At 45.7% G+C, this 461,373-nt stretch carries 405 protein-coding genes, 1 tRNA gene and 4 riboswitches (1 of these 410 running past the window's edge); of the genes, 73 read left to right on the forward strand and 333 right to left on the reverse strand.

All coding sequences use genetic code 11. The features are described 5' to 3' along the window. The 3 genes from NST47_RS30840 to NST47_RS30850 all read left to right on the forward strand — a co-directional run. On the forward strand, nt 1-1,154 hold the 3' portion of the coding sequence (locus NST47_RS30840) for a Ger(x)C family spore germination protein (RefSeq protein ID WP_341158555.1). Its footprint begins 85 nt before the window's first position; the window shows 1,154 of its 1,239 coding nt (coding positions 86-1,239); its start codon lies beyond the left edge, outside the window; the stop codon is at nt 1,152-1,154. Between the two features lie 26 nt (nt 1,155-1,180). After that, complete coding sequence (locus NST47_RS30845) at nt 1,181-1,384, forward strand: hypothetical protein (RefSeq protein ID WP_341158556.1); 204 nt, start codon at nt 1,181-1,183, stop codon at nt 1,382-1,384. Between the two features lie 64 nt (nt 1,385-1,448). Continuing rightward, the gene (locus NST47_RS30850) at nt 1,449-2,540 is read left to right on the forward strand and encodes a GerAB/ArcD/ProY family transporter (RefSeq protein WP_341158557.1); all 1,092 of its coding nucleotides are present in this window, start codon (nt 1,449-1,451) and stop codon (nt 2,538-2,540) included. Nucleotides 2,541-2,562: 22 nt separating this feature from the next. Here the strand turns inward: NST47_RS30850 and NST47_RS30855 are convergent, their stop codons facing one another. The 4 genes from NST47_RS30855 to NST47_RS30870 all read right to left on the reverse strand — a co-directional run bounded on the left by NST47_RS30855 (nt 2,563) and on the right by NST47_RS30870 (nt 7,288). After that, on the reverse strand, nt 2,563-3,843 hold the full coding sequence (locus NST47_RS30855) for an MFS transporter (RefSeq protein WP_341158558.1): 1,281 nt from the start codon (nt 3,841-3,843) through the stop codon (nt 2,563-2,565). A 303-nt stretch (nt 3,844-4,146) separates the two neighbouring features. Beyond that, complete coding sequence (locus tag NST47_RS30860) at nt 4,147-5,451, reverse strand: ABC transporter substrate-binding protein (protein WP_445667491.1); 1,305 nt, start codon at nt 5,449-5,451, stop codon at nt 4,147-4,149. A 116-nt stretch (nt 5,452-5,567) separates the two neighbouring features. After that, on the reverse strand, nt 5,568-6,404 hold the full coding sequence (locus NST47_RS30865; RefSeq protein ID WP_341158560.1) for a carbohydrate ABC transporter permease: 837 nt from the start codon (nt 6,402-6,404) through the stop codon (nt 5,568-5,570). After that, a complete protein-coding gene (locus NST47_RS30870) occupies nt 6,404-7,288 on the reverse strand; it encodes a carbohydrate ABC transporter permease (RefSeq protein ID WP_341158561.1) in 885 nt (294 codons plus the stop codon). The genes NST47_RS30865 and NST47_RS30870 overlap by 1 nt, the downstream gene beginning before the upstream one ends. 195 nt (nt 7,289-7,483) lie before the next feature. On the opposite strand from NST47_RS30870, the gene NST47_RS30875 reads away from it, so the two are divergent. The 4 genes from NST47_RS30875 to NST47_RS30890 all read left to right on the forward strand — a co-directional run bounded on the left by NST47_RS30875 (nt 7,484) and on the right by NST47_RS30890 (nt 12,615). Beyond that, on the forward strand, nt 7,484-9,274 hold the full coding sequence (locus NST47_RS30875; RefSeq protein WP_341158562.1) for a cache domain-containing sensor histidine kinase: 1,791 nt from the start codon (nt 7,484-7,486) through the stop codon (nt 9,272-9,274). Between the two features lie 14 nt (nt 9,275-9,288). Then, nucleotides 9,289-10,905: a response regulator gene (locus NST47_RS30880; protein ID WP_341158563.1), complete on the forward strand. Its 1,617-nt coding sequence runs from the start codon at nt 9,289-9,291 to the stop codon at nt 10,903-10,905. Beyond that, on the forward strand, nt 10,902-11,369 hold the full coding sequence (locus NST47_RS30885) for a hypothetical protein (protein WP_341158564.1): 468 nt from the start codon (nt 10,902-10,904) through the stop codon (nt 11,367-11,369). Before NST47_RS30880 ends, NST47_RS30885 begins: the two co-directional genes overlap by 4 nt. Nucleotides 11,370-11,544: 175 nt before the next feature. Further along, a complete protein-coding gene (locus tag NST47_RS30890; protein WP_341158565.1) occupies nt 11,545-12,615 on the forward strand; it encodes a phosphodiester glycosidase family protein in 1,071 nt (356 codons plus the stop codon). A gap of 336 nt (nt 12,616-12,951) precedes the next feature. On the opposite strand, the gene NST47_RS30895 is transcribed toward NST47_RS30890, so the two are convergent. Continuing rightward, nucleotides 12,952-13,206 (reverse strand): AbrB/MazE/SpoVT family DNA-binding domain-containing protein, encoded by a 255-nt coding sequence (locus NST47_RS30895; RefSeq protein WP_091167444.1) that lies wholly within the window; start codon nt 13,204-13,206, stop codon nt 12,952-12,954. A 133-nt stretch (nt 13,207-13,339) separates the two neighbouring features. Continuing rightward, the gene (trmL, locus tag NST47_RS30900) at nt 13,340-13,804 is read right to left on the reverse strand and encodes a tRNA (uridine(34)/cytosine(34)/5-carboxymethylaminomethyluridine(34)-2'-O)-methyltransferase TrmL (RefSeq protein WP_076234572.1); all 465 of its coding nucleotides are present in this window, start codon (nt 13,802-13,804) and stop codon (nt 13,340-13,342) included. 145 nt (nt 13,805-13,949) lie between these two features. On the opposite strand from trmL, the gene NST47_RS30905 reads away from it, so the two are divergent. Next, nucleotides 13,950-14,663: a response regulator transcription factor gene (locus NST47_RS30905; RefSeq protein WP_341158566.1), complete on the forward strand. Its 714-nt coding sequence runs from the start codon at nt 13,950-13,952 to the stop codon at nt 14,661-14,663. A 101-nt stretch (nt 14,664-14,764) separates the two neighbouring features. Here the strand turns inward: NST47_RS30905 and serC are convergent, their stop codons facing one another. The 11 genes from serC to NST47_RS30960 form a co-directional block, all read right to left on the reverse strand. Continuing rightward, nucleotides 14,765-15,853, reverse strand: a complete 1,089-nt coding sequence (serC, locus tag NST47_RS30910) for a 3-phosphoserine/phosphohydroxythreonine transaminase (protein ID WP_341158567.1) — start codon at nt 15,851-15,853, stop codon at nt 14,765-14,767. A gap of 211 nt (nt 15,854-16,064) precedes the next feature. Further along, nucleotides 16,065-17,306 carry a DUF1501 domain-containing protein gene (locus NST47_RS30915; protein ID WP_341158568.1) on the reverse strand — a complete coding sequence of 414 codons (1,242 nt, stop codon included), beginning with the start codon at nt 17,304-17,306 and terminating at the stop codon, nt 16,065-16,067. A 15-nt stretch (nt 17,307-17,321) separates the two neighbouring features. Then, nucleotides 17,322-18,638 (reverse strand): DUF1800 domain-containing protein, encoded by a 1,317-nt coding sequence (locus NST47_RS30920; RefSeq protein WP_341158569.1) that lies wholly within the window; start codon nt 18,636-18,638, stop codon nt 17,322-17,324. Between the two features lie 236 nt (nt 18,639-18,874). Beyond that, nucleotides 18,875-20,299 (reverse strand): type I glutamate--ammonia ligase, encoded by a 1,425-nt coding sequence (glnA, locus tag NST47_RS30925; protein ID WP_076234587.1) that lies wholly within the window; start codon nt 20,297-20,299, stop codon nt 18,875-18,877. 251 nt (nt 20,300-20,550) lie between these two features. Next, the gene (aroF, locus tag NST47_RS30930) at nt 20,551-21,594 is read right to left on the reverse strand and encodes a 3-deoxy-7-phosphoheptulonate synthase (protein ID WP_341158570.1); all 1,044 of its coding nucleotides are present in this window, start codon (nt 21,592-21,594) and stop codon (nt 20,551-20,553) included. A 179-nt stretch (nt 21,595-21,773) separates the two neighbouring features. After that, the gene (locus NST47_RS30935) at nt 21,774-22,301 is read right to left on the reverse strand and encodes a DUF2062 domain-containing protein (protein ID WP_341158571.1); all 528 of its coding nucleotides are present in this window, start codon (nt 22,299-22,301) and stop codon (nt 21,774-21,776) included. Between the two features lie 13 nt (nt 22,302-22,314). Next, nucleotides 22,315-23,277, reverse strand: coding sequence for a 4-hydroxy-3-methylbut-2-enyl diphosphate reductase (locus tag NST47_RS30940; RefSeq protein ID WP_262687182.1), 963 nt, complete (start codon nt 23,275-23,277; stop codon nt 22,315-22,317). A gap of 23 nt (nt 23,278-23,300) precedes the next feature. Then, nucleotides 23,301-24,827 (reverse strand): sensor histidine kinase, encoded by a 1,527-nt coding sequence (locus NST47_RS30945; RefSeq protein ID WP_341158572.1) that lies wholly within the window; start codon nt 24,825-24,827, stop codon nt 23,301-23,303. A gap of 1 nt (nt 24,828) precedes the next feature. Then, nucleotides 24,829-25,521: a response regulator transcription factor gene (locus NST47_RS30950; RefSeq protein ID WP_076234602.1), complete on the reverse strand. Its 693-nt coding sequence runs from the start codon at nt 25,519-25,521 to the stop codon at nt 24,829-24,831. 146 nt (nt 25,522-25,667) lie between these two features. Continuing rightward, nucleotides 25,668-27,239 (reverse strand): S1C family serine protease, encoded by a 1,572-nt coding sequence (locus tag NST47_RS30955; protein WP_341158573.1) that lies wholly within the window; start codon nt 27,237-27,239, stop codon nt 25,668-25,670. Between the two features lie 241 nt (nt 27,240-27,480). Then, nucleotides 27,481-27,897, reverse strand: a complete 417-nt coding sequence (locus NST47_RS30960) for a YugN family protein (RefSeq protein WP_341158574.1) — start codon at nt 27,895-27,897, stop codon at nt 27,481-27,483. Between the two features lie 227 nt (nt 27,898-28,124). Here NST47_RS30960 and NST47_RS30965 point away from each other — a divergent pair, with 227 nt between their 5' ends. Next, the gene (locus NST47_RS30965) at nt 28,125-29,423 is read left to right on the forward strand and encodes an ammonium transporter (protein WP_341158575.1); all 1,299 of its coding nucleotides are present in this window, start codon (nt 28,125-28,127) and stop codon (nt 29,421-29,423) included. A gap of 92 nt (nt 29,424-29,515) precedes the next feature. Here the strand turns inward: NST47_RS30965 and NST47_RS30970 are convergent, their stop codons facing one another. The 3 genes from NST47_RS30970 to NST47_RS30980 all read right to left on the reverse strand — a co-directional run bounded on the left by NST47_RS30970 (nt 29,516) and on the right by NST47_RS30980 (nt 30,879). After that, on the reverse strand, nt 29,516-29,857 hold the full coding sequence (locus tag NST47_RS30970) for a hypothetical protein (protein ID WP_341158576.1): 342 nt from the start codon (nt 29,855-29,857) through the stop codon (nt 29,516-29,518). Nucleotides 29,858-30,079: 222 nt separating this feature from the next. After that, nucleotides 30,080-30,220: a hypothetical protein gene (locus tag NST47_RS30975; protein ID WP_341158577.1), complete on the reverse strand. Its 141-nt coding sequence runs from the start codon at nt 30,218-30,220 to the stop codon at nt 30,080-30,082. A gap of 71 nt (nt 30,221-30,291) precedes the next feature. Continuing rightward, on the reverse strand, nt 30,292-30,879 hold the full coding sequence (locus NST47_RS30980; RefSeq protein WP_445667418.1) for a 3D domain-containing protein: 588 nt from the start codon (nt 30,877-30,879) through the stop codon (nt 30,292-30,294). Between the two features lie 316 nt (nt 30,880-31,195). On the opposite strand from NST47_RS30980, the gene NST47_RS30985 reads away from it, so the two are divergent. Next, the gene (locus NST47_RS30985; RefSeq protein WP_341158579.1) at nt 31,196-31,855 is read left to right on the forward strand and encodes a hypothetical protein; all 660 of its coding nucleotides are present in this window, start codon (nt 31,196-31,198) and stop codon (nt 31,853-31,855) included. A gap of 33 nt (nt 31,856-31,888) precedes the next feature. Next, nucleotides 31,889-32,641 (forward strand): MBL fold metallo-hydrolase, encoded by a 753-nt coding sequence (locus NST47_RS30990; protein WP_341158580.1) that lies wholly within the window; start codon nt 31,889-31,891, stop codon nt 32,639-32,641. A 69-nt stretch (nt 32,642-32,710) separates the two neighbouring features. Here the strand turns inward: NST47_RS30990 and thrS are convergent, their stop codons facing one another. Both thrS and ytxC read right to left on the reverse strand, forming a co-directional pair. Beyond that, nucleotides 32,711-34,651 (reverse strand): threonine--tRNA ligase, encoded by a 1,941-nt coding sequence (thrS, locus tag NST47_RS30995; RefSeq protein ID WP_341158581.1) that lies wholly within the window; start codon nt 34,649-34,651, stop codon nt 32,711-32,713. A gap of 389 nt (nt 34,652-35,040) precedes the next feature. Next, nucleotides 35,041-35,928 (reverse strand): putative sporulation protein YtxC, encoded by an 888-nt coding sequence (ytxC, locus tag NST47_RS31000; protein WP_341158582.1) that lies wholly within the window; start codon nt 35,926-35,928, stop codon nt 35,041-35,043. Between the two features lie 156 nt (nt 35,929-36,084). Between ytxC and NST47_RS31005 the strand changes: the two genes are divergently transcribed. Beyond that, a complete protein-coding gene (locus tag NST47_RS31005) occupies nt 36,085-37,191 on the forward strand; it encodes a GGDEF domain-containing protein (protein WP_341158583.1) in 1,107 nt (368 codons plus the stop codon). 387 nt (nt 37,192-37,578) lie between these two features. On the opposite strand, the gene NST47_RS31010 is transcribed toward NST47_RS31005, so the two are convergent. The 5 genes from NST47_RS31010 to metA all read right to left on the reverse strand — a co-directional run bounded on the left by NST47_RS31010 (nt 37,579) and on the right by metA (nt 43,271). Next, entirely contained in the window at nt 37,579-38,097 is a 519-nt protein-coding gene (locus NST47_RS31010) for a GrpB family protein (protein WP_341158584.1), read from the reverse strand. Between the two features lie 191 nt (nt 38,098-38,288). Then, nucleotides 38,289-39,425 carry a cyclic dehypoxanthinyl futalosine synthase gene (gene mqnC, locus NST47_RS31015; RefSeq protein ID WP_076236341.1) on the reverse strand — a complete coding sequence of 379 codons (1,137 nt, stop codon included), beginning with the start codon at nt 39,423-39,425 and terminating at the stop codon, nt 38,289-38,291. A gap of 127 nt (nt 39,426-39,552) precedes the next feature. After that, nucleotides 39,553-40,926 carry an EAL domain-containing protein gene (locus NST47_RS31020; protein WP_341158585.1) on the reverse strand — a complete coding sequence of 458 codons (1,374 nt, stop codon included), beginning with the start codon at nt 40,924-40,926 and terminating at the stop codon, nt 39,553-39,555. A gap of 231 nt (nt 40,927-41,157) precedes the next feature. Beyond that, nucleotides 41,158-42,348, reverse strand: coding sequence for an aminotransferase class I/II-fold pyridoxal phosphate-dependent enzyme (locus NST47_RS31025; RefSeq protein ID WP_341158586.1), 1,191 nt, complete (start codon nt 42,346-42,348; stop codon nt 41,158-41,160). Further along, on the reverse strand, nt 42,345-43,271 hold the full coding sequence (gene metA / locus NST47_RS31030; RefSeq protein ID WP_341158587.1) for a homoserine O-acetyltransferase MetA: 927 nt from the start codon (nt 43,269-43,271) through the stop codon (nt 42,345-42,347). The genes NST47_RS31025 and metA overlap by 4 nt, the downstream gene beginning before the upstream one ends. Before the next feature lie 106 nt (nt 43,272-43,377). Beyond that, nucleotides 43,378-43,518: riboswitch (SAM riboswitch) on the reverse strand. Nucleotides 43,519-44,014: 496 nt separating this feature from the next. On the opposite strand from metA, the gene corA reads away from it, so the two are divergent. Together corA and NST47_RS31040 are read left to right on the forward strand one after the other, a co-directional pair. Continuing rightward, nucleotides 44,015-44,950: a magnesium/cobalt transporter CorA gene (corA, locus tag NST47_RS31035; RefSeq protein WP_341158588.1), complete on the forward strand. Its 936-nt coding sequence runs from the start codon at nt 44,015-44,017 to the stop codon at nt 44,948-44,950. Between the two features lie 170 nt (nt 44,951-45,120). Then, nucleotides 45,121-45,552: a universal stress protein gene (locus tag NST47_RS31040; RefSeq protein ID WP_341158589.1), complete on the forward strand. Its 432-nt coding sequence runs from the start codon at nt 45,121-45,123 to the stop codon at nt 45,550-45,552. Nucleotides 45,553-45,661: 109 nt separating this feature from the next. Here NST47_RS31040 and NST47_RS31045 read toward each other — a convergent pair whose 3' ends face one another. The 6 genes from NST47_RS31045 to NST47_RS31070 form a co-directional block, all read right to left on the reverse strand. Further along, complete coding sequence (locus NST47_RS31045) at nt 45,662-46,675, reverse strand: HRDC domain-containing protein (protein ID WP_341158590.1); 1,014 nt, start codon at nt 46,673-46,675, stop codon at nt 45,662-45,664. 172 nt (nt 46,676-46,847) lie between these two features. After that, nucleotides 46,848-48,041 (reverse strand): oligogalacturonate lyase family protein, encoded by a 1,194-nt coding sequence (locus tag NST47_RS31050; protein WP_341158591.1) that lies wholly within the window; start codon nt 48,039-48,041, stop codon nt 46,848-46,850. Between the two features lie 14 nt (nt 48,042-48,055). Further along, the gene (locus NST47_RS31055) at nt 48,056-49,627 is read right to left on the reverse strand and encodes an extracellular solute-binding protein (RefSeq protein ID WP_341158592.1); all 1,572 of its coding nucleotides are present in this window, start codon (nt 49,625-49,627) and stop codon (nt 48,056-48,058) included. A gap of 70 nt (nt 49,628-49,697) precedes the next feature. Then, the gene (locus tag NST47_RS31060) at nt 49,698-50,573 is read right to left on the reverse strand and encodes a carbohydrate ABC transporter permease (RefSeq protein WP_341158593.1); all 876 of its coding nucleotides are present in this window, start codon (nt 50,571-50,573) and stop codon (nt 49,698-49,700) included. A gap of 244 nt (nt 50,574-50,817) precedes the next feature. Continuing rightward, nucleotides 50,818-51,789, reverse strand: a complete 972-nt coding sequence (locus tag NST47_RS31065; protein ID WP_240416438.1) for an ABC transporter permease — start codon at nt 51,787-51,789, stop codon at nt 50,818-50,820. A 244-nt stretch (nt 51,790-52,033) separates the two neighbouring features. Then, entirely contained in the window at nt 52,034-54,337 is a 2,304-nt protein-coding gene (locus tag NST47_RS31070; RefSeq protein ID WP_341158594.1) for a helix-turn-helix domain-containing protein, read from the reverse strand. A 127-nt stretch (nt 54,338-54,464) separates the two neighbouring features. On the opposite strand from NST47_RS31070, the gene NST47_RS31075 reads away from it, so the two are divergent. After that, complete coding sequence (locus tag NST47_RS31075; protein ID WP_076236352.1) at nt 54,465-54,761, forward strand: hypothetical protein; 297 nt, start codon at nt 54,465-54,467, stop codon at nt 54,759-54,761. 115 nt (nt 54,762-54,876) lie between these two features. Here the strand turns inward: NST47_RS31075 and ilvD are convergent, their stop codons facing one another. Further along, entirely contained in the window at nt 54,877-56,562 is a 1,686-nt protein-coding gene (gene ilvD / locus NST47_RS31080) for a dihydroxy-acid dehydratase (protein ID WP_341158595.1), read from the reverse strand. A gap of 186 nt (nt 56,563-56,748) precedes the next feature. Between ilvD and NST47_RS31085 the strand changes: the two genes are divergently transcribed. Beyond that, nucleotides 56,749-57,045: a DUF3055 domain-containing protein gene (locus tag NST47_RS31085; protein WP_262687158.1), complete on the forward strand. Its 297-nt coding sequence runs from the start codon at nt 56,749-56,751 to the stop codon at nt 57,043-57,045. Between the two features lie 246 nt (nt 57,046-57,291). On the opposite strand, the gene NST47_RS31090 is transcribed toward NST47_RS31085, so the two are convergent. The 8 genes from NST47_RS31090 to NST47_RS31125 form a co-directional block, all read right to left on the reverse strand. Then, the gene (locus tag NST47_RS31090; protein WP_240421415.1) at nt 57,292-57,609 is read right to left on the reverse strand and encodes a cupin domain-containing protein; all 318 of its coding nucleotides are present in this window, start codon (nt 57,607-57,609) and stop codon (nt 57,292-57,294) included. 210 nt (nt 57,610-57,819) lie between these two features. After that, nucleotides 57,820-58,626: a ferric iron reductase gene (locus tag NST47_RS31095; protein ID WP_341158596.1), complete on the reverse strand. Its 807-nt coding sequence runs from the start codon at nt 58,624-58,626 to the stop codon at nt 57,820-57,822. A 52-nt stretch (nt 58,627-58,678) separates the two neighbouring features. Further along, nucleotides 58,679-59,617: an AraC family transcriptional regulator gene (locus NST47_RS31100; RefSeq protein ID WP_445667492.1), complete on the reverse strand. Its 939-nt coding sequence runs from the start codon at nt 59,615-59,617 to the stop codon at nt 58,679-58,681. Nucleotides 59,618-59,805: 188 nt separating this feature from the next. Further along, complete coding sequence (locus tag NST47_RS31105) at nt 59,806-60,825, reverse strand: Gfo/Idh/MocA family protein (protein WP_341158597.1); 1,020 nt, start codon at nt 60,823-60,825, stop codon at nt 59,806-59,808. A gap of 27 nt (nt 60,826-60,852) precedes the next feature. Next, nucleotides 60,853-61,935 (reverse strand): Gfo/Idh/MocA family protein, encoded by a 1,083-nt coding sequence (locus NST47_RS31110; protein WP_341158598.1) that lies wholly within the window; start codon nt 61,933-61,935, stop codon nt 60,853-60,855. Nucleotides 61,936-62,050: 115 nt separating this feature from the next. Then, nucleotides 62,051-63,244: an aminotransferase class I/II-fold pyridoxal phosphate-dependent enzyme gene (locus NST47_RS31115; protein WP_341158599.1), complete on the reverse strand. Its 1,194-nt coding sequence runs from the start codon at nt 63,242-63,244 to the stop codon at nt 62,051-62,053. A gap of 36 nt (nt 63,245-63,280) precedes the next feature. Next, entirely contained in the window at nt 63,281-64,363 is a 1,083-nt protein-coding gene (locus NST47_RS31120; protein WP_341158600.1) for a site-2 protease family protein, read from the reverse strand. Nucleotides 64,364-64,400: 37 nt separating this feature from the next. Continuing rightward, nucleotides 64,401-64,781 carry an arsenate reductase family protein gene (locus NST47_RS31125; RefSeq protein ID WP_341158601.1) on the reverse strand — a complete coding sequence of 127 codons (381 nt, stop codon included), beginning with the start codon at nt 64,779-64,781 and terminating at the stop codon, nt 64,401-64,403. A 316-nt stretch (nt 64,782-65,097) separates the two neighbouring features. Here NST47_RS31125 and NST47_RS31130 point away from each other — a divergent pair, with 316 nt between their 5' ends. Further along, on the forward strand, nt 65,098-65,481 hold the full coding sequence (locus tag NST47_RS31130) for a PilZ domain-containing protein (protein WP_341158602.1): 384 nt from the start codon (nt 65,098-65,100) through the stop codon (nt 65,479-65,481). Here NST47_RS31130 and NST47_RS31135 read toward each other — a convergent pair. The 23 genes from NST47_RS31135 to NST47_RS31245 form a co-directional block, all read right to left on the reverse strand. Then, the gene (locus NST47_RS31135) at nt 65,478-66,491 is read right to left on the reverse strand and encodes an RluA family pseudouridine synthase (protein WP_341158603.1); all 1,014 of its coding nucleotides are present in this window, start codon (nt 66,489-66,491) and stop codon (nt 65,478-65,480) included. The two genes, NST47_RS31130 and NST47_RS31135, sit on opposite strands and share 4 nt — an antisense overlap. After that, entirely contained in the window at nt 66,488-67,054 is a 567-nt protein-coding gene (locus NST47_RS31140; RefSeq protein ID WP_341158604.1) for a cob(I)yrinic acid a,c-diamide adenosyltransferase, read from the reverse strand. The genes NST47_RS31135 and NST47_RS31140 overlap by 4 nt, the downstream gene beginning before the upstream one ends. A gap of 77 nt (nt 67,055-67,131) precedes the next feature. After that, on the reverse strand, nt 67,132-69,948 hold the full coding sequence (locus tag NST47_RS31145) for a cobyric acid synthase (RefSeq protein ID WP_341158605.1): 2,817 nt from the start codon (nt 69,946-69,948) through the stop codon (nt 67,132-67,134). An 84-nt stretch (nt 69,949-70,032) separates the two neighbouring features. Beyond that, nucleotides 70,033-70,890, reverse strand: a complete 858-nt coding sequence (gene cobS, locus NST47_RS31150; RefSeq protein WP_341158606.1) for an adenosylcobinamide-GDP ribazoletransferase — start codon at nt 70,888-70,890, stop codon at nt 70,033-70,035. Next, complete coding sequence (gene cbiB, locus NST47_RS31155; protein ID WP_341158607.1) at nt 70,863-71,849, reverse strand: adenosylcobinamide-phosphate synthase CbiB; 987 nt, start codon at nt 71,847-71,849, stop codon at nt 70,863-70,865. The genes cobS and cbiB overlap by 28 nt, the downstream gene beginning before the upstream one ends. A gap of 30 nt (nt 71,850-71,879) precedes the next feature. Then, entirely contained in the window at nt 71,880-72,461 is a 582-nt protein-coding gene (cobU, locus tag NST47_RS31160; RefSeq protein WP_341158608.1) for a bifunctional adenosylcobinamide kinase/adenosylcobinamide-phosphate guanylyltransferase, read from the reverse strand. 17 nt (nt 72,462-72,478) lie between these two features. Further along, nucleotides 72,479-73,549: a nicotinate-nucleotide--dimethylbenzimidazole phosphoribosyltransferase gene (gene cobT / locus NST47_RS31165; RefSeq protein ID WP_341158609.1), complete on the reverse strand. Its 1,071-nt coding sequence runs from the start codon at nt 73,547-73,549 to the stop codon at nt 72,479-72,481. Nucleotides 73,550-73,551: 2 nt separating this feature from the next. Continuing rightward, a complete protein-coding gene (locus NST47_RS31170; protein ID WP_445667419.1) occupies nt 73,552-74,382 on the reverse strand; it encodes an ABC transporter ATP-binding protein in 831 nt (276 codons plus the stop codon). Between the two features lie 87 nt (nt 74,383-74,469). Then, nucleotides 74,470-75,504 carry a FecCD family ABC transporter permease gene (locus tag NST47_RS31175; RefSeq protein ID WP_341158610.1) on the reverse strand — a complete coding sequence of 345 codons (1,035 nt, stop codon included), beginning with the start codon at nt 75,502-75,504 and terminating at the stop codon, nt 74,470-74,472. Next, on the reverse strand, nt 75,505-76,530 hold the full coding sequence (locus NST47_RS31180) for an ABC transporter substrate-binding protein (RefSeq protein ID WP_445667493.1): 1,026 nt from the start codon (nt 76,528-76,530) through the stop codon (nt 75,505-75,507). A gap of 179 nt (nt 76,531-76,709) precedes the next feature. Further along, nucleotides 76,710-76,865, reverse strand: a riboswitch (cobalamin riboswitch). Between the two features lie 3 nt (nt 76,866-76,868). Further along, nucleotides 76,869-77,399, reverse strand: a complete 531-nt coding sequence (locus tag NST47_RS31185) for a hypothetical protein (protein WP_341158611.1) — start codon at nt 77,397-77,399, stop codon at nt 76,869-76,871. 205 nt (nt 77,400-77,604) lie between these two features. Next, nucleotides 77,605-78,333: a DUF6081 family protein gene (locus NST47_RS31190; protein WP_341158612.1), complete on the reverse strand. Its 729-nt coding sequence runs from the start codon at nt 78,331-78,333 to the stop codon at nt 77,605-77,607. 27 nt (nt 78,334-78,360) lie between these two features. Beyond that, nucleotides 78,361-79,281 (reverse strand): prenyltransferase, encoded by a 921-nt coding sequence (locus NST47_RS31195; protein WP_341158613.1) that lies wholly within the window; start codon nt 79,279-79,281, stop codon nt 78,361-78,363. Nucleotides 79,282-79,323: 42 nt separating this feature from the next. Continuing rightward, complete coding sequence (locus NST47_RS31200) at nt 79,324-79,590, reverse strand: aspartyl-phosphate phosphatase Spo0E family protein (protein WP_240421433.1); 267 nt, start codon at nt 79,588-79,590, stop codon at nt 79,324-79,326. 104 nt (nt 79,591-79,694) lie between these two features. After that, nucleotides 79,695-80,894, reverse strand: a complete 1,200-nt coding sequence (locus NST47_RS31205) for an aminotransferase class I/II-fold pyridoxal phosphate-dependent enzyme (protein ID WP_076236375.1) — start codon at nt 80,892-80,894, stop codon at nt 79,695-79,697. 13 nt (nt 80,895-80,907) lie between these two features. Then, the gene (locus NST47_RS31210) at nt 80,908-81,399 is read right to left on the reverse strand and encodes an Lrp/AsnC family transcriptional regulator (RefSeq protein ID WP_076236376.1); all 492 of its coding nucleotides are present in this window, start codon (nt 81,397-81,399) and stop codon (nt 80,908-80,910) included. A 294-nt stretch (nt 81,400-81,693) separates the two neighbouring features. Beyond that, nucleotides 81,694-81,999: a hypothetical protein gene (locus NST47_RS31215; RefSeq protein ID WP_341158614.1), complete on the reverse strand. Its 306-nt coding sequence runs from the start codon at nt 81,997-81,999 to the stop codon at nt 81,694-81,696. A gap of 138 nt (nt 82,000-82,137) precedes the next feature. Next, nucleotides 82,138-83,061: a cysteine synthase A gene (gene cysK, locus NST47_RS31220; RefSeq protein WP_076236378.1), complete on the reverse strand. Its 924-nt coding sequence runs from the start codon at nt 83,059-83,061 to the stop codon at nt 82,138-82,140. A gap of 150 nt (nt 83,062-83,211) precedes the next feature. Continuing rightward, nucleotides 83,212-84,501 carry an MFS transporter gene (locus NST47_RS31225; protein ID WP_341158615.1) on the reverse strand — a complete coding sequence of 430 codons (1,290 nt, stop codon included), beginning with the start codon at nt 84,499-84,501 and terminating at the stop codon, nt 83,212-83,214. Nucleotides 84,502-84,629: 128 nt separating this feature from the next. After that, nucleotides 84,630-85,172 (reverse strand): hypothetical protein, encoded by a 543-nt coding sequence (locus NST47_RS31230; protein ID WP_341158616.1) that lies wholly within the window; start codon nt 85,170-85,172, stop codon nt 84,630-84,632. A 142-nt stretch (nt 85,173-85,314) separates the two neighbouring features. After that, nucleotides 85,315-85,734: a DUF350 domain-containing protein gene (locus NST47_RS31235; RefSeq protein WP_076236397.1), complete on the reverse strand. Its 420-nt coding sequence runs from the start codon at nt 85,732-85,734 to the stop codon at nt 85,315-85,317. Nucleotides 85,735-85,857: 123 nt separating this feature from the next. After that, on the reverse strand, nt 85,858-86,535 hold the full coding sequence (locus NST47_RS31240; protein WP_341158617.1) for a PspA/IM30 family protein: 678 nt from the start codon (nt 86,533-86,535) through the stop codon (nt 85,858-85,860). 126 nt (nt 86,536-86,661) lie between these two features. Continuing rightward, nucleotides 86,662-89,040 carry an endonuclease MutS2 gene (locus tag NST47_RS31245; protein ID WP_341158618.1) on the reverse strand — a complete coding sequence of 793 codons (2,379 nt, stop codon included), beginning with the start codon at nt 89,038-89,040 and terminating at the stop codon, nt 86,662-86,664. A 314-nt stretch (nt 89,041-89,354) separates the two neighbouring features. Here NST47_RS31245 and NST47_RS31250 point away from each other — a divergent pair, with 314 nt between their 5' ends. After that, nucleotides 89,355-89,723, forward strand: coding sequence for a phage holin family protein (locus NST47_RS31250; RefSeq protein ID WP_076236387.1), 369 nt, complete (start codon nt 89,355-89,357; stop codon nt 89,721-89,723). Nucleotides 89,724-89,933: 210 nt separating this feature from the next. Then, entirely contained in the window at nt 89,934-90,335 is a 402-nt protein-coding gene (locus tag NST47_RS31255; protein WP_341158619.1) for a cupredoxin domain-containing protein, read from the forward strand. A 109-nt stretch (nt 90,336-90,444) separates the two neighbouring features. Here the strand turns inward: NST47_RS31255 and NST47_RS31260 are convergent, their stop codons facing one another. The 19 genes from NST47_RS31260 to NST47_RS31350 form a co-directional block, all read right to left on the reverse strand. After that, nucleotides 90,445-90,996: a CvpA family protein gene (locus tag NST47_RS31260; protein WP_341158620.1), complete on the reverse strand. Its 552-nt coding sequence runs from the start codon at nt 90,994-90,996 to the stop codon at nt 90,445-90,447. Nucleotides 90,997-91,009: 13 nt separating this feature from the next. Further along, nucleotides 91,010-95,857 (reverse strand): hypothetical protein, encoded by a 4,848-nt coding sequence (locus NST47_RS31265; RefSeq protein ID WP_341158621.1) that lies wholly within the window; start codon nt 95,855-95,857, stop codon nt 91,010-91,012. Nucleotides 95,858-96,125: 268 nt separating this feature from the next. Beyond that, nucleotides 96,126-98,594 carry a phenylalanine--tRNA ligase subunit beta gene (gene pheT / locus NST47_RS31270; RefSeq protein ID WP_341158622.1) on the reverse strand — a complete coding sequence of 823 codons (2,469 nt, stop codon included), beginning with the start codon at nt 98,592-98,594 and terminating at the stop codon, nt 96,126-96,128. A gap of 22 nt (nt 98,595-98,616) precedes the next feature. Beyond that, the gene (gene pheS, locus NST47_RS31275; protein ID WP_240421445.1) at nt 98,617-99,651 is read right to left on the reverse strand and encodes a phenylalanine--tRNA ligase subunit alpha; all 1,035 of its coding nucleotides are present in this window, start codon (nt 99,649-99,651) and stop codon (nt 98,617-98,619) included. 663 nt (nt 99,652-100,314) lie between these two features. After that, nucleotides 100,315-100,539 (reverse strand): DNA-binding protein, encoded by a 225-nt coding sequence (locus NST47_RS31280; protein ID WP_341158623.1) that lies wholly within the window; start codon nt 100,537-100,539, stop codon nt 100,315-100,317. A gap of 237 nt (nt 100,540-100,776) precedes the next feature. Continuing rightward, nucleotides 100,777-102,405 (reverse strand): copper amine oxidase N-terminal domain-containing protein, encoded by a 1,629-nt coding sequence (locus NST47_RS31285; protein ID WP_341158624.1) that lies wholly within the window; start codon nt 102,403-102,405, stop codon nt 100,777-100,779. A gap of 89 nt (nt 102,406-102,494) precedes the next feature. Next, nucleotides 102,495-104,807, reverse strand: coding sequence for an AraC family transcriptional regulator (locus tag NST47_RS31290; protein WP_341158625.1), 2,313 nt, complete (start codon nt 104,805-104,807; stop codon nt 102,495-102,497). Nucleotides 104,808-104,848: 41 nt separating this feature from the next. Next, the gene (locus NST47_RS31295; RefSeq protein ID WP_445667420.1) at nt 104,849-105,742 is read right to left on the reverse strand and encodes a carbohydrate ABC transporter permease; all 894 of its coding nucleotides are present in this window, start codon (nt 105,740-105,742) and stop codon (nt 104,849-104,851) included. Nucleotides 105,743-105,755: 13 nt separating this feature from the next. Continuing rightward, nucleotides 105,756-106,664, reverse strand: coding sequence for an ABC transporter permease (locus NST47_RS31300; protein ID WP_076237810.1), 909 nt, complete (start codon nt 106,662-106,664; stop codon nt 105,756-105,758). Between the two features lie 11 nt (nt 106,665-106,675). Further along, entirely contained in the window at nt 106,676-108,286 is a 1,611-nt protein-coding gene (locus NST47_RS31305) for an extracellular solute-binding protein (RefSeq protein WP_341158626.1), read from the reverse strand. Between the two features lie 111 nt (nt 108,287-108,397). Next, nucleotides 108,398-110,272, reverse strand: coding sequence for an FAD-dependent oxidoreductase (locus NST47_RS31310; protein WP_341158627.1), 1,875 nt, complete (start codon nt 110,270-110,272; stop codon nt 108,398-108,400). 5 nt (nt 110,273-110,277) lie between these two features. Continuing rightward, nucleotides 110,278-111,108 (reverse strand): hypothetical protein, encoded by an 831-nt coding sequence (locus tag NST47_RS31315; RefSeq protein ID WP_341158628.1) that lies wholly within the window; start codon nt 111,106-111,108, stop codon nt 110,278-110,280. Nucleotides 111,109-111,324: 216 nt separating this feature from the next. Next, complete coding sequence (locus NST47_RS31320; protein ID WP_341158629.1) at nt 111,325-112,506, reverse strand: iron-containing alcohol dehydrogenase; 1,182 nt, start codon at nt 112,504-112,506, stop codon at nt 111,325-111,327. 14 nt (nt 112,507-112,520) lie between these two features. Continuing rightward, nucleotides 112,521-113,369: an AhlS family quorum-quenching N-acyl homoserine lactonase gene (ahlS, locus tag NST47_RS31325; RefSeq protein WP_076237815.1), complete on the reverse strand. Its 849-nt coding sequence runs from the start codon at nt 113,367-113,369 to the stop codon at nt 112,521-112,523. A gap of 12 nt (nt 113,370-113,381) precedes the next feature. Then, a complete protein-coding gene (locus NST47_RS31330) occupies nt 113,382-114,815 on the reverse strand; it encodes an aldehyde dehydrogenase family protein (RefSeq protein WP_341158630.1) in 1,434 nt (477 codons plus the stop codon). A gap of 88 nt (nt 114,816-114,903) precedes the next feature. Continuing rightward, nucleotides 114,904-115,038 (reverse strand): hypothetical protein, encoded by a 135-nt coding sequence (locus tag NST47_RS31335; RefSeq protein ID WP_341158631.1) that lies wholly within the window; start codon nt 115,036-115,038, stop codon nt 114,904-114,906. Nucleotides 115,039-115,136: 98 nt separating this feature from the next. Then, nucleotides 115,137-116,828: a sigma 54-interacting transcriptional regulator gene (locus NST47_RS31340; protein WP_341158632.1), complete on the reverse strand. Its 1,692-nt coding sequence runs from the start codon at nt 116,826-116,828 to the stop codon at nt 115,137-115,139. Nucleotides 116,829-116,886: 58 nt separating this feature from the next. After that, nucleotides 116,887-118,206: an RNA polymerase factor sigma-54 gene (rpoN, locus tag NST47_RS31345; RefSeq protein ID WP_341158633.1), complete on the reverse strand. Its 1,320-nt coding sequence runs from the start codon at nt 118,204-118,206 to the stop codon at nt 116,887-116,889. A 292-nt stretch (nt 118,207-118,498) separates the two neighbouring features. Further along, entirely contained in the window at nt 118,499-119,074 is a 576-nt protein-coding gene (locus tag NST47_RS31350; protein ID WP_341158634.1) for a DUF5710 domain-containing protein, read from the reverse strand. A 339-nt stretch (nt 119,075-119,413) separates the two neighbouring features. Here NST47_RS31350 and NST47_RS31355 point away from each other — a divergent pair, with 339 nt between their 5' ends. Both NST47_RS31355 and NST47_RS31360 read left to right on the forward strand, forming a co-directional pair. Beyond that, on the forward strand, nt 119,414-121,048 hold the full coding sequence (locus tag NST47_RS31355) for an Ig-like domain-containing protein (RefSeq protein ID WP_341158635.1): 1,635 nt from the start codon (nt 119,414-119,416) through the stop codon (nt 121,046-121,048). A gap of 66 nt (nt 121,049-121,114) precedes the next feature. Then, nucleotides 121,115-121,738, forward strand: a complete 624-nt coding sequence (locus NST47_RS31360) for a hypothetical protein (RefSeq protein ID WP_341158636.1) — start codon at nt 121,115-121,117, stop codon at nt 121,736-121,738. A 65-nt stretch (nt 121,739-121,803) separates the two neighbouring features. Here the strand turns inward: NST47_RS31360 and NST47_RS31365 are convergent, their stop codons facing one another. Further along, a complete protein-coding gene (locus tag NST47_RS31365) occupies nt 121,804-123,444 on the reverse strand; it encodes a stalk domain-containing protein (protein WP_341158637.1) in 1,641 nt (546 codons plus the stop codon). 487 nt (nt 123,445-123,931) lie between these two features. Between NST47_RS31365 and NST47_RS31370 the strand changes: the two genes are divergently transcribed. After that, nucleotides 123,932-124,099, forward strand: a complete 168-nt coding sequence (locus tag NST47_RS31370; protein ID WP_341158638.1) for a hypothetical protein — start codon at nt 123,932-123,934, stop codon at nt 124,097-124,099. A gap of 73 nt (nt 124,100-124,172) precedes the next feature. Here the strand turns inward: NST47_RS31370 and NST47_RS31375 are convergent, their stop codons facing one another. From NST47_RS31375 to NST47_RS31390, 4 genes are all read right to left on the reverse strand, one after another. Next, nucleotides 124,173-124,463: an alpha/beta-type small acid-soluble spore protein gene (locus NST47_RS31375; RefSeq protein WP_341158639.1), complete on the reverse strand. Its 291-nt coding sequence runs from the start codon at nt 124,461-124,463 to the stop codon at nt 124,173-124,175. A gap of 185 nt (nt 124,464-124,648) precedes the next feature. Further along, a tRNA-Gly gene (locus tag NST47_RS31380) sits at nt 124,649-124,719 on the reverse strand. Nucleotides 124,720-124,904: 185 nt separating this feature from the next. Next, nucleotides 124,905-125,360 (reverse strand): DUF6884 domain-containing protein, encoded by a 456-nt coding sequence (locus NST47_RS31385; protein WP_341158640.1) that lies wholly within the window; start codon nt 125,358-125,360, stop codon nt 124,905-124,907. Further along, entirely contained in the window at nt 125,357-125,800 is a 444-nt protein-coding gene (locus tag NST47_RS31390) for a hypothetical protein (protein ID WP_341158641.1), read from the reverse strand. The genes NST47_RS31385 and NST47_RS31390 overlap by 4 nt, the downstream gene beginning before the upstream one ends. 108 nt (nt 125,801-125,908) lie before the next feature. On the opposite strand from NST47_RS31390, the gene NST47_RS31395 reads away from it, so the two are divergent. Together NST47_RS31395 and NST47_RS31400 are read left to right on the forward strand one after the other, a co-directional pair. Then, nucleotides 125,909-126,829 carry an aldo/keto reductase gene (locus NST47_RS31395; RefSeq protein ID WP_341158642.1) on the forward strand — a complete coding sequence of 307 codons (921 nt, stop codon included), beginning with the start codon at nt 125,909-125,911 and terminating at the stop codon, nt 126,827-126,829. 152 nt (nt 126,830-126,981) lie between these two features. After that, nucleotides 126,982-128,169, forward strand: coding sequence for an MFS transporter (locus NST47_RS31400; protein ID WP_341158643.1), 1,188 nt, complete (start codon nt 126,982-126,984; stop codon nt 128,167-128,169). A 96-nt stretch (nt 128,170-128,265) separates the two neighbouring features. Here NST47_RS31400 and NST47_RS31405 read toward each other — a convergent pair whose 3' ends face one another. The 4 genes from NST47_RS31405 to nikR form a co-directional block, all read right to left on the reverse strand. Further along, a complete protein-coding gene (locus tag NST47_RS31405; RefSeq protein ID WP_341158644.1) occupies nt 128,266-130,026 on the reverse strand; it encodes a putative bifunctional diguanylate cyclase/phosphodiesterase in 1,761 nt (586 codons plus the stop codon). A 149-nt stretch (nt 130,027-130,175) separates the two neighbouring features. Beyond that, complete coding sequence (locus NST47_RS31410; protein WP_341158645.1) at nt 130,176-131,846, reverse strand: copper resistance CopC/CopD family protein; 1,671 nt, start codon at nt 131,844-131,846, stop codon at nt 130,176-130,178. A gap of 30 nt (nt 131,847-131,876) precedes the next feature. Then, nucleotides 131,877-132,281: a DUF2203 domain-containing protein gene (locus tag NST47_RS31415; protein ID WP_341158646.1), complete on the reverse strand. Its 405-nt coding sequence runs from the start codon at nt 132,279-132,281 to the stop codon at nt 131,877-131,879. Nucleotides 132,282-132,292: 11 nt separating this feature from the next. Then, entirely contained in the window at nt 132,293-132,775 is a 483-nt protein-coding gene (nikR, locus tag NST47_RS31420; protein WP_341158647.1) for a nickel-responsive transcriptional regulator NikR, read from the reverse strand. 254 nt (nt 132,776-133,029) lie between these two features. Between nikR and NST47_RS31425 the strand changes: the two genes are divergently transcribed. The 3 genes from NST47_RS31425 (at nt 133,030) to NST47_RS31435 (ending at nt 141,896) form a co-directional block, all read left to right on the forward strand. Continuing rightward, on the forward strand, nt 133,030-137,751 hold the full coding sequence (locus NST47_RS31425) for a helix-turn-helix transcriptional regulator (protein ID WP_341158648.1): 4,722 nt from the start codon (nt 133,030-133,032) through the stop codon (nt 137,749-137,751). A gap of 449 nt (nt 137,752-138,200) precedes the next feature. Next, nucleotides 138,201-140,426, forward strand: coding sequence for a ribonucleoside-diphosphate reductase subunit alpha (locus NST47_RS31430; protein WP_341158649.1), 2,226 nt, complete (start codon nt 138,201-138,203; stop codon nt 140,424-140,426). 432 nt (nt 140,427-140,858) lie between these two features. After that, nucleotides 140,859-141,896 carry a ribonucleotide-diphosphate reductase subunit beta gene (locus tag NST47_RS31435; RefSeq protein ID WP_076233401.1) on the forward strand — a complete coding sequence of 346 codons (1,038 nt, stop codon included), beginning with the start codon at nt 140,859-140,861 and terminating at the stop codon, nt 141,894-141,896. A gap of 163 nt (nt 141,897-142,059) precedes the next feature. Here NST47_RS31435 and NST47_RS31440 read toward each other — a convergent pair whose 3' ends face one another. Then, nucleotides 142,060-143,796: a diguanylate cyclase gene (locus NST47_RS31440; RefSeq protein WP_341158650.1), complete on the reverse strand. Its 1,737-nt coding sequence runs from the start codon at nt 143,794-143,796 to the stop codon at nt 142,060-142,062. Between the two features lie 36 nt (nt 143,797-143,832). Continuing rightward, nucleotides 143,833-144,207, reverse strand: coding sequence for a response regulator (locus NST47_RS31445; RefSeq protein ID WP_262684816.1), 375 nt, complete (start codon nt 144,205-144,207; stop codon nt 143,833-143,835). A 216-nt stretch (nt 144,208-144,423) separates the two neighbouring features. Between NST47_RS31445 and NST47_RS31450 the strand changes: the two genes are divergently transcribed. Then, nucleotides 144,424-144,807, forward strand: coding sequence for a hypothetical protein (locus NST47_RS31450; RefSeq protein ID WP_341158651.1), 384 nt, complete (start codon nt 144,424-144,426; stop codon nt 144,805-144,807). Nucleotides 144,808-144,850: 43 nt separating this feature from the next. Here NST47_RS31450 and NST47_RS31455 read toward each other — a convergent pair whose 3' ends face one another. From NST47_RS31455 to NST47_RS31485, 7 genes are all read right to left on the reverse strand, one after another. Beyond that, entirely contained in the window at nt 144,851-145,618 is a 768-nt protein-coding gene (locus NST47_RS31455) for a LamB/YcsF family protein (RefSeq protein ID WP_341158652.1), read from the reverse strand. Between the two features lie 147 nt (nt 145,619-145,765). Next, nucleotides 145,766-146,053 carry a CD3324 family protein gene (locus NST47_RS31460; RefSeq protein ID WP_076233392.1) on the reverse strand — a complete coding sequence of 96 codons (288 nt, stop codon included), beginning with the start codon at nt 146,051-146,053 and terminating at the stop codon, nt 145,766-145,768. Nucleotides 146,054-146,615: 562 nt separating this feature from the next. Then, entirely contained in the window at nt 146,616-147,404 is a 789-nt protein-coding gene (locus tag NST47_RS31465) for an alpha/beta hydrolase (RefSeq protein WP_341158653.1), read from the reverse strand. A gap of 121 nt (nt 147,405-147,525) precedes the next feature. Continuing rightward, entirely contained in the window at nt 147,526-148,644 is a 1,119-nt protein-coding gene (gene hisC, locus NST47_RS31470; protein ID WP_341158654.1) for a histidinol-phosphate transaminase, read from the reverse strand. Between the two features lie 68 nt (nt 148,645-148,712). Next, entirely contained in the window at nt 148,713-149,942 is a 1,230-nt protein-coding gene (locus NST47_RS31475; RefSeq protein WP_341158655.1) for an MFS transporter, read from the reverse strand. A gap of 179 nt (nt 149,943-150,121) precedes the next feature. Continuing rightward, nucleotides 150,122-150,946, reverse strand: coding sequence for an eCIS core domain-containing protein (locus tag NST47_RS31480; RefSeq protein ID WP_341158656.1), 825 nt, complete (start codon nt 150,944-150,946; stop codon nt 150,122-150,124). An 88-nt stretch (nt 150,947-151,034) separates the two neighbouring features. Then, nucleotides 151,035-152,624, reverse strand: coding sequence for a bifunctional metallophosphatase/5'-nucleotidase (locus NST47_RS31485; RefSeq protein WP_341158657.1), 1,590 nt, complete (start codon nt 152,622-152,624; stop codon nt 151,035-151,037). Nucleotides 152,625-152,903: 279 nt separating this feature from the next. On the opposite strand from NST47_RS31485, the gene NST47_RS31490 reads away from it, so the two are divergent. Further along, nucleotides 152,904-153,896 (forward strand): phosphate/phosphite/phosphonate ABC transporter substrate-binding protein, encoded by a 993-nt coding sequence (locus NST47_RS31490; protein ID WP_341158658.1) that lies wholly within the window; start codon nt 152,904-152,906, stop codon nt 153,894-153,896. A 92-nt stretch (nt 153,897-153,988) separates the two neighbouring features. On the opposite strand, the gene phnE (NST47_RS31495) is transcribed toward NST47_RS31490, so the two are convergent. The 3 genes from phnE (NST47_RS31495) to phnC are packed head-to-tail and all read right to left on the reverse strand — an operon-like array spanning nt 153,989 to nt 156,353. Further along, nucleotides 153,989-154,786, reverse strand: a complete 798-nt coding sequence (gene phnE / locus NST47_RS31495; RefSeq protein ID WP_341158659.1) for a phosphonate ABC transporter, permease protein PhnE — start codon at nt 154,784-154,786, stop codon at nt 153,989-153,991. After that, a complete protein-coding gene (gene phnE / locus NST47_RS31500; RefSeq protein ID WP_341158660.1) occupies nt 154,783-155,583 on the reverse strand; it encodes a phosphonate ABC transporter, permease protein PhnE in 801 nt (266 codons plus the stop codon). The genes phnE (NST47_RS31495) and phnE (NST47_RS31500) overlap by 4 nt, the downstream gene beginning before the upstream one ends. Beyond that, nucleotides 155,583-156,353, reverse strand: coding sequence for a phosphonate ABC transporter ATP-binding protein (phnC, locus tag NST47_RS31505; protein ID WP_341158661.1), 771 nt, complete (start codon nt 156,351-156,353; stop codon nt 155,583-155,585). The genes phnE (NST47_RS31500) and phnC overlap by 1 nt, the downstream gene beginning before the upstream one ends. Before the next feature lie 296 nt (nt 156,354-156,649). Here phnC and NST47_RS31510 point away from each other — a divergent pair, with 296 nt between their 5' ends. Next, nucleotides 156,650-157,600, forward strand: coding sequence for an aldo/keto reductase (locus tag NST47_RS31510; RefSeq protein ID WP_341158662.1), 951 nt, complete (start codon nt 156,650-156,652; stop codon nt 157,598-157,600). Nucleotides 157,601-157,649: 49 nt separating this feature from the next. Further along, nucleotides 157,650-158,579 (forward strand): aldo/keto reductase, encoded by a 930-nt coding sequence (locus NST47_RS31515; RefSeq protein WP_341158663.1) that lies wholly within the window; start codon nt 157,650-157,652, stop codon nt 158,577-158,579. 142 nt (nt 158,580-158,721) lie between these two features. Here NST47_RS31515 and NST47_RS31520 read toward each other — a convergent pair whose 3' ends face one another. The 7 genes from NST47_RS31520 to NST47_RS31550 all read right to left on the reverse strand — a co-directional run bounded on the left by NST47_RS31520 (nt 158,722) and on the right by NST47_RS31550 (nt 165,442). After that, nucleotides 158,722-159,696, reverse strand: a complete 975-nt coding sequence (locus NST47_RS31520; RefSeq protein WP_341158664.1) for an SDR family NAD(P)-dependent oxidoreductase — start codon at nt 159,694-159,696, stop codon at nt 158,722-158,724. Between the two features lie 111 nt (nt 159,697-159,807). Beyond that, nucleotides 159,808-160,329: a TetR/AcrR family transcriptional regulator gene (locus NST47_RS31525; protein ID WP_341158665.1), complete on the reverse strand. Its 522-nt coding sequence runs from the start codon at nt 160,327-160,329 to the stop codon at nt 159,808-159,810. Between the two features lie 213 nt (nt 160,330-160,542). Then, nucleotides 160,543-160,977 carry a chemotaxis protein CheW gene (locus tag NST47_RS31530; protein WP_445667421.1) on the reverse strand — a complete coding sequence of 145 codons (435 nt, stop codon included), beginning with the start codon at nt 160,975-160,977 and terminating at the stop codon, nt 160,543-160,545. Nucleotides 160,978-160,985: 8 nt separating this feature from the next. Beyond that, nucleotides 160,986-162,548, reverse strand: a complete 1,563-nt coding sequence (locus tag NST47_RS31535; RefSeq protein ID WP_341158667.1) for a methyl-accepting chemotaxis protein — start codon at nt 162,546-162,548, stop codon at nt 160,986-160,988. Nucleotides 162,549-163,110: 562 nt separating this feature from the next. Then, the gene (locus NST47_RS31540) at nt 163,111-164,061 is read right to left on the reverse strand and encodes a tyrosine-type recombinase/integrase (RefSeq protein ID WP_341158668.1); all 951 of its coding nucleotides are present in this window, start codon (nt 164,059-164,061) and stop codon (nt 163,111-163,113) included. A gap of 227 nt (nt 164,062-164,288) precedes the next feature. Next, on the reverse strand, nt 164,289-165,086 hold the full coding sequence (locus NST47_RS31545; protein WP_179097549.1) for a lipid II flippase Amj family protein: 798 nt from the start codon (nt 165,084-165,086) through the stop codon (nt 164,289-164,291). Next, nucleotides 165,083-165,442 carry an Hpt domain-containing protein gene (locus tag NST47_RS31550; protein ID WP_341158669.1) on the reverse strand — a complete coding sequence of 120 codons (360 nt, stop codon included), beginning with the start codon at nt 165,440-165,442 and terminating at the stop codon, nt 165,083-165,085. Before NST47_RS31550 ends, NST47_RS31545 begins: the two co-directional genes overlap by 4 nt. A gap of 40 nt (nt 165,443-165,482) precedes the next feature. Here NST47_RS31550 and NST47_RS31555 point away from each other — a divergent pair, with 40 nt between their 5' ends. Beyond that, the gene (locus NST47_RS31555; protein ID WP_076233376.1) at nt 165,483-165,857 is read left to right on the forward strand and encodes a response regulator; all 375 of its coding nucleotides are present in this window, start codon (nt 165,483-165,485) and stop codon (nt 165,855-165,857) included. A gap of 126 nt (nt 165,858-165,983) precedes the next feature. On the opposite strand, the gene NST47_RS31560 is transcribed toward NST47_RS31555, so the two are convergent. The 5 genes from NST47_RS31560 to NST47_RS31580 form a co-directional block, all read right to left on the reverse strand. After that, a complete protein-coding gene (locus tag NST47_RS31560) occupies nt 165,984-166,757 on the reverse strand; it encodes an ABC transporter permease (RefSeq protein ID WP_341158670.1) in 774 nt (257 codons plus the stop codon). Continuing rightward, on the reverse strand, nt 166,750-167,685 hold the full coding sequence (locus tag NST47_RS31565; protein WP_341158671.1) for an ABC transporter ATP-binding protein: 936 nt from the start codon (nt 167,683-167,685) through the stop codon (nt 166,750-166,752). Before NST47_RS31565 ends, NST47_RS31560 begins: the two co-directional genes overlap by 8 nt. Before the next feature lie 88 nt (nt 167,686-167,773). Beyond that, the gene (locus NST47_RS31570) at nt 167,774-168,580 is read right to left on the reverse strand and encodes a uroporphyrinogen-III synthase (protein ID WP_341158672.1); all 807 of its coding nucleotides are present in this window, start codon (nt 168,578-168,580) and stop codon (nt 167,774-167,776) included. A 24-nt stretch (nt 168,581-168,604) separates the two neighbouring features. Further along, nucleotides 168,605-169,510, reverse strand: coding sequence for a YitT family protein (locus NST47_RS31575; protein WP_445667422.1), 906 nt, complete (start codon nt 169,508-169,510; stop codon nt 168,605-168,607). After that, nucleotides 169,428-169,715, reverse strand: a complete 288-nt coding sequence (locus NST47_RS31580; RefSeq protein WP_341158674.1) for a hypothetical protein — start codon at nt 169,713-169,715, stop codon at nt 169,428-169,430. Before NST47_RS31580 ends, NST47_RS31575 begins: the two co-directional genes overlap by 83 nt. 166 nt (nt 169,716-169,881) lie before the next feature. On the opposite strand from NST47_RS31580, the gene NST47_RS31585 reads away from it, so the two are divergent. The 4 genes from NST47_RS31585 to NST47_RS31600 all read left to right on the forward strand — a co-directional run bounded on the left by NST47_RS31585 (nt 169,882) and on the right by NST47_RS31600 (nt 173,293). Next, nucleotides 169,882-170,268 (forward strand): hypothetical protein, encoded by a 387-nt coding sequence (locus tag NST47_RS31585; RefSeq protein ID WP_341158675.1) that lies wholly within the window; start codon nt 169,882-169,884, stop codon nt 170,266-170,268. Nucleotides 170,269-170,389: 121 nt separating this feature from the next. Continuing rightward, a complete protein-coding gene (locus NST47_RS31590) occupies nt 170,390-171,136 on the forward strand; it encodes an ABC transporter ATP-binding protein (RefSeq protein ID WP_341158676.1) in 747 nt (248 codons plus the stop codon). Then, a complete protein-coding gene (locus NST47_RS31595) occupies nt 171,133-172,317 on the forward strand; it encodes an ABC transporter permease (protein WP_341158677.1) in 1,185 nt (394 codons plus the stop codon). Before NST47_RS31590 ends, NST47_RS31595 begins: the two co-directional genes overlap by 4 nt. Before the next feature lie 40 nt (nt 172,318-172,357). Beyond that, nucleotides 172,358-173,293, forward strand: coding sequence for an alpha/beta hydrolase (locus NST47_RS31600; protein ID WP_341159797.1), 936 nt, complete (start codon nt 172,358-172,360; stop codon nt 173,291-173,293). A gap of 159 nt (nt 173,294-173,452) precedes the next feature. On the opposite strand, the gene NST47_RS31605 is transcribed toward NST47_RS31600, so the two are convergent. Beyond that, nucleotides 173,453-174,478, reverse strand: a complete 1,026-nt coding sequence (locus NST47_RS31605; RefSeq protein ID WP_341158678.1) for a Gfo/Idh/MocA family protein — start codon at nt 174,476-174,478, stop codon at nt 173,453-173,455. Between the two features lie 188 nt (nt 174,479-174,666). Here NST47_RS31605 and NST47_RS31610 point away from each other — a divergent pair, with 188 nt between their 5' ends. The 3 genes from NST47_RS31610 to lplT all read left to right on the forward strand — a co-directional run bounded on the left by NST47_RS31610 (nt 174,667) and on the right by lplT (nt 179,227). Then, the gene (locus tag NST47_RS31610) at nt 174,667-175,515 is read left to right on the forward strand and encodes an AraC family transcriptional regulator (protein ID WP_341158679.1); all 849 of its coding nucleotides are present in this window, start codon (nt 174,667-174,669) and stop codon (nt 175,513-175,515) included. A gap of 297 nt (nt 175,516-175,812) precedes the next feature. Next, nucleotides 175,813-177,930 carry an AMP-binding protein gene (locus tag NST47_RS31615; RefSeq protein ID WP_341158680.1) on the forward strand — a complete coding sequence of 706 codons (2,118 nt, stop codon included), beginning with the start codon at nt 175,813-175,815 and terminating at the stop codon, nt 177,928-177,930. Nucleotides 177,931-178,012: 82 nt separating this feature from the next. Next, nucleotides 178,013-179,227 (forward strand): lysophospholipid transporter LplT, encoded by a 1,215-nt coding sequence (gene lplT, locus NST47_RS31620; RefSeq protein WP_341158681.1) that lies wholly within the window; start codon nt 178,013-178,015, stop codon nt 179,225-179,227. A 97-nt stretch (nt 179,228-179,324) separates the two neighbouring features. Here lplT and NST47_RS31625 read toward each other — a convergent pair whose 3' ends face one another. From NST47_RS31625 to NST47_RS31715, 19 genes are all read right to left on the reverse strand, one after another. Further along, nucleotides 179,325-180,176, reverse strand: coding sequence for a DMT family transporter (locus NST47_RS31625; protein WP_341158682.1), 852 nt, complete (start codon nt 180,174-180,176; stop codon nt 179,325-179,327). 1 nt (nt 180,177) lies between these two features. Beyond that, complete coding sequence (locus tag NST47_RS31630) at nt 180,178-180,975, reverse strand: alpha/beta fold hydrolase (protein WP_341158683.1); 798 nt, start codon at nt 180,973-180,975, stop codon at nt 180,178-180,180. Nucleotides 180,976-181,216: 241 nt separating this feature from the next. Then, nucleotides 181,217-182,191, reverse strand: a complete 975-nt coding sequence (locus NST47_RS31635) for an S-layer homology domain-containing protein (protein ID WP_341158684.1) — start codon at nt 182,189-182,191, stop codon at nt 181,217-181,219. A 156-nt stretch (nt 182,192-182,347) separates the two neighbouring features. Further along, nucleotides 182,348-184,558, reverse strand: coding sequence for an AraC family transcriptional regulator (locus NST47_RS31640; protein ID WP_341158685.1), 2,211 nt, complete (start codon nt 184,556-184,558; stop codon nt 182,348-182,350). Nucleotides 184,559-184,664: 106 nt separating this feature from the next. Then, on the reverse strand, nt 184,665-186,314 hold the full coding sequence (locus NST47_RS31645) for an extracellular solute-binding protein (protein ID WP_341158686.1): 1,650 nt from the start codon (nt 186,312-186,314) through the stop codon (nt 184,665-184,667). 37 nt (nt 186,315-186,351) lie between these two features. Continuing rightward, nucleotides 186,352-187,227 carry a carbohydrate ABC transporter permease gene (locus tag NST47_RS31650; RefSeq protein ID WP_341158687.1) on the reverse strand — a complete coding sequence of 292 codons (876 nt, stop codon included), beginning with the start codon at nt 187,225-187,227 and terminating at the stop codon, nt 186,352-186,354. Nucleotides 187,228-187,239: 12 nt separating this feature from the next. After that, on the reverse strand, nt 187,240-188,214 hold the full coding sequence (locus NST47_RS31655) for an ABC transporter permease (protein ID WP_445667423.1): 975 nt from the start codon (nt 188,212-188,214) through the stop codon (nt 187,240-187,242). A gap of 149 nt (nt 188,215-188,363) precedes the next feature. Then, nucleotides 188,364-189,500, reverse strand: coding sequence for a glycoside hydrolase family 88 protein (locus NST47_RS31660; protein WP_341158688.1), 1,137 nt, complete (start codon nt 189,498-189,500; stop codon nt 188,364-188,366). 273 nt (nt 189,501-189,773) lie between these two features. Beyond that, entirely contained in the window at nt 189,774-190,493 is a 720-nt protein-coding gene (locus tag NST47_RS31665; RefSeq protein ID WP_341158689.1) for a ThuA domain-containing protein, read from the reverse strand. 23 nt (nt 190,494-190,516) lie between these two features. After that, nucleotides 190,517-191,584: a Gfo/Idh/MocA family protein gene (locus NST47_RS31670; protein WP_341158690.1), complete on the reverse strand. Its 1,068-nt coding sequence runs from the start codon at nt 191,582-191,584 to the stop codon at nt 190,517-190,519. Between the two features lie 18 nt (nt 191,585-191,602). Next, complete coding sequence (locus NST47_RS31675) at nt 191,603-192,628, reverse strand: LacI family DNA-binding transcriptional regulator (protein ID WP_341158691.1); 1,026 nt, start codon at nt 192,626-192,628, stop codon at nt 191,603-191,605. Between the two features lie 29 nt (nt 192,629-192,657). After that, a complete protein-coding gene (locus tag NST47_RS31680; protein ID WP_341158692.1) occupies nt 192,658-193,212 on the reverse strand; it encodes an HAD family hydrolase in 555 nt (184 codons plus the stop codon). Beyond that, nucleotides 193,193-194,221, reverse strand: coding sequence for an ABC transporter ATP-binding protein (locus NST47_RS31685; RefSeq protein WP_341158693.1), 1,029 nt, complete (start codon nt 194,219-194,221; stop codon nt 193,193-193,195). The genes NST47_RS31680 and NST47_RS31685 overlap by 20 nt, the downstream gene beginning before the upstream one ends. A 2-nt stretch (nt 194,222-194,223) precedes the next feature. Continuing rightward, nucleotides 194,224-195,285, reverse strand: coding sequence for an ABC transporter ATP-binding protein (locus tag NST47_RS31690; RefSeq protein WP_341158694.1), 1,062 nt, complete (start codon nt 195,283-195,285; stop codon nt 194,224-194,226). Nucleotides 195,286-195,335: 50 nt separating this feature from the next. Further along, nucleotides 195,336-196,481: an ABC transporter permease gene (locus tag NST47_RS31695; RefSeq protein WP_341158695.1), complete on the reverse strand. Its 1,146-nt coding sequence runs from the start codon at nt 196,479-196,481 to the stop codon at nt 195,336-195,338. 1 nt (nt 196,482) lies between these two features. Beyond that, complete coding sequence (locus tag NST47_RS31700; protein ID WP_076233351.1) at nt 196,483-197,481, reverse strand: ABC transporter permease; 999 nt, start codon at nt 197,479-197,481, stop codon at nt 196,483-196,485. Between the two features lie 92 nt (nt 197,482-197,573). After that, entirely contained in the window at nt 197,574-199,541 is a 1,968-nt protein-coding gene (locus tag NST47_RS31705; protein WP_341158696.1) for an ABC transporter substrate-binding protein, read from the reverse strand. Between the two features lie 432 nt (nt 199,542-199,973). Further along, nucleotides 199,974-200,129, reverse strand: coding sequence for a hypothetical protein (locus NST47_RS31710; protein WP_341158697.1), 156 nt, complete (start codon nt 200,127-200,129; stop codon nt 199,974-199,976). A gap of 166 nt (nt 200,130-200,295) precedes the next feature. Continuing rightward, on the reverse strand, nt 200,296-201,183 hold the full coding sequence (locus tag NST47_RS31715) for an AraC family transcriptional regulator (protein ID WP_341158698.1): 888 nt from the start codon (nt 201,181-201,183) through the stop codon (nt 200,296-200,298). A gap of 216 nt (nt 201,184-201,399) precedes the next feature. Here NST47_RS31715 and NST47_RS31720 point away from each other — a divergent pair, with 216 nt between their 5' ends. After that, complete coding sequence (locus tag NST47_RS31720) at nt 201,400-202,155, forward strand: SDR family NAD(P)-dependent oxidoreductase (RefSeq protein WP_341158699.1); 756 nt, start codon at nt 201,400-201,402, stop codon at nt 202,153-202,155. Nucleotides 202,156-202,327: 172 nt separating this feature from the next. On the opposite strand, the gene NST47_RS31725 is transcribed toward NST47_RS31720, so the two are convergent. The 6 genes from NST47_RS31725 to NST47_RS31750 all read right to left on the reverse strand — a co-directional run bounded on the left by NST47_RS31725 (nt 202,328) and on the right by NST47_RS31750 (nt 210,132). Beyond that, the gene (locus NST47_RS31725) at nt 202,328-203,209 is read right to left on the reverse strand and encodes a carbohydrate ABC transporter permease (protein ID WP_341158700.1); all 882 of its coding nucleotides are present in this window, start codon (nt 203,207-203,209) and stop codon (nt 202,328-202,330) included. A 19-nt stretch (nt 203,210-203,228) separates the two neighbouring features. Next, nucleotides 203,229-204,131 (reverse strand): ABC transporter permease, encoded by a 903-nt coding sequence (locus tag NST47_RS31730; protein ID WP_341159799.1) that lies wholly within the window; start codon nt 204,129-204,131, stop codon nt 203,229-203,231. A 146-nt stretch (nt 204,132-204,277) separates the two neighbouring features. Then, nucleotides 204,278-205,927, reverse strand: a complete 1,650-nt coding sequence (locus NST47_RS31735; RefSeq protein ID WP_341158701.1) for an extracellular solute-binding protein — start codon at nt 205,925-205,927, stop codon at nt 204,278-204,280. Nucleotides 205,928-206,153: 226 nt separating this feature from the next. Continuing rightward, a complete protein-coding gene (locus tag NST47_RS31740; protein WP_341158702.1) occupies nt 206,154-208,544 on the reverse strand; it encodes a helix-turn-helix domain-containing protein in 2,391 nt (796 codons plus the stop codon). A gap of 167 nt (nt 208,545-208,711) precedes the next feature. Next, complete coding sequence (locus NST47_RS31745) at nt 208,712-209,146, reverse strand: bactofilin family protein (protein ID WP_341158703.1); 435 nt, start codon at nt 209,144-209,146, stop codon at nt 208,712-208,714. Nucleotides 209,147-209,169: 23 nt separating this feature from the next. Further along, complete coding sequence (locus tag NST47_RS31750) at nt 209,170-210,132, reverse strand: peptidoglycan DD-metalloendopeptidase family protein (RefSeq protein WP_341158704.1); 963 nt, start codon at nt 210,130-210,132, stop codon at nt 209,170-209,172. Nucleotides 210,133-210,347: 215 nt separating this feature from the next. Between NST47_RS31750 and NST47_RS31755 the strand changes: the two genes are divergently transcribed. Next, a complete protein-coding gene (locus tag NST47_RS31755) occupies nt 210,348-211,439 on the forward strand; it encodes a ParM/StbA family protein (RefSeq protein ID WP_341158705.1) in 1,092 nt (363 codons plus the stop codon). Nucleotides 211,440-211,512: 73 nt separating this feature from the next. On the opposite strand, the gene NST47_RS31760 is transcribed toward NST47_RS31755, so the two are convergent. The 3 genes from NST47_RS31760 to NST47_RS31770 form a co-directional block, all read right to left on the reverse strand. Then, nucleotides 211,513-212,379, reverse strand: coding sequence for a metal-dependent hydrolase (locus tag NST47_RS31760; RefSeq protein ID WP_341158706.1), 867 nt, complete (start codon nt 212,377-212,379; stop codon nt 211,513-211,515). Nucleotides 212,380-212,442: 63 nt separating this feature from the next. Next, nucleotides 212,443-213,426 (reverse strand): Gfo/Idh/MocA family protein, encoded by a 984-nt coding sequence (locus tag NST47_RS31765; protein ID WP_341158707.1) that lies wholly within the window; start codon nt 213,424-213,426, stop codon nt 212,443-212,445. Between the two features lie 89 nt (nt 213,427-213,515). Next, a complete protein-coding gene (locus tag NST47_RS31770; protein ID WP_341158708.1) occupies nt 213,516-214,523 on the reverse strand; it encodes an aldose 1-epimerase in 1,008 nt (335 codons plus the stop codon). 206 nt (nt 214,524-214,729) lie between these two features. Between NST47_RS31770 and NST47_RS31775 the strand changes: the two genes are divergently transcribed. Both NST47_RS31775 and NST47_RS31780 read left to right on the forward strand, forming a co-directional pair. Next, nucleotides 214,730-215,278 carry a PadR family transcriptional regulator gene (locus tag NST47_RS31775; RefSeq protein WP_341158709.1) on the forward strand — a complete coding sequence of 183 codons (549 nt, stop codon included), beginning with the start codon at nt 214,730-214,732 and terminating at the stop codon, nt 215,276-215,278. After that, complete coding sequence (locus NST47_RS31780; RefSeq protein ID WP_341158710.1) at nt 215,271-216,788, forward strand: DHA2 family efflux MFS transporter permease subunit; 1,518 nt, start codon at nt 215,271-215,273, stop codon at nt 216,786-216,788. Before NST47_RS31775 ends, NST47_RS31780 begins: the two co-directional genes overlap by 8 nt. A 146-nt stretch (nt 216,789-216,934) precedes the next feature. On the opposite strand, the gene NST47_RS31785 is transcribed toward NST47_RS31780, so the two are convergent. Next, nucleotides 216,935-217,822, reverse strand: coding sequence for an NmrA/HSCARG family protein (locus NST47_RS31785; RefSeq protein ID WP_341158711.1), 888 nt, complete (start codon nt 217,820-217,822; stop codon nt 216,935-216,937). Nucleotides 217,823-217,997: 175 nt separating this feature from the next. Here NST47_RS31785 and NST47_RS31790 point away from each other — a divergent pair, with 175 nt between their 5' ends. Next, nucleotides 217,998-218,393: a winged helix-turn-helix transcriptional regulator gene (locus NST47_RS31790; protein ID WP_341158712.1), complete on the forward strand. Its 396-nt coding sequence runs from the start codon at nt 217,998-218,000 to the stop codon at nt 218,391-218,393. A gap of 69 nt (nt 218,394-218,462) precedes the next feature. Beyond that, nucleotides 218,463-218,930 (forward strand): hypothetical protein, encoded by a 468-nt coding sequence (locus NST47_RS31795; protein WP_341158713.1) that lies wholly within the window; start codon nt 218,463-218,465, stop codon nt 218,928-218,930. A gap of 356 nt (nt 218,931-219,286) precedes the next feature. Here the strand turns inward: NST47_RS31795 and NST47_RS31800 are convergent, their stop codons facing one another. From NST47_RS31800 to cobJ, 11 genes are all read right to left on the reverse strand, one after another. Further along, on the reverse strand, nt 219,287-219,847 hold the full coding sequence (locus NST47_RS31800) for a nitroreductase family protein (protein WP_341158714.1): 561 nt from the start codon (nt 219,845-219,847) through the stop codon (nt 219,287-219,289). Nucleotides 219,848-219,879: 32 nt separating this feature from the next. Then, nucleotides 219,880-221,367, reverse strand: coding sequence for a cobyrinate a,c-diamide synthase (locus tag NST47_RS31805; RefSeq protein ID WP_341158715.1), 1,488 nt, complete (start codon nt 221,365-221,367; stop codon nt 219,880-219,882). Beyond that, entirely contained in the window at nt 221,357-222,607 is a 1,251-nt protein-coding gene (locus NST47_RS31810; RefSeq protein WP_341158716.1) for a cobalt-precorrin 5A hydrolase, read from the reverse strand. Before NST47_RS31810 ends, NST47_RS31805 begins: the two co-directional genes overlap by 11 nt. Next, nucleotides 222,604-223,386, reverse strand: coding sequence for a precorrin-4 C(11)-methyltransferase (gene cobM, locus NST47_RS31815; RefSeq protein ID WP_341158717.1), 783 nt, complete (start codon nt 223,384-223,386; stop codon nt 222,604-222,606). The genes NST47_RS31810 and cobM overlap by 4 nt, the downstream gene beginning before the upstream one ends. Then, nucleotides 223,386-224,096: a precorrin-2 C(20)-methyltransferase gene (gene cobI, locus NST47_RS31820; RefSeq protein ID WP_076233331.1), complete on the reverse strand. Its 711-nt coding sequence runs from the start codon at nt 224,094-224,096 to the stop codon at nt 223,386-223,388. The genes cobM and cobI overlap by 1 nt, the downstream gene beginning before the upstream one ends. Further along, complete coding sequence (gene cbiE / locus NST47_RS31825; protein ID WP_341158718.1) at nt 224,089-225,387, reverse strand: precorrin-6y C5,15-methyltransferase (decarboxylating) subunit CbiE; 1,299 nt, start codon at nt 225,385-225,387, stop codon at nt 224,089-224,091. The genes cobI and cbiE overlap by 8 nt, the downstream gene beginning before the upstream one ends. 536 nt (nt 225,388-225,923) lie before the next feature. Beyond that, nucleotides 225,924-227,048, reverse strand: coding sequence for a cobalt-precorrin-5B (C(1))-methyltransferase (locus tag NST47_RS31830; RefSeq protein WP_341159800.1), 1,125 nt, complete (start codon nt 227,046-227,048; stop codon nt 225,924-225,926). 14 nt (nt 227,049-227,062) lie between these two features. Next, complete coding sequence (locus tag NST47_RS31835; protein ID WP_076233329.1) at nt 227,063-227,713, reverse strand: precorrin-8X methylmutase; 651 nt, start codon at nt 227,711-227,713, stop codon at nt 227,063-227,065. Between the two features lie 5 nt (nt 227,714-227,718). Next, the gene (gene cobK / locus NST47_RS31840) at nt 227,719-228,492 is read right to left on the reverse strand and encodes a precorrin-6A reductase (protein ID WP_341158719.1); all 774 of its coding nucleotides are present in this window, start codon (nt 228,490-228,492) and stop codon (nt 227,719-227,721) included. Nucleotides 228,493-228,509: 17 nt separating this feature from the next. After that, complete coding sequence (locus tag NST47_RS31845; protein WP_341158720.1) at nt 228,510-229,565, reverse strand: sirohydrochlorin chelatase; 1,056 nt, start codon at nt 229,563-229,565, stop codon at nt 228,510-228,512. 423 nt (nt 229,566-229,988) lie between these two features. Continuing rightward, entirely contained in the window at nt 229,989-231,995 is a 2,007-nt protein-coding gene (gene cobJ / locus NST47_RS31850) for a precorrin-3B C(17)-methyltransferase (protein ID WP_341158721.1), read from the reverse strand. Nucleotides 231,996-232,164: 169 nt separating this feature from the next. Then, nucleotides 232,165-232,379, reverse strand: a riboswitch (cobalamin riboswitch). 223 nt (nt 232,380-232,602) lie between these two features. On the opposite strand from cobJ, the gene NST47_RS31855 reads away from it, so the two are divergent. Beyond that, nucleotides 232,603-232,782, forward strand: coding sequence for an anti-repressor SinI family protein (locus tag NST47_RS31855; RefSeq protein ID WP_341158722.1), 180 nt, complete (start codon nt 232,603-232,605; stop codon nt 232,780-232,782). Nucleotides 232,783-232,853: 71 nt separating this feature from the next. On the opposite strand, the gene NST47_RS31860 is transcribed toward NST47_RS31855, so the two are convergent. The 13 genes from NST47_RS31860 to NST47_RS31920 form a co-directional block, all read right to left on the reverse strand. Then, nucleotides 232,854-233,192 (reverse strand): helix-turn-helix domain-containing protein, encoded by a 339-nt coding sequence (locus tag NST47_RS31860; RefSeq protein WP_341158723.1) that lies wholly within the window; start codon nt 233,190-233,192, stop codon nt 232,854-232,856. A 160-nt stretch (nt 233,193-233,352) separates the two neighbouring features. Then, on the reverse strand, nt 233,353-233,766 hold the full coding sequence (locus NST47_RS31865) for a VanZ family protein (RefSeq protein ID WP_341158724.1): 414 nt from the start codon (nt 233,764-233,766) through the stop codon (nt 233,353-233,355). Beyond that, nucleotides 233,750-234,145 carry a helix-turn-helix domain-containing protein gene (locus NST47_RS31870; protein ID WP_341158725.1) on the reverse strand — a complete coding sequence of 132 codons (396 nt, stop codon included), beginning with the start codon at nt 234,143-234,145 and terminating at the stop codon, nt 233,750-233,752. Before NST47_RS31870 ends, NST47_RS31865 begins: the two co-directional genes overlap by 17 nt. A 297-nt stretch (nt 234,146-234,442) precedes the next feature. Beyond that, a complete protein-coding gene (locus tag NST47_RS31875) occupies nt 234,443-235,609 on the reverse strand; it encodes an aminotransferase class I/II-fold pyridoxal phosphate-dependent enzyme (protein WP_341158726.1) in 1,167 nt (388 codons plus the stop codon). A gap of 51 nt (nt 235,610-235,660) precedes the next feature. Next, nucleotides 235,661-236,350: an HAD family hydrolase gene (locus tag NST47_RS31880; protein WP_341158727.1), complete on the reverse strand. Its 690-nt coding sequence runs from the start codon at nt 236,348-236,350 to the stop codon at nt 235,661-235,663. Next, on the reverse strand, nt 236,340-237,329 hold the full coding sequence (locus NST47_RS31885) for an ATP-grasp domain-containing protein (protein ID WP_341158728.1): 990 nt from the start codon (nt 237,327-237,329) through the stop codon (nt 236,340-236,342). The genes NST47_RS31880 and NST47_RS31885 overlap by 11 nt, the downstream gene beginning before the upstream one ends. After that, nucleotides 237,316-237,921 (reverse strand): sugar transferase, encoded by a 606-nt coding sequence (locus NST47_RS31890; RefSeq protein ID WP_341158729.1) that lies wholly within the window; start codon nt 237,919-237,921, stop codon nt 237,316-237,318. Before NST47_RS31890 ends, NST47_RS31885 begins: the two co-directional genes overlap by 14 nt. A gap of 80 nt (nt 237,922-238,001) precedes the next feature. Then, entirely contained in the window at nt 238,002-239,081 is a 1,080-nt protein-coding gene (locus NST47_RS31895; RefSeq protein ID WP_341159801.1) for an EpsG family protein, read from the reverse strand. A 24-nt stretch (nt 239,082-239,105) separates the two neighbouring features. After that, nucleotides 239,106-239,990: a glycosyltransferase family 2 protein gene (locus tag NST47_RS31900; protein ID WP_341158730.1), complete on the reverse strand. Its 885-nt coding sequence runs from the start codon at nt 239,988-239,990 to the stop codon at nt 239,106-239,108. A gap of 5 nt (nt 239,991-239,995) precedes the next feature. Then, a complete protein-coding gene (locus tag NST47_RS31905) occupies nt 239,996-241,111 on the reverse strand; it encodes a glycosyltransferase family 1 protein (RefSeq protein WP_341158731.1) in 1,116 nt (371 codons plus the stop codon). Beyond that, entirely contained in the window at nt 241,096-242,250 is a 1,155-nt protein-coding gene (locus NST47_RS31910) for a glycosyltransferase family 4 protein (RefSeq protein ID WP_341158732.1), read from the reverse strand. Before NST47_RS31910 ends, NST47_RS31905 begins: the two co-directional genes overlap by 16 nt. A gap of 12 nt (nt 242,251-242,262) precedes the next feature. Further along, nucleotides 242,263-243,186, reverse strand: a complete 924-nt coding sequence (gene galU, locus NST47_RS31915) for a UTP--glucose-1-phosphate uridylyltransferase GalU (RefSeq protein WP_341158733.1) — start codon at nt 243,184-243,186, stop codon at nt 242,263-242,265. Between the two features lie 15 nt (nt 243,187-243,201). Continuing rightward, on the reverse strand, nt 243,202-245,034 hold the full coding sequence (locus NST47_RS31920) for a polysaccharide biosynthesis protein (protein ID WP_341159802.1): 1,833 nt from the start codon (nt 245,032-245,034) through the stop codon (nt 243,202-243,204). 400 nt (nt 245,035-245,434) lie between these two features. Between NST47_RS31920 and NST47_RS31925 the strand changes: the two genes are divergently transcribed. Both NST47_RS31925 and NST47_RS31930 read left to right on the forward strand, forming a co-directional pair. Then, nucleotides 245,435-248,518, forward strand: a complete 3,084-nt coding sequence (locus tag NST47_RS31925) for a right-handed parallel beta-helix repeat-containing protein (protein ID WP_341158734.1) — start codon at nt 245,435-245,437, stop codon at nt 248,516-248,518. A 217-nt stretch (nt 248,519-248,735) separates the two neighbouring features. After that, nucleotides 248,736-249,809 (forward strand): acyltransferase family protein, encoded by a 1,074-nt coding sequence (locus NST47_RS31930; RefSeq protein ID WP_341158735.1) that lies wholly within the window; start codon nt 248,736-248,738, stop codon nt 249,807-249,809. 154 nt (nt 249,810-249,963) lie between these two features. Here the strand turns inward: NST47_RS31930 and NST47_RS31935 are convergent, their stop codons facing one another. From NST47_RS31935 to NST47_RS32020, 18 genes are all read right to left on the reverse strand, one after another. Further along, complete coding sequence (locus tag NST47_RS31935; protein ID WP_341158736.1) at nt 249,964-252,354, reverse strand: right-handed parallel beta-helix repeat-containing protein; 2,391 nt, start codon at nt 252,352-252,354, stop codon at nt 249,964-249,966. A gap of 68 nt (nt 252,355-252,422) precedes the next feature. Further along, a complete protein-coding gene (locus NST47_RS31940) occupies nt 252,423-253,967 on the reverse strand; it encodes a lipopolysaccharide biosynthesis protein (RefSeq protein WP_341158737.1) in 1,545 nt (514 codons plus the stop codon). Between the two features lie 15 nt (nt 253,968-253,982). Next, nucleotides 253,983-255,251, reverse strand: a complete 1,269-nt coding sequence (locus NST47_RS31945; RefSeq protein WP_341158738.1) for a peptidase — start codon at nt 255,249-255,251, stop codon at nt 253,983-253,985. A gap of 53 nt (nt 255,252-255,304) precedes the next feature. Further along, entirely contained in the window at nt 255,305-256,276 is a 972-nt protein-coding gene (locus NST47_RS31950; RefSeq protein WP_341158739.1) for a polysaccharide pyruvyl transferase family protein, read from the reverse strand. 38 nt (nt 256,277-256,314) lie between these two features. Beyond that, the gene (locus NST47_RS31955) at nt 256,315-257,514 is read right to left on the reverse strand and encodes a glycosyltransferase (RefSeq protein ID WP_341158740.1); all 1,200 of its coding nucleotides are present in this window, start codon (nt 257,512-257,514) and stop codon (nt 256,315-256,317) included. Between the two features lie 14 nt (nt 257,515-257,528). Next, the gene (locus NST47_RS31960; RefSeq protein WP_341158741.1) at nt 257,529-258,158 is read right to left on the reverse strand and encodes an acyltransferase; all 630 of its coding nucleotides are present in this window, start codon (nt 258,156-258,158) and stop codon (nt 257,529-257,531) included. Continuing rightward, nucleotides 258,158-258,919: a glycosyltransferase family 32 protein gene (locus NST47_RS31965; protein WP_341158742.1), complete on the reverse strand. Its 762-nt coding sequence runs from the start codon at nt 258,917-258,919 to the stop codon at nt 258,158-258,160. Before NST47_RS31965 ends, NST47_RS31960 begins: the two co-directional genes overlap by 1 nt. A gap of 169 nt (nt 258,920-259,088) precedes the next feature. Then, nucleotides 259,089-260,909: an ABC transporter ATP-binding protein gene (locus NST47_RS31970; RefSeq protein ID WP_341158743.1), complete on the reverse strand. Its 1,821-nt coding sequence runs from the start codon at nt 260,907-260,909 to the stop codon at nt 259,089-259,091. A gap of 11 nt (nt 260,910-260,920) precedes the next feature. Then, a complete protein-coding gene (locus NST47_RS31975) occupies nt 260,921-262,108 on the reverse strand; it encodes a nucleotidyltransferase domain-containing protein (protein ID WP_341158744.1) in 1,188 nt (395 codons plus the stop codon). Between the two features lie 12 nt (nt 262,109-262,120). Then, nucleotides 262,121-262,582: a lasso peptide biosynthesis B2 protein gene (locus tag NST47_RS31980; RefSeq protein WP_341158745.1), complete on the reverse strand. Its 462-nt coding sequence runs from the start codon at nt 262,580-262,582 to the stop codon at nt 262,121-262,123. A gap of 16 nt (nt 262,583-262,598) precedes the next feature. After that, nucleotides 262,599-262,916, reverse strand: coding sequence for a lasso peptide biosynthesis PqqD family chaperone (locus NST47_RS31985; protein ID WP_341158746.1), 318 nt, complete (start codon nt 262,914-262,916; stop codon nt 262,599-262,601). A gap of 2 nt (nt 262,917-262,918) precedes the next feature. Further along, entirely contained in the window at nt 262,919-263,845 is a 927-nt protein-coding gene (locus NST47_RS31990) for an aldolase (protein WP_341158747.1), read from the reverse strand. Nucleotides 263,846-263,945: 100 nt separating this feature from the next. Then, a complete protein-coding gene (locus NST47_RS31995) occupies nt 263,946-264,083 on the reverse strand; it encodes a paeninodin family lasso peptide (protein ID WP_341158748.1) in 138 nt (45 codons plus the stop codon). A 14-nt stretch (nt 264,084-264,097) separates the two neighbouring features. Next, on the reverse strand, nt 264,098-266,035 hold the full coding sequence (locus NST47_RS32000; RefSeq protein ID WP_341158749.1) for an asparagine synthase-related protein: 1,938 nt from the start codon (nt 266,033-266,035) through the stop codon (nt 264,098-264,100). A gap of 208 nt (nt 266,036-266,243) precedes the next feature. Continuing rightward, nucleotides 266,244-267,938, reverse strand: a complete 1,695-nt coding sequence (locus NST47_RS32005; RefSeq protein WP_341158750.1) for a hypothetical protein — start codon at nt 267,936-267,938, stop codon at nt 266,244-266,246. 17 nt (nt 267,939-267,955) lie between these two features. Continuing rightward, a complete protein-coding gene (locus NST47_RS32010; RefSeq protein WP_341158751.1) occupies nt 267,956-269,245 on the reverse strand; it encodes an efflux RND transporter periplasmic adaptor subunit in 1,290 nt (429 codons plus the stop codon). A 54-nt stretch (nt 269,246-269,299) separates the two neighbouring features. Further along, entirely contained in the window at nt 269,300-269,965 is a 666-nt protein-coding gene (locus NST47_RS32015; RefSeq protein WP_341158752.1) for a CpsD/CapB family tyrosine-protein kinase, read from the reverse strand. Beyond that, nucleotides 269,946-270,707: a YveK family protein gene (locus NST47_RS32020; RefSeq protein ID WP_341158753.1), complete on the reverse strand. Its 762-nt coding sequence runs from the start codon at nt 270,705-270,707 to the stop codon at nt 269,946-269,948. Before NST47_RS32020 ends, NST47_RS32015 begins: the two co-directional genes overlap by 20 nt. A 339-nt stretch (nt 270,708-271,046) precedes the next feature. On the opposite strand from NST47_RS32020, the gene NST47_RS32025 reads away from it, so the two are divergent. Then, the gene (locus tag NST47_RS32025) at nt 271,047-271,340 is read left to right on the forward strand and encodes a hypothetical protein (protein WP_341158754.1); all 294 of its coding nucleotides are present in this window, start codon (nt 271,047-271,049) and stop codon (nt 271,338-271,340) included. Nucleotides 271,341-271,451: 111 nt separating this feature from the next. On the opposite strand, the gene NST47_RS32030 is transcribed toward NST47_RS32025, so the two are convergent. Both NST47_RS32030 and NST47_RS32035 read right to left on the reverse strand, forming a co-directional pair. Beyond that, nucleotides 271,452-272,309 carry a polysaccharide deacetylase family protein gene (locus tag NST47_RS32030; RefSeq protein ID WP_341158755.1) on the reverse strand — a complete coding sequence of 286 codons (858 nt, stop codon included), beginning with the start codon at nt 272,307-272,309 and terminating at the stop codon, nt 271,452-271,454. After that, on the reverse strand, nt 272,278-272,889 hold the full coding sequence (locus NST47_RS32035; RefSeq protein ID WP_341158756.1) for a sugar transferase: 612 nt from the start codon (nt 272,887-272,889) through the stop codon (nt 272,278-272,280). The genes NST47_RS32030 and NST47_RS32035 overlap by 32 nt, the downstream gene beginning before the upstream one ends. Before the next feature lie 175 nt (nt 272,890-273,064). On the opposite strand from NST47_RS32035, the gene NST47_RS32040 reads away from it, so the two are divergent. Then, nucleotides 273,065-273,433: a helix-turn-helix domain-containing protein gene (locus tag NST47_RS32040; RefSeq protein ID WP_341158757.1), complete on the forward strand. Its 369-nt coding sequence runs from the start codon at nt 273,065-273,067 to the stop codon at nt 273,431-273,433. 76 nt (nt 273,434-273,509) lie between these two features. Here NST47_RS32040 and NST47_RS32045 read toward each other — a convergent pair whose 3' ends face one another. Beyond that, complete coding sequence (locus NST47_RS32045; protein ID WP_341158758.1) at nt 273,510-273,701, reverse strand: hypothetical protein; 192 nt, start codon at nt 273,699-273,701, stop codon at nt 273,510-273,512. A 154-nt stretch (nt 273,702-273,855) separates the two neighbouring features. After that, nucleotides 273,856-274,275 carry a hypothetical protein gene (locus NST47_RS32050; protein WP_341158759.1) on the reverse strand — a complete coding sequence of 140 codons (420 nt, stop codon included), beginning with the start codon at nt 274,273-274,275 and terminating at the stop codon, nt 273,856-273,858. Between the two features lie 561 nt (nt 274,276-274,836). Between NST47_RS32050 and NST47_RS32060 the strand changes: the two genes are divergently transcribed. Both NST47_RS32060 and NST47_RS32065 read left to right on the forward strand, forming a co-directional pair. Continuing rightward, nucleotides 274,837-276,408, forward strand: a complete 1,572-nt coding sequence (locus tag NST47_RS32060; protein WP_341158761.1) for a glycoside hydrolase family 26 protein — start codon at nt 274,837-274,839, stop codon at nt 276,406-276,408. A gap of 285 nt (nt 276,409-276,693) precedes the next feature. Beyond that, nucleotides 276,694-277,986, forward strand: coding sequence for a homocysteine synthase (locus NST47_RS32065; RefSeq protein WP_341158762.1), 1,293 nt, complete (start codon nt 276,694-276,696; stop codon nt 277,984-277,986). Nucleotides 277,987-278,391: 405 nt separating this feature from the next. Here the strand turns inward: NST47_RS32065 and NST47_RS32075 are convergent, their stop codons facing one another. Then, entirely contained in the window at nt 278,392-278,703 is a 312-nt protein-coding gene (locus NST47_RS32075; RefSeq protein WP_076233293.1) for a DUF2325 domain-containing protein, read from the reverse strand. 481 nt (nt 278,704-279,184) lie between these two features. On the opposite strand from NST47_RS32075, the gene NST47_RS32080 reads away from it, so the two are divergent. Together NST47_RS32080 and NST47_RS32085 are read left to right on the forward strand one after the other, a co-directional pair. Next, the gene (locus tag NST47_RS32080; protein ID WP_341158763.1) at nt 279,185-279,514 is read left to right on the forward strand and encodes a PadR family transcriptional regulator; all 330 of its coding nucleotides are present in this window, start codon (nt 279,185-279,187) and stop codon (nt 279,512-279,514) included. Then, the gene (locus NST47_RS32085; RefSeq protein WP_341158764.1) at nt 279,511-280,827 is read left to right on the forward strand and encodes an FtsW/RodA/SpoVE family cell cycle protein; all 1,317 of its coding nucleotides are present in this window, start codon (nt 279,511-279,513) and stop codon (nt 280,825-280,827) included. Before NST47_RS32080 ends, NST47_RS32085 begins: the two co-directional genes overlap by 4 nt. A gap of 147 nt (nt 280,828-280,974) precedes the next feature. Here NST47_RS32085 and NST47_RS32090 read toward each other — a convergent pair whose 3' ends face one another. From NST47_RS32090 to NST47_RS32110, 5 genes are all read right to left on the reverse strand, one after another. Then, nucleotides 280,975-282,933, reverse strand: a complete 1,959-nt coding sequence (locus tag NST47_RS32090; protein ID WP_341158765.1) for a hypothetical protein — start codon at nt 282,931-282,933, stop codon at nt 280,975-280,977. A 183-nt stretch (nt 282,934-283,116) separates the two neighbouring features. After that, nucleotides 283,117-283,899 carry a hypothetical protein gene (locus NST47_RS32095; protein WP_341158766.1) on the reverse strand — a complete coding sequence of 261 codons (783 nt, stop codon included), beginning with the start codon at nt 283,897-283,899 and terminating at the stop codon, nt 283,117-283,119. Between the two features lie 36 nt (nt 283,900-283,935). Continuing rightward, a complete protein-coding gene (locus NST47_RS32100) occupies nt 283,936-284,715 on the reverse strand; it encodes a hypothetical protein (RefSeq protein ID WP_341158767.1) in 780 nt (259 codons plus the stop codon). 266 nt (nt 284,716-284,981) lie between these two features. Beyond that, a complete protein-coding gene (locus tag NST47_RS32105) occupies nt 284,982-289,724 on the reverse strand; it encodes a DUF2252 family protein (protein WP_341158768.1) in 4,743 nt (1,580 codons plus the stop codon). 296 nt (nt 289,725-290,020) lie between these two features. Next, nucleotides 290,021-291,016 (reverse strand): RNA methyltransferase, encoded by a 996-nt coding sequence (locus NST47_RS32110; protein ID WP_341158769.1) that lies wholly within the window; start codon nt 291,014-291,016, stop codon nt 290,021-290,023. Nucleotides 291,017-291,373: 357 nt separating this feature from the next. On the opposite strand from NST47_RS32110, the gene NST47_RS32115 reads away from it, so the two are divergent. Next, nucleotides 291,374-292,573: an MFS transporter gene (locus NST47_RS32115; RefSeq protein WP_341158770.1), complete on the forward strand. Its 1,200-nt coding sequence runs from the start codon at nt 291,374-291,376 to the stop codon at nt 292,571-292,573. A 115-nt stretch (nt 292,574-292,688) separates the two neighbouring features. Here NST47_RS32115 and NST47_RS32120 read toward each other — a convergent pair whose 3' ends face one another. Beyond that, entirely contained in the window at nt 292,689-293,462 is a 774-nt protein-coding gene (locus NST47_RS32120; RefSeq protein ID WP_341158771.1) for an NUDIX domain-containing protein, read from the reverse strand. Between the two features lie 77 nt (nt 293,463-293,539). Continuing rightward, the gene (locus NST47_RS32125; RefSeq protein ID WP_076233272.1) at nt 293,540-293,722 is read right to left on the reverse strand and encodes a hypothetical protein; all 183 of its coding nucleotides are present in this window, start codon (nt 293,720-293,722) and stop codon (nt 293,540-293,542) included. A 186-nt stretch (nt 293,723-293,908) separates the two neighbouring features. On the opposite strand from NST47_RS32125, the gene yhfH reads away from it, so the two are divergent. After that, the gene (gene yhfH, locus NST47_RS32130) at nt 293,909-294,103 is read left to right on the forward strand and encodes a protein YhfH (RefSeq protein WP_341158772.1); all 195 of its coding nucleotides are present in this window, start codon (nt 293,909-293,911) and stop codon (nt 294,101-294,103) included. A 34-nt stretch (nt 294,104-294,137) separates the two neighbouring features. On the opposite strand, the gene NST47_RS32135 is transcribed toward yhfH, so the two are convergent. Then, complete coding sequence (locus NST47_RS32135) at nt 294,138-294,539, reverse strand: hypothetical protein (RefSeq protein ID WP_076233270.1); 402 nt, start codon at nt 294,537-294,539, stop codon at nt 294,138-294,140. A 189-nt stretch (nt 294,540-294,728) separates the two neighbouring features. After that, nucleotides 294,729-295,061 (reverse strand): FlxA-like family protein, encoded by a 333-nt coding sequence (locus NST47_RS32140; RefSeq protein WP_341158773.1) that lies wholly within the window; start codon nt 295,059-295,061, stop codon nt 294,729-294,731. 356 nt (nt 295,062-295,417) lie between these two features. Here NST47_RS32140 and NST47_RS32145 point away from each other — a divergent pair, with 356 nt between their 5' ends. The 4 genes from NST47_RS32145 (at nt 295,418) to NST47_RS32160 (ending at nt 298,832) form a co-directional block, all read left to right on the forward strand. Further along, nucleotides 295,418-297,193, forward strand: a complete 1,776-nt coding sequence (locus NST47_RS32145; protein ID WP_341158774.1) for a hypothetical protein — start codon at nt 295,418-295,420, stop codon at nt 297,191-297,193. A gap of 68 nt (nt 297,194-297,261) precedes the next feature. Further along, nucleotides 297,262-297,750 carry a hypothetical protein gene (locus tag NST47_RS32150; protein ID WP_341158775.1) on the forward strand — a complete coding sequence of 163 codons (489 nt, stop codon included), beginning with the start codon at nt 297,262-297,264 and terminating at the stop codon, nt 297,748-297,750. 35 nt (nt 297,751-297,785) lie between these two features. Beyond that, nucleotides 297,786-298,295, forward strand: a complete 510-nt coding sequence (locus NST47_RS32155; RefSeq protein ID WP_341158776.1) for a GAF domain-containing protein — start codon at nt 297,786-297,788, stop codon at nt 298,293-298,295. Nucleotides 298,296-298,328: 33 nt separating this feature from the next. Then, nucleotides 298,329-298,832: a GNAT family N-acetyltransferase gene (locus NST47_RS32160; RefSeq protein WP_341158777.1), complete on the forward strand. Its 504-nt coding sequence runs from the start codon at nt 298,329-298,331 to the stop codon at nt 298,830-298,832. Here the strand turns inward: NST47_RS32160 and NST47_RS32165 are convergent, their stop codons facing one another. From NST47_RS32165 to NST47_RS32310, 30 genes are all read right to left on the reverse strand, one after another. After that, nucleotides 298,833-299,879, reverse strand: a complete 1,047-nt coding sequence (locus tag NST47_RS32165) for a hypothetical protein (RefSeq protein ID WP_341158778.1) — start codon at nt 299,877-299,879, stop codon at nt 298,833-298,835. Beyond that, nucleotides 299,876-300,103, reverse strand: coding sequence for a hypothetical protein (locus tag NST47_RS32170; protein ID WP_341158779.1), 228 nt, complete (start codon nt 300,101-300,103; stop codon nt 299,876-299,878). The genes NST47_RS32165 and NST47_RS32170 overlap by 4 nt, the downstream gene beginning before the upstream one ends. 150 nt (nt 300,104-300,253) lie before the next feature. Continuing rightward, nucleotides 300,254-301,180 carry an SPFH domain-containing protein gene (locus tag NST47_RS32175; protein WP_445667424.1) on the reverse strand — a complete coding sequence of 309 codons (927 nt, stop codon included), beginning with the start codon at nt 301,178-301,180 and terminating at the stop codon, nt 300,254-300,256. Further along, nucleotides 301,180-301,614: an NfeD family protein gene (locus tag NST47_RS32180; RefSeq protein WP_240418222.1), complete on the reverse strand. Its 435-nt coding sequence runs from the start codon at nt 301,612-301,614 to the stop codon at nt 301,180-301,182. The genes NST47_RS32175 and NST47_RS32180 overlap by 1 nt, the downstream gene beginning before the upstream one ends. A 262-nt stretch (nt 301,615-301,876) precedes the next feature. Further along, on the reverse strand, nt 301,877-302,749 hold the full coding sequence (locus NST47_RS32185; protein WP_341158781.1) for a carbohydrate ABC transporter permease: 873 nt from the start codon (nt 302,747-302,749) through the stop codon (nt 301,877-301,879). A 44-nt stretch (nt 302,750-302,793) separates the two neighbouring features. Beyond that, nucleotides 302,794-303,750 (reverse strand): ABC transporter permease, encoded by a 957-nt coding sequence (locus NST47_RS32190; RefSeq protein WP_341158782.1) that lies wholly within the window; start codon nt 303,748-303,750, stop codon nt 302,794-302,796. 88 nt (nt 303,751-303,838) lie between these two features. Next, nucleotides 303,839-305,461: an extracellular solute-binding protein gene (locus tag NST47_RS32195; protein ID WP_341158783.1), complete on the reverse strand. Its 1,623-nt coding sequence runs from the start codon at nt 305,459-305,461 to the stop codon at nt 303,839-303,841. 212 nt (nt 305,462-305,673) lie between these two features. After that, a complete protein-coding gene (locus NST47_RS32200; protein ID WP_341158784.1) occupies nt 305,674-307,995 on the reverse strand; it encodes a helix-turn-helix domain-containing protein in 2,322 nt (773 codons plus the stop codon). Between the two features lie 178 nt (nt 307,996-308,173). Then, entirely contained in the window at nt 308,174-309,082 is a 909-nt protein-coding gene (locus NST47_RS32205) for a dihydrodipicolinate synthase family protein (protein WP_341158785.1), read from the reverse strand. Nucleotides 309,083-309,291: 209 nt separating this feature from the next. Continuing rightward, nucleotides 309,292-309,906, reverse strand: a complete 615-nt coding sequence (locus NST47_RS32210) for a glycoside hydrolase family 73 protein (protein ID WP_341158786.1) — start codon at nt 309,904-309,906, stop codon at nt 309,292-309,294. Beyond that, the gene (locus tag NST47_RS32215) at nt 309,903-310,226 is read right to left on the reverse strand and encodes a hypothetical protein (RefSeq protein WP_341158787.1); all 324 of its coding nucleotides are present in this window, start codon (nt 310,224-310,226) and stop codon (nt 309,903-309,905) included. The genes NST47_RS32210 and NST47_RS32215 overlap by 4 nt, the downstream gene beginning before the upstream one ends. Nucleotides 310,227-310,266: 40 nt before the next feature. Then, nucleotides 310,267-310,542: a hemolysin XhlA family protein gene (locus NST47_RS32220; RefSeq protein ID WP_076233256.1), complete on the reverse strand. Its 276-nt coding sequence runs from the start codon at nt 310,540-310,542 to the stop codon at nt 310,267-310,269. 75 nt (nt 310,543-310,617) lie between these two features. Continuing rightward, nucleotides 310,618-313,221 carry a GBS Bsp-like repeat-containing protein gene (locus tag NST47_RS32225; protein WP_341158788.1) on the reverse strand — a complete coding sequence of 868 codons (2,604 nt, stop codon included), beginning with the start codon at nt 313,219-313,221 and terminating at the stop codon, nt 310,618-310,620. 17 nt (nt 313,222-313,238) lie between these two features. Next, entirely contained in the window at nt 313,239-313,703 is a 465-nt protein-coding gene (locus NST47_RS32230) for a hypothetical protein (protein WP_341158789.1), read from the reverse strand. Nucleotides 313,704-313,721: 18 nt separating this feature from the next. Beyond that, the gene (locus NST47_RS32235; protein ID WP_341158790.1) at nt 313,722-314,363 is read right to left on the reverse strand and encodes a hypothetical protein; all 642 of its coding nucleotides are present in this window, start codon (nt 314,361-314,363) and stop codon (nt 313,722-313,724) included. After that, on the reverse strand, nt 314,356-315,531 hold the full coding sequence (locus NST47_RS32240) for a baseplate J/gp47 family protein (protein WP_341158791.1): 1,176 nt from the start codon (nt 315,529-315,531) through the stop codon (nt 314,356-314,358). Before NST47_RS32240 ends, NST47_RS32235 begins: the two co-directional genes overlap by 8 nt. After that, entirely contained in the window at nt 315,521-315,880 is a 360-nt protein-coding gene (locus NST47_RS32245; RefSeq protein WP_341158792.1) for a contractile injection system sheath initiator, read from the reverse strand. Before NST47_RS32245 ends, NST47_RS32240 begins: the two co-directional genes overlap by 11 nt. Next, the gene (locus tag NST47_RS32250) at nt 315,862-316,311 is read right to left on the reverse strand and encodes a Gp138 family membrane-puncturing spike protein (RefSeq protein ID WP_341158793.1); all 450 of its coding nucleotides are present in this window, start codon (nt 316,309-316,311) and stop codon (nt 315,862-315,864) included. The genes NST47_RS32245 and NST47_RS32250 overlap by 19 nt, the downstream gene beginning before the upstream one ends. Continuing rightward, nucleotides 316,308-317,102, reverse strand: a complete 795-nt coding sequence (locus NST47_RS32255; RefSeq protein WP_341158794.1) for a phage protein — start codon at nt 317,100-317,102, stop codon at nt 316,308-316,310. Before NST47_RS32255 ends, NST47_RS32250 begins: the two co-directional genes overlap by 4 nt. Further along, nucleotides 317,095-317,421: a phage baseplate plug family protein gene (locus NST47_RS32260; protein WP_341158795.1), complete on the reverse strand. Its 327-nt coding sequence runs from the start codon at nt 317,419-317,421 to the stop codon at nt 317,095-317,097. Before NST47_RS32260 ends, NST47_RS32255 begins: the two co-directional genes overlap by 8 nt. An 18-nt stretch (nt 317,422-317,439) precedes the next feature. Further along, on the reverse strand, nt 317,440-317,883 hold the full coding sequence (locus tag NST47_RS32265) for a phage baseplate protein (protein WP_341158796.1): 444 nt from the start codon (nt 317,881-317,883) through the stop codon (nt 317,440-317,442). Beyond that, entirely contained in the window at nt 317,871-320,183 is a 2,313-nt protein-coding gene (locus tag NST47_RS32270; protein WP_341158797.1) for a hypothetical protein, read from the reverse strand. Before NST47_RS32270 ends, NST47_RS32265 begins: the two co-directional genes overlap by 13 nt. A 45-nt stretch (nt 320,184-320,228) precedes the next feature. Continuing rightward, nucleotides 320,229-320,429, reverse strand: a complete 201-nt coding sequence (locus tag NST47_RS32275) for a hypothetical protein (RefSeq protein ID WP_076233247.1) — start codon at nt 320,427-320,429, stop codon at nt 320,229-320,231. Then, nucleotides 320,410-320,703 carry a hypothetical protein gene (locus NST47_RS32280; RefSeq protein WP_076233246.1) on the reverse strand — a complete coding sequence of 98 codons (294 nt, stop codon included), beginning with the start codon at nt 320,701-320,703 and terminating at the stop codon, nt 320,410-320,412. Before NST47_RS32280 ends, NST47_RS32275 begins: the two co-directional genes overlap by 20 nt. Nucleotides 320,704-320,752: 49 nt before the next feature. Next, nucleotides 320,753-321,148, reverse strand: a complete 396-nt coding sequence (locus NST47_RS32285; protein WP_341158798.1) for a phage structural protein — start codon at nt 321,146-321,148, stop codon at nt 320,753-320,755. A gap of 30 nt (nt 321,149-321,178) precedes the next feature. After that, nucleotides 321,179-322,198 (reverse strand): DUF3383 family protein, encoded by a 1,020-nt coding sequence (locus NST47_RS32290; protein WP_341158799.1) that lies wholly within the window; start codon nt 322,196-322,198, stop codon nt 321,179-321,181. Nucleotides 322,199-322,210: 12 nt separating this feature from the next. After that, nucleotides 322,211-322,696, reverse strand: coding sequence for a phage neck terminator protein (locus NST47_RS32295; RefSeq protein WP_341158800.1), 486 nt, complete (start codon nt 322,694-322,696; stop codon nt 322,211-322,213). 407 nt (nt 322,697-323,103) lie between these two features. Then, a complete protein-coding gene (locus NST47_RS32300) occupies nt 323,104-324,540 on the reverse strand; it encodes a right-handed parallel beta-helix repeat-containing protein (RefSeq protein WP_341158801.1) in 1,437 nt (478 codons plus the stop codon). Between the two features lie 118 nt (nt 324,541-324,658). Next, nucleotides 324,659-328,162, reverse strand: a complete 3,504-nt coding sequence (locus NST47_RS32305) for a hypothetical protein (RefSeq protein ID WP_341158802.1) — start codon at nt 328,160-328,162, stop codon at nt 324,659-324,661. A 94-nt stretch (nt 328,163-328,256) separates the two neighbouring features. Continuing rightward, entirely contained in the window at nt 328,257-329,444 is a 1,188-nt protein-coding gene (locus NST47_RS32310) for a hypothetical protein (RefSeq protein WP_341158803.1), read from the reverse strand. Nucleotides 329,445-329,537: 93 nt separating this feature from the next. Here NST47_RS32310 and NST47_RS32315 point away from each other — a divergent pair, with 93 nt between their 5' ends. Then, complete coding sequence (locus tag NST47_RS32315; RefSeq protein ID WP_341158804.1) at nt 329,538-330,164, forward strand: copper amine oxidase N-terminal domain-containing protein; 627 nt, start codon at nt 329,538-329,540, stop codon at nt 330,162-330,164. Here NST47_RS32315 and NST47_RS32320 read toward each other — a convergent pair whose 3' ends face one another. The 9 genes from NST47_RS32320 to NST47_RS32360 all read right to left on the reverse strand — a co-directional run bounded on the left by NST47_RS32320 (nt 330,165) and on the right by NST47_RS32360 (nt 342,817). Next, on the reverse strand, nt 330,165-333,158 hold the full coding sequence (locus NST47_RS32320) for a phage tail spike protein (RefSeq protein ID WP_341158805.1): 2,994 nt from the start codon (nt 333,156-333,158) through the stop codon (nt 330,165-330,167). A 10-nt stretch (nt 333,159-333,168) separates the two neighbouring features. Beyond that, on the reverse strand, nt 333,169-333,954 hold the full coding sequence (locus NST47_RS32325; RefSeq protein ID WP_341158806.1) for a phage tail domain-containing protein: 786 nt from the start codon (nt 333,952-333,954) through the stop codon (nt 333,169-333,171). Between the two features lie 31 nt (nt 333,955-333,985). Next, nucleotides 333,986-339,340, reverse strand: a complete 5,355-nt coding sequence (locus tag NST47_RS32330) for a phage tail tape measure protein (protein ID WP_341158807.1) — start codon at nt 339,338-339,340, stop codon at nt 333,986-333,988. Between the two features lie 5 nt (nt 339,341-339,345). Next, nucleotides 339,346-339,501: a hypothetical protein gene (locus NST47_RS32335; RefSeq protein ID WP_179097580.1), complete on the reverse strand. Its 156-nt coding sequence runs from the start codon at nt 339,499-339,501 to the stop codon at nt 339,346-339,348. A 27-nt stretch (nt 339,502-339,528) separates the two neighbouring features. Further along, entirely contained in the window at nt 339,529-339,963 is a 435-nt protein-coding gene (locus NST47_RS32340; RefSeq protein WP_341158808.1) for a hypothetical protein, read from the reverse strand. Between the two features lie 107 nt (nt 339,964-340,070). After that, nucleotides 340,071-340,865 carry a hypothetical protein gene (locus NST47_RS32345; RefSeq protein ID WP_341158809.1) on the reverse strand — a complete coding sequence of 265 codons (795 nt, stop codon included), beginning with the start codon at nt 340,863-340,865 and terminating at the stop codon, nt 340,071-340,073. A 19-nt stretch (nt 340,866-340,884) separates the two neighbouring features. Continuing rightward, nucleotides 340,885-341,586, reverse strand: coding sequence for a hypothetical protein (locus NST47_RS32350; RefSeq protein WP_341158810.1), 702 nt, complete (start codon nt 341,584-341,586; stop codon nt 340,885-340,887). 23 nt (nt 341,587-341,609) lie between these two features. After that, on the reverse strand, nt 341,610-342,083 hold the full coding sequence (locus NST47_RS32355; protein WP_341158811.1) for a hypothetical protein: 474 nt from the start codon (nt 342,081-342,083) through the stop codon (nt 341,610-341,612). 203 nt (nt 342,084-342,286) lie between these two features. Next, a complete protein-coding gene (locus NST47_RS32360; protein ID WP_341158812.1) occupies nt 342,287-342,817 on the reverse strand; it encodes a sigma-70 family RNA polymerase sigma factor in 531 nt (176 codons plus the stop codon). A 340-nt stretch (nt 342,818-343,157) separates the two neighbouring features. Here NST47_RS32360 and NST47_RS32365 point away from each other — a divergent pair, with 340 nt between their 5' ends. Together NST47_RS32365 and NST47_RS32370 are read left to right on the forward strand one after the other, a co-directional pair. Beyond that, on the forward strand, nt 343,158-343,598 hold the full coding sequence (locus NST47_RS32365; protein ID WP_341158813.1) for a helix-turn-helix domain-containing protein: 441 nt from the start codon (nt 343,158-343,160) through the stop codon (nt 343,596-343,598). 50 nt (nt 343,599-343,648) lie between these two features. Beyond that, a complete protein-coding gene (locus NST47_RS32370) occupies nt 343,649-344,056 on the forward strand; it encodes an ImmA/IrrE family metallo-endopeptidase (protein WP_341158814.1) in 408 nt (135 codons plus the stop codon). Nucleotides 344,057-344,235: 179 nt separating this feature from the next. On the opposite strand, the gene NST47_RS32375 is transcribed toward NST47_RS32370, so the two are convergent. The 28 genes from NST47_RS32375 to NST47_RS32510 form a co-directional block, all read right to left on the reverse strand. Continuing rightward, nucleotides 344,236-344,817, reverse strand: a complete 582-nt coding sequence (locus NST47_RS32375) for a hypothetical protein (protein WP_341158815.1) — start codon at nt 344,815-344,817, stop codon at nt 344,236-344,238. 453 nt (nt 344,818-345,270) lie between these two features. Then, nucleotides 345,271-346,380, reverse strand: coding sequence for a toxic anion resistance protein (locus tag NST47_RS32380; protein ID WP_341158816.1), 1,110 nt, complete (start codon nt 346,378-346,380; stop codon nt 345,271-345,273). 21 nt (nt 346,381-346,401) lie between these two features. Beyond that, a complete protein-coding gene (locus NST47_RS32385) occupies nt 346,402-347,040 on the reverse strand; it encodes a hypothetical protein (protein WP_341158817.1) in 639 nt (212 codons plus the stop codon). 286 nt (nt 347,041-347,326) lie between these two features. Beyond that, nucleotides 347,327-348,379: an ATP-grasp domain-containing protein gene (locus tag NST47_RS32390; RefSeq protein ID WP_341158818.1), complete on the reverse strand. Its 1,053-nt coding sequence runs from the start codon at nt 348,377-348,379 to the stop codon at nt 347,327-347,329. Continuing rightward, on the reverse strand, nt 348,376-349,212 hold the full coding sequence (locus tag NST47_RS32395; RefSeq protein WP_341158819.1) for an HAD family hydrolase: 837 nt from the start codon (nt 349,210-349,212) through the stop codon (nt 348,376-348,378). Before NST47_RS32395 ends, NST47_RS32390 begins: the two co-directional genes overlap by 4 nt. Continuing rightward, entirely contained in the window at nt 349,209-350,357 is a 1,149-nt protein-coding gene (locus NST47_RS32400; RefSeq protein WP_341158820.1) for a cysteine protease StiP family protein, read from the reverse strand. The genes NST47_RS32395 and NST47_RS32400 overlap by 4 nt, the downstream gene beginning before the upstream one ends. Next, a complete protein-coding gene (locus tag NST47_RS32405) occupies nt 350,354-351,781 on the reverse strand; it encodes a phosphoribosyltransferase family protein (protein WP_341158821.1) in 1,428 nt (475 codons plus the stop codon). The genes NST47_RS32400 and NST47_RS32405 overlap by 4 nt, the downstream gene beginning before the upstream one ends. Further along, on the reverse strand, nt 351,714-352,928 hold the full coding sequence (locus NST47_RS32410; RefSeq protein WP_341158822.1) for an HpcH/HpaI aldolase/citrate lyase family protein: 1,215 nt from the start codon (nt 352,926-352,928) through the stop codon (nt 351,714-351,716). The genes NST47_RS32405 and NST47_RS32410 overlap by 68 nt, the downstream gene beginning before the upstream one ends. A gap of 94 nt (nt 352,929-353,022) precedes the next feature. Continuing rightward, nucleotides 353,023-353,805, reverse strand: coding sequence for a TerC family protein (locus NST47_RS32415; RefSeq protein WP_341158823.1), 783 nt, complete (start codon nt 353,803-353,805; stop codon nt 353,023-353,025). 25 nt (nt 353,806-353,830) lie between these two features. Further along, nucleotides 353,831-355,198 carry a TerD family protein gene (locus tag NST47_RS32420; protein WP_341158824.1) on the reverse strand — a complete coding sequence of 456 codons (1,368 nt, stop codon included), beginning with the start codon at nt 355,196-355,198 and terminating at the stop codon, nt 353,831-353,833. Between the two features lie 36 nt (nt 355,199-355,234). Beyond that, complete coding sequence (locus NST47_RS32425) at nt 355,235-355,816, reverse strand: TerD family protein (protein ID WP_341158825.1); 582 nt, start codon at nt 355,814-355,816, stop codon at nt 355,235-355,237. A gap of 106 nt (nt 355,817-355,922) precedes the next feature. After that, nucleotides 355,923-356,498, reverse strand: a complete 576-nt coding sequence (locus NST47_RS32430; RefSeq protein ID WP_341158826.1) for a TerD family protein — start codon at nt 356,496-356,498, stop codon at nt 355,923-355,925. Nucleotides 356,499-356,553: 55 nt separating this feature from the next. Further along, nucleotides 356,554-357,144, reverse strand: coding sequence for a TerD family protein (locus NST47_RS32435; RefSeq protein WP_341158827.1), 591 nt, complete (start codon nt 357,142-357,144; stop codon nt 356,554-356,556). 75 nt (nt 357,145-357,219) lie between these two features. Beyond that, the gene (locus tag NST47_RS32440) at nt 357,220-357,666 is read right to left on the reverse strand and encodes a tellurite resistance TerB family protein (protein WP_341159803.1); all 447 of its coding nucleotides are present in this window, start codon (nt 357,664-357,666) and stop codon (nt 357,220-357,222) included. A 227-nt stretch (nt 357,667-357,893) separates the two neighbouring features. Beyond that, nucleotides 357,894-358,787, reverse strand: coding sequence for a nucleoside hydrolase (locus tag NST47_RS32445; RefSeq protein WP_341158828.1), 894 nt, complete (start codon nt 358,785-358,787; stop codon nt 357,894-357,896). Between the two features lie 57 nt (nt 358,788-358,844). After that, nucleotides 358,845-361,208, reverse strand: coding sequence for a helix-turn-helix domain-containing protein (locus NST47_RS32450; protein WP_341158829.1), 2,364 nt, complete (start codon nt 361,206-361,208; stop codon nt 358,845-358,847). 29 nt (nt 361,209-361,237) lie between these two features. Next, entirely contained in the window at nt 361,238-364,360 is a 3,123-nt protein-coding gene (locus NST47_RS32455) for a glycosyl hydrolase (protein ID WP_341158830.1), read from the reverse strand. A gap of 32 nt (nt 364,361-364,392) precedes the next feature. Continuing rightward, nucleotides 364,393-365,424 (reverse strand): sialidase family protein, encoded by a 1,032-nt coding sequence (locus NST47_RS32460; protein WP_341158831.1) that lies wholly within the window; start codon nt 365,422-365,424, stop codon nt 364,393-364,395. Between the two features lie 24 nt (nt 365,425-365,448). Next, complete coding sequence (locus tag NST47_RS32465) at nt 365,449-367,098, reverse strand: extracellular solute-binding protein (protein ID WP_341158832.1); 1,650 nt, start codon at nt 367,096-367,098, stop codon at nt 365,449-365,451. Nucleotides 367,099-367,233: 135 nt separating this feature from the next. Beyond that, nucleotides 367,234-368,118 carry a carbohydrate ABC transporter permease gene (locus NST47_RS32470; protein WP_076233970.1) on the reverse strand — a complete coding sequence of 295 codons (885 nt, stop codon included), beginning with the start codon at nt 368,116-368,118 and terminating at the stop codon, nt 367,234-367,236. 16 nt (nt 368,119-368,134) lie between these two features. Then, nucleotides 368,135-369,016, reverse strand: a complete 882-nt coding sequence (locus NST47_RS32475) for an ABC transporter permease (protein ID WP_341158833.1) — start codon at nt 369,014-369,016, stop codon at nt 368,135-368,137. Nucleotides 369,017-369,490: 474 nt separating this feature from the next. Next, a complete protein-coding gene (locus NST47_RS32480) occupies nt 369,491-370,771 on the reverse strand; it encodes an MFS transporter (RefSeq protein ID WP_341158834.1) in 1,281 nt (426 codons plus the stop codon). Beyond that, complete coding sequence (locus NST47_RS32485; protein ID WP_341158835.1) at nt 370,758-372,776, reverse strand: ABC transporter ATP-binding protein; 2,019 nt, start codon at nt 372,774-372,776, stop codon at nt 370,758-370,760. The genes NST47_RS32480 and NST47_RS32485 overlap by 14 nt, the downstream gene beginning before the upstream one ends. Nucleotides 372,777-372,799: 23 nt before the next feature. After that, nucleotides 372,800-373,696: an ABC transporter permease gene (locus NST47_RS32490; RefSeq protein ID WP_341158836.1), complete on the reverse strand. Its 897-nt coding sequence runs from the start codon at nt 373,694-373,696 to the stop codon at nt 372,800-372,802. 138 nt (nt 373,697-373,834) lie between these two features. Beyond that, nucleotides 373,835-374,782, reverse strand: coding sequence for an ABC transporter permease (locus NST47_RS32495; protein ID WP_341158837.1), 948 nt, complete (start codon nt 374,780-374,782; stop codon nt 373,835-373,837). A gap of 55 nt (nt 374,783-374,837) precedes the next feature. Next, nucleotides 374,838-376,415, reverse strand: coding sequence for an ABC transporter substrate-binding protein (locus NST47_RS32500; protein ID WP_341158838.1), 1,578 nt, complete (start codon nt 376,413-376,415; stop codon nt 374,838-374,840). Between the two features lie 105 nt (nt 376,416-376,520). Then, the gene (locus NST47_RS32505) at nt 376,521-377,228 is read right to left on the reverse strand and encodes an isochorismatase family protein (protein WP_341158839.1); all 708 of its coding nucleotides are present in this window, start codon (nt 377,226-377,228) and stop codon (nt 376,521-376,523) included. A gap of 5 nt (nt 377,229-377,233) precedes the next feature. Beyond that, on the reverse strand, nt 377,234-377,959 hold the full coding sequence (locus NST47_RS32510) for an isochorismatase family protein (RefSeq protein ID WP_341158840.1): 726 nt from the start codon (nt 377,957-377,959) through the stop codon (nt 377,234-377,236). Between the two features lie 251 nt (nt 377,960-378,210). Between NST47_RS32510 and NST47_RS32515 the strand changes: the two genes are divergently transcribed. Further along, on the forward strand, nt 378,211-379,140 hold the full coding sequence (locus NST47_RS32515; protein ID WP_341158841.1) for a LysR family transcriptional regulator: 930 nt from the start codon (nt 378,211-378,213) through the stop codon (nt 379,138-379,140). A gap of 289 nt (nt 379,141-379,429) precedes the next feature. Here NST47_RS32515 and NST47_RS32520 read toward each other — a convergent pair whose 3' ends face one another. From NST47_RS32520 to NST47_RS32575, 12 genes are all read right to left on the reverse strand, one after another. After that, complete coding sequence (locus NST47_RS32520; RefSeq protein WP_341158842.1) at nt 379,430-380,134, reverse strand: isochorismatase family protein; 705 nt, start codon at nt 380,132-380,134, stop codon at nt 379,430-379,432. Between the two features lie 32 nt (nt 380,135-380,166). Beyond that, nucleotides 380,167-380,889: an isochorismatase family protein gene (locus NST47_RS32525; RefSeq protein WP_341158843.1), complete on the reverse strand. Its 723-nt coding sequence runs from the start codon at nt 380,887-380,889 to the stop codon at nt 380,167-380,169. 277 nt (nt 380,890-381,166) lie between these two features. Next, the gene (locus NST47_RS32530) at nt 381,167-382,378 is read right to left on the reverse strand and encodes a glucuronate isomerase (RefSeq protein ID WP_341158844.1); all 1,212 of its coding nucleotides are present in this window, start codon (nt 382,376-382,378) and stop codon (nt 381,167-381,169) included. Between the two features lie 32 nt (nt 382,379-382,410). Beyond that, nucleotides 382,411-383,976 carry an ABC transporter substrate-binding protein gene (locus tag NST47_RS32535; protein WP_341158845.1) on the reverse strand — a complete coding sequence of 522 codons (1,566 nt, stop codon included), beginning with the start codon at nt 383,974-383,976 and terminating at the stop codon, nt 382,411-382,413. A 234-nt stretch (nt 383,977-384,210) separates the two neighbouring features. After that, nucleotides 384,211-385,047: a carbohydrate ABC transporter permease gene (locus tag NST47_RS32540; RefSeq protein ID WP_076234056.1), complete on the reverse strand. Its 837-nt coding sequence runs from the start codon at nt 385,045-385,047 to the stop codon at nt 384,211-384,213. Between the two features lie 77 nt (nt 385,048-385,124). After that, complete coding sequence (locus NST47_RS32545) at nt 385,125-386,081, reverse strand: ABC transporter permease (protein ID WP_341158846.1); 957 nt, start codon at nt 386,079-386,081, stop codon at nt 385,125-385,127. A 184-nt stretch (nt 386,082-386,265) separates the two neighbouring features. Then, complete coding sequence (locus NST47_RS32550) at nt 386,266-388,071, reverse strand: alpha-L-fucosidase (RefSeq protein ID WP_341158847.1); 1,806 nt, start codon at nt 388,069-388,071, stop codon at nt 386,266-386,268. 22 nt (nt 388,072-388,093) lie between these two features. After that, entirely contained in the window at nt 388,094-389,908 is a 1,815-nt protein-coding gene (locus NST47_RS32555) for a cache domain-containing sensor histidine kinase (RefSeq protein WP_341158848.1), read from the reverse strand. After that, the gene (locus tag NST47_RS32560) at nt 389,905-390,921 is read right to left on the reverse strand and encodes a response regulator (RefSeq protein ID WP_341158849.1); all 1,017 of its coding nucleotides are present in this window, start codon (nt 390,919-390,921) and stop codon (nt 389,905-389,907) included. Before NST47_RS32560 ends, NST47_RS32555 begins: the two co-directional genes overlap by 4 nt. Nucleotides 390,922-391,223: 302 nt before the next feature. Continuing rightward, the gene (locus tag NST47_RS32565; RefSeq protein ID WP_341158850.1) at nt 391,224-393,548 is read right to left on the reverse strand and encodes a glycoside hydrolase family 95 protein; all 2,325 of its coding nucleotides are present in this window, start codon (nt 393,546-393,548) and stop codon (nt 391,224-391,226) included. A gap of 62 nt (nt 393,549-393,610) precedes the next feature. Beyond that, nucleotides 393,611-395,173, reverse strand: coding sequence for an extracellular solute-binding protein (locus NST47_RS32570; RefSeq protein WP_341158851.1), 1,563 nt, complete (start codon nt 395,171-395,173; stop codon nt 393,611-393,613). A gap of 211 nt (nt 395,174-395,384) precedes the next feature. After that, nucleotides 395,385-397,052 carry a PAS domain S-box protein gene (locus NST47_RS32575; protein ID WP_341158852.1) on the reverse strand — a complete coding sequence of 556 codons (1,668 nt, stop codon included), beginning with the start codon at nt 397,050-397,052 and terminating at the stop codon, nt 395,385-395,387. Nucleotides 397,053-397,472: 420 nt separating this feature from the next. After that, nucleotides 397,473-397,564, forward strand: a riboswitch (cyclic di-GMP riboswitch). A gap of 76 nt (nt 397,565-397,640) precedes the next feature. Between NST47_RS32575 and NST47_RS32580 the strand changes: the two genes are divergently transcribed. Further along, nucleotides 397,641-397,835, forward strand: coding sequence for a hypothetical protein (locus tag NST47_RS32580; protein ID WP_076233986.1), 195 nt, complete (start codon nt 397,641-397,643; stop codon nt 397,833-397,835). A 71-nt stretch (nt 397,836-397,906) separates the two neighbouring features. Here the strand turns inward: NST47_RS32580 and NST47_RS37240 are convergent, their stop codons facing one another. Further along, nucleotides 397,907-398,041 (reverse strand): AraC family transcriptional regulator, encoded by a 135-nt coding sequence (locus NST47_RS37240; RefSeq protein ID WP_445667425.1) that lies wholly within the window; start codon nt 398,039-398,041, stop codon nt 397,907-397,909. 66 nt (nt 398,042-398,107) lie between these two features. Here NST47_RS37240 and NST47_RS32585 point away from each other — a divergent pair, with 66 nt between their 5' ends. Together NST47_RS32585 and NST47_RS32590 are read left to right on the forward strand one after the other, a co-directional pair. Beyond that, the gene (locus NST47_RS32585; RefSeq protein ID WP_341158853.1) at nt 398,108-398,722 is read left to right on the forward strand and encodes a nitroreductase family protein; all 615 of its coding nucleotides are present in this window, start codon (nt 398,108-398,110) and stop codon (nt 398,720-398,722) included. A 119-nt stretch (nt 398,723-398,841) separates the two neighbouring features. Continuing rightward, nucleotides 398,842-399,180 carry a 2Fe-2S iron-sulfur cluster-binding protein gene (locus tag NST47_RS32590; protein WP_341158854.1) on the forward strand — a complete coding sequence of 113 codons (339 nt, stop codon included), beginning with the start codon at nt 398,842-398,844 and terminating at the stop codon, nt 399,178-399,180. 67 nt (nt 399,181-399,247) lie between these two features. Here the strand turns inward: NST47_RS32590 and NST47_RS32595 are convergent, their stop codons facing one another. The 9 genes from NST47_RS32595 to NST47_RS32635 form a co-directional block, all read right to left on the reverse strand. Beyond that, a complete protein-coding gene (locus NST47_RS32595; protein WP_076233993.1) occupies nt 399,248-399,925 on the reverse strand; it encodes a GntR family transcriptional regulator in 678 nt (225 codons plus the stop codon). A gap of 147 nt (nt 399,926-400,072) precedes the next feature. Beyond that, complete coding sequence (locus NST47_RS32600; RefSeq protein ID WP_240418280.1) at nt 400,073-400,369, reverse strand: hypothetical protein; 297 nt, start codon at nt 400,367-400,369, stop codon at nt 400,073-400,075. Between the two features lie 21 nt (nt 400,370-400,390). Further along, nucleotides 400,391-400,864 (reverse strand): RidA family protein, encoded by a 474-nt coding sequence (locus NST47_RS32605; protein WP_341158855.1) that lies wholly within the window; start codon nt 400,862-400,864, stop codon nt 400,391-400,393. A gap of 58 nt (nt 400,865-400,922) precedes the next feature. Next, the gene (locus NST47_RS32610; RefSeq protein ID WP_076233995.1) at nt 400,923-401,207 is read right to left on the reverse strand and encodes a 2Fe-2S iron-sulfur cluster-binding protein; all 285 of its coding nucleotides are present in this window, start codon (nt 401,205-401,207) and stop codon (nt 400,923-400,925) included. Between the two features lie 86 nt (nt 401,208-401,293). Continuing rightward, nucleotides 401,294-401,767: a GlcG/HbpS family heme-binding protein gene (locus NST47_RS32615; RefSeq protein WP_076233996.1), complete on the reverse strand. Its 474-nt coding sequence runs from the start codon at nt 401,765-401,767 to the stop codon at nt 401,294-401,296. A gap of 43 nt (nt 401,768-401,810) precedes the next feature. Beyond that, nucleotides 401,811-403,289 carry an aldehyde dehydrogenase family protein gene (locus tag NST47_RS32620; RefSeq protein WP_341158856.1) on the reverse strand — a complete coding sequence of 493 codons (1,479 nt, stop codon included), beginning with the start codon at nt 403,287-403,289 and terminating at the stop codon, nt 401,811-401,813. A 30-nt stretch (nt 403,290-403,319) separates the two neighbouring features. Continuing rightward, on the reverse strand, nt 403,320-404,030 hold the full coding sequence (locus NST47_RS32625) for a TenA family transcriptional regulator (protein WP_076233998.1): 711 nt from the start codon (nt 404,028-404,030) through the stop codon (nt 403,320-403,322). Between the two features lie 102 nt (nt 404,031-404,132). Further along, the gene (locus NST47_RS32630; RefSeq protein ID WP_341158857.1) at nt 404,133-405,536 is read right to left on the reverse strand and encodes a hypothetical protein; all 1,404 of its coding nucleotides are present in this window, start codon (nt 405,534-405,536) and stop codon (nt 404,133-404,135) included. Nucleotides 405,537-405,538: 2 nt separating this feature from the next. Next, nucleotides 405,539-406,285: a creatininase family protein gene (locus tag NST47_RS32635; protein WP_341158858.1), complete on the reverse strand. Its 747-nt coding sequence runs from the start codon at nt 406,283-406,285 to the stop codon at nt 405,539-405,541. A 139-nt stretch (nt 406,286-406,424) separates the two neighbouring features. On the opposite strand from NST47_RS32635, the gene yyaC reads away from it, so the two are divergent. Continuing rightward, the gene (gene yyaC, locus NST47_RS32640) at nt 406,425-407,012 is read left to right on the forward strand and encodes a spore protease YyaC (protein ID WP_341158859.1); all 588 of its coding nucleotides are present in this window, start codon (nt 406,425-406,427) and stop codon (nt 407,010-407,012) included. A gap of 31 nt (nt 407,013-407,043) precedes the next feature. Here yyaC and NST47_RS32645 read toward each other — a convergent pair whose 3' ends face one another. The 25 genes from NST47_RS32645 to NST47_RS32765 form a co-directional block, all read right to left on the reverse strand. After that, nucleotides 407,044-408,438: a hypothetical protein gene (locus tag NST47_RS32645; protein WP_445667426.1), complete on the reverse strand. Its 1,395-nt coding sequence runs from the start codon at nt 408,436-408,438 to the stop codon at nt 407,044-407,046. 559 nt (nt 408,439-408,997) lie between these two features. Continuing rightward, on the reverse strand, nt 408,998-409,987 hold the full coding sequence (locus tag NST47_RS32650; protein WP_341158861.1) for an aldo/keto reductase: 990 nt from the start codon (nt 409,985-409,987) through the stop codon (nt 408,998-409,000). A gap of 77 nt (nt 409,988-410,064) precedes the next feature. After that, nucleotides 410,065-410,913: an AraC family transcriptional regulator gene (locus NST47_RS32655; protein WP_341158862.1), complete on the reverse strand. Its 849-nt coding sequence runs from the start codon at nt 410,911-410,913 to the stop codon at nt 410,065-410,067. A 397-nt stretch (nt 410,914-411,310) separates the two neighbouring features. After that, on the reverse strand, nt 411,311-412,198 hold the full coding sequence (locus NST47_RS32660) for an ABC transporter permease (protein WP_341158863.1): 888 nt from the start codon (nt 412,196-412,198) through the stop codon (nt 411,311-411,313). Further along, nucleotides 412,179-412,958: an ABC transporter ATP-binding protein gene (locus NST47_RS32665; RefSeq protein WP_076234003.1), complete on the reverse strand. Its 780-nt coding sequence runs from the start codon at nt 412,956-412,958 to the stop codon at nt 412,179-412,181. The genes NST47_RS32660 and NST47_RS32665 overlap by 20 nt, the downstream gene beginning before the upstream one ends. A gap of 4 nt (nt 412,959-412,962) precedes the next feature. Next, nucleotides 412,963-414,036: an ABC transporter substrate-binding protein gene (locus tag NST47_RS32670; protein WP_341158864.1), complete on the reverse strand. Its 1,074-nt coding sequence runs from the start codon at nt 414,034-414,036 to the stop codon at nt 412,963-412,965. A 28-nt stretch (nt 414,037-414,064) separates the two neighbouring features. Then, nucleotides 414,065-415,111, reverse strand: coding sequence for a Nif3-like dinuclear metal center hexameric protein (locus tag NST47_RS32675; RefSeq protein WP_341158865.1), 1,047 nt, complete (start codon nt 415,109-415,111; stop codon nt 414,065-414,067). A 483-nt stretch (nt 415,112-415,594) separates the two neighbouring features. Beyond that, nucleotides 415,595-415,948 (reverse strand): Na-translocating system protein MpsC family protein, encoded by a 354-nt coding sequence (locus tag NST47_RS32680; protein WP_341158866.1) that lies wholly within the window; start codon nt 415,946-415,948, stop codon nt 415,595-415,597. A gap of 24 nt (nt 415,949-415,972) precedes the next feature. Then, entirely contained in the window at nt 415,973-416,341 is a 369-nt protein-coding gene (locus NST47_RS32685) for a DUF4180 domain-containing protein (RefSeq protein ID WP_341158867.1), read from the reverse strand. Nucleotides 416,342-416,471: 130 nt separating this feature from the next. Next, nucleotides 416,472-416,993, reverse strand: a complete 522-nt coding sequence (locus NST47_RS32690; protein ID WP_341158868.1) for an ADP-ribosylglycohydrolase family protein — start codon at nt 416,991-416,993, stop codon at nt 416,472-416,474. Between the two features lie 11 nt (nt 416,994-417,004). After that, nucleotides 417,005-417,355 carry an ADP-ribosylglycohydrolase family protein gene (locus NST47_RS32695; RefSeq protein ID WP_341158869.1) on the reverse strand — a complete coding sequence of 117 codons (351 nt, stop codon included), beginning with the start codon at nt 417,353-417,355 and terminating at the stop codon, nt 417,005-417,007. 142 nt (nt 417,356-417,497) lie between these two features. Continuing rightward, entirely contained in the window at nt 417,498-420,236 is a 2,739-nt protein-coding gene (locus NST47_RS32700; RefSeq protein WP_341158870.1) for a glycoside hydrolase family 38 C-terminal domain-containing protein, read from the reverse strand. A gap of 54 nt (nt 420,237-420,290) precedes the next feature. Then, complete coding sequence (locus NST47_RS32705; protein ID WP_341158871.1) at nt 420,291-421,109, reverse strand: endonuclease/exonuclease/phosphatase family protein; 819 nt, start codon at nt 421,107-421,109, stop codon at nt 420,291-420,293. A 24-nt stretch (nt 421,110-421,133) separates the two neighbouring features. Further along, the gene (locus NST47_RS32710) at nt 421,134-422,420 is read right to left on the reverse strand and encodes a CehA/McbA family metallohydrolase (RefSeq protein WP_341158872.1); all 1,287 of its coding nucleotides are present in this window, start codon (nt 422,418-422,420) and stop codon (nt 421,134-421,136) included. A 55-nt stretch (nt 422,421-422,475) separates the two neighbouring features. Then, nucleotides 422,476-423,339, reverse strand: coding sequence for a carbohydrate ABC transporter permease (locus tag NST47_RS32715; RefSeq protein ID WP_341158873.1), 864 nt, complete (start codon nt 423,337-423,339; stop codon nt 422,476-422,478). A 1-nt stretch (nt 423,340) separates the two neighbouring features. Continuing rightward, nucleotides 423,341-424,225 (reverse strand): ABC transporter permease subunit, encoded by an 885-nt coding sequence (locus tag NST47_RS32720; protein WP_341158874.1) that lies wholly within the window; start codon nt 424,223-424,225, stop codon nt 423,341-423,343. Nucleotides 424,226-424,323: 98 nt separating this feature from the next. Then, a complete protein-coding gene (locus NST47_RS32725; protein ID WP_341158875.1) occupies nt 424,324-425,757 on the reverse strand; it encodes an extracellular solute-binding protein in 1,434 nt (477 codons plus the stop codon). An 81-nt stretch (nt 425,758-425,838) separates the two neighbouring features. Next, nucleotides 425,839-426,849 (reverse strand): LacI family DNA-binding transcriptional regulator, encoded by a 1,011-nt coding sequence (locus NST47_RS32730; protein ID WP_341158876.1) that lies wholly within the window; start codon nt 426,847-426,849, stop codon nt 425,839-425,841. A gap of 243 nt (nt 426,850-427,092) precedes the next feature. Next, nucleotides 427,093-428,307, reverse strand: coding sequence for a VWA domain-containing protein (locus tag NST47_RS32735; RefSeq protein WP_341158877.1), 1,215 nt, complete (start codon nt 428,305-428,307; stop codon nt 427,093-427,095). A gap of 3 nt (nt 428,308-428,310) precedes the next feature. Beyond that, complete coding sequence (locus tag NST47_RS32740) at nt 428,311-430,719, reverse strand: DUF5682 family protein (protein WP_341159804.1); 2,409 nt, start codon at nt 430,717-430,719, stop codon at nt 428,311-428,313. Between the two features lie 29 nt (nt 430,720-430,748). Further along, nucleotides 430,749-431,840 carry an ATP-binding protein gene (locus NST47_RS32745; protein WP_341158878.1) on the reverse strand — a complete coding sequence of 364 codons (1,092 nt, stop codon included), beginning with the start codon at nt 431,838-431,840 and terminating at the stop codon, nt 430,749-430,751. Then, entirely contained in the window at nt 431,816-433,711 is a 1,896-nt protein-coding gene (locus NST47_RS32750) for a HEAT repeat domain-containing protein (RefSeq protein WP_341158879.1), read from the reverse strand. The genes NST47_RS32745 and NST47_RS32750 overlap by 25 nt, the downstream gene beginning before the upstream one ends. 50 nt (nt 433,712-433,761) lie before the next feature. Next, nucleotides 433,762-435,231, reverse strand: a complete 1,470-nt coding sequence (locus NST47_RS32755; protein ID WP_341158880.1) for an SWIM zinc finger family protein — start codon at nt 435,229-435,231, stop codon at nt 433,762-433,764. A gap of 135 nt (nt 435,232-435,366) precedes the next feature. Further along, nucleotides 435,367-435,633, reverse strand: a complete 267-nt coding sequence (locus tag NST47_RS32760; protein ID WP_341158881.1) for a hypothetical protein — start codon at nt 435,631-435,633, stop codon at nt 435,367-435,369. 95 nt (nt 435,634-435,728) lie between these two features. Further along, on the reverse strand, nt 435,729-437,069 hold the full coding sequence (locus NST47_RS32765; protein ID WP_341158882.1) for a hypothetical protein: 1,341 nt from the start codon (nt 437,067-437,069) through the stop codon (nt 435,729-435,731). 83 nt (nt 437,070-437,152) lie between these two features. Between NST47_RS32765 and NST47_RS32770 the strand changes: the two genes are divergently transcribed. Further along, entirely contained in the window at nt 437,153-437,389 is a 237-nt protein-coding gene (locus NST47_RS32770; protein ID WP_262685281.1) for a DUF6953 family protein, read from the forward strand. Nucleotides 437,390-437,511: 122 nt separating this feature from the next. Continuing rightward, nucleotides 437,512-438,123 carry a TVP38/TMEM64 family protein gene (locus NST47_RS32775; protein ID WP_341158883.1) on the forward strand — a complete coding sequence of 204 codons (612 nt, stop codon included), beginning with the start codon at nt 437,512-437,514 and terminating at the stop codon, nt 438,121-438,123. Between the two features lie 10 nt (nt 438,124-438,133). Here the strand turns inward: NST47_RS32775 and NST47_RS32780 are convergent, their stop codons facing one another. The 4 genes from NST47_RS32780 to NST47_RS32795 all read right to left on the reverse strand — a co-directional run bounded on the left by NST47_RS32780 (nt 438,134) and on the right by NST47_RS32795 (nt 443,768). Next, on the reverse strand, nt 438,134-439,585 hold the full coding sequence (locus tag NST47_RS32780; RefSeq protein WP_341158884.1) for a tetratricopeptide repeat-containing glycosyltransferase family 2 protein: 1,452 nt from the start codon (nt 439,583-439,585) through the stop codon (nt 438,134-438,136). 26 nt (nt 439,586-439,611) lie between these two features. Next, on the reverse strand, nt 439,612-442,200 hold the full coding sequence (locus NST47_RS32785) for an Ig-like domain-containing protein (RefSeq protein WP_341158885.1): 2,589 nt from the start codon (nt 442,198-442,200) through the stop codon (nt 439,612-439,614). 152 nt (nt 442,201-442,352) lie between these two features. After that, nucleotides 442,353-442,562, reverse strand: coding sequence for a hypothetical protein (locus NST47_RS32790; RefSeq protein WP_341158886.1), 210 nt, complete (start codon nt 442,560-442,562; stop codon nt 442,353-442,355). A gap of 132 nt (nt 442,563-442,694) precedes the next feature. Then, nucleotides 442,695-443,768: an AI-2E family transporter gene (locus NST47_RS32795; protein WP_341158887.1), complete on the reverse strand. Its 1,074-nt coding sequence runs from the start codon at nt 443,766-443,768 to the stop codon at nt 442,695-442,697. A gap of 421 nt (nt 443,769-444,189) precedes the next feature. Here NST47_RS32795 and NST47_RS32800 point away from each other — a divergent pair, with 421 nt between their 5' ends. Next, complete coding sequence (locus NST47_RS32800) at nt 444,190-444,921, forward strand: hypothetical protein (RefSeq protein WP_341158888.1); 732 nt, start codon at nt 444,190-444,192, stop codon at nt 444,919-444,921. An 8-nt stretch (nt 444,922-444,929) separates the two neighbouring features. Here NST47_RS32800 and NST47_RS32805 read toward each other — a convergent pair whose 3' ends face one another. The 3 genes from NST47_RS32805 to NST47_RS32815 all read right to left on the reverse strand — a co-directional run bounded on the left by NST47_RS32805 (nt 444,930) and on the right by NST47_RS32815 (nt 448,751). Then, entirely contained in the window at nt 444,930-445,856 is a 927-nt protein-coding gene (locus NST47_RS32805) for a hypothetical protein (RefSeq protein ID WP_341158889.1), read from the reverse strand. Nucleotides 445,857-445,880: 24 nt separating this feature from the next. Next, entirely contained in the window at nt 445,881-447,698 is a 1,818-nt protein-coding gene (locus NST47_RS32810) for an ATP-binding protein (RefSeq protein ID WP_341158890.1), read from the reverse strand. Between the two features lie 135 nt (nt 447,699-447,833). Then, the gene (locus NST47_RS32815; protein WP_341158891.1) at nt 447,834-448,751 is read right to left on the reverse strand and encodes a nucleoside hydrolase; all 918 of its coding nucleotides are present in this window, start codon (nt 448,749-448,751) and stop codon (nt 447,834-447,836) included. A gap of 312 nt (nt 448,752-449,063) precedes the next feature. On the opposite strand from NST47_RS32815, the gene NST47_RS32820 reads away from it, so the two are divergent. Both NST47_RS32820 and NST47_RS32825 read left to right on the forward strand, forming a co-directional pair. Next, nucleotides 449,064-449,645 carry an AraC family transcriptional regulator gene (locus tag NST47_RS32820; RefSeq protein ID WP_341158892.1) on the forward strand — a complete coding sequence of 194 codons (582 nt, stop codon included), beginning with the start codon at nt 449,064-449,066 and terminating at the stop codon, nt 449,643-449,645. A 68-nt stretch (nt 449,646-449,713) separates the two neighbouring features. Further along, nucleotides 449,714-450,061 carry a hypothetical protein gene (locus tag NST47_RS32825; RefSeq protein WP_341158893.1) on the forward strand — a complete coding sequence of 116 codons (348 nt, stop codon included), beginning with the start codon at nt 449,714-449,716 and terminating at the stop codon, nt 450,059-450,061. 81 nt (nt 450,062-450,142) lie between these two features. Here NST47_RS32825 and NST47_RS32830 read toward each other — a convergent pair whose 3' ends face one another. The 9 genes from NST47_RS32830 to NST47_RS32870 all read right to left on the reverse strand — a co-directional run bounded on the left by NST47_RS32830 (nt 450,143) and on the right by NST47_RS32870 (nt 460,933). Further along, nucleotides 450,143-451,111 carry an aldo/keto reductase gene (locus NST47_RS32830; RefSeq protein ID WP_341158894.1) on the reverse strand — a complete coding sequence of 323 codons (969 nt, stop codon included), beginning with the start codon at nt 451,109-451,111 and terminating at the stop codon, nt 450,143-450,145. A 38-nt stretch (nt 451,112-451,149) separates the two neighbouring features. Next, entirely contained in the window at nt 451,150-451,818 is a 669-nt protein-coding gene (gene dhaL / locus NST47_RS32835) for a dihydroxyacetone kinase subunit DhaL (RefSeq protein ID WP_341158895.1), read from the reverse strand. A gap of 285 nt (nt 451,819-452,103) precedes the next feature. After that, nucleotides 452,104-453,099, reverse strand: coding sequence for a dihydroxyacetone kinase subunit DhaK (locus NST47_RS32840; protein ID WP_341158896.1), 996 nt, complete (start codon nt 453,097-453,099; stop codon nt 452,104-452,106). 427 nt (nt 453,100-453,526) lie between these two features. Then, nucleotides 453,527-455,851: a helix-turn-helix domain-containing protein gene (locus tag NST47_RS32845; RefSeq protein ID WP_341158897.1), complete on the reverse strand. Its 2,325-nt coding sequence runs from the start codon at nt 455,849-455,851 to the stop codon at nt 453,527-453,529. A gap of 147 nt (nt 455,852-455,998) precedes the next feature. Then, the gene (locus NST47_RS32850) at nt 455,999-457,558 is read right to left on the reverse strand and encodes an extracellular solute-binding protein (RefSeq protein WP_076234036.1); all 1,560 of its coding nucleotides are present in this window, start codon (nt 457,556-457,558) and stop codon (nt 455,999-456,001) included. A 26-nt stretch (nt 457,559-457,584) separates the two neighbouring features. Next, nucleotides 457,585-458,466, reverse strand: coding sequence for a carbohydrate ABC transporter permease (locus NST47_RS32855; protein WP_076234037.1), 882 nt, complete (start codon nt 458,464-458,466; stop codon nt 457,585-457,587). Nucleotides 458,467-458,480: 14 nt separating this feature from the next. Beyond that, on the reverse strand, nt 458,481-459,407 hold the full coding sequence (locus NST47_RS32860) for an ABC transporter permease (RefSeq protein WP_341158898.1): 927 nt from the start codon (nt 459,405-459,407) through the stop codon (nt 458,481-458,483). Between the two features lie 10 nt (nt 459,408-459,417). Beyond that, entirely contained in the window at nt 459,418-459,873 is a 456-nt protein-coding gene (locus NST47_RS32865) for a heme-degrading domain-containing protein (RefSeq protein ID WP_341158899.1), read from the reverse strand. Between the two features lie 208 nt (nt 459,874-460,081). Continuing rightward, nucleotides 460,082-460,933 carry a phytanoyl-CoA dioxygenase family protein gene (locus NST47_RS32870; protein ID WP_341158900.1) on the reverse strand — a complete coding sequence of 284 codons (852 nt, stop codon included), beginning with the start codon at nt 460,931-460,933 and terminating at the stop codon, nt 460,082-460,084. Between the last annotated feature and the right edge of the window lie 440 nt (nt 460,934-461,373).

Here is a 461,373-nt window from a genome sequence, read left to right on the forward strand (position 1 = left end):
TGACCACAGGCTGTTGGGACCGGAAAGAAATTAATGATCTGGCTTTTGTCATGGGAGCTGCAATCGATCAAAAAAGCGAAGGGCAGATGGAGCTGTCCGTTCAGGTGTTCATACCAAAAGCAGAAGGCGGAGGAAGTGCTTCCTTAGGTGGTACGGCATCCTCTAAAGGAGCTGCACAAGAGCAAACAATGGTCATATCCGCTGAAGGTGTGTCGATTGCCGATGCAATGTCACATCTTCAAGAAAGGCTGCCCCGGGAAGTGTTTTGGGGACATAACGAGGTGTACATTTTTGGACAAGCACGGGCACAACAGGGAATTCGTGAAGATGTCGATTTCATGCTGCGGTCATCGGAGCCGCGGGAACGTGCCAATGTATTTATTAGTAAGGGTTTGGGTAAGGAGACCTTGCAACTAACACCACCTCTGGAACGAAATTCGTCAGAAGTACTGCGGGAAATATCCAAATTTCATACCGGCCTGCAGGTAACCATCAAAGAATTAGCGGAAATGCTGACGGGAGACGCCAATGCCGCGGCGCTTCCTTATATCGTCATACGGCCTCCAGAACCGGATAAGCCGCCTAACCAGACCATTGCTTATATTCAAGGAAGTGCCATTCTCAAGGATGGAAAAATGGTCGGGAAATTAGACAGCCAGGCAGCACGCGGTATTTTATGGTTAAAAGACGAGCTCAAAACCTCCGTCATTACCGTAGCTCCAAGTCATTCCAAAGGCTCCGTGTCTTTACGCATGATCCGCAGCTACACCCAACTGCTACCAAGCATTGTGAATGGTGTTTGGCATATGGACGTACATATCGAGACCGAGGAAGATGTGCAGCAGAATACGACCGGGATCAGCCTTATGGAGCCGGATTGGGTCAAAACAATTGAGCTCAGTGTAGATAAATTGATTGAAAATCGGGCAAAAAGAGCTTTGCAGCCCGCACAGGAACGATTCCACAGCGATATTTTCGGATTTGCCGATGCCTTTCACAGAAAGTACCCTAAAGCCTGGAAAACAGCGAAGGCGAATTGGAGTGACATATTCTCCAGAATGGAGGTCAGGATCGTTTCCCGTTCTCATATTGTCAGACCCGGAATTTCTAATCCCGATGCAACCTCACCAGAAAAAGGAGTGGATTCCCAATAAAATGGGCAAATATTATTTATGCAACTGTGGCCATCGCGTTGATTGTAGGCGCTGAGTGGGGGAAGCTGCGGCAGCAAACCAAGGATAAATGGGCATTTCTGTGGATCATAGCTATAGGATGGATATTAGCTATAGTTTTGATAGTCAAGACAGGTTTACCTGGACCTACTCAGTTCATTGAGTCCGTCTACAAGCCTCTTGGAGAGCTGTTGAAGCCTCCTCCAAGTTGACCTTTGCCTGATCTGCAAGCATCAAGATGGAAACGATGGGCAGAAGGAGGAGAATTTTAAGCTTATGAACGCAAAGGAACAGATCTCATCCGCCCAGATGGCTATTTTGATGTATCAAACCGTTTTGGGAACGGCTATTCTTTTATTGCCCTCTGCTACAACCGCTTTAGCGGGTCGCGATATGTGGCTCACCCCGATAATCGGCAGTATTTGCGGATTTGTGATGGTATGGGTGGCCTATCGGCTGCATCAATATTATCCCGATCAGAGCCTTATTGGTTGTATGGATTCGATACTTGGTAAATACATAAGCAAAATCGTCGGATTCGTGTTTTTATTATTTAATCTGCATATCCTCGGAGCTACCGTTAGAGACTACTCCGAGTTCATCGTCGGTAACTTTTTTAAAAAAACACCCCTTATTGTCGTAGCTGCAAGCATGGTATTGGTATGTGCATTTGCAGTCCGCGCTGGGATCGAGGTCATTGCAAGATGTGTCCAGCTGTTTATACCCGTCGTGCTCCTGCTCCTGCTGCTTACGATTTTCTTTATTATCCCGGATATGAAGCTGACGAATTTACTGCCATTTCTGGAGAACGGTTTGGTCCCTCCGATCAAAGGCTCCCTTATCGTACAGGGCTGGTTCTGCCAATTTGTGTTGATTTCGTACTTGTACCCAACACTAAAAGACCCTCACAAAGCCTTAAAGTGTGCCTATATCTCCGTAGCCGCGGCAACCTTCACAATGGTTATGATGAATCTTGCAATTCTTCTGTTGATGGGAACGCTGGCAGGCCGAATTATATATCCGGTTTTATTTGCTTCCCGGTATATTATGCTGGCCGACTTCTTCGAGCATGTCGAGGCCATGATCATGATGATATGGGTGCTTGGGACCTTTTCCAAGCTGTCACTATTTTATTACACGTTTGCTGTAGGTGCTGCCGACTGGCTGAAGCTCACCAGCTATCGCTCGATTGTACTGCCACTCGGGGTTCTCATTACCGTGATGTCGATTTGGGTATCGAACAACCTGCAGGAGCTGGCTCATTTTATATCAACCAGCGGCACCTTTTATATTTTAACAGGTTTTGTCGTGTTTCCTATTTTGTTATGGGCAATTGCCAGCGTTCGTCGCCGTGTGAGTCAGCCATAATCGTTATATTCATGATCAAGCTTCAATCTGCTGCTGAGTCAGCCGAATTCACAGTGGTTTGCCGCAGCGGCTCTATCAACCAATAAATCCCTATTTGAACGATTGATGCACCCAGCAGTACCCAGGGCAAGGTCCAATCCCCGGCATAGCGGTTCAAAATAATCAGAACAAATATCGCAACGATTCGACCCATGTTCACAAAGGTTTCCCTCATTACCACAGACTCCACACGCAGCTGTCCCTTTAATGGAAGTGTGCCCATGATTCGAAAATAATAGGAGGTAATGGTATTCCCCTGCAGCGGCGCACAGATCGAATACAGGATCATGAACAAAATCACCGTATACAGGTTTAGCTTCCATACTAACAACAGGCTCCCTGCTACACAGCCAATCGTCGAAATAATAATAAACCGCCCTGCCCAACCGTCTCTGCCGTAACGTGAAATATACATGCCTGTTGCTATACCAAGACTTGCGTACAGCATCCCCAGATAACCGACCAGATCCTCTCGCTCCACAATTTTAAACAGTAAAATGCTTGGCAAAAACATCATCATCCCCTGGAGAATACCAAGAATGCTGAAGCAAAATAGCGATTTGAACCACAGCCTGTTTTTGTTCATCAGCAGACCGACATATTTCAAATAGTAGGCCTTGTGATGCGTTGCTTTTGTTTTAATCCGCAGACTCCCGATCGCGGCCATCAGGAACATCAGGAACGCGATCGAAAATACAATTGTATATCCTTGCAAACCGCTATTTTGACGAATGATATACCCAGCCAAGGCAGGACCAATCAGACCCGCCAACGTAAACACAATCATATTCATGGCCAAATATCGGATACGGTTCTGTTCCGTTGATACTTCATACATCAAGGTTAAATAGCCTGCCCAGTAAAAGGCTCCTGCCATCCCGCCAAAAATAGCAAATAGCACATAATAATCAACAACCCGCTCCTGGGCCAGAACGACAACCAGGTAAAATAAAGCGATCAGCGCGATTCCGAAGCGGTAGGTGACCATACGGTCCTTTTTTTTGATCAGCAGGCCACCCAGCATAAAAGCAAATGGGGCAACCGCATAGTTGATGATGTTATACATACCGTTAATCCACAGACTATGTGTAAGCCTCCACAAATACAAGGTGAGAAACACTCCGGACATCGAAGCTCCGAATTGAAAGCAAAAATGAATGAACAAGGACGTAACTGCATCCTTGGACAGCCGCTTTTCCGCGGGAATATGCAATCGCCTTGAATCCACCCAATTTTTAACACCTGATCCCAGCCTTGTTATCATGCATGTCCCCCGTCAGCAGGTTTACCTGATTTCTTTATGTATAGGTCATCTGCGCTTGTTCATTTGTTATTGTACCAGCGTGCACCTGTCTATGTTAAATGAACAAATCGCCAATAAACCGCCTATAGCCACGTATATAGGGATATACAGGCATTTGTTTTCAACATGCATAGAATACGGACACTTTCTCCCTCTTTCCTCCAAGATGCTAATCCCCTTGCAAAAAAATAAACCCCAGCGCAAGCGCTGAGGCCATTCAATACTAGTTTACTTACCCAATCTGCTGAATATTACGATATTGCGTTACTTGCCCAGGCTATCCCAAGTTTTTTGGAATTCGTCGAGCATTTGATCCTTTGTTTTTTGCTTGGCTACATAAGCCTGCATGGTGGCCGCGAATTTCTTACTCGATGCTTCTCCACCTGGGAATTTGAACCAGTTCCAGCTTAATGTTTTGTTATCTTTGCTGTACTTCATAATGTCTGCAGCTAGAGGCCCAAGAACCTTCTCATCGGCAGTAATGTTCGTGAAGGCAGGGATAAACTTGAATTCATCAGTAATATACTTTTTACCGATATCCGAGGAAACCATCCAGTTAAGGAACTTCTTGGCCTCTTCCTTGTTCGGTGAATTTTTATTGATAGCCCAGTTATTCGGCACGCCTACCGGCAGCTTGTCATTGGCTGCAGCATCTTCGCTGATCGGCATTGGCATCAGTCCGACATTGATGTTCGGATTCGTTTGTGTAATTTGCAGCTGTGTCCAGTTACCTTGCTGCGTCATAGCCGCTTTACCTGTTGCGAATTCAGTGACTTGCGTTTTGTAGTCGGTTTGCAGCGGGTTTTTGTTGCCGTATTTTAATTGCAGATCAAACAGCTTCACCCAGTTATCAAAGGCAGCATTGCCGGTAATTTTGGCTGTTTTTTTGTTCAAGCCATCGATAAATGCGTTAGGGTCGGGTTGATAAGCAAACGGAAGGTTTACAAAATGGTTGCCGAGTACCCACCATTCGCCATAGCCATTCACGAAAGGCGTGATGCCTTTATCCTGCAGCTTTTGAGCCGCAGCTTCAAGCTGAGACAACGTCTTCGGTGTTTCTGTAATACCAGCCTGTTTAAACAAATCTTTATTGTAAATAAATCCATAGCCCTCAAGGTTTAACGGCTGACCGTACAGCTTGCCGTCTTTCGTCATGGGCTCCTTAGCCACAGTAACCAAATCCTTTACCCAAGGCTGATCGGACAAATCCTCCAAATGCTCAATATACTTGTCCAGATCGGAGAAACCACCGTTGTTGAAAATATCTGGCTTGTCGCCTGAGTTGAACTTGGCCAGCAATGCCGCGCCATAATCCGTGCCGCCGCCTACAGTGTCGATTTGAATCTTCACGCCTGGATTAGCTTTCTCATATTCGGCAACAAGCTTACCGAGCGGTTCAGCAATTTCCACTTTGAATTGGAACATTTTGAGCGTAATATTTTTCGCCCCGCCTGCAGCCCCTGTGTTCGTACCACCTGTCGCGCCTGGTGCTGGTTCGCTTTTCGCACACCCAGCCAATACAGATCCGAATAACAAAGCTGTTAAGCTAATTGCTGTCATTTTTTTCATTCTTTTCATCTTGATTAGCCTCCCTAGAATGTAATTTATTGTACGGGTGACAGATGACGCAGCGCCACCCAGGTATGACCCCCAAAGCAAAGTTCGTTCATTCAACACCTAATAGCTTAGCCCTTCACAGAGCCTGCCGTGATTCCCTCGATAATGTGCCTTTGCATCGCCAGGAAAAAGATTACGATCGGCAGCACACCCAGCACCAATGCAGCCAAAGCCAAATCCCATTGCTTCGTATATTGGCCGAAGAAGGAGAACGTTGCGAGCGGAATCGTTCTAAGATCCGGACTGCTTAATACGAGCATCGGCAGCAGGAAATCATTCCATATCCATAAGCTGTTCAGCAGTACAACGGTTACAGTCATCGGCTTTAACAGCGGGAACACAATTTTCCAGAATACACCATATGGTGAGCAGCCATCCACTCTTGCCGATTCTTCGACTTCAATCGGGATTGATTTAATGAACCCATGGTACAGGAACACATTCAGTGAAACGCCAAATCCGAAATAGCAGATCACCAGACCCGGAATGCTGTCCATAATACCAATCTGGCTGCCTACACGAACCAGCGGGATCATGATCGATTGAAAGGGAATAACCATTGCCGCTACAAAAGCGAGGAAAATCAGGTTATTAAACTTGCTCGGAAAGCGTACCAATCGATATGCAGCCATGGAACTGATAATGACCAGCCCGATATTACTGAAAACCGTAACCAGCAAAGAATTCAAGAACACCTGCGGAAACTTCATAATAGTCCATACCTTGGTGTAATTCATAAAATTAAGCGACGTTGGCAAATTAGCCGAGTTGATCAGGATCTCACCAAAGGATTTCATTGAATTCACAATAACAAAGTAAAAAGGAACCAGAAACAGCACAGCCAGCAGAATACCGAGAATCTCAAGGCCGAATATCCGAAGATTGTAGGTGTTTTTCGCTTCCATTACACTTCAACCTCCCTTTTCTTCGTTACCCACACCTGAATGACCGTAATTACGGCAACCACTACAAAGAAAATCAGTGATTTGGCTGTCCCCAGACCATACCTGTTATTCGAAAACGCCTCATTGTATATATTGAGCGCGACCGATTCCGTCGAGTTGAATGGGCCACCCTTCGTGAGGGATACGTTGAGATCGTACATTTTGAATGCCCAGGAGATCGCCAGGAACAGACAGACGGTAACCGATGGCATAATCAATGGGACTGTAATGGAACGCAGTACTTGCCAGCGAGTCGCACCATCGAGATAAGCAGCTTCCAATATATCCTTGGGTACATTTGCCAATCCCGCGATATAGATGATCATCAAATACCCGGCAGTCTGCCATACACTTACGATAATGAGACCCCAGAACGCTGTCGGCGCATCGCCAAGCCACGGAAGCTGGAAGAACCCGATATTCGTAATTTCTCCGATCGTTGCAAAGCCTTTTACGAAGATGAACTGCCAGATAAAGCCTAACAGCAGACCCCCGATAACATTGGGCATAAAAAACACGGTACGCAATACGTTACGGGTCTTGAGCGCCTGTGTCAGCAGTAAAGCCAGTGCAAATCCAACGACATTGGTTAAAATAACCATAACGACACTAAAACGGGTCGTAAACCAGAATGACTTGTGAAAATCTTGATCCCCCACTATAATTTGCTTAAAATTATCGAATCCTACCCATTTTATTGTGGTTGAGACCCCATTCCATTCTGTAAATGAATAGTAAATACTCATCAGGAACGGTATAACAACGATAATTATGAAAAAAAGCACTGCCGGACCAACAAAGACGAATTGAGGAAGCCAACCCGTGCCTTTTTGTTTTGCTTTCATGGCATCCTTCTCCTTTCGATGCGAGTTATATTCTCAGTATAGAAAGATTTGACACACTAGAACACTGACAATGGTGACGCAACAGGTGGAATTTATTGATACCCCTTGATACAATGGTTGTGCACTTGTTGAGTTACACCTGAGCAAATGCTTACGAAGTCGGTTTCGCTTAGCGAAACCCTAAGGAGGAAGTGTATGATCCGCAGCAGTATCCGCAATAAGCTTATTGTTTTTCTGCTAGTCGCCACTATCGTGCCCATTTCGACCTCCATTATTATCACCTACTTTTTCACCAAACAAACAGTTTCCAATGAATCCGTCCAAAGCAATTTGAATCTGATCCATCAGGCCAACAAAAACATGATGAACTATTTGAATGTCATCGAGCAAAGCTCGCTTTCCATATACTATAACAGCACCTTGTACAACATCATCGAAAATGGCGACACCGATTACCAGAGCAGAAATGAAATTACCCGCGGTGTGCTAGCAATTGCCAACTCCGTCAGGGAAATCAGGCAAGTGTATCTATATATAGCCAAGAGCGAGCGTTCCCTGCTGATTTCTGAACGAAATGCGGTTCCAAGTGAAGGCCCGCCTCCCAAATACATTCCAACTGACAATGCCGAAGTGTATATGGAACCGACCCATGTCAGTCACGATTACGGAATCGGAAGGTCGTTTTATGCGCGGCCTTCCACTGTCATTACGTTACATCGTTCCATTCGCAACGCAGTTATCCAAAAAAAGCTTGGTACATTGTCCATTGACTTTGATCTGGAAGTCATTAGCTCCATTTGTGAAGAGCTGTATACACAGGGACAGGAGGAACTGTATATTCTCGACGAAAAGGGAACCATTATTTATTCCGCTGATACAGCCTCCCTCGGGCATGTCCTGAATGAGCAATGGGTTCAACATCTGATCTCGCAGAGCGCTAACAGCGGCAGCTTTGAATTTAAAAGCAAGCAGTTTTCCGGCGTCCACATTTATGAGCGTATGACCGCACCTTATATGAACTGGACTTTGGTTAAACGCATTCCATATGAAAGTCTTTACAAGAATGCCAGAGAGCTTACGATTATCAATGCAATGATATTCAGCCTGTTTCTGATTGTTGTCATTACGGCAACCCTCTATATCTCATTCCGGTTTACGGCCCCTATCCGCAATTTGCTCGGGTATATCAGTAAAATCCAGATCGGCAATATGAATGTCGACATTCAAGTAACCAGTAATGATGAGATTGGTATTCTAGCCCGGCGCTTCCGCTTGATGATGCAGACGATCAACAACCTGATTATGAGCGAATACAAGCTTGATATTGCCAATAAAACGAATCAGCTCAAAGCCTTGCAGGCACAAATCAATCCTCACTTTCTATATAATGCACTGCAATCGATCGGAACACTCGCACTTCAGCACGGTGCGCCCAAAATTTATCAGCTGCTGTCTGCGCTAGCCAAAATGATGCGCTACAGTATGAACACGAATGAGAGCATTGTGACGATGCAGCAGGAGCTGAACCATGTAAAAGCTTATTTGCAGCTGCAACTGCAGCGCTTTGAGAATGAGCTGACAGTAAGGTATGATATAGAGGAATCGACTGAGTCCCTGCAAATCCCCAAAATGCTGCTGCAGCCGCTTGTCGAAAACTATTTTAAGCACGGTTTTGATCATCGAAATCCGCACAGCCAGCTTATCGTTTCCAGCACGTGGACAGGGGATGGCAAACATGTCAAGCTTGTCATTGAAGACAACGGAAGAGGAATGCCACAAGAGCAGTTCGATGCTTTGCTTGTGCAGCTGAAGCAGAATTTGGATCCTTTTGATAATGAACAAGCCAGCCACATCGGGCTTTATAATGTCAAGAGCAGGCTGCAGCTCTATTTTAACGGTGAAGCGGATATGCGTTTGGAACAGCCTGAGCAGGGCGGTTTTCGAATTACTTTGTTATTCCCTGTACCGAAGCAAGTTTTACCATGAAAAGAGGATGGATTATGAAAGCCATCATCGTTGATGATGAAAAACACGTACGACAAGCCATTAAGCTGCTGGTCCCTTGGGAAGAGCTTGGCATTGATCTCATATATGAAGCACATGATGGACAAGAAGCAACGGAACTCATCACTTTGCATAAACCACAAATTATTTTTACCGATATGATGATGCCCTTGATGGACGGTCTTAAGCTGCTGGAATGGCTCCAAACCCATCATCCTTCAGGAAAAACGATTGTTATCAGCGGGTTCGATGATTTTCAGCTGGTACGTCATACGGTTCAATACGGGGGTCTCGATTATATATTAAAGCCAATCGATGCCGAGCAGCTGGAGGCAGCGGTTCGTAAAGCCGCTCAATGCTGGCAGCAGGAAGAAGCAGAACGACAGCGACAGCAGCAGCGCAATATCGAGATGAACCAGATTCGACCGGTATATTGGGATAAAGTATTGTCCAACTTCATTATGGAGCCGCACGGCTTTGAAGCTGCCGCTGAAGCACTTTCCCAGGAATTCGGTCTCGATCGCGATATGAAGGAATGCAGACTGGCTATTATTAGTCTTGAAACCATCAGCGGCAGTCTGAAGCGTAAATTTCAGTCCAATCTGGACCTATTATTTTTTTCGCTTACGAATATTTGTAATGAATTTCTGCAGCAAAAGCCGCCACAGGGCATTGCCTACCGTTACTGGAACAGTGAGGATGAAATCATTGTGCTGTTATATGGAGCCCACGCAGGTGAAGAGCTGCTTAACGATATCGCGAATGGGATATGGACAGCTTTTAAAGGAAATTTGGATATTGGCATGAGTCCGGTACATCCCTTCCCAGCGGGCCTGCCATTTGCTTACAAGCAAGCGAAGACCGCTCTGCGTCATCGTAATCTGCTGCGCAAGGATAATCAACTGCACGTATATCAGGAGCAGACCGCCGTTCAGCATCCTGCCCTTGTATTTACCGATTATGCAGAGCCTATTCATTTATCTGTACGCAGTGGAAGTGCCGTTGAGATCGGTAAAGCCGTTCAAGGCTGGATACAGGCTATTGGCAAGCTGAGTACTATCAGCATAGAGGAGCTTGAGCATTGGCGCCATGAATATACCGTTCTGCGCAGCCGCTGGCTGATCGAATGGTTCGGTGATCGGCAGCCGGAATTCATGATCGATGCTTCCCGTTCCGATTTTGTCCTTCCGCTTGATGATGAAGGCAAGCTTTCCCTGTCCTTGTGGCAGGAGCAACTAACCGATAGTCTGACCCAGCTGTCCAATCAGATGCTGGAGCACCAACAGCAGGATAACAATGCCATTTTTGAGATTGCAAAGTATATCCAAAACCATTATCATCAGGATATTACGCTTATCGAGATTGCCCAGCATTTTTACTTAAGCCGTGAATATATTTCCCGTAAATTCAAGCAGCAATTTCAAATCAATGTGTCGGATTATATTACCCAACTTCGGGTGGACAAGGCGAAGCTGCTGCTGCTGAATCCTCATTTGAAAATTGCCCAGATCGCAGGCATGGTTGGTTATGACGATGAGAAATATTTCAGTAAAGTGTTTAAGAAATGGATCGGTCTTTCGCCGAATGAATATAGGAAGGTGAGCCAACTATGAATACGCCCCTTGACCCTGCGGTAACCCAGCAGCCCTTGGTGCGGACAAGCAAACCAAGCACAACAGCACAGAAACAAATTAAGAGCAAAAGTAAAGTCAGAGGAAGAACCTATCTTTTTCTATTTATGGCATGGTCGCTGCTCATCACGGGTGGACTGTATGGTGCCAAGCTGTATACCGACTACATACGCCAGCAGATCACCACACAAATCGCCCAGCAGACCGAGCAGCAGCTGCTTGTAGTCCAACAGGATTATCAGAAGCAGCTTGGCCAGCTCAAAGAAAGCGTCAGCGGTGATCTGAATAAAATGCAGACCAAAATCGATTCGTTAAATGAATTGTTGGCCTTTACCAAGGACAGTGCCAATAGTAAAACCGACAATAGTAACCAATTGTACACACAGCTTGCGGAAGTGAAGAAAAAGCTGGATGAATTGAAGAAGAACCTCGATACTCTGCAATAAGATTCACCTTTTGATCACGAAGCTTCGCAAGAAGCATATTCGGCATCGAATCTTGCATTCAGGCTCGAAGTGCGGTGCTCATTTAGGCTTTTCCTAAACTCCGCTCCTCCTTCTTCACCTTCTTGCAACCTTCTCGGTGCTGAAAAGCCGAAAGCACATAAGGAAGTGTTCCCTTTTGAACCCGATTCAGCTGATTAACCGCACCTTTATTTTGGCCGCTGCGCCCTTTATAGGCATTTTTTGCTTTCTGATGGTCAGCCACCTATCTGTTGAGCTTCCTGATTTGCAAAGCTACGTAAAAACTGAATTTTCTATTCAAAATGAGCTGTTAAAGTCCGAGCAGAAGCTGGAGCTCGCCAAGACGGCAGCGGTTCAAACCCGGACCACTATTGAACGTTTTTATCAGCTTTATGCGCAAAGCGCTGCTGATGTAGCCGCGATGGCCCAATCTGCAGATACCGTATCCAACCGCCCGGCGGCCATATTCGACAGTCGAATCAGCACCAAGCTCGGTGCCCAGCCTGCCAAGCAGACCAACAGCGCCAATCTGGATATGAAGCTGTTTTATTTGAATGAACCGAATTATAAGGCCTACGCCCTTAAGGTCGATGTTAAATCAGATAAAGCTTTGAAAATGGTGCTCGGCAAGGACAAGGTGGGCAGCAGCGAAACGACGCTGGAAGCAGCACGGCGTTACGGAGCGGTAGCCGGTATTAATGCCGGCGGCTTCGCGGATGATCGTTCAGGCAAAAGATACCCGCTCAGCACGACCATGCTAAACGGCAAATACGTGTATGGCTTTGAACCGACCTTTGAGGACCTTGCCTTCATCGGTATGAACACCGACCGCAAGCTCATTGGCGGCAGATTCTCGCGTCAGGAGGAGTTGGACAAGCTTAAGCCGTCTTTCGGAGCTACCTTCGTACCGGTCCTGCTGCAAAATGGTAAAAAACAAGCGATTCCCGCGCAATGGCAAAATTCGCCGGCAAGAGCACCGCGCACCGTCATCGGCAATTTCAAAAATGATCAATTGCTTTTCCTTGTCACAGACGGATACGACGAACGCGGCGGCTCCGGCGCCACACTGGCGGAGCTTCAGGACAAGCTGTTACAGCTGGGAGTCAAGGATGCTTACAATTTGGACGGCGGCGGATCTTCCAGCCTGATCTATGAGGGACAAGTCATTAATCGGCCCTCAGATGGAAAGCTGCGTCCTTTGCCGACACATTTCTTGTTTTTTAAATAATTGTTCACTTTTATCCGTTTTCTTTTGCCCAGTACATGGTTATACTAGACAATAGGGGGTGCAGCCGATGTCAGCAACATTTTGGATCATTAATCTGGTATTCTTAATCTTTATCGTAGCTATGTGCACGTCAAGTTATAATGATGACAAGACTAAAGGCCTTTAAGCGCCGATAATCCCGCATCTATGATAATTAATAGTTAAATGAAAAAGCATCACGTTCCCTCAGGTGGGAATACGTGATGCTTTCTTTGTTTGTAGGATAACTGACTTGTTATAATTGAGTTATAAGTTCGCGTGAAAATGAGTATCTCTATGGGCGAAGTATGCCGAAGCCTACTCCTTATCTCTCATTTCAACGATCTCGCCCATACATTCCGCACAAACCTGGCGCCCTTTAAATTCGGTCACCTGCTCCATCGAACTGCAAAATACGCAGCGTGGTCGAAATCTTTCCAGAATAATATGATCGCCGCTTACTAATATTTCAACAGGATCGCCCTCGTTCATTTGATATCGCTTGCGCAGCGATTTCGGAAGCACGATTCTACCTAATTGATCTACTTTTCTCACAACACCTGCTGGCTTCACTATAAATTCACCTCACCTTCACCAAAAATGGAACCTATAGACAAGCCCTGAACCACTCCACAAAATGTCGAATCTTGTCTTTTATTATTATTCGCTATGCTTGATCAAAATCCTGCTAAAAACTTTGGATTTGTTAGTCCAGTCCCTCAAATCCCGTTTGTCTTAGCGCTTCAAATAAAACAATCGCAGCCGAATTCGACAAATTAAGCGAACGCACATCCTTGGTCATTGGCAGCTTGATCAAGTGCTCGGGGTGCTCAGCCAATATCTCGGGTGGCAGTCCTTTGGTTTCCTTGCCGAAGACAAAAAAATCGCCATCCTGAAATGTAAACTCAGTGTAAAGCTGCTGCGCTTTAGTAGTTGCAAAAAAGAAACGCCCGCTCTTGTATTTATCCTTAACTTCCTGAAATGAATCATGATATTCAATATGAACGGCATGCCAATAATCCAGACCAGCGCGTTTTAAGGTTTTGTCATCCGTATTAAAGCCTAATGGGCGCACCAAATGCAGCCAGGCTCCAGTAGCCGCGCAGGTTCTCGATATGTTGCCTGTATTTGCAGGAATTTCCGGTTCAACCAAAACAATATGAAATGCCATAGTAAGCAGCCACCTCGTTTATATAAGCCATCACCTTATCGGATTCGGGCAGATTTTACATACATTTTACTTATTCTTAATATGAGGATGATAGTCCCCTGCGATAATAGGGTTATCATGTGTTTATACAAAGGAGATTCGATGGATGAAGAAGAAAATTCTTGTCGTTGACGACGAACCTTCCATTTCAATGTTGATAGAGTTCAATCTTAAGCTTGTTGGATATGAAGTACACTGTGTATATGATGGCGAAGCCGTATTTACGGCAATCCAGCATTTTCGCCCCGATCTGATTGTACTTGATCTTATGCTTCCCAAAATGGATGGCATTCAGGTATGCCGTAAGCTGCGCAGTCAAAACAATCTCGTGCCAATTATCATGCTGACCGCCATGCAGGATTTGTCTGATAAAATCGCCGGTCTGGATAACGGTGCCGACGATTATATGACGAAGCCTTTTTCACCGCAGGAGCTGATTTCACGGATACAAGCGATTATTCGTCGCATACAAACCTTGCCATCTACCAATGACAACGCTCCGATTACGATTGGACAGATCTCGATTCAACCCGATCAACGCGAGGTGCATATCAAAGGCGAGCTCATTGAACTGACTCCCAAGGAATTTGATCTGCTGTTGTTCCTTTGCAAGCATCGCGGCAAGGTTCTCAGCCGGCAACAACTGCTGCACGGCGTTTGGGACTATCATTTCCTTGGTGATACCCGGATCGTCGATGTCCATATCAGTCATTTGCGTGATAAGATCGAAAGCAATGCCCGTAACCCTGAATATATTGTTACCATCCGTAACGTTGGCTATAAGCTGACAGAACCGGCTATGAAAGAATCCTTCGCCTGAGCTCCAACTATCAAGCCGAGTGCTGCAAATCTTTGCCGCATACGGCTTTTTTTCATATAAAAACAGCCCTGCCATAGACAACAGGGCTGCCCTTGTAAATGTTAACCGTTATTTTTTTGGAAATCGATCATAAAGTCAGCCAGCGCTTTACAAGCTTCGTAAGGAACGGCATTATAAGCAGAAGCACGGATGCCTCCAACGCTGCGGTGTCCTGCAAGACCAACAAAATTGTGCTGCTGGGATTCTTTGACGAATTTCTTTTCCAATTCTTCACTTGGCAGCCGGAACGTCACATTCATAATCGAACGGCTATCCGGATCGATATTGCCGGTGTAATAACCACCGCTGGCATCGATCACATCATAAATCAGATTGCTTTTGGCAACATTTTGCTTCTCCAGCTGCACAACTCCACCCTGTGCTTTCACCCATTTCAGAACCAGATTCACCATATAAATAGAATGAACCGGAGGGGTGTTATACAAGGAGCCATTGCTCGCGTGTGTTGTATAGCGCAAGATTGAAGGAATATGCTTAGGCTCTTCCTGCAGCAGCTCATCGCGAATGACGGCAACGGTAACTCCGGACGGCCCGAGATTCTTCTGTGCACCAGCATAAATCATTGCAAATTTCTTGCTATCAATAGGACGGCTCAATATCCCGCTTGTCATATCACCGATCAAAGGAATATCGCCAGTCTCAGGGATGTACGAGAATTGCGAGCCTTCTATCGTATTATTCGTCGTCATATGTAAATAGGCGGAATTCGGATCGAGCTGAATATCGGAGGCCTTCGGCAAGCTTCTCCATTTGCCTGCTTTGTTGGAAGCCGCTATTGCCGCTTCACCGACAACCTGAGCTTCTTGATATGCTTTTTCGGAAAAGCTGCCTGTGATGATGTAGCTGCCCACCTTGCCTGGCTTCAGGAAGTTCAGCGGAATCGTTGCGAATTGCGTACTCGCGCCGCCACCGAGGAATAAAGCCTGATAACCCGATTCCAAGCCCAGCAACTCCAACAAAAGCTGCTGCGTTTCGGCGTTAATCGCCTCATACTCCTTACTGCGATGGGAAATCTCCATCAATGACATGCCAATACCGTTGTACTCTACAAATTCCTCCTGCGCTTGCTGCAATACTTCTAACGGGAGCGCCGCTGGACCCGCATTAAAATTATAAGCTCGATTCGTCATAGTTTCACACCTTCAACTTGTATTTGGGATCAGTATCTTTTAATGATATCGCTATGATAGCAAAGTTTATCCCTATACAGCAAGTACCTGAGCATAATCTTCACAGCATCGATACATATGATTGCCACTTGAATTCAGACCTTTGTTCGTTTACATAAAAAGCCCGTCCATTGAGAAGACAGGCTTGTCGTATCCGACAGCAATTGCTATCTTATATGAAATTGATCTTCTCGTACGTTTTCCCTAATACCGACCTGGCATCGCCTTGCAGCCAGCTGTCTACAACCGTGTAATAGACGGAACGGAAATCAACCTCATACTTCAGGTCACCGCCTTTATCGAGATTGGTCAGACTCGGTTGTATCCCGTACAGCCCCCCCTTTACTTTACCCCCGATAATGAACATTGGAGCCGCCGTTCCATGATCCGTACCTCCGCTGCTGTTTTCCTTGACCCTGCGCCCGAATTCAGAGAAAGCCATCGTGATAACACGATCCTGCAAGCCTTGTGCCTCCAAATCCTTATAAAATGCACCCAATCCCTCATCCAGCTGCTTAAGCACCCGGGCTTGCTGTTCTTTCTCATTCGCGTGGTCGTCAAAACCGCCGATTTCCAAATAAAATACGCGGGTACCCGATTTTCCAGCCAACATTTTAGCAGCTAGCTGTAAATCCTTCGAAATATTTGTTTTGGGGTATTCGACTTTATTTTGATATGTGTTCGATAAATTGTGCAGCGCCTCCACACTTTGAAACGCATCCTTCCCCTGCTCACAGGTAACCTTCACCTGAGTCCCTTGACGAAACGGGTCATACATATCAAGAAAAGCCGCTGCCAAGCGATTTTGGTCCGGCTTTGGTGTTTTGGGATCAAATATATTAAAGCTCTCAATAGATTGAATAACAGGCACATTGACCGTATCCGAAATAAAGGCTTTGTTGGCGTTATTGCCGATTTTCAGCACCTTCAGAGGGTTGACTGATTGGGAAAGGGAGGACTCGACATATCGCGCCAGCCAGCCGGAACGGATCATTTTCTCCGGTTCAGCCGTTTGCCATATTTCCATGGAACGAAAATGGGAGTGATCCGGGTTCGGATAACCTACGCCCTGGACGACTGCCACCCTGCCGCTTTTATACAGCTCATTGAGCTGAATGAGACTCGGATGGAAGCCGACTTCATTGTTGATCGCCAGCACTTCATTCTGAGTAATTTTCAGAGTTGGACGAGCGTCAAAATATCCACCCATTCCATAAGGAATCAATGTATTAATCCCGTCATTACCTCCGGACAACTGGATGACGACAAGAACAGGAGACTCTACGTTCGCATCATCAATAGAAGTGCTTGGCAGAGCAGAGCCATCTTCAGCAAAAATCATCGGTCCCCGTAAACCCAACGAAGCCAGAAGCGCAGTCCCTTTGATCAAAAAATCTCTTCTCGTTAGCTTCAAGCGAATCCACTCCTCTTATTTCATTTGGGCTTCAGGACTGATCATAATAAGCTGCAGCAGTCCCTTCATTCCGTTGTTCTTTTGCTTGGCATATACAAAGGTATCGTTCGCATATTTGGCCAGCGTGTTCGCGGACAGCTCTCCCATATTCCACACACCCGCATTTTGCGCATACTGGCGCACATAATCCTCCGGCTTGGACAACGGGTCCAACGCATATTCCTTACTCGTCAGCAAATTGTTTTTCAAACGCTTGGCTATCGATTCAGCAAATTGGAAGCGAGAGAGCAAATTGGTCGTCATCAGCCAGGTCGTCCCCCCTCTCCACCCCGCTACATCAGGAGGAAGAAACAGCTCCATCCCCATCTTGCGCGCCGATTGTGTAAAGCCCTTCGATAATGGGATATTAAAAGCCTTCAAAATTCCGGCAACATATTCGATCGGCGTCTTGATCAGGGCACCCTGTATTTCCGGATTATAAAAGGCGTCTGACATAAACAGCTTCGTCAGTACCTCTCCGATGGTCTGGTCCTTGGACACATCACCCGCAACCAGATCCACCCATTCCTGTGATGGCTCGTCCACTGCAAACCATTTCAACAGCTTTTTGGCTATGAACTGCGGCAATGCCTCCTGCTTGAAAAAAACATCGACTACAGTGGTCTCGTTAAAAGCACCGGTTTCTCCAAGAACCGTTTTGTTGGCGGCATCATATTGACCCTTGTTAAATTTAACTTGACCTTCCTTACGATCATAGGACCAGCCAGTCAGCGAGCGTGCGGTTTCTTTAATATCCTGCTCCGTGTAATTGCCAATGCCAAGCGTAAACAGCTCCATCACTTCACGCGCATAGTTTTCATTCGGCTTCCCCTTGCGGTTGCTATTCACATCGAGATAGATCATCATCGCCGGATCTTTACCGATCTGAAGCACAAGCTCATGAAAATTACCCAATGCATAATTACGGAACAGCTCGTTTTGCCTTAGCATAAGCGGAATATCGTTAACCTTGGAAAAGGAGGTAGAAAAATGCCCGTGCCAGAAAAGCGTCATCTTTTCGATGAGTGGTGCCTCTGTATTTAAAATTCGGTACAGCCAATAGGTTTGCTGATCACCAATGGAGTCCGCCTTCATTTCCTTGCCGTCAGCCGTCAACTCGGTGATCGATTGCAGTGAAGCCGTCTTGCCTGTCAACGATTCCCCGGCTACAAGCCGTCTTACGGATTCTGCCTGCCCCAGAGACAAGCAAGCTTCAATATCTGTTTTACTCGTATAAAATCCAGTGCGGTTTAATAGATGGACCACTTCATGCTCTGTCCAGGCTGCTCCCATACTCTGTACCACCATCCCGCTGATGTTTGTTAGTCTTCATTATACTGGTGATTTATTACAAAAAAGTGACGAGTCCGGCTCTTGTTGTATAATATCGGTAAAGATTTCCTTCGGTTTTAGCAAAATCGCTGAAATAGGGCTAATAGCATATGTTTCAGGGTTATTTAGGAAGAAAAGCTAACACAAAAACCCCCGGAGAAGCTCCGAGGGTTTCAACATCATATAATTGCGAAATCTTACAGATCAAAGTATAAGGAATATTCATGCGGATGAATGCGAATAGATACTGCTTTTGCTTCTTCACGTTTCAAACCGATGTAGTTGTCGATAAAGTCTTTTGTGAATACGCCGCCTTCTACAAGGAACTCATAGTCAGCTTCAAGAGCATTCAAAGCTTCATCCAACGTACCTGGTACGCTGCGAATTTCGCCTTTTTCAGCGTCAGTCAGATCGTAGATGTTTTTGTCCAGTGGACCATAGCCCAGAGCACGAGGATCGATTTTCTTCTTGATTCCATCCAGACCAGCCATCAGCATTGCGGAGAATGCCAGGTACGGGTTAGCCGTGGAGTCAGGTGTACGGAATTCGATACGACAGCCCTTAGGTGTAACAGCAGCAATCGGAATACGAACTGCAGCCGAACGGTTACCTTTGGAGAATACCAGGTTAACCGGTGCTTCGTAGCCAGGAACCAGACGTTTGAACGAGTTGGTTGAAGGATTCGTCAAAGCGATCAAAGCTGGTGCATGGTACAGGATACCACCGATATAGTTCAAAGCCATTTCACTTAAGTTACCATAGCCGCCTTTTTCGTAGAAAAGGGGATTGCCACCATCAAAAATCGATTGGTGAACGTGCATACCGCTACCGTTATCACCAAACAATGGTTTTGGCATGAAAGTTGCTACTTTGCCATATTGTCTAGCTGTATTTTGCACGATATATTTATATTTCATCAAGTTATCAGCTGTTTTAGTTAAAGTGTCAAAACGGAAGTTGATTTCGCCTTGTCCGGCAGTTGCAACTTCATGATGATGACGCTCAATACGAAGTCCCGCTTCCATTAACAAACGGCACATTTCGCTACGAATATCTTGTTGGGAATCCGTAGGACCTACAGGAACATAGCCGCCTTTGTGACCCACTTTAAAGCCAAGATTGCCGCCTTCGTCTTTACGGTTGGAGTTCCAGTGTGCTTCTTCGGAATCTACAAAGTAAGAAGATTCATTTTGTCCGCTTTTGAAACGAACTTCATCAAAAATGAAAAATTCGGATTCAGGAGCGAAGTAAGCTGTTGTACCAACGCCTGCAGTTTTCAGGTATTCCTCTGCTCTTACAGCAATTCCACGAGGATCGCGATCATAAGATGTGCCATCAGGATTAACGATGTTACAGATTACAATCAAGGTAGGATGTGCGGTAAAAGGGTCCACGTACACGGAATCTGTTTCAGGAAGCATAACCATGTCGGACTCTTCAATACCTTTAAAGCCCGGGATGGAAGAACCGTCGAATGCTACCCCATTTACAAACGTTTCCTCTTCTACTTCAGAAGCTGGTAAGGAAATGTGATGCGCTCTACCGGAAAGATCCACAAAACGAAAATCCACCCACTCGATGCCTTTTTCTGCAATGATGTTCAATACATTTTGAGCTGACATAGACTATTGACCTCCTAAAATCCGAACATTTCACATCATTTGTTCGAACATTGTTCAAGTTTTTTATTAATTCATTTTCATATTATAAAACTTTCCCTCGCTAATCGTCAATACTTATGTCAGGTATTTTTGTTTAGGTGTAAGGTATGCTTACACCCGACCTATCTTCTGTTCACATTTTCGACAAAAACAAACTTGGTCTCCCAAGAATCGGGAGACCAAGTCGAATGTTGTCGCAGAGGACTATGAACTTAAGCTTGAAAAGGTTCTTTAACGGTATCGAAGCGTCTTCCGCATAAAGGTGCCAGCTTCTCCAAATCAACCATCAGCTTGGCAAACTGCTCAGGGAAGAGGGACTGTACCCCGTCACCCGTCATCGAGTTGTCCGGATCGGTATGCATTTCAACGATTAATCCATTAGCCCCGGCAGCTACAGATGCTTTGCACATGGGCTCCACCAGCTCACGGCGTCCTGTTCCATGGCTCGGGTCGGAAATAACCGGTAGATGACTAAGCGTTTGAAGAGCAGGAATCGCAGCCAGGTCAAGCGTATTCCGTGTGTAGGTTTCAAAGGTCCGAATGCCCCGCTCACACAGCATGACGTTCGGATTGCCGCCAGCCAGTATGTATTCAGCTGCATTCAGGAACTCATCATAGGTAGAGCTGAATCCGCGCTTGAGCAGTACAGGGGTCTTGATCGTTCCCAGCTTGCGCAGCAAATCAAAATTTTGCATATTCCGTGTACCTACCTGTAAAATATCGGCATGCTCAGCACACACATCTACATATTCGGGAGTCATAACTTCCGTAATCGTCAACAGTCCGTGTTTTCTGCCGGCTTCAGCCATCATCACCAGACCTTCAACACCTACGCCCTGGAAGCTGTACGGACCGGTTCTTGGTTTAAACGCTCCGCCACGCAGCACTTGTGCTCCTGCGGCTTTGACCAAACGGGCAATTTCATCAATTTGCTCTGCATTTTCTACCGCACAGGGGCCGCCCATAATAACGAGCTGCTCGCCGCCAATTTCCACGTCCTTGATCTTGATAACAGTATCTGCCGGATGAAAATCGCGGCTGGCCAGCTTGTAGGACTTCGAGATTTTTACTACCTGCTCAACACCTGACATTTGTTGAATTTGTTCGCTCAGCTTGGGATGAGCTTTGCCAATAATTCCAATTACTGTGCGATCCACACCTTTGGACACATGAGCCTGAACATCATTTTTCTCAATTAGTGCGACAATTTCATGAATACGCTCTTCCGAGGTTTTGTTGGATATAATTACGATCATGACTAATCACTCCTATTATATATTATGAACCTTAATAATTTAATTAATGAAGTCCAAGCACTAACACGCTTCAACGCTTATACGCTTCAAAGCTTTTAATCACTAAAGCAATTGTACAACGAGAGGGGCTTCTCGTCAATAGAAACATCTATCGAAATAAAGAAGCCCTTGGAATCTGCTTAGTGACTATTATTGAGAAGGCTTGCTCTCTTCTCTTCACGTCTTTGCTTGCGCTTGGCCGTATAGAGCATCAGCAGCCATTTGATCGGGAAATAGAACAGAATACCGAGTATAATTCCATCGACAACCCCGCCAACGAGCAGCTTCAAATTTGACTTCACAAAGAAATCCATCCAATCCGGTAAAAAAGCCCATAGCTGCTTTCGAGTCCCGTGTGGCAATAACCAGTTACCTACCTTTAAATGGAAGTAGGTCATAGGCAGATAGATGATTTTGCCAAAAACAAACCCGATTAGAGCAGCCGCCATACTCGCACGGAATATATAGATCAAAGGAAAAATCAGAAAGAAAGCCAGACCTGCAGTGGGAAGTGTAAACATTTCAACCGCCAACCCAATTGAATACCCCATGGCAACAAGGCCAGGGCCTCCTTCAGCACGTGTCAGCATCAAGTATTTGTACTTAAACCATCGCTTCACATTCCGCAATTGAAAAGGCTTCTTGGTAGTAGCTAATTTTCGCTGCATATGCCTTCATCCCTTACGTACTCGATTTGGCAACCACTCGTTCTTTGGTGTACGGAATCAATTTGCTCATATTCACAGTACGCTTGATCTCCCACGTAGCCGCATCCTGTGGATCGTAATTTTCCAGAAAGGTCAATACTTCCTTGGTGATCGGTGTCGGTGTGGAGGCTCCTGAGGTCAAACCAACACGACGAACCGATTTCAGCCATTCCGTCTGAATCTCGGAAACGTCAGAGATCCGATAAGCTTTGACACCTGCAATCTCTTCCGATACCTGTGCCAGTCGATTCGAATTGTTGCTGCGAGGATCTCCCACTACAATTACCAGATCGGCATCCATCGCTTGCTCAGATACCGCCTCTTGACGCACCTGGGTAGCCAGACAAATCTCATTATGAATTTCGGCGGTCGGGAATTTTTCCAGTAATCGATTCATAATGTGTTTGATATCCCATTGGCTCATCGTCGTTTGGTTTGTAATCGTGATCCGATCCGTAGGCAGCTCCAGATGTTCGATTTCCTCGATCCGTTCAATCAGATGCACATAATCAGGAGCAACGCCCAAAGCCCCTTCAGGCTCAGGATGATCCTTCTTGCCAATATAAATTATATGATAGCCTTCAGCAGTTTTTTCTTTAATTAAATCATGGGTCTTGGTTACGTCTGGGCAAGTCGCGTCGACTACTGTCAATCCTTTGTCACGGGCCCGTTTACGAACCTCTGGCGAAACACCATGAGCCGTAAAAATAACTGTACCCTTTTCAATGGTTTCCAGAATCTCCAGCCTGTTCGGCCCATCAAGTGTAATGACACCTTCATTATCAAAAAATTCGGTGACATGTGCATTATGCACAATCATCCCTAATATATACACCGGTCTTGGTAAATTCAAATTTTTGGCTGTCTGCATAGCAAGCCCCATTGCGTCTACAACTCCATAGCAATATCCGCGGGGCGTAATTTTAATAACGTCCATATTGGCACCCACCTTCCCCTATATTATACTTGATTATCCGTTGGGATGGAAATGCCCAAATCAGATGAATCCGAGGGGACAGTAATAGGAAGCCAAATGATAAAGATACTACCCTCACCCTGTGTTGTCTTGACCTCAATAGAGCCTTGGTGCTCATCAATAATCCATTTGGCAATTGATAAGCCCAGCCCGGTTCCAGCCGTTTTGCCGCGTGACAGATCAGCTCGGTAGAACCTCTCAAAAATCAAAGGCACTTCCTCTTTATCCATACCTAATCCGCTGTCTTCAATCCGAATCCCGATTTGATTGTCCGTACGTAAGGAATCGAGCTTAACAAAACCAACTTCCGTGTATTTGAAGGCATTTTCAATAAAAATAAACAGCAGCTGCTGCAAGTAATCGCGGCTTCCATAAACCTGAACACCATGCAACGCACTTAAATCTCCTGATGACCATTCCACCGTCCTCGGAAGCAGCTGAGCCTTGCGGACAACATCCTCGACAATCGGTAAAATATCCTGTTCGATTTTGGCGATTTGAAAGCCTGCATCTGCACGGGCGAGCGACAGCAAGTCGTTAACAAGCCGAGACATTCGCGCCGCTTCACTTGCAATATCATGCATAGCTTCCAAAGACATCTCGATCTGTTCCGAATCCTGCTGCATGCCGCTATCTGCCATTCGCTTCCACATTTTTTCCAGCAAATCAACATTGCCGCGAATCGTTGTTAATGGAGTTCGCAGCTCATGCGAAGCATCGGATACAAATCGGCGTTGGGTCTGGTTCACTTCCTCCAACTCCCAATACGTATGCTGCAACCGACCCAGCATGCCATTAATTGTAGCCGTTAAGCGTCCAATCTCATCGTTGGGACCATAATAATTGATTCGATTGTGCAGATCCGTACCTTTTTCAATCGAATTGGTTGCAGCTATAACCTGCTCAATCGGTCTCAGCGCTTTACGGGCCAGATACCATCCCAGTGAAGCAGCCAGCATCACCGTTACGAGTGCCGTTATGAGCAGTATATTCCGCAGCAAGGTAAATAGCTTCTCATCCGCCTGCAAAAACACCGCAGCTTGAAACACACCTGCCAGCTGAGGCTGACCATTCAACACTAGCGGAACCGCTCTGTTGTAGATGAACACATTCAGATTTTCGATTCGTGTATGCTCAATAAAATAGCCTTCATTCACTAACCGCTGTTTCTTGGCGCTAGTCAATTCAGGCAAGGACAAATTAAGCTGGCTCAAATTTTCAGACCGGCTTATATTCCCATTTTCAAAGTTGGCCACCTGGTAATATTTTCCTGTATTATTAATGATGTCTCGCCCCTGCAATACAAAATCAGGGGTAATTCCACCGCGCAGGGTCATTGTCATCCGGGGCTCTATGCGAGAGAATACCTTCTCGGCCTGCTCCTGAAGATCTTCTTCTACCGTTTGAAAATAGTAATGGTAAACCAAGCCGTACAAGCCTAAACCAAATATAAGTAACACAACAGACAAAATGCCTGAGTACCATAATGTCAGTCGCAGACGAATGGACACGTCAGCTCTCTCCTCTCAACACGTACCCGGCTCCACGAACGGTTTGAATCATCCGTTTGTGACCGTACTCCTCCGTTTTTTGACGTAAGAGTGCAATATACACTTCCAGCACGTTGGATTCACCACTATAATCGTAACCCCAGATTTTTTCCATAATGACATCACGAGATAAAACCCGCTTCGGGTTTTGTAAAAACAGGTGCAGCAGGTCAAACTCCTTGGTGGTCAGCTCGATTAGCTGGCTTCCCCGAAACACCTCGCGTGTGTCCATATCCATAAACACATCCTGGTATTGCAGCCTGTTCGTTGGCTGTTCGGATTTCTCCGCGCTTCTTCTTCGCAGTAAAACTCTTACCCGCGCCAACAGCTCCTCTAATGCAAACGGCTTGACCAAATAATCATCAGCACCCATATCCAAACCTTTTACACGATCGCCGATCTCGTCCTTCGCTGTTAACATCAGAACGGGCACAGAGGCTCCGCCCTCACGAATACGGCGGACGACTTCCCATCCATCCAATTGGGGCATCATCACATCCAAAATAACCGTATCCGGGTCGTTCTCCAATATTTGTTTGAGCCCGTCCATCCCATGATGAGCGGTAAACACTGTATAACCTTCAAATGCCAGTGAACGCTTCAGCATCGAAGTGATTTTTTCATCATCATCAATAATTAGTATTTTTTCTCTCATACGATAACAGTCCCCCCATGCTTAACATTGTAGCAGAAATGTACTCGTTACAAAAAGAAGCGGAGCAACCCGCAAGTATGCTCCGCTCTGCTTCTTGTACCACTAACTACCGCAAACCTTATTGCGATATTACCTAATTGCCAACCTTACTCCGCGTTACGGTCGCCAATGGTCACAGTGATCGTTTCTTTCTTGCCGTCACGCATTACCGTTAATGTAGCCTGATCCTTTACTTTAAGCTTCTTGATCGCGTCAACCAGCTCCTGTGATGTTTTAACTTTGGCTCCATTAACCTCGGTAATGACATCATAAGGTCTTAGACCTGCTACAAACCCAGGGCTCTTGCGTTCCACTTCGGATACGATGGCACCTTCATTGTTGGAAAGCTTCAGCTCTGTCAGCCAATCTTTATCGATATCCGACAGCTTCACACCGATATAAGGTGCTGGCTCTTTCGGAATTTTTACATTATTTTTCAGATTATCGAGTACAGAAGAGATTGTACTTGTCGGAATCGCAAAACCAATACCTTGGGCTTGCGCACTAACAGCCGTATTAATCCCGATCACTTCACCATTTAAATTCAACAAAGGTCCGCCCGAGTTACCCGGATTGATCGAAGCATCCGTTTGCAGCAAATGCTGGTAGTTGCGAGTTCCTTGTGAATCCGGAATCGAAATCGGACGTTCTTTGGCACTCAGCACACCCACCGTTACGGTATGATCGAAGCCATATGGATTACCAATGGCAACTACCCAGTCACCTACAGCGGTATTTTCTGCTTTGCCTAGTGTCAGCGATGAGAAATCTTTGGTGCCTTCGATTTTTAGAGCTGCCAAATCCAGATCGTAGCTGTTACCCAACAGCGTCGCCTTAAATGGCTTCTCGTAGCCTTCAACCGTTACCCAAATTTCATCGGCACCGTCGATAACGTGCTCATTGGTCAAAATGTAGCCTGATTTTTCAAAAATAAATCCGGTTCCCATCCCCGCAGGCTGCAGCTGGTCTGTACCACTTTTCGGTTGTGATTGTGAACCCCCGCCATTATTGCCAAAGAATTGACGGAAGAACGGATCATCCATCAGCGAACTGCCACCACGGGAGCTCTTGGCCTTTACCTTCGTCTCTATTTTAACTACGGCCGGTCCCGATTGCTCAGCAATTTGAGCGATGTTGGTAGGTCTGCCCAGATCGATGGCTGCTTCCTTAACACCCCCATTACCAGTTGTCGGAGCCGCGGCAGCTTTGCTTGCCACTGGAGCGGAAGCACTACTCGATGCGCTTGGACCACTGGTAAACCAATTCATTTTATCGGAAGCGAACATTAATCCGCCCACCAATACGGCACCTGCCATAAAAGCGGAAAAGACGGCTTTCACAGAAGAACCTTTCTTTCTGTTATCATGCTGCCAATTGTTACTCGGATGCTCCTGACTTGGTTCGAAGCCATTGTAGGAAAAAGGGCGAACCGGACGCGGTGGTGTCACTTCAACTGGCGTCGTTCCTTCGTTCGAATTGGCAGTGGTATCAGATGCAGCTATTTCGTCATGTCCCATAGTTGATTTATAAGGCCCGTAAGAATAGTAGTGGGACGGACGGTCTTGCTTTATTTGGTTAGAACCTGCTTGGTCCGCTTCAACTCCATCATTGGATGAAGCATTCGTGGACTCGCCACTGGGGCGACGCAAAAATTCATTGTTGTTGTTGTTATCTTCCATTGTAAAACCCTCCTTGGTAAGGTTCTAAGATTGTTATATGTTTGTTTCTCTTGCTCTTATATTGGACCCGAAACCTTAAAGAAACCTTAAGGAAAAATAAAAAGAGCCTAAATGAAATCGCAAAAAAACCTCCTGATCCGTGATTTCGGATAGGAGGCACAGCCAATCTTCTTTACACATGATTACATGCACTCTAAAAGTCTACTTTCAGGTTCTCAGGAGCTTCACCAGTCTAATTATTCTAATGTACTTTCCAGACCTGCTCCACCTTACCCAGCATATCCTTGGCTGCCGCTACCCACTTGTCCTCAACAGGAGCATCCTTATCGATTGGCTCCTGAAACTGATCAATTAATGCTCCGGATACATTCAGATGCGCTTCCTTATCCAAACCATCATTATAGATATGCTTCAATACGAAAGGCGTACCCATGCAAATGATCGCATCTGTAGCACCTGTGTCACCATCCAAAGTACCGTGGGTGACTTCAAAAGGGATACGAAGCCATACTTGATGTGCGTCATCCAAATAACGGTCAAAATAACCATGATCATAATCCCAGTTTCCACCAAGCGTGAACTCAAATTGGTGTAATTGTCGGCTCACTTCATCAAACGGTTCCTCATAATTCGTCAGAACGGATTGTATCGGTATCATCTGCTCACTCCTATTAATAGTCGTAATTATAGTCCAGACGCATTTTACGTTAGAGTACGCAATAATCCGACAAAATATGTACGCTCTATAGCCTTCTTACATAACATCGAATAATCACTTTTATATGTCATTTTATCTTACGTAATCCGTTGACATAACTATCATTAGAAACGTATAATTATGGGCGATGAACGGTTAGAATGTACGTACTAAGGAGATGAAACGATATGGATTTATCCACATTGGCCAGTGGATTGGACACCATTTGGGTTGTTCTTACGGCCGCGATGATTTTGCTGATGGAAGGCGGTTTTGCCTTGCTGGAAGCAGGTTTTGTCAGACAAAAAAATGCAGTCAGCATCATTATGAAGGTATTTGTCGACATCGCTTTTGGCGCTCTTGTATTTTTCTTTATTGGCTTCGCTTTCATGCACGGCAAGGATATATCCGGATTTATCGGAACCAGCGGTTTTATGCTCGGCGGCGATCTTTCTCACATTGATCTCACAATCTCACATGATACGTTTTGGTTATTCCAATGCGCGTTCGTTATTGCAGTTATCTCTATTGTATCTGGAGCTGTAGCGGAACGTATCAACTTCCACGCCTATATCCTATATACGATTGCAATGACGGGACTGATTTATCCAATTGCCGGACATTGGGTATGGAGTACAGGCGGGTGGCTTGGAAAGCTCGGAATGATCGATTTTGCCGGTTCAGCCGTCATACATGCGCTCGGAGGCTTCGCCGCTTTAGCTGCAGCGTTGTTCATAGGGCCACGCATTGGCAAATTTGCCGATAACGGAACCCCCAATATTGTTCCCCCCTCCAACTTACCGTTAGCCTCCGTTGGCGCATTCATTCTTTGGTTCGGTTGGTTCGGCTTCAACTCAGGGAGCACACTAAGCGCGACAAACGCAACGATAGGCCACATCGCCGTGACAACCATGTTATCAGCTGCTGCCGGTGGTGCAACCTGCATTCTGTTCACTATGTTTCGTTATCGCAAAGCTGATCCACCCATGGTCATTAACGGTTCGTTAGCAGGCCTAGTCGGAATCACGGCTGGCTGCGCGTTCGTCAGCGACATCATTGCGATTCTGATTGGCGCTGTATGCGGCATTGCCATGGTATTCGCAACTGAATTTCTGGAGTCCAAGCGAATCGATGATCCTGTCGGCGCTTTTGCCGTCCACGGAGTCAGTGGCAGCATTGGAACTCTGGCAATCGGCCTTTTTGCCAAACCTGAGCTTACAGCAGGATACGGACAAGGCTACAGCGGTTTATTCTACGGAGGCGGATGGAGTCTGCTCGGCGTCCAAACTCTCGGCCTTATTACAGTCTCCATATGGGGCTTCGGCCTCACCTGGATTGCTTTCAAACTGATCAAAAAGATTGTTCCGGTGCGCGTCAGCCGCGATGAAGAGCTAGTAGGTTTGGATGTCGGTATTCATGGCGTTCCCGCCTACAGTCAGGATGACGACTTCATCGAGCTAACCAAGCTGAAAAACAGCCGCGGATAACAGAGTCTATCATCATGAAAAGGGGATTTCCCAAGTGACTTTGGAAAATCCCCTTACCTATAACAAACGATATGAATGCAAGCATAATTAAGCTATTGCAATTCCTTGTCCAGATCATAACTGATCGCAATCAAATCACCCGGATTACTGCTTGTCATAATCGCTTTTGCATGTTCCAGCTCTACACGCAGCTGTCGGATCTGAGCCATCGGTCTTTTTACGTAATGGATATACTCTACCGCCGCATGATGATCAGGCTTTTTCCCCGTAAACATCCGGCGTAAAGATGACATAGACTGATAGCTCCTTTCTTCCATCAGCCTTTTTTTCTCATATCGATCAATGATTTGTTCGATCTCGGCAATTTGAGTTTCCTTGCGAGCGATATATGACTCTAAAAAGGGGTATACTTCGGCTGCTTTTCGTTGAATCACTGGAATCGAACTCCCTGTTAATATAGCATTAATCATGGAACATCACCTATCTTTCCATGTGAACTTTCATTACAATATTGTTATTTTACACTAAATTTTCAGCTTTGAAAACCTCTTTTTTTGAAATCCAACCTTGGAAAATAGCCTTATTATCTAGAAACATCAAAAAAGCCGGCAAGCTTTCCCTGCCGACTCCCTGCTATTCCTCTATTCCTGTAAGCTTTACTTACTACTGTTCATATTTGGCTTCGTATTAGTGGTTCCGTTCTGAGAACCCGCAGCTGTACTATTGCTGTTTTTGGTTAGAATTTCTTGGGAAAACTCGGTATCATTTTGTTGCTTCTTATTTTTGTTTTTTGCCATGGATGATCACCTCCCGTACAAACATAGTATGGGTAGCGAGGTAATTTTTTATGTTATTATTTTTTGGTAACTTATAGCAACAATTCGTCCTCTAATTGATTCCACATCACTGTTGTTATTTTGCCCTCACCCTTTTTCACGACAAATACATGCAGCGTTTTTTTACCCCATTCTTTATAGACCTGATCCTTTGTTTCAAAATAAAGATCGATCCGGTTTCCTTTGATCGCACTCCCGGTATCCGCAACAACTCCATATCCGTAACCAGGTATGTAGAGCACAGAACCTATTGGGAATACAGTCGGATCGGCCGCGATGGTTGAGAGTGAATTTTTGTTGCGCTGCACCTTTAGGCCTGAGAACGTCACCCCGTATTCGGGATGTCCCGGATTTTTCCCGGTTGATTCCTTCCCTGCAAAATAGCCTGTAGCAACAACCTCTGTCGCTGTGTATTTGGACAAATCCTGATTCAAGTTAGGCAATTTGCTATAGTTATTCGTACGTGAGTATTTAACCTCAGATGTTTGAAGCTCGGCCGATTCCGGCTTCGCCTTCACAGGCCCCGAATCTTTTACCTCCACAGCTGCGACACTGACAGGCTCCGAATACGATTGTTGCATGACAGCAGACTCCATAACACTCCAACTCGAAACTGTCATTTGTTCTTCCTTCTCAAAAATCATGATTAGTAGCATCATTATAGTCGCTACGCAGATCCATTTTGCATGATTTACCGCTTTAGGTAACATACTTGGATATACCACCCCTTACTACAGGAGGTTCTCCAAAATGGAAAAAAAATATACCACTCCGCCAAATCGACTCAAAACTTCCACAAAATAAGTATTTATACTTATTGACAAAAAATTATTTTTATGTTATAATTTAATATTTTATTATTGACTACTCTCTCTCAGTTCACTATTATGATACATAAAGTTCATTGTCTTCGCGACACAACTTGGAGGTGAACGAATGGGAAATGAATCGGTGTGGAACGTTAGCGTTCGATCCGTGGAACGGGAAGAAATCTGTTTGGCCACAAATACCGATTGGCAGGTACAGGCACAAGGCTTCCGACTGCATTTCAACACGGATCTGCCAAATTTGCGTACTCAAGATCAGATTATGATAACCGTAGGTGAATGGGATAAGCCCACCTGGGCAGCTTTTATCGGAACGGCAGTAGCGTGCGGTCCTGATTCCATCCTGCTGTATACGAGCCCCCATTATGAGTCCCATCTATGGAACGCACATCGGATCGAACGCATATTCTCACCGCTCATGTCTATCAAAGGAGCTCAGAATGTTGTCGACAGGTTTGGCTTATTCCCCCCGTTTCATTACGATGAAATTACGAAGGTATGTATGGCAGCCGAGGAGCGGAGTAACCTACCGAAGAATTTGTCCGTAACAATCAGGCATACATCCACAGGTGGGCTGGAACAGCATTTAGATCTTTATTTCGAAGACATCCAGCAGGAGAACATATCCCCGGCCGAGGAATGCAATATTTGTTTGCAGCTGAGCTTCGCATACGAGGGCGAACATATTCGCGTCCAACTGGATGCCGTATCCGGGTTTGCAGCATCGTTTCTGTGCCACAAAATTGTTGTCCAATTACAAGACACATAGTTCTTCATTATCCAATATGATTGGAGGGTTACTATGAAAATAGCAGCAGGAATCGCGATGCTCGAAATTTCAGCAGTAGTAATGGGGAAGCTCGACACCATATATCCGACACTTTTATGGGACCATCAATCAGCCATATTGGTAGATACAGGTTATCCGGGACAGCTGCCCAAATTTCGTGAAGCCTTGGAACAAGAGGATGTGTCCTGGGATCGGCTCAAACATATTATTATTACGCATCAGGACATAGATCATATCGGCAGCTTGGCCCATATATTAGCAGACAGCCCTCAGACCATTACAGTCTCAGCCAACAAGCTGGAACAGCCGTACATCCAAGGCGAAAAACAATTATTAAAGATTACACCGGAAGCTATCGAGCTTGCTGTCGCATCCTTGCCAGCGGAGATACCCTTGGAATGGCGCAAAGCATTCAGATCAGCTCTTGAAAATCCACCAAAAGCTCAGGTCGATAATATTATTCAAAATGAACAGGAGCTGCCATACTGTGGAGGTATTATCGTTATCGATACTCCCGGCCATACCCCAGGACATGTTAGCCTGTATCACAAAGCGAGCAAGACCTTAATTGCAGCCGATGCGCTGGTCGTTATTGACGGACAATTGCAGGGTCCGACTCCTGAGCATGCTCTGGATATCCGGCTAGCCATACAGTCGCTGCAGAAGCTGGAATCATTTGATATAGAAAATGTTATTTGCTACCACGGAGGGCTGTACCAAGGAAGAGATATCAATCAGCGAATAAAGCAATTGGCAAACGCTTAAAGCATATACAAGCACCAACAGAAATACAAAACGGACCAGCTCCCTGAAGGATTGGTCCGTTTAGCTTTATTAATCAATCACCTTGTTGCGAATAGCTTCCTCGATCATCGCTACTACACTATCCAAGTTCTGAACACCCAGATCACCTTCGCCGCGTTTACGGACAGACACACTGGAGTTGTTCATTTCATTTTCACCTACAACGAGCATATAAGGGATTTTCTCCAGCTGTGCCTCACGGATTTTATAACCCAGCTTTTCATTACGCAAATCGGATTCCACGCGAACACCAGCCAGTTGAAGCTTCTCTTCGACTTTCTTGGCATAATCCTCAAAAGCCGTTGAAACAGGAATAACCTTAGCCTGAACCGGAGAAAGCCAAGTCGGCAGTGCACCGGCAAAGTTCTCAAGCAGGAACGCTGTCATCCGCTCCATAGTGGAAATTACGCCACGGTGGATAACGACTGGCCGATGCTTTTGACCATCCTCACCCACATATTCGAGCTGGAAGCGCTCAGGCAGCAGGAAGTCGAGCTGAACGGTACCGAGAGTCTCCTCTTTTTTCAATGCAGTCTTGATCTGCACATCCACCTTCGGACCGTAGAAAGCTGCTTCGCCTTCTGCTTCAAAGTAAGGAATATTCAACTCCTCAACAACCTCTTTCAGCATACGCTGAGACATTTCCCACATGGCATCATCGTTAAAATATTTTTCGGTATCCTTAGGATCACGATAGGACAAGCGGAAACGGTATTCCTTAATACCAAAATCCTCATAAACCTGACGGATCAAAGTAATAACCCGGCTGAACTCTTCCTTGATCTGGTCAGGACGACAGAAAATGTGAGCATCATTCAAATTCATTGCACGCACACGGTGCAAGCCTGTCAGAGCTCCTGACATTTCATAACGATGCATCATCCCAAGCTCGGCCACACGAACCGGCAGATCACGGTAGCTGCGCATATCGCTCTTGTAGATCATCATATGATGCGGACAGTTCATCGGACGAAGCACCAGCTCTTCATTGTCCATAATCATTTTGGGGAACATGTCTTCCTGGTAATGCTCCCAGTGTCCAGAGGTTTTGTACAGCTCCACATTGGCTAGTACAGGCGTGTAGACGTGCTGGTAGCCAAGACGCTCTTCCAGATCGACGATATAGCGTTCCATCGTGCGACGCAGCTTGGCTCCATGCGGCAGCCACAATGGCAAGCCTTGTCCAACCTCACGGGAGAAGGTAAACATTTTCAGCTCTTTACCCAGCTTACGGTGGTCGCGTTTCTTGGCTTCCTCCAGCAGATGCAAATGCTCATCCAGATCGGATTTTTTCAGAAAGGCTGTTCCGTAAATACGTTGCAGCATTTTATTTTTTGCGTCACCACGCCAGTAAGCACCAGCAACGCTAAGCAGCTTGAACGCTTTAATACGTCCAGTTGAAGGCAAATGCGGGCCGCGGCACAAGTCAAAAAACTCGCCTTGATCATAAATAGTCAGCACAGAGTCCTCCGGCAAATCACGGATCAATTCCAGCTTTAAAGGGTCTTCCATTTCAGTAAATATACGAATGGCTTCCTCACGACTGACTTCGCGACGACGAATCGGGAAGTTCTCCTGAGCTACCTTTTCCATTTCCTTTTCGATCTTAGTCAGATCCTCTGGTGTAAGCGGCGTTTCCAAATCAATATCATAGTAAAAACCATCCTCAATGACAGGACCGATACCGAGTTTTACTGCCTTTTCTCCATAAATACGTTTGATCGCCTGCGCCATCAGATGCGCTGTACTATGCCGATATACCTCTAGACCGCTCTCGCTGTCCAATACGATAATTTCCAGTGCAGCATCCTGCCTGATAGGTGTGTTCAAGTCAACCGATTTGCCATCAATTTTACCAATCACTGCATTTTTCTTCAAACCCGAGCTGATCGAGCCGGCTACCTCTTCAATCGTAGTCCCTTGCTCATACTCCCTAACCGCTCCGTCAGGAAATGTAACCTTTACCGCCATTGATTTGACCTCCTTAGAGTTTTCGTAGAAAACTTACTTCGTAAGCATCTACCTGGTTTTCGTAGAAAACTTACTTCGTAAGCATCTGCCTTTTTAGACAACAAAAAAAGCGCATCATATCCCGTAAGGGACGAGAGCGCTTGGTCTCGTGGTTCCACCCTAGTTCAATTCGTTCATAGACATAAATCCAATTGAACGAATCCTCAAAAGCATTCAATAACGGGAATGAGCCGGCCATATTTACTTACGGATCGTCCATAATCGATTCAATCCGTGTTCCATATCGCAACTACAAAGGGGTAAATGAATGTCGTTAACCGAAGGAGCTTGCAGCCAATGTCTCCTATCTCTGTACAGCACGCCATACATCGTTGTCTTTGATTCTAGTCTTAGCTCTTATTATAATCCGATACCGCGAAACGGTCAAGATTATGACATAATCCGCAATATTCACACAGTTCAACACGATTTTCAAAAATCTGCGAAATCGTTTGAATAATTTGCAGATCCGGTTCTCTCGTATGGATGTAGATCAATTGCGGTGATACGGAAATGAGCGTGCTTACAATCAAATCTTCAAAATTAACATCCTTCTCCAGCAGCTCCATCGTCAAGGTAGCATTCGTTTCACTGGTATCTATGGCTTCCATATGGTCGTTAAGCAGTTCAAATTCATTGCCGCCTTTATGTATCAGGTGTGCAAATGGAATTTTTGCTTCCTGGATGTATACAAAATATTGCAGCAGTGAAATAAACTCCTTGTACTGTCGATCCATCAAATACTCATCTACGGCATATTCCACAATTTCACGTAATTCCTGCATATAGTCATTGAAGCGGAAACGCATAAATCCATCCAGATTCAAATCGCTGCAATCCTTCAGCAAGGAAAATAGCTGCTGGCTAACCTTAAGCTTACGGCGTGTCCGCATTTCCTGCTGCTCTGGATTATCCTCACTGAGCTCTGGCTTCAGATAGCTCAAAATATCCCTGATATCCTCTTCTTTTCCGTAATGGAATTCATCGATAATAAGCTGTCGAATCCGTTTCTCTTCCTCATCCTGAATGACCCAATCCGCCGCGGTCTCCGCAGCTAATTGGTACAACGCATCTATTTGCTGCTTTGTGGAAAAACGATTCCTGTTCCCAGCTGCTTCAATGACCGAATACTCACGATGGCTCGAAAGCTTAACCCAAGCATCCTCCTTGTATGTTTTTTTCAAAGCCGCCGCTAACCGATTTTGTATCTGATTTATGGATAAATCGGGGGTTTTCATAAGAGTAAAGGCGAATAGCTTCATCTCATCCACTCCTTTCTTTCACACTTCTCATGTTAAAGTATATGGTCCCTCGCAGGCATATATACAAACAACAATTTCCCATGGTATAGTTAAGAAATTAGAAAAGTGTAATTAATGGAGTGATTGGAAAACATGGGTTTTGATTTATTCCAATTAATTGATCTACCACGATGGAATCGAAAATTATTAACCGGATTTTGGCTAATTATCGCTTTAGCTATCTTCTCTACATGTGTATATGATATTATTGCCTGGTTTTCCACTTCCCTCGTTATCGTCCCCATTATTACTCTGAATACTTTATGGCTGTGCCTTGGCTTGCTAGTCATTGAAGCCGTTCACAAATGGGCAAAGAGAGGTAAAGACTACATCGTTATTATCGGGGCTGCCTTTATTTCCAGCGGACTGATCTACTCATTTCCCCACGTCAATACCTTATTGACTACCTTGTTTCTCCCCATTCTCGTATCCATCTTTTACTTCCAAACCAGCAAAGTGGTGTTTTCTTATTTGCTCAGTTTGTCATGCTTTTATGTGCTATATGGAGTATTGGATAAACAAACCACATGGATCATATCAGATATAATCGCGGTTACAGGAGTATTATTAGGGGGCCTAGTAGTAGCACTTGGGATTATGAGCCGCGGCAAGGAACTGCTGAAGCATCTTCAATCATCGTTGGAATCGGGCCAAGACCTGCTAGTTCGCAACGTGATTATGGACAAGCTGGCCAAAACCGATGCACTGACCGATCTGTATAATCATATGTCGTTTCATGAATATCTGGACAAACTGATCGAACAGGGAGAACGGTATAACTTTTCCTTTCAGCTCGCTTTGTTGGATATTGATCACTTTAAAAAAGTAAATGATACCTTTGGACACCGGGCAGGAGATGCCGTGTTAAAAAAGGTAGCACTGACCATAAAAACGATGGTTTCCCTGAACGATTTCCCTGCGCGCTATGGTGGAGAGGAATTCGCGATTATTTTTACCGATATGGATCTGCAGGAGGCTACTCTAAACTTAGAGAACATTCGCAAACAAATTGCCGCGCAGCCTCATGAGGAGCTGAATGGACAAGCAGTAACGATTAGTATCGGTGTTTATGATTTTCAAAAGGGAATTACGAAAGAAATGCTGTTCAAAGGCACGGACGAAGCACTGTATGAAGCCAAAAGAAGCGGTCGCAATCAAACGATTATTTGTACAGGTAACAAAAAGGCAACGGTCCAGTAATCGCTGGAGATCGTTGCCTTCTTTGTTGTTGACCACAGGCCTTCTTATATCATCTATAATACTGAACAACCTCATTAGTAACAGCAACCAGCCATGCGACACATGAATAAAAACCAAATAAAAATAACGCGACTTGCATAGTCTCGTAGCAACGATAACATATGTAGAATGAGATAAGTGCAAAAATGAAATACAGAACAATCATTTTTATCTCGTCTCCTTGACTTAACCCTGTAATAGCCACCATGAATCCGGTATATATGATATATGTATGCTATTTTTTACAAGATTCTACATAATAAGTGATATCCCTGCAATTTGACGTAAATTTAAATAACTTTAGTTAACAAAATCCAGTTTAACAAGTGTTACATAGGATTCACTTGTTCAGTTTTCAAATCCAAGTTTCAACATCATGCTATGAATGAAGTTTGATTTTGCATCTGCATATGCCAATTTGTCTGTCTCATAAATAATGGCCAGCTTCTCCTTGAGTTCTTGGTAAGCCTTGCGGTCGCTGGCATTTTGATTTAAATAATCTCTAAATGCAACTTGCCTTTTTAGATGTTCGCTGCCTGTTTGGAACATATGTATCTGGTGAGTTCTTGGCTCACCTTTGCTGAAATAATGCCTTTCAGGAAGGACATTTGTTCCCTTATATGAGTAGCCAACTTTCTCCAAGTCAGGAACGTATTTTACTCCATCTTCGAACCTCATAACCTCGATAGCAATATCTATGATCGGCTTTGCACTTAAACCCTTGACAGCCGTGCTTCCAATATGATGAACTGCTAAAGGACACTCACCCAATACGGATTGTATGCTCTGTTTCTCTAACAGAAATTCCTTTTCCCATTGTACTGTCCATGGGACTAGAAAAACCTTGCCTTTAGGTAAGCCCAGCATATTTTCAACTCCTAGACTCTTTGTTTTTCCTTATTATTCCTATTGTATCATCTGGATTGTCGCCACGTACACTTCTGGCCACACGACAAATAACGCTTATCCATACTAATCCTCCTTCGGATTTAATATTAGATAAGCGTTGTAGTTAGAAGTTTCTACCCTATTGCGTCCGTTCTTCCCTTATCAAGGGTCTAGTTCTGCATTACAAAATCAAAATCGATCTTTTCGTTGACATCATCGAACATACGCAGAATCTCATATTTCGTATTGCGCTGTGCAGGGATTTTGCCTGCCTGACGAATAAGGTCAAGTGTCGATCCGATATTAACCTTGTGTGTGGTGCCTGCCGCGGATACAACATTTTCTTCAATCATCGTGCTTCCGAAGTCGTTGCATCCATAATGGAGCGATTGCTTGCCGACCTCTGGCCCCATCGTCACCCAGGACGATTGGAAATTCGGGATATTATCGAGCATGATTCGGCTGATCGCGAGATTTTTCAGGTAAGCCTCGGGACCCAGCTTCTCACCCTTCATGTTGGTGTTGTCTGGCTGGAATGTCCAGGAGATAAAGGCCAGGAAGCCTGGTGTATTCCAACCATTGGAGATACAGAGATCTTGTCCGTCACGAACGCGCAGCAAGTGCGTAGCACGCTCCTCAGACGTTTCACCGAAGCCAATAACCATAGTAGCCGTGGAATGCATCCCAATGCGGTGTGCAGTTTCCATTACGTCCATCCAATCACGCCAGGAGCCCTTCAGCCGACTGATTTTTCTACGGGTACGATCATCGAGGATTTCAGCTCCGCCGCCTGGCAGGGAGTCCAGACCAGCCGCATGCAGCTCACGAATGACCTCTTCAAGCGTTAGACCGTCCGAGACATCCTTCATTTTCATAATTTCCGCTGGTGAGAAGGAGTGCATCGTAATATCAAAACGTTTCTTGATCTCACGAAGCAGATTTGTATAGTAAGTGAAAGGCAGATTCGGATTTGTTCCGCCCTGCATCAATATTTCCGTACCTCTGACATCCAGCGTTTCCTGGATCTTTTGGAAAATCGTTTCATCCGGCAGCACGTAGCCTTCCTTGGAGCCAGGCGCACGGTAGAAAGCACAGAAACGGCAGTATACATCACAGATGTTCGTATAATTAATATTTCGACCAATAACAAAAGTAGTGATTGGATCTGGATGGTGCTTTAACATGATCTGATTGGCGGCATGGCCCATCTTTTCGATCTGATCGGATTCATATAAGCTTACACAGTCTTCCAGACTGATTCTGTTTCCCGCGACAGCACGATCAAGGATGTGGTCTATGGAACTCATTCTCTGCTCACTCCTTTTGAGGTTTATCATATAACTATCGTATCACAATAAAAAAGCCCCGTCATTAAAAAAGAGCCTGTGAACGAGCAAGCAGTGCTTACCATTCACAAACTTTTCATAGTCATGGTTATGCGATTACGCTGCAAATTTGACGGTTTTGCTGGATTTTTTCCGTAATAGAACGACATTGCAGCATACGTTCCTGATAAGCAACGATCGGTTCAGGTCTTGCAAAATAAAACCCTTGTCCCATATGCACATGCATTTCATATAGAATATCCGCTTCTCCTTGACTTTCTATACCTTCGGCAATGACCTGACAATTAATATTCTCGGCAAATAACAACAGCGCACGCAGCAAATACTGCTTCACCACGAGTTGATCTATATTTTGTATAACGGATTTATCGATCTTGATGATATCGGGTATAAGCTCGGATATCGATTGCAAGCTGGAGTAACCAGCTCCTGCATCATCTACAGCGAATCGGAAGCCATGCGAACGGTAATTAGCCATCAAAGCGCCCATGTAAGCAAAATCGCGAATTGAATGCCGCTCCGTAATCTCCAATATAATCTGCGAAGCCGATATATTATCGTAAGCCGACAAAACCGTTAGAAGTTGATTTAAAAATAAAGGATGACACAATGTCACAGGGGTTACATTAATGAATACTTGTTCACGGATGCCACGTTTGCTTATTTCCTCGAATGCTTTTTTCATTACAATAAATTCCATTTTGGACAATAAGTCAGCTTGGTAGGCAAAATCAAAAAGCTCTGTAGGCGTATGAAAAACCGAATTCGATGGGCCGCGCGTCAATATTTCCCATCCAAAAATTTCACCGCTGTTCAAACTCATTATCGGCTGAGCCAGCACGGTAATTTTTTCCATATCAATAATATCAAGCAGCTCTTGTTTGGACTTGGAAAAGTGTGAAGGCAGCTTTTTTGTCGCAATCGCTAATGCATAATGGTAAGAGCTGCGAATCGCGGCTTCCGTATTTTCAATATCCATTCCTATGATATGGCATCCCGTTTGAAAGGAGTAGATCGTATCCTCATGGGGCCGCATCGGAATACGCAGGCTCTGCTCCAGCTCCTGCCGCATCAACAATGCTTTGCGCTGCAAATCGTCAAAGCTAAAGCCAGGATATTCCTTAATAAACATGCAAAAATCATCGCTTGCGAACTGTTTAATGCCTAAAAGGTTTGAGCTTTTGAAGTAACGGGGTAGTATTTCGAGCAGCTTTTCACGTACAAGCTTCTGCAGATTTTGAATATAGGGGTATGGATGAGTGGCAAATAAATGGTGAAACTCCTCCATATAAAATAAAATCATACCGATGGGCTGCCCTTTTCGACGGTACTGCTTAATCATCGATACAATGGGATCACGGATAGTAAAGTCTGGGGGGAAATATTTCAAAGACTCGTTGGATAAAGGAAGAAGGTACAGGTATTTCAATCTTTCTTTCCACTTCTGTAAGGCAGACTGCATTGTTCTCCCCCTTTGACTAAGGTTGAAATCATTTCAATTATCTAGTTTTGATCATATCATGAATAAACATAGAGTAAATACAAAAAAGCAAAAAAATGAAAGCACTTCTTTACAAATATTAAAAAAATAGCCAATGAATGTCAACTACCATTCCATCGGCTACATGAATTGTCATTATTCGACAAAGAATAACAACTTCTTATTATTGGCTGCTGCTTAACTTCTCTGTTATCAAGCCCCTTCGATTTCTGCTTGGGCCAAATCAATCGCTCTGGATAAATCCGCAATCAGATCCTCAACATGCTCTATACCTACAGAATAACGCAGTAAACGATCGTCCAACCCGATTCTTTCACGGATTTCTACCGGAATATCAGCATGCGTCTGTACAGCAGGGTAGGTCATCAACGACTCCACGCCACCGAGGCTTTCGGCAAAAGCAATCAGCTTAATATGGCGAAGAATCGGTTCGACGTATCTGGCATCCTTGAGCTTAAAGGAGAAAATTCCAGCGTTACCTGAGGACTGCTTCTTTTGTATTTCATATCCCGGATGGCTGGTGAGTGCCGGATAATATACAGAGTCCACACAAGGATGCGTTAATAGAAACTCAGCAATCCGTGTCGCATTATATTGATGGCGCTCCATACGAAGAGCCAATGTTTTCATACCTCTCATCAGTAGCCAGCTGTCCTGGGGACCTAATACAGCTCCAATTGAATTATGTAAGAACGCCATTTGCTCGGATAATTGTTGGCCTTTGGTTACGATCAGACCCGCCAGCACATCGTTATGTCCACCCAGGTACTTGGTCGCACTGTGAATAATAATATCCGCCCCAAGCTCGATCGGACGCTGAAAGAACGGGGTTAACAGCGTATTATCCACGATTGTCAGCACATTTTTCTTCTTCGCCCAGCTACACACGAGCTCCAGATCCGTAATCATCATTAAAGGATTGGTTGGTGTTTCAATTACGATTGCCTTCGTATTCGCGGTCAAGTGCGACTCCAATGCATCCAGATCATTGGTATCTACATAAGAGGCAGTTACGCCAAACCGTGACATAATTTTTTCCAGCAACCGATACGTGCCACCGTACAGATCCAGGGATACGATCAGATGATCACCTTGACTGAATAGAGCAAATATCGTTTGCAGGGCCGCCATACCGGAGCTGCAGGCAAAACCCGCGTCTCCGGATTCTAGCTCGGCAATCGCATCCTCAAGTACTTTGCGTGTCGGGTTTTTGGTCCGGGAGTAATCGAACCCCGTGCTTTGTCCAAGCTTCGGATGGCGAAACGCCGTAGCTTGATATACCGGGAAGCTGACAGCTCCCGTTACCGGCTCCTCCTGTGAACCGATTTGTGCCAATCTGCTTTCTATTTTCAATAGCTTATCCTGATCTTGCTCGTTGCTCATATGCTATACTCCCCTTTATACAAATCGTATGGTGTCTCTTGATATACATAATAGTTCAACCAGTTGGAAAATAATAAATTGGCATGTGCCCTCCATGAAACGAGCGGTTCCTTGGTCGGATCATCGTTGGGATAATAGTTTTTAGGAACAGCTACTTCCATGCCTTTATTAATATCACGGTCATATTCATACTTCAGCGTACACGCATCATATTCGGAATGTCCCGTGACGAAGATATGCTTGCCGTCCTGCGTAGCCGCGATGTACACGCCTGCCTCCGGTGATTCGGACAAAATCTCCAAGCCTGCAATCTTCTCGATATCCTCTCTGCGAACCTCTGTATGACGGGATTGCGGTACCCAGAACAGCTCATCGAAGCCGCGCAGCAGCTTCACATTTTGCTTGCTCGTTACGTGTGGGAATACCCCGAACATTTTGCTGTCCAATGGATATTTGGGAACTCCAAAATGATGGTACAAGCCTGCCTGAGCGGCCCAACAAATATGCAAGGTCGAAGTCACATTTTCCGTGCTCCAATCCATAATTTGCTTCAGCTCTTCCCAATAGTTCACATCTTCAAAATCCAACTGCTCGACAGGCGCTCCGGTAATGATCAAGCCGTCAAATCTTTCTTTGCGCACATCATTAAAGGTTTTGTAAAATTGCTCCAGATGCTCGGCTGACGTATTCTTCGAGGTGTGCGAACCCGGGTGCAGCAGTACAAATTCCAATTGAACCGGTGTGTTGCCGATTAGCCGTAAAATTTGGGTCTCGGTTGTTTCCTTCGTAGGCATCAAGTTCAAAATAGCGATACGCAGAGGACGAATATCCTGATGAAAGGCTTCGGTCTCGCTCATCACAAATATATTTTCGTTCAATAAAATTTCTTTGGCTGGCAAGTGATCAGGGATTTTGATAGGCATGGTAATTCACTCCTTCTTGAGTAAGTAATCGTTTTTTACGCAAAAGGACGCTAAAAAGACCTTTTCGCGCGAACGAGAAAGGCCTTGTTATCAATAACAATGTCCTCTCTCATCTCTCAGAAGCTATGTTCGCTTCCGCAAGAATTAGCACCGTGCATTCCACTGTCATACGCTTACGCGATATGCCAACGGTTTGTCGGTTGCCGGGTGTCATCGGGCTAGTCCCTCCACCTGCTCTTGATAAGAAAAGTAATTTTATATTTTTCTTTATATTATTTACTACAACCTCATTAAAGTCAAGAGCGCCGTATAAATTTCATATTCGGATTCCCCCTGCCGCACAAAAGGAGCACCTCCGCTGGCATTCTGCATACTTTATCAAGGGCTCAAAAAAACATATTAATTTCATCGTTTCCACCTTGCTGTGCAAGGCATGTAGGTTTATACTAGACAAGTATTCGACACCAATAGCAAAGGGGTGCAACCAACGAATGGACGGAGACCCGACGAGTAGTATCTACGTTCACAACCAACCGAATAGATCGTTAGGAATGCAGTTGGCTTACGCCGCTGATTCTCATGCGCCCAGCAATACTTTGCCAACACAAGCGTATTTGACGTGGACCTAAATCCACTCTATATAAAACCTTGTCTGCCCGGTATAAAGCTGTCCGCATGAAGTTAGCGTCGTTTCTTCCGCCTGTATTTCCTCTCAAGTAAATCATGTGAAGAGGTGAATCAGAATGAAAACACGCTTGGTGCAGGACGGCATTTTCACTTTGGTGGAGGATATTACGACAGCCATGGAAGCGCCGGAACATGGGTTCTACTGGATCGACGCAGATGTCGAGGATTTGGAAATTTTACAACCGCTGTATCACCTTCATGAGCTGGCCGTCGAGGACTGCTTGACGGAAGAGGAGCAGCGTCCCAAAATTGAGCTGTACGACTCCAATTATTTTATCGTGGTCAACAGCATTCGTTTTGATGATGAAGAAATTTTCCTGAGGGCTTTGAATATTTTTCTTGGCAAGCATTATATTATAACGGTAACCCGTCAAAAGATTAATGAGCTGCGTGCCCTGAAGCCGGTACTATGGGAAGAAGAAGTTGCCTCTGCGGACACTTTTTTGTATCACTTAATAGATCTTGTTGTCGATAATTATACCAGTGTAGGCGATCGTATCGAAGCGAAGATCGAGAAGCTTGAAGAAGATATATTGATGCATACGAAAAAATCCCATTTGAATGAGATTATTGGTCTGCGAAGCGAAATTCTATGGTTGAAAAAGATGCTGGGCCCACAGCGTGATGTGATTTCGACCTTGAATAAAAAAGAACTAAAGCTGATCAGCGATCCGCTCAAAAAATATTTTGGCGATATTTACGAAAATGCCGTCAAAATTTCTGAAACGTTCGACACCTTTCGCGATCTGATGGGCAACTTAAGAGAGGCTTATCAGTCAAGTCTATCCAATCGAGCCAATGAAATTATGCGTATATTTACAGCGCTGACTACCATATTTATGCCACTGACGTTTATTACCGGTATTTATGGAATGAATTTTGAGTACGTCCCAGGTCTTCACTGGGAATATGGCGGGATTGCAGCCGTTATTTTCATGTTTATCATAGGTATGTCCATGTTCGTTTTATTTCGCAAAAAAGAATGGCTGTGAGCCCACTTCTGCTTCTCAAATAGACTCCTGTGACTGGAACCTTCATTCCAGTGCACAGGAGTTTCTCATACATATAAGTAACCGCTTTGGACGATTTGGATTACCAACTCGCTTCATATCCTGTTTTTAAGGGTAATAGGTGGGTATACTACTAACTGAGGTGAGCTCCTATGTTCAATAAAATTATCGTGGCATATGACGGTTCGGAAACGTCAAAAATTGCATTAGACAAAGCAATCGAGATGAAACGATTATTTGTGGATTCAGAATTGGAGGTTGTTCACGTATTCCAAGTCTCCAATCTGGTGCTGAATGATGCCGTCATTACCGGTCCTCCCGTTGTCCAAACAGAATTGTATCAGGCAGCAAATGAACTCGTAGATGAAGCAAAGCTGCGGATCTCGAATCTGGACAAGACCTCCGCTACTTTATTGGATGGAGGGGCACCGGCAAGAGTCATTCTGGATTACGCGGAAGCTAATCATGCTGACCTGATTATTGTTGGCAGCCGAGGGTTTGGCACTTTTAAAGAAATCCTGCTCGGAAGTGTCAGCTCGGAAATTCTCCATCATGCGAAAATACCGGTGCTGGTTGTTAAGTAGGCGGGCTCCGATATCGAATAGGTACAAGCTTAAGAAACCAGAGGCCCTCTCCATGGAGAAGACCTCTTTTTGTATTTCAGTAAAGTTGTACTTAATCACACTGCCGGCCTTAACCAGCCTCAATCGATTCCTCTGCATGTACGCGGCGAAATTTCATCCGAAGCACTCTCAGCCACTCATACATCCGGTCTAATTCCTTGCCTTGCAGCGCCTCCGGTACATATACAGCTTGCAGAATAGGCTTCAAATAACGATCGCCATTTTGTTCAAAAGCGGACCATGCCAGCGACTGCTCTTCAGCAGGCACATCATGAAGAATAGCCTCGATATAAGGCTCCATATCATAACCCTCCTTGTCCAGCTCCTCAATCCATAGCAGCAAATCGCGTCGCTCCAGTTGGGTTTGCTCTTTTAATGCATCCAGGCCGTCGCCTCTGGTAATCGCTTCCAATAGCTTGCCGCGGATCTCCTGCTTATTCTCCTGCAGCTTGCGCTTACGTCCCTTCTCCTGCTCCAGCCAACCGTTAAATTCGGCAGAATTTACTTGCTCTTCAACCCAATCCAATGGGAATGGAGTTGACCGCTCTTGATCCTGGATGATACTGAGCAGTTCGGCTCCATAAGCATTTGATTTATTAACACCCATGCCCGGCAACTGCTTAAGCTCTTCCATTGTGCGCGGCAAATAGACACTGACCATTCGCAGCAGTCTGTTCGTTGCAACCAGAAATGGCGCCTTACTTTCTCTGCTGGCTTGCTTAAGACGCCACTGCCGCAGCTTTTCATACAGCTCCTCATTGGCATGAATTTCGCTATAATAGGCCAGCAATTGAATTCGTGCTGTCTTGCGGTCAAGCGCTGTAATTTCCGGCAGCATCGCTACTTCCAGCAACGGCTGAAAACCGTCACACTGCTTGGTGAAAATATTGTGACGAAAGGCTGCCAGCATATCTTCCCAGCTGTGCCCTTCAAACCATGATTCCTGTACCTGACGACCATCCGGTTTTGTTTCCTGCCAGCCTACGTACCAGCTCCCCTGACTCTCACCTATCGATACCTGCGCACTTACACTACGATCCTCCGAAACCCGCTTCTCCAAGCTGTTTAAAAATAATAAGTTCATTCGACAGCCCTCCTATACAAGTTATTTCAAACGCAAAAAAAGCACCCTCCTACATGAGATGTAAGAGAGGTGCTTCCCCTGACGAATTGAAATTATTACCATACTATCATAAATTGTCCTGCTGTACAACCGTGATGTCACCACAATTATTCATCAGACAGTCTTTTGACGTCTAGTCTAACTTATGCTCAGGCAGTGACTCAAATTCAGGAACATCAACCATGTACAGATTGCCATAGCCTGACATATCGCTCGTGAAGAGCACATGCCGGCCATCAGGGCTTAATCTCGGATGCACATGCAGACTCTGTGTATGAAAGCTGCCACGATGCTTGCAAAGAATACGAGGTCCCTGAAAGCCGGAGCCATCATGTTTCCATAGCTGGAGTGTATCCTGAAGCTGCTGCCCATGATAAGCATTTGTTTGTTGTCCATCGCCAACCACGAGGTTCAAGTCATTCGAATGGACGTGCATATTTTGAAATGGAAAGCTGTATTCCTCAACATGACTATTATCATAGTGGACCGAACCGATAATTTTGCCGTTATGATCCGTCAGCGATCCGGTATAGCCATGATATCCGATATGGATACCGTCTTTCATCCAATACTCATGACCCACATATTCATTAGCCTTTGTGTCCCTTACCTTCCAATGACGACCGGAATTCATATCGAACACCCAGATGCGATGATCAATCATATCCCATGGACCTTCATGGCAAAAGGTAAGCAGGTTCGGCTGCGTGGGGGAGGTATTGATATGACCCAACCACAGCTGATCCTCATACAGCACCTGAACCACGCCACTTACAGTCGAAACCTCCATAATCATACAATGCGGCTTCGCACTGAAGTACGCTTCGAACCCTGCATAACCGTTGGACATATCCATATGGATACGGCCTGACAAATCCTCGTTGAGACCAAAACACAGCTTATTGCCATCGGAGGTACAGCTCATACTGCCAAACGTATATCCATCCGGAACCGTGTACAGCGTACGCTCCTCCAGCGTTTGCAAATCAATGGCTACAATCGTCCCGTTATAATAATAATAAGCCTCAGAACGAGTCGGATTGAGAAACGTCCCCTGAATCCGTGAAGCCAAACCACGCTGCAGATCGGTCAATTGGGTCATTTCGCCAGTGTGCAGATCCAAACTGAACAGATTTGTGACATTCCCGCGGTCCGAACCAAAGAGCAGCTTGCCTTCCCCGTAAAAACCGTTATTCGTAAAATAAATATGAAAGCTGTGAGAGCGATAATCTGTTAATTGGGTCACGGTTACCCCCGTTAACTGATCCTGAAAGCTGCGCCTTTCCGAAGGCCATATTGTTCCTTTAGCTCCACTGGTAAGAATCAATCGGATCTCCCCCTTTATTTTTTAATTGCGGCATAGGCTTCATTCATTTCCTTCGTGTAATCGTCACCGCCGCTTTTTTTCCACAGCTCCATATCCGCTTTAAAGCCAGCTTCATCGACCTTGCCGACAATATACTTGATACGCGCGTCCTCTACAATCTGGTCCAGCTGAGCTCCCTTCTGGGTGAAGGTGGCCGAAGTCAGCGGTTCTCCAGGGTTGGACACAATAATGTTCTCATTTTCTTTCATCACGTTGTTTGCCTTAATGCGAAGCGGTGTAGCGGGTGGGAACAAATCAGGGATAATATAAGGAATTTGCAAGGATATTTGATTCAAGTTTTTGTTATTAATATCGGGAGCCATATTGTCATTAATCGTTAAGAGTGGAGCCAGCTTGCCGTTGTCCATTTTGTAATGCGTGCCTTCAATACCGTAACCGAGCAGAGCCTGCATTTCCTTATCGTTCGACTTGTCAAAGAACTGCAAAACTTTTTTCAGCTCTGCCTCTGTCTTGACAGCAGATTTGGATATGAGGAATACACCTGCATAACCGGTCGTCGGTTGATTGTGAAGCCCTGTTGGACCGCTCACAGCGCCAATGATATCTATCGCTCCCTTGGGATCAACCGTCTTCAGCTTCTCGTCGATTTGATAGGATCGGTCTGCTACATCAACAGCAACTCCGGCTTTTCCGTTCACTATCGGATCATTCCACTTGGCAGAATCATATACGGCAAAGTCCTGATTGATCAGCTTTTCGTCATACAATTTTTTGTAAAATTTAAGTGCATCCATATACTCGGTAGTCAGATGGGCAGGAACCAGCTTACCGTCCTTCACACCCCACTTATTAGGCGCCCCAAACCATGTCTGCATAATATCCCATGGACCGGAATATTTGGTCACTACCATGCCGTAGGTATCATCCTTGCCATTTTTGTCCGGGTCCTTGGTAGTAAAAGCCTTCAGCATATTGTAAAAGTCATCAATCGTCTTGGGTTCGGCCATTCCCAGATTATCCAGCCAGTCCTTGCGGTAGGATATACCCATGCGTCCAATGGGACGGGTCGTATACAGACCATAATACTTGCCATTTACCGAGGTGTTGTTCAAAATCGTCGGATTGGCCTTGCTCAAATTCGGATAGTCCTTCAGATACGGGCCCACCTCCCAGAAAGCGCCGCCTTTAATCGCATTGGCAACCGATGGAAGCTTCACATTCACCACAAAGATAGCGGCAGGCATGGAACCGGATGCCAACGTAATGTTCATCTTGTCCAGGTAGGAAGCATCAGGAACAAACTGCAGATCCAGCTTGGTGTTCGTATAATCCTCTACCTGCTTCCACACTTTGCTTTCCGCAGAAGCGTTATCATTGGAATAGCTTTTCAGCATGATGCTGAGCTTGAAAGGCGGCTCTGCCGTCTTGGGGGCGTCACCCGGCTTGGCAGTTGATGCCGTTGGGGTAGCCGGAGCACTGGCCGGAGGTGCGGCGGGAGAGCTGCTGCAGCCTGCGATAACACTTACGGTTACAGCCATACTGGTCAAAGCAAACAATGAACGTTGTGGTTGTTGAACCCATTTCATACGATATTTCCTCCCTTTTGGATCGAACTGGAATTGCATGCTGAGCTATGAGGATCATCTACCCGAAGCTCTACCCTTTGACAGCACCCAACAGGACACCCTTGGCAAAATGCTTCTGAATAAACGGATAAACCAGTAAAATAGGTAGCGTGCCAACAACGACGACGGCCATCTTGATCGATTGATCAGGAGGCTTCACATAAGTCAGATCCATAGTCGACATATCGAGTGAGCCTGAAGCCAGCAAAATCATCTGTCGGAGCAGAACCTGCATCGGCCACATCTTCGAATCACTTAAGTACAGCAGCGCATTGAAAAAATCGTTCCAGTGACCCACTGCATAAAACAGGCCAAACGTAGCAATAACCGGCTTCGATAAAGGCAGCACAACCCGCCATAACACACCCAAATCGTTGCAGCCGTCCATCCGTGCGGATTCGATCAGCTCATTCGGGATTTCCTGAAAAAAAGACTTGATGACGATCAGATTAAATGCGTTGATCGCTACAGGAAGCATCACGGCCCAGTAGGAGTTGAGCAGCCCCATGTTTTTGACGACCAAATAAGTCGGAATCATCCCGCCGCTGAATACCATCGAGAAAATTATCATATTCATCATCACATTTCGACCCAGCATGTTCCTGCGCGATAAGCCGTAGGCGAAGGTAAAGGTGAAGAACAAATTAACGAGAGTACCCGCTACCGTAATAAATACGGATACCAACAAACTGCGTGGCAAGGTATGATCCTTGAACACGTACTCATAAGCATTAAACGTGATGTTCTGCGGAATCAGAAAAAACGATCGACTGCCGATTTCGATTTCCGATGCAAATGAGCCTGCCACAATATACATAATGGGCAGCATCATGCAGAACGCCACCAATGCCAGAAACGAATAGTTGGCGATATCGAACCATTTGCCGCCCAAGCTGCTGTGCCGCATAGCTGCAACCTCCTTAGCGTTTTCTTAGAAAACTATCTTCGTTAGCGTTAACCTTCAAGTTTTTGCAACTTAAACATTTTAGTTATGATTAATGAGCGGAGCGAGCGGAGTGTGCTGGAGATAGCGAAGCGGTGCCTTTGTTCGCTTATTTCTACCTCTAAATTCCTTATTCAATGAAAGAAATTCGTGAACAACAGCAATCGTAGGAACACTCTGGTCGTGCAGCGAACCTAATCATTACTCCTCAAAATATCCCCGAATGCCCAGAACGCTTAGCCAAATAGTTGGACGTGAAAACCAAAATAATACCAATAATAGCTTTAAACAATCCAACCGCCGTACTGTAGCTGAACGCCCCCTGCGTTATCCCGAGCGTGTACACATAGGTATCGAATACCTCAGCCACAGGCCGATTCAGCGCGTTGCTCATCAACAGCACCTGCTCAAAGCCCCGATCAAGGAAATTGCCCATACGCAGAATCAGCAGCACAATGATCGTCCCGCGAATGGCCGGCAGCGTAATATGCCATACCTGACGAAAGCGATTAGCTCCATCCACAATAGCGGCTTCATACTGCTCCTGATCCACTCCCGCCAATGCCGCGAGAAAAATAATCGTTCCCCATCCGACTTCCTTCCACAGGTTCTGCGTAATAATGAGCGGTCGGAACCAGTTCTCACTGGTCAGAAAATCAAACCTGTACCCTGTAAGGCTGAACACCATTTCATTGACAGCACCACCCTCTGTCGTGAGCAGCAAATAGGAAATACTGGCCAAAATAACCATCGAAATAAAATGCGGCACATAAATAATCGTTTGAATGAACCTTTTATACAAAGAGATCCGAACCTCATTTAATAACAATGACAATAAAATGGGTGCCGGAAAAAAGAAAACAAGATCGTATAACCCCAGCAGCAGCGTATTCCTCACCAGCTTGAAAAAAATCGGGTCCTGAAAAAACTGCTGGAAATTAGCGAAGCCGACCCATTCACTATCAAAGAAACCAATGAAAGGCTGATAGTTTTTGAAGGCAAGCAGCACGCCCCACATCGGAACGTATTTGAAAATAAAAAAGTAAAGAAGTCCCGGCACACAAAGCAGGAGCAAATATTTATCTCTGCTGAGCTTTGCCAACAGCGGACTTTTTGAAGGAACCTTCACCGCAGCTTGTCCTTGGGCTGCAAGCGAATCGGACCGGGTTGCTTTGGCCATATGTTTACTCCTTTCAATCGCTATACCACTTAGCTTATTCGCAGCATACTTTTCCAACAATCAGACTTTTTTGAAATGACCTCAATGAGGGTCAGGACATTTTTTCCAATTTTAGATTTTTTAGTTCACTGCGAGCTGGACAGCTTCGGAGCCTTTGCACTTTTCTTATTTTTTAATACTTTTTTGCAGAGATACGCCAAAAAACCGTCGAACAGACTCGGCTGTGACGGTTTTCTAGCTTGGATTATACGTATGTATTCCGGCTCATCTCCCGATAATGGCTCGGTGTTATACCTTCCTGCTTTTTAAAAATTCGGTTAAAATAACTATGCTGATACCCGACCTGCACGGCAACATCGTTTATTTTCAGCTCAGTATCACGGAGCAGTTCTTTAGCCTTCCCTATTCGCAGCTCGGTCAAGTAATCAATAAAGTTTTTCCCATTTACCTGCTTGAATGATTTGCTGAGAGAGACGGCGTTCATCCCGGTATGCTCTGCACAGCTGTCCAATGAAATTTCATTCATATACTCATTTTGCAAATAGATCATTGCCGACTCCACAACCTTCTTGACCTGCACATCGGAACGAGCCTCCAGCTCTCTCACAAAAGGGTGTATGACCTTGGCATTAAACCAGTTCAACATCTTCTGCGGCTCACGGATCTGCGTCAGCTGTTCATACAGATTGGCTGATTTATACACCCGGCTCGGGTCCATACCGGAGTGACGAATGGCATGCAGGATGCTGCCCAGAAGCTGAAGCATTCCCTGCTGTATATCAATTTCCTTGGCCCTTCGCTCCAACAGCTCCTCCAGAAACTGCATAATCGTGTGCTCAGCCTCCTGCTGCTGACCTGTACGCAGCATTTGTATAATTTCACGCTCCAGTACAAACGGGTAACGCAGCTCATTCATTTCTTCACTCACTTCCAGCGTCTCCAGATCCAGCATCTGATTTTCATTTTCAAAATTGCGATAGCTCAAGGCTTGCTTGGCTTCCTCATAACGAAAAGGGATCTGGGCAATCAAGGGTGTCGTTTTCCCGATAGCTATGGAAACCTGCAGCTTTAAAATATGATTGATCGTATGCATCAATTCTTCGCTAAACGCCTGCAGCTTGTCTGTAAACGGCCGATCTGGAGAGACAATGATAAGCAAACCGATCGATAAATCGTGAAAGTTGACGGTACTGGCCTGTTCCAAGCGATTCGCCGCCAGCTCTTCAATAATGTTCGCCGCAGCAAACGTAACCAGACCCTCGTCACCCAATGAAAACCTGCCCTCTAAATTTTCAAAGCCGGTCAATTGAATATGCATCACCTGAAATTGCTGGTCGTCCACGATCCAGTCAAAGTTTCTCATCCGCTTCTTCAAATCTTCTTCCGAATAGGCATACAGAAAGCCTTGCACCAATTGTAGCAGGAAGCCTTCCTTCACATGAGGCAGCTGCTGCTCCAGCTTGTTTTGCAGGGTAATGCTTTCTCTGCTTAAATGCAGCCATTCCTTTTCGATCATTTTAAATTCATCCGTGTGCTCGTTCGTACTGTCCACAAACAGCTTGTTAGCCGTGAGCAAACGGATCAATCGATCAATCGGTGAATAAATTTTGCGGGATGCCAGCCAAGACAGGATGAATGCCAGCAGCAGTGCGGTGCAGCTGACGGAGAGAATCAGCTTGGAAATAAACACAACCGGTTTCGTAATCGCATTAATCGGTGAAGCCGAGACATAGATCCAGTCCGAACCAACCCGCGAAAACGTGCCATAGGAAACCGTATAGGTCGTGTTTTTCCAGTCGTACAGAAAGGAACCGGTTTGGGCTCCTCCCTTCATCACCTCGTTCCTCAGAACCTCGTCAAAGCCGATTGAATTTGCTGTTCCTGCGCTGGATAGAAGCACATTTCCATCATTTTGCATGATGAAGGTTTCACCTACGTTGTACGGTGTTAGCGTTTTCAATAGATTGGATGCTTTCTCTTTGTCCACACGAACCAGCAGGGCACCAAAAGGTTCAAAATTAACACCTGGCAGTTTATGAACTAAAGTCAAATCGGTTGCATCCACTATACCCGGATCGGCGGGGAGATCGGACCAAAAAACCAGTTTTCCTTGCGATAGCATTTCGATGTAACTATCCATGAATGTTCTGTTCTGTATCACATCATACTCGGGATAAAAACGGATTGGCTGCACGCCATTGAGGAACAGCTCCACCTGCTTGGCCAGTGGACTTGAACCCTGCATAACACCCAATGTCTTGGTCACATCACGGGCAATTTCAAACTCCGTATAAAAATTAACATCCTTCAGGCTGCTATTAAATTTGGGATCGAATGCCCAGTGGGCAAGCGAATTTTCCAGATAGGTGAACTGGTCATCGACATTAGCGGCTCTTTGTAAGATTTGACTCTTATGCAGCTGCAGCATTTCATTTTCCAGACGGTCCCCACCCATCCAATAAATAATAAAGCCCACAATAACACCTGGAATACTAGAAATTAATAAAATCAATATGAGGCTGTTGCGAAAAAATCTCCCTTTTAACAAATCACCCTCACCTCTTTATGTAAGTCGTTGTACTATCATGACATAAATTGTATTTGTAACTCAAGAATTTTTTTATACAGAGGTGGTCATCCTAAAATGATACTTTGGACAATTGGGGGGAACCATGATGGGTATAGAAACGAATCAAGAGGGTTTTATTGAGGAGGATCGGAATCGATATACGGATTTCAAAACTGTCGAATCCCAAAGAAATGATCTCACCGCCGAGGAATTCCCGGAAGGCCCCTATGGATCAACACATCTAACAGAATCTCTTGGCAAAAGCAGTCCATGGCGCAGAGATCAACGCCCGCCTAACCGTTTCACCTATGAAAATCGTGAGCTGCATGCAGGTCTGTCCCGCGATTATCCTGGCGACCATCCTACACATGACGTGGAAGATGACGGGCAAATCGAGTCTTGATTCCAATAGATTCAGATGATCCGAAAACAAAAACGACAGCGAGAGTGTCATGGACATTCTCTGCTGCCGTTTTCAGATGTTTTGCTATGATGCCATATATACGAGTGCTATCAAATTAAATCTTCATGACGCCGCCAGTACTTGCGGAAGTAACAAGCTTCGAGTAGCGGGCCAAGTAGCCTGTTTTCACTTTCAGCTCAAAGCCTTTCCAGTTGGACTTGCGACGGTGCATTTCCTCATCGGAAATTTTCAACTCAATACGGCGTTCGATCAAATCCAGCTCGATGATGTCTCCGTCTTCAACGAAAGCAATCGGACCACCTTCAGCCGCTTCCGGTGAAATATGACCGATGCTGATCCCGCGGGAAGCTCCTGAGAAACGACCATCCGTGATCAAACCAACCTTCGCTCCAAGACCCATCCCAACAATTTGTGAAGTAGGTGCCAGCATTTCCGGCATTCCCGGTCCACCCTTAGGGCCTTCATAACGAATGACAACTACGTGGCCTTCTTTGACTTTTCCGTTAGCGATACCAGACAAAGCTTCTTCTTGGGAATCGAAGCAAATAGCAGGACCCACATGCTTGCCGCCCACTTCTTTATCAACCGCACCCACTTTAATAATTCCGCCATCTGGAGCCAGATTACCGAACAATACTGCCAAGCCGCCGCGCTCGGAATGCGGATTATCCAATGGATGGATAACATCCTTATTAAGGATTTCACAGCCAGCTACATTCTCACGCAGTGTTTTACCGGAAACGGTAATGCAATCGCCATTCAGGGCGCCTGGCTTTTTGAGCAGCTCATTGATGATTGCACTCACACCACCTGCGTTATGCACATCTTCGATGTGATAGTCGGAAGCTGGAGCGATTTTAGCCAAATGCGGTACACGGTTAGCTACTTCGTTGATGCGCTCGATCGGATATTCAAAACCCGCTTCATGTGCCAAAGCCAATGTATGAAGTACAGTATTCGTAGATCCACCCATTGCCATATCCAGAGCAAATGCGTTATCGATAGCTTCGATGGTTACAATATCACGAGGTTTAATATCCAATTTAATAATTTCCATCAGCTGCGCAGCGGATTGTCTAACGAAGTCTTTGCGTTCTTCAGCAACTGCCAGAATCGTACCGTTGCCCGGCAGAGCCAGACCCAAGCCTTCAGCCAGACAGTTCATCGAGTTCGCAGTGAACATACCCGAACATGAACCGCAGGTCGGACATCCGTATTGCTCAAGCTCAAGCAGACTTTGATCGTCAATTTTACCAGCTTGATGCGCTCCTACGCCTTCAAATACATTGGAAAGCGAGATTGATTTACCGTTTTTATCTTTACCGGCTTTCATTGGGCCACCGCTGACAAAAATCGTCGGGATATTCACACGCAAAGCGCCCATCATCATACCCGGTGTAATTTTATCACAGTTCGGAATACAGACCATACCGTCAAACCAGTGGGCTGCAACTACAGTTTCAAGGGAATCCGCAATAATTTCACGGCTCGGCAAGGAATAACGCATACCGATATGACCCATGGCAATCCCGTCATCTACACCGATGGTGTTAAATTCAAAAGGTACACCGCCCGCCTCGCGAATAGCTTCCTTAACGATTTTACCAAATTCCTGAAGATGAACGTGACCTGGAACGATATCGATGTAGGAATTACATACCGCGATAAACGGCTTATCGAAATCTTCTTCTTTAACACCAGCTGCACGCAATAAGCTGCGGTGCGGTGCGCGGTCGAAGCCTTTTTTAATCATATCGCTTCTCATTTTTGGTTTGGACATTGGATGTGAAACCTCCTAGTATATAATCAGGTGCGAATTTTTTAGCATTCTATAAATTCTATCATGTTTGGCGGCAAATGAAAACGATATGTGCCAAAATCCCTTAATGATCTTTTGCCCGTATCTGCTTCTTCATGTATAATCGATTGTACAATGGCAGTTATAAGAACGGAGTGACCCGCAGTAATGGCAGAATTTGATCTATTATACGATTCTCAAGAGGATACACGTACACGCTTTGTTTGTTTTGTTGGTGATCTTTCCATGCACCGTTTTGACCTGGCGATCACATCAACGAACCGCTTTTATGGAAAAAAGCTGATTACCGATCTGCAATCAGGACGTACCGCTGTCATCGGGCCTGACGATCTGGATGAAGAAGGCTATCTGGAGCATGTATATAAACTGACTGAGGAAGAAGCGGCTGAGCTGGCTAACTTCCTGTCGATGGTCGTAGGCACGATCAACTTCACGGATCTTTAGCTAGAAGTCCGGTGAATAAGTCCCGCTGCACGACCAAATATCCTTCCGATCGCTGTTGAAATCGTGAAATTGGATGAAAATAAGCGGTTTATTCACGATTTCAAAGGCGAGCGCTTGCGCTTCTCCAGGATCATTTGGTCGCTCCGCTCTTATTCACCAGACTTCTAGAATTTGTTAATAAGATCTTCAGTATTACGTTGCAAAAAGAGCCCTCCGCGGGCTCTTTTATGATCTTGCTATGATGATTTAGCGTTTTACCAGATCTTCACGCACCGGCGTAAACGTATCGAGCAGAATACTTGGCTCAATTGCCTTGGCGCCATGCTTGGCGTTGCTCGGGATGTAGATCGTTTCACCCTGCCCAATGACATGCTTCTGCCCATCAATAGTGAACTCCAGCCTGCCCTTGATACAGTAAGAAAATTGCTCATGCGGATGGCTGTGCTCGTAGCCCTCGGCATTTTCCTCGAAATGAACTTCCATCATCATAATCGTTTGGCCCGGCTCAAAAATCTTTCTTTTGACTCCAGGCTCCGCATTTTCCCATACTCCAATATTGCTCATTGTGAACCTCCTAAAAGTTTTCGAAGAAAACTGACTTCGTAAGCATGAACTTTAGAGTTTTCGAAGAAAACTATCTTCGTAAGCGTGTCCATATTCTATGGTAACATATCTCAATTGCGATTGTGCTGGATTTTTTTATATTCACTTGTACAAATTCCATATCATTAATCCCATCAATTTAGCCTAAGGGCATGGCTGTTTATAATCCAACTATTTGCCAGACGCCAGCAAGGTTGCTTCAATCTTCATACGCTGCTCCATACGCTCTTCATCCCCCATACGCGGACAGGAATAACAATAGCCATGGCCTGTATCCGTCAAATAGGCAAGACAGCATGAGGCCTTGATCCGCATCGTTTCTCCCGGGATACGCGGATTATCGATATGACGAAACTGGATGTCAAACGGATTCTTTTTCCTGCCGAATACTTCTGCAGCAAGCCCGTATCGGAGAAAGTTAAAATCCTCCCCGATTGTATGTCGCAGCTGATCGGTCTCGGCCTCTTTCTGCCAGGTATCATAAGCGTAATGAAGACGCGTAGCGAGCTGTCCCCAGAGCTGACCAGCATTAATTCCAACAGCAGCCGCGATTGACGACATCAGCGGAGCTACTTCATTCGCGTAAAAGGAGCTCAGCACCTGCTTCCTCCAATCATGTCTATCCGTACAGGGTACAGACAAGCTGTCGGAATCATGGAGATGAAACGCCCAGCGCGGACGATTATTGACCAAATGCACCTGCCCGCTCAGATTATGCAGTGACAGGTTATAGGCAGCATCATGATGGGAGATCGTATACTGAAGCGCTGCACAGACCCAGGCGAACCATAACGAAAAATAAGTGGCCGCAACCTCTGGCTTCATCGCTTTTAGCACAGGTCCGTACTGCTCAATCAACTGCTCGGCATTGCGTTTGTCCACTAGGTCAGCAAGCTCAAGTCGAAACAGAGCTTCAGGCAGCTCTGTTTTCACAACATACATATGCTTTTCCAAATAATCAAAATCGATCTTCCCCATTATCAAGCACCCCATTCAAATAAAGCGTTGAATAAATGATAATAGTTCTCATTTATGTTGTCAATCTTCGATGTTGATCTCTATATTTCATCGGAGTCGATCCCAGCTTTCTTTTGAACACATAATGCAAATAATTGGCGCTGGAAAACCCGTTCTGGAATGCAATCTGATCAATGGTTTGATCGCTTAGGCTCAGCTCATTGCAGATATGCGTAAGACGCACATGCTCGATATATTCGCTGAACGTACCTCCCGTATGGTCACGAAAAATCCGCTGCAGCTGGCGCGGGCTAATCTGCACACGTTCCGCAACAACCTCCAGTGTCAGCGGCTCCATATAATTATCCTTGATAAACTGTACAGCCAGTTTATAACGATATTGCTTCATATTACGCGATGGAATATCCGTTTGTGGTCCAGATGCATAAGCGCGCGTTGTACGCAAAAGAATCTGAATAATCGACTGCTTGATTACGGTAAACAGCCCAGGCTGATTCTCGTACCACGCCCGATAGGCGTTCAGAAAACATTCCATGGCCCGATATTGATCGAGCACCGGTTTGGCAGGCAGGAGCTTGAGCTGTTGGATGCAGGCCTCGGCTTCGGCAATTTCCGAACGGCGTCCCCAATCGCAGGACGGTTCACTTTCAGAGCCTTCTTCTCTTGGAGCTTCATCATGGTCCAGCTTGACAATATCGATATGCAGGCACAGCTCATCCATCGCTTCAAGAGCATCCGCCTCCTGGTAATGCACCAGATTGGGACCGGTCAGATAGAGCATGCCTTCCTGCAGCGAATAAGGAACCTCTCCGAGAATGACCTTGCCCTTGCCCCGGGGAATGTAGTGGAATTCAAATTCGGAATGTTTATGGAAGGATACTATTTTGCCTGGACTAAAGGTCGTATGATGAAATCTCAGCATACGAATTCCATAATGGCCCCAGCGGAACTCTACATCCAGGCGATCCAGTGCATGTCCCTGCTCCAGCATAAGCTCGTAAGGGTATGGCTTGGGGGTCGATCTTCCATGTATCTCCAAACTACTTACCTCCTCATTTCCTTCCATCTGAGCAACCATAAATGGGAAAAGGCCGCGCGACTCTGGCTGATTCACCAGTTACGCACAAGCCTTTCTTTTTGTGATATACCAAGGTTTCTTTACTGCATCTATGAGTCTGATTACTCAGCCAAATCACTCAGCTTGAATGCAGCACCCGATTGGGAAGATCGATTCGAAGCCTCCATCAAACGGGTCAGGTCCAGAGCAAGCTGAATATTTTCATCAGCTGTTGTTCCATTTTGTATATGGCTGACCCATTGGGCGAATGCAATAGGACTGCTTTCTGGAAGCTCGGTTTGAACCTGCCACTCCTTCACATCCGGTCCTTGCTTCGTACTGCGAACCAGCAGCTTGTTATCGTGCGTAGAATACAGCAGACTTCCCTCAGTACCATGTACTTCGATGACAAAAGGCGAGAACGCATTAACGAAGCCCGCTTCAACGACGGCTAAGGCACCACTCGCGTAACGCAGTACGGAAACCGCATTATCCTCAACTTCCTTGCCGGTCACATAACCATAATTGGCGCTGATGCTCTCGGGAAGTCCAAGAAACAAACGAGCCAAATACATCGGATGGCAGCCCAAATCGATCATGGCTCCGCCGCCGCACTGCTCCCGATTAAAGAAGCGTTCAGGAAGCCAGCCGTTCGCTGCCCGCTCTGAAGGTATGGCTCCGTTATGAGAAAGTCGGGTACGAACCAACGTCACATCACCAAGCAGCCCCTGGCTTAAAATATCCTGTACAGCCCGTGTGTAGTACTCGTTCAAGCGTGGCAGCGACACTGTCAGCTTGACATCCGCTTCCTCGATAGCTGCGAGGATCTCATTGCACTCATGAAGCGTTGTAGCAACGACTTTTTCTGTGAAAATATGTTTGCCTGCTTTGGCTGCCGCAATGATAACATCGCGATGCACGTTCGTAGGCGTTACCACGACAACGCCCTGAATGTCCGGCTGTGCCAGCAGTTCATCCAAATTTTCATAAAATTTGAAGCCGCGTTCTGCCGCTTCCTTACGTCCACGTTCAGCATCTTCGTCCCACAATGCGACAACCTGCGTATCCGGATGCTCGGTAGCATCACGTGTATAGTCTTTGGCATGAACATGCCAGAAGCTTAATATAGCAACGTTGATCAAGACTGCTTCCTCCTCTAGCTTGCTTTATTATTCGAAGTAAACGGCTTTGCCAGTTTTTGCGGATTCATAAATAGCTTCCAAAATTTCCGAAACGACGCATGCTTGCTCGGGCGTTACAATCGGCTGCGTATCATGGATGACCGCATCAATCCACAGACGAAGCTCGGTATCCTGCATGCTTTCTTGCTTGCCGTCATAGAAATCCACGCCTTTTGTGCCCAGCTCGATTTGATTCTTATACAAGCGGCTATGCTTTTCGCCATTCAGGCGCAAGCCGTCTTCCATATCTGCTCCGCCTTCAGTACCGCTCAAGGTACATTTGGCTTCCTTCACATCCAACGTATTCAATGCCCAGCTGGATTCGAGAATGATCGTAGCGCCATTTTTCATCGTGATCATGCCAAAGGCCGAATCTTCAACTGTGAATTTTTTCGGATCCCATGAACCCCATGCATTGGCAGCGTTCTCTTTTTGCGACAATTTGTGAAAAGTAGTACCGAGAACAGCCTTCGGCTCATAGTTGTCCATCACCCAAAGCGTCAAATCCAGAGCATGTGTACCAATATCAATCAGCGGACCTCCGCCTTGCTTTTCTTCATCCAAAAACACACCCCATGTAGGTACAGCGCGACGACGAATCGCATGGGCCTTGGCAAAATAAATATCGCCCAAATCACCATTCGAAGCAACCTGCTTCAAATACAGACTGTCAGGACGGAAACGATTATTGTAGCCAACGGTCAGCTTCTTGCCTGTACGTTTGGCAACCTCCACCATACGACGAGCGTCAGCTGCCGTCTTAGCCATCGGTTTTTCACACATAACATGCTTGCCCGACTCCAAAGCCGCGATGGAAATTTCAGCATGCGAATCATTCGGTGTACACACATGGATGACATCAATAGAACCGTCTTTTAACAGCTCGGTATAGTCTTCATAAACCTTAGCTCCTGCGACACCATATTGTTTAGCTGCTTTATGGGCTTTCTCCACAACAATGTCACAAAAAGCGACAAGCTCAACTGTTCCCAGCTTGGACAAGCTTGGTAGATGCTTACCGTTGGCAATGCCTCCACAACCGATTATTCCTACTTTTACTACATTCGACACGTATGTATGCCTCCTATAAAATAATGACTTGGTTACATAGTAGCATGTTTAGATCGAAGTTTGAATTGCAATTTAATGACAACTAAAAGTATGATTTTATGACATCTTTAAGTATCTATTGAATAGAATTGTACACAGGTCGTTTACGTAAAAACTGACCTATACGCCTTACAGCCTCGTTCAGCTTGTCTTCATCCTGCACCAGCGCAATACGAACATAGCCTTCACCTTCTGAACCAAATGCATCTCCGGGAATGACCACCACACCAACCGCATACAGCATTTCCCGGGAAATTTGTCGAGAAGTCCAGCCCTCAGGAATACGCGCCCAAATAAACATCGTTGCTCGGGGCTTGGGTATGGTCCAGCCAACAGCAGCAAGCCCGTCAATCACGATATCGCGACGTTTCTCATACAGGGCAGCAACCGAATGCTCCTGCTCCATATCCTCCTCCAAAGCGGCAATGCCTGCTTCCTGCACAGCCTTAAACACCCCATAATCGATGTTGGATTTCAGCAGACGAAGCGCGTGGACGGCATCGGGCTGACCTACCATAAAGGCGATTCGGCAGCCAGCCATATTAAAGCTTTTGGACAAAGAATGAAACTCGACAGCTACCTCCTTTGCGCCTTCGATCTCCAAAATGCTGATAGGCTGAAAATCATCAAATGCCAGCTCCGAGTAAGCAAGATCATGCACAATCAACAGCTCGTATTGCTTCGCATAAGCGACCAGCCGTTCAAAAAAATGCCGCGGCGCAACCGCCGATAAAGGATTGCTCGGATAATTAAGCAATATAAATTTGGCTTGACGAGCTATTTCCTCTGGGATGTCCTCAAGCTTAGGCAAATAATCATGTTCCTCTCTAAGCGGAAGGAAAAAGGGAGTGACGCCCGCCAGCACAAGACTTCCTGCATAGATTGGATAACCAGGGTCCGGGAGCAGAACCACATCACCTGGATCAGTAACCGCCATCGCCAAATGGGCCAGACCATCCTGCGAGCCCATCAATGTGATAATTTCTTTCGCTGCATCCAGCTGTACGCCGAACCGGTATTGATACCATCGCGCTACTGTCTCGCGAAAAGCCAAGCTTCCCTCAGAGGTAGGATATCCATAATTCTCAGGCTTGCGGACAGCCTGCTCCATGGCTTGCATGATCCGCTCTGAAGGCGGCTGGTCCGGACTGCCGATACCCAGATCAATCACATCAAGACCACTGGCAATAACCTCTTCCTTCCACTGTGCCATTTCAGAAAAAATAGCGGAACCCAATAAGGATAACCGCTGTGATTGAAATCGTTTCATATATGCCTCCCATAAGCTTAAGTAACTCTTATAACCTTACAACCCTGATGAAGCGTGACTCAGCTTTTGCACGAATGTCATCATGCCATATAAAAATCCGGCAAGCCCCAAATAGGCGATTCCAAATTTCCAACGGGATGCTGTTGGCACTTCATAATATTTATCATTTTCAAAAGGCTCGTAGTCGACCTGAATATGAACCATCAAATAGAGTCCATCCTCTTTCTTCAACCGTTCCAATCGAACTACTTGTGTGCGGCGGATCAAAGCTTGTCTTCCGAGCGCAATAGTTCCATGGAAATTCAAGCCTTCCCAGTTGACCTCTACAAATTGCTGTCCTTCCAGATCCGAGTAGGTCAGGAATGGCAGCTCACGCTTATGCTCCTCACCTGGAATCAGGTAGCCCTGCTCGATTAGCGGCTCTGCCGGAATCAAAAAGCTCGCTGCAATGGCACGAGGTTCACTGCCTGTTTTCCGATGCTTGACATATTTGTTATACAAATCGTAAGCAAACATCGCCCAAATAATTAACAAAATAATATTAAAGTTGTAGATGATCAGTACCAGACCCCCGATCAAGCCAACCAGCCACAGCCATCTGGAGACTGCTGTTACTATTCTTCCTCCATCCAGTGGATGAATCGGGATCAAATTAAACAAATTGATCAGAAAACCCGCCTGCGCCAGGCTATACAGGAACGGACTATTTAAATAATAGCCCAGGCCAAACACGACCAATGCCCCCACTGTACCAAGTACGGGTCCGCCAATCCCCACATATGCTTCCGTTACCGCATCCCTCGGGTGGCGCTTCATAGTGATCATGGCCCCCAGAAACGGGATGAACATAGGTGCTGAAACGGGTAAGCCTTTTTGCTTGGCAGCAATCACATGCCCCATTTCATGTACAAAAATCAGGAGTACGAACCCGATGGCAAAGCTCCAGGGAAACAGCAAGGCGTAAGCACCAATGGAAATCAGCATGGATACAAACACGCCGCCGAACTTACCGACCTTTAATAATCCAATCAGCCACTTGCCTTGCGCCAATAAAAATACTAACCCGGATCCGAGCAGCCAGAAGGGATTTTTATTATTTTTTTTCTTACGCTGCAACAACGGTCACGCTCCTCTATAACTTACTCTGGTGGCACTGTTATTGGCCCCATTCCTGTTCATATTGCTCTTCTTTATAACCGACGGTTACATGGGTGCCATCGGTGGCGATAGGCCGCTTGATCAAACGTCCATTGGAGGCCAGCAGGTCAATTTTTTGCTCATCTGTCATTTGCGGCAGCTTATCCTTGAGACCTTGCTCTTTATAAACCTCGCCAGAGGTATTAAACCACTTTTTAATCTCAAGACCGCTTTGTTCAATCAGCTTTTTCAGCTGCTCTCGCTCAGGCGGGGTTTCGAACAAATCGATTTTCTCCACCTCCACACCTTTTTGCTGTAAGGATTTCAACGCATTCCGGCAGGTGCCACACTTCGGATAATGATATATAAGAACTTTTTTGGGAGCAGTCAAGCTGATCATCCTTCCATCTACTAGTGTTTATTATACAGGATACATCTATCATATAAAAATTAATGTAAATTTAATCACTTTCTCATATAAGATTCATCTATTTCCGTTATATTATAAACATCCCTTATCTTTATATATAGCGAATTGGACTTACAGCTTAAAACACTGTAGGTCTAATTTACTTTTAATATGCGACAAAACCCTTCAATAGCTCTCATTGGTTTCGACACGACCCTACATAACCTCTCATGGATATTGGACAGGCCTGATGATACAATTTGTATATACGAATATATAGAAATTGATACATATTGGAGGTCTATCCATGTTTACAAGTCGGAGAAAAGAACCCTTCCGTTATATTTTTACTAAACCTGTAGACTGTTCATTTGAAATTACGGAGATTAACGGTTCTGTCCTCACAAGCAAAATCGTCTATGCCAAGCTGATAGATTTAAGCAGAAATGGCTGTAGAATCGAAAGTAAGCTAAATCTGAATTGCAAAGCCAATCGCGTTAAAATACAGATCGGGTTTAACTTTACCGATAAGGATATCACCGTCGTCGGTTATTTGAGATGGCAGCAATCCTCTCTAAGCTATCACAGCTACGGTGTGCTTTTCGAAAAAAACAGCGGCCTCAGCGCGACTATTATCGAGGAGTTGAAAGTATATACTAAAGCTTCAAGTAACTCACCCAAGGTCAGTTAGCCTTGCAGCTGTGCCATATAGCTCTCGATATCAAAGGGCAATGGAGCATGAAACTCAATCCACTGCTTGGTAGCAGGGTGGTTAAATCCAAGCTTAATGGCATGCAAGGCATGCCGCTCCAGAACGAGCGTTGCATGTTTATCCGATATTGAAGGTTCATCGAGTGCCGCCCCTGTCAAAGGATCCTTTAGATCGGTTTCAACCAAGTCCGCAGCTGTCTGTTCGTCTAGCTCTGCCTGCTGCCTTTTATAGAGCTTATCGCCAACCAGCGGATGTCCAAGATGCTGCATATGCACACGGATTTGATGGGTACGTCCGGTTTCCAGCCATAGACGCACCAGCGTCACTTCCTCGAAGCGCTGCTCCACTTTATAATGCGTTACAGCCGGATAACCGGACTCCGTCACGATTCGAATATGAGGCTGCTCCGGGTCTCGGTCAATAGGTGCGTTCACGGTACCCTCATCCTGCTCCATAACGCCGTACAGCAGCGCTACGTATTCCTTTTTCACCAGATTGGCTTTCATTTGCTCCGACACCTGCTGCTGCACAAACGGGTTTTTGGCTATAGCCAGCGTACCGGACGTCTCCTGATCCAAGCGATGAATCGGGCGAAAGCGGTAGCTCTTACCCTGCTGCTGCCAATAATGGACGACCCCGTTGGCCAGTGTGTTGACATAATGACCATGAGTTGGATGCACGATCATCCCAGCCGCTTTGTTGACGATCAATAGATGCTCATCCTCAAAAAGTATATCAAGCGGCAGCTCCTGCGGCAGGATGTCCTCGGACTCCTCCTGCTCCATTCGGACCTCAATCACATCTCCGGTATGAACGCGGACGCTGATATATTCACGCTGCCCATTAAGTAAAATCCCCTGCTCGGTAAGCTTCAATCGGGACAGCAGCTTGCGGGACACATACATTCGATTTTGCAAAATCGTTTTCAGATAAAAGCCGTCTTCTTCCACTGAAACCGTGTACGTTAAGGGCTCGTAATAGCTGCTCATTTGCGTCGAAACACGTTAGCGCTGCGCGCATATTCAATATCTTTCACATCGATGCGGCTGTTGGCCAAACGGGCAACGGTAAAAAACAAATCGGATAAACGGTTCAAATAACGGCGCACCTCTTCATTGATCGGTTGTGTGCGAGCCAGTGTCACGACACGGCGCTCAGCCCGCCGGCACACGGTCCGGCATACATGCAGCGTCGAAGAAGCAAGACTTCCCCCAGGCAAAATAAACTTCGTAATGTCCGGTGTTTCCGCGTCATACTTATCAATCATTGCTTCCAGCCGGTCTACCATTTCAGCGGTTACCTTGTAAGGACGAAGCTCCTGCTTGAGCAGCGCCAGATCAGAGCCGCAATCAAACAGCTCATGCTGAATTTCCAGCAAATCATGGAGCAAATCCTCGAATTTGTCCTTGTCCAGAAAACCCATCGCCTGCCCGACAAAGCATTTTAATTCATCCACAGTTCCGTACGCTTCCACACGTACATCATCCTTATCCACTCTGCCCCCAATAACTCCGGTCTGTCCGGCATCACCAGTTCTTGTATAAATTTTCATCGTTCTGCCTCCTCTATGAATAAGATCAAGATCTACTTCTTTGGAACAAGTTCTATAACTTGTATAAGTGCTTGTAATTAGCCTTGCGTATCTACGCCTATCATCTCATATAAACGTGCCATATCCAAATGACTTCTGACATGATCGGCCAGCCGATCGAACGCCGTTTCCCTGCGTGCTTGAAAAGCAAGCTCAATTCCTTTGGGCTCCCAGCCCTTGCTTCTGCGCAGCTCATTCAGCCAGGCTCTGCGAAATGCATCATTATGCAGAATCCCGTGTAGATACGTACCCCATACTTTGCCGTTGTCCGTAATCGCCCCATCCGGGTGCGGTGCCAGCTCCCCCTGCTCTTCTTGAAGCTGAAAAGGATGTACGACCGGTCGCAAGAAACGTGTCTGTCCCATATGAATTTCATAGCCGCTTATCGTAAGCACCTCATCCTCAGCAGCAAACAGGCGAGTCGTGCCAGAGGTCCGAACTGTACGTTTATCTGCTGCAAAAGTCGTCTCGAGCGGCAGTAGACCCATGCCCTCGGTCTCGGGACGGTCAGACTCGGAATGCAGCGGATCGAGCAGCCGTTCACCCAGCATTTGGTACCCTGCGCATATGCCAACGATATGCCCGCTTTGCCGCGCGTGCTCAAGCAATGCTTTTTCCAATCCGGTCTCTCTTAAAAAAAGCAGGTCATCGACCGTGTTTTTGCTGCCCGGGATTATGATGGCATCCGCAGCTCCAAGCTCCTGTGGTGAACTAATATAACGTACCTGCACATCCTGCTCATAGAGAAGCGGGTCCACATCTGTAAAGTTGGACAAGCGTGGAAGCCTGATGACAGCAATATCAAGCTTCGGATGCTCAGTACCATTAACATAACCATCGGTTTCTTTAAACTGGCTTTGCAGCCCTCCAGAAGACAGCTTCCGATCCAGAGATGCGGAATCCTCATCCTCCAGCTCAAGATCCGGCAAAAAGGGAATGACGCCAAGCACCGGCTTGCCTGTGCGCGCCTCCAGCCAATCCAGTCCTGGCTTCAACAGCGTTACATCACCGCGGAACTTGTTGATAATAAAGCCTTTCACACGATCCCGTTCCTCAGGTGTAAATATCTCCATCGTACCGAGCAGTGATGCAAAGACTCCACCCCTGTCGATATCCGCAACCAGCACAACCGGAGCATCTGCCCAGCCAGCCAGCCGCATGTTGACGATATCACGGTCCTTGAGATTAACCTCAGCAGGACTTCCGGCTCCTTCAATCACAACAAGATCATAAGTCTCACGCAGCCGCTGCAAGGAATCCTTGACGATCAGCTCCGCTTCCGGCAAATACTTTTCCCGATACGTGCGTGCATCATAGTCACGATAAGGTTTGCCGTGAACTACGACCTGAGCGACCATATCTTTTTTCGGTTTGAGCAAAATCGGGTTCATATCGGTTGTTGCCGCAATCCGGCAGGCATCGGCCTGCATCCCCTGTGCGCGTCCAATTTCCTTGCCATCCAGTGTGACATAGGAATTGAGCGACATGTTTTGCGATTTAAATGGAGCAACCAGGTAACCGTCCTGCAGAAAAATACGGCAAAAGGCGGTCGTGATCAGACTTTTACCCGCATCTGAGGAAGTCCCTTGAACCATCAGCGTCGGTGCCTGCTGCAGCTTCAGCGGAATTCCGGCTGCGTTTCTTGCCCTTTTCAAAGGATGACCTTCTGCTTCATTGCTTGGCGGATTGTCGGCTTGCACGATATCTGGTTGCAGAATATCCCCTCGAACACCAGCATCCGACTTTATCCAGTTACGTTCCAATATCGACTGCTGTGCTGTCAACGCTTCAAGTGAATCCCGCAGCGCTGCGATCAACCGCTCATTATGCTCTCGCAATCGAATAGCTACACGGACATAGGTCTCATCCAGCCCATGAAATCGGGAAGCGTCTCTTATTAATATGCCGCGCTGTCCCATTTCCTGCTGCAGCTCCTTCGCCCTCAGCCCAAGCCCACTCAGCGAAAACAAAATATAATTCGTATCGCTCGGCGTTACTTGGAGACCCAGCTGCTGCAGCTGACCGATCAACCATAGACGTTCTTTGGCTAGCCAGCTATGCGTGCTTTGTTCATAATCGTGATCCTTCATCACGCCGATGCCAACAAGCTGAGCCAGCATGTTGACACTCCACTGCACCTGCAGCCGCTGCAGCCGGCGAATTTGCTCCGGATGTGCCACAATAAAGCCGAGCCGCAGCCCTGGGATGGAATAAAACTTCGTCATCGAGCGAATGACCATCAGATGACTGGATTGTGCTGCAATTCGTATCATCGTCAATCGCTCTTCCTCAGGGCAAAAATCGATAAATGCCTCATCGAGAATGACTGGCTTACCGGGCTTCGCTAAGCATGCTCTCACCTGATCAGATAATAGCCTTCCTGTCGGATTATTAGGAGACCCCAGAAATAACAAATCCGAAGCGGCGCGCGCATACTCTACATCGGACAGCTGCAGCTCAAAATCGTGATGTGCATGTAAAGGTACATTCAAAATGTGGCCGCCGATCTTTTCCGCAGCTTCCTCATACTCCGAGAATGAAGGTCTTGCTACTGCCATCACGGCAGGCTGCAGCACTCTTACAGCCAGATCAATCAGCTCGGCCGCCCCATTACCCACAAGGATCGATTCGACAGGTATCTTATATCTCTCGGCCAGCTTGCCGCGCAGCTCCCTTACAGCCGGATCAGGGTAGGCAGCTATATCGCGCCAATGATCCCGCAGTATTTGCTCCACGACAGCAGGTGGACCCAACGGGTTCATGTTCGAGCTGTAATCAAGAAATTGATCCCTGGTTTTGCCGAAAGTTTCTGCTGCCGTCCATAAATCGCCGCCATGACCATACTTTTCTAACATGATGCCAGCCTCCCAATCCTGATACACACAACCTAGATTTCCTATCGATGGACATTTTTTCCTTTTGGCCGAAGCATGCTTCTGTTAACGAACAACCAGATAGATGATCAGCAGCAGAGCTGTTTCCACAATTTCATTCATGGCACCATAGGTATCTCCTGTCAGCCCGCCAAGCTTACGGTTTAAGTACATGCTCATGCCTACACCGATCAGCAGTGTGCTCAGCAGTGCCACACCCGTGGCCATGAGCGCCTGACTAGAGATCCATTCACCTTCATGCCAGCCAGCGAGCAGGAGAGACAAAGCTATAGCCAAAGCCGTATGTATCGATAAGTGCCTCCAACCAATTCCACGAAAAAAAGAACCAAGTCCCCGTTTCGTTTCCTCATTCCTTGCGTATGGCCAGCAAGCAATCGCCACCACCATATACCAGCGGCTCCAAAGAGCAGAGAGGGGCAGCATATATGCAAAGGTTCCAACGGGAAGCGTCAGCCACTGCTGAAGCAGCGTCCACTTGCAGAGCAGCAGCAGCATACAGCCAACCACGCCCATGGCGCCGACTCGACTGTCCTTCATAATTTCCAGCATCTGCTCGCGCGAACGATGGCTGAAGATGCCATCTGCAGTATCCATCAGCCCATCCAAATGAAGGGCTCCTGTTATGGCTACCCATAATACGAGTAAGAGCGCGGCAATAACACCGCTGGACCCAATACCGCCCGATAGCCATCCGTCAGGCAGTCCATAGCCTTGCAGCAGCAATCCTGTCAAGCTTAGCAGCAGTCCAAGAACCGCACCTACAAGCGGATAAAAGATCACACTTCTACGAAATAAAGCATGGTCATATTGCAGCTGAATCGGAACCGGGAGTCGAGTCAAAAATTGAAAGGCTGCTGCACAGGCCGCCAGCACCTTTACCACCAAGCCCAGCATAGTGCGCATACCAACCCTCCCGCAATCAAATAACTAACCATATATAACAATTGGATTGTATGAATAATATCGGATCGACCTCGTTCACGCAGCGGCCAGCCCATCCGGGCCCGCTCACTTGTCCTCCCATGATAGACGTTCACGCCTCCAAGCTCGATACCCAGTGCACCCGCCACTGCCGATTCAGGAATCCCGCTGTTGGGACTTGGATGCAGCCTTGCAAAATGTACGATCGACCGGGCTGCCCTGACAGCGGAGCAGCCTCTTTGGACAACTGCGGCCATCACCAGCAAGCAGCCGGTGACACGAGCAGGCAGCCAGTTCATCACATCATCCCATCTCGCTGATGCCCAGCCAAAATACAGATATTTATCGTTTCGATAACCAACCATCGAATCCAGCGTGTTCGCGGCACGATACAGCATCGCCAGGGGCGCACCGCCCAGCAGGGCAAAAAACAACGGAGACACAACAGCATCGACGATATTTTCCGCTACAGTCTCCACCGTTGCTCTCGTAATTTCAGGTTCGTCCAGCTCAGCGGTATTTCTACCAACGATATAACCAACGTACTTTCTTGCTTCCTCCATCTGATCAAGCTGGAGAGGACGATATACCTGCATAGCCGCATCTTTGAGTCCTTTAACTGCAATCGTTGTCGAAATGAACCAGACATTCACCGCGTAACCCAGCCATGGATGAATCCAACGTGCCACAAGCAGCAGCATATACATCACGAGAAATGTAAGCATAAGCGTCGAGGCCAGCAGCACAATCCCCTTCAGCCGTTGTGACTGCCTGGATACAGCCGTGGCATTCTCACGATGCAGCTTCGATTCCAGCCAGCTGATCCACTGTCCTATGCGAATCACAGGATGAGTTGGCCAGCGAGGATCTCCAATCCACCAATCAATCATAATGGCAGCCAATAGCATGATCGCCGTTTCCTGCCAAGAATACAACAACACCTGTGTCCACCTGCCATTCCCTGTATGATGCTACATCTTGTATCGTAAGCTTGTCAGCTCCACCGGAATCCCTGACGTAACCAGAAACACCTGATCTGCCGCGTTGGCCAACAATCGGTTCATCGTACCGGACAGGTCCCGGAATTGCCTGCCCAGCTTGTACTCCGGAACGAGACCATAGCCTACTTCATTCGTAACCAGAATCAAATGTTTTCCTTGGCTGGCAACGGATTGACAAACCGCAACCAATGCATCCAGCTTTGCCCGCAATAGCTGCTCCATATCTGGCATATGCTCGACCTTCAACAGCCAATTACTTAGCCATAAGGTCAGGCAGTCAACCAAAATAACAGCTTTATCGGTTTCCTTAATATCTTTTTTGTTGTTGAATGACTGCAAGGCTTCTGACAGAAGCAGAGGTTCTTCTAAAGTCGTCCATTCAAAGCCTGTTTCTTCTCGCTGCAGACGGTGCAGCCCAATTCTCGCCTTCATTTCATCGTCATAAGCTTGTGCTGTAGCGATGTATAGTCCCCGATCACCTAACTTAGCGGTATAGGCCTCGGCAAAGGAGCTTTTGCCGCTGCGCGCGCCACCTGTCACCAATACAAGCATGGAAGCCCCTCCCGTTGTTAAGAGTCTGTTTGAGTATCCGTTTGTGAAACACCTGCACTTGCGAATGTAGCCATTTCCATCATAATCTTGAGTGCTGCTTCTATAATCGGAAATGCCAGCACAGCTCCTGTCCCTTCACCGAGCCTCATATCCATATGCAGCATTGGAGACAATCCGATCGCTTCCAACAAGCGTTCATGCCCTTTCTCCTGCGACTGATGGGAAGCAATCATATAAGAGACGCTCAGTGGCGCAATTCGACTTGCTACAAGTGCCGCAGCTGAGGAAATAAAACCATCTATCACAATCGGACAACGATGCAATGCCGCACCAAGAATGACCCCGGCCAGCCCTGCGATTTCCAGCCCTCCCAGCTTGGCAAGAACGTCCAGAGCATTATCCTTATCCGGCTGATTAAGCTCGATGGCGCGCGCAATAACAGCTTGCTTATGCTGCAATCGATCATCGTCGATACCCGTCCCGCGTCCTACCGTGTGCTTAAGCTCTTCGTCCGTTAATACGGCTAATATGGCAGAGCTTGCTGTCGTGTTGCCGATACCCATCTCGCCAGTTGCAAACAACGTATATCCTTGTGCTGCCAGCTCTTCAACCAGATTAATACCGACCTGGATGGCCTGGAGCGCTTCCTGCTCTGTCATTGCAGGCCCTTTGGCCATATTGGCGGTACCAAAGCGCACCTTGCGTGAATACAGCAAAGGATGCTCCAATTGGGCATTCACTCCGATATCCACACAGATCACATCCGCATTAGCATGACGAGCCAATACATTCACAGCAGCTCCACCGCTGCAGAAATTCAGTACCATTTGTTGAGTGACCTCAGATGGAAATGCGCTAATTCCCTCCTCACACACGCCATGGTCGGCTGCCATGACAATAACTGCCTTTTTACCGATCTTTGGAACCGTTATCCCTGTAATACCTGCCAGCTGCTTGGCTATCTCCTCAAGCTTGCCGAGACTTCCCGGCGGTTTCGTTAGCTGATCCAAATGATCTGACGCAGCTTGGACAGCATCCAAATTTATTGGTTGAATAGCTGAAATTATCGTTTCCAGCGATGTAGGCATCCTCAATCTTCCCCTTTTATACGGCTATTTTTTCTGTCAGCATAAAGCAAAATTTGTGGAACTTCATAAATTGGATGCTCCAGCACAATAGGACGGGTATGATACACCGGCTCCAACAGCTCGCTATGTAAGACTTCCGCAGGCCGACCAATGGTTACAATTTTGCCAGCCTCCATGAGCAGCAGCCTGTCACAATACTGTGCTGCCAGATTCAAATCATGGAGTACAGCAATAACGGTTAGCTGCTCTTTCTGCTGCCAGTCGCGAATCCACTCCATCATCTGCAGCTGATAACCAATATCCAGATATGTCGTTGGCTCATCCAACAACAGCAAACGCGGCTGCTGCGCCATCAGCTTGCCAAGCGCAACACGCTGCCGTTCCCCTCCACTTAATCGATCCACGGTACGATCTGCCAGCACTTCAAGCTGCAGCCGCTGCAGGATGTGTTCGATCAGTGGTTCAACATCTGCAGCCGATTCATCGCCCAACCAATTCTGAAAAGGATAGCGACCCATGGCAACCATTTCCCGCACGGTGAAACCAAGCGGAGGCAGTGAATCCTGCTCCAGCACAGCCATCCATTGCGCCAACTGCTTGCGAGGGTACGAATGAGCTGTTCGGCCTTCCAGCAGTACACGACCAGTATCTGGTTTATCGATTCCGGATAACAGCTTTAATAGCGATGATTTGCCACTGCCATTCGGGCCAATAATACCGAAGCATTCTCCAGGCTTCACGGTGAAGCTGACCTGCTCCAACACCGTTTGCGTTCTATATGCTTTACTGACATTATCCACTTGAATGATCGCCATTTCGCCAATTTCAGGCATTGTATTCACCCCATCTCACTGGCCTTCTTCTTTCAATTCGACATTCTACTATTCAAGCTGAATCTGACAAACTGCCAGCATGGAGTTCTAACCCGCTCGCCGCCTGCTCTTGCGCAGCAAATAAACAAAAAACGGCGCACCGAGAAATGCCGTTACCACGCCTAGCGGAATTTCCGTGGGACTTAGCAGCATCCTGCCTAGTGTATCGGCACACAGCACATAGAGGGCGCCTCCGATCAATGATAGCGGCAGCAGCAGCCGATAATCGGGTCCAACCAACAGACGCAGCAAATGGGGCACGATCAATCCAACAAACGCAACGACGCCCGATACAGATACAGCAGCTGCGGTTACCAAGGTAGCTGCGACCAACACCGTCAGCTTGGTGCGTTCGACGTTAACCCCCATATGCGCGGCTTGGGCTTCTCCCAGGGAAAGCAGATTCATCGCGCGTCCAAATAACAGCAGCAGCAAAGCTCCAAGCACCAAATACGGCAGTAAAATCAATGAATAGGACCACCCCCGCAGTGTCAAGCTGCCCATCAGCCAGAACACGATCTCGTTCACAACCTGCTTCGACATCGACACCATCAAGGCAACAAATGCACCCAAAAACGCTTGCATTACAACACCGGATAAAATAACAGTTTCGATCTGCAGCTTCCCGTCCATACGGGCCAGCAGCAGTACCGTAAAGAGCGACGCCATGCCTGTGCCGAATGCTACGGCTGGTATCGTCCAAATGCCCAATAAAGAAAACTGAAGTCCGAACAAGATCAGGAAGGAAGCACCCACAGCGGCCCCGGAGGAAACTCCTAACGTATATGGATCAGCCAGTGGGTTGCGCAGCACTCCCTGGAAAGCGGCACCGGCAACTCCAAGCGAAGCACCTACCAATACGCCAAGCACCACCCTCGGAAACCGTACCCGCCAAACGATCTGCTCGGAGGAAGCTTCCCAATTCACCGATATATGGTCGCCTATCCATGGAAGCTGGTGAGCCACGATCCCCCACACCTGCAGTAGAGGGAGCTGGACCGTCCCAATCGATAAGGATAGCGTAATGGCAAGAAGAAGGAGCAGCATGCCTGCCCCTCCCCAAATCAACAGCTTTTGCTTCATTTATTTCACCAATTCCGGATATATGCCCTTGGCAATATCAACGAGACCTTGTGTAATCCGTGGTCCCGGACGGCTGATCCAGTCTTTGTCGACTCCCACGATCCGATTGTTTTTCACGGCATCGATTTTTTCCCAGCCGCTGCGTTCTTTAATAATTTGATCTAAAGTTTTTTTCGATTTGTCGTCGATCAGATTGCTCGGGTACAAAATAATTTGTGGATTGGCGGCGATAACCTTTTCTTCATTCAGCTGCGAATAGCCGGGTATTTCTCCATAAATATTGATACCCCCGGATAACGTAATCAGCTCGTCCATGAATTCGCCTTTGCCAACTGTCCAGCCTGGTGAGAATTCAAGCAATACGCGTTTTTTCTGCTCCGGCTGCAGGTTCTTGACGGCATCCGTCACCTTTTGGCGATCTGCCTTCATCTCGGCAACCAGCTTCTCCGCCTGCTCCTGCTTATTGAAAATTTGACCGAACAGCAGCGTATTATTCAATACATCGTCGACAGTTTTCGGCTCTACCTTGAACACATTCAATTTAAGTGAACGCAGCTGCTCTACGGTCGGTGTTTTCATCGACACACCTGTAACAATCAGATCCGCATTCGATGCCAGCAGCGCCTCCTCATTAGGCTTGACGATGCTGCCCATCTTCGGCTTCTTCAAAGCCTCTGCCGGATAATCACAAAAATCCGATACTCCATACACCTGCTCACCCAAGCCGAGCGCGAACAGCGTCTCCGTCTCACTTGGAGAAATCGATACCAGTCTGGCAGGCGCTTTGTCAAAAACAAATTCCTTTCCTGTTGCGTCCTTCACTTTGAGCGGATAGACAGTCGCTTTAGCAGTTGGAGCTGCTGTCTCCCCATTAGGCAGCTGCGAACCCTGGCCAGTACCTGCCTTCGGTGGTTCAACAAGCTCTCCCTTGCCTGGTGATACGCTTGAGTTCCCGCAGCCTGCTATGATCAGCAGCAGTACAATCATACCAATCAGCACAGCCAGCTTCGAACTGTGGCGCTGCATTTTGCTTATATTCCCTAGCTTCATCTTAAAGCTCCTTCCTCGCTTCCCCCAACAAAAGAAAAACCTCTCGCTTCTTTTCACAAAGAAACAAGAGGGGCATGCGCTAAATAAACGATTACACCAAGCTCGAAGAGCCTCTGATCATTCAAACGCGACGCTCCTTTTTCCTCGAAAGGGACAGTCTTTGCAGTGAACAGGCAGGTTTCCTGACTTGAGAGTTTGTACCTGATTGGTGATTTCTCCTTTACAGTGGCGGGACCGCGCCGGATTTGCACCAGCTTCCCTTTTAACCCGATAAGCAACAGCTTACAGGCACCTGTTCAAGCTTTATTAAATTGTTATTTTTGGGCAATTACCTTTAAAACCTGCATAACCAGATCCTGCTTCTTCGCATTAGCCGGTACAAACGCAATCAGATCTTTACCATTAAGCTTTAAATCTGTCAACCACTTCGTTTGTTCCAGAGGTATGCCATAGAGATGCTTCTCGACGCCTCCGGATTTTCCATCCACGGGGATCTCCATTACACCATCAGGGAAATCCTCGGCTTTGGCTACCGCATCCAGACTGACATAACCGCCCTGCTGACCGAGTGCCTTGAACTGCTCCTTAGGTACGACAATGATTCCGTTATCGCCAGCCGCAATTTCTACGACCAGCTTTTCCATGGAAAAAATAGGCGTTGTTTGTATTTTAACCGTTGGTGCTTGTCCCAGCTTTTCCACCAAACTAGCCTCCAGCTTATCGCCCACTTCACTCGGGATGCCGCTGCTCGACATCATAAATATCGGCACATCAGCCTTCGGCCCCCCACAGCCTGTCAAAATCAGCAATAAAATCAACCCTAAACATGCAAATTTCGCCTTCATCTGTCTCTCCTCCCAGACCAACCAACCAGCCGTCCGTACTGAAATCTCACCTCACATCTTATCACAAAAGCTATCATTCCACAAAAACTAATACGTATGACAAATACCCTTCAAGCCGTTCAGGCTCAAAGGGTTATCTCGAATCCAACCTCATCCACAAACACAGCATTACAATACTTCGGCAACTTCAGGAAAGCAGCAGCCTTTAATCCTGATACGTCACTTTAATTGGCGTCCACTCGGCAATAACCGTTTGACCATGAACCGATACGCTGCCCTCGGGGGTCAAATCCTTTTCCGTCATAATTCCAAGGGCAACCGTGAATTGATTCAACTTGATTGGCACCTGCCGTTCTCGCCGAACCTCGACACCATTAACCGCAAAAATAACCTCGTCATTTCCACGATTGTACGTAATTCGATACGTATTGAACTCTCGCGGCTGAAAATCCGTCTCTTCCTTGAAAATACAAAAAAATCTGGTTTTGTCCGATTCCGGAACCTCGACGCCAGGAAAAGGAAGAATTCCATAGACGCTGGCAAACGTATCATTCCCCACAAAAAAATCAAGCGCTGCGCCTGTAGTAAAATCCAGCAAATTCAGTGAAACAAAACCATCATACAAATCATGGGCGGCTGTCCCCGTCGTTCTTGAACGGATTTGCAGCTCGAAGCTGACCTCGCCTGCTTCCGGCACCTGAACTGCATCCACTGAATAATACATATGCTTCGCATTATCCAGAAACTGCACATGATCGTGCTTGCGGCTGAGCGGTGCGCGTACATATAAAATTCCATTACGAACGATAACTACAGCATTTGGCTCCCGATAATTCCAGAAGGAACCGTCCTGCAGCGGAAATCCGCCAATTTTCCAGACATCCTTGTCGGACAAAATGTTATGAAAATCTCCTAATATGTGTTCTCTGCTCATCCAAGCCGCCTCTTTTTCTGGTTGAATTTACTGAAAAATCCCTTGTGCCAGCAGCGTCAGAATCATGATCGACCCACAGCGGACTGTAACACGTAGTGAAGCTCCCATCAAAGGCAGGTAAGCGACCGAAGGATTCTCTGACTTCAGCATACCATATACCTTGTATATAGGAATAACAGTAACCAAAGCAATCAATGAATAATAAGGAAGTACACGAAAAAGGACACACACCAACAATGAAAGGAACGCCAGAAATAGCAGGAAACGTGAAAACTGAATAGCTCGTTGTTCTCCCCACACCACGACTAAAGTATGTTTACCCGCTTGTTTATCCGACTGCCAATGCAAAAAATGATGATTAAACAAAATCAATGTAGTTAACAGACCAATCGGCAGCGATAACAGCAGTGCGCGATAATCAAGCTCCATCGTCTGGACAAAATAGCTGCCCATAATCGGTAAAATCCCAAAGGACAACAAAATAGCCAGTTCACTGTAGCCTTTGCCTCGATAGCCAAACTTGAGCGGTGGTGCCACATAGAAATAAGCAATCAAGCCTCCCAGACCGCCGAAGATCAATACCCACCAGCCTGCATACAACCCAAGCACCAAACCGCATATCAGGGCAACTGAGAATAAGGACCAGGTTAAGAAAGCAAAGGTTTTCTCCGATAACGTGCCATTAGCCAAAAATCCTGAATTTGTGGAGATCGTACCCGAGTTTATTGCTGCAGCAACATCGACACCGTTCCGATAGTCCCATAAATCGTTAATCATATTGGAAAATAGATGGGCAGCTCCGGCGCCAATTAAGGTGATGACAAAAAGCAGCGGATGAAATATACCCTTCCACGCATATGCCCCTAAAGCACCAAGAATAATCGGAATCATCATAACAGGAATGACTTGGAATCTGGATGCCTTCATAAATAATTTCAGTTTGTCCATTTCATCAATTCCTTTCTATTACAAGATAAAAAGAACCGAATGCTATCGGTCCTTTTTGCTCTGGTTCATATACTGATTAATTTTTTCGTCAAGAATCGTACTGAAAGCAACAACCTCAGGAGATGACATGCTTTTCCTTAGAATGACCAGGATCTCCAACTGTTGACGTAAGCTGCTAATTTCTTCTTCTAACGTCAATAAATCAGAGCCATGCTTCTTGGTCTTCAATAACCACTTTGGTTGCTGATCTTTTTCCCGTATCCAACCGATGTGGAAATATTGCCCAAGCTGATACTCTGGAAAAGCCACGTCAATTCCTCCCTCCTTAGCATCTCTCAAAAACTACTATACTATAAAGATAACAGCTTTTGAGATGGAAGGAAACGGGCTTATTTTGTCATTTTTTGACGAAACTATAATTTTCTAACAAAATTTCCTATGCGGTCAATAGCTTCGATCAGTTGGTTCACCGAATAGGCATAGGAACAACGTATGAAGCCTTCTCCACCCAGTCCAAATACGTCACCGGGAACTACAGCAACCTTGGCCTCATGCAGCAATCTTTGGGCAAATTCGTCCGAGCTTAGGCCTGTAGAACTGATGGAAGGAAAGGCATAAAATGCACCCTGAGGCTCATGACACTGCACCCCGATTTCCCGAAAGCTATGAACGACCAAACGCCGTCTTTGATTATACGATTCTACCATCCGATCCTTTTCTTCCATGCCATTGCGCAGTGCTTCAAGTGCTGCTACCTGGCCCATTGCTGGAGCACACATGACGGTATACTGATGGATCTTGAGCATAGCCTTGATAATATCGGAGTGGCCACAAGCGTAGCCCATACGCCAGCCCGTCATGGCAAAAGCTTTTGAAAATCCGCTAACCAGAATCGTCCGGTCCCGCATCCCTGGCAGGGAGGCAAAGCTCACGTGATTTTGCTCGAAGGTCAGCTCAGCATAAATTTCATCGGAGATGACGATCAAGTCATGCTCTTCAGCGATTTTGGCAATCGGCACCCAATCCTCATAGCTCATGATGCCGCCTGTCGGGTTGCTGGGATAGCTAACAATCAAAATTTTGGTTTTGGGCGTAATGCGAGCTTTTACCGCTTCCGGCTTTAATTTAAAATCATCTTTGGCAAAGGTTTCAATACCTATCGGGACGCCTCCGCTGATCCGTACGATCGGTGAATAGGAAATATAGCTCGGCTCGGCAATCAGGATTTCATCACCAGGAACAACCAAAGCCCGCAGCGCTAAATCGATAGCCTCACTGCCGCCAACCGTCACCAGCACCTCATCGCTTGGCTCATAGGGTACCTGAAAGGAATCGTACAAATATTCGGAGATAGCTTCTCTTAATTCATATAAGCCAGCGTTCGGCGTATACTTCGTATTTCCCCGCTCCAGAGAATACACAGCAGCTTCTCTAATATGCCACGGTGTACTAAAATCGGGTTCGCCAACACCCAGTGAAATAATATCTTTGCTGGCGCTAACCAAATCAAAAAACTTCCGGATACCAGAAGGCGGAATATCCCGCACCAATGGAGCCAAATACCCTGACATGGATTTTACGGAAGTTGAAGGTATTTCATTATTCTTAATCATAGCTCATCGTCCTTCACGGGGAGATTAGCAGGCGGGGGTCCTCTTCCTTATCTTCGAAGATGATGCCGTCCTGTTTGTATTTTTTTAATATAAAATGGGTTTTGGTTGATAATACACGATCAATCGGTGAGAGCTTATTGGAAACGAATGATGCCACTTCCTTCAGCGTCTTACCTTCAATTTCAACAAGCAAATCATAGGCGCCAGACATCAAATAAACGGACTTCACTTCTGGATATAAATAAATACGTTCCGCAATCGCATCAAAGCCGCGGCCACGTTCCGGAGTAATTTGCACTTCAATTAAAGCTGTTACTTTATCGTCATCTACCTTGGACCAGTTCACGACTGTCGCGTACTTCACAATGACATTCGCTTCCTCCAGCTCACGAATCGCTACGGAAACTTCCGCCTCCGAGGCTCCGAGCATAGTCGCTATTAAGGCAGATGACCTTCTCGCGTCTTCCTTCAACAGTTCGATAATGCGAATTTTAAATTGCTCCATTGTCGGTGACCCTCCTAATAGTTTTCAAAAGAAAACTTACTTCGTAAGCTTCCACTTAGTTTTGCGAAGCAAAACTGACTTCGCAAGCATAAACCTAGTTTTCAGAAAAAACTTACTGCGTAAGCTTAAAAAAACTTATTCCTTCATTTTACACCCAACAGTAACTTTTTTGCAAAACAAAATTAACCGGGCTTGGCTCATAGCAAAAAGCCCCATAGACTGCGATTCATGAGGCTTTGTGGAGATCGTCAACCAATGATGGCAAACGTTGTAGGAGGTATAGGAAATATACAATTAACGAACGGATAGCAGCTTGCGCATATAACTGTCGACTTCCCGGTTACGATACTTCTGCAGAACGGTAAGCTCACAGGCTGAACTCCCTGACTTACTGCCGTCCATTTGCTCAACAGCTCTGCCAAGCCCGATCAGTTTGCCTTGATCGTACGCTGCAATAATGTTAAAGCTTTGGCAAAAGGTTTCATATTGTAAGACATTGGCGTCATGGTCTTCTTCCAATATCGAAGCAAGCAAATCCTGATAATCACTTTGCAGCGGACACTCATTATCCAATTTGATTTGTATCCCTTGATTGGCCAATTTTCTAACGCCGCCTTTCTGTTATTCTTATATTATAATCATACATTTAAATGAATTTTTATGCAAATATAAAAAATAAAAACACCTCCTCCGAGGTGCTTCATCAACTCTGCGACTCTTACTCTGAAAGGAACTGTCTTAAAATATGTCCATACTCAAGTAACGTTCTCCCGTATCCGGTGCAATGCACAATATCCGTTTGCCCTTACCGAGCTTTTTGGCCACCTGGAGAGCGGTCCAAACCGAGGCACCTGCAGAAGGACCAACAAGAATTCCCTCCTGAATCGCTAACTGGCGGGTTGTGTTCAGTGCATCCTCATCGGATACCTGAACGATCTCATCATAAACGTCCGTATTTAAGATTGCCGGAATGAAGCCGGGACTTGTCCCAACCAGCTTATGGGGACCTGGCTCTCCACCTGACAATACAGGGGAGCCCTTCGGTTCAACTACGTATATTTGGATGGCTGGGAGCTTCTCGCGCAGCACCTCACCCGTTCCGGTAATGGTGCCTCCAGTCCCTGAGGTAGCAACGAAGGCGTCCAGCCTGCCTTCCATTTGCTCTAATATTTCCACAGCCGTTGTAGTCCGATGTATATCAGGATTTGCCTTATTTTCGAATTGCTGCGGAATGAAGCTGTCCTTAATTTGATCCCTTAACTCTAATGCCTTACGGATGGCGCCCGGCATTCTTTCTGCTGCTGGTGTTAAGACCACCTGCGCACCGTAGGCCTTTAATATATTAATTCGTTCCTTAGTCATATTATCAGGCATAATTAAAATGGCCTTATAGCCCTTGGCCGCTGCGTTCATCGCCAATCCTATACCGGTATTGCCGCTTGTCGGCTCGATAATCGTAGCTCCCGGCTTTAGCGAGCCGTCCAACTCTGCCTGCAGAATCAGATTATAAGCTGCCCGATCCTTTACACTCCCACTCGGATTCATGTATTCAAGCTTTACATAAACCTCTGCATCGTGTTCACCCACGAGTCTGCGAATTCGTACAGCCGGCGTATCCCCAATAAGCTCTGTAACGTTATTTACCATTCGGCTTGATGTCATTGTAGTACCCCTTCCTGCAAGATAGCTTACGCTCCCTGCTCCCCATAGCTATGTAACTCCACCGACCTTATTTTATAGCTGACAATTATTTTGTCAAGATGCAAATCAAGAAAGTGCCTTAACGATCCTATGCTATGTTTGACAATGACGTTATTTAGGGGCTAGACGCTCGCCTTGATGTTTGTAGAACCGTCTCATCCAAAACCAGGCAACTACTGGGGAACTGCCGATAGTGAGCAGCAAAATATTCATCGCGAGCGGAGAGACCGTCACACTGACGACACCAATAAAAACAGCCAATCCACCGATCCGACCCACATTCAATGACAGCTCACGAAAAATGATATATTCTTCCCGTTTTTTGACACAATCCGGATCTACACCGATCAGATCAAACACCGATGAGGTCATAGGGATCGAATACAATGGAAAAAACAAGCCAACGCCTACGCCAAATATGAGCAGTGTCGTATAGTTGACACCCCAGAACATAGGAATAATGACCAAGGCCATCATCAGAGCCCCCCATCCCATAGCAGCAGACCGATGTTTATGCTTAAGCAGCCTTCCTGCCACCATAAAGCTGATCAGGGAAATTCCCGAAGTAATCAATGAAAAGTTGCCGAGCATCATTTCGCTGCCTGTACTCGAGTAAACCAGCAATGCAATCAAAAAACCGAATACACCTTCACGTATGCCTTGGGCAATCAAAGCAAGTGTGACCGTGCGCCAAACCGTTCCTTTTTTAAACAGACAGCGGGCTGGCAGCAGCCACTCGTAATGTCCCTCCGCTTTTCTTTTAGTCAAGAAAAAACTGACCACAACACCCATCAAAAAAATAACGAGTGAAATGGTAAAAATCAACCGATAGCCGCTGCTTGGGTTCATATGTACGATTAAATACCCGGCAATCCACGGAGCGATCATCCCAGCTACTGAACCAAGTAATCCTGTCCAGCCATTAAAACGGTCACGGTTATAAGGATCCGTTACTTCAAAATAGACGATATTGAAGGCCAGCCAGAATAAGCCTGAGGCGGTTCCCAAAATAATACCCAGCACCCAATAATAATCAACTGCCCTATCCCCCAGCCAGAGCACGAGCATATAAAAGCTTGCCGAAACAGCCACGCCCAGCCGAAGGCAGTTCATTTTATTATGTTCCTTTACCCAAATACCGGCAGCCCAAAATACGATCGCCATGGCCATGTAGTTTATCAGCGCATACCATCCAATTATCGTATAATCATGACTGGCTTTCCATAAAAAAACGTTAACGAACGTTCCCGACAGCGCAGTCCCCGCTGCAAATAAGCCATGAACAGCAAGCAGCAATCGAACTTGTTTGCCTAATTTTCCTGATTGTTTATCAGTTGGCGCCAATTGGTTGGTTGATTCATTCGGTGTAAAGCCCCAAGAAGGTTTAATACCGGATCGCATGTTTCATCACCTGCAAGATAAGAATAGAAAGTCCTTTCTACTCTTCCCTATCCTGCCGTCTTTACTCAAAAAAAAGACCTCCTACGCGGCAAGCCCATGCGCAGGACGTCTCTCTTGTGCTAAACGATTTATTTATTTGTGTTCTTGAGTAGCTCAATCATCGCTAAACGGTCTTCATCATCCAGCACATGTTCGATTTTAAAGCATGACGGACATACGTACATTTTGGATGTGTGCACCGCCTTTAACAAAGGCTGATTGAGACCCACAGGTACTGCCGGGATAAAACCCGATTCCAATGTACGAGTTCCTGCAAATAACATAAAGCTATGGCAGTTTGAGCATTCAGGTACTTCGATTTGCGTATCCAGCACTCGCTGCACGCCTTCCTCGTATTCGTCCGGACCCTCAGGCTCTTCGTCATCGTAATCATCCAACAGATCGGTGTCCTCTACCGTATCCTCATCTTCAACATCATGCTCTTCATCGTGATCTTCTTCATCGTCTTCTTCGAGGTCTGATTCTTGTCCAGGCTGACTGGCAGACAACTTCAGGCTCCGGTAATCGCCCAAATCGTTGTAGCAGTGCGGACAAGCTTCCTCCGGACCAATCTCAGGGTCCCATACGATCTCCGTTTGACACCACGGACATATATGATCATGCGTTTGCAACGTGTATTCCTCCAATTTCCTTAGCGCTATTAGGCAAAATTAATAAAATAATAGACGCCTGCTCCTACGAAAACAAGCGCCAATATAAGCAATGTACCCCATAAATATTTCATGTCAAGCCTCCTGAATCCTTACCCTACCCTTAAGAAACACTTGCACCGATCACATATGAAATTCCAATCGAAATGATCATAGACAGCAGACCGACCGCCTTGTTGTCCTTCTTGATTTCTTCATCAATCTTAAAATAAGGCGTTAAAAATTGAAAAATGAAGTAAGCAGCCATCAACAGAACAAAGCCGTATCCCGCCCAAATCAATGATTGAAGCACAGAGTCATTATTGAGAATGGAAAATCGAAATAAATTGCAAATCCCGAATATTTTGCCCCCTGTTGCCATCGCCACAGAGACATTGCCTTTTTTGATTTCTTCCCAATCGTTGTATCTGGTAACTAATTCAAATATAGCGACAAATACGATTAAGGCAACAACCGCCACAGAAAAAAAAGCCAACGTTTCAATATACGGATTCGATAACATAACATCCACCTCTTCATTCATCATAACATAATACCTCACCCTCTTGAACAGCTTTTTGGATTAAGCAAGGTAGGGAGTTTCGTATCTAACCATCATTGAAGAGACTGGGGCCACACGCCCCAGTCTCCTTTTTAGTTTCTATGATCAGGATTGCTTCTTAGCCTGCATTCTCGCTCTTAATTCTGCAAGATCGTCATCTACACCGCTGCTTTTTTCCAATTTGTTCAGTTCATCATCCAGGCTGCGATTGCCGGAGCGAAGCTCATTGCTGGCCTCTGCTTCAGCCTCCATCTGCAATACTTTCTCAGACATCCGGTCAAAGCCTCTGGAAGCATTGTCGGTACCAAAACCTGACATCGCCTGATTGATTTGTTTTTGTGCTTTGGCTGCTTCTGCACGAGCAATGAGCAGGTCTTTCTTATTTTTCATTTTGTTAAATTCATCTTTCATTTCACTCAGCTGACTGCGCAGACGATCTGCATTTGCTTTGGAAACGTCAAACTGTTTTTTCATTTCGTCATAACGAATTTGCTGTTCTTTCTTGTCCTGCAGCGCACGGCGGGCTAAATCCTCATTGTCCTGCTCCAGAGCTCTCATCGCCTGTGCATCACGTTTGGCTACCATTTCTTCGGCTTCCTCAACCTGCTGCTTGAATTTCTTTTCTACCGCGATCTGCTTGGCTACAGCAACCTCAGCTTCATTAATATCCTGTTCCATATCGCGCAAAAATTGGGTAAGCATTTTAACCGGGTCTTCCGCTTTGTCCAACAAATCATTGATTGAAGCCATTGTCATGTCACGAAATCTTTTAAAAATCCCCATTAGTAAATTCCTCCCATAGTTTCAATTCTTTATCATTGTATAATTGTTACTCAGATTCATCGTTGCTCACTCTTATACATACGGATTAAATGGAAAGTCGTTTCATTTGCTATCAATAATATTATACTACTTTAACTCAGCTACCGTCACTCCTGTACCGCCCTCGTTGTAATTTCCGATCCGGTAGCTTTTGACATGCTTATGCTTACGCAAAAATTCAGAAATCCCGGTTCTTAAAACACCGGTGCCTTTGCCGTGAATGATATAGACATTACCGAAATTCGCCAAATACGATTCATCCAGAAAACGATCGACCTCAATAATGGCATCCTCCAGATTGGAGCCGCGCAGATCAAGCTCCATCCGTACATTTTCGTCGCGCGTGCGCTTCAGACTGGCTGCTAACTGATGCTGCTTGGGCGAACCGGAACCTCCGCTCGAGGCGGACTTCACCAGCTCCAGATCAGCAAGCTGCACCTTCATCTTCATAATGCCCAGTTGAACCGTCGCTTCCTGATCATTAACGACTTCGACGATTTGACCCTTCTGACGCAAATGAACGACCATAACCTCATCGCCAGCTCCCAGCTTATCCGGTTTCTTCGCAGCGCTTCGTGCTGCCGCTTTCTTGGACCTGAGCTCGGGAACGGCTTGATCAAGCTTGCGCTTGGCGTCGCTTAGATGATGATCCTTAACTCCAGACGCCGCTTCACGCTGCATGCGCCTAAGCTCGGTAATGATTTCATCCGCTTCGCGTCTGGCCTTGGCTACTGCATCCTGCGCTTCACGCTCAGCCTTCTCAAACATTTTATCACGCTGCTCTTCGAATCGCTGCTGCTGGGCCGCCAGCTTGTCGCGAATCTCGGCAACCTCGCGGCGCTGCTGCTCGGCGGTTTGCTTTTCAGCCTCAGTGATCAGCCGATTTTCCTCTAGCGTGGCTATCATCGATTCGACACGCTGATCTTCTTCACCCACCTGCCCACGGGCATGATCGATAATGGATTTGGCTAATCCCAATCGCTCAGCGATAGCAAATGCATTACTACGACCCGGCACACCGACCAATAGTCGATAGGTAGGACTAAGCGTCTGAATGTCGAACTCCATACTCGCGTTAATAATGCCCTGACGATCAAAGGCATAAGCTTTCAATTCACTATAATGCGTTGTGGCTACGATACGACAGCCCATCCGATGTATATATTCCAGCAGTGAAATCGCAAGCGCGGACCCTTCCGCAGGATCTGTCCCAGCTCCCAGCTCATCGAGCAGCACCAGACTTTTCGGAGTCATGTCGCGTAAAATACGGATGATATTGGTCATATGACTGGAGAATGTACTCAGGTTCTGTTCAATGCTTTGCTCATCACCGATATCTGCATAAATCGCATCAAACACACATAGCTGGCTGCCTTCCTCCGCAGGTACGAATAGACCCGACATGGCCATTAATGAGAGCAGTCCGATTGTTTTGAGGGATACGGTCTTCCCCCCTGTGTTTGGTCCTGTAACGATGATTGTCGTATATCGGTTACCCAGCTCGATATCCAAAGGTACTACTTTATCCGCCGTAATCAGTGGATGACGCCCACGCTTGATCTTGATAAAGCCGCGATCATTAAGAATCGGCAGTGTCGCTTTCATCTCATGGGCCACACCTGCTTTGGCAAAAATAAAATCAAGCTCTGCAAGCACATCCAGACTGCCCAGCAATTCGTCCGCTACCTCCGCAACTAGAGCCGTCAATATTTGCAAAATCTTTTCAATTTCAGCCGTTTCCTTCAGCTTAAGCTCACGCACGCGATTATTCAGCTGCACCACAGCCTCCGGCTCCATAAACAAAGTGGCTCCAGAAGCCGATTGATCGTGAATCATACCGCCAAAATGACTTCTATACTCCTGCTTGACAGGGATGACATAACGATCATTACGGATCGTGACCAAATTTTCCTGCAGCATTTTTTGGATGGACGGTGTACGAACCATTTGCTCCAGTCGATCACGGGCACGGGTTTCGCTGCTTCTCAGTTCCTGACGGATGCGAGCAAGCTCTGGACTCGCTGAATCCATCACTTGGGCATTATCATCAATACAGAGCTTGATCCGGTCCTCTATTGATTTGAGTTCGCCAATTCCTTCAGCTAATGCAACCAGCAGTGGAGTCAAATATTCCTCCTGCACCTGCTCCAAAAAGCGCTTCAGACGCCGCCCTCCAAAAATGGTATTGGCTATGTCGAACAGCTCTGCCGGGTTCAGCGTACCTCCAATTCTCGCCCGATGCACGGATTGATGAATGTCGCGAATACCTCCAAATGGCGCGCTGCCCTTGAGCCGATTCACATTGACGGCTTCGTCCGTTGCCTTCAAACGCTGCTTGACCACTTCGAAATCACCGCTTGGCAGCAGTTCCTCCAATCGCGCCTTGCCCAGACTTGTCGCTGCATGGTTAGCACACTTATGTATAATGGCTGAAAAATCCAATGTTTTTAAAATTTTGGTATTCAATCTGTGTTCCTGCCTTTCCTTCCCCTTACATACACTTCCTAATTATAGTATATCCAAAACCATGATGATTAGCGAATTTTTAGCTATATCCAATCTTGCCTGTTTTCCCCCTTCGGCTGCCCATATAATGCCGCTCATAAACAGAGTCTGTAAAGAAAATAATAAGTTTTGCACCGAAGAAGCTTAAGCAGGATGCAGCATCAAGTTTGCACTGAAAATCAGTATGGCTTGTGATACGTAGTCAGTTTTCTGCGAAAACTCAGTATGGCTTACGTAGTCAGTTTTCTGCGAAAACTCTTAGGAGGTGACGATCGATGCATTTGCTTGGACATTTAGTCAGATTCGTTGTTTCTGCTTTGGTGCTGATGGTGGTAAGCTTTATCGTTCCGGCTTTTGAAGTGGGCGGCTTCTGGAGTGCATTTTTCTTAGCACTGGTTATCGCAGTTGCTGCTTGGGTGATTGAAGGTGCATTTGGTAAAACCATCACTCCCTTTGGCCGCGGGATCGTAGGTTTTATCACAAGCGCATTGATTATCTGGGTAGCACAATTCGTCGTCAGCGGTGTTACAACAAGTATCATCGGTGCCATCTTGGCAGCCTTGGTTATCGGTATTATCGACTTGTTTATTCCTGTTAAAACTCCATTTGAGCAAGGTCTCAGTGGACGTGAAAAAGGTAGATAATACCTAAAAACCGGCCACATAGAAAGGTCAGTCTTGAAGGCGAGAGCCCCTGACTGATCTTTTCTATGATTTGAATCACATTTTGAAACATACATACAAAATCATCACGATTCTGACAAGGCTTTGTCAAGGTTTCGTCACTGCAATAATTTTCTATATGAGGTATGATAGCTCAGAAGACAACATTATACTATTTTTGGAGGGATTCTTATGAAAAAGATTACTGTACTGGCATTGTCCATTTGTTTAATTTTTGCTCTGGCTGCATGCGGTCAAAAAGAAGCTGCTAAAGCCCCGGATGCTACAACAGGCTCTACACCAAGCGCTTCGGCTCCCGCTGCTTCAGGCGCACAGCAAGTCAAATTAACAGCGAGCAATTTTAAATTCGATCAAGCTGAATACAAAGTAAAAGCTGGACAAGACGTTGCTGTCACTTTGGAAAACAAAGAAGGCATGCACGGCGTATCTATTGACGCTTTTAAAGTGAAGCTGGATGGAACTACAAAAACAGCAACTTTCAAACCAGACAAAGCTGGTACTTATGACATCGTATGCAGCATTCCTTGCGGTTCCGGTCATATGACAATGAAATCCAAGTTGATTGTAGAATAATACCTTGCAATAATAAAGAGTCTGTCTCATTAGTAGCACATGCTACCTTGGGACAGACTCATTATTTTATAAGGTCAACCAAAGATTACGGGCTGGCCTTTATATGTGACTATGTTGATTTGGGTTTACTGTTCCACAACTCCTGAAGCTTATCACTGACGGATGGCAGTGCACTTAAGAAATAAGGGGCAGTCGTTGAACCTTTGAGCAGACGCTGTGTTGTATCATTCGGTATCACCATCATCACCTGAATGGCAACCACTACAATGATTCCAGCCTCAGCCAGCCCGAGTATTGCCCCTGCTAATTGATTGATGGTTTTGATCCCTGGTGTCAATGTAATCCAATGCAAAATTTTGCCTGCAATGCTCAAAACAATTTTTACGCCAAATAGCAGCAATCCAAAAGCAATTGCATTGGACACGTACGTATCCAGATGCAGTCCTTTTATGAAAAAATCATATTTGGTGGTGGCCTCGGTATTCAGTGAAGCAAACCATCCTACAAGCCATAAAGCTACATCCTTATAAAATGTAAATGCAACCATATAAGCAATAAAAAGTCCTACGATAGACACCAATTGGCTAACAAAACCTCGATAATAACCTAATATCAACCCTGACAGAATCAGCACAACGGCTGCCCAATCCAATCCGTTCATAGCTAATCCCCGCTTATTCTTTCTCTACCAGCTCAATCCATTCATTATATTCGACCTGCAGTTTTTCATATTCAGACTTCAGTTCCTCCAACTCTCTGAACACAAGCTCTGCACGTTCTCTATGCTCGTCATATTGATTTTGCAGGGCTAGCTGTTCCCTGGACTGCTCGTCGTATTGATCCTGAAGCTCATTATATAACTCGACTTGCAGCCGGAGTTCTTCCTGCTGGCTAGCAAAATGGCGATTAGTCTGCTCAGTCTGAGCCGAAAATTCCTCTGAAAGGTGCTGCCAATGCTGGCTTTGCTGCTCCAATTCGGCAATACGGGATTGCTGCTCCAGAACCGATTCTTCAAGCTTCTGCTGCTGTTCGAGCTGCTGTTGATAATGTTTTTCAAGCTCAATCATCTGCTGCCTGCCTTTTTGGAGATCTGCTTCTAGCGCTGCTGCAGCCTCAGCTCTACCGCGAAGCTGTTCTTGAAGAGCAATTCCGCGTTCCTCCAATTGCACCATAGCTTCACGACTGCTAACATTTTCATCCTTGAGCCGCTCTTTCAGAGCTGCGACCTGTTCTTCAAGCTCAGCATAAAGCTCTTCATGCAGCTCCAGTTCTTCTTTCTGTTCAGCAGCTACCTTACGCTGTTCCTTCAACTGCTCAGTTAATTCTTCACAGCGCTGCTCCCATTGGCCTGCACGCTCTTCGAGCTGCTGCTGATTAGCTTGCTGCTCGTTGAATTGCGTCTTCAAGCTGTGCTGTTCAAGTTGAAGCTGCTCCATTCGCTGCTGATACTCCGCAATTTGCTGAGACCGTTGCTGTTCAAGTTGGCTTTGTTCCGCTTCAAACTTGGCTTGCAGCTCACGCTGCGCTTGTATGTAGTGCTTCTGTTGCTCGATCAGCTCTTGCGCTTTGCTTGCCTCAAGTTCCGCTTCTCGATCTTTAAGTGCTTGTACTTTCTGAGTTTCCAGCTCTGCTTCACGTTCCTGAAGTACTACTTCGTGCCACTCCTGCTGTTCACTCAGTGCTTGTGTTTTCTGGGCCTCTAGCTCTGCTTCACGATTTCTGAGTGCTTGGGCTTTCTGGGCTTCCAGTTCTGCTTCGCGTTCTTGCAGCAATGTCTCATGCCATCCCTGCTGTTCACGCAGCGCTTGCGCTTTCTGTGACTCCAGCTCTCTCAGCGCCCGTAGTTTCTGCACTTCCAACTCTACTTCACGTTCTCTAAGTGCTTCCGCTTTCTGTGCTTCTAGCTCTGTCTCACGTTCACGAATCGCTACAGTGCTTTGCTCTTCCCGCTCTTGCAGCACAGCTTCGTGCCACTCCTGCTGCTCTCGTAACGCTTGCGCTTTCTGGGCTTCCAGCTCCGCTTCTCGATCTCTCAGTGCCTGCGCGTTCTGCACTTCCAGCTCCGCCTCTCGCTCTTGCAGCACCGCTTCGTGCCACTCTTGTTGCTCTCGCAGCGCTTGCGCTTTCTGGGCCTCCAATTCGGCTTCTCGATCTCTCAGCGCCTGTGCTTTCTGCGCTTCCAGCTCCGCCTCACGCTCTCGAATAGCTACAGCGCTTTGCTCTTCTCGCTCTTGCAGCGCCTGTGCTTTCTGCGCCTCTAGCTCCGCTTCTCGCTCTCGAATCGCTGCATTACTTTGCTCTTCTCGCTCTAGCAGCACCACTTCGTGCCGCTCCTGCTGCTCTCGTAGCGCTTGCGCTTTCTGCGCCTCCAGCTCCGCTTCTCGATCTCTCAGTGCCTGTGCTTTCTGCGCTTCCAGCTCCGCTTCTCGCTCTCGAATCGCTACATTACTTTGCTCTTCTCGCTCTTGCAGCACCGCTTCGTGCCACTCCTGCTGCTCTCGCAACCCTTGCGCTTTCTGTGCTTCCAGCTCTGCTTCACGATCTCTCAGTGCCTGCTCTTTCTGCGCTTCCAGCTCCGCTTCTCGCTCTCGAATCGCTACATTACTTTGCTCTTCTCGCTCTTGCAGCACCGCTTCGTGCCGCTCCTGCTGCTCTCGTAGCGCTTGCGCTTTCTGCGCCTCCAGCTCCGCTTCTCGATCTCTCAGCTCCTGCGCTTTCTGCGCTTCCAGCTCCGCTTCTCGCTCTCGAATCGCTACATTACTTTGCTCTTCTCGCTCTTGCAGCACCGCTTCGTGCCACTCCTGCTGCTCTCGCAACGCTTGCGCTTTCTGCGCCTCCAGCTCCGCTTCTCGATCTCTCAGCTCCTGCGCTTTCTGCGCTTCCATCTCCGCCTCTCGCTCACGAATCCTTGCAGCGCTTTGCTCTTCTCGCTCTTGCAGCACCGCTTCGTGCCACTCCTGCTGCTCTCGCAACACTTGCGCTTTCTGTGCTTCCAGCTCTGCTTCACGATCTCGCAGTGCCTGCGCTTTCTGCGCCTCTAGCTCCGCTTCTCGATCTCTCAGCTCCTGCGCTTTCTGCGCTTCCAGCTCCGCCTCTCGCTCACGAATCCTTGCAGCGCTTTGCTCTTCTCGCTCTTGCAGCACCGCTTCGTGCCACTCCTGCTGCTCTCGTAGCGCTTGCGCTTTCTGTGCTTCCAGCTCTGTTTCTCGATCTCTCAGTGCCTGCGCTTTCTGTGCTTCCAGCTCCGCTTCTCGATCTCTCAGTGCCTGCGCGTTCTGCGCTTCCAGTTCTGCTTCTCGCTCTCGAATCGCTACAGCGCTTTGCTCTTCTCGCTCTTGCAGCACTGCTTCGTACCACTCCTGCTGCTCTCGCAGTGCTTGTGCTTTCTGCGCCTCCAGCTCCGCTTCTCGCTCTTGAAGCGCCTGCGAGTTCTGCGCGTTCAGCTCCGCCACACGCTCTCTTAGCGTTACAGCGCTTTGCTCCTCTCGCTCTTGCAGCACCGCTTCATGCCATTCCTGTTGCTCTCGCAACCCTTGCGCTTTCTGTGCTTCCAGCTCTGCTTCACGCTCTCTCAGTGCCTGCTCTTTCTGCGCTTCCAGCTCCGCCTCTCGCTCACGAATCGCTACATTACTTTGCGCTTCACGCTCTAGCAGCACCGCTTCGTGCCGCTCCTGCTGCTCTCTCATCGTTTGCGCGTTCTGCTCTTCCAACTCCGCCTCACGCTCTCTCAGCGTTACAGCGCTTTGTTCTTCTCGCTCTTGCAGCACGGCTTCGTGCCACTCCTGCTGCTCTCTCAGCTCTTGCGCTTTCCGTGCCTCCAACTCCGTTTCTCGCTCTTTCAGCGCCTGCGCATTCTGCGCTTCCAGCTCAGCCTCGCGCTCTCTTAGCGCTTGTTCTTTCTGAGCCTCCAGCTCCACCTCACGCTCAAGCCGCTCTTCTTCGTAACGCTTTTGCAGCTCAAGCCGTTCCGCTTCGTGATGCTCCTGCTGCTCATGCAGCTGATTCTCCCGCTCTTTGAGCGCTTCAGCACTTTCCAGCAGCTTTTCATTCAGCTCATCAGTCCGTGCTTGCAGCTCAGCATAGAGCTCTTGCTGCAGTTGGACCTCTTCAAGTCCATTGTTTAATTGGAGCTGTAGTTCAGCCAACTGCTCGCTTTGCTCGCGAAGCTGTGTTGCTGCCGCTTCCTTCTCACGCTGATGCTGCTCCAAGCGCTCATTCAGTTCACTAAGCTCGCCTTTTCCTTGCTCGATCTGTTCTGCTAATTGCTGCTGAAGCTGACGTTCTTTGTCTAATTGCTCGTCGAACTCAAGCTGCTGTTGAATTTGTTTGGCTTGCAGCTCCTTCAATTCAGCTTGAATGGATGAACTCCGTGCCTGCTCTAATTGATGCTGCTCTTCCAATTCCTGATGCAGCTCCAGCTGAAGATCATATTCTTCCTGACGGAAACGAATTTGTTCTTGAAGCTGATCATTTTGCAGACTTAATTCTTCTATGAGCTGCTGCCTGTTTTCACTCAGCTGCTTAAATTCATTAGCTTCGGTAGTCTGCTTCTCAAGCTGCACATTCAGACTCGCTTGTTCAAGTGTTTGCTGTTCCAGCAATTGCTCCAGAAGCTCTTTTTCCTCCAGACGGCTTGCCAGCTGCCCAGCAGCTGCATCAGCTTTTTCTGTAAGTTCAGAAAGCTCAGCTTCCTGCAATAAGCTGCGTTCCAGCAGTTCATCTCTCACCTGCTGCAGCTGCTTAAGCTGCTCCTCAGCAGCAATACGCTGTTCCTCAAGCCGCTGCTTCGAGGTCGCTTGCTGTGCTTCCAGCTGTTGCCTTGCTGACTCCTGCTCGGCTTCCAACTGCACCTTGGCAGCTTCGCGCTCAGCCTCCAACAACTGATCAGAGGCTTCCTGCTGCATTTGCAATTGCAATTCCAGCTCTACCCTTGAAGCTTCACGCTCAGCTTCCAGCTGCTCCTGATTGGACCGCTGCTGAGCCTCCAGTTGCTCCTTCGATGCTTGCCTGAGAGCACCGAGCTGCTTTTCCAGTCTGCCGCGAGCCTCGCGTTCTTCTTGCTGCTCGACCTCAAGCTGCCTGCGCCGCTGCTCAAACTCCAGTGCGGACGCTTTCAAGCGCTCAATCTCAGCCAAAGCTTTTGCTCGTTCTGCCTCCAGCTGAAGACCTCCTGCTTCCAGCTGCTGCGCGTGATCGCGTTCCTTCTCCAAATCCTGCAAAAGCTGGACATGCTGCTCCTGTAGTACAGCAAGCTCTTGAAGCGATTTTTCCATTTGTTGTTGTCGAATCTGTATTTGTTCCAAATCATCTCTGATTTTGCAGTAATCGTCTGACATGTGAACAGCCGCCAAAACGGCGATTTTAGGTGTATCCAAACGCGGGGAACCCGCGGAAATTTTCTGCATTTGTTCATTAACATGCGCCACCACACGTTTCATATGGGGAACACTTGCTTCTGAAACCAATTTGTATTGACTGCCAAAAATATCTACCGTCATCCGAATTTTGCCTTCATTACTCACAACAAGCTCTCCTTTCGGAATCCCACATAAGAAAATCGAAGCCTATTCGACAAGCATACCTTCGTGTCCAATAGGTTGCTTTTCTTGCAATATCGGAGTATTCAGCTCTGCTGAAAACTTATAAATTCCGATATTATAAACAAATTCCTCGTATCTCATTAATTTCGATACGAGGAAGCTTTTTTCCTGCTACAGCAAGGGATTTTCATCAATTTCCATAAAATGGACTCAAATAAAAATCAAATGCGGCTACTATTCTATTTTCTTACTATTTTCTAAGCTCGGCGCCATAAGATTGCTCCAGTGCCGCTAACACCTGTGCATGCAATTCACTAACTTCTTCGTCGGTTAAAGTACGCTCCAAAGTCCGGTATACCAGTGCCAGAGCCACACTTTTCTTATCCGCTCCAAGACGGTCGCCTGTATAAATATCGAACACCTGGATCGACTCCAATAACGCGCCAGCAACTGCTTTAACCTTGGCCGTCAGCTCGCCCACCTGTACATCACGGTTAACGACAACAGCTAGATCCCGACCAATTGCTGGGAAACGTGGCAGCGGACTATACGTAATTTGCTCATCCGCATAAGCGGCCAAAGCCTGGAAATCGACCTCAAGCACATAAGTATCAGCCAAATCCCGCTGCTGCTGAAGCGTTGGATGAAGCTGACCCAGTGTTCCGATGACTTGAGCTTGGTCTCCTTCGGGCAATTGCAATGTAATATTGGCTGTTCTTCCAGGATGGAAACCATCCGGCTGCGCCGCTGTATAGCCAATCTTCCCGGTAAGACCGAGGTAACCGACAAGATTTTCAAATACACCCTTCAAATCATAAAAATCAACCTCTACCGACTTCCCGCTCCAATGTGTTGCCTGACGTTTTCCTGTTAACAAAATCGCAAGCATCAGCCGTTCCTCAGGAAGCTTGGTTAATGAAACCTCATTAGTCACGAATACTTTGCCGATTTCAAAAAGCGCCACATCATCCGTATTGCGATTCCGGTTATAAGTAGCTGCCTCCATCAAATGCGGAATCAGGCTGGTACGAAGTGTACTCCGATCCTCACTCATTGGCATGGACAAAGTAACAGGCTTCGATTCTTTAAAGGCTCCTGGAAAATCGTTGATTTGCTGTGGATGTGTAAAGGAATAGGTCACGGCTTCATACAGGCCGCTTCCAGTGAGCAACGTGCGTGCCAAACGGCGAATAGCCTGCTCCTTATTCAATGCACCTGGAGTCGTTACACCCGTCATTAATGTTGTCGGAATATTGTCGTAGCCATATAGACGAGCAACTTCTTCGATCAAATCAACACCACGGGTAATATCACCACGACGACTTGGTACATGTACATGGAACGTCTCCGCACTCACTTCCGCATCAAAATGCAGACGTTTGAAAATCTCGCTAACCTCTTCTACAGACAAAGTAGTACCCAGGTAAGCATTAATCCGACTAACGCTCAGCTCTATACGAACCGGGTTGTGCTGCTTGGACACAGCTTCCACTGTTCCCGTAGCTACTTGTCCATCTGTATATTGACTCATCAAAGCTGCTGCACGATTGAGCGCAGGCAGTACAGCCTCGGGATTAACTTCCTTTTCAAAACGCAGGGATGCTTCTGAACGCAGTCCAAGCTGACGTGAGGTTTTACGAACTGTACCTCCATCAAACTTGGCCGATTCCAGCAAAATCCTTGTTGTGCCTGATGTGACTTCGGAGTTTTCGCCACCCATAACACCAGCAATGGCTACAGGCTTCTTACCGTCCGTAATAAGCAGCATATGCGGCTCCAGGCTGCGCTCCACACCGTCTAGAGTAACCAGCTTTTCTCCGGACTGTGCCAGCCGAACATCAATATGGCCATTGTCCAGCTTATCTGCGTCAAACGCATGCAGCGGCTGTCCGTACTCCAGCATTACATAGTTCGTAATATCTACTATATTATTGATGGGTCGAATGCCTGCTGCCATCAAGCGATTTTGAATCCACAATGGAGAAGTACCTACACGTACCCCTTCAATCAGCTTAGCGGCATAGTGAGAGCACTGCTCCTTCGCCGTGATTTCAACAGAAATCTGCTCAGAAGCTTGACGGGCAGCCTTACCAGCGCCAACATTATCCGCAGCCCCTTGCTCTGAATCCGGCAGCCGTACAGGACGACTCAATATCGCAGCGATCTCGTAAGCCGCGCCCAGCATGCTGAGACAGTCAGAACGGTTAGGAGTCAAATCAAAATCCAGCACCTCGTCACTGATCCCCAGCACATCCAAAATACTTGCACCAATCTCCGTATCCTCGGGAAGCACAAGAATACCTTCCTGGATTTCCTTAGGCAGCAGCTTGTCGTTCAGTCCCAGCTCCTTGGCCGAGCAGATCATTCCCTGTGATTCCACACCGCGCAGCTTGGCGCGTTTAATGTTCAAACCGTCCGGCAGCTTGGCTCCAACTATGGCGACAGGGACCTTTTGCCCGGCATCGACATTTTTGGCTCCGCAGACGATTTGCAAATCCTCTCCCTGACCTACATCCACTTTGCAAACACTCAGTTTATCGGCATCTGGATGTTTCTCACGCGACTTGACGTATCCGACGTACACACCCTCCACGCCTTTATTGCGATCCTCTACACTATCAATTTCAACACCACTGCGTGTAAGCTTCTCCGCCAGCTCAGCAGCCGTAAATCCGCTCACATCGACATATTGAGACAACCATTGATATGAAACCTTCATCTTCGCTCACGCTCCTCTCTTTTTATACATGTACGAACTGCTTCAGGAATCGAAGGTCGTTCGTATAGAAATGTCGTATATCTTCAATGTCGTATTTAAGCATAGCCACACGCTCCACACCCAAGCCAAAGGCAAATCCGCTGTATTCCTCCGGATCATAGCCTGCCATCTCCAGCACTTTTGGATGTACCATTCCTGAACCGAGAATTTCCAGCCAACCACTCTGTTTACATACGCGACAACCGGTTCCGCCGCACATGGAGCACGTAACGTCAACCTCTGCGCTTGGCTCTGTGAATGGGAAAAAGCTCGGTCTCATCCGAATCTGCGTTTGCTTGCCAAATAATTCCTGAACAAATTGCAGCAGCGTTCCTTTCAAATCACTCATGCGGATGTTGCGATCGATCACAAGTCCCTCAATTTGTGTAAACATATGGCTGTGTGTCGCATCATCGTCATCGCGGCGATACACACGTCCCGGACAGATGATTCGTACCGGAACCTCGCCCTTCATTTTCTCCATCGTACGTACCTGCACAGGTGAAGTATGGGTGCGCATCAAAATATCCTCAGTCACATAAAAGGAATCCTGCATATCGCGTGCCGGATGGTTCTTGGGCAGGTTCAACGCTTCAAAGTTGTAGTAATCCTGTTCAACCTCCGGACCTTCTGCAACGGTATAGCCCATACCGATAAAAATATCCTCGATCTGCTGAATCACCTTGCTCAGGGGATGAGCAGCACCCACTCCGCCCGGCTTGCCCGGAAGTGTTACATCTATGGTTTCAGCGCGAAGTCTGAGCTCCGTTTCGGCTTGCAGATATTCAGCCTGCTTGCTCTCGATAACCGCCTCGATAGCGCCGCGTACATCGTTGGCCACCTGACCTATTGCGGGACGTTCCTCTGCACTTAACGCTCCCATGCCACGCAGAACCTCGGTTAACGGACCTTTTTTGCCCAAATATTTGATTCTCATATCGTTTAACTGCTGTTGATTCGTGACTTGCTCAAGCTCTAGCAAAGCCTCTACCTTTAATGCCTCTAATCGTTCTTTCATTTGCTAATCCTCCCTTGTCTAAAAATCCTATTCATTTGCCTTTGCCCATTTCTCTAACCTAATCCCACTATACAAGTGCGGTGAATCATGAGCGAAGCGACCAAAGTAATTTGGAGATAGCGAAGCGGTGCCTTTGTTACCGTATTTTCACAACTAAATCATTTAGATAATCAGAAAATACGGTAACAACAGCAATCGGAAAATACTTTGGTCGCGCAGCGCCTCTGATTCACCGCACTTGTATCACGCATCTCAACGCAAAAAAGACGTTCCCTCATCCCGGAAAGGGACGAAAACGTCGTGGTACCACCCTTGTTTCGAAAAGCTTCCATTCCGGGCAACGATCCTCATGATCGAATTCCCAGCAACAAGCAAAGCTTTCCGCTTGATTGACATTAACGGATCTAGAACGCGAACGTTCATAGCCGGTTCCCTCTACTTGCCAGCGATCAGAGACCGTGGTTTCAAAGGACTGCTCAGGAGTGAAATTCGGCAGCCTATTTCTGTAGAACCGCTCTCAATCTCCGGCGGCTCCTCCCTGTAAAGAGGCACTGCTTACTTGTCTCCGTCAACGCATTTCATGATATGCAACTACTAGCAGTATTATATGCAAATTCAACCTGTGATGCAAGTCAAATGGGGGAATCAAGTAAAATCTTCATTTTAAGGCTTGAGTAAACTATCCATTTCACTTTTCAGCAAAAGATATCTATGTGTGCTTCTCATAATTTTAATTTTCGTGAGGTTATGTTTATCAACATATGTTTTCATTGCATCCTTGGACAATCCCAGCAGGGCTCCAGCTTCAGTAATGGTCAGAACTTCTTCATTACTGGTAGCATTGAACGTCTTCTTAACCTTCTGGTTCCAATCTTCAAACGAAGTCATCACTTCACAACCTTTTCTCATAATAAAATTACTTAGTCATAACCTTATTATTTTAACACAATTTGCGGAAATAATCTCACTAAAAGTTGACATTTCATAAAAAATGCGTTCACACTCTAAAACAGACTATGATAATTGGATTATTTTCGGATGAAAAATAACCCGCCATTGTCTCTTCTAGAGTGTAGATGGCAGGTTATTGGTGCATGTATGCTCAGCATTGAGCGGCAGCCGTTGTTATTTGGTTATCTGAATGCTTCGCGCCTCATTATCCCACTCGGTTTGACCACCAAGTTGTGTGACGATAAACGTCAGGGGTACAAAATGGATGCCCTCACGCTGGAGCATTTCCTTATCCATCTGTATTTCTTCACCATTTACCCATGCAGTTTGGCTGCCCGATTTCAGCTTAATCGTCTTTAAATTTACCGGGTCGATGATGGTGACGGTTTGGGCCTCTTCATTCCAATCCACACGCAGATCCAATTTTTCGCTGAGGAATGTGGTAGGTACCATTGCCACACCGTCTTCAAGGAACGGTTTTCTGCTGTTGGCTTTGTAACGATCTCCTTCCATTAGAAGCAGCACCGATTTTTTCGAGATGCCCAAATCGTCTTTGAACAGCCGATACACCTCCGAGGAAGGTGTAAAATTGCGCAGCACATCAACGGCAGTTATTCCCTTTTCCAGAACCAAGGCATCCTCATCGGCAGTCAATGGAACCAGCTTGACCGGATTGTTGAGGTTCCAGTATTCCCCCGCTATGGAGATTTTGGCTGAGGAGAGACTTCCCCTCGATACCGCGTTCAATGAAGCAGCTTCAAACTCCAGATTGGATTTACGCAGCTTCATCGTGCTGTCCACGTATAAATCTGCTTTCACACGGGTTGAATCATTTAAAAACGGCAGCATCTCTGACAATTCCTGTTCCTTTCTGGCATGGAGACCAAGAAGAACAAAAACCGACAGCTGCTTGATCTCGGTATGAATGACTTCAATTGTCATATCGCGGTTTTTCAAAATATCCAGCATTCCAATGAATGATTCCGCGCCAGCCTTGCTTCCCGGCGTTTCAGGTATCGGGTAGCCCTCTAATGGATTGTGTACGGCTTTACCGTCCTTGTTGTCCTGGATCCATTGATCCAGCTGAGGAGAGAGCAATGGGTAGAGCAGGTCGTACAGCTCGCCAATTAATTGCTTCAGCGCCTTGTCATCCTGCATCAAATTGGTTACAAATGTTTTTGCCAGCGGTATCAGCTCTTTGCCTGATATCTCACCGTGTATTTTGTTAAGGGAAAGTGTCTCGCCGTTGACCACTTCCCTCACGTTGTCCACGTTCAGTTTACCTGGATTAGGGAGCTGCTTAATGAGGAAAGAGCTGAGACTGTTCATAAATGGCTCACTCTGTAGCTTCTCTTCCAGTTGTTTAACCAGAACAGGAGGGAGGGCTCCACTGCTGGGGGAAGTCAGATCGATCACGATCGGCTTTTTGCCGCCTTCCAGAGCGATAATGACCTGCTCTTTGGTCATGTAGGTTTGAAAAGCAATTTTATGATTGGCGATGTTGATATAGCCCGTTGAAGAAACATTCTGCGCACTATCCATTTGGATAGCGTCGTGATGGATTTCAATATGCTCCAGCAGCTTCATGACGGTCTGTTCTTTTGAAGAAGCCCTTGCCTGTGCCTGATCACCTGGAACAAGATCAAAGATTATGGTTGACTTGCCTTCCAGCGACTGTGCAGTCGAAGCCTCAAAAATAGCTTTGTTAACATCCAATCCTCCAACCGCCTGACACCCGTTAAGTACCAAGGGCAGGGCAATCAGCAGCGCACCGATTTTGTGTTTGCTTATACGTCTGAGCATATGCAGCTACCTCTTCTCTCTATGTATGCTTGAATTGACAAGTCTTATGTACATAGAATTCGAGGTCAAACAGATTTTCCCTTTTTTTCTCATTTCAGATCGTTGGAAGTCCTGTAGGAGCTTGGTGTCACACCTTCGTATTTTTTGAACAGGCGGATAAAGGTGCTGATGCTGTAAAATCCGACCAGGTCACAAATATCCTTAATAAAAATTTCGTCATTGCGCAGCAGCTCCTTGGCTTTATCCACCCGAAGCTTATTTATATAATCTGTCAGCGTGTCCCCGACCTGCTCCTTGAAGTACCGTGACAAATAGGAGGGATGGATATCGAAGCGGGCCGATATGGTGTTGATTGACAGGTTATGATCGCGGTATTGTTCATTGATAAACTCAAGGATGTCCTCCTTGAGACGAAAGTTATGGCTTTTTTTCTTTGAGTCCACATGACTGCACACCTTACCCAGAAAAAGAGTCATTCGTTCCTGCATCGCCGATACGCTGACACCGTTCATTAGATCCTGAATCGCTGTCCTGTTCTCCTCATACAGCTCCGACTGATTCAGATTCACCTCGATCGCAGCCTTCATCATGGTGCTGATGACGTCGAACAGCAGACAGCGGACCATATCCATCGGCAAGCTTTCTTCCGATAAATTATGCTTGATCACCTCATCCAAAATACCTTTGGCCTGTTCGTAATCGCCTGCCTTAACATGGTTGATCAACTGCTGCTCCTTCTCCAACGGATAGCTGTAGGAGTGATTGAAGCTTTGGATTTGATCGTAAAAAATAATTTTTTGCGCGCCAAGCAGCATTTTATATTCCATGGCTTCCATCGCCTCTTGATATGCAGTCGGCAGCTCAGCGACAGAACGGCGTATCGTGCTTACCGAAGCAGTGAAATATATATGAAATCGGCTGCCAATAAAACGTTGAGCTTCTTCCGTAAGCTGCAGCAGCTCCTGCTTGGCTTCTTCAGTGGAAAGGTTTGAAGTGAAATTAATCGTACAGGCCAGCATTTCGTCGATTTCTGTCATCCAGCCCTGATGCTGCTGTCCGATAAGCTCCTCCACGATATTGGAAATAATATGCCTCACAAACTCACGTTTTTTCTCGACATCGGTTTCGTCCTGACGAAAGAAGCCGCTGAAATCCTCCAAATAAATGAGCAGTACAGCAAAGTAGTCCGATCTGAGCACGATTCCGTATTCCGACATAACCTCGATAACAGGGAAATCGTTCTCCACCCGTCCTTTGAGCAGCCTGACGAACAGGTTCGAGCGCAGCACATTTTTTTGTTTTTCGATGATCCGGTTCATCTGATTGTTATGATCGAGCGTACTGTCGATGGCTTCCTCCAAATAATCGTATTCGTTCCCAACCGTACCCGGGTCCAGCTTGGAGCGCGCGGCAACCGAGCGGACCAGCTTTCCGAGCGGATCATATTGGCGACGGGCCATCAATACAGCGAGTACAATTCCTATAGCAAGCGCCAGCAGTACCGTCAGTATCGTCAGATTACGGACGTATTCCGCCTTTTGGCTGTACAGGCGCATAGGCAGTGCATATACGTACTTCCAGTTGGTCCGGTTGGATTGGATATACGACAGCATGACGTCCTCACCATCCCACTGACTATGGACAAAACCGGTTTCACCATTCAGACTCTCAAAGCTGCGAGCGGCACCCGTTCGTTTTTCCGAGGAGGCCAGCAGTTGATTGGTACCGTCAAGAATATAGACCTTACCTTGATTGTAAGATTGGATGTTCCGAATGGCCGACAGCAGCCTCTCCTCGTTCAATTCAATAACGAGTGTAGCGAGAGGCGTATTACGAGCCTCTATCGGTAGTGATTGCGCGAACAATATTCCTGTACGAGGCTGCCCTTCTATCGGCTGCATGCTAAAAAACTGCCCTCGATACGGCTGAGCGAGGAACTGCTTCCACTCCTCATAGGTAAGACCCGAGGCTGATTGCTGCAAATCATAATACATACGCGCATCATAATAAGACCCTTCGGTGAGCACAAAGTCTCCACTGCGGAAATACACATAAAACCTGTCCACATAACGAGTCGTGTTCGTATATAGTCTGAAATCGGACAGTGCTTGCACCATTGCTATTCGTTCTTCCGGCCCGATTGTACCCGTTGAACGCATGAACTGGCGTACCTTCGAATTAAAAGCGATCATTTCGCTTAGTCGGTAAGCATAATCGATATGACTGTCAATATCCTGCTGAAGCTGGGTCAGCAAGGCTGAGTTGGCACGATTGATTTCATCTTCAAGTACGCTGCGGGTTTGAAAGTACGCAACCAGCATCATAGCTATAGGTATCAACAGGACTGCAGCATAGGAACGAAGCCATCGGCCGCGCACGCTGTTCATTTTCAGGCCATTCAAGATGTTCACGCTCCACGGACTTATGGCTTTGACGAAAAGCTTTACCCTTTAATTGACCCAATCATAACACCTTTAACAAAGTATTTCTGCATAAAAGGATACACGAATAATATCGGAAGGGTAGCTACCATAATCGTCGCGTATTTGATGCTTTCGCCGACGGATTCGATTTCACCGGCTGACGACTGGTTCGTCATGTACTCCGTACTGTTCTGGATTAATATTTCCCGAAGAATAAGCTGGAGCGGATATAGGTCACGATCACGCAAATACAGCATGGCAGAGAACCAGGCGTTCCAATGGCTAACACCATAGAACAGCACCATAACCGCCATAACCGGCAGTGACAGCGGAATCACCACACGGGATAAAATCGTAAAATCGTGAGCACCATCTATTTTGGCCGATTCAACCAGACTTTCCGGTATGGAGGCGAAGGAAGTCCGCAATATAATCAGATTCCAGGTAGAAATCATGCCGGGAATAATCATCGCCAGCAGACTGTTGCCCAGATGCAGCCAATTGTTGACGAGCAGGTAAGAAGGAATCATTCCGCCCGAGAAAAACATCGTGAACACAATAAGCAGCATCACATATTTGGACCAGGGTACCCCTTTACGGGACAGCACATACGCTCCCATACACGTGAAAATGAGATTTAGCAAGGTGCCGAGCACTACGATAAACAGCGTATTGCCATAACCTCGGAGAATGTTCGGATTTTGAAAAACGAGCTTGTAGGCGCTCATCGTAAAGCCCTGCGGCCAAAATAGTGCCCCGGTATGAGACAGCAGCAGCCGCGAGTCGCTTAAGGAGGACATCAGGACGTATACAAACGGATACAATGTGATGATGATCATCGCCAGCATAAACAGCCAATTGACGTATCGGAAAGCGATTTCACCGTTGCTTGTGCGGATAGTGTTCACGGACATCCATAATCCCCCTTTACCATAGACTGTTTTCACTCAGCTTCCGGCTGATTTTGTTGGCAATAATGAGCAGCAGGAAATTCATTGCCGATTGGAACAAGCCGACGGCCGTTGCATAGCTGAACTCGAAGGTGGCGCCAAGTCCTTTGCGGTACACGAACGTGTTAATTACATCTGCGGTAATATACGTATTCGGGTTATACAGCAAAATGATTTTCTCAAATCCGACATCAAGCATATGACCGATTTTCAGAATGAATAAAATAATAATGATCGGTGCGATGCCAGGCAGTGTAATGTTCAGCGTCTGCCTCCACCTGTTAGCTCCATCAATGCGGGACGCTTCATACAGCTCAGGATTAATGCCGGTAATGGCTGCCAAATAAATGATCGAGCCCCAGCCTACGCTTTGCCAAATATCCGAGAGCACATACACAGACCGGAAATATTCAGGATGAGCCAGAAGCGCCGTGCGTTCCATCCCAAAGAAATTCACAAGCAGGTCGGTAATAAAGCCTTCACGAGAAACGAACTGGGTAATCATGCCGCAGATCACAATCAAGGAAATAAAATGAGGCAAATACGTGATGGTCTGAACGATACGCTTGAACAACCGCCCGGCAAGCTCGTTAATCAGCAGAGCAAAGATGATCGGTGCAGGGAATGAAAACAGCAGCTGGTACACATTGAGCAACAGTGTATTTTTGAGCAGACGCCAGAAATAATAGCTTTCGAAAAAGCTTTGAAAATGCTTAAACCCTACCCAAGGGCTTCCTGTGAAGCCCTCAGCGATTCTGTAATCCTTGAATGCAATAATCGCCCCGTACATAGGCACATAATGAAACAGGATGTAATACAGCAGCACAGGAAAAATCATCAGATACAAATATTTGTGTTTTCGATAATCGATCAACCAGCTTCTCATGAGGTTCACTCCTATTTCCGTTTGTTGTAACGGTCCAGAGCCGCTTGCTTGATCGCGATAGCACGCTCGATTTTCATATTTTTCAGTTGAGCCGTGTATTTGTCGAAATTGGTAATAGGTTCTGCACCCATAATGAATTTGAGAAACATTTCGCTCTGATAAGTCGTCACTTCGGCCATAATCGCCGACAATTCGGAGGCTTCCTCAGGTGTCTGACTGATGCGTGGCAGCAGCACGTCGTTCGCATTTTTCTGATGTTTACTGAACGTGACCGAAGCTTCCTTTTGCTGCTTGTAGACGTAATATTGGTCTATATAACGATCGTCTCCAACAAGGCCGGGCGATGGCGTAGATACACGCAAATATTTGGACATCGCTTCACCTACGGACAGCTTGTCGGGATTTTTTAGAATAAGATCCGAATATTTCGGATAGCCGCTAACCATATTGTAGGTCTGACCCTCGACGCCAAATGACTTGAGCATATGGCCTTCATTGGAATAGTGATAATCGAGCCATTTAGCCGTTGCCGCAACATTTTTATTCGACGGTGTAATTCCTGCACTTCCGCCACCGCGATATTCATAAGGCTTGTTGATGAATTTGGGCTCTTCGCCTTTCTTGAGAACCGGATAAGGTGCGCCAACGAGATCAAATTTACTGTCTTTGCCAGGCGTGCTGTTCAAATATTTGCCCATCCCACTGCCGATGTAAGTAAATAGCGCTCCTGCGCTGCCATTCGTCACCTTAGCGTCCAGTAATTTGGCATCCTGAGTGGCAAAATCGGGATCGATCAGCCCTTCCTTGTACCACGCACTCATTTGTGTCAAATAATTTTTGTAGCCCTGCTCATAGGGACCATACTTGACGCGCCCCTGATCCATATAAAATTCATAGCCAATGCCATAAGCACCATTAAACAGCTGTGTATTAAGGTCATTCAACCGAATCGTGAACGGTGTCTTGGCCGATTTCTTCTCCTTGAACTGGCGCAGCACATTCGTCCAGTCGTCGATCGTTTCCGGTACGGCAAGCCCCAATTCATCGAGCCAGTCCTTGCGCAGCACCAGTCCTCCTGAAACCGCATTATTACCGATTCCTATGCCTGGAAACACATAAATGGTACCGTCGTCGGTGACGATATCCTTACGAATCTCGGGATGCTCATCCAAATATTTTTTCAAATTGGGCGCATTCTTGTCGATAACATCGTTAAGCTTGATCAATACCTTGTCGGAGATGGCTTTCTCAGGTCCTCCCGGGTATTTGGTGAAATCGGATTCAATAATGTTTGGCAGATTGCCGGATGCGATCATCAGGTTGAACTGTTCAGTTTCACTGCCGATTGCAGGATGCTGAAAATCGATTTTGACTCCTGTTTTTTTCTCCAGCTCCTGATAGAAGAGCATTTCGTTAAAGCTCTTTATAGACCGGGCAGCATCAGCGGGCATGGCTACCCAATACGATAGCTTGACCGGAGCGGTTGAAGCTGGGTCTGAATTAGCAGCGAAATTGGCATTGCTGGCTTTGTCGCTCGATACGCAGCCTGCCAGCAGGCTTCCGGTCAGACCGAGTATAGCTGTATATGCAGTGATTTGTTTTTTATTAATAAGTACTTTCAAATTCAAGCCCTCCTATGGATAAAGCTGATATGTGTAGTTCAATTATAAAATGGTTAAGCAGAAAAGCTATGTTCAATTGATGATAGGCCTGTGCAAATGATGACAATCCGCCTAATGAACTGCGCTCTCTTCTGCCTGCCATTGGGCAAATCGCTCATTAACGATATGTCGAATCGTACCTGCCATATCAAAGTCAAGATCCTTGGTCGGCTTCATGGTCACCATGATCGAAAAGTCCGGGGCACTGACAAGGGAGCCTATCGTCTTGATGATTGCCGCACGTACGCCGCGATTCCGCTCGGCAATCCGAAACAGCGCCATCAGCGAGAACGAAAAGTATTGGAAAAAGTATTCATCGTCATGATTGATAAACTCAACATCCGTAGACAAATTAACAAATTGCTCGCGGCTGTGTATAATCTCGAGCAGCTCGGGCACGATTTCCATATCACCAAGCAAGCCGAGTAAATAAATCGAAGCGTAGCCACGAACCTGATTATATTTGCGGCTCGTTCTTGGAACAAACGTATCCCGTTCCCTCATGATTTCCCTGAGCACAGGGATAGCCGCTGCATCTCCCTGCAAAGCCAATGCGAAAGCGCTGTGCCTACGCAGGCTTTCGTCCTCCTGCTGTGTCACCCATTCTCTGAGCGAAGCGTTGATGGCAGCTCCTTCTCTTCGGGACGACCATATTGCAATTCCGGGTCTGATCGAAGCCAAGCCTTCCTGGATCGTTTCGTGATCGGTCATCCAGGACACAATCGTATTCTGATCGTCCTGTGTCGACATGCTGTCCTTCATCCCGAAATGATTGGAAGGATTCAGGCAGCCGTTTTCGAGCAGTAGTGGACGAAGCTGCTCGTAATCTATGGAGCGAAGCGATTGCTTCCCGTTGATCGCAACGTAAGCGGCCAACGCCGCTGCCTCACCACATTTCTGCATGTCGCGTTTCATCCGGACGCAGGAAGCCAGATCGTGATCAACACCAAGCGCACGTCCAGCCACAAGCACATTATCAAAGCCTTGCGGAATAAGGGCACCAAGCGGAATAGGTACCGATATGGTAATCCCCCACAGGCTGGCAGCAACGGCCCAATCCTGCTGCAGCACACTTTCAAAGGCAATGTCCTTGTTGTGATTATCCATATTGGAATAAGCATACAGCAAAGGCTGCGACGACAATCGGTCATTCAGTACATCTGCGAACGTCACCTGCTCTTCCGCACGGATGAATCGGCCCTCGCGAATACCAAGCTGAGGTGCCAGCTTCAGAAATTTGCGAGATTCATCGAACTGTTCAGGGAGATGCGTCGGCATGCAGGCGGATTGCATAATGGCTTGTGTCAGCTCATTGTCCTGCGTCTGATCGACGTAACCCGAGTCTGTATAAAAAGCTCTTACCACATCGTTCTGGACAGATACGATAGGATGGGAATAAGGCTGCATTTTTCCGTCTAAAGGTCGACCTGGCGGCAGCATCGCAGCTCCAAACATCGCACATACCTCGGCATCTCCAGACGCATCGATCAGCATGCGGCAGCCTGCTTCCTCTACCCCGCTCGGCCCGACCCAGCGTACGCCTTGGACAGCTGATCCTTCCAGATAAGCTCCAATGACAGCACACTCATAACGTACGGACACCCCGGCTTCCAGACAACGCTGCTCCAGTACATATTTCTTCAGCTCCGCGTTGACACCGCCCGCTTTCGTGAAACCAACGGAATCAAGCTGCTGCACCTGCTTGTCAATTTCCTCAAACAGCCCGCCTTTGGAGCCATAGTAATAGCCAACAACTGCGCCAATCGTTCCGGCACCGCCCATGGCATGCAGCCGCTCCAATCCCAACACGCGAAGTCCCTTGCTGGCAGCAGTCAGCGCTGCTATCGCTCCCGCTGTACCTAATCCGACCACGATAAGATCATAGGTTTGTTGAAATAATCGATTCTCTACCTGTACAGGGACAGCAGTCCCTTGCTCACGCTGCATAAGGATCATGATGAGATCACCACGCTTTCTTCGTAGTAGCGGATGCCCGCCTCTATCGCTTCCAATGGATTATCGTAAGCGCAGGATGGAAGCCAATCCCAACCCTCTGCAATTTGTTCATGCCCGCTGGATACGTGATAAGTAAATGCATCGGCAATCGCAGCAATTGTCCATAGCTTAAGCTCCTCAGGCCGCTCACTCCAGGATTGAAACAGCTCGTACCGCGCCTGCTCCCAGGTTGCACCCATATCGATCGGCAGCTGCAAATAAGCCTCTGAAGCATAAGCACCAGGTAGGATAGCACGCTGCCATGCTTGAGGTATTTCGTTCTGTGCTTCTTCCGTACTTGTACGATGCAGCGCAGCGCCAATGAATTTGGCCTTGGCCTGATAACGCCCCGGAGCAGAACGGCAGTCCGAGGTTGTATCAATGATCCGTCCCGCCGTCAATGTGCGAATGCCTGAAGCATCAAAAACCGTAACCCTCCAGCCGCCGCTTTCATTTGGACACACTTCAACAATCTCGTTCATCAGTCGAATCGGCTGCTTCGAATCGAGCAGCAGCTTATGGACAGTGGGTGCGATCCCTCCGAGATGGACCTTTCCATCCTTGGTAAGCAGACCTTTGCTGCGCCACTGCTGCTGAAGCTGTTCAGCAAGCGGCTGCTGATGCTCGATTTTCCAGCCTTTCCCTGGCTGATAGCTGTTAATAAATTCGTGTCCAGGCAGCATCGTTCTTTCTACAATCAATCCGTTCTCTCCCAAACAAGCCCCGATACCTATTCCAGCAAATGTAGCACCTATAATGAGTGTTTCTACGTGTTCATGATCGTTCATCTGATTCCCCCCTGTTTTAGCCAAATCGGCGATTACGGCTTCAGTATAGAGAGCGGCACAATCCCGTGACAATAAGCAATTGATGAAAGAGTATGTATCTCATAACAATGTCATCACATGGAAATCGAATACGGATTTGCGCATATAAGATTTAAACAAAAAACCGGCCATCCCAAAAAGGGAAGACCGGCTTATCTATGTTCATCATATACTTGGTCACGCTGGCTCAGTGATGACTCCATCAAAGGCTGATTGATAAATCGTACGGATATCTTCTTTAAGAAGTGGAAGAGGACTACGGGCCAGCAGTCTCTTCTGCTTAACTCCGTCTTCCGTCAAATTCTCCAAAGCGCTTTCAGGAATATTGAATCCACGCAGAGTATTCGGGATGCCGACATCACTAACGAGTCGCTCCAGCTCATCTACACATTTACGCGAGGCCTCCTCCTCCGACAAATAGCTGGCATGCCCGCCCATTGCTTGCAAAATGTCGGCCATTCGTTTCGTGCAGCTGCTGCGGATATAGCCCATCACATAAGGCAGCAGCACAGCATTGGACTCCCCATGTGAGACATGGAACTGACCGCCAAGCGGATAGGCCAGCGCGTGAACACCGGCTACGCCTGCAGTGAAAAAGGCGATCCCCGCCATATTGCTGCCGTAGCTCATATCGATGCGCGCTTGTTGATCCTGTCCGTTTTTTACCGCCTTTCTAAGTGAGCCGCTAATCAGGCGGATCGCCTGCAGCGCCAGTCCATCTGTGATCGGGTTCGCATTGACCGAGATATACGCTTCAATCGCATGGGTGAGTGCGTCCACACCCGTTGCCGCGGTCACACGCGAAGGAACCGAGAGGGTCAGCTGCGGATCGACGATAGCCACATCCGCCATCAAATAATCATGCGTGACGACATCCTTGGTCGTTTCCAGCGAAAGCACCGCAATGTTGGTCACCTCCGAGCCTGTGCCTGAGGTAGTCGGAATCAGGATTTTTGGCAGCCCTTTGTGCTGCAGCTTCTTCGTTCCCGTCAAATTCAAATATTCGGCAACCTTGCCTTCATGCGTGGCTAACACGGCGGCCAGCTTGGCCAAATCCATTGCACTGCCACCTCCAACGCCAATGACCAGTTCAAAATTCCCTTCCCGCGTATAGGTAACCAGCTTCTCGCCAACCTCAAGCGGCGGCTCGGGAACTACATCCGTATATACAACGACCTCATAACCCTGCTGCCTGAGCTTGGAAGAGATAGGCTCAATCATTCCCAATTTCTCCAGAATAGCATCGGTTATTAGTAAAATTCGCGATGGCGCGTATCTCGCCACCTCCGGCCATAGCTGCTCCAATGACCCCCATCCCATATAGTTAAGCGGCGTATAGACCAGTTTGGACAAGCTCATAGATGACGCCTCCTTTATTCATAATAGCCTTCGGTGGATTTGCGGAATTGCTTGAATTGATCAGGATCATGGCCGAACCATACTTGCGAATTCGTTCTTTCCGCTATCGTTCGAATTTTCTCAACGGCATTTCTGTATCCTATTGAGTCGTAGATGATCCCTGGCGGCTTCACCGGGGGTCCATAGCTCTCTGCGGTGTAAATAGCATCGGAGGCGAGAATAATGCCGCCTGTTTCCGGCATTTCGATATGCAGACCGAGCATCCCCCACGCATGGCCGCTGCCGAAATTAAGAATTTTTATGCCTTCGGCCAGCTCCAGATTGTCCTCTCCCCGTTTGATCGTTTTCCATTGCAAATGATTCTTAATCCACGCATCGATATCCGCCCAAATGTAAGCGCCTTCCTTTTGGTTGCGCGCATAGGATTGAAGGGTTCCATTCAACTCGTCCTCATGGACAATAATCGTCGCATTCGTGAACATCTCCAGGCATCCGGCATGGTCCAGATGCAAGTGAGAGGCAATAACGAACTTGATTTCCTCCGGTCTTACCTTTAGCTGCTCCAGTCGGTTATGCAGGTAACACTCCTCGCTCGCTACCCACGGGAACGTTTGCTGTGTCGATTCCGTCCAGCGCCCCTCAATCCCCATCGAGTTAGGGTTGCAGGAGGTGTCGAACAAGATTTTGCCTGCCGGATGATCGATAAGAACCGTGTAAATCGGAAACTCTACGAACTGCGTCGGCGCGTTCGGATTATTAAGCGTAGCCGGATTGTGCATCGCGATCATCCAGTTTTTGTCCATGCTCATCCGACCGTTATCCATGACATACAGCTTAGGGCGCGCTTTAATAATATTTGACATGTATAATTCCTCCTATAATTGGGTTTTGATCGAAACAAACTTTAGATCCGTCATCTCTTGAACCGCATATTTGACGCCTTCACGTCCATAACCACTCTCTTTCACACCGCCGTAAGGCATATGATCAACCCGGAATGTCGGGATATCGTTGACAATGACACCACCGGCTTGAATTTCGCGAGCGGCATGGAAGGCCTTTTCGAGATCCTTCGTATAAATCCCTACATTCAGACCATAAACTGAATCATTAACCATTTCGATGGCTTCATCCAGACTGCTGTAAGGGACTATCGATACGACTGGAGCAAAAACCTCCTTGCACGAAACCGACATATCCGGTTTGACATCCAGCAGAACCGTCGGTAAATAAATTGAATTTTCACGTCGGCCTCCACAACCGATTCTAGCCCCGGCCGCCACCGCCTCCTGCACCCAGGAATCAATCCGTTCCATTTCCCGTTCATGAATCATAGCACTGATATCCGTCTGCTCATCGGTTGGGTCGCCGACCCGCAGCTGTCCGGTTTGAGCGATAAAACGCTCCGCAAATTCGCTATAAATCGATGCATGGACATAAATACGCTGCAGGGATATACATACTTGTCCGGCGAATGCGAACGCTCCTTCGACACATCTCGGAATGATCGCTTCGATCGGCACGTCCGGTTCAACAATAAGCCCCGAATTAGAACCAAGCTCCAACGTCACTCTGCGCAGTCCAGCCTTTGCTTTAATCTGCTTGCCAACCTCTGAGCTTCCTGTGAACGTAATTTTTTTGACACGCTCATCTTCCACCAGAGCATCGCCGATTTCCCTGCCGCTTCCCGTTACGACCTGTAATGCTCCGTCCGGCAACCCGGCCTTCTGGAACAGCTCGGCAATCAACAAGGCGCTGAGCGGCGTCTGCTCGGCTGGCTTCAGGACTACAGTATTGCCTGCGGCTATCGCTGGACCCACCTTGTGAGACACGAGGTTAAACGGGAAATTAAATGGACAAATCGCGACAACCGTACCCAAAGGCTCCCGCCATGTAAAACCAAGTCGTCCTTCTCCACCAGGAGCCGCATCCATCGGGATGGTTTCCCCATAAATGCGTTTGGCTTCCTCCGCGGCAAACTGGTAAGTCGTTATGGTACGGCCTATCTCCGCTCTTGCGGTTCGAATCGGCTTGCCTGCTTCAAGCGACAGCAATTGCGCAGCTTCTTCTCTTCTTTCCTTTAATTGCTCCACGACCTTGGACAAAATATCGGAGCGCTGGTGGGCAGGCATCTTACGCATCGTTTGAAATGCTTGGTGCGCCCCTCCTATCGCCTCCTGAACATCCTCCACATCGGCCTTGCTAATGTGTGCCAGTACCTTGCCATCATAAGGAGCACGCAAAACATAAGTGCGTTCTGTCACTTTCCATTTCCCATTGACAAAAATACCTTTGGTTTCCACTTCCAAATGGAATACCTCCTTTTCTATGGATACAATTAAATATATATGCAAAAACCGTGCCAACCCCCAGAAAGCTATCTTACCGTACACTAAATCAAGTTAATAAAAACTTGTGGTGAAAAAAGTCACCAATACTATCAAACAGCATAGCTTCCTTATATAAATCCAGAGCTGCGTTTGTATACTTGTAACGTGTTCCATAGGTTCGTTTCACTGGTACATGTAGCATATCCAAGACCTCCATTTCTCCTTCCCTAGGAGTTAAAAAAGGTGGTGAATCTTATCACCGCTCTGCGGAAATAATTCACCACCCACACCTAATCAGATTTATGATCCCTTATCCCATCGCTGCATTTTTTTCAAAAGCGTCGAATGATCAATACCCAGCTGCTCGGCAGCTTTCCTCAACGAGCTGTTCTTCTCAATGACTTCATGGATCAATCTCCGTTCAAATTGCTGAACACGCTCTTTTAATGAAGTGAATGGATCGAACTGGCCTTGATCCCGAATATGTGGCGGCAGGTGAACCGGCTCAATCATTGTGGATGGAACGGAAACGATCATATTTTCGATCAAATTTCTCAATTCCCTAACATTGCCTGGCCAATGATATTGAATTAATATATCCTTGGTTTCTTCGGACATCTGTTTATTAATCCGGTATTGACGACAAAAATAAGTAAAATAATGATCCATTAACGGCTCAATATCTTCGTGTCGCTCTGCCAAGGAAGGGATCGCAATTTCCACTACAGCCAAACGGTAAAACAGGTCCTCCCGGAACTTCCCGCTTTTGATCAGATTTCTGAGATCCTGATTCGTAGCCGCGACGATGCGTATGTCCAAATGGCGCCATTTCGTTCCCCCTATACGCCGCATTTGCCTTTCCTGAAGCACCCTTAGCAGCTTTACCTGAAGAGCCAACGGAAGCTCCGCGATTTCATCGAGCATAACCGTACCTTGATCCGCCAGCTCCAGCAACCCGATCTTTCCGTTTCGACTCGCACCTGAAAACGCACCCGCTTCATAACCAAACAACTCCGATTCGAGCAGCTGCTCGGGAATAGCACCACAGTTGATTTTGATAAAAGGCTTCTCTCTGCGTTCACTTAGATCGTGTACCAGATTAGCCATCACCTCTTTGCCCGTACCGGATGGGCCATATAACAGGATGCTAGTCGGATAGGGAGCCACCTGCTGAATGTGCTCATACACCTTCTTGATTTGCGGACTGCGAAAAATAATGCTCTGCTCGGTTTCCCCACTCTTGATCGTATACCGATTGTTCTGCATCTGGGAGAACGTGTGCGCTTTCTCCAATTCCATCCTCAAATCGTTAAGATGGGTAATATCACGAACACTTGTAACGATCATCTCCAAGTCCCCCTGCTCATCAAAAACAGGATTGCCCGTCACGATCACATCTTTTTTGCCGCCGATTCGTTGAATGATGGAAATTCGCTGCTTCCTCTCCAGCACCAGCAAGGAGACCGACTGATCAAAATACCCTTCCGACATTAAATCGACCATGCGTCGGCCGATCAATTCGTCCCTCCGGAAACCGGTGATTTCTTCATAAGCCGTATTAACCTGCATCGTCACGCCTTCCCGATCTACAACATAGATGCCGTCAGTCGAGAATTCGATAATCGATTCCATTTGCTTCAGCAGGTTGCGGTAATGATCCATCTCCGATATGTCCTGAATGACAGCAATAGCTCCAACCCTGTCCCCATTTTCGTATAGCGGTGTCCGGTTGACCATGCAGGCCCGACCGGAAATTACCATTTTTTCTCCAATAGAGCTTTCTCCACCCTCCAGCACTTCATGCATTCGGGAGTTGGGGATCAGCGTCTTGATACTTTGTCCCTTCCAGTCCTCGTTATGAACAGACAGCAGCTTTTGAGCGGATTCATTCATCAATGAAATCTGATTATCCAAATTCACGACGATGACGCCATTGTGCATGGAGGCAATAATATTTTCCCATAAATTGGCGGTAACCGATTCATATGGCACGGTAGACGAACCTCCTTCCTTATTCACCGGATAGTTAGAATAGCTAGAACCACAAATACTATGAGGATCTTAATCGAGACGACAAAATATGCAGCGCTTCCCTGTATTTCATCACCGTTCTTCTTGAAATCTGCAAGCCCTGCTGAACCAGTCTATCGGTAATTTGCTGATCGGATAAAGGATTCTGCTTGTCCTCCTCCTTCACAAGCTGCATGATTTGGGCTTTAATGCTTTGTGCGGATGCCGGTTCCTGACCACTTAATTCTAATTTACTGGAAAAGAAATACTTCAAGGGATACACACCACGCGGCGTTTGCACATACTTATTTTTAACCGTCCGGCTGACGGTAGATATATCGAGGTTTAATTGTTCTGAGATCGCTTTCATAATGAGTGGTTTTACATACATCGGGCCTTTCTCCAAAAAGAGCCGCTGCTCTTCCATGACCGCCAGAACCACTCTGCTTATCGTTGCTTTTCTTTGCTCCAGACTACGAATTAACCATTGAATGGATGGCGCATATTGGCCTATGAACGTTTTGGTTTGCTTACAGGAGGTTTCCTTTTTGAGCTGCCTATAGTAATCATTCATGTGCACCTGAGGGTAACATGCCTCATTAATCACCACTGTGTATTGCTCCCCATTTTTGTAAATGACCGCATCCGGCTCGATAGGAGATGCCGTAAAACTGCTGTAGACAAGGCCGGGCCGTGGATTCAATGTTTTGATGTACTGAATGGTTTTTTTGACTTGGTCCAGGGAAATTCCCAATTGGTCTGCTATCGTTCGATGTTTCCCTGCTGCTACCTCCTGCAAATACGCGCTAGTTATACGGGCAGCCTGCTCCAAGGCATCAGGGTCTCTGTTAATTTGAATCAGCAGGCATTCCTGCAGTGACCTGGCGCCGACACCGGCTGGCTCCAAAGCTTGCACACAGCTCAACGCCTCTTCTATATCCTCCACAGATCGTCCTAAGCAGGCGCTCACTTCTTCCAAGCTTATCGTCAAATACCCGTCATCATTGAGACTGCCGGCAATAAATTCTGCTATGTCCATATATTTCTGTGGTATAGAGCTAAGGCGAAGCTGGCTAAGCAGCACCATCTCGAGCGATTCCTCCTGCTTGCTGACCACCTTAAACAATGGGTCCTCATAGCTGTCTACTTCCATCGAAGGTTTTGAGGAGAGCGTTTTCTTTCTTGACTGAGGCAATCCAGGATGAAAAGCAACCTCCATCAGCGGATTGTGTATAGTCTGCTCCTCCAAATAGTCCAATAGCTCCGTAGAAGACATTTGCAGCATATGCATGCTCTGCATCAGCATCGTGTTCAATTTCAAATTTTGCGTCTGAGCTATACTTGGGTTCAGATACAGCATATTGATCACCTGTCTTTTTGAAATCGTGTACAGACCTGCTGGTTATTACTGGGTATTCCGCTCGGACATCAGAAACCAAGGCTGCACTATAATCTCATCTTACACCACTATGGAGGGTCTGAGAAGTTAACTGGCCTAATACTGTTTTTCCTGCATTTCCAATGGATTCCTCCATACTGGACGCATGGATGTTTGTGATGATATGGAAAAGGAGCTGCCAACGAATACCTCCGTGACAACTCCTACTTTATCTATTGTATCTGTATGGACAACTTGATCTGAAAATGCCATTCTACTCCATCCAACCTTTTGTGGTCGGCAGCCACTGCTCAAATGGCTTTAGATCGGCATCACCGGGGATATACCAGGATTTATTTCTGGAATTCCATTGCGCTCCCAGCTTTAATGCTTTATCCTTTTCCATCATAGGGACAACCAGTTGTACAGGCCTTATAGCGGGACTTTCGCTCAGCTTTTTTCTCCACTGCTCCAAGGGAATCTCGTTCCAAAGCTCAGTTTGCTCCTCATATACGGCAATAAAACTTTTTTTCATAAGCGTGCTGTTGATTTGCTGGTTATCCACGACAACATAGTTATCACCCTGTCCTGCGTCGCAGTGGGGGCAAACGTGCATAATATATTCCGATTTAATAAAGGCACTGTATCTGTTCTCCAGAATAATCCCGTACTGTTTCGCTAAATCAATCATAGCCGCGGTCTTCTCATAAGCTAATTCGGTATGAAAAAAATACCCGTTAAACAAAAATATCGTGTTGGTCGGCTTATAAAGCAGTATAATGTCCATTTGCTGATCGCACTTGTGGCAATGATAACCGGAGTGTATTTGTACTCCCCATTGTACAGTCATAAACAGCCTCCTTCGGTTTTGCATAGCAAAACTTGCATCATAAGCGAATCCTTGCTTGTCCAAGCCAAACTTACATGGTTAGCAGGTCAGGATTGTGCCAAATTGAGCTTCGTAAGTCATCTAATGGATGATGCGGAGTGAGTGTAATTATGTGCGTCCCCAACGTAGTGTATGTTACAAATTATACCACAAAAATCGTTTCATTCACACTGCTTGACCCCTTAAATTCCCTATCTTATTTTATTGATAAATACTTTACTTTTTGTGTGTAAATGTCGATAAAAACAGTATGTAGGTTAATTAATATCATCCAAGAGAATAGAAGGAGACTTGTCGTATATGAATTTACGTATTCCTCAGACACTGCTGCTGTCTGCTTTCCTTTTAAGCTCTAGTCTTACAACTACCCTGTGGTGGGAAACTCCTGTCTATGCAGCTGCCCAAACAGCGACCGATCTCAAAGATTTGCAAGCTAAGCTTGAAGCTGCCATATTCAGTAAACCAGCTTCCTTCAGTGTTACTTACACAGGCGGTGCCTTAACCAAGACCAGTATGAACGCTATACTGGCAGCTATTTATGAGAAAGACGATTATTTACTTTACAGTACGAAGTCTTATGGCTATACGTTGTCATCCGACAAGGATTCTTCGACAATCAACTTAACTTTTACTTACTGGGAAACTGAAGATCAATCCAAAGATGTTGCTGCACGAGTAAGCGATATTTTATCTGAAATTATTACACCTGACATGGACGATTTTCAAAAAGAAAAAGCGATACACGATTGGATCATCTCTAATCTCGCTTACGATACGTCATTGGTACAGCACTCTGCTTACGCCGGACTTTTTGGCAACCAAAAAACAGTATGTCAAGGCTATGCCCTACTCGCCTACCGCATGCTGTCGGATGCAGGACTGGAAAATAAAATTATTGAAGGAACAGCCGGAGGTCAGCTGCACACATGGAATCTGGTCAAGCTGGAAGGCAACTGGTATCACCTTGACACAACCTGGGATGATCCTGTACCCGATACAGCAGGCCGACTTGCCTATGGCTACTACAATCTGACCGACGCTCAGATCAAGTCCAATCACACTTGGAAAAAGAAATATCCAGCCGCAACAGTCGATTTTAATTCCACATTATTGAGCAAAGAAAACACGGATACGGCAAGAGCCGCTTTTTATCAGAAGCTTCAGCAATCGCTTGACCTGGATTATATAAACGATGAATATACGATTTCTACTTCGGCTCAGCTTGCAACCAAAATTAAAGAGACTATGGCCACCAATCAGCCTTCCTTTACCGCTCGTTATACGGGCAAGAAAAGCATTGCCAATGACCTGAAGTCTGCCATTAGCAGCTTCGGTAATATATCGGCATACAGCTACAGCTCACCCGATTATATGCGTACGGCATTAGCCACGGATATATTGCTTACTGTTAATCTAACTTATGGTGATTCGGTTTCGGCGGCTGGCATAACATTAAATAGCACGAGTCTCACGGTAAATGCAGGCAGTACGGCCCCGCTGGTTGCTACCATACAGCCAATGAATGTGTCTAATAAAGGCATTACATGGTCTTCCTCCAATAGCGCCATCGCTACTGTAAGCAATAAAGGTATTGTCTCGGGCAAATCGTCAGGAACCGCTATCATTACGGCTACTACCGCTGACGGAGGGCTCACCGCTGATGCTGAAGTTACTGTGATACAACCCGTCACCCGCATTTCGTTGGGCAAAACCACATTAAATCTCAAGGTTGGCGACCCTGACTTCACATTGACCCCTACAATCGCTCCGACCCATGCGACCAACAAAGATATCACCTGGTCAAGCAGCAACACGTCGGTTGCTACGGTAGATGAAGACGGTAACGTGCACATTCTTGCCTCTGGTAAAGCGGCTATCAGCGCCAAATCACAGAATGGCAAAACCGCCAGTGTCACCCTTAGCATCAAGCCTTAGCTACAGGTTGCGTTAACATCCAAGAAATTGCAATTTGCAAACGAGTGATGCCGGGGGGATAGCTGCATGTATAAACAACTTAGGCTTATAGGAATCATTGGGATCCTTATGGTTACGCTTGGAGCTTGTGTACCACAATCGTTCGCGGGCTCTACTCCAACAGATGAACCTCCACGTGTCGAGTCTGTTGATGTGCCTCCGCCCCAACCAAATTTAAGCGATGAGGACCTCAAGAAATTCCAAGAGTTCATCCCTTCTATCCGGGGTTCCTCTATGATTCAAATAGCCGAGATTCGCAATCAGAATGAAGTCTTTATTCAATTTTATACGAGCTATAAAGAACTCAAAGAAGCTAAACCCGACTCTCCCTTAACCGAAGAGGAGTTCAATAGCTATTTTCCTGCGATCGATACCGTTCATAAGTTGATCATGGAAGTAACCATTCGGCTGCTGCACGAAATTCCTGCAGTTCGTAAAATCACTCTAAACGCGCCATTCAAAAACCAGTTATATGGGATCGACGCCAAAAGACGGTCTATTGAGATGTACCTGAAAGCAAGCTTTAAAAAAATTCATGATGAACCCGGTCAAAAACAATGGAAAGAGCTGGTCAAAAAACTTTTCACTACCAAGGAACGGGATAAATTCGCTCAACGATTTATTCGGCCCTATCCGTCTGCTCCGCTTTAGCGGCACGGACGTCTAATACCAAAAAAGCTTACAGGGAAGGACCCTGCAAGCTTTTTGGTATGGAGTTATTTGCTGACAGTTCCTAATTGAATTTGGGCGATAGAAGCGCCTATTCCCGGCTCGTTTGGCTTATTATCGCCACGCGGCTGGTCAAAGTTGCTTATATACAGGGTATTTCCTACAAAATAAGGACTTGCAGGGAATTCCAAAGGACCATGATTATCGTTATGCGCAACCTCGGTAACCTTTCCATCCAGCGTCACCTTGACAATCGAATTACGCTCATTGGCGCAAACGTACAGGGCCTGGTCCGGGCCGAAGTTAATACCGTCAGCACCATAGAGCAGAGGACTTTTTGCCACCAATTCTGTACTGCCAAGTGAACCATCAGCGTTCACCGTAAAGCGATTAATTTCCCCGCTGCTCGTATTCGATACGTACAGCTTGCCATCCTGACCAAATGCGATTCCATTAACGACAATTAGCTGGTCTGTACGCTCTGCCTGCAGGCCACTTTTAAACGTATGTAACTGCCTATCCGGTGTCACCATATAAATATTCCCATTGGCTCCGCCTGTCACATACAAATTGCCTTTTTTATCGAAAGCCATTCCGTTCGCGCCCGCCACACCGCTGACGTAGGTTTCTACCTGTGCAGTGTCGAACATTCCGCCTTCCAAATCCTTGGCCAGCACCCTCAGGATGACACCCTCCTGACCGCCGCTCGCCATATACAGATTACCGGCTGCATCTAATCCGAGACCTGTTGCTGCACGCGGCAGCTCGGTTAACACATCCACCTTGCCGCTATCCGCCATAATACGGTACAGCTTCTTTGAATCTGAATCTACCGTAAATACATGGCCCTTGGTATTGGCAATAACACCTTCAGTGCGCATTCCAGTTGCTTTCTGCGGGTCCAAATCAGCCAAAATCGATATTTGCGCGCTGTTGAATTTAATTGTTTGCTTCAAATCAGGTTGAAGCGGCAGTGAATCATTGCCTACCCACTGCACGGTCAATGTATGCTCGCCAGGCTTCATCTGATTGAATGCGATCGGTTCACCTTTATACGAGGTGATAGCCAGCTTGGGATCGAGATCTGTATCGAGCCACACCAGCAGGTGGCCTTCACCTGCCTTGGGCGTTTTGTTTACTGTAAAATCGGTTAACGTTAGATTCTGCGCCAATACTGCTATTTTCAATTCACTGCCCAGAACATATTGCCCTTCGTTAATGCCCAATACCGACAAGCTTGGCTTGCTATCCGAGCCCACACTGACGACACGTGTTTTGGAATCATAACCTATGGAATAACCGAGGGATTCATAGATGAAACGAACCGGTACGTATGGCTTCTCTCCGACGACTTGCAAAGGAGCTGCCAAGGCGAGCTCAACCCCGTTTACTTTAACCGCTTTCATATTTGCCGTAAATTCAAGTGTGCTGCCGGATTTGCGCAAAGCAAGCGTCTTAGCAGCGGCATTCCAAATAATCTCAGCGCCCAATTGTTTCGCAACCTCGTCAGCGGGTCCATACAAACTGTTGTCCACCAAATACGTTCGAGCCGTAAATTCAGCGTCTTTCCCATTTAGCTTGAGCACCATGTCGGATTTCACCGGATCTGCTGCAAATGCAATGGACGAGAGTAAGATCAGACTGCTGGTAGCCACCGCTGTCGCCGTGAGCCATTGTTTAATCTTCATTATTAAGCCTCCTTATAATTTGCATGCTGCTTGTTCCTGTTGTTAGTTACAATCCGTGATGATGGAGTCAGCTACCCATACATTCGATACGTTCCATTACCTTTCCTGCTTAAAACCGACATTCCCTATAAGAGATTTACTCGTAAGATATGGTTTGTTCTATCGTGATCTCCACGTGGCTTGGGGACACTGCGTTGTAAGTGGATTATTAGGGTAATTATAAGTAGCAGACGATTCCCAATAATCTTAGGAAATGGGGTCTTATCATGAATGATTTGTATATCTACGCACCTGTTATTTGTGCCCTTGCCGTTGCTTTTGTCGTTAGTTATATAGCATTTCGCAAGAAGGACGAGAGTGCAAAATAAGCGGATAGGCTTATTCGCTGCTGCCCAGCCAGGATGAAACAGCTTTGACTGAAAATATCCCCGAATATTGTGGATGGAGCATCCTGTTTAGGAAACCCTAACCGTGAGGGGGTGACTTTATGACAGGCAGAAACAATAAACCGGATAATGACGGATCTGCAAGCAATCCGAGTCGGCTGGATCAGTTTGGAGATAAACTTTCCTCCCATAACGAGGAGGAGTTTCGTTCAGCCGTTGACTTGAACACAGAGCAGAATTGTGAAGCTGAAGAACAGGAAAATCAGTAATGACTGTATGATTTCAGACAAAAAGAGGATCGCGACGAGCTCCGGTCCTCTTGTATATATTAAGCATGGAATTTTATTTGTTCTGATTGTTGTTCGTAAGCTGCTGTTGTGCCAATAAAATCATTTCACGAACCATCGATCCGCCAATTTGTCCCCCAATTTTACCAGCCTGCTCTGTTGATAAATGTCCATTGCGTCCTGCTGTGAGCGGGATCCCCAAAGACTGGGCAACCTCGTACTTCACATTTCCAGGTTCATTCATATTAACCGAATACCCCTTTCGTTGCATAACCTCACCCTTGAATCGCTCAACAGCTTGTGAAGCCTGGGGCACGATCAAATTACGTCCTCTTCGTCTGGCCATATCGACATCTCCTTAGTTGGAATGGTTTGTGCGTGTTATCCTTAGGTTGGACTATACAAGCTCTTCCTATGCTTCGCATATGGGAAGAAAGAATGAACCTTCCTGCGCGTAAGGGACACGTCGATACTGGACGAAGCAAAATAAGCAAATAAAAAACCCTTGAGTATCAAGGGTTTAAAGAGATAAGCGGGTGAAGGGAATCGAACCCTCGCCTCAAGCTTGGGAAGCTGGCGTTCTGCCACTGAACTACACCCGCATGAGCGGCATCCACGTCAATGTCGTGTTACCTGCCCATTGATTATAAAGCGTTTTATCGTGATTGTCCAGTAGGGTTTAGCTTGAAACAGGAGCACATAAGCTGAGATTAACAGCAAGCATAAATGCTCGTCTCTAATGATCCCAAACAAGGGTTCCTGGAAGACGAGCTTCTTAATCTCATACTTATTTTTGAGCTGACGCCACTAACAGCTCGTTGTTCAGCCTTTGCAGCATATAACCAATCCCCTTGCAGTCGCTTAACGGATAAGTCACGCTGCAGCTCGGATCGTAGAGCTGACTCATGACGCGAGCGTGCTTTTTCCCGCCGAGCATAACGATCTCTTTAATGTGATCCAGACGTTTATCTATAAGCTGCTGCCGGAGTGAATCGATACTAATAATGTCTGTGCTTTTGTGGTTGAAAGCCAGATCGTAATTAAAGGGAACGATATCATCGGGCAGCAGAAAACCGTGCTTGGCGGAAAGAATGACCCAATCAGTGAAAAAGGTCACTGCATATCGCTGGCAAGCCTTATGAAAGGCTCCAACATAGGCTTGTCTTGCTTCGGTTGGTCCAGCGGCAGCGTCGATATCCCATATTTTCCTGGACCCGCAGGGAATGATGCATAATCGATTCATGGGGTGGCAGTGGCCGTCTTTTGGGTAGGAGTGATATACTCCGTATACTTCGTAGTGCCAACCTTCCAATCGACAGTGATTTTGTCTATATCTTTCCAGGAAGTCACTTTTGAACTTCCGCTAAGTTCGATTGCCTGCCCACTTTTTAGTGCAACTGGATTAATTACTGGGTATGATGTAGGCTGTTGACCCTTATGTGTGATCGTTACCGATGCTTCATTAATTTCCTCCGTGGACAAGTACTGTATCGCGGTTACTTCCTCCAATGCATTATCTTTGACCAAGTAATTCACGTTTATCTTCCAATGCTCGGATTGCCCCTGTAGGGTTGCAGGCTCCAGTGCTGCACTTGGTGCTGGTGTAGCCGTAGAGTTGCAAGCTGTCAGAACAGCTGCTGCAAGCAATAAGACTATGAGGGGTGCTAGTATACGGTTGCGCATTTCTCTAATCTTCTCCTTGTATGCTTTTAGCTTTATTATCTGCTTTTGACATCCGTTATGCAAATGTCGTTAAATAAAAGGATAACCATTATTCGAGGAGGGATACCTATGAAATATCGTCAATTGGGATCAACAAAGCTGAAAGTATCTGTAATTGGGGTTGGCACTTGGCAGCTTGGAGGCGAATGGGGTAAAACCTACACGCAGCAGGAAGCCGATGCCATTCTGGATCAGGCCAAGGAATCTGGCATCAATCTGATCGATACAGCCGAATGTTATGGAGATCATACCTCGGAATCGCTTATCGGCAACTATATCGAGCGTGGACGCCGTGAGGACTGGGTAATTGCTACAAAGTTCGGTCACCAATTTCATGAGCATATGAACCGCTCCCAGCATTGGTCGCCACAGGAGGTTATCTCCCAATTGGAGGCGTCGCTTCGAGCACTGCGTACGGATTATATCGATGTATATCAATTTCATTCCGGTACGGATGAAGCGTTTGATCAAGACGAGCTGTGGACTTTGCTCCACAAGCAGGTAGAAGCAGGTAAAATCCGTCATCTGGGTACCTCCATCGGCAGCAATGATAATCTGTACCAGACAGAACGTTCAAATAAGGTCGGCTCCGAGGTGATTCAGGTCATTTATAATCGACTGGACCGTAAACCCGAGGAGCGCGTATTCCCGTCATGTGAAGAACAGAATCTTGGGGTATTGGCCCGGGTGCCATTGGCCAGCGGTTATTTGAGCGGAAAATATAAGCCAGGCGCGGTGTTTGCCGACAATGACGTACGTAATGCTCATGATCGGAATGTAACGATAAGCAAGCTGGAGGAAGCTGAGCGCATCAGGCAGCACGAAGTACCCGAAGGCATGAATATGGCTACATGGGCCTTGGCCTGGTGCTTGAAGCATCCTGCTGTTACGGCTGTCATACCCGGTTGCAAAAATGCGGAGCAGGTAATCTCCAATGCCGCAGCTGCCCAATACATATCCGGCAATCACCCACAAAGCTGGAAAGCCTGATTGTACGTTTAATTTATATAGTAAGATAATCCATGTTTTTGAATAGCACCGTCCATGTAAATTGACCGCTTATCAAGGTATGCTAATCCGTGAACATACTTCAAGGGCCAATTTCTGCCTCTGCCGCCCTCATACGAAAGGTTCTGAAGCAGATGAAAGTTTCGACCCGTATTTATTTGGATGCCGGATTGCAAAACATGAAAAGCGTGTTTTTCTTCACCTTTCTGGGGGTATTAATCGCCCGGTTGGGAGCTACCAATTTCCAAATTTCTTTATCCAATTCGCTTCCGCCTCTGTTTTGTGCGCTTTCGCTAGCTTTCCTTACGCGACAGCTCCCATTAACCAGAGGCGTTTTTTTGACAAGCGGATATGTGCGGCAAGGTGCATTTTTGTGCATGGCCTTTTCCGTATTGCTCCCCAATCCGATCCCTTATTTGATGATTTTCTGGTCGATCAATGCCGTATCGGTCATGATCAGCAGTGCCCAGCAGCCAGCCATTTTACGTAAATGGGTGGCACCATCCGAGTTTCCACGCATTTTTAGCAACAATAAAATTATTGGAATTATTATTGTCACGATAGGAAGCTTTACTGTCGGTCATTTTCTTGATATTTACAACTGGATGTTTCCCAAAAACTATGTCATTTCGATGCTGATCGGCTGCTTTGCCACTTTTGCCGGAATGTCGCTTATTGCCGAGCTCGCCCCACGTGAAAAAATGAAGTTCAAATGGTCCAAGGTTCATCCATTTCAGGAATGTGATCGAAGAACCTGGTGGATCGGTCTTAATAATACAGGGATTGCGATGGTAGCACCTTTATTCGTCATTTACCATGTCAATGTGCTCAAGCTTAGCAACGCACAAATCGCCTATTTCGTTGTTACGGCAGGTATCGTCTCCACCCTGCTGCTCCCGGTAGCACGCCGTTTGATGGAGCGCTACGGGATTCTCAAGGTATATGGCGTTGCTGTAATCGGTATGGCGCTTGCGATAATCCCCTATGGATTTATTCAATCGTTCTGGCTGCTGCTCGTAATTCAAGGCTGGGTGGGTGTATGCCTGGCCGTCCATGAAGTTTCTTCACAGACCATGATGATGAATGAAGCAGCGCGGCATGACAAAGAAATGGCTTATTTCTCTGACTTTCAATTAGTCATGAATCTGGGCAACGGAATTGGAGCACTTCTGGCAGGTGCACTAATCGCCTTTCTGCCGATCTGGGGCTGTTTTATTACCATTGCCATTATACGGGTACTTTTCTATCTGACATATCGTTCTTCACAAGCTAGTGAGGTCAAAGAGCAGCTTGCACTGCCGAACGCATCGGCCAAGCTGTAGGGAAAATTACAGGACATACAGGCGTGGAAATGAATTCAAAAAACACTTCAACAACACTTTATTAGTGGGTTTGAAGTGTTTTTTGATTGGCTTCACCTACACGACATGGTGCGTCGCAATCGTTGGCATCATGTGAGTAAGCTCATGAGCAGGCAAGGGCCTGCTGTATATGTAACCTTGGATTTCTCTGCATTCCACACTAGTCAGGAATTCAAGCTGTTCATTGGTTTCTACACCTTCTGCGATAACATTCAGCTTCAAACTGTGGGCCATTGCAATAATCGCCTGAACGATAGCCGCATCATCCGGATCAAAGGTGAGCCCCCGCACAAATTCCTGGGCAATTTTCAGCTTATGGATCGGGAATCTTTTCAAATAGGTTAATGAAGAATAGCCTGTTCCAAAGTCATCTATTGAAATCTGAACGCCATGGTTACGCAGTATCTGCAGCTTGTGAATAACTTGATCAACCTGAAACATCGCTATGCCTTCCGTAATCTCAAGCTCCAGGTATTGCGGGTCCAAGCCACTTTCCTGCAAGGCATCCAGCACAACCTCAACAAAGCAGCCTTGATGAAATTGAATAGGAGAAATGTTGACAGCCATTTTCATCGGTTCAAAGCCTGCCTGCTGCCAAGCCACATTTTGCTTGCACGCCGTCCGCAATACCCACTCTCCGATTGGAATAATGAGTCCGGTTTCCTCGGCTAATGGTATGAATTCCCCTGGAGGTATTAAACCGAGGTTCGGATGCCTCCAGCGCAGTAGTGCCTCCATGCCTATGATACGGTTACTTTCGATCTTAATCTGGGGCTGGTAGAACAAAACAAATTGTTCTTCCTCCAATGCTTTGTTCAGCCATTCCTCCATGATCAAGGTTTGAATGGCCGTATCATTCATCTCTGCTGTATACCTTTGGAATCCGGTCTTTCCATGCTCTTTGACTCGATACATTGCCGTATCCGCATTTTTCATCAATGTGACAGGATCACCCCCGTCATCCGGATATAAGGCGATACCGATGCTGCAGCCGATGCGCAGTTCATGTCCCTGCAGCTTAAAGGGAAGCGTTAGCACGGTTAAAAGCTTTTGTGCGACTGTATGTGCATCCTCTGCATGTGTTAATTCTTCGATGAGCACACAAAATTCGTCGCCTCCCGGTCGGGAAATGTGATCAATCGATCGCAAGCTGCAGCGCAGACGATCTGCCGCTTCAATAAGGAGCAAATCGCCGAAGTTATGACCGAACGTATTATTCACATTTTTAAAACGGACCAGATCAATGAACAAGACAGCTAATGATTGATTGTTGAGCTTATGGTGTACGATTGCGGTTTCCATGTGCTCCTCGAACATTTTTCGATTGGGAAGGCCTGTTAGCATATCATGATGCGCCAGGAAAAACAGCTTCGATTCCAACTTTTCCTGATGCCTGTTATCCATTAAAGCAAAGTACAGCATTGGTGGCATAAATAGAAGCAGTCCGGCAATATCGTATAACGTATACAGCATACCCTTGTGAATATCCGCATACGGAGTGAACATTCGGATACCCACCTCCACCAACTCTGCAATGACGAATAGCAGAATCAATAAAGGAATAAAGTAAGCCGTTTTCATCTCCCTCCGTCTAGCCAAAACATATACGAATGGAACGACTACGAGCAGGGCAAAACCTGTCATCAAATAATTCAACAAATCCAATTCCATTCCAAGTACAATTCTGGATGAGATGATTACGGCATAAGAGCAGAACGTAACCAACCCTATGCATAGCAAGGAGGCATTATTCATGCTACCGCTTGTCCACTTATTTCCTTCTCCGACTTCATTGGACATGACCTTTTTATTATTCATGATGTGCCTCAGCTTCCTTAAAGGAATATCCTCTATCCATCTATATCCTCATTTTACCTTTTTCGATTAAATTCGACAATAGGAAGATAGACCAAAAGGCCTAATATCCAACTTAAAGATAATAGGCCTTTATTATTACTGCATCACGATTAAAATACACGAATTTCTTTGACATATACGGTCTCATCATCGTTACTGTTCATGGCACGTACTTCCAGCTTCCAATAACCAGGATATGGAAGATAGGCACCGCGCGACTTGTATGTGTACTGCTTCATTCCGTAGGTTTCTTCCATGCCATTATTATTGTCCGTTTGCTTCAACGGTACTTCAAGCGGAGCTATCTCGGGTGAACGCATATCCTGCAGCTTCAGCATGACCTGTTTAGGTTTGCCCAGCTCTTCCGGAAGCCAGATCTTCACCGTGAAGTCGTTAACTCCCGGGTTATTCGGTGAGATTTGCGCTGTCATATGAATTTTATCACCCATCACATGCCAGCTCAGCGGCTCGTTCGTTGGCAGCGGAGTTAAATAGGTGAATACACCGACAATTGCAACAATCATTAGTGCCAGGATGGCATCAATTTTAAGCAGGGAGCCAATTCCCGAAATCCCATTGCGTCGATGGTAGAAGCGAAGCAGTGAGCCGGTCACAATAACGAGCAATACCAGTGCGCTTTTGAACAACAGCAGCTTGCCCCATTGAGTTTCTACTATATAGAAAACATCCGGCAGCATAATAAATACCGACAATACACCGGATACGACAAGCACAGCCAGACTGGCTAGTGCGACTCCTGAAACACGCGGGAATAAGGCAATCGCTTCATCCCTGCTGCGTTTCCACAATACGAGAAGCATCAGCAGTCCGGCTACCCATAGGGATGCAGCAGCCAAATGAACGACATCCAGCATTACAGTTTGATTCACTGGCTCAAAGGCTGCCGCGTGGCCGTTTAGGCTCTTGAACAGCCAAATGAGAACGACCCACAATAGATCGATCCATACACTGCGGAATAACACGACGAACCCAAGAAGCGACAGTACCAACGAGGCCACCCACACATATCCGATACTCGTATGCGTGAACAGCATGGCAAGCGCCTCTGAACCACCGTCCCCAACCATTGCAAACAAATGCGTGAACATCATAAAAATAAAAGCGACCACAAAGCCCCTTTGCAGCTGTAACGTCCAGCCTTGAAGCACAGAATGCGTGGTCTCTCCCTTAATACCACTAAATCGCAGCCAAAGCACCCAGCCGGTAAACGCCAGCATAAAAGCATAATAAATAATTCTCGAGATGAAATGAATAATATCTGTAAATTTAACGCCATCGGATAGGCCTGATGTATGCAAATGTTCACTATTCCCCGTCGTACCTGTCGGTATATTGCTTAGGGTTTGCCCAACAGCGAACAAATACGTCGAATCCACCGGATGCCCGTCCGAAGATATCACATGATAACTAACGAGATAATTGCCTTGTCCCAGATTGGGCAGGTCCAGCGTCAGCTTTGTGCGCTCCTGATTGATTTGTGCCTTGTTGGTCGTAACCTGCTTTTTGTTGGTATCCATCACTCGAATCCAGAACACACCGTCTTCGAGACGCTCGTTAAAAGTTAAAGCAATTTGGGCAGGTGGTTGATCCAGCTCCGCATTGGCAGGCGGTACGGATTCCAGCAAACCGGCATGTGCTCCTGCGAGTTGGGGTATTCCCAGCAGCAGGGTAAACACGAGCAAACTGATGATAAGCGTTCCCATCAGCCTTTGAACATACGCCGATTGTTTTCCCAGGTGCTTCATTCGTACGCTTGACATACTCCCAAATCCTCCTCGTGCAGTCCCCGGTTATTCTTCGGCAAGCTTTTTTCTGCCCGCAAAGCCATCTTCCATTCCATGGTAATGCGTAATGCTGTCCTCTCCCTGCCGCCAACACAACAGTACCTCATGTCCGTTCCATATGGCTGGGAAATCGACGAGTCCCGTGTCAATATCTTTTAATTGCACACCCTTTAATTCAAAGCTCTTCACAATCGTATTGCCTTCCATCTGTAAAAAATCCATTTCACATTCCAAGGTAAAAAATGGATCCCTGCCCGCAGGCGGCACATGCTTGCGAAAATAAGCTTTCAGCAGCTGCAGCTCGTTGTGTTTCTCACGATATTGCTGTTTAATGCCTTGCAGCTTCTCAATATCCAATTTCACAAAAGGAATCATTGCATTAGCTTCTGACAATGTAAAATAAGTAGTCACTTGTTCATCCCCTATTCAAGTTCATTGTGGTGATGGTCGTGGTCATGATGATGATGTCCATGTCCAGCCGGGTCCGTTTCATCTACATGAGTAACAGAAAGCTCAGCATAGCCCACACCCTTTAATACCTGTATGCGCTGCTGTAGATCGCGAAGACGACTGACAATCCCTCTAACTACAATGACCTCAAGACATTGATGCTGGTTAAGATGAATGTGAAGGGTCGAATTGATTTCTTGATGGTACTGATGCTGAAGATCGGTTAGAACCATAGGCAAATCACTGACATGATGATCATACACGAGGACAATCGTTCCCGCAGCCATCTGTTCGGTTTGAATATGACCCGGAGCCAGCAGTGCTCTGCGAACCAAATCCCGAACAGCTTCCGAACGGTTGTCATATCCTTGGCTGACCAGCATGGCATCGAATTGTTCAATCAGCGATTGCGGCATAGAGATGCCGAATCTGACGAGCGCTTCTTTATCGTTCATATTTTTGTCTCCTTAGAGATACATAGTCTATTACCCCAAAGCCCCGCTTATTGCTTTAAATGTAGCACATCCACGAGCTACAAACCAAATTTTTCACGTTAATGTCACACTTAAAGTCAGTTATGAGAATTCTCAATTTACAGGTGTCCATGAACCAGGAGGAGATGGAAGAAAACAATGATTTCATTTGCTTGTCTACTCACGTATGCTACTATAGAATGACTAACTACATGGATAGTAAGGTGATTTCCAATATGTCTACTTTTGATCGATATACGAATACAAAATTAGTCGCTCAGCAAGAGAAGTATATCATTTATCGAGGCTATGCCCGTACAAACAGTTCATATGTCCTCGTCAAAGCTCTTACATCTGCATCTCCTCATATAAACGATATTACGAAGCTGATCCATGAATACGAAATTTCCAAAGGCATCTCTCATGAAGGTTTTGTCAAATCCATTAGCTTAGAAAAACAAGGCTCCGTCCTTGCTCTGACTATGGAGGATTTCGACAGTATCCCCCTCACAACGTATCTTCAATCGAAGCCTGTACCCCTTCAAGTGTTTTTTCCGATTGCCATTCAGCTCAGCAAAGCTCTCAACGAGCTTCATCATCAGCATCAACTTGTTCACAAAGATATTCATCCCGGTAATATTCTGATAGATCCCACTACACTTAAAGTGAAAATTCACGGCTTTGGTCTCACCACCAGCCTTGCCCTGGCTCATCAGGCATTCGAAGGAACACCCGCTTATATGTCGCCGGAACAAACAGGAAGAATGAATCGGACGGTAGATTATCGATCAGACCTGTATTCGCTTGGAATTACCTTGTACGAAATGCTGTCAGGACGAGTTCCTTTTCAAGCTCTGGACCCGATTGAATGGATTCATGCTCATATCGCCAAAGAACCCCTTGCAGTTGACACCTACAATAAAGAAATCCCTGCTCTTGTTTCCCAAATGATCATGAAGCTGACAGCCAAAAATAGGGAAGAGCGGTATCAAAGTGCGTATGGTCTATCGGCTGATCTGGAAGCTTGCTATAAGCAATGGTCAGAAACAGGCAGCATCGCTAGCCATGCGCTTGATCAGGCCGCTCTGTACGGTGATTTTGAAATTCCGCAAAAGGTTTATGGACGTGAGCAGGAGACTGCTCAACTGTTAGAATGCTTTGATAGGTTCGTGGAACTCGGTAATAAAGAAGCCGTGCTCATTACGGGTCACGCGGGCATTGGTAAAACATCATTAATCAAAGAAATATATAAACCGATCGTTGAACAAAAAGGGTACTTCATTTCCGGCAAATTCGTTCAGATCAATCGACACATTCCATATGAACCGATTATCCAGGCATTTCGTGACTTAATTGTAGAGGTTCGTTCAGAGCATAGCGATAAGTTAATGGTTTGGAAGGAGCAGCTTGTTCACACACTGGGAACGAACCTATCTGTCATTGTTGATGTTATCCCCGAGCTTACATCAATTATCGGTATAACACCACCAGCAGATGTTTTGCTGCCTATGGAATCGCAAAATCGTCTACAGCTGGCCTTTCGCCAATTTGTTCAAGTAGTTGCGAGCAAAGAGCATCCACTTGTTATTTTTCTCGATGATCTGCAATGGGCGGATCCGGCGTCCTTACAGCTTCTGGAAATCATCATGACGGACTCGAATATCGATTATTTGTTTGTTATCGGCGCTTATCGAGATCATGAAGTGCAGCATTCCAGTGCTGCCTCCCAGCAAATGGACAAGCTCCAAAAGTCCGGTTTGTCCGTTCATTCCATACAATTGGGTCCGGTAAAGATGGCTGATCTGAACAGGATGGTTGCGGATACGCTGCATTGCGACATTCAAGCATCATGGAGTTTGGCTGCTGCTCTATTTCGCAAAACCTCAGGAAACCCTTTTTTCTTTAAATTGCTGTTCGAAACTACGTATAAGGAGCTGCTGCTGACATATAACGTTCGCGAGCGTCTATGGGAGTGGAATCTGGAACGTATAGAAAACATTCAACATTCCGCTGAAATGCTGGAATTTATTATTGACCAAATTGGCAAGCTGCCAAGCGGTACGCAAGTCGTATTGAGCCTGGCAGCCTGCTCGGGCAACCAGTTTGATTTACATATGGTTGCCGCTATGAATGGACAAGACAGCTACCAGACGGCAGCAGACTTGAAAACCGCTGTCATGGAAGGATTGATTCTACCTCTGAGCGAACCAGCCAGCCACATATTGGAAAGCTCCATGGAGATGGTAGCCTCCGGATGTTTTCAAGATCAACCCTTGATGTTTCGATTTATGCACGATCGGATTCAGCAGGCCGCTTATTCGATCATGGAAGAGGAACAAAGAATGCAAGCTCATCAACAGGCTGGCGCTTTTCTGCTTCAGCATACGGACAGCAAGGAACGGGACATGCGTTCATTTGAAATTGCCAATCATTATAATCAAACAATCCATAGTGCCATCAACGAACCGCCTCGGGAACTTCTACTTGAGCTCAATATCCGTGCAGGACGTCAAGCAAAAGCTTCATCTGCCTTTGAAGCGGCTTCCCAATATTATCAGAAGGCCGTTCATTTCATCGAGGAAAAGGATTGGAGCATCAGATTCGAGTTCTGTTTCGAGCTTTTATTGGAGCATATGGAGTGCCTTTATCTCAGTGGCAGCCCAAGCACGGCAGAGCAGCTTGTTGAGTCTATGCTCCATCGTGCCCAATCCCAAAGCAAACGTATCCAGGTTCGCCTTATCCAAATTACGCATTACGTCAATACGGGAAAATATGTCGATGCCATAACTCTTGGATTGGATAGCCTGCAGGAGTACGAAATTCGGATTCCCCGATACCCAAATAAAGAGATTGTTCTTCAGGAAAGAGAAGCTGCCCATGAGCTGATCAATCGTGACATGCACAGGCTATTGGAATTGCCGGAGGTACAAGATACGGATCTACTGGCTGCGATGAATTTGATGCTCACCTTAATACTGCCTGCTTTGATTTCCGACAAGGACGTTTATACCCTGCTTATATCCACTTATATGAAGCTTTCCATTGAATATGGCAACTGCCCCGCTTGTGCTTTGGCTTATGGGTCATACGGGATTCACGCTAGCTTTGTTTTGGGGAAATATGAGATCGGACAACAGCTCGCTAAAATCGCCTACCAGCTTTCAGAGAAATATCCGCTTCCATCGATCCGGGGAAAAGTTTATTTTATGGTAGGCAAGGTGCTTAATCAATGGGAAGACAATGAAGCACACAATAAGGCTTATTGGGTCCAAGGAATTCAACTGAGCATGAACAATGGGGACTATATATATGCCCGCTTGGCTATGGCTGACCATGTGAATTATACGTACACGCGCAAAAAACTGGAAGAGCTGCATGATCTTGTCCAGTCGTATTTGTCAACTATCGCCCAAAGCAAAAAAACTTATCGTATCATCACCTTATATAATTATTTGCAACTGATCTCGGATCTTCAGGGATTAACCAATGACATCATTACTATGGATATTACCCAATTGAATGAATATAACTCTGTTATCAATGAGTCTGGGGGGACGGAATTCAAAGCGCTTCAATCTTTCAGAAATTACACCTATAAAACACAAATCCATTATTTACTCGGAAATTACTCCCAGGCAATTCAAGCAGCTGAACGTGCTGTTGCATTCATCGAATACACTTCGTTTCTCGCACATGTACCTGAGCATCATTTTTATTATTCATTGGCTATTAGCGCGGCTTGGGATACGTTTACAACTACGGAGAAACAGTACCAATGGACTCTGCTGGAGCATTACCAATTGACAATGAAGCAGTGGGCAGAGGTTAATCCTTCCTACTACATGCATAAATATAAGCTGATAACCGCCGAAATGGCACGCATATCCGGTGATGTATCAACCTCAATAACCTTGTATCACGAATCGATAATGGCTGCCCGAGATAGCGGCTATATTCAGAATGAAGCTATTGCGAGTGAGCTTTTTGCCAAGCTGTATTTGGCCAAGGGAATCGATAAAGTGGCCCGGGTTTACATGACCGATGCGTATGAAGGCTATATCAGCTGGGGCGCACAGGTTAAAGCTCGCGACCTATTGAGCAAATATCCCGAGCTCTTACCTTCTGACAGCACCTTTAACGGTGAGCTTGTGATGAATCGGACGCCAGAAGTCAAAGAATCCTCCAATCCCATTGATTTGGCCAGCATCCTGAAGGCGGCACAATCCTTTTCCAATGAAATCAATCTGGAGCAGCTGCTGTTCAAGCTGATGGGTATACTTATCGAAAATGCAGGCGCACAAAAGGGTTGTTTGCTGGTATCCGAAGGAACGTCCCTATTAACGAAGGTTTACGTAGAAGCGGGGGATCGCTTACTCACATCTCTGGAATCCATCCCTTTGGAGCACTGCGAGTATGTATCATCAGGTGTTGTAAGCTATGTAAGCCGAACTGAGCAAGTCGTTAGCATCGATGACGCACGGATAGATAAGCAATTATCGGATGACACGTATATCATCAAGCAGCAGCCCAAGTCGATCCTTTGTTTTCCTATTTTGAAGCCTGACCATCCAGCGTTGATTCTGTATCTGGAAAATAACCTGACGACACATGCATTTACAGCGGACAGGATCGATGTTGTACAAATGCTCTCATTTCAAGTTTACTTCGTGTTAACCCTGCTGCAATCCTATGGCAAAACAACGATTCCGATAGCGACGACTCATTCAGCCAAAATACCTGCCTCTCTTGTTGATCCGCTGACTAGCCGGGAGCTGGAAGTATTAAATTTAGTAGCTAAAGGGTTGTCCAATCTGGAAATAGGCGACCAATTGGGTGTTGTGGTGGGGACCGTCAAAAATCACATCCAAAATATATACAGTAAGCTGGAGGTTAACAAAAGAACGAAGGCCGTCTCCCAAGCAAGGGAATTGAAGCTATTGAATGAGGATTCTACGTAACGATTAACGAAAAAGTCAACCAAGCTATTGAACTCTTACAACGTGTAGGTCTATCCGCCTATTTTTTATTCAGCTGATTTTCCGATCCATTTAGAACATCTCGCTTATTTATCCGTAATTGACCGATTATGGCGAAATACAGCCATTTATGATAAAGCCCAAACCTTTCAGAACTATTTTTCGGGAAAATTAAGAGATTGACACGACACCATATATTGAGGTAAATTCATTTTACGGCTTCAAAAGCAACTAGATCTTGTGTGATCCACTATCATATGTCATTTGTTTTGTCAATGTGTTTTGCACAAACTTTTTAACTTCCATGCATGCAGCTGATGACTGGCATGTGCCTGTTTTGTCAACAGGACAACATGCTTTTTCCTTGTCTAAAAACGGACACCGTATCTGATTTCATCTTATTTTTGTTCAATGAAGGAGTAGATAGCACGATGATTATTGTCAAAAGAGATGGCACCAAAGAAGAACTGGTATTTTCCAAAATGAAAAAGGTTATCGATTTCGCCAGTGAAACGTACCCGGATTGCGATCCGCTAGAGCTGGAAACGGCTTTGCTGCCTCTGTTTCGCAATGGGATCACCACCCAAGAAATTCAACGACTGCTGATTCAAGTTGCTGTGGAAAAAACAAGCGTGGAGCAGCCGACCTGGCAGTATGTTGCCGCCAAGCTGCTTGCTTATGATTTATATAAAGAAGCTCGTCTTAACCGTAAGTATGGACATTTCGGCTATGGCGATTTGTACTCGCTGATTACATATTTAACCGACATGGGCTTATATGGAAAATACATCCTCGAGCATTATTCCCGTGAAGAAATTCAGGAGCTTGGAACTTATATCAAGCCAGAACGCGACTATTTGTTAAATTATATCGGACTCAAAACATTAGCAGACCGTTACCTGATCCGCGGCCTTGACAAGGAAGTACTGGAGCTGCCGCAGGAGCTGTTCATGGGTGTTGCGATGCATCTGGCCATGAAGGAAACGGACAAGCTCAAATGGGCAAAGCAGTTCTACGATGTGCTGAGCAAGCTGGAAATGACAGTTGCAACACCAACACTCGCAAATGCACGTAAACCGCTGCACCAGCTGTCCAGCTGCTTTATTGACACGGTGCCGGACAATTTGTGGGGAATTTACAACGTGGATCAAAGCTTCGCACAGGTGTCCAAGCATGGCGGCGGCATGGGTATCTATGTTGGTAAAGTGCGCAGCAAGGGCTCGAATATCCGCGGATACAAGGGCGTCGCTGGCGGCGTTATTCCCTGGATCAAAAACTACAATAATACCGCTATTGCGGTTGACCAGTTAGGCGTACGCTCCGGTGCTGTCGCTGTTTACCTTGACGTATGGCACAAGGACGTACTCGACTTCCTGAACCTGAAGACCAACAACGGCGACGATCGGATGAAAGCCCATGATATTTTCCCTGGCATTTGTATTCCTGATCTGTTCATGAAAACCGTTCAGGAACGTGGCAGTTGGTACTTGCTCGATCCTCACGAGGTTCGCAAGGTCAAGGGTTACTCCATTGAAGACAGCTGGGGTGAAGAATGGGAGCGTCGGTACCAGGAATGCGTCAACGATGATAAGATCTCCAAGGACGAAATTCCGGCGATCGATATCATGAAGCGTATTTTGACCAGCGCATTCGAGACTGGCACACCGTTCCTGTTCTTCCGTGATACCGTTAACCGTGCCAACCCGAACAAGCATGCCGGCATGATCTACTGCTCCAATCTGTGCACCGAAATTTGCCAGAACATGAGCCCGACCGAATTGCTGCAAACCCAGCATGAGGATGGCATCATTACGAATCAAGTCAAAAGCGGCGACTTCGTCGTATGCAACCTGTCATCTCTTAACTTGGGCCGCGCCTACACGAAGGAAGATATCGAGCGTGTCGTGACTACCCAAATGCGGATGATGGACAATGTTATCGACTTGAATTACTACCCGATCCCGCAAGCAGAAATTACGAACAAAAAATACCGTGCTGTCGGACTCGGCTCGAGCGGCTATCACCAAATGCTCGCTCAGCTCAAAATCCAGTGGGAATCCGATGATCACGTCGCCAAAGCCGATGAGGTTTATGAATGGATGAACTATTACGCTGTCAAAGCCTCCATGGAAATCGCCAAGGAAAAAGGCGCCTTCAAAGCATTCGAAGGCAGTGAATGGCAAACTGGCGCTTACTTCGATTCCCGCGGCTACAACAGTCCCGAATGGCTGGAGCTGAAGGAGCAGGTTGCTCAATATGGCGTACGTAACGGCTGGATGTTTGCTATCGCACCAACAGCGTCTACATCTTTGATCGCCGGTTCCACTGCTGGTATCGACCCGATCTTCAATAAATTTTTCGTTGAAGAGAAAAAGAACGCCGTTATTCCGCAAACGGCACCTAACCTGAACCCTGAAACCATGTGGTATTACAAAGAGGCCCACTTGATCGATCAGCTGTGGAGCATCAAAGCCGCTGGCGTTCGTCAGCGCCATATTGATCAGGCGCAGTCGTTCAATCTCTACATCACTCCTGAGCTATCCGCGAAGGAATTCCTGGAGCTGTATATCGCCGCCTGGGAAAACGGCCTAAAAACCGTTTACTACGTCCGCAACAAAAGCCTGGAAGTCGAAGATTGCGTAAGCTGCTCCGCTTAAAAATAATAGTAATCAGCAGCAATTGGGATATCTTATAGGTATGTCTTGCTCTGGCCCTTGCTCTTGCTCTTGATCTTGCTATTGATCTTGATCTTGCAGCAGCGAAGCGAACTGCTCAGCCCTTGACCTTAAGCCTTAAGCTTGTCATCTCGTATCTCTTGACCTGCACCAACCGTAGAGCGTGTATCCCCGAAGGGGTACGAAAAGCGAGGATAGCACCAACCTTACCGCTCCAACCATCACAGCACTACAGTTAAGCGTGTGACCCGCAGATGGGACTTGGACTCTGGCGCAAGACAGAGCCCAAGTCCCACCTGCGGGTCACGAACGCGAGTATAACACACAATAGAAACTCTCCCGTCAGAGGGGGTCCAGGGGGCAGCGCCCCTTGGGGTCCCCCTCCCAGGGGGATTTAGGGGGTAGGCATCCACTTTGGATCTCAAAAAAAAGAAACTATTCAACGAACACGGCGACCGTGATTGGGGCAAGCGCCGAATGATTGGCGGCAATACCACGAACCTGATTGAGCTCAACAATGTCAAATACGATTGGGCTACGAAGATGTACCGCAACATGATGAATAACTTTTGGATTCCCGAGGAAATTCCATTGGCCCAGGACGCCAAGGACTATAAATTTCTTTCACCGCATGAGCGTCAAGGCTATGATAAGATCATCAGCTTCCTGATTTTCCTGGACTCCCTGCAAACCTCCAATTTGCCTAACATTAATGAGTACATCACCGCTCCCGAGGTTAATTTGTGCCTGACCGTTCAGACCTTCCAGGAGGCTGTACATAGCCAAAGCTACTCCTACATCTTGGACAGCGTTTGCTCGGCAGAGGTTCGCGATGATATTTACAACCAGTGGCGGGAAGACAAGCATTTATTGCGCCGTAATCGTTTTATCACCGACCTGTATGAGAAGTTTATCGACGATTCTTCAACAGTGAACTTGCTGCGCGCAATCATGGCTAACTATATTTTGGAGGGCATCTACTTTTACAGCGGCTTTAGCTTCTTCTATTCGCTGGGTCGTCAAGGTAAAATGCTCGGTACCGTATCCGAAATCAAATATATTCAACGTGATGAGTTAACCCATTTGGCTTTGTTCCAGAACATTTTCCGGGAAATCCGCAAGGAAAATCCAGAAATCTTCACGAACGAATTGATTGAGGATTTGCGTCAAATGATGAAAACCGCCGTTGAGCACGAGATCGAATGGGGACAATATATTACTAATGATATGATGAATGGTCTGAGCAATGAGATTATTGATCAATATATCAAATATTTGTCCAATGAGCGCCTGAAGATGCTCGGTCTGGAAATCCTTTATCCTGAGGTTGTTGAGCATCCGATGAAATGGGTCGAAAACTTCAGCAATATGAACAGCATGAAAACCGACTTCTTCGAGCAAAAGGTAACCAATTACAGCAAATCCTCCAGCCTGAACTGGGATGATTTGTAAGAGAAATACAAAATTTCTTCTAAATAGAACAGAAAAAGACCCGCGCGGCCAACGATGGCTGTCACGGGTCTTCTTGTTATCTTTTCTTCGATCTCATACCATATCATTTAACTCTATTTACGTTCTTTCTACTGCACAAGTCTTTGGGATCGAACTTCACACTCTACCCAAGCTCCAGCAGCTGCTTGACCTTGACCTCCAGCTCTACCATGGAAAAGGGCTTGTGCATATACGTATCAACGCCCAGCTCAAGTCCTCTGGTCAAATCCTCCTCGCGGCTGCGTCCTGACAGCATCAGTATCCGTACTTCTTCCGGCTTGCTGGACTCTTCCTTCATTCGTTCCAGCATTTCGAAGCCGTCCAGCCTTGGCATCAATCCATCCAGTATACACAAATCGACCTGCTGACTTTTTAATATCAAATAAGCTTCCTCCCCGTCAACGGCCTCAGCAAAGCTAACAGGAAGATGCTGCAGCTTGGACACAAGAATAGAACGGAGAATTCGATCGTCATCGGCAATTAATATCGTCTTTTGACGCTCCTTGACCGTAACCGTTCCCGTGGTTTCAGCAGCAGACATGACTTTGGAATAGAGCAGTGCTCCGTTGCGCCCATTTTGCTTGGCTGTATACATCGCATCATCGGAGTTTTTGATCCACTCCTCCACTGTCATCCCATTCGACCATTCGCAAATGCCCGCAGAAAAGGTAATGTGGAAGGCTTGCCCTTCATTCTGGGCTACAGGCCCGCACCGGGCATGCTCCAATATGGATTCCACTACCTTTAACGTTTGTGGCCCCGACATTCCCGGGAAAATAATGACAAACTCTTCTCCCCCAAACCTTGCCAGCACATCGGTCGCTCTTAAGTGATTTTGCAATAAATGCGCCAACCCTTGCAGAACGAGATCGCCAATATGGTGTCCATACGTATCATTGATCGATTTGAAGCGATCGATATCGATAAATACGAGAGACATCGGTGACGGATAACGTTCGATGCGTTGAAGCTCAACCTTAACCTGATGGTCAAAATAACGTCGGTTATATACGCCCGTCAATGGATCACGAAAAGCCATCTGTTCAAAATCCTTGGTCCGTTTCAGCAGGCTGTACACACGGGCACTTAATTCCTCATATTGAAATGGCTTCGTTATAAAATCATCCGCACCCAAATAAAAGCAGCGAACTTTGTCATGAATATGATCACGCCCGGAAAGAACAACCAACGAAATCCATTTGAGCGTTGGATCTTCTTTTACAAACTCGAACAGCTCATAGCCCGATTGTGGGTGCATCATCAAATCCAGCAATATCAGATCATAGGTGAATTCCCTCAGTAACTTTTGGGCTTCTGCCACATCCCTGGCCTCATCAACCTCATAGCCTTCGAGCTTAAAGCGACGGACCAAATAGGAGCGCAGCACATCGTCATCATCAATGACAAGCAATCTGCTTCCCAAAGCCATCATCGGCGCGCGCTTACTCATCTGCTCCTGCTGCTCATCCAGGTCAAGCTCCTGCTCATAAATATCGAGCTCCATCGACAGCTGCTGTATCAAGTCTGTACTTCCCGCAAGCGATGCTTGAAACTCATTCTTAATCAAATTATCCTGAGTGACTGAAAGCTCCAAATCCTGGGCCCACTCCCAACGACGAACGAGTTTTTCGGCAATAGCTCCAATGCGTATAAAACCAAACATCGGTGCACTTCCCTTAAGCGTGTGGACAAGCCGATACAACTTCAGAGCAATATCCAGGTTCATATCCGCTTCCTGTATCTCACTCAGTTCACTGAGTTGAGCCAGCTGCTTGCGTAGTTCTCCTATATATTTTTTCCGGCCTTCCTTCATCAGCTTTTCTTCTCTGCGAATACGTTCCTCAGGTGTCGTTTGCCGCAAAACCTTTCACATCCAGTCACTAATAATATTCTTGAACTAGCTTTCAATTAATTGCTGAACCGTGTCTGCCAGCTGCAGCGGACTGAAGGGCTTAACGATATAAGTGCTCACCCCGGCAGTACGTGCCCGATCGCGATCCTTCTCCAGTGCCTTGGCTGTTAGTAGAATCACCGGTGACTGCTGATTCGGGTTGTCATGATTGCGAAGCCACTCACAAACCTCTACACCCGTCAGTTCCGGCATCATATAATCGAGAATGATCAGATCGTATTTGTTGCTTTTTATGTAGTCCAGGGCTTCCTTACCGTCCTCTGCCTCTGTAATATGGTAACCTTCGTCGGCGAGAGTTTCGGTTAATAAAAAGCGCAGTGCCATTTCATCATCAGCCAATAAAATGTTATAATTGGACATTAACTTGATTCTCCCTATTTAAGTTTAAACTGAACTGACATTAAGCTGTATTATAGCATTGTTTTACATTTATATGTAAAAAATTTGAGTAATGAAATTATAGGTAATAAGGCTTATTTTTAAGTCATAAGAACTATGTTATTGTATGAAATATGACCTTTATTATTAAAATTATTATTCAGTTAGATCGTTAGAACTACTACAGGAGTTGAGCATATGGATAATATTGACTACGTTGTAAAAAAAGTATCTACCTGTATCACATTTGGCCAACCAGTCTCCTCAGGATCGGTTATGAGCCAACGCTTATCGGACCCCCGTATACCGATTTCAGCCTATTATATGTCTATGAAAATGATAAATGAAGCCGAGCATTATTACCATGAGGTTTGGCTAAAAAAGGAAGGTCTCTTCGCGATTACGGAAGCCTGGTATAAAGATTCCAGTGTATCACGCAAGCTTCTCCATGACAACCTTACCTTTGAGCAGCTCAAGGGGCATTTTGGTGAAGAAGAAGCAAATTCTGTCGTGCTGCGAATGACCGAGATTATAAAGAAATCTGAAAGGGATGACTGGCGTCCTCAATCCAGAAGAAGTTAAGCATTCATCCCGCTTCTTTCTTTCCATGCAAGAGCCGTTGCACTCACCCGCGCATTCCAGCAGCGGCCTGGAGTGTAACTCCCTCCTGCACCAAACGACTTGAAATCAGCTCTGCAAACATCAGGGCATTGGGTGTGTCTCCATGGATACACAGGGTATCCGCCCTCAAGGATATACGTCCCTTGTCAGTAGCCACCCTACCTTCCTTAATCAGCCCGATAGCTTGGCTAATCGCTTGCTCTGGTTCTTCTATTACTGCATTCGGTTCAGATCGAGGACTCAGCGTACCATCAGCACGATATGTACGATCGACAAAAGCCTCCTCAGCGACACGCAGCCCCATCTTCCGGCCTGCCTGGATCAGTTCACTGCCCGCAAGACCGAATAAGATCAATCTCGAATCGATACGATAAACCGCTTCGGCTATCGCCAAGGATAACTCGGCGTCTACCGCAGCCATATTGTACAAAGCACCATGCGGCTTCACATGCTGTAGAACAGCACCCTCCGCGAGTACAAATCCCATTAAGGCTCCAACCTGGTAAACCACCATCTCATAGGCTTCATCTACAGTGATCTGCAGCTTCCGTCTGCCAAAGCCTGCAAGATCGGGCAGTCCTGGATGAGCGCCAATCGCAACTCCATGCTTGAGACAGAGACGAACCGTCCGACGCATGATAGCAGGATCACCCGCATGATAGCCGCAGGCAATATTAGCCGAAGTGATATACTTCATTAGCAGCTCATCACGATCAACCAAGTAAGAACCAAAGCTTTCCCCCATATCACAGTTCAAATCCACACTTGGCATTTAGGCTCTTCCTTTCTTATACACAGAATGCTTGTACATGGCTGTAAAATGAAAAAAAGCCCTCCGGCTTTTTTCATAGTCATCTTTTCAATTGCTTATATGGAGACCGACTGTGAGGCAGCCGCATCAGCTGAGCCTAAAGTCCAGCTAGTGCTGACGGGCAGTGGCACAGCGCGTTTTGACGATAATTTTACGAATGCTATCTTCAGATAAGTGATAAGTCTGAATGAGCTCCAGAACCGTTGAACCGTTCTCATACAGTCTGTATATCTCATGATTACGACGCTGAATCGTTTGGCGGGTACCGTTATTCTCGCCCCAACCAGCGCGTGTCTGTTCTTTTTTGGGAATGTAGATAATCTCGCCCTGAATGTAATCCTGCAGTTGCTTAAGCAGGCTAGGGGGAAGAAAATCTCTTCCGTTCTTGTAACCCATAGATGAAATCCTCCTTCCGTGCTTTCATTGCAAGCGCCGCCGAGAAAGAGATAAGCATTTTCATCTTCACACCTCCTAAAATTAGAAAAAAAAAACACGATCGCCGTATCGTGCCTGAGAGTCCAACTATGTCATGTTCCATGTCAACGACGTCAGGTAACGGTGGTGGAAAAAATGCTTATTCAGTTCAGCCCTACCTCTTTAATTGCTGTGCCCTCAAACATTGAATGCCACTCCCTTCGTCTTAGTTTTCATGAAACTCTTATTCACATCTAACAACTGCCTATACAAACAAAATTATACATTATGTACGGTTGAAATGTCCACTCCCGTATCAATTGGAAACATATAAAGGGAGGCTATGAAGCCTCCCCGCCATTATGGCATCTCTGCTTACGCAGAGATCACCTCAGGTTGTAGAATCATTGTTCATGATCACTCCTTTCCTTGGTACGTTAGCGGGCCCGCTACAATATCTATTAACTCATATCAGCACGCTTCGCTCAAGTTAAAGAACAATTATAATTATTTGTTCCGGATTGATCATAAGGATACTTTGCTGTTAGAACCCCTGCTTGGCCAGCCAAATCGCGCAGGCATCCGTCCAGGCACGTACACCTACCTGTTCTTCAGCCAACCCTAATCCATGACGACCACTCTCATACACATGCAGCTCGAAAGGTACTTTGTGGCGGCTGAGCGCTGAAGCAAACATCAGACTGTTTTCTACTGGAACAGCAGCATCATCAGCGGTGTGCCATAAGAAGGTCGGAGGTGTCTGATCGGTTACCTGATTTTCACTCGACAATAGCTCCACAAGCTGCGGATCAGCAGGCTCACCCAACAGATTATTGCGCGAGCCTGTATGCGGGTAAGCGATGAAGCTGATTACCGGATAACACAATACGAGCAGATCAGGGCGGCAGCCTTCCCGCTCAATAGGGTCCTCGGCATCTGGCCGTCCGCTGTCATAATGCGTACCGCTGGCAGAAGCCAGATGGCCACCAGCAGAAAAACCGAGAATACCGACACGAGCGGAATCAATATTCCACTCCTTCGCCTTGCTGCGAACGATTCGAATCGCGCGCTGAGCATCGGATAACGGGTTCGGATGCTGGTAAGGAGCTACGCGATAATGTACAACAAATGCGGAAATACCCAGTGAATTGAGCCACAGCGCAATCGGTTCTCCCTCATGATCGGCTCTACGTGCATAACCCCCGCCAGGACATATGACGACCGCAGCCGTGGGTGCTCCTCCCTCCACGAGATAAGGCACCAGCGTTGGTAAATCCTCAGCCTCATTTCCTAATGCATTCGGTGTACCTTGTGGCCAAAGCAAAAGACTCATTGATATATCCTCCTTGTAGTGCGTGTTCAATAGTCCACTTTCCATCAACGAGATGGTTTCAAAGGGGACTGTTCGAACAACCTTTTGCTTTGATCATACTATAATACTGATAACGTTTATACTACTTTTTACTTATTTCCAGCATCGACGCTTGCAGCGCCGTAATCAAAAACTCATTATCCTCTTTGGTCCCAACTGTGATTCTCACATGCTGTGGAAGACCCCATATCCCGCCATGGCGCACAACCACACCTTTGGTTAAAAGCAGCTCATAATATCGTTTACTCTCCGGACCAAGCTCAACCAGTACAAAATTGCTCATACTTTTAATATAGGGCAGTCCGAGTGCTGCAAAAGCCGCATACAGCTGCTCCCGGCCGTCACTATTGAGCTGCTGCGATGCCTGCACATGCAAATCATCTGTGATAGCCGCAGCCGCTGCTGATTGTGCCAACGCATTGACGTTAAAAGGCTCCTTGACCTTGAGAATGTGACCAATAATAGCCTCTGGAGCAGCACCATAGCCGATACGCAGACCAGCCAGACCGTATATTTTGGAAAAGGTTTGCAGGACCACAACCGGATAGCCCTCTCGCACATAATCCAAGCCGTCTGTATAGTCATCTGCTGTTGCAAAATGGCTATAAGCTGCATCAATTACGACTAACACTCTTGGAGGCAGGGCGGCAAGCAGCTTTTCCATATCCCGCTTTGGTAAATAGGTGCCTGTCGGATTGTTGGGTGTACATATATAGAGGATCTTCGTTCGCTCCGTTACTGCGGACAGCATCTGCTCGATGTTATATCCATAGTCCTGATTGAGCGGAACAGCGATCACTCCGGCATTCATCAAACGTGCGCCAAATTCGTATTCGGTAAATGACGGACTCGGTACGATGATTTCATCCTCCGGCTCCAGAAAAGCTTCTGAAATGAGCGAAATCAATTCATCCCCACCATTGGTGACTATGATTTGCCCCGATTGTAAATTTAATTTTGCAGCAATGGCAGCATTCACATCTTTGGCATCGGCGTCCGGGTAACGATGTATTTCAGCCATGAATTGCTGAACAGCCTGTATACCTTTGGGTGAAGCTCCCAGTGGATTTTCATTGGAAGCAAGCTTCACCACCTTCGTTAGTCCCAGCTCCCGCTGAACCTCCCATATCGGTTTACCCGGTGTATAGGGCTTGATGCTTTGCAGCGCTTGACGCGGTTTAACCTGTGTTTTGATTGACATCCTATCAGCTCCTTACGCTTTATCACTACACTCTGATAATACATTAATGCGTTACTATAGTAAAGTATTTATTTTTCCGTTAATGATCGCAGTCGTCTGAGCGACGGGAATAAATACATCCATAAGCCGGCAACGGCTATAGTCCCAATGCCTCCGATGAATGCAGCTGGAACAGCTCCCATAAACCCGGCCAGCATACCTGACTCGAACTCGCCAAGCTGATTGGACGTCCCAACAAAAAGCGAGTTCACAGCGTTCACTCGGCCCCGCATTTCATCTGGTGTTTGCAGCTGCACGAGAGATGACCTAATCACGACACTGACTACATCCGAGGCTCCAATGAAGAGCAAAGCAACCAACGATATCAACAAGTTCGTGGAAAGGGCAAAGAGCATGGTCGCCAATCCAAACACAAACAGCGCTCCGAACAATGTAGAGCCAAAGGCTTTTTTAAGTGGAAAATAGGCCAACACAATCGACATCACTAACGCACCAACCGCCGGTGCGGTCCGCATAACTCCCAATGCCCAAGGACCAGCATGCAAAATATCCTGCGCAAATATCGGCATAAGCGCTGTAGCTCCGCCAAGCAGGACAGCAAAAAGATCAAGTGATATCGTTCCCAATATGATTGGACGGCGATAAATAAACACCATGCCCGAGAAGATAGAGCTCATGGAGAGAGGCTCCAATTTTCGTATACTTTGCTCCATGCGGATCAGGAAAGTAAGTATTCCGGCAGCTGATAGCGCTATCGCGGCTGTGATGTAAACAAAAGCAGGTCCCACAGAAAAAAGCAATCCGCCAAGGGAAGGGCCTAAGATTTGAGCCGTTTGACCGGCTGAGGTACTCCATGCGATGGCTTGCTGCAAGATAGCTTTGGGCACCAGCTGCGGTAACAGTGCCGAGGACGAGGGTCCTTCAAATGCCCGACACGCTCCGATAATCGCCGCGGCCACCAAAATCTGATCACGGCCAAGCCAGCCTGCCAGATTCCCGAGCAGCAGCAGAACCGCTATCGCGGCTTCGATGATCTGACACAAGAAGACAATCTTACGCCGGTCAAAGCGGTCTGCCACGTGCCCGACAACTAAGGTTAGCAGCACCATGGGTACAAACTGGGCCAGACCCACAAAACCAAGGCTGAAAGCGTCATGAGTTAAATCATACATCTGCCATCCGATCGCGACGGAGAGCATTTGGAACGAGGTTGAAGATAAAGTTCGCGATATCCAAAATTTCGTGAAAGATGAATGCCTATGTATAGAATCCGATGATTGAAGCAAAGTGAGGGTCACTTCCTTTTTACAAAATTATAAGATCACTGAATCAGAGCCGGGCTAGTCCGCTAGTTATAGATGACAAAAAACCTCTAAAACCAAAGGGTATTAGAGGCCTTGATACAGTTGAACTGGTTCAATTGAGCAGCAGCCGTCAACAGGCTGGTCGGAATTTAAACCAGTTTAACAAGATCGCTTTACAGCTTACGTCCAAAGCTTTCATATGAAACCGTGATATGGGCATCGGTAATCGTTTTGGGAACAACATTGTTTTTCTTCAACAGCTTTTTGACCTGAGTATCATAGTTTACCTGGCCTCTGGGATGAGACTTGGTCGTAGCTACATGCTCCTCGCCATCATATTGAAACTCCTGCACGACGCCGCCTGCGTCTGTATAAGATCCGGTAATATTTTTTACATAGATTTCGGTCTGCTGGAGCTGTATAACACCGCCTTCAGTTTTCATCTGGATCGCTTGCTGGCCCATACGGTCTGCCTCCGATTCCAGAGCGGCATCATCATTAATGGAGACTCCGCTCTTCGCCTGCATCGTCGGATTTACCCGCCCTTGCTTTTGCTGTACAACATGCCACGCTTCATGCGGTAGATGCTTTTCCTGGCCCGGACCCAGATGAATATCAGCGCCTTGTGCATAGGCTAATGCATTCAGCTCCTGCGGCTTCGAGGAATTATAATGAACCTTGACATCGTCCATAGCCATTCCTGATAGGCTTTCCACACCCTGCTTAAGCTGATCCGGCATACCATTCTTTTCCTTCTCGGATTCCTTTTCCGGAGGATCCACCACGCGTTGAATGGCAGCTCTCGATCGCATTAGCTGGGCAACTGCCTTGTTGCCTATCGTTTGTTGCAGCTGCATAACGTCTGCAGGCGATGCTGGCTCATGCATATGGCTCATGGAACTGTTGGGCTGCCGCCGCTCCTCCAGCTGCTGCTGTGGTTGTGTAAGTGCAGAAGCTCTTCCCGAATTCCGGCTTGCTTTTCTCATAAATGTCGGCATATTTAACCTCCCATTAAAGCATCCAATAACCGTACTTATTCGATTCACGCCCACAAATTTCCTGCTCTTCCGAACCCTATCCACCAGCTTATTCCCAAATAACTTCCCAATTGCTATTTAATGCGGCTTCAATTGTCCCTTTTTCCATAATGTAGGATGCCAGCAGCTCTGCCATGTCCGTCGGAATGTCCTTTACAATGGGCTTGCCATGGAACATCGTATAGTTCCCGCCACCACCAGCCCTGTAATTGTTCATCACTACCTCATATTGACCATCCATGTCCAAAGGCTGTCCCTGATAACCCAAGCTTTGCACACGCTCGCCTTCCGGCCGCGATATGTTGAGCTTATATGTGATTCCTTCCCACATATCATAATTGTAATGCTGCGGCTTAGGCTCGCTAAAGGCTGTACTGACCTGCACCGGACCGCCCGTATATTGGGCAAAATAGGCCGCAGAATGCTCCAGTGCATCCTTAATATCTTGTCCGCTCACTCTCAGCACCTGCAAAGTATTCGGATATATATAATTGGAAACAATATCCCTCATCGTAATATTTGGCGGGAATCCGGGTGAAATATTGTCGAACAAAGCCGTATTGGAAATCGAGGCTCCTGACAGCTCCATCTGTACCGTGTTGATGAACTCGATGAGCGGATGCTCTTTTAAACGAAGCGCCATGGGGTCAGTGACCCGCATATCACCCAGCAGCTTGCCGATAGGCTGATCCAGCCACTTTTGCGTTAAGGCTTCATTGGGTTGCAACAGCTCGACAATTTCTGCTTGCGGTGGAACGCCCGAAGGAGAGAGCAGCTCTGAGGTGGATTCCAGTATATGCCAACCGTTCTCAGTATGCTCCATGTGAAGCTGTACCTTCCCGAGAAACGCCCCCTGGCTGCCTGGCTGCATAATCGTAACTCCGCCCAGACGTTTTCCTGCGATCGAACGGTGCTGATGTCCGGTGAGCAGCACATCAATTCCCTTTACCTCCTGGCACAGCCTGTATCCTTGATTTTCTCCCGTTAACGACTCTGTCGGTTCTCCCGTATCCAGATCACGCTCAAATCCGCCATGATAGGACACGACAACGACGTCCGCCTTTTGCTCATTTCGTAAATAAGCTACCCACTTCTGTGCAGCCTCGACAGCATCTTCGAACCGCAGGCCTGCAATATGCTCGGCTTTTTCCCAGTTCGGGATGTAAGGGGTCGTCAAGCCAAGTACAGCTACTGTTGGACCATTGTCGAATTTCTTAAGTATATAAGGCTGTCCGAAATAAGGCTCCCCACTGTCGTTATCAACAATATTCGCACTTAACCATGGGAAAGCCGATTCCTTAACTGCTTTATGTAATAGGGGAAGACCATAGTTGAACTCATGATTGCCCAAGACAGCAGCATCGTAATGAAGTTTGTTTAAGCAGCTGATCATCGGGTTAGGAGCAGCGGCATCCAGACGGGCATGGTGATAAGCGAGAGGGGTGCCTTGAATCAAATCTCCGTTATCGATCATAAGGACTGCGTCCTGCAAGGCCCTTTCTCTTTCAATTAATGTGGCAATTCGGGCAAAACCAATCTCAGCAGACTTATTATTTGCGTATTGAATGGGCAGCATAAAGCCATGAAGATCGCTTGTTTGCAGGATCGTAACCGTCTGCTTTATCGATGTATTAATCAATGGGATGGCTCCTGTCCATTATGGAATGTTGTGATACAGCTTCTTCTACCTACTATAACAAAGAATTCCAAGCTGCTTCAAGGCAATAGCCGTACTCTATATTATGGTCAATTACAAACCTACCATCATATGTAATATTTATACATTTTCACAAGAGAATAAGTGACGTGAATATAACGTATTAATCATAAATTCATAAATTATTTACTGCCCTATTGGATATATTATGCTATAGTAGAGGCAGCTTGTATTTTACAATTAACAGGAGGTCAAAAAGACATGTTTAAAAAATTTGCATCCTTAAGCCTGACGCTGGTTCTTACCGCGGGAATCGCAGCAGCTTGTGGACAGACGGCAGCACCGACACCAGCAGCACCTGCTCCTGCGACTCCAGCTCCGGCAGCAACACCTGCTCCTACTCCAGCACCGACAGCCAAAGGGTATGTACCTAAAGAATTAAACGTACAATTCGTACCTTCCCAAAGCGCTGAAACGTTGGAAGCCAAAGCAAAGCCGCTTGAAAAGCTGCTTGGCGATAAGCTTGGTATTCCAGTAAAAGTAACGATCTCCACTAACTATAACACGATCATCGAAGCTATGGCTTCCAAAAAAGTAGATATCGGCTTCTTGCCTCCAACAGGCTACGTGTTGGCTCATGACGATAAAAAAGCGGCTGATTTATTGCTACAAGCCCAACGTTATGGCGTTAATGACGAAACCGGACAAGAAGACAAGTCCAAGCTTGTCGATTCCTACAAATCCATGATCATCGTTAAAAAAGATTCCCCCATCAAAACCATTGAAGACCTGAAGGGCAAAAGAATCGCTTGGCAGGACGTAACTTCTTCCGCAGGTTATATTTATCCAGGTCTTGAATTGAAGAAGAAAAACGTCGACCCTGATAAAGATGTTAAAGGTATCGTCGTAAAAGGGCACGATAAAGGTGTTCTGGCTGTGTTGAATGATGAAGTTGACGCAGCGGCTGTGTTCCAGGATGCTCGTTTGAATGTTGTTAAGGATGTTCCGGACGTATTCGAAAAGACGCGTGTTCTGTTCTTCACCACTCCGATCCCTAATGATACAATCGCTGTTCGCACGGACATGAGCGATGAATGGCGCAAGAAAATTTCCGATGCTTTCATTGCTATCGGTCAAGATCCAGTAGGTCAACAAATCATCTATGAAGTATATTCCCACCGTGGCTATACAACATCTGATGACAGTAAATTCAATGTTGTTCGTGACGCCAACAAGCAAATGGGCGGTAAATAAGCAGCTTAGGATAGCTTACCTTACGAATGTGCAAAAGAAAGACCGTATCTTGGAGTACCAGCTCCCAGATACGGTCTTTTTGTTGCTCTTATTTAGACGATACGTTTGCGAATATATCCGGAAATGAGATCAATAATTGTAACCATCACGATAATACCAATTAGAATAATACCGACACGAGGCCAACTGCGTGCTTCCAGGGCAAATATAAGCGGTGTTCCGATACCGCCTGCACCAACAACACCTAAAATGGTGGCTGAACGGATGTTAAGCTCAAACCGGTATAACGCAAACGAGAGAAAGTCAGGTATGACTTGCGGAATCACCGCAAACCACAACGTTTGAAGCTTGTTTGCACCGCATGCCGTTAGAGCTTCGGTTGGACCAAGGTCCAAATTCTCGATCGCTTCGGCATACAGTTTACCTAACATTCCGATAGAATGGATACCCAGTGCCAATGCTCCTGCGTAAGAGCCCGGACCGACCGCTTTAATGAAAACAATCGCCAGCACGATCTCCGGAAATGTCCGGATCAGGCTCAGCATAAACTTGCCGCTATTGGTTGACCATCTAGCCTTCCCCTTGGCACGAGCCGCCCAAAAGGCAAATGGAATACACAGCACCGCCGAAATGACCGTTCCAAGAACAGCGATAGCTGCGGTTTCAAGCAAGCCGCGCAGCAGGTCCTCTCCTTCAGGTAAATAAATAAACTTCAAGTCCGGATGCAGCAAGCCTCTCAGAATCGCCATGGATACCTGCGCTGCCGTTGCTTTAATGCCGTTAAACTCAATTCCCGAAAAGCCCCATATGACGATTATAATAGTTACCAACCATACGGACCACTGACGTATGCGACGACCCATGCTCTGTTTCATTGTCTCTGATTTCATAGCAGCTTCTCCCGTAACTTCGTGCTCACATAATCGATGATCAGCACAACAACCAGCGTTAGTATTATAATCGTGGAGGCTTGATCATACCTCAGACGATCCAGCGCTCGCTGCAGAAGTAGCCCGATCCCACCGGCTCCTACAAAGCCCAATATGGACGCAGCACGTACATTTACTTCAAACGTGTATAAAACAAATCCAGCAAATTGGGCTGTTACCTGCGGAAGAACACCGAATCGGATCCACTGCAGCTTGTTCGCACCCACCGCAGTCATCGATTCCAACGGACCTGTATCAATGGATTCGATAGACTCATAAGTAAGCTTGGATACAATCCCGAATGAAAGAAAAGCAAGAGCGATCATTCCAGCGAGCGGCCCATAGCCGACAATCGCTGCAAATACGCCGGCAAACATAAGCTCAGGAATGGTACGCGCCAAATTTAATAGAAACCTTGCTGTTACACTCAGAACGGGTATGGGGGTGACATTGCGAGCAGCAAGAAAAGAAATCGGAATAGCGACAAGAGCACCTACAACCGTGCCAACAATCGCCATTCGGATTGTTTCCATCATCGGCTCCCAAATTTTAATCATGTAGCTCCAATCAGGAGGGTACATTTCCACGAATAACTTGCCCATCTCTGGAATACCTTCAATAAGCTCAGGCAGCGAAGCATCGGTCTTAAAAGCACTCCAAGCCAGGAGCACAAGGACCATCACAATAGTGAGATTTTGCTTTAACGATGAGGGCTTCTGCAGCTTTTGTACGGCCTCCTTACGTTCAGATGGCGACATCAGGCGTCTCCCCCCAGCAGCTCATCCTTCTTAATTTCGCGACCATATATTTCGGAGAATCGCTCGTCCGTTGCTTCGGCTACCGGACCATCAAAAACGACAGAACCCGCACGCAAGCCAATAATACGAGTCGCATATTCTCTGGCAAGATCAATAAAGTGAAGGTTGACAATCGTTGTGATCCCCAAATCCTGATTGATACGTTTCAAATCATCCATAACTTGACGAGTGGTTAACGGATCTAGCGAAGCTACAGGCTCATCAGCCAAAATAATTTTGGCCTCCTGCGCTAACGCGCGGGCAATTGAGACACGCTGCTGCTGGCCACCGGACAGCTCATCGGCACGTGCGTAAGCTTTTTCCCGAATATTCACCCGTTCCAATGCCTTTAGTGACAGTTCAACATCCGCTTGCGGGAACAACCCCAGCATCGTCCGCAGCGTAGAATGGTAGCCTACACGACCGGATAACACGTTCCGTAATACGGAGACACGCTTCACCAAATTAAAGCTTTGAAAGATCATTCCAATCCCTCGTCGCATGCGCCGAAGCTGTGCACCACGTGCTGCAGTAATCGAATTTCCATCGATCAATATCTGACCATCGGTTATTTCATGAAGGCGATTCACGGAACGCAGGAGCGTTGACTTGCCCGCCCCCGACAAGCCTACTATAACAACGAATTCTCCCGGCTGAATGGTTAAATTAATGTTATTCAAGCCGACGGTGCCATTGTTATACACTTTGGAAACATTTTGAAATTGGATCATGGGCTCTCCGTTTCTCCTCTCAAGATCAAACAAGCTAATTCGTAATGATTCGACATCAAATACACTTTTCCTCTTCTCTTAGCATGATCTACATAAAAGCTTTATACAACCCATAATTTTATCAGATTATGCCCATTTCCGATATGACAATTTGCACCAATTCCATGTAACCCCTGTTAACCAGAAATGACCTCAGATAACCTAAAGGTAACTAGCTGATGTCAAGCACAGTTCTTCCTAAATCAAATTGCTTTCTTTATAATGAATATAAGCCTAATCGAAGGAGAGATTTAACTATGAAATATCGCAAGCTTGGAAAGAATGGTCCGGAAATATCGGTTATCGGCTTTGGTTCCTGGGCAATCGGAGGAGCAGGCTGGGCTAGCGGGTGGGGCGATCAGGATGATCAGCTCTCTCACGACAGCGTTCGCGCGGCACTCGATGCAGGTGTTACCTTTTATGATACAGCAGCTGTGTATGGTCTCGGATATTCCGAAGAAATTATCGGTAAGGCACTTAAAGGTGATCGGGATAAGGTCATACTCGCAACAAAGTGCGGTCTGGTATGGGATGAGCAAAAGAATGTTTCCAAAAATGGCACCTATGATTCTGTCATTCGTGAAGCAGAAGCCTCTCTCCAAAGACTCGGTACCGACTATATCGACCTATATCAAATGCATTGGCCGGATACGGATACAAAAGCGCCTGCCGAGGAAACGATGCGGGCGATGGACAAGCTGATTCAAGACGGCAAAGTTCGTTATGCCGGAGTTAGCAACTACGATGTGCCATTATTGGAGCAATCGCTGGCTGTCCGGCATGTGGACTCATTGCAGCCTCCATATTCGATCCTGAGACCCAAGGCTGAGCAGGAGCTGCTACCTTTTTGTCAGGAAAAAGGGATTGGCGTTGTTGGGTACAGCTCGTTGACCTCCGGACTTCTGTCAGGCAACTACACGTATGACACCAAATTCGAAGCGAACGACTGGCGTTCGCGCAATGCTGCACATACGGGCGAGAATTTGAGAAAAAACGTGGACCGAGCAGAAAAATTGAAGCTGGTGGCTTCCCGGTATGATCTTACCCTTCCACAACTAGCCATCGCTTATGTACTGGCTCATCCGGCACTTACGAGCGCTATTGTAGGAGTACGCAAGCCAAGTCATATTTTAAGTGTTCTGCCGGCAGTTGATGTGGCTTTGGACGAAGCAACCTTGGCAGAAATACGCGCCATAGCGGCCGAGTAAATGCTTGACGAAGTGAATTTTCCACGAAAACTCTAAGGAGGAATTTCTGATGAAATACAGACAATTAGGAAATACCGATATTCAGGTTTCCGAAGTGACTTTTGGGTGCTGGGAGCTCGGTGGAGGACAATGGGATAAGCAAAGCGATGAAGTCAATATTAGTGCGATTCAAAAAGCTTTTGAGCTGGGTATTCATACGTTTGATACGGCCGAAGGCTACGGACAGGGACATTCCGAGGAAATCGTCGGACTGGCTCTTGAAGGCAAACGAAAAGACTGCATTATCGCCACCAAGGTATCACCAAGTCATCTGAAGCCTGCAGATGTGCGCTCTTCAGCAGAGACCAGCCTTAAGCGCTTACGCGTTGATTATGTGGATATCTATTACATCCACTGGCCTAATAAGGATATCCCACTGGCAGATACGTTATCCGAATTGAACAAGCTTAAGGATGAGGGTCTGATTCGCGCTATCGGTGCATCCAATTTCTCCATTGAGCTGCTCAAAGAAGCAAGCAACTACGCACGTATCGATGTCATTCAGCCCGAATATAGTCTGCTTCACCGCGGGATTGAGCCCGAGATTATCCCTTACTGTCAGGAAAACCATATTGGTATCATGAGCTACAGCTCCATTGCCAAAGGCATCCTGACCGGTGCTTTTCATAATGGCAAGGCCACAGTCAAGGAAAGCGATTTCCGTAACAATAGAAGATTGTTCCTGCCGGAGCATTTGGAACAGGAACAGCCATTGATCGATCTGTTGAAGCAAATCGCTGAGACAAAGCAAGTGACCCTATCGGAAATTGCCATCAGTTGGCTGCTGCACCAGCCCGCATTAACTTCCGCTATCGTCGGTACACAAAATGAAAAGCATTTGGCCGAAAACACACGTGCTATCGATGTGACTCTGACGCCCGATGAGCTGAAGCAGTTGGATCAAGTCAGTTCACAGGTGCTTTCAGGAATTGATGGATAGCTAAGCTACAAAACGATTTCTTGAAACCCCGACACCTTTTATGGATGTCGGGGTTTTATTTATACCAAGCCAACCTGAGATTCCTATTCAACTCCTGCCGTACATTCCCACTTTATTTTATTGATTAATCAATAACTAAAATTCAAATATTTATTGCTTTTTTCGGCTGTTGTAAGGAATGAATGGTCGCAGCAATGCCTTCCTCGAATGTAGTCGCCGGAATCGGACCGATCAGCCGCTCATATTTCTCCCCGCTCAGAAGCAGAGGTTCCTCGGTTAAATACAGCATCTCCACGACCTCCTTCATGACGGGAACAAACACGCCGAGCAAGGACAGCCCTATTCTTCCCAACGTTATGACAGGCTTGTTGGTTGTTGTGCTCACCTTCTGGGCTATTCGAACTATTTCCTGACCAGAGATGATATCGGTTCCCGGAATATGCCAATTTTGGCCATAAGCAAAATCTTTACCGGCAAGCTCGACAATCATGATCGCCGCGTCCGGCAAATATACGAATTCACGGGGAATGTGCTTGTTGCCGATATAAAACGCCATTTTGCCTGCCGCTATGGCTTCGAGTGTAGATCCGAGATAAGAAGCTTCATTGGCCGTTGGCCCGTAATAATCGGGAAGCCGTACAATCATCACCTGCGCATGATTCCATCTATCGCTGAACAGCATCTGCTCAAACGCCAGCCGAATCTTGCCTTTCTTCGTGTGTGGCTGCTTCGGATGTTCCTCGGTCACTTTATCCATCTGCCGTTTTCCGTATGGATAAATGCCATCTACAGCGACGACTTTAAGACTAAGCCGATTGGCAGCTTCCATGATCGCTTCACCAAGCGGAATCAATTTGCTGTGCATCTCGTTGTACGGTACATTTGCGCAGTGAAATAAAACATCTACTTCTTTTGACGCGGCGGCAATGTCATCGGACTGGAAAGCATCGCCAACGGCCAGCGATAAATGAGCCGGATTGCCAAGACGTGCCGCCAATTGCTCCAACTTGGCCCGGGATCGTCCAAAAGCAATTGTATCAATGCCTCGCTTGACCAGCTCTGCCGTCACAACCGCACCTGTTCCTCCTGTTGCACCTACCACGATTGCTTTTTTCATTTTCATCAGCCTCTTTTCCTTTTTGTTATTGATCAATTACTAACTTGATAACAATATACCAATTAGTTATTGATCAGTCAATAACTAATTTAAAGGAGCTGTATGACCAACTCACTCCTCCATCAATTCGGGCAAACCGACTGCCATTGAAATATTGCACAGCATTCCTCTTGCGAGAAAAATAAGCGTTCGCTCTTCCGGGTTATGAATTCCTGCACTGCGAAAAGCTTCCAGCACAATATGACGGACTTCCCGAAATCCACAACGCATTGACTCCCGAATCGCTTCCTCTTGAATTGTCAGCGCCTGCATTTGGAGAAGCGTCTCATTCTGATAAGATTTCATTATATCCTCATACGCTCCGCTCAGATTGGTTTCCAGTCGTTCTGGGGATGCAGAATCCACCACAAGTCGGAAGGAATCGATAATCCTCGTCCACGATACCTCCAGCGCAGCTAGCAGCAAAGCTTCCTTGGTCGCAAAAAAGCGAAATATATAAGGCTGAGATATATTCGCCCGCTGTGCAACCTGCGCTGTAGTCGCCCGATAATACCCGATATCGGCAAATACTTCGATTGCAGCTGATATAATTTCCGTCTTGCGATTAACAGTGGTCGTATCATTTTTGACCATTGCATTTCCACCCTTCAAATTGTTAGTGATTAATCAATAGCTATTTGAGTATAACTGAAATGAAATTATGACGCAAATTATGACGTATTGGAAAAGATCGTTGCCACTAGCCCTCTCAGCTAACACGAATCACCTCTCCACACGAAAGGAATAGCAGTGCGGAAAGGTGCATCGGGAGACATCGACAAGCTCACATGGACTGGCGATATCGGATTACTCCTGTAAAATATTTATAAGATTTAAAATGAACACCAGACCAGCTCCCGCGTGACCAATTCCTGAAAAATAAGCCGTTTGTTGATCACCGGAATGATCAGGTGGCTCCTGAATGGCGGAAAAGGATGTTACCTGATTGACTCTGTCTACGATAATTCCGACCATTTCACCCATAAAATTAACAACGACAATTCGGGTCAGCTTGGTGTTATCCTCCTCCTGGAGGCCAAAGCGAGCTCTCAGGCTGATAATAGAAATGATCTTGCCTCTCAAGTTAATAACACCTTTAATATACGATCTCGTATTAGGAATGCAAGTGATGGTCTGCATCTTAATAATCTCGTGAATATCATCAATTTTTAATGCATATTTTTCATTGCCAATCCCAACCTCGATATACTGATCCTGGTGGGTTGTTTTCAATACACTCACCTTCTTACCTACTTGATTTTAAACTTTTCAACTGCAATATTCAGTTCCTCTGCCAGCATAGCCAATGATTGTGCTGCCGAGGCGGTTTCCTCACTGCTGGCTGCCGCCTCCTCAGTAGCCGCAGAAATACTTTCTATAGAGAGCAGAACTTCAGAGGTTTGAGCAGCTTGCTGCTCGCTGGCAGCGGCAATTTCCGACACTTTATTCGCAGAATCGTTGACCATGTATACAATACTTTCGAAGGACTCTCCGGTTTTTTGTGAGGACACTACACCTTGATTAACTGCCGAGATGCTTAGCAAGGTATTTTTTTGCATGCCTTTAATAATCGCTGTTATTTGCTTGGTTGCTTCACTGCTGCGTTCCGCAAGCTTACGGACCTCGTCTGCCACAACGGCAAAACCTCTACCCTGATCCCCGGCCCTAGCCGCTTCGATCGCCGCATTCAAGGCAAGCAAATTCGTCTGATCGGCAATATCGTCAATGACCTCAATGATTTCACCGATTTTGTTCGAATCCTCCTCCAGCCGCGCCATTTGCTCGTTAGCCGAGTTCATTCCATCAATCGACGAACGCAGCACTTTGCCGCCCTCCTGGGCAAGCTCCATCGTATTGTTGGATAATTCAGCTGCCTGCTCGGCTCCATTGGCTACAGAAGTAATCGCCACGGACAGCTCTCTGAACAGTTCATTGATCGTTTGCGCGGAGCTCGCCTGATTGGCACTTCCGCTGGCAATCTCCTCGGTGCTGGCCGAGATCTGCTGCGCGGCTGCTGAAAGATTTTGTGAGGATATGAGTACGGTACTAATAATTGTAGTGATACTGGCTGACATTTTGTTAAAAGCTATTGCCATATCACCGATTTCATCTCGGTTTTTGATGGAAAGTGAGTCGCCAGTCAGATCGCCAGTCGCTATTCTTTCCGCGGACTTCGCCACTTCCATAATCGGCAGCGATATTTGACGACTAATGTAAAAAGCAACACCGATTCCGGCGATAACGGCTACAATACTTAATGTCAACAACCAGAACAGTGTGGAGTTGACCTTTTTGGAATTATCCTCATTACCTTTATCCAGCGTATCCTGCTGCAGCTGAATTAAATTATTAGCAGCTTGGGTTATTTTATCAACGACAGGACCTGCCTGTGTTTCGGAAATTTTCAAAGCCTCGTCCAGGTTGTTTTGTTTCTTTAACTGAATTGACTGACTGCCGATCTGGTTATATTGTGATTCCAGCTGATCCAGCTGAGACAAATATTGTACACCCTCGGCCGAAACCACTATTTTATTAAGTTTGACACTGTTTTTTTTGAATTGCTCTTTAGCCGTTTCCCAATTCTGAATATACTTGTCATCGCCTATTAATAAATAACTGCGAATCATGATTTGTTCATCTCTTACGGCTAAAAGCATGTCTTTGGTCAAGCTTACTTTGTATGCACGGTTATCGATCAAATCCCCATAGGATTCATCAATTGTACTCATTTGATAATAACTGATGCTGGCGATTCCAGCCAAAAGGAGCAAAATTGCAAAGAAACCACTGTAAAGCTTTTTAGAAACTGTCATTTTCATCGTACAGTCACTCTCCCCGAGTTGTTATCTATCTATGGTCTGTATATTCGTCAACGCGATATCAGGTAGACTCAACAGCTTATATACCGATTGCTTGTCGAATTGTTGATTACTTTGTATGAATAGCTCATCTTTGGCCTCTTAAGGGACAGACGGTTGCGATAAGGACGGTCGGACAGCATACAATCCAAGGAATTGAATTTCCCCACGTGTATATTGTGCTCGTAGGTGTCCATATCCTTTTCCTTTATATGTATTAATGATTTCATCTCGTAATGCTCCTGCAATCGATGCTCCTTCCTTCGTATTAGCAAAAAAAGATAGAACCCTCCCAAAAAGAAGGGAATTCCATCTACAGATATCCTAAATTTACAAATAAATCTTTTATTTGCATTTCTCCTTTCAGTTCCACATGCTAAACTAAAGTTCGTACAATTTGCGTTGTTCGTAAAATTTCGACAAAAAATGATACTGTATTTTGTTATAGTCACTAGTAGTATAGTTAATTATAACCAAAATAACAATATCATTTTTATAAAGAAGCAGGAATATATACCTAAATATGGTCTTTTAAGCTGTCCTCGACATAATCGGGGGCAGCTTTTTTGATTTGCTGTACGGTGTGCAGGTAACGTTGAGTTGTATTGATGTGTGTATGGCCGAGCGACTCCTGAACCTGTTGTAATGAAGCGCCGCGGAGAAGAGCCAGGGTGGCATTGGTGTGTCTAAGCCAATGTGGAGTTACCTTTTTGTCCACTCCCCACTGTTCACGAGCTTTTTGGATCATTTTTTCAACAGCTCTTACGGTTATCGGGAAAATCCGTTGATCCTGCTGACCTTCATTTGGCTTCAAATCTTGAATATAGGGTTCGAGCAGTCTCCACAGCATGGGTGGGACTTTGACTTCTCGTTCCTTGCCTCCCTTGCCGTAAACCGTCAGCCATATGGATGACTCCTCTGGATCGGAATGAAAGTGTCCACTTTCAATAGAAATTAGTTCAGACACGCGCAGACCGAGGAGAACAAGCGTTAATCCAATCATATAGTTACGCAATCCTTGCCGTTTTAGCTGCTGGATCAAGCAAACGACTTCGTTTTTTGTCAAATAATGATTTCTGCTGGTAACGGATACTTTGGGGGTGCGGACAGAGGTGGTCGGATTTTTTGTAAAAATGTTGATGTTTGGATCACTGCCCCATTTATAAAGAGAGCGCACAGGAGCTATATAAACGGCAACTGTTGCGGGAGCTTGGGGACTATTGTTTTTACTAAAAAAGCCTTGAATCAACCCTAGTTTATACACCTCGATTTCTCTCCAGGTTACATCTCGCAATGACTTGTTGCCAATAAAAGCCCGAAATTTGTTAATAGCAATCCGGTAATTTCTAATGGTGTATGTGGAACGATGACATGCGGCTATAAACATATTAAGGATTTGATCATCAGTGTAGGTTTCATTGTGTTCCCCGAGAGTTGGAAGTACCGGTGAAACCGTTTGTGGGCGCATATAGTGCCTCCTTGTTATGCGAACAACGCAAATTGTGCGAACTCCATTATATTCTGTAAATCTTTGATATTATTTCCAATATTCGCTGATCACACGTTACTTTCTCCTGCAATTGGTAATTCCTATCCCCTTTCCTCTAAAGTTTTACTATTCATTACTTATCAGAATCCACCCGATTAATCAAGTTCCTTTTCTTCCCATACGATGCCCTAATAGAACCGATTGCATTACCAAAAAGGGACTACCGCTGTTATCAAATACGTGCCAGGTACCAATAAAACCTGGGCAAGCACTGTACCAAAAAAACGCGAAAACATCAGCAATCCATACATTTTGTTAATTTGCGCCAAGCTTTCGTTACCGTTCATAGCCCTGTCCGTCATCAGTGCGACTTGAGGGTCGACCAGTATCGTCATTAGAATGGTGGCAACCCCATTGATCAAGCCGGACGATTGTGATGCCGTCACACTGTATTCAGGTAATAAAAAGGAAGCATACAGTGCTGCCAAAACGCCAACCGTGTAGATTCCAGTTACCAGCATATTCAGGATAAGCAGCCGTTTGGGTACACCGCCGATTCGCAGTCTCGACAGCATCGCCCAGCTGGGCATTTGCACATGTCTTCGAACAACCTTAAGCTTGCGAATCGAAACCGATTCGCGAAGCAGCCTCGGGAGCGAACCCGTTTCCTCCAAACGACTGATCAGACTGACTGACAGCCTGATCGCTGTCGGAATAAATACGATCGCAAACAAAGTGCCGAGTGAAGCGGCTGCAATAAAGATATGCAGTTGGGCCTCCAGGGAATATTCTGCGTGAAGCTTCGCATAATCCACGATTTTGCCCATCATGGGGGCTTGAGCCAAATTCGAGGTTCTCGATACAAGCACAATCATCCCGGTCAGTGATAGCGCAACGGCCAGCTTCCCTGTTCTAACTCCAGCCAGACGTACGCCATAAGACAAGGTTTCCACAGCATGAATAATAAAAGTCAGGATCGATATGATCAACACTTTTTCAATCATAAAGCCTCCGCACGACCAAGCTCGCGCTGCAGCTCGATGTGAAGCTGATCCAAGTATTGGTGCAGCTCTTGAATTACCTCTTCCGTCCAATCATTCTGATGCCGTATACTGTAAGAGTCTGCTGCTTCACTGAGCTGATGCACCTGATCGCAGCCCACGGTCTGAGCGATCCCTTTGAGTGTATGAACATATAGGTACATATGCTCGCCAATCTGCTGGTTCGACAACTGCTGCCGGTTCCACAGCACTATATCTGCTCTAAGTGCAGCCTCACGTTCCAAGGCATCCTGTACAAACATCCTGCGTGCTTGGATTATAATTGCCTGCATGCGTTGTTCTCTGCTAGTATCAACCATAGCGAATCATCCCTCCATATAATAAGGAAGTGACTCAAACATGAACAAACAAATTGCTCTCATCGACGATAGCTCCCCTTTTTGCTTGTTAGTCAGACAAATTTTCGAACATCGATATGATATAGACACCTTTTCAACAGCTAACGATTTCCTTGTGCTGATCTCTCGTATCGCTCATTATGATCTTATTCTGCTTGATATTAATCTTCCCGGTATGAATGGTCTTGAGGCTTTGACAAAGTTAAAATCCACACCGGAAACGGCAGCTATCCCGATTCTCCTGCTGACTGGAGATGCACGACGAGACACCGTTGTTCGCGGTATCAAGCTCGGTGCACAGGATTATATGTCCAAGCCCATTGATCCGCTTCTTCTGGAGGAACGGGTTATTGAGCTATTGGGAGACACGCTCTAGTATTTATATATGCATGTCCTTCTTCATACATACAGCCGAGCGCGTCAGCGAGAATATTAATTTCTCTGACGCGCTCGGCTATTGATGTTTTTTGAAGTATACGATTGAGACTCTACCCTATATCCGTTAGCTGGCAATATCACGCTTGGTGAAAAATAGCCAAGAAACCCCATAGAACACAACCCAATAAGCAATAAGCATTGAAATTGAAAAACCTAGCGACATTCCTTCCACCAACGGCTTCCCGCCTGAATGGTAGATAGATAAGTCCGTGTTGGCAAACAGCAAGTATTTGACCCATGTATATTTGAATTGTGCCAAAACAAAAATCAGTCCGGATGAAGTCACGAACATCAGCAAAAACGATAACCCGATAGCAAGCGAACTGCTGCGAAAAGCGGCCGATATCATAAAAGCCAAAGTAATCGACATCAGCAGATCAATACCTTTGTAGCCATAAGTTTTCAATATGTCTGTGAACGAATCCTGTTCGGGTATCATACCTCCAAGACCGAAAAATATCAGTCCAACAAAATAGGATGCGATCAGCAGCACCAGCAGCAATGTGATTAAAAAAAGCACAACGGATATATATTTAGACGCCAAAACCTTGGATCTTGTCGCAGGTCGGATTAACAGCAGTTTAATGGTTCCCCAGGTAAACTCCGAGGCCACGCTGTCACCAGCTACAATGACTGTAAAAATGAATACCAGTGTCGACAGGCTTGTACTCATCGATACGAATGAAATCATACTGTTGAGACCCGACTCCACCACATATTTGAGCATAACCGCCCACAAGACGACAACCAACACCAATATCGCAAGCATAATCCACGTACGTGCCCTGCTATATATTTTCATTTGCTCATTTTGGATGAGGCTGAGAAAGTTAGACAATTTGATTCCCCCTCGTAATTTCAAGGAATTGATCTTCTAGCGATTTCATATGCGTCCGAATTCCGTACACGCGTACGCCTGCGCTAACTAACCGGGCATTCAACTCGGCGATCTCTTCTCGTTCACTGGTCAGGCTTACAGTCAATACACCGTCAGCTTGCTGCACAACAGCCTGTTCACCGACAAAGTCTGCTGCCGCTCTGGCTGCTGCTTCAAGATGATCCACATCGAATTGAACCTCAAGGCGTCCGGTCTCAGCCTGCATTTCCTTGAAGGACCTTACATCCAGCAGCTTGCCATTCTGAATGATCGCCACCCGATCACACATCAGCTCCATTTCGGAGAGTAAGTGGCTGGATACGATAACGGCAAGCCCTTCTTCTCTGGATAGCTTACGCAAGTAATCACGCAGCTCGCGGATTCCCTCAGGGTCAAGGCCATTCGTTGGCTCGTCCAATATTAATACGGAGGGCCGATGCAATATAGCCTGCGCTACACCAAGCCGCTGACGCATCCCAAGCGAGTACGTTTTTACTTTATCATGAATCCGATGATCCAGCTTTACCAGAGCAATCACTTCATTCATTCGTTCCTCGGTAATTCCCGGAATCATACGGGCATAATGCTGTAAATTTTGATAACCGCTCAAAAACTTATAAAATTCGGGATTTTCCACAATAGCTCCAACATGCCGCATCGCTTGCTCGAATTCGTTCTTGATATTGTGGCTGCTAACAAGTATTTCACCTTCGGTCATCGACATCAGTCCAACAATCATCCGAATGGTTGTGGTTTTACCTGCTCCGTTAGGTCCCAGGAAACCGAACACCTCACCAGGGTGCACATCAAATGACAGGCGATCGATAATTGTTTTGGAGCCGATCCGCTTGGTCACATTACGAAGCTGTACGATACTATTTGATTCCATGAGTCCTCCAACTTAAATAAGGATAGGGTAACTTTTCAGGAAAAGTATACCATATCCTTTATTGTAGACCAACCTATGCATTCAGATACTAGATATTCTCGTAGTATTGAGCCAAAGTTACCATCATGCTGCCCATCCGTTCTTCCACAGGCGCAATTACGCGTTCCACGCCTTCATCCCGGAGCGCCTCCGCTGTCACCTTGCCTACCGCAACGGCAACGGTAATCCCACGAAATGCGGCCAGCAAGTCTTCAACCTGCCCCTGTTCGCGGGCATAAGCCATCATAAACCGTACCTGTGGTGTGCTTGTGAAGGTCACGGCGTCCACGGAGCCTGCAATAATTTCCGAAATCAATTGATCCAGCACAGCCAAATCCGGTGGAACATGAATATAAGGAAGAATTTCATAATATTCGGCCTGCTGCTGCCTCAGCCATTCCACAAGCCGCGGCGCATGATCGCCATAAAGCTGCAGCGCCACCCGCCGATCTTTAATATCATAAGGTTGGAGCGCACGAAGTATACCAACGGTTGTACCATCATCATCGCGAACGGTGGGTACAAGCCCGAGAGTTTTCAAATATCTCACCGTCTTATAGCCTCTGGCCGCAATCTGTGTTTGCTGAAGACGTTCAACAAAAGCATCAGCCAGAGCCATCCGTTCAGCAGCTTGGTACAACATCTCCGTGCCTATGCCCGTGGTCAATATGATCCAGTCTACACCTTCTTCAATCAGCTTCCTTACTTCCGCCTCGACTTTAGGGTCCTCAACCGCAACCGTCCCCTGAGCCGGACGAACCAATGGAATACCACCCATCTTTTCTACAATAATGCTTAACTCCGCAGCCTTGCGCGGCCCCGTGATAGCAATTCTTTTGCCTTCCAGTCTGCGCATTACCTTGTGCCTCCGATAAACAGCTTAGTGGATGTCTTTTTTCTTAAAGCGTCCGCCTTTGACATCATGTATATTGCCTACAGCCAGGAAAGCTGTTGGATCATAGTTTTCTACGATCGATTTCATCTTGGCTTCCTCCAATCGGGTAATGACACAAAAGATCACACGTTTTTCCCCGCCTGTGAAGCCGCCCTCTCCATCCAAATAAGTAACTCCACGTCCCAAACGACTCAATATCGCTTCGCCAATATCGCGGTAATTGTCACTGATAATCCATACAGCCTTCGATTCATCGAAGCCTTCTATTGTAATATCAATCATTTTGAAAGCTATGTAATAAGCAATTAATGAATACATCGCATGATCCCAGCCAAATACGAAGCCCGCGCTGGCAAGAATGAACAAATTGAAGAACATCACGATCTCGCCTACAGAAAACGGCGATTTTTTATTCAGCAGGATAGCTACAATTTCCGTTCCATCCAGTGATCCTCCATAACGGATAACCATCCCGACACCAACACCCAATATGATACCACCAAAAACAGCCGCGAGAAGCGGGTCAATCGTAAAAGCCGGCACCGGATGCAGCAATGTCGTACCTACAGACATGATTAGAACACCAATGAGAGTCGATAACGCAAACGTTTTACCAATTTGCTTGTAGCCCAGAAAAAAGAAAGGTAGGTTAAGAATAAAGAGGAAGACGCCCAGGGGAAGTGAAGTTAAATGGGACAAAATAATGGATATACCGACTACCCCACCGTCGATAATATTGTTCGGGACAAGAAAAATTTCCAGACCAACTGAAACTAAGCCTGCCCCGACCAAGAGGAATATAAAACGCTTAGCGACCTGGATCCTTGTCGCCCTCGAATGCTGAGGGTTTGGAAGATCCGAGCTTGGAACAAGTTTTGCTGACATGGTCATCGCCTCCTTCAGTATGATTTTCATTCAAACCAAATTCCATCGATATTTCGCGAATAATCAAATCGGTAGCCGATAGCTGACCGCAGATAAATTCTTTGGATATTTCCAAGCCCTGCATCTCCAGCTGTGCTGTTAAAGCTTGCTTGCGTACTTGCAGGAATTCCAGATAATGCTCAATCTTGGATTTACGATAAGTTTCCGCCATGCTTAAACCCTCCCGTAATTCCATTGTTTATATATATATTGTATTCAAATGTATACAAAAAATCAATTTTTTTCTCATGTCATGTTCTGCAGACGTATCGGGCAACCTATCATTAATTCTCTCAAAAAAGGAGCTGACGGTTATGAAGGCTTTACCAATCCGGTTCATGATATCGATTAGTGCTGCGCTCATCAGTGTTTCCGTATTGATGTCAGTGGCAGGCTGCGGAGGAAAAAAAGCAGAACAACAAAGTGGAAACCAGCAAAAAGCCCAGGGACAGCAGCAATCGTCTGACAAACCGATCGATTCTGCACTAAAGGAACAAATGAACATGTACAAGGATATTAAGCAATATGAATTTCAGGAATCCGAAAAGCTGCGCAAATCCAACAAGGATCAGCTAAAAAAGCTGCAGAAGGATCAGTCAGAATCAGGCTCCCAGACAAGTGATTCCTCCCAAAAACAGAAAAGCAGTTCAAAGGATGTTTCGAAGGAACAAAAGGGTTCTACAAATGAATCTTCTAAAGACACCTCCAAAGATAAAGGGAAATAAGGCTCTTGCTTCCTTCATCGCCACGACAGCTCAGCTATACGGGTATCTCAGGTCTTACTGGAAATCTGCTGCTATTTCCGCTACTCTTAGTAGATACGGATTTTAAGGGAGGACCATAATCATGCAGCCGATTCTCGAAGTAGACGGCATTACCGGCGGTTACAGCCGCCTTCAGCCTGTACTGCATAACCTCAGCTTTCATGTACAACCGGGTGAAATGATCGGCTTGATCGGGCTCAACGGAGCAGGAAAAAGCACAACCATCAAGCATATCCTCGGACTTATGATGCCCCATCAAGGGGAGATTCGTCTGAAGGGACAGACCTTGGCGGCATCCCAGGAAAAGTATCGGCAAACGTTTGCCTATGTGCCAGAAAGCCCTTTATTATACGAAGAATTGAACGTTCGAGAGCATATGGAGCTAACTGCTATGGCCTATGGACTGGATAAAGCTTCTTACGAGGAACGCGCTGCCGTGCTGCTCAAGCAATTTCAGATGGATGCTTACCAGGAACGATTATCCTCCCACCTGTCCAAAGGAATGCGTCAAAAAGTGATGATTCTGTGCGCATTCCTCGTGCAGCCGGAGCTGTATATTATTGATGAGCCCTTTCTTGGCTTGGATCCCCTAAGCATGCGATCTCTGCTGGAGCTATTGGTCAGTGTTAAACAAAGCGGTGCCTCGATTCTCATCAGCTCTCACATTTTGGCTACTATTGAACGTTATTGCGACCGATTTCTTGTCCTGCATCAAGGCAAGCTGATTGCTTCAGGACCTGTAGATGCGCTGCAGGCTGCTGCAGGCATGCCCTCTGCGTCCTTGGACGATCTATTCTGCGAGCTGGTTACAAGGGGCGACCCGCGATGATGGATACCCAAGCCTTATACCGTCGCCGAGAGGCGGAATTCCTCAAAGAAATACGGCCCTACCTGCATTACGCACTGCAAAGCTTGTCCATTGCTGCGGGTATCGGCTTTCTTGTCTTTATGATCGGGTATCGACAATTCCTGCAGTGGGTAACACCGGAATTTCCTTGGCAGCTGACAGCGACGGTTTGTATGATGCTCGTGCTTGGCGGCGGCCGTATTCGTACCTATTTACAGCAAGCAGATACCTTGTTCCTGCTGCCGCAGGAGCCAGCGATGGCCATCTATTTGCAAACGGCCATGCGCAGAGCCCGGATTATTGGGTCCAGCCTGGTTGCGATTGGCTGGTTGATCGTCTGGCCGATGTATCATAAGCTTGCACCTTCAAGCGGCTGGTTATTCTTGTTGCTGCTGCTCGTCTGGCTTGTATTTAAACAAGTGCTGCTGTTTGGCAAATGGACAGAGCAGCAGCTTCTGGAGCAGCGAACACGTTACCTGTTCATTGCGCTGCGATGGCTGCTGTGCGCCGGTCTGACCTACGCCGTTTTCAAGCTGGGGCCCGGCTATGGAGCTGGCATACTTGCGGTTGGTTCTCTGGCTTACCTGGGTATTCTGCGGCTACCACGGCAGTACAAAGTACATTGGAATCTGCTCATTGATTGGGAGCTGCGGCATAAGGCAAGTATTTATCGGATTCTGAACCTGTTTATCGATGTGCCCGAGCTGCGCGGCAAAGCTAGAAACATTCGTTGGTTAAATAAAATAGTAAATTTCATCCCGTTTCAACGTAAATCCACCTATACCTATTTAGTTACGCTCGTTTGGCTGCGCTCCGAATTGTTCGGCATGACCTGCCGTTTTACTGTCATTGGTATACTGCTGATGGTCGCTTTTGACAATAAAATATTGGCTGCAGTATTGTATGCCATTCTAGCCGTCTTTAGCGCTGTTCAACTGGCCGACCTGCTGCGTTATTATCGCGAGCATCTATGGCAGCATATATATCCGCTCCCACCACATCTGCGGAAGCAATCTCTGCGGGTGGTCCGCTTGACTCTGCATCTATGTATGCTCGTGCTGATCATTATACCTGCATTCTGGACGCTGTCTGCGCCACTATGGGCAGCCACCATGCTTATTATTGCCGCTTGCGGCTCTATGATCTACCATCGATTTAAATAAGCCATTCTAGAAAGGAACGATTCCCATGCGACCGACCTTGATGATTACAAGAGCAGCCCGTCCTCGGCGCAAACCCTTTAAAACCGTGCTGTTGGCCTTGATCCTGTTGGTTGTGTTCCTATTGTTGGTCAGTGTCGGTGTTTCTACCTATGTAGGCTGGCAGTTGACTCATCCGGCTCGCAAAGCGCTGGCAGATAGCCCAGACCGTTATGGATTAGCCTATACGCCTATCCAATTTCCGAGTCGGACTCAGGATGTCACACTGGAAGGCTGGTACATCCCGGCTGCTGCGGAGCCAACACCGGACAAGCTGACAATCATTATGGCCCATGGGTATCGGGAAAATCGGCTGCAGAGCGGTGCAGAGGCGATCAAATTGACCAAGGCGTTATCTGCCGCTGGCTTTGATGTTGTGATGTTCGATTTTCGCAATTCTGGTGAATCCGGAGGTAACTTGACCACAGTCGGTTATCTGGAAAAGGCGGATGTGCTCGGAGCCATCGACTGGGTTCGAACTCACCATCCCGGACGTATAGCGCTTCACGGATTTTCCATGGGTGCTGCAACCTCGCTGCTTGCAGCTGCGGATGAGCCTGATGTTGCCGGAGTCGTCGCGGACAGTCCCTTCAATCATCTAACTCGTTATTTGGAAGATAACCTTCCTGTTTGGTCGCATCTGCCGAGCTTCCCCTATACACCGCTTATTTTGGGGATTTTACCTCGTTTGACGAATATGGACCCTGATCAAGTCGATGCGTTGAGCGCCGTAGATCATGTGTACCCGCGTCCTGTCTTGTTTATTCACAGCATAGAGGACCAATCTGTTCCCTATGTGAACAGTGAATCGATGTGGGCGAAGCATAAGGACCGTTTTCAAATTTGGCAGACGACCGGTAAAGAGCATGTCAAGTCCCATGCCAAATTTGCGAAGGAATATGAGGAAAGGGTTATTACGTTCTATAAGCAATTGCAGTAGATCAATCCTAAGCCCCCGTAGATCGCGAGGGCTTCTTCGGGTTTCAAAATCAAGAAGAGTATTTGATAAAAACAAAAAAACAGGGTGCCTCTAATCGTTCCAGAAGCACCCTGTTGGATCATATATCATTAAATTGCAATCTGGCAGCATGTCAATTTCTTACAAAGCTACTTCTGCGCCATTGTAAACAATCTTTTGGCCAGTACGTGAGGATTCATAAATGTCCATCACCACACGGAAGCCATTGAAGCCTTCTGGTCCATCGATCCAGAACGGTTTACCTGCCAGCAGATGCTCGTAGTAATCACGAATTTGCAGCTCGTGGCTCATTCCCCAGTATGATTTCTCTCCCAGAGTGTTGACCACAGGCTCCTCCAACGTGGTAAGCTTGCCGTCTTGATCAAGGTACAGCGAATCGCCGCGCTGCAGCAAGGTGCCTTGCTCGAATACGAGCTCCACCTCAACCGGTGAGTTGCGTCCATATGCATTGGTTGCGTAGAAGATCGCAGTAGCGCCATTTTTAAATTCAATGTAGGCATGTGCCGTATCTTCCACTTCGATAACACCCTCCAGGGAATCGGTAGAAATCGAGCCCTTTATGGATGAAATTTCGCCACCAAGCCATTGCAGTAAATCGACCGTATGAATCGACTGATTAATGAGAACGCCGCCACCTTCGGTTGCCCACTTGCCTTTCCACTCGGTTTCATAATAAGCTGCTGTCCGATTCCAGGTAACAATCCCCTTCATGCAGATCAGCTTGCCCAGCTCACCGGATTCAACATACTGCTTCATTCTTTTGGATGGGGCATTGTAACGGTTTTGAAAAATAACGCCTAGCTGTACATTCGGATTCTCGACAGCTGCCTGCAGCATTTTTTGAGCGGAAGCTATATTTTCTGCCATCGGCTTCTCGGTCAGCACATTCTTGCCTGCACGCAACACATCAATCGCCATCGGAGAATGCAAGTAATGTGCCGTGCACAGGTGAACAACCTGAATATCATCGCGTTTGAGCATTTCCTTATAGTCGGTGTAATAATCGCAGCCGTATTCCTCTGCTACCTGACGTGCCCGGTTTTCATCAATATCTACAACCGCTTTCAAATCTGTCAGTTCCAAATCTGCTATTGCCTTTAAATGGACCCCTGAAATGGCTCCGAGCCCGATTATTGCTGTACCCAATGTTGTCAATGGATTCACCTAATTTCTTCAGATTGGTTATGTCCAAAAGCATATTCTTGAACATAAGATTAAAGTTAGCTTTATAATGCAGTATAATAAAAACAAATACATTGCGTCAATTGCCGTGTTTCTTGCTTTTTTTGACTTTATGCTGATGAGACCTTGTTTATTCGGAAGGTGTGTCCTCTGTGAACTTCAATATCCATACTAATACTTCCCAGCTTCAATATAATCATAGACGTTTGTCGCCGCCGCCCAAGATGGATTTTCATTTGCATGAACGTTTTGAAGTTTATTTTTTTATTGCGGGTGACGTCAATTTTATCATCGAAAAAAAGGTATATCCGATGAAATCCGGCGACCTGCTCGTTATTAACAACCGCGAGCTGCACAAGTCAACCTTCAAATCCGATGCACCCTATGAGAACATTGTTATTCACTTTGACCCGGAAATCGTTCAACCCTTTGAATCCATATTTCAATATGGCCTGCTCGATTGCTTTACAGAACGTGAATCGGGAGAGCACAATAAAATCCATCTTCAACCTCAGCAGCTGGAGGAAATCATGGCCTTGTACAAAAGGATCGATACCCTGCTGCTGCTCCCAACCGAAGAAACCAATCTGCTGTTGACGATTCATTTCATCGAGCTGTTGGTGCTGCTTAACCGTTCCTTCCGCAACAACACGGCTCTGTCAGAATCGTCTGCCGTATCGGAGAAGCTGGCACCCGTTCTCGATTACATCGATCATCATCTCGATCAAGATCTGACTCTGGAGATGCTCGAGCGGCAGGTGTACATGAATCGATACTACCTGAGCCGTCTATTTCGGCAAAGCACCGGTAGCACCATTCACTCCTACATTCTTATGAAACGAATTTCACGCGCCAAGAAGCTGCTGCATGACGGACACAATGTCACCGAAGCCTGCCAAATGTCCGGCTTTAACGACTACTCCAATTTCATCCGGATGTTCAAGCGGATCGTCGGTATGCCGCCAGGGCAGTATCGCAAGCAGATCGGGTTTACCAACTAAGGCTGCGGGAAGCAGACAATTGCTGTATGGCTTTCTTGATTACGCAGCATGCATCGCCTTAATAAGAAAAGCTTCTGATCGAAGCCTATTCGATGAAGCTACATTCGTGTTTTAAATGTAGCTTTTCTTGCGAGATAAGAATCGTTCAGCTTCGCTGAAAACTGATAAATTCTTATGTTATCAGAAGGGTACTACATAAAGTTAGTACTCTTCTTTTTGCTGCCTTCCATGTACAATACAATTATCAGCCATACTCAACTATACATTCATGCGTTCCATGTAAAGGAGTCGATTGCCATGTCCGTGCTTATTGCGTTCTTAAAAGGATTATTCCGTATCGTATTCCGGCTCAAGCTGTCCGGCTTGGAGAAGCTGGATTTCAGCCAGCCGACCATTCTGATGCCTAATCACGTGTCGCTGCTGGATGCGCTGCTGTTAGCACTCTATCTGCCCCAGGAAGCAACCTTCGTGGTGAATACATCAATTGCCCGTCGATTGCGATTGCCGCTGAAGCTGGTCAGGCATATTACCGTTGATCCGCTTAATCCGTATTCGGTACGCAAGATGGTCAAGACGGTACAAAGCGGTGTTCCGCTCGTTCTCTTCCCGGAAGGGCGTATCACAACGACAGGCGGATTGATGAAAATATACAGCGGTATTGCTTACATTGCCTTAAAAACAGGGGCTAAGCTTATTCCCATCGCCATTAATGGAGCCGAACGCTCCAAGCTTTCCTATATCGGTCATAAAATCAAGACGGTATTGTTCCCGGCAATCCGTATCCAGGTTGGTGACCATTTCCGAATCGAGCAGCAGCCGGGAGTATCCATGAAGCTGCAAAAGCAGCAGGCTGCGGATACAATTCTGACTACCATGCAGGAGCATTTGTTGAAAAGCCGCTTGAAAACGGAAGTAAACCTGTTTAACGAACTGCTGCTGCAAGCTTCCCTTCATGGACAAACGAACAAAATTTGCGAGGATTTGACACAGAGCCTTACCTATAAAAAGCTGATCGTTTCCTCTTACGTATTCGGGCGTAAGCTGCGTCCCAAGCTTAACAATCAAGCCGCTATCGGTTTGCTGCTGCCTAATTCGATTGCTCATGTGATCGCCTTGTTCGCGCTGCTGCGCCTTGGGAAAACACCTGCGATGCTGAACTTCTCGGCCGGACAGCAAAGCCTGCTGGATGCTTGTGAAACAGCGGTGCTGCGGACCATAATCACCTCCCGCCAGTTCATCGAGAAGGCCAAGCTGGAAGCCACCATTCAGTCCTTGGCACAGGAACACACGATCATTTACCTGGAGGATGTTAAGGACGAAGTCAAGCTGTCCGACAAGCTTGGAGGCCTGCTTGATTATTGGATGGGCGCACAAGCCGAGCAAGGATTTCGCGATATCATCCTGTTCACCTCCGGCAGTGAAAGCAAGCCCAAGGGTGTCGTTCTCGGGCATGATCAATTGTATGCGAATATTCAGCAGTGCAAGGCTGTATTCGATTTTACTGCGGCTGACAAAATGTTCAACGCACTGCCGATGTTTCACAGCTTCGGTCTGACTGCAGGCACCCTGCTGCCGATCCTTACCGGAGTGCCGGTGATGCTCTATCCAAGTCCCTTGCATTATCGCGCCATTCCCGAGGTCGTCTATGATCGCAATGCGACGATTTTATTTGGAACCTCTACCTTTCTCGCTGGATATGGTCGGGCTGCACACCCATATGACTTTCATTCGCTGCGAATTGTCGTTGCAGGAGCCGAGAAGCTGAAGGATGAGGTACGCGAGCTGTGGAGCCAAAAGTTTGGTATCCGTATATTCGAAGGCTATGGAGCAACCGAAGCTTCGCCAGTCGTCTCGATCAATTCACCGCTCAACTATAAAAGAGGTACGGTCGGCAAGCTGCTGCCGAGCATCCATTACAAGCTTGAACCGATACCGGGTATTGAGCATGGCGGCAACCTGCTTATTCAAGGTCCTAATGTTATGAAGGGTTACCTGATTCATGGCAAAGGCTTTGTTCCTTGCCCCGAATGGTATGATTGCGGAGATATTGTAGAAGTGGATGCACAAGGTTTTCTGAGCATTAAATCGCGGCTGAAGCGTTTTGCCAAAATTGGCGGAGAGATGATTTCCCTACAGTTGGTTGAAGAGCTTGCTACCGCCTGTTATGGTGACATTCCGCTTGCTGCAATCAGTGTAGCCGACGGCCGCAAAGGAGAGCGTATTCTGCTGTTCACCACCAAGGAGGGTCTGAATTTACAGGAATTTAAGGCCAAGCTTAACGAAAAAGGGTATACGCCAATGCTGCTGCCTTCCAGATTGCAAGTGATCGATAAACTGCCGCTGCTTGGCAGTGGCAAAACCGATTACGTGACATTGAAGAAACACGTTGAAGCTGCGCTCGAGCAAGGAGCCTGAGATTGTTGTAACCGTGTAAGCATCTACCGCCAACGCTTTGAAAAATACTTTGCCTATTGCCTAATCGAAGGGATTGATATGTATGAAAGAGCGGGCCCTGAATGCCTTGTATATCACGCAATTTTTATCAGCTTTCTCGGACAACATGTCCCTATTAGTCATTGCCAGTCTGTTAACTAAAAATGGCTTTTCGCCCGAATCGTTAGCTTTGGTGACGATGGCATTTTTCCTTCCTTATATTTTGTTAGCCCCTATTGTCGGTCCATTTGCAGATAAAATGCCAAAATCCATCGTGCTCATTATAGGCAATCTGATCAAGCTGCTGGGTATCTCTGCACTCATCTTTATTGATCAATCCAATATGGTTTTATTAATGCTCAGTTATTTTACCGTAGGCGTTGGAGCCGTTGTGTATTCACCAGCCAAGTATGGAATATTACCAGAGCTCATCGAAACCGACCAGCAGCTGTTTAAGGCTAATTCCAGAATTGAAGCGTATACGATCCTGGCCATCCTGACAGGGATCGGTGGAGGCGGTGCTATTGTCTCCGTTACCAGTACGGTGCAATCGTCACTCATCTGTGTGCTGCTGTATGCTTTATCGCTGGGTGTGACTTTTTTAATTCCACGTATGCCGGGAGATCAGTCCATACGTTATACGCGGGAAGCACTGCAGTTTTTCAAAAGTGTCTCGACACTGCTGAGCCATTCCAAAACCAACTTTTCCCTGATCGGTACAGGAGCCTTCTGGATGAGCTCAGCCGTACTCCGTACAGCCGTGTTAGCCTGGATACCACTTGCTCTGGGGTTTAGTCCTGAGGATTTCAGCGTTTCCCTGATTCTCGCTACCACGTCAATCGGGATCGTGATCGGTGCATTCCTTGCTCCCAAATTTGTTCAGCTTCAGCAGTATTACAAATCGATTATTTACGGCTTTTTGATGGTTGTGCTCATCTTTATTTTCCCCTGGCTGCACTCTACCTCAATTACCATCGTATTTTTATTGGCGGTAGGCTGTATGGGCGGGATCTTCATTGTGCCGATGAACACGGTGCTTCAGGAAGAAGGAACGAAAATGGTAGGGGCTGGAAAAACAATTGCCGTGCAAAATTTTGTTGAAAATATACTGATGGTGATCGGATCGGGGCTGTACTATTTGGTCATTGAACAAGGGGCTTCGATCTCGATGGCCATTGTTATTCAAGGTGCGATTATGCTGCTCATTCTGTTGTATCTGGGCTCGAAGATCAGCAGGCATTCATCACCGATGCATGCAGGTGGAAAAAGCTTCAAATAAGACTGGCAGCTGCTGCCTAGACTTTTCCACCTTACACCGACTATCCGGATTGATGCATTATGCAATTGGAAACAGGCTCCAGAGGGAGCCTGTTCCATTATGAGAATCCCAGGCCAATTACGCCTGCGGTTATAAGTGCAGAACCGATAATACGACTGCGGCCCTGCGGCTCATTCAGCAGCAGCAGGCCGAACAAGGTGCCAAATACGGTTCCGATTTCCCGCATGGGCGCCAATTGGGACGCTGGTGCCAATGTTAACGCATACAGAAATAGCATATAGCCGCCAGGCGCCAAAATCCCGCCGATGATAATCGTACGATAGTTCAGCTTCCATTCAGCAGCAATCCCTTTTGAGCGGATGACCGCTATCGTTAATGCCAATAAGTTGGCGATATTCGTAGCTTCATTTAGCACAATAGGCGGAATCGACGACTCGATGGCGATTTTGTCCACAACGATATAACCACTGACACAGATCCCGACTGCACCCGCCAGCAGCAGTGTATGATTGGTATGAGCAGACTGACGAAACAGCGCCCTGCCTCCGCTCACCCAAACAATACCAGCTATAATACCCAGAATACAGACCCAACCGAGGCTGGACATCGTTTCACCGAGCAGAAGCACAGCGACAAGCGGGACGATAATCGGACTGATTCCCCTCATGATTGGATAAGCCTGCGACAGATCACCAATCTGATACGTTCGGGCAAGCAAAAATAAATACAGTCCGTGTATGAACATGGAGCCTGCCAACAATCCCAGGCTTTTTAAAGAAAAAGCAAAGCTCCCCCACTCATACCAGGCTCCAGGTAGAAAGACTATAGCTCCTACCCAATGCGCCAGCCATAAAAAGACAGACTTATTAACGCTTTTCTTGGCAAACAGGTTCCAGACGGCGTGAAGCATCCCTGAGAGCAATACGAGCAATAAGGCAATAACATGCAACCTAGTAAACCGTAGCTAGAAACGATTCGATAGCTTCCTTCAATGCTTCCGGCGCCTCCAGCATACTCATATGACCTGACGTTTCGATCAAGCGCTGCGTAATTTGGCTTCCACTAACCGTAAACGTCCGTTCAACCGGAATAATTTGATCGTGCGCACCTGCAACCAGCAGTACAGGAACCTTTGTGCTGGATAGTACATCGTTGCGATCAGGGCGTGATCTCATTCCCTGAAGTGTACGGATCGCCGCCTGTGGATCCGTGCTATTGCCGATCTGGATCGTTCTGGCCACTGCCTCCGGCATCGATTGAAGATGATCTGGAGCAAACAGCTTCGGAACCAGTCCCTCAATAAAAGCTGGCAAACCTTGTTCTTCTATCGTAGCGATGCCTTTTAATCGTCCTTCTTTTCCCGCATCCGTATCCGGGAAGCCTGTGGAATGAATCAACCCGAACCCTGACAGCAGTTCAGGGTACCGTTCAGCGAAAGCAAGCGCGATATACCCTCCCAACGAGTGACCCAGTACAATTGCCGGTCCTGCATCAAGTCCCTTGAGCAGCTGCGCCAGATCGCCTGCGAAGGCTTCCATTGAATATTCGCCAGCAGGCGCTCCCGATTGCCCGTGTCCTCGCAAATCCGGTAGTATCCAGTGATAACCATTAGGCAGCAGTGGAAGCAGCTCATCCCAATAGACAGAGCTTCCGCAAAAACCATGCAGCAGCACAACTGCTTTGCCTGTGCCTTGTTCCTTATAGGAGAACTTGCCTCCACCATCCACCGCAACAAATTTGTTTTCCATTCTTATTTCCCCTTCCCCAGCTATACGTTATATTATACGGCACTCTACTGAATATTATCTATATAACGATACCCTACTTTTCTGTTCATTAAACAAGGATTATGGATGAATCAAGAACTGCAGAAGCAGCAAAAGGCCGCCGCAGCAGCCTTTTACGTCTATTTATAAAATAAAGTTTAGCTTGTAAAAAAACCTCCAGACCCACGATAATCGTGCAGCTGGAGGTTGAGAGCTTCCTTCATTAACTTGGGTTCGGGTTGACGACAGCAGGTGCTGGAGGATCAATGGCAATTGTTGGCGCTGCTTCCCGCTCCGTGACCGGTTTATATTTGGACGAAATATAGGTTTCGGCTTTGCCCTCAGTGATGACCTGCGGATACATCATGCCTGGCTTAGGGTCACTTACCTGATATTGGATGACTGCCGTACCATCTGGCTGGAAACGAATGCCGCTAATTGTGAAGCCATATCCTGGACTTGGTAAGCTGCGGGTTAATGTGACTTTGCTGACATCCGCATTGACTTGCTCCACTGTCACTTTGACATCGTCCTGTTGCTCGGGAGCTGGCTTAACAGGCTGCATGTAGTCAGGCTGGCTTTCCAAAAATTTCACCGTGTTGCCCACCCATACCGCCGCTTCACCACGCGTTATTTCGCGCTTCGGATAAGCCATCCGGCTTTCATCCGCCTTGGCGATACGATACAAGTACAGGCGCTGCAATGTCCCTTGGTACATAGGGTCGATCTGATCATTATCATCGAACAAAACCATCATCTTGACCATCGGGAAGGTTCCCTTTAATTCCAGTGCAGTAACGAGCAGATTGGCATATTTTTCACGGGTAATGGCTGCGTTGGGATCAACATCCTTAGGGATATCCAAACCATTGACCTTGGCATTAATAAAAGCTTCTGCATACCAGGCATCATTCGGAATGTTCGTAAAGAAGTCGCTAGCCTGCGGCTGCTTCACAAAAGAAACTGCGTTCAAATTAATATCGAGTGCCTTAACGATCAGGCTGATGCTTTGTGCATAGCTCATTGTGCTCCGCGGTGCAAAATGCTCACTGTCCACCCCCGTTACAAAACCTTTATCCTTAAGCATCATAATCGGCTCCTTCTCTGCTGCATTCAAATCCGAGAAAGCAAACACCGAGCCTGCCGATACCGTGCACAACAATGCGGCTGTGGAAACCAAAGTTACGATCTTTTTCATTATATTCATCCTTCCTTGATGTAAGAGTATAAGTTCAACTTCGAAGTTATACCTACAGACGGGACTCTTGTTCAAAAGGTTGCAGCCGGAGTTAAAAAGATATACTTAGCCTGCCCATCCATAGTGGAGAATTAACCATATCACCTACAAAAGTCGTTACTGGTGTACTTTACGATAATCCCCGGGAGTCGTTCCCACCATCTTCTTGAAAGCCCGAATGAATGACATTTGATGGAGATATCCTACCTGCTCCGAAATCTCCTGGATCGGAAGCGTCGTTCCCCGCAGCAGTTCCTTCGCTCGCTCCATCCGGACCTGACACAGATAGACGACAAACTTTTCCCCGAACTCTTCCTTAAACAGAGTGCTCAAGCTGGATGTATTCATATGAAATTGCTCACCGAGTCCCGATAAGGACAAGTCCTGATTGCTGAAATTGTCTTCAATGTAGTCTCTAACCTTCTGGACCACGGCATGATTGCCCTTGCTTTCGCGAATTGCTGCCATTTTCCTCGCACAGACAGACAGATTCCTGGAATAAAAGGACTCCAGCTCGTCCAAGGTTTCCAGCATATCCATACTCTCATCCCACGGGGCCCGGAACTCCTGGTTCCACAGCTCCTGATATTCCGGTGGCAGCTCCATCATTTCCCGGTAAAAATAATAGTTCATATAGATGAGGATGCCGCTGATTTCCTCCTTAGGCAGCATCAGCCTTCTTAATCCGTCAAACAATAGCTTCAGCTGCTCCTCCCAGCCTTCATTGCCTACACGAAAGGCTTGAGCGATGGTCCGAACATACTGCAAATAAATAAAAAGATCATCATGTGACAGCAATTCGATCTCCCAATGACCGATGACCCGGTTGCTGCCAAGTGCCGATTTATAATCAAGGGCTCTAGCTGCTGACTCGTAGGACCGGGATATGGCAAACACCTCGGATACGGTACATCCTAAACCAAACGTCACAGTGAGCTTCAAATTATCCTGCATCCATAGACGGACCTGGTCAGAGAGGGCCAGCATATGATTTTCAGTCTGAAACTGCTGCTCATCGAAACACATGACACACAGTCTGTGATTGGTGACCCATTCCTGCCATATAAGCAGCCCCTGGGCTTCTGCCGTCTCATCAACCACTTTTTTTAATATATATTTAAATAGACCTTGATCCTTGCGGGAATGCCCACTAATAAACTCCATATACTTATCAATCTCAATAATGCTAACGGAGGCGCTCCCTAACACTTCCAAACCCATCTCGCGAAGCTCCGCATCCCACTCAGCCTGATCAATAACTTGGCTTCCTTCAACCAATTCCTGAAACAGACGCAAACGCCGATATTGATGATTTTCTTTATTTTGGTTCTCATAATCCCGAGTGAACTCCATCATGCTGTTAAGCGTATAATCAATATATTTGAGCTCATCCACAGTAGGCTCCTGAATGGAATGCTCTTTGTGCTGTTGATTGTATTTCTGAATTCGCGACATCATCGTTTCAATCGGCTTGTAATTCTTACGTGTAATATAGACGATCCACCCGATTCCAATAAGTAAACCGAGGAACCCGAATAAAAACCAACCACTGGTTACATAGCTGTATAGATGACCAATTCCAGCCGTCCGTAAACCGCTGTAATAGGTCCATCCCGTATAACTCGATAGGAGTTCCACATCGTCAGACTTTCGATCTCTGTGTGTTTGCTCGAATAAATAATTACCCGTACTATCCAGAACTGCAATTTGATTAACTTCTGAGCTCCCGTATTTCTCCAAAAATTCCTGAATCGCACTCACCCTGACATTCACTACAAGCAGTGAAATGCCTTTAGCATTAATCGGGACACCTTTGGCCATAGAAATGACCTTACTTTCATCACCTACATCCTTGAGTATGCGAAACACGCGGGGAGCACTCCAACTGCCTCTCCCAGAGTTATTTAAATTTTGTTCGATGTAGGAGCGATCTCCAAATTGTTCAATGGTAAGCTTCGTTTTATCACTGACAATCGTTCCATCTCCCGCTCGATATATGTAGACGGAATCGATCAGCGGATTGGTCGTTGTCATGCTTTGGAGCAGCTGAGACAATTCTATAATGAATGGCGAGTCACTTTCCATACCGGCAAACGAAGTGAGCTTATTGTTCCTTGTAATCGTCTCAATCATAATCATTTCTATCGATCTCAGGGACATGTCCATGCTGCTTTGTAGATTCTGAACATATACATGGCTTGATTTTATCGCTTCCTTCCTCGACAAATCGTTCAGTTGCACAATGCCTATGAAGATAAATAAACAGACGATCAAAAGAAGAACAGGCAAATAGGAAAGAAGCAAGCGATAAAACCAATTTCTTCTCATGAAGTATTCTCTCCTTCGCATTGATGATACGATTATCTTAACATATTGCCATACTCCCTTGGACAACAAAGAGAAGGCGAGGGGTCAGCTCGCCTTGCTCCTTGCCTTATTTCTGCATATACTTGTAGAAATCCTTCGTATAAACAACGTCTTTCTTATTATCTGTATAGGCTTGTGCAAAGAAGCTATCGATTTTCTTGCCACCGGCCTTGTCCCAAGCATCCATTGCATCCTTCATCGCTTGATCCACGGTATAGCTGCCGCCGCCAACAACCGCCTTGGTATAAATATTGGTAATCGTATTTTTAACTGTATTGTTAATGACAAGCAGATCATCCGGCAAGGTTTGAGGAATAAGAACCTCAAAGTGAAGCGGTCGGTCCGGTGATACATAAGCTTCTCTTCCTTGCTCCATAAGCTTCATATATTGCTGATCCAAAGGCTTATTCGGGTCCAGTTGATTGGAGAAATCTGCGCACTTGCCAAAGAGCGCTGTATTGCTCAACATTTGGTAATCACCATTCCAGCTAAGCTCCTTCTTGTTCTTGGCTGCATCAATAGGCTTCGGACAACCATTCTCCATCTTGTAATGCTCGCCTTCAAAGCCGAACATCAAGGTTTTCTGCGTCTCTTCGCTTACTAGCCAATCCACATACTTGATAACGGCTTCCACATTCTTGGCCGTCGCATTAATAGCGGCATTGAATTGAACCGGTGTGGACGTCGCCGGAGCGAACTGACCAAATTCGGACTTCGGCATAGGGAGTATCATAACCTCACCATCCGGATTGTTTTTCTTAAAGGTATCGTATACGCCATAGCCTTTAATACCTTCAAGATTATCTGAGCCATAAATACCGAGCTTGCCATTAACCCAATCCTGCTGAGCCTTAGCGCCAGTCTTGTCTGCGAATATATCCTTATCCACGGTTCCAGCATCATACAGCTTTTTCTTCATATCAATAACCGCTTTAGCGCGATCCCATGAACGTACGTACTGATCATTTTGCAATAAATAAGCACTTAACGTAGCAGGGTCAAACTGGTAAAAAAATTCGATATCGTGGAATGTGGTTCCGAGTGTGTCCTTCTTCCCATTTCCATCTGGATCCTGTTCCGTGAAAGCCTTGGCTGTTTGCAGGTATTCTTCGGTAGTTTTCGGTACCGGGAGCTTTAACTTATCCAGCCAATCCTTGCGGATCATCAGATAATGGTTGGGTGTGAACGGAAGCAATCTGCCAAAAAAATAAGTTTTACCATTATATAAGGTCGATTTCTGAATAACCGGGTTTTCCTTCAAAAACTTCTTATATGTCGTTGAATATTTCTCAATCGGTTCATCAAGCGGGATGATTTGCCCTTTTGATGCCAAGTCCTTTGTGTAGCTGTTGGTGAATTCCATGATCAGATCAGGCGCTTCACCGGATGCAAACATGACATTAAACTTCTCCGTAGAACTCGTTCTTGGAATGGGAATAAATTCAACCTGAACCGGAGCTTTTTCATTAATCCATTTGGTCCAACGATTATTGGTGATCGTCCCTTCGCCTTCGGGCACATTGTTACGATCATACACTGATACGGTTATTTTCGGTTTGGGCCCTTTAACCTGAGCAGCCTCCTTGCCGGAATCGGCGCCCGCATTGGGAGCAGCCTGCTTGCTGTCCGGAGTACTGCAAGCCGCCAAAACGGCAGTACTGCTTAATAATAACGCCAAGGTAACGGATACCGCTTTTTTACTGTGCTGTTTTTTCATAGTGACATTCTCCCCTTAACTACATCATAATGGCAAACTAACCTTTTACGGCTCCAATCATAACGCCTTTGACAAAATATTTTTGCAAAAACGGGTACACAATCAGCATCGGAAGCGTCAGAACCATAACCCCTGCAGCCTTCAGCCCTTCCGGAGTAAGACTTGCCGCCATATCAGGCTGAACATTCGTCATTTCCTGCATCAGACTCTGGCTCTGAATCATTTGCTGCACCAGGACAGACAAATTGTGCTTGCTCGAATCATTGATGTAGATCAGTACATTCATGAATGCATTCCAGTGACTGACACCATAAAATAACGATAAAGCAGCTAACACCGGTACGGATAACGGTAATACGATCTGTATAATCAGCCTCCACTCTGAACAACCGTCCATACGCGAGGCCTCCTCCAGTTCCTCAGGAATACCTTCAAAAAAGCTTCTGAGCACCATCAGATTCCACACGCTGACCAGACCCGGAAACCAGATCGCTCCGTATGTGTTGAGCAGCCCCAGGCTTTTGAGCAGCAGGTAGGTGGGGATCATCCCCGCTCCGAACAGCATCGTAAAAATGATGGCAAACGAGTACAATTTGCGTCCGATAAAATATCTTTTGGATAACGGGTAAGCGGCCAGCACAGTAAACAGCATGTTCAACGCGGTTCCGACTATCGTAATGATCAGACTATTTCGGAATGCTTTGAGGATTGGCGTTTCCGTAAATAAAGTGTTGTAGCCACTGAAATCCAGATTGACAGGCCAAAAGCTTATAGTTCCGGATGCCAGGGCATGCTTGTCACTAAGCGATAGCGCACATATATGTACAAGCGGCAGCACGCAGCTCATTCCGATCAGGAACATCACAAGGTAATTGAACGAATAAAATATTTTTTCTCCTGTTGTGCTTTTCATGAAATCCCCTCCTCACCACAAGCCTTGATTAAATCGCCGCGCGATTGCATTAGCCGTTAGCACAAGCACCAGTCCAACAAGTGATTCAAACAATCCCATCGCTGTAGCCAGACTAAATTGCGCTTGCTGAATCCCGATCTTGTACATAAATGTACTTATGACCTCCGATATATTGGCAACAGCATTATTCTGAAGCACATACACATGATCGAAGCCAACTTCCATCAGCTGGCCAATTTTCAAAATCAGCATAATAAAAACGGTTGGCAAAATTCCGGGTATCGTCACATTGCGCATCTGCTGCCACTTGTTCGCTCCGTCTATGCTAGCCGCCTCATAAAGGCTTTGGTCGATAGAGGTGAGTGCCGCTAAATAAATGATCGCCCCCCAACCCGCATCTTTCCATACACCAGAGGAGACATAAATGGCAACCCAGGAAGCTTCGTTATATAAGAAAGGATAGGTCGTTCCGAACAGCTGCTCCACCAGATGATTAATGGTTCCCGTGCTTTGTGAGAATACCGTAACGACGATCCCCCCGACAATTACCCAGTTTAGAAAATGTGGTAAATAAACAAAGGTTTGAATTGTCCGTTTGAACCATGCCTTGCGCATCTCGTTAAGCATCAGGGCCAGAATGATGGGCATCGGAAATCCGACAACAATATTTAATCCACTAAGCAGCAGCGTGTTCCACACGATACCCAGCATTTGGTCGTTATTGAAAATAAGCTCGAATGAACTGAATCCGGCCCAAGGGCTGCCCCAAATCCCTTTTATAAAGCTGTACTTCTTAAATGCGATGACTAAGCCCGCCATTGGAGAATATTTAAATAACAGGAAGAAAATTATTATAGGCAAAAACATAATGTACAAGGGAATGTTCTGCCTAAGAATCCGTCTTGAATACTTCCTCTCCAACCAGCTTGGTTTGGTTATGACTGGATCTCCGATGGTTGGTGGTGATGACGGAGCCGATGGTCTCATGGATGTCACTTCCTCGTATTGTGGTTTGAGCTCAATCGTATAGCACAGCAACTCATGATTCAATATACATCATTTCGCCGAATTAACATGCAGGCCTCCACACGATATTTCAACGACAATATACTTTTTTTCGAGCGATATACATGACCTTATTCCTCCGGCCCCCAGAACGAAGAGTGGCCTCTTAGCTTGGATAAAGCCTCCACGTAATAATAATCCCCATAAATTAAAGGTCTATTGATATTCTGGTTCATCGGAACGTTCCCAGTTCCATACAGTAAAATTGCCTCTTCGGTGTCGTCCGAAGTATACTGCTGCGTTAATGACTTCAAGATAGACAGAGCTTCTCCCTTATAAAATTCCGCCTGCTCTCCTTCCATTACAGCTGCCATGTCAAGCAGTCCGCTTGCTGCGATCGCAGCTGCACTTGAATCCTTTGGGCCATGCTCGAAGGTAGGTAGACGAAAGTCCCAATATGGCACCCTATCCTCAGGAAGGTTCGTCAAGAAATATCCCGCTGCACGTTCAGCAGCCTCCAAGAAGCCTGTCCGCCCAGTATGCCGATAACTTAGCACCGACCCGTAAATAGCCCATGCCACACCCCGCGCCCATGCCGATTTTTCTGCATACCCTTGTCCCCCGCGAGCACTGACACGTTCACCCGTCTCGGGGTCAAAGCAAACAATATGATAAGCCGATCCGTCGTCGCGAATGAAATGCTTTACCACCGTGTCCGCATGTGCCGTCGCAATATGCCTAAACCGCGGGTCCCCCGATTGCTTCGAGGCCCAATAGAGCAGAGGGAGGTTCATCATGCAGTCGATGATCGCCCAACCGACCCGCTCCGGCTGATTCCAGGCTCGAATAAATTGACCCTTTACATTGAATCTTGCCATCAAATGACTTGCAGCAATCATCGCTCTATGTCGGGACGCTTCATTCTGTGTAATTTGCCAATTCGCCACCGACGTGAGTGTCCACATGAAGCCAATATCGTGATCCAGCCGCTCATACTCTTGAAGCACCGTATCCAGCTTTTCTTCGCAGCTCTCTGCTAACTGACGCAGCTCCTCATCCTTCTGAACCTGATCCTGATACACCAACCATAACAATCCAGGCCAGAAGCCCGCTGTCCAATAGTGTGGCGGCATGAATTGAAATCGACCTTCGTGCGAACCGTGCGGAAATTGGGCGCCGATACGCGCGCTGGCGCTTGTTACTTTTGCAGCAGCCTTATCCCAGGCATCCTGTATCCATGACTCTGTATACAGTCCTTCCGTATTCAATGCTGTATCCCTCCCGTTTCTATAACAGCTACATAGCTAAGTAACTGAATAGCACCTAGCATAAAGCACCATGCTTGCAATTCTCAATATACATGTTTTCGCTTAGCTAACACGCTGGATGACTATAGCAACCGGGTCGTTTCTACCATTTTTCGCGTAGTTAACACAGAAGGCTCCGAATATATTCGCATTAAAAAAAGCCTCCCTCACCCATAAATGGTGATAGAAGCTCGCTTATGTCTCATCTCAGCTATAAACACAATAAGAATGCAATTATTTCTTAATTAGCTCAAGCGGCTCATGATGTCCATAGAACGTCTGCTCTCTTTGAATGGGAGCCGTCCATTTTACAGCATTGGCGATTACGCGATGAACGTCCTTGTTGTGATAGGTCGGATACGTCTCATGACCCGGACGGAAATAAAAGATTCTGCCCTGACCACGTCGGTAGGTGCAGCCGCTGCGGAACACTTCTCCTCCGGCAAACCAGCTTACAAAAATGAGTTCATCAGGTACAGGGATGTCAAAATGTTCTCCGTACATTTCCTCCTCGTCCAAATCGATATAAGGGCCGATGCCTTCTACAATAGGGTGAGACGGGTCAACGACCCACAGCCGCTCCTTCTCATCGGCTTCTCTCCATAAGAGGTCGCAGGATGTGCCCATAAGCTTGCGGAATAGCTTGGAATGATGCCCTGAATGCAGGACGATCAGCCCCATCCCCTTATGAACACGAGCGCAAATACGATCAACAACTTGATCCTGAAAGCCTTTATGATCCACATGACCCCAATAGATCAGCACATCCGTATTATCGAGCTTATCCTGGGTAAGTCCATGCTCAGGCTCATCAAAGGTTGCATAGGAAAGCTCAAATCCATCCTGCCTGATCCCATCGGCAATAGCTCCATGCATACCTTTGGGATAGATGTGTGCTACCTCCGGCTTACGCTGCTCCTGGAGAAATTCATTCCATATCGTTACTTTAATCATTGAATAGACTCCTTTTCATTCGGTTATGGTTGATTTAGGCTTCTGGTTACTCCATCTTTAGCTGAATCTATGATTGCTTGCAGCACCTGCTGATTACGGTATCCATCCATAAATGTCGGGAATAAAGGAGAATTCGCCTGATCCAGATAATCCACAAAATCCTGAAGCATCAGTTTCATGGGCTTCTCGTTTAAGTAAATCTTTTTTTCTATCAGCTCCAGGCTTTCGCCTTCTCTAACCGTCAAATGAACCTCGTTAGGCTGTTCGACTGAGATTCTGACCGTGCCCAGATCGCCAAACAAGGTCACATTAAATTGGTTGCCGGTTCCAAGCGCATTCTTATGTGTATAAAATGTGCCCATGACTCCACCTTCAAGCACACCCTGGAAGCCGGTAAAATCATCCACGTCGACTGCAGTTGGCTGTCCTGTACGCAAATCTATCCGTTGGTCAATAAATGTGCACATCAGCCCGGACACCTGTGTAAATTCCCCGACAAAAAAACGCGCCGCATCCACCATATGAGAGCCAATATCCGCCAATATACCCGACCCGGCCATCGCTTGATTAAACCGCCATGAATACTCCTTGTTAAACATAGGCGCATTTTCCTCTTGCAGGTAGTGGGCGGCAATATGCCGAATCCGACCTAAAGTACCTTGCTCGACAAGCTGCTTCACGTATTGGAAGCAGGGTCTGTATCGGTACGAAAACCCAACCATGCAAGGAATCGGATTGCGCTCATACAATTCCAACAGCTCATCTGCTTCGTCCATCGTACGTGTAAAGGGCTTTTCTGAAAATATCGGTTTGTTATAGGCAATCGCACATTTTAGAATGTCATAATGGAATTTATTGGATACCCCGGATATAACAAAATCAATTTCCGGATCCGCAATGATATCCTCGTACTGAATGTATCTTTTGCCTGCAGACAGTCCCAATCGGATGCCGACTTGTTCTACAGCCTGTACATTCACATCACAAATAGCTGCAACTCTTGTATTAGCGATTTTGGAGAGATTGTTCATATGATAGTCACCAATGCTTCCAAGCCCAATAATACCGACATTCCACATTTTATCGTTCATGGTATCCTCCTAAGGGGTTCAAATCGTTGAACAAGAGTCTCTTTCGATAATTTTGCTGTCGATAATTTTATTTTCCGGAAAATCGCCTTTTAACACGTCCAATTTGTGCATTAACAGTCTGACCGATTGAACCCCAAGCTCCGATGGCTGCAAATCCATACTTGACAAGGAAGGGTTGGATTGCACCATCATCGAAAGATCTCCGCATATGACGAATAGAGAAATATCCTCAGGTACCCTTAAACCCAGATCCTTGATAGCATTCAGCACGCTAAACGCCGTTCGGTCATCATCGGCAATAATGGCCGTTACTTGTTTCTTGAGCTTTCCCAATACGCGAATCGTCTCGGCATATCCATAATCCATGTATTCATTGGACAATATCGCTGGCTTATGGTGAATCATGTGCGGTTCCACTTCGATCTGGTGATCATGCATGGCCTGGATAAATCCCGCTGTTCTTACAATCGATACGGTCATCAGCTCGTTTGCATTCAAAAACATCAGATTGCGATGACCCTTATCTATGAAATAGCTGCATATGCTAGTAATAATTTTCATATTATCGTTATCTACACTTGCAGCATGATCAATATTGGCATTCATCACTTTCCCGACAGTAACAAAGGGAATTTGACCGAGATGCATCAGATCAATCCGCTCATCATCTGTTGTAGGACTCATAACCACAGCGCCATCAATCGGATAGCTCGACAAAAAGGGCGTCTTCACCTTCTGCAAAGGGATCATATCCAGCAGCACTCTGTATCCATAATAGGATGCTTCCAATATTACCGCGTTGATGAACTGCGTATGAAAGGCGTTGAAAAAGAAGCTGCCATGCGGTATCGTCAATCCGATAGCCATTGTTTTTTTGGTAACCAGGCTGCGCGCAATATGATTAGGCACGTAATTTAATTTCCTGGAAACACTCATGACCCGCTCTGTGACTTCCTTGCTCGTAGGTCTTTTTTGGCTAAAAACATTCGATACCGTCCCCTTGGACACCTTGGCTAATCTTGCGACATCATCAATTGTGGCCATATCTGATCAACATCTCCCCAAAAATCAATTCAGCCTAATTGTTGATTAAGCTTTTCCACTAGATCAATCAATTCCAGCGGATCACTGATCGTATAATCGGGAATCTCGCTGTCATCCGTATGTAATTTGGGGTATCTCGGTGTCCAGCTCAGAAAGATGCTCGTAATGCCCATTTCATTGGCACCCTTAATATCACGGCTCAGATTGTTACCTACCATGACAATGCGTGAGCAGTCCTGCTCAGTAAGATCCAAGGCTCCAATCGCGGCTTTAAACATCCGAGAGCTTGGTTTGTACGCTTTAACCGTTTCCGAATATACCATTGTGGCAAAATAGTCGTATAATCCATTGTCCGTCAATATATTTTTGAAGGATTGTGCGTAACCGTCAGCTACGATAGCCAGCGTATAGCCACGTTCAGCCAGCGTCCTGACCATCACATCCGCTCCGGGAATGACATTGGCCTGGATGACGATATCGTGATCGTCCCGAATTTCGGTGCCTTCATCAATGATCGTATCCCCGCAATCCAGAAATACAATTAATTTCTTGTGCTCGGAAAGTTTACTTGTCTTGTGACTCATGGTTTACGCCCCTTAATGTAAATTCGTTAGCATAGTGACATGCAGCATAATGATGGTCACCGACTAGCTGCAGCTCCGGCTCTTGCTGCATACACTTGTCGGTCTTATAAGCACACCTTGGATGAAAATGACATCCGCTTGGAGGATTGGCTGGATTCGGAACTTCGCCTTCTAGAATAATGCGATCTTTTTTCAGATGTGGATCTGGCTCGGGCACTGCCGATAGAAGCGCCTCGGTATAGGGATGCTTGGGATGGTCAAATAATGAATCCACAGGCGCTAATTCCACGATTTTACCCAAATGCATCACTGCTACCCTGTCGGAAATGTTTTGAACGATAGACAAATCGTGTGAAATAAAAATATACGTGATCTGCAGCTGCTGCTGAAGGTCCTTCAATAGATTAATAATTTGCGCTTTAATCGATACGTCCAAAGCCGACACCGCCTCATCGCAAACAATGAGTCTGGACTTGGAAACAAGTGCTCTGGCAATCGCAATACGCTGTCTTTGCCCACCGGAAAACGCATGCGGATAACGCTTAAGGTAGCTGACATTTAACCCGGTCTTTTGAGCGATTTCCGTGACTTTCTCATCCACCTCGGCTTTGCTCAGCTTGAAGTTGGCAATCAGCGGCTCGGAAATAATGTCATACACGCTCATTCTTGGACTGAGCGAGGAGTACGGGTCTTGAAAAATCATTTGAATATCTTTTCGGTACTTCTTGAACTCCTTACCCTGCAGCCCTAAAAAATTAACCTGCTCTCCGCCCTCAGTATGATAAAGCACCTCGCCTGAGCTTGCATTCATTCCTCTTACGATGCATCGGCCCAAGGTCGTTTTACCACAGCCGGATTCACCCACAATACTTAAGGTTTCTCCCTCCATCAGCTCAAAAGAAACATTGTTTAACACACGAATGTAAGAAGGTTTACTAAATAACTTGGTTTTGGATTTCACTTGAAAATCCTTATTTAGATTGTTTACATCCAAGATACGTTTAGACATATTTATTCTCCTTCATTCTTGTCCTTGTACAGAAAGCATCTAACCATATGATTGTCAGATAGCTGGGTTTTGGGTACCGCCTGCACATTGCATACGCCTTCAATCCGCTCCGTGCAGCGATCGTAAAAACCGCACATAGGGGGCAAATTAATAGCCATCGGAACCGTGCCTTCGATGGAATCCAGCCGTTTATTGCGGTCTGTGCCTAATTTGGGCATCGATTTGAGCAGGCCCTTCGTATAAGGGTGCTTCGGATTGTAAAATATTTCATCAACCGTCGATTGCTCTACGATTTTTCCCAAATACATGACCGCTACCTCGTCGCACATTTCTGCAATGATGCCCAGATCATGGGTCACCAGCAAAATCGCCATCCCAAATTCCTTCTGTAGTCCTTTCATAAGCTCCAGCACCTGCGCTTGAATCGTAACATCCAATGCGGTTGTCGGCTCATCCGCGATAAGCAGCTCCGGATTACAGGACAAGGCCATCGAAATCATCGCCCGCTGGCGCATGCCGCCGGAAAATTCATGCGGATATTGATCGAATCGCTTTTCCTGATCTGAAATCCCCACTTTACTTAACATTTCGAGCGCTATTTTCTTGGCTTCTTTTTTATTCTTTGTGCGGTGGATCAATATCGATTCCATGATCTGATTGCCAATCGTGTACATCGGTGAGAATGCTGTCATCGGCTCTTGGAAAATCATTGCTATTTTTCTGCCGCGAATGGAACGGATCTGTTTGCCCCGCGGGTCTAACGATAACAGATTCAAATTGTTTAACGTCTTCTCGGAAGTAGAGTGATACACAATCTGGCCTGTGGTTTCACACTCCTTCGGATTGATGCTGATGATGGCTCTACTGGTCAAGCTTTTGCCACAGCCGGATTCGCCCACAAGACCGAGCGTTTTCCCTTTTTTTATTTCGAAGTCGACTCCATCTACGGTTTTCATTTCCCCGTTATCCATTTGAATACGGATTTTGAGATCTTGAACGGAGAGAAGAGGTTGTTCAGATTCAGCCTGTGGAGCTATTGAAGCTTGAGAAGCCTGTGACGCCATAATATCCCCTCGCTATACTGAAATAGGTAACCGGTTCGAGCTCTTCACGCTTATCTCTTATAAGGGTCCGCCGCATCACGTAATCCGTCACCCAAAAAATTAAAGGTTAATACGGTGATGATAACAAAGCCCAAAGGTATTAATTTCCACGGATATAAGGCGATGTTTTCAATCTGCTGTGCTTCCTGAAGAAGTACTCCCCAGCTCGTTGCGGGTGACCGGATACCAAGTCCAAGAAAACTCATCGCGGTCTCACCCAGGATCATGCTCGGTATGGCCAAAGTCGTTGCGACCACCAAATAACTGATAAAACCGGGCAACAGATGTTTAAGAATGATTTTGGCATCACTGACGCCAGCTATTTTGGCTGCTAATACATACTCTTCATTTTTCAAGGAGATGAACTTGCCTCTGGCAACCCTCGCCAGCTCCGTCCAACCGATAAAAGCGAAAATGATTACGATATAGATATACATCGTGACGACCGGTATGCGTGGCGGAATTGCCGCCGATAGAGCCATCCACAGTGGCAAGGTTGGAAAGGAGCGAATAATTTCGATAACCCGTTGAATGACGGAATCAATCCAGCCACCAAAATATCCCGACACCCCGCCAATTAGCAATCCGAGCACAAAACTAATCGCTACTCCAATAAGCGGAATGCTTAATGAAATTTGACTCCCCAGAACGATACGCGACAACAGATCGCGCCCCATCCCGTCTGTACCAAATAGAAATAAGCGTCCGGGCTCATCTACGCCAAACAAGTGAATATTCGTTGAGAACAGACCCAGAAATTGATAAGTTTCACCCTGTACAAAAAACCGGACTGCATGACGCACCTTGTCATCCTGCACAAACATTTTGCGCAGTGTAACCGGGTCCCTCGCTGACTTCAACTCGCTGACAAAGGGTCGAAATTGGAATTTGCCATCTGCATCTACGAAGCTCACTTTGACAGGAGGCGCATTCACATATTTGCTGTCATAGCTCTGCAAGCCGTACGGTGCTATGAACTGGGCGAAGATGGCAGCCAAATACAACAGCGATAAAATAAACAAACTGATTCGAGCTAACTTATGCTTCTTGAGCCTTAGATACATAAGTCGCCATTGTGAGCTGTAGTAGACGTCATTAGTGATGGCGGGTTTGATCGGCGTTATTTTCTGTTTTCCAAATATCGGGATTGTTTTCATATTACATACCTCTGAACTCTGTGCGAATTTTTGGATCCAGCCATGCCAATAAAATATCGGAAATCAAGGTCCCAATGACCGTCAGTACGGCCATAAACAATAGCCAGGTTCCCGCCAAATACATATCCTGACCTAATAAAGCGTTATACATGACAGGGCCCTGAATCGGTAAATTCAGTACAATAGCCGTTATGGTGGAGCCTGTGAAAATCGAAGTGAGTGACCAGCCAATCGTACTGACGATAGGATTCATCGCGGCACGCGTCGGGTATTTAAGCAGGATTTTGGTTTCCGATAAGCCTTTGGATCTGGCAGTCACTACATTGGGTTTATTCAGCTCATCCAGCATTTGACCTCTCATGACACGAATCAGCTCGGCGGTATTAGCCAAACCAATAACAATAACAGGAATAATCATATGCTTCAGTAAATCAAGAACCTTACCCATGGACCACCCGGCATTCACATAATCGCTTGAAAAAAGTCCCAGCAGCGGATCTCCAAAATATACGTAAGACAGATACATAAGGATAATCGCTAACAGAAAATGGGGAGTTGCCATCCCGAGAAAGCCAATAGCTGAATATAAATAATCGCCTATCGAATATTGCCTTACTGCACAATAAATGCCGATTGGAATCGCTACTGCGTACGTGAACGCCATGGTCACCAGAGAAACGATGATCGTGAGCGCCATGTATTGCTGGATAACCGCCATAACCGGTTTGTTATAGCTAAAGGAATAACCAAAGTCGAAATGCAGGATAATGTTTTTCATCCAGACCAGATACTGTATGTACCAGGGCTGATCCAGCTTCAGACTTACTCTCATTTCGTCCATATCCTGCTGTGTCATTACATCGCCGGCTACAGCCATTTTGGCTGCATAATTAGATACATAATCACCAGCTGGAAGCTGAATGATGTAGAACACGATAATAGAAATGAAAATAACTACGGGTATGACTAAGATGATTCTTCTTAAAATATATTGGAGCATCTCTGATCCTCTCCTCTCTGCTTAATTCGAAGATGCCATTGAAACCAACAAGGGGGAAGCTCACTCCCCCGCGGGTTGATTAACCATTCGACTTATTGTTTGATAAAAAATTGTGAAGGATGACCATGGCCGATGCTGCGGAATTCATCCGAGAACACCAAATCCTTAGGCACATTTCCTACTTTATTGGAAGCGACGATCAGCCGAGGTGTCGGACCAGCGTAACCAATAACCCACTGATTCTTTTGATGAAGCTTGATGATCTCATTACTCCATTTATTAATTTCCTCTTTGGTTGCCGATGCTTTCACTTTATTCCAGTAGTCAAGAATCAAGGCAACATCGCCCTCAGGCTTAACTCCTTCTTTGCCATTCGAGGAGCTGTACAATCCATATTGTCCGTACCATGGAGTGAGGACTCTTAGAGGTACAAGCGTATCAGGCCGGAAGGATACATTAACCATTGAAATATTTTCAGTCGTGGCGGGGATTTTATTCGAGTACTTGAGCTCTTGATGGGTGCCTGTATCCACAACCTTAAGGTCTACCTTGATGCCTACAGCTTCATAATATTTTTTGACCAATTCCAGAAAACCTGCGGTGCTCGTACTGCCTTCAATAACGGTGATGGTTAAATCCGATCCATCCTCATTGAGACGGAAGTTGTTTTTATCACGTTTTGTCAATCCAAGCCCATCCAACAGTTCATTCGCACGCTTGGGATCAAATTTGCTCCATTGATCTGCCCAGCCTTTTTGATAGCCGACCAAGCCTTCGGGAACCGATGCCTGGATAGGAGCGCCTAACCCATTTGTAACGATCTCGGAAATTTCTTTACGGTCTACCGCAACCGATAACGCTTCTCTGAATTTAATATCCTGGAACAGCTTGCGCAGATTCGGATCTGCAATCGTCTGATTGAGCTGAATGCCTGCGCTTGACCAGTTTGGCGTTGGCCAATTCATAACTCTGAAGCCAGCTTTTTTCTCATTTTCTTTTAATACCGTGAAATCCTTAAAGTCAAAATCGATAATATTATAATCGCCTGCCAAGGTGCCGAGAATTCTTTGTGCCGGGTCCTGAACCTTGGTAGCTACGATACGGTCCATATAAGGAAGCTGGTTGCCTTCGCCATCAACCTTCCAGAAATACGGATTGCGCTCCATAATAAATTGATCACTATTGGGATCATTTTTCGCTACCCAAGCTCTTAAGGTTGGAATTTGCGGGTAGACCCAGTAATAATAACCCGTTGCGACCAGGAACGATTTGACGTCCTCAAAGCCCCATTTTTTGGCGATCTCAAGTGCTTTCTCCTGACCTATGAATTCAGGTAAAATTGTCTTTTGAAAATGTGCCGGTGCCTGGAACCATTTGTTGTCAATCGCCACACGCTCCAGGAACTGCACGCTTGGATATTTATGAACGACCTTGAAGCTGTAATCATCAATTTTGGTCACTGTCGCTAAAGCCTTATCACCCGTCACAGGATCAACCGAGTAATAAGCATCATAGATTTTTTTACCGAAGGTCTCTTTGGTGAGCATATGCTCCCAATAGAACAGGACATCATCAGCTGTAAAAGGCATCCCGTCCGACCACTTCATCCCTTTCCTTAAGTAAATGGTGAACTCTGTTGAATCTTTATTGACGTCGTAGCCTTTGGCAATGTTAGGTTCGACCGCACTGCCATCCTTGTTAAAGCGGAAAAGCGCTTCCTCTGTAGGTTGACCCACCGTCCAGCGATCATTGACTCCTGTCCAAGGCAGCTTCCAATCGCCGCCGTACTTACCTGTTTCCTCCAATACCTTTTCTACCATGATATCTTCCTTGGCCGGCAATCGTTCAGTAACCGCTTTCAAAGTTGAGGCTGCAACAAGCTTGGCGAGCATCGGTGCCTCTTTGTAACCCTCTATCTTCGCAGGAACAACGGGAGTCGCTTTATCAGGAGTCACAGGTGTCACAACGACTGATGTCTTGGCATTGGGATCACTTTCACATGCAGCCAGCGCAGCCGCAAGCATTAATATCATAACCATTAGCAACCCGATTTTTTTCAAAAATATCCCCTCCATATTGAGCTCATAATGCAAACTTTGTTTTGAAAATGCGATGAAACGGGTTATCTCCTGTTCTTCACCTCCCCGATTACTTAAACCGGTTTAATAAAAGCGGCTATGATTGCAAACAGATTCAGGTATGCTCTATATGGTTGTGATTAAACCGGTTTAATAAGATTGATTAAGAACCTTTTAGTTGACCCATATGTGATTATCACCACCTTGATTAAACCGGTTTAATCTAACTGTATTGGTAATGAAAGCGTTTTATTAATGTTTGTATAATACATCGAAATACGGCGTATTGCAATAGTTTTATTTTTTAACTTATTTTTCATATTCAGTTAAACAAGATTATATTAATGGATTTATTATCCATATACAAGAGAAATAAATGACAATATTTAGGATCAATCCAAAATGAGTGCTTGACTATTTAGCCCAAATTAGCCCAAAAATCGGCTGCGGTCGCATTTGTCCACCGGCAACGTTGGTAATTGATGATTCTTCTTGCCAATTACGCATCGTTTTCAGTGCGCTCCTGATGGCGTCGTGGTCGATTTGTTCACCCTGTTGATGCTTTTCCATTTTCATCCTTACATTAGTTCGTCAAGCACTGGTTCTGGTTTTGAGCCTATCGTAAGTAACAATCAAGAAAATGCGCCAATTAGCATATGAACGAGTCAAAAAATGCTAAAAAGAACCTCCTTTAGGAAGTTCTCAGCCTTAAATTCTGATCGATAGACTCAGCTATCTAATCCCTCGCGCTTTCGATTCGTCTTAGATTCTCAGTATCCCGAGCTGGAGATGAACCAAAGAAGCGGGAGTACTCTCGATTAAACTGTGAGGGGCTCTGATAGCCAACTTGATAGGCGGCACTGGCTACTGCATAACCCTCAAATGCAATAAGGTTTCTAGCCTCCAAAAGCCTTAATTGCTTTTGAAATTGAATAGGACTTAAACCCGTTGCACGTTTAAACTGACGGTGAAAGGTGTTTATAGCCATACCAGATTTTGATGCCATTTCACCAATGTCTATTGGCCTCATAAAATTTTCGCGAAACCATTTTACAATTTGAGAAATCTTAGAGAAATTACTTTCCCGCAGACCAAGTTGCCTCAGATACCATCCTTGTGGTCCCATCAGAACGCGATAAAGGATTTCGCGTTCATAAACCGGTGCAAGGGCTGGAATATCTCTTGATGTATTCGTTAATCGCAATAAGCGCAGCCATGCCTCCATAAATTCAATGTCTATTTCACAAGCTGCGAAATGCTCAGAAGCAGTTGGTATTAGATTTTCAGGAAGATCTCTTAATAAACTCTGAAGAACATTCTGATTCAACTCTAGACCAAGGGACATGTAAGGACGCCCATCACGGTCTGGATGTACACTCGCCGTTGCGGGAACATGTACCGGTACCACGTAATACGAGGGTCCTTCCAAGGTAGTGCTGCGCTCCCCGATGGAAAGTATCTTTGTTCCTTGAACCGTAAAACCAATCATCGGCTCGTAGAGCGCTGCGAGCTGATGTGCGGGAATGTCTCCCTTAATCATGCTTAGCCCCGGTACTCCGGTTTCAATTGGTCGAGTGCCTGCGCCTTTCATTAGATCAATAATTTCATCTAGAACTTTATCCATACATTTATTTTATCACATGACTTCTTATTCCTCAACACAACTCTGAGATGCATCGGCATTTTTAGGCTCTTCTTATAATAAAAAAGGGGATAATTCGGGGTTATCGAAATCATACATGGTGGTTTTAGGCAATTAAAAGGCATTATTAAATCTATATTTTTTCAGCAGAAACGACTAAAATAAAATCCAGATCGAACACAAGAAAGGGATGATCTTATGAAAATTGCAATCGTAACAGGTGGAAGCAATGGCATTGGAAAAGCGACGGCTCTTGAGTTTGGCAAGCGCGGAATGAGTGTCATTCTCACATACAATTCCTATAAGGACCGGGCAGAAGATGTCGTTAAGGAAATTGAGAAGAATAAAGGAGTTCGGGCTGTAGCGCTGAAGTTGGATCTAACTCAAATATCAACATTCGAAGGTTTCGTTCTAGAAGTGAAAAAGAGCCTCAAAGAAGTTTGGAGCAGAACGACTTTTGATTACTTAGTTAATAATGGCGGTGTTGGTGGGCCAATGATGTTCACCCAGATGAGCGAAGAGTACTTCGACAAAATTCTTAATACGAACTTTAAAGGACCGGTTTTTTTAACACAACACCTCGTCCAATTCATGGATGATGCTGGAGCGATCGTAAATACCACGAGTTCATCCAAGAACCAATCATTTCCAGGATACTCCGTCTACGGCTCGTTAAAAGCAGCATTCTCAACTTGGACTCGCTATATCGCCAAAGAACTTGCACCTCGCAAAATCCGGGTCAACGCAGTTTCTCCCGGTCCTACACACAGCAATTTTGGCGATGGAGCATTCGATAAACATCCTGAATTCATCAAGCCGCTGGCTGAGCAATCTGTATTTGGCAGAATCGGCCAACCCGAAGATCTTGCGAAGGTCATTGTGAACTTATTGTCCGATGATTTCGGCTGGGTTACAGCCCAGGACATTGAAGTGTCTGGCGGACATTTGCTTTAAGATAGACACCTAACCAGCTCTCACACATTTTTAAAAATCGGGAAGAACGAAGATTATATTTCAATCATATTCACTATTACCGAACTGGAATTGTCAAAAAGTCGTTCCTACACCTATTCCGAATAGGAGTATGAACGACTTTTCAATATCAGCTCTTGGCCATTATGATCTATCAACCTTTTAATGCGCCTACCATAACACCTTTAACAAAATATTTTTGTACGAATGGATATACGCACAGAATTGGAATCGTAGCTACCATGATGGTCGCATATTTGATCGTTTCCCCAATCTGGAACTGATCCCCGGCACTCGCTCCTGCCGACATGCTGTCTGTCTGATTGGCCAGTAATATTTCACGCAGCGTCAGCTGCAGCGGGAACAGCTCACGGTCCTTCAGGAATACAGATGCATAGAACCAGCCATTCCACTTCTCAACCGCATAATAGAGGATCATAACGGCAATAACTGGCATGGACAAAGGAATAATGATTTTAAACAGGATCGTAAAATGATTGGCTCCGTCAATCTTGGCCGACTCTTCCAGACTGTCTGGCACGGACATAAAGGCCGTACGCATGATGATCAAATTAAAGGTGCTGATTGCAAATGGGATAATCGTCGCCCATAGAGAATTGATTAATCCAACATTTTTAACGGTCAGGTACAAAGGAATCAAGCCGCCATTAAAAAACATCGTAAATACGATAACAATTATAAATACCTTGTTCCACATTACATTTTTACGGGAAAGCACATACGCACCCATAGCCGTCATAAACAGATTCAGAATGACACCCATTATCAAAATAAACAAGGTGTTCCGGTATCCGATCAAAATGCCCGGATTTTTAAAAACATTCTTATAAGCTTCAATACTGAATCCCAATGGTTTAAACAGCAATCCTTTGTGTGCTATCAGCTGCCCTGCGTCACTGATGGATGCAAAGGCAACATACAGCATAGGATAGAGCGCAAATATCATTAAAAGCACAAGTCCCACATGGATACCGATATCCAATAATTTATCCATTAAACCTTGATCCTTTGGCATAACCCTATCTCTCCTTTCTTTACCATAGGCTGCTATTGTTCACCTTGCGGCTAATGTAATTCGCTGTAATTAACAGTATCAGATTGAGCACCGAATTGAATATGCCCACCGCGGCGCTGTAACTCCATCCAAACTCCAACAAACCTTTCCGGTACACGAAGGAGGATATGACATCAGCAGTATCGTAAGTAACCGGATTGTAGAGCAGGATGATCTTCTCAAAACCTACGTTGAGGAGGTTCCCCATCCGCAGAATGAACATGATGGCGATCGTCGGCATAATACCAGGCAGTGTAATATGAAGGATCTGCTTCCAACGGCTTGCGCCATCCATACGGGCTGCCTCATATTGCTCCTGATCAATACCCATCAGTGCTGCAATATAGATAATCGACTCCCAGCCGATTTTTTGCCAAATTTCAGAAAGAATATAGATACTTCGAAATAGTTCCGGCTTTTGCAGCATGGCTTTTCCATCATAGCCAAAATACGTCAAAAGCGTGTTAATAACACCATCCGAATTCGTAAAATCACTAATCATACCACAGATAACAATCATCGAAATAAAATAAGGCATATAAGTAATGGACTGAACAATTCGTTTAAATATTTGATGGCGGACCTCATTAATCAAAACTGCAAGGATAATCGGAGCAGGAAATTCAAATATTAAAGAATATAGACTGATCACAACGGTATTTTTCAAAATACGCCAAAAGTAATAACTGCCAAAGAAGTCATTAAAATTTGCCAAACCCACCCAAGGACTGCCCACAATACCTTTCATCGGGGTATAGTCTTTAAAGGCAATTATAGCTCCATACATAGGAGTGTAGTGAAAAACGGCATAATAAGCGATGACGGGAACCATCATCAGATATAAATATTTGTTCAGCACAAAATCGCGGATAAACCGAGTCATAAAGGTAGGATTTGACTTTCTTACCGATTGTGACTTTTCAAGCTGCATCGTTTTGGCCATCTCATACCCCTCCTTCCTCACCTATTTGTCTCTAGCTCATCATTTGAATGGGTGGGAGGGCTTTGTAGGCCCTCCCCACTTGCAAATTAACGTTTGTTGAAGCGATCCAAGGCTGCTTTTTGAATCTCGATAGCACGATCCAGCTTAACGGATTTCAGCTTTTCAACATATTTTTCATACGTATCAAGAGGCTCGGCACCCAAAATAATTTTTAAAGTCATTTCATCGACTAATGTGTTAACATCGGTCATAATCTTCGCCATTTCAGTACTTTCTTCTGGAGTTGGTGTGATTGGCGGCAATTGATATTTAGCCACATCGGTTTTAGCCCAAATGCTAAGAGCTTCTTTTTGCTGTGGAAGTGCTAAATATTGTTGGATATAATTTTTATCCTGAACGAACGGACCGCTGTAGTTAGCGCGTGTATACAGAGCTATCGCTTGGGCAGGAGCCAGTTTATCCGGATTTTTCATTAATAGATCCGTATAGGTTGGAACACCATTCACCATATTGTAGCTTACGCCTTCTTGACCAAAGTTAAAGTATTTATTACCTTCCTCGCTATAGCCATAATCCAGCAGCTTAACAGCCAGCTCTGCATTTTTGGAGGTTGCCGAGATAGCTACCATACCGCCATTTACGGAGAACGGTAAATCTCTTTGGCCAAATTTCGGTGTGTCGCCTTTCTTCAAGACCGGCTGTGGTGCAGCTACCAGCTTCGCCTTAGGATTACTAGCTTCAACAAGCGGCTGCCATTTTCCAATACCGCCACCCGTATTCGCTACAGTTGCACCGGATGCACCCGATACGATATTCGCATCAAAAGCTTTGGCATCAACCGTGGCAATGTTCTTATCCAATAGTCCTTGCTCATACCAACCACGGAACAAGGCTAACCAATCTTTATATCCTTTTTCAGCAGGACCAAACTTAATCTGTCCGCCTTCCAGATAGAAGTCACGTGTTACCCCATAAGCTCCCATAAAATGGCCAACGTTGAATTCATTAAATACGCGCGGCTTGCCGGCTGCAGTGAAAGGAGCCGTTGCGCCTTTCTTATCTTTAAAAGCCTTCAGCATTGTTGTCCATTCATCAATGGTTTGTGGCAATGGCAGGCCAAGCTCATCCAGCCAATCCTGACGAACAATCGGGCCTTGATACACCATCAGTGAATCATCTCCGCGAATGAACGGGAATGCATAGTAGCTGCCGTTATCCGTTTTGACCATTTTGTCGATATCTGGATGATCTTTCAAATATTTTTTCAGGTTAGGCGCATTTTTATCAATCAAATCATTCAGCTTCAAAATATATCCGTCTTTGATAGCTTTTTCCGGACCGCCAGGGAAGTCCTTAAAGAAGTTGAACTCAATCATGTCCGGCAAATCTCCGGAAGCCAGCATAACGTTAAGTGCTTCTTTGGCCTGGTTAACAGGAGGTGCAATAAATTTTAATGGAACACCGGTTCTTTTTTGCCATTCAGCAAAGAAAGGAACATCCTGGTGAGTCGCTTTTACGCCGACAAGGTTACCCGTCATCTCCATCCAATAAGAAAGTGTTTTGTCCGTCTTCATCGGATACGTTGTTGCGGTCGCAGCAGGTGCAGGTGTTCCAGCGGCAGGTGCTTTCGTGTCAGCAGGTGCAGGTGTGGCTGCGGGTGTCGAACAAGCGATCGCTGCAGTGCTCATCATGGCTGTAACTACTAGAGTGGAGACGATTTTCTTTTTGCTCTTCATAGTATGAAGACCTCCCTAATATTTCGGCTGAACCGAATAATGACTTCAACATGAGATTGTGTATATAACCTGTTTCCCATACTCGTATTATATGATGACGCTTACATAAAATGAAATCGTAAATTGTGCCAATTTTATCGGCAAAAACATGAACTCAGATCAACAAAAAGTACAATTGAATATACAAAATAATCAATAAACAAGAAAAAAACCGCTTAGCAGCGGCCTATTCCTCCTTCATTTCCTTATATTTTCCGGGAGTGATGCCTTCATATTTCTTAAAGGTCCGGATAAATGCATTCACATCATTAAATCCTACTGAGGTTGCCACATCGCTTACATTTCGGCTGGTTTCATCTAAAATCAACTTGGCTCGGGCTACTCGGGTCTTGTTTATCGAATCCAGCAGCCCTTCATTGGTATGGTCCTTGAACAGCTTGGACAAGTAAGCAGGCTTCATGTCAAAGTGACTGCCGATCATCGAGATATTGAGGTTCGGGTCCATATAGCTTTCATTAATGTAATTAACAATTTGCTGAATTCGTTCATCCATAACCCGCTGCTTGGACTGTTGAATATTTTGCTGACGTTTGTTGGACGTATATTCACAAACCTTTTCCAGAAATTCCGTCATTTGAACCTGCATTTCCTGAATCGTTTCACAGGTCGCCAGCCGCTCGATCCTTTTTTCAATCCGTCTTGGGTTACGTATCAAGAGGCTGTCCTCGATATATCCGAGCTCACTGATCGTTTTGATCATCGTACTGACCAAATTGAGCATCAGACATCGGCCAAGCGGCACAGACATGAACGATCTTTTAAAATTGCGCTCAATAATCTCATCGAGTGTTTGTCGAGCCATCGGGAAATCCCCGATTTTGACATAATTAATTAGCTGCAGCTCTACCTGGAGCGGGTAATAATAGACGGTATCCGCCTCCTCCATAGCAGCATTCTGATGAATATCCTCATAGGACAAAATTTCCTTGCTGCCCATAACCAGCTTGTACTCCATAGCATCGAGCGCTTCCAAATAAGCTTGGGAAATTCCATTAATCCCGCTATGAATACCACTTATCGACAGGGTCAAACTAATATGATACTTGGACATAATGAACGCTTGTGCGTCCTTGGAGATGCGAACCAGCTCTTCCATCCGTCCCTCGGGATCCTTGGCAGAGAAATTAATCAGACAGACGAGCGAGTCTTCCATTTCGGTTACATAGCCTTGATGGTTCTGAGCTGCCAGTTCCTCCATCACATTCGTAATAATAAATTGCATCAGCTGCTGCGGGTCAGTGGAACCTATTTCCTGGATACGCTCATGGAAAGTCCCGCTTTCCTGTACATAAAGCACAATAACGGCAAAATCGTTCGAAGCAAACTGCATATTAAAGGTGGCCAAAGATTCATCAACAGGAATTTGTTCATTAAGCTTTCCTTTTAACATCCGTCCAACGAAATTGGATCGTAAAATATGGTATTGTTTTTTACGTTCAGACATAATTTTGGCCATTTCTACCAATGTATGGTCAACAGCCTGCTCGATAAATCGAAACTCATTATAACCTTGACCGCCAATCAGCTCGGTTTTGCCGGATAGGGTCTCTACAAGACGCCGTACGGGATTATAATTTTTGCGTAAAAACACATACGTTAAGGAAATTCCACCCAGTAGGCTAATAAAAATACTCATATAGGTCAGGTTTCGAACCCGCTCGGCTTTTTCCCAAAATAATTGGCTCGGGATAATCGATAAATATTTGAGCTTGGAGCGATCTGATTTGATATAGGTGACCTCGTAATTAAGGCCATCCTTGTTCCATAAAAACATATTTGATTCGGGCATTTCCTTATCAAAAGGAAAATCCTTGAGCAAATTCACGCTTTCCTTGGAGCTGGTTACCAATACCTGGTTGGCTTCATTGAGGATTAACACATGTCCCTTATTAAATAGCTCAATGTTTTCAATAGCACGCAGAATACGCGATTGGTCAACCATGATCACATTAGTAGCTCCAGGCTTGTCTGCCTCCTTGCGATAGGTGCTGATATAGGCAACCGTATTGCGGAGGTTGCCGCTCTCATCAATACGGGACATCGGTATAAAGCCTTTAAATTCTTTTTGATTAACAATTTGCAACCACTGCTCATAGCTATAAACGCCATTTTTATGGATCAAATTGTAAGCAAAGGGCGCTTCTCTGTAAACATCGGGCATGAGTACCTGATTGCTATTCGCTATATAAATATAAAACAGATCGATAAGCGAATAGGAGGTTCTGTATAACAACAAATCCTGTGTAATTTGATGCAGGTCGTATAGGTATTCATTGGGGTAGAGCTGATATTTATCCGAATACAGGAATTGTTGGAGTCTGACGTTCCAGGTTATTTCAAAATTCAGCCGCTCCATCGATTCGAATTGATTATCCATGACCTCGCGAACCTGCTTCAGCAGCGATTGATTCGCCTGGTTGATTTCATTCTCCAGCGTCTTACTTGACTGCGTGTATACGATTACACTCATCAAAACAGGCAGCAATAAAACCGCCAAATAAGATAGGAGCCAAGTAAGGAGCACACTGCGCCTATTGAATTGAAACTTACCCAGCATCGTATCTCCCCTTGTAATAAATTGAAATAAACTTATTGTGCTCGTCTTTCTCCGACTTCACCATTAGCCTACATTATACTGCAAACTCAGGCATCACGCGACTTTTAACAAAAAAAAAGACAGGCATTCAGGATTTTCCCTGTATGCATATCCTTTTTTTGTATCAGCTATTGCCATGTGATAACGGTAGGCGCAGTTGTGACCGATTCGGTTTGTTTCGACGGAGCAGGCATCTCTAAGGAGCTGGATTCGGTACTCTCCATTTTGCTCATTCCCTGGAACAAACCGCCTTCCGCTATAACGAGTGATTGGGCTGTCGTGTTCCCATACAGCTTGCCGGTGGCGTGGATCGTCAGCTTGCCTTTGCACAGGACGTTTCCATTAACCGTACCGGCCAGGATGACATTGCGCGCAATCACGTTGGATTTCACGATGCCCTTCTCGCCAATAGTCACATCGCCTGCGCAATCCACATCGCCGGTTACCTGTCCTTCAATGCGGATGCTTGCCTCTGACTTGATCCTGCCTTCAAACAAGGTCCCCTCACCGATTAATGTATCTGTCGCATGTATACCGTGCGCGTGCTTCTTACCTTTAAACATCATCGTTCCCCTTTCAGGCTGGATTATTTGAGATAAGGCAGTGGATCAACACTGACACCATTCTGTAAAACCTCATAGTGCAAATGGTAGCCTGTGCTTCTGCCTGTTGATCCGACAAGTCCAATCAGCTGTCCTTTTTGAACTGAATCATTTTTTTGCACGAGGATTTTATTGAGATGCATGTACATGGTTTGCAAGCCATTCGAATGGTCAACCACAATATGATTGCCTCTTTCTGAATCACTGCCAGTAATACGCACGATACCATCTGCTGTAACTGAAACCTCTGAATTAGCAGGTGCGCTAATATCGTAGCCGCTGTGAAAGCTCGGACGACGTGTAAAGGGGTCCTGCCGCAAACCAAAGGTTGATGTGATTCGGTGGCTGTCTACTGGCCAAATATCAGGCGTCACACGAAGCTGCTCCTTAATAGCCAATGCTTTATGCTTCGTATCGGTAATACTTTGCTGCAGGGCTGCCAGTTCAAGATCCATATCGCTTAATTGTGTCTTGGTTTGACTGAGCAGCTCGTTCACATCCTTATTCGTAGCCGGATGACTGATTCCCCCCATGGCACTATCAAGGGTGTTTGTGCCTTCAGCCGCTGCTGCTATTTTGGTCGAACCCGTAATCGAACGTACCTCGTCCTCCATTTTGCGAATATCATCGATTTTGGCCTTCATTTCCGAGGTTTGCTGGGATAGCTTGATCACTTCATTCTGAAGCTGCTCAATCGTTTCATTCTTATCCTCCACCGTATGGGTATACACCAGCTCCTGACTATCGATTTTGACCTTCAATTGGTCTGCGATAACGGCTGTGCGTCCCTGAAAGAAAAATAGTACTAAAGTAACGAGAATCAGGACAAAGACAGCGGCCACAGCAATGTAAGGTATCGAATTCAGCATCTCAAACTGGCGAACGGAACGGTTCGCATCCGGAATTATGACTAATGTAAACTTTTTACTTCCCCATCCCAGTTTCATATTGGCTCCTTCTGCAAGATTCACGCTCATCAAGTAATATTCACCAACAAATTTCGATTAAATCTACGTTCTTATTCGTCAAATCCGCTTCATAACCCTGCATGCTTGCAGCCTTCCCTGGAAAATGGTTCTAAAGTACGAAGGGATTTTGTGGAAACAAATCGAATTCTAGTACTAAAGTAATTCGTTGGGAAACGATTGGAGGAGTCAGATCAATGAAGTTGGCTGGTATAGATATTGGCAATGACAGTATCAAGGTAGTATTAGACGGAGTACGCGAGCCACTGGTAATTCAAAATATTGTTGCTCCAGGTTATGAACGTCACATTTTACAGGAAGAGGATTCACCGTTAAAGGCACTTGATGTCGTGGTTCACAGTCCTCGACTGTCCAAGAACAGCCAGCGTTATTTTGTTGGCTTACTTGCTATGGAGAACGAGGACAGCATGGAGCTTGAGGAGACAGACAATAAAGCAGTATCTGATCAGTCTCTGGTCGTAGCCTTAACCGCACTTGCGTATGCCGGTATTGTCAGTCAATCCGTGACCAACAGCGGCTACGGCAACATTGAGGAAGTCGAATACACACTGGGAACCGGCCTTCCTGTACGCAGCTATTCCTATTACAATAAAATGTTCGAGGATCGTCTTGTTGGCGAGCATGAAGTCACCTTTTTGACCACACCTACCCTGCGAAATCGAAAAGTTAAAGTATCGATCCGCCGCGCGGTCATTTCTATTGAAGGTGCAGCGGCGTTATTTCACATGGCCACACATGACAACCTGCAGGTTCGGGATGAGGAGCTTCATCAGGGGTGCATCGGTATTTGCGAGATTGGCGCCTTGACTACTGATTTTCCAGTCATTAATAAAATGAGCATCGACAATCAGTTCAGCACAGGAGAGCAGATTGGGATGGCTACCTATTTGGACAGCATTATTCGCGATGTCGAGGATCAATACGGATACCGGTTTCCAAGCCGCGCCAAGCTGGTCCAACGGATCAAAAAAAATGATTTTACGATTCGACGCATTGGTGAAGGACAATCCAGCATGAAGCAGGTGGTCGATCTGTACTTCAGCCGAGCCGCCAACAAAATCGTGGACCTGATCAAAAAGCGCTGGAAAAAGCATCCTGACATTCAATGCTTTTATGTAATCGGGGGAGGAGCTGCAGCACTTCGTTCCTATATTATTGAAGCCGCCGGCCCGATTAAATTGCGCTTCGTGGATGAAAGTGAGCTGCTGAACGTTAACGGATACTTGAAGCTGGCAAAAAATAAAGTCAATCACAATCAGTATACATAAGCATACACGCTGGTTACGGATAAATGAACAAAACCGACCGCTCCCGCATTTTCGGAGGTGGTCGGTTTTGCGTTTATTTATGAATAGATTCAAATAGGAAGGATTGCCCATCACGATAAAAACGCGGATCATAAATGCCAAGCCGCTGTCCATCATCCACAACCACGACGAATGGTGACCATTCATACAAGGTTCTGGCTTTGGGATTGTCAGTGAACAGACGATCAAGATTGGCATTCTCGCTCGACTGCAAGGCAACCTGCAGCCTGGGCTCGGTAAATACGGTAGCCTCGCTGATTTCAACCTGGTCACCCTTTTTGCCAATGATTTGGAATTGTCCGGGTACAAATCCGGCGGAGAGCGCAAACTGATCATAGCGGCTGGCATGCTGCTGGTATAAGACATAACCTTGCACAGATTGAATGATAAAATGGCAAACCAGCAGCAGGCCGACAATCCGGTATACCCGATAAGATTTCACTGGCTTGCGAAGCTTCACGAACAGCAGACCGCCCAGCATGATGACCCATAGTGTCACATCGACGATCGGCACGGTGCCAAAGGTGATTCTCTTAGAAGAAAATGGCTCCAGGTACCCTGTGCCCCATGCATTGAACAGATCGCTTGTGTCATGAATCCAGACCGCCAGCAGTCCGAGTCCGAACAATCGCCAGCTGCCGGTTTTAAAAAACAGCTTATTCAGCAGCGCCAGCAGTGCTGCCCATACCGGCACCAGAAAGATGGAATGTGTCAGGCCGCGATGCCACATTTGGTAGCGTCCAGTCGTGTCCCACCAGGCTGAGATCACATCGATATCCGGGATTTGCGAGCCGCCCACTGCCGTTACGAACAGTGCTCTCTTTTCATTGCGGCTGTAGCCTGCCTTGTTCACTGCTGCATATAAGGTGAGTCCGAATAATGTATGTGTAATAGTGTCCATGCTTAAGAGCCTACTCCTCTCGTTTCCCTTGCCAGTCTTGCCCGAGTCCGAAGCTCTGTTGAGTTATCCGCTAAATTCATCAAGACGCACCGGTAAGCCGGATACGGCCGAATGCAGGGCGGCTGTTGTTACAGCCTGCGTCCGCAGGGAATCCGCATAGGTTGATAAAATACGTGAGTTGTCTCCTGTTCTGACCGCATGAAAAAAAGCTTCATGCTCACGAACATAAGGATTGTTCTGATTCGCGTATTCGCTTATAGATGCTAGACCGATATCCTTTAAGCTTTTGTCGGACAGCTCCAGCACACCTTGATCCGTATACACATGCAGCCCAATCGGACCTGAGCCCGGCAGTATGCAGGTGTTCGAAATTGTCGCTACCGCTCCGCTGACCAGCTTGATCGTTACAGTACCGACATCGGGTGTCGTAACTCCATCTTCCTTCTCATGCATCACACGGTTGGCGTAAGCTGCATATACTTCCTCGACCTCACCCATCGTATAACGCAGCAAATCCACCATATGTGAGGTTTGCTCGATAAATTGCCCGCCTGATCCGTCTTGTCTGCGCCACCACGGAACCTTCGGCATACTTCCCATCCAGTACCCGAGAGCCATCCCTACAGTACGATTCTTTAAAAGCTCAAGCGCCCTTTGCGTGGAATCCATATAACGAAAATGATAACCGATTGAGGTAATAAGCGGCTTGGCTTGGATACGACTGGCTATGTCCGCAGGCTGAAGCAGGTCCAGACCGAGCGGCTTTTCAAGCAAAAAGGGAATCCCGCGTTCAATCAGCGCATATTCAATCTCTCCGTGCGCCATGGGGGGGACGCATACGAATACGGCATCAAGCTTCTGCTGATCCAGCATATGGGTCAGTGAGTCATAACCGACAGCACCGTTCCAATCAGCCGCAGCCTGCTCTGCCTTTTCCAAGCGGGTTGCACAAAAGGCGCGAACCTGCACACCTTCCATTTTGCTTAACAGATTGCAATGAAAACGCGTAAAGCCCCCGGTTCCAACGAATCCGATTTGCAAGGTCATCCGTGTTTCCTCCTTTGTATGTCCGATGAGCAAGTCCCGCTGCGCGGCCATCATACAACGGCAGCGGGCTTCACAAGATTATACCGAGTTTATTGGTGTTCAACGTATAGCCGGCTTGAAGCGGTCCATTCCGCACCAGGTGCCAGCAGCTGGAATCCGGTAATTTCATCCGGTAAGGATATATTAGGCGCATTGATTGCCCAGGTCTGAGGCTCAGGACAAATAAATCCGCTTATGCCGTCATCATTCCATATCGTCCAATGCCCAAAGGCTGGGTCCACCTCATAAACCAAGCTGATCTGGCGCTGCTGATCTGTGAGAACCGCTCCGTAGAAGTCTGAGCCCTTATGCTGGATAGCTCTCCCGGTCAAATGCCTCGCATAAGCTTCGCCAGTTGGTCGAATACCGTCTTGACGCAGCTCCCGGTCCATTTCGTCCAGCGGTAATAATACTCCCGCAGGCAAAAACTCCGAATTCAGCTCCCATTGCTTATCGACGGATACCCGCAGCGAGTAATCCTGCTCCTGACCCTCCTGATGAAAGGGAACTTTAAGTGCAGTATGAAAGCCTACACCCAATGGCATCGGTTCATCGCTCAGATTTGTAATCCGAATTTGCTGTTCAAGACCGTGCTCCGATAAGTAGTAAGTTAATACATATGTAAATTCATGCGGATAATAGGCATACATATCGCCATCGCGATTCATATTCATCAACAGGCTAACCTCGACTGACCCGTCCTCGCGAACACCGGATGATTGGATCTGCCACGGTCTTTTATGGAGAATCCCATGCATAAACACCTTGCCGTCCGAACTATTAAGCGGAAATGTGTAATCGCGGTGAGGTGTGGAGAAAATTCCCCCTTCAATCCGATTAGGTGGGAACAAAGGCGGTATCCCGTATCTTTGACCTGATTGGCGAAGCTGTTCGATGGTGCCAGGAGTACGTAAAAAGCTCAAGCCTTCCTCAGGACGGCTCAGTTCAACCATATTAGCGCCCAGACCCGGAACGATAACTGCCTGATAACCTCCGGCATTTAATTGAATGGCTGGCTCATCGTAAAATTGTACATTTTGAACTGAAGCTTGACTCATGCCTATCATCCTCTCAATTTTGCTGTTGTCGTTATAAAATTCCTCTTCCTATTATCTATCAAAATGTGCTGCAGCGCAAAGAACAGCAGGGACAATTCATTATTTATTTTACAAAAAACATACTTGTATCATCCGTTTATATATTGACTCGATATATATCATATGTTTATAATACATTTATTAGCTATCAGGGAGGCATACCGTTTATGACAGGTCAAGATGTAATACTTGGAATTTTGGCAGTTGAACCGAAATCCGGCTACGATATCAAAAAGAAGTTTGAGGATTTATTTTCCTACTTTTTTGATGCGAGCTACGGCACGATTTACCCCACGCTTAGCAAGCTGGAGAAGGAAGGATTAATTACGAAGGAGAGTGTTGTTCAGCAAGGCAAGCCCAACAAGCATGTATATTCGATTACCGAACAAGGAAGGGTGAAGTTCCAGAGCTATCTAGAAAGCGACATGCAGGAAAATGTGCTTCGTTCTGATTTCATGGTTCGTCTTATTTTTGGAGAATTAGCTGAACCACAAATGGTCGCTGGTTGGATAAACAATGCTTTACAGCGGTCACAGGCAGATCTGCTCAGTTTGGAAAATGACTATGAACGTATGGGCCCCCAAATGAGTCCCACTCAGGAGTTATGTATTCAGATTGGTATCGGCAATATACGGAGCCAGGTCCAAGTGCTGCAGGATGGTATTGCACGACTCCGTACAATTAACAACAATATGGAGGCGCCATCACATGAGTAAGCGGACGAACGGATTTATTTTGCTGGCTATGGCACTTGGGTTGTTGATGGCGTCGCTTGATAATACGATCACCTCAGCTGCCGTCAGCCACATCATTAAGGACATCGGTGGATTTGATAAAATGAGCTGGGTTTTCACGGCCTACATGCTGGCGGCTACCAGTACGATGCTCGTATTTGGGAAGATGTCCGATTTATTCGGCCGAAAACGATTTTATTTAATTGGCATTGCCATTTTTCTTCTCGGCTCCGCATTATGCGGACTCGCGCAAAATATCGATCAGTTAATCTGGTTTCGCGCGCTGCAGGGAATCGGTTCCGGGGCTCTCTTCCCTATCAGCTTTACGATCATCTACACGATGTTCGCTGATCCGAAGCAGGCTGCCAAGCTTTCCGGGGTATTTGCTGGCATCTTTGGCATCTCCTCCGTTGCGGGTCCACAGATTGGCACGCTGTTGTCGGATTACTGGGGATGGCGTTGGTGCTTTTACGTCAATGTGCCGCTTGGTGCCCTGTCCTTTCTCGTACTGCTGATCGCTTTGAAGGAATCACGTTCAGACCGCAAGCCCAAGATTGATTATCTGGGTACCGTTCTGTTGATCATTTCCACGATTTCGTTGATGTTGGCTTTGGAATGGGGCGGCAAAAGCTACCCTTGGGCATCGTGGCCAATTATCGGTTTATTCGCAACTGCTGTGATCGGCACGTTCCTGTTCGTCCTTACCGAGCTCAAAGCCGAGGAACCGATACTGCCGCTGCAATTATTTCGCAACCGCATGATTGTCGGTACCAGTATTGCCTGCTTATGCCAAGGCGCCATTATGTTCTCAGCCATTACTTATTTGCCTATGTTCTCTGTAGCTGTACTTGGCAACACGAACTCCAATGGCTTGCTGACACCGATGATGTTCTCGCTGATGGTTGGGGCCGTTGTATTCGGTGGCCTGCAGACGCGCTTCTCCTTCCGATCGTTGATCATCGTATCCATGCTGATGGGCATCGTTGTTACGTTTCTGCTCAGCAGGGTTGCTCATGATGCCTCCACTGTTTATATGATTTCTTTGATGGTTATGCTTGGTTTTGGTGCCGTTGGCCCGTTGATGAGCGTAGCGCAAAATGCAGTTGCTTACAGTGTCGATCCTCGTTACATCGGTATCAGCTCGTCCATTGTTGGCTTCTGGCGTAATATCGGCGGTATACTCGGAGCGACCTTGACTGCCACTATCGTAAACAATCAGCTAGCACAAATGATACGGAATGGATCGGAGGCACACCACATTCCCGCTGATAAAATCGATACACTGGCCAATCCCGAATTGTTAGTCCGTGCCGCCGCTAGCATACCTCAGGAAATCCGTGAGTTCTTACGTGACTCGCTCGGTACGGCGATTAATCACGGGTTTATGATTGCCATCATCTTTGCTGTTATCGGTGTTCTGGCTGGCATCCTGTCCGGTCCGGGCAGATTTGATAAAATGAAACAGCGAGCAGGCGCTAAAGAGGCGGCTTAAATTGGTTTTATCTTGGGAGAGCAGAAAAAGTTCTTACCGACTTCTTCCTGTCGGCGTAAACAACGATCCGCGCTTGATGTGCGGATCGTTTGTTGTTTATAGGTTACTTTTTAGACAATGAGCTTCATCGCTGCTGTTCCGTGATTTCAGGTATGCTGTGTACGGAAGAGTGCTTCAAATTTTGCCTTTCCCCGCTTTTCCAGCCAGGTGTCAAAATCCATTAATTCCGGGAGCAGCTTGCGTGCAGCAGCAATATCCACTTCGTAGCCTTCGTCGTTTAACCATTGGTACAAACGGGCTACAATTTCATTATGCTGCCGTATTGTTTCGAGCGGAATCTGAACGTAGGGAATAGAACGATGGGTTGCACGACTTATTGCAGCAGCGATTTGTGGTGGCGTCAACCCATCCCCAGCGATTTCGATAGTTTTGCCCAAGTAGTCATCAGGATGCTTGAAGGCAAGCAGAGCGAATGCTCCGATGTCGTCTACAGCTATAAGTTGAATCACGCCATCGGGTTTACCCGCTTGCGCGAGGGTACCCTGCTGAAGGCCGGATATCGGGTCCGCGAAATTTTCCATAAAGCCGACTGGACGCAATATCGTTGCAGGGATGCCGCGTGATGAAATGTATTGCTCAATCTCCCATTTCGGCATATCGCGAAACTTGGATTGTGCCTCCGCACCGCTAACTGATGTATAAACAAAGTGCTGAACGCCAGCTCTCTGGGCTGCATCAACTACCGCTTTTCCCATACGCTTTTCATCCTTATTGGACTCCAAAGTAGGATTCCAGCTTGGAGGCTGAACACTGAATACGCCATAAACTCCCTTCATAGCCGCGTCGAGTGAATCGCGATCATCCATATCCCCATTTACGAGCTCAGCTCCCAGCTCTTCCAGTAACCGCGCTTTCTCGCCCGTTGAATCGCGAGTGAATGCACGCACCTTCCAGCCGTCGGCTAGCAATTGTCTAGCCACAGCGCCTCCTTGCTGTCCTGTCGCTCCAACAACCAAAATCATTTTCTCCTTCATATGACGATAGTCCTCCTTAAGCTTTATAAGCTTATCTCTGCTTCAGACTCAACATAAGCAGATAAATAAGTTCTATTGTCACTTTATATTAATTAGTATATTATTTAAAGTAGACACATTATTTATATATAGCTTCATAAAATAGACTAACTATACTATTGTTAGGAGTGATTAAATGGATGTAAGTAAAGAAGACGAACTTTGTTTTATCTCCATCCGTGAAGCTTTGCAAGTAGTTAGTGGAAAGTGGTCATTTTTGGTGCTTTCTATCCTAACTCAAGGACCCCAGCGTTTTAACCAATTGCGACGAAATGTAGAGCGGATTAGTATCAAGTCTTTAACAGATGTATTGCGTCATCTCGAGCAGCATAACGTCATTCAACGCCAAGTATTTCCTACAGTACCTGTAACCGTAGAGTACTCATTAACTGATAAAGGAAGAGCGTACAAACCCGTGCTCCTGCAAATGCGCATATGGGGAGAAACCTGGGGAGCACATCAGAAACTCGGCGATGTTCCCGAAGCTATTGGACCCCATTATGCAGCCTCCGATCGGATTGCAGAACCCTGATGGACGGGCATCTACAGTGGTGTCGTTAAATCTGGAACTGATTATGGCAACCGTTACTTGTGCTCATGTATGGGGGCAATTGGCGTTACTGGAGCCACAGGAGCCGTAGGCGCTGTGATGGTTGTGGAGGTGATTTCTTTTGTGGAAGGTGCCTTTACTTCATTTAATGTCGGGGATACTTTAGAGTCTTTAGATGGTTCAGCTACCGGTGCTTTGGTTGTTACTTGTTCCGGGGCTGGCTTTGAAGCTGGGGGTGATTCTGCTGCTGGAGCCTTGGAGGGCACACTGGGTACCGATTTGGGAGCAGTTGCAGGTGATGTGGTCATGACTTCCGTCTGTGTCGGGACGATTTCAGTTGGAGCTGCTTTTGGTGTTGTCGTCGAACTTGTTGATGCCTTTGGGGCTTGGGTTCCAGGGGAAGTTGTCGTCTTCGAAGGCGCAACAGGTGAAGCAGGTGTGGACGGCACTCCTTGCAATGGCTTCGCGGATTCCGGTATAGGTGCAGGTACCGTTACAGGTGCCGGCTGGTTTATCTGAGCAACACCCGATATGATCTTATCGCTCGATAAAATCAAAGCAGCTGATAAGATGGCAACGCCTCCAATACTCCCCCAGACCACCCACTGCTTTTTCATATTCATTACGCTTCCTTTCTGGATAAAATTGTAAAATTGTTGCTAAGCAAATAAGCGTTGAGGTAGTGTGCCCATGAAAGGGAGTGGCAGCAAGCGAAGGAACGGACTCGTTACTACCATCTAACATCAGGAAATTAGGCAGCTTACCCCATTCAGTGTAAGCCACCCCTAGCCTGGTATCACCGCTTTTAAGCATACATTTTCATCAGAATCGTTTTGTCGTACAGACGTTTAATTATTCCCTGACTTAGACAAAGCTTATTGTATAAATGTCGTCTTATCCCGATGAGGTGTTCTTGCAGTTGCTGCAGGCTCATCAATCGGATATCCAATAAACACAGTACCGATAACCTTTTTATTTGCAGGTGAGCCGATAAACTCATGCATCCGTTCGTCATGGACCAGACCTATCCCACGAGTACGCCATACCAAACCAAGTCCCAGCTCCCCTGCGGCAAGCCACATGGAATGAATGGCGCAGGCTGTGGCATATTCATTATCCTTGGATGATGCAGGATCATTCGGGATCACATCAGACGTAACTACAATGACGAGCGGGGTTGCGGTAAGCACCTTCAATGACTCTTCAACAAGCTTCGGCTTGGTCGGGAACCGCTCCTCCAAATAGGAAAGTGCCAGCGCCTCATAACGCTGTTTGGCTTCGCCTCGGATCACATAAAAGTGCCAAGGCTCGCGCAGTCTGTCGTTAGGCGCTAAGGCCGCAGCTTCGAGCAGGGCATCGATTTTCTCATCTTCGACTTCAATGGGTTGAACATTTCGGGTTGCGCGCCGCTTGCGCAGCAGTTCCATAACAGACATGATTCGTGATTCCCCTCTCGTTGGATTGTGCTTTAATGTTCTTTAAGTTGCTTATACTGCTTGCATTGTTCTACCCACCGCTTTGCCAAAGCTGGCTCGGATGCAAAATGAATGTGTGTATATCCGGCGATCAAATTTCCCTGCTCGTTCAGATAGCCTTCCGGCTTGGTCCCACGCAGTCCCTTCGTTACATACGCATGACGCAACGCCAGCTCTGGTTGGGGAACTGACTCTTTCATATTCTGTGACTGGCTGTCATGAGACTGTGCGTCAGTCTGTATAGCTGCCGCCACTTCGGGTTGAAACGTTGAATAATGAAACTCATGGCCTTTGGCCTTATCCGCAGCTCCCAGCAGGAAGTTGCCTTCAGTACCGGTAATTTCCCGATAACCAAGCGCAGCGAGCTTCTTTTGCATGCGGACGGTACCAGGAATCAGTCCCAGCATCGGATAGGTTTGATCATTCGTATTCGCTATCGAATCCGTCAAATACATGAACCCTCCGCATTCTGCCAGCGTAGGCAGCCCACCGGAGATCGCTTCGCGAATCGACTGACGTACGGGCTCGGCTTCATCCGCAGCCAGCTTGTCGGCAAACTCCTCGGGAAAACCGCCTCCAAGATACAGACCATGCACATCCGCGGGAAGCGGCTCACCAGCAAGTGGGGAGAAATAGATGCACTTGGCTCCATTTGCTTCCAGCAGCTCGATATTTTCCTGATAATAAAAGTTAAAGGCCGCATCTTTGGCAACAGCAATCGTAACCTGCGGCTGCGGCAGGCTATCTGCTGGCATAAATATCCGCGGGCTATCCTCTGAGAGCTCAACTTCCGGAGATTCCGCCAGCTCCCAGATGCGCTGAACATCGACGGTACTTGAGATTAAAGTGGATAAGCCGTCAAAAAACGGCTGCAGCTCTCCTCTTTCTATAGAAGGAACGAGACCCAGATGACGCTCCGGCATCGAGAGTTGATCGTCGCGCAGCACATACCCAAGCACCGGAATGCCACATTCCTGCTCAATCGCCTCACTCACAAGCCGGTGATGATTAGTGCTGCCTACTCTATTGGCGATCACACCAACAATTCGTGCGCGCGGCTCCATACACTGAAAGCCTTTAACGATCGCAGCAGCACTGCGCGCCATGCTCTGGCAATTCACGACCAAGAGAACAGGTGCATCCAGCAGCATACTGATTTCGGCGGTGCTGCCTTCGTTGTTTTTCGGGTTTTTACCATCGTAGAAGCCCATAACCCCTTCAATGATCGAAATATCGGCGTCATGGCTGGCTCTTGTATAAATTTCCTTAACAGTATCATGAGACAGCATATAGCTGTCGAGATTACGTGAGCTGCGTCCGGTTACAGCGGTATGAAACGTAGGATCGATATAATCAGGTCCACATTTAAAGCCCTGGACTTGATGACCGAGATTACGAAGAGCTGCCATCAAGCCGATGGTTAGTGTAGTTTTGCCGACACCGCTTCCGGTTCCGGCAATTACGATTTTTCTATCGGCCATCGGCTTGTACCCCGGCTTGATTGTTGTTCACTGCCGATGATGCTGGTGTGGACGCCTCTTTTGAAGCATCTGATGCATTAACCCCAGCGGCCTCCTGTGCTGAATTCTCAGCCAGCTTCACAAAATCGATGAGACCGACAGAAATTGTCACGTTGCCGGACTTCTTCTTGGTCAGAACAAGCTTGGATGCTCCTGAATACAGCTTCGCTGCAGGCTCGCTGACGCCATATGCGCCCGTAAACCGATGTACGGTATCGGAGGGCGCCTCGATATGTACTTCGTTTAATTGCTCTGGGGTGTAGGTCACGAGCGGCCAGCTGTACTTGTGAGTGACAGCAAGCAAGCCTTCCTCATCCTTTTTCAGATCAATCGTGCAGATGGCCTTGACGCTCTTGATCGAGAACTGCAATTCGGCCAAGGTTTCGGTGATCACGGCCTCAATTTCCTCTGCAGCTGTGCCGCGGTTGCAGCCGATGCCAAGTGCAAGCACCTTTGGACGATACAACACACCATTGGTTAGTATTGTTTCTTCAGTCGCAGACAGTACACGATGCGTAACAACAAGCGCAGCCTGTGGCTGTGCGGCCAGTGCAGCCTCGACAGACGCATACTCGCGTATGGTCGCAGGCAGAGGAGAATCATGCAGCCACCAGCCCGGCTCCCCGGACTCCTGCACGACGGCAACCTGCTCCTCGTTAACGACCGATGCGCTGACCGGAGTCAGCTTCGCTGCGGATTCCCACACCCAGCCGAAGCGGCGGCCGAACAGATCGACGGCTATCGTTTTTTGCACATCGGAAGCAGTTGTAATAACAGCTCTGGCACCGATAGCCGCAGCTACCTCGCGGGTCAGCTCATTCGCGCCGCCCAAATGGCCGGACAGCATGCTGATTACGTGCTCCCCTTTATCATCGATGACGACGATTCCGGGATCGGATTTCTTATCAACCAGCAAGGGGGCTATCATTCGCACCACAGCACCCAGGGAAATGATCGTGATGATGCCTTTATAGGCTGGAAATAAAGCAGGGAACAGCATTCTTACACTGCCCTCGAACAGCTGAATACCGAGCTCCGCTTCGTCGCCGCGCGCAAACTTGGACATATAATACAAATCTGAATGAGAAAATGATTGCTGCAGCTTGCGGGCAAGCTCGACGCCGTGCTTCGTAATAGCTACAATCGCATAATCGCCATTTTGCTCAATTTGTGGAAATTGACCCTCGACTAAGCTGATCATGAGGGCTTCACTCCTCTGCGGAAACGATGCGTGAATTCCTTGTCATACAGCTTGGAGCGATACTCTTCATTGCTATGAATATCCGGGTCCAGCGCCCAGCCTGCCAAAATCATTGCATGCGAACGAATCCCATTCGCACGCATGTCCTGCTCCAGATTGGCGATTGTCGTACGCACGATGAGCTGATCTGGCCAAGTGGCACGCTGCACAACCGCAACAGGCGTATCCTCGCTCCAGCCTGCTTCCAGCAGATCACCGACAACTTTTTTGACCAGTGTGGCACTAAGGAATAAGGCAAGCGTGCAGTGATGGGCCGCCAGGTCCTTCAGCTTTTCCAGCTCAGGTACAGGTGTCCGGCCTTCCGCACGGGTTAGAATCAGAGTCTGCGTCAGCTCAGGGATCGTCAGCTCGGCACCAATCGCAGCGGCTGAGGCGAATACAGAGCTGACACCGGGAATGACCTCGTAGCCGACGCCTGCCTTTTTGAGCAGCGCAATCTGCTCCATAATGGCACCAAACACGGCCGGGTCACCAGTATGTACACGGGCAACCATTTTACCCTGACGTACGCGGTCCACCATGATATCGACCATTTCCTTAAGGTCCATACCCGCGCTTTTCAAAATCTCCGCTTCCGGCTTCGCCTTGGCAATCAGGTCCTCATTAACCAACGAATCTGTATAAAGTACAACATCGGCCTCCTGCAGCAAACGTAAGCCTTTAACCGTAATCAAGTCTGGATCGCCGGGACCGGCTCCAATAATATAGATTTTATCCATTATTTTCTCACCACCATTAATGTTAAGTATTCCAGCTCACGGCCTTCCAGCACGCGAATATCCCGCCAAATCATTTCTTCCGAGGAGGTTACTTTTGTCAGCACGGATGCCTTATCAACCAAACCAAGATCACCGAGCACACGCAGCATCAGATCAATCACCTTAGCCACCTTGATAAATACGATACAATCATGGGATTCGATTGCATACCGCATTTTATCGTAGTCATCCGTAGCCGGAACAATCGCGATTTTCTCATCACCATCCGCCATCGGCAGCCCCAGTCTTGAGGCTGATGCATTCACAGAGGAGATGCCCGGAATCGATACGATCTTCACCTCAGGGTGTCGCTCCGCCATTAACCTCATCAAATGAATAAATGTACTGTAAATCATCGGATCGCCCTCAGTGACAAAAGCAACATCCTTGCCCTGCTCCAAATGCTGCCATACCGCATCCACCGTTTTATTCCATTGCAGCTCCAAAGCATCGCGGTCTCTCGTCATTGGAAAGATCAATGGAACCATAATTTTCTCTTCCGTGTTGACATAAAGCTCTGTAATCGCTAAGGCGTAGCTCTTGGCTCCCCGCTTTTTGCGTGGATATGCGATAACCGGGGATTCCTTCAGAAGCCGGAAAGCCTTTACCGTAATCAGCTCCGGGTCACCGGGCCCAACACCCAAGCCATACAAAATACCTAAGTTACTCAACTGCCTTCGTCTCCTTTACTGCTGCACTCTCCGGCTCTTGATGCCGGGCCGTTATAATATAAACAGGGTTAAGTCCCTCAAATCGGGTCATATCCAAAATCGGCTTGCTCCGCGAAATTTGTGCCAAAGTAATATTCGTAGCAAAGCCTTCCTCGGCAAATGTTCGGTTAGCCTCATATAAATTTTCAATCGTTACCGCATTAAGCACGATTCTGCCGCCAGACCGAAGTCGTGTGCAGCACACATGCAGCAGCTTTTTCATTTCACCGCCGCTGCCACCTATGAACACCGCATCAGGGTCGGCAAAAGTCTCCAAGCCTTGTGGTGCGCGCCCCTGAATGGCTGTTATATCGGCGCGGAAACGCGTCATATTTTCCAAGCAGTTGGCGAGATCGGCTTCATTCTTTTCAATTGCATACACCGCGCCTTGTCTGGCAATGCGTGCTGCTTCAATCGCTACCGAACCGGTACACGTTCCAATATCCCAGACAATGCTGTCAGACCGAAGTCCCATCTGGGCAAGACTCAGAACCCGGATTTCCTTCTTGGTGATCAGACCCTTATCCGGCTTGCGCTGAGCAAACAGCTCATCGTCAATACCAAACGGCCACTGAGGCAAATCTGCACTGGAAACACCTGGTCTTTGACGCAAAATAACGACATTGAGTGGCGAAAAAGCTTCCGCTGCCTGCTCAGCCAATTCCTGCAGCTCATACCAGCCCGTACGTTCGCTCGGTCCGTCCAGATTCTCCGCGACAAACACACGATATTCGGTCATACCAAAAGCGAGCAAATAGCGGGCAATCTCCTGCGGGCTGTTCGTTTCATCCGTGAGCAGCGCTACCTTTTTCTTCCCGTCGATGCGTTGGGCCAACCCCTTTATGCTCCGACCGTGAACACTCACAACCTCGGCATCCTGCCAGCTCTCCCCCATTCGTGCAAAAGCAAGCTGGATCGAGCTCAGATTCGGATACACCTCAACCGCCAGCTTGGAGCTCAGATAGCCGCCAATCCCGTAAAAAAGCGGATCACCGGAGGCCAGTACCACGACACTGCGTCCCTGCTCCGACTCTGCCTTCAAGCGGGCTGCCAGTTCGCTCAAACCACCTTTAATAATCAACTGCTCTCCCTGATGACCAGGGAAAAATTGCAGCTGACGCTCACCACCGACCAGCAGCTCACTGCTGTCGATCCAATCTGCATACAGGGGCAGCAGGCTATCCCTTCCGTTATCGCCTATGCCGATCACTTTGGGCTTCGTTATTTGTACATGCGGTTGTTGTCCGCTCATGGTTTAGTCTCCTTAAAGCGTTCCAATGGAACGCTAACTTCGTAAGCATAGTCTTAAAGCGTTGCTTCAGCAACGCTGACTTCTTTAAGTACGGATGAATACGTCCCGCTTCGCGGGCGGATCATTCCTCCGATCGCTGTTGTCTCCAGATTTCTTGATGGTATAAGACATTTAGCGGTAGAAATCCTGAGACAAAGGCGAACGCTTCGCTTCTACAGAACGATTCCGCCCACTCCGCTATTTATTCATCGGACTTTAGAGCGTTCCAGAGGAACGCCAAGATCGCTAAGACCGCTAATTTCGTTAGCATAGTCTTAAATCACTTCGTAACCATAATCTTATGGAAAACGCATGTTCTTTCTATTTTTAAAAACCCGGTGAATACAGAGCGGAGTGACCGTGGTGTTCTGGAGAAGCGTCAGCGTTCACCTTTGTTCCCGAATTTTAACCATTACCTGTCTTATACAATCAGAAAAATTCGGGAACAACAGTGATCGGAAGAATACTTCGGTCGCGCAGCGGCACTTTTCACCTTTTCATCTGTCCTCCGCACCTATTCTCCGGGCACTTCCCAGCAGTACAGCCTTCATCGAAATAATTACGGTATCCAGCTCCATACCGCCCCCCACTTCTTTCAAGCCCATGTCACAGCAATAGCTGCTCAATAGCTCAAAAAAACCAGGGTATCCCCATTCCTGCATCCAATCTCCAACCAAAGCAGCCGTGTTCGCTCCCCGAATCAATTCTGCCTGCTCCTCCGTGGCTCCGGCCTCCAGAGCAACCTTGGCGAGAAAACCAAAATCTATCGGCGCGCTTTTGCTATGCACCATCATCACACCCTGCGCAATTTTGGAAAATTTACCCATCATTCCAACCATCGTTACGCGCTTGATGCCTTGTCGCTTGCAATGCAATAGGGCAAATCCGACAAAGTCACCCATTTCCACAAAAGCTTCCTCAGACAGCTCAGGATACATATCAATGCCGTATTTCTCCGTTCGTCCACCTGTAGATAGCACGATGTGCTCACAGCCGCATTTGACAGCGACCCGAATAGCCTGAGCCACACTTGCTTTATAGGCGGCTGTAGAAAAAGGTACCACCGTCCCCCGCGTACCGAGGATAGAGATACCACCGAGGATGCCAAGCCTGCCGTTCAAAGTCTTTTTGGCGATTTCCTCGCCGTCCGGGACTGATATAACGACTCGTACTCCGCGGTCCAGCTCGAACTGTTTCAGCACATCGTTTGCTGCCTGACGAATCATTTTGCGCGGAACCGGGTTGATAGCCGCCTCTCCAACCTCAACGGGTAAACCCGGCTTCGTAACGCGTCCGACTCCAATACCGCCATCAAGCTCAATACCGCTCTCATCCCGCCACGTAACCTCAGCAATAATCCGCGCGCCATGAGTCGCATCCGGGTCATCCCCGCCATCCTTGATCACCTCGGTTTCCGCCCGCTCTAACGTAAATTCGCAGCGTACTATCGTGAATGTCACATCTTGACCGATTGGCAAATGAATCGTAGCTTCCGTCTGCTCGTCCTGCGTGATTAGCGCCGTTAAAGCAGCCTTGGTCGCCGCCGCCGCGTTAGAGCCTGTCGTATACCCATGGCGCAGTGGCTTGGCTTCTTGTGCTTCCTTGCTCCCGGACTTGTCCATCGCCATAGTGTGACCTATCCCAGCCGTTCAGCCATCAGCGAGATCGCATTCACCGTTGCCACCGCTACCGGACTGCCGCCTTTACGCCCAATATTCGTAATAAACGGAATATCCAGCTTCGCCAATTCTTCCTTCGATTCCGCAGCCGATACGAAGCCGACCGGAACGCCTACGATAAGACCCGGCTTAGCAGCACCCTCTTTGACAAGTCGAATAAGCTCCAGCAGTGCCGTAGGTGCATTCCCAATTGCATAGATGGCACCCTCCGCTTCAAGAATCGCCTTACGGATCGAAATGATCGCGCGTGTCGTATTCAAGCGCTTCGCTTCCTCCATCACATCAGGATCAGAAATATACACACGCACGTCACCGCCAAATTTGGCAATTCTCGGCTTGCTAATGCCAACCTGTACCATTTGTACGTCGGCAACGACAGGTCTTCCTTCGCGAATAGCCTTAATACCCGCTGTAATAGCGTCTCTATGGAAAACAAGACTGCGACCCAGCTCAAAATCCGCAGAGGCATGAATAACACGCTGCACAACAGGATACTGCTCCTCGGTAAAAGGATGCTCGCCAAGCTCCTCCGTGATCATTTCAAAGCTGCGTTCCTCAATCTCCTGCGGCTGCACTGTCAATGGTTTAAATTCCGTTTTAAAATCCATCCTGCTTACTCCCCCTTCAATAATTCGTTCAGCTTCTTGATCACATCTTCAAAATCACTGAAATGCACCCCGTACTCCACCTCTGGCCGCCCAATCATGATCGTTTCGATACCAAGATCCAGCGCTGATTCCAGCTTCTCATCGACAGCTCCAACCTTGCCACTCTCCTTGGTAATCATCAATGTGACTTTATAGTGCTCATATAGGGCCGTATTTAAAGCTTTGGAAAAAGGGCCCTGCATCGCGACAATGTTCTTTTGCAGCAATCCAAGCTCTTCACACTTCTCCATATTATCTCGACGGGGAAGCATACGCGCTACCAAGGTCGTATTCGGCTCATTCAACAATCGTTTGGCAAAAATATGCAGTGTCTTGCTGCCCGTTGTCAGCATAATGACACCCTGCTTGGCCGCGGCCATCTCGGCTGCCTGCTCGTAGTCGTCAGCATAGGTAATGAGCGGATTGCCATCAAAAGTAAGCCGATCCCGTTCATAGCGAATATAAGGCACGTCCGCTTCGCGGGCAGCGGTGATTGCGTTCTTCGAGGCTTCCTCGGCAAAAGGATGCGTGGCATCTACAATCGTACGAATACCGCGCTCCTTGACTAATGCAGCTAACTGCTCGGCAGTTAACCGACCTACCATCACAGGCAGACCGGCATTCTCCATCGATTGCGCAGCACTGTCTGTTACAACAGTAGTAAGCAGGTCATAACCCGTCTGCTGAATGGAAACAGCAAGCTCTCTTGCGTCGCTGGTTCCGGCCATAACTAATATCATCGTTACGCCTCCTTCTATTAGGATGATGCAACCGTCTTGTTGTTGACAGGCTGTTTATCGCGATCATGCTCTTCGTCATGCGAATGATCGTGGCGGTGATGATCGTCATGGTCGTGGTCATGATGATCATGCCCATCTGCATGTTTATGTTCGTGAGTATGTTCATGATCGTGCCCATGATGATCATCGTGGCCGTGGTCGTGGTGATCGTGTCCATGATGATGATCATCATGATCATGGTGGTGGTGATCGATATGCTCCATCGCGGCGATCCGGTACTGACACATATCACAGTTCATTTTGGCTTCGCCCTGCAAAGCTTCTGTTGCACGTTCTATCAAAATTTGCCGCAGCTTCGGATGAAATCCAAAGTAATCAGCCAGTGAAAATTGATGCTCGGGGTAGCGTTCTTCAAAGGTTTCCAGCATGCTCTCCATCCGTTTGATCAGAACGCCCGTGAATAAAAAGTAGGGAAGTATGATGACCTTACGGGCGCCGAGCTTCAAACATCGTTCCATTCCCTCTTCCAGCAAAGGAGCCGTTACACCAATGAACGCCGTTTCTACCCATTTTACTTTCAGCTTTTCCCAAAATAACCGGGATATTTTGAACAGATCGCTGTTAGCGTCAGCATCGCTGCTGCCTCGTCCCACGACCAATATGGCCGTTTCTTCCAGCTCCTGTCCTTGCTCCTGCAAGGTAGCTTCCGTTATTCCGGCTGCTCCCAGTCGTGATGTGAGAATGTCCAATACCTGCTCATGCACACCTATCGGCCTGCCATAATTGAAACGGATTGACGGGTGACGCAGCTTGGCCTCATCGATAGCTGCAGGAATATGAATCTTGGCATGTCCAGCAGAAAATAAAGTAATGGGCACCACAGCGATCTGCGTCGCACCCTTGGCTACACATTGATCAATTCCCTGACGAATGTTCGGCTTCTCGAACTCCAAAAAGCACGTTTCAACGAGCGGCCCTTGAAGCTCCTTCGCAATCGCGCCAACAAATTGTCTGATTTCTTCATTACCCTCGGCATCCTTACTACCATGCCCTACAAATAATACAGCGTTCATGGGTTACCTCCTCATAGTTTTCCGAAGGAAAACTGTATCATAAGCTCAACTATGTTTTCCTAATCAAAAACTGACTTCATAAACGTAAGCTTCATATCACTTAGAAAAACTATTTTTGAATGCCTTAACAGCATCGTACAAAGGCGGATGTTAGCAAAACTTATTATTATAGAAGCATCTCTCTCAAAATAAGCAGCTGATCCGATATAAAACATCATAACAGCAGCGTCTTTCATACGAAAAGTAACGGGTACGATATAAAACATCGTTAGAACTAAACAAATCGAACAATTTGGATGAAATCGTTCACCTTACGATGTTTTTCATCGTTACAACTGCCTGCAGCTTCGAATCATTCGGCCATACGATGTTTTGCATCATTACAAGCATCATATTCGTATGGCCTATCCATGCTAAAAGCTCCTAATCTCCGCAAATCGCATTTTCTATAGTAAAGACAGGCAAATCTTGATGACGGTAGCCTTCAAGCTCCTTGACTCTTTTAAAAAACTTATGGAATCTTTCATTCGGATGACCTTCGGTTACGTATCGATGCATAATATTTTCAATCGTGGTGACCAAATCCTCAGGCTTAATCCCTTCAGCAACCGGCTGAGCCGGGTGAACGTTACGACCTACGGTTTTACCGCCCAGGAACAAGTCGAACTTCTCCCTGCGGTAGACGATTCCGATGTCCTCGTTGACGGCACCATAGCAGGCCATTCCGCAGCCATTGAAACCGATTCGCATTTCCTTGGGAACGCCCAGCCCACCGAGCTTCGCCTGCAGCTCCTCCGCATAAGGAATAGACTCGCCCTTCTCGCCATTGCAAAAATCGCAAGCCTTTACCTGTGCGACATCGCCGATCGGAGCCAGCAATAATCCTTCCTTGCTAAGCTTATCCGTAATCTCTGCCGGATTATCTGTAGGCACACGCAAGATCAGTTGATGATGTGGCGTATATTCCATCGATCCCTTGTCGCCGACAACGGCTGCCAAAGTCAGCATCTGCTTCGCCGTGAACTGCTTGTTGGCCACGCCTGGGCTGACGGCAAGCTCAAAGATCGATTGCTGCCTGAACAAACCTGCTGTGACCGCAGCAGGTGCTGCAGATCGTGCCGGTTCAGCAGTTGATGCAGTCACCACAGATGGTGCCGCCAACGTGTTGACTGCTGCCACTCCATTCCTTCGATCCACAAGCTGCAGCGCCTCCATGGCCAGCAGCAGTGGATCTGCACTGACGTGGCGTTCTGCTACTGCTACAGCACTCGGCTCAACAGCAGTGGACACACCTACTATCGTTGCCCTTCCAAACGGTCCTTCGTTGTGCAACAAAGCAGGTTTACCTGAAGTCGCTTTTCCCAATACACCCTCACTGGAAGCCAGCTTCGGTGTATCTGTTGTTCCCGGTCTTGGCGATGCGGAGCTCGCTAACAGGGTATCTGGCTGGCGGATTGCCGCTGATGTCGACCCAACGTTCGGGATGCGCTCATCCTCCTCGTCATCCCATTCCTCATCGTCTATATCCTCAATCAGGGAGTCTCCTTCTGCTTCGGATTCCCATTCCTCATCATCGTATTCGTCATTCGCTTCCTCGGGCAGCTGCTCCAGCGCCCAAGGCTCTGCTTCCTGCCGCAGCCGCTGATGCGGCCGCAGTGGCTGCACGTCGGCGCCGAGCGTGTACTTGCGTTGGTAGCCGCGAGGCGTAATCATCAATCCGTCATAGACCATTGTTGACGAATTGCCGATAATGACCGTAGTCAGCATGCCGATATCGTGATCCAGCATATCCCGCAGGTTCGTTAGTACAATATGCTGACGATCCCGATACGCGCTTTTCACAATGCCAACTGGTGTTTCCGGTGAACGATACTTCAGCAGAATCCGCTGCGTCTCCACAATTTGCCGAGTCCGTCTGCCACTTCGCGGATTGTACAAGGCGATTACGAAGTCCGCCTGTCCAGCCGCTTCAACCCGCCGCTCAATCAGTTCCCAAGGCGTCAAATGGTCGCTAAGACTGATCGTGCAGGAATCATGCATAATCGGTGCGCCCAGCAGGGATGCCGATGAGTTAATCGCCGAAATACCGGGAATAATCTCAACCTCCACGCCGTCCTCCGGGTGCCAGCCCTTTTCCATCAGTACTTCGTACACCAGACCCGCCATTCCGTATACACCAGCGTCACCGCTCGAAATGACCGCAACCTTTTTCCCTGCTTCCGCCTGCCGCACCGCCTCTTGAGCACGGCTCACTTCCTCAGTCATACCCGTTCTTACAATTTGCTGATCGCTCAGCAAACCGCTGATTAAGTCTACATAGGTGTTGTAACCGATGATTACATCGCTCTCCTGGAGCGCTTCACGAGCCCGTTTCGTTATATGTTCAAAGCTGCCGGGTCCAAAACCGACAATCAGCAATTTCCCTGCCACAAGCTGCACATCCTTTCCCTATCCACATCCATAAAATGACAACAAAAAAAGCACTTCCAATGTGTTAGAAATGCTGTTGCATCACATACATACATCGACAACAGGCTCTCTGCCCTTTACCTCTGTAAGTAAGCCAGTCTCTAACACTTGCCTAAATCCACGTAGGTTAACAGTGTTGTTTAAACAGGCAGGTTTCCTGACTCAGAACATCGTGCCCGACTCCTTCCCAAAGCACTAATGCTGCTTCAGTGGATACATCTTTCAGGCATTTGCCAATCTCGATTAGCGTTCTTTACAGTGGCGGGTCCGTGCCGGATTTGAACCGGCTTCCCTTTTAAGCGAATGAGATTTCTCAGCACTCGCACCTATTCTATCACGTATACAATTGTCTGGTTTCATCATATCACCCGTAAGGAAGCTTTGTCTATGTTCGAAGTTCGCCCCATACGGTAACCTAACCGTTCTTGCTTCTTCAAAAATGTTAAATATGATACATTTTGTATAAAAACTAATAATCATGATTGATTTCGCAAAATAAACATGCAATAATACATTTAATGATACATATTGTATCCAACCGCATTCATTTATTTAGGAGGGGTTACCTGTGAGTAGCACGAACCGAGTGGAGCTTGAGTTGCTTGATCTGGAGTGGGTGGAGCTTATTATGAGTGCTCGTAAGATGGGGCTTAATCCGTGCGACATTCGCGCATTCCTGTCAGGCCCCGAGCAACCTGTGCCGCATCTGGATATGAACACTGAAAATGATCAATATGTTCTCAAGTGAAATACAAGACGAGTGGTTATGTTTAACGCAGGGGGCTAACTTATAAAGTGTCTGATACAGAGCTTGCTCAGCTAGTCATCGTTAGGACGGTTCATTACCCACTTGTTGTACTCCAGATACTCACGAAACCGCTTCTTGTCCACCCCTGATGACATCGCGTCTTTAATAATGTCATACCACTCCTGATCAAATTCATTGTCATTAGCGGTCGGTTCCTCGGAATCAATAAGTCTGTTTACCGTCACGTTTAATACAGCCGCAATTTTTTCGAGAAACTCAATGGAAGGATTTTTCTGAATATCACGTTCTAATTTACTTATATACGATTTAGCAACGCCTGCACGTTCGGCCAGCTCCGTCAGAGACATTCCCTTTTCTTTTCTAAACTGCTGGACACGTTTACCTATCATTCTGAATCTTCCCTCTTCACTTGATGAATTGAGATAACTTAGTGACTACAGTATATCAAAATTCTCTTTAAAGAACAAACTCGTTTTTCCAACGAGCCAATCGTATTTTGTACAAAAAGCCCCAGAAGGGGCTCTTTGTCGTGCAACTGTACAAACGCAATTATCGTCGTCTCTTCAAATAAACAAAAATCAATAGAAATAAACACGCTGACAATGAATCAAGGAGGACATCTTGTGCTAAAGGAGTCCGGTCAGGTACAAAGGATTGATGCCATTCATCCAGTACAGCGATCAGAGTGGCACCAAACCACGCGTAACCGATTGCATGCTGTCTGATGACTATATATAGCAATACACCTAGTAGTCCATAGGTCAGAATATGCGCAGATTTGCGTACGATTACATTCATTGCATATGCATGATTTTCAGTCATACCCGTTATACGCCGAATGATCACCATCGTGTGTTCTCCGGTAAATATCTGAAAAACAGCTAGCCAATAAATAACACCCAAAGAGACCACCAATACGATCCACCAAAGCCAGGGCTGTATCCTTCTACTTGTTTTTGTCATTGTGCCATTTCATAAACTCAATAATGATTTTGTATTCATGAATCTGTTCTTTATTAATACCTGATTTTCTCAAATCATAAATAAAATCCATCCACTCTTTTTCAATTTGCTTTTTTTCCGCATCACCTGTAATAAGTAACAGCCTCTTGAGGTCAACCTTTAAAACCGAGGCTATTTTTTCCATAACATGAATGGATGGATTTTGTTGAAGATTTCTTTCGATACAGCTCAAATAGGATTTGGATACACCAGCTCTCTCTGAAAGCTCAGACAACGTATACCCTCTTTGTTTCCGAATAGCAGAGATATTGTTACCGATCATGTACATCACTCCAAAGTGACACTTTTGGCAAGATTTAAGATTTGATTCAGCCATCATTGCTACCCATCAGAACGTAGAGTCCCTTCGAACCACCTCCTCCCCTATTCACACTGTAGCTTTAAACTGAATACACCCGTATAATAGTACATAAATATAGAACAAGGGGGTCATGTTATGTACTCACTTACGACGGTATTACTGAAAAAGGCGACATTTACTTACCATAAGGTTTTGTATACGTACAATTTTATCCTCTACAGGGATTGTCTTGACTCGAAAATGAAAAATCAATTTTATATGAAGCTTCGGCATCATGCTCAAAAAATCAATTAACGGTTCGGATCACGAGCTTGTTCAGGCGATAATGCTTGCTTTTTTTACAAAGCACCTTTTAATACAATCCACCACCCTCTCCTGCTCACTTTCGGTCATTCCAGACCCTGAGGGAAGGCATATTCCTTTTTTAAATAACTGCTCGGAAACGATTCGACTCTCGCTGTGAGGGTAAAGCCTGACCCCCGCAAAAAGAGGCTGCAGATGAAGCGGCTTCCAAACAGGACGAGCTTCAATATTCTCCAAGGCTAACGCTTCCAGCAATTCATTCAGAGACACACCGGCTTCTTTCTCATCAACCGTTAAAATGGTCAGCCAACGATTCGAACGGGTATTCGTCAGCTCAGGAATAAAGCCTGCTCCTGGCAGACGAGATAACTCTTGCTCGTAACGTTTGAAAATAGTTCTTTTTGCTTGAACCCTCTCCTCAAGCACTCCAAGCTGAGCTCTCCCAATCCCCGCCAACACATTGCTCATTCGATAGTTATACCCGGTCTGGCTATGCTGGTAATGGACAGCCTGATCACGCGCCTGGGTTGCCAAAAAACGTGCCTGCTTTAATCTCTCCACATCATTGGAAACCAGCATGCCTCCTCCTGAAGTCGTAATGATTTTATTCCCGTTGAACGAATAGATCCCATAGGTGCCGATAGATCCACTTGCACGCCCTTTATACGTCGAACCAAGAGATTCTGCTGCGTCCTCGACGACCGGGATCTGATAGAAATTGCATAACGCCATAATTTCGTCCATTTTGGCACATTGACCATATAAATGAACGACGATAACAGCCTTCGGCATTTTTCCCTTTCGAGCTGCATCTCGCAATGCGTTTTCTAACGCTTGAGGTGACATATTCCAGGTATCAGGCTCGGAATCAATAAATACGGGCGTCGCTCCCAAATACAAGATCGGGTTGGCGCTAGCTACGAATGTAAGACTTGAACAAAAAACCGTATCACCGGCTTTTACATCCAATAAGCGAAGACTCAAGTGTATGGCAGCCGTACCCGAAATAACGGCAGCGGCATCGTCGGTCCCGACATAAGCGGCAAGCTCCTTCTCAAAACCGTCGACGTTCGGTCCAAGTGGTGCAATCCAATTGGTCTCAAAGGCTTCCTGGATATAGGTCTGCTCATTCCCGCTCATATGCGGAGGGGAAAGATAAATTCTGGGTTCATTATGCATACACATTCAACCTTTCTGTAGTTAATTAAGAACAAGAAAATCCAAGTGGTATTAAACAAACATATGCTGCAGCATTGGTAGATCAGATAGTTTTCTTAAATCATCGATTATATAATGTGCCATATATTCCGGTTCAACGGTGACTCCTGCATATACCCCTTCTTTTCGATCGATATAGATTGTTGTCCAACCCAGCCGTTTGGCAGTTATAAAATCTTTTTGCACATTATCCCCGATATAAACGCATTGATCATGCGGAAGCTGTAATTCACGACTTGCTTGTTCATAGGCTACTTGACTTGGTTTCCAGCATTCCTTTCCCCATTTATCGGTAAGAATAACGGAGTGACATTTCTCGCGGAGCTTAAGTGCATGGACCTTTTTTTCCTGGGCAACCAAATATCCATCTGAAATCAAGCCAATTTTGACGACGTTGTTTACATGCTCAAAAACCCATTTTGCATCGTCCAGCAGATGAATATTCGGATCATGGGAGCGATAATAATTCACTATACTCGTAATCAAATGATCATCTATCTTCATATTTAGTTTCTTCAGCGTTTTATTAAAGACGAATTTTTTTTCACCTGAGTGAAATACCTCTAATGCTGTTTCATAAAAACCAGAGACTTGAAAATCTCTCTTCATCCAATCATCAATCGCTTTAAAACCGCTTTTCACATAATCCTTTTCTTCGTATAAGGTGTCGTCCATATCAAAAACCATCGCATTAATAGCCATGACGAATACTTTCGGTAAACACGGCCTCATCGTATCTAAGCATCGTGAGATTTTCACGCCAGTTATAATCACCTTCAGAGAAGGTCTCACCGCTACACATTTGGACGACCCATAACGGAAAATTAGCACCTGCTTCTATGGAAAGTGGAATACCTCCACCGAAACGGGGATTGATTTCGATGAACGTAATCTCTCCATTTTCTTTTTTAAAGCATTGTAAAGTAATACATCCCACCGCTCCAGGCAAGACCTTGACTACATGTTGTACTGCGGCAATAATTTCATGATCCTTCTTAGTAACCCCTTTACTAACTTCTCCCGCTCTCGTTTCTAAGCGCAGCCTTGGCACGACTGTTCTAATATTCCCATTAAAATCGACCATCACATCAACCGTATACTCTTCTCCAACCACATACTCCTGAACCATAGCATTAGGAATGTAGTCTTTAAAAAAATACAACTCTTTTTCATTATTGATTTTCACTACCCCCTTGCTTGAACTTCCGTCAAAGGGTTTGATCAATAAAGGAAATTCATACTGCTTTTTATGTAATTCATCTTCGCTATACACCTTCGGGGTAGAAATATGTTTATCTTGGAAAAACTTGTATGTTTTCGTTTTATCACTTGCAATTTCGTTTAATTCCTTACTTGAAACTAATAATTTGACTCCAATTTCTTCAAAAACATGTCGATTCTCCGAAAAGATAACCAATTCGGTGTCGATGAGCGGAATAATAATATCCACATCGCCCAATTGACATATACGAAGTAGTTCCATTATGTAATTATGATCCGTTACTCTTGGGACAATAAAATGGGTATCACTTATAAAAGCAGTGGGAGCGGTTGCTCTAAGGTCCGCTGTCATGATTTTACCGTTAATTTTCTTTTGAACGAACAATTCCTTAAAGTCCCTCAACAGCGACATTCTTCTGCCGGAGCTAGTAAACAAGATATTGATTTTATTGTCTAGCATTTTTCATACTCCCTTCAAAAATAGGCATCGTTGCATGATTACCGTTTTGTATCCCATCCGATTTCAGCACTTTAAACACGGTTAAGATTAAAATTTTGAAATCAAGCAGCAGGCTTTGATTTTCAACATACCAAACATCGAGCTTAAACTTCTCTTCCCAGGATATTTGATTCCTTCCATTAACTTGAGCCCATCCGGTCATTCCCGGCTTTACACTGTGCCTTTTGCCTTGTTCCTCCGTATATAAGGACAAATAATCCATCAACAAGGGTCTCGGTCCGACTAAACTCAGATCACCTTTTATAACGTTAACTAGCTGCATTAATTCATCCAGGCTGTATTTTCTGAGAAATTGTCCAAAAGGAGTCAGTCTGACATCATCGGGTAAAAGATTCCCTTCCTCATCCCTCGCGTCCGTCATGGTTCTAAATTTATATAAATAAAAAGGTTTGCCGTGCAATCCCGGACGCTGCTGTTTAAACAATACCGGGGATCCTAGTTTCGATCTAACCAGCCCCGCAAGTACAATAATAAAAAAAGACGCAAATATTACTAATGAAATAGAAATCAACAAATCAATGAGTCGCTTCATCATTATCATGCTCCTGATCATTTCAGCTAAAAACCTTGGCGATCATACGGTCAAGCTTCCATGCAAAATAGTTTGACTTTTTAAAAATTCAAATAGTCACTTCTGTAAACAATATTTAACGTAATCACTTGCTCGTAAAAAAAATAAACCAAATAGCATAAGATAATCGCGTAATAAATAAGCTTTTGATGTTTCTTGGTAAATAAATGTACAATCCATGAAATTAATATTAAATTGTACAGTCCAAAATAGATCGTAAATCTAGCAAAAATCCAGTTTTGCGTTGCTATTACCATAAAGACCAAACTCAGTATCGACATATTGACAACATAGTCGCTATAGGGGAATATCTCCCTTAGTTTGTCTCTTCCCAGGTAAGCGAATAGAATGGGTACCGCTTCAACAGCAACCCTGATTATGTTTGCTCCCCCTTCATTGAAGTTTTTGTAACTCCCATATTGGGTATCCTGTAGAGCTGAAAACATAGCATCGGAAATTTGATTGTATCCAATAACAAGTAAGATGGCTAAAGATAGAAGCAGGAACGTAGCGGAAGTCCAGGCTTTCCTTCTAACAATAAAGTAAATCGGAATGAGAATGAGTGCACTCAGGTGAAAGGTTGAAGCGAACAAAACGATTAAAAAGTACTTTTTCCAGCTTCCATCAAATATATATTTGGTTGCGGCAAAAATGATCGCTCCCGCAAGAAATTGCCTGATCCCGTTCATCGAAACTGTATATAGTCCCGATGTAATAAACACATATAGGCTCAATTCAAATAATCTTGAATATTTATATAAAACACTTACGATGAGCACATTTGTAATTAATGCGGTTGTAAATACCAATACTTGTGGGTCACTAAAGTAGTTTTTCAGAACCATTTGAAAGATGCCAAAACCAATATCTTTATCGGTGATAATGTAGTCCCACGTAAATTCATTAATCACATAAGTATGCATATAAAAAAATGTATCCCCGATGTTTTTTCGAAGCCCGGATACAGTAACGAATATTATTACGACTAAAAAGGCCATATATTTATTAGGCTTTATCATTACGGGAGCAAGCCCATACCCATCCGTCACAGGTCTAGCCATATATCTTGATAAAAAAGAAAAAATGTAAACCATTGCAAGGCTCACCCAAATTATGGTCATTTTTTTACTTTTCCTTTCGATCACTTAGGACGTTCTTGTTTTTCTAACAATGTAGTAATAGAACATAATCCCAAGCGGGATCGCAAGCAGCGTCAATAACTTGCAAGGCGTCTCACTCATGAACCTGCGGTTTTTTGAAATCAGACTGCTTGATACATAATGAATCGATTGTCTAAATTTAAATAATAGACCGGCAAAGGGGTGCTTCATAAGCTCCCTCCGATAGAAAGCAAAACCTCTAGGATTCCGCAAATACTGGCTTAACATGTTCATCGACGAGCCATCCGGTAAATAATCAACGCAGCAGATGACCTCATTCATAAGCAGCATTTCGTATTGCTGGTCCAGCATATAATATTTATATGCCAGGCCTACGTACTTCTCATTATTGAATAGAGGGTATGGGTACTGCTTAGTCAGTTCAGTCCGATAAACCAGCTTCTTGTCACCCGTAACATGCTGTCGGTTATTGAGGTCAAACAGTGTGGAACACTTCAGATGGTCCGGCAGCCTGGAGCCAATAATTCGTCCGTCCGTATACGAGTCAAGGCCGATCAAACCGCTCACTTTATCACTTCCATGCTGATCCCAGAAGCGGAGTATTTTCTCAACCGCGTCGTCGGGCATGTAATCATCCGAGTCAATACATACATTCAACTCGGTATCGATAAGCTCATACGCTGTGTTATGGGCTCCATGCATACCTTGGTTATGCTGCCAATGATACCGAATTTGCACAGCCTTCTCGCTCATCCAGCTCTCTACCAGTTCCTTTGTATGATCAGTAGAGCCATCATCTATAATGAGCCAGGTAAAATCTGGTATGGTTTGACGTTTAAGACTCTCATAACAAATATGCAGGCAGTAGGCTCTATTATAAGTGGGAGTAAATACAGTTAGCTTGTTCAACCGGCTCACCTCGAAACTGTTGAGTAAAAGTTTTCCGCCCATTGTGCGGTGTTTTTGATATCGTATCCTTTGCTGGACAAGAAATAAGCGGATAAGTTTCGCGGTGCTTGGCTGGATTGTGTAATCAAGGATTTAATCTTGGACACCCAAGCCATTTTGTCGCTCAAGGGTAAATAATCGACCAATTCAATTCCCGTATCCACCTCCGGTGTAATAGACTCCGAGATGAAACAAGGCAAGCCTGCTGCTTGAGCTTCTATGAGTGTAACGGGTAATCCTTCGTGCCAGGATGGAAATACAAACACATCAAACGCTTGAAGCAATCGGTTAATATCGCCTCTTATCCCGAGAAATAAAACACTGTTCCTTAAATTCAGATCCCTTATTTTTTTTTCAATTTCAAACCGCAGCGGACCGTCTCCTGCTAATACCAATACTGATTCCGGTCTTTCTTTATTCAGCTGAGCAAAGATATCGATAAGAAATGAATGATTCTTCTGATGCGCAAATCGACCTACATGGCCAACAACAAAATGATCTTCGGTGAGCGAAAGCTCCTGTCTGACCTGTTCTCTGGTTTCTAATGAAAAGGCAAACTGTTCACTTTCGATGCCATTCATGACGATCATCGTTTTCTCTTCCTGATCCGCGAATAGCCATCTGGCGGCTTTCTTCGAGCATGCCACTCTATGGGTAGCGCTGTGTCCGATATATCTCCCTGCATACCACTTATAGGCTTTGACTGCAGCATTGCCTTCACTACTGGTATTGTGGCTGTGAGCGATCCTCGTAGGTACATTCCCTTCCTTAGCAACTCTTAGCACGAAGCCCGTCATTTTGTCCATGTGCGAATGTACAATTGTATACTCCTGATGTGTTGCAAAAAATTGCTTTAAAGCTTTGATGTAGCCGAAATGACCCACCTCATTAACATAGGGAATTCGATGGATCACTCCTCCCATCTCCACGATTTCCGCATCAAAAACGCCCTCTTTGCAGGTTAGAAAATCAAACTGGAACTTCGAGCGGTCCATATTACGGTACAGGTTCATAATCAGGGTTTCAGCACCACCCCGGTTCATATTGACCACTACGTGTAGAACCCTTATTGGGTAGCCCACTTCACACTCTCCCTTCCGCCCATAAAATCGGTATAAATACTGCACTTCTCATTCAATACCTCGTGAATTGCATACGTTTGCTCCATCATCTCACGTCCTGATCGGCCAAGCTGAAGTCTCAGATCCTGATCCCGGACGAGCAGCTTTATTTTATCGGCCAATCCCTGACTGTCATTCTGCTCCAGAATCCAACCGTTCTTATGATTGCTGACTAGTTCGCGGTGCCCTCTATTGTCACAAGCTATAATAGGAAGGCCGCTGGCCATCGCTTCCATAATGTTAACTGGCAAGCCTTCACGAATGCTTGAAGCTACGGCAATATCACACATCGGCAGTATTTGATCGACATCATTACGATACCCGAGAAAATCAACCTTGTCTGACACGCCAAGCCGCTTGGCCAAATCGCTGCATTTGGCTTGTAAAACGCCCTCTCCCGCCAGCAGCAGCCTTGCATTCGGACATTCGTCCTTGATCATGGCCAATGCTTCGATCAGTAGCTGCTGGTTCTTATTCTTATTGAACTCAGCCGCATAAAACATCAAGAAATCGTCCGGCTGGTAACCAAACTTCAGCCTTATTTCCTGCTTATGTATATCATCCAGCGGTTGAAAACGTTCTGTATTAACGCCAACACCATGCACATGCTCAATCCTTTGTGCTTTGAACCCACGTTTAACCGCCAGCGCATAATCTTCCTCATTAATCGTAATCAGGCAGTCTGTAAAGTGAGAGAGAATTTTCTCAATAGGGTAATACACGAGCCAATTCAACAGCGGAGCTCCCTGGCAAAAATGAAACCCGTGGGCGGTGTAAATGACCTTGGTTCCATGTTTCCTTGCTTCTCGCGCAGCCAACCGAGCCAGCATTCCACCCATAGGAGTGTGGCAATGAACAATTTCATAGTTCTCTCGATTCATAATCGTTTTAAGCTCATGGTAGGCCTTCAGGTTGTTCCATTGGAGTGGCGACCTTTGGATCGGCAGGCTGATCTTCCTGTCCACGTATGGAAGCTCTGTATTTCCATTCGCCGCCACATGAACTTCCCAGCCTTGCTCCTTGAACCATCTTATAAAAGGCAGATGGAACGCTTTAAAGTGAACATCAACGGTAGCGCAAAACAACACCTTCTTGGACATGTTCCGCATCACCTATTTAGGTACAACCGAATAATAACTGTCGATTATTTTCGGTTGTTCCATAATTAATTCCTGCTCCAATAGTTTGGAAAGGTACGCGAGTAGACCGTATCTTAACTCATCACGCTGCAGCGCATATTCGATAGTCGTTTGGATAAAACCCATTTTGTCACCAACGTCGTAGCGTTTCCCGATAAATTCGTAAGCGTACATCGTTTCAAATCGGTTCAATTCGGCTAACGCATCCGTAAGCTGAATTTCTCCGCCGGCTCCAGGTTGCTGAACACTTAATATTTCAAATATGCGTGGAGTAAGGATATAGCGGCCCAGAATGGCGAGATTGGATGGAGCTTCCTCTTTCTTGGGCTTCTCAACCAAGTGGTTAATACTGAATAATCGTTCCTCGATTTTGAATCCGTCCACAATGCCATATCTGGAAACTTCCTCATCCGCAACATGCTGCACGCCGATAATGGAAGCCGCATGAAGTTCAAATTGTTCAATCATCTGCTTGAGGCAAGGCTTTTGTGCACGCACAATGTCATCACCTAAAAGTACGGCAAAGGGCTCATTTCCAATAAATTTACGGGCGCACCAGATGGCATGTCCAAGACCCTTCGGTTCCTTTTGACGAATATAGTGAATATCTACGAGATTGGTAGACTTCTGGACTGCATCTAATAAATCGAATTTTTGTTTTTCCAATAAATTGTGCTCCAGTTCGAAGGAGCTGTCGAAGTGATCCTCAATGGCTCGTTTTCCTTTGCCCGTAACGATAATGATGTCTTCAATCCCTGATTCTATCGCTTCCTCTACAATGTATTGAATGGTCGGCTTATCGACTATCGGCAGCATCTCTTTGGGCATGGCCTTGGTAGCCGGGAGAAATCGGGTTCCCAGCCCCGCAGCCGGTATGATCGCTTTTCTTACTTTCATGTTTAAACGCTCCTTTTAACCTATTGAGATTAATTTTTTGGAAATCGGGATCACATTGCTGCTGTTAGCTAATTTCAACAGCTGTTCCCTTAAGATGGCTTTATCCAGAGATGCGTAATTCGAGATCATTTTAATAATTTCCTCGGTATACAGATCCGCTGTTTTACCAACATAGATTTTCGGATATACTTGCTTTTCATCGACTTCATTTGCTTTAAACAATTCTTCAAAAAGCTTTTCGCCGGGCCGCGTACCAGTAAATTCAATGCCGATGTCCTCAAGGGAGTTCCCGGAGAGCCTGATTAGATTTTTGGCCAGATCGACAATTTTCACAGGATCACCCATATCCAGAATGAAAATTTCCCCGCCCTTGGCCAGTGCTCCGGCTTGTATCACTAATCTCGAGGCTTCAGGAATGGTCATAAAGTAACGAACCATATCCGGATGGGTAACGGAAACGGGTCCGCCCTTTTCTATCTGCTGTTTAAAACGGGGAATGACGCTGCCTCGGCTTCCCAATACATTGCCAAAGCGTACGGCAACGAACTTCGTATCGCTGGTTTTGTCCATGCTCTGGATGACCATTTCAGCCAGCCTTTTGGTAGCGCCCATTACACTTGTAGGATTGACTGCTTTGTCGGTCGAAATCATGACAAATATGTTCACACCATACATACTTGCTGCTTTGGCGACATTCATCGTTCCGATCAGATTGTTCTTGAGTGCTTCTTCCGGATTTTTTTCCATTAATGGCACATGCTTGTGTGCGGCGGCATGGTAGACCACGTGAGGTCGATATTTATTTATGATCGCCATGATTTTGTTCGCATCCTGCACATCTGCAATTTCGGTAATGCATTCAATTTGCGAGCTTCCGTAGCTGTCCTTTAACTCCATTTCAATGGAATATATGCTGTTCTCACCATGTCCCAGCAAAATGATTTTGAGCGGATCGAACTTCATGACCTGGCGACATATTTCTGAACCGATTGAGCCTCCGGCACCGGTGACCAAAACAACTTTATGCTTGATATACCCGGATATGCTGTCAATATCCAGCTCAACGGGTTCCCGGCCGAGTAAATCCTCTACCTGCACATCGCGAAACTGGTTAACCGAAAGCTTGCCAGTAACCAGATCCTCCAGCTTAGGCAAAATGAGCGTCTTCACTTTTGTTTTGGCACATTCCTCAAAGATCGTATTTAGCTGCCTTTTCCCTAATGAAGGAATCGCGATTACAATGTTATCTATGTTTAATGTATGGACTGCGTTCTCGATCTGATCGACACCGCCGATTACGGGAAGTCCCATGATATCGAGATTTCGAATGTTCACGTTGTCGTCTATAAAAGCGATTGGCAGCAGCTCTGAATCGTTATTTTTGGTTAACTGTCTGACCACCATCGTTCCTGCAGAACCGGCTCCAACAATCAGAGTGCGTTTTTTATCGTCATTTTTCTTGATGTAGGTATCCCGTACAATTCGCCAGCAAAAGCGGGAGCCTCCGATTAGTAGAATATGCAGCATCCACGTCACAGCGAGCAGCCGGAAGGAAACATCCTGAAAAATAACGAGTTGAATCATCGCAGCCGTTACAATTGAAAATGTGATGGCTTTTAGTATGAATAGTAATTCCCCGACACTCGCGTATTCCCAGGCTTTTTTATACAGCTTGTAAATCATTGAAAACAGGTGGTGACAGAGCAGCAGCGTGATTGAGCTAACAACGACTGGCAAGGTGATAACATGGATATCGGCGCTTACCAAAAAACGACTGAAAAAAATTGAAGTTAATACGATCAAGGAGTCTGCCATGATTAGCAATGATAACCTTTGACTATATGACAAAAATTTCACCCTCTCAATAAAGTACTGAACTCTTACTATTCTCATGGGTCATCTTACCCCACTTTAAACCACCCTCATCATGTACAGTTCATTATAGATATTCTCTATAGAGAACTATGTTGCAAAAAAATTTTCCATTTGGAGGTCAGCTCGTGAACAACCCACGCCAATCTCATAACCATAATCACACATTAAAGATACACTTTGTATCATAATTGTAGTTCTTTATAAAGAACATGTCAACACTCTATTTTTCTGCATCCATTCCTCCCCTACCTTCCAATGTTCGGCAAATTCCACATGGCATTCACCCTTCTTTGTCTTTCACAGGCTATTGTTGAAACAACCTCCCCAGCAAGCGCATAGTATACCCTACAACCATAAAAGGGGGGAACTTTCAATGATAAAGGCCAATATTGGGGATATTGATGATATCGATCTTACAAGTAAGTTGCCGGCAAATAATGATGTATTAACTTTTGACAGCACGATATCCAAATGGATTCCTAAAGCACTTAGTAGTAGTGGAGCTGCCAGCAGCCGCGAACCTGCCAATAGTATTTATGTAATTGAGTTAGCTAGATGGGGCATTTCTAATAATGGTTTAAATCCATTAGCAACAACACAAGGAATCAACAATGCTCTCATTTGGGCAAACCAAAATGGATTTACGACTGTTAAGCTACCCGCTGGCACCTATATGGTTGGCAAAGGATCAGCAAACGCTGATTTTAGCGTAAATGCTTGCATTCAACCACAGAGTGACACGATATTAGACTTGTATGGCTGTGTAATCCAAAAGGAAACAAACGGCTGGGAATCCTATAATGCCATAAAGATACAACGCAAAAAAAATATAACTTTACTGGGTGGAACCATTGTTGGGGATAATGATACTCATGATTTTGTTACCTCACAAGGCATACATGAAGGGTGCATAGGAATAAACATCGACGATGGATCAAAAAATATCAAATTAGAAAATATGGAAATCACTTCTTTTGCAGGATATTCGATATGCCTAACAGGACGTTTTTCACAATTAGTACTGACTAAAGTTGCAGATTGGGAAGTGGGAGCATTAAGTTCAACTGATGGAACCGCCCAAGCTAACGCCAACATGATGCGAATGAATAAATATATTCAATTAGCTACACTGGCCACTATTTCTGGTCAGGGAATTACTAATAACACAACAACAAATGGCGGATATTTCGTAATTTGGGGAAATGGGTATGGTTCATATGGAACCAGATATGATGGGGAACCTGTGAATCTAAGTAAATCCATATTTGAAATCCATTGTTATGATGCGAGTGGCGTTTATAAAGGCAGAATACAAAAGAGAGGAACAGATGCGATTTATTTAAATACGTTACCTTCGGGAACTACGCAATTTAAGCTTGCACTTAGATATGATATTACCCAAATCATTCCCAGTACTTATCATCTTGAAATCAATGCGTTCACATTCTCCAGTGTTATTGAAATCCAGAGCTGTAAAATTCATGATTCCTTTTCTTTGGCCATTGCTATTACAGGAGCTCAACAAATTCTGATTGAAAACTGTGAAATGTACAAGATTGGCAATGCGAAGACGATAATAGGGAGAAGGCTATACCCATTCCCTATGGCTATTGACATTGAAGATGGAGCCAATATTAATCAGCATATTATCATACGAAACAGCATATTCCGCGATAATGAAAGCTTGCATATAAGTGCTGTACATGCCAGAAATCTAATTCTAGAGAATAACAAGTTTGATACACCTACAAATGGTAATAACGGCGGAGTCATATTTCAAGGAGCTCGGGGTGCAAACCTGCTATCTAAAAACAATTACTATAACTGTTCCGTAGGTACTGGACAAGAAAATACAAAATTTCAAAATGATATCTTTGTAAATGCACAAATTCAGATGCAATATGAGACGATTTATGAAGGTTGTCAATTTGAAAACATGTCTTTTCAACTGGATATCGTTACCTATGGGATATGGTCGGCTACGGCTTATGATGTGGGTAATGCCGTGCTGCCTACTGTTAAAACAGGTGCTTGGCTCAGTAATCCACTCTATTATGTATGTATAACTGCCGGAGCTGCTAAATGGGCAGTTAAAAGATATTTTGTTAAGGATCTGGTCATCAATAATAATAAAATATATACGTGTATAGCTGCACCTGCAACCAACAGCACGAATCAGCCTACAGGAACGGGTACCCAGGCATACGCTGATGGTTATACATGGCAATATATCGCAGATAATATTGAGCCTGTATGGAAAACAGATATGACAGACACAACTGATAATGCCAACAATGTGTGGAGAGCAAATGTATATTATGGAGACAAAAGTTATGAGACTGTAAGATTTAAGGATTGTAAAATTAATTATACAAAAATTGAAGGCGTGGTCCCTTGGATTACTCGCAGGGGCGCTGTAGAATTTGATAGCTGCAAATTTAATTTAACAAATGTATCGGGTTACTTTACGGATGCTTCATCGAGTAGTGATTATCTTGGTAAAAATAGTTTCAATTTTAAATACTGTGAATTCATTAGTCCAAATTATATGGGTGGTATAAAAGGAGATAAGATAACTTTTAGTGACTCCATATTTAATGGAAAGGCTGGGAGCGTTTCCAACGCTGCTAGTCAAGCAAACGAACTTGTTGTATCAAATTGTGTCTTTAATAACTTTGACATCAAATTAAAAGGTAATCCAAACACACTGACTAAGAACATTTATTTCAGTGATAATCGCATATATCTTAACAAAACCAATAGAACATATGGAATCAACAATGAAGGCATCTTTATCCAGAACTTTGAAAATGTATTCATTGAAAACAATAAAGCATTTATGACTAGTTCAAGTGTAGTAGCAAGGGCACTAACCATCTATTCAGAAAAATATGTGAAAATCACAGGTAACTATTTTGAATCTGCAAATAATAGCAATAAGCTGGAGCTATTTGGAGCTCTCAGGGATGCTACCTATACAAATGCTATTCCTTCTTTAACTGCATATATAGATAATAACTATATGATTCAGTACAATTTTTTACTTGATCCTACTTACATTTCACAATTACGAAAATCACTGGGCAATGGATTAACAGATATCAATTCACCTTCTGTAGGATCAACAGATCGAATTTCCACACCACCAACTACGGGTGCTTATGTCCTTGGACAAATATTGTATCATTCTACGCCAACTCCCGGTGGTTATCTGGGTTGGGTATGTACAATAAGTGGAATAGCTAATGCTACTGCATGGACTGCAGGCACAACCTATGCATTAAATGCTGTTGTAAATACGGGAGGAAATGTATATAGATGTACGGCTACTAAAGGCGGACCCAGCATGAATCAGCCTACAAGAATTGCAAGTGTACCTTTGAATCCAGATGGTTATTCGTGGCTTTACCTTGGCCCATTAGCTGTATTCAAAACCTTTGGCGTTATTTCTCCCTAATCCACACGCGTTAAATTAGTGAGTTATTCAAAGTTAAAAAATGATCATCGAGAGTTCTCGATGATCATTTTATTATCCATTTAATGGATTGCTAACTCCCTATTGTTCTTTATAAAGAACTATAGTACTATTTTCTTATCAGCTGATAAATAACATTATTAGTAAAAAGATTGAAAATCGTGCGGGAGTTAGTAACTAATAGAGGAGTGAGTTATATTTGACAACTGAATCAATCAAAAAAAATTTCGATACACTCCAACTTCTAAGAGGCATTGCAGCAATGCTAGTTGTATTTTATCACGGCACACATACAGAATTGCTAAACATCTTTAAGTTGGGTTATATGGGAGTTGACTTGTTTTTCGTATTAAGTGGTTTTATCATTTTATATATTCACTTTTCAGACTTCGGGTGGAAAAAAAAGTTAAAGCCTTATTTACAGAAACGAATTATTAGAGTTTTCCCTTTATATCTAATTGTAACTTTGTTATATGTTACGATTGTGTCAATATTCGGCCATCAAATACCATTCAATTATATGATTAAATCGATACTTCTACTGCCCCAAGACGAGGATCCGATTATAGGCGTTGCTTGGACATTACAGCATGAATTACTATTTTATTTTTTATTTAGTTTATGTATTTGGCAGAAAAAATTGTTTGTCCCGTTAGTAACTGCATGGGGATTGTCCATACTTATGTTCTCAACATTTAAACATATGTTACCAAGTAGTCCTGTTCTTAGCTTGTTCTTTTCTCCAATTAATTTAGAGTTTTTATTTGGCAGCTTCATAGCGTTGATAATAATTAAGAAAAAGATAAGCCATATAAATTGGGTGACAAGTGCAGGCGTAATTATTTTGATGATGTTTTTGTTGTTAAACCTATTCGACATTTTTAATTTTCACAGAGTTATAGCTTGGGGGATTCCATCAGCGATTATCATTTTTGGATTAGTAAATTTGGAACAGAAAAAAGAAGTGAAAATCTCAAGAGTATTTATTAGGTTGGGTGACAGTTCCTATTCTATATATCTAACCCATTTGTTAACGTTGTTAGTATTGGAATCCATTATTGAAAGAGTCGAAGTCTTAACTTTAATCAATAAGAGTCTTGTTGAAATCATTGTTTGTATGGTAGCAATTATAGTAGGATGCGCTTTTTATTCACTAATCGAAGCACCCTTGCTAACTATTCTAAAGAATAAATTGACTCCATCGAGTAAACAGTCAATTGCACTCAAAGACCTTGAAAGGGATTCTCTATTGAATGTAACAGTAGAAAAATAAACCTATAGATGTCTGTCTTCCCCCGTGAAATCAACCAACTGAGTTGCTATGTCAAAACAACCCGGAGAAAAACAAAAAACGGCTCTTTCGCAAATGCGAACAGAGCTGTTATTTTGCCATTATTCCACGCAACAGGCAATCAGGACGTATTTTTTTATTTGAGTAATTGTTTATTATTCATATTGATATCGTTCGTTTTCAGGTCAAGTTGTGCATTATATAAAATATTATCTTGAATATCGTAAACTGGCGCGCCAGTACCAGCATCGATCGTAGAAATACCTTTAGCATTGTTGTTTGTAGTAATCGTGTTTCCTTTGATAGTGGCTCTCAATACGGTTGCAGGGTTCATAGCTTCACCCGTTATGTTGATTTTAATCGCGGCAATATAGCTTTGGGTAAGACCAAGAGCATTTAGTGAATTGTTCAAGATATTAATCTGTCCCGCTTTCTTAACAAGAATAACGGCTTGATTTCCAAACATGGTCCCACTGACATCCATTGTACTATTCTTAATAGTCACGTTGGCACTCGGGTTATCAACAGATAGCGCTGCATTTTTCTTTGTTTTAATATTACACCCGTCAATTACCCAGGTTCCACCGGTCCCGGAAATAGAAGGAGGCACATCGCTCTCTGCAGCTGCTTCAAACACGCAATGGGTATATGTACCTCGTGGCAAAGCAATTCCTCCGCCATATGCAAGAACTTTTACATGATCAAAGGTGCTTCCGTCCGGTGCGTTTCCACCAAGACCTGGCAGAGTGGATTTACCCGTTATTGTAAGGTTGGTAACATGAAGAGGTTGATTGTCCACAAGAAATCTTCCGCCACTGCCATCGGTATTGTTTAATGTGATATTAGATGGTGTAATCCCATAAGGTAAATCAGGTTGTAACCATAACGTGGCGTTGGTTAATATCATTCCATCGATGATAATACCGTGACCAGTAATACTTGCCATGGTGCCATTAACTTGATTCCCAATATAAGTAGCTTCATTCTCATTGGCAATTTTCGATCCCTCAATAATATTATTCTTAATAATGGCGCCGGTTCGAAATGGTGAGGACACAGCAACTCCTACAGAGGATTTGGTTTCATTCGGACCCAAATAGTTGTCTTCAACCGTCACGTCCTGCCCGTCATATAAGATGACATTATACGAATTATTGTTGTAAATTTTATTGCTTTTAATTATAAGATTCGTATTTCGATTACCATATTGACCAGTACCGCCTTCTAGATCAATCCCTGATTCAGGAGCTGTCCCTTTAATGTCATGAATATTGTTGTTCGTAATCACAACGTTATCTGCACCAGCAACGGTTATACCCTGTCTGCGGCTAAATGAGAATTCCGAATTTTTAATAACCGAATTTCTTGTCACCGCACGATTCCATATCATAAACTGAATCCCTGCTGTATCCGTCGTTTCCAGGACTGCTTTGAAGTAACTCGCTTCCTCAGGTACAGTAATCAAACTCCACATCAATTCCTGATCTTTTACACTTGATATGAAGGTTCCATCCGACTTATAAAAATAAACGTGCAGCGGCATCGTTTGCTCTCTTCCCACTTGCAGTGTGGGGCCGAACATGTTGCTTATTTTGAATACAGGATCACTCAAGCTGGTTACTTTATTGTTATTTGTACGAACTTTGGTGGGATCCGCAACCAGGTTTCCGTTATCATCAATGGATCCAGATTCAAAATCCTGATCATAGGCAATTGAAACTTGTTTATTGTTCCCGCAAATACATAGAGCGTCACCTGTAAAATTAGTTGATTTTACACCATCCACTACTACGTTGTCCGGACCGGCGAGCATAATACCTGTTCCACTTTCATGAGTACCGTAGCTCCATGAATAATCTTTTCCGGAATAGTCATGTGTATCTTTGTCTCCACGATAGGTTCCGCCTTTGAGCGTAACATTTTTAACTTCTTGACCAACGTACAGCAGCGTGTAGCCTTCCCATCCGTTCGTTTCTTTTTGAAGAACAGCGTTATCATCCAGCCAGAAGGTCATATTGGAAACCATGTTAATTTGAGCTGTTGAATCATTTAAATTAGCCGATTTAGCGATAAGATAAGTGCCAGCTGGGACCTTAAAGGTCGTCTTGCCATTCTGGCTTGCCCATTTTAACGCATCGTTAAATCCTTTTGTGGTTTCCACAGGATTATTACCGTCGGTTTTCATATTCCATCTGCTTGTTTCTAACAAATAATAGGTGGGATCGATACCGGTGATCCACATGTTACCCATCCAAGTTTTTATATGGTACCAAGTCTTATTTGTAGCATCGGTCCATTTTTCAAAAGAATAAACATTTTGAGGTGATAAATACCCGATTTCTGCTACGTCGTCAAAGGGGAAAGAGCGAAAAGACAATTGTTTATCCAGCGATAACACTTCATCAGATGGGATCACTTCACCGACGATTGCCCGGGGACTCACTGAAGACTCATAATCCAATGCATAATTATTTTGGGGAATGAACAAAATCAGAACAAATATTATAAAAAAAAATATTTTTTTCATTATTGCCCTCCTATACCTATCTGAGGCTAGCCGCATTTGCGATTGAACAGAGGAAGCTGTGGGTTCCTTTATGGTGATTCCTTTACCAACAATCTAGATGGTATTTTATTAGTTATCGAATGTGCGATATTCCACAAATATTTAAATTCTTCAGATCTCCTAAATATCATAAAGAAAATGAAATTCGGAATAATGAGACACAATACTGCTCGTATGACGATATTTAAAATAAGGGAAGTATGAATCAAGCTACCAAGCATATCGGTTAGAATTGCTGAAATAGTAACCAATGATACAAAACTCATATATCTCACAAAATAGTTCATTACCGACCTTTTGAAAACAAATCTAAATATGACATAAGGGTCATACCAGAAGTATGTGCAGAATCTACTAATAACCGTGCCTAAGAGGACACCAGCAATCCCCATTTTTTGAACGAGGAGCATAGAAACGACGACATTAATAACAGCCGCTATAATGGGTCTATATTTCCCCCTTTTAAATAAACCTGTAGTATCTCTAAAGGTTGTGGAGGCGTTTTGCATGCCAGCAGTATAAAAATTTAATAATATGGCAAACACGATGTACTTATCAAACACATACTTATCACCCAACCAAATATGGATAAATGGATTGAATAAACTCCATAAGCTCACTACACAAAATCCGTATATCCAGAAGTTAGTGAAGTTCAATACACGGAAAACAAAATACTTTTTTTCTGCATTCTCATTTACATTTAAATTTCCAACACTGGCCGTAATCGAATAAAATAAATAACCCAACAAGGTATTCAGTGTACTAATAATCAGTAAGTAGTTGGAGTAAACCCCCACCCATACAATCCCTACAAATTTAGAAATAATGATATTATCGGTTCCATTAATTACTACACCACTTATTTTATATAACATTAAAGCATATAGATTTTCGAAAAACAGTTTTTTGTCCTCTTTGGATAATGTCGCATTATTTTTCGTGTTCAAATAGGGATATAATTGATTTGCTTTATTGGCAACATATATGTTTTCGATTACTCTGAAGGCGATCTGAGTTGAAAGAACAACAATATAATTACTTATACTTACCAATACTATAATTTGTGCAATATTGGATACAATCGTAAACACACTATGAATTTTCGAAATAATATGATTATGCTGATCTGCAATAATAATAGATTGTTTGTATACAAAGTAATAGGACAAAACGGAATTAGACAAGAACAATAAATAAATAATCGTGATGTTACTAATCGTGGTCTCGCCATTCATCAGATTTGGCAGGAAAGGCAGCAGCGACAATCCAATCAATAAAATAATGATGCCTATCCATCTATAAGCTTTTTGATACAAATTCATTAGGGCCTGGATTTTATTAATATCATTTTCAGCCAAGGGTTTATATAAGCTATATACGATTGCTGTGTCAAAACCTAAGTTCGCAAGTGATAACATCATTAATATACTTGTAAAAAGTCCATCCACACCCAAATATTCTATGCCCAAAGTATATATAAAAACGGTTCTAACCATAAAACCCATAATGGCACTAATGATTTGGCCGGAAAGACCAAAAAACATATTATTTAATGAATTTTGAATTCTCATTTTATAACCTTCTATTTATGTATTTTGCTCAAACACACGATTAAATTTAGTGGAAATCTTCCTTTTTAAAATGGGAAAGAACTTGGTCACCCTGTATTTGATTAAAGCCCTTTTACGCTGGACAGCAAAATCATAATCTAAAAACCAGTCTAACAATTCCTTATGTAAAATATTTTGGCGATTTTCCCTCATTCGATTTTGAATGATATTCCAATAAATATGAATAAACGTGTGGGTAAAAAACTTAACCTCATTATCCAAAAAACTTTTTACATGTTCGGAAAACTGGCTTGGAATATGAAATCCATAGTCCCTGGGCTCTTTACCTTCAGCGATGATCGCCAAAATTGTTCTTAAACATTTTTCACAATTACAGCAGTTTTCTCTATTTTTAAAACAAACTCTTATATTCACTGATTCCTTAGAAGCCGAATAATAGTCTACCATAAACTTAACCTTATCCTGCCTGGTTAATTCGTAACCATCATGAAACACACTACCGGAAGCATATTTAATTTTATTGTCCACTGTAGGATCAGAGGCACATGCAACTTTATGATAAGGAGAGTTGGAGCTTGCAATGTATATGCACTTTATCTTAAGTTTAAAGGCTATAGGGATAGCCGCAGATATAATAGCTAAGCCATGATGTAACCCATGCCACCAAGAATCTCCTAATTTTCTCGAAAAATCATTATCGATATTCACGGCATTCATAAAGCTTCCATAATTAGATTGTATAAGGATGTTTTCTAATCCATGATCCTTTGCGAACTGTATAGCATTTTCTTTATCGGCCTCCCATACTTCACTATCCTGAATATCGTTCTCATGCCAACCATACTCAGTAATTAATAATGGCTTTTTGTTCTTGGTTCTTATAAATGTAGTAAGCGCATCAAGGCCCCCGCTGAATAATGCGGCCGCCTCGCGCTCATATTTGTAAGTGTTTTTTGTAATTTTATCTACAACCATTGTGCCTTTAAACTTAATATTCGGAAACATATTTTGATATGCATTTCTGATGGGATTTAAACTTTCGTAAAAAGATTCATCTATTTCATTCACGCAGATCGTTGCGTTAGAAATCCATATGAGCGGAATGACATTGGCAACGAACGGAATCGTCAAAATGCTTTTGGGGATATCTGTAATGTCGAAATTGTATTCAAGGAACATATGATTTTTTCCCTTAAAATACTTTTGCATGTTCCCGGTAATACTAAAAAAGTAGTCCACCCTATTATCTTTCACAAAGACTTTATTAAGAGTTATACTGTTCATATTATCAACCTCTTTCATCTTTTATGAACCATTCACTTCCGACACAAAGACCATTATTTAAATTGGTTTAACCACTTGTTTACAATATCGAAATTCACATTCACCTCTGTTACGATATCTGAATTAATCATATTTTCCAGGTTACTAAGCTCACTTCTGTCAACGAGGTTAAGATTATAGGTTTCTTTCATTCCCCGGGCTCTTTCATCTATTGCAATTATAATTGAACGCTTTTTATGCCTCATTGCAAATATACCACCGTGCAGCCGCGTTCCAATATAGTCAATATCTTTATTAAGCATGGCTTCGTACTCTTCCACAGAAGGTGGAATCACTTTAATATTTTTTGTGTTCTTAAAACATTTGAAATATTCTAAATCATGCTCCCCTTGGATCCAGTAGTATACATGCTTATAATTTTTATTCAAAATATCAATTAACATCTGATCTTCTTTTAAAGGCTGTATTGAAGGATCCGGAGTAAGAGTGAAGATAACTGAGTCCGACTTTCGGGTTGGAATTTCTTTGCAAAACTCGGGTGTAAGAGACCATAATGTCGCACAGCCTGTATTTAACGCTTTAAAGCCCATTTCCTCCAAAAATTTCTTTGTTCGTTCATCTCTAACGCTATGTATGTATTCATGCGACAATACTTTCTTATATAACATTTTGGTATACCTGTTAATCTCATTGCCTTTACCGGCACCCACTCCAACTAAAATACTTCCTTTTAATGGACCGTAATTAAATATATTAATATTCCATTGAGGGAAGTGAGTAAGCATATTCATGGTTAATAAATTTGAGCCTCCGACAAACTTATATTTAGCATTACTGAATATCTTAACCACATTGGAGCCTCTGGCTACTTGATACCAATGAAAGGGTGATACATGAGTCGGTAACGTGAGGACATTGGTATGTTTAGTTATGTTCAGCAGCTGATATCTGACACACTTCATAATAATATCGTCTCCCTTATTAAAGGAGCCCACAGATGTATCTAACATTAAAACATTTTCCATGAAAATAAATACCTCCTAGATTTTTGTGAAGTTTATGATCACCTGATTATCTGGTATAGCTTCTTCACTTCCGCTTCGTTACTATAACTGCGTTGACATGAATTGTTCGCAATTTTGTTCCTAAAGTCGACATCTTCAAACATTCTAGTAATACCCTCAACAATTCCATTAACATCCATTGGACAAATATGTCCATCAAAACCATCCTCAAGCTGACTTTTTGCAGTAGGGAAGTTTGTAATAACAACCGGCTTACCGAGAATTTGAGCTTCTGTCACTGTAATTGCCTTGCCTTCGTATCTGGAGGGTTGAACATAGAGATCACATGCTTTGATATATGGATATGGATTTGTTTTTTTGCCTAATAACACAAAACTATCTTGTAAGTCGTATTTGGTTATTAGCTGCCTTAGTGTATCCTCGTAGCTGCCATATCCGATGACATACCACTTGATGTTAGTAAAACCTTTATCATGCAAAACCCTAAGCGCTTCTATCGCCATATCAAATCCCTTGGTATAAGATAATCGTCCTACAGATAAAACATGAAAACTTTCATCTTTTTTTTCTTCAAGAGAGTTATGATTATTAGACATTTTCTTAATAAAATCAGGCGAGGTTATATTTTCAATGCTGATGATTTTTTCCTCCAGGAACGGGTACATCGTTACAAATGATTTCGTACAGGCATCCGAGATCGATGCGATATAATCAAACTTATTCCAAGTTTCAAGGTCTAACTCATTATCTATTTCCAATTCACTATAATCCGTATGAATCCAGGCTATTTTCTTATCAGCATCTACCTTGTCAGCTATCAAATCATGAGGCCAGGCATAGCTGATGGCAAGATCATACTTCTTGGGTATCTTCGGTAATAAAAAGGAGGTGTATTTCGAAACTAGCTGCATTTGAATATAACCGGAGCCTTCCTTCAGCCTTCTCGCCCTGGCTTTAATACCTGCGATACATTTACACATAAGTCTAATCATGGATATGGAATAATGCCTCTCTCTAACACATTGAATAACAGACTTTCTAAAAACCGTATATTGATCAACTTGAGGTAAAATATGGGCTTGGGCTGGGATTAAGCTCATAAAGTCGCCCTTGTGATTACAAATTAACACATCTACATGATAGTTATCGTAATCAAAGCTCTCCAGCATATTAATTAAGCTTCTTTCAATGCCGCCGATTTCCATATCGTATACCGAAATTAATATATGTTTTTTCATGGGATCCTCACTGTTTAAATGACTTCTAATTGGGGGGTAGGCGAATATGGAACATATTTGTTTTCCCTTTTATTCATAAACAAGGTATTGGCGGGAACATCCCCCTTGACAATGCTTCCTGCTGCAATCACAGCGTTATCTCCTATGGTCGTATCTCTCAAAATAACGACGTTGGATCCAATCCATACATTGTTGCCGATGGTTACTTGACCCATGATCAAATGGTCGTTTGTTTGAGCTTTATAGTTATGATCATGATCATTAATACATACATTTGGCGCTATCTTCGTATATCTTCCAATGCTTATCCGGTTTACACAATTAATATTGCAATTGTCATTAATAAAAACTTTGTCTGCAATAAGCAGCTCACCCTTGAAATCTATTCGAATGCTGGCATTTTTTCTAATAAAAACGAATTTACCTATTGTCATTTTGGCATCTCTACTGAAAATTTCTATTCTGCTGTTCACTTGGAGCGAGTAGATCGACGACTTGATGTTCTTAAAATAGATCATTTTATACAAAAATCCCCTTATGATTCCTATGCAATGCGAAATATTCATGATTACTGTTAAATAAACGCCTCTAGTTCGGCATTCTGCAATAAGCACCGCAGCTATTTTTCTCCATATCGGGATCATCACTGTTCTCTCCTTAAGGAATTGTAACCATACATTTTCCTTAACTTTGCAATATTCTCACCGCCTATAATTTTAGATAGAGCCTGTTTGAGATGGCCCTTAAATCTGGCTTTAGGGGATAACCAGCTCTTGTGAAAATGATGCATGGTGTAGGTATGCTCAGTTATAAATTTTCTACAGTTTATATAATCATAAGGAGAGAAATAGGTTTGCGGATAAAAAGCTCCTATGCCTTCCAACTCCTGATACTCCCCGTCCGGTCTTAGTCCGATCCCTTCCAATATGCTCGTGATAATGGCGACATTGGTCAAACCATCGTAGGTTCCATCGTTTTTGATGAAGCTCTTTTGCGCATAGGAATCCAGAAAAGTTTGTATCAGCTTATTACCTCTAGCCGCTCCAATCGTACTTGTTGCTATGTAGTTCTCTTGTTCGAACCCCCAGAACGATTCATGATGCAGCAGATCATCGAAGGGTTTAAACACTTCAACATCGGTGTCCAGGTAAATCCCTCCAAAATGATATAGAGCGTATACCCTTACATAGTCACTAACAAAGGCGAATTTTCGGGATTCATAAGCCTCTTTAACATATGTATGACAATGAACGTCAAAGTTCTCTTCATTCCATTCTATAATCTCATACCCAGATAAATGTTCATGCCAGCTATATAGGCATTTTTTGACGATATCCGGTTTTTCCTTACCGCCAAACCAGCAATAATGGATTATTTTACTTATTCGTTGATTGTTCAGTTTCATATTTCTGTCTCCTTCAAATAACCAGGATCGCTTCACCTTACAAAAGAAATGTTCCTAATAGCGAACGTTTTCGCAAAATTTTTAGTTAATTGACTTAAAAATAAAGGATATACGTTTATTTTAGTTCTTTATTGAGAACGTGTCAACACACTATTTTCCCAGAATATACTCATCTTAATGCACTTACCTGGGAATCACGAATTTGATTGCCTAATAAATTCGAGAACAGCCCTTCCCCTTCTTCAGCCAGTTGGTTAAATAGCCCTGTCTGAACAATCCTCCCCTTATCCAATACGATCACCTGGTCCGCATTACGTATGGTTGACAAACGATGGGCGATTACAACAATCGTCATGGCTCCCTTTAATTGGTCCAACGCTTTTTGTATTTTTGTTTCGTTTTCCGTATCCAAAGCACTGGTAGCTTCATCCAGTATAAGAATCGACGGTTTACGTAAAATGGCTCTGGCTAGAACAAGCCGCTGGCGTTCTCCACCAGAAAGCCTGATCCCCCTGTCGCCAATGATTGTATCCAGACCTTGAGGGAGCCTGCTTACAAAATCAGCGGATGCGGAGAAATTTAGCGCTTCCCAAATTTGCTCTTCATTGGCGTTTGGTTCAATCATCAGCAGATTTTCCCGGATGCTTGCATGAAATAGAAAGGGGTCTTGCGGGACATAGCTTATGGATTGTCTCAATCCTAGTACGCTTTTGTTTTCCAAGGGGATCCCATCTATCAATACTTGACCTTTCTCGGGCTGAATCAGACCCATAATCATATCAATCAGGGTGCTTTTCCCGGCACCGGAACGACCTACGATCGCAATTGTCTGCTTGGCAGGGATTCGAAAATGAATATCCTGAAGCGCATACAACGGCTCCTCCCGATTATAACGATAGGAAACATGCCGAAATTCGATTTGCTGAATAACCTCTATAGGCTTGATCCCTGCGGGATCCTCATTTTCCTCATTATGAAACTCCGCTGCACTGGTGCATTCGGTATGTATTTTTTTCAGTGCTTGGAAGGCTGGAATCGAGGCAGCAATATGCTCCATATTAGACTGGATTGCTGTAAATCGGGGCCACAAACGAGAAAAAATAACAAATATCAGCAATAATTGCTCCACCTTAGCATGAAATAATTTAACGGATACAAAAATAAAAAGGGCAATGATCACAGCTGATGCCGCCTTATAAAAAAGCTGTGAGCCTGATCTTAATTTGATATAATCAACCTGTTCATTGACCATCTTTTGTGTTAGCGAGCTGAACCAGATCATTCGAGATTTCTCCAGCATATTGCTTTTAATATCTTTAATTCCACTTAGCTGATCGGTAATGCCTGCTAGAAAGCTTTGGGATAACCGGGAGGTTTGACTTCCCAGCGAAAGTGATCTTCTAATGAACTTGCTTGAAAAAAAAGCAATAGCTAAACCAAACAACAAGACAAACACTGTCAAACTAGGCGATAACCAGAAAGCAATACCAAGCTGGATCAAGGTAAAGATCAGAGATGCTACTAGCTGAAGCACCAGATTAGTGCCAAAGCCAACTCTTGTCAATTCGGAGCCCATCAGATTTATAAGATCCGATTTCCTATGCCTAACAAAGAAATTCCAGTTTGACTGCAATAAGGCGTTATACGTTTCTAAACGCAATTGACGAAGAAACCTTTGTTGAATCACGGTATCCCGAATCGTTAGCGACCGCTGCAATAGATTTTGACCTATTATTAATAAAACGTACATACAAAGAATTAGAGGTAAGCCTATGGACTGGGGGAATTCCTGAAGAAATTTAAAAATCCCCGAAACCGGAGACACTCCTGCGTTCATGTTGGCTATTCCGCTCATACTGATCATTGGCAGCAATAACAGAATCGCCGTACCTTCAAGCAGGCTGATCAATACCATTCCAAGGACATTTATAATGAGCTTATTCCCGGAAAAAGTGTACATGCGTTTTGTGTAATATAAGATATACCTCATAGTCTAACCCCTTATAGTATTGCTGATTTCCGAATTTTCCTCCACACGCAAAGAAATGGACGTAAAGGAAAATATAAAAAATGCAAGCTTTTTGGCAGTGGCATCGTCTCCGCATCCAAAGGATAGGGAACCAGCAGACTTAACAGGTACAACAGCTTTTGCTGACCAGACATTAATGAAAATAAATGCCGCCGGTGATAATCGGCTATTGCCTCTGGAAGAGGCTCCGTATGCAGATTTACCATTTGCTTGATATAAAATAGTGCCTCTTGCGCTAAACGCTTGGATCGACTTCTGCCCGTCAATTCCTTCATCGCTTGAGGAATAGGGGTGCGCAATAATTGTGACGCCAAATTTAGCGCTTGCCCTCCTACATGGGCCATTTGATAGGTATCCAATAAGCGGCTAAGCTGCTTCCAGTCGGGGTTTAGACCTGCGATCCGGTCGATGTCTGCCAACCAGCGCAGCCTGGACCAGCCATGACGGGCACCGTGTGCAGCCAAAAACAAAAACAAATCCTCTCTTCCTAATAGATAAACAGGACTGCTTGTAAGCGAGCTTAACCTTTTCCTTGCCCACAAATCCTTGAAGCTCGGCTCCCACGAAGGTCCAGGATGAAGCCTCCAATGAATTTCCAGCTTAATCCGTTTTTCAGGATGAAAGTAGGCAAGATGATGATGCCTCCACTTCCAATCATCCAATACCGTAGAAAAATAATCTTCTTTCACATAATTAAGTGATAGGAGAAGTTCATGTGTGGTATCTAATTCATTTATCGGAACAAGCATGTCTAAATCGCTGGATGTTCTGCGTGATAGGTCTCCATAAAGGTCCACGGCAAGCACGGGCCCTTTCAAAAGAAGCACATGAATCTTAGCTTCGGTTAACAATTTACAAAGCTGTTCCAGCTCTCCGCTTAAGTGCAGCATATAGAACGTGTTTTTTTTAGTTTCCCGGTCCAGCTTCTGAATAACAGAGGAAGGAATAACTGTGGGGTCCAGCTGCTTCAGCTGATGACATATGTAAGGGTACACACGATGATGTCGGGTCAATTGTACAAAAAGCTCCCAGTTAACGTCTTTAAATAGCTCCTCATAATCGGAGAAAGCAACTTCTCTGCTTTCCTTTGCCATGAATAAAAGTAACAGCTTCAATTCCTTCGGCAGGAGGTCCAAGCCTAATGTTACATCATTTCCCATTGGTTATCTCCCTTATCTATTGCCTTTCATTCGTTTGGCGAATTTCCCGACGACTGTAAACTTCTCCATACTTTCCTTGCCGGTAATAAAAAAAGATCCGCTGCGCAGCCATGCATGAGCAATCATTGTGGAGGATTCATCTTTAGCCGTTCCTAGGTAAAGTGTACTTTCCATCTTGCGCCTAGCCAGCATTTTCATACCGGCAATAGCCTTCACAAGACATTTGCTTTCCCATAATGTATGGTTGCTCATCGTACTTATAGCGCTAGATATTTGGATTAAGGTGGCTCTGTTCAAATCGTTATGTATAAAAGTGGTTTCCTGCATAGCGTCACCCAATGAAGGTGCTACCCGGGAAAAGGGCATATGGATAAGAATTCGAGCCCATGCCAAGTAAAACAAAGCCTCCACCAAAAGAACAAATGTTGAGATATCGAGTGAAAACAATACTTTGACCTTATTCACAATAACCATATGGTCTCCTTCCGCTCTATGGCTGCAACTGAGGGTGGAGCTCTTCAGCAAATTGAATCAAATTCTCATCCAATAAGCGCTTTAGAAAAGAAATCACTTGTTCCTCGCAGACGGCTTGCTCGACCTCATATTCATTCATTAATGCTTCCACCAGCTTTGATGTCGAGATCGGGCTGGCTAGTAATTCCCATATCGTCCCTCCCATCCTGCCAAGATTATAATAGTTCCCATTATTTATATTCATCATGACTTTCTCACCATCCATATCACTTACAATATTGCCCTGACATTGAACGATTCGGTGATTTAACAGAAGTTCTACGTTATTTATCATCTCTATTCATCCCCTTGTACTGTTTTCAAAATTAAGGATGCCATCTGAGGAGCGGTAAATCCGGAATGAGGCCGATGTATTTGATAAAAATCGATTTGATTCGAAATAGCTGCGGTCATTCCAAAGTGCCATTCAAGCAAATCAAACTTGGCTAATAGAAAACTGCGAAACGTTTGGCGATATAAAGTATGCAATCGTTCCAAGCCTTGTACCGATTTCATCATGACCTGCTCGCCCTCCTCCTTACCCAGTTCAATCACCCCGGCAAGCGGTAAAGGCTCGGTAATAAATGGGCCAGGTACCGGAACCAGATACTTCGTTTCCCGATCGAAAATAGAAGGGAATTGGCTCGCCTCCATACCAAATTCGGTTAAGCTTTCCTGCCAAAGCTTTTGCTGTGGATAAGCCGGCATAACTACAGGAATTCGATCATGTGAAAAATTGACAGCGATCAAATCATCGCTTATGAGCTGATGGCCTCTGCTTACGAAAACAGATGCCAAGGTCGATTTACCTGCCCCAGAGTCCCCTACCAAAGCGTAGGCTTTGCCGTCAATGACGATTGCGCTGCCATGGAGAGGCAGTATTCTCTTCTGCATCAATAAGGCTCCTATGCACGTACCCAGCAGGTATAGACGAATTTTGGCTTCATCCGCACCATAAGCAGCCGATACAGTGATTTCCGCTCCATCCTGGATGCAAAATATGGCGGTATCCGGAACTCGAAACATAAATGAATTTTCCCTGACAACGTAGGTTTCATTCGGCTTGGCCAATTGATTCCATAATGGAGTCAAGTCAGCTCTTTTTATGACAACGTCTATCTGGTTATCCTGAATATGAATGAGGGGCAATTCAGGCAGCATAATCTCACTTATCATACTTAATCCAAATGCTCTATACACAACCTTATTAAGGGTTACAGCCATCCGTCTCACTCCAAGGTCACAAGGGATAATTTTAAATAATGCCCCTATACCTTTACAAGTATAAGGGCGGCAGAACCTATCTATTCTTAGTCTTAACAAACTAGCTATAGTGAATTACTTCTGTAGGGTCAGGTTGAACCGCATCAGGATAACGAATCCCCGGTCCTGCCATCGTCATCTTGACGTCGAGTACCTCCAAAGACGGGTTTTGCCATTCTTTTTTAGCTTGATTTTGCATTTTCTCACCTCCCTTCAAGTAACACCTTTAATAAACCGATAAAATATCAAGCTGCGCATCAAGATTCTAAAACCAAATTCGTATACATATTCCGGTCTTGGCGCTTCCTTAATCTTGAAGAGAGCCGACTTGATTTCTTCTATATTCAAGTATTGCGAAATGCTTGGGTCTTGGATCAGCTGTTGGATTTCATTAATAAACGCTTTCCAGGATGGAGCCATACGGTGAACCCCATCTGCACCTTGAACACCGCGTTTTTTTTGATTTAATCTGACGTTATCGGGTAAATAGTCCGCTGTTGCCCTCCTGATTAATGCTCTATCAAGACCGTTTTGAACGAATTGATTATCCGGCACCGACAGACAAAAGCGGATTACTCTTAAATCATTGGTTGGATCACGTTCCCATAAGGAGTAACGTAAAGATAATTTCGTCCCGATAGTACCGTTTAAATTCCATGAGTAGAGCTGCTCAAACTGCTGTTTTCTTATATCATAGGCGCTAAGGAGCGAATAATCCGTCCTATCGAAACCGTGCACATGAAGCTTGTCAAGAACGTTGGTCCTTTTGGCGAATTGCGGGTTGATCAGCATTGGAAATGATTCTTCAGTGTTGGAGGTAAACATTTTCCCTATGGCTGGAAAAGCTTTTTTACCGATAACTGAAAGGATACGTTTTCTTCCAACACCCATTCTTATCCCAAATTGCTTCATTTCACGATAGAGCTGAATCCATCTGAGCTTTCTCATTAGCATCGCCTGATAGTCTAGAGCAGGTCCCCATGAGATGGTCCAGTTCCCCCTCTGACCGTTCAACAATACCCCTACCCCCTGATGGTGGGCGTTCTCATATATTCCCTTTAACCAAAAGGAATTTTCGAAAAATTTGTAGGGCATCTCCATCATTTCCAGCCAATCGTTAATTTCTGATAAAGGGCTCATTCCGGGTAGATCCAGATAATTGCTGTTTATGTTACCGACGTGAGCTACTGTAGATTGAATATACGGCCTTTCGTCAGAAAATCTGTCCCTTGGCGTCCAGTCATCCGTAAAATCGTCAACTGGAACATAACTAAAGGTATGCAATCGTTTATTCTCGTTTCTCAATGCTTTTGCCGCAAAGCTGGCAACAGAGCCGGAATCCAATCCTCCGCTTAAATGGGCACCCACTTGGCGATGAGTGCGTAATCTTGCTGATACCGCTTGTTGAAACACATCGCGAAATGCTTCTTCATATTCACCGTTGGATTTTAGCTTCAGCATGTCTCCGGCCTTTAATGTACTGTACCTTGAAAAGGTTACTTTCCCATCCTTCACCGTAATCGTGTGGGACGGTGGAATTTGTTCGATATGCGCATACACCGTAGAGGAACAATCCATCGCATCAACAGTCAAGGGGATGGCCAAAAATTCGGCTAGCCATTGTTCATTAAGCTTCTTTTCGATTTGCGGTAAAGTAAACAGCGGTTCCATAATGGTGCAAAAGGCAAATCGTTTAGGTGACTGGTGATAGTATAGCGTTCTGTTCCCCGAAAAGTCCCTTGCACCGAAAAGTATATGTTTGCTGTCATCGCAAATCATAAAAGTAAAATCACCAATTAAATATTTAGGCGTTTCTTGCTCCCACTTGCGATAAGCCAGTAAAATCAATTGACTATCAGACATGGTTTTCCTTTGTCCATGTTCAACCGCCAGCATGTCAAACAATTCAGTACGGTTATCAATGATCGCATCGGCAGTGATAGCCAGCTTCCTTTCAGAATCGTAATAAGGCAGTCTTTCGGAAATGGACTCGGGAGTGATCCATTGAGCGTGGCATCCAAAAAATACGCGTTCTGTATGCCAAGTATCTACAGAGTCAGATGGATACTTCTGTAAAGCCCTCATTAGTTTATCGCCCTGCTCGATATCTATATCTTCATTAAAATTAATCAATCCAGCTATAGCACTCATGTTTCCCTCCGTCACTGCTCGTTCTCTTAAAAGAACAATTGTACCTACATAATATCTTCAATGTCCATTTAGATAACCCTTTTAATCCAATACATTCATTGATATAAAAGAGTTTACATTTGTTCTTTATAGAGAACATGTTTAGAATACCATTCCAACTGCCAACTGTCAATTCCTTTTTTTCTATATTGCCCTCGGACACAGACCCTTACTGCTTAAATGTAGCGACTAATCGTTCAGCTTCGCCATAAGCCGTATCGATTGTTTCATAAATACGCAGCGAACGGGAAAAGTCCCATATTTCCGAGGTGAAATTAAACGTCTGTATACCACTGACGAACTTATTTTCCCCAGTGAACGCAAGTGTCTTCGACCCTATAATTTTACCTTGAGAATCCACAAGCTCCATCTTCATTTTGGGAAAGCTCTGATCGACTACAACCTCATCCTGAAGATTAATTTCCGAATCGATTTTGAGTCTATACGTATTATCCTTGCCAATACCCATAAACACATCTACCGCCCAGTTATTTAATTTCACTTTAAATGGATAAAACAGCAGTTCATTATCTGTCTTTTGCATTTGGACTTGGGTTTTAAACATCGCAATTGGAATTTTATACGGGGTGATCGAATCGACATCCAGAATTCCCATAGCCAGCTGTTCACCGTTTTCCGCACTAGGCAGGACAAAAGAGTAATAAATAACATAGCTTACATTAGGGATAAGTGTTTCCACTATCGTCGTCTGCCTTGTTCCCGTATAATTGTTTCCGTTAATACTCGTCAATTCGGCCTGAAAATGAGGAACGGGAGTCGGACGATCGCTTAGATTCTGCAGCTTGAATTTGGCGACAACCACTTTAAAGCCGCCCGCCGTGCTCGTATGTATTTGAAGAGACGACATAGAAACGGCAATATCGGGTTGAATGACCTTGTTCAATGGATCGATCATAATCCGGTTGTTCCATACATAAGGCTCCAATTGATCCATGAGCTTAACGACATTATTCTCTGTAGGCAGATTAATAGTCAGTTGACCTATTGAGTAGGGAATCGTCGTTTTATCATCTACCGTATACACTTCCGGGGTAAGAACAGATAAGCTGCTCAGCTTGACCTTGTCACCCGCCGGAATTGCAAAGTGAATATACCGTTGCTCTCCCGGTTCAAGTGTTAGGGTTCCCTGCTCCAGCCTCTTTCCGGTATATACCTTTTTGTCTGACTTTCCATCGATACGAAAATCAGGAATATTTTTTTTCATATCAGTTTTATTAGCTGCAAGCAGTCCTACGATGGTCATCGGACCCTGCAGCGTATTCTGCTCCGTCAAGCGAACCGTCTTATATTCAATTGAACTCGACAATACAGAAATCGTGAAAGGCTCCCCCCAGCTTTTGATCGCAGAAGGATCCGTTGAAATGGCGTCCCCCCCTCGCCACTCTATGGAGGAAACAGGTATCGCTGTAATCGTCCGCTCCTGTCTCGGAGAGGCATACTCGTCAACATCAACCCAAACAATCTCAGATACAGAGAAACTGTCACGCCTGTCCACCGCAACCATATAGCTTAATTCAACCACTTCCTTCGGTTGAATAGCAATCACGTTGGAAGCGCTCGAACGCATGATATAATCAATGCCTTCCGTCGTCCTGGATCTAACTTCCAAGTCAGGAACCCTTGTTAAACGCGATCCTTCATTGTACATACGGACAACTGCGATGATTGTGGTTCCCACAGCGGTTTGTTCATTCAGCACGCTTTTTACCGCCACTTTTATTGAGTCCGTTACATGATAGCCATCCTCTTGTGCGTTGGCCATTACATGCAGTGGGACGGTTGGGATCAACAAGGAGATTAATAAAATGAACGTCATTATCGTTTGTTTACACATCGTTTTCAATTATGTTCACTCCATTTTCATTTTGGCACTACTACAGCCTGCTGAACCTTTTCTTTATCTCTTAATTGATTAGGGTTGGATATGACGACCTGTTCGCCTTCTTTGATACCAGAAAGCACCTCTTGATCAGGCTCATTCAGCCGGCCAAGCTGTACCTTGCGTTTTTCAACCGAATCTCCTACAAGGACGTATACAAAGGAATCATCCCCTTGTTTTACAATACTGTATGTAGGAATCGTCAGCACGATTTGATCTTGTTCTTCGGTCAATTGTAACCATACCTTCATTCCCGGCTTTAAAGTCATTCCTGTATTGGGCACATCGAGGTTTATTTCGTATGCCTTCGTTTCAGGATCGATAACCTTGGAGAGGAAACTGACCTTTCCCCTATATTTTTGTGTAGTTCCTGGCAAATAGTAGGTCAATTCGGTTTTATTGCTCACATATTTGGCTTCTTCGGTCGATAGCATCGCCTTGATTTTAATCGGATCCAGCTTCTGTATCAGGCCAATTTTACTCCCTGGCTGCAGCGCCATTCCTGCTTCCAGATTCATTCCCGTTATGATCCCGCTTGCTGGCGATTTGATCTCGAGGTAGGACATCGACTGTTCGACCTGTTGTAGAGAAAGCTGAGCATTTTTTAGCTGTGTTTCCATATCGGACAAGGAGTCACCGGAATCCTGTACGCTTTGCTTTTGTCTTTGTTTCAGTTGATCCAGATCCATTTGCGCATTTCTTAGCTGAACGTCCATCTGATACAGTTGAGCCTTCGTAGCTAATCCAACCTCATAGTCATTTTTCAGTTTATTATAATTTCTTGTCATGTCGCCCAGTCCCATTTCCATCTTCTGAATGGAGTTATTCAATTCACGCTTCTGGGCTTCCATATCTTTCCGAGCTCTTTCCCTCGATTTATTAATCGCAGTTTGAATCGTTTCAACGGCAAGAACCGCCTTTTCCTTCTCAAAGTTGGCAGCGACAGAATTCACTCTGACGATGACCTGCCCTTCCTGGACCATATCCTCGCGATTTACCAATACCTTCTCGATGTCTCCTCCAGCCTTCGCGATAATGTCAAATTGAACAGAGGATTGGACGTCCGCAGCATGTTCAACCGGATCTCCAATTTTCTGTTTAGCTACCTTGTACAGCTTTACGATTTTCAAAGGCTGCTCCTGTGCGACAGCATTAGTTTCATGACTTAATGGGATTGTTTCTGAGCAACCGGCAATGATTGTAAAGCTCATTGCTAAGATGCTGACAGTTTTGACGACCTGTCTATACGGTCTACGTCTTTTTCTTCTCATCTGCTAAGAGTCCTCTCCTAACACCAATTTATAAGTTCCTCTTGGGTATTTGTGCTATGAATAGTCGTCTGTATCCTGACTGTTTATTTTATTCATGACAACCCCTAACAACTTAGCCTTAGCGAGCATAAGCTCGTCTTTCACTTTCTTGCCTTCCTTGCGTTTGACCTTGCCGTATTCGACAACAAGCAGGACTCCATCACACTTGGAGGCCATCACTTTTGCATCGGTTAACATTAACACCGGCGGCGTATCGATAATGATCAGATCGTAGCTTTTTTTCAATTCATCCAAAAGCGCATTCATCTGTCTGGAGGCCAGTAATTCAGACGGATTGGGTGGAATCGCTCCTGCTATAATGATGGATAAGCTTTCAACATACGACTCGTGTATGATTTCATTCATAGAACTTTTACCAGTAAGATAGCTCGTCAACCCTCTGCTGCTATCCCCGCCAAAGACAATGTGGACGAATGGTTTACGCAGATCAGCATCAAGCAAAACCACCTTCTTACCGATCTGTGCATAAGCTACCGCCAAATTTAACGCCGTTGTCGTTTTACCTTCTCCTCGATTCGCCGATGTAATAACGATCGTCTTGACATCATGATCAAAGTTCGTAAATTCGATATTAAACCTTAAGGACCGATAAGCTTCCGATGTAAGCGAGTTGGGATTAATCTGCATCACAATGGGGGGACTAGTGGATGGTTTTGACATAGGCTTCTTCTCCTGTTTTCGTTCGGAATTTCTTTCTTTTAGGTGACTTCAACTCTTTTTTCTTTATCTTCGGTATATACGCTATGATTGTGAGGTCCATCACTTCACGAATATCCTGGTCCGTCTTCAACGTATCATCTAAAGTCTCTAACAGGAAAGTAATACCTATTGAAACCAATAAAGAGGCCACAAAACTGAGAATGATGTATTGATTGGATTTCTTATTTACCGGTAATGAATTTTCCTGCAGCTTGGCTCTATTCAGTATCGTTATGTTATCAACCTTCATGATCTTGGGAATTTCTGCTTGGAACACGTCCGAAACGGCGTTGACGATTTTCACGGCCTCTTCCTGGGAATAATACTGGACAACGATAGTCATTACCTGTGTTTCACGTAAATCCGAAACCGTAGTAATATAACTGAGCTGCTCAGCAGATAAATTGATATCCGGGTACCGTTGAACAACTTTATCCATAATCGCCGGGGTTTTTATAATTTCTTTGTACGTATTTATGAGTGCGAGATTAGTACCAATAGCGCCGTAATCGATCCGTTCCTTCCCCATCTGATCCTTTTCAACAATTTTGTTGACAATTAGTTTAGTGGATGCCTGATAAAGCGGTCTATAATTATTGGTACTGTACACAGCTGTCAATGCAGTAGATACAAGAACGATGACAACAACAAGCCACAAACGCTTCCTTATAATAATAAAATACTCTTTAAGATTGATCTCCACGATTCCCCTCCAAAGACAGTCATCTTTCACTTTTTGCTGCAATAAATTGATAATAATGCTACTATTTGTAACATTGTCTACAAACTTAACTTTATGATACTTTTTGTATCGTGTCAACCATATTTTTCGCCATATAGTCCGTATTGTATCGAGACAAGTAAATTAATTCCATGGATGGCTTCCCCAGCATGATTAAACCTCAAAATATACATGGAATATTAAGAAATGGATAATTCTTGATTTATAGTAATTTTTAGTATTCAAATCTTAAAATTTGATGTATGATTCTTTATAAAGAACATATGATTATACCATTATCTAAAGAAGGAGGATTGCGTAATGTTTATATTAAAAAAGTTGGTAGGTTCGGCTTTAATAATCAGCGTACTCATGTTTCCTACATCAGCCTTTGCGTCAAAAGATAATCATTCCCAGAATTCACACAACAACGGTAATAACCAATCTATTATTAACAAAATTCTTTCTTTTGTCTCCAATAGTCACAATTCGCAAAACGATTTTAAAAACTTTTGGGATAACAACAAAGACGTAAGAGACTGGTATGAGAACAACAAAAACAATCACCCCAAAGTTGAATCCTATGATATCTGGAAAGATTGGTATTGTAAGTGAGGCAACTGGTGTAACTAAGGACCGTGGTAACAAGCAATAGGACAAGAGAGGTAACCTACTCTCTTGTCCTTTTAGCATGTATTCAGCCAGCACCTTGCCAACTCCTACTCTCTAATAGCGTACACTGTTATTTCCCACTACTTTTTTGCGCATATCCAGCAGCCTGTTGCCGGCCATAGCCATAGCTGCCTTCCTTAATTTCCATTGGATGGCGCACCGCAGCCGCAGCGCAGGATCTCCTGCAGCTATCGCTGCCGCTGTTTCCGGTGAAGTTGTTTTCTTCATCAAATATCTACCTACAATTAAACAACCATTTACTCTAGAGGTAACAACCTTTGGCTCGGATGTAAATAAATATTGAATTCCCGCGTGGGCTGCCGCCTCGGCAAGCTGCAGGTTATATGTATCTCCGGGTATGGAAGCCGTAGTCACTTTTTTACCGAGCACATCCGACAAGGTTTGAACGCTTACTTTCCATTCATGCACCTGCTGCTCCCAGGAGCATTCGTTAAATCGGCTGGGATGTGTGCAGGAATGAGTGCCGATGATATGTCCTCTTGCGTCCAATGAACGAATTTGCTCCTTGGAGACAAATCCGTTGGCCCCAATTTGCGCTGTCGTAATCAGAAAATGCCCTTTCCAGCCTTTGGCTTCCAATAAATCGGCTATGATGGAGTAGGCGCTGATACCACCGTCATCAAAGGTTAAGGTAACCGTATCCCCTGCTTCCGAGGGCTTTTGCAAGGCTTCAACTACCGTTCTGACCTTTACACGATCCAATTGAGATATTTGTTCAAGATGCATCTGAAATTGCTCTTTACTCAGCTTGTAAGCTCCAGCTTCTCTTCCCAAAAAACCGCTGGAATCTTCTTTTCCAACCGCAACAACATCGTGGTAAGCGAGCGAAATCATCAAACGATCACCTCTTTCTGTCCCATTAATGGATATCCTGCAAATTTCCTTCATCATCCCTACCAGACAACGACCGGTCAGGTACTCCCTCACTTTTCTTGTGCTGGAGCCACTTCACCATCACTTTCCACACAATAACAGCATCCATCGTTACAGAGTGACTCTCCACATAACGGATGTCCATGGCAAATTGTTCACCCCACTTCAGGTGATCGATGCCGCTTACCTGGGTTAGTCCCGTAATTCCCGGCCTGATGGAAAAACGTTTTTTTTCTTCAGCTGTAAAATACTGCGGATAAGAAAGCTGCAGCGGTTCTGGGCCAATGAAGCTCATGTCGCCTTTTAATACATTTATCAATTGCGGCAGATGATCCAGATGGGACTTACGTATTAGCTGCCCAAGATCAATAAGCTCTGCTTCACCAGCCAACAGCTCCTCTTTATTTTCTGTAAAATTTGGCATCGTTCGAAACTTCAGCATAGTGAATGGCTTCATATTTCGTCCCGTAAGCTTTTGTTCAAAAAGTACGGGCGACCCCAGTTTGATCCGTAGGAGGATGGCAATAATGATGTAAAGAGGCAGAAGCAGCAGCAAGAGAAACAGAGAAGCTGAGAAATCCACACCTCGTTTGATCATCCACATATTCCTATCCTATTTATTTGATACGTTAAGTATCAATTTTTAGAATAAATAATATACATAATGTATCAATACAACCATTTTCGACAACCTTCTTTTATAGTACAATTGTATTATAACTGTGATTAGGTTTACCCAATGTGGTTTAGGTGTGAGGAGGAAATGACATCATATGAAATATGGGCATAGAATTGCAGATCTTCGGGATGAAAAACACTTAACCCAAGAAGAGCTAGCCCTAAAGGTTGGGATAACGCGCTCAGCCTTATCCCATTATGAGAACAATCGGAGAGAACCCGATTATGAGACCATTCAAAGAATTGCTGATTTTTTCACTGTATCTGTAGATTATTTAATGGGCCGCAGTGAAGACCTCACTCATGCTGCGAACGAACACGCTAAAGAATTTGTCAGCCAGTTGGAGCTTTCTGACCAGGCGGTGCTGGACAAATTCACGTTGACGATCGACGGCAGAGAGCTGACCTCGGAAGAAGCCACCCGTTTTATTCATTTCATCCGCGCACAACGCTCGTCATCTTAAACGGCAAGTACATAACAACAGATTGTATATGATGGACGAACCTATGTATCCCATTCGGGACATGGGTTTTACTTTGTTACCTGCTGAGTGGAGCTGTGTCCAAATCTTTAGGAAACGATTCCAACAGCTCGAATCTTTTCGGAAAGGTTACATCATTCTGAAATCCAGGTGTGCAATCCAATACATTCGAAACTTCCAGCTTTTCTATTGAGAGATTGAGTTCAGCCATAATCGTGTATATATCCAGAGTGATCTTGGAACCTATCATTAAAACTCCACGCTCCATCCTATGTTTATAATTTCGTTTTACTTTAATCATTATAATAGAAGCTTTTAAAAAAAAGTGTCACTTGATGGTAGGGTTTTAAAAAAATACCTGTTATTTTTGTCGAAATGGATGACATTAACAATTCTTTATGAATCTAGCCATGCAAGTCCAATTTTACACCCTCATATACGACCTTAGCCCTACTCAATTCGCTGTAGCTTGTATTCCTGTGCACGAGTAGTGGATGTCGCTCGTCCATGACAAATCGCACCTCATATTCATACAGCTGAACACCATCTTCCAGCGGCAGTTCACTCTTGCCAACGAGGATCCCTCTTAAACCTGTAGACTCCGTCTCCACTCCAATCCTGAATTCCCACAGCACCTCATAGCCCCAAGGCAGCCGTAGATGCGTGTGCAGCCGCAGTCCACGCATATCCATATACCTCACGTTCATGAGCGCCCACTTGGAATCCACATTTCGCCCATTCATTTGCACCATCTTCATCAGACCCTGGCAGATCGCTCGCCGCATTAGCCGGCTGATCTGTGGTCCCTCCGCATCGAAATTCACTTGGCCCCGCTCCTTCGTATCATGACTCACATGACTCCTTTTGGATTAACGATGTATTTTATTAGCTGCAGGTGATGATTATGCATTTTAAATGTTACATTTTGTATCATAATATATGTTACATATCGTAACTAAAAATAGTTATCCCTGCAATAGGAGGTTTTGTCGTATGATAGGAATTAAGAAGCATAATTACCTCATCGTTGAACAGAAAGGGCATTTAACCCATGAAGGATACAAGTATTCCAGAGCCAACTCCACGCATCAATTGCATCAAATGCATTCATTATTATGTGACATGGGATCCCGCCTTTCCCAAAGGCTGCAGAGCCTTCGGCTTCAAGACATCCGAGATGCCCTCCACGCTCGTCAAAAGGTCCTCCGGTCACCCTTGTCTGAAATTTGAATCGAAGCTATGAACCCTGATCTCGCACAAGCACTGTACATTACATGGACAACGTTCTGAAATTCAGCTGCTATCAACGAACCATCCTGTACTTTTTTAAGGTATAATGAGTCATACATGATAAAGCGAAAATGAATGGCCGGGGGATGCTGCATATGAGAAAACTTGTGTTGGTAGCTGCATGTGTTTGCGTAGGAATCACACTGTATTGGGGACAGCAGCGCTGGCAGCGCACATCCCTCGCATTAACCACACCGATCGCTCAGACTGAGGCACCGAATCCGACTCTTGCCTGGTGGAGCATGCAAATTGACAATGCCGTGGAGAAACAGGAATGGCGGCTTGCCTCCGATTACACAAGCCGCAAAGCGGCTTTCTATAGAAGCAACAATGAGCTGTCACAAGCAGCTACGATGGAAGAGTTAAGCCGACAATACGCTGACAAGGAGCCCGACAAGCTGCTGATCCAGTCTGCTTCCGCTGTAATTCCGGCAGACAGTCCAATTACACTTGACGCCTATGTAAGCATGCCTGGTGCGCCGAATCCTAAGCTTGCCAAGTTCGAACCGGTGACGGGGGTTTATCTTGGCATGCTTGGAGCCGATAAGCGGGTCGCTTTCAACTGGAAGCAGATTGAACCTGTATACGGACGGACCCATGCAATGTATTTGACCTATGTCGGCTGGCGCAAGGTTCAAGCGCAGACGAATTCCTATTTTCCCGTTCAGCAGGCCGATAATGTGAAGGCGATGGGCGGTTCGCTGCAAATCGGTTGGGAGCCGCGTTATGGCTTGGACGATGTGCTGGATGACGAATATGTGCGTACGTTTGCGAAGGAAGCCAAGGCATCGGGAATTCCGGTGTTTCTGCGTTATGCCTCGGAAATGAATGGAGCGTGGGTTCCTTGGCATGGGGATCCGGCCAAATATATCGAGAAGTTCCGGCTTATTCATGACATCATGAAGGAAGAAGCACCGAATGTCGTCATGGTCTGGTCGCCCAACTTTATGCCAATGGATAATATTGATGCCTATTATCCTGGCGATGATTATGTGGATTGGATCGGTTACTCGCTCTATGCGATCGATGGCCCACAAAGTGCGAGCGACGACAAAAGCGGATTTTTGCAATCGTTCCGTCCTCTCAGTGAAGCCTACCCGAATAAGCCGATTATGATTTCGGAAAGTGGCGTATCCCACTATAACCTGATCAAGAATGAAAGCTACGAGCGCTGGGCAGAGGATCAGCTTGGTGACCTGTACGCGTATCTGCCGCGGCTGTATCCACGGGTAAAGGCGATCACCTATTTTAACTTCAGTAAAGAACGAGCTGTCCGCAGCAAAATGGAAGCCGTATACGATCTTGGGGAAAATGCCTTTGCTGATCGTCTCTATCAGCGATTAATCCAGAGTGACTTTTATTTGAGTCAGGTGAAGGATCAGGCCCAAACGAAGGAAAATATCGTGTATAAGCCGCTTTCGCCAATAATTGGAAGCCCTGTTCAGGGCAAGCATAAGCTGTTCACTTATGTATCCATGCCGCATAGCGATCAGCCCTTTGCCGTAAGCTACTCACAAGGCGGCAAGCAGCTTGGTATTTCCCACGAAGTGCCATGGGAGGTCGAATTGGACTTTGATCGGCTCGACCCTGCGCAGCCGCTGACCATCACAGCCTATACACGCAGCATGGAGGAAATCGCCAAGCAGCAGATTACACTTCCCAAGTAACATCCGTCATTCCATCTATGCATCGAACACCCGATCATGGCAAGCACAGACCAACAGTCGGATTATGGAACGTTGGTCTGTGCTTGGCTGAGAGACGCGAATTTTCACTTGGAGCCGTGGGTCAAGATATGGCTGCTTATTGATGGATGGATCCGTTTCCACCCCAGTCGTATCGGCCAATAGTCCCGCATTTGTCCTCCTCTTTCGTTTTGCTGGAAAATATGAGAAAATGAATAGGTTCAATGGAATCATGTTATTTTATATTCACGAGGAGGAATTTATTCAATGTCTGAGGAACGCAAGCTGGGTCTTGAAACATTAGCTGTACATGCAGGACAGGAAATCGATCCGACTACGATGTCCCGCGCAGTCCCTCTGTATCAAACGACTTCATATGGTTTTCGTGATACGGATCATGCAGCGGATTTGTTCGCTCTCAAAGAGTTCGGCAACATTTATACACGCATTATGAACCCGACTACGGATGTTTTTGAGAAAAGAGTTGCTGCCCTGGAAGGAGCTCCTGCGGCACTGGCCACGGCCTCTGGACAAGCAGCCATTACATATTCGATTCTGAATATTGCGGGGTCAGGCGACGAAATCGTCTCTGCAGCCAGCCTGTATGGCGGAACTTATAATTTGTTTGCGATTACACTGGCCAAGCTAGGCATTACCGTTAAATTCGTGGATCCCTCCAATCCGGAAAACTTCCGCAGTGCCATCACCGACAAAACCAAAGCGGTTTTCGCTGAAACGATTGGTAATCCCAAAGGGGACGTTCTTGACATCGCTGCTGTTGCTGCGATTGCTCATGAAAACGGTGTCCCGTTGATTATCGACAACACGTTCCCGAGTCCTTACCTGTGCCGTCCGATTGAGCATGGCGCTGATATCGTTGTGCATTCAGCGACCAAATTCATTGGTGGACATGGTACATCGATTGGCGGTATCATCGTCGATGGCGGTAAATTTGATTGGAAAGCAAGCGGTAGATTCCCTGGCTTGACTGAGCCTGATCCAAGCTATAATGGTGTTGTGTATACGGATGCAGTAGGACCGATTGCTTATATTATTAAAGCGAGAGTTCAGCTGCTTCGCGATATGGGTGCCTCCATTTCACCTTTTAACTCATTCTTGCTCCTGCAAGGTTTGGAAACGCTCCATTTGCGGATGGAACGCCACAGCTCGAATGCATTAAAGGTAGCTCAATTCCTTGAAGGCCACGAAGCTGTCGAATGGGTTAGCTATACAGGCTTGCCAAGCCACCCATCCTATGAGCTTGGGCAAAAGTATTTGCCAAAAGGCCAGGGCGCAATCATGACCTTCGGCATCAAGGGCGGAACCGAAGCAGGACGCGGTGTTATCAATAACGTGAAGCTGTTCTCGCATCTGGCCAACGTGGGCGATTCCAAGTCGCTCATTATCCATCCGGCAAGCACAACCCACGCACAGTTGAAAGAGCAGGAGCAAATCGCGGCTGGTGTGTCTCCGGGCATGATCCGTTTGTCCATCGGTACAGAATCTATTGATGATATTCTGTACGACTTGAAGCAAGCGATCGAAGCGAGCCAAGGTTAATCTCATAAAAGCTTGTAAATAAGGAACTGTCACTGACCGTAAACGGGTCGCTGGCAGTTTCTTTTGTTCGTGCTGCAGCATTATCAAGCTATTTGAGCGTGAATAATACCGTCCATACAAAGGATTCGCCAAAAGATACGGCTGGCTGTACGTCCTGTTCATCCTGCGAAATTCAACTACCTCAAAATCGGCAAATATTTGCCGGAGCTTCTTTTCGGTGTAGGCCAACCCGCCCTTCAGGCTTTTTTGACGATATACCTCCCAATCACTCCTTTAGTTTATATTTTCTCGATAAGATAATAATATTACTATTTTACGCATTTACGTAATGAAAAAAACTTTATTAAATAGCAAAAAAGCCCCGATTCCTACATCAGGGCTTTACGTTATACTGCTTGTCGTTATTTATTGTTGACTCTCCATGAATTTACATACGTGCTCGCAGGAACAAAGTGCCTTTTGCACGGAGCACCAGGATCTTTTTGCATAATAAATCGGTAATTCCTGGTCCTTGGCCTGCTGCTTAATGACCTTCGTTAAATTATGATTAATGTAGTCAGTCAATACCAGTACTGCATCTATTTTTTCCGGTATTCCTTTACGTACCGATTGAGATTTACGTCCTGACAAATGCATAACGTCATCAAAACCGATATTTGCGAGCTGCTCCGGCATATTTCCTAAATGATCCGCACCTACAACCAATAACGATGGCATTCCTTTATCCTCCTATACGATTCTGTAGTTTATTTGTGTGAATTCGTCGTTCGCCGCGCGAATTTCCTTTTCAATCCCAATGACTCATATGTATGGTAATCCCGCATACTCCACCAATAGCATACAACCAGCGTCAATGTTACAAACAGTACAGGCAACAATATACACAGCAGTAACAGCATTGGGGAATATCCTCCTTTTGGGATTGATCTTAAGCTAGAGCTGATAATGGTTCTCATCTTGTCTACAATTAAATGATAATGGTTCTCATTCTCATTGTCAACTATTGTTTTTTTTCAAGACTTTCTAGTGAGCTGGAGTGCGCCTCTGTCACCCTGCCAAGCACGCTCTTGAAAGCTTTATAGACAGCTGCTATACTATACATAGATATTCGATGCATTGGTATTCAATGCTTATAAAGCAAGCTTTGCTGAACCCTAAGCGCAGCTTATCAAGATTTTAATTTACGAGGAGGTGCACCATGGTTAACAAAGAGCTAATGAAAGGCAGCACAGCAATGCTAATCCTGACCCTTCTTGGGCGCAAGGAAATGTACGGCTATGAAATGACCAAAGAAATCGAGAACCGTTCCAGCGGTCTTTTCACCTTCAAGGAAGGAACTCTATATCCCATTTTACACGCCTTGGAAGCCGAGAAAATCGTCGAATCGTACTGGAGCGAACAGGAAGGCCGCAAAAGAAAATATTACCGCATAACGGACAATGGAAGAAAACAGCTGCAGACGAAGCAGCAAGAGTGGAATATGTTCCGCACAGCCGTTGACCGTGTGATTGGGGAGGGTCAAGCATGAAACAAATCGGATACGAGGAAGCCGTTAGGCAGTATTTGCAAAAGGTATGCAAGCAGGTCAATGCGAGGGAATTGCATCCTGAGATCAAACTGGAGCTGCAAAGCCACATCCAAGAGCTGGTTGAGGAGCAGATATCGGTAGGTCTTGAGCGGGAACAGGCGATTGAAATAGCAATCCGCCAAATGGGTGATCCTCTGCTGGTCGGTGACCAACTGAACAAAGCGCACAAAGCACGGATTGATTGGAGTCTGCTTGGCCTCATCACGATCTTTATAGGTATCGGGATGCTGGCGATGTATGCAGTTGAATTGGTTTCTTATAGGAATTACAGCTTTTTCATGAATAAAATTACCTATTCGATAATTGGCATCATCTGTATGCTGGGCTTGTGCTTTTGGGATTATCGGAAGCTGCTTCCCTACTCGAAGGCTCTATATATCATCATTTTGCTGGCCATGGGCTGGGGACTGCTATTTGGACAGCAGGTAAATGGGGCGCCTTATTTTTCACTTGGATTTATAAGGTTCAATTTTCTGGCGATTTCCCCTTTTCTGCTCATCCTCAGTTTAGCCGGTATGATGGCTTCCAGTTGGAAAAAACAGGCCTTTTCCTTAAAAATAGCTGTTTATGTACTCATACCAAGTGTATTGTATGGGTTCGGTAATTCCTTAATTTCCTTGATGATCTTTTTGACAGGCTTTAGCATTATGTACTTATCTCTGCAGAAGCATATTGGCAAACTGCTTTGTTACATAGTCCCACTACTGATCATAGTATTTGTTCTGTCAGTTGGAACTAACGCTCAACGTATCGAACGTTTCTTTGCTTACACGAATCCCTATAACGATCCCCAAGGCTCTGGTTATATGGTCATACAATCCATGCAATCTATTCACTCTGCAGGCTGGTGGGGGCATGGCTTTGCCGCCGTGGCCAGCACATTACCAACCATTGAGAGCGAGATGCTGTTTACGTATTTAATATACAGTCTGGGATGGATAGCTGGAATCGGCCTCGGTGCTCTTGCACTCATTTTCCTGATCAGATTGGCAAGCATAGCAGGTAAAGTAACGGATCTGTACGGAAGCCTGGCTGTAAAAGGGTTCCTTGCCATGTTCACGATTGAATTTATTTGGAGCATGCTGATGTCCTTCGGAGTGCTGCCAATCACTGGAGTCAGTATTCCATTTATAAGCAACGGCGGCATGCTCACTTTGGTTCAGATGGCGTCGATTGGTATCATTTTAAGCATTTATCGGCAAAAGAACAGGATTCCCGCTCGTTCTAACTCCACCAATCCGCTCTCACCTTAAATCAAATGCCTGTCCGGACTTGATGCCATACCAGACGCCAACAAACCGATTTCCTTAACAGGAAGACCGGCTTGTTGGCGTTCTTTTCCTATGCTCATAGATCCCAAGCGTGCGTTGTAAAGCTTCAGTTAGCCTGCCTAGTAACTGCTATGCTGTTCCTGAAATTGTCGGATCATGCCTTGGGTCCTTTTGTCCCTGCATTAAGTAAGGATATAGAAAGATGAGTCCAAACACATAAAGCATCAAAGCAAAATAAGCAGGCAGCAAATGCACAAAATCCGTGTAGCCTATCGTCAAGTGCACACTAAGTCCTGCGACGAATCCAGGCAAGCCGCCCAAAAGAAACGTCCACCACAGCCAGCGCTGACCCTGATTAATACCCCACAGGGCAATCGTCAAAATCCCAATGGCATCTGAAAATAAAGCACCTCCGAAGCCGGCACGATCATGCGCGATCAAGGGCAGCAGCCTCTCATTGATTTCGTTAAGCATAGCTGGCGTTGCACAGAGGTACTCCAGATCCTGAGGCACGAACACCTCTGTAATGCCTACCGTCGAGATGACAATGCCGCCAACCGCTAAAGAAAATCCAAGCGTCACCATCATCAGCTGTCCCCATTGGGCGAGCCGCCATGTCCGATCATTGATCAAGTTCGGTCTTTCCCAGGAGGGCAGCTCCCGATGACGACGCATGGACAGCATAAACATCGGGAACAGGATAAGCGCCGCTGCCGCATGAAGCGGATCAAAATAGCCATAGCCCAAATATAGAAAAAAGCTGCTGAAGCCTACAGCGGCGGACGTTAGCAGTGCGGTTCTCGTCCAATGCAGACCACTACGCAAGCCATAACGGGCAAGCTGATAATAAATCACGCCAATCGAGATCATCGTCCCTGCGAGGGTGACGCGATCATGCGACATAAATTGCAGCACAAGTGGGTTCGCTTCATTCAGCACCGACGGCAGCATGCCGAGAAACGAGATATCATAAGGCAGCACTACCGATGTTGCCGCGATGATCCAGGCGAGTGCTCCACCAAGGATCATGCCGATGCCTAATAAACACATCCAGCCCCAGTTCATCCAAAAGGAAGGTGCTGGCGGCGGCTCCACGCTCTGAAGCTTTTCATAAACGATCGCTTCGTTAATGCGCTTGGGCAGCCCTGGGCCTGAGTACACAAGCCCGCTGTGCAGCTGGACGTAATCAGCTCCTGCTTCCATAAGCTCCAAGGCATCTAATGGTTGATGAACACCTCCGGAAGCAATAATGCTGAATGAAGCGGATAGACACTGCTCGCGCATGCTGCGGATTATCTCAATACTGAGCGGCTTGAGGACACTTCCCGTCAAGTCTCCCTCCGCTGTTCTCAGCATATCGCCAACTACCACACCGCTCCAGCCGGGTGACAATCCAGCCAGCAGCAGCTTGAGCGATTCGAGCGGATAGTCTATCGGTACATACAGGAACATCGGCTTCACTATAGGCAGCTCGCGGGCCGCCAGCTGTATAGCCTGCAAATGGGCAATCGTAGCTTCGACCGACCCGTTCTCATCAAGCGATTCGATATAAAAGCCTGCCGCATAATAGGAAAGTGCCTCCATCATCGTCAGCAGCTCTCTCTGAGCCTCGACAGGCGTACGGCCTGGTGTGCTTTTTATACGAAGCATGAGCGGCAAAGCATGTCCCTGGTTTCGGTCCAGCCTCTTCATCAGCTGGGTCAATCCTTCACTGCGGCCTGCATCCGTGTATATAATGGTTTCGTTTGTTGAGTCACGCCGTATAGGACATTTGTTATTTATATGGGCTTCAATGGTAACAGGGCCAATTTCAATAAAACCAAACCCGAATTGCGCCAGCGCTTGATGTGCAGTTCCCTCCGGATCCAATCCTCCTGATAAGCCAACCGGATACTTAAGCGGTATTCCTGCCAGCTTGGTTGCCAATATGGGGGAAGCCTCCATATGCCCCATCGTTCGGATGATGAAGCTGCCTCCCGGCACCCTGCTCAACGTACCCATCGCCCGCAGGGTGAAATCTCGGGCAAGCCGTGACGGAAGCTGAAATAACAAAGGACGAAATATCGTTTGATAGGACCAATCCGGCATAGACTTCACCCCCAGACTCTCATAGTCCTTATACATTCAATGCTGTTCGGTCAAAATCCTTTATTCGGACACCTATCTGACCTGAGAGGCTATAAGGAACTTACATAAGCAAAAACCCTCCTATCTCACTTAGGCAGTGATCCGGAAGGGTGTGGGTGCCATATCAAAGGTTTCTGCTGGTTTTTATAAAGCTTTTGTAAATGGTTTACGGTGTTCGAGCTTGCCCTGACCGAACATCAGCATAACTGTCAACACAAGCAGTAGACCAACTGCACTCCAGGCTGTATAAAAAATCGTATCGTTGTACGAATTTGCAATACCAATCGCTATTAAGCCCCATGCAGCAGTCCATATAAAGGCAGAATCACGGAAATTCATTCCTGTAATAGCCGCCACCGCTACTATGATGAACAGCATGAGTACCGTCCATACCGTACCCGAGAAATCTAAACCGCCTTGATTGAACTCTTGCAAAACTGCTGATATTCGCACCATTGTCATGACGAACACCCAGCTCAGATAGACACTGAAAGGTACCTGTACCAGCCAAAAAATGCGTGGATCGGATGACCACCCGTTCGGTCTTGTCCGCGTATAGATTACGATTAAAGATAATAGCAGGATCATCATCGCCATTAACGATAGCACGATATACAAATAGTGCCATAGCACAAGTGAAGCGATATTGAACAAACAGCTGATGACAAACCACGGTCCAATGCGTCTAATTTCTTCATGCTTGTACATACCCGGCAGCAGCTGTACGATTACAAACCCTGCCAGAAATACATAAACCGCTCCCCAAAGAGCAAGCGCATATGGTGCCGGGTTCATTACACTGGGAAACATCGCTGTAAGATCACTCGTATTTAATCCATTGAACGGACGCGCATTGGCAAGCCAGTTATACAAAAGCACAGCGAATAATGCAAACATATGAAGCCAACGAAGTACAAATGTGGTCATTGCTCATTTCCTCCCTCTTGTGCTGAAGTATCCTAACTATATGTGAGCACGCTCGTGATGACGGATAAATCCATCCTTGCCTGCTATCAGCCAAAGTGTCAATATCAACAATAGTGCCGCCGACCCCCATGCGCTATACATAATGACACTGTCATTTGTATTGGCAACCCCGATAGCGATCAAAGCCCACACACCTACTGCCGTAAACGCAGGATCACGGTAGCTTGTACCGATAATAAGATTCAATAGCACTGCGAGCAAGATAAGAATGACAGTCCACGTCGTACCTGACAACCCCAGCCCGTTCCATTTCAGATTGTACAGTACCGCCGCAGCATTCACGATCGTCGCAACGGAAATCCAACCCAGATAAATACTGAAGGGAACCTGGACGAACCATCGTATTATGTTATCAGCGGACCAGCCATTAGGTCTTGTCATCGTGTAGATGGCAATCAATGAAATTAACAGCCCAAGCATTGCAAATATCGAAGCCGTCGTAAACAGATACTGCCATATGAGAATCCAGGCGATGTTGAACAGGCAGCTGATGATAAACCATGGTCCTATTCGTTTAATCTCCTCATGCTCACGTTTAGCTGGGAGCAATTGAACAATCACATAACCCACAAGAAAAGCATAGATTAAACCCCAGATCATAAATGCATATGGCGCTGGTGTGATCTGGACTGGAAACATCGCGGAAACCTGTCCCGTTGTCAAACCGTTAATTGGAAGCGCATTCGCCAGCCAGTTCACATACAGCACAGCAGTTAAAGCTATGACGTTAAGCCATCTCAGGGCTGTATTTGTCATAATAATCCCCCTTACGATGATTTGTATCCTACCTTGAATCCTGCTTAATCAGCAATATCACAGGCTCCGGCTTGTCGTACAGCCTCTGCTAGCAGTATATGTCCATCCAGCCGCAGTCATACTGAGATTTTGCTATACCTTTTAATAACCAATCCAGCTGTTCTCTAATCGACCTGCTTATGATAAAGACAGAAAAACCCGCTTCATGCATGCAAGGAAAGCAGCATAAAGCGGGTTTGCCTGTAATGGATAATGATAGTTTGCGGTTAATCGATAAATTGCAGCTTCTGCAGCAAGCGCTTCAGCATCGTAGTCGCTTGAGCTCTTGTTGCCTGGCTGTCAGGTACAAAAGCGTCGGCAGTCATCCCCTGGATGATACCTGCGGCTACGGCCTGAGCCGCGGCAGGCTGTGCCCAAGCTTGAATGGATGCCTGGTCCTTGAATGACGCCAGAGCCGTGTCTGTCTTCAATTCGATCAAAGCTGTCTGACCTGATGCCTTCATCGCACGTGCAATCATAACAACCATTTGCTGGCGTGTGACCGGATCGGCAGGACGGAAGCTGCCATCCTCGAAGCCGTCTATCAATCCAGCCTTGGAGGCTGCGCCAACAGCACCAGCTGACCAATTATTACTTGGTACATCCGTGAAGCGATTCGCCTCACGATTTTCGCTTAATCCCAAGGAACGAATCAGCAGTGCGGCAAATTGTGCTCTCGTGATGTTCATGTCGGGAGCAAAGCTTTGCGCCGAGACACCGTCAACGATCAGCTTGGAGCCCAGCAGCTGAATATCCGCTTTGGCCCAATGACCGTCAATGTCAGTAAACTTGTTATTCGTTTGTACAATAGCATACACACTATTGCTTGGGCTTAAAATAATCGCCTGATTATCGGTAAATCTCGAAGGGATAAAGCTGAAGCTCCCGTCCGCTTCCACCCGAACCGCCGTTGTATGAGCGGCATCTATAGCTTGTCCGGTTGAAATCGTTCTTGCCACGTAATGATTGGATAATGAGGCATCCACCTGCTTACCGTTAGCCTCCAAGATGACCTTAAAGTCCATTGGTGCCCCTACTACCGTCATCCCATCTCTTGTCGCCGTATTCACGATTTGTGTTAAGGCCGCACCTGTTACTTTTTCAGTAACTATCGTGACTTTGATATCCTTGGCGTCTACGCCAAGCTGAAGCGCTGCCGCTGTAAAATCAATCGTTTCGATTGGAAGGCTATAGCTGGCAAGCTCAGATTTCACTGTGATCACTGCATTCGGTACCGATTTAAGGGCCTCCATAAGTGCTGCAGCCGGAAGCTCCACCATCGCGATCGGGTCATTACCTTTGAATTCAATCACAACTTGAGGGCTGCCTGCTTCCTCTTTTTTCAGTGATTCCAGAGCCTGTGTCAGCTTGAGCGAATCCACCGTCAGTCGGGTAGCGATTGTACCATCAGCTGTTGTTTCTTTGCTTTCTTTGACAGCACCTTCACCAAGAAGAACCGCTTCAGAGACGGTTGGCCCAGCGCTGTCACCTGGTGTTTCCGATCCGGTCGATCCAGCTCCGCTACCTGTTCCTGTTCCCCCCGTACCGCTGCTGCTGTTTGAATTGTTATTATCATTAATTCGGGTCAGTGTCACTGTGTACACCTGAATCGTCCCATCCTGCGCGGTTACTTGAACCTTGATTTCATTCGCACCTACATTTAATGCAACAGTACTTGGAGTACCGCTTGCTGCGGCAATGCCGTTAATAAGAATGGCTGCTTTCGCATCTGCAGCTGCTGCTGTTATTACAGCCTGCCGCATTTTCCCTGCATAACCCGTATAGCTTGTCGTGTCTGACGCAAATTCCGGAGTAAGCACGATATCATTCACGATTATCCCGTTCAGGTTAGCATTGCTGCTAAGCACAGGATCAACAGGTGTCGGATCAACGGGTGCTGTCCCTCGATTTACGGTAATGTTATAGGTTTGGGTCGTTGTCATATCTCTTGCCGTTACTTTGACAGCTATGGAAGTCGTATCGTTGGTCAAATCGATTCGCTTGTCAGTATTGCTGGCATATAAATCGCCGTTGACCGTCATGGAAGCTTTGGAATCCAATAAAGCAGCATTTACATCTACTGCCGATGTCCCGGCTGGTACAGATACCGTGTAATTCATAGTATTTACGGCAAAAGCAGGCGTTAGTGTGCCGTTACTTACTGTTAAACTGCCAAGATCGGCTATATCCACTAAAGCTCCGGCTGCCAATTCGGCCTTGACCAGATTATAATCCGAGACAACCTGTCTATAGTAATCCTCACCCAAATTAACGAGACTGGTCCTGAAGCTGTCCCATTTGCTTCCAGCATAAACATTGTTCACGACACTCTCTTCAAAGCTGTAAGGCACGTGGCCAGCAGGATAATCATTATCCGAGCGGGCATGTGCATTCGCGAGTGCCTGAGCGGCATAAGTTAAATAATTTTCAAAATCTGCCTGACTCGTAAATTTGGAATCCGTATAGTCACCTTTATAAGGCGAAATTTTTCGAATCAGATAGTTATGGTCAGCACCTTGAAGTGTGCCCAAATGATAATCAGGCTTGGTCAACATCCCTTGATAAGCCAATCTGGATCGCTCCGCATCCTTACCATTGAACGCATCATATGTTGAAGATTGGAACAGCGGACTATCTATGAAACCCGGCTTGCCCTGTTCCTTGACATCCAAAATAATATCATCATCGTTGCTGGCTGTCGGTCCTTCGATGAGAACGTTATAACGTTTCACACCGAGGCTTCCTAACCCTTGGTTAATACGCAAGGCAACATCCTTGATCTTGAAATAATCGCTCGACTGCCCTGCTGCAAAGGATTGAACGCTGTTGACATAGAAAGACCAATTGTCTGTAATATCCTTCAAATCAGCGCCCTTGGCCTGAATATATTTGTCTGTCTTGCTGTAATCAAAATTACGCGTAGCTGGAGTTGACGAGGTCAATGGCGCTGCTTTATCCAGCTGCGATTTTACTGTCGTTTTTACAAAATCATCCATTAACTTCTTTGTAAATCCGCTCAGCTTGTCAGAGGTAAGCTCGGCACTTTTCTCGTTATTATTGCCGTTCACGCCATTCAGTATTTGGATATAGGCATCCAGATAGTTTTTGGCAATTTGTCTGGTCGTGCTGTCATCCAGCGTAGTGGTTATATAAAATTTATCATCAAAACGAGCCAAATAAATGCTGGCTGTTGAACGAATCAGATCCCAGTAAAAAGGAGCTATGTAGGACTCGTCCATATCGTTCAGGTCAAATATGGCATATCCTTCATTGTTATCAAAATAGCCGACATTTTGAATGTGAAAATCACCGGATATCCAGGTGTTGATGTTGCTGAGCTGGCTCCAATCCGCAGGAACCGGAATAACACCGCCTAAATCCTTGTAAAATAATCCGCTGGTCGCACGGTAAAAGCTGAAGGCTGATTTGGACATTGCCGCATATTTGTATTCTTTCGTAGCCATATCATGAATGAAAGCATTGCGCTTCTTGATTTCCTGCAGCAAAAATTGCTTTCTGGCCTCGTCCTTGCTTAGTACAGCGGATGGTCGAAGCAGCGTGATACCGTTAATGGCATCTGAATCCGCTGTAGCTCCGCTGGTAACGGCTGAGGCTTTGATAATTACACTCAAATTCACGCTTTCGGTAACAGGACTCGTGGCCGAATTATACACCGTAAAGGTCACCGTATTCGCGTTGCTGTCGCCTTTGGCTTTAATACTCAGACCTGAAGGAAGCGTTGGTGCATATGTATAATCCGTTACGCTCAAGTCTCCGTTTTTCACATTCCCCACCTGTAAAGCGATCGTAAACGTATTGTTGTTCGGATCTACCTCGGTCACTGTTCGCATAGCCGTATCCGCATCATCCGTGCTTACAGTGCCTTTTATTTTCGGGGTATAATGAGAAAGTGTCACGCCGTCAATACTGGTAGAGCTGCTGTAAGCACCTGCCGTCACAGCAGTAGGCTTCAGAATGACCGATAATGCTTGATCAGCTGAGACATTGGTGTTAGCCGTTCCTGCTATTGTGAAAGTGATAGTTTTCGCCGCAGTATCCCCAACCGCGCTGCTCGTAAGTCCGGCCGGCAAATTATTAATGATGTAATCGTTAATCGGGGTCAGCGGACCTGCTTTCACTGTGCCTGTTGTTACGTTGATTATAAATGTGGCGTTGGCCGCACTGATCGTGGTCAAGCTGTCCATCATCACCATGTTGGCTCCAGTGTTCGCTGTGCCTTTGATCATGGGCTCCTTGGGGCTGCTGCTGTTGCGGGGTGGTATATCCTTGTTCACCGGATCTACAATTTCAAAGTCAGTCTCAACCGTGTCCGCATCCGTGTCCCAGCCATTTCCCAATCCTGGGTTGGTGGATGGTTTCAAGCCAGCCGAAGTATTTAACGGGTTGTAAGCTTTTCTTTTGTAGCTTTTTTTGTAGGACAAGCTTCCATAATCAAATACAAGATCGACTAAAACCGAGCTGTCCAAGGTCGAACGCGGATCATTAACAGCAATCGTCGATTGATTCTTGACCAGAGCGATCTTTCCATTGTCTTTATCCATGTTTATGGTTGTATCCACGGCGTCAGGTGTAGGCAAATCCGCACCAAAGTTAGCCGCTTCCTGTCCGAGCTTAACCAAATAATAACCGTGCGCCGGAATGGTCATACCCAAATCGACTTTTTTCCAGTTGGTCTTATTTTTACCTGCGTATTGCAGCGACCACGTGTCTGCTCCGAAGTTCACGTCCTGATCAGTAGGATTATATAATTCTACATAATCGTTTTTGAAAACAGATGGTTTGTCCGAAGCCGAATTCCCCCCGTAGCTGTAAATATCGCTGATCACTACATACCCCGCCTCCGCAGCATAAGCCTTGTCGTTGCTTACAAAATCACCGACAATTGGATTCATGATCAGCAGAGCTGTGAGCAGCCCAATTACCTTCCGCGATGTTTTCTTCTCAACCATTCACGTCGAGCCTCCTATTGAACTATCCTATGATATCGCTAATGAATACAAAACCTCCATAGCTTATTCATCATAGCAGTCGAGTTTCAATAGAAGATTCGGGCTATATAAAGATATTGTTAAAATCGCGGCATCTTCATAACAGAACAGGTCTAGAAAGTGAAAATGGCTTGAGGTGCTCATACAGACCTCTAAATCCACTCGGGACGGCAAGCCCAGGCCAGCGGCACTCCATTTCCTCCGGTGTCAGCACTTCAATGGGCAGCTCAAATTTTCGAGCCAGAAACGAACATAAACTAATGACAAACCAGCACCTGTCTGGAAAAGCTGCCCTTTCTTACTTCACAGCGGTCGGAGATCATAAATCCGGCTTGAATAACAAGCGCATCGATCGTTTCAGTTGTGACGATAACGGCTTTCGACGTAAGACCCCGTAGACTTTCAAGCATAGCTAGCTGATCTGCTGGCGATAGGACCGAGCATAGATTATAAGGCATATCCAGTACTGCCGCATCGTAGCTTCCAGTTAACATACGCATATCCTGGAGAGCGACGACATCCGGAAATCCAAAATGGGCGAGATTCATCCGCGCTCCCCGCACAGCAAGCGGATTGATATCCGTTCCAATCATATGAATACCCATAGATAGTGCCTCGATCAGGACAGTCCCGATGCCGCAGCACGGATCAATAGCCGTGATCCCCTCAGGAAAGGGTACTGCGATATTGGCAACTGCGCGTGCCATACGTGTACTGAGTGCCGTTGAGTACTGCTGCGGCTTGGAATTATGCTTGAGCCAAATGGCTTCATTGGTCTTGCACTCACCAAACAGCCAACGTCCATCCAAACAAGTAATTCCAAATAACCTGTCGGGACTACGCATCTCGGCCTTTCCACGTATTCCCGCTCCCACTTCACGCTCTATCTGCCTCTGCTCGTTATAAGGTAAAGACTTGTCGACAGCTGCAAAAACCACCTTGAAGGTTGCACCCTGCAGCTCTATAGCATTCACGGTGGATGCAAGAGCTTGAACCGTATCCTCCACGAAGCTCACTGCAAGCCGCTGCTTGATAAATGGACTCCGACTTGGGTCCATACCAATAGAGCTGACCACATAATGAGTGCCAAGGTTAGGCTCTTGGTGATTTAGGCTATATTCGCCGTCTCCGAACAAAGAACGCAGCTCCAACTGACAGAGCTGCGCTTCTTCTTCGTGGCAATTGTACATATACACGTAGCTTAGTGTCATGCTGTTCGTTACATTATCAGGATTATACTGATCTTCTTTCATGATGCACGTTCCATTCTTACGACCCAGGCAGCAGCCATCAGCCGGTTATTTGGTCAAATTTACAAGCTTAACTACATCCCGCAGCTCCACTTTACCAATAATACTACTATAAATGAATTTGCCAGTTCAAGCGAGGTTTAACCTGCTTCAAGTCAATAACCTGTAACTAACGCTAGCCCCAATTACCATATATATTGAATACAGCCAATACCGTTGTACAATTTACTTTTTCTTTATAAGAAATATCTTGCTTATACTCTCAAAAAATTTAATAATATGAAACAGGTCTTTTGATAGGTACTGCAGGATTACGATTGGAGCTTTATTATTCACCGCAGAAAGGTTGATATTGACATCATGGAATTATCTCAACGAGTTACCAAGGAACAAGCAGCCAAAGGAACGTTCCCCATCTCTATACTTTCTCTTACCGTTGGTGCCTTTGCCATTGGAATGACTGAATTTGTCATCATGGGTCTTCTTCCTAATGTAGCAGAGGATTTGCAGGTCAGCATCGCATCTGCAGGGCAACTCATAACCATGTATGCCCTTGGAGTAGCAATCGGTGCCCCTATATTGACCGTACTCACCCACCGAATCCCGCAAAAGAAACTATTATGCCTGCTTATGGTTTTATTTATTCTCGGCAACGGAATCTCAGTTTTCGCTCCCAGCTATGCTATTATGATGGGAGCCCGCATAATAACCGCATTGACGCATGGGACATTCTTTGGTGTTGGAGCTGTTATCGCCTCCAATCTTGTACGTCCTGACAAACGTGCCGGGGCCGTATCCATTATGATGGCTGGTCTAACCATTGCAAATATTATTGGTGTTCCGCTGGGGACATTTATCGGTCAACATATGGGGTGGCGATCTTCATTTGGTGCAATTGCTATCATGGGAGTCATAGCCTTGATTGGTATCCTTATCTTCATACCACAAATCCGGCAAGACAAACCAGCTAGTGTCTTCCTGCAAATTAGATCACTTATCAGGCCTAAGCTGCTTCTATACCTGCTGATCGGAGCACTGGGCAACGCCGGCTTATTCAGCGTATTTACTTATATTACGCCACTGCTTACGCAAGTCACCGGTTTTGCCGAGCATAGTGTAACTTGGATATTAATCCTATTCGGCTGTGGAGTGACCCTTGGCAACATCGTCGGAGGAAAACTTGCAGATTGGAAACTGATGCCCTCCGTCTTAGGACTTTACTTTACGATATGTGTCCTCCTTACCCTCTTCACCTTTACCATCTATAGTCCAACAGCTGCTGTATTGACCATCTTTCTGTGGGGAGCTGCTTCCTTCGCTGTGTTTCCAGGGCTGCAAGTACGGGTTATGAGTCTTGCACAGGCGGCGCCAGCGCTTGCCTCTACCTCCAGTCATTCAGCTGGTAATCTGGGAAATGCAGCTGGTGCTTTCATTGGAGGATGGGTTATTACTCATCTGGCTATAACATCCCTCCCTTGGGTTGGTGCCGTGCTCGTAGGGCTGGCTCTAATATTGGGAATAGCTTGCTATATCGCAGAACGCAAGCACGTTACGGCGTAATTCTTTTCATACCCTGATACAAACAGCCTCTGCTTCGATGAGAAGTAGGGGCTGTTTGCGGCATACGGAATTCGGAGGGCTTTGGTTGGACACGGAAACAGCTCACATCCATGAACTAGCTGTATAAGGAAAGCCTTGGCATGCTTCCTGTGAATCGATACAGCTGTGCGGCTCGCTGTGAAAACTCATTGGACTTCTTAGGTTCTCCCTTAGTATCCAGCACAGGCTCCAATACGCCGCTGCGGCTCTGGGTCGATTTCATTTTACGAATAAAATTGGCCTCCTCAAAATCAGGTACAACCGTTTGAATCACCTGATACAGCTCGCTGAGCGTGAACTCGTCGGGAAGAAACTCTTTGGCAATCGAGGTGAGCAGCATTTTGCTGCGAATCTGTTCCACAGCGTCCTGAATAATCTGCTGATGGTCAAAAGCAAGCTCAAGTCCAGGTCGCCCCAGCTCATTGACTGTAAACAGCCCTACATCTGCCGCATCATCGGCGGCTTTGCGCTGAGCCAGAAAATCCTCGTGCACGAGAGCAAAAAAAGCATGTGAAATAATCCACCCCCGCGGATCACGCCCCGGCTTGCTATACACGTTAAAATACTCCATATGGACATCCCTGATACCCGTCTCTTCTTCCAGCTCCCGTCTTCCCGTCTCATACATCGATTCCTTGTCATTCGAGAAGCCCCCAGGCAGCGCCCACATCCCCTCGAAGGGCCAAAGCTTGCGCTTGATCAGCAGCACCTTCAACTCCCGCTTGGGCAGCGACTTGGTTGTACGATTGGTATGCGCAGCCGTTATTGTGAAAATAACGATATCTGCAGGCGCACCGTCCGGCGTGCGATATTTTCCAGCTGTATAGCTTGAAGCGTTCTCTTCTGTCATAACGCCCTCTCCTTATATTCAATTCGATATATTCATTATGACATTTATAAATGATTTGTCAATGGTGCAGCCTGTGCCTACTGCTTGTCCCGTATTTTTTTAGCGATAAATTCAATGATTCCCGAAATCATAACAACGAGCGATAACACGCCCAATGCGTAAGGGGCAACCAGAGGAATGACTCGCAAATCGGAAATATGAATCAATCGCAAAAATAGCGGGTACATCAGCATCAGGATGATAAAAATGATCAGTTTCATCAGGCTCTCCTCTAACACAGCTGTAGGAATATAGGGGCTTTCGACAACTTCAGCGTGTATTCATCAGCGATAGTATATCATTGGTTCCGCTTATTCGACAAATTGGAAAATAGTTTTTGAAGCGCTTACATTCAATCTTTCTTTCGTGTTATAGTAGAAGTATCATGAACAAAGGGAGTGAATCGCATGTTAATGCGTACAACCGAGTTTTATGAATCGTTACCCGCCAAATGTTGTGATACGTGCAGCGAGAAGATGGAAGAAATGGCCGATTGCTACAGCAATACCTGTACCAAATGCCAGGGCCTGACCTTTTATCCACTCAGTCCCTTGTCAGCTTCAGGAGCTTTACCCATCCGCAGCAATCCATACATCGAGTAAAGCTCAAACGCCCAGATCCCAGGGCGTTTTTTTGTTAATCCACAACCCGCGCAACCTGTCCCCCGCATTCCGCGCAGGCCCCTTTAAGAACCAGACCGGATCGTTCACTATATATAGTATAATCACGAATGAGAACAGCTTTGGCGCACTTTCCGCACCAGACATTTTCGACGATAGCCTCACGGATATTAGCTGGAATTTCCATCCATTCTTTCCATACGTTCAGTTGTACGACGCTTGTGCTTTCTTTATGATCCTCATTAGGGAAAATCGTCAGAATGACCGGACCTTCCTTCAGCTTGGAGCCCAAATACTCCTGAACCTCTTCACTTCTCTTATAGCTTTCCACCAAAAGCTTCATCATTTCCTGCTTTGACAGCTGATTCAGCTTGCTTTTTAGCTCTGATATTTTCATCTTCGCTTTTTTGTCGCTCATCGGTCTCACCTGTCCTTTAGACTATTGTACCATGCCGTGAATACAGCGTTAAGTGGTTGTGCTTACCATGAGACAAAAAGCAGATTTCAAAGCAAAAAAATCCCCCTACCAAAGTAGGAGGAAGGCCTGATGGGTCGAACAAGGAAACCTTTTGCCCATATTAATCATGATTGGACAGACCGGCTAAGCTTAAATACGAATATCTATGCTGCTATCAGGATTCGTGCTGTTATTGATGTTCTTATTATTACTATTATTGTTTGCAATATCCTTTGTATTTGTTTCGGCTTGGCTGCCACTGCTCGAGTTCGATTTCTTTTGGGCAATTTGAGCTTCTATTTGTTGAATCTGCTGCTGATATTGCTGTACCTTTGCCTGCTTGGTTTTCGTATCGTCCTTGCTTGCGTTTTCGTCTTTTATTTGTTGCTCCAGCTTTGTAATTTGCTTCTCAAGGTTAGTGCTGTCACTCGTACTTGTTGAATATGAATAGGTGCTGCTTTGCGATACTGATGATATACTCATCCGATTTCCCCCTCTCTATGCAAAAATGAAGTTTACTGTAAAGCATCAACCTGCTGTCAAATGTGGGCTGACCGTGTGAATTAGTTTTTTTAGAAAACCCACATTATAGGTATCGATTTTTAAATTGAATGCTTGCTGAATTTTTGCTGAAGGTATACTTAAAAATGTTCGGAATTGAATGAAGCAGGCAAATTGTTCTGGAGGCATGTAGTACTCATAATCCAGCTTCGCTGCGAAGTGCTGCTTATATATTTGCTTGAGCAAAAATGCTGATTCGGGTAGACAACGCAAGGGTATAAACGGTATATTGTGAGTGATTCCCAATCAGGTACAATGTGGAAAAGCGAGGAAAACCTATGACATTTCAATATGGCTCTAACGATCCGCAAATTAAAAATCCGTTTAAACGGGAGGGCCTTCTTTATCTCGCAAGCGGTACGATAATCCTCCTGTTAGGCGTACTGTCGCTTTTTGCTTTGCGCAATCAAATGGTAGAAAGCGGTCAGGCTGCAGGATGGATGAATCTGGTTATTTGCCTGATTTTGCTTGCTGGCGGCGTCGCTTATGCAACCAAGGGTTTGATGCAGATTTTCCGCTTCTATGTCGGCCGGGGTATTCCGTCCAGCATTAGCCGCAATGTGGCACGAAGTGAAAAGCATGTCTTTGAAGCTAATCTGGTTTACCAGCCTGAAGAGCTGGATCAAATGCTAACCGGAAGGAAAAATATTACGTTTCGGGAGCCTACCACAATGCTGGATCGAATGATCTACAGTATATTTCCGAAAATGATCTTTTTGCCTTATTCCATGCGCAATTTCATGCATGTCCTTATTCAAAATACGGGTTATTCCTTGATCGCCTTACTTTTTTACTGGCTGGCGCTGCTGTCGGGCTCACTGGGTCTTACCCAATTGTCCCAATCATCCTTCAGCAGCTGGCTGGGAATTGGGCTGTCCGTTTGTTTGTTGCTGCTGTGGCTGTTCAACAAGCTCTCGGCCAAGCATACGAACAGCTTCCGTTTATTAGGAAGTAAGGGCAGTATCATATGGGTGATTGTCCTTAGTATTCTCGTTCCCGCCGCAGGAGAGCTGGCCCTTCGACAAGGCATTGAATTTCCGGATGCGCCTTTTCATCCAGTTTTGCATCTGGTTGCGCTTTATCTGATCATGCCGCTCCTTGCAGCCGCGAGCATCGTCTTGGCCAAATTCCGCTCCGAGCTGTATGAGCCAATGACCGAAATATCGGAGTTCCGCGAGCATTGGCAGGAAAATGTACACCCCAAGGATTTTTTCAGATCGCTAGATATGGAGCTTGCCAATCTGCGGTATAAGGAATTTCCGAATCGGGTTTACCGTGAGCTCAGCCCGAACCTGAATATGGAAGGCAGTATGGATAAAGGCAGCTTCGTCGGCGACACTATTCAGGAAACTCAGCCTGTATATGAGGAGATTGCTTATCCCCCATTGTTTCAACAGCTGCGGCTCTACATAGCGATAGCTGGACATGCGCTGGTTGTGCTGTCTGCGGTATTGTTATTTTTTCTCAATCGTCAGTATATCGATGGCCTGGTTTGGAGCCGCTTGTTTGACGGGATCTATTTTCCGCTTTTACTGTGGATATTCGGCAGCGCGGCTCAGACTCTTGCCCACCTCTACTGGGCGGAAATGCATTTTACAAGCTACCTGATTCATTTCCAGGGTGAAGGCACCTATACCGAATCCAAGCTGTCCGTAGGCATGGCGATCACCGATTCAACGCGAAGCGAGAACACAGTCGTCCGCACCTCCTTCAGTCCCTGGCTGTTGGTCACCCGATTGGTCACAAGCACACAGGCAAGCTCCGGTTCGGGCAATCTGGCAGGGCCGCGATTTGTGACCAGCATGCATAAAGCGGACGATTTGCTCGACCACCTAGTAGGCAAAATCCGGCGGTATCTCGGTGAACGTGAAATCATCGCCACGACGGTTTCGAATAAGGATTTGCAATCGATTCAAACCTTGTATGCCTTCAACGAAGCTGCTCCATCCAAGGAAGCCGCCACAAAGCTGGAAGGGCCGGAGCTCAAGAAATCCATTAGCCGCAGCAGTGATACAAACCAGGATGGACGCAAGGATGAGGACGGCGAGAAATAATCACAACCTGTGCAGAGTCAGAAATCGCGAGCCTGGGGTGATAAGAGAGCATGTGGAGATTGTATAGGATGTTACTGCTCGTTGGTCTATTGACGCTAATACTAAATGGATGTAACAAAGAGATGACCGTTGATGAAACAACAGCCGCAGCCTACGTCAAGGCACAAGGTTATGCCATTATGAAAAGTAACGGTGTAATCGATACTTATACGTTAGAAAAAGCTAAACTATCCGGGCCCATGGAATCGACGCCCTATCAACAGGCCTGGGGGGTTCAAAAGCTTGATCCTGATCCATATTTCGGAAAAACGATAACCGTATACGGATTTACAGTCGCCAACCATCCATTGGAAAAGATATACCACTCGAACACAAAGGTTTCGATCATGCTCTGTGAAGGTAAGGTGATCGGTGGCACTTCATTTCCTGATGATCATGGAGCCATGATGCGGGCAGGTGCGCCTTACTCGATAGACGGCAAAACTCTGGAGGAAGTCACCGGTATAACTTTTATAGAATGGATGGCAAATTGGAAAAAGAAGTACGGAAGTTCGTAACATAACAATAACAAATCTTTTAGGAGGTTGATTTCATGTTTCAACCCAAGCATTACGAAGGGAGTCCGGAGGAACGGTACACCCTGCTGCTGCGCCAATTGGATGCTTTAATTGAAGACGAGCCGGACCTTATAGCCAATCTCGCTAACGCCTCCGCTCTTCTCGGTCAATTTCTGGAAACCATCAACTGGGTCGGCTTCTATTTGCTGAATGACGCTAACACACTGGTTCTCGGACCGTTCCAGGGCTTGCCTGCCTGCACCCGCATTGCCTACGGCAAGGGAGTCTGCGGAACCGCTGTTGCACACCAACGCACCCAGCGTGTGGACGATGTCCATCTGTTTCCGGGCCATATTGCGTGTGATGCAGCTTCAAGGTCAGAGCTCGTCATTCCCTTGTTCCGCCATAACACGCTTATAGGTGTGCTTGACATCGACAGTCCTGTAGAAGCCCGGTTCACGGAAACGGACCAATATTACCTGGAACAGTTTTGTCAGCGCCTTACAGCTGATTGTGCAATTGAACGGCAGGAAGCCCTCGAATGATCATTATCGGTTTGGACAATTGGAGGTCTACACATGCACAATGAATACCAGATCGTGGACGCAAAGCTTGAGGATTTGAATACCATTATCGACATATATAACTCAACCATAGCCGGAAGACAGGTAACCGCAGATTTGGAGCCAGTGACTGTGGAAAGCAGACTTCCATGGTTTGAGGAGCATTCTCCCGATTTCAGACCATTATGGGTGGTGAAGCATGAGGATCAAATTGTCGCGTGGCTGAGCTATCAGTCTTTTTATGGCAGGCCTGCCTATAACGCAACGGCGGAAATCAGTGTCTACATCGCGGAGTCTTACAGGTCGAAGGGGCTCGGTGGCCTGTTAATCGCAAAAGCGATTGAGGAGGCCCCAAGACTCCATCTACATACTTTAGTCGGTTTTGTATTCGCACATAACGAGGCGAGTCTGGCGCTTCTCCGCAAGTTCCAGTTTGAACAATGGGGGTATATGCCGCGGATTGCTAATTTGGATGGCATGGAAAGAGATTTGGTTATTATGGGAAAAAGACTTGAGTAATTATTGTTCTGCCACGATGTCCGGGTTCGCTAACAGAATTGCCTCTGTGGTGTCCCAAAGTCGAGGTAAGAACTCGATCACATCCTTGGCACGGCGGAGAAGCGCATCCGTAGAAGTGATGCCGAGGTCGCTGATGATCGCATTAAACGCTGGACGGTGTGCATCCAACAGTTCCGGCGGGGCGTCTGCAGCCAGAATCTTGTGGCAGCGGGCAAAGGTCGCGACGATCCAGAAGACCGCTTCGCGATGATTACCGGCCTGTATCAGCTCACGGCTTCCGTCAATTGCGACTGATCGCGTCGTGGCGGTGATGTCGGTGCTGAAGAAGAACGGTGTTTGGGCCACGGCCGCAGCGGCGTCGAAGGTTTGTTCTAGCTCAGTGAGATGATGCTCAACACGTTCAGGTGTCAGGTGAGCGCAGCCAAGCAAATGCAGCAGCTCCAGGTAAAGATCATCATGACCGTAATCAATAAGTACTTTGCGCGCGGCAAGATAGCGCAGCCGCACAGTGGGATTACGAAGGGCAGCCACCAGCAGGACATGTGTCGTCACGCCTGTCGGAAATAACCAGGACGTCACCTGGTCATGCAGCGGAGCCGTGATGTCGATGGTCCGCAGTCCATGCTCGATCTTTTGCCGAACGTTCTCGCATCGACGTCGCACCCATATCCGTTCAGCAAAATGGCGGGAAACCTCTGTTTGCAAGCTGCGCAAATGTCCTGTAGGATCGGCTATGATCGTATCCATCCGAAAGCTGCCTGCCAGATGATAGGACGTCAGAACCTCCTCAACCGAAGCGAATTGCTTCCAGGACAAATATGTAGCCTCTAATAACGTACCGCGGTAGATGAACTTCCCCAGCTTAAGTGGAGGCTCATCCTGTGCGCTGACGATCACCACGTCTATATCGGAGGCCGCCGGCAGCTCTGAATCATCTGACAATCCGATCGTCGAACCACTGAAATACGCACCTCGGAATCCTTCCTCCCGACTGGCATGCTGCAGGACCCAATCAGTCGCAGCAGCTCGTGCAGAACCGACTCTCATAGACAGCACACCTCACTTGCACTCAGCTTTAAATCCTTCGAAGTGCGGCGAATAAGTCCCACTGCACGGCCAAATATCCCTACGATCGCTGTTGTTTCCGTATTTTTATTCATTTTATAAGTTATTTTGCGGTAAAAATACGGAAACAAAGGCGAGCGCTGACGCTTCTCCGGGATCATTTGGCCGCTCCGCTCTTTATTCACCGCACGTTTAGGATTTGCCATATAAACTACCTCCAGCGAAATTTTGAATACGATTCAACGTGATAGCTTAAAATGCAAAGATTTCAACAAAAAGGGCCGCATCTCATTAAGATACAGCCCTCTTTTGCTTCATTCTACCTAATTATGCTTCATCTTGTGCTGTGAATCCAGTTACTCTTTGGCTCTAAAAATTTCCCCAATCGCCCCAATACTTCCGAGCGTTTCAATAGCTTTGGTAGGAATGAATATTTTGTTGGCAGGTCCCTTGGAGATCTCGCTCAACGTCTCTAAAGAACGGTACGCAAGCACGTTCTCGTCAAGTCCTGCTGAACGCAGCAGCTCAATCCGATTTTTCTCCGCTTCGGCAATCGCCTGGATCGCCTTTGCCTGCCCTAATGCCTCAAGCTCCTGAGCTTGGCGCAAACCCTCGGCTTGACGAATTCTAGCTTCCTTATCCCCTTCAGCCTTGAGGATTTTCCCCTGCTTGTCACCTTCTGCCCGTAGAATCATATCCTGCTTGGCAGCTTCCGCTTCCAGAACAATCGCACGTTTACTACGTTCTGCCTTCATCTGTTTGTCCATCGACTCTTGAATATCAAGCGGCGGTTGAATATCGATAACTTCGACACGCTCGATACGCACGCCCCATTTTTCCGTTGCTTCATCAAGCGCGATCCGAATTTCGCTGGATATTTTCTCACGTCCGGATAAGGTTTCATCCAGCTCCAGCTTACCGATAATCTGTCTCATGGTCGCTGTGCTAATATTACGAACCCCATACACATAATCCGAAATTCCATACGTAGCCTGCTCAGGACCAACCACCTGATAAAAGATGATCGTATCGATCTTCACCTGAACATTATCCTTCGTAATCACCGTTTGCGGTGGAACATTCGCCTGCTGTACACGTAAATCGTGATGCACACGTACCTGATCGACAATCGGGATCAAAATATTCAGTCCTGGCGTCAACAGTCGGTTATATTTCCCAAGTCTCTCTACAACGGCAACACGCTGCTGCGGTACGATTTTTACCGTTAATGCAACAAATACAATGACAAGAATCAAGATAATGATAGCAACAGTAGCACCCATTAAGAAATACCTCCCCATTTTTGAACCTCTATTATTGTATTACCACGCTCGACAACAATGACAATTTCATCCTTTAACAGCTGTTCATTTGAAGAAGCACTCCAGGTTTCATTGCCTACCTTCACAATCCCATGCTTGCCTGGTTCGATCGTCTCCAGCACAATTCCCTGCTTGCCAATCATCTCGTCAATAACGTCCTTAAATCCTCTCGATGCACGAAAGCGGCGTGTGAGCGGTTTCGTAAAAAAGGTAAGAATAAGTGCTGTCAGACAACCTGCCAATATTTGCAGCACAAATGCATCAGGAGCTATCCAAGCCACAGCAGCAGCCACAACCGCGCCGAGTCCAAGCCAAAGCAAGTAAAATGTGAATGTCAGCATCTCCACAACCAGCAGTACCCCGCCAATGATGAGCCAGATCGACCATAATTCCATTTTATACACCACCCCTCTTGCCTTCCTAATTATCGTTCATTAGTGCCTTACACTAGTATATTCGCTAGCAAGTTGCTTCTTTCCTCTTTTCTATGGTGAAATAGTGCAAATTTACCAACAGATTGCGACAAGTTGCATGAAAATTCGATACCAAAATACAGAAGTAAGTCATCCATGCATGTCACGAGGCGCTGTCTCCCGTTAAACGCAAATAACGCGCCGATTGCGTATCGGCACGCGTTAGCTGCATTGTCTAATGAGTTTATCCTTTAACTGCTCCCAGCATAGCCCCCTGAATAAAATATTTTTGCACAAAGGGGTACACAACCAGAATTGGCAAAATCGCAATGAACACGACCGCATACTTCACATTTTGGGCCATAACGGAGCTATTTTCTCCTGCTCCCATCTCCGTCGTTTGCGAGGACATGTCGCCTTGAATAACGATGTTTCGCACAATAATTTGCAGCGGGTACAGCTGCTTCTCATTCAAGTAAATTAAAGCGGGGAAAAAGCTGTTCCAGTGCGCCACCGCATAAAAAATGAACATTGTGGCCATCACCGGCATCGACAGCGGCAGCACAACCTGCAGCAAGATCCGCCATTCACTGGCCCCATCTACAGTAGCCGATTCATGGAGCGCATCGGGAATTTCCGCAAAAAAGGTTCTCATCAGAATCATGTTAAACACATTGATCGCTGTAGGAATCAAGATAGCCCAGATCGAATTAACCATCCCAAGCGAATGGACAACCATATATCTTGGAATCAACCCACCATCAAAAAACATCGTGAACACGACGAAGAAGGACAGCAGCGCTTTGCCATACAAATGGTTTCTCGACAAGGGATAGGCACAAAGTGTCGTCATGATCAAATTCACACACACACCCAGGCACGTGTACAACAAGGTGTTGCCATATGCACGCAGTATGGAAGGATCGTCCAACACGACGCTGTAAGCCTTCAACGTAAGCTCAATCGGGTAGAGGAAGACGTCCCCTCTTTGCACAGATAACCCTGAGCTTATGGAAACAATTCCCATATAATACAAAGGATACACCGTGACAGCAATGACCAGTAGCATGATCATCACATTCACTACATCAAAAAGACTATACTTCTTCAAGCTCATCGGCTGCACCTCCTGATCTAAATACCCGAACGGGCTCAAATGGGTTAAAATAAACGGGTTCCATTCACTTTTTTCGAAATGCTGTTAGCCGACACAATAAGCACCAACGATAGCACCGATTGAAAAATACCAACTGCCGCTGCAAAGCTAAAGTCTGCGTCTATGAGTCCTCTTCGGTATACGAAGGATTGGATCACATCGGCTGTTTCATAAGTAGGACCGCTATATAACAAAATAATTTTCTCAAAGCCTACGGATAACATGTGACCGATCGTTAGCAAGAATAAAATCGTGGCCACAGTAGAAATGCCCGGAAGCGTGATATGCCGAATTTTATGCCACCGATTAGCACCATCAATCGTTGCCGCTTCATAGAGCAGCGGATCAATGGAAGCCAGAGCAGCCAAATAAATAATCGAATTCCAGCCCATGCCCTGCCATATTTCCGAGCTGATAAAAATCGTCCGGAACCATTCCGGCAGCGACATGAAGGTCTTGGCCTCCATACCGAACATATGAGTAATCTGATTGATCAATCCGGTTGTTGACAAGAAATTAACCAGCATGCCCGCTACGACTACCGTAGATAAAAAGTGCGGCACATACGTGACAGTTTGAATCACTCTTTTAAATAGCTGAACTCGGAGCTCGTTCATCAAGATCGCAAATATGATGGGTGCCGGGAAATAAAAAATCAACGAGTAGACATTGATCATTAACGTGTTGCGGACAACCTTCCAAAAATAAGGATCTGTCAAAAACTGCTGAAAATATTTCGTTCCCGCCCACGGACTGGCGAAGAAGCCCTTCATAATCGAGTATTCCTGAAAAGCCATTAAATTGCCAACCATCGGCGCATAATGAAAAATCAGAAAATAGACGAACGGGAGCGCAAACATCGTATAAAGAAACTTGCTTTTATTCAGCTTCTTGAGGATTCCTGTCCATCTATTTTTGCGGACGGCGACGCGCTGGGGCGGCAGCTTCTGGTGATCGATCACAGTTGATATAACAATCCACTCCTTTATTTAGAAAGTAGAAGGAACCAAGGCCCGTAACCTGAGACTTGGCTCCCTCTAGATCAGCTCCTTATTTCACTCTGGCTAGAGCATCATTATAAATTTTTTCGATATCGCTGGCCCCTTTATCCTTACATTGCTTGATAAAGTTATCCCAATCGTTCAAAGCCCCATCGGTCATAATATATTTATCCATATTTTGGGTCATAAAGGCATCCAATTGTGTTCTCAATTGTTTTAATTTCTCCCGCTCATCCTTGTTAAACGGAGGATCGAACGACTGTCTGAAGGCAAGACCATCGGTTAAATCCTTCAGGTTCTTATCTCCCCATTCAATGAATTCCTTAGGCTGTGACGCAATACTCGGATTGTCATCCGCATACAAACCCATGCCCAAATAACCTAGGCCAAGCGCAGATGCCATAGCACGGTAAGGATCCGGCTTATCTTTAAATTTATTCAGCGTAGCATCGGAAATTTTGTACACGTTATTCGCGAAGGTGTAGTCGGTGTTCTCTACGCCCCAGCTCGTCAGCTTCATGCCTTCATCGCTGTACATCCAATCGATAAATTGGATCACTTGATCCGGATTTTTGATTTTGGCACTGATCGCATAGGATTCACCCAGATGGTCTAATTGGTACACGGCATTCCGTTTAACTCCCTTGTCGCTCTCCATCGTAGGCAGCAGGTCAAACTTGGCTTCAGGCTCCTTCTTTTGCAGAGCGAGGTTGAAATTTGTTGCAAATCCATTATTGTCCTGGAAGAACAAGGACTTGCCTGAGCTTAGCTTCTCCTGCCAAATTTGCGATGTGGCTGTTGCATAGTCAGGGTCCAGCAGCTTTTCCTTATACAGCTTATGAAGATACGTCACCGCATCTTTAAATTCAGGCATCGCCGGGCCAAATTTGTATTGCTTCAGCTTCGGATCATAGTATACCTTTGTGCCATTAATATTCGTGTAACCGCTGCCAAATCCAAAAGCAATCGGATTGAGCAGATTTTCTGTTCCGGTCAGACCATTCGCGGCGCGGCTTGTGAAAGGGAACGTGTCCGGATAGGCTTCTTTAAATTTCTTTAACACCGTATAAAGCTCCTCGTAGGTTGTAGGCGCCTTCAAATTCAGCTTGGTCAATAAATCAACACGGATCATCGGTACCTGACCTGCCTGAACCGCCCATTTTTGCACCAAAGGAAAGCCAAACAGCTTGCCGTCAAATTTGTTTTTGTTAATTTCCGGGTGCTCTTGGAGAATTTTTTTGAAATTCGGCATCTTCTCCAGATAAGGTGTCAAATCCAGAAAAATACCTGAATCTGCAAAGTTGGACAGATCATCCTGCTTCACCATAATAACGTCCGGAATACTGTTCGTGGCGATCAAGGTTTTCTTTTTATCATCATAATTGCTTTGAGGTGTACTCTGTAATTCCAGCTTTACATTTTTCTTTTTCAAAATTTCCTGAACAGCCTGTGAATCGGATACCAATGCCTGAGACGGATGCTCATATCTCATCCATGATAAAACGAGAGGCTTGCCGCTATCCGCCGGTTTGGCCGCTTCTGCTGGCTTTGCCGTTTCCGCTGGTTTGGCCACCTCGGCTGGTTTCGCTGTATCCCCGCAGCCTGCTAGCAGACCTCCTAATAAAGCAACCGCACAGCCCGCCCCTACATATCCCTTTTTTCCCTTTTGCATGTGTCTTCCTCCTTAGTTTTTTCGCAAAAAATAACTTCGTAGGCCTGAACATCCTGTACTCGCTTGTTGACACTTTCAGCATAAGGGCTGCAGACTGCCTTTGAATATAACCAAAAGGGAATAACGTAAGCCGTTATTCCTCCTCAGGTTCGATGATTCATTTTTCCCCTATGAACTAAAAAGTCGCTTTAAGCCTGGAGCATGGCCTCTGTTCAGGCATCCTTGCGATAATGGGCATTCCGGTAATCCATGGGGGATATACCTTCGTGTTTTTTGAAAATGCGCAAAAAGGTGGTGCGGCTCTCGATTCCAATCTGCTGGGCGATATCGCCGATTTTCAGATCTGTATTCAGTAACATTTCTTTCGCTTTGGACATCCGAATCAAGCTGATATAATCCGTAATACTTGTACCTGTGATTTCTTTGAAAATGCGGGAAATATATTTGGACGAGAGACCTATTTCATCAGCAATACTTTCCAGATATAAATCTTTGGCGTAATTGTTTTCGATATGGCTCGTGATCAACGAGATGACGGTTACCGCTTTGCGCTCCGGCTTCACGACCGTTTCGGTAATAATTTGCTCATAAAAAATGAACAATCGCCGTGTTCGATCTGCCAGCTCGTAGGGTGACATATTTTTGTCGGTCAGCGCCGTATAATCCTCCTCTGTCAGCAGCGAATACGTGCTCACCTGTCTTTCCGTTAAATAACGATTGCCTGTATTGAATAGCTCAACCAACAAAGCACCCAGATAGGTGTAGGAGACACCTCGTTCCTGATTGATGCGGATGAGCCCCTCCACTTCGGTAATAAGCAGCTCCAGATCGCCTGATTTCAGAGCGTTCACCACTTTATTTTCATCCAAAAATGAATAATAGTAGTTTTGCTCAATCGCCAAATCGGTGGCATCCATAATCGACATTTCCGAATTTCTTGAGCTTTGCATGGCCGTAACGGCATCACTATACGATTTTTTAACGTCATTAACCTTACTGTATGGCTTACCGAGACCAATAATAAGCTCGCAGTAGATCATATCGTATTCAAAGGTTTGCTTAATCGTCTCCAAAGCCCGGTTGAGTGAAGCTCGTTCACTATCCTGCTTGAGGTTAACGACACAGACGTACAAATTCTGATCGTGCTCCATCAAGTAGCTATTCACATACTGCTGCATAATACCCTGTAGAACCTTTTTCATCTTCTCGATAATCATAAGCCGGTCTGCTTCTACGATATCGTGATAAAATCGCTCCTTGTATTGAAAGAGGAAGCAGCAGCATAAGTAGGTCCCGCTCTGAAACCCGATCTCCTCGATCATTTGCTTCATCGGTTTTTTTTGCGTCCAAGGGTTGCCCTTGATCAGACTGGAGAAAAATTGATCCAGCAGCTCGTTCGAATACATGCTCAGCTTCTGGTTTGTATCATAGTTTTGCTGCACCAGCTGGTGAATACGACTTCCTATCACCTGAAATTCATCTCGTCCGCTGCCGATTTGGCTACCTTTTTCACTTTGCAGCAAAATATCTCTTATATTTTTGATCGGATTATAGATGTTGACGCTAAAGCGGAATGAAAATAAGATCCCAATCACCACCAAGCTGATACAGATCCACCAAATCAGGCTGAGAATACTCGATGATTCATTGTTAAAGGAATGCGTTGGCGTGATGGAATAATAGTCCCATCCGTACGTGTCTGATGAAATCCGCACAATCATCGACTGGGTTTGGTCGACCTTGGCATATACCGTCTGGACGGGTCCCTGCTCAAAGAGGCTCCTGATTTGCTGAATCGTGCCTTCATTCCACGCGCCGCCGTTTAATAGTGTATGATTATTTTTATCTATAATGACATAGGCCGTCGAGGGGAACAGTGAGTTGTTAGTCAAGGTTGTCATAATCGACTGTACCGATATCATCGTGACCATAGCAGCCAGCTTACCATTGAGATATTGCGTCGTTACGCTTGGAATGACCATCTTATTCGAGCTTTCCGCATAACGGGAAACCATACTTGGCGGCAGCAGCTCAAAAAAACCGCTCTGCTGAATTCTTTGTCTCCAGAACTCTTTATTGTAAGCGTCCAGATGATACGATTTATCAAAAAATGTCTCGAAATTGATCGCACCTTCACTGGTATACACCTTTTCATCGTCTATATACAAAAATATGTTATCTATGAAAGAACTCACCATATTCTGGTTCGCCGCTATCGCTCGCACAATAAAAGGTAAGCTCGCTTTTTCCTGATCGGTAAGAACCGAATACGGTTTGATCGTTTGACTCACGACATCGCTGATAAGTAAATTATTGTTGGTCGATTGGGCCATGCCTAAGTAAACATCAATCGTTTTGGAAGATGACTTCAGATTGACAACAAGCTTCTCTGAAACTTCCTTTTTAATCAGTTGATCCACATTAAAAAATACGATCAATCCGATAATTACGATTGGAATTAATAGGGAAAGGAAATATAGCAGAATCTTTAGAAAAAGCTTATTTTGGGTATTGGGCAGCTTGACTCGGTACATAGACATCCCCCCTTTTCTCTCTAATGTAATCGATTTCATACACTTATTATAGGCTGTCTCCAGCTCTAATTACAATAAAAAGAAATTAAAGAAAACCTGGGGAAGGTTCTCCGCCAGGTTCATGGATCTGTTACGCTATGTATGCGAATTGTCGGAGGACCATTTTATAAACCGACGGTTAATTAGTTGACTCCTTGGTAAGCTTGATTACATAATCGGTCAGCTCTTGGGATATGGCTTCGTGGTAAGCATCAAATGGCAATATCGGCTGGCGAACCCGCCTTGTCTTATATATACGTTGTTCAAATAGCAGATGCTTAAAAAAATGAATCGAAATATCGAGGTGCTGATTAGCAAAGGATAATACCGGCAGCAGCCGATTAAATAAGTCCTTGGCCGCCTCTCTCTCACCCTGATGGTATAAGGAATAGATCTTCACGTAAATTTCGTGCATTCCCGTAGGCATGAAAGCGTGTACACCTCGATCCAGACCTTCGATGAGCTGGCTGACAGCCCAGCCTCCTGCTACATGCAATTGCCCGCCTGTCGCCTCGATCACCTGCGAATATTTAACTCCGGCTGGAACAACTTCTATTTTCAAGCTTCGAAAAACGTCAATTTCTTTAAACAACTTAATAATTAAAGGTACGGGCAGACCATAGCCTTGAAAGTCCCAATCCTGGAGCATCAAAAAATTCGGTTGTAAATCGGCAATTTCCCTGACACTCTGTTCATATTGCTGATCGTTGTCATAAGGAATGCTTACCAGCACGCCCTCACAGCCCAGTTGAATTAATTGCCTGGCATAACCAATTCGCTGCTCACTCGTCTGTGCCGAAGCACCTCCAATGACGTGTACTTTTCCTTTCACTTCTTTAACTACCGTTTCAACCAGCAGTTTTCTTTCAAGGTCGCTTAGCTTGCCTACCTCACTAGCCATAGCGGGAATAAGGAACCCGGCGACTCCGGAATCCAAGGCCACATTTACATTGGTTCGAAGTGACAACACATCGATGGTGTCCTCCTCGGTAAAGGGCGTGTTGAGTACAGTAACAATTCCATTCATGTTCAACAATTGTTTATTCATCCTGCTCCTCTTTTCGTTCGGACTATGGGACTATGAATGAACTCCATGGCTATGAAACCTTACTATTAGTATACGGGCAACATACCCTCTTCACAACAAAAAAGGGCCCTATCCCAATCAATGAGATTAGCCCTTTGTATGCTTGGTTCCTTACACAGTGCACCTGCTTGTTGCGCACCTTTTCCTGTGTAACCCTATTCTGAATGGGCCTATTCCTCGGGTTGCCCTGACGCCTTGCGAAGCTCGTTGGCCAAACGGTGGCATTCCTGCCGGGACCCAGGATCATCCACAGCCTCATAGGCTGCTTTCAGAAAAGCGATGATTTTATTGGCATCATTCGGAGCTAGCATATAGGGTTCAACCTCGCTTTCCGTATCACATGAGAAATCCCAGTTATTCAGGCCCCATTTGTTAATAATCGCAATCAGCTTTGCGGCATAGCTCGGGTCTGTTGCGTAACCAGCCGTTTGCAGTGCTTGGGCAGCACCCTCGTAATCTTTATCGGCACATCGGTCAAAAAAACCAGCTCTCGCATAACGTCCATTTTCGATTAAAAACTGCGAATGATCCCATACGCTGCCGATCCAATCGTCATACACACGGAAACCATCCGTCACATTCAGCCAATGGCCGTTAATCAACTCCTGTGTTTCCTGCAGCTGCCCGGAACCTTTAATGCCAAACAGATTGTTACCGGGTGCCGCTGCGCCCCAACCACTTTCCAGTGCACCTTGGGCTATCGTAATGCTGGCCAAAATCCCCGTACGCTTCATTTCCTCAACGGCCCAAGGTGCCAGCTTGTCAATAAAATCTTGTGGGTTCATACGCTGCGCTCCCCCTTCTCCTTGGATTCGTTAAGCTCTGGTGGGTGAATGGATTTATTGTGCAAATGCCCAGCCGCCGCTGCCACCAGAAAAGAGTTAGCAAAATTAAGGATATACAGCCGCCAATCGCTGCCGTTCGCGCCAATAGCGAGCTGTGAAGCGAGCAATATCGCGTAAGCAACCATCACTGCGTATATATCGGTAGGCATCCTTAGCCAACGATCCACCTGGTTTTTCGTATACTGCACAATAAAAAAAGTCAACAAAGAAGCCCCACCCATAGCAGACAAAGCCTCCCATGTAAAAAATTGATTTTCCATCCTGTCGCTCCTTTCCTCCCGACTCTATGATATACAGCTATCACGGGGTCGTATTGAGGCCTCCCTTAATAATAAAACCGATAATAGCCAGGATGATCGCTCCAATAACGGTAGTCGCCAGCCAGCTGGTCAGCTTATCAATCTTATCCAGCCGCCGATGCGCCGACTTGGTCGATTCCATCGCTTTCTTGGCAATCGTCTCGACTTCTTCCAGCTTTTTGGACATATCCTTGAGGGTATCCATTTTCGTAGAAAGCTCCCGCAAGTCAATTCTCACATTGGTTAGCTGATCCTGAATCTTCTGAGCTTCTTCCATTTATTCTCCTCCTCCTCCACCAACTTTCTTGTGAAAAAAATAGCCCCGCTTGGGTGCAGGGCCAGAATTAATCTTTTATTTGGATAACGCTTTAACACCTTGAGGTGTATTTATGCGTTCTGATGATGCATTTGGATCTGAGGGATCAACAAGCTCATAACATCCCACTACACCACTGCCACAAGCTATACGATATGATTTCGATCCCAATACACCCGAATCAAGAGCGTAAATCGGAAGCATGATATCCGCATCTGCTTTATGAATCTTTCTTGTCCCAATCTGCTTTTTTGTAATAAACTCTTTATACGTGTAGGAGCTCTCATTCCCCGCTTTATCATGGTATGTCACCGTGTAACGGTATCTCTGTCCTGCTTTTAATCCCGTTTGCGTGTACGTAGTCACATTTCCTAAATCATTGCCCATATGGAAAACGGCCCCCATAGATGTACCGTCCCATTCATACAGATAAAAGTCGGTACTTTTTCTGCCTGAAGAAGGATTAGGATCAGAAAACGCATCCCAAGTGAAGGTTGCCGTTGTCTGCTGGTAGATAACTTTTGGGTTAGGATCGTTGGCTAAAACGGAGTCCACCGTTGTATGCATATAAAGATAGCCACTTGCGTTATTGGCTCTGTCATAAGCCATAACAGCTATTTCGTAGTAACCATCCCCGCTTATTGGCACATCATAGTACCAGCTGGTACCATTTTGTGTCCCGTTATAAACACTTCCCCAAGCATTCCAAGTGGCTCCATTATCTGTGCTTTTACGGAATTGGAAAGTAACATTTACAACCCCTGAAGTAGCATCGGATACGTTACTTATTGTGTGCCTAATTGTCCCAGAGTTTTGATTGGAATACCTCTCACCATCGCCACTGCCGATGACTGGCTTGCTTGTATCATGCATAACATTAGCAGTTTTGGGAGCTCCGCTATTTGCTACATTACCTGCATTATCATAAGCTCTAAAATCAAATCCCCAATTACCCTCGATGTTCATACCCGATACATCAATAGAATAGCGATTTCCCCCAACTGAGGAAGCATTGCCGATGTCGTAATAGGAACCATCAGGACGTACTTGATAAACTTGTACTCGATTTATTCCAGATAAAGCATCAGATACACCTTCCACATAAACAGTTGCCGTTGTACCATTTGTATACTGTTGTGGACTTGGTGCTCCAATTGTTGGTGGTGTTCTATCAACAATTGTTGCATTATTTCCTATCATTGCACTATTTCCTGCATTATCAAATGCATAAATGTCCGTTCTATAAGTTCCTTCTTCATTATTATGAAGACTCAACGGAACATCATAATACCACGTACCTCCACCTGCGCTAACACCGCGTACAACTGGATTTGTCTGCCAATCACCTGTTAAGTCGTCTTGACCATTGTAGTCAGTCCACGTAGGAAACTGCACTCGATTTACTCCAGAAAGTGAATCCGATACGCCATAAGCATATACTCGATAAGATCCGTTAATAGGAACGCTTACTACTTGAGTTCCGGTAACGCTTGACGCGGTTGGTGCAACAGTATCATAGTAAACCCATGCGTCAAATCCACTCGACTGATTTCCAGCAGGATCAACAGCATGAAATCTGGTTAATCGTGCACCATTCCCTTCATTACCAACAGGGAAATCGAAGTACCATGTGTTACCACTCTGAGATGCTTTGCCTTGATACACCCAAGCATTTTGCGCCATATTGAGCATATGAGCGTCAACATAGGCTACTCCATTACCATCTGAAACGTTATCAGCGTAGACACGGATTGTAGATACATTTGTATAAATCGGTGATGTTCTTGCGTTACCAGTCGGCGCAACTGTGTCTACAATAAACCCAATAACTCCATAGGGAGATTGCACACCTGCTTTGTCCCTTACATAAACACGGAAATGGTAAGCGCCATCCCCTAATCCTGTTATCGTGTGTGAACCAACACCAGAACCTATCCATCCTGTGCTGCTAAGTAAAGTAGCATTATCAGAACCAAATAAATCAACCCAATAAGCAGTTTGATAATCACCAGCATCAGGATCGCTAAAATTCCATGTAAATGTTGGGTTAGGTGTATTAAACTGATGCCAGTTTGGAGTTGTAATAACAGGTGTATTTGGAGCAGCATTAGGTGGTGTAAAATCTACAACTAAATATGGAACAAAATCCTGTGAATAACCTTGAGCAACACACTCTCTTGTATAAAACGTTAAATATCCTAAGCCCCACATCATTGTTATACCATTATTAGGTCTAACTCCCCTTAGCCAGTAATCTACCCATTGAGTAATATATGGGCTACTAATAGCAAAAGGTACATTTGCTGGTTGCGTTGTTGTTGCATTCCAATTAAATGAATCAGTATAGCTTGTTCCTGAGTTGCCGCATGTCATTGTATATTCATTCCAGCCATTAATATTAGCCGCTAAGTCCATTCGCCAATTTAGACCGCCAGTAATTGTTGTATAAGGAGTTAGTACAAGATATGAGTTATTAATAACTGATCCAGCAGGAATTTGAGATAAATCAAATCTAATATATGATCTTTTATACGTATCATGGTCTATTAGCCAGCTGCTACCATAGTTAACGTTTATTGTAGACCCACTTCTACAGTCTACATAAGTATCTGCATTACTATAACATCTTATTACTGCCATTTAAATTACACCCTCCTTTACAAATCGCTTCTGAACCATGTTTCCCCAATTTCAGGTGAAACAGGGTCAGAAGTTCTTATAGGAAGTACAAATTTTCCTTGTGCTTTTAACGCTCCCGTAACGATAGCTCCTGCAAACGTCGGTGAATCCGTTGTTTTCACACCTTGGTTCATCCTATAACCATTAACCATATCCGCATTCAGATGGTCAACTTGAGTTTCGCTGTCTACAGTCAGAGGTGCTGTACCTGTCGCTACCGTAGAAATCAGCCGTGGAGCAGTCAGAGGACCTGTAAAAGTTGGGGAATCCATCGGAACTGCCTTCTCCTGCAACTCCTTCAAAGCCTCATACGTCCTGTTCTGCGTCCAGTTCAGCCAATCAGCAGGCGGCTTCTCGCCAGGTTTCCAGCCTTCGTTGCGTTTTGTCAGAGGCGGCTCGATACCGGCTGCTTTCCATACGGGTAGTTCTTTATTAAAAGCCATGCTATCCACGCTCCTTGTTTATATAGGTAATTCCGTTTCTACAGAAGGGGTGAAAACCGCGCCTAACGTGCCGCCTGTAGTCTGATCGATATCGGCAAAACCGACAGCTGTATCCGTCTCAAGCTCTTCACCACTGGCTAATGAAAAGGTCCCCTGCAGTTCAACCGCATCAACCCTTACACCAGCGGCAACAGTTCTCTGAATAATACGTGCAAATTGCCTCAAATCGATTTCCGAATCGCTAATCCGACTTAATGGAAGTCGCAGCAGCGAGATCGCAGCAGGCTCAGGCTCCAAGGACTCGGTATATTTCTCCTGAATTTCAATCTCTGAATATTCAGCTTTGACAGCCAAAGCTATGACGCGGATTACCGTATTGATGTCTCCCCGCGATAAATTCCGGGCGATTTTGGTTTTGATCAAAATTCGGTATACCTGATCCGATGCCGCTCCTCGCGGTTGCGCAACATTTTGGCCAATGCCATCCAGCGTTGTGCCCTCAGCCAGATCAATATCCCGCCATTTTTCCATCGTATCCAAGGTTTGCAATAAATCATTCAGCTGATCATTTATGATCGACAGCAGCTTGCCGATGTTGCTCTGCGGGCTTTTATTATAGTTATCCGTTAATAGCCTCAGCATATCGCGGACATTAAGCATGACTGACCACCTCAATATCACTGTGAATCACCTGAGCTACCTGATTGCTGGAAATCACAATATTGTCCGATGCATAGCCACCAGCTGCTGCCATTTGCAGACTCACGTCCTCAACACCCTCTACTTTGTAGATCGCGCTAATCAGCTTCGTATAAATGACGTCACTACCCATAGCCAAGCCGCTGTATAACGATCCATCGCTGTCCTCTCCGCCAATATACCGAATGGCAGCCGAGCGTATTTGTGCGTTTCCATCTGCAGGAAATTGCGCATTGGTCCTGATGTTCGCACGCACATGAATGGCAACCTCCTCGGCATAGCTGAATTTGATCGTATGAGGAGCTCCAGACAAATCGGTCACAGTCCGTGACACGCCACCGTAAGACTCAATGCCAACAGCCTTCGTATCCAAAATACTTTGTGCAATCGCATCCGCATCGCCTCCCAGTACATAGGCCTCAAAGCTTTTGCCTGGTCGCCCTTCCGTATCTGTAAGCAGCGAAGTGTTTTCAATGATCGTCGCAGCACGAACACCAGGCACACGCAGCAATGCACCTCTAATCGAATCCAAGGTACCTGCCCCACCACCAGATACAGAAAGTGTGAACCGTTCGCGGAATTCGGGATCAGTCTCTTTTTCCCTACCGCCAGCAGCAGCAACAGCATTCGTTACGGAGGTCACATTCGGATTCGGATTTACAATCTCAATGATCGTTCCTGCTGCTACATTACCGCGAGCTCCAGCGACGGAAGCACGAATAGCTCCAGTTCCCAAGCCTGTCCCATCGAGAGTCACGCTGTTTACTGTTGTGAAATAAATCCCGTTTTGGGTACGGACAGAAAACCCGGCGGGAATCGTATACCCTGCTGTCCCGACAAATTTCACGTTGCCCGAAGCATACTGTTCAGCAATTCTTGTGATCCCGACATGAGGTCCAAGACGATCCTGCTGGACACCCTGTGCCGTATTAATATATGCTGAAAAATACACATCCTCCGCTTTCTCCCAAGGTTTACTCAGAAACCAGGCAAAGATGCGCAGCAAAATGCCCAAAGGTGATCTCTCTGAGGTATTGACGGTTTCCCCATAGGCTTCCCGTGCTTTTGCTTCCATTTCGACGATCAGATCGGCATACCGTTTTCGTTTAAAGCCCTGACTATCCAACATCCTGAATCACCTCGCCTTCTACTTTTTGACCATCAACAGCTGTTGCGGTGAACCGCACATCCATCGTCCGGTTTTTGGTATCATAATCAAAATTGATTTTATCGACCATCTTAATACGAGGTTCCTGAAACAAGCCCTGCCGGATTTGCTCACGCATTTCCTCTTCATTCAAGTTCTTCTCCAGAAAGGCGTTGAACTTGATCCCCATATTCGGATTCAAAAACCATTCGGCTTTGTTCGTACCAAGTACATTCTTTACACATTGGGCAATCTCTTCCTGTCCATTAACAACCACAAGCTCCCCCAGCTCCATAACCAGGTCTCCATTAATTAGTTTAAAAGACTCCATGGCAGCACCCCCACAATAACAGCATCATTTTTACTATGCCTGCGCTTGCTGTCCGGCGAGGCGATCTGACCTGACAGCGTGTTCTTGATTTCCACATCAGCACAAACGACCAGAACGATATCGCCCGCCATCACTTTCGGTATACCGATCAAATCGTGCTCCTTCACAATAACCGTCCGTTCAACTCCATTATCAATGATCGTCAGCTCATGTTCCTTCACTGTATTTTTCTGACCAAGCATAGGTACATTTTGGATTACCGCTGGCTGCATATCACCTGCACGAACCAAAGGCTGCACAACCGCCCTGCAGTTGACCGTATCAAAGGAAATCACTTTACAAGGGAAACTTACATACAGATCATTTAAGGCCTTGTCCAACATTCCGGAAATAAAAGCATTCGCAGCACTTCCCGCATCTACGACACTCATGGATAAATCCCCTCCATTTCCGTTACAAAATCCGAACTGCTGCATTTGTGCGAGCCCTTGCGGATATGCAGCTTTTTGATAGAGCGCTTGGCAGTCAGCTCAACGACAGAAGCGGTTGTGATGAGATGTTGCAGCTGGGATTTGATTCTCATGCCTTTAAGCTTGTCCTCACCATCGTCGAATTCTTCAGGCTGGCCGATCAAACCGCTGTCTGCCGACAAATAAACGACGGCATCGTTACCGAGACGCAAGTTACGAATATATAACTCACCCTTGTTGATATAAGCACTTGTTCCGCAGTCGGCGGCTATTTTTTTAATAATATCGGTAATTTCCCCGGTGGCCGTGTAACCATCCTCGTAATTCATATCTTCATTTAAATACATTTGAGCAACTTTAATACCGAGTTCTTTTGTCATTTGTTCGAGAATCGTGCTTGCCTTTGTTTTTTCAGCAAAAGCAAGATCATTTACCTTACGATCAGACATTTTCTCAGCATCCAGTACATGGATCGTGGTAATTTTATCTACACCGCTGTACTGAGTTGAACATTTGGAAATATTGCCTTTCAGAATGGTTCCTGTATTTCCTTTATATCCGGCGTTAATGATAAGCTCTTCTTTTAGCTTGAAGAGATTTATGGTTGTATCTGTAAGATTGTAAATTTTAATCTCGCTTTCATTGGGCAGCAGATCATTATCGAATGGGACGGTAAATTCTATCGTAAAATCCTCGTTGGACAAGAGCTTAGACCCCACCCGTATTTCGACAACACGACCGAAATTAACCATATGCAGCCTCCCACTCGACCACACGCAGAAATACAGTCGTTCCCAACGTTTGGGCGTTGACCTCCACAGATTGCCCCGATGCATCAAGCGGAATTAGCCCTACCTTCGGGAATCTGGCATCCTCTATATCGTGAAATAACGGCAGTCCGTACAGCAGCTTTTCGCCATAAACCAAAGGCTCTTTATTTTTATAAAGATCGACAGTAAAATAATCGAATCCGGGGTTGTAATGAAATTCCATCTCATAAAGCGTACCGGCAAGTGAAATCTCAAAACGATATGGTATTTTTTGTTTATCGATATTAATGATTAATGCCAATAGTATAACCTCCTAACGCTACTCATTCGTCGTTTCAACCGGTTGTTGTACCCCTGATACAGTAACCGGAGCCGTTTCCGTGCTGACAGGAAAAGATTGGCTGCCGATTTCAGCTGTTCTGGCTATGCGCACTTCCTTAAGACTAGCGGAAAAAGACATACCATCGGCTATCTGATGAGTGTGTGTACTGCGAAAGCTGGTCAGAATTCCATAAAATCTATTGCGCCCCTCGTATACGACAAGAGTACCGGCTTCCATCAAATTCAAAATATTTTGCCGGATTTGCCCCGCTTCTTGAGGATTCTCACTGACAATGATTCCGCTGATGTTCATCGTTTTTGCTTTTGATCGCACATGATCCATCAGGTCAAGTCCACTTTCAACCGGCTGCTCCGTGACCTCAATTTCATAAGAAGGATCTTCCGTTTCGACCAATATATGAATACCATTTATAGTTGCCATGATTGAACCCCCGCAATTCCCTGCCTGCGTGCAGCGCTTTCGAATACTTCCTGAATCGCCAGCTTGACTTTTTCAGCAATATCCTGAACCGTTGAATCGTTGCTGACTCCGTTGAGCGTAATGTTGATTACAGGATTGATGTCTGTATTTGAAGCGTTACTATATGAAGCTGGACTGTAAGCTGCCGGCGCTGTTTGAGCACTTATTGCGCTATTTTTATGAGCTGGATTATCGATAAAATTTGTAGAGAATTCTGGAGCTATTGAACCTGCGAGAATACCATTTATCATTGTGTCCTTAAAAGGAAACTGCACTGCTTCTGCTATTTGCTCAGATGAACCTGCCACTCTTTCTTGGCCATTTTGTATACCAATCGCAAGGCCTGTCGATGCCATTGAACCGAGTCGCATCATTACTCTTGAAGGGGATCTTATTTCTAATTCATCTTGTGCGCCTTCAGTAACAGCGCTGGTTGTTCCTCTTATAGAATTATAAAGGGCTATTGGGTTAGTGAGACCTTTTTTTAGACCTTCTAAAATATCTGCTCCCATGTGATCCATACGAACAGGAGCCAATTTAAGTTCTTTCCTCAATCTGTTTATGGGTTCCAATATTGCAGCTGACAAATTAAATTCAGACACATACTTTACTAGAGCATCAAAACTTTCCTTTATGCCACTAATAATTAAATCCAATCCCTCTGATATCAGTTTTTTTTGCTCTTCGCTATTTGGCATTTCAAAAAATTTTCCTAAAAAGTATTTAAGTCCTCCATCGAAAATTTTCCCTAAACCACCTTTTATACTTACTAGTAATCCAGATAAAAAAGATATAATCTGATCTTTATAGATCATAATGGAAGCAGTAATCGCGGCAAAGGGGCCTGAGAACATTGTTAGAAGTAATGGCCACATTTCGTTAATAAAGTTAAAAATATTTTTAAGACCCTGCCAAATCAACATAAAATTAATGATGGTTAATGTAATTCCTGGAGAAGCAACAAAGCTAGCAAACGCAATAAAAATAGTGTCAATATGTTTTAACAAGTAGTTTATAGTACTAACAGTCCCTTTTAATATTACACCTAAAATAGGACCAACCATGCCTATAAACCTTTCAATAGCTGGCATAGCATCAACAAAACCGTTTGCCAAATCCTTAGCTGCTTGTTGAATAGCAGGAAGTGCGTCCCCAAACAATCCCATTAGTTGTGAAGCAATTGGACCAAAGTCATTCAAAATAATGTTCCCTAGCTTCCCAACTTTATCACTGAATGTCTCAGAATTTTTATAAGTTCTATCAACGGTTCCTGTGGCATTCTTTAAATATTCACTCTTGTTTACTTCATTATCATTATCATTTTTGTCTTTTTCTGTTTTATCAAAAAGACCTTTACGTATTCCTATAGTCAGGTCTGAAAATACTTGTTTGTTCATATCATAAGTTGGTGTACCTTCTTTAAAACCAATAGCTTTCATAACCAAACTAGTAGCTTCTTCATTTGTAGTAGCATGTTTGGCCTTATCTATAATCCCTGCAAATTCCGTTTTATAATCCTTTATATCATTTGCAGACATTTGTCCTAATGCAGTATTGATTCCTGACTCCAAGGTTTCGAAATTCATACCCGCTTGTTTCCATTCCCCTTGAAAATCAAGTATACGATCAAAATCCATTCCTAAATCTTTTAGCTTAGGGCCTATTTGTGCTGTTTGATTACTCAGTGCAACTACATCGATACCTCTATTCTGCGAGACTGCTTGAATTTTATCTAATGTTCCTCTGCCATCTTGACCAGCAATGTCGTTTTTATTCATCATATCGGTAAATGCGGATGATAGTTCAATGCCTTCTTTATTGTTCATTCTTGCAGTCAATAAGATCAGTTCAGTTAAATTTTGCAAGTTAGAACCAACCATGCCTGTTTTCGTATTCACGTCGATCATTACATCAGCAGCTTCTACAGCATCATTCGGAACCTGCTTCATTATTGTTTTATGGGATTGTATAAGCTCATTCAAATCTTTCCCGGTTTTACCTGAACCCACTTTAATAACACGCAAAGATTGTTCATACTTGTCGCTTAATTGCATCATTAATGAACTAACCTCGTTAATTCCGGAAGATATTCCGGAAATAGAACTTTTACCAATATCAAATACTGGCTTGTAAGTACTAATAACCGTGTTAGTCGCTTCTATTCCTGACGTTCCTTTCCTTCCTAAACGCGCCATTCTGGACAGCCCCATTGCTGACCCTGCAATTTCTGCAGCTCCTGCTGCTACTAATGGTGCAACCATATCCCCCTCACCACCCTTCCCTTCAAAAGAACAAAGAAGCGTCCATCAGGAACGCTTCTTCGACTTCTCCATATTTTTCTCCATCATCTCGATGTACATATCGAGCGCCGCATTGGCCTCGGCCAGATCGTCCTGGTCCATCTGGTTCAGCTCGCTGTAGGTAATATTCATATCACTCAGCAGCAGGCGCCACATGCCCCAGTTGCGTTCCGCCCGCTGACGCGCTTCACTCCTGGTTATGGTCATCCGAGGCTTCCTCGTCTTCGCCTTCAAGGAAACGGAAGGAGGCCGCAATCACATCGTTGAATTCCTTTTTATCGCTGCCAAAATAATCCCAAGAGATTTTCGGCTCGACAATGACGTTTTTCATCATTTCCTCAGCCAGCTTTTCTTCCTGCGGAACTCCGAACTTATTTTTTACACGGTCGCTGATTTGTGCCGCCGCACGTACACCCGGGAATTGGAATGTATAGGCTTTACCACTGCGGGATGTATAGTTTTTTTGTTTAAAGTTGCTCATGTATCCATCACTCCTGCTCGTATTGTTATTGATATGCGATTGACCAATCTTAAGCTAAATTAAGATCCATGGCCTGAAATTCGTATTCGCGGTCCTCGGAATCCTTGCCGTACTTGCGGTCAGCCTGCTTTTTTAGAAAAGCCTGCGTTACCGTGGTCGTCTGCTTCGGCTCGTTGTACGAAATGATGCTGATGGGAACCAATTTACCGGTATTAGCCAAGCTGTCAAGAAATGTAGTCTGTGGACTTGTTTGCTGCAGTGTGATTTTGATCGTGCCCAAGCTGTTATTAATCTTGGTGCGCACCGCATCACCCATAGCACCGACCTTGGTATCGTAATTATTTTCATCCTTGGAGATTTCCACCATGCTTTCGCCAAGTCCAGTCATAAACACACCGTCTACGGTAATTGATACGTTCTTCGGATCATAAGTTGTTGTAGCCATTTTTATTCCTCCTCATAATGTTATTGCATCTTAAAATTGGATAACGCCATGGATCGTAGCATCATGTACAGCACCAGCAAGCTCGAAGTAAAAAGAGCCATCATTATAGCTGCGGGCCGCACGGTCGGCAGGGTCTACTTCATCGCGGGATTTGAATGTCGTTCCATACAGGCCCAGTCCATCCTCGTCACTTGCAATAATGCCCTGATTGTGCGCACGCTGAAGCACAGTTTTGACTACACCCTCGATTTGGGCAATACCCGCTGTGGTGTAAGGAACCTTTGGTGTGCTGTTCAACAGCTTTTGAACTCCATATTCGATCGAAAACTTCACATAATCTCTGGCGTGGATAATATCGATATATTCGGCATCGACCACCCGGCCTTCCGTCGTTACCGCATCACCTGCTTTGGAAATATAAGCGTTCGCACCCAGATTATGAATCGCCAACAACTCACTGCTGGACAGCTCCAACGGCTGGATACCGTTCAACTTTTTGAATTTCCAGGTGATGCTGCCTACAGGTGCAGAGCCAGCTGCTCCAACCCATGCCGCTTCCGGATAATTGGTGATCGTTGTATGATAGAGAACGGTCGTACGGGTATAATTTTTGGCCTTGATTGCCGCCAAATCCGTTAAGCTTGACGAGCGAGTAAAGAACTGATGGGTTCCATCGGCTTCAATCTCATCAGCAACAGCCAGCACGTCCACCTTGGCAGCTGAGGTACTGATCAGGAAATACCAATCTTTATCCAGAACAGCCTGCAAGCGTTGAGCCAGTGTTTCCTCGGACTCGCCTGTTGTCGAATTGCGGCAAGTAATAGCAATCACGGAAGGTGCTTGATCACCTTGGGCAAAAATCGCCTGTGCCGCTTTATATTCCTCTGTGGTTTCAATAAAATCCGCTTTAACACCCGCCAAATCGGTGTATTCTTTATATTCGGAACCACCTGCTTTTGCTCCGAGAATAAGTACCTTACCAAAACCTATACGCCCTACTGGCTTTTGAATATCAATGACAACTGTTACGTCTTTTTTTGAGTTGACCATGTTAATTCCTCCCTATTTCCAATTTACTGTTTGAATAATTCCTTGATTCATATCCACTACACTTGCGGTGCGGAAGGTCACATACAACTGACTCCTACGCTCCCATACCTCTTCAATAACCGTATCGCGGTTTTTAATCTTTCCAGCCTGTTCGACAACCAGATCGGCCCCCTGCTTTAAAACATCTTGGCCGACAATACGGAACCAATCGTGCATCCGAATCGCATTCGTCCAGCTCTCCAGCTGTTGGTTCGAGCAGGAATTCAAGCTGATGCGACAAGTAGGCTGCTCCGTGTACCGCTCCATCACTTCTTCAGTGCCAGCTGCAACAAGCGTCATGACCGGTGTACCACTTGGGTATTTGATGGGTCCGGAATAGCTGTACGTGATATACGGATATTGTGATGGCCTTACTTCATCCACCTGCACAACCGGTATACCAAGATGAGCACTCAAGCCATCGGCAATTACCGTTTGAATCAACTCCAGATCAATCATGGACACACCTGCCTTCCACTTGATGAAACCGACTTATGAGCCATCTGTTGTTGAAAGCGGGTGAACGCGACTGCTGTCGGCAACTCTTCTTCTTACTCGTCAACTTGGGTTGCTCCTTTCCTGCTTGGGCTCTGCTGCATCCTGCATGATCATGCTTTTGATTTAAAACAAGAACACTTGTTCGTATATTGTTCTCATTATTAGGTGGCAGTCGTAAGGGGCAGCTTACTGAAACTCTCGTGCAAGCCGATGATGAGTGCTTTTTATATGACATCAAATTTACATCTTCATCTTAGGCTCCCCCAACGATGATTCCGTAGGAAGTACTTATAGATGACATTTATCTCACCACGGTTTCTATAGTTAGTAAAAGAGTAATTATCTGCCCTTTATGCATAAATTTAAGCTTAGCTTCTATTTCCCGCCGTAATAATTGTACCTGTTCCAAGATCATTTACAGCAGTAGCGCCACCATTACTTAGGTCATTATTAGTTACTAAGTTGAAGCTTGTCCCCGTCCCAATTCTGATAGCGGCAGACGGTGATTTTGTTCCTTTACGTATAATGTTCATTTGTATATTATTGCTAAAAGTGCCCGCTCCTCCTGAAATATCGATCCCTATAGTTCCGTGGTTACTAATAGAGTTACTGGTAACTGCATGACTTGTTCCTGTTACGCGTATCCCAATACAGTCTTGTCCAAAGCCAGCGTCATTAACTCCTTGTACTATGTTGCCAGATACAATACTAGAAAGCCCCATCAGATAAATACCGCTTCCAGCAAATTGCTGATTAAATATGTTGGATACTTGATTCGTGTTAATGATGGCGTAAGACGAAGCAACGATACCCGTTGGTTCGTAGGCGCGCGTTGTCCCGTCATAACCACCGATACTACGCACGAAGCATCCAGTGATAATACAATTTGTAGAATTGTAGGCACTTATGCCTATGTTATAAAAACCTTCTGCGCGCACATTTCGTATCGTAACTCGATCTGCACTATCTAGCTTTACGCCGATAACTTGTCCGTTTAGTCCTTTTACATAAAGATTGCAAAGAGTCATGTACGAGGCACTTGCATTACAGTAAACAACTCTGTTTCCAGAAGCAGCCGCTTGTAATACAGTACTGTCCCCCATACCCTCTAATGTCTTTGAGGAATCAAGGCGTACCCCATTAAGTCCTGTATTATATGTGCCCTCCAGAAGTAACACTTTACCAGAGGTGATACTATCTAACGCAGATTGTATTGTAACTTCGTCACTTGTTCCAGTACAAACATAATCCGCTGATAATTTGGATTTTGGGCTGCTATTACTAGCTGCAACCACAACAGAAGCAGATCGGCTGACAGATTGAAAAAGCTCGTCCATACCGCCCTTAACGTTATTGGAGCCAAAGTTTGTGCTATTCAATGAGATCTGTTCCGCTGCATAGTCACCAGATGATGCCACAATATTCCCTATTCTGCCAAAAACAGTCGGTACAGCATCTGTATTATCAACCTTCTGCCACTCCACGCCGTTGCAGATTACCCAATCTCCAACCTTGAAATCGATGCTGTTGTAAGTCCCACCAGTGTCCACAACATAGTAATGACCTTTTGCTGTGCTTGCATTTGGAAGTGTAGGCATATTGGTAGTGGCATTCCACGTACTGATGTACTCTACTTGTCCAAGAATTGAGTCAGGTAGTTGACTTGCTGGAATCTTTGCTGTGTTGTCTAATCCAGCATATCCGTTACTTTGTCCTTTCTCAGATATATCTTGTTTTTCATGAATATTGTTTAAAATTTCAACTACCTCTTCATGAAGTTGCTCTTTTTTTATATAACCTGACATTCTAATTCACCTTCTTACAATTATTTTATCTTGCATTTTAAATTTGAAGGGATAGTAAAAACTCCTACTCCTTCAAAAATTGGTTAAAATTGTTGATTAATCCATTTAATTAGATTATTTATAACCATTGTAAAATCCTATCCAATGCTGGCGACGGTTCTCCATAAGGTGTTTGTACTGTTAATTGAATAGGTATGTCAGTAGTAAATGTACGAGTATCAAAAGCATAGTATACATACAAATCATCGTAAGTAGTAACAGGTGTTTGATACCCAGAACCCGTGTTATATAGAAAAGATAATACAACATTTTTTTCAAAACCTATCGTAACATTTGTACCGCCATTTATCACAACTGTAGTACACAACGTTGAAGCGATAGGATCAATCAACATAGTCTCATAACTCTTTAAATGAAAAAACTCTGTTACCGTGCGCGGAGTTCCTTGATATGTTCCCAATACCCCAAACAAATCAATACCTTTTTTGATGTTACTTGGTATTAAATCAGGATCGCCAACGACTATACCATTACCATTGTAGTAACCACCATCAATGGTTTGATTTGCAGCGCTTGGAAAAAACGTACGATCTCCACGATCAGGCATTGTCCCATTAGTCTCAGCAATATTTACGCCGGACAAAACATTACCAGCATCAAATGTTACTGCCTTGAAACTCAATCCGCTATAGTAACCTGCACCTAAATTAGTATCGGTATTTGTGGGATAATAATCTCCGCTTAGTTCCTGATTATTCGGCATCGTACCGACTAATCCGGTACTAGCTTCTGTACTAAAAGTTTGACCAAACAGTACATTAGAGGCTACCGCATTGCCTGTAGCAGGAACCAGTGTACCAGCTACACCAAAGATATCAACACCATTTTTAATATTTCCAGATACCAAATCAGCATCACCTTTGATCGTAAGTCCACCTTGATAACCTGCTGGAATAGGTATGTCCGTTGTGCTTGGATTTATGTCTCCGATAACACCAAAATCTGGCATGGTTCCAACTTGTTCCCCTGAACTATTCGTGAAAGTTTTTGGTGCTAAAACGTCTGATGGTAAGGCATCTCCTGAAGCAGTTGTGATACTACTGATATTGTCTATGAATACTTGTTTAGGATCATTAGCTGCTGTAGATACACCCTTGGCAGTGATAGCAGCAGCTACATCACCTTTAAATTCACTGCCATATTGAAAAAGCTCATTTATCGCACTTACAACACTTGTTTTGTCAGTGGTTAAAAGATTTGCTAATTGTCCTATTTTATTTTCAGAATGCAATTTAACATCTTTAATACTGCCATCTTCAATTTGACTTCCATCAATCATAGCCACAGTTGTAGAAATGTTTTTGAAGATAACAATGTTTAAATGAGTTCCTACAATCCAATTACCTGTTTTTTGTAGTTGTAAGCTATCGTTTGAAATCGTATAGTCAATATCTTTTTCTATATAAACAGAGTTTTCATAAACCATGATCATATCATTGTCTTTGTTAAATGATTCAATGCCAATATCTACACTAGAAGATGCTGTTGTTACATTTACAGTATTCTTAAGCATGACTAGCTTTCCACCAGCGGAAGCATTGATTTCATTAATAGCTGATACTAGATCGGTTTTATCGAGCGTTTGTAGATTAGACTTATCTCCAATGTCATCTGCTTTTGTAACAGCTTCATCAATTTTTACAACAGTTGATGTTGGCTTGTTTGTAATGTCATTCCAATCCAAACTTGTTATTACATCATCAGGGATTTGTGACAACGGGATCTTTCCTTGGCTATCCAAAGACGCTGGTGTAAATCCAAGTGCATCTTGTTTACCATCCCATTCAGTTATTTTGGAATCAGAAACCATACGATGTGTGCTGTCCTGCTTAACCAGAGTAGCTGGAAATTCAGCGTTACTATCTAGTTTTAATAGTTTATTCGCCGTTGTTCCTGAGTTCGCAATAATTGTAGGATGATCGGGTGTTCCACCAATAGCAATATCCGAGTTTGGAGATGTAATATCCGTTACTGTCCCTGCGCCATCTAGACCTCTTTGGGCAATCTTAATCCAATATGTCGTATCAGTAGGCAAATTCCCTATCGTAGCAGTAAAGCATTGATAGGTGCTGCCGATATAGACAACTTTATTCAATGGAACATAAGAATGAGCGTTGTTATAGTCTTCAAGTAGCATGAAAGCTTCATAACCATCTTGGCGAATATTTTCAGCACTTTCTCTATTTGCTTCACTTAATACTCTGTTACCTTCTGTATTATTCCTGTTGTCTTCCGCTAAAGCTCTTGCAGTTTCCTTGGATATTCTAGTAATTTCGTTGTTCTCTCTTGTGGATTCATAAGAATCTCTTAACACTTCTGTATCCAAGCGGTCTTGTTCAGCAGATATTCTTATGGATTCCGCGTTAACTCTGACCAATTCTGCCGTTACTCTGGAAGCTTCCTCATTGACCCTTGCCAATTCAGCGTTGAATCTTGATGTTTCTGCACCAACCCTGAGTAGTTCCTCTGCAACCCTTGCTGATTCAGCGTCAACCCGTGAAGTCTCAGCATTGACTCTTTCACTTTCCGAGGTGACTCTGTTTGCCTCAACAGTAACACGTGAAAATTCGGCTGCAACTCTGGCTAGTTCATCTGTGACACGATTGGATTCAGCCGATACCCTTGCCAGTTCCTGTACTACTCTATCGGATTCATTCGCTAATCTGGTTGTTTCTGAACTCAGTCTTGTGTTTTCCTCATTTACCCTTGCAGCTTCTGATGCTAAACGAATAACCTCAGCATCATCTCTTGCTGTTTCGGCAGTTACTCTAGCAAGTTCAGTATTGACTCTGCTTGCTTCTACATTAACTCTTGATATCTCTGCTGACACACGTGCTAATTCCGCTGTAACTCTTGAAGCTTCCGTATTAACTCTGTCTGATTCTACAGCAGCTCTAGATGCTTCTTCGTTCATCCGTGCTGCTTCTTGGTTTACTCTTGTAATTTCAGATGCTACACGAATAGCTTCTGCTGCTTGCACTGTGGTATTAGTGGCATTCGCTGCTGAAGCTGCTGTATTGGCATCATTTCCTTTGGCTAAAGCGTAATCGCCTTGAGTTTGTGCATAATCACCTTTAGAATTGGCATATGAAGCTGCTGTATTGGCTGCATCGGTTGCCTGTTCGGATTCAGCAATGGTTTCAAGAAGTTCTGGAATAGCGATAATGGCTTCCTGGCCAGCTTCAATAATCTCATTTAATGTTTCAACAACATTGCCATTTTCAGCCTTAGTCCACACTCGATCTGCTGGAAAGAATAATGCACCTCGACCATAATAGGTGAAAGAAAGTGTTTTACCTTCTGCTGAAGCATGAAAAGATATTAATCCTAAATTATAGTCCACGGAAAATTGAAGGTTTGCTGGTACTGTTTGAATAACTTCATTGTAATACGTGCTTCCTTCCGTAACTTGGACTCGATGAAACTCATCTGGAATTTCCGTGAGTTGAACTTTACCGTTTATGACCTTGAACGGTACATTGGTATAAGGGATATAAGGATCATTCCCTGTTCCTGATCGCATCTGACCAAGGATCGGTGAATTATAGTTGAAACTATTCATTTCACACCTCTTTTGTATATTTTATTTTTTATTGTGAAGCTATTCCTAATCGCTTCATTCACAAACTGAATTTAATCATTATTTATTCTTTAAATTATGGGATTGAGTTGATTGCGTCCCTCATGTCGTTAAAGTATGATGCCATTATGTTATCTCCAATTGAGCGATTAGTAGGTAATCTAGATACAAAAGAATTGTTCATACTTTTTAAGCTATCATAATAATATCCTCCAAGCTCTCCACCTCTAATTCCAGTTAATGCTTGATTAAACATCCATGACCAGAATAATTTGTCTACTTCATAAGGTGCTGTTGTGAAGCTAAGAGTCACAAGATTTTGATATGTTCTAAATCCATTTATAGCATCAGTGAATTGATTCCATTCTGTAGCAGTAAGATTAAATGGTTGTCCTGATGTTTTTGGTGTACTCCATGACCAATTTGAAGGTCTTAGAGCACCAAGCGTTCTAATTAAAGTCCATCCTGCACGATAATAAAGACCGTTAGCAGCCTGAGTAAACCCATATATTCCATATTGTGTTCCAGAATTTAATCCCTCAGCTACAGTTTTTGCAATACAAGCGTTGCTGCTTGAAGAAGCATTGACACTTCCAACTATGCCATTTGGTGGTGTACTTTGACCATCAGTAAATTCATTAAGACATATTCCTGCTCTTATATAGTTACTTGTATCAAAGTAATTAGATAATCTTATCATAAAGCCATTTGTCGTTGGATCTTCTAAGATTACTGATGGAGTTATGCCTACAACTACGAAATTTATTTTTGGACTAGTAAAATTTTCTCCACCAGATGCAGAAATAATAGCATAATAATTTCCATTCTCTTGTATCTCCCTATACATGGGATACGTTGGAAGTCCAGGCATATTATCAAAAAGCCAGCCAATCCACGCAAAGTAGACAGACCCAGGACTATATGAACCATTAGGAGGCGAAACAAGCGTGTAATTGTGTTGAAATACTACTGTAGTATCTCTTTCTCTATACCATGTTACTGTATAATTTACTGATGAATAAATACTATTCGGAGAAACATATAACACAACAGGTATTTCAGTATTTACAAAGTATCCTGTTACATCGAAATATGTAGTTGCATTGACTATACCCACAGGCCTAGTTAAGTTGTTAGTCCCTAAAACACCATCGTTCGGAAGTGGTTGACCAAATATATTTACTACATTTCCATTATTTCCTCTTAATCCCTTCCCTATATAGTATGGTGAAGAAGGAAGAGAAGGTGCTACAATATTTGCCATGAAATTCTCCATTCAAAATTAGATTTATTTTCACATTACAATTCTACTTGTCTCATGGTACAATATTCCAAAACAGATATAAGGAGATTTAACATGAAAAAGTATAAAGGTTACATTATTGGTGGTCTTGTTGGTGCTTCACTTATGTTTAGCGCTCAATCCTTCGCTGCGATTGGCGAAAAAGCTGAAGCTATATTTTCACAATTTAACTTTGTAATCAATGGTCAAGCAAAAACACTAGATGAGTCACCAGTTGTGATCAATGGCAACTCCTACCTGCCAGTAAGGAGTATTAGCAATGCATTGGGCTATGATGTAACCTATAAGGCAGATAGTAGAACCATTGAGTTGAATAATGGAGTTGGTTCAGCAAGCTCACAAACTAAACCACAAGCACAGCCAGCAGCACCACAAGCGAATGTAACAAATTCGCCAGTGGAAGATAATTATGCTGGTAAGGTTTTTGTTAGTAACGCTGATTTGTTTCCAAAACTATTAAAAGAAACAGACAAAATATTGGAAATTAATGATCAAGATTCAGCAAGAATTGTTATTTTTAATAAAAAAGAGGTTGTATTAAATCCATTCGATTATTATTATGATATTAATACAAGGTCACTCCTTCTGAATGTTAGTCATTTAGAAAAAATAATACCAACTGACATTTTATCTACTCTTCCTAAATATCAAATTTCAAACGGTGTTGTTACAAAGAAATAATCAGCCAAACGTTGCAACAAATGTTTTTGCATTAACATAGTCTTCGGTAGCTATATTTCTAGCATTTATTTTAGGCATTTGTGTAAAATTAGTTACTGCACTCATAGAAATACCTTCACGAGCACCAATTTCCAAAATGCCACTCGATTTAAATGTAATACTTGCATTTCCAGCAAATTCAATTCCCTGACTGCCTCCATTAAGATTTTTCAGTTTAATATAGTTACCTAAGTTAATGTCATTATCAACATTAATATCAGTCTTTGATGTAATGCTACCTCCAATGATATTGGGACTCTCAATAGTCGTGGAGGTTATTTTTGTTTCTGTAATATAAGCAGGATTATAAACTCCACTTGGGATATTCGTTACTCTACCCCATGCCAACGTAGCATTTGGTCCCATGGTTACATTTCCACCTACAACTAAATCATCAATCAAAGCTGTACCAATTTTAGCTGTGCCAGCGACAAGTTGATTAGTTGTGATTTTATCAATGTAATCACCACTAATTTTAGTACCACCATTAGCTAATACATTTACACCTGCAATTTTAAGGGAGTCACAATCGATAGATCCTTTTACCGTTGCATTTGTTGCATACAAATACCCTGACATATCAACACGAAATGGACTACTTCCAAAAACAGAATGTCCAAGCTGGATTCCTTGACTTGACGCTTTAAATACATTATTTCCAGTTCCAATGGTCGATTCCACACCGAACATAGTTCCTGCTTTAATTGTTGCTGCCGTGATTCCATCTCCATCAACAATAGCCGTTCCTGTGTTAGATGTGATTTGCAAAGCGCCATTCTGAACATATAATCCTCTATAATCCAATCTGGCAAATTTATTGACATCTGTTGTTGATGCAGTAATACCATTTGCATTCAAAGTTACACTCGTTGGCAATGGAGCTTGTAATCTTAGATCATTACGAATCGCTGTATTAATATTAGTTGAAAACGTATTAGCTGTAATCAAATTGGTATCCGAATAGGCTTTTGCAGCAGCCAGAGCAGCCGCGGTGGTATCATTTGCACTACTTTCTATTGAATTCCAATAATTTGCTGATGCAATAACTTCATTGGGAATCTTTTGACCACTTGGACTCACAGATATTTGATTTGCATATAAAGTTACAAATTCACCAAGTATACCTCTTACGTTTTCGGCTACCAGACCATCATAACGCAATGCTTGTTTCCAGTGATTTCCTCCGTCTGCACTAATAGCCAATACACCATTTTGAGCAATGAGTACTTTTAATGGATCAGTTGGATCTGTAATTCTAATTCCTTTACGATCAATCGTGACAGTATTATTATTAGAAGCTACAATCCCACGTTCTGTGCTATCCCAAATATTATTGATCGTTTGATAAATTTCCGAATTCGTAGTTACTGTATCATCCAATTCATATTTATTTCGTTCATATGTAGCGGATGAAGTGATTGCCTTGTAAAGACTTTGTATCATTTTTTGCTCATCTGTTAATATATCTTTTACATTACTTATCGTTACTTGAACATCTCCACTTTCATAGTTGAAGCTAAGTTCAACAATCTTAGCAGTGATATTTACTCCAAGCTTTTCATGTTCAATTTGAACAATATCACCTAAAACTAACTTACCCCAATTCTTATACTCTGTTAAGATTTCAAGGAAATTCACAATGCCTACACTTGCTGATATTCTTGGTTCTCTTCGCTTCTCCAATTCCTTTTTAGCAGCATCATATAACTGTTTGGCATCCGTGTAGTTTTCATTGGAAAATTCATCAACGATGATCCATGGATTCCATTCATTTAATTGGTCTTGCGTGAAATTATTGGCTAGACTTATACTACTTCTCAGCGTTGTGATTTGAGAATCTACATTAGACAATTGGCTATTAACTCCGTCAATGACTGCTTGTTGACTTGCTATCTGTGCTAATTTAGCATTCTTCTGAGTAATAATAGCAGCAGGACTTGCATTGGTAGAATTTGCAATACTTATGGAATCTTCTATCACAGCTAATTCAGTCATTAATGTGCTCATGATTGTATTCTGAGTTGATAAATTCGCTGTGTAGGAATCGAAATTAGCTAATAGTGTATTAAAGGTTGGTATCTGTGCTGTAACTAATTCTGAGTAATTTAAGATTGCATTCGCTAGACTGTCTGAAATATCTTTAGCATGAGAAATCACATTGCCACTGGTATCTCTTTGGAATCCATATAGGAGTGATGAGTAATCTTCCACAAAATTACTCCCTGTTGGATTCACTCTATTGATACTTAACCCAGAACGTCCAAATGCCTTTAGCCTTGTACAATAGGTTGATCCATCTGACTCATAGGTTACATTTTGCATGAGTTTTCCGTACTTAATACTTAGTCCTTTATTCTGACCGATATCATCAATATCATAGAAGGATATTTTACGGTTAACAGTATCATAAACAATTACGGCTTCAAAAGTTTCTGCTACTTGTTGAATAGCATCTAAAACCGATGCCGTGATATCAAAGGAACGATTTTTAATATCGAACGCAGATGAAACGTAATCAATCGTCCATATCGTGTCATACAGCAGATTGGATAAGACATAGGATGCATTCTTGGAAGTTACCTTATAATCTTTAATTTTCTTATCTCTAAGCTCATATCCAAGACTATAACACTCAACCTTTTTATAATCCTGATCTTCTTCCATGACATCGGAAACCTTATTAATAATATAATATTCCGTATAGTCTCCCTTGAGAAATTTAATAATCCTACGGTTGTATATGTTCTCGATATTCGGATTTTTACTTTGTTTATGGTAACGTTCGATCAGGTAAGGAACATAAAAACTGAGTTCGTTGATATTTCCCAATGTAATTTTTTGGCTCAAATTATAAGCTTCCGTTAAGTTGCCAACAACTGTTCGACTCAAATCATTTTTACATATTTGTAATGATGGTCTTACGACATCATCTGGTAAATCTGCATACCCTAACATGATATCTCCTCTATCCTTGTATGGTCTTAAATTGTGTAGATAGATATATCTCCACATTCCCCTTTATGTTTAAATGATTATTCCCTCTAATCAATTTCAAAAATTTACTATTCGCTGTCATATTACTAAAGCGATAGGTATGACTTATATCTGTTTCGATATGTTGCGCTTGACAATCGATTGTTAGGGTTTCATTATTTGCAAGTCCTGTAAAAGCTAGAACCTCTCCACCATTGGAATGATTAGTGATGGAAAATGAACCTCCATGGATAACTTTAATTTTCAACCCAGGGTAATTATCGATGTCACCATGATTAGGAACAATCATTTTTGTACCTTCTGGGACGTTACTGGTAAGATTGATAATTTGATTATAAACAGGACTATACGAGTAAGGACTATCACATACAACATTCAAATTCAGATATCCTTGACTTAATCCGTTATGAATCAACTCTGACGTATCTGTAAACATGACATAGAAGATACGATTGATATTCTCTGATAATTGTAAAGGAGCATAGAAAATAGGAGATGTCAGCCATCGAGCGACATTTCGAATCTTCTCTGAGTCATACTTCTCATCAAATCCAAAAGACAAGTTAAATGATAACTTTTCATATTCAGTATTCATGAAATAGGGAGTCGGATTATTTCTAATTTTTACTTCTTTAATTGATTTATTTGCTGTGAATGATTCCGTCAACATTCCTGAAGAAATGTTCACATTGAAGATGCCAAAGGATTGGCTCTGAACACCATTAAAAATAAAATATTCACTGGATCGAATCGACATTTTTTCACCTCACATTAAAAAGAGAGCTAGATCATCTAGTCCCTCGTTTTTCTAATTCTTTTACAAATGTATTGAACACCGCCTGCCCACCAGCTTTGTCTCCATTAACAGAAACATACATATTGATATTTCCAATTGAACTATTCGCTCCAGCGGCAGAAGTGTTGTTATTCAACAGATTGGATACGTTACTTAATGCATTTCTGCCTAACTCACTCAAAAATTTCAATGGATCACTTAATACAATCTCAGATTTCTTCAAGATAGCAGGAATCTCGTTACTACTGAGGAGTTTACTCATCCAGCCTTGCTGAGAAGTACCAGAAACTCCTACTTCACCACCATCATGATAATATAGAGGATTATTATCTTTATCGTACCATGTACCATCTCGATACGTAGCCCCAATGGAATATCCTATTGTCTCATTTGCATCATGTAGTTCTTTCTTTCTCGCTTCACTCGTTGTTGGTTTATTCCATTCTTCAGAATTTGCTTTCATTTTCTTTTTGGCTTCTTCTTCTGGTGTGAGTGCTGGTGTATAAACAGGATTGTTCTTTTTTGCACTTGGTAAATCAGCAGTAGGATCCTTTAAAAATGCATATGCATCTTCATTAAATCGAGTTAATTGTTGATTTAGATTTTTATCAATTTCCGCACCCATAACCTTAGCCAATCCTGCAATTCCACCCGAAAACGTTTCGAAATTCTTCAATACTAGATCCAGATGACCTTCCATGATATTTCTCTCTATATCCAAGTAGGTTTGATCATTTTCAATAATGCCTTTCCACTTAATATCGGCATTCTCTTTAATTAAATCATTGGTCGCTTTATTAGCCTCATAAGTAGCGTCTTCTGTCTTTCTCGCTGCTTCAATTTCCTTTTGCTTCGCCTCTAATAAGTCTGCTAAACCCTCTTTACGCAAAGATTTGGTGCGATCCTTCTGCAGCTTGTCGATCTCCTGAATCTTATCGGCCAATTCCTTTTGTAAATCAACTTGCTTGGCTTTAGATTCTATGGAATCATCTAAGGCTAATTCTTTAATCTTAACTCGAATATCGTCGGCTTCTTTTTGCGATTTGGTAAGATTATCATTGTAGTCAGCCGTATCCGATTCGCGGTCAATGGATTGTTGAATTAGATTAATCGAAGCTTCAAACTTCTTCATCTCATTATCGTAGTTATCCATTTTTTGCTTATGCCGCTTTTCTTCTGCTTCTGCCACTTTTTTGAGAGCGTCTAATTCAACATCACGTTGAGCTTCGAAAATTTTCTTCTGCAGCTCAACAGCTTGCTTGGCGATTTCCTTGGCATTGGCTTCTTTCTTATCTTCCAGCTTTTTCTTGGCATCGGCAAAGTTCTTCTCTGCTTTTAACTGTTCGGAAGCAGTAAGGGCAATTAATCCACGTTCTTTCGTCCAAGATGCATTTCTCATACGATCACGTGCATCAAGAACCATCTTATCAATTTCAGTTTGGGATTTACCAGCAAGGATCATACGATCTGTTTCTTCTTGTATCAACAATTCCGAATGAGCTAATTGGGATTTTTTTAAAGCATTTTGCGATTTAAGGAGTTCATCGGATATAATCTTCTGATCTTTCTCAGTATATTTATCCTTATCTGCCAACATTTTAGAGTTAACACGATCCCAAGCGTCATAGACCGTTTGTGCTACTTCCAGTTCTGATTTGCCAAGCAAATCCATCGATGATTTTTCTCGATCAATCCAATCTTTAGAAAGGTTAAACGTTTCTTCTTTTAAATTTCGTTGAGCGATAGCTAAGTTTTTCTGGATCTCATCTTGACTGTCTGGTGTATAGTCGCCTTTCTTTTGCTGAAGACGCAACCAAGCATCATATTCCATCTGAGCCATTTCAATTTTAGACTTGAAATTAAGCTCCATATCCGACTTTTCATTGGCGATCCAATTTTTAGAATGATTATATAAAGATTCTTTCGTTTTTTTATCAGTTTGTTCAATGAATATCTGGAAATCCCACCACTTGGAACTTAAGTCGATAAGGTTTTTATTAGCCTGATCAAGTTGCTGCAGTAGTGCACTTTTACTTTCTTGATCTTTAGTTTTGGCTATTTTAGTTTCAAGCTTTTCAATATCTCCACGTAGATTCTCAGCTTCAGTAACAGTTAACTTTTGTTTTTCTTTGGTAACGTCGCTTTGCTTTTGTAGCTCAATTCGATAATCCTGAGAAGTATCTTTGTAGCGAGTCATGATGGATTCAGATTCTTTTAACTGAGCATCCAAACGCTCAATAGAATTTTTATATGCATCCACTTTATACTCATCATGCGCTGCTGAGGTAGAAGCTGCTTGATTACCCTTGTCATTATTTTTAGGATCTCTAAGCATGTCCTGTAATAGTTTTATTTGAGCATCACGTTCGTCAGAATTTGATTTTGCCTCATAATAATCAGCTTCTAATGCTTTTAGAGCTTCATCGTCCTTATTTATTTTATCTTTAATAGTTTTCGATGCAAAAGGAAGTAAAGGATTAGATTTGGCTAATGCTTGTCTTGACTTGGCCTCATCCAGCTTTTTTTTAGCATCGTCAAGATTTGTTATTTGTGTTAATTCAACACCGTAAGCCTTCATTCTCATTAGCGTATTGATTTGAGTCGCATTCGTCGCTTTTTTTTCGCTTTCCAAATCATTGATTGCTTTAACAACCTTGGCACGTCTAAGCCTTTCAATGGCATTCTCTTCAATTGTATACCCATCGGTAAGTTTAGTTACATGAGATGCTAGTTCTGGATATTGAATAATCAGATTTTTTATAGCATCAGCAGAAAGTGAATGCCCTTGAGATACTTCTTTTAGCGCATCATTTAGCGGCTTTAACGTTTTTTCTGCTCTATCCATCGTCTCAGCCAAATTTCCTGAATAGGCTACCAGGTTATTAACACCATTGGAAGCAACTGGCGTGATATTGGACAATGCTTTAAGACTGCTTTCGACTACATTAGCTGCCATACCGCTAGAAAGCAGTTTACTTCTTAAAGCTTCCAAATCTTCGCTACTTAATGTTTTACTTAAATCAATTTTGTTGTCTGTAATAAACTTTCCAACATCTTCAGACGCTTGTCTATAATCTATTATTATTTGATCATAGTTCTTCTTAGTAATATTTTGGGATTGAACAAAGCCCTCTCCAAACTTATCCAAAAAAACTTTAACATTTTTATCAGTAGTCCCGGTTTCATCCATAAAAGTATCATTTACTACTTTTAATTCAGTGGCGAATTTCCTGGTTTCCGCTTCAATTTTATCGTTTTCAGTTTTCATCGTTATGCTTAGTTTGCCATAACTTGCTCTTGCATTTTCAACTGCATGATCTATATTTCCATCAAATTGCAAAAGAGAATTAGCAAGAAAATTTTCCGACGTATATGAATTATTTGCCTTAAATATCGAATTGATTTTCCCGCGCAATTGCTCCATCTTGGGAATATTTGCACTAGAAAACATATTTTCTTTATTTATTTGATTGGCAGAAAAAAACTCCTGTGTATACTTTAAAGACTCTAAATTTGCCTTTGAGTAATTGAATTGGTCTTTATTTTTAGATACTTTTCCTTTGCTTTCATCTATGCTTTCGACTGTCTCTTTCAAGCTTTCAGATAAATTATTGGAAAGATCCTTCTTTCTGCCTGTATTTAATTTCTTTTCCTTTTCGATTAGTGCATCAATTTCCTGTGAAGTTTTATATACGGCTTTTCCTTCCGCATCATAATGATCAATGATTTCAGGCATAATAGCGGACATTTTCTGCCTAATGTTGTTCAATTCTTCTTGAGAAGACGTTGTGTTCGCATACTGTTTGTTTAATTGCTCTAAAGTTGAAATATGCTGAGATGCCGTATCTGTGCCTGTTTTCAAATCATCGAACATTTTGTTTTGCGATTCATCAGCAGCCATATACGAATTCATAACTTTCTCAAGTACAATACTAAGCCCTGCTAGAGCAAGCCCAATACCTGTAGAAGCGGCAAATCCTCTTATTGCTAATTTCGCAACCTCTGCTGAAATACCCAGTGATTGGAATCCTTTTCCCAAACTTAAAACAGAAAATGTTAGTATTCTAAGATTACTGCTAAGCAACAAACCAGCAATACCAAGTGCAGAAATCGCTACGGGAGCAATACCAACTAGCTTAACTAATCCATCTAAAAGTCCAACCAAGCCGGTCAGAATTGTAATTATATTTCCTATTGATTCTGAATCAAATGCAGACTGCCAAACACCGCTCCAGGCATTTTTCAGCTTTGTCAGCTTGGCTTCCGTTCCTTGCTGCAGCAGGTCAAACTTCTGCTGTGTTGTTCCTGCCGAGTACAGAGATTGCTCATAATTTTTAACCGAATCCTTATAGTCTTCCATCAATCTAATAAAGCCGAGCTGTGGGGTGATCCCTGCCACTGCGGTCGTCGGCGCGGGCCCGGTAATTGCCGCGGTAATGTTAGTCTGCTGCTTAGCCGATAGACTAGTCCATTTTTTACCAAGATCATCCATGATATCGCCGAAGTTGCGGAAATTTCCTTTCGTATCCTGCAGCTTAACATCGGCTTCCGCTAATGCATCTGTTAATTGATTAAGTTGAGTCGTATCCTTGCCATCTCGCAGCGTTTGCATTCTGGCCAGGATCGTTCTCATTGCCGTACCAATGTTTTCTGCACTCTCGCTCGTTCTGGAGGATAAGGTCGCGACCCAAGAGCTTACCTTCTCGAATTCGACTCCGACGCTTCCGGCGGTTCCGCCAATTTTCTGTATCGCCTTTCCAATTTCATCTGCCCCGACAGAGGTAGCATCGCCTAAGTAGCTGAACACATCAGCCGCTCTGTTGATATCCACCCCTATATTACCGATGGTAGCCGTTAGTATGTGCGAAGAGGTGGCATAATCCAGGTTGGATATTTTGGCATATTTCATAGCGGTTTGCGTTCTTTGCATAGCTTCTTCCATGGACAAGCCTTGTCTGGCAAATTCGACGGTAGTTTTAGCTATATCCAGAGTGGCAACACCCATATCCATGCCCATCTTATGAAATTGCTCGCCATATTTGGCTACATCACCTTGACTCTTCATGTAGATGACTGAAAGATCGGTCAATGATTTATTCAATTCATTCACGTACGTAATGCCATCTTTAAAAAAAGTGCTCATCTGCTTCCAGGCATTATCGAAAGTCAATCCGATCGTCTTAAGCTCGTCTTTAAAATCAAGCTTCTTTTTATCGCCCATATCGATTTTCAATGTAATTTTCTTCATGTCCGGATTATTTTCAATTCTTTGAATCGCTTTATTGATTTCAGCAATGGTTTTATCTTCTTTGATCGATCCTACGACCATTACCCCAAGATCTGCCATAGTGATTACTCCCCTTGCTCTTGGATGTCTGCCTCGATAGGCTGGGACAGGATGTATTTAATGGCGACCAGCGCCTCCGCTTCATTGCCTTTTAAATCCACACGATCCAGAAACGCAAAGATGTTATTTTTAACCTGCTCATTAATTTCGTATTTAGCCATTAAGCCCACATCCTTTACTTATAGTTTTTACTCACTTTCAAGCTGGCTGTTGATCGATTTACTATTTTCGCTGGCTCGCTTCATTGTGTCCGTCACCTTCTGCAGCTCCTTTTCGTCAAAGGCATTGAGAATTTCTTCTAAAATACCAAGATCAAGCAGCTTCTCGCAGCATACTACGAGCTTGTCAATTTCATTGGGAATTTGACTTAAGCTTGTAAAATGGCGCAGCAGCAGCATATAAAAGACGAAGGTCGTATCCTTGAGCACCCCCATACTGACTGCTTTCGTGTGGGTCTGCTCCAACAGTTCCTGGTAATCGATCAATAGCTGCTGAATTTTGGCTTTCCTGAAATGTACATCGATCAATAAAAAGTCTCCGGTTTTTAACGTTACTTTCTTTTGCTCATTAAATTCCTTGGCATGTGCCTTATTGACAGTAGTGAGTGTTAATTGCTTGCTCATATCATCGCAGCTCCTTTATGGTACATTCTCATGTTCAAAAGCCCTCTCATAAGGGAGAGCTTCTCAAAATGAGAAGGCAGAGACTCTTTCTCTGCCTTTCTTACTTATTACGCCAATAACGCGTCGTCGTAAATTGTCATCGTCCACATTTCCGTGCCGTTAACCGGTTTAAGAATTTGCATCGGGATATCAAATACGGATGGATCGCCTGTTGCGGCCATATCGACCTTCCAGTTATCTTCCATTTTGGCATTATTGATTACAATTTGTGCAGCAAAATCCTGATGTGTAACCACATCGCGAACTAGGCAGTCAAGAACGACTTTGAAAGAACCTGCAAACTTATCGGACGAAACGGTAATTTTATCCGATGTTGCATCGGTATCAGTTTGATAGTACGCGACGATTTCAGCGCCGTCAGGAAGCTCGCCTGTATTAAAAGCAAGCACTTTAGCTGTAAGAGTGTACTTGCCGGCAGCAACGCTGTTTGATGTATAGGTTAATTCGGTGCCATGCGTACCATCCGAATTCAACTTGTAAACGCTAATCAGCGCTCCTTCATGAGCAGGAGTATATTTCAGACTTGCCGAATTATCGCTTACCTGCAGAACATCTCTTTGATAAATCTGTTGTGAGGCTTTATCCAGGCTGTTACCTGTCATCATCGCGATGACCTGGTTCGTAAAAAGCGCGTCCTGAAGCGTAACTTTACCTTCCCGCCCGGAAGTGAAGCCGAGAATTTTGGCATTACCGCGGCCGCCTCTGGCATACACGGTTTCAGCACTGTTTTCGAGCCCGGAGGTTTTCAAATTGTTTAATTGTACCAATGCTTTTCCTGTCTTCAGATCATAAAATGTTGCTACAGCTACTTCGCGAATACCCCATTGATTAGGTGTTGTCATCTAAACCATCTCCTCTGAATTATGTTTCCAAAATTTTTGCCCAATGAATTTGATCAAAGCGGATCTGCTTGCCATCTACAGTTCCTGCATAAATGCCGGATAGTATATGATGGTAGTTATCAATATTTTCGATTGTGTAAAACCCGTTATACAGCTGATAAATGGTGAGCTCGAAAATCGTAACCAAGCTAATCGTGTTCGATTTCCAAGCCAAGCCTGAAATCATGCTGTACAGATTCATCGTCTCTCTGGATTTCGGTCTATGTTTTCGACCATTTTTGATTCGCTCAATCATCTGGGCAGCCCTTGAATTAGCCGGTCGGTACTCTGCTTCTTTATCGGCTTTGATGTAGTTAGCCTTCCTGATAATCTGCTGAATGTAGGTGAAATTTTCTTTGTCGATCCGCTTATCCAGTTGTTCGAAATAAAAGAACACATTCGTCTCATCATTGCCCATCGAAGCTTCGCTTTGAAACAAAAATTTCCAGGCATCCAGCGTTACTTGCCGGAACTCCTCATTATGAAAGCAATATCCGAACAATATTTCCAGGCTGCTTAGTTCGCTTCCCTTTAATTCATCCGTGTGGTTCTTGTCGAATAAGCAAGCCAGTAAATATTGGCTGTACTTACTTTCACCAAGCGATATAATTTCTTTTAATTTGGGAATATGAAGCAGCAAACCATTACCGACATCAACAGGTGTGCCCATGAGTAATTTCAACTGCAAATCCTGCTCATTCAACATTAATTAAAATCCGTCGATTTAAATCGGATATAGGTGCCCTGGTACAGATCGTTAACGGTTAATTCATCCATTTTGTTAAATTCCAGCTTGCCCATACCAATTCCGCGTTGTTGATTTAACAATTCATCGATTTTAGTCAACAGATAGTCCACCCTCGTACAACCGTAGACTGTTTGGAATAAATCCCTATGGGTAAATACATTCAAATATATATACCCTGATTTAAATCGACTGTTTACTAACCGATACTTGCGGAATGAAATAGTTATAAAAGTTTCTTTTAATATGTTAGCCTCCGGTATAAACCGATATGGAAAAATATTTTTGTAGATTAATTGGCTTGGATCATCTACGGAAGGCTGTGCCAAAAAATCATTTTCGCTGTATTTCAGCGCTTTCGTTAACTCCTCCGACTGCAACAAGCGATCTATGATCGTATTCTTGTATTCGCTCAGTTCTGCAAATTTTGCCAATGACATCATCCTCTTTGCAGTATTTTATTTATTGACTGACATCACTCACTGTTCCTCTCCTCCTCTTGTCCAGCTGTAGGTACAGTCATTCCCTAAAACAAGAACACTTGTTCGTATATTGTTCTCATTATTAGGTGGCAGTCGTAAGGGGCAGCTTTCTGAAACTCTCGTGCAAGCCGATGATGATTGCTTTTTACATGACATCAATCATGCTGCTCGCCCGTACTTCCGCATTGCTTCGCCTGCACGACCTTTTTATTCGCCGTCTGCACATAGCCCTGCACAGTGCCTTTCTTCACACCCAGCAATTCTGCGATCTCACTCAAGGAATAGCTCATCCCATGATGAAGCTCATAGCATTCCCGCTCGCGGATGCTCAGGCCGGCCAATACTTGTTCGATTTGCAATCTTTGTGACTCTGTAACCGCGGCAGGCTCGTCCATTACCGGATTGTGCTGCTGCATGTAGATTTGCATTTGGAACGGATCTACAAGCTTTTCCCGTTGGTAAGCGGCTCTGCGTTCAATACCTCTGCGGTTACCCGGGCATTTGCCGGTATGCATCCATTCAATGGCATAATTGACATCTGCGATCATTTCGGCAATTAACTGCTGCTCCTCGGGCGGATGGGCGACTTCTTTAGCCTTAAGCAAAATATGATGGGTGCTGCGGTAAGCCTGTTTCAGCTCGTCTATTCCTGTAAGCCATGGTTGATCAGAAATTCCTCGGTTCATTTGCATAACCTCCTGCATATTGTTTTATTAAAAAATACCTTTTGGTAACATTTGCTCAGCAAAAATTTGTTCTTTTCTTCTTTCTCACCCGTTTACGATGATAACCCCTTGTTATCGTTTGCTTGAAATGTAATTATTCACCTCTTCTCGAACACTTGTGCTATAATACTATTAAAATTACTCTCTTTGGTAAAGCTGGAAAAACAGGCAAATAACCCCTATAACAATCAATTATCTGTCTTTTTAACCTTTTGGTAACAGTTTTTCGTTATTTCTCTTTACCTTTTGGAATATTTTTGGTATATTATTACCAAGAGGTAATGAAGGGTAGGTTCTTACTATGAGCGAAACGCAGTTTGGCAGCTATCTGAAATCCGTCCGTGAACGCAAAAAAATCAGCATTAATCAGCTGGCACTGGATTCTGGAATTAGTAATGCTCAGATCTCGCGCATTGAAAATGGTCTGAGAGGCATCCCCAAACCGGAAACGATTCGCAAGCTCGCCGATGCCTTAAAAGTACCTTATGAGGAAATGATGAGTCAGGCCGGCCATATGCCGGAGGAACGGTTAAACGAAATCCCAGAATGGGCTACATCGAGAGACAAGCGGGATTTTAAAAAAATGCTGGAGGAAGATGGCGAGGTCATGTTTGACGGTATGCCGATCAATGATGCGGACAGGCAGCGGATTATGGACGTTTTGACCGGTTTTTTCTGGGAAGCCAAGCAGATGAACAAACACACCAAACCAAAGAACTCCGATACCACACCCAAGCCGTGAACATCACAGGTCGTAACTGCCTTACTAATTGAATTAGCCGGGTGATGATAATGGAAAAAACCGTATCCAAGCTTATACAACGACATAAAACGAACTGCCCTTTTACGATTGCCCGTGCGATGGGGATCCAAGTGAGATTCCATGACCTGGGGACGAATACAAGAGGCATTTATTATCGCAAGCTCAAACGACGGTTTATCGTCATTCATAATCAGCTTTCTTCGGAATGGCAGCGATTCGTCTGTGCCCACGAGCTTGGACATGATCGACTTCATCAGGGGATTAGCCGTTTTTTTCTGGAGGAGCATTCATTTTTTAATCCGGGTAAATTTGAAATGCAGGCTAACCGCTTCGCCGTTAAGCTGCTCGTATTCAACAGCGAAATTCATCAGGAAGAAACGATTGAACAGTATTGTACACGCCATGGCATTCCCGAGGAGATGCACAGATTTTTCTAAAACCGTGTTCAAAAAGTTGACTTTTCAGCACCGAGTAGGTTGCAAGAAGGTGAAGAAGGAGGAGCGGAATTTAGGCAAATCTAAATGAGCACCGCACTTCGAGCCTGAATGCAAGATACGATGCCGAATCCGCCTCCCTGTCAGACTTCGTGATCAAAAGGGGACTTTTTGAACATCCGCTAAAACCGTTTGTGATTGTTCCCGTTGAACAGATCATCCTGGTTCCCCAATTTCTGTGCAGCCTCCTCATACACTTTCACAATTCCGCGAACTTTATCAAACTCCTCATCATTGGGACCAAGACCGTCCATGAACATACGTTTTAGAATCTCACGAAAATAAGTAACGCGACTTACCACAAGTTTCTTCTCCTGCTCAATAACCTCTTCAATCGAATTCCCTTGAATAAAAGCATCCATGTCGTCCATATTGTCCTTATGATCTGCTGGCTCGGGTTGATCCTCGATTCTGCCGCGGAGCGGAATTTGCTGTTCAGATTGCTGCCCCAGATCCATCGAAGCATGAATATTCGACAACAAAATTCTTTCCTTGGCCAGCATAACCAAAAAGGTTTTGTTCGTGAACATATCGGCTATGACCAGTCGGCTCATTTCCTTGTTACCGAGCAGTATCCCTTCAAAAGGATGAAGAATCCAGACCTCATCACTTAAATAAAGATTAAAAGTGAACCATTCGCCACCAAATAAATAACGCAAATTAATGGAAGATTCATTAATAATTTCGAATTCAAACTCTAGCATATACAGCCTCCGATCTATAGATACTACTTACATAGTACCAGATTCATAGGCATTGGCAAACATCACCTTCACTGACAATAATCGTCCGTATTCCTCATATCTCATCGTTCAATGACGCTATATACCGTGCCCTCTCCATGCTGGCTAACACAATCAGCGTAATAACCGTCCCAAGTGCCGTCAACATATCAAGCATAGGAACACCTCAATTTCCTTTTAATGTGATTCCTGATCATACCTAACCTTATGCTCAACCGACTTGCCCATATTCCATTCATTGTATGCAGCTGCAACCCGTTTGTTACACAAGCAGGCCGAATGAACCATGCAAAAGCTGACCGGGATAACGGTAAGAATAGTCTTAATCTTCAAGATATGTACAACGACAAAAACCGGGAGCTGAGCGCTCCCGGATTCGATATGGACTCTATGCTTTTACACTCCTGCCTCTGCCTATTCCAAAAAACTCGACAAAGACTGGTTCTGCTGCTGATTTTGGATCGCAGCTTGTCCACCAGGGGTAATACCGAGACGTTGATTCAATGTTTTGTTGATCTCCGTCATTTTGGTGGTATGCTCGGTCGCGGTTTGAATGATGCTGCGGTTGGACTGCTCATATAAATCCATCGCGGTGAACAAGTCGCCAATCGCCTGATTAATTACATCGATTTGCAGCGCTGGCTTGCCCAGTAGATCATTCGTTTTCTGAGTCGTTTCCTTCAGCTGCCTTGAATTTTCGGCGAACATTGTCTCCAGCGTACGATTCGCGGAATTGACTGCATCAATCGTATCGAGCTGATCCTGAAGTGCCATGGAAATCATCGCAGATACGGTAATCAAATGCTGGGTTTTGTGAATCGTGCTGTCTACCGCATCAATCAGTTTATCATTATTGTCATTAATAATATCCGTGCCTGCAATCGCCTGCTGGTACAGCAAAATCATTTCGGTAAACGATTGGATACGGGTTACGACCTTGCGCAGACCACGTTCCAGATGGTTTTTTCGATTCGCATTTTCCGGCTTACTGATCTCTTGCTCGAACAATTCCTTCAGTTTATTGCCCATAGCAATTCGCGCCTGAACATTGTAAACCTCTTGAATCGCGGTACGCTTCAAATTTTTCATGTACACAATGTTTTCCTGCAAAGTATCCTTGCCATTGCGCAGAGATTGGACAATCGCCGCTACATTCGTATTCACGGATTGATATTTATAGACAAAATTTTTCATTGGTGTTTTTTTCAGCAGTTTATCAAAAAATCCGACCTGCTTGCTTTTATTCAACGCATCGATCTCGCCGCGGAGCTTCAATATGTTATTGGAAACCTCAGCCCGCTTGCCGGACATCAGCTCATTCACCGGACGTTCAAGCATCGCGAGCGACTGTCCTGCCTTTTCCATCGTTCTTTGACCCATATTACCGATTTCATCCATCAGGCTGTCCAGATCTAACGTATCGGTCGTCGATACTTTCTGAATCAGCTGCTTTGCTTCCTGCTCTACCTTGTTCACATCCTCCTGTTTAAGAAGAACAAGCTCCGTCAATGGTTGTGTTGACAAACATCTCAGCTCCTTTAAAAATTAGTTTTGTACGTTGTAGCGTTCATGAATGAGATCAATTTTGGTTTGCAGATCAATTAAATCCCTATGTTCAATCGATTCCACATAAAAGGAAATTTTAGAATTAATATCTTTGAGACCTGTCAGCAGCAGCCGACGGTTTTGCCGTTTGGCTTCCCCACTCAGCTTCAAAAAGGGATTAACCGCACCATTCAAATCCTTGAACACCAGCCGATGAATATTATGATTGATGTTCCCATCATTCAGTTCCTGAAGCTGCGGAATGACCCGCTGAAGCCGTGTTAAAAGAGAAAGTGTTTTTTCCACAATTTCATTATCGAGATTATCCTTCTGCCCTTCAGATATCATCATATCTTCAAGCACACCAATATACTCAAGAACAGGCCCCCATACCGGATCCTTAGCAACTGTATCCTGGAGATCGGACGGCAGAGGTGTTGAAGCTTGTGATGGTGCTATAGGCTCGGCAAAAGGCTTTGCACCCTGCATCGGATGCTTCGGTTTGTAGAAAATAAGTGCCAATGACGATAAACCTGCCGGAATCAGAAGCGCGACATAAACGGGCACAAATAAGGTAGCCAGCAAACCAATCAAGTAACCTGCAACAATAACCACAGTAAACAGCTTGAGACGTGACATACGCTTCTTTCACCTCCTGGGAGTTTTGCTTTAGCAAAACTAACTTCGTAAGCATTCGCTGAGTTTTGCTTTAGCAAAACTGACTTCGTAAGCATTTGCTTTTCTATATAACCATCATATCACAAAATCGCTGCAGGCTAAATTAGTGAACCGTGTTTATCATCTTTTTACAAGCAGTCCAAATATCTCCACACAACAAAAAGCTTCTTATCGAAGCCTGCTCGATAAAGTTACACATTCCTTACATTGTAAAAACAGCCCCCTTCACAGGGAGCTGTTCCAATAATTATATAGACTTTTCCAGCTGCGGCTGTACAGCCTCGCTTGTCATTAGCACGATCGGCTGCTCAACATAGCTCGCTGTAATTCCCAGCTGTGGAACGGGAATGGCAACAGCCTCGCCCAGCACCGCCTTTACGGCCAAATAAGGAATATTGACTCCAGACAAGCACGTAATGTACAGTCCGCCGGACATTCTTGGGTTAATCTCGAGCAATTTGGGAATACCATGATTGTATTTCACCTGAATGTTATATACATAGGGTATCCGATATTCCGCGGCGAATCGTCTTGAGATTTCAAGCAGCTCCGGCACATCCTCCAATAAGTAGAGACGTCCAGCCTCCTTGCGGCGTGGTATGGCGGCCTGCAGCTCACCGTCAGCCGATGCCAGGCAATCAATGCTGTATTCGTTGCCCTCCAGCAGCTCCATCACCATAATATCCTCAAAGGTCTCCTGCGAGGAAAAAGCTTCATATGCCTGCTCGAAGGTGATATTTAAATTCACCCAGCCATACAGCTCCTCCAGCCGATTCTGCTCCTCAACAACTACTCGAAAACCCATGCCGCCTTCTGCATTTGTTGGTTTGAAGCATACCTTCAGCCCTTTGGAGGTTAAGCTTTCATAAGCTTCCTTAAAGGCCGCAGCTGTATTAACGACATAATACTCGGGAATCTCCACGATCTGCTTGCCACGTACGGACTCATAAAATAAATCCTTTTCCATCAGATTCTCCATCAACTCGGTATCGCGGCAAAGCATAACCTTGGTGCCAATTTGATCAAACAGATCCACATACCTGGCGATTTCCAGCATCTTCAACCGAGGTATGAATACATCGATTCGATGGCGCTTGCAGAAGTCCAGGCAAAACTCCACATATTCAAACCCTTCCAGCACGGGCTCCGTTTCTGCATGATCGCAAGCCTGTAAGGACATATGCTGAATATTAGGATGCGTCCCATACAATTCGAACCGTTCACCATAAGGGTTGTTACGGATCATATTCATATAATGATAAGCTACTGAAAACCAGCGATTAAACCAAATCCGCTTCATACTATGCCTTCTTTCTTCTCATAGATGATTCCGTTCCTGTATGCATGCCGTTCCAATACTTGCTCCAAAAGCTCTTCAGCGGCATAGATTCCTGGAAGCTGCGTGTACGTGATATGCGGATGCTTCGGATAATGCTTGAATAATTCGCCATGTCTCGGTGCTATGGCTTCATCTGCCGCTAGCAGCAGACTTTCATCCAATAAAGAATCGCCCGCGGCTATAACATGGGAGGCTCCCAGCCTCTCCTTGAGATGAAGCATCGCAGCGCCTTTGCTTAATGCAGCGGGTACCAGATATATTTTCCTGCCCTGGATTGACAGGTTCCAGCCCAGCTCTGCGATGGCCGCTCGAAAATCATCAAGCTCCGGCTGCGGTATCTTGTCCCGCACGATGACCAGTGAATAAAACAGCTCATCGGCGTATTTTTCCGTTAGCACCCACTCTGGCGTTGCGATCTGATCCCAATATTGTTTAATATCTGCAGCCGGTGCACTGGAACGGGCAACTGCGCCAGTTACCGTTTGCTTCCAATGCTCATCAGCTTGCCCATTGACCAGAATCGTGCCGCCATTGCTCGTAATCGCATAGTTAGGCCTTTCTGTGTCCTTGAATACAAAAATACGTTCATACTGCACCACAGTCCGTGTCGTAACCGGAATAAAATGCATGCTCGCTGTTACTTCAGTTAGCAATTGTATGGCACGCTTTGTCATGAAGGAAATATATCTTTCCTCATACAGCTCAATAGGAACGGTCTGCTCCTGCGGCTTCAACGGCCCCATTGAGGCTTCCGAATAAATCAGGGTTTGATCCAAATCACTGGCAAATATCACGCTTCGACCTCCCCTTTACGTAATGGCTTAATAATCCCGCAGCATGAATAAGTAAGATTCGGATACACTTCAACTGACACAGCTCGATCCTCAGCCAACAGCAGAATGTGCCGGAGATTTGGGTTGTCCAAGCGGTCTACGAGAATTTTCCAAGGCACTCTACGCAGTAAGACGCGGGTCGTCTCGCCTACTCCAGGTTTAACCAGATTCACATCATCAATGCCGTAATCCTGTTGAATTCGCTTAATATCCTGGATTCCTTTCCACGTCGCTTCCGTTTGCTCTGGATGAAGCTCGAAGAATGAAGCTGTTTCCTTCGCCTTGGCCTCAATACGCTTGAAGCAGCTGGATACCTTGTCAATGAACAGATTGGATAAATCCTTGGACAGCCACTCCTTATAAAACTTCGCTCCGTGGAAATCATTCGGACCAATCAGATCATCCCGCAGCACCGTTCTGCTCATTAATCCGGATACGGTCGAGTTCAGACAAGCACTCGGTATCAAAAAATCCTCACGGGTACCGAAGGTTTCCGAGCAATAACCTGGGTCCGCGAGCACAGCGAGATCATCATTCAAGCTGACACCATACTTATCCTTCATATGTGCGCAGGCATCGACCAGTACCTTGCGAATTGCGCCTTTTCCTGTCCATCCATCAACAAACTGGATCTCATGGTCAGGATGCTTGTAAAGCATATATCGAATCGCATTTTCATCAATACCTTTGCCACGAATAATCGAAATACTGTAATGAGGCAAATCGATTTGATGCACCTCTTGAATATACCGCTTGATTAAGATTCCGATCGGTGTACCCGCACGCGCCAAAGAAGCCAACACTGTATGCTTGCCGCGCTTTCTCAGAATCAATTCAGCAACGACACCTGCCGCGGTCGCTACCTTCTCAGCAGACTCTTCGAGCGTATCGTGGAACAGCTGGATGTAATCATCTGTAGGCTGGTACTCCACTGGCAGCATTTCCGAGTAATGCACACCGGACTGAATCGCCTCTTCCCGATCCTCGGTCCCTCTTTCAAGCGTAATATCGCTTAAATCCTTTAACAGAAACTGCACATCCGCTGGGCTGTAGCTGCCAACTACCGACGGAGCTTGAAGCTCCTTGGCAAATAACTCTGTTTTCATGAGGTTAGCTCCTTATCTACATCGTTCACGGGCGGGCTAAAATAAACAAGATGAATATGCGGTGTATGCGTGCGTCGTAAAGCCTCAATAAAAGGACTCTCTGCTTCAGAGGAAGCTTCCCTTTCCATAAAAACAAACAGCTCATCATAATGACCAGGAGGGATATTATACAGGAAATTCATCACAGCCGGATCTTCAGGAGAGGTATAGGCATCCCGATATCGAATCGCATAACCGACTTCTTGGCTGGGGTGGATTGGACTGCGTGTGGTAGATTGATAAAGGATTCCATCGCCCATAGCAGCTGCAATTCGCATCGGCACATACATAAATTCACCTGTGCCAATACATAAGGTATTTGCACCTATTCTTAGTGATCCCAGGAAGGCTGCGGCCCGTTGAACCTGCTTATCCAACAATAAGTTGTCCCCATATTGAAGACCAAACCTGCCTGTCAGACTCACATAAGGATTCAAATTCACATCACCTAACGAATTACCCGAGCTTACCTCCATATGGTCAAATTCATTGTACACATAATGCTTCGTAATGGTTGAGGGCTCGGCTGCTGCATTCATAGAAGGCGCGACATCATCCATGTATTCAATAGAGCTGCCCTGAACCTCGATCTGCCCCTCTATTAACGACAGGCACACAATCTCAATATCCAGCTCGGCCTCGAGCATCGTAAATTGTTCGCGATCTGCATCCGATCTCCAATCAAGAAGACTGGCCACGATGTATTTGGAACGCGGAAATTTCATATGTAAATCGCGAATCATATTCAGCGCGGTTTTACCCGTCGTGATCTCATCGTCTACCAGGACGACCGGCTGCGTTCCTTGAAAAAAGTGTTCATCACGCGCATAGCAGCGGTGAGCTGTTGCGTGTGAATGCTCCTCTTCAAAGCTAAGAATGGAATCCAGCTCTCTGATTGATTCTCGTGTTGTGTGCAAATATCGGGTAGGTCCACTAAAAACTTCATACATGCTATGACCCAAAGCTGTAGCCGTCTCCGCAAAGCCTATGAAGAGGTGCGGCTGGTCAATAAGCAATGGACTGCTTTTTAAGCTGGCATACACATCTGCTGCATAGAGCGCAGGGTTGCGAATCGCTTGAACAATTTCCGGAAGATCCACGGACACCGGACCTCCACTTTCTTGCTGCAGCAGTACAGCCAGGGCAGCTCCTCCGAGCAAAGATACGTGCGGATTGACAGGAATGTGTTTGCCCAATACTTTGCTGACGAACAAAAAGCTTCTTTTTTTATTAATTCTGGCAGCCATCAAAAATAGCTCGTCCATCGGTAGATTCAGAGGATTGCTCGTGACATGAACAATAACCTCTAATTGATCCTTAATTTTGTACATATGCTTGCTCTTGACCGATTCGGACGAGCAAGGAATTGAAGTTTTGATTTTCATGAAACACCCCATATACTTTTGATCTGTTCATAATTCGCTGCGCCCAATTCAGATGGGGTTTCATTTCGTTCATTTTATTTGCGTACTGGCTCTTCATTACACCGAGATAACCATTATTATTGGCGATGATGGAGGTGGCGTCCATATATTCTTCGTGACTGACGACAAGAAGTGATTGAACAAGTGTAATATGCGTGGGGTGAATAATTGTTTTACCTATAAGTCCATTTTCTTTATCCAATGCGATTTCACGAAGCAAACCATCAGTCTGGCGATTGACGACCTGCATCTTAACCCTGCGGCCCTTCCGCCCCATCGCATCCTCAAACAGGTTTTGCTGGACACTCTGCTTCAGAGATCGATCACTTTTGAAATATTCCCACACAGGACCGGAAATCACATAACCATCCTCAATGCGTCCAAAAACATTAATAATATCCATGATGCAATCCCGGATAACTCCCAAATCGTAGATCGTCATATCCGAGCTTCTCCGAATGCCGAACAAACTTGAGAAATCCGTTGCGCCAATCCGAATATTGAGAATATATGCCTTGAATGGCTCCAACAGCTGTTTGATCGCCAGTAACGTCTCCAGCCTGCTCTCCCGATAAATCACAGCAGCTGTTTCAAGTATAGGCATTCCGTATAACACGGCTGCAGACGGTGCTTTGTGCTGATTGTAATCCATAAGAAGTTGGAGATAATGATGAGCATTATCAACCGTAAACTTAGGAAATACAAACCCGGTAAGCAAAGCGGCATCTTCCTGGAGCATTGTCAATATTTTGCCCATTTGCTCTGGAGAGCGCACACGAATGAACAACAGCGGCAGGCTGTGAGTCAGCAGAGTGCCAAGTCGAATCCAGGCAGATAACCGACGTAATTGCTGGATCAGGCATTCCTCGGCAAGCTCTACCTGATGATCTCCTACGGCATCCTCCAGGTCTAACACCAGAGAGGTCAATCCTTCATGTTTACCGGAAACAATATCATCCGCAATCGTAAGCCTTGTGGCTGGCGTATATAAAGCGGCTCCGACAGCGATGGATAGCAGTTCTTTATCTGATGTATTGTCAAAAGAGACCGGTGGTTCATAGAAGAGGAGCTGTTCCTCTTCTTCAGAGAGGTAATTAAAATAACGCATGCAATCGCTCCTCCATTTCTATTACACCTAATTTAAAACCTAATCTAAAATATCCTCCCGAAATTGGAAGGATATTCGCTTACTATAGCATCCATTAACTGGATTTAACCTCTTTGTTACCTTTGTTCTTAACTGCGCTGTAAATGATCGTGCCTACAAAAATAGCAATGATCAAAGAGAAGAAATACACATGGGATACTTCGAAACCGTAAGCAGCTGCAATCATTTTGACACCGATCACGATAATCAAAACAAATGCCGCTTTTTCGAGCTCTGGATACTTTTCAATGAGCTTAAGGAACACTTGTGCAACTCCACGCATCATCAGAACGCCCAGTATACCACCAAGGAACAATACCCAAATCTTCTCGCTGACACCAAATGCAGCAAGGACGCTGTCAATACTGAATGCAATATCCATCATCTCAACAGCAGCTACTGTTTTCCAGAAGCCCATTCCCTTATTTTCAATTTCTCCTTCTTCCTGCTCAGCCTTCTTACCGATATAAGGAAGAATGCCGTACATTTTAAATTCGAGATTGAACAGGTTGCTACAAGCGATCCATAACAGGTACACACCACCTGCTACCTTCACCCATGTAATTTTAACCAGGAATGTCCCGATACCGATGGCAAGGAAACGAAACACATAAGCCCCGATAATCCCGTAGAACAATGCTTTCTTTTGCTGTTCTTTCGGTAAATGCCTTACCATTACGGCCAGCACAAGTGCATTATCAGCGGATAACAATCCTTCCAAGAGAATCAGAGTACCAATAATTCCCCAGTTCACCGGATCTGAAAGTGTCGATACAATAACAGACCAGCTAAAAAAGGTACTGAAATTGGCAATAAAGCTACTTATAAAATCTGACAAACTTTACCCCCCCTTTAACTAACAACTATTTGGAACCAGCAACCCATCTCAAGCCCCATTTATAAGCTTCATCCATTTTCGCATGACCCGCATAATAGGAGACCAGTTTTTCAATGCTCAAGGTTTGGTCATTCACATTTTGAATCAATGCAATGGCACACATACCTTTATTTTTTTCATGCTCATCCATCCGGACCTCGATATCGGGACCGCCGCTTTGCTTGATCGTGACGATACCGTTGGCTTCCGCCCAGTTGGCTGCTCCTTCATAGATAAAGGCGAATACGAGAATTCGTTTAAATTCCTTCAGCATATTTCCGTTAATCCGCAAATTTTCGCCGGATTTCACCGTACCCGTCCGATCATCTCCATCGAGGGAAATATAGGGCGCACGCGTCAGCGAACCAAAGGAATTACCCAATGCCTGTACAACACCCTTGCTGCCATTCTTTAATTCATACAAGCAGGCCAAATCCAGATCCAGATTGCTGCTGCCACCGAACCAACCGGATTTTTTCTTCTGGTCCCAGTTCAGATTGACGAGAATCTCACCCAGTGAGCCGGAATTTTTTTGAAGATTAATCGTATCTCCGCGTTTTTTCAGCTCGATTTTGTTCAAATTGATCGGATTGGCTGCTGGTGGTACAGATGGTGCAGGCTCCTTGGAAGGCCGATTCAAATTAAGCGGCTGCGGCTGTGGCGGGTTATTGGGCTGCTGGCTGGGCCTGTTCAGATTCAGCGGCGGGTTATTAACCGGCGGTTTATCTGCTTGAACAATTGGCGGCGGTTGAGGTGTCGGTGGTGTTGGTGCTTTGATCTCTTCTTCCTTTACCTCAATGCCAAAGCTATTGCACAACGCTCCCAGGCCACCAGAATAACCGGAGCCGATCGCATTGAACTTCCAATCGCTGTTGTATCTATATAATTCTCCTACGACAACGGCCGTTTCGACGGAGAAATCTTTTCCCAGGTTGTAGCGAATCAGCTCGCTGCCAGACGTTGGGTCTATGATACGAATATAAGCATCGTCTACTTGAGCGAAATTTTGTTTTCTTTTCTCTCCCTCATAGACAGTTAAGGTAAAAGCAATCTTGGCATATTGTGCAGGTACATTTCCCAACTGAATCGTGACCTGCTCCCGGTCAGTTACTCCCGCCATATTCCGCTTGTCACCTGTTGTCAGGGAAACCGCATGATTAGCTCCTACAGGATTTCCATAGAAAATAAGGTCTTCATCACGTGAAACCTTCCCATTAGCCCCCAGCACAAATGCGGAAAAATCAAGATCCACACCATTTGCATTACGCCAACCCATGCCAATTATAACTTGAGTCAACGAAGGGTTGTTTTTAGTCAGATCGGCTTTCTGACCCTTAACTACTGAGATCGCCATGACTACACACCTTTCTTACGTTTTAAGTTACGAAGCCTAGTTGGCGTCAAGACCGTAGTTTTTGCAAAGGGCAGCAAGACCGCCGGAGAAGCCGGAACCGATTGCCTGGAACTTCCAATCTGAGCCTTGACGATACAATTCGCAAATGACTACTGCGGTTTCGATGGAGAAATCTTCTCCAAGATCATAACGCAGCACTTCTCTGCCATTGGATTCATCTACGATGCGAACAAACGCATTGGAAACCTGTCCAAAGTTTTGTGAGCGGGCTTGTGCATCATGAATTGTTACGGTAATCCCGACTCTTTCAACATTAGCAGGCACTAATGAGAAATCCATAATGATTTGCTCATCATCGCCGTCACCTTCACCTGTACGGTTGTCGCCAGTATGTACAACAGAACCGTTAGGTGTTTTCGGATTGTTATAGAATACGAAGTCATCTACACCTTTGGCTTTACCATCGGCATAGAGCATAAATGCCGAAGCATCGAGGTCAAAGTCGCTACCGCCGTTATATTTGTTCGTATCCCAGCCTAAACCTACAATAACCTTGGTCAGTCCTGGATTCGTTTTGGTAAGATCAATACGTTGTCCTTTGGATAAGCTGATTGTCATATGAGAAACTCCCTTCAATTTTAAGTGTTGCTGTTATTTACAATAAGCCGCCTTGTACAAGGCGGCTTATTGTCCATGTCATGTCATACATGAACAGGATTATTGTTTATGCAAGACCGAAGTCACGTACCAAGCCGTTTAAGCCGTCTTTGTAGCCACTGCCGATAGCACTGAATTTCCATTCACCGTTATTACGGTACAATTCAGCAACGACGATTGCCGTTTCGACGGAGAAATCTTCTCCCAGATCGTAACGAATCAATTCTTCATTGCTTTCTTCGTTCACAATACGCGCATAAGCGTTGGAGACTTGTCCAAAGTTTTGGCTGCGCTCCTGAGCTTCATGAATCGTAATGCAAATCGAAATTTTCTCGACGCTTGCAGGAACTGAAGCCAAATCCACTTTGATTTGCTCATCGTCTCCGTCGCCTTCACCAGTTTTATTGTCTCCTGTATGTACAATGGAACCATTTTCGTTCTTAGGGTTGTTATAGAAAATAAAGTCTTTCTCGGAGCCAGCTTTACCGGAAGCATTCAATGTAAACACGGAAGCGTCCAAGTCAAAAGCGGTACCGCCATCATATTTGTTCGTATCCCATCCTAAGCCGATAAGCACCTTAGTCATACCTGGATTAGTTTTTGTCAAATCAATCTTTTGTCCTTTAGTTAAGCTGATTGCCATAATAAAATTCGCCTCACTTTTCTATAATTTAGTTTAGGTGTTGCTTGTACTAAGATTATGTGTAGCGTCTGGCCAACAAGTCGATATGAGCAGCCTGCTCGCCTTCGCCAATTGCATTAAATTTCCATTCGCCGTTATTACGGTAAATTTCACCAACAATCAATGCGGTTTTGCCAGCATAGCTGTCAGTTAAATTAAATCGTACCAGCTCCTGATCATTCGTATGGTTAAATACACGAATATAAGCGGACTTGATCATGCCAAAGTCCTGTTTACGGGCTTCGCAGTCATAAATATTGACGACCATCAAAATTTTCTGTACGTGAGCAGGTACTCTGGCCAGATCAACAACGATTTGCTCATCGTCGCCATCACCTTCACCTGTCGTATTGTCTCCGGAGTGAACAACAGAACCGCATGCACTTGTTTTGTTATAAAAGCATACGAGATCTTCTTTCTTCTCCAGCTTGTTGTTCGCGTTCAGCAATAGGGCCGAAGCGTCACAATCAACAGCAGGCTTTTTGCCGCCAAAGAAGCTTTTCTTCTGTTCGATGGCATCCCATCCAAGACCAACGACAACTTTCGACAATCCTGCGTTTCCTTTTGTTAAATCAATCTTCTGACCTTTAACCAATGAAATCGACATGTATTCGTACCTCCTTCGCTTGATCTCTATCTTTCACCTGTAATACGGCATACGCCCGTATGTGGTTTCAAGATTTTATAAACCAAATTCTCCGGAGTTCAGTCCAAGCACCTTGCAAATATCACGGACAGCATTTTTCTCTGTTTCGTCAAAATCTCCATCCGCTGCACCGATCGCGCAGCATACCCCTACAATAACACGACCGACTTCGGGCTTGGAATTGAACGGAGCAATTGCTCTCAAAGCCTCCTGCTTACCAATGGTTACATCAAAGTCCATATTGCCTGTATAATGATTGAACCGATTGATAACATCCGTAATATTGTATACCTTTAACTCTTCACTATGATTTAAATAACCGGCCATCTTTTGCTTCTCTGCTGCAGAAATATTACCATCCGCTGCAGCTACTATAGCACATCCGGCAACTATGGCTTCGAGAAGATCCTTATTTTTATACTTCTTGACAGAATCCTGTAAACTGGTTTTACCCTTGGATAACCAATTTTGAAACGAGTTCAATGCACTCATGTTTGTTTCCTCCATTTTTAATAAGGTTATGTTACCCATTTTCCAATATCTAATAACAAACAGATGGTGCGATCATTGCTTTCCACCTTTTCCCTACTATTAACTTTATACATATCCCTAAAATTTTGCAAGTTTCGATAGGATTCCTTAATCATACAAAAAAGATGACACCAAAAGCATTGTCATCTTTCATTATCGTACGATAATATGAAATTTAATCAGCCTTCATTGGAGCTGCGTGCAAAACGGGCAATTTTGGCAAAAAAATCCTCCAAAATAAACCGCGGATCTACCGTCTCATACACTTTAATCGCCCGATGCCTGCCATTATGGATGTAATGCATCTGCGGATCCATCTCCGGCGCCGGCCGCCATTCCGATCTGCCGCCCTCGGGATACATGATCAGCCCGATCACAGGCGAATCTCCCAATGAGCGGTATTCGATAGCTTCTTTTTTCCTGCTATTGTATTCCAGCAGCTGTTCGACCAGATAGGCACCGATTCTGCCGTGCGGGTATACCTTTTCAATCAGCTCCGAATGACTGACAGGCATCATCCGATAGGCATTATAGGGAACCTGCCATACCTCAAGCCTGGATTTAAAAACAACGTTGGCCGCATGGATATCATTGGCCAGATTATACTCCCTCCCGCCTGCAGGCCACGTATAACCGCCAATCCAGATGACGCGAATATTACGGCCCTCGATAGCCGGCTCCAGCAGCAAAGCTGACGCCATATCGGTCAATGGTCCGCAAAACGCGATGTGCAGCGTCCGGTCGTCGTCCTTGAGCGCTTCTTCTATAATAAGGCGGGCTCCAGGCGAATCCACAGGTGTCCATTCATCCGGCATTGCATGGGGAGCTCCGTTCTCGGCTCTTATGCTGCCTTCCAGTCCCATCAGCCGCAGCAGCAAATCGATTTCTCCCCTGCTGTCCAGCATGCTTGTTTGCGAAATTTTGTCCCCAAAATGGGCTGCTATAATTCCATGTAGCTCAAAGGATGGCGTCAAAATACCATGAACGATAGCGTACTGATCATCTGCCTCCGCCTTTGTGTCGGTATTGATAATCACGCGCAGCTTTTTATGCTGTGGATAATCAAATTCCATCAGAATACCTCCATGTCGGACAGGCCGCCCGTCACACTCAACTGAACAGCAGCCAGCCTAATCGGTTTTTTTATACAAAGTGCGATATTCGTTCGGTGAGATGCCTTCTACTTTTTTGAACACTCGCAAAAACGTGGTCCGGCTGTGAATACCGATACTTTCCGCAATATCATTGACCTTCATCTCGCTCCGGGTCAACAGCTCTTTGGCTTTTTCGATACGCACCTGATTGATATAATCAGTCAAATATACGCCGGTTTTATCTTTAAATACGCGAGACACGTATTTCACGGAAACGCCCATTTCATCGGCTATTTGCTCCAAGCCCAGATCCTGTGTGTAATGCTCCTGAATATATTTTTCGATAAGCGAGACGAGGCTGCCCGATCTTTGACCTTTTTGCGCTTTGGTCACTTCAATAATTCGGGCGTAAAATGCCTGAATAATCTGCTGCAGCTCCTCCTTCGTTCCGGTAAGCGTATCCCCAATTGCGGGACTTGTGAACTGTTGAAGCTGCTGATCCATCTCCAAGAACGTAACATTGCGGCCTTTTTCCGCTAAAAATCGGACACCGGTCACATACATTTCTTTAAACAGCTGTCCCATATGCTCATAGGACATGCTGCGCCGCATATTATTTTCGACAATTTCCTCAAGCACAGTCCTCACGGCTGTCTCGTCACCCAGCTTCAAATAATTTAATAGCTTCTGCTCGTCGTACAACGAATATTGGTAGCTGTTGCGGATCGACATGTGGCTGGAATCGACAATCTGAAACCTTTTTTCCTTATTGCGTTTGCCAAGCGCCGTCATCGCTTCATTATAGGAAATGCCGATATCATTGACGTTGGTGTAAAAGGTGCCGATTCCTATCGTGATATCGTAATACATCCGTATGTCATATTCGAAAATTCCGAGCATCCGGTTAAACGCCTCGTACAGCAGTTCCGTTTCCTGCGCTTCATCCACATTCACAAGCCCGACGAACAGATGCATCCGGTGCTCCAGTACGTAAGCGGGCAGGTCACGACCGAGCAGGGACCAGATGATTTTTTTAATTCCATTGATTACATAGATCCGTTCGGTATCCTGAATATCCTCGTAAAAAGCCTCTTTAAAATCAAAATGGACCGAGCAGCATATAAAGCCCGCACGCGTGAAGCCGAAGTCCGCCTTCAACGTTTCTCGTAATATTTCCTCCTGATTCAAGGTGTGGCCTTTAAGCAAGAACAGCAGCGAATACTCGACATACTCGCTTGTATGCTTGTCGTATTTGACCTTGTACTGCTGGTTGCTGTCGGATAGCCGGTCAATCCCCTGGCGAATCAGATCGAACTCATTGGAATGGATATTATCTGCAGAATCTCCGCTGCCCAAATCACTTTTTAAAGCAATCACATCACGAATGTTGCGAATCGGATTGTAAATGCGAATGCTGAACACGAACGAAAAGATAATGCCCATCACTATCAACACGATAGATAAGAGCACCGTCATTTGCAAAATATTAACCGTATGCTGGTTGAATTCACTGAGCGGGGTGAACGAATAATATTCCCAGCCATATAAATTGGACTTGATATGGGCAATCATATAACGCTTTCCCTTTATCTCAATATCCTGCGCCCCGCCTTGTTCATGATAAGCAGGCAGCCAGGCCGAGCTTTCCGGCGAACCGTTCATCAGTCCATGCTCATCATAAATAATCTGCTGATTCCCATCCAGCACTACAAAGTTTGTGGAATCGAAAACGGCATTACCCTTCAACGCATTGACAATCGCATTAACGGAAATATTGACGACCATCACTGCATTCTGATTCTGAATCCGGTTGGTCATGACGATAGGTACAACCTGTTTGATCGCCATCTGCTCCTGAACCACACTGGAAACCGGCAGCAGCTCTATGCTTTTGGTCGAGCTCCGTTTATTTATCCAAAATGCCGTGTCGTACTTCTCATACTTATAAATGTTATTAAAGTAGGAGTTAAACGTGTTAACGCCCGCACCGACGTAAACCTCCTGATTATCAATGTAAACAAAGGTCGAATCCGTAAAATTGCTAATAATATTTTCGCTTCTCTGCAAGATCCGCGGCAAGCGCCACAGCTCAGATTTGATAACCAGACTCTGGCTGTCCTTGGGGATAAGCAGATTCATGACGGTGTAATCAAACAGAAAATTGATCCCCGTCTCCTGCGTCGTATTGATATACAAATCTATCGTATTCGCGGCAGATTCCAGATTGGTGGTAATCCGCTCGTTAAACTGATTTTTCATAATGCTGATCGAGTACGCATATTCGGACACGCCAATAATAATAATCGGAATCAAAAGAGACAGGAAATACGATAAAATTTTGAGAAATAATCGGTTCTGCTTGCTCTGGAATTGTTTGAATCGCATGATCCCGTTGTTCATCGTTGTTTCCTCTCTTTTGCTTCCGGCAATTAATGGATTTGCACAATCTTGATTTGTTCAAACAAACCATAAGGCTGCACAATATAGCCGGGCGTGAATTCATTGCCCTCCCTGCGAAAGGAATCCCAGCCGGTCGTAACCTGCCTCGGTCCTCGCGCTTCATGAAAAGGTCCGAACATATTGCGCGGGCTGCCCATGACCTCGATCTCCAACGCATTACTGCCGGCGTTCAGATAAGGGGTTAAATCGACACCATCAGCAGCTTTCCAAGGCACGTGTCCGGCAGTAACTCCGTTCACACGGATTTCCACAGTGACCGCAGAATGATCTCCCAGCAGCAGGACGGCTTTTCCCGTTTCATCGTCCGGGTGAAAGTAATCGATATGGTAAATCATGCTTCCATTATAATGATAATAGCCCTGCAAGCACCAATCTCCCGTACGGAGCGTGTCCGGTTCGGCTACGATACTCCGCGACAAATTGACCGCAAAATCGCCGATCAGGTAGCAGTCCTCGATTTCCATCGCCTGCGTGTAGTCAGCATACAGCTCCAGCTCGTTGCTGCCCGGTCTGATGCCAGGAAGTGTTATACAATCCATCGATCTGTCGACGAACCAGCCTACAGCCTTATTGGATATCTCGTGACCATTGAGCAGGATACGGAACTGCTGCGAGCCTTCCAGCACAAGCCGAATTTCTTGGGCAGGCAGATCCGTCACATCGAACCGCAGCCTGAACCCGACAGGTGTGCCATTATGGGGGTGCTCTTCATGAATCCACTTGTATCTCTGTGTGATGCCATTATAATACACCTGCCGCATGCTTAATGTATCGCGGATTTCCCTTTGAGCAGACCACAGTTGCATTTCCACCGACCAATCGCCGTCACCCATACGGTACTCACAAGTATCCAGAGTGAGCACATTAGGCATCGTCCTCGTAAAACGAAATTCGGGACCGGCCGCCGCGTAGAGAATAGGTTCAGACTGGGATTGTGGTAACACCTTTGGAGATGAAGCTAATGCATGCAAGGTGCTCGCGTCGACTGGGTAGATCATGTACAGCTTGGAAGCGGTTGCACCGAATTGAGCGTTAAAGCACAAACGATCTCGTTCGATCCAAGAATCGATCTCCGTAATTTGCCCGGTCAATGCGTCCCATTCTTCAACACGGCCTATCAGCTGAATATCGATACGCACCTCATAACCTTGATCGCGATCATTATTGACGACGAACAGCGTATGCCCATCCTCAACCTCCTTGAACAAAATGAACAGCTCGGAAGCCTCAGCCGCATACCGATTATGAATTCGTACAGGCCGTGGTTGGATGTCCTCCAGCTTGGCAATTACATCCTCCGGTCTCGATGCGATGGTGACGCCCGGATGGGCGTACAGGCCGATCAGCTCATCGGAAGGCTTGCCTTCGATCATTGTGGCGAATGGCGTCATCGCAACCACTTTACCACCCTGCTCCAGAAACCGGAGAAGCAGCTCATACGTGCTGCGCAGCATCGTGCGTACCGGTGGAATGACGGCAACCTCATAACCCGCCAGATTCACGAACAGCTTATTATCGCGAATCGCTCCTGTCTCAGCCATAATCGTCTCATCGCCAAGATCAAAATCATAATGAGCTCCCAGCAAAACACGTAAAAAATCATTAAATTCAAACCCATACTGGTCAATAGCCGGAATGTCACGGTCCAGGCCGCGTTTTTTGCTTCCATAAGGATTGGTTCCGAGCATCGACCAGGCTGTTGAAGCCGGATGCAGCACCAGAATATCCCTGACCGGCCGCCCTTCGCTCATAATCGAACCGATCCGGGCAAAATAAGCTTCCATCATATAATTATATTTCCACCAGCTGTTCTGGTAATTAAAGACGGGAGGGTAGTCTCTTTTGCGGCAGCCCTTTAATGAATACAAGGCAAGATGCTGGGATCTCAGGTTGATGCCCAGTACGTACTGCCAATCCCCCACCCATTTCTGGCCTTCGAACGTAAATTCCCAGCCAGTACAGCCATACGTTTCAGAAATCGTAAACTTACGGCCGTATTGATTGGCAACGCTAGTACATTGCTTGACGGTTAAGTGCTCGTTGGTCTGCTCACAGAGCAGGTCGATTCCCGGAACATGCTGGTACCGATAATGCGGCATAATAGCTCCGCCGACCCGTGTCGCCACTCCGAGAGAGCCTTCCCACAAAAAGTGACCGGTAAAGGCAAGTCCGTTATCCTCGCACCAATCGCCTAACTGTTTGGAATACGACTCGCAAAATTTATCCGATACGGTCCGCCAGTAATCATGCCGTGCATGTGGGGACTGCTCTCCGTTAAAGAAAATGTAAGGCAGCAGCTCAAGAATATCATACCCGCGCTTGTCTGCGAAGTAGGCAGGAAACGTGGATGTCCATGGAATCCAGCCGCGCCCCGCCGTATAGGTGCTATGACGGTCATGCACACTCGGCTCGTCGGTGAAGATACCGGCAATCGTGCTGCCGAACTGCTCGCCAATTTCAGCTTTATAAACCTCATAGGTCGAATCAATAAAAGCACGGACTGTGTCAGGATTCATGCTGTCCGGCGGCGCCTGATCATTAAACCATTCACTCGGAGCCGATACCTCGACCCTGAATACGAGCAGCACTTCATCCTCGGCCAATACTGCGGCTGTTTGGGGGGCTGGACCGGCTATCTCAGACAGTTGAAGCTGCTCGCAGCGGAGCAGCTTCATATCATCGATTACTGCCCTGAATACCGCAATCATGTTACCGTCAGGCTCGAAGGAGCCCCGTGCTACTTCGATTGTCAGCCCTTTGGAACGGTGCTCATCCCCTATAGCCGGAACCTGTCCTCCCGCAGAGCCTGAAGGCCAGCGATCCTCATCATACAGCCACGCCTTCATCCCCTGTTGTTCCGCTTGAGCCACCGACTCACGAATAGCTTCCATCCATTCGGGTCCCATATAAGGCGTTTCCAGACCGTCACGCGAATGCATGAAAAAGCCGCCCATGCCCTGAGCCTTCATATCCTTAATTTGCCGCGTCAGCTCTTCCTGCTGCAATTCATCATTCCAGGCCCAAAAAGGCAATGAACGGTATTCCGCAGGCGGCTGATTAAACCGTTCTCTCAATTCAGGCAAAGTTGCCATATGGGTAGACCTCCTAAATGTTCAGGGATTTCTTACGACTCCAGCTCCAGGCTCCAGCACACAACCCGCTCCCGTTTCCATGTGTAGGTCACGTATATATGTCTGCCTTCGGCAATCACAGCCGGGTACGAGTACTCCCCCGGTTCGATTGGCTTCGTATAGGTACGGTAGTCGCCTTCCAGCACAATCAGCTGCTCCCAGTTCTCGCCATTGTCTGTGGAGACGCTCAGCAGGAGCGGCATCCGCGGACCATTGTACATGCCGACCGGATTGTAAGCGAGTACAAGCGTTCCGTCATCCATGCGCGCCAAATCGATGCCACTGTTGTTATTTGGCAAATACGTTCGATAAGCAGGCGACCAGGTCCGGCCTGAGTCCGAAGAATCACTGCGGTAAATAAAACCGGCAGTGCTGCGGTGCAGCATGTGTACATGGCCAGGCTCCGATTCCCAAATGGTTGGCTGAATGAGACCTTTGCCGCGGACAAGATACTTTCCTTCCTGCCCCTTGCCAGCCTCGGCAGAAGGGCGAAGCACAGGCACCATTGCGCTTTGCGTCCAGGTCTGCCCCTGGTCTAGTGAAATGTCGGCGAATGCATCCCAGGTTTCTCCTTCAATAGAGGCGGGAGCTAGCCAGGTTCCATCCTGCAGTTCGATCAGCTTGTTCTTAACCGGACCTCTCCCGCCTGAATCTCCCGGCACCAATTCAATCGGCTCGCTCCAGGTTTCACCGTTATCATCGGACACGATCATTCTTGTATACCACTGCGGAATTGGACTGCCCACCTTGTAATGCAGCACGATTTGTCCATCAGTCTTGCGGAATAATACCGGATTCCAATGTACGACGCCTTCTTCGTCCGCCACCATTCGCGGCTTGGACCATATACCGTCCGTTCTCGTCGAGCACCAGATCGCTACATCCGGCGCACCCTCCTTGCTCCCGGCAAAATAGGCAACCAGCAGATCGCCGTTCGGCAGCGTCACGATCGTCGAGGCGTGGCAGGCGGCGAACGGGCGATCCTCCTCAAATACATATTGTCGGCTCTGTTCCTTCAGCTTCATGGTTTCACTCCACTCTCTCTTGTCTTATTTCTTCTGGTTCAATCTGGCTAACGCGCCGTTATAAATTTTTTCCAGCTCGGCGCCTCCGGAATCACGGGCTTTTTTCATGACAGCATCATATTCATCGAGCTTTTTGACACCCATAATAAATTTGTCATATTCCTGCTCCAGCATCGTGTTCAGGTTGACCAGTATTTCCTTGACACGAGCAGCCTCTTCCTTCGTAAGCGGCGGTTCCAAATAAGGATCATGGTAAGCCTTGTCATTGGCAATCGTTTTCCAGAACTGCTCATGCATGTCGCTCCAGTTGCCCGTCAGCTTCTCTACCTGCACCTGCGGCTCGGAGTTGGAGAACCATGGCGTAAAGCTCAGCTTGCCGGAGCCCAGATCGGAATACATCGCATAGAAAGCGGTAGGCTGGCCGTCTTTAAATTTCATCACATAATCGCTGTTCAGCTTAGGCTGGCCCTTCTCGTCCAATGTATGGTGGACACCCTCAACACCGTAGTTCATCAGATTGGACGCCTTCTCGGTGTACATCCAGTCGATCAGCTTGACAAGAGTTTCCGGGTCCTTGGCCTTGGAACTGATCGCAAAAATTCGGTCGTTTGTTATCGTTGTAGCGTAAAATTCAGCTCTGGCTTTGCCAGGCTTATATTCCGGGATCGGAATGAGCTCAAGCTTGCCGTCCGGAACTGCCTTTTGCAGCTGCTTCGTATAATCCAGCGCAAAGCCGCTGTTGTCCATAAAAAAGAACGATTTACCGCTGGTCAGCTTCTCGGTCCACTGCTGCTGGGTTGCAACTGCATAATCCTTGTCGAGTACCCCCATCGTAAAGGCTTTATTCAGGTAAGCCAATACGTTTTTGAATTCGGGCGTTGCTTGTCCGTATACATATTGACCGCCGTTCACATCTTTATCAAAATAGATCCCGTTGCCGCTGCCCACTCCCGAGCCCAGCATATAAGACATCGTTTTGAACAATTGGTGGATAGGTCCGCTTCCCTTACGTGCGGAGAATGGCGTCGAATCGGGATAAATCTTCTTGAGCTCAGCTAGCACAGTCAGCAGCTCGTCAAAGCTTTTAGGCGTCGGCAGGTTGTGTTTTTTCAGCAAATCGGTACGGATGACCGGTCCGAAGCCATTCTTCAGCTCATTGCGGCCTATCGCCGGGAAGCCGTACAGGTCTCCGTCCGCGGTCAGCTTTGCCATGTCCGGGTATTGATCCCATACTTTTTTGAAATTGGGCATCAGTCCCTTGTTCATATATTGCATCAGCGGCACGAACACACCTGTCGATGCAAAGCTGTTAATATCAGCCATATCGACCTGGATAATGTCCGGCAAGTTATTGGTGGCGATCAGTATTTTTTTCTTATCGTTATAATTGCTGTTTGGCACCGTTTCGAATTTCAGCTTGATGTTCGTCTGCTTGAGAATTTCCTGCTGGATCGGAGCCATATTTTTGACCGGCTGGTTCGGATGCTCCGGGAAAGCGATCGTGATCTCGCGTTCCTTGGCAGAAATTTTACCTGAATCTGCTCCAGCTGCGTCACTTCCCGGTGCAGCGGGTGCTGCCTCTTTACCGCCGGTCCCCGTGCAGCCGGCAATAGCCGTAGCCACAATGATTGTGGACAGTGATACGGAAACCCCTTTTACCCATGCTTTAGTCATCTTGGATAAACCTCCCTTTGTGTGGATCAAGCGTTAATTTTGAAGCATGCAGAGCACGCAACAGTCAATGAAGCCGGGTGCCCGGTGATCCCGGAGCATTCCCCCTCTCATTAAGGATGTGAAATGTAAAGATGCTTAACCCTTTAAAGCGCCAATCATCGCGCCTTTGACAAAATACTTTTGCAAATACGGGTACGCTACGAGGATCGGCAGCACGGTAATTATAATGACCGCAAACTTATAGTTGGTCGCAACAACACGGAAATTGGAGGATGCACTGCCCACATCCGCAGTCTGATCAGCAAATTCGCCCGCTATGACGATGTTCCTCAGCAGCACCTGCACGGGAAACTTGTCGCTGTCGTTCAAATAAATCAAAGCCGGGAAAAAGCTGTTCCAATGATGTACAGCGTAAAACAGCACCATCGTAGCCATAACCGGAAGCGAGAGCGGCAAAATAATTTTCCACAGCACCTGCAGCTCGTTGGCTCCATCCAGATAAGCCGATTCCTGCAGAGCGACCGGAATCCCTTCAAAATAGGTTTTCATAATGATCATATTGAAGGTACTGATTGCTGTAGGCAGCATTAACGCCCACATCGTATCGATAAGTCCGAGCTTCTGGACGACCAGATACACCGGAATCAAACCACCGCTGATGAACATCGTGACCGCAACCATAAAGATGAAGATGTTGCGCCCGTAAAAATCCTTTCGGGAGAGCGGATACGCACACAGCGCTGTCAGGATCACGTTGATTGTCGTCCCGACAGTCGTATACAGCAGCGTATTGCCATAAGCCTGCCAAATCTTCGGATTTTTAAATACGACCAGATACGCATCAAACGTAATGTCCATCGGGAGCAGCTTGATCAAACCGCGCGTAACCAGATTGCCGTCGCTGATCGACACGATAAAGATGTAATAAATCGGGTATACCGTTATGAAGATCAGGAGCAGCAGCACCGCGATGTTGCACACGTCGAAAATTTTGGACCCTAGTGAAGTATGTTTGTTCATGACAGCCTCCTGTTATCTACCACAATCCGGTTTGACTGATTCTTTTGGAAATGCGATTCGCCGAGACGAGCAGTACAAGCCCGATCACTGCCTGGAACAGCTCTACTGCAGTCGCATAGCTGAAATCACTGCCCAGCAGCCCTCTCCGATACACATAGGTCGAGATCACATCTGCCGTTTCATAGGTCGAACCGTTATAAAGCAAAATAATTTTGTCATAGCCGATCGACATCAGCCTGCCGATATTGAGGATGAGCATAATCGATATCGTTGGTGAAATTTCGGGCAGTGTGATGTGAATCAACTGCTTCCAGCGGTTGGCTCCATCGATTTTGGCGGCATCATACAGCTCTTCATCGACAGCAGTCAGAGCAGCCAAATAAATAATCGAGCCCCAGCCGATGCTTTGCCAAATCCCCGAGGAAATGAAAATCGTCCGGAACCATTCCGGCTTCATCAGAAATTGAATCGGTGCCAGGCCAAACCACGTTATGAGTTGATTGACCAGACCGTCCAATGTAAGAAAATTGACAATCATCCCGCAGACGACAACGGTAGAGATAAAATGCGGCAGGTAGCTGACGCTTTGGGCGAACTTTTTTAATGCCTTGCTTTTTAATTCATTGAGAAGCAGAGCTAGAATAATCGGCGCCGGAAACGCCCAGAACAGCTCGTATATATTGATAAGCAGCGTGTTGCGAACCAGCTTCCAAAAATATTCCTCATTCAGAAACTTTTTGAAATGCGTCAGTCCGACCCATGGGCTTTCCGTGATGCCCTTGACGATATTGTAATCCTTGAAAGCAATGATAATGCCATACATCGGCCAATAATGAAAGCATACATAATAGCAAAAAGGCAGGAAAAAAATCAAATATAAATACCGGCTTCGTTTCATATTTCGCAGGATCGGATGGCTCTTGCTTCTGGGCGCGCCGACTGCTGGCTGTACATGTGATGTTTGAATAGAAATCCCTCCTGGCTGACGATCTTGTACGGTTCACGCCAATCAAGCTGATGCCTAATCGGCGGCCGCTTCCGTAATCCCTATTATGAGAGCGGCTGAACGCCTTGAAAAGCACCGATAACGGCATTCCGCGAACCACTTTTCGCACAAATGCGCTCATGATTCAAATTTCTAAGGGTGTCCAAATATCGCACACCTTGGCTGCAAACCCAGTCTGGGCAAGGCTTTAGGACATTCCCATCCAGAAACCAGGGATTTCTTCTCGCATCCAGCCGACTGGATGAGACAGCAAAAAACCATTGCCGCTCCATAATGAGCATGCAATGGTTTTGAGCTGCCTGACGGTACCGCCAGGCGTTTTTCAGCGTTTGTCTGCGGGCACTGCCGACGGAGGCTGCTGCTGGGCTAAGAGGCCTGGTTGCCTGGCGCGGCCTCCGGCTTACTGCCGCCTGCCTCGCGACCTGTTGTTTTTAAATTCCATTTGGCGCTCGTGTACACCGAAAATCCGAACATCATCGCAACCAGGAAAATCCCGCCTGTCAGAAACGCGAACGACAAACCAAGCGTTTGACCCAGAATCCCGAACATCGCCGGGCTGATGATTTGCGAGAATCGGTTTGTCAGCAGCCTTAACCCCATAAGCTTCCCACGGTCGGCATCTCTTGTGTCATTGACGACAATCATGATGCTTACAGGCAGATTAATCCCCACGGCAGCGCCCATGATCAGCATCAAAGCCACAATGCCGGCAATATGAAGACCTGCGAGCGGCGTTAATAACACACATACGGACGCAATCATGCCGGCGATTAACAAGATCCGCTCCAGATGGGTCCGCTTCATGATCCAGTTCAGTGCATAGCGGGAAAGCATGCCTGCCAAGCCGCGAATTGCCAGCACTATCGAGATCAGGAAGGTCGAGTAACCGAGTTCCTTTAAATACAAAGGCATAAAGCTCATATACAGAGCTTGGATATACATAATCAGAAAGGTGCCGATTAACCCGAACTGCACCGCACGAATTTTGGTCAAATGCCAGCCGCTCGTATAGCTGTCCACAATCCCTTGAACCCTGATAATATCCCTCGGCTTAATCTCTGCCAGATTCGGATCGGGATGCGGATAACCCCGCGAAATGATCAGGATAAACACAAGAAACAGAATGGATGCAAAGCCCGCTATCAGAAAGGATATCTTGTAGCCAATCAATTCTGTAGCAAACAGTGAAACAATGCCCCCGCCTATAAGCGGACCGAGCATTCCACCTCCTGACATCCACATCGAATATTTATTAATATTTTCGTTGCGCTGGTTTTTGTCTCCATCGGATACAAGCACCTGTAGAGCCGAAGCCATAATAACAATGCAGGCCCCCATAAAAAACTGCGAAATCGACAACATCCAGAGTCCATTGCCATAATACGTCGTAAACAAGGAAAGAATCAGCAGTATGCTTCCCCACTTCAGCATTTTCATCGAGCCGATCGAATCGATTAATTGCCCGACCGGCATGGCGATAAAAATCGGCAGCAGGGAACGCAGCGTAACCATGAAGCCAATGGCAGAGGTAGAAGCACCGACCTCTTGGGCATACAGGGTAAAGAATGGCTGCGCCATTCCCGTGATTGCAAAAAACAGCCCCCCGCCATAAATGCCAACCTTGCGGTACAGATCAAGAGACGGCATGACAAGCTACCTGTCGAGTCGTCTGATAATCCTCTAGTACCGGCTTGTGGCTGACGCAGTGCTCTGTGACCAGCGGACAACGGGAATGAAAGGCACAGCCAAGGGGCGGATTGGCTGGGCTGGGCAGCTCTCCGGACACCAGCTGGATATCTCTCTGGGATTCAATCACGGGATCAGGGACGGGAACGGCTGCAAGCAAAGCTTTCGTATAGGGATGCATCGGATTGGTAAACACCCTCTCGGCAGGTCCATACTCAACGATTTCACCTAGATACATCACAGCAATCTTATCCGAAATGTAACGAACGGTGGATAGATCATGGGAGATGAACACGAAGCTCAGACCCATCTCCTCCTTTAAATCGCAGAGCAGATTAATAATCTGCGCTCTTACGGATACATCCAGTGCAGAGGTTGGCTCGTCGGCAACAACGACGCTCGGATTCAACGCCAAGGCCCGCGCCACACCGATCCGCTGCCGCTGACCGCCGCTTAGCTGGCTTGGATAACGGTCCAGATAAGAAGCCTCCAGGCCGACCTTCGCGATAAGCTCACGGACTTTGAAGCGCCTTTCTTCCTTCGTGCCTATTCCTTGCACATTAAGCGGCTCGGCGATAATATCACCTATTTTCATTTTGGGATTAAATGAGGAATACGGGTCCTGAAATACAATTTGAATATTGCCGCTCACCTCGATGCTTCCCGATGTCGGTTCATCAAGACCGAGCAGCATGCGAGCCGTTGTGCTTTTGCCGCAGCCGCTCTCACCGACAATACCTATGGTTTCACCACGCTGCAGCGTAATATTAATGCCATTAACAGCTTTGATCTCGGGAGCCTTGCGCCAGGGCAGCAGTGAATCACGCTTGAAATGCTTATGAAGATCTTTAATAACAAGCACATGGCCATCCGCTTTACCTACAGCTGTCTCTGCATAATTCATGGAAGCAGCAGCCGTTTGCGGTTTATTGTGTTTATCCAATGATACGAGCTTATCCAGACCCTCGGTTTGCAGTCCATGCTCCAGCCAGCAGGCAGAGGCTTGTGTGCCCCCGCGCTCCTGCAGCGGAGGAGACTCCATATGGCACCGGCTCGCTGCCGCCGAGCAGCGCTCCTTGTACGAGCAGCCGATAATCTGATTTTTCATATCATGCGGGAATCCGCCAATATGAAGCAGACGACCGCTTTTTTCACCACTTATCTTGGGAATGGTCATCAGCAGGCTTTGCGTATAGGGATGCTTCGGATGCGCGAACAGCTCCTGAACCGTGCCGTATTCAACGATTTTCCCGGCGTACATGACTGCAACCTTTTGGGCAAAGCGGGCGACCAGCCCCAGATCATGGGTGATGAACATCATGGCTGTTCCCGTCGTTTCCGTCAGCTCCTTCAGCAGCTGTACGATCTGCGCCTGTATCGTTACATCGAGGGCAGTCGTCGGCTCGTCGGCAACAATCAGCTTCGCGTTGCACGATAACGCCATGGCAATCATAATCCGCTGCCTCATCCCGCCGCTCATTTCAAACGGATACGCATCGATTCGTTTCTCGGCATCGGGAATACCAACGCGGCTCAGCCAATCAACGGCCAAGAGGCGTGCTTCCTTGGGACCCAGCTTCAAGTGCATACGAATCGGCGTGATCATCTGGTCAGATATGCGCATCACAGGGTCAAGCGAGGACATCGGGTCCTGAAAAACCGTTCCCACCTCTTTGCCGCGAAGCCGGTTGAGCTCCTTTTCCGGCATACCCACCAATTCCCTGTTTTCAAGCTGTACGCTTCCTGACACGATACGGCCGGGATAAGCAATCAATTGAATCAGTGACATCGCCATCGCGCTTTTCCCTGACCCGCTCTCGCCTACTATAGCCAGACGTTCACCACGCTGAATATCAAAGGATACGCCATTGACCGCCCGGACAGTGGCACTCTCTGTCTCAAAATGGGTGTGTAAATCCCGGACCCGCAGCAGCGGATCGGAATCTAAAAGATAGTCGGTTTCCATATGAAATTCCTCCTGTCTGCAGCTTATTTTCTCGAACGAGGGTCAAGCACTTCACGAATACCGTCTGACATAAAATGCAGGCTGATCGCAATCAGCAAAATAACGACGCCTGGCAGGGTTGAAATCCACCAGCCGATTTGCAGATAGGTTTGCCCCTCTTTAATGATATTGCCCAGTGACGGCTCCGGCGGCATAATCCCCAGGCCTAGAAAGCTGAGACTGGCTTCAACGAGAATGGCATTGGCGGCAGCTATACTGGCAGCGACAAGCAGCGAGGAAATCGTATTAGGAATAATATGCTTGGTCATCAGCCACAGTTGGGAGGCTTTCACGGTTCGGGCCGCATCGATATACGTTCTCGATTTCAGCGTCAGCACCAGAGAGCGCTGCAGTCTGATAAAACGCGGCACATCAGCAAGTGAAATGGCAATGACAACCGGGATGAAGCCCGCTCCCATAATGGAAACCAGACCAATCGCCAGCAGCAATGAAGGAAAGGCAAGAAAAATATCAACGATGGACATCATCGTGCGATCGACCATTTTTCCGTAAAACCCGGCAATCGTGCCCAACACAACTCCAAATACAAGTGCAATTACAGCTACACTAAGTCCAACCGATAGGGAAACCTTAATGCCCGACAACGTCCGGCTGAATACATCGCGGCCTAATTTGTCCGTTCCGAATGGATGATCCCAGGAAGGCGACTGCATACTCGACTTCACATCGGTAACCAATGGACTAGGGAAGGGCAGTACGGGTGCCAACAGGGTCAACAGTAAAATAGGAATCAAAATCAGCAGCGCCCAGCGAGCCTTCTGGTTGGCTATCAAAAAATGCAGCCCAGGAATCCGAATAGTCCCCCAAGAAAACGGGCCTAGCTTCCCTCTGCCGGTACCAAGTGCTTCTTGATTGTTCATATTCTTCACCTCTTCAAAGTTTTGTGGAACAAAACTAACTTCGTAAGCATCAGCTCGGTTTTGTGGAACAAAACTGTCTTCGTAAGCATCAGCTGCGTTTGTGGAACAAAACTAACTTCGTAAGCATCAGCTGCGTTTTTAGAACTGAACGCGCGGATCGATCTTTTTGTAAACCAGATCCGTCAGGAAATTGATCGCCACAAACAGGAATGCATAGAACAGAATCAAGGTCTGCACCAGCGGATAATCCCGGCTGTTGATTCCGTTAACCAGCAGTGTGCCGATACCAGGAATTGTAAAAATAAATTCGACGATGACTGTGCCGTTCAGCAAATTACCGAAGCTGAGTCCAATGACCGTGACAATGGGCAGCGCTGCGTTGCGGAGTGCATGACGGAATACAACGACAATCTCGGATATGCCTAATGAGCGGGCTGTACGCACATAATCTTCATTCAGGACTTCAAGCACGGCAGTTCGCGTAATACGCGCAAGCGTAGCGACCTGTGTAATCGATAGCACAATAATCGGAATCGCAATGCGCTTCATCAGCATCTCCGGATTATCCAGCGTCACTCTGCCGCTTGCCGGAAATAAGCCCAAGCCCAAGGACAGAATCAGCAGCAGCAGCAATGCCGTCCAGAACGCCGGCATCAGATCGACAATCATCGCTGCCCATGTAATCGCGTTATCGAGCGCTTTCTTTCCCTTGTGGGCCATATAGGCAGCAAGCGTGCCAAGCGGGATGGAAATACATACCGCCATCAAAATCGTAATCGACGCTATCAGCATCGTAATCGGCAGCGCCGTCATGATCATGCCCGTTATCGGCAGATTGGTCGTCACCGTATTGCCAAAATCGAGCATCAGCAGGTTTTTCATGTAGCTGAAATACTGCAGCCAGAGGGGCTGATTCAGCCCCATCTCTTCTCGCAGCCGCTCCAGAGCGGCTGCCGACACATTTTCTCCTGCCATTGCCGATGCCGCATCACCCGGTATAAGCCGTAAAGCGAAGAATACCAGTGTCACCACTCCAAGCATCGTAACGATCAGCTGAACGACTCGTTTAAAGGAATATACCAGCACTGGCGATCACCTCCCGGATTCACTTTTTCACTGACCTTACTACAGCCTTGTGCACCTATTTGATATCGACACCATAGAAGTCAACCTGTGCCAGCTTATTGATGACAACACCATCCACATTCGTCTTGCTTGGCCAAAATACATTGCTTCCGAAGGTCGGCATATAAGGCAGATCCGTCATCGCAATAACCTGCACCTCTTCATACAGCTTCTTCCGTTTGTCCTTATCAACCTCGGCACGCGCCGCTTCCAGCTTCTCGGTCAGCACCGGATTATCATAACGTGCGCCATTCAAGCCGCCGGGCGATTTATTGTTCGGATGCAGGTAGCTGAACAGGATCATATCCGGATTGACGGCGGGCAGCAAACGTCCAGCAGTCATAAAGTCTCCATCATTTCTCACCTTGTTATAGGTCGGCGTATCCACCAGGACGAATTCCAGTGTAACTCCCACTTTTTTCAAATATTCCTGCTCCAGCTGCAGCGTATCTGTAATCCCGGTTGCCGACGTATTCGTCTGCGTCATCTTGAAGCCGTTCGGATAACCCGCTTCCGCCAGCAGCTTTTTCGCTTTCTCCGGATTGTATTCATACTTCGGCGCTTTGTCCGTGTAGCCATCCATCCAGTCCATCAAAATACTGCTCGTTCCTGCTTGCAGTTGGGGATTGACCGCTTTGGCAATTGCATTGAAATCAACAGCATAGGCAAGCGCCTGCCGGACTCTTACATCGGCCAGAATCGGATTGGTCATATTAAAAATCCGCAGACTGTTGGCATAGTTTTTGACATTGTTCATTTTGAAGCCGGCTTTGCTCAGCGTATCGAGATTTTCTTCCTTATTGGCTCGCATAATAAGGTCGATTTCACCATTTTGCAGGGCTATCGTTGAGGTCGCCTCATCTTTAATAATCGAAAAGATGAGCTTCTCAATCGGGGCAGGGCCCTTATAGTATTGCGGATGCCGCACAAGCACGATCTCAGAGTTGACATCCACACTTTCCAACGCATACGGTCCTGTGCCTACAGGCTTGAATTTCACCTGAGCTCCTGCAGCCTCAATCGCTTCCTTCTTCACGATCTGGCCTTGATGGTAGTTGGCAACGACATGCAGAAAGTTGCCATCCGGCTGCTTAAGTACAACCTTCACCGAATAATCATCAGGCGCTTCCATCGTTTCGATGTTGGCCAAATCGGTAGCGTATGGAGAAGCGGTTTTTTTATCGATATTGCGGTTATAGGTGTACAGCACATCCTTGGAGGTGAATTCACCATAGCCACCCTGCCATTGAACGCCTTTGCGCAATTTAAATGTCCATGTTTTGTTATCCGACGTTTGCCAGGACTCCGCCAAATCGGGAATGATCGCACCGGTTGCCGAATCATAGGTTGTCAGACCGCTAAAGATATTAAAGACGATATTCTCATTTTCAATTCGAAATACGGTAGCGGGATCAAAGCCCGCGGGATCATCATAGAATCTGATCTTCAGCGTCTTATGGTCATTCTTTGCAGCTGCGGCCCCGGCTGCATTCCCTGTTGAAGGGGCCGTCGAGCTTTCATTTGTAGAACAGGCAGCACTCACAAGCAGGAAAAACATGACGATTATAAGCAGATGCCATTTTTTACTGTGCATTCCCCTCGTCCCCCTCATCGCTATTTGACGATCTCCGGAAGTGCAGCGCACCCGCAACCTGCTACGGATTCACCACACCTCCAGCCATACCTGCGCTCTGCTGTTTTAAGCCCTGACGCCTATTTTGCTGATCGCTCCAATTTCCTGAAAATATTGTTTGGCAGCCGCCAAATCGACGACATCCGCATATTTTTGATGCAGATCATACAGGTTCATATAATGAGAAGCTTCCGTGCGGTCAAACACACAATCCGCTACAACTCCCATATGAAAACGATGGGTGGCCCCATCCACAGTAGTCGCCCGTACACAGCCGCTTGTCGTTTCACCGCAGCATATCAAAGTATCGATACCCAGACTGTTCAGATGGAACAAGAGCGGCGTTCCAGGGAAAGCGCTCGGTGAGGCTTTTTCAATAACCAGCTCGCCATAAACCGGCTTGACCTCATCCACGATTTCCGAGCCCTTTTGGCGCAGTTCATCACTAAGCGGAACCCGCTTGCGGGTATTCCGACTCCAGCTGTTGATTCCGGACTGCAAACCCTTTACATGGATAACGGGAATTTGGTTGCTTCGTGCTACCTCCAGCAGCTCAGCAGTCTTGTCGACGGCAGCCCAGCCCTCAAGTCCGGTACTCGACGACCATGTCTCCATGGATTCAAAAATCGGCTCGCGCTTCAAGCCAAGCACGCTGTAGTAAATGTCGATCAACAGCAGTGCGGGCCTTTTGCCAAAGCCGTACAGCTCCTTTTTGCCCCATAACAGATCATGCTGCTTGTCGCGCTCACTCATAAATTTCTCCCAACCGTACATGTTCATTACCTCCCTGAAATTGTTATAGATGGGACAGGCTTCGCTGCGCCGATCTTTTGGAAGTATTGCTTGGCATATTCCACACCAACCACATCGGCATATTTCTGATGCATATCGTACAGGTTCATCCAGTGAGAAGCTTCCGTACGGTCAAATACGCCTTCTTCGACGACCCCCATCTTGAATCTTTGTGTAGCTCCATCCACAACCGAAGCACGAATGCAGCCGCTCGTTGTTTCACCGCAGACAATAACTGTATCAATACCCAGACTGACTAATTGAAAGCTAAGGGGTGTTCCCTGAAAACAGCTTGGCGCTGATTTCTCTATAACAATCTCACCAGGAATGGGCTTGACTTCATCCACGATTTCCATGCCTTTCTTTTTCATTTCAGAGGACATGGCCGACGGCTGGCGCTTGCGATGAATCCACGGCTTGATCAGATTATCCATGCCTTTTACATGAAAAACGGGAATTTGATTGTCCCGGGCAACGGCTAACAGCTCGGCAGTACGATCAACGGCTTCCCAACCTTCCAGCCCGGTACTGCCAGGCCAGGTTTTCATGGATTCGAAGATTTCCTGGCGTTCCAGACCAAGCACACTATAATACATATCGATTAATACCAAAGCCGGTTTCTCACCAAATCCTGCAAGCTCCTGTTTACCACGCTGTTGATCATGCTCTTTGTCCCGTTCTGATAAAAACCGTTCCCAGCCTCTCGAAGTCATCTTCCATTCCTCCTTGAAATTCTAAATAAATTTATGTTAGATTTACTAACATTTATTTAACGTTTAATTCTTTATTTATTACATACACTTATCATAAATCCAATTGACACAACCGTAAATTAGCATTGTTGAATGAAAATATTAGTTAAATGAATGCAAACGAATTCATTCATTGCATTTATGTTAGTAAATCTTATATAATAGGTCATGAAACCTTACATTTTATTAATTTGCTGAATGGGGGATTTTATATGAATCTGGAGCAAATCACAACGTTTTTACAGGTTTACCAGATCGGCAGCTTTCAGGAGACCGCTAATCAGATGTATTTGCCGCAGCCCACCATATCTCATCGCATCACCCAATTAGAGAAAGAGCTGGGTAAATCTTTACTCATTCGCGGTAAAGGCAGGGTTCGATTAACTGAAGAGGGCAAAGCCTTTCTGCCTTATGCCAGACATATTCTGGGCTCCTTGCAGGAAGGCCGGAATGCAGTAGCCAGTGTAGAGCAAGGCTCGGCAGGCAAATTGACCATAGGCTGCAACAATTCGTTCGCCAGCTGCGTGATGCCTGAAGTACTCGACACATTCATGGTGGAGTATCCGAAGGTTGCCCTGAAGGTGCAGTGCTACGCCTCGCCTACATTGGTTCGATTTCTGAAGCAGCGTGAAATTCAATTGGCCATTACCCGTTACACCAGCAATGACCGGGGGATCGTATATCGATCCGTATACAGTGAACCCACGGATTTAATCGTTTCTCCGGCGCACCCTTTCGCCAAACGGAAGAAAGTGGATATCGAGGAGATATTAAAGGAAACCTTCATCACCTATCAAAAGGATACGCAGTACAGAGATCTGCTCGATACGACACTCAACCAGATCCAGCTGAATTACATTACCAAGATTGAGACGAATAATCTTGGGCTGATCAAACACTTTATTAAACAAAATGCAGGGGTCCACTTGTCCGGCAGCTTGTACATGCGAAATGAGCTCGCAAAAAAAGAGCTGGTTCAAGTAAAAATTGAACGCAACCCTTTTTCACCAAGTCAAGTATTCATTGCTCATCAGAAGGATGAAACCCATAGTTTGGATCAGCTGTTTACCCGTCACTTCGAGTCACAAATCAATTCCCATTTAAACAAGGAACAACCCATCTTGAATGGCATGTCAATGTAAGAACAACACGCGGAATAACCTGACCCACTCGGCGATGTGTAATCCTGTATATCCACCGACTATCCGCTCCCTGCCGTATCCACTCTCAATCGCTCCCCGACCTCACATGCATGTTTAGAATTATGCTGCAGCTAACATCGCCGAGGCACTAATCCGTACACACAGTCAGCCATGCCGCTGTAACCCGCATCTGTCCCTGCCTAATCAGATTCCATACCCATACAAAGCTTGTGTTATTTTACTGCTCTTTAACTTGAATCCCAGTTCTTAACCGTATCTTCAACTCGGCTTATACCGTCTGGGCCATCAGCCGCTTGGCCAAATGTTCCAGCACTTCATCGATATGCATGACATCGGCATATTTGTGATGGAGATCAAACAGGCTGATTTTATGTGACAGAGGGCTGCGGTCATACACACACTCTTCAACCACCACCGTATGGTAGCCATGCGAATACGCATCGACCACGCTGGCCCGGACACAGCCGCTTGTTGACTCACCCACGACAATCAGGCTGTCCACACCCATCATCGTCAGATACGAGGTCAAGGGCGTACCCTGAAATGCGCTGGCACGGGTTTTGTAAATCAGCAGATCTTCCGGCTGCGGGGCAAATTCACGGAAAATCTCGAACGCATCCGAGGTTTTGGCGCCCCCCTTGCGGTTGGTAGCCGCTACCTTCACACCTCTGCGCCGCGTCAATTCATCCGAGGTTAAATAGATCACCGGCATACCCATGGCACGAACCGCCGTAAATAAACTTACGGTAGGCTCGATCGCTTCCCAGGCATGGATACCGCAGGAGCTCGGAAACTCAGCCTGCAGCTCAATGGGTGGCTTGGCACCTCCTTGATAGGCGCTGTTGTATAGATCAATGGCGAGCAGTGCCGGTTTGCGACCAACAAAGGTTTCACGCTCGTATGCCTTATAAATCTCGAGTATGTCCGGATCAACAACATCCTTCCAGCAATGATCCTCAAAAGCGTAAGCCATATGCGATTCCCCTTTCGTGTATCCGTGTAGGTTTAAGCTTCTACCTTGATTTTTTTGGCGGCACCAATGGCATCGAAATACTCGATGGCATAATTCATTTCCACCACGTCGGCGTATTTTTGATGCATATCATACAGATTCATGTAATGCGAGGACTGCGTGCGGTCATAGACGCATTCTTCAACAACACCCATCTGGAAGCGATAGGTCGCTCCATCCACAACCGATGCCCGCACACAGCCGCTTGTCGTTTCCCCTGCGCATATAACCGTATCTGCATTCAGGCTGATCAATTGGAACAACAGCGGGGTTCCGTGAAATGCGCTGGCAGCGGCTTTTTCAATCACGATCTCACCTGCGATCGGCTTGACCTCCTCCACAATTTGCCGGCCCTTCTCCATCATTTCCTCCGACATGGTCACCTGAAGCTTGCGTTTTTTACTGCTTTTGGTCCAATGATTGATGCCGCTGTTCATCCCTTTAATATGAATGACAGGAATTCCATTCTTACGGGCAGCCGCCAGCAGAATCGCCGTCTTGTCAATCGCAGCCCAGCCTTCAAGACCTGTGCTCATCGGCCATGTTTTCATCGATTCAAAGATTTCCTCGCGCTCCAGACCGACGACACTATAGTACATGTCAATCAACAGTAAAACCGGCTTTTCCCCGAAACCGTTCAACGTCTGCTTGCCCCAAAGCTCATCATGCCGTTTGTCTTGCTCTGTAAAAAAATGACTCCACTTCATTTCTCCCATTGCAATCCCTCCATTTCGTATTTGCTACTTCAGTGTAAGTTAGCTTATCTAACATGTAAATATTGGTTTATGCATGTAAACTCTCATTATTTGAATGTATGCGGATACAGCCTTTCAATCATCGTCCTGACAAAAGTGAAATTTCTCTTCACTCACACAAAACAAAAATCCCTGTTTCGCTGCAATCAAGCAGCAAAACAAGGACTTTGGCAAAGCCTTTCCTTACAGGAACGCGCTTATTCGATTGGGTCGTACCCATAATGTCACACAAGGAGTTCTAACCTTTACTATTCAGTGATTGCACACGGTATCTGCGCGCTGCACTCTCATACAGCCAGTCGCGTGCGACTTCAATCGCCTGAGCATGATCCAGCCAGCCAGAGGCCACACGTTCAGCCAAAAATTCACTGAGTACACGCTTAACCAGCCAAATTTTCCCATACGTCCATTCAATGCACCTTGAATCAGATGCGATCAGTGAAGATTTCAGTGCCGGCAGTGCCTCCAGCCTGTACTGCATGGACTGCTTGTAGGTGGATGCCCGGAAGTTATACCACCAATGTCCGCCGACATGAACATTAGGGAAATTCCATGCCGCCTGCACCACATCAAGATTGTTGATTTCCGAGGCGACCACCAACTCGAACGGACAGCTGTACCGCTCAAACAAACCGCTAAGCTTCAAGATGCGCTCCGGGTCGTTCGCAGGCAGCGGTTCCCCGCACCAGGAGCGTTCGACACCGAGAAAAAACTGTACGAACAGCTGATGACGCTGTGCAGCCTCGCAAATCAGATGAAGCACATTCATCAAAACCTGATCACGCACCAAGCCCGATGTGGATAAATCATACAATTGGTTAGCCGAAGCCTCATATCGCGGAAGTGTGGTCATAATGCCTGGACAGCCCTGCTTGCTGTAGCCGCCCAACAAGGTGTCAACGGTTTCACGCAGCTGCTCGAACGCCTGAAGCGGATTTGAGCTTTCTATGATCTCAGTAACCCATCCGAAAATCTTCCCGTCGATTCGCGGAATCAGAATTGCATTCCGCCTCATCCCCTCAAAAGGAGCATGCTCAGGTACATTGACTACATACTCACGAACGCTCAGGCGGTCCGCTACCTGCTGCGCCCAGTCTGCCTGTACTGCAGATTGCTTGACAGCTTCATCTGCCGCCAGAACGGACGCTTCATCCTTCAGCTCGATTCCATATAAATCCTGGAAAATCCGCGACAGCGCCACGTTCATCATCGTATGTCTGGAAGCATGGTGAGCGCTAAGAAATGCCTGGATTCGCTCACGAACCGGCAGCTGCTCGGCATGTGCCGGATAACCGGCTGCCTGCAGCTCACGGAATAACCAGAAGTAATGGGCGATCTGCCAGAAATCCACAGCATTCAGCCGATCTCCAACCAGATGGGTATGAGTGTCAACAACGTCAACCGTCTCAAGCTCTTGCATGATTCGCTCGCGGATCGTTTCCTGCTGCATCCTGTTATCCTCCTGTGGCGTGCTGCACCCGTTTACTTTTTAATATCCAGCACACCGATCTTTTTCGTATAACGTTCGTTGGCTTCTTTAAGAATGTCATTGCCACCCTTGGCTTTGTACTCTTCTATAACTTTAGGCCAGTCACTAATCGGTTCTTTGCCATAGATCATTTTGATCATATGGTCGATGATCAGCTTCGGTCCAACATCAGGCTGTGGCGAAGCAAGATCCGGATATTTGCTGAAAGTTGCTAGATCCGGATAAAATCCGATACCCGGCAAGCCTTCCTTATCCAGTACATTATCAAAGACAGCTAGCTGATCCTTACCGTTTTGATCCAATTCCAGACGCTTACGCGGCGGGTTCAATGTCGCATCCTGCCCCATCCACAACGTACCTGCACGGAAGCTTTCTTCTTCCTGCTCCTCTTTGCTGGTTGGAATTTTGTAGTTGATTTTACCGCTATCGACGGTGTAATTTTGTCCCTCTATGCCAAAGGTGAAAAACTTCTCAGCTTCAGCTGATGCCATCCAGTCATAAAATTTAATAATTTTCACTGCTTTATCTGTATCCACCTTGGCATTCACATAGAAAGAACGAACAACCGGGGTATAGTAGAAATAGCCGGATTTACCTTCTGGTCCTTTGGGAGAGGAGATAATATCCACTTTGGCAGCCGGATTGGCCTGGGCAATAGCGGTACGGAACGAGATCAAACCTGCCCCATTGGAGGACCAAGAGCCGGATTTGCCGCTGTTAATATTTTTGGAATAATCAGAGGACGAAATGGTTGCAAAATCCTTCGGAATCAAGCCCTCATCGAACATTGTCTTGTAGGTTTGCAGCGCTTTCTGCATGTTCTCGACGTCAAAGAACTTCGGCTGTACCTGTCCATTTACAACTTCAAATTGATCCTTGTATGGCAGTACATCAAACGCGCCCAGGAACGTATCGGCGTATTTGAAATTTTCACGCATTTGATACGGATTTTCTACTCCCGCCTTTTTAAAGGCACGCAGAACGTCCAGAAATTCATCGACAGTTTGTGGAGCCTTCATACCTGTCTTCTCTAAAAGATCCGTACGGATATAAGTTCCACGTCTGGATGGATTGCTCAAATAATCGGGGATCGCATAAATCTTGCCATCGTAGGAAACTGCATCCCATGCCGCCTGGGGCACCTTTTTCATCAAGTTGGGGGCATACTGCTTCAATAAATCGTCAAGCGGCATAAAGACGCCGGCTTCCACCGAGCCTGACATGGATTTACCGGTTGGTGTGCCGATACTGCCTACCACGTCGGGAATATCATTACCAGCGAACATAATACCCATTTTGGAATCTTCAAGAATACGCACCGAGAGATCTGTGTTAGTCAGTTCCTCCAGCTTTTTCACCAGCTTGTTATTTTCCCAGTCTGTCACTGTTCCTTGATATCCAGCATTGGTAGTAACCGGCAATGATAGCGAAAATTTGACCGGCTTCGTATCAGCACTGGCTTGTCCGCCTTGCTTATTGTCTTTAGTCGCATCCCCACAGCCAGCCAAAGAACCTGCAGCAAGCGCGGAAACCAGAATAACACCCCATGTTTTTTTCATATTATACCAATCCTCTCTTTTTCATAACATCCTGAACTCTACTTGACTTCCCATAGAAGTGCGGTGAATAAAGAGCGTAGCAGCCAAATGATCCCGGAGAAGCGTCAGCGTTCGCCTTTGTTTCCGTACTTTTACAGCTAAATAACTTATAAAATGAATAAAAATACGGAAACAACAGCGATCGGAGGGATATTTGGCTGCGCAGCAGGACTTATTTACCGCACTTTTAGGCTCTTACGACTTAATCGATCCTACCATCATGCCTTTAATAAAATGCTTTTGCAGGAACGGATACACCAGCATAATCGGGATTGTCGCAATGACGATAACCGCCATTTTCAATCCTTCAGGAGACACAAATTGCATCATTTCCGAAGTAACATCCGACGCGCCCATGTTGTCTGTGATCACGATCTCCCGCAGCCTTACCTGCAAGAGAATTAGTGAACGTTTGTCGATATAATAAATGGCTTGCGAGTACATATTCCAATTCGCTACCGCGTACATAATCCCCATCGTTGCCATAACCGGCTTGGACAAAGGAAGCACGATGCTCCAGATCATCCGGAATTCCCCACAGCCGTCCATCTTCGCCGATTCCAGCAGCTCTGTCGGTAAATTAACGAAAAAGGATCGCATAACGAACAGATTGTAGGCGCTAATCGCCCCAGGGATCATTAATACCCACAGCGTATTCAGCATGTTCAAATTTTTGAGCAGCAAGTAATTAGGAATTAACGGTGCATGAAAAATCATCGTGATCAGCACGATAACAAGTGCCATTTTTCTATAAATGTACTCTGGACGAGACAACGGATAAGCCAGGCTTGCTGTTGCTGCCAGATTGATTAATGTACCGAATACGGTAACAATGACGCTGTTGCGGAAAGCTAACCAGATTGAAGGATCCTTTACAATCATGTGGTAGTTCTCCAATGTGAAGCCTATTGGCCATAGTCCAACGTCCCCGCTGTTGATCGCAACGGCATTACTGAACGACTGCGCAATCACATGTAGAATCGGTAGTACCATGGCGAGCCCGATCACAAACAGCATGATGTTGTTGAACATCTGGAACGCACGCTGCCCTTTTGTCAGAATCACGCCTCTCACCCCTTTGACCGAAGATATGTTAGTTAAATAATTAGTTAGTACAGGCCGTCTCCGGTCGCTTTTTTACTTAGTGTGTTACCCAGCACGATGAGCACGAGGCCAATTACCGATTTGAATAAACCAATCGCTGTTGTGTAGCTGTACTGACGGTCTATCAAGCCTGCTCGATATACATACGTGTCCAGAATCTCTCCATTCTCGCTGTTAAGCGAGTTAATAAAGACGAACACACGCTCAAAGCCAAAATCCATAAATCTGCCCATATGCAGCAGGAACAAAATCATGATCGTAGGCAGAATGGATGGAATCGTAATCGACATCACCTGGCGGAATCTGCCTGCTCCGTCGAGCTCAGCCGCTTCATACAAGTCAGGATTAATACCGGCAATCGCTGCCAAATAAATAATCGTTCCCCAGCCGCTATCCTTCCAAACACCCGATCCTATCAAAATACTGCGAATGTAGCTATTTTCACCCAGAAAGTAGATCGGTTCAATGTTGAATATCCCCAGAATATGATTCACGATTCCTGTTGTCGGGGATAGGAGACCAATCAGAATGCCTCCAACGATAACCCAGGAAAGAAAATGCGGCATGTAAATAACCGTTTGCAGTACCCGCTTATAACCATTAATGCGAATTTCATTTAGCAGGACAGCCAGTATAATCGGGATCGGAAACGCAAAGACAAGATCGTACAAACCAATTAACAGCGTGTTTTTTAAGATGATCAGAAATTCGTCATAAGCAAACATCCGCTCAAAATGGGCCAATCCAACCCATGGGCTGTCGGTGATTCCCTTGAAAATGTTGTAGTCTTGAAAAGCGATCGTCGAGCCCAACAGCGGTACATACTTAAAGAGGATAAAATACACAAGTCCTGGTATCGAAATAACATACAAGGGCCAATGTTTAGCAACAAACGCGCGCTTCGCCTTTTTGGAAGCGAACGTGTATAGGGTTTGTCCGGAAGTATCCGTTTTTGAAGCCATATGATCTCTCCTTTCTCTTGAAGCGGGGTAATGTTGTTTGATGCATTTATCATACTATGGCTATGAATACCCAACCATGGAGTAACTTAAAGCGCACATGTGTTTTTTTACGATCGACTTCAGTAGATACACGAAAAAAGCCAGAGTATCCCAACTTGCGGATGCTCTGACTTGTCCTGTTTGTTTATCCACGTTCCAAAACGATCTTTTTCAAGCATATGAATGCTCCGTTTGGCAGGCTCAAGGCTTTAAGCCTTAGCACATAATCTCCCGCCTCGGGCAGGCTTAGATGGCCTACAGGGAAGGCTGCGAATTCGTACCCGTCTCCGGTAGGCTTCACCGTCTGCGCTATCCGCGATACCGTTTCACCTGAACGCTTCGAGATCACTGAAAGCTCGTAGGAACCCCCGTCCGCGTCTGCTGCTGCCCCGTATTCCAGGACAGCTTGCAGTCGATCAGGTCCGTTAGCACGGAAGGCCCAGGATGCCTGGTCCTCCAGACTGGTCCAGCTGATCAGATTATCGTGGTCCTTCTTCCCTGTATCATAGCGTACTGTCGGTCCCTCAATATCGGCATCAAACGCGCCGAAGTTGTTCGGATAATCGGCCGTATACAGCAAACGTACCGGATTGGCATCACACTCGCCCGTGAATTCTACTGCCAATACCGGAATCGTCGATGCTGTCGGGCTGATCGGCACCTCGATCACGATATCCTCTTCACTTATGCGAGTGACAGGAAGAGCTGAACGGTCTTTGTCAGCGAGCGCGTAGGCTTTGAGCACAGGATTACGCAGACCCGGAACCAGCAGCTTTCCATTGGTTGGCCATTCGAAGATAAGGAGGTAGAGAATGCCATCCTTCATCGTGCATCTGCCCCAAGGCGGCTTACCGATCGGGCTTTGACGAGTGCCATGCACAGCTTCGCCGTTCGTTTGCATCCAATGACCGATCTGCTCCAGCAGCTCGACAGACTTGGGATCAAATGCTCCATTCCCCATCGGTCCGACATTGATCACAAAATTGCCGTTTAAGCTGAGCACATCTATCATTTGCCGCAATACGACATCTGCCGCTTTCCAGTTATGATCAGCAACTTTATACCCCCAGGAATCGTTCAGGGTAGCAATCGATTCCCAATCCTTGCGTGGAACCCTCACATGCGGTTGGTTATCCGACGTATTGCCGTAGTCCCCATAGGGGTCCATCCAAACCCGCCGATTAATAAGGCAATCCGGTTGCACCTCGCGCACCTGCTTGACGAATGCGGCTCCCTGCTCAGCCGTCAGCTTATGGCCACAATCGAACCAGAGCAGTCCGACAGGACCATACTTCTCCAGCAGCTCCTTAACCTGAGGCAGCGCCGAAGTGTGCAAATAATGCTCATAGCGAGTTCGCTTATCCACATCGTTGATCCAGGAGGCTACATCATCATAAGCGCCAATATTATGAGGGTAATCCCATGTATTCCCCTGTGAATCCGGATGATGCCAATCCATGGAGTGCGAATAGTAGATACACAGCTTGATCCCCTCTTCTCGGCAGGCATCAGCCAGCTCACGGAGCGGGTCACGGGCAAAAGGCGTTTTCTTCACAATATTGTAATCCGATACGTCCGAGTCATACATCGCAAAGCCTTCATGATGCTTGGCTGTAAAAATCAAATACTCCAGCCCGGCCAGCTTGGCCGCCCGCACCCATTCCTTTGCATCAAAGTGTTCGGCGTGGAACTCGGTTGCGATTTGTTCATATTCACTTACCGGAATACGTGCCCTGAGCATCAAATGCTCGGCATAGGAAGCAGGAACTTCCTCGCCTTTCCAGACTCCTGCCGGAAGCGAGTACAAGCCCCAATGAATAAACAGCCCGACTCTTGCCTCCCGCCACCAGGCCATTCTGGCGTCATGGTCTGCATCTACGGCTTCCAATTGCTCTATATTTGGTTGCTCAGACCCTTCGGCATTATCCATTAAATCCTCTTGTTTCGCCATTGCATATTCTCCTCTTTTCCACTTATTTACCAGGTTTGCTTGCAGGCATAATCATGAGCAGCTTCGTCCCCTGATCAACCTCACTCTCGATTTTCAGGCCATATTGTTCACCGAACACCATTTGAATTCGGCGATGAACGTTCACAATGCCAATCCCGCCAATCCCTTGGGATGAGCCCTCTTCATTATCAGCAAGCCGATTGGCACCCAGCTTCTCCCGCACCTCGGCAAGGCGCTCTTCCTTAATACCAGCCCCATTGTCCTCCACACTGAGCCAGAATATATCTTCATCTTCTCCGGCATCGATCCGAATATAATGATAATCCTCCACACCATCGGGGAACGCGTGCTGAAAAGCATTTTCCACAAGAGGCTGCAGCGTGAGCCGCACCATACTGCGAAGTAAATAGTCCGGATGAATCGCCACATCCACTTCAAATTCACGACCGATTCGATGCCTGAGCACCATTAGAAAATACAACACATGCTTTAATTCATTAGCAACCGTAATTTCCTCCAGATTGGTTTGCACCGAATAACGCAGCATATAGGCGAGCGCCTTAACAATTTCGGATATTTCCTTCGAGTCTCTAATCACCGCATAGCAAACAATCGTTTCCAGCGTATTGTACAAAAAGTGCGGATTAATCTGCAGCTGCAAAGACTGCAGCTCGGCTTTCTGCCGCTCCATCCGACTCTCCCGGTCGCTAAGCTCGGCTTGATATACCTTGTCCACCAGCTCCGAGAGCCGGTTGACCATCAAATTATAGCGGCTCATCAGCTCCACAATTTCGTCACGGTGCTCAGGGAGCGGGATCGTCACCCAGTTCCCTTTCTCTGTCTGACGCATGGCTGCCTTCAGAGTGTGTATAGGACCCGTGATCGATTTCCCGAAGCGAAAAGCCAACCACAAAGCGATCCCCAGCGTAAAGCAGCCAACTACAATAGTTGTGGTACGAATCGTATCTGTCGGCTTGCGCAGCTCTTCTACAGACATGGAAACGACCAGCCGCCAATTCCCATAATTGGAACGGCGGCTCATGAACATTTGTGCTTGATTATCAATAACAGCCGTAAATGCCTTATCACCCGCATGGAAAACCTCGTCCCTTATTTCAACGGGCAGCTCCGTACCAATTCGGTTTTTATCCGGATGGTAGACATATTGCCCTTTATCATCGGCAATGAAAAAATACCCATGGCTTCCCAGATCAATACCCTTCCACAGCTCGGACAGCTCAGCCGCGCGCAATTCGATCGCAAGAATACCTTTGGGCTCGGTGGCGGTAAGGCCGCGTATACGCCGAACAAGCGTGAGCATCATATTTTTTTGATCCGACAAAATACTATGATTCAGCACACTCAAGCTGCCTTCCTCGGTGTTCTGTTTAAAAAACTCAAGCTGCTGCTTGACTTGTTCATTGTCAAACGATTCACCACTCGAATCGTTATAAAAATACATCGCATTATCATGAAAGCTGATCATAAAAATATTGGCAATTTCCGGGTTGCGAATAAACACCGGCTCGATCAACAGCTCTTTGATCAGCTTGCGAATTTCATAGTAAGGAAAGCCCTTTTCTCCTGTAGGAAGATCGATAAAGCGCTTCACGTCATTGCTGTTGAGCAGCGACACCATCGAACGCTCATAAGTGCGAATATACAAATCGGTATGATGTACCGCATTGCCGACCACCTGGGATAATTGATTCTCCACCAGTTGATCCAGCTCATTGGAGGAGGTCCGGTACGTAAAGACCCCAACACTGGTTAAGGATATGAGAATGACGATCAGGTACGATAGAAACAGCTTCTGGTACAAGTTGAGATTTTTCATTTGATTCCCAACAGACTGCGGTATTCCGAAGGCGAAACACCGGAAATTTTCTTGAACGTTTTCGTAAAATGAGGATAATCCTCATATCCGACCTCCGCGGCAACATCGACCGTACGCATATGGGGGATCGACAGCAGCTCGCGTGCCTTTTCCATTCTTTTATGAATCCGGTAGCTGACGAACGTTTCACCGCTTACTTTTTTGAACAGCGAGCTAAAATAGGTTGGCGTAATGCCCACCATGTCGGCCACTTCTTTTAAGGAGATTTCCACAGACAAATGATTGTCGATATAAGCCTTCGCTTCCTCCATCGGATCCTTGTAATTGCCGCGACGCGCAGTCAACAGATCGTTCATGACCACTTGCAGGCGTCCTTCGAATTCAAGAAATAAATCTACTTTGGACGTTGCCGCATAATCAGACAATAAACTGGAGCCCAGCGGGCGGTTTTTCTCTTGAAAATATTTGTGCAGCAGCACAGCCACATCATGCAGCTGTTCCTTCAGCTGTTGCGCGGACAAATGCGAGCAGTGCTCTCTCCACTCTACCATCAGTCTTGCAATTTCATCCTCCTGCAGAGACCAGATGCTTTGCTCGACCCGTTCGATCCAATCCACATAGCGGGAAACGACCATATAGCCCTGTGTGCGGCTTTTCATAATCACATCGAATACCTCATGTAAATCAGGAGGTGTAACCGGTTTTAACAAATAATGCTTAACACCGTAGGACAAACATTTTTGTGCATAATCAAAATCACTGTACCCCGATACGACTACTTTCAGGATATGCGGGTATGCTTCGTTCACCTGCCGGCATAGCTCCAAGCCGTCCATTTTGGGCATGCGGATATCGGTAAGCAGCAGATCTGGCTCTGAGCAAGCGATTCGTTGCAGCGCATCATGACCATTGTCCGCAGTTTCTATTTGGGCGAACTTGTGCGTGTAAATCTGCGCCATCTTCATCAGTCCGCTGCGAATGATCGGTTCATCGTCCACAATTAGCAATCTCATCCTGTAAGCCTCCACCTTTCATGCTTATGAATTCGTAAAAACTCCACTCGAGTTTACTACGTATAGACGACAGGTACAATAGAGCCCCAGCTGACATGACCTCAGCATACTGCAACCCAAAGACACAAGCTATGGAGAAACTTGCATCTGTTTTGTGTTTTTTTACGATGCCAATCCGATTAACCTACAATAACTTCCATTATTTACTTCCCTTAAAAGCTTGCTTCGCAAAACTAGCGTGTTAAGCATCTGCTATGTTTTGCGAAGCAAAACTGACTTTCATCCGACAGCTGTCAGCCGCCTTACATCGGCAGCACGCAATATACAGCCCCAGCTTCGCAGGCAAATTCGGCAATCCCATCCTCCAGCACATAAGGGACATCCGTACCGTCCTCATGACAGATCAAGCTGGGCTGTTTCATTCGAATGCGACATGAACCGGATCGACCCGCTCGGATGACCGCATGCTGGACTTGTCCTTCCTGCCAGCGAATATCGATCCCGAAGGCTCCTCTTGCCCGTAAACCTGTTATTTCACCTGCTGGCCAAGCCGCAGGTAGAGCAGGCAGCAGTTCAAGAACATTGCCATGCGATTGAAGCAGCAGCTCCGCAATCCCGGCAGCTCCGCCAAAATTCCCGTCGATTTGAAATGGCGGGTGGCAATCAAACAAATTCGGGTATGTTGAAGTTGCCAACAGCTTGGAAATGTGATCATAAGCGCTGTCACCGTCACCTAACCGAGCATAGAAGTTGATGATCCAGGCACGGCTCCAGCCCGTATGCCCACCACCGCTTGCCAAGCGTCTTGCAAGCGTCCTTCTAGCTCCCTGAGCAAGCTCAGGTGTTCGATGCTTGTCGATCATTTCACCCGGATGCAAAGCAAACAGCTGTGAAATATGCCTATGCCCGGGCTCGGCCTCGTCGTAATCCTCCAGCCATTCCATAATTTGGCCGTGTTTGCCGATTTGCGGACGGGGCAGCTTGGCAATTGCCGCTTCCAGTTGAAGACGGAACGCTGCGTCACTATCGCCAGTTACCTTCCCTGCTTCCATACATGCGGTAAATAAGGTGTATACCAGCTGCATGTCCATCGCCGGACCCATACATAGATTCCCCTGCACACCGCTCGGTAAAATAAATTTATTTTCCGGCGAAATGGACGGTCCTGTAATCAACCGCCCCTGTGCATCCTCAACCATATAATCGAGCAGGAATTCCGCCGCTTCCTTCATGACAGGATAAGCCTGTTCAGCAAGGAATACCTCATCCAGCCCATAACGGTAATGCTCCCACAGGTGCAGCGAAAGCCAGGCGGCTCCAAGCGGCCATATAGAGGAAGAGACGAGAATACCCTCAAGCCGTGTTTCCCCCCACAGGTTGGTGTTATGATGAGCGACGAACCCGCGGCAGCCATACAGCTCCTTGGCAGTCTTTCTCCCGTTTGGTCGCATTCGCTCGATCAGATCGAAGAGCGGCTGGTGACACTCAGGCAAACCACAAACCTCAGCAGGCCAATAATTCATTTCCGTATTAATATTAATCGTGTATTTCGATTCCCACGGCGGACTGTAGCTGTCGTTCCAAATTCCTTGTAAATTGGCAGCCAGACTGTCCGGGCGCGAGCAGGATACGAGCAAATAACGGCCATATTGGAAAAAGATCTCGATAAGTCCTTGATCGGCACCACCTTGCTTGATTCGTTCAAGCCTGCTGTCCGTTGGCAGCAGCAGCGTCTGCTCTTGCTCCGTATCCAGTTCTTCGCCAGTCAAACGGATCGATACACGGTTAAACTTGTCAGCGTATTCAGCGATATGCCCGCGTTTCAATTCTTCATAACCTTTGGCAGCCGCGGCATCCAGCCGCTGCAAACAAATCTCCTCCGGATTCGCCGAGCGAAAGGTCGATTCGACTGCAATCAGCAGCGTCACGGCATCAGCCTGCTCAATCGACACGAAATCTCCGATGGTTTTTACGCTTCCTCCCTCCGGTATCGCCTTAGCCACACAGGAAAAAGCAATACCATCCTTGCCGCATTCGCCCTGCATCACAACTGTATCATCACCCAACGCGCGGCTCCCTGCATCATAGGGACGCCTCATCAGATTGGCGCTGAAAGTGAGCCCCCGCGGGAGCTCACTTTCCAGTCGCACAACGATAACCTGATCAACGGCACTGCTGAAATACTCCCGCCTGTAATGAGCACCGTCCATGCTGTAGCTCACCTGCACAATAGCTGTTTCCAAATCCAGCTCACGGATATATCCTTCTATAGGCCGATTATGATCCAGAAACCACAGACACAAATCTCCGGCCGGTACATACGGATGATAATACTTGGGCCCCGACATTAGCGCCATTCGGCTCAAATGCTCCGCTTCCTGCTGCCTGCCATCCGTGAGCATCTCGCGAATTTCCGGAAGGTAGGCCTGGGCATCGGGATTATCCGCATCCTTCGGTCCGCCGTACCAGATCGTATCCTCATTAAGCTGGATTTTTTCGTTAGCCGTTGTCCCGAAAATCATGCCACCCAATCGTCCATTACCGATTGGCAGCGCCTCTGTCCAGGTTTTTGCCGCTTTATCGTACCACAGCTTTAACTGGCTTCCTGTGGGGCTGCTTACTTCCATTGCTTATCCCTCCTTCGTTTCCCCGAATCGGCTCCATGACCAAGGCAATCCCCTTGCCTGTATTAGCCTCTATTCTCCGCAGTGATCACACCATTTTTCTTTTTATAGCGCTCTGTAGCTTCTTTCAGAATCTCATTGCCGCCCTTGCTCTTGTATTCTTCAATAACTTTTGGCCAATCCGAGATCGGCTCCTTGCCATAAATCATCTTAACCATATGATCAATAATTAATTTCGGACCTGTATCATCACCCAGAGGAGCGATATCCGGATAACGGGAATACGACTCAAGCGACGGAACAAACCGCAGGGAACCTAAACCTTCCTTGGAAATCACGGTATCCATGTACTTCATCATGTCACGGCCGTCCTGCGTCAGCTCTTCTCTGGCTTTATTATAGATCGTATCATGCACGAACCAGAACATGCTGCGGAATCCATCTTCATCTATCGCTTCAGGTGTGGTCGGCTGCTTGAAATTAATTTTACCGTTATCCATCGTATACGTTTCGCCTTCGATCCCAAATGAAAAATACTTCTCAGCTTCAGGCGTCGTCATCCATTCAAAGAATTTAACGATTTCAATCGCCTTCTCCTTGGAAACCTTATTGTTGATGTAGTAGGAGGTATTGATGCTCGAATAGAGCACATGTCCGCCGTAGTTTTCCGGTCCACGAGGTGAAGGGATAATTTCGATCTTCGCTTCCGGCACTGCAGATGCTGCCTTGTTGCGATAGTTGGCTAAGCCTTGGGCATTCGCTGACCACATACCAACTTTGCCGGCTTCGATATTTTTACCGTATTCAGTCGAGCTGATTGATGCAAAATCCTTAGGAATGAGACCTTCATCAAACATCGTTTTGTACGCCTGCAGCGCTTTCGTCATATTCTCCACATCAAAAAACTTGGGTACTACCTGCTCGCCCTGCACTTCGAATTGTGAAGGAAGCACGTCATAGGCTCCTAGAATAGTATCTGCATACTTGAAATTTTCCCGCAATTGATAAGGGTTTTCCACGCCTGCCTTTTTCATCGCCCTCATGACATTCAAAAAGTCATCGACCGTTTTCGGTGCTGGCAGCCCAGTCTTGGCTAACAGATCAGCCCGTATGAACAGCCCTCTTCGCGAAGGATTGGATAACCAGGATGGAATACCATAAATTTTTCCATTAAAGCTTGTTTCCTGCCACGCTTCTTTTGGCACCGCTTTCATTATAGTTGGAGCATACTGCTTTAACAAATCGTCAAGCGGCATGAAAATACCAGCTTCAATAGAACCGGACATTCCCTTTGTTGTAGCGCCCCCAACATTTTGCACCACATCAGGAATATCGTTGGAAGCAAACATCAGCGACATCTTTTGATCAAAATCCTTCAGGGGAATCATTCGAATATCGATATCCACTTTGGCAAGCTCTTCAAGCTTGTTGACCCATTTTTCCTTATTAATATCACCTGATTTTTCGGCATATTTATTACCGCTTGTCGCCATCGACATCGAAAATTTCGGTTTCTCATTAGATTTCGCGGCATTGCCAGATTTCGGACTTGCCTGATCTGTACTACAGCCTGCAACTGCACTGACTGCCATGATGCCAACCAATGTTGTACCAAGCATTTTTTTCATTCAATCCATCCCATTCCTTATGTTATTAACCAATGTGTTTGGCTTCCCCATCTTACCCTTCCTGCATGGGTTACGATATGTGTTTTTTTACAGTCGTGTTGTGTTTTGTTTTTAAAGTCTGCCCTTACCCACAGTTGAATAACCTAAAAAAATAAAAGAGGCATCCGCTTTTAGGCGAATACCTGCACGATCACAATCTTACATACTCGGCTTATTCATAGGCTACCACTCTATTTCTTCCACCCTGCTTGGCCATATAGAGCGATTTATCGGTGTACTCAACCAACATGCTGCTCGTAAGCTGTGCCGAAGGAATCAAGGTTGCTGTGCCAATACTGATCGTAACCAAATCACTTACCTTCGACGTAAGATGGGGAATCTGTAATTCCTCAACCCATTGCTTGATTCTCTCCGCTACCTTGTGAGCCCCGAACTTATCCGTATTCGTTAAAATCACAGAAAACTCCTCGCCGCCATAACGCGCCGCGAAATCATTGGGCCGTTTCAATGCTCTTTTTATGGTATGAGCAACCTGCTGCAGACAAGCGTCGCCTCCTTGATGCCCATACGTATCGTTGTAAGATTTAAAAAAATCAATATCACACAGCAGCAGCGATATCGGCTGACCATACCGAGCCGCGACTCCCCATTCTCGTTCCAGCGTCTCATCAAAGCAGCGTCGGTTGGCAATACCGGTTAATCCGTCTGTCATCGAGAGCCTCATCAGTAATTCGTTCACCTCTTGCATCTTGAGCTCCGATGACTTGCGTTCCGTAATATCTCTGGAAACGGCTATAATTTCACTGACCTTTCCCCTTTTATCGAGGATCGTTTGGCAGGTGGATTCAAACCAAATATAGGCCCCGTCTTTTCTGCGGATGCGAAAGCTAAAGGTATTGATCTGCTGGGTGTTCATAATAGCATTATAGATGGAGATGATTTGCGGATAGTCGTCCGGATGAAGCAGCGAATCCCCCCAGGCTCCAATCAGCTCTTCAGGCTGGAAACCGAGCAGGGTGCTGCAAACGGGAGAGACGTACGTGCATTTGCCTTTCGGAGTATGGCGGGTGATCATGTCTGTCGAGTAATCCGCAAGCATTCGGAACCATTCTTCACTGCCCTTTAATTTCTCCTCAGTTAATTTGCGCTTCGTCACATCCTGAAAATATATGGACAACCCTTCCTTAGTCGGATAAATATGAGTTTCGAGCCACTTTTCATCCGTATCCTCAGTGGCTGGTATATATTCCTCAAACTGAACCTTGATTTTCTGTTCGAAGGATTTCCGATAATAGCTGCCGTATTCCGTCATCTCCAGCTTCGGGACTTCATCCCACAGAACCTTCCCCTTCAACTCTTCGTTTTTTTTGCCCAGATGCTTCTCAGCCTCTTGATTCATATAAACAAAACGCCAATCCGCATCCAACGAATAAAAAGCGTCCGAGATATGGTCCAGAATACTTCTATTCGTATCGTTCAAATCACTGATTTCCTTTTCGGCGAGCTTCATCTTGGAAATATCAACAATTTGCGAAATAAAATATTTGGGTGTCCCATCCTGATTATGAACAAGCGATACACTCAGCAGTGCCCACACCGTATGACCTTGCTTATGAATATATCTTTTTTCAATCTGGTAGCTAGTAATCTTGCCATCCAGCGTCGCTTGAAGGTAATTCAGATCAATTTGCAAATCGTCAGGGTACGTAATATTCTGAAAGCTGGTAGCTTCAAATTCTTGTTCCGTATAGCCCAGCAGCTTGCATAGTGAAGGATTCACGTTAAGCCATTTTCCATCCAGATCAACCAACGCAATACCTATAGGGGCATACTTGAAAGCATTAAGGAACAAATCATTCTCATGATGTATATTCTGCAATGTGTATCGCCCCGCGATTCGTTGGATTTAAGAAAAAGGTGATCAATAGAACTAAAACTATTAACTATAACATAACAGATTTCCTTCAAATAATCTAAGTAAAATCCTATACATTTTCTTAAAGTGATTCCATCACAAACGAGTTGAAATCGGTTGACAATCGTCCAATTCACCATATCCTTGGAATGTAATATAGGAAGTCCCGGTAATCCCCCTAATTAATTTGTAGCTTACAGTATAGGATAATTCCGTCCTGGTTTCTAATTTTGTTTATTATTATTCGTAATTATGACTATTAAAATCATCTTTACTATTCATAGTCATATATACCTAATCGAATCGATAATAGGTCTATAATACTATGTATTGACTGTTCCACGATTACCTGATATTCTGAATATAACATCATAATTCGACAAGCACTGATAATGGCATACTTATTGAAAAATAAGGACGCAAAGTTATGGGTCTAAGGCTCCACATGAAGGAGCTATGATTGCCAGACCGCCAAAGGGTCAACCAAACCCTCATTATATGGCTATATGGTTGGGTTTTTTTGTTGTCCTACAAACTACAAGAGGTGATCCTATGTTCGTGTTAAAAAACGACAGCAATTCCTTCCAAGAAATGACAATGGATTTAAGAGAATATGTCGGCTACGCAACCTCCAAAGATATCATCAATGAGATGAAACAGATGGAATTTGATAAAATCCTGCTTTTTAAGCAGTCCTTAGAGGAAATTCTGAATATAATCGGTTCGCAGCAAGAGATTGTTCATTAGACAGCCCTAACAGCCAAATCCCCCTCTGAGCAAGAGAGGATTTGGCTGTTTTTGTATAGATCGCTAACGTCTCAGCTTTTTCCTAATGTATAATCTGTTGGAGAGATGCCTGTTACATTTTTAAACACTCTGCTGAAATAAGCAGGGTCCGAATACCCTACTCTGCTGCTTACCTCATAGATCACCATAAGACATCGTTTGAGCATTGCGGACTTTTTGTAAGTATGATATATTTAATAAGTTAATTCCGACGAAAAAGGTGGTAATTATTCATGAGTGATCAGCGTACTGTATTCGAACAAGCAACAGAGGAAGTTCAAGCACACCGCAAGCCCGAGTATCCCGTTACACCTTTATTTCTAAACCGCTGGTCTCCACGTGCATACTCAGATCAACCTGTTTCTGAACAAGATTTACATACGCTATTGGAAGCAGCTCATTGGGCACCCTCATCTTTCAATGACCAGCCTTGGCGCTTTATTGTTGCCAAAACCGATGAGCAGCTCGCTGTGTTCCATGATTTTCTTTCTGAATTCAATCGTTCATGGGCATCCAAGGCCCCTGTTCTCATCCTGGTAGCCTCCGATACAAAAAGAGAAAATGGCGATCCTAACGGTGCTCACGCCTTCGATAGCGGCGCAGCCTGGGGCTCACTGGCTCTGCAAGCCAAGCTGCTTGGATTGGTCACTCATGCCATTGGCGGATTCAGTAGAGACCAGGCACGCACCGCATTGAATATTCCAAGCACATGGGAGCTTCATGCTGTTATCGCACTTGGCTATCAAGGGGATAAGCTTTCACTTGCTGAAGGTCTGCGGGAGCGCGAATTGCCAAATACACGCCGTCCTCTGAACGAAGTTATTTTTGAAGGAAAAATCAACCTGTAATACATCCCTAATTCAACAAAGGAGACCACATGTCTCCTTTTTCTTTTTTGTTTATTTGGTATACCATAAACCAAAATACTATGATAAAATAAAGTCATACTTAGAAGGAGGGATACCTTATGCCATCTATTCATTTCCTAACATCAGGTAAAACCATTGAAGTACAGCCGGATGCCAATTTGTTAAGAACCTCCATTCGATACGAGGGCTCAGTCCCCTTTAAATGTGGTGGCGGCTTATGCGGAACCTGTCGCGTACGAATTGTGGATGGACAGGAGAATCTCAGTAAAGTCATGAAAAAAGAGCTCGATCGTTTAGGCAATGAATCCATTGATCAAGGATACCGCCTCGCTTGCCAAACCTTTATCGTTGGGGATGTTACAGTAGCCTGGGATGAAGCAGATCTCGAACGCAGAAACAAAATAGCACAAAGACGAATCGCCAATTCTGCTCAATAAAGAAACAAGCAAGCCTAAGAGCAGCAAGGTCAATTGGACCCTGCTGCTCTTGTTTGTCATGCTCAATTTACTCTCTTTCCAGTGCTTCCATATACGCTTTTTTGGAATTTTCCAGATGGATTTTGGTCAAGCTTTCGGCAAGCTCTCCCTCTCCGTTATACACGGCCTTGGCCAAATCCCTATGCTCATCCATAGCTTTACGCAGCCGTCCTGGAAGCTCATAGCCCAAATGGACAAAGGCCCGGATGTAATCGGACAGCCCGTCGAGCATTTGTGTTAATCTCGGACTTTGCGCTGCACGACAGATGACATCATTGATTTTAAAATGGAACTTCCAATCCACTTGGTCAAAATTCGATTTCGTCAGCGCTTGATCAATCTCTTCGATAATAACTCTCAATTCTTCACGGTGGGAAGGCTCCGCCTTTTGCGCCGCCATCTTCATGGCCAGGCTTTCCAGCGCCGCCAATATCGTGAAAATTTCAATAATTTCTTCCGGGGAAAGCTTGGACACAACGACCCCCTTACGCGGCAGCGTTTTGACAAAGCCCTGCGATTCGAGTCTGAATAATGCTTCACGAATCGGCGTACGGCTTACATTCAATTGATCCGCCAGCTCACGTTCAATAATGCGTTCCCCTGATTTATATATGCCCTGAACTATGGCTTGTTTGACATATTGGTAAACCTTATCCCGTATGGGGCTTAACTCTTCATCTTTCCATATGACTGGCGTGTCTGGCATCTGGTATACCTCCATGTGGTTATTTCCTTAAGTTTAATCGATATACGATTATAATTCCAACATTCAATTTACATCGCAAAAAAAAGCAACAAAGGGCAGGCTTATCATCTCCTGCACACCTTCATTGCTTTTACCGTATCGTCATGCTTATACCTTGAGAATTTTACTTTCCTCATCCTGATCCAGCTCATAAATTTCCTTTTCGATCTCGGCGGTCGTTTCGAACTTAGGAAATACCTTTAACGGAATGCTATTGTCGGCAAACACCTCGGACACACCTTGAATGACAATTCTCGCATCCTGACTTTTGATCCGGCATATCGAGAAGGTTGTCTTCTTTTTTCCAAAAAAATAGTATTCGTAGTCGGCGACCTTCTCCAGATTCGGATTGTCGGTTACCGTACGGTAACGTTCTGTGGTGGACACCAAAATAAATTCACTCATTGTCATTACCTCCACTTATCATCATTCATAACGAACAATCAGTTCCACTTCAACAGCAGCACCACCTGGTAACGAGGCAACCCCTATTGCCGAGCGTGCATGAACACCTGCGCTGCCGAACACCTCGACCAATAAGTCAGAAGCGCCATTCAACACGTAAGGAAGCTCGTGGAAATCTGAACCTGCATTGAGGAAGCCTTCCAGCTTCACAATACTGACGATTCGGTCCAAATCTCCGAGTGCCGAACGCAGCGTGCCCAGTTGGTTAATGATACATTGACGTGCTGCCTGATAGCCTTCTTCCTTCGTTAAATCCTGACCGATTTTACCTTTATATTTCAGCACGCCATTTGCTTTGGGGGTGACACCGCTCAAGTAGATCAACGGAGACACCATCGTATACGGTACATAATTGCCACTTGGCTTGGGAGCGGCTTCTAATTCAATATTCAATTCTACCAGCTTCGCTTCGATTCGTCCGTTAGGCTGCAGCAAGCACTAAACCTCCTCAGGCTGTTGTTAATGTTGCAACGCAAGCCAGCTTATCATGAGCTCATTCCTGAGTAATTTCCACATCTTCGTGAATATACAACTGACAGCAAAGTCGAAAACCTTCCTCCAGCTTGCCGTTCAGCATTTTCTTTTCCTTCCAGTTCGGTTCAGGAAGTCCCTCTCCCCCAGCTAAAACCTTGACCGTGCATTTGGTGCACTTCCCCATTCCACAGCCATATTTCAGATAAGGAAATTTTTTGATTCCCGCTAAAACAACCAGATTGCTGTTCGCACTGACTTCCTGTTGATACACTTGATCGTTGTGATGTAATTTCACAATGGGCATCGAAGCACCTCCATCTGCAGCTGAATCCAGGCCAAAGCTGTTGTCACCTCTTGCCAGCTCAAGGGCGCTTCTGGCCTCACTGCCGTTTATTTCTTGATATCTGCTACGGTAATCACTTCATATTCGTTGCCCAAATAGCTTTGCAGCGCCTTCAGTGCCGCCACACCCACAGCCGTATCCTGCTCTCCATTACCGCCACTAATACCCACGCCGCCCACAACCTCGCCATTCACTACAATCGGGAAGCCCCCGACAAAAATAGCGAATTTGCCAGGAAGCATCGCATGAATGCCGAATGCTTCCCCTGTAGTCGTTGCCGGTCCACCAGGTTGATTAAATAAATGGGTTGAACGCTTATGTCCACTTGCGGTAAAAGCTTTGGCAATAGCGATTTCCGGACCGGTAATTCGGCCGCCGTTCATCCGCTCCAACGCAATGACGTACCCGCCATCGTCAACAATACAGATCGTTTCCAGCGCTTTGGCATCGACCGCAGCCTGCTTGGCCGCTTCCATCATCACTTTCGCTTCTTCGAGTTCCAGCTTCAACACGGATTTCATCCGATTCCTCCATACGCGTCTGTCTTTGAATGCGTTCTACGTTTTACTCGATATTATGAGTGCCATTATAGATTGTTTTTTCCTGCAGGTAGAAATCGACTGCGGAACGTCCCGCCTCCCGGTAGGTGGCCGTACTGGACATTTTCATCCCGCCAAATGGCGCGTTATAGGCAACGCCTGTTGTCGGTCGGTTAATCTTCACAACGCCAGCCTCGATATGCTGAGTAAAGTATTGAGCACGGTTCGGATCGGTTGTGCAAATTGCCGCAGATAACCCAAATTCGATGTCATTGGCAACCTCGATGGCTTCTTTGAAGCTTTGTACACGAATAACTGATATAACGGGTCCGAATATTTCCTCCTGAGCAATTCTCATCCTCGGTGTCACATTAGTGAATATCGCCGGTTTTACAAAATAGCCGTTTGCGTATTCGCCATCGCTCAGATGCTCACCACCATACACCAGCTCGGCTCCTTCTGACTTGCCGATATTGACGTAATCCAATACATTGTCCAATTGACTTTTATTGGCCAGAGGTCCGATTTCAATCCCTTTGTTCATTCCATTTCCTATGGTCAGCGACGCCGTCTTGGCAATCAATTTGTCTACAAACAGCTCATGCACAGCATCCATCACAATGACCCTGCTGGTACCCGTACAAGCCTGACCCGTCAATTCGAAGCCGCCTTTGATAGCCAATTCAACCGCTTGATCAAGGTCAGCATCCTCGAGGACGACAAGCGGGTTTTTCCCGCCCAGCTCCAGCTGTACACGCGTTGATAAACGAACCGATTGGTTGATTTTCTCCCCGGCACCTGTGGAGCCTGTAAAGGTTACCGCTTTGACTGCTGGATGTGTAACCAATGGTTTCCCCGTTTGTGAAGCCGAACCGGTTATGAAATTAAGTACGCCTGCCGGCAAGCCTGCCTCATGAAGCACCTCAACGAGACGGAAAGCAATGAGCGGCGTATCGGAGGCTGGTTTGAACACTACGGTGTTGCCAGTGACCAGGGCCGGGGCGATCTTGCGTACGGGAATCGAAATGGGAAAGTTCCACGGGGTAATCACAGTGACAACACCCAAAGGTTCTTTTCTTGTATACACAAAAGTTGTTGGATCATCTGAAGGCAGCGTACTTCCGGCTACATTCAAGCCCTCTGAAGCGTAATAGCGCAAGGTCTGGGCGGAGCGTTTCACTTCCATCCGGCTGCTGGCCAACGTCTTGCCTTCCTCACGAGTCAGCTCCTCCGCGTACAGCTCCAGATTCTTTTCCAGCAAATCCGCTGCTTGATACAAAATTTCCGCCCGTTTGCTTGGAGCCGTGTAACGCCAGGTCTGGAAAGCGCGTGCTGCAGCTTCCATCGCTTGCTGTACATCCTCCTCACCAGAGGCTTGAAACCGTCCAACAATATCTGTGACCTGAGCCGGATTCGTACTGATGAAGGTGTCCCCGCTTATCGAGTCCACCCATTGTCCATCAATTAAGTTTTTGAAGGTTTGTACTGCCGTTTCAATCGCCATAACAATCTCCTTCCTTACTTATATTCATGCTTATCCTAATCCGAATTCACGGGATATCGCTGCAATATACATTCTGCGCATTTTCGTTGCTTCTTCCACTATGGCGATGCAGCGCTGTTGATCCTCCGGTGTTTTGGCATATTCCAACACAATTTGATAACCGCGTTCGCCGTGAATTTCATCAGACACGATATGCAGATCGAAGAATTCCACTTCTTCATCAGTAAACCCGTACTCTTCACGAAGCGTCGGTGTTTGTCGGCGGTAAATGGCAGGCACCTGAGATTCCAGGCCGACAACCAGTGCCGCAGTAGCGAATAAAAAGTTTTCCTTGAAAGCCATCCGATAGCACCAGGATTGCAGGCCGATCGTTTCTGGAAGCAGGTGCTCCATCGACTCCACACGTTCCCTTGTTGTACCGCATGCTTCACCGAAGCGGATCAGCAAATCCGTATGACGATCGCCGCCCAACTCCTCTTCCCACATGTTTTGCAGTAAAAAATCTCTCGCATCCTGATGCGGGCAGTTAGCAAATATATAAGCCAGGTATTCAGCAAATGGACCAACGTATGCGTAATGCTGTTCAACCCATCTGGCAAAATGTTCTTTCTTCAACTCACCATTCGCCCACATGATTGTAAAAGGAGCCTTAGCAACAGCGTTACCTTCAATTGCTTGTTCCAAAGCAGTGCGGAATTCCTCTTTGTTCATTAAGCGGGACTTCGTTGCGGTTTGTGTCATGGGTAATTCTCCTCTCAAATTGTAAGATGGTAGTTTTGTTGTTTTGGTATATTGTATACCAAATTTGTTATAGGTTTATTATTGACTGTCTGGGCTTATCTGTCAACCCATATTTTTCAGGGCCAGCAGCAGCACCATTGCCAGTAGTATATAAGCCGTTGTAAACGGCACATTCCAATTGGAAATTTGGTACGGACTCTCACTTGTCAGACTGGACATCATTCCCGCGGTTGCATTATAGGGACCCATGAGAAAGGCAGTCGCCGCCCCGGTCAACATTGCAATAGCGGTTAGCTCGACAGAAATCCCCAAGGACTGCGGATTCAGCGACTCCGCCGTTAAGGCCAAGCCTACAGCAGGATGCAAGCCGATAAAGGCGAGAGCAAGCGGAATCAAGGGAATACACAATAGAAACATATCGGCTCCTATGAAATCTTTTATCGCTATGATCGATAGGTTAATCTCATGTCCTGCACCCGTAGCTTGAATAGAAGCAATCAGGAAACCAGCACTCAAAAAGACAAAAAACTGTTCCCTCATCTTCAGCAAATGCTCGGACAGCATCGCTTTACCTTCAACTATAAAAGCTTTTCCTTTACCCAGCAGCAAAGACCATAGAAAAGCAAAAGGAATCACCAACATAGACACCAGAAGTAGAAAGCTGAACGACGTAAAGGTTTCCAGCACAAAAAGCAGACCATTAAATACGATAATCGCAGCAATAATGTGCATGGGATGATTCTTCTTGTTCTCCTCCAGCTGCTGCAAGCCAGACTCGACCGCACTTTCACGGACAGCAGAGGTTTCATCCAGAGCCAGTTGACCAATCAGTCTGGCCCGGCGGTTAGCAACCCGTTGTCCCATAAACCAATCCAGGACAAGGCCGAGTAAGCTGAACGGGATCATGATCGGCAAAATCGAGCTCCAACGAACGCCCGTCATTTCCACGATTACCCCGACAATCGGCGCCACCGGCGTCCACACAATCGGCATGCTGTAGCCATGTGTGATTGCTCTGCTAATAAATCTTTCTTTCTTCTCGATCGGATACAAGTCCAGTGCAGGACGAATCGTATGGTATACCATAGGCAGGGTGGCCACATTCATAAAGGAGCTTAATATATAAGACATAAGCGATGTAATCGCGTACAGCACCCCGGAATGCTTGATTTTGCTTTGAATCCTATGCTGCACCCGGAATGCATATTGCCCTAATTCAATCGGAAGAGCAATTAACGGAATGAGGGCGAACAAGCTTAATATATTAAGCATATTGCCAAAGCCAAGGATATAGCTGCTCCAAGGCGCCCTATGTACCCCTAACAAACTCATGCCCGTCACCAGAAATACGATGCCTAATCCTTGGACAAACCGCTTGACAGAGCCAAACACCATAAGTACTATACATAAGCTTACTATAGAAATGGTCCATTTCAGGAGGTCGCTCGGATATACAACCGAGACCAGATAAGCAGCGATAGCTCCAATGAAAATAGCTTGTTTCATATTTACAGCATGTCTTGAACAGCCGTGGTTAAGCGTTCCAGGGCCGTCTCGACAATTTCCTCTCCGATCTCCCGGGTGGCTTTGGTCGCATCACCAAGGCATCCGTTGCGCGTCATTTCCTCATAATAGTAAAAGCCTTGCAGCACCTGGCCAGGACGCAGCTTTTTCCATTTGCCCTCCGTCAAATCGGCTTTTTCCAGCTTATCCGGCCGTACCAGCTGCGGCGCCAAATACATGGCCTCGGAAACCTCGCGGTCGCAGCTATGCCCATACAGCTTGGATTCCAGCCTTCGATCCATCACATCTTTGGCTGATGCCGTCGTTTTGGCATAATAAATCTGAGTATCGAGCTCCCTTGTAAGCATCTCAACGGCTACCCCTAACGTAGCCTGATTACCTCCATGAGCATTCAAAATAAGAAACTTCTGAATGCCGTGATGCTGTAACGATTTGATCATATCTCTCAAAATGGCAATTAATGTAGTCGGCTCCAGAGAGATTGTACCGGGAAAATGCATATGGTGCGGCGATATTCCCATATTAATAGTAGGTGTCAGAATAGCTTCCGGATATAACCGCTCGGTTAATCGTTTACCCATTTCCTCTGCAAGAACGGCATCACAGCTTTCAACCATATGCGGCCCGTGCTGCTCATGAGCTCCGAGTGGTATAATCGCTATTTTCACTGTTGTAAGAGCCTGCTCAACCTCCGGCCATGTCATCTGTGTTAAACAGTAAGATGTTGCCATTGCTTTAACCTCCTCTCATTATATGATATATTGTTCATTGTATACCATAAATAATAAACACTCACATGTATTTTTGTTATTTGTTGTGAATTGGTTTATGATTTATAGAGATTATTTACAAGGAAGCGGGTGCGTGCACATGCTGCATCATATCCACTATCTGGATAAGAAATCAGCAGCCTTTTTATCGGAGGCATTGATCAAGCATTTTTCCAAAAAAACCGACTATACGGAAATCGTCGTCGTCTGCATCGGGACAAACCGTTACTCCTGGGACTCCTTAGGCCCCGTTGTCGGGAGCCGATTGTTCGAACGACTCGAAGGCAATCGTCATGTCCATATTTACGGTACACTGGATAAGCCGGTTCATGCGCTGAATTTACAGAGAACCTTATCCTATATCGCCAACAGGCACAGCCAGGCTTACATCATCGCCGTTGATGCATGTCTGGGTCAATTTTACAAAATCGGCACGCTTCAATTGGTAGAAGAACCGCTTGGTCCCGGAGCCGGACTTGGCAAACAGCTGCATGCCATCGGCCATATCCATATTAAAGGCATCATTAATAATCATGGCCCTCTCAATCATAAGGTTATGGAGCATACAAGCTTAACCTTTGTTAACGAAATGGCCGCTGTCATCAGCCGGATCTTGGTCAAGGCCAGTCAGGAAATCATTCCTCATCTGTTATCCGTTAATCCCAAGGACAATCAGGCTTCAAGCTAAGCCTTAACTGGAAAATCCCAACCACTGCTTATCACCAAACCAGAATAGCTATGATCGTTGATACGGAGAGTCCAATAATGACAGGCAGGAAATTTTTGCGGGCCAGATCAATCGCAGAAACACCTGCAAAGCCCGCAACCGCAACGAGTGATGACCAAGCAATTAACGTTCCTCCGCCTGACCATACGGAGCCCATCTGTCCGATTGCAGCCAAAGCCGAAGGATCCATACCCACCGTAGGTGCTAATGCACCAGATAATGATCCTGTTAACGGCAGTCCGGAAAATCCCGAGCCTTCCAGTCCGGCAATGATCCCAATCACCAGAATACCAAATGCAGTTATGAAGCTATTAGAAGGAATTGCATATTGAATGGACATAACCAGATCATAGAGAAAAGCGGGTGCCGCTACACCTTCGCCCAGCGACAGGATGCTTTTGGAGAAATCGGCGTTGCCAAGAAAGAAAAATCCCGCAATCGGAATAACAGGTCCCATCGCTTTAAAAGCAAACACAAAGCCTTCGATCAGATGCTCACTAATATTGTCCAAAGCCTTGAATTTGGAAAACACCGTACAGGATAGAATAAGCAGGATGACCGCCACACCACCGATAAAAGCAGCCCCATCTCCTCCCTCGAAGCCTCCCATGCTTGTGCCCCCGAATTTACTTGCTGCCATGACCACGATCACGCCGAGCATCGACAACGGAACCAATATGGAAAAAAACTTTGACCACCGATGGACGGTAGGATCAACCGTTTCGATAGCTGCTGCAGCTTCCAAATATTCATTGCTCATCTGAGTTTTAATCGCAGCCGCCTGTTTATCCCGAAGCTCGGTCGTAACAGGCTTACGAATCGCTTTACGATTCTGCAAATAAGCTCCACCCAGTGACACAGCACCGGTTATCAACGATAATATCATCGCTTTATCGGCAACCAGAGCTGTAGGTAAACCCGCCCCCTTGGCGCTCAGCATCGGTGCGACCTGCATAACATAGTCCGAAGATAATGCCATCCCTTGTCCAGCAAGAGCAATCGCCATCGCCGCTCCCATTGCCGGAAGTCCAACACGAATCGCCGCAGGGATCAAAAGCGCTCCGATTAGCGGGACTGCAGGGGTAGGCCAAAAGAACAGCGAGATTACATAGGTGACTAATGCCAGTACAAAAAATGCAATGTGACCGTTCACCATCAGCTTTTGGATCGGCTGCACCATTCGCCTGTCCGCACCGATATCGCGAAGTGATGCCAATAGAGCAACCATAAAAGTGATAATCAGAAAAATTGTGAAAAGTTCCTTGGCTGCCGTCAAATTGGCATTGTATACCGCTTGAAATCCGCTGACTATACTCCCCTTGTAGATCCATCCAATCAGGAAGGTTCCAACCAACGTCGGAATGATTACACCTCGTCGAAATAACATTACCAATATTACTCCTACTGTCACTAAAGCATACATCAAATGCGAGATTGTAATCATTGACATCCCTCGTTTCAGCGATTATTTGCCTTTCAAACGAATTGTATCACAGATTATTAGATCTTAATAGGGTTTTATGGCATTTGGTATACAATTATTTTCTGATTTATTAGATATTACGACTTTTCAATGATTTAACGGGGGATATATGTGTTATGTTTTCTCACTTAAACAAAATATCTTTAACAAGATGTCTTCAGTTATCCATCATTTCCTTGCTTCCACCCCCTCTTTATGATATTTAAAGTCTATTCTACTTTTAAAAATAATTTGAAAGCGCATCCATTAGTATATTAACATACTTTCAAGTAAAATATAAGGTTTATTGTATATGGTATACAAAATTATTTTAGTTCAATATATCCGCAAAAATCGTTGGAACAACAGCAGGTAAATATCATGAAGTATATGCCGTTAACTCCAAGTTACCTTTATATGGCTACAACAAAAAACGAAACGTCTCCTTTGGGGCAGCCGTTTCGTTTTGTAATTAACTTGATATTTATTTCAAAATAGCATCGATGCGTGACAGCTCATCCTCGGTGAAATCAAGCACACGCAACGCATCAACAGCATCTTCGATCTGGCTTACTTTACTTGCCCCGATCAAAGCAGAAGTTACCCGACCTCCGCGCAGCACCCAAGCCAATGCCATCTGGGAAAGCTTTTGCCCACGATTTGTGGCCAGCACGGTTAACTCTTTTACTTTTAATACCCGCTCTTCATTAATATCCTCCGGCTTCAGGAACACACTGGGTCCTGCAGCACGTGAATCAGGCGAGATCCCGTTAATGTAGCGATCTGTTAGAATCCCTTTTTCTAATGGTGAGTAGGCAATGCTGCCAATGCCTTCCTCTTCCAGCACATCCTGCAATCCGTTCTCTATAGATCTGGACATCATGGAATATTTAGGCTGATGAATCAGGCACGGCGTACCCAATCTCTTCAATATGCGTGACGCCTCACGCGCTTCCTTGGCCTGGTAATTGGAGATTCCCACATACAGCGCTTTTCCTTGTCTCACAATGAGATCAAGCGCCGCCATCGTTTCCTCCAGCGGTGTATTTGGATCCGGACGATGGTGGTAATAAATATCCACATAATCCAGCTGCATCCGTTTTAAGCTTTGATCCAGACTGGCGACCAAGCTCTTCTTGGAGCCCCATTCGCCGTACGGTCCTGGCCACATGTAATAACCAGCCTTAGTCGAAATGATCAGCTCATCGCGGTAAGCGGCCAAGTCATCCTTTAACAATTTACCGAAGGTTTCCTCTGCCGATCCCGCAGGGGGGCCATAATTGTTGGCCAAGTCCAAATGGGTAATTCCTAAATCGAACGCCCTTCTAACCAAAGTTCTTCCATTCTCTAAGGAATCAATACCTCCAAAATTATGCCAAAGCCCCAATGAAATAGCCGGAAGCTTTAACCCGCTGTTTCCGCAATACCTATATGTCATCTTGTCGTATCTTTGTGGATCTGCCAAATACCCCATAATATGTACCTCCTCTAAGAAATTAATAACATTGTAACGGACAACTACCACAAATCCAATGTCATCAAGGATGAACTTTATGGAATAATGTCTGAATCAATGAGAAGAAGCCGATAATGCTTTGGTGAAACACCCTTCATTTTTTTGAACATTTTTGAAAATAAAAGCGAGTCCTTGTATCCAACAGAGCTTGCCACCTCTCCTATGGAGTAGCTGCTTCTCTCAAGCAATTCAGCAGCTTTGTCAATCCGATACCGGAGAAGGTACTGCTGTGGCGGTATGCCTACCGACTCCTTGAATAAGACGGATATATATTTTCTGTCCAATCCCAGAAAGGAAGCCAACTGGCTTACTGTAATATTTTCGTTATAATGGGCATGGAGAAACTCTATACTCTGAAGAACGTATTCATCCTGCTTTTTCGGATTCGTCTGTGCTGTAGGATAAGCTGGGACTACACTCACCAGGACTGATAAAAACTCGTACATCAAAGCTTTTATTGCTAAATCCCGGGTTACCTCCTGGGAGGAGGCTTCCGTTAGTTGATCAGATAGCCCGGGCATAACTTTCCAATCCATCGGAATAATAGGCTGCTCCGGAGACAGTCGGGTACGAGACAGGATCGATTCCACTTGTGCTCCATGAAAGGCTACCCAAGAGTATGTCCAGGGATCTAAGCGATCCGCTTCATAAAAGGTGATGATTTGCGGGTATATCAGAAAGGCTTGGCCCGAAGATAATGAGTACGTTTGATCTCCAACCTGAAGCCTACCTTTTCCTTTGTGAATAAAATGAATCTTATATACATCTCGGACCCCTGGTCCTGCGGAATGCCCGGGAGCGCAATCTTCCTTCCCCCAATAGAGGAGGTGCAGGTCCGGGTCATCCCGAAACAATCGTTCCTGATTGTACTTAAATGTAACCACGTCTTGTCCTGCTTCCCTTGTGAAATGAATGCCGAGCCACTGCGCTCTATAAAAAAGAGAAGCCTGATTTCTCAAGCTTTCCAAGTTGATGATTTGATATTATCAGAAACCGGGCATCATTGTAACTTAATATCTTTGTATTTTTCTAATTTTATTTAATGACATTAATAAAAGCCGCTTTCCTCATAAATACAAGGAACAGCGGCTATGATTTTTTTAAACCTTTAGAAGACCGGTGAATACAGAGCGGAGCGGCCAAATGGTCCTGGAGAAGCGTGAGCGCTCGCCTTTGTTTCCGTAATTTTACCGCTAAATCTCTTATACAATCAAAAAAATGCGGAAACAACAGCGATCGGAGGGATATTTGGCCGCGCAGCGAGACTTATTCACCGGACTTCTAACCCTCCATATGGTATTTTTTCATCGCCAACCGTCCAATCACATTGACCAACCCATACAGCACCACCGATAACGCAGCCAGCATCGCAATACTGACCATAACCATATTCATCTGAAACACTTGACCACCATATATGATCATGTAACCCAACCCCGCCTTGGACGATAAAAATTCTCCCATGATCACACCGACCAGCGTCAAGCCTACATTCACCTTTAACGTTGCGATTACATTCGGTATACTCGCGGGCAGCAGCACCATACGCAGCATTTGCCAATGGGTAGCACCGAACGATTCCATCAGCTTGAGCTTTGTTTTGCTAATTTCCTTAAAACCGCTCTCGATCATGATGATCGTCACTATAATCGAGATCGCAATGGCCATACCGTAAACCGAATAACGATCACCCAGCCATATATAAAATATAGGGCCGAGCGCGACCTTGGGCAGTGCATTCAACACGACAATGTACGGCTCCAGCACCTTGGAGGCAAAGGTCGACCACCAAAAAACAATCGCAATGCCGATCCCAAGTACCATCGAAACCACAATGCCAATCAAGGTCTCCAGGCTGGTCGTCCATGTATGCTTGAATAAATTCCCTTTTACCGCAAGCTCCTGAAAAGAGGTAATTAACTGCGATGGCCTGCTGGTCAGCATCGAATCTACCCATTTCCACTGGGCAGCCAGCTCCCATAGGACGATAAAAGCAGTAAATACCAGCAGCTGTGCCAGGCGAATCATCCACAACCTGCGCTTTTGTGTTTTCAAATACTGATGGTATTGCGGCGATCTCGGCTTATCCTTAACAGTGATCAAAGTCGGGACTTGCTCTATCCGTGCTTCCGTAACGACGGAGGGCTCACTAGCCGGTAGCGACGACATGTCCTTCCAACTCCTTCCATATGACATTGAAGTATTCCTTATAGCGAACTGCTTCCCGCTTTTTCCACGGCGTGACATCCGTTCCTTCACCCAGCTGTATCGAGTAGACGGTGGAAATTGTACTCGGTCTCTTGGACATGACCATAACCCGGTCTGCCATACTGATCGCTTCCGATATATCATGGGTAACCAGAATCGCCGTCTTGCCTTGATCCTTAATAATTCCATAAATTTCATCGGCCAAGGTCAGACGGGTCTGATAATCAAGCGCGGAGAACGGCTCATCCAGCAGCAAAATATCCGGCTCGGTCACCAGCGTACGAATTAACGCCACCCGTTGGCGCATACCGCCTGAGAGCTGCGAGGGACTGTGATGGGCAAAACCACCCAAGCCATAACGCTCCATCAAATCAAGCGCCTTATGCTCGGCTTTCTTTAAATCCATCTTGCGAATTTCGGCTCCTACCAGCAGATTGCTCAATATATTGCGCCATTCGAACAAATGGTCATGCTGCAGCATATACCCGACCTTCGGAGAGGTGCCCGATACCTCCTGCCCGTCAATAAGCACCCTGCCGCTTGTTGGCTTCACCATACCGGAAACGAGGGAGAGCAGCGTGCTTTTCCCACAGCCGCTCGGACCCACAATAGAGATAAATTCCCCCTGCTCAATGGAAACATTAACGCTTCTCAAAGCCTCTGTTTCCTGCTTGATCGTGAAGTAGCTCAAGCCAATATCGTTTAATTCAATTTGTGCCATAGGCTTATTTCCCTGCCTTTCCGATATTTTTCACAAAACTCATATCTACGACCGCTCCCATATCGCTTAATTTTTGCTCCGGCTTCAGTACATCGTTCTCGATCAGCATTTTTTGCAAAGTTTCAAATTGCTCTGCAGTCAATTCAGGAACAGCCGACCAGGTATCCTGCTTCTTGTATCGGTCGATCGATTGAATGATAATATCCTTCGGTGTTTCTTCGAAAAAAGGCATCAAGGCTTCGGCAATTTCATCAGGTGAAGCTGTGTTCAACCACTTGGTTCCTTTGGCAACAGCATTAACGAATTTCTGAATCGTCTCTGGATTCTTCTTAATATAATCCGATGTTGCGACGTAAGAGGTTTCCGGGAATGGACCAAACGCTTGTCCTACAGCTGCTGCATAGAACGCTTTGCCTTCCTTTTCCAAAGTAGAGGCGATGGGCTCGAACACCTGAATAAAGTCACCTTTACCGCTTGTAAAAGCGCCCGCCATTGCCGGGGAAGCGATATTCGTGATCACATCGGCCTTCACCTTTTCCTGCTGCAGCTTGGAGTTCAATACCATTTGCGGAGCACTGCCCGGACGCCATCCGACTACGGATTTCCCCTCCAGATCGCTCCATTTAAAGCCATTCAGCTTGGTCCGGGACAGCAGGAAGGAACCGTCCTTGATCGTCAGCTGGTGGAAAATTTTGAGTGTTTTATCCCCTTTTTGATTATAAATATAAATGGCGGTTTCCGGTCCTACCAATGAAATATCGGCCACGCCGGCAATTAAGGCGGCTGCTCCCTTATCCGAGCCCTGTGCCGTGTTCATATCGACGTTCAGTCCCTCTTCCTTAAAAAAACCTTTTTGCATCGCGATATAATGGGGAGCATAAAAAATCGAACGGATGACCTCGGAAAATTTAACGGTCTTGATTTCCTCGCTTTTCTTGACCTCAGTTTTTACTTCCATCTTCGCTTCCGCAGCCGGTTTCGCACTCGTTTCCGTCACAGAAGCGGTTCCACAGCCCGCAGTAATCGTCAATAGCACAGTGGATAACAGCAGACAACCCAGTTTGTTCATCTTCATCATGGTTTGTTCATCCTCCCTTATATAGGTGCTAATTTATTTGAACAGCGAGTGGTTGTCCCGAAACCAAATGCGTTCCAGCCATCTCCCTGCCGTATTCAACCATTTTTTGAAAACCGACCTCTTTTAAGGGCACAGCTGTTATCCGTTCTCTTAGCAAGAAGATTTCGACTTCGGGAAGCAGCATTTCCAAAGCGTAAGCAAGCGGGAGACCATTCTCCAAAATTTCAACGGAATGTGGATTGCCTACGATAAAGTTAAGTCCGTTTTCCTTGGCGTACTTCACAAAAACATGATCTTCTCGTACCCTGCTGATACTGACAATAATCGTATCGGTTTCCGGATACATATGCAGCGCAAGCTCCAAATGCTCAAGTGAAAATCCGGTATGCGGGAAAAAATGAAGAATGTGCTTTACCTTACTATCCGGGGTACCGCTGAGCAGCTGCGCCGGATTAGCCAGCGTCGCTTCCTCAAGTGAGGCTTCACCACGAATGGCCCGCTCTGCCTCCAACAGATCGAGATCGATATCACGTCCCATCAAGCCGTCAATTCTGGCCAATATATCACCTGTGGTTTTCACTTCCTCCAGTGCAATGCCCTTGTGAAGCACATTGCCTGGAATGCCGCCAAAGCAAATGTCTGTTTTCAGCTTATGGTGCCCGTGCAGCAGCGTCAGTCCGGGATGCAGTCCATGAAAAGCCTCGTGCATTTCAATAAGCGCCAATCCATACAAGGGCAAATAATCCGCAAAAGGTACCCCTCCCGAGCTGGCTGCATCCGCAACCGGATGATGCACGATGATCAGATCAAGCTTCATGGCGGAAGCCAGCTCAATAACCGATTCAGTCAAAGTCATCCCGACTCCAATACGTGACACCGGCTTGTGCTTGTCTCCAAAAATCAGCCCAGGGATTTCAAGCACGCTTTTACCCGGAATATTGGAGGTTTTCATCACGACATACGGATTGACTCCAGCCGTGATCTCATTCCAATCCATAACCATTCTCCCCTTGGAAATGGTGTTCAGCGCTTCGACTACGTGTCTTGCTTCTGTGCGGGTTTTGGGTGCTTTCATAGACTTCTTCCTTTCTGATTTGGATCAAAACCATATACAAAAAAACCGCTATTATGAGCATACTAGGACACTAAAGTCCCGTATATGTCACAATAGCGGTTGTAAAGCTCTCCACGCGGAGTTCCTTATGACCTGCTATATGTATGATTGTTGCTTGAACATTACAATGGAATCCGATCTCTTTGGTGTAAAAGGATTCGATTCCTTAATAGGTTCAAACATCATATTCAACACTGGTTAAGCATGACTGCTGGTGAAAATATAGAATGTTTATCTCTTGTTAGGTAATGTAACACAATAAAAACAATAAATCAATCAAAAATTGATTTCAATGAATAAAATTAATAATCGAAGCGAATTTACGTCATATAACCTAACACAATACTCTAAACGGCAGCTACCATCTTTGTGCAAGCGTTTTCATATTTTATGATAACATACTTTTCAGGAAAATATAAGCTTTTTTTGTATTTGGTATACCGTTTATTCCAAATTATTTTCAAAAACAATAACGGTTCCTGAATATTCCGTTACGGGATCATAATCCTTCAGTACCAATTTCACCTTCAAGCCCAACGTTTGCTCTAACTGCTCCTTAAGCATTTTTTTGTTAGCCTCCATGAGCAGCGTATCCACACTGGCTGTCAAACTCCGATTCGATTCGTCAAGAATTTTCAAAGCAGGAATTCGTTTGTGTGTAGCAAAAATCAACACTTTATCACCGGAGATTTCAATCTTTTGCGATTTGATGCCCGTTCCGAATATTTCCTGATTAATCGAGTTATAAATTTTGATAATCTCCTGCTTCAAAACGCCAACCGGATATTGCTTTTTCATAGAGGCCCCCTTCTCCTATACGTGCTACTTCAACATGCTTAGCTTTTCAATCGCTTGTTGCTCGGTCGCCAAGAAAAAGATATCATTTCCGTTATTGGATTCATAGATGAAATCTCGCAGGCTTTGGCTTGAATACACCGAGAAATCCCCAACAATCGCCATCTTTACGCGATAATTGACAAACTTCTGAAGAATTTCGCCTGCTAGGCGAGTTTTCAAATCGAAAAAGCTGTCGCTTAGCAGAGATTTGTTTATCACGATACGATTACTATCGGTTTCATATTGTACCGTTGCGATAAGATCCAATGCCGACTGAACATCCTCTATTAATATCTCGCTGCCGCTCACGACGGCTATATTTTTCCCGCCTGCTTCTATTTTCGCTATATTCATAATCGCCCTCCTTATTGCTCATACTCACCATAAATAGTAACCATTATTTGTTAGTTTAACATGGGTCATACCCGATTGCATAACATGCTCATAGTCTGCTGGTAGCGAATCAAGATTTAGACGAAGCCACTTAACGAGTTCTTGCTTCCCGTAAGTCAAATATTCTCCCTGCCAGCTCATTCAGTTGATCCTTGATTAATATGACACTGCTGTAGGTATCCGGAATTTGTTCAAAGCCGCAGTGCACACCAGCCAATCCTCCGGCAATAGCACCTATCGTATCGGAATCACCACCAAGATTGGCCGCTTTTTGTACCGTGTCTGCATAGGAATTGGAATTTAACAAGATGTTCAGTACCCATCGAAAGGTGTGAACCACAAATCCGCTCGGTTCACAATTGGGCTCCGCAAACAAAATATCTTTATAGTCAGTATGTCGAATTTCCTGTTCGATGGCATCGGCAAGGCTCTCGTTTTGAAGCAATCTCCATACGATTCGGTTATAAATCGAGCAGGCTTCGTTGCAGCGCTCATCATAGTGTGTCATTTTGGACTGCATGCGGGAATACTTATCCACCTCAATCAGATTATCATAGACCAGACCTACAGGCAGACAGCGCATAAGAGAGCCATTACCGGCACTTTGTCCCATACTTTGATCGGTTAAAAAAAGGCAGCTTCAAACCAATTTCCCTCGAAGGTCGCCAGTACATGTCGAATAATATTGCCGATATCCTTGGGATCTGTCCGGTACCAATTCATAAATTGCTCCCCAATATACGGCATCGGGTTCAATGGATTGGCCAATATACCTTCAGCCACGCAGAGCGTCATCATCGTATCATCGGTAACTTCACCTTTTTCCAGCTCCCAGACGCCGCCGCCTATAATCTCAGTTAAATATCCATACTTCGCCTTGACCTCTTTACTGGTCATAAATTCCGTCGTGCCACCCAATGCATCCCCGATGGCCACACCGTAAAGACCACCTTTAATTCGATTGAAGACGTCCATGTTGCATTCCCCTTTCTTATGAAAGTACTAACCGTATTTTAGCACAGGTTAAACAGTGTGTTGCTAAAAGTGTGATGGACAAGTAAAAGAGGCAGCAAATGATGCTACCTCTATACTGAACACCGCAGGGTCGAACACAAAATTAATCGTGACCTTCTGTAAGGGTGGATTCGTGAAACCGCAAACGCAGTGTATGAACCTCAAAGCTTTGAGTAGAAAGGTACAGCTCTTGTTCATTTATATCCGGTTTCTTCAACAAGCTTAAAGCTCCAAGGTCATATTCGAGCAGGTCAGTCAGATAAACCTGGCTTACTTGAGCAGGCACTTGAATCGTTACCAGCCTTGGCTTCCCGATCCAATCACGAATTCTCAGAATGTAGCCATCCCCATCCTCAGCTGGTTTAAAGCAGGTCACTGCCATTCCATCCAAGCCGCCAGGGAGGAGTTCGAGCTGAACATTAACATCGTTGATACCCGATCGTTCAGCCGGAACCGTAAGTGCTGAGTTCATCGTTTCCTCGGCGGTTTGCCACACAGACCCTTCCACCCAATCCCCTGCGTGCGGGATTAGACGATACCGATACGTGAAGCTGCCGCCGGTCCATTGCGGGAAGTTCGTCCCCCACCAGTTATTGAATATGTTAAAATTCATTTCCGGCTTCTCCGGCACATAATCATGCTCAAAATCCCACATGCCATTGCGACCGATAAAAAATAGCGGAGAATCAAGAGGAATGATCGCCATCCCAACCTTGCCATCCGACACAACGACAAAATTTTCACAGCAGTTCAACAGGGTGCTGGAGGAAGGCACAATATCGGCAAGCGGGTCAATGACACTGCCCATTTTATTGATACGGTAGCTCGGATTTTTTAGTTGCAAAGGAAATAAGATATGACCGGATTCCGCTAAAGGCGTCTCCTCTTTGCCGTTAATCTGCCATTCCATATCGACAAAAGGAGAATCCTCCGTCAGCGTTACCGTCCACATGACTTCTCTGGCATTACCATAATCCATAACCGATTCCTGACTATTCCCAGCCACACACTCCACTTTGACAGCATGCTTTTCCTGTACAAGACGTATATGCCGCAATTCAGTCTGAAAGGAAAGCCGCTTCTGCTGCTCGGGATAATCGGTTTTTCCAAAGTCATGTACGCCCCAATCATAGAAGCGGTACGCATATTTTTTGATATAGCTCGTTATTTCCCGATTCGAATAAATGTTATATTCATACTGTCCAAAGCCCTGCGCGGACTCCGTATCCACCCATTCCTTATTCAGACGCTTATCAAACAGGCTGATGATCCATCCGGTTTTTCTATCTATGGTGACGACAACATATGGGTTCTCGATTACGGCCTGTGTCTCGCTTAAGCTTCCAAATGCAAGAGGTTTCTCCGAACCTTCGGTCCCGCTATGAACGTTCCCGCTGCTTGCAACGCATGCTATCGTCTTATATCCAAGTGCCGGTAGGCCCTTAACTTCCACCAACACACCATGCTCATCGTTAACTACCTTCAGCTGCTCACCGCTGACACAATCGATCCAGGTATCAAGTTCATTCGGACTATGCTCCAAATTGGCAGCAATACGAACCCAGGCATCACGCTGCCAGCCCAGATTATTGTACACACGCAGCTTTCTTTCCGAGCCATTATCAGCCGCAGATAAGCGGGTTGGATTCCACTGTGGCTGAACCTGCAGCCTTTCCTCTGCAGCCTGTATGGAGGCTTCGGCTTTATTGAGGTAATCGATCTGCTCCTGCCAGGACTGCTCCATCAATACATAACGCTCGCTGCGTTTGTCTTCGATAAACTCTGATTTTTCATACCGCCTCGGGAACTGCCTCGAGAACAAAAATGTTTTGCAATCCAGTCCCCACGTATGCTCCCCAAAATGAAGCGTATATTCATAAGCAGTATCGATAGCTTGCTTAATCTGCTGCTTATCCTCCAAGCTCAAAGCTTCACCTGCAACAAGCGAATTCATCGACAATGCACTTTCTACCGCTGCGATCCGCCCTCTCAGCTCGCGCACCCGCGATACCTCTCGTGGAGCGGTTCCGACACCATGAATCCATGAATCAGCCATGTCTCCGCGAATAACAGGCAGATCGGGATTCCGCGCCAGAAAGTCTTCGGCAAAATCCGTCAGGCTCCCGATATGCAGCTCAGCCTTGGACCCGCTAGCCGCAATGGAGGCCTTCATTTCCTGTATGTAGGAAGCCTCGTGCGGGCCATGATTGTCGCTCGTCTGGATCATAGCCAGCCAGATCGGATGCTCCCAATCCTCGGGTGGCAATATGCCTGAGCCATAGGCCCCTTTGGAGTAAAACGTGAGCAGCCGCTCGCCGTCCGGTCCCTCCCAATAAAATACAGGCGGAACATCGGGTGGTGTTGTAGCCGGATTGCAGCCTAAGTGCAGCACCTCTACACCTGCTTTTTTTAATAAAGAAGGCACGATCCAGGTATGACCTGGAACATCGGTCATTTTGGCATCTTTGGGGCGATAGCCGTATTGCTCGCTCAGACCGCGCGAAACGTACATCCCGCGTATCCATTCCTCCAGCCCGCAAAATTCCGTATGTGTGGTATAAGGGAGCATATGCCATATTAACTGGCGGTTTTCCAGAAATTGCAAAGCTTTGCGTTGGTCCTGCTCCCCGCTGCCCTCCAAGGATTGCAATAAAGGCCAGGACGACATAGTCCAAACATATTGTTCATGCTCCGCGTTGCCGTTCGTTTCCTCACAGATCTGGATGACTTCCTCCAGCATCTCTGTTCGGTATCTATGGACCACATCGGATACGAGTCCGGTGAATCCAATATCAAAATGTGTTTTGAAAACCACATAAATTTTTTCAAGATTAGTGTTCATTGCCTCTGTCTCCTCTACTCCGATATCATCCTTCGTTCCCTGGTTCGGAACAAGTTACTTCCCCTTCCCCTGCATACGAACAGGATCACTCAGCCTCAGCTGTGAAATAATCGGATAATGATCAGAAGGATATACGCCCTGCAGCTGGCGCCGATCCACCATCGTTGTCGCTACTTCTATTTCAGGAGAAACAAATATATAGTCGATAGGCTCACCTTCTTCGCCACCCTCAAAGGAATGGGCAGTGAGTCCAATAGGTCCGGATAATGCTGTATAAGCATCCTTGAGCCACGTTTGTTTGCCCATATGCTCCACTTCCCCGCGTAAAAACCGAATCGGCCAGTCGCCAGGATGACTGTTCATATCTCCCATTACGATTACAGGCAAACCAAACTCGATGTGCTGAGAGTGCAGGGTATCCCATATTAAAGCAGCACCCAGCTTCCGAGCCTGTTCTCCCATATGGTCCAAATGCGTGTTATATACAATAAACGGCTTAGATGATGCTTTGTGAAGAAAGCTGACCCAAGTGCAAATTCGCGGAAGATGACTATCCCAGCCTTTAGAAGAAGGTACCAAGGGTGTCTCCGACAGCCAAAACTGACCTTGATGCTGTACCTCAAGCTCAGCGGTTTTGTAGAATACAGCACAATGCTCGTTCTCATGCTCACCCATACGACCGTATCCAACCCAGGCATATTCAGGTACACGCTCCTGCAGATCGCTCAGCATCGGATAATAGCCCTCCTGGGTTCCAACTATGAGCGGATTATGATCCCGAATCATCTGTGCCACACTATTTACCCGATGGGGCCAAGCCGATTCTCCATCATCAGGTGTATGATATCTTAAATTAAAAGTCATCACAGTCATATTCATACGGGATTTACCTCGTCGTCATTTATTTTCATCAAAATAGATCGGGTTCGACAGCGCAGCCATCCGCATGGTATCTACGTTCGGAAATGTTCTCCACACCTCAGCGCGGACAAATCGCCTGCCTGCCGCATCCAGCGTAAGCTCCAGAGCACCGTCGTTGTTCACGGTTACATGTTGTTCCAGACCTTTGCTGCTAATAAGCTTCACTTCATCGCCTGCCAAGAGATGCTGGGCTTGCAGCTTCACGACTCCCGCTTCCCCTGCAGGCACTGAATTCCCCATTTTATAGGGTCCGCATTCTAATTGTACAAATGGCCCATCAGGTGCATAGCTAATGGTCACATGGCCCTTATCAATACCTGCCAATATCCCATTTACAGTTTTGGAGGACGCATATACCCACGTACACGGCATCGCATGCTTGACATAAGGATCAGGACGATGAACATCACTGCCGCCTATCACATTCAACTTCCTTCCACTCAACAACTGCTGCTGCCACCAGGCCAAAGTGCGTGCATTTCGTTCCGTCCAGGGGCCGTTCCAAATTTCCACCCAATCATGATCGACATCAAAATCCCATTCCCATGGACAATAATCGCAATGAGGATGGTTCAACACAATTCTGGCGCCCCGTTCGCGTGCAGTCGCTAGTCTATGGTTCACGTCAGCTTGGCTGCTTACCCGAAAATCATCCAAAGGGTCCGTTACACCAAGGAAATTGCTGTGACCAAAGTTGGTTGTAAACTCCATTCCCGGTATCATTACCAGGCTGGTGGTGCGTGGATAGGCCAAATTTTGACTGGTCGTATTGTGATCCGTCATGGTCATGAAATCGCAGCCCAGCTCCTCCATGATCGATGCATTCTCCTCCAACGTGTAAGTGCCGTCACTGTGCAGACTGTGCATATGCAGGTCACCCTTGAGCCAACGCGGGGTCATCAGGAAAAAGGTAATGGTTACCGTAACCTTGCAGCCCTCTTGAGGAATCTTATAAGCATTATGCACAACCGCCCATTCACCAGCGTCCAGAGATCCAGGCAAATATCCGGGTGTTGCCTTCTCCAACCCCATATTGAAAAATTTCCGCGCTCCGCCGCTCCACCCTCGGATTCGATTCAGGTCGCGAATTCCTAAATCGATAACCGCAATATCACCACCGGAAGACTCCACCTCATAGCTGACCTGAATCTCTTCCACATGCTGCGGCATCTCAAAAGGAACTTCGATATAGGAGCTCTGCTCCGAATGTTCAACGGTTCTGGTAAATGTAGCTGTGTGGCTTACTCTGTCCGTTTGGTTCATAGGGTTCCACCGTCTTTCATCATTTGTCTAAAAGTGTGGTACATCCATTGCAGCTCTATTCTTTATTAGCACCGACCATAATGCCCTTGACGAAATACTTTTGCACAAACGGATAAATAATGACCAAAGGCAGCAGCGCAATCACAATACCCGCCATCCTGACATTCGTTGTAATGATGAAATTGCTGGAGGTCGCATCCGTATCAATAATAAGTGCTTTCAAGGCAATCTGCAGTGTATATTTCGCATGATTATTAATGTAGAGCAATGCCGGCGTGAATTGATTCCAACGGCTGACGAACTCAAACAAAGCTACTGTGGCCAGACCTGCCTTCGCTAGCGGTAAATACATCGTCGTAAAAATACGAACATCCCCGGCTCCATCCATTCGTGCCGATTCCGACATTTCCAAAGGAACAGTTGAGAAAAAGTTACGCATCAGCAGCACGCCAAAGCCAGAGATCAGACCGGAAAAAATAAGCGCAGATAATGTGTTAAGCAAACCCAGCTCCTTGTTGACGACATACAGTGGGATCATGATCGATTCACTCGGTACCATCATGGTGACCAGGATCAACGATACCATCAGCTTTTTACCAGGCAAACGCGGTTGGACGAGCACATACCCTGCCATAGCACACAAAAACACATGCCCAATGGTGCCGATCACGGTGACAATGACGTTGTTGCTGAATGGCTGATAAAGCTGGAGCCGATTCCATACCGTACTAAAGCCTTCAATGCTGAATTCTTTGGGCCACAGTACAATATCCGGCTGCATGGAAGCAAAGTTGGTGGAAAAGGCCAAAGCAAACGTATTTAGAAAAGGAATGATCATCGTAGCTACAAGAAGAAGCAAAAAGGCGACATTCACTACATCGAAGAGACGTCCCGACCATCCTTTGGATTCAAGCTTCATATTATTTGTCTCCTCCGTCATCATAGCGAATGATCAATCGGGTTATAAAAGTAAGAATTAACGTAGCGAATATAACGATAAAGCCTGCAGCGGTCGCAGTGCCGATATTGAATTCCAGAATACCTTTTTGGAACGTATACATCATGATCACATCGACCTTGCTGGCAATCGCTCCATTTCTCATCACAATGATTTGGTCAAACATACGCAGAGCGCTCAGCACATTGAGCATAATAACTACCTTCATTGTGGAAGCAAGCGATGGAAGTGTGACGAAACGGACCAGCTGCCAGCGGTTCGCGCCATCTATTCTGGCCGCTTCATAGAGAGACGGATTGATGGAAACGATGGAAGCGAGATATAAAATAACAATGAACCCCATGTCTTTCCAGACGGCGGTAAATACCATAATGGAACGTGCATAGATCGTACTCGACATAAAGCTGATCGGTTTGGCGCTTCCAAGCAGCTGGAGTATTTGATTCACGATCCCTGTATCGGGAGACAGCAGCATGATCCACATACCGCCAACAACGACCCATGAGAACAAATGAGGTAAATATACGATCATTTGTGTTAATTTCTTAAACCAGACGGACAATACCTCGTTCAATGACAAGGCAAGTATAATCGGCATAATGAATCCGATGGCGAGCGTAAATCCACCGATAACCAACGTATTTTGAAAAGCTGTCCAAAATGTGGGATCTTTCAGAACAAATAAATAATTATCAAAGCCTACAAAAGGCCGGTTTCCGATTAATCGAAAATTTTGAAAGCTGATGATAAAGCCGCGTACTAACGGATAATACGAAAACAGTAAAAAGTAAGCCAAAATGGGTATCATCATCACATAAAGCGTTTTATACTTCAAGACGGCTTTCAAAAGTCAGCCACCACCTTATCCGCTTGGTAATTTCAGCTATATCGAAGGAAGTAAACAAGCGGTATACTCCCTTCGAACAGCTGAAACTTCATCATAGATTAGTCGATCAGTTTGCTTGCTTTTAGCTGCTCACGCATTTTTTTAACCGCATCGGCGGCCGACATTTCACCGAGAATAGCTTTAAATGAATTTTCATTGATGATCTTCTCGGCATCTGCCCATTTGGCTGGTGTCAGCTCAAGTGTTGCATATTTCACAACCAGCTCCTGAGCTTCTTTTACCCCTGGCAGCAGACCGAAAGGAGGTTGAACCTTTTTGTTGTACCAGAAAGGGACGCCATGGTCCATTGCATGCTCTTTACCTGTTTTGGTAAGCTCGTATTTACCGCCGCTCTCCGTATAATCATTGTCTTTAATGCCCAGGCTTCCGAGCATAATGCCGTCTTTGGAATGCCACCATTCGATAAATTCAAATGCTGTTTTCGGATGCTCCGCATTCACCGGAATGACCCATACGTCCGGATCACCGCGACGGATCATATATTTGCCGTTCGCATCTGCTGCGCCAGGAAGTCCTTTTGCTTCAAACGTCGTTGCAGCATCCTGCTCTTTTCTTGTATTGTTGAGCATCCCTACCCAGGCGTCCCAATAAGTGATCATGCCTACACGATCCGTCAAAAACAAATTACGCATTTTACCGGTATCGTTGGTCGCAAAGTTAGGATCCAATATGCCTTCTTTATAAAGCTTATTCAGCCACTCATAAATCGGGATAGCCGCATCCGTCGAGTAAGGCACATCCAGCTTGCCGTCCTTCTCCACATAACGCTGCTTCAAGCCCGCTGCGCTGAAAATACCTTGCAGCTCATACATACCTGCTGTGCTTAAACCATAGGTGTCCTTTTTGCCGTTGCCATCCGGGTCCTGTTCGGTAAATGCTTTTAACACCTTGTAATAGTCATCCAATGTTTTGGGTTCCTGCAAATTCAACTTCTTTAACCAGTCATTTCGTACAATCGGCATCGTTCCGCCTTGAAACTTTGAGAACACACCATAAATCTTGCCGTCTTTCGTTTTGATCTGATCCCATTCACCCGCGGGCAAAACCTCGGGATCGGACAATACTTTGGAAGCTTTTACTTGATCCGTAAGAGGTGTCAAAATACCTTGATCGATGAACAGGTTCATTTTTTCTTTACTGATCTGAAGCAGATCGAACTTCTCGCCCGATGCAATGGCAGCCAGCAATTTCTGGTCATAATCGGATGCTGGTTTATCCAGCTTTGCCTTAATACCGGTCAACCGCTCAATTTCTTTTTCGAACAGTGTGTTCTCTTCAGGTGTTTTACCGCCAATAACGCCTGACATCATACGGAGAGTTCTGTCTTCCTTTTTGTCATTTCCTTTTGGCGCGTTTGCATCTGAATTGCCTGTTGACGGTGCTGCAGTATCGTTTCCGGTACAACCTGCCAATATAGTGCCCAGCAGTGCAATCGCCATCGTTAAACTCATAATTTTCGATTTGGTTATCATGATATACCTCCCAGATTATATACAACCTTTACACAATCTTAATAAAGCGTTTACATTTATGACCCGCCTATTGGCGGCCTATTACAGTAACCTGCACGATTCGCGAATAACCAATTTGGCTTCAATGATCTTTTGCTCGACGATATCTACATCTTTCATTTTCTCGACTAAAATTTTGGCTGCTTCCGTACCCAGCATTTCTGCGGATAGCTCAACCGAGGTTAACGCAGGCGTCATTTCCTGTGCCAGAGTAGCATCATTGCTTAAGGCTATAAGCGAAAGCTCGCCGGGTATATCGATGCCAAGCTCTCTTGCGGCCCTCATGACCCCTAGTGCTACGCGGTCCGTATCCGTAATGATGGCGGTGAATCGATTAGGCTCATAGATGTTCTTAAGTGAAACATAACCATATTCAGTAGGATTGGCATGCTGCCTTCTCGAGTAGTTCATAACGTGTACCTGATCATAGGATTGACCACTTTGCTGGAAAGCTTCTGCCAAACCATTTTCCCGGTCAATAGCAACCGTCATATCAGCGCTGGAATTAAGGAATAAAATAGCTGTGTGTCCGAGTTCAATTAAATATTGACCCACCTGCAAACTTAAGTGTCTGTTATCATTGTCGACATAACTAATTTGTTCTTCAATTGGATCTGGACGGCCAATCAATACTAACGGGATGCCCATTTGATTGTACCTTTCAATACGAGGATCCTGTTTTCTTGGGTTCAGCATAATGACACCATCCACGGGATCGATGGAAAATTGGGTTGGATCATCATGTTCAGGAAGTGTATCTAATAAAAGTCTGTAGCCCTGCTTGGAAAACTCTCTTATAACACCATTGATCATCTGAATCTCGAAACCCGACATCACGCTATCTTTGGAAATCGGCATTTTCAAGCCTGCTATCATCGTTTTCTTAATAGCCAGACTTCGCGCTACATGGCTCGGGTAATACCCTAAGTCCTTGGCAACCTCCAGAACCCGTTCAGTTACAGGACGGCTGATAGGTCTTTTTTTGCTGAATACACTGGATACCGTTCCCTTGGAAACACCCGCAGCTTTGGCTACGTCATCGATGGTTGCCATTTGATCCCCCCTTTTTACGATTGTTAAGAAATCATTAAACCGGTTTAATGATTTCCCCAATAAAAACCGATTCATTAAACCGGTTTAACTTTGATCATGTCATTATTATACAAAGCGTTTTGTTAACTTTCAACCTCTTTTTGTAAAATATAAGTAAATATTTAATGAACCTAGGCTTGGAGCCCGATGAAATGACCGTAAAGATCAGCTTCATCGGACCTCAGGCAAGGAATTTGACTGGATCTATGGGTTCGAACCCGCCTGTACCCGATTAGCGAGCATCAGCAGATCCTGTCCCTTCAAGGCCCCCTCGATCAGCTCAGGCAGACGGTCGGGAGAGCAGCCAAAGCAGGGAATACCAAACTGGGATAGTTTTTTGGCTACCGTTTCGTCATAGGAAGGCGTCCCTTCATCCGATAAAGCCAGCAAACAAATCGTCTTTACACCGGCCTGCTGCAAATCGTCCAATCTGCGCAGCAGCTCCGAACGGTTGCCGCCCTCATATAAATCCGTTACGAGAATGAACAAAGTCTTCTTCGGCTCCGTAATGAATTGCTCGCAGTAGGCGACCGATTTATTAATGTCCGTGCCTCCACCCAGCTGTATACCGAACAGCATATCTACCGGGTCTTCTGCACACTGCTCACTAAGATCAACAACCTCGGTATCAAAGGCGACCACACGCGTATCAAGTGCCGGCATACTGGCAAAGATCGAACCGATAATCGAGGCATAGATCACCGAATTGGCCATCGAGCCGCTTTGATCGATATCGAGGATAACGGTCCATTCCTTGCTTTTGCGCGCGCGATCAAAAAAGTAAACCTTCTGCGGAATGAGCAGCTGCCGTTCCTGATCGTAGTGCTTCAGGTTGGCTCTGATCGTACGATTCCAATCGAGACCAGTAAAGGATGGCAGCGGCGAATGCTGCCTCCGGTTGAGCGCCCCCGTGACCGCACGCTGCATATTCGACGATAGCCGTTTTACAATTTCCTCGACTACGGCTCTAACCAGCTGTCTAGCCGTTTCCTTCGTTTTCTCGGGTATCTTGCCTTTAAGCGCCATCAAGGTCGCCACCATTTGAATATCCGGTTTTACCTGTGACAACAGCTCAGGCTCAAACAACAGCTGTGTTAATCCCTTGCGCTCTATCGCATCTGCTTGAATAACAGATACCACGTCCTGCGGAAAAAAAGAACGGATGTCTCCCAGCCATTTGGCGAGCTTCGGCGAGGAAGGGCCCAGCCCGGCTGACCTTGATTTGCCCGAACTACCCGCCTCCTGGCCCGATGCATCCGCTGTATCATCGTAGATGGCAGCCAGTGCCTCATCCATCAACACATCATCTCCGTCGAGCAGCCTGCCGGAGCCCCCGCCGCACGCCTTCAGCTTCTCCTCTGAGGCCGCGCCCAGAACCAATCTCCACCGCTTTACCTGTTCCTGATTGATGGTTGTCATAGTTTACAAATCCCCGAAATCAAAGTCATTAAGCTCATCGAGTTTCCCCTTTTCTTCCTCACTGAGCGGCTGCTGCAGCATTTCACCTGTCTGGCCTGCATCAACTCCCCAGATATCACCCATCATCTCGGCAATCGCTGCCTTTTCCCGCGGCTCAAACGATCCAAAGGCTCTCCGTAAAAAAACGAGCGAACGGTGAAATTGCTCCTCCTCCAGTGATTCCATATAAGCGTCCAGCTGCTTCCATAACGATAAACGGGAGAGCAGTGCATAGCGGTTGCGCATGGACAAGCCTTCAAACCAGCCAGCTCCGAGATCCGCAGGGATGCCGGGCGAAAGCCGTCTAGATACCTCCTGAGCGCTTTGCTCCTCAGAAATCTCGTTGCACTCCAACAGGATGGCAAAAGCAAATCCGGAGCATTTGGCATTCCGGTCATCCCGGGAGGACAGCTCATGCAGCCTGTTTAGCCATAGCCTGTCATCGACAATTTCATAATGCTCCTGAGCGATTCCATGCAGCGTCTGAATGGCGGACACGATGCCTTTGGCAGCATCATCATTACAATTTGCGGCATCCACGAGCTGAAGCGCGCCTCGCAAAAACAGCTGCTGCAGCAAAGGAATTAAGGAGCTGGTCTCAATTCTCCGCAATGATCCATATTGGATCAAGACCGACAGCTCATAAGCGGCTGCGGCAATTTGATTTAAATTGCCCACATCGACAGCAAGCTGCTGCAGGGTCGCTCTGGCTTGCTCCATCAGCTTCGGCAAACCGCAATCGCATGCAATCCGAATAAGACGTGATGCTTCGGCAATATCGTCGCATGACTCCAGTCTTTCATTGAGCACAAAGGCTGCCGCCAGCTCTATCGTCTCACCTTTTAAGGTAGACTCCACAGTTTGGATTTCGGCTTCTGGCGTCCATTGCAAAATCCAATGCTCAGCCCATGAAGCTGCATCCTGATGAACCCGCTGCTTGCGGGCGAAGTTGATGCCAAGCAGCTCCAGCCGATGTAGGAGAACAGACCTCGATAGATCGATAAAAGCGGCTTCCTCCGTCTTCACCCGGCGATTTTCTCTTAGGTCAAGCTGCAGTGTGCTCGCTACTGTCGATTTGTATTTCTCCAGCTTCAGCCGCTTCAGCTCACGATTCATATCATCCTGAATCGGCGTCTGGCTGACGCCTTCCGGCAAGCTGCCGATGGCTGTCCCCACATCAGTTCTGGCTAAAGCCTCCGCTATCGGCGACAGCTCTCCGTATCCGAGACAAACAACTGCCGCGTCACGTAAATCCTTCCAGGTTGGCTGACTGCCTCCCTGCAGCGATGCAAGTGCTTCCGCCAACCGTACCGCTTCAATAATCGCTGCAGTCGAGCGATACGTGCCTTGCTCGCGAAGAGCAGCGGCTACATGAGAAAAATATAAGGAGGGCAGCTGACTCAAATCCCCCTTTTGCAAGCATTGCCAAAATAAAGTGAAGTAAGCTGGAGCCTGATTCCCGGCTCCGTATCCCGAATGCGTGGACAGCTTATAGAAAGAATAGGGCATCAACGTCAGCTTGGTTGAAGCTTTGGGTAAGCTCGCCAGCTGCTTGTCATTCATGACCGGCAGTCTTAGATCAAGAGCCGAAGCATGGTGCGCGCCTGTAACGACAACTACCCGTTCCGGTGAATGTCCGGCCTCCAGCAGATCGCGGATTCGACGCCTCATATACGCTTCACGAATCTCATTGTAGGCAGTCTCTGCGGCGGCGTGCTTCCGTTCATCCTGCTCGGACAAGGCACGCATCTGGTATGAAAACTCGTAGATGGAGCGCTGATAAGCATCCTTCTGCGTATTGTGCTCAAAATGACGTTCCCAGTAAGCATCGTAATCAGGCTCACCCGCAAGCTCGGCTATGCGCTCATAACGCTCATGCTGCTGGCGCAAATAAGCCTGCAGCGCGTTTTCCCCGGGACTGTCTGCTGCTTGCTGTTCACCATGCTGTTGATCATCCTGAGACTGTACTTGTGGTCCACTATCCTGCTCATCCTGAACATCTGGCACAGCTTTGCGTTGGTTCCGCCGCTGCTCATACAGCGCCAGGCCCAAGTTCGACGGCAAATCGATGAATTCGGTATGCACACCATGACGGTTGGCCCATACGAAGGCCTGATATTCCGGCGAATATTCAGCCAGCGGGTAGAGCAGCGTCCGTACCGGAAGCTGGTCCGTATAAGCGAGTATCGCAATCGGCGGCACGACACCACGGGAGGTTAGCTGTTGAATAAGGCCGCTTGCATCACTCGGCCCTTCGACCAGAATAGCAGTCGGCTTAACCTTATCGAGAAAAGACAACAAATGATGGGCGCCGGCAGGGGATAAATGCCGAATCCCGAATACATGAAAGCCATTGTCCAGTTCTTCTCCCACAGGAGAGCCGTTGTGAGCAGCGTTGTTATTCAATTGTTCATCTCCGAGCAGGCGTTGTACAGACTTCTCCAAGATGATCCCCGCTTCTTCATCACATTTTCCAAATATTCCCTCCAGACCAGGCTGTCCTTTTCTTCATCCTTCACAATCGCACCCTGCAGTCCTGCCGCGACATCTTCATCCGTAATCGTACCGTTCCCGAAGCTGGCTGCCAAAGCCATACTTCCTGTCAGCAAGGAGATCGCCTCTGCTGTGGAAATGACTCCGCTTGGCGGCTTAATCTTGCTCTTGCTGTCAAGCGTCATTCCGCTTCTTAATTCACGGAAAATTGTCACGACTTTACGTACCGCTTCATCGTCCGGAGGGGAAGCGTTCAGCTCATAATTCGCGGAGATTTCACCGACACGTTTACGAACAATGCCTACCTCGGTTTCAATATCCGACGGTGCCGGGAGCACAATAATATTAAAACGCCGTTTCAAGGCTGCCGACATTTCATTAACGCCACGATCCCTGGTGTTCGCTGTAGCAATCACTGAAAAGCCGCGTGCCGCCGACAACTCCCGATCAAGCTCGGGAATTGACAATGTTTTTTCAGATAAAATCGAGATTAAAGCATCCTGAACCTCTGAGGCGCAGCGTGAAATTTCTTCAAATCGCGTAATGCCACCACTCTCCATCGCGCGGAAAATCGGGCTTTTGATTAACGCCTGATCGGATGGCCCCTGGGCCAGCAGCATCGCATAGTTCCATGAATAACGAATATGCTCCTCGCTTGTACCCGCTGTTCCCTGAATGACCTTGGAGGAGTCCCCATGAATCGCAGCGGTCAAATTCTCGGAAAGCCATGACTTGGCTGTTCCCGGCTCGCCAATCAGCATCAGCGCCCTGTCGGTCAGCAGTGTGGCAATGGCCATTTCTACCAGACGGCGGTTCCCGATATATTTGGGCGTGATATCCACGCCGCCTGCGGTACCTCCAGTAATGAACGTCAGCACGGATTTAGGAGAAAGCTTCCAGCCTGAAGGCAAGGCATCCTTATCCGCTTGCTTCAAAGCCTCAAGCTCGTGTTCGTATAACCGCTCGGCTGGAAGCCTTAAGACATCTTGTTTTTGATCCATCCCCATAATCCCTTTCCCTTCTCGGTAACCGATTCATTGGCTAACTCTTCTGGTTTGGCTGCTACGGACTCAGCAATGGCAAGTATCTGATTTTTGATGTTCTCATACGTAAGCGCCTCAGCGAACTTCTGCAGCCTGTCAGCATAGGAACGCGGCAGCAGATTCAGAAGCGCACGCTGCTCGGTGTCTAAATAATACAAATTTTTGACCGATTCCTTCTCCAAGATGCCCATTAACAGCTCCGGCGCTTCTTTGTAACCAATTCGGAATAATGCCAGCAGCAGCGAGGAGGTACGATGTGTCCGAAAGCTTGGTTTCAATTGAAGCTTGCTGGACATATACGCGGCAATGTGTGGGTTCGGTCGATCTGCAAGGCACCATACCAGCTCTTCCTCATCAATTTCCACAAATACATCAATCCATCTCGGATCAAGCTTGGATGCAGACTCGCCTGCTGCAAACGATGTGGCATTAAAGTCCTCATCATCCCAGCCTGCTGCCAGCAATTGCTTGGACAACGAAGGGGTGACCCGATGTATCGCGCCTAATAGCTGTTTGGCAGCCACTTTTTTTGGATTCGACAATTCCGGTGCAAACCGCTTATACACCTCTTCAGGCGAAAGTGTTTTATAAGCTGCACGGAAGCTGTAGGCAATAAAGGTGCCGTTATACGCATCCTGTAGGCTGATTGCAAATTCATAGGCTTCCGGTGTATGCATCCACAATAGCTGATTAGCAGCCTGCTGCTGGATTTCTTCTGTTTCTGGAATGATAAAATCGGTCGTGGAGAGCAGCTTCTTCAGGAATGCCAGCACTTCCTCAGGCTGCTTCTCATCCAGTGCTTGTACATCGGCAAGGAGCTGCTTGATCGCTTCTTCTCTTTCCTTATTCACAGCGGCATTCGCAGCTCCGACTATTCCCTGCCCGCTAACGATACGCTGCAAATTTTCCTCAGCATTGGCAATAATCTTGCTTGTCAGCGTGACTGCACTGCATTGTGATACAGGCTCTGCGGCAAGCTCACGATCCTTGGACGAGGTTAAAGCCTGATACAGACGATCCACTGCCCTCTCCGTTCCGAGCTTTGCCAGGCCGGCAAAAGCTGCGCTGCGAATCTCCTTTTTCTTATCATCGGCTTGTTCCAGAATATAGCTTTCCTGTTCCGAATAATTGCCGAGCAGCTCTATTGCAGCTGAACGGACGTCTAGAGAACCCTCCTGGGCAGCCTGAAGATAGAGGTCCATACCGGAAGCATCCAGCAAACGATGCAGCAGCCTGAGCCGACGCCCATCCGGTTTACCACCCTGTGGATTGTATTGCTCCCGAAGCGCTGGAAGTGCATCCGCACCATAAGCCGGAATGACCTTCTCATAGACGAATTCGGCAATCTCCGAGTAACCATCATCCAGAGCAGCTACCACAAGCGGGATGATTCGGAAATCCTGCAGGTTTCCATCCTCAAAAGACAGACGGAGCTGCTCCATTCTTCCCTGGCCCTTGGATGTTAATGCCTCGACAGCCGGATGAAGCCTGCGGTGAGGAATCGTAGTTGAACATGCGATATTCGTTCCCTCAACCTGTACACTCTCTGCCATACCGCCTGTCGGCTCTGTTGTACCCTGTGTATACAAAATCGAATTCACTAGTATACTGAGGTCTAGCAGCTTTACGGCGGCCTGCTCGGCTTTTTGCGGCTCTATTACCTGGGCCAGCGACTGGGCCACCCTATTGAAAACAGGCGCAGCTTCGCCAAGCTTTTGCAGTTGGGGCAATATTTTCGTCAAACGAAGGTCGCCTTCTGCCAGCCCGCTGCCGGCAATAAACAAACGTCGTATCTCTTGCTGCAAATCGGATAAAATAGCTATGCTCATCACATGATCTCCTAACCTTCTCAGTTATCCTTATGACCTAATCTGATCCATCAATACAGCAATTGAATAATTTCATCAGGTGTCACAATGCTTATCGGCTGGGCCTGCAAGCGGTTGGTTTGCCTATCGTGGCCAAAAAGGACAAGCAGGGCCTGATTATGTACAACTTGCTTATTCAGCAGAGGAATCAGCGGCGTGGTGGCACGATCTGCAAAGGCGACATCTGCGAGCATGATCGATTTCCCTTGTCCATCCACGATGACAAATCCGTCATCCACTCGCCTAATTTCGGTATAAGCCAGCAGCAGGGCCGGATGTTTATCCGATAACGGGTTTTTAATCTGATTTTTCACCAGCTTGATCGCTTCGGTAAACGATTTGTGAGCTGCAGCCGCAATTTGGACATAGTCCCCCTTTACCAGATCACGCAGCGCGGCTTCCTCGAAGCGTACTCTCGCATTAATCTCACCCGGATACATGAACAGCTCCTGAGGCATGACCACCTGATAGACAGAGTCCTCCTCCCGCATATGCTTGGCTGCGCGAAAAGGCCGATAGGAACGCGTCACATCGATTCGTCCCGAACGCAGGTCAACCCAATAGCCTTCATCGACAAATTCACTGCGAGCCTGGTCCGTATAGGACAGGAATGCCAACTGAACCAGCTCCGCGCCAGACCGCACACGCCCATGCTCCCGCAGCTCGGCAAGCTGCCAGGCATGACCGATCCGTTCCTCCAGCGTCGTTTCGATGTCGATCGGGGTGTCTGGGTTATCAAGTCGGGCCGTTAAATAATCGCGGCTTTTTTTGACTAACGTATGTAAGATTCCCAGATGTTCAACGATGGCGGCATACATCGATTCTTTATCCTTCAAGTCATTCGCAGAGCCTATCTCAAGCAGCAGCTCGCGAAAAGCAATCTGCAGTCCCGGTATGTAATAATTGCCCAATTGCTTCGATTGATCCTCTAAGGTTTTTAATGTTTTTTTATCCAGACTGCCAAGTCCCGCCTGCGTCAGCTGATGAATCAGCTTTTCCAATAGCGAGATGCCTTCGAGCTGTGCAGCTATTTTTTTAAGTAAAGCCGCTTGGTTGGTCTTTTTCTTCTTGGGAGAAGCTTCGCCTTGGGGCTCGTTCTTTTTTTCCTCCCGCTTCTCTTCGCGCTTCTCCGCCTTCTCTCGTTTTCCGACAATATCAGCGGGAATATCAGCAGTCACAAAAGAATCGCCCTGTGCATATGCGTACATCAGTCCAAGTATATGCTTGCAAGGAAATTGCCGGCTTGGGCAGGAGCAGCGAAACACCGGTTCATCCGGCTTCACCAGATCTACCGAGCAGCGATACGGCTCCTTGCCGCTCCCCTTGCATTCGCCAAATATAAGCGATTCGTCAACCGATTTACCCAGCATCGGAAAGCTTTTCTTCTTGGCCAGATCGCGGCCATTTTTCATAGCGCTGGCGTTAATCGCCAATGAATCCACATAAGCTTCGGTAATTGAGATCATCGTATTTCCTTTCATGTACAAGAATATGACGATAGTTTTTGAGATAAAACACTGAATGATTTCTACATTTTCCTTAAGTTTCCTTTATTTTTACCCGTTCAACAAAAAAACGAACCCCTGAAAAGGAGGTTCGTTAGGTATGAATCAGCTTCACTGCTGCGTATTGGTGTTGTTTGTGCTCTTCTTCTCCGGTGTGACTCTCGCAGGCCTCGATACCCAATTGGCGCGATTCATCGGTTTAATCTGATCAACCCGGGTTACCTCTTGGACGACGGTTTGTACAGACATGCCAGACTCTTCTTGAGGCGGGGCGATACTGCTTTTGTTAGCTGCCGCGTTAGCCTTGCTGCTCTTTCCTTCCGGTGGTCCGCCTCCTCCGTTGCGTTTCCCCTTATTCCATACTCTTCCCTTGCTCATCTCACCACTCCATTATTTATCGATCTTAATCATACCTGTAGTATAAGTAATATCCGCGAGTAAATCCATTCTTATCTGACATTCCTCAGACCTCTCTAATGAATAATCGTAATAATCCCGATCCCCAGCACAGCTACGATCAGCAGATGCCAGCCATTATAACGAAGTCCGACCTGAAGCCCGGAAAGGCCGGTAAGGCGGCTAACCATCAAATTCAGCGGATTCACAGGGCTTAACACTGACGAAATCGACCAGGCAAGCATTAGCAGCATAGCCAATATGGGATTTGTGGTACCCAGCTGTTCGGCGTTCATTTGTGTAACTAAAGCTGTGACAATCACCATCGGATGGATGCCGATAAAGGTGACGGCAACTATGGTCACGACCACGCAAACAGCAAATAGCATAAACGATTGATTTGCAAGCGTAGTGAGAACCCAACCAATGCCGCTGCCAAAGTCGGTGCCCTGCATCGCCCGTCCCAAAAGGCCTGCACTTGTATACAGCACAATTTCATTATTCATGAGGGGTACGGATTGATCCCTGAAATCGATCCAATGCGGGATTAACCGGCTCCAGCCCTTTGTGACCAACCCCCACCCGAGCGGAAAAGCAATCGCAAGCAAGCTGACGATCACCAGCATCGACCAATGCGTCAACGATTCCAATACAAATGTGGTCGTCATCAAAACCACAATAATGATTCCCATTTGCAGCAGCTTGGTGCGGTACCCTTTTACGACGTCCTCTGCAAACTCCGTGTCTTCGGACTCCATATTCAGAGGGTGTCGGCTTTGTGAAATCGCAAACAGAATATTGCCTATAAGTAGAAACAGCAGCGCCAACCCAATCCCGTAAGCCATATAACCTGTGACTGGAATTTGTAAATAATAGAGCACCAATCCGACAGCCGCATAATAAGGCGACCACAGCATCGTCGTCGAGAAGCCGACTAGATAGCTTTTGGCTAACAAGGCCGGAGGAAGCTTCAGATCCTTAAGCAGCTCGTCCACCATACGAACCGAGCCCAGATTCAGAATCGGGCCTAATATAAACAAGACGCTCGTAATTCCTGAAAACAGACTGCGCGGATGATGCCTTAAGCCCTGCAGGAACAGATGAATCGCGCTAAAATATCCACCCAGCTTTAAGGGCAAGGACAACAGCGGCACCAAAATGACTAACGTTAACAGCGGAAGATTCATCGAGATGCCGTCACTGATCCCTTGAAATCCGGTACCTTTCCCCCATTCCAGGGTGATACCTACAATCAGCATAACGATACCATACCAACGCGCTGTAGGGTTCGCCTTCGTCGCACTTCCCGCAAAAGCGATCAGTGTCATCACAATAATAACAGGCTCCAGCCAATGCAGCCGGGCAAAATATTGAATCAGAAACAAACCACACATTCCCAAAATCAAATAACTTCGCACGTACAATTTCTCCTTTGTTAAACATCTGTCAATTAGTATGATATATTAATAGTTAATCATATCACAGCTAGGGAGCGATTCGTTTGGAAATTACAGCAGAAGAAGTAGCTGAATGGATGTTGAAGGAAGTACGATTTGCCGGAATTTTATATCAAGCACAAGCCGTTACCTATATTAGTGAAAACTTTGGTGAATCCTTTATTTATGTGAATGACAATGGCAATCCGTCCATATCCAAGGAAGTCAAAAAGATTTTCAAAAAACTGCACAAGGGCCGTGTAGCCTGGGATCGGGATGGCTTTTTTTGGGGCTGGACCTAGGACTTAGTTCGTACAATCATAAAAGGCGGCCTCTCCGACAAATTCTTTTGAGGGAGGGTCGCCCTTTCCAACCTGCAATGAATGCGAATTGTATGCTTCCGTATGGATCATAAGGAGAGCTCATGAAAAAATGGTATACCGGCCTTACCTATGCGGCCATGCTGCTGATCTTTTTCCTGTACAAGGATGAAATTTTATTGTGGATGCAAAATGGAAATGCTCCGCTCTACGTTGTATTTCTCATCGCAATGGGTTTTATAATCATCCCTGTCGTTCCTTATAAAGTGATCATCGGACTGCTCGGTTTTGTGTATGGTCCATGGATAGGCGCTCTGATCAGCTGGTCTGCAGCGTCAGTTGCTTCGGTGCTTATATTTTTAATGGCTCGTACATTCTTTCACATTCAGGCCAGAGCTTTTTTATCCAAATTCAACCGACTGGAAAAGCTGCATGAAAGGATAGAACGCAACCCGTTTATGACGATCCTGTTCGCTCGGCTGATGCCGTTTATTCCTCAGGCTGTCGTCAATATTTATCCTGCCGTTCTCTCTATACGCCTGCTGCCTTTTGCTACAGCTTCTGCTATCGGAAAAATTCCAGCCATGCTGTTATTTGCTTTTATCGGGAGCAGCTTGACGTCAGATACCCGCAGCCTGCTGCTATCGATTGGTGTGTATGTGTTATTCTTGCTGATAACGTTCCTGATTTACCGAATATGGAAACAAAAAAAGTAACCCTCAGCGGTTACTTCCCATGTCCTTCTAATTGTGCCAGCCTCTTGCGAATAACATCGAGATCGGGATACTGCTCCAAGATGTGTTTGAAAATTGAAATAGCCTCCGCCTTTTTACCGGAAATGAGTGCCAGATCAGCAAGCGCCACATCGGTTCTCCACTGCGGGATCTGTGTGTCAGCGGGCGTTGATCCGCGGTATTCCTGATAATGTCCTTTCACACTGCGCAGCGAGACCTCTGCGGTCTGAAGCAGACCTATCGCCTGACGCATCTGAATTTGTGCCATATAGTAGATGGCATCAGGGAAATTCGGAGCGATTTGAATGGCGCGCTTGCACGCCTGATCCGCCTGCTCAAGCTCCTTGCGTGACAAGTGGATCTTCACCAGGTACATAAGAATATCCAGAGTTCGCCCAAAATTTGTAAGCCCCGCTGCCTTCTCCTCCGCCAAAGTTAATACCTCAACGGCCTTGTCCAGGTTGCCAGCGACCATGTTTTCCCTGCCGTAGTACAGCAGCCATCCCGGATTGTCCGGCTCATCCTCAACCATCTGCTTAAGCAGCTTCAGATTGCGTTCAAGCTTCTTCTCCTGCTGAACTACGGTCGGCTCATATCCATCATGAAGAAGTCGGATACGTACCGATTGACGATACGTATCCCCTTCAAAAATCCCCTGTCCATTCAGCACAATCTGCTCATGAACACGTCCTTTATAGCTCAAGCCGCGCTTCGTCGGAAACATTCGGTGCTGGGTAAATTCGTCCGAGACTGTTCCCTGCATCTCATTGACCTGCCAAATCATCAGCACGGGAGGAATCGTTACCTCATCGAATATTCCGGCCACCTGACGAATAGCATGCTGATCCTCAGGAAACAGATATTCATCAGCATCCACCCACAATACCCAATCGCTTTCTATATGCTCAAGTCCCTGATTGCGCTTGTCAGCAAAATCCTCATGCCAATCGGCATTGACAAGCTTGACCTGCGGAAATTGGCGAACAATATCAACCGTTCGATCGGTCGAATAGGAATCGATCACAACAATCTCATCGACGGCATTCGTCTCAGTCAATGCTCTCAAACAGCGTTCCAGGGAGCGTTCACTGTTGTAGGAAAGAATAGCTGCGGCAACAGTAACCTTTTTTACAGCAAGCAGCTCCTGAATGGACGCTCTCTCTGGCCCATCCGGCACACCGCTAACTGCTTCAAATACGGCACGAACCCATCCTGACTGCGGGTCAAGCAGCCATGCCCGATCAAATACCAACCGCGCCGCCTTGCCATACCCCTGATGCATCAAAGCCTCACCGAGGTATACCCATACCTGTGCAACCAGACGATTATGCTGCAAAATTTCGACAGACAGCATCTCTGCTTCCTTATATCGCTTCGTTTTTAATGCTTCGATGATAGGTTCAAATTCAAGTACGTTTGTTTGCAAGAGATTCACCTGTTTCATATGAAGCATTTTGGTGGCATTTATTTTTAGGCTGGAGAAGACGTTACCATAAATAGAAACGTAGTTGTCAAAGCTTCTCCGTAGCTGTCGTATGCCTTGACTGTTATCGTTGTGGATCCCGTCGTGCTGCCTGCTGTTAAATTATAATCCGTACCTACCGGACCCGAAACCTGGACTATATTCGAATCACTGGATACAACCGTGAAGGATGTAAATCCACTAGAATAACTGGATAGATCGAGTTTTTTCGTCAAGTTCGGACCTGTCTCTATGTCAAGGAGCCGACTATACACTGTTAACGGTAGTTCAAGACCTTCTGGAATGGGGGTATAACCATATACTGTAGTTATCTCACCACCATGGTAGTCGTTAACCGTAACTGCAACCGAACCTGAGCCTACACCAATTCCCGTTACATGCAACGTTCCACTTTCCAAAGATGCTGAGACCAGCCCGTTTGTGCTTATATCTTGGAAGGCGGTAAGGGACATGCTATCGCCATCGATATCGTTAAAAATGTCACTTGCCACAATGGCTACGGACTCACCGTTTATAACGGAAATCGGTCTCTTGACCATAGGAGCATTATTTTGTACGTTGACCATGAAGCTGGCTGTTCGATTGCCGCCAAATGGATCTGTAGCAGTTAGAGTTACGGTGTGCGTTCCTCTGGAAAGACCATTAATATAAGCTTTTGCACTGGAGCTCGATATTGCAGTCGTAACACTTAACGAGCCATCCAAATCAGACATCGCCGAATAGTTTAGTAAGTTCCTGGCATCGTCGGCATCATCAAACCCGGCTATACTTACGATTGCAGGCTCCATATGCTGAATACTATATTGGGGATTAACCAGTGAACCCGTAAATGTCGGAGGCGAATTAAACAGCACATCAAAGCCATAACTGGTATTATTACTATGATTATCGTTGGCAGTCACGGTTATTGTCGTTTTACCATGAGCTTCCGCCTGCGGAGTAACCGTTAATAAATTGTCCGATATGGAAGCCGCAGCTATGGAAGCGGTACTGCTCGCGACTGTATACGTTAGATTATCATTATCCGGATCGGTAAAAGCATTCGTCAAATCAATCGTAAACAGATTGTACGCATTCGATTCAATGGTTGGATCGATTGTCCTATTGACCAGCTTATTCAATGCTGAGTTATATTGTGGCGGATGGTTTTCAGTAGCAACACCAGTAAACAGCACATCAAAGCCATAACTGACAATCCCGCCACGATTATCGTTCGCTGTCACCGTCACGGTCGTTTTACCATGAGCTTCCGTCTGCGGAGTCACCGTTAACAGATTACCAGATATGGAAGCCGCAGCTATGGAAACGGTACTGCTCGCGACTGTATACGTTAGATTATCATTATCCGGATCAGTAAAAGCATTCGTCAAATCAATTGTAAACGGATTGTACGCATTCGGTTCAGTGGATGGATCGATTGTCCTATTGACCAGCTTATTCAATACTGAATTATATTGCGGCGGATGATTTACATAAGTTGCATTCGTTACTGTCACATTAAAGGTGCCTGTCGTCGTTCCACCATAGGCATCCGATGCATTTGCCGTTACGGTGGCAGATCCTGTCGCAGTACCATATAGTCTAAAGGTATCGTCGGTTCTTACTAGCTGCACAGGTGTGTTGGGCGACGATGATGAAACCTGCACAGTGCCAAATTGCAAAGGATCTCCATCCGGATCGTTGAATAAAGTATGTAAATCGATGGTTGGCGAATACGTATTTGTTGTTACCGTTACATCCGAGCCTGTAAAAACGGGAACGCGATTGCCTACCGTTACATTGTAACGATTGCTTGCTTTCCCCCCGCGTCCATCCATTACAGCTATATCCAGAACCGTGGAGCCATGCTGAAGCGCAGTAACGGTAAGCTGGTTATTGGTTACATTTCCTGTCGCATATCCGACTGGACTCAAACTAATGGAGTTGTTGTCAATAGTAAGCGCATCCTCATCCGAGAATAAGTCAGCGGGGCTTAGTGTAGTCGGACTGTTCTTATAGACCGTAATCGATGTATCCAGAGACTTGGGGGCCATATTAGGGGAAGTCAGCTTTTGAGGGGCAATGAAGCTCAACGTTTCATGCAAAATATCTCTAGTCATCGGATGACTGCTTGTATAAGCAACAATTTCACCAATATCTACCTGACCGTTGCCGTCCTTATCCAAGCTATCCGGTACAACTGCGACATCAAAGGTATCGGATACGGTTCCCCCGTTTGCTGCCGTTCCCGTGACATTGACCGTTGCCGTTCCTGTACGCGTGTTGGTCAGGATCAGCGAGCTTCCGCTAATTGTAGCCGTAAAGCCCGTCAGATTGCTGGCTGATACGGAATAGCTGTTGATCCCGTCAAAGTATTCGTTCAAATTCAGCGTTAGTGGAGTTCCTACCCCGGTGTGAAAGTTCGGAAGCGCTTTACTCACATAGGGGGCTTTATAGCTAGCCGAGGAAACGGCCTCTACAAAAGCTTTTTCAAACGTGAGCATATACAAAGCAGGATTCAAAACGAGTGATGCCGTTAATACCTTGACCAGCCTGCCGGTCTTGGGACCCTTTCTCACTTTTTTCTTGTTTATCACATTTATTTCTCCTTTAAAAGACAAATTCCCCGAATATACTATATTCTTTTAATTTATCATAGCTTTGGTAAAAAATATATGTTAGTTTTCATACAATCGGTACCCTGAACAGCTGCTGTTAATGAATGCTTATCTACCGTACATGCTAATATTCAAGGGGTATATTCATTGATGCCAACGACTTTACACATATAAGTGTCCTTTTCTACTTGCTTGACTACTTGCCAATAAATCTCTTTCTGACCATCAGCCTGACCTTTTGCTTTGAAAATATCGCCACTTGCCAATTTCAATTTTGTTTTTAATTTGTGGGTCTCCACATCACCCATATCGTAAGCTTGATAATCCATATCTTTGTTCACTTTTCTCTCCTCCTGTGCAAATAAGGGCACTCCATGAAGTCATAAATTGTTGTGGCAATGTGATGATTAGATTGAACAGGGGACGTCGTCTGACGATACATACCGTCGCACTACGCCCCCCTGACTGTTCATTTATTTTATAGATTCGTACTCAGATTTTGCTTTGCCCGCCGTCTCTTCTCGATAATTTACATCCAGAATATCCAATAGGAAGACGAACACCGGAACACCAATAATTAACCCCCAAATACCAAAGAAATGCTCTGAGAATATAAGAATAACGAACGTATAAAACATCGGAAGCTTTGTCTTGGACGACATTAATCTCGGATTAAGGAAATAACTCTCAAAAGCATGAATAACCATGATCATCACGATTAGATAGACGACCATCATGACACCACCAAGCTGAAGACCAATAATGCTAAGCGGTATCAAGGAGATGATCACACCGGCAACAGGAATCAGACTCAGCAGGAAAACGACAATCGATAGGGCAACCAAGTAATGAAAGCCAAGAATCCACAGACCGATTGTAGTAAAAATCGTGTTAAAAATCGCAATCAGAATTTGTGCTTCTATCACTTTACCAAAGGAAACGATGAATTTCCGGCTAAAATACTCCATTTCGTTGTAGAACCATGCAATTTTGCTCGTCTTGAACTTCGCCGTGAAACTTTTGATTCGGTTTTTTTCAAGCAGGAAGAACAAGCTTAACAGCACAGATAAGAAGAAGGTTTTGCCCCAATCTCCTACTTTGAATACATAACCCAGACCTTGCCTTGTATAGGATTGAAAATCCAGACCTATGATCGTATTCATTATATATTCCGACAGCCAGTCGTTAGCCGGGGTGTTGTAACGATGAATCAAACCATCTGAAATCGCTTTATATTGTGAGATGATTTTGGGCAGGACATTGGAAATACCCGAAACCAGCAAAATAATCAGCACGATGTAGATGGTGATCACAACAATTTTATCATTGATACGGACGTATCGATTTATTTTGGATGAAATAAAACCCTGGAGACTGTTGATGATATAAGCCAGTAAAAATGTTAGCAAAACGAGATTCAGCATGCCCCCCAGACTAATTAATAGCAATGAAATCAAGAAAAGAATTGAGAATCTTTTTACGGTTACATTTGCAAAAAGTTTTTTAAGAAAATCCATTAATCGAAACACACTCCTCAAACTTTTCATGAAAATAACCGTGACTTTATTACTATAAAAAGTCTACCATGTTTACGACACTAACTCAATGTGCTTCATGGGGTTTTCCGGTGTATCTTCACATAAAATATTCATGATCTTAATATCTTTGGTGCTTAAATGAAAGTACCTATCGCTGACTTCAGACCTATATGGCAGCCATCGTGCACGTACGGCTAAATCGCAGAGCTTCAACATGATCCCAAGGACCATGCTGCGATTGACGGGGGAAGCAATCACTACGTGCAGAGGCACTAAAAAGCCCTGTGTCTACCTATACGTAAATAACCGATAATCGTTGCTGTTATTTTGTGTTTTTATGTATTTTTTTATCGAAAAAGGAAGGATTGGGCCGCTCTTCGCGATTCTGCTATAATAAAAAGATTATTGAAGATAGGTGGAGGTTTATCGGATGGGCTTGCCGGTTTCTCATGTAAATCTGTTTATGCTGGCAGGGGTGGCGACAGCTCCGCTCTTCATGGAGGACTTTCGGCTGGCCATGATCGCAAGCTTAACGCAAGCAGGTTATTCCGTGTCAGCCTCCAGACTGCTTTACCCTTATGGCGATTGGAATCGCAGGCTGCTGCATCAGCTGCACGAGCTTCGCCATGATATGTGGACCGCACGCACCCGTCCATTACGATCTATTGGCGGAGGCAGAGCCGCAATGTCGATTAAGGCTTGCGGCGAGGAGGGCTGGCCACTGTTGATCGGTCATAGTGGTGGCGGGGTAGCTGCTGTTCAGGCTGCCAGCATTCTTGCTGAAGAGCAGGTTTATGACGCGGGCTGGCCCATTCGTGTTGTGCAAATCGGCTCACCTAAATGTCCTGTACCTCTATGGCTGCAGGACTCCTGGATGTATGCCGAGGCTGGCCGCGACAACGGACGTTCTTCTGATCCTGTAACTTGGCTTGGAAGCCGGGGCATGTGGCAGCGAAACGCACACGGTTTGCCGGTTTGGCGTCAATCAGCCCCCGCTGCCCATACGACACAGCTCCGCTTGCCGCTGATTGGCGGCCATCCGGATTATTTTCGGGCAAGCAGCTCCTACTTGAACAAAGAAGGCAGGACCAATCTGGACATCACGGTTCAGGCTGTAACGGATTGGTTGTATACGACGCTAAAGCATAGACAGCAGCCTTAAGCTGCAGCTCATAGCATTCGGTCCAGCCCAATTGCACTAATCATCATTCTTTCCTTTCGATTGCCCAACAATTGCTGCGACCAATCGACCAAACCACCATCGCCAATTCGCACTTCCTGCCCACGAATCATGGCAATAATAGTGAACTGCATACCCTTATAATATCGATTATCCGTCTTGCTGGTGTTCTCGCTAACGACGATGTCCGGCATCATCTCACGTATGTAATCGCTTAATCTCCCAATAAGACCAGCCCCGTCCGTATATCCATCACGTTGATTGAATTGAACTTCAATATTGACATCGAACACAGCTTTGAAAATTTGTTGGTACACGTTTATATGATCCAGCAGAGCTCTTTTTTCAAATGAATAGGAGCCTGAGTCCCGTCCCGAGGTCACCATGCAGAACAAGCTGAAATGTGTCAAAGCCCCAGGAAAATTAAACGGCTGAGCCCGCACATGCCGGTGTGTGGTACTGAATTGTAACGGCTGCACCTCATTGTTAGCCTTACGGGCTTTGAGTAGTGTGCACATATGAAGCGCAAGCAGATTAGTCGCATCGGCCACGACCTCGGTTCCTCGAAGAGCCGATATGATCTTGTTCTGATCAGCCGTTGCCACTACCGAGCATGAGCCCAAGGGTGCGACGGGCGACAGCTGAATAGACGGAAATGAGGCTGCCTCCGCGATTTGCAGCAGCGTGATCTCCAATTGCTTAAGTGCAATGGGATTGACCGCGGCGGGCTGAACGAAGCTGTTCGCTGCATATTTGTTCAATAAATCGCCAGGGGATGCTGAATCCGTCTTGTTTCTGAACAGCTCCAGCAAGAACGAATTAATATCCGATAGAGAAGCCTCCTTGCTCCATATCTCTAATAAATCCTCATTGCCGGATTGCTGCAATATTCGCCGCAGTGCTTTATTGTGATTCATCACTACACCCCCCGTTGTCATGTTTCACGGCTGTTCAAATTCGATGCGATTACTAATCGGCAGTCTCACGCTGAACGTCGTACCTTCCCCAAATACCGATTCAAAGGTGACAGCACCTCCATGAGCCTCTACAATTTTTTTGACAATGGTCAAGCCCAGCCCGGAGCCGCCAATCTTACGACGATCCGAGTTGTCCACTCGATAAAACTGTTCAAATATACTCGACTTCGCATCATCAGGGATACCCAGCCCATAATCGACAAAATCGATCTGTACATCCGACCCGATGCGTAATATCCGTACATCGACACGTTCGGCTTCGGGGGAGTATTTAACAGCATTGCTGAGTAAATTCAAATATACCTGTTTCAGCTTATCCCGATCAGCCAGAATAGACAGCTTCTCATTCGCCACCTGCAAAAACAGCTGATGCTTTTGCTTGCCCTGCTGCCATTCTCCAATCATTTCTTCGCTAAAGGAACAAAGCTCCATCAACTCAAAATGGTACTCCTCCCTGCCCGCCTCCAGACGCTGAATATCCAGAAAATCATTAATGAGATGACTCAATCGCAAGGACTCATTATAAACCGTTTGCAGATACCGTTTCTGCTTCTCTTCGTTCAGATCGCGATGCAGCAAAATTTCGAGAAAGCCTTGTACCGAAGAAAGCGGCGTTCGCAGCTCATGGGAGACAACGGAAATAAACTCATTTTTAATTTCATCAGCCTTTTCTTCCTCAGTCCTGTCCCGAAATAAGAACAGAAATTCAGCTTCTTCTTGAGTGGTAGAGATCGGCTCCACACGCATTTCTATGTAATACCTGACTTTATCGAGCGGCATCGAGAAACGCACCCGATAGGAGGCTTCGCGTCCTGCGAGTACATCTTCCGCATGCTCACGAAGCTTCAAATTCACTGGCTGAACGAGGCGCTGCCAGGAATGCAGCCATACCATAATATTATCCCAGTGTGCACAGCCAAGACCCAGCTGCTTCATTTGCTCGTTGGAATAACGGATATGACCGGAAGCATCACATAAGATCACCCCATCCGAGCTGGCTTGCAGAATGCGCTCAATCATCCCGTACTGCGATTCGTTTTTTTTCAGCATCATTTCCAATTCATCCTGTTGGGCTGCGATTTCCTCGTTCTGTGCTTCCAGCTCCTCATTCTGCAGCAGAGATTGCTGCAAATATTTGCGGTTCTGTCTGGCCATCACGGCTGAGCTCTGCATGAGCTCGACCAGATAGGCAACACCCGCTCCACCGAACACGCTTATCAATGAAAAAGCCGCCGCACTGCTCCATAATTTATCGGTGCCCCATAGCCCCAGAGCCAATAAGCCCAATGTGCAGATGAGACTCCATGCAGTAGCCAGGGACCATACCCGCCACAATCGCCCCATCCTTGTCACAGCAGCCACCCCTAAAGTGGTCACAATAATGGACAACGCTGCAATCAATGAAGCCTCATTGAAGCCAAAGAGCAAATAACGCGCCAACGCAATCAAGCCACCTGCCAGCATCGCCGGAACCGGACCACTAAATGCCGCAATAATGATAATCGGTATGTTTCGCAAATCAAGTCGGATATTATTCGTAACTTCAACGGAGAAATACATCAAAAGGACACCCAGAAAAGCAGCACTGAAAGCCGCCTTTATTTGCTCACTCCTGCTTAAATCAGGCCTGAAGGGCTCCTTGACAATAATACTGACCAGAAAGAAGTAGGAGATCATGATACCTGCATTGAGAATCAAATCTTTTATGATGTAAACCCCATCCTTCGGCGCAATGATGATGCATTTATTATATAACGTTTCAACCCTGTTGAATATAGCCATACCTTAAGCTGCAGCGCTTTGCGACACTACGACAGATAGTGGACTCCCTGGCCTAAAACAACCAAAAAGCCTATATGCACAAAAAACTGCAACCGGTTCGCCTACACCGATTGCAGTTTTTTCAATTTGAATCTGTTATTTGCTGGCAGCAAGCCGCATTTTGGTAAACAAATCCTTAAAGATATCATCTCGCTTAAGATCATGAACATAACGAATGAAGTGCCGGTTAGAATCAAAGCTCCAGCGAAAATCCTCTGAAATCAGTGGACTGTGTACCAGCGTGCTCGGCAGCCAGTCCGACTGTACAAGATAGGCAATGGCCGATATATCCCAGATCACCCGAGAGTAAGCATAGTGGTCCTCTCTGCAATTTTTGTAAGTCTCATACAAATATTCGCCGATAAGCCCACTGCCCTTGACGTAGTCCCGTATTTCCGAGAGGCTCGTGCTCAGATGCGAAGCAACACCCTTGCAAGGAATCAGCACCAGCGGCACCCCGCTGTCAAACACGATACGGGAAGCGTGCAGATCCTGCTTTAAGTTAAACTCCTTCGTATCCTTCCAATGCAGCGCATGACCACCCAGCCAGACGACCACGATTTTATCAATAATTTCAGGCTCCATTAATAAGGCCGAGGCTACATTCGTTATTGCCCCAATCGAAATTACATATAGGGGGTCATCTGCCGTCGATGCCATCGCCCTCTCCACCAGGTTGCGCGCCGCTTCGCTCTTTACAGGAGTTGAAGGATCAGGCAAATAAGCTTCCGATCCCCGATAGGATGGAATGGATTCCCGCACCCCCATAATCTCTAAAATACGCTGCAGCTCATCAAAGCTTTTTTCCATACCATCCTTGGGTCCATTCGATAATTCATTATAAAAGGGTGCTGCGTAGAACGCCTCCATCTGCAGCTTTTCTTTGGACATCAAACTGTAAACAACGGCAAATTGGTCATCGATCTCATTAAAGGTGTCCGTGTCCAGAACCGCCCTTATTCGGCTCGTTGGTACCTTTAATCGATTTATTAATTGTTCAGTGGTCAGTGCCATAATTTAATCTCCTCACTATTTACGATATGTAAATCCCGGTGCTATTATGGTAACAGAAGAACGTTGAAAGCCTTATCATGTTTCGGTCAATTTTTTATATGATATGGCTATTTAATGAAAGTGAGGCGTGGCTGACACTTGTGCCGTTTTGAATTTCTTTCCCATCTGACTCGCCCGCAAGCAAGCTACGTTCAGCCCCATCAGCATGCCTGCTGTGAACTGGTTTACTATGTACAAGGAAAGGGAAACACCTGTATAGGCACCCAAACCTCGACATACGTTTCCCACTCCTATTCTTTTATTACACCCGGGATGGTTCATGATGAAAGGCATCTGGAAACGACAGAGGTTCTGTTCATCGGGTTTACTGCAGATACAGCGATATCGATCGATAAAAATGCCATCTACCACGATGATTCGCAGCATAGTATGCTTGAACTGCTGCTACGCTTAAAAAATGAATTTACTCTGCAAAAGCAGGACTACGATAAGATGCTCAATCTCCTGACGGGAGAACTGATCATTCATCTGCAGCGCTTATGGGGACAAAAAAGTCAGCCTGTACAGCACTATGATCACCTCGTCTATACGCGCAATTATATGGATGAGCATTACCGGCAAAAAATTCAAATCGAAGCCTTGGCAGACATGGCAGGATACAGCTACGACAGGTTTCGTCATCTTTTTAAAGAAAAGTATGGAGCCGCTCCGCTGCAGTATATATTTCGCAAAAGGCTGGCATACGCCCGTCACATGCTGATCCATTTTAACCATAGTGTGGCTGAGATTGCCTTTGAGGCCGGATTTTTTAATGATGCCCAGTTTTGCAGTATGTTTAAGCGGGAAACTGGATTAACCCCCAAGCAGTTCCGCAAGCAGAACGCTCGGGTCTAATTGATCCCCCCATCCCATACATATGAAGAAAGGACTGCAGAAATGGAGCGATGGGAGGGCTAAAACCGTTGTCCGATAAAGTCATTGGCAAATATTCATTACTTCCGTTAGGCGGGTTGCTGCTGCCGATTGTGCTGCACAGTATTCATCTGCTGCTGCCGGTACTTATGGCTGGAAGTGCAAGCTTGAACAGCGGCCACAGTCATGCGCAGCATCAGGGTATGACGGGCACGATGGTACCGTTCACTATGACACCCTGGTTTACGAATACGCTGAGCCTGATAACGATTGTGTCGGCTGTATTCACTCTGTGGTACTTGATTCGGCTGTGGAAAAACAAAGCCTACAGTCGAAGATGGGCCTGGTTCTATACGGGTCTTTCCGTTGTCTGCTTTGGCTTGATGGCTGCTCTGTAAAGACTGATAAGCAAATGAACCTCCTGTCCACAGCTTACGTGGCATTGGAGGTTCATTTATTTTCATGCTGCTATCGGGTGATTATACTTCTTCTGCACGGTCTGTTGCTGGTGGAGGCGTTACAGACATCGCCGATATTTGCTTACGCAAATCCGGTGTCATCTCAATGTCGAGCGCACCCAATAAAGGCTGCAGCTGCTCCATATTGCGGGCACCAATGATCGGAGCGGTAACTGCCGGATTACCCATAACCCAGGCAATAGCCAGTGAAGCGGGATGTGCTCCGAACTCACCTGCGAATTTGATAAAACGATCGGCTACCTCATAATTCATCTGATCAGCGTAACGATCCTGTGTGCCCTTATGGTCGATAAATCGACCTTCCTGAGGCTTAGCGCCTTGGTTATACTTGCCGGATAACAGGCCTGCCGCAAGCGGACTGTAAGAAATAACGCCAATTTGCTCGGATGCTGCCAGAGGCAATATTTCGACTTCGGCTTGACGCTTCACCAGATTGTACATCGGCTGGATACATTCAAAGCGGGCCAAAGCTCTATGGTTTGAAATCCCCAAGGCTTTGGCAATTTGCCAAGCCGCCCAATTGCTGACCGCCGGATACAAAATTTTGCCCTGCTTTTGCAGATCGTCCAGGCCGCGCAGCGTTTCTTCCATATCTGTCGTGGCGTCAAAATGATGGACAAAATATACATCCAGGCGATCTGTATTCAGACGCTTCAAGCTTTTCTCAACCGAAAGCATCATATGTCTGCGCGACATGCCCTTTGAATTGATCCCGTTGCCCATCGGCAGACAAAACTTCGATGTAATGACAACCTCATCCCGACAGTCGGCGATACATTTGCCCAAAATTTCCTCTGAACGTCCACCTGCATACACATCTGCGCAATCAAAAAAGTTGATGCCCACCTCGCGGCAGCGATTAAACATAGCCAGGGATGTCGCTTCATCAGCAATCCCGCCAAATGACATCGCTCCAAAGCAAATATTGGATACTTGTATCCCTGTCTTACCCAGCGTACGATAATTCATTGTGTTTCCTCCACGGATTTTTATTTGGATAGATCCTTTTATTTAAATAGTGATTTCTGCACATTGATGCGCTGCAGTTCCTTGATTTGTTCATAAAAGGCAGACAATATCACGTAAGCTGAGGTAGCCCCCGGGTCTTGATGTCCCAAAGCACGGTCGCCTAATTTGTTGGACCGGCCTGTTTTGGACAGCATGCTTTTCGTCAATTCCATCCCGAATTTGCCTGCCTGAACGGCTTCATGGAAGCAAGCCGCCAGATCCTTGTCCTCACGATACGCTTGCTGCAAGCTCTCGATAGCCGGTATCCACGTATCGAGCATTGTTTTGCTTCCTCGCTCGGCTTTCCCCCGCTCTTGAATCCCTTGCACCAGCGCTGTCCAGAATGCGATCATATCGGCCTGACTGATAACCGATTGGCCTTGCAGCACAGCTCCTCCCCGGATAAAACCCGTGGCATACAATGGACCTACCGAGGAGCCCACCGCATTAAGAAAGCTCATTGCCATGTCCTTGCACAACAATCCGCAATCTTCCTTTTCAAAAGCATTTACCGTATCAGCTATCGCCTGCCATCCAAGTGACATCGTTACACCGTGGTCGCCATCGCCTAATGCTCGATCCAGCTCGGACAAATATTCTTTTTCTTCTTCGATGCGAGCTTGAGTAGCTAACAGCATGTTTTTGAATTGTTGAATCGATATGTTCATGGATTTCCCTCCTGAGAGTTTTGCGTAGCAAAACTGACTTCGTAAGCATAGACTTAGAGTTTTGCGTAGCAAAACTGGCTTCGTAAGCATGGACTTGGAAGCTCGGTGATTAAGTCTCGCTGCGCTGCCAAATATCCTTCCGATCGCTGTTGAAATCGTGAAAATTGATGAGATTAAAGTAGTTTATTCACGATTTCAAAGGCGAACGCTGACGCTTCTCCAGGACCATTTGGCCGCTCCGCTCTTTATTCACCTGACTTCTGGAATTTTGCGTATTCGCATGATTTACACCTGAACAAACATGGCGCAATCGGCTGGCTCATCGATCAATTCAGCAAGCTCATCATCCAGCTTCATGATGGATACGGAGCAGCCACCCATTTCCAACGATGTCACATACTCGCCAACATAGGAACGGTGGATCTGAATGCCTCTTTCCTCCAGCAGCTTTGCAATGCTTCTATATATAATGAATAACTGCATTTGTGGAGTAGAGCCCAATCCATTGACAAGCACCGCAGCACGTTCACCTGTACCCATCGGCATATCCTCCATAATGCGGTCAAACAAGATCCGGGCAACCTCATCAGCGGTTTGAAGTGATCCCCGCATAACTCCTGGTTCACCGTGGATGCCCAAACCGATTTCCATTTCATCATCACCCAGTGTAAAGCTCGGTTCTCCGGTTTGTGGCAAGTAACACGGCGATAATCCAACCCCCATGGTTCGAACACTATCATTTGCATGGGCAGCTAGTCTGACAACCTCATCCAATGGCAAGCCTTTGTTGGCTGCTGCCCCGGCCGCTTTATAAACCAGAAAACAGCCTGCAATCCCACGGCGCTGCTCCGAGCTCGCTGCTGAAGCTACATCGTCCGTTACCCGGACCGTCTCCACACGAATGTCCTCAAAGCCTGCCAATTCAACCGCCATGTCAAAGTTCATACAGTCTCCTGCATAGTTTCCATACAAATAAACGACACCTGCGCCCCCGTGTATTTCCTTGGTAACCTCCAAAATAGGGGCAGGTGGTGGGGATGCGAACACGTTGCCAACGGCAACACCATCAGCCAGCCCTTTGCCGATCAGTCCCAAAGAAGCGGGTTCATGACCTGAGCCTCCACCGATCACGATACCCACTTTACCGGGACGAGACGTATTGACACTCACGATCGACCGCTTGTTTTGTGGCAAAATTCTCACATACTGAGGATAGGCCGCTGCATATCCTTCCATCATTTCATCAACTACCGAGTTAGGTGCATTGATTAGCTTTTTCATGGTTGAATGTTAGCCTCCCATTGATTTCTTGCAGAAAAGCCGGATTGCCAGCTTTCCTCATTCACGTACTCATTATAGGGTCACTTCCATACAGCATTAAACTGACAATTCATATGAATCGGGACTGAACAAGATTTGTCAATTGAATCGAGATGCAATGAGCGGATCGCAAAGGGTTGAGGCTGTACTTTTTACGGGTATTCTCCTTACAGGACATTTTTTGTCCAATCTTGAGCAGCCTAGAAATCTGGTGAATAAGTCCCGCTGCGCGTCCAAATATCCTTCCGATCACTGAGAAATACTACTGCATCCTTCCAGTAATCAAATTTCACAGGATAGACTACAGCCAAAAAAGCCGTTCATAAATGAACGACTTTAAGTGAGAGCTCATCATTCTTTTTTTGAGCACCAAGAAGTCATAACTAAGCTAACGATTCGAAATTCGATACTGCTTCGGCGACATGCCTACATAACGCTGAAAGGCCCGGTTCAAATTCCGTTCCGAATACCCGACCACCTCGGCAATTTCCATCACACTCAGATCGGTATCCTGCAACGATTGCTTCGCTTTCTCCACCTTATATTCAGTCAAATATTCAATAAACGCAACGCCAACCTCCTTTTTGAACATGCGGCTCAAATAAGAAGGACTCATTCCGATCATCTCGGCACTTTCGATCAGGGAATGATTGGCACCGGGATTTTCGCGGATATGCTTGCATACTTTCTGAATGGCGATTTTGACACTTTTTTTACGAAATTCTTCAGTAAGCTGTTGATACAATGGAAAAATAATCTCAATGTACCATTCATAGATTTCACGTGCAGTTTGCCTTGCCTTGAGCTGATCAAACCAATTGCCCTCCAACGAATCGATCACGCCCGGCCCCTGCTCCTCCAATGATTGAATAATCGAAGAAAGCAGCACATGATAGCACTGATAGATCGTATTATAGGAGCCGGAGTCGCGCAGGGTTTTGGCAAATTCGTTCAAGCCCTTCTCCGCATACACTAGCTCGCCTCTGGACAAAGCTTCGACAATGACCTTTTCCTGTTCACGAGGATAGAAAAATAACGATTGCTTCGCCGAAGGCTCCAGCTCGTCAAAAAATAAAATGGCCTGCGAATCACTGAAAATCCGGTTTTGCAAAGCTGCCTGAGCCTCATGATAGCCGTCCGATAATCGCGTGATGTCTATATAAATACCACCAACGCCATTGGATACCGAGAAGGATAAGTATTTGTTAAGAGCTTCCTTGATCTCCTCGGCAAACGTCCGTGTCAGCTGCAGAATCCGCTCTCTCGGTACGCTTTCATCAAAGTGCAGAATGGTGATGCTCTCCCGCTCATTGTTCTCGACAACATAGCCATTTAGCTGGGATTTGGTCAGCAGCTCCTTGATTACATTCATGACTGCAAACAGAACAATAGCTCCTTCATTGGGCAAAAAGCGCTTTTCTTTAAATAAATTTTCAACAATCGTGATCAATACAACAAACGAGCCCTTTGTCGGGATTTGAAATTCATCACAGTCCCGCAGCAGTGATTCGCCGCTTCCCGTGAAGCCCTTCAGAAACTTTCTCAACAGCTGATCTCTAAGGTTGGGCTGTGTTTTTTGCATATACGTTTCGAGCGCCAACGCTTGCTCGTTCAAATGACCCAGACACGATTTTAAGAACTCAATTTCGTTGCCCTGCTGCTTGATCGACCGTCCGCCCTGCAGGTTCTCTCCATATTTGATCAAATTCTCGATCGGATTATAAATCCTTTTGGAAGCAAAGAACGTCAGCAGCAGGCCAACAATGAGAAAAACCGCTACCGTAAATACAATCAGCCACCGAATCCAGCTGACCTGCTGCAGCAATTCGTTCTCGGGAAGCAGGGAAATATAGGTTCTGCCCAGCAGCGATTTCTGAAAAACGGCTATATACGAATCGCCATTTTGAGCTTTAATCAGGTATTGCCCGGAGCTCGTTTCATCTTTCAAAATATCCGTCAGTCCCACCGTATCGCCAGCCAGCTTGCCCCAAGTCAAATCATTGGTGGAATGTAAAATAATTTTGTTATTGGAGTCCAGTATAAGCAGCGATTGGTTTTTGGAAAAGGTGGAATAACCCGTCAGATTGTTCTTGAGCACCTCTTCCTTCACATGAACGAGCAGTGCCCCCTGAGGCTGGTCTGAGGGAAGAATCGGCAGTCTGCGAAAATATGTGATGTATCCGTTTACAGCCGCATCGGGAAGATAAACCCAGCCTGCCGGAATATTCATATTCAGAGCGGCATCCAGATCGCTGCGACTTTTGTAATTATCGTAAGTCACATAACCATAATTCTGGGCGAGCACAATCCCGGATAAAGCCTCATAAAAAACAATATCATCGATCAGATTATTGGAGTTTTTGTGTAGCAGGAACAGATCCTGAACCCCGCTCTGCTGAAACCAATCAGTTTTAAAACCCGGCTTGCCGATATTATCCTTCACAAAAGAACTGATCGATATTTTCAGAGAATCATGCTCGACATTCGTCATCAGATTTTCCATACGATCCTTCATCAGCACTAATGCAGCCTTGTTGTCTTCTTTAAATTGCTCGCTCACTTTAACAATCGAAAAATGATAGTAAGCGCTACCAGCAATAATAATGGGAATAGATACGGTCAGACAGCCAAACCAAATCAACCGCTTTAAATAATTCGTTCGCGGCAACAGCGAGAAAAAAGTTCTTTGTATGAAATCCAGGCATCTTCTCATTGGTGCACTCCCCTGACCGATGGATGGTATTCCATGTAACTGAATTATAACAAAATTAGCTGAATATCGCCATAAAACAGCAATATTGCGACCACCGGATATCCTTCGCTCCGGTGGCCACAACGGGCTTGATCAGATATAATTGTATTATTTACCAGTAAATGTTTTGTAAGCATCGCTGAATTCTTTGAATGCCTTTTTCATTTCAGGCAAAGCTCTCAGCTTGGCTGTATAAGCTTTGAACTCATCCATGGAAATTTGGCCAACAATCGCTTTAGCCTCCATCGTCTTCCATTCGCTTTCATATTTCGGCCAAGTATTCAACCAGGTCGGGGAAATGATACCTTTGAAAGGGTCTACCAAGCCAACCTCATCGAATTTTTCGACTTCTTTTATTTTCGCATCGTTAAATGCTTTTGAACCGGAAGCACTAATGACCTTGCCCCACTTGGAGTAAGCCAATACGCCTGCGCCTTTACTCGTTACGTTGACTTCCTTCACGCCCTGCTCTGTCAGCGTTTTCTGTCCATCTACCACTTTGTAGTGGACGCCTTCAATACCATAGTATGCAAAATCGGTCATTTCTTGGGACGCTGTTTGCTCCAAATATTTAAGCAATTGCTTCACTCTGGCTTCTGGTACTTTCTTGGAAATGTAGTAGCCGCCGGATACACCTGTTTGCAGATCCAGCGCATAATCGCCTTTAGGTCCTTTTAATAGCAGATTCAAAATTTTGGCATCCGGCTGCGTCTTTCTGTTTTCCTTCTCCCACTCATCATCCCACCAAATGCTGTTCGTATAGGACGCTGCTTTACCGGTTCTGAACAATTCCTCGTTCTGGGTTCTCTTCATAACCGAAAATTCCTTAGGCAATCCGCCGTCTGTATACATTTGGCGGAAATAGGCAATCATATCATCCCATTGCGGCGTCAGTCTCGTTTCGATCATGCCGCCCTCTTCATTGTACGTAGGATTCAATGCACCGAATCCGGCTGCAAACAAGGTGGTGCCGTCATCTACAACAACGCCTTGGCCGATGATGCCAAGTGTATCCTTTTTGCCATTGCCGTCCAGATCGGCATCGGTAATTTTCTTCAATGCCGCTGCATACTCATCCAATGTGGTTGGAACCGGAATGTTCAGCTTATCCAGCCAATCCTTACGGATTTTCAGGCCCAGATCGACACGGGAACGGGAGCGTGGCAGCGCATACACTTTTCCGTCAACGGACAAATATTTGAGTGCATCCTTAGCCAGATTGTTTTTCAGGTTCGGGAATTCTTTGAAATCCCCCAGGAAAGGACCCAAATCCCAGAAAGCGCCGTTCTTGGCTGCATTGATCAGTGACGGTCTGTTCGCATTCGGTGAGGACAGGATTTCCGGAAGATCGCCGGAGGCCAGCACCAAATCCATTTTCGTATCGATATCACCGGATGGCACCCATTCCATTTCCAGCTTGGAATTTGTGCGTTTTTGCCATTCCGTCCAATAAGCATTGTTCATATCAGGTGCATCGTTATACAAGCCTGCGAAGATTTTGACAGTTAATGGCTTCTCTGCTTCAGCAGCTTTGGGTGCTGCCTTGGGATCTGCTGCAGGTGCAGCAGTCTTCGAGCCGCTGCCACCGTCCGAACAAGCCGCCAGCATCGAAATGGCTAATAAGCAGGACAAGCTCATGGACAATCTTTTCACGTGTAGTGGTTTCATTTGTTAAATCCCCCTCATCATTTGTGTTAACCTTTAACTGATCCTAACATAACTCCCTTGGCAAAATGCTTCTGTAAAAACGGGTACACGAGCAGGATTGGTGCCATTGCAAGCATAATGGAAGCCATCCGAATCGTTTCCTGAGGTACCGCACGGGAATCGCCTCCCGCACCTGCCTGCCCTACACCATTGGAATCAGAATCGATTACCAATGTTTTAATAAGGACCTGCAGTGTCCACTTCTTGGAATCGGACAAGTAAATCAGCGCATTAAAATAAGTGTTCCAATAAGATACGGCGAAAAATAGCGTGAAGGCTGCAATCGCCGGCATGGATAAAGGAATAACGATTCTCAGGAATACGCCAATATCGGTGCATCCATCGATCCGTGCGGAGTCTTCCAATTCCGCAGGCAAAGATTCAAAGAAGCTTTTGATAACAATCAAGCTCCACGCGCTTGTTAAGCTCGGCCAGATTAAACTCCAAAGTGAGTTAATTAATCCTAATTCCTTAACCAGGATATAGCCGGGTACAATCCCCGCATTAAATACGAGTGTGAAGACAACCGCGCTCAGCATAAAATTCCGACCAGGCATTGCTTTTTTTGTAAGCGTATACGCGAGAGTGAACGAACAAACAATACTCAGCGCTGTACCGATAACGGTAATAAATATCGTGTTGCTCAGAGAGTTCAGAAAGCTGTTGGTCGACAACAAGTATTTGTAGGCGGCCAGCGACCATTGGTCCGGGAACAAATAAAATTTTAGCGGCACATACACATCAGGATCGGTGAAGGAAACACTGAATACGTAAATGAAAGGGAACACACAAACGAATGAAGTGATCGCCAGAAGCGTATAATTCACCCAATCAAAGGTGGTCATTTTCTTGCTTGCAACAAAGCTCATGAGACGTCTCCTTTCTAATAGATACCGTCTTGGCCCATCTTCTTAACGGTATAATTGGATGCCAACACCAACACCAAACCAACCAAGCCCTTGAACATCCCAACCGTAACCCCTACACTGATCTGGCCTTTAAGAATACCATGCGTGTAGGCATACGTATCAAAAACCTCAGCAACCGACATCACCAATGGATTTAACATCAGCAGCACTTGCTCAAAGCCGACATCCGCCATATGACCCAGACGCAGAATCAACAAAATAATAATCGTCGGACGAATAGCCGGAAGCGTAATATGCCAGATTTGCCGAAACCGGCTGGCTCCGTCAACAACGGCTGCTTCATAGCGCTGAGGATCAACGCCTGCCATCGCTGCCAGGAAAATAATCGTCCCCCATCCCGCTTCTTTCCACATATTTTGAAACGTGATAAGCCCCCAAAAATAGTTAGGATTGGATAAAAACAAAATACGCTCATAACCTGCATCACTTAGAAGTTTGTTGATAATACCGATTTCTGAGGAGAAAATAAAGAACGTCATACTGACCACGACCACCCAGGATAAAAAATGGGGTAAATACACGATCGATTGGTTAATTTTTTTGAATACTTCACTTCTCACTTCATTGAGCATGAGGGATAGAAAGATGGGTAATGGGAACATCAGAATCAGACCGAATATATTGATGGCAAACGTGTTTCTTAACATGAGGTAAAAATTTTCGTCGGCGAACAATTCCTTGAAATGCTTGATACCGACCCATTCAGCGCCAGCGAAGCCCGTATAGGGGTTATATTCGAAGAATGCCAGGAGCAAGCCCCACATCGGAACGAATTTAAATAATAGGAAATATAAAATGCCGGGCAGCGCGAGCAGGTACATGTATTTGTACTGTAAGATACTGTTCCATAACCGGGAACGCGCAGCTACACTTTTTGCCATAAGTCCACCTCTATTTTGCTGTATTCACAAATTCCTTCAGTACCGAAGTGACTAATTGATGATCTTGCTCCTGTGGAAGACCCGACACGGTAACGGAGCCTACAACGCCAACGCCTTCAATCATGATGGGAAACGACCCGCCAACCGCCGCGTATTCATTGGGATCAACAAAGCCCCATTCCAGCATCGTAATTTGCTTCGACTTGAGTAAAACACTCATGTAGTAAGAGCTGCGGCCAAACTGGTGAACCACATTGCTTTTACGTTTCACCCATTGCGCATTATTCAATGTCTTGCCTTCCATCGCGCAGTGAAAAATCGACTGTCCATTCTTGGTAATATCGACCAGAATCGATTTATGCTCAAATGCAGCCTTAGCTACGATTCTACAGCCGATTTCAAAAGCCATTTGATTCGTAAATGTCTTAAATTGCAATTCCTGCTCTTCCTGTAAAAGCTGTTCCAATAATGCTGTGCAATCTTCCAATTTGAACACATCCCAATCTTTGAGTGGCTGACAAACCGCTGCACCGTCTTTTCGTCAGGAGCTGCAAAAAGACGGATGCACGTTTGTTCGAAATTAACTGTAAGGATTACAAGCCCATGCCTTCCACAGTGACTGCAAATCACCGGAATTACCGGCCATACAATACACTTATTTGTTCGAGGGACTTCTAGGAATCAATTGTTGCAGCGCCCTTGGACTGCTCAGGAGCATGCTCTCTTAACCAAACGCGCAGCGGCACATCGGCATCCGTTGGTGTGTAATAACCGTTTGCGTTCACGCAATCACCCAGAAGCTGGCGTTGGATCGGCGTGCATTGATCCCATAGACTTTGTACCGTCATATCATCCTTGGTTTTGATCCAGCGATAGCCGTAGCCATAGAACAACACTTTACGTGTAATATCCGACCAGTTCGTGCTAGCAGCATGCCACAGTCTGCGGTCGAAGAATACAGCCGTTCCCGGCTTCACGCATACCGGAATCGCACCTGGGATTTGACCGACTGTTGGAATATCGATATCATCCGTCAAGTGGCTGTTCGGTACAATGTAGAAGTTACCGCGATCCGGCTCGGAGATATCCGACAGAAAGTAGGCTACTTTTAAAGAAAGACGTGGGCGTGGGTGAGATTCGATCTCCTGGTTCACGCGGCCGCTGTCTTGGTGCCATGGGAAGGGCTTATCATAATTTTTGGGTTGCCCTGTCGGCGGCGTTACAATCAGATGGCAATGATATAAGTAAATGTTCCAGCCCAGTATGCCCCATACCTTAGGAAGAACCTTTTCATAATCGACCAGCTTCAAAAACTCAGGATGATCCGGAATAAAGTTCGGGTGGAACAACGCTTTCGTTGGATCGTGACCGTTACTTACGCCTTCTTCATATATTCCATCGACGATCTCCGTCAACTTGGCAACGTGTTCTTCTGAAAGGACGTTCTCCAAAATCAAATAACCTGTCTCATCAAAAGTCTTACGCTCATCCTCCGTCAATCCGTACTGCAAGCATGATTTGTCCATGAATCGTTAGCCTCCATAATTTGGTTTATGATGCTGCCCCTCAGGCTCAACCCTCTCATCTGTGGTTAACCGATGCTGCTGGGCTGATTTGATTATAGGGTCATCTCGTTACAGCATAAAACTGACAATTCATATGAATCCGCTCAGGACAATATTTGTCTAAGCCACTTTTGCTTTGTAAACGCTGGTAGAATGGGGATAGTGCAGGCATTTAGGCCACAGTTATATGGCGAATAACAATTATTGTCTAGCTACTGACGGATATTGTGTAGAACGTTTGAAGTCTTTTTCTATACTTGAAATGCTAATTCTAATGACCGTAAACGCAAAAAAGCCCACGCCCTATGACGGGACGAGGACTACTGAATGTGGTTCCAGTAAGACCGGATTATTTCCTTATAAATTCAAACAAGCTCGCCAATGGAGATTAACGTGATTAA

It is taken from the genome of Paenibacillus sp. FSL H8-0034 (assembly GCF_038000305.1).
Taxonomy (GTDB): Bacteria; Bacillota; Bacilli; order Paenibacillales; family NBRC-103111; genus Paenibacillus_S.

Bases quoted from the DNA above. Each gene is read 5' to 3' on its own strand.
- NST47_RS30955 (WP_341158573.1), bottom strand. From the start codon at position 27,239: ATGGAAGATAACAACAACAACAATGAATTTTTGCGTCGCCCCAGTGGC.
- NST47_RS30985 (WP_341158579.1), top strand. From the start codon at position 31,196: ATGGGAAATGAATCGGTGTGGAACGTTAGCGTTCGATCCGTGGAACGG.
- NST47_RS32295 (WP_341158800.1), bottom strand. From the start codon at position 322,696: ATGATTGATCTGGAGTTGATTCAAACGGTAATTGCCGATGGCTTGAGT.
- NST47_RS31545 (WP_179097549.1), bottom strand. From the start codon at position 165,086: ATGATTGAAAAAGTGTTGATCATATCGATCCTGACTTTTATTATTCAT.
- NST47_RS31260 (WP_341158620.1), bottom strand. From the start codon at position 90,996: ATGAACGGATTGGATTGGGCAGCCGTTGTGCTGATTCTGTCAGGGTTG.
- NST47_RS31355 (WP_341158635.1), top strand. From the start codon at position 119,414: ATGAATTTACGTATTCCTCAGACACTGCTGCTGTCTGCTTTCCTTTTA.
- NST47_RS32080 (WP_341158763.1), top strand. From the start codon at position 279,185: ATGGTTAACAAAGAGCTAATGAAAGGCAGCACAGCAATGCTAATCCTG.
- glnA (WP_076234587.1), bottom strand. From the start codon at position 20,299: ATGTCAGCTCAAAATGTATTGAACATCATTGCAGAAAAAGGCATCGAG.
- NST47_RS32430 (WP_341158826.1), bottom strand. From the start codon at position 356,498: ATGGCAATCAGCTTAACTAAAGGACAAAAGATTGATTTGACAAAAACT.
- NST47_RS32715 (WP_341158873.1), bottom strand. From the start codon at position 423,339: ATGAAGCTTGAATCCAAAGGATGGTCGGGACGTCTCTTCGATGTAGTG.
- NST47_RS31710 (WP_341158697.1), bottom strand. From the start codon at position 200,129: ATGGAAAAGCATCAACAGGGTGAACAAATCGACCACGACGCCATCAGG.
- NST47_RS32535 (WP_341158845.1), bottom strand. From the start codon at position 383,976: ATGAAAAAAACATGGGGTGTTATTCTGGTTTCCGCGCTTGCTGCAGGT.
- NST47_RS32805 (WP_341158889.1), bottom strand. From the start codon at position 445,856: ATGAATCACAATAAAGCACTGCGGCGAATATTGCAGCAATCCGGCAAT.
- NST47_RS31520 (WP_341158664.1), bottom strand. From the start codon at position 159,696: ATGAAAAAAGCAATCGTGGTAGGTGCAACAGGAGGAACAGGTGCGGTT.
- NST47_RS31005 (WP_341158583.1), top strand. From the start codon at position 36,085: ATGGGTTTTGATTTATTCCAATTAATTGATCTACCACGATGGAATCGA.
- NST47_RS31655 (WP_445667423.1), bottom strand. From the start codon at position 188,214: ATGAGACCATCGGCTCCGTCATCACCACCAACCATCGGAGATCCAGTC.
- NST47_RS32240 (WP_341158791.1), bottom strand. From the start codon at position 315,531: ATGTTGGATAGTCAGGGCTTTAAACGAAAACGGTATGCCGATCTGATC.
- NST47_RS31055 (WP_341158592.1), bottom strand. From the start codon at position 49,627: ATGAAATGGGTTCAACAACCACAACGTTCATTGTTTGCTTTGACCAGT.
- NST47_RS31185 (WP_341158611.1), bottom strand. From the start codon at position 77,399: ATGAAGGCGAAATTTGCATGTTTAGGGTTGATTTTATTGCTGATTTTG.
- NST47_RS32725 (WP_341158875.1), bottom strand. From the start codon at position 425,757: ATGATAACCAAATCGAAAATTATGAGTTTAACGATGGCGATTGCACTG.
- NST47_RS30940 (WP_262687182.1), bottom strand. From the start codon at position 23,277: ATGGACGTTATTAAAATTACGCCCCGCGGATATTGCTATGGAGTTGTA.
- NST47_RS32160 (WP_341158777.1), top strand. From the start codon at position 298,329: ATGCACAATGAATACCAGATCGTGGACGCAAAGCTTGAGGATTTGAAT.
- NST47_RS31740 (WP_341158702.1), bottom strand. From the start codon at position 208,544: ATGCTGGGTAAGTTTCAATTCAATAGGCGCAGTGTGCTCCTTACTTGG.
- NST47_RS32320 (WP_341158805.1), bottom strand. From the start codon at position 333,158: ATGTTAGGGTATGCAGATTTACCAGATGATGTCGTAAGACCATCATTA.
- NST47_RS31425 (WP_341158648.1), top strand. From the start codon at position 133,030: ATGTCTACTTTTGATCGATATACGAATACAAAATTAGTCGCTCAGCAA.
- NST47_RS32465 (WP_341158832.1), bottom strand. From the start codon at position 367,098: ATGACTAAAGCATGGGTAAAAGGGGTTTCCGTATCACTGTCCACAATC.
- NST47_RS32060 (WP_341158761.1), top strand. From the start codon at position 274,837: ATGAGAAAACTTGTGTTGGTAGCTGCATGTGTTTGCGTAGGAATCACA.
- NST47_RS32345 (WP_341158809.1), bottom strand. From the start codon at position 340,865: ATGACAACACCTAATCAATGGGGTATTCGCGAAGTAGCTGTAGCAACA.
- NST47_RS32155 (WP_341158776.1), top strand. From the start codon at position 297,786: ATGTTTCAACCCAAGCATTACGAAGGGAGTCCGGAGGAACGGTACACC.
- NST47_RS32665 (WP_076234003.1), bottom strand. From the start codon at position 412,958: ATGGCACAAATTGAATTAAACGATATTGGCTTGAGCTACTTCACGATC.
- NST47_RS31060 (WP_341158593.1), bottom strand. From the start codon at position 50,573: ATGCGGCACAGCAGCTTGGGCGGCAAATGGTTCGATATCGCCAACTAT.
- NST47_RS31730 (WP_341159799.1), bottom strand. From the start codon at position 204,131: ATGACTCGGTTTATCCGCGATTTTGTGCTGAACAAATATTTATATCTG.
- NST47_RS32795 (WP_341158887.1), bottom strand. From the start codon at position 443,768: ATGAAAAGTTTGAGGAGTGTGTTTCGATTAATGGATTTTCTTAAAAAA.
- NST47_RS32245 (WP_341158792.1), bottom strand. From the start codon at position 315,880: ATGGAGTCTTTTAAACTAATTAATGGAGACCTGGTTATGGAGCTGGGG.
- NST47_RS31845 (WP_341158720.1), bottom strand. From the start codon at position 229,565: ATGAACGCTGTATTATTTGTAGGGCATGGTAGTAAGGATGCCGAGGGT.
- NST47_RS30920 (WP_341158569.1), bottom strand. From the start codon at position 18,638: ATGGGAGCAGCCTGGACAGAGCATGAAGTGGTCCATCTATTAAACCGC.
- NST47_RS32015 (WP_341158752.1), bottom strand. From the start codon at position 269,965: ATGTCAAAACCATCCACTAGTCCCCCCATTGTGATGCAGATTAATCCC.
- NST47_RS30950 (WP_076234602.1), bottom strand. From the start codon at position 25,521: ATGAGAGAAAAAATACTAATTATTGATGATGATGAAAAAATCACTTCG.
- NST47_RS32700 (WP_341158870.1), bottom strand. From the start codon at position 420,236: ATGAACACTAATCTTGAAAAAATTTATGTGGTTTTCAAAACACATTTT.
- NST47_RS31940 (WP_341158737.1), bottom strand. From the start codon at position 253,967: ATGAGAATTCAAAATTCATTAAATAATATGTTTTTTGGTCTTTCCGGC.
- NST47_RS30870 (WP_341158561.1), bottom strand. From the start codon at position 7,288: ATGAAAGCAAAACAAAAAGGCACGGGTTGGCTTCCTCAATTCGTCTTT.
- NST47_RS32230 (WP_341158789.1), bottom strand. From the start codon at position 313,703: ATGGCTTTTAATAAAGAACTACCCGTATGGAAAGCAGCCGGTATCGAG.
- cobM (WP_341158717.1), bottom strand. From the start codon at position 223,386: ATGGATAAAATCTATATTATTGGAGCCGGTCCCGGCGATCCAGACTTG.
- NST47_RS31300 (WP_076237810.1), bottom strand. From the start codon at position 106,664: ATGAGAAGCTGGTTGATCGATTATCGAAAACACAAATATTTGTATCTG.
- NST47_RS31960 (WP_341158741.1), bottom strand. From the start codon at position 258,158: ATGATCCCGATATGGAGAAAAATAGCTGCGGTGCTTATTGCAGAATGC.
- NST47_RS32780 (WP_341158884.1), bottom strand. From the start codon at position 439,585: ATGAAACAGGTGAATCTCTTGCAAACAAACGTACTTGAATTTGAACCT.
- NST47_RS31830 (WP_341159800.1), bottom strand. From the start codon at position 227,048: ATGGACAAGTCCGGGAGCAAGGAAGCACAAGAAGCCAAGCCACTGCGC.
- NST47_RS32360 (WP_341158812.1), bottom strand. From the start codon at position 342,817: ATGAACCGAGGAATTTCTGATCAACCATGGCTTACAGGAATAGACGAG.
- serC (WP_341158567.1), bottom strand. From the start codon at position 15,853: ATGACGAATCGAGCTTATAATTTTAATGCGGGTCCAGCGGCGCTCCCG.
- NST47_RS31935 (WP_341158736.1), bottom strand. From the start codon at position 252,354: ATGAAAAAAATATTTTTTTTTATAATATTTGTTCTGATTTTGTTCATT.
- NST47_RS31365 (WP_341158637.1), bottom strand. From the start codon at position 123,444: ATGAAGATTAAACAATGGCTCACGGCGACAGCGGTGGCTACCAGCAGT.
- NST47_RS31650 (WP_341158687.1), bottom strand. From the start codon at position 187,227: ATGAAAAGCACAACAGGAGAAAAAATATTTTATTCGTTCAATTACCTT.
- aroF (WP_341158570.1), bottom strand. From the start codon at position 21,594: ATGATCGTAATTATATCCAACAAAACCTCGGAAGAGCGTATTCATGAA.
- NST47_RS30965 (WP_341158575.1), top strand. From the start codon at position 28,125: ATGGATTTATCCACATTGGCCAGTGGATTGGACACCATTTGGGTTGTT.
- NST47_RS31565 (WP_341158671.1), bottom strand. From the start codon at position 167,685: ATGGAATCAAATAGTATCGTACAGCTTCGTAATGTGACCAAGCGGATC.
- NST47_RS32175 (WP_445667424.1), bottom strand. From the start codon at position 301,180: ATGGGTGCTACTGTTGCTATCATTATCTTGATTCTTGTCATTGTATTT.
- NST47_RS32195 (WP_341158783.1), bottom strand. From the start codon at position 305,461: ATGCAAAAGGGAAAAAAGGGATATGTAGGGGCGGGCTGTGCGGTTGCT.
- NST47_RS32775 (WP_341158883.1), top strand. From the start codon at position 437,512: ATGAAAAAATGGTATACCGGCCTTACCTATGCGGCCATGCTGCTGATC.
- NST47_RS32040 (WP_341158757.1), top strand. From the start codon at position 273,065: ATGAAATATGGGCATAGAATTGCAGATCTTCGGGATGAAAAACACTTA.
- NST47_RS32290 (WP_341158799.1), bottom strand. From the start codon at position 322,198: ATGGTCAACTCAAAAAAAGACGTAACAGTTGTCATTGATATTCAAAAG.
- NST47_RS32275 (WP_076233247.1), bottom strand. From the start codon at position 320,429: ATGACCATAACCAGGAGTGAAGCGCGTCAGCGGGCGGAACGCAACTGG.
- NST47_RS30990 (WP_341158580.1), top strand. From the start codon at position 31,889: ATGAAAATAGCAGCAGGAATCGCGATGCTCGAAATTTCAGCAGTAGTA.
- NST47_RS32310 (WP_341158803.1), bottom strand. From the start codon at position 329,444: ATGGCAAATATTGTAGCACCTTCTCTTCCTTCTTCACCATACTATATA.
- NST47_RS31450 (WP_341158651.1), top strand. From the start codon at position 144,424: ATGGATAATATTGACTACGTTGTAAAAAAAGTATCTACCTGTATCACA.
- pheS (WP_240421445.1), bottom strand. From the start codon at position 99,651: ATGAAAGAACGATTAGAGGCATTAAAGGTAGAGGCTTTGCTAGAGCTT.
- NST47_RS31040 (WP_341158589.1), top strand. From the start codon at position 45,121: ATGTTCAATAAAATTATCGTGGCATATGACGGTTCGGAAACGTCAAAA.
- NST47_RS31375 (WP_341158639.1), bottom strand. From the start codon at position 124,463: ATGGCCAGACGAAGAGGACGTAATTTGATCGTGCCCCAGGCTTCACAA.
- NST47_RS32515 (WP_341158841.1), top strand. From the start codon at position 378,211: ATGAATCTGGAGCAAATCACAACGTTTTTACAGGTTTACCAGATCGGC.
- NST47_RS31580 (WP_341158674.1), bottom strand. From the start codon at position 169,715: ATGGCGGAAACTTATCGTAAATCCAAGATTGAGCATTATCTGGAATTC.
- NST47_RS32670 (WP_341158864.1), bottom strand. From the start codon at position 414,036: ATGATGAAGATGAACAAACTGGGTTGTCTGCTGTTATCCACTGTGCTA.
- cobK (WP_341158719.1), bottom strand. From the start codon at position 228,492: ATGATATTAGTTATGGCCGGAACCAGCGACGCAAGAGAGCTTGCTGTT.
- NST47_RS32145 (WP_341158774.1), top strand. From the start codon at position 295,418: ATGACATTTCAATATGGCTCTAACGATCCGCAAATTAAAAATCCGTTT.
- NST47_RS31285 (WP_341158624.1), bottom strand. From the start codon at position 102,405: ATGCTCAGACGTATAAGCAAACACAAAATCGGTGCGCTGCTGATTGCC.
- NST47_RS30975 (WP_341158577.1), bottom strand. From the start codon at position 30,220: ATGGCAAAAAACAAAAATAAGAAGCAACAAAATGATACCGAGTTTTCC.
- NST47_RS32745 (WP_341158878.1), bottom strand. From the start codon at position 431,840: ATGGATCAAAAACAAGATGTCTTAAGGCTTCCAGCCGAGCGGTTATAC.
- NST47_RS32220 (WP_076233256.1), bottom strand. From the start codon at position 310,542: ATGGAAGAAGCTCAGAAGATTCAGGATCAGCTAACCAATGTGAGAATT.
- NST47_RS31860 (WP_341158723.1), bottom strand. From the start codon at position 233,192: ATGATAGGTAAACGTGTCCAGCAGTTTAGAAAAGAAAAGGGAATGTCT.
- NST47_RS32510 (WP_341158840.1), bottom strand. From the start codon at position 377,959: ATGACTTCGAGAGGCTGGGAACGGTTTTTATCAGAACGGGACAAAGAG.
- NST47_RS32590 (WP_341158854.1), top strand. From the start codon at position 398,842: ATGCCATCTATTCATTTCCTAACATCAGGTAAAACCATTGAAGTACAG.
- phnC (WP_341158661.1), bottom strand. From the start codon at position 156,353: ATGATCCAATTTCAAAATGTTTCCAAAGTGTATAACAATGGCACCGTC.
- NST47_RS31635 (WP_341158684.1), bottom strand. From the start codon at position 182,191: ATGAAAAAGATCGTAACTTTGGTTTCCACAGCCGCATTGTTGTGCACG.
- NST47_RS32370 (WP_341158814.1), top strand. From the start codon at position 343,649: ATGGAAAAAACCGTATCCAAGCTTATACAACGACATAAAACGAACTGC.
- yyaC (WP_341158859.1), top strand. From the start codon at position 406,425: ATGCTGCATCATATCCACTATCTGGATAAGAAATCAGCAGCCTTTTTA.
- NST47_RS31390 (WP_341158641.1), bottom strand. From the start codon at position 125,800: ATGCGCAACCGTATACTAGCACCCCTCATAGTCTTATTGCTTGCAGCA.
- NST47_RS32645 (WP_445667426.1), bottom strand. From the start codon at position 408,438: ATGTTATTTCGACGAGGTGTAATCATTCCGACGTTGGTTGGAACCTTC.
- NST47_RS32855 (WP_076234037.1), bottom strand. From the start codon at position 458,466: ATGAGCTTTGTTGCAAGCAAGAAAATGACCACCTTTGATTGGGTGAAT.
- NST47_RS31745 (WP_341158703.1), bottom strand. From the start codon at position 209,146: ATGTTTAAAGGTAAGAAGCACGCGCACGGTATACATGCGACAGATACA.
- NST47_RS31020 (WP_341158585.1), bottom strand. From the start codon at position 40,926: ATGCAGTCTGCCTTACAGAAGTGGAAAGAAAGATTGAAATACCTGTAC.
- phnE (WP_341158659.1), bottom strand. From the start codon at position 154,786: ATGAAATCAGAGACAATGAAACAGAGCATGGGTCGTCGCATACGTCAG.
- NST47_RS32140 (WP_341158773.1), bottom strand. From the start codon at position 295,061: ATGAGTATATCATCAGTATCGCAAAGCAGCACCTATTCATATTCAACA.
- NST47_RS32620 (WP_341158856.1), bottom strand. From the start codon at position 403,289: ATGGCGATTGAAACGGCAGTACAAACCTTCAAAAACTTAATTGATGGA.
- NST47_RS32650 (WP_341158861.1), bottom strand. From the start codon at position 409,987: ATGGGGTATTTGGCAGATCCACAAAGATACGACAAGATGACATATAGG.
- NST47_RS31315 (WP_341158628.1), bottom strand. From the start codon at position 111,108: ATGAACGATCATGAACACGTAGAAACACTCATTATAGGTGCTACATTT.
- ahlS (WP_076237815.1), bottom strand. From the start codon at position 113,369: ATGTCAAATATTATTAAAGCGCGCCCTAAGCTGTATGTCATGGATAAC.
- NST47_RS32710 (WP_341158872.1), bottom strand. From the start codon at position 422,420: ATGAACCAAACGGACAGAGTAAGCCACACAGCTACATTTACCAGAACC.
- NST47_RS32210 (WP_341158786.1), bottom strand. From the start codon at position 309,906: ATGAACCCACAAGATTTTATTGACAAGCTGGCACCTTGGGCCGTTGAG.
- NST47_RS32135 (WP_076233270.1), bottom strand. From the start codon at position 294,539: ATGAGCGACAAAAAAGCGAAGATGAAAATATCAGAGCTAAAAAGCAAG.
- NST47_RS31255 (WP_341158619.1), top strand. From the start codon at position 89,934: ATGAAAAAGATTACTGTACTGGCATTGTCCATTTGTTTAATTTTTGCT.
- NST47_RS32850 (WP_076234036.1), bottom strand. From the start codon at position 457,558: ATGAAACCACTACACGTGAAAAGATTGTCCATGAGCTTGTCCTGCTTA.
- NST47_RS31090 (WP_240421415.1), bottom strand. From the start codon at position 57,609: ATGAGCAATATTGGAGTATGGGAAAATGCGGAGCCTGGAGTCAAAAGA.
- NST47_RS32800 (WP_341158888.1), top strand. From the start codon at position 444,190: ATGGGCTTGCCGGTTTCTCATGTAAATCTGTTTATGCTGGCAGGGGTG.
- NST47_RS31715 (WP_341158698.1), bottom strand. From the start codon at position 201,183: ATGGATAAAGTTCTAGATGAAATTATTGATCTAATGAAAGGCGCAGGC.
- NST47_RS32235 (WP_341158790.1), bottom strand. From the start codon at position 314,363: ATGCTTAATGTCCGCGATATGCTGAGGCTATTAACGGATAACTATAAT.
- NST47_RS31685 (WP_341158693.1), bottom strand. From the start codon at position 194,221: ATGTCTAAACGTATCTTGGATGTAAACAATCTAAATAAGGATTTTCAA.
- NST47_RS32330 (WP_341158807.1), bottom strand. From the start codon at position 339,340: ATGGCAGATCTTGGGGTAATGGTCGTAGGATCGATCAAAGAAGATAAA.
- NST47_RS31430 (WP_341158649.1), top strand. From the start codon at position 138,201: ATGATTATTGTCAAAAGAGATGGCACCAAAGAAGAACTGGTATTTTCC.
- NST47_RS31680 (WP_341158692.1), bottom strand. From the start codon at position 193,212: ATGAGTCACAAGACAAGTAAACTTTCCGAGCACAAGAAATTAATTGTA.
- NST47_RS32185 (WP_341158781.1), bottom strand. From the start codon at position 302,749: ATGAGCTTGAAGAAGTATAGTCTTTTTGATGTAGTGAATGTGATGATC.
- lplT (WP_341158681.1), top strand. From the start codon at position 178,013: ATGAAAGAGCGGGCCCTGAATGCCTTGTATATCACGCAATTTTTATCA.
- NST47_RS32750 (WP_341158879.1), bottom strand. From the start codon at position 433,711: ATGAGCATAGCTATTTTATCCGATTTGCAGCAAGAGATACGACGTTTG.
- NST47_RS31170 (WP_445667419.1), bottom strand. From the start codon at position 74,382: ATGCCTGAAATTGGCGAAATGGCGATCATTCAAGTGGATAATGTCAGT.
- NST47_RS31540 (WP_341158668.1), bottom strand. From the start codon at position 164,061: ATGCGCCCACAAACGGTTTCACCGGTACTTCCAACTCTCGGGGAACAC.
- dhaL (WP_341158895.1), bottom strand. From the start codon at position 451,818: ATGAACATATCGATTCAACAATTCAAAAACATGCTGTTAGCTACTCAA.
- NST47_RS32625 (WP_076233998.1), bottom strand. From the start codon at position 404,030: ATGACACAAACCGCAACGAAGTCCCGCTTAATGAACAAAGAGGAATTC.
- NST47_RS31810 (WP_341158716.1), bottom strand. From the start codon at position 222,607: ATGATCAGCTTAGTCGAGGGTCAATTTCCACAAATTGAGCAAAATGGC.
- NST47_RS31590 (WP_341158676.1), top strand. From the start codon at position 170,390: ATGCAGCCGATTCTCGAAGTAGACGGCATTACCGGCGGTTACAGCCGC.
- NST47_RS31630 (WP_341158683.1), bottom strand. From the start codon at position 180,975: ATGGAAAACAAATTTGTTGCGGTGGATGGTGGAGGCAAGTTCTCCTAT.
- NST47_RS31140 (WP_341158604.1), bottom strand. From the start codon at position 67,054: ATGAAAATTTATACAAGAACTGGTGATGCCGGACAGACCGGAGTTATT.
- NST47_RS31585 (WP_341158675.1), top strand. From the start codon at position 169,882: ATGATATCGATTAGTGCTGCGCTCATCAGTGTTTCCGTATTGATGTCA.
- NST47_RS31890 (WP_341158729.1), bottom strand. From the start codon at position 237,921: ATGAAGCGACTCATTGATTTGTTGATTTCTATTTCATTAGTAATATTT.
- NST47_RS31405 (WP_341158644.1), bottom strand. From the start codon at position 130,026: ATGAATAATAAAAAGGTCATGTCCAATGAAGTCGGAGAAGGAAATAAG.
- NST47_RS32455 (WP_341158830.1), bottom strand. From the start codon at position 364,360: ATGGCAACTTTGCCTGAATTGAGAGAACGGTTTAATCAGCCGCCTGCG.
- NST47_RS32280 (WP_076233246.1), bottom strand. From the start codon at position 320,703: ATGAGCAACTTTAAACAAAAAAACTATACATCCCGCAGTGGTAAAGCC.
- NST47_RS32600 (WP_240418280.1), bottom strand. From the start codon at position 400,369: ATGAGTGAATTTATTTTGGTGTCCACCACAGAACGTTACCGTACGGTA.
- NST47_RS31750 (WP_341158704.1), bottom strand. From the start codon at position 210,132: ATGAAACTGGGATGGGGAAGTAAAAAGTTTACATTAGTCATAATTCCG.
- NST47_RS31975 (WP_341158744.1), bottom strand. From the start codon at position 262,108: ATGGGAAATGATGTAACATTAGGCTTGGACCTCCTGCCGAAGGAATTG.
- NST47_RS31795 (WP_341158713.1), top strand. From the start codon at position 218,463: ATGGGGGCAATTGGCGTTACTGGAGCCACAGGAGCCGTAGGCGCTGTG.
- NST47_RS31885 (WP_341158728.1), bottom strand. From the start codon at position 237,329: ATGCTAGACAATAAAATCAATATCTTGTTTACTAGCTCCGGCAGAAGA.
- NST47_RS31600 (WP_341159797.1), top strand. From the start codon at position 172,358: ATGATTACAAGAGCAGCCCGTCCTCGGCGCAAACCCTTTAAAACCGTG.
- cobS (WP_341158606.1), bottom strand. From the start codon at position 70,890: ATGCGCACTATGCTGGGCTTGGTGGTAAAGGTGCTGGCGGCCTGTGCA.
- NST47_RS32530 (WP_341158844.1), bottom strand. From the start codon at position 382,378: ATGCAGCAGGAAACGATCCGCGAGCGAATCATGCAAGAGCTTGAGACG.
- ytxC (WP_341158582.1), bottom strand. From the start codon at position 35,928: ATGAAAACCCCCGATTTATCCATAAATCAGATACAAAATCGGTTAGCG.
- NST47_RS32595 (WP_076233993.1), bottom strand. From the start codon at position 399,925: ATGCCAGACACGCCAGTCATATGGAAAGATGAAGAGTTAAGCCCCATA.
- NST47_RS32500 (WP_341158838.1), bottom strand. From the start codon at position 376,415: ATGCACAGTAAAAAATGGCATCTGCTTATAATCGTCATGTTTTTCCTG.
- NST47_RS31990 (WP_341158747.1), bottom strand. From the start codon at position 263,845: ATGGCTGTAACCCTTAATAAGGTTGTGTATAGAGCATTTGGATTAAGT.
- NST47_RS32870 (WP_341158900.1), bottom strand. From the start codon at position 460,933: ATGGACAAATCATGCTTGCAGTACGGATTGACGGAGGATGAGCGTAAG.
- NST47_RS32405 (WP_341158821.1), bottom strand. From the start codon at position 351,781: ATGAAAATCAAAACTTCAATTCCTTGCTCGTCCGAATCGGTCAAGAGC.
- NST47_RS31950 (WP_341158739.1), bottom strand. From the start codon at position 256,276: ATGGAAAATGTTTTAATGTTAGATACATCTGTGGGCTCCTTTAATAAG.
- NST47_RS30850 (WP_341158557.1), top strand. From the start codon at position 1,449: ATGAACGCAAAGGAACAGATCTCATCCGCCCAGATGGCTATTTTGATG.
- NST47_RS32470 (WP_076233970.1), bottom strand. From the start codon at position 368,118: ATGAACAAACATACTTCACTAGGGTCCAAAATTTTCGACGTGTGCAAC.
- NST47_RS31195 (WP_341158613.1), bottom strand. From the start codon at position 79,281: ATGGACAAACTGAAATTATTTATGAAGGCATCCAGATTCCAAGTCATT.
- NST47_RS31805 (WP_341158715.1), bottom strand. From the start codon at position 221,367: ATGGCCGATAGAAAAATCGTAATTGCCGGAACCGGAAGCGGTGTCGGC.
- NST47_RS37240 (WP_445667425.1), bottom strand. From the start codon at position 398,041: ATGCTCAAACGATGTCTTATGGTGATCTATGAGGTAAGCAGCAGAGTA.
- NST47_RS30875 (WP_341158562.1), top strand. From the start codon at position 7,484: ATGATCCGCAGCAGTATCCGCAATAAGCTTATTGTTTTTCTGCTAGTC.
- NST47_RS31925 (WP_341158734.1), top strand. From the start codon at position 245,435: ATGATAAAGGCCAATATTGGGGATATTGATGATATCGATCTTACAAGT.
- NST47_RS32475 (WP_341158833.1), bottom strand. From the start codon at position 369,016: ATGAAACGAAGCCGGTATTTATATTTGATTTTTTTCCTGCCTTTTTGC.
- NST47_RS30865 (WP_341158560.1), bottom strand. From the start codon at position 6,404: ATGGAAGCGAAAAACACCTACAATCTTCGGATATTCGGCCTTGAGATT.
- NST47_RS32120 (WP_341158771.1), bottom strand. From the start codon at position 293,462: ATGACAGAAGAGAACGCTTCAAGCTATACAGCTGGAAAATATCGCACG.
- NST47_RS32065 (WP_341158762.1), top strand. From the start codon at position 276,694: ATGTCTGAGGAACGCAAGCTGGGTCTTGAAACATTAGCTGTACATGCA.
- NST47_RS31945 (WP_341158738.1), bottom strand. From the start codon at position 255,251: ATGAACAGTATAACTCTTAATAAAGTCTTTGTGAAAGATAATAGGGTG.
- NST47_RS32845 (WP_341158897.1), bottom strand. From the start codon at position 455,851: ATGAGAAGATGCCTGGATTTCATACAAAGAACTTTTTTCTCGCTGTTG.
- NST47_RS32110 (WP_341158769.1), bottom strand. From the start codon at position 291,016: ATGAAAGAAGATCAGTATAATCCTGATAATGTAACGAACAGCATGACA.
- NST47_RS32630 (WP_341158857.1), bottom strand. From the start codon at position 405,536: ATGAAACAAGCTATTTTCATTGGAGCTATCGCTGCTTATCTGGTCTCG.
- NST47_RS32615 (WP_076233996.1), bottom strand. From the start codon at position 401,767: ATGAAATCCGTGTTGAAGCTGGAACTCGAAGAAGCGAAAGTGATGATG.
- NST47_RS31235 (WP_076236397.1), bottom strand. From the start codon at position 85,734: ATGAATGAAGAGGTGGATGTTATGTTATCGAATCCGTATATTGAAACG.
- NST47_RS31690 (WP_341158694.1), bottom strand. From the start codon at position 195,285: ATGGCGTCACAGGCTTCTCAAGCTTCAATAGCTCCACAGGCTGAATCT.
- NST47_RS31310 (WP_341158627.1), bottom strand. From the start codon at position 110,272: ATGCAGCGTGAGCAAGGGACTGCTGTCCCTGTACAGGTAGAGAATCGA.
- NST47_RS32860 (WP_341158898.1), bottom strand. From the start codon at position 459,407: ATGGCAAAAAGTGTAGCTGCGCGTTCCCGGTTATGGAACAGTATCTTA.
- NST47_RS31800 (WP_341158714.1), bottom strand. From the start codon at position 219,847: ATGTCTGTTATGGAACTGCTGCGCAAGCGGCGCGCAACCCGAAATGTT.
- NST47_RS31240 (WP_341158617.1), bottom strand. From the start codon at position 86,535: ATGGGGATTTTTAAAAGATTTCGTGACATGACAATGGCTTCAATCAAT.
- NST47_RS31460 (WP_076233392.1), bottom strand. From the start codon at position 146,053: ATGGGTTACAAGAACGGAAGAGATTTTCTTCCCCCTAGCCTGCTTAAG.
- NST47_RS32610 (WP_076233995.1), bottom strand. From the start codon at position 401,207: ATGCCCATTGTGAAATTACATCACAACGATCAAGTGTATCAACAGGAA.
- NST47_RS31115 (WP_341158599.1), bottom strand. From the start codon at position 63,244: ATGAAACGATTTCAATCACAGCGGTTATCCTTATTGGGTTCCGCTATT.
- NST47_RS31455 (WP_341158652.1), bottom strand. From the start codon at position 145,618: ATGCCAAGTGTGGATTTGAACTGTGATATGGGGGAAAGCTTTGGTTCT.
- NST47_RS32675 (WP_341158865.1), bottom strand. From the start codon at position 415,111: ATGAAAGCACCCAAAACCCGCACAGAAGCAAGACACGTAGTCGAAGCG.
- NST47_RS32215 (WP_341158787.1), bottom strand. From the start codon at position 310,226: ATGGAAAATCAATTTTTTACATGGGAGGCTTTGTCTGCTATGGGTGGG.
- NST47_RS31790 (WP_341158712.1), top strand. From the start codon at position 217,998: ATGGATGTAAGTAAAGAAGACGAACTTTGTTTTATCTCCATCCGTGAA.
- NST47_RS32390 (WP_341158818.1), bottom strand. From the start codon at position 348,379: ATGAAGCGGATTTGGTTTAATCGCTGGTTTTCAGTAGCTTATCATTAT.
- NST47_RS31410 (WP_341158645.1), bottom strand. From the start codon at position 131,846: ATGTCAAGCGTACGAATGAAGCACCTGGGAAAACAATCGGCGTATGTT.
- NST47_RS31135 (WP_341158603.1), bottom strand. From the start codon at position 66,491: ATGAGCAGCTATTACGAGCCCTTAACGTACACGGTTTCAGTGGAAGAA.
- NST47_RS31910 (WP_341158732.1), bottom strand. From the start codon at position 242,250: ATGTCCAAGAAGGTGTTGTTTTGCGCTACCGTTGATGTTCACTTTAAA.
- NST47_RS31175 (WP_341158610.1), bottom strand. From the start codon at position 75,504: ATGAAGCAAAAGCTGTTGATTTGGGGAGGGGCAGGCATGCTGCTCCTT.
- NST47_RS31645 (WP_341158686.1), bottom strand. From the start codon at position 186,314: ATGAAAAAACAGCACAGTAAAAAAGCGGTATCCGTTACCTTGGCGTTA.
- NST47_RS31130 (WP_341158602.1), top strand. From the start codon at position 65,098: ATGTTTACAAGTCGGAGAAAAGAACCCTTCCGTTATATTTTTACTAAA.
- NST47_RS32485 (WP_341158835.1), bottom strand. From the start codon at position 372,776: ATGGAAACCGACTATCTTTTAGATTCCGATCCGCTGCTGCGGGTCCGG.
- NST47_RS31480 (WP_341158656.1), bottom strand. From the start codon at position 150,946: ATGCCGACATTTATGAGAAAAGCAAGCCGGAATTCGGGAAGAGCTTCT.
- NST47_RS32760 (WP_341158881.1), bottom strand. From the start codon at position 435,633: ATGAGCAAGGGAAGAGTATGGAATAAGGGGAAACGCAACGGAGGAGGC.
- NST47_RS32685 (WP_341158867.1), bottom strand. From the start codon at position 416,341: ATGAATATAGCGAAAATAGAAGCAGGCGGGAAAAATATAGCCGTCGTG.
- NST47_RS32225 (WP_341158788.1), bottom strand. From the start codon at position 313,221: ATGGCAGTAATAAGATGTTATAGTAATGCAGATACTTATGTAGACTGT.
- NST47_RS31075 (WP_076236352.1), top strand. From the start codon at position 54,465: ATGGGTATAGAAACGAATCAAGAGGGTTTTATTGAGGAGGATCGGAAT.
- NST47_RS32335 (WP_179097580.1), bottom strand. From the start codon at position 339,501: ATGGCTAAATACGAAATTAATGAGCAGGTTAAAAATAACATCTTTGCG.
- NST47_RS32730 (WP_341158876.1), bottom strand. From the start codon at position 426,849: ATGGCAACCATCGATGACGTAGCCAAAGCTGCGGGTGTTTCCAAGGGA.
- NST47_RS32525 (WP_341158843.1), bottom strand. From the start codon at position 380,889: ATGGGAGAAATGAAGTGGAGTCATTTTTTTACAGAGCAAGACAAACGG.
- rpoN (WP_341158633.1), bottom strand. From the start codon at position 118,206: ATGCTGTATCTGAACCCAAGTATAGCTCAGACGCAAAATTTGAAATTG.
- NST47_RS31880 (WP_341158727.1), bottom strand. From the start codon at position 236,350: ATGGCTATTAATGCGATGGTTTTTGATATGGACGACACCTTATACGAA.
- NST47_RS30885 (WP_341158564.1), top strand. From the start codon at position 10,902: ATGAATACGCCCCTTGACCCTGCGGTAACCCAGCAGCCCTTGGTGCGG.
- nikR (WP_341158647.1), bottom strand. From the start codon at position 132,775: ATGAACGATAAAGAAGCGCTCGTCAGATTCGGCATCTCTATGCCGCAA.
- NST47_RS31870 (WP_341158725.1), bottom strand. From the start codon at position 234,145: ATGATGGCTGAATCAAATCTTAAATCTTGCCAAAAGTGTCACTTTGGA.
- NST47_RS32385 (WP_341158817.1), bottom strand. From the start codon at position 347,040: ATGTCACGTCTCAAGCTGTTTACTGTGGTTATTGTTGCAGGTTACTTG.
- NST47_RS32285 (WP_341158798.1), bottom strand. From the start codon at position 321,148: ATGGCTACAACAACTTATGATCCGAAGAACGTATCAATTACCGTAGAC.
- NST47_RS31180 (WP_445667493.1), bottom strand. From the start codon at position 76,530: ATGCAGCGCCACAGTTCGAAGCTGGCTGTGCTGATTGGTATGATTGTA.
- NST47_RS31385 (WP_341158640.1), bottom strand. From the start codon at position 125,360: ATGAATCGATTATGCATCATTCCCTGCGGGTCCAGGAAAATATGGGAT.
- NST47_RS31995 (WP_341158748.1), bottom strand. From the start codon at position 264,083: ATGCAAAATCAAGCTAAAAAAGAATGGCAAAACCCGTCTTTGGAGGTA.
- cobU (WP_341158608.1), bottom strand. From the start codon at position 72,461: ATGCTTGTATTGGTGACAGGTGGCGCGCGCAGCGGCAAAAGCTCCTTT.
- NST47_RS32830 (WP_341158894.1), bottom strand. From the start codon at position 451,111: ATGAATTATCGTACGCTGGGTAAGACAGGGATACAAGTATCCAATATT.
- NST47_RS32305 (WP_341158802.1), bottom strand. From the start codon at position 328,162: ATGAATAGTTTCAACTATAATTCACCGATCCTTGGTCAGATGCGATCA.
- NST47_RS31755 (WP_341158705.1), top strand. From the start codon at position 210,348: ATGAAGTTGGCTGGTATAGATATTGGCAATGACAGTATCAAGGTAGTA.
- NST47_RS32255 (WP_341158794.1), bottom strand. From the start codon at position 317,102: ATGGTTAATTTCGGTCGTGTTGTCGAAATACGGGTGGGGTCTAAGCTC.
- NST47_RS32085 (WP_341158764.1), top strand. From the start codon at position 279,511: ATGAAACAAATCGGATACGAGGAAGCCGTTAGGCAGTATTTGCAAAAG.
- NST47_RS32125 (WP_076233272.1), bottom strand. From the start codon at position 293,722: ATGAAACTGATCATTTTTATCATCCTGATGCTGATGTACCCGCTATTT.
- NST47_RS32565 (WP_341158850.1), bottom strand. From the start codon at position 393,548: ATGGAAGTAAGCAGCCCCACAGGAAGCCAGTTAAAGCTGTGGTACGAT.
- NST47_RS30860 (WP_445667491.1), bottom strand. From the start codon at position 5,451: ATGAAAAAAATGACAGCAATTAGCTTAACAGCTTTGTTATTCGGATCT.
- NST47_RS31010 (WP_341158584.1), bottom strand. From the start codon at position 38,097: ATGCTGGGCTTACCTAAAGGCAAGGTTTTTCTAGTCCCATGGACAGTA.
- NST47_RS31515 (WP_341158663.1), top strand. From the start codon at position 157,650: ATGAAATACAGACAATTAGGAAATACCGATATTCAGGTTTCCGAAGTG.
- NST47_RS31205 (WP_076236375.1), bottom strand. From the start codon at position 80,894: ATGATTAAGAATAATGAAATACCTTCAACTTCCGTAAAATCCATGTCA.
- NST47_RS31835 (WP_076233329.1), bottom strand. From the start codon at position 227,713: ATGGATTTTAAAACGGAATTTAAACCATTGACAGTGCAGCCGCAGGAG.
- NST47_RS31295 (WP_445667420.1), bottom strand. From the start codon at position 105,742: ATGTCCGTGAACACTATCCGCACAAGCAACGGTGAAATCGCTTTCCGA.
- pheT (WP_341158622.1), bottom strand. From the start codon at position 98,594: ATGAAGGTTTCATATCAATGGTTGTCTCAATATGTCGATGTGAGCGGA.
- NST47_RS32755 (WP_341158880.1), bottom strand. From the start codon at position 435,231: ATGAAAGGAAATACGATGATCTCAATTACCGAAGCTTATGTGGATTCA.
- NST47_RS31670 (WP_341158690.1), bottom strand. From the start codon at position 191,584: ATGAACGATAAAATGTGGAATGTCGGTATTATTGGGCTTGGAAGCATT.
- NST47_RS32580 (WP_076233986.1), top strand. From the start codon at position 397,641: ATGTTCGTGTTAAAAAACGACAGCAATTCCTTCCAAGAAATGACAATG.
- NST47_RS32690 (WP_341158868.1), bottom strand. From the start codon at position 416,993: ATGGGACAAAGTGCCGGTAATGGCTCTCTTATGCGCTGTCTGCCTGTA.
- cbiE (WP_341158718.1), bottom strand. From the start codon at position 225,387: ATGAGCGGACAACAACCGCATGTACAAATAACGAAGCCCAAAGTGATC.
- NST47_RS32150 (WP_341158775.1), top strand. From the start codon at position 297,262: ATGTTACTGCTCGTTGGTCTATTGACGCTAATACTAAATGGATGTAAC.
- NST47_RS32505 (WP_341158839.1), bottom strand. From the start codon at position 377,228: ATGTACGGTTGGGAGAAATTTATGAGTGAGCGCGACAAGCAGCATGAT.
- ilvD (WP_341158595.1), bottom strand. From the start codon at position 56,562: ATGTCCAAACCAAAAATGAGAAGCGATATGATTAAAAAAGGCTTCGAC.
- NST47_RS32000 (WP_341158749.1), bottom strand. From the start codon at position 266,035: ATGAGTGCTATAGCTGGATTGATTAATTTTAATGAAGATATAGATATC.
- NST47_RS31555 (WP_076233376.1), top strand. From the start codon at position 165,483: ATGAACAAACAAATTGCTCTCATCGACGATAGCTCCCCTTTTTGCTTG.
- NST47_RS32340 (WP_341158808.1), bottom strand. From the start codon at position 339,963: ATGAGCAAGCAATTAACACTCACTACTGTCAATAAGGCACATGCCAAG.
- NST47_RS32115 (WP_341158770.1), top strand. From the start codon at position 291,374: ATGGAATTATCTCAACGAGTTACCAAGGAACAAGCAGCCAAAGGAACG.
- NST47_RS31665 (WP_341158689.1), bottom strand. From the start codon at position 190,493: ATGATTAAAGTAACGATATGGAATGAATTTCTCCAGGAGCAGCGTAAG.
- NST47_RS31535 (WP_341158667.1), bottom strand. From the start codon at position 162,548: ATGACAGTTTCTAAAAAGCTTTACAGTGGTTTCTTTGCAATTTTGCTC.
- NST47_RS32480 (WP_341158834.1), bottom strand. From the start codon at position 370,771: ATGCCGTCTCTTGATCTGTACCGCAAGGTTGGCATTTATGGCGGGGGG.
- NST47_RS31970 (WP_341158743.1), bottom strand. From the start codon at position 260,909: ATGAGGTATATCTTATATTACACAAAACGCATGTACACTTTTTCCGGG.
- NST47_RS32410 (WP_341158822.1), bottom strand. From the start codon at position 352,928: ATGCGTTATTTTAATTACCTCTCTGAAGAAGAGGAACAGCTCCTCTTC.
- NST47_RS31100 (WP_445667492.1), bottom strand. From the start codon at position 59,617: ATGCTGGAGCAGGGACATGCACTGGATCGCCTGGATGTAGAGTTCCGC.
- NST47_RS31525 (WP_341158665.1), bottom strand. From the start codon at position 160,329: ATGGTCAAAAATGATACGACCACTGTTAATCGCAAGACGGAAATTATA.
- NST47_RS31145 (WP_341158605.1), bottom strand. From the start codon at position 69,948: ATGTTAGAAAAGTATGGTCATGGCGGCGATTTATGGACGGCAGCAGAA.
- NST47_RS32075 (WP_076233293.1), bottom strand. From the start codon at position 278,703: ATGCCATCGTTATTGGTTGTAGGTGCGGATCATTTAGGAAATATGCCG.
- NST47_RS32100 (WP_341158767.1), bottom strand. From the start codon at position 284,715: ATGACAAATACAGCCCTGAGATGGCTTAACGTCATAGCTTTAACTGCT.
- NST47_RS32105 (WP_341158768.1), bottom strand. From the start codon at position 289,724: ATGGTTGAGAAGAAAACATCGCGGAAGGTAATTGGGCTGCTCACAGCT.
- NST47_RS31335 (WP_341158631.1), bottom strand. From the start codon at position 115,038: ATGCTACATGTACCAGTGAAACGAACCTATGGAACACGTTACAAGTAT.
- NST47_RS32270 (WP_341158797.1), bottom strand. From the start codon at position 320,183: ATGGTTGCACCATTAGTAGCAGCAGGAGCTGCAGAAATTGCAGGGTCA.
- NST47_RS31725 (WP_341158700.1), bottom strand. From the start codon at position 203,209: ATGCCAAAGGATCAAGGTTTAATGGATAAATTATTGGATATCGGTATC.
- NST47_RS31955 (WP_341158740.1), bottom strand. From the start codon at position 257,514: ATGAAAAAACATATATTAATTTCGGTATACGATATGGAAATCGGCGGC.
- NST47_RS31965 (WP_341158742.1), bottom strand. From the start codon at position 258,919: ATGAAACTGAACAATCAACGAATAAGTAAAATAATCCATTATTGCTGG.
- NST47_RS31490 (WP_341158658.1), top strand. From the start codon at position 152,904: ATGTTTAAAAAATTTGCATCCTTAAGCCTGACGCTGGTTCTTACCGCG.
- NST47_RS31400 (WP_341158643.1), top strand. From the start codon at position 126,982: ATGAAAGTTTCGACCCGTATTTATTTGGATGCCGGATTGCAAAACATG.
- NST47_RS32375 (WP_341158815.1), bottom strand. From the start codon at position 344,817: ATGCTAGAGTTTGAATTCGAAATTATTAATGAATCTTCCATTAATTTG.
- NST47_RS31700 (WP_076233351.1), bottom strand. From the start codon at position 197,481: ATGCTCCAATATATTTTAAGAAGAATCATCTTAGTCATACCCGTAGTT.
- NST47_RS31980 (WP_341158745.1), bottom strand. From the start codon at position 262,582: ATGGTTATTGTGAATAAGGTCAAAGTATTGTTTTCACTCGATATCTCA.
- NST47_RS32490 (WP_341158836.1), bottom strand. From the start codon at position 373,696: ATGAACAATCAAGAAGCACTTGGTACCGGCAGAGGGAAGCTAGGCCCG.
- cysK (WP_076236378.1), bottom strand. From the start codon at position 83,061: ATGACATCAAGCCGAATGGTAAATAACGTTACAGAGCTTATTGGGGAT.
- NST47_RS32025 (WP_341158754.1), top strand. From the start codon at position 271,047: ATGTTTATATTAAAAAAGTTGGTAGGTTCGGCTTTAATAATCAGCGTA.
- NST47_RS30880 (WP_341158563.1), top strand. From the start codon at position 9,289: ATGAAAGCCATCATCGTTGATGATGAAAAACACGTACGACAAGCCATT.
- NST47_RS32450 (WP_341158829.1), bottom strand. From the start codon at position 361,208: ATGAACAACGGGATCATGCGATTCAAACAATTCCAGAGCAAGCAGAAC.
- NST47_RS32180 (WP_240418222.1), bottom strand. From the start codon at position 301,614: ATGGAATTATGGTCGATCTGGCTCATCATTGGCGGGGTACTGCTGGTT.
- NST47_RS32460 (WP_341158831.1), bottom strand. From the start codon at position 365,424: ATGAAGCTGAAGGAACAGAGCCGACAATATGTATTTGAGGAGGATCGC.
- NST47_RS32420 (WP_341158824.1), bottom strand. From the start codon at position 355,198: ATGGCGATCTCAGTAGTTAAGGGTCAGAAAGCCGATCTGACTAAAAAC.
- NST47_RS32660 (WP_341158863.1), bottom strand. From the start codon at position 412,198: ATGTCGTCGCTACCGGCTAGTGAGCCCTCCGTCGTTACGGAAGCACGG.
- NST47_RS32200 (WP_341158784.1), bottom strand. From the start codon at position 307,995: ATGTACCGAGTCAAGCTGCCCAATACCCAAAATAAGCTTTTTCTAAAG.
- NST47_RS31045 (WP_341158590.1), bottom strand. From the start codon at position 46,675: ATGAACTTATTATTTTTAAACAGCTTGGAGAAGCGGGTTTCGGAGGAT.
- NST47_RS32550 (WP_341158847.1), bottom strand. From the start codon at position 388,071: ATGGCGAAACAAGAGGATTTAATGGATAATGCCGAAGGGTCTGAGCAA.
- NST47_RS32540 (WP_076234056.1), bottom strand. From the start codon at position 385,047: ATGTTCAACAACATCATGCTGTTTGTGATCGGGCTCGCCATGGTACTA.
- NST47_RS31065 (WP_240416438.1), bottom strand. From the start codon at position 51,789: ATGGCCAAAGCAACCCGGTCCGATTCGCTTGCAGCCCAAGGACAAGCT.
- NST47_RS31210 (WP_076236376.1), bottom strand. From the start codon at position 81,399: ATGGAGCAATTTAAAATTCGCATTATCGAACTGTTGAAGGAAGACGCG.
- cobT (WP_341158609.1), bottom strand. From the start codon at position 73,549: ATGCCTACATCGCTGGAAACGATAATTTCAGCTATTCAACCAATAAAT.
- NST47_RS31865 (WP_341158724.1), bottom strand. From the start codon at position 233,766: ATGACAAAAACAAGTAGAAGGATACAGCCCTGGCTTTGGTGGATCGTA.
- NST47_RS32560 (WP_341158849.1), bottom strand. From the start codon at position 390,921: ATGAGATTGCTAATTGTGGACGATGAACCGATCATTCGCAGCGGACTG.
- NST47_RS31360 (WP_341158636.1), top strand. From the start codon at position 121,115: ATGTATAAACAACTTAGGCTTATAGGAATCATTGGGATCCTTATGGTT.
- NST47_RS31225 (WP_341158615.1), bottom strand. From the start codon at position 84,501: ATGCGATCCGGTATTAAACCTTCTTGGGGCTTTACACCGAATGAATCA.
- NST47_RS31280 (WP_341158623.1), bottom strand. From the start codon at position 100,539: ATGACTTCGTTTGAAGATTGGAACCAGAAGGTTAAGAAGACGTTCAAT.
- NST47_RS31775 (WP_341158709.1), top strand. From the start codon at position 214,730: ATGACAGGTCAAGATGTAATACTTGGAATTTTGGCAGTTGAACCGAAA.
- NST47_RS31250 (WP_076236387.1), top strand. From the start codon at position 89,355: ATGCATTTGCTTGGACATTTAGTCAGATTCGTTGTTTCTGCTTTGGTG.
- galU (WP_341158733.1), bottom strand. From the start codon at position 243,186: ATGAAAGTAAGAAAAGCGATCATACCGGCTGCGGGGCTGGGAACCCGA.
- NST47_RS32545 (WP_341158846.1), bottom strand. From the start codon at position 386,081: ATGGCTTCAAAAACGGATACTTCCGGACAAACCCTATACACGTTCGCT.
- NST47_RS31445 (WP_262684816.1), bottom strand. From the start codon at position 144,207: ATGTCCAATTATAACATTTTATTGGCTGATGATGAAATGGCACTGCGC.
- NST47_RS32030 (WP_341158755.1), bottom strand. From the start codon at position 272,309: ATGATGAAGGAAATTTGCAGGATATCCATTAATGGGACAGAAAGAGGT.
- NST47_RS32090 (WP_341158765.1), bottom strand. From the start codon at position 282,933: ATGCCGGATTGGTCCTATCAAACGATATTTCGTCCTTTGTTATTTCAG.
- NST47_RS32705 (WP_341158871.1), bottom strand. From the start codon at position 421,109: ATGACTGTGATGACTTTTAATTTAAGATATCATACACCTGATGATGGA.
- NST47_RS32445 (WP_341158828.1), bottom strand. From the start codon at position 358,787: ATGGAATTTGATTATCCACAGCATAAAAAGCTGCGCGTGATTATCAAT.
- metA (WP_341158587.1), bottom strand. From the start codon at position 43,271: ATGCCTATCAAAATCCCTGATCACTTGCCAGCCAAAGAAATTTTATTG.
- NST47_RS32250 (WP_341158793.1), bottom strand. From the start codon at position 316,311: ATGAGTGTCGTAGATGCGGGAAGTGCTGCGAATGCTTTTATTTCCGGA.
- NST47_RS31190 (WP_341158612.1), bottom strand. From the start codon at position 78,333: ATGAGCAGAGAACACATATTAGGAGATTTTCATAACATTTTGTCCGAC.
- NST47_RS32315 (WP_341158804.1), top strand. From the start codon at position 329,538: ATGAAAAAGTATAAAGGTTACATTATTGGTGGTCTTGTTGGTGCTTCA.
- hisC (WP_341158654.1), bottom strand. From the start codon at position 148,644: ATGTCAATCAAAACACAGGTTAAACCGCGTCAAGCGCTGCAAAGCATC.
- NST47_RS31675 (WP_341158691.1), bottom strand. From the start codon at position 192,628: ATGGCCACAATTGATGATGTCGCAAGATTAGCCAAGGTGTCCAAGGGG.
- NST47_RS31025 (WP_341158586.1), bottom strand. From the start codon at position 42,348: ATGAGCAACGAGCAAGATCAGGATAAGCTATTGAAAATAGAAAGCAGA.
- NST47_RS31615 (WP_341158680.1), top strand. From the start codon at position 175,813: ATGTCCGTGCTTATTGCGTTCTTAAAAGGATTATTCCGTATCGTATTC.
- NST47_RS32555 (WP_341158848.1), bottom strand. From the start codon at position 389,908: ATGAAAAATCTCAACTTGTACCAGAAGCTGTTTCTATCGTACCTGATC.
- NST47_RS30855 (WP_341158558.1), bottom strand. From the start codon at position 3,843: ATGATAACAAGGCTGGGATCAGGTGTTAAAAATTGGGTGGATTCAAGG.
- yhfH (WP_341158772.1), top strand. From the start codon at position 293,909: ATGTTAATGCGTACAACCGAGTTTTATGAATCGTTACCCGCCAAATGT.
- NST47_RS31085 (WP_262687158.1), top strand. From the start codon at position 56,749: ATGGCAGAATTTGATCTATTATACGATTCTCAAGAGGATACACGTACA.
- NST47_RS31570 (WP_341158672.1), bottom strand. From the start codon at position 168,580: ATGCGCAGACTGGAAGGCAAAAGAATTGCTATCACGGGGCCGCGCAAG.
- NST47_RS31770 (WP_341158708.1), bottom strand. From the start codon at position 214,523: ATGAGTCAAGCTTCAGTTCAAAATGTACAATTTTACGATGAGCCAGCC.
- NST47_RS31575 (WP_445667422.1), bottom strand. From the start codon at position 169,510: ATGACCATGTCAGCAAAACTTGTTCCAAGCTCGGATCTTCCAAACCCT.
- NST47_RS32570 (WP_341158851.1), bottom strand. From the start codon at position 395,173: ATGAAAAAAATGCTTGGTACAACATTGGTTGGCATCATGGCAGTCAGT.
- NST47_RS32165 (WP_341158778.1), bottom strand. From the start codon at position 299,879: ATGAGAGTCGGTTCTGCACGAGCTGCTGCGACTGATTGGGTCCTGCAG.
- NST47_RS32325 (WP_341158806.1), bottom strand. From the start codon at position 333,954: ATGTCGATTCGATCCAGTGAATATTTTATTTTTAATGGTGTTCAGAGC.
- NST47_RS31785 (WP_341158711.1), bottom strand. From the start codon at position 217,822: ATGAAGGAGAAAATGATTTTGGTTGTTGGAGCGACAGGACAGCAAGGA.
- NST47_RS32400 (WP_341158820.1), bottom strand. From the start codon at position 350,357: ATGAAAACAGAGTTATTTGCCAAGGAGCTTCAAGCTCCGTCGGTAGTT.
- NST47_RS32735 (WP_341158877.1), bottom strand. From the start codon at position 428,307: ATGACAACCATCAATCAGGAACAGGTAAAGCGGTGGAGATTGGTTCTG.
- NST47_RS31875 (WP_341158726.1), bottom strand. From the start codon at position 235,609: ATGCATAATGAACCCAGAATTTATCTTTCCCCTCCGCATATGAGCGGG.
- NST47_RS31125 (WP_341158601.1), bottom strand. From the start codon at position 64,781: ATGATCAGCTTGACTGCTCCCAAAAAAGTTCTTATATATCATTATCCG.
- NST47_RS32840 (WP_341158896.1), bottom strand. From the start codon at position 453,099: ATGAAAAAGCTAATCAATGCACCTAACTCGGTAGTTGATGAAATGATG.
- NST47_RS31760 (WP_341158706.1), bottom strand. From the start codon at position 212,379: ATGGACACTATTACACATACATTATTCGGACTCACCTTATATGCAGCA.
- NST47_RS30980 (WP_445667418.1), bottom strand. From the start codon at position 30,879: ATGACAGTTTCGAGTTGGAGTGTTATGGAGTCTGCTGTCATGCAACAA.
- NST47_RS31550 (WP_341158669.1), bottom strand. From the start codon at position 165,442: ATGGTTGATACTAGCAGAGAACAACGCATGCAGGCAATTATAATCCAA.
- NST47_RS32635 (WP_341158858.1), bottom strand. From the start codon at position 406,285: ATGGCAACATCTTACTGTTTAACACAGATGACATGGCCGGAGGTTGAG.
- NST47_RS32680 (WP_341158866.1), bottom strand. From the start codon at position 415,948: ATGAAAAAGCAATATCCGGTTGGCGTTTTGAAGCAGGAGATTATCAAA.
- NST47_RS31370 (WP_341158638.1), top strand. From the start codon at position 123,932: ATGACAGGCAGAAACAATAAACCGGATAATGACGGATCTGCAAGCAAT.
- NST47_RS31640 (WP_341158685.1), bottom strand. From the start codon at position 184,558: ATGAGAAGAAATTGGTTTTATCGCTTGCTTCTTTCCTATTTGCCTGTT.
- NST47_RS31985 (WP_341158746.1), bottom strand. From the start codon at position 262,916: ATGATAAATAACGTAGAACTTCTGTTAAATCACCGAATCGTTCAATGT.
- NST47_RS32810 (WP_341158890.1), bottom strand. From the start codon at position 447,698: ATGGCTATATTCAACAGGGTTGAAACGTTATATAATAAATGCATCATC.
- NST47_RS31510 (WP_341158662.1), top strand. From the start codon at position 156,650: ATGAAATATCGCAAGCTTGGAAAGAATGGTCCGGAAATATCGGTTATC.
- NST47_RS31780 (WP_341158710.1), top strand. From the start codon at position 215,271: ATGAGTAAGCGGACGAACGGATTTATTTTGCTGGCTATGGCACTTGGG.
- NST47_RS32365 (WP_341158813.1), top strand. From the start codon at position 343,158: ATGAGCGAAACGCAGTTTGGCAGCTATCTGAAATCCGTCCGTGAACGC.
- NST47_RS32205 (WP_341158785.1), bottom strand. From the start codon at position 309,082: ATGAATAAACAATTGTTGAACATGAATGGAATTGTTACTGTACTCAAC.
- phnE (WP_341158660.1), bottom strand. From the start codon at position 155,583: ATGTCGCCATCTGAACGTAAGGAGGCCGTACAAAAGCTGCAGAAGCCC.
- NST47_RS32520 (WP_341158842.1), bottom strand. From the start codon at position 380,134: ATGGCTTACGCTTTTGAGGATCATTGCTGGAAGGATGTTGTTGATCCG.
- trmL (WP_076234572.1), bottom strand. From the start codon at position 13,804: ATGGCATTTCATATTGTTTTGGTTGAACCGGAAATTCCTGCAAATACA.
- NST47_RS32095 (WP_341158766.1), bottom strand. From the start codon at position 283,899: ATGACCACATTTGTACTTCGTTGGCTTCATATGTTTGCATTATTCGCT.
- thrS (WP_341158581.1), bottom strand. From the start codon at position 34,651: ATGGCGGTAAAGGTTACATTTCCTGACGGAGCGGTTAGGGAGTATGAG.
- NST47_RS31595 (WP_341158677.1), top strand. From the start codon at position 171,133: ATGATGGATACCCAAGCCTTATACCGTCGCCGAGAGGCGGAATTCCTC.
- NST47_RS31735 (WP_341158701.1), bottom strand. From the start codon at position 205,927: ATGAAGAGCAAAAAGAAAATCGTCTCCACTCTAGTAGTTACAGCCATG.
- NST47_RS30935 (WP_341158571.1), bottom strand. From the start codon at position 22,301: ATGCAGCGAAAATTAGCTACTACCAAGAAGCCTTTTCAATTGCGGAAT.
- corA (WP_341158588.1), top strand. From the start codon at position 44,015: ATGAAAACACGCTTGGTGCAGGACGGCATTTTCACTTTGGTGGAGGAT.
- NST47_RS32425 (WP_341158825.1), bottom strand. From the start codon at position 355,816: ATGACAATCAGCTTATCCAAAGGACAACGTATTGATCTTACCAAAACG.
- NST47_RS32045 (WP_341158758.1), bottom strand. From the start codon at position 273,701: ATGATAGGTTCCAAGATCACTCTGGATATATACACGATTATGGCTGAA.
- NST47_RS30960 (WP_341158574.1), bottom strand. From the start codon at position 27,897: ATGATACCGATACAATCCGTTCTGACGAATTATGAGGAACCGTTTGAT.
- NST47_RS31695 (WP_341158695.1), bottom strand. From the start codon at position 196,481: ATGAAAACAATCCCGATATTTGGAAAACAGAAAATAACGCCGATCAAA.
- NST47_RS32300 (WP_341158801.1), bottom strand. From the start codon at position 324,540: ATGTCAGGTTATATAAAAAAAGAGCAACTTCATGAAGAGGTAGTTGAA.
- NST47_RS32010 (WP_341158751.1), bottom strand. From the start codon at position 269,245: ATGAGAAGAAAAAGACGTAGACCGTATAGACAGGTCGTCAAAACTGTC.
- NST47_RS32815 (WP_341158891.1), bottom strand. From the start codon at position 448,751: ATGGCACTGACCACTGAACAATTAATAAATCGATTAAAGGTACCAACG.
- NST47_RS32265 (WP_341158796.1), bottom strand. From the start codon at position 317,883: ATGGCAACTATAAATGGTATTCATATATTGGTCGAAACGGAAGATCCT.
- NST47_RS32170 (WP_341158779.1), bottom strand. From the start codon at position 300,103: ATGGCAAATCCTAAACGTGCGGTGAATAAAGAGCGGAGCGGCCAAATG.
- NST47_RS31720 (WP_341158699.1), top strand. From the start codon at position 201,400: ATGAAAATTGCAATCGTAACAGGTGGAAGCAATGGCATTGGAAAAGCG.
- NST47_RS31765 (WP_341158707.1), bottom strand. From the start codon at position 213,426: ATGACCTTGCAAATCGGATTCGTTGGAACCGGGGGCTTTACGCGTTTT.
- NST47_RS31395 (WP_341158642.1), top strand. From the start codon at position 125,909: ATGAAATATCGTCAATTGGGATCAACAAAGCTGAAAGTATCTGTAATT.
- NST47_RS31095 (WP_341158596.1), bottom strand. From the start codon at position 58,626: ATGGGGAAGATCGATTTTGATTATTTGGAAAAGCATATGTATGTTGTG.
- mqnC (WP_076236341.1), bottom strand. From the start codon at position 39,425: ATGAGTTCCATAGACCACATCCTTGATCGTGCTGTCGCGGGAAACAGA.
- NST47_RS32585 (WP_341158853.1), top strand. From the start codon at position 398,108: ATGAGTGATCAGCGTACTGTATTCGAACAAGCAACAGAGGAAGTTCAA.
- NST47_RS32035 (WP_341158756.1), bottom strand. From the start codon at position 272,889: ATGATCAAACGAGGTGTGGATTTCTCAGCTTCTCTGTTTCTCTTGCTG.
- NST47_RS32695 (WP_341158869.1), bottom strand. From the start codon at position 417,355: ATGGACGTCTTCAATCGAATTAAAGGTGGTCTTTACGGTGTGGCCATC.
- NST47_RS31895 (WP_341159801.1), bottom strand. From the start codon at position 239,081: ATGACCATAATTTGGGTGAGCCTTGCAATGGTTTACATTTTTTCTTTT.
- NST47_RS30905 (WP_341158566.1), top strand. From the start codon at position 13,950: ATGAAGAAGAAAATTCTTGTCGTTGACGACGAACCTTCCATTTCAATG.
- NST47_RS31465 (WP_341158653.1), bottom strand. From the start codon at position 147,404: ATGAGTCTTTTGCTTTGGCCACAAGGTACACCGAATGCATTAGGAAAT.
- NST47_RS32820 (WP_341158892.1), top strand. From the start codon at position 449,064: ATGGTTCATGATGAAAGGCATCTGGAAACGACAGAGGTTCTGTTCATC.
- NST47_RS32435 (WP_341158827.1), bottom strand. From the start codon at position 357,144: ATGTCGATTTCATTGGTTAAAGGTCAGAAGATTGATTTAACAAAAGGA.
- NST47_RS31320 (WP_341158629.1), bottom strand. From the start codon at position 112,506: ATGAGCTTGTCCAAACTGGTCTATACGCCGCTTAACTATATGGGATGG.
- NST47_RS31350 (WP_341158634.1), bottom strand. From the start codon at position 119,074: ATGACTGTACAATGGGGAGTACAAATACACTCCGGTTATCATTGCCAC.